This window comes from Polynucleobacter sp. MWH-Aus1W21 (assembly GCF_018687275.1).
Taxonomy (GTDB): Bacteria; Pseudomonadota; Gammaproteobacteria; order Burkholderiales; family Burkholderiaceae; genus Polynucleobacter.
Genome location: NZ_CP061287.1, coordinates 1,434,623 through 1,879,504, shown reverse-complemented (window position 1 = coordinate 1,879,504; position 444,882 = coordinate 1,434,623). Strand labels below are relative to the sequence as shown.

General features: G+C 45.2%; 481 protein-coding genes, 1 tRNA gene, 1 other RNA gene and 2 pseudogenes (2 of these 485 only partly in view). 316 read left to right on the top strand and 169 right to left on the bottom strand.

Features of this window, described 5'->3' with window-relative positions; all coding sequences use genetic code 11:
- Positions 1–850, top strand: partial view of a surface lipoprotein assembly modifier gene (locus tag ICW03_RS09715; protein WP_215347728.1) — the 3' portion only. The gene continues 305 nt to the left of window position 1, outside the view; 850 of the gene's 1,155 nt are visible here — the last part of the coding sequence; its start codon lies beyond the left edge, outside the window; it ends in the stop codon at positions 848–850.
- A gap of 6 nt (positions 851–856) precedes the next feature.
- A complete protein-coding gene (locus ICW03_RS09710) occupies positions 857–1,369 on the top strand; it encodes a hypothetical protein (RefSeq protein WP_251374390.1) in 513 nt (170 codons plus the stop codon).
- Between the two features lie 43 nt (positions 1,370–1,412).
- Here the strand turns inward: ICW03_RS09710 and moaC are convergent, their stop codons facing one another.
- Positions 1,413–1,892 (bottom strand): cyclic pyranopterin monophosphate synthase MoaC, encoded by a 480-nt coding sequence (moaC, locus tag ICW03_RS09705; RefSeq protein ID WP_215347726.1) that lies wholly within the window; start codon positions 1,890–1,892, stop codon positions 1,413–1,415.
- Between the two features lie 23 nt (positions 1,893–1,915).
- Here moaC and ICW03_RS09700 point away from each other — a divergent pair, with 23 nt between their 5' ends.
- Entirely contained in the window at positions 1,916–3,616 is a 1,701-nt protein-coding gene (locus ICW03_RS09700) for a M48 family metalloprotease (protein WP_215347724.1), read from the top strand.
- Here the strand turns inward: ICW03_RS09700 and ICW03_RS09695 are convergent.
- Genes ICW03_RS09695 through ICW03_RS09675 form a run of 5 tightly spaced genes read right to left on the bottom strand, consistent with a single transcriptional unit; the run spans position 3,613 to position 6,918 of the window.
- Positions 3,613–4,212: a DUF2946 family protein gene (locus ICW03_RS09695; RefSeq protein WP_251374389.1), complete on the bottom strand. Its 600-nt coding sequence runs from the start codon at positions 4,210–4,212 to the stop codon at positions 3,613–3,615. The two genes, ICW03_RS09700 and ICW03_RS09695, sit on opposite strands and share 4 nt — an antisense overlap.
- A gap of 32 nt (positions 4,213–4,244) precedes the next feature.
- On the bottom strand, positions 4,245–4,679 hold the full coding sequence (locus ICW03_RS09690; RefSeq protein WP_215347720.1) for a nuclear transport factor 2 family protein: 435 nt from the start codon (positions 4,677–4,679) through the stop codon (positions 4,245–4,247).
- Between the two features lie 17 nt (positions 4,680–4,696).
- On the bottom strand, positions 4,697–5,737 hold the full coding sequence (gene waaF, locus ICW03_RS09685; RefSeq protein ID WP_215347718.1) for a lipopolysaccharide heptosyltransferase II: 1,041 nt from the start codon (positions 5,735–5,737) through the stop codon (positions 4,697–4,699).
- A 46-nt stretch (positions 5,738–5,783) separates the two neighbouring features.
- Positions 5,784–5,972, bottom strand: coding sequence for a zinc-finger domain-containing protein (locus tag ICW03_RS09680; RefSeq protein ID WP_215347716.1), 189 nt, complete (start codon positions 5,970–5,972; stop codon positions 5,784–5,786).
- 22 nt (positions 5,973–5,994) lie between these two features.
- Positions 5,995–6,918: a branched-chain amino acid transaminase gene (locus ICW03_RS09675; RefSeq protein WP_215347714.1), complete on the bottom strand. Its 924-nt coding sequence runs from the start codon at positions 6,916–6,918 to the stop codon at positions 5,995–5,997.
- Between the two features lie 209 nt (positions 6,919–7,127).
- Between ICW03_RS09675 and ICW03_RS09670 the strand changes: the two genes are divergently transcribed.
- From ICW03_RS09670 to ICW03_RS09640, 7 genes are all read left to right on the top strand, one after another.
- Entirely contained in the window at positions 7,128–8,339 is a 1,212-nt protein-coding gene (locus ICW03_RS09670) for a phosphoglycerate kinase (protein ID WP_215347712.1), read from the top strand.
- A 2-nt stretch (positions 8,340–8,341) separates the two neighbouring features.
- Complete coding sequence (gene pyk, locus ICW03_RS09665) at positions 8,342–9,778, top strand: pyruvate kinase (RefSeq protein ID WP_215347710.1); 1,437 nt, start codon at positions 8,342–8,344, stop codon at positions 9,776–9,778.
- 62 nt (positions 9,779–9,840) lie between these two features.
- Positions 9,841–10,905 carry a class II fructose-bisphosphate aldolase gene (gene fba / locus ICW03_RS09660; protein ID WP_215347708.1) on the top strand — a complete coding sequence of 355 codons (1,065 nt, stop codon included), beginning with the start codon at positions 9,841–9,843 and terminating at the stop codon, positions 10,903–10,905.
- A gap of 7 nt (positions 10,906–10,912) precedes the next feature.
- Complete coding sequence (locus ICW03_RS09655) at positions 10,913–11,806, top strand: phosphoribosylaminoimidazolesuccinocarboxamide synthase (RefSeq protein ID WP_215347706.1); 894 nt, start codon at positions 10,913–10,915, stop codon at positions 11,804–11,806.
- Positions 11,807–11,864: 58 nt separating this feature from the next.
- On the top strand, positions 11,865–12,359 hold the full coding sequence (purE, locus tag ICW03_RS09650) for a 5-(carboxyamino)imidazole ribonucleotide mutase (RefSeq protein ID WP_215347705.1): 495 nt from the start codon (positions 11,865–11,867) through the stop codon (positions 12,357–12,359).
- Between the two features lie 4 nt (positions 12,360–12,363).
- On the top strand, positions 12,364–13,548 hold the full coding sequence (locus ICW03_RS09645; RefSeq protein WP_215347702.1) for a 5-(carboxyamino)imidazole ribonucleotide synthase: 1,185 nt from the start codon (positions 12,364–12,366) through the stop codon (positions 13,546–13,548).
- 2 nt (positions 13,549–13,550) lie between these two features.
- Positions 13,551–14,642 (top strand): L-threonylcarbamoyladenylate synthase, encoded by a 1,092-nt coding sequence (locus ICW03_RS09640; protein ID WP_215347700.1) that lies wholly within the window; start codon positions 13,551–13,553, stop codon positions 14,640–14,642.
- Here ICW03_RS09640 and dacB read toward each other — a convergent pair.
- The 4 genes from dacB to ICW03_RS09620 all read right to left on the bottom strand — a co-directional run bounded on the left by dacB (position 14,588) and on the right by ICW03_RS09620 (position 20,069).
- Positions 14,588–16,084, bottom strand: a complete 1,497-nt coding sequence (dacB, locus tag ICW03_RS09635) for a D-alanyl-D-alanine carboxypeptidase/D-alanyl-D-alanine-endopeptidase (protein WP_251374388.1) — start codon at positions 16,082–16,084, stop codon at positions 14,588–14,590. The two genes, ICW03_RS09640 and dacB, sit on opposite strands and share 55 nt — an antisense overlap.
- 74 nt (positions 16,085–16,158) lie before the next feature.
- Complete coding sequence (locus ICW03_RS09630; RefSeq protein ID WP_215347696.1) at positions 16,159–18,597, bottom strand: ATP-binding protein; 2,439 nt, start codon at positions 18,595–18,597, stop codon at positions 16,159–16,161.
- 6 nt (positions 18,598–18,603) lie between these two features.
- Positions 18,604–19,227, bottom strand: a complete 624-nt coding sequence (locus ICW03_RS09625; protein ID WP_215347694.1) for a response regulator transcription factor — start codon at positions 19,225–19,227, stop codon at positions 18,604–18,606.
- Positions 19,227–20,069, bottom strand: coding sequence for a diguanylate phosphodiesterase (locus ICW03_RS09620; protein WP_215347692.1), 843 nt, complete (start codon positions 20,067–20,069; stop codon positions 19,227–19,229). Before ICW03_RS09620 ends, ICW03_RS09625 begins: the two co-directional genes overlap by 1 nt.
- Before the next feature lie 314 nt (positions 20,070–20,383).
- On the opposite strand from ICW03_RS09620, the gene ICW03_RS09615 reads away from it, so the two are divergent.
- From ICW03_RS09615 to ICW03_RS09605, 3 genes are all read left to right on the top strand, one after another.
- A complete protein-coding gene (locus ICW03_RS09615; RefSeq protein ID WP_072582790.1) occupies positions 20,384–20,674 on the top strand; it encodes a co-chaperone GroES in 291 nt (96 codons plus the stop codon).
- 28 nt (positions 20,675–20,702) lie between these two features.
- The gene (gene groL, locus ICW03_RS09610) at positions 20,703–22,355 is read left to right on the top strand and encodes a chaperonin GroEL (RefSeq protein WP_068320933.1); all 1,653 of its coding nucleotides are present in this window, start codon (positions 20,703–20,705) and stop codon (positions 22,353–22,355) included.
- 87 nt (positions 22,356–22,442) lie between these two features.
- Positions 22,443–23,156 (top strand): hypothetical protein, encoded by a 714-nt coding sequence (locus tag ICW03_RS09605; RefSeq protein WP_215347690.1) that lies wholly within the window; start codon positions 22,443–22,445, stop codon positions 23,154–23,156.
- 24 nt (positions 23,157–23,180) lie between these two features.
- Here the strand turns inward: ICW03_RS09605 and ICW03_RS09600 are convergent, their stop codons facing one another.
- The 4 genes from ICW03_RS09600 to ICW03_RS09585 form a co-directional block, all read right to left on the bottom strand.
- Entirely contained in the window at positions 23,181–23,972 is a 792-nt protein-coding gene (locus tag ICW03_RS09600; RefSeq protein ID WP_215347688.1) for a hypothetical protein, read from the bottom strand.
- Positions 23,973–24,073: 101 nt separating this feature from the next.
- Entirely contained in the window at positions 24,074–25,441 is a 1,368-nt protein-coding gene (locus tag ICW03_RS09595) for an NAD(P)(+) transhydrogenase (Re/Si-specific) subunit beta (protein ID WP_215347686.1), read from the bottom strand.
- Positions 25,442–25,474: 33 nt separating this feature from the next.
- Positions 25,475–25,813: a proton-translocating transhydrogenase family protein gene (locus ICW03_RS09590; protein WP_011903634.1), complete on the bottom strand. Its 339-nt coding sequence runs from the start codon at positions 25,811–25,813 to the stop codon at positions 25,475–25,477.
- 25 nt (positions 25,814–25,838) lie between these two features.
- Entirely contained in the window at positions 25,839–26,969 is a 1,131-nt protein-coding gene (locus ICW03_RS09585; RefSeq protein ID WP_215347684.1) for a Re/Si-specific NAD(P)(+) transhydrogenase subunit alpha, read from the bottom strand.
- 176 nt (positions 26,970–27,145) lie between these two features.
- Here ICW03_RS09585 and mnmA point away from each other — a divergent pair, with 176 nt between their 5' ends.
- A complete protein-coding gene (gene mnmA, locus ICW03_RS09580; RefSeq protein ID WP_215347682.1) occupies positions 27,146–28,258 on the top strand; it encodes a tRNA 2-thiouridine(34) synthase MnmA in 1,113 nt (370 codons plus the stop codon).
- A gap of 66 nt (positions 28,259–28,324) precedes the next feature.
- Here mnmA and ICW03_RS09575 read toward each other — a convergent pair whose 3' ends face one another.
- A complete protein-coding gene (locus tag ICW03_RS09575; protein WP_215347680.1) occupies positions 28,325–28,939 on the bottom strand; it encodes a glutathione S-transferase N-terminal domain-containing protein in 615 nt (204 codons plus the stop codon).
- Positions 28,940–29,034: 95 nt separating this feature from the next.
- Between ICW03_RS09575 and purB the strand changes: the two genes are divergently transcribed.
- Together purB and ICW03_RS09565 are read left to right on the top strand one after the other, a co-directional pair.
- Positions 29,035–30,414 carry an adenylosuccinate lyase gene (gene purB / locus ICW03_RS09570; protein WP_215347678.1) on the top strand — a complete coding sequence of 460 codons (1,380 nt, stop codon included), beginning with the start codon at positions 29,035–29,037 and terminating at the stop codon, positions 30,412–30,414.
- Positions 30,411–31,766, top strand: a complete 1,356-nt coding sequence (locus tag ICW03_RS09565) for a 3-deoxy-D-manno-octulosonic acid transferase (RefSeq protein ID WP_215347677.1) — start codon at positions 30,411–30,413, stop codon at positions 31,764–31,766. The genes purB and ICW03_RS09565 overlap by 4 nt, the downstream gene beginning before the upstream one ends.
- 1 nt (position 31,767) lies before the next feature.
- Here ICW03_RS09565 and secF read toward each other — a convergent pair whose 3' ends face one another.
- From secF to queA, 5 genes are all read right to left on the bottom strand, one after another.
- Positions 31,768–32,742, bottom strand: coding sequence for a protein translocase subunit SecF (secF, locus tag ICW03_RS09560; RefSeq protein ID WP_215347675.1), 975 nt, complete (start codon positions 32,740–32,742; stop codon positions 31,768–31,770).
- Positions 32,743–32,745: 3 nt separating this feature from the next.
- Positions 32,746–34,605 carry a protein translocase subunit SecD gene (secD, locus tag ICW03_RS09555; protein ID WP_215347673.1) on the bottom strand — a complete coding sequence of 620 codons (1,860 nt, stop codon included), beginning with the start codon at positions 34,603–34,605 and terminating at the stop codon, positions 32,746–32,748.
- 38 nt (positions 34,606–34,643) lie between these two features.
- Positions 34,644–34,970, bottom strand: coding sequence for a preprotein translocase subunit YajC (gene yajC / locus ICW03_RS09550; RefSeq protein WP_068320905.1), 327 nt, complete (start codon positions 34,968–34,970; stop codon positions 34,644–34,646).
- A gap of 134 nt (positions 34,971–35,104) precedes the next feature.
- Positions 35,105–36,262, bottom strand: a complete 1,158-nt coding sequence (tgt, locus tag ICW03_RS09545; RefSeq protein ID WP_215347671.1) for a tRNA guanosine(34) transglycosylase Tgt — start codon at positions 36,260–36,262, stop codon at positions 35,105–35,107.
- On the bottom strand, positions 36,259–37,305 hold the full coding sequence (queA, locus tag ICW03_RS09540; RefSeq protein WP_215347670.1) for a tRNA preQ1(34) S-adenosylmethionine ribosyltransferase-isomerase QueA: 1,047 nt from the start codon (positions 37,303–37,305) through the stop codon (positions 36,259–36,261). Before queA ends, tgt begins: the two co-directional genes overlap by 4 nt.
- 30 nt (positions 37,306–37,335) lie before the next feature.
- On the opposite strand from queA, the gene recG reads away from it, so the two are divergent.
- Both recG and ubiA read left to right on the top strand, forming a co-directional pair.
- Positions 37,336–39,423, top strand: coding sequence for an ATP-dependent DNA helicase RecG (recG, locus tag ICW03_RS09535; protein ID WP_215347668.1), 2,088 nt, complete (start codon positions 37,336–37,338; stop codon positions 39,421–39,423).
- A 10-nt stretch (positions 39,424–39,433) separates the two neighbouring features.
- Positions 39,434–40,297 carry a 4-hydroxybenzoate octaprenyltransferase gene (gene ubiA, locus ICW03_RS09530; protein ID WP_215347666.1) on the top strand — a complete coding sequence of 288 codons (864 nt, stop codon included), beginning with the start codon at positions 39,434–39,436 and terminating at the stop codon, positions 40,295–40,297.
- On the opposite strand, the gene proC is transcribed toward ubiA, so the two are convergent.
- From proC to ICW03_RS09505, 5 genes are read right to left on the bottom strand one after another with little or no spacing between them, the layout of a single operon-like run.
- Entirely contained in the window at positions 40,294–41,163 is an 870-nt protein-coding gene (gene proC, locus ICW03_RS09525) for a pyrroline-5-carboxylate reductase (protein ID WP_215347664.1), read from the bottom strand. The genes ubiA and proC overlap by 4 nt on opposite strands.
- Entirely contained in the window at positions 41,160–41,885 is a 726-nt protein-coding gene (locus ICW03_RS09520; protein WP_215347662.1) for a YggS family pyridoxal phosphate-dependent enzyme, read from the bottom strand. The genes proC and ICW03_RS09520 overlap by 4 nt, the downstream gene beginning before the upstream one ends.
- On the bottom strand, positions 41,882–43,159 hold the full coding sequence (gene glcF, locus ICW03_RS09515; protein ID WP_215347660.1) for a glycolate oxidase subunit GlcF: 1,278 nt from the start codon (positions 43,157–43,159) through the stop codon (positions 41,882–41,884). Before glcF ends, ICW03_RS09520 begins: the two co-directional genes overlap by 4 nt.
- Before the next feature lie 8 nt (positions 43,160–43,167).
- Entirely contained in the window at positions 43,168–44,313 is a 1,146-nt protein-coding gene (gene glcE / locus ICW03_RS09510) for a glycolate oxidase subunit GlcE (protein WP_215347658.1), read from the bottom strand.
- Positions 44,313–45,818 (bottom strand): FAD-linked oxidase C-terminal domain-containing protein, encoded by a 1,506-nt coding sequence (locus tag ICW03_RS09505; protein WP_251374506.1) that lies wholly within the window; start codon positions 45,816–45,818, stop codon positions 44,313–44,315. The genes glcE and ICW03_RS09505 overlap by 1 nt, the downstream gene beginning before the upstream one ends.
- 27 nt (positions 45,819–45,845) lie before the next feature.
- On the opposite strand from ICW03_RS09505, the gene ICW03_RS09500 reads away from it, so the two are divergent.
- Positions 45,846–46,415: a cob(I)yrinic acid a,c-diamide adenosyltransferase gene (locus ICW03_RS09500; RefSeq protein ID WP_215347656.1), complete on the top strand. Its 570-nt coding sequence runs from the start codon at positions 45,846–45,848 to the stop codon at positions 46,413–46,415.
- 41 nt (positions 46,416–46,456) lie between these two features.
- On the opposite strand, the gene ICW03_RS09495 is transcribed toward ICW03_RS09500, so the two are convergent.
- The 4 genes from ICW03_RS09495 to ICW03_RS09480 are packed head-to-tail and all read right to left on the bottom strand — an operon-like array spanning position 46,457 to position 54,117.
- A complete protein-coding gene (locus tag ICW03_RS09495) occupies positions 46,457–47,581 on the bottom strand; it encodes a 3-deoxy-7-phosphoheptulonate synthase (RefSeq protein ID WP_215347654.1) in 1,125 nt (374 codons plus the stop codon).
- Between the two features lie 30 nt (positions 47,582–47,611).
- Positions 47,612–49,102 (bottom strand): metalloprotease TldD, encoded by a 1,491-nt coding sequence (gene tldD / locus ICW03_RS09490; RefSeq protein ID WP_251374387.1) that lies wholly within the window; start codon positions 49,100–49,102, stop codon positions 47,612–47,614.
- Between the two features lie 20 nt (positions 49,103–49,122).
- Positions 49,123–49,956, bottom strand: coding sequence for a carbon-nitrogen hydrolase family protein (locus ICW03_RS09485; RefSeq protein ID WP_215347653.1), 834 nt, complete (start codon positions 49,954–49,956; stop codon positions 49,123–49,125).
- Positions 49,957–49,962: 6 nt separating this feature from the next.
- Complete coding sequence (locus ICW03_RS09480) at positions 49,963–54,117, bottom strand: YhdP family protein (protein WP_251374386.1); 4,155 nt, start codon at positions 54,115–54,117, stop codon at positions 49,963–49,965.
- A 77-nt stretch (positions 54,118–54,194) separates the two neighbouring features.
- Between ICW03_RS09480 and glnE the strand changes: the two genes are divergently transcribed.
- Complete coding sequence (gene glnE, locus ICW03_RS09475) at positions 54,195–57,008, top strand: bifunctional [glutamate--ammonia ligase]-adenylyl-L-tyrosine phosphorylase/[glutamate--ammonia-ligase] adenylyltransferase (protein ID WP_215347651.1); 2,814 nt, start codon at positions 54,195–54,197, stop codon at positions 57,006–57,008.
- Between the two features lie 27 nt (positions 57,009–57,035).
- Here the strand turns inward: glnE and recN are convergent, their stop codons facing one another.
- Together recN and ICW03_RS09465 are read right to left on the bottom strand one after the other, a co-directional pair.
- Positions 57,036–58,706, bottom strand: coding sequence for a DNA repair protein RecN (gene recN, locus ICW03_RS09470; RefSeq protein ID WP_215347649.1), 1,671 nt, complete (start codon positions 58,704–58,706; stop codon positions 57,036–57,038).
- Positions 58,707–58,732: 26 nt separating this feature from the next.
- Positions 58,733–59,638 (bottom strand): NAD kinase, encoded by a 906-nt coding sequence (locus ICW03_RS09465; RefSeq protein ID WP_215347647.1) that lies wholly within the window; start codon positions 59,636–59,638, stop codon positions 58,733–58,735.
- A gap of 37 nt (positions 59,639–59,675) precedes the next feature.
- Between ICW03_RS09465 and hrcA the strand changes: the two genes are divergently transcribed.
- From hrcA to dnaJ, 5 genes are all read left to right on the top strand, one after another.
- Positions 59,676–60,686 (top strand): heat-inducible transcriptional repressor HrcA, encoded by a 1,011-nt coding sequence (hrcA, locus tag ICW03_RS09460; RefSeq protein WP_215347645.1) that lies wholly within the window; start codon positions 59,676–59,678, stop codon positions 60,684–60,686.
- A 41-nt stretch (positions 60,687–60,727) separates the two neighbouring features.
- Positions 60,728–61,822, top strand: a complete 1,095-nt coding sequence (hemH, locus tag ICW03_RS09455; protein WP_215347643.1) for a ferrochelatase — start codon at positions 60,728–60,730, stop codon at positions 61,820–61,822.
- A gap of 66 nt (positions 61,823–61,888) precedes the next feature.
- The gene (grpE, locus tag ICW03_RS09450) at positions 61,889–62,437 is read left to right on the top strand and encodes a nucleotide exchange factor GrpE (protein ID WP_068320874.1); all 549 of its coding nucleotides are present in this window, start codon (positions 61,889–61,891) and stop codon (positions 62,435–62,437) included.
- A gap of 155 nt (positions 62,438–62,592) precedes the next feature.
- Positions 62,593–64,530: a molecular chaperone DnaK gene (gene dnaK / locus ICW03_RS09445; RefSeq protein ID WP_215347641.1), complete on the top strand. Its 1,938-nt coding sequence runs from the start codon at positions 62,593–62,595 to the stop codon at positions 64,528–64,530.
- Positions 64,531–64,630: 100 nt separating this feature from the next.
- Complete coding sequence (gene dnaJ, locus ICW03_RS09440; protein WP_215347639.1) at positions 64,631–65,767, top strand: molecular chaperone DnaJ; 1,137 nt, start codon at positions 64,631–64,633, stop codon at positions 65,765–65,767.
- Positions 65,768–65,793: 26 nt separating this feature from the next.
- On the opposite strand, the gene panB is transcribed toward dnaJ, so the two are convergent.
- The 6 genes from panB to ICW03_RS09410 are packed head-to-tail and all read right to left on the bottom strand — an operon-like array spanning position 65,794 to position 71,062.
- Positions 65,794–66,612 carry a 3-methyl-2-oxobutanoate hydroxymethyltransferase gene (panB, locus tag ICW03_RS09435; protein WP_215347637.1) on the bottom strand — a complete coding sequence of 273 codons (819 nt, stop codon included), beginning with the start codon at positions 66,610–66,612 and terminating at the stop codon, positions 65,794–65,796.
- A gap of 17 nt (positions 66,613–66,629) precedes the next feature.
- A complete protein-coding gene (gene folK / locus ICW03_RS09430; protein WP_215347635.1) occupies positions 66,630–67,157 on the bottom strand; it encodes a 2-amino-4-hydroxy-6-hydroxymethyldihydropteridine diphosphokinase in 528 nt (175 codons plus the stop codon).
- Between the two features lie 52 nt (positions 67,158–67,209).
- Positions 67,210–68,610 (bottom strand): polynucleotide adenylyltransferase PcnB, encoded by a 1,401-nt coding sequence (pcnB, locus tag ICW03_RS09425; RefSeq protein ID WP_215347633.1) that lies wholly within the window; start codon positions 68,608–68,610, stop codon positions 67,210–67,212.
- Positions 68,607–69,287, bottom strand: coding sequence for an HAD family phosphatase (locus tag ICW03_RS09420; RefSeq protein ID WP_215347632.1), 681 nt, complete (start codon positions 69,285–69,287; stop codon positions 68,607–68,609). Before ICW03_RS09420 ends, pcnB begins: the two co-directional genes overlap by 4 nt.
- An 18-nt stretch (positions 69,288–69,305) precedes the next feature.
- The gene (gene hda, locus ICW03_RS09415) at positions 69,306–70,061 is read right to left on the bottom strand and encodes a DnaA regulatory inactivator Hda (RefSeq protein ID WP_215347630.1); all 756 of its coding nucleotides are present in this window, start codon (positions 70,059–70,061) and stop codon (positions 69,306–69,308) included.
- A gap of 11 nt (positions 70,062–70,072) precedes the next feature.
- Positions 70,073–71,062: an AI-2E family transporter gene (locus ICW03_RS09410; RefSeq protein WP_215347628.1), complete on the bottom strand. Its 990-nt coding sequence runs from the start codon at positions 71,060–71,062 to the stop codon at positions 70,073–70,075.
- A 73-nt stretch (positions 71,063–71,135) separates the two neighbouring features.
- Here ICW03_RS09410 and purM point away from each other — a divergent pair, with 73 nt between their 5' ends.
- Positions 71,136–72,188 (top strand): phosphoribosylformylglycinamidine cyclo-ligase, encoded by a 1,053-nt coding sequence (gene purM, locus ICW03_RS09405; protein WP_215347626.1) that lies wholly within the window; start codon positions 71,136–71,138, stop codon positions 72,186–72,188.
- 16 nt (positions 72,189–72,204) lie between these two features.
- On the opposite strand, the gene miaA is transcribed toward purM, so the two are convergent.
- The gene (miaA, locus tag ICW03_RS09400) at positions 72,205–73,209 is read right to left on the bottom strand and encodes a tRNA (adenosine(37)-N6)-dimethylallyltransferase MiaA (RefSeq protein WP_215347624.1); all 1,005 of its coding nucleotides are present in this window, start codon (positions 73,207–73,209) and stop codon (positions 72,205–72,207) included.
- 58 nt (positions 73,210–73,267) lie between these two features.
- Here miaA and ICW03_RS09395 point away from each other — a divergent pair, with 58 nt between their 5' ends.
- Positions 73,268–73,912, top strand: a complete 645-nt coding sequence (locus ICW03_RS09395) for a VTT domain-containing protein (RefSeq protein WP_215347622.1) — start codon at positions 73,268–73,270, stop codon at positions 73,910–73,912.
- A 13-nt stretch (positions 73,913–73,925) separates the two neighbouring features.
- Here the strand turns inward: ICW03_RS09395 and ICW03_RS09390 are convergent, their stop codons facing one another.
- Positions 73,926–74,768, bottom strand: a complete 843-nt coding sequence (locus ICW03_RS09390; RefSeq protein WP_215347620.1) for a SirB1 family protein — start codon at positions 74,766–74,768, stop codon at positions 73,926–73,928.
- A 5-nt stretch (positions 74,769–74,773) separates the two neighbouring features.
- Positions 74,774–76,327, bottom strand: a complete 1,554-nt coding sequence (murJ, locus tag ICW03_RS09385; protein WP_215347618.1) for a murein biosynthesis integral membrane protein MurJ — start codon at positions 76,325–76,327, stop codon at positions 74,774–74,776.
- Positions 76,328–76,478: 151 nt separating this feature from the next.
- On the opposite strand from murJ, the gene rpsT reads away from it, so the two are divergent.
- Positions 76,479–76,745 (top strand): 30S ribosomal protein S20, encoded by a 267-nt coding sequence (rpsT, locus tag ICW03_RS09380; protein ID WP_062310407.1) that lies wholly within the window; start codon positions 76,479–76,481, stop codon positions 76,743–76,745.
- Positions 76,746–76,818: 73 nt separating this feature from the next.
- Here the strand turns inward: rpsT and ICW03_RS09375 are convergent, their stop codons facing one another.
- Positions 76,819–77,133, bottom strand: a complete 315-nt coding sequence (locus ICW03_RS09375; protein ID WP_068320842.1) for a DUF3579 domain-containing protein — start codon at positions 77,131–77,133, stop codon at positions 76,819–76,821.
- A 152-nt stretch (positions 77,134–77,285) separates the two neighbouring features.
- Here ICW03_RS09375 and argF point away from each other — a divergent pair, with 152 nt between their 5' ends.
- The 3 genes from argF to ICW03_RS09360 are packed head-to-tail and all read left to right on the top strand — an operon-like array spanning position 77,286 to position 79,877.
- A complete protein-coding gene (argF, locus tag ICW03_RS09370; protein WP_215350290.1) occupies positions 77,286–78,233 on the top strand; it encodes an ornithine carbamoyltransferase in 948 nt (315 codons plus the stop codon).
- Between the two features lie 51 nt (positions 78,234–78,284).
- Positions 78,285–79,517, top strand: a complete 1,233-nt coding sequence (locus ICW03_RS09365; RefSeq protein ID WP_215347616.1) for an argininosuccinate synthase — start codon at positions 78,285–78,287, stop codon at positions 79,515–79,517.
- A 54-nt stretch (positions 79,518–79,571) separates the two neighbouring features.
- Positions 79,572–79,877 carry a pyrimidine/purine nucleoside phosphorylase gene (locus ICW03_RS09360; RefSeq protein WP_215347614.1) on the top strand — a complete coding sequence of 102 codons (306 nt, stop codon included), beginning with the start codon at positions 79,572–79,574 and terminating at the stop codon, positions 79,875–79,877.
- A gap of 65 nt (positions 79,878–79,942) precedes the next feature.
- On the opposite strand, the gene ICW03_RS09355 is transcribed toward ICW03_RS09360, so the two are convergent.
- Together ICW03_RS09355 and ICW03_RS09350 are read right to left on the bottom strand one after the other, a co-directional pair.
- A complete protein-coding gene (locus ICW03_RS09355) occupies positions 79,943–80,395 on the bottom strand; it encodes a DUF192 domain-containing protein (protein ID WP_215347612.1) in 453 nt (150 codons plus the stop codon).
- Between the two features lie 84 nt (positions 80,396–80,479).
- A complete protein-coding gene (locus ICW03_RS09350; protein ID WP_011903586.1) occupies positions 80,480–80,683 on the bottom strand; it encodes a cold-shock protein in 204 nt (67 codons plus the stop codon).
- A 276-nt stretch (positions 80,684–80,959) separates the two neighbouring features.
- Between ICW03_RS09350 and clpS the strand changes: the two genes are divergently transcribed.
- The 3 genes from clpS to ICW03_RS09335 are packed head-to-tail and all read left to right on the top strand — an operon-like array spanning position 80,960 to position 83,896.
- Positions 80,960–81,316, top strand: a complete 357-nt coding sequence (clpS, locus tag ICW03_RS09345; protein WP_251374385.1) for an ATP-dependent Clp protease adapter ClpS — start codon at positions 80,960–80,962, stop codon at positions 81,314–81,316.
- Positions 81,313–83,619, top strand: coding sequence for an ATP-dependent Clp protease ATP-binding subunit ClpA (clpA, locus tag ICW03_RS09340; RefSeq protein WP_215347611.1), 2,307 nt, complete (start codon positions 81,313–81,315; stop codon positions 83,617–83,619). The genes clpS and clpA overlap by 4 nt, the downstream gene beginning before the upstream one ends.
- A gap of 43 nt (positions 83,620–83,662) precedes the next feature.
- Positions 83,663–83,896 carry a hypothetical protein gene (locus ICW03_RS09335; RefSeq protein ID WP_068320954.1) on the top strand — a complete coding sequence of 78 codons (234 nt, stop codon included), beginning with the start codon at positions 83,663–83,665 and terminating at the stop codon, positions 83,894–83,896.
- 80 nt (positions 83,897–83,976) lie between these two features.
- Here ICW03_RS09335 and dut read toward each other — a convergent pair whose 3' ends face one another.
- From dut to ICW03_RS09310, 5 genes are read right to left on the bottom strand one after another with little or no spacing between them, the layout of a single operon-like run.
- Positions 83,977–84,426 (bottom strand): dUTP diphosphatase, encoded by a 450-nt coding sequence (gene dut / locus ICW03_RS09330; RefSeq protein ID WP_215347609.1) that lies wholly within the window; start codon positions 84,424–84,426, stop codon positions 83,977–83,979.
- Between the two features lie 47 nt (positions 84,427–84,473).
- Positions 84,474–85,685 (bottom strand): bifunctional phosphopantothenoylcysteine decarboxylase/phosphopantothenate--cysteine ligase CoaBC, encoded by a 1,212-nt coding sequence (gene coaBC / locus ICW03_RS09325; RefSeq protein WP_215347607.1) that lies wholly within the window; start codon positions 85,683–85,685, stop codon positions 84,474–84,476.
- A gap of 9 nt (positions 85,686–85,694) precedes the next feature.
- Positions 85,695–86,186, bottom strand: coding sequence for a signal peptidase II (lspA, locus tag ICW03_RS09320; protein ID WP_215347605.1), 492 nt, complete (start codon positions 86,184–86,186; stop codon positions 85,695–85,697).
- An 11-nt stretch (positions 86,187–86,197) separates the two neighbouring features.
- Positions 86,198–89,077, bottom strand: a complete 2,880-nt coding sequence (gene ileS, locus ICW03_RS09315) for an isoleucine--tRNA ligase (protein WP_371819925.1) — start codon at positions 89,075–89,077, stop codon at positions 86,198–86,200.
- A complete protein-coding gene (locus ICW03_RS09310) occupies positions 89,052–90,002 on the bottom strand; it encodes a bifunctional riboflavin kinase/FAD synthetase (RefSeq protein ID WP_215347601.1) in 951 nt (316 codons plus the stop codon). The genes ileS and ICW03_RS09310 overlap by 26 nt, the downstream gene beginning before the upstream one ends.
- Positions 90,003–90,041: 39 nt before the next feature.
- On the opposite strand from ICW03_RS09310, the gene purN reads away from it, so the two are divergent.
- Genes purN through ICW03_RS09295 form a run of 3 tightly spaced genes read left to right on the top strand, consistent with a single transcriptional unit; the run spans position 90,042 to position 93,449 of the window.
- Positions 90,042–90,671: a phosphoribosylglycinamide formyltransferase gene (purN, locus tag ICW03_RS09305; RefSeq protein WP_215347599.1), complete on the top strand. Its 630-nt coding sequence runs from the start codon at positions 90,042–90,044 to the stop codon at positions 90,669–90,671.
- Positions 90,668–92,227, top strand: a complete 1,560-nt coding sequence (locus ICW03_RS09300) for an RsmB/NOP family class I SAM-dependent RNA methyltransferase (protein WP_215347597.1) — start codon at positions 90,668–90,670, stop codon at positions 92,225–92,227. Before purN ends, ICW03_RS09300 begins: the two co-directional genes overlap by 4 nt.
- A gap of 28 nt (positions 92,228–92,255) precedes the next feature.
- Entirely contained in the window at positions 92,256–93,449 is a 1,194-nt protein-coding gene (locus tag ICW03_RS09295; RefSeq protein WP_215347595.1) for an acyl-CoA desaturase, read from the top strand.
- A gap of 68 nt (positions 93,450–93,517) precedes the next feature.
- Here ICW03_RS09295 and rpmG read toward each other — a convergent pair whose 3' ends face one another.
- From rpmG to radC, 3 genes are all read right to left on the bottom strand, one after another.
- Entirely contained in the window at positions 93,518–93,685 is a 168-nt protein-coding gene (gene rpmG / locus ICW03_RS09290; protein ID WP_015421876.1) for a 50S ribosomal protein L33, read from the bottom strand.
- 11 nt (positions 93,686–93,696) lie between these two features.
- Complete coding sequence (gene rpmB / locus ICW03_RS09285; protein ID WP_011903570.1) at positions 93,697–93,930, bottom strand: 50S ribosomal protein L28; 234 nt, start codon at positions 93,928–93,930, stop codon at positions 93,697–93,699.
- Between the two features lie 144 nt (positions 93,931–94,074).
- Positions 94,075–94,797: a DNA repair protein RadC gene (radC, locus tag ICW03_RS09280; RefSeq protein ID WP_215347593.1), complete on the bottom strand. Its 723-nt coding sequence runs from the start codon at positions 94,795–94,797 to the stop codon at positions 94,075–94,077.
- 3 nt (positions 94,798–94,800) lie between these two features.
- On the opposite strand from radC, the gene ICW03_RS09275 reads away from it, so the two are divergent.
- From ICW03_RS09275 to ICW03_RS09245, 7 genes are all read left to right on the top strand, one after another.
- Positions 94,801–95,247 (top strand): peptidylprolyl isomerase, encoded by a 447-nt coding sequence (locus tag ICW03_RS09275; protein WP_215347591.1) that lies wholly within the window; start codon positions 94,801–94,803, stop codon positions 95,245–95,247.
- Positions 95,248–95,250: 3 nt separating this feature from the next.
- A complete protein-coding gene (gene ispH / locus ICW03_RS09270; RefSeq protein WP_215347589.1) occupies positions 95,251–96,192 on the top strand; it encodes a 4-hydroxy-3-methylbut-2-enyl diphosphate reductase in 942 nt (313 codons plus the stop codon).
- Between the two features lie 29 nt (positions 96,193–96,221).
- Positions 96,222–97,400, top strand: coding sequence for a branched-chain amino acid ABC transporter substrate-binding protein (locus ICW03_RS09265; RefSeq protein ID WP_215347588.1), 1,179 nt, complete (start codon positions 96,222–96,224; stop codon positions 97,398–97,400).
- Between the two features lie 75 nt (positions 97,401–97,475).
- A complete protein-coding gene (locus ICW03_RS09260; protein ID WP_215347586.1) occupies positions 97,476–98,411 on the top strand; it encodes a branched-chain amino acid ABC transporter permease in 936 nt (311 codons plus the stop codon).
- On the top strand, positions 98,404–99,501 hold the full coding sequence (locus ICW03_RS09255) for a branched-chain amino acid ABC transporter permease (RefSeq protein ID WP_215347584.1): 1,098 nt from the start codon (positions 98,404–98,406) through the stop codon (positions 99,499–99,501). The genes ICW03_RS09260 and ICW03_RS09255 overlap by 8 nt, the downstream gene beginning before the upstream one ends.
- The gene (locus ICW03_RS09250) at positions 99,501–100,280 is read left to right on the top strand and encodes an ABC transporter ATP-binding protein (protein ID WP_215347582.1); all 780 of its coding nucleotides are present in this window, start codon (positions 99,501–99,503) and stop codon (positions 100,278–100,280) included. The genes ICW03_RS09255 and ICW03_RS09250 overlap by 1 nt, the downstream gene beginning before the upstream one ends.
- Positions 100,277–100,993, top strand: coding sequence for an ABC transporter ATP-binding protein (locus tag ICW03_RS09245; RefSeq protein ID WP_215347580.1), 717 nt, complete (start codon positions 100,277–100,279; stop codon positions 100,991–100,993). Before ICW03_RS09250 ends, ICW03_RS09245 begins: the two co-directional genes overlap by 4 nt.
- A gap of 24 nt (positions 100,994–101,017) precedes the next feature.
- Here the strand turns inward: ICW03_RS09245 and ICW03_RS09240 are convergent, their stop codons facing one another.
- Together ICW03_RS09240 and ICW03_RS09235 are read right to left on the bottom strand one after the other, a co-directional pair.
- The gene (locus ICW03_RS09240; RefSeq protein ID WP_215347579.1) at positions 101,018–102,211 is read right to left on the bottom strand and encodes an acetylornithine transaminase; all 1,194 of its coding nucleotides are present in this window, start codon (positions 102,209–102,211) and stop codon (positions 101,018–101,020) included.
- 72 nt (positions 102,212–102,283) lie between these two features.
- Entirely contained in the window at positions 102,284–103,324 is a 1,041-nt protein-coding gene (locus ICW03_RS09235) for a CDP-6-deoxy-delta-3,4-glucoseen reductase (RefSeq protein ID WP_215347577.1), read from the bottom strand.
- 27 nt (positions 103,325–103,351) lie between these two features.
- Here ICW03_RS09235 and ICW03_RS09230 point away from each other — a divergent pair, with 27 nt between their 5' ends.
- A complete protein-coding gene (locus ICW03_RS09230; RefSeq protein ID WP_251374384.1) occupies positions 103,352–104,248 on the top strand; it encodes an SDR family oxidoreductase in 897 nt (298 codons plus the stop codon).
- Here ICW03_RS09230 and ICW03_RS09225 read toward each other — a convergent pair.
- The 3 genes from ICW03_RS09225 to ICW03_RS09215 form a co-directional block, all read right to left on the bottom strand.
- The gene (locus ICW03_RS09225; RefSeq protein WP_215347575.1) at positions 104,229–106,001 is read right to left on the bottom strand and encodes a glutamine--tRNA ligase/YqeY domain fusion protein; all 1,773 of its coding nucleotides are present in this window, start codon (positions 105,999–106,001) and stop codon (positions 104,229–104,231) included. The two genes, ICW03_RS09230 and ICW03_RS09225, sit on opposite strands and share 20 nt — an antisense overlap.
- 84 nt (positions 106,002–106,085) lie before the next feature.
- Positions 106,086–107,588: a tripartite tricarboxylate transporter permease gene (locus ICW03_RS09220; RefSeq protein ID WP_215347573.1), complete on the bottom strand. Its 1,503-nt coding sequence runs from the start codon at positions 107,586–107,588 to the stop codon at positions 106,086–106,088.
- A 19-nt stretch (positions 107,589–107,607) separates the two neighbouring features.
- Positions 107,608–108,069: a tripartite tricarboxylate transporter TctB family protein gene (locus tag ICW03_RS09215; RefSeq protein ID WP_215347571.1), complete on the bottom strand. Its 462-nt coding sequence runs from the start codon at positions 108,067–108,069 to the stop codon at positions 107,608–107,610.
- A gap of 122 nt (positions 108,070–108,191) precedes the next feature.
- Here ICW03_RS09215 and alaS point away from each other — a divergent pair, with 122 nt between their 5' ends.
- Together alaS and ICW03_RS09205 are read left to right on the top strand one after the other, a co-directional pair.
- Complete coding sequence (alaS, locus tag ICW03_RS09210; protein ID WP_215347569.1) at positions 108,192–110,816, top strand: alanine--tRNA ligase; 2,625 nt, start codon at positions 108,192–108,194, stop codon at positions 110,814–110,816.
- Positions 110,813–111,058 (top strand): sulfurtransferase TusA family protein, encoded by a 246-nt coding sequence (locus ICW03_RS09205; RefSeq protein WP_371819871.1) that lies wholly within the window; start codon positions 110,813–110,815, stop codon positions 111,056–111,058. Before alaS ends, ICW03_RS09205 begins: the two co-directional genes overlap by 4 nt.
- An 89-nt stretch (positions 111,059–111,147) precedes the next feature.
- Here the strand turns inward: ICW03_RS09205 and galU are convergent, their stop codons facing one another.
- Positions 111,148–112,038, bottom strand: coding sequence for a UTP--glucose-1-phosphate uridylyltransferase GalU (galU, locus tag ICW03_RS09200; RefSeq protein ID WP_215347567.1), 891 nt, complete (start codon positions 112,036–112,038; stop codon positions 111,148–111,150).
- A 23-nt stretch (positions 112,039–112,061) separates the two neighbouring features.
- Positions 112,062–114,956 (bottom strand): valine--tRNA ligase, encoded by a 2,895-nt coding sequence (locus ICW03_RS09195; protein ID WP_215347565.1) that lies wholly within the window; start codon positions 114,954–114,956, stop codon positions 112,062–112,064.
- Positions 114,957–114,980: 24 nt separating this feature from the next.
- Between ICW03_RS09195 and ICW03_RS09190 the strand changes: the two genes are divergently transcribed.
- Positions 114,981–117,347: a UvrD-helicase domain-containing protein gene (locus ICW03_RS09190; RefSeq protein WP_215347563.1), complete on the top strand. Its 2,367-nt coding sequence runs from the start codon at positions 114,981–114,983 to the stop codon at positions 117,345–117,347.
- Between the two features lie 9 nt (positions 117,348–117,356).
- Here ICW03_RS09190 and ICW03_RS09185 read toward each other — a convergent pair whose 3' ends face one another.
- The 3 genes from ICW03_RS09185 to ICW03_RS09175 are packed head-to-tail and all read right to left on the bottom strand — an operon-like array spanning position 117,357 to position 119,514.
- A complete protein-coding gene (locus ICW03_RS09185; protein ID WP_215347561.1) occupies positions 117,357–118,136 on the bottom strand; it encodes a BPSS1780 family membrane protein in 780 nt (259 codons plus the stop codon).
- The gene (locus ICW03_RS09180) at positions 118,133–119,107 is read right to left on the bottom strand and encodes a homoserine kinase (protein WP_215347559.1); all 975 of its coding nucleotides are present in this window, start codon (positions 119,105–119,107) and stop codon (positions 118,133–118,135) included. The genes ICW03_RS09185 and ICW03_RS09180 overlap by 4 nt, the downstream gene beginning before the upstream one ends.
- A 32-nt stretch (positions 119,108–119,139) precedes the next feature.
- Positions 119,140–119,514: a hypothetical protein gene (locus tag ICW03_RS09175; protein ID WP_251374383.1), complete on the bottom strand. Its 375-nt coding sequence runs from the start codon at positions 119,512–119,514 to the stop codon at positions 119,140–119,142.
- A 116-nt stretch (positions 119,515–119,630) separates the two neighbouring features.
- Here ICW03_RS09175 and polA point away from each other — a divergent pair, with 116 nt between their 5' ends.
- From polA to ICW03_RS09160, 3 genes are read left to right on the top strand one after another with little or no spacing between them, the layout of a single operon-like run.
- A complete protein-coding gene (gene polA / locus ICW03_RS09170) occupies positions 119,631–122,456 on the top strand; it encodes a DNA polymerase I (RefSeq protein WP_215347556.1) in 2,826 nt (941 codons plus the stop codon).
- A gap of 35 nt (positions 122,457–122,491) precedes the next feature.
- The gene (locus ICW03_RS09165; protein WP_215347554.1) at positions 122,492–123,367 is read left to right on the top strand and encodes a dienelactone hydrolase family protein; all 876 of its coding nucleotides are present in this window, start codon (positions 122,492–122,494) and stop codon (positions 123,365–123,367) included.
- Positions 123,368–123,372: 5 nt separating this feature from the next.
- Entirely contained in the window at positions 123,373–124,146 is a 774-nt protein-coding gene (locus tag ICW03_RS09160) for a ZIP family metal transporter (RefSeq protein ID WP_215347552.1), read from the top strand.
- 15 nt (positions 124,147–124,161) lie between these two features.
- Here ICW03_RS09160 and ICW03_RS09155 read toward each other — a convergent pair whose 3' ends face one another.
- Together ICW03_RS09155 and ICW03_RS09150 are read right to left on the bottom strand one after the other, a co-directional pair.
- Positions 124,162–124,992 carry a sulfurtransferase gene (locus ICW03_RS09155; RefSeq protein WP_215347550.1) on the bottom strand — a complete coding sequence of 277 codons (831 nt, stop codon included), beginning with the start codon at positions 124,990–124,992 and terminating at the stop codon, positions 124,162–124,164.
- A 57-nt stretch (positions 124,993–125,049) separates the two neighbouring features.
- The gene (locus ICW03_RS09150; protein ID WP_215347548.1) at positions 125,050–126,156 is read right to left on the bottom strand and encodes an SRPBCC family protein; all 1,107 of its coding nucleotides are present in this window, start codon (positions 126,154–126,156) and stop codon (positions 125,050–125,052) included.
- Between the two features lie 162 nt (positions 126,157–126,318).
- On the opposite strand from ICW03_RS09150, the gene xseB reads away from it, so the two are divergent.
- The 4 genes from xseB to folE2 are packed head-to-tail and all read left to right on the top strand — an operon-like array spanning position 126,319 to position 130,250.
- Entirely contained in the window at positions 126,319–126,552 is a 234-nt protein-coding gene (xseB, locus tag ICW03_RS09145; RefSeq protein ID WP_215347546.1) for an exodeoxyribonuclease VII small subunit, read from the top strand.
- The gene (locus ICW03_RS09140) at positions 126,552–127,451 is read left to right on the top strand and encodes a polyprenyl synthetase family protein (protein ID WP_215347544.1); all 900 of its coding nucleotides are present in this window, start codon (positions 126,552–126,554) and stop codon (positions 127,449–127,451) included. The genes xseB and ICW03_RS09140 overlap by 1 nt, the downstream gene beginning before the upstream one ends.
- 44 nt (positions 127,452–127,495) lie before the next feature.
- Complete coding sequence (dxs, locus tag ICW03_RS09135; RefSeq protein ID WP_215347542.1) at positions 127,496–129,397, top strand: 1-deoxy-D-xylulose-5-phosphate synthase; 1,902 nt, start codon at positions 127,496–127,498, stop codon at positions 129,395–129,397.
- Between the two features lie 25 nt (positions 129,398–129,422).
- A complete protein-coding gene (gene folE2 / locus ICW03_RS09130; RefSeq protein ID WP_215347540.1) occupies positions 129,423–130,250 on the top strand; it encodes a GTP cyclohydrolase FolE2 in 828 nt (275 codons plus the stop codon).
- 16 nt (positions 130,251–130,266) lie between these two features.
- Here folE2 and tsaD read toward each other — a convergent pair whose 3' ends face one another.
- Positions 130,267–131,340 (bottom strand): tRNA (adenosine(37)-N6)-threonylcarbamoyltransferase complex transferase subunit TsaD, encoded by a 1,074-nt coding sequence (gene tsaD / locus ICW03_RS09125; protein ID WP_215347538.1) that lies wholly within the window; start codon positions 131,338–131,340, stop codon positions 130,267–130,269.
- Positions 131,341–131,417: 77 nt separating this feature from the next.
- Here tsaD and rpsU point away from each other — a divergent pair, with 77 nt between their 5' ends.
- The 7 genes from rpsU to ICW03_RS09090 all read left to right on the top strand — a co-directional run bounded on the left by rpsU (position 131,418) and on the right by ICW03_RS09090 (position 139,075).
- Entirely contained in the window at positions 131,418–131,630 is a 213-nt protein-coding gene (rpsU, locus tag ICW03_RS09120) for a 30S ribosomal protein S21 (protein WP_011903537.1), read from the top strand.
- 132 nt (positions 131,631–131,762) lie between these two features.
- On the top strand, positions 131,763–132,209 hold the full coding sequence (locus tag ICW03_RS09115; protein ID WP_215347536.1) for a GatB/YqeY domain-containing protein: 447 nt from the start codon (positions 131,763–131,765) through the stop codon (positions 132,207–132,209).
- A 36-nt stretch (positions 132,210–132,245) separates the two neighbouring features.
- Positions 132,246–134,213: a DNA primase gene (gene dnaG / locus ICW03_RS09110; protein WP_215347535.1), complete on the top strand. Its 1,968-nt coding sequence runs from the start codon at positions 132,246–132,248 to the stop codon at positions 134,211–134,213.
- A gap of 246 nt (positions 134,214–134,459) precedes the next feature.
- Positions 134,460–137,039: an RNA polymerase sigma factor RpoD gene (gene rpoD / locus ICW03_RS09105; RefSeq protein WP_215347533.1), complete on the top strand. Its 2,580-nt coding sequence runs from the start codon at positions 134,460–134,462 to the stop codon at positions 137,037–137,039.
- A 12-nt stretch (positions 137,040–137,051) separates the two neighbouring features.
- Positions 137,052–137,128 (top strand) — tRNA-Ile (locus tag ICW03_RS09100).
- Between the two features lie 579 nt (positions 137,129–137,707).
- Positions 137,708–138,157 carry a polymer-forming cytoskeletal protein gene (locus ICW03_RS09095; RefSeq protein WP_215347531.1) on the top strand — a complete coding sequence of 150 codons (450 nt, stop codon included), beginning with the start codon at positions 137,708–137,710 and terminating at the stop codon, positions 138,155–138,157.
- Positions 138,158–138,205: 48 nt separating this feature from the next.
- Entirely contained in the window at positions 138,206–139,075 is an 870-nt protein-coding gene (locus tag ICW03_RS09090; RefSeq protein WP_215347529.1) for a hypothetical protein, read from the top strand.
- A 44-nt stretch (positions 139,076–139,119) separates the two neighbouring features.
- Here ICW03_RS09090 and ICW03_RS09085 read toward each other — a convergent pair whose 3' ends face one another.
- Together ICW03_RS09085 and ICW03_RS09080 are read right to left on the bottom strand one after the other, a co-directional pair.
- Entirely contained in the window at positions 139,120–139,521 is a 402-nt protein-coding gene (locus ICW03_RS09085) for a polymer-forming cytoskeletal protein (RefSeq protein WP_215347527.1), read from the bottom strand.
- Between the two features lie 97 nt (positions 139,522–139,618).
- Positions 139,619–139,951, bottom strand: a complete 333-nt coding sequence (locus ICW03_RS09080) for a hypothetical protein (protein WP_215347525.1) — start codon at positions 139,949–139,951, stop codon at positions 139,619–139,621.
- A gap of 246 nt (positions 139,952–140,197) precedes the next feature.
- Between ICW03_RS09080 and ICW03_RS09075 the strand changes: the two genes are divergently transcribed.
- From ICW03_RS09075 to ICW03_RS09065, 3 genes are read left to right on the top strand one after another with little or no spacing between them, the layout of a single operon-like run.
- Complete coding sequence (locus tag ICW03_RS09075) at positions 140,198–141,187, top strand: helix-turn-helix domain-containing protein (protein WP_215347523.1); 990 nt, start codon at positions 140,198–140,200, stop codon at positions 141,185–141,187.
- A 25-nt stretch (positions 141,188–141,212) separates the two neighbouring features.
- Positions 141,213–141,689: a polymer-forming cytoskeletal protein gene (locus tag ICW03_RS09070; protein WP_215347521.1), complete on the top strand. Its 477-nt coding sequence runs from the start codon at positions 141,213–141,215 to the stop codon at positions 141,687–141,689.
- Positions 141,690–141,709: 20 nt separating this feature from the next.
- On the top strand, positions 141,710–142,144 hold the full coding sequence (locus tag ICW03_RS09065; RefSeq protein ID WP_215347519.1) for a hypothetical protein: 435 nt from the start codon (positions 141,710–141,712) through the stop codon (positions 142,142–142,144).
- A gap of 64 nt (positions 142,145–142,208) precedes the next feature.
- Here the strand turns inward: ICW03_RS09065 and ICW03_RS09060 are convergent, their stop codons facing one another.
- Positions 142,209–142,481, bottom strand: a complete 273-nt coding sequence (locus ICW03_RS09060; RefSeq protein WP_215347517.1) for a hypothetical protein — start codon at positions 142,479–142,481, stop codon at positions 142,209–142,211.
- A 288-nt stretch (positions 142,482–142,769) separates the two neighbouring features.
- On the opposite strand from ICW03_RS09060, the gene ICW03_RS09055 reads away from it, so the two are divergent.
- Together ICW03_RS09055 and ICW03_RS09050 are read left to right on the top strand one after the other, a co-directional pair.
- Entirely contained in the window at positions 142,770–143,333 is a 564-nt protein-coding gene (locus tag ICW03_RS09055) for a hypothetical protein (RefSeq protein ID WP_215347516.1), read from the top strand.
- A gap of 68 nt (positions 143,334–143,401) precedes the next feature.
- Positions 143,402–143,824, top strand: a complete 423-nt coding sequence (locus ICW03_RS09050; RefSeq protein ID WP_215347514.1) for a hypothetical protein — start codon at positions 143,402–143,404, stop codon at positions 143,822–143,824.
- Positions 143,825–143,928: 104 nt separating this feature from the next.
- Here the strand turns inward: ICW03_RS09050 and rpoN are convergent, their stop codons facing one another.
- Complete coding sequence (gene rpoN, locus ICW03_RS09045; protein ID WP_215347512.1) at positions 143,929–145,314, bottom strand: RNA polymerase factor sigma-54; 1,386 nt, start codon at positions 145,312–145,314, stop codon at positions 143,929–143,931.
- A gap of 384 nt (positions 145,315–145,698) precedes the next feature.
- Between rpoN and ICW03_RS09040 the strand changes: the two genes are divergently transcribed.
- The 12 genes from ICW03_RS09040 (at position 145,699) to ICW03_RS08985 (ending at position 155,481) form a co-directional block, all read left to right on the top strand.
- Positions 145,699–145,890 (top strand): hypothetical protein, encoded by a 192-nt coding sequence (locus ICW03_RS09040; protein ID WP_215347511.1) that lies wholly within the window; start codon positions 145,699–145,701, stop codon positions 145,888–145,890.
- Positions 145,891–146,029: 139 nt separating this feature from the next.
- A complete protein-coding gene (locus ICW03_RS09035; protein WP_215347509.1) occupies positions 146,030–146,449 on the top strand; it encodes a surface-adhesin E family protein in 420 nt (139 codons plus the stop codon).
- A gap of 14 nt (positions 146,450–146,463) precedes the next feature.
- Entirely contained in the window at positions 146,464–147,225 is a 762-nt protein-coding gene (locus tag ICW03_RS09030) for a hypothetical protein (RefSeq protein ID WP_215347507.1), read from the top strand.
- Positions 147,226–147,267: 42 nt separating this feature from the next.
- Positions 147,268–148,080, top strand: coding sequence for a hypothetical protein (locus ICW03_RS09025; protein WP_215347505.1), 813 nt, complete (start codon positions 147,268–147,270; stop codon positions 148,078–148,080).
- A 90-nt stretch (positions 148,081–148,170) separates the two neighbouring features.
- Positions 148,171–149,112: a PDZ domain-containing protein gene (locus ICW03_RS09020; protein ID WP_215347503.1), complete on the top strand. Its 942-nt coding sequence runs from the start codon at positions 148,171–148,173 to the stop codon at positions 149,110–149,112.
- Positions 149,109–149,516 carry a chemotaxis protein CheW gene (locus tag ICW03_RS09015; RefSeq protein ID WP_215347501.1) on the top strand — a complete coding sequence of 136 codons (408 nt, stop codon included), beginning with the start codon at positions 149,109–149,111 and terminating at the stop codon, positions 149,514–149,516. Before ICW03_RS09020 ends, ICW03_RS09015 begins: the two co-directional genes overlap by 4 nt.
- A gap of 45 nt (positions 149,517–149,561) precedes the next feature.
- Complete coding sequence (locus tag ICW03_RS09010) at positions 149,562–151,538, top strand: hypothetical protein (RefSeq protein WP_215347500.1); 1,977 nt, start codon at positions 149,562–149,564, stop codon at positions 151,536–151,538.
- Positions 151,539–151,571: 33 nt separating this feature from the next.
- Positions 151,572–153,176: a hypothetical protein gene (locus tag ICW03_RS09005; protein ID WP_215347498.1), complete on the top strand. Its 1,605-nt coding sequence runs from the start codon at positions 151,572–151,574 to the stop codon at positions 153,174–153,176.
- The gene (gene flgA / locus ICW03_RS09000; RefSeq protein WP_215347496.1) at positions 153,176–153,856 is read left to right on the top strand and encodes a flagellar basal body P-ring formation chaperone FlgA; all 681 of its coding nucleotides are present in this window, start codon (positions 153,176–153,178) and stop codon (positions 153,854–153,856) included. Before ICW03_RS09005 ends, flgA begins: the two co-directional genes overlap by 1 nt.
- A gap of 90 nt (positions 153,857–153,946) precedes the next feature.
- A complete protein-coding gene (locus tag ICW03_RS08995) occupies positions 153,947–154,282 on the top strand; it encodes a flagellar biosynthesis anti-sigma factor FlgM (protein ID WP_215347494.1) in 336 nt (111 codons plus the stop codon).
- A 51-nt stretch (positions 154,283–154,333) separates the two neighbouring features.
- Positions 154,334–154,747: a hypothetical protein gene (locus ICW03_RS08990; protein ID WP_215347492.1), complete on the top strand. Its 414-nt coding sequence runs from the start codon at positions 154,334–154,336 to the stop codon at positions 154,745–154,747.
- A gap of 86 nt (positions 154,748–154,833) precedes the next feature.
- Entirely contained in the window at positions 154,834–155,481 is a 648-nt protein-coding gene (locus ICW03_RS08985; protein WP_215347490.1) for a tetratricopeptide repeat protein, read from the top strand.
- Positions 155,482–155,507: 26 nt separating this feature from the next.
- Here the strand turns inward: ICW03_RS08985 and ICW03_RS08980 are convergent, their stop codons facing one another.
- The 4 genes from ICW03_RS08980 to flhA are packed head-to-tail and all read right to left on the bottom strand — an operon-like array spanning position 155,508 to position 160,820.
- Positions 155,508–156,197 carry a FliA/WhiG family RNA polymerase sigma factor gene (locus ICW03_RS08980; RefSeq protein ID WP_215347488.1) on the bottom strand — a complete coding sequence of 230 codons (690 nt, stop codon included), beginning with the start codon at positions 156,195–156,197 and terminating at the stop codon, positions 155,508–155,510.
- Positions 156,198–156,231: 34 nt separating this feature from the next.
- Positions 156,232–157,050 carry a hypothetical protein gene (locus ICW03_RS08975; RefSeq protein WP_215347486.1) on the bottom strand — a complete coding sequence of 273 codons (819 nt, stop codon included), beginning with the start codon at positions 157,048–157,050 and terminating at the stop codon, positions 156,232–156,234.
- Positions 157,047–158,693, bottom strand: a complete 1,647-nt coding sequence (flhF, locus tag ICW03_RS08970) for a flagellar biosynthesis protein FlhF (protein ID WP_215347484.1) — start codon at positions 158,691–158,693, stop codon at positions 157,047–157,049. Before flhF ends, ICW03_RS08975 begins: the two co-directional genes overlap by 4 nt.
- A 36-nt stretch (positions 158,694–158,729) precedes the next feature.
- Positions 158,730–160,820 carry a flagellar biosynthesis protein FlhA gene (gene flhA / locus ICW03_RS08965; protein WP_215347482.1) on the bottom strand — a complete coding sequence of 697 codons (2,091 nt, stop codon included), beginning with the start codon at positions 160,818–160,820 and terminating at the stop codon, positions 158,730–158,732.
- 418 nt (positions 160,821–161,238) lie between these two features.
- Here flhA and ICW03_RS08960 point away from each other — a divergent pair, with 418 nt between their 5' ends.
- On the top strand, positions 161,239–161,664 hold the full coding sequence (locus ICW03_RS08960; RefSeq protein ID WP_215347480.1) for a flagellar protein FlaG: 426 nt from the start codon (positions 161,239–161,241) through the stop codon (positions 161,662–161,664).
- A 93-nt stretch (positions 161,665–161,757) separates the two neighbouring features.
- Here the strand turns inward: ICW03_RS08960 and ICW03_RS08955 are convergent, their stop codons facing one another.
- The gene (locus ICW03_RS08955; RefSeq protein ID WP_215347479.1) at positions 161,758–164,178 is read right to left on the bottom strand and encodes a flagellin; all 2,421 of its coding nucleotides are present in this window, start codon (positions 164,176–164,178) and stop codon (positions 161,758–161,760) included.
- Between the two features lie 290 nt (positions 164,179–164,468).
- On the opposite strand from ICW03_RS08955, the gene ICW03_RS08950 reads away from it, so the two are divergent.
- From ICW03_RS08950 to ICW03_RS08925, 6 genes are all read left to right on the top strand, one after another.
- Positions 164,469–166,160 carry a flagellin gene (locus tag ICW03_RS08950; RefSeq protein ID WP_215347477.1) on the top strand — a complete coding sequence of 564 codons (1,692 nt, stop codon included), beginning with the start codon at positions 164,469–164,471 and terminating at the stop codon, positions 166,158–166,160.
- Between the two features lie 89 nt (positions 166,161–166,249).
- The gene (locus ICW03_RS08945; protein ID WP_215347475.1) at positions 166,250–166,654 is read left to right on the top strand and encodes a flagellar protein FlaG; all 405 of its coding nucleotides are present in this window, start codon (positions 166,250–166,252) and stop codon (positions 166,652–166,654) included.
- A gap of 119 nt (positions 166,655–166,773) precedes the next feature.
- Positions 166,774–168,924 (top strand): flagellar filament capping protein FliD, encoded by a 2,151-nt coding sequence (gene fliD, locus ICW03_RS08940; protein WP_215347473.1) that lies wholly within the window; start codon positions 166,774–166,776, stop codon positions 168,922–168,924.
- A 40-nt stretch (positions 168,925–168,964) separates the two neighbouring features.
- Positions 168,965–169,402, top strand: a complete 438-nt coding sequence (gene fliS, locus ICW03_RS08935) for a flagellar export chaperone FliS (protein WP_215347471.1) — start codon at positions 168,965–168,967, stop codon at positions 169,400–169,402.
- Positions 169,403–169,470: 68 nt separating this feature from the next.
- A complete protein-coding gene (locus tag ICW03_RS08930; RefSeq protein WP_215347469.1) occupies positions 169,471–170,574 on the top strand; it encodes a hypothetical protein in 1,104 nt (367 codons plus the stop codon).
- 2 nt (positions 170,575–170,576) lie between these two features.
- Positions 170,577–170,873, top strand: a complete 297-nt coding sequence (locus ICW03_RS08925) for an EscU/YscU/HrcU family type III secretion system export apparatus switch protein (RefSeq protein ID WP_215347467.1) — start codon at positions 170,577–170,579, stop codon at positions 170,871–170,873.
- Between the two features lie 54 nt (positions 170,874–170,927).
- On the opposite strand, the gene fliE is transcribed toward ICW03_RS08925, so the two are convergent.
- Genes fliE through ICW03_RS08910 form a run of 3 tightly spaced genes read right to left on the bottom strand, consistent with a single transcriptional unit; the run spans position 170,928 to position 173,955 of the window.
- Positions 170,928–171,251 (bottom strand): flagellar hook-basal body complex protein FliE, encoded by a 324-nt coding sequence (fliE, locus tag ICW03_RS08920; RefSeq protein ID WP_215347465.1) that lies wholly within the window; start codon positions 171,249–171,251, stop codon positions 170,928–170,930.
- A 21-nt stretch (positions 171,252–171,272) separates the two neighbouring features.
- A complete protein-coding gene (locus tag ICW03_RS08915; RefSeq protein WP_215347463.1) occupies positions 171,273–172,766 on the bottom strand; it encodes a sigma-54 dependent transcriptional regulator in 1,494 nt (497 codons plus the stop codon).
- Between the two features lie 40 nt (positions 172,767–172,806).
- Positions 172,807–173,955, bottom strand: coding sequence for a PAS domain-containing sensor histidine kinase (locus ICW03_RS08910; protein WP_215347462.1), 1,149 nt, complete (start codon positions 173,953–173,955; stop codon positions 172,807–172,809).
- 164 nt (positions 173,956–174,119) lie between these two features.
- Here ICW03_RS08910 and fliF point away from each other — a divergent pair, with 164 nt between their 5' ends.
- From fliF to ICW03_RS08750, 32 genes are all read left to right on the top strand, one after another.
- Complete coding sequence (gene fliF / locus ICW03_RS08905; protein ID WP_215347460.1) at positions 174,120–176,078, top strand: flagellar basal-body MS-ring/collar protein FliF; 1,959 nt, start codon at positions 174,120–174,122, stop codon at positions 176,076–176,078.
- A 17-nt stretch (positions 176,079–176,095) separates the two neighbouring features.
- Positions 176,096–177,193, top strand: a complete 1,098-nt coding sequence (gene fliG, locus ICW03_RS08900; protein ID WP_215347459.1) for a flagellar motor switch protein FliG — start codon at positions 176,096–176,098, stop codon at positions 177,191–177,193.
- Entirely contained in the window at positions 177,180–177,977 is a 798-nt protein-coding gene (locus ICW03_RS08895) for a FliH/SctL family protein (protein WP_215347457.1), read from the top strand. Before fliG ends, ICW03_RS08895 begins: the two co-directional genes overlap by 14 nt.
- Positions 177,974–179,359 (top strand): FliI/YscN family ATPase, encoded by a 1,386-nt coding sequence (locus tag ICW03_RS08890; RefSeq protein ID WP_215347455.1) that lies wholly within the window; start codon positions 177,974–177,976, stop codon positions 179,357–179,359. Before ICW03_RS08895 ends, ICW03_RS08890 begins: the two co-directional genes overlap by 4 nt.
- Positions 179,360–179,368: 9 nt before the next feature.
- The gene (locus tag ICW03_RS08885; protein ID WP_215347454.1) at positions 179,369–179,815 is read left to right on the top strand and encodes a flagellar export protein FliJ; all 447 of its coding nucleotides are present in this window, start codon (positions 179,369–179,371) and stop codon (positions 179,813–179,815) included.
- Positions 179,816–179,841: 26 nt separating this feature from the next.
- Positions 179,842–181,503: a flagellar hook-length control protein FliK gene (locus ICW03_RS08880; protein WP_215347452.1), complete on the top strand. Its 1,662-nt coding sequence runs from the start codon at positions 179,842–179,844 to the stop codon at positions 181,501–181,503.
- A 27-nt stretch (positions 181,504–181,530) separates the two neighbouring features.
- Positions 181,531–182,286, top strand: a complete 756-nt coding sequence (locus ICW03_RS08875) for a flagellar basal body-associated FliL family protein (RefSeq protein WP_215347450.1) — start codon at positions 181,531–181,533, stop codon at positions 182,284–182,286.
- Between the two features lie 32 nt (positions 182,287–182,318).
- Positions 182,319–183,413, top strand: a complete 1,095-nt coding sequence (gene fliM, locus ICW03_RS08870) for a flagellar motor switch protein FliM (RefSeq protein ID WP_215347448.1) — start codon at positions 182,319–182,321, stop codon at positions 183,411–183,413.
- A 32-nt stretch (positions 183,414–183,445) separates the two neighbouring features.
- Complete coding sequence (fliN, locus tag ICW03_RS08865) at positions 183,446–183,823, top strand: flagellar motor switch protein FliN (protein WP_215347447.1); 378 nt, start codon at positions 183,446–183,448, stop codon at positions 183,821–183,823.
- Positions 183,824–183,850: 27 nt separating this feature from the next.
- Positions 183,851–184,168 (top strand): flagellar biosynthetic protein FliO, encoded by a 318-nt coding sequence (gene fliO / locus ICW03_RS08860; RefSeq protein ID WP_215347446.1) that lies wholly within the window; start codon positions 183,851–183,853, stop codon positions 184,166–184,168.
- Positions 184,165–184,911, top strand: a complete 747-nt coding sequence (gene fliP / locus ICW03_RS08855) for a flagellar type III secretion system pore protein FliP (protein ID WP_251374382.1) — start codon at positions 184,165–184,167, stop codon at positions 184,909–184,911. The genes fliO and fliP overlap by 4 nt, the downstream gene beginning before the upstream one ends.
- 6 nt (positions 184,912–184,917) lie before the next feature.
- A complete protein-coding gene (locus ICW03_RS08850) occupies positions 184,918–185,187 on the top strand; it encodes a flagellar biosynthetic protein FliQ (protein WP_215347445.1) in 270 nt (89 codons plus the stop codon).
- Positions 185,188–185,190: 3 nt separating this feature from the next.
- Entirely contained in the window at positions 185,191–185,973 is a 783-nt protein-coding gene (locus ICW03_RS08845; protein WP_215347444.1) for a flagellar biosynthetic protein FliR, read from the top strand.
- A gap of 7 nt (positions 185,974–185,980) precedes the next feature.
- On the top strand, positions 185,981–186,730 hold the full coding sequence (locus ICW03_RS08840) for a hypothetical protein (protein ID WP_215347442.1): 750 nt from the start codon (positions 185,981–185,983) through the stop codon (positions 186,728–186,730).
- Between the two features lie 63 nt (positions 186,731–186,793).
- Positions 186,794–187,870 carry a carbonic anhydrase gene (locus ICW03_RS08835; RefSeq protein ID WP_215347440.1) on the top strand — a complete coding sequence of 359 codons (1,077 nt, stop codon included), beginning with the start codon at positions 186,794–186,796 and terminating at the stop codon, positions 187,868–187,870.
- Between the two features lie 276 nt (positions 187,871–188,146).
- Positions 188,147–188,563 (top strand): flagellar basal body rod protein FlgB, encoded by a 417-nt coding sequence (flgB, locus tag ICW03_RS08830; RefSeq protein ID WP_215347438.1) that lies wholly within the window; start codon positions 188,147–188,149, stop codon positions 188,561–188,563.
- The gene (gene flgC, locus ICW03_RS08825) at positions 188,560–188,964 is read left to right on the top strand and encodes a flagellar basal body rod protein FlgC (RefSeq protein ID WP_215347436.1); all 405 of its coding nucleotides are present in this window, start codon (positions 188,560–188,562) and stop codon (positions 188,962–188,964) included. Before flgB ends, flgC begins: the two co-directional genes overlap by 4 nt.
- Positions 188,965–189,004: 40 nt before the next feature.
- Complete coding sequence (locus tag ICW03_RS08820; protein WP_215347435.1) at positions 189,005–189,703, top strand: flagellar hook assembly protein FlgD; 699 nt, start codon at positions 189,005–189,007, stop codon at positions 189,701–189,703.
- Positions 189,704–189,770: 67 nt separating this feature from the next.
- A complete protein-coding gene (locus ICW03_RS08815) occupies positions 189,771–191,444 on the top strand; it encodes a flagellar hook-basal body complex protein (protein ID WP_215347433.1) in 1,674 nt (557 codons plus the stop codon).
- Positions 191,445–191,464: 20 nt separating this feature from the next.
- Complete coding sequence (locus ICW03_RS08810; protein ID WP_215347431.1) at positions 191,465–192,226, top strand: flagellar basal body rod protein FlgF; 762 nt, start codon at positions 191,465–191,467, stop codon at positions 192,224–192,226.
- A 25-nt stretch (positions 192,227–192,251) separates the two neighbouring features.
- Positions 192,252–193,040: a flagellar basal-body rod protein FlgG gene (gene flgG / locus ICW03_RS08805; protein WP_215347429.1), complete on the top strand. Its 789-nt coding sequence runs from the start codon at positions 192,252–192,254 to the stop codon at positions 193,038–193,040.
- On the top strand, positions 193,040–193,762 hold the full coding sequence (locus tag ICW03_RS08800; RefSeq protein ID WP_215347427.1) for a flagellar basal body L-ring protein FlgH: 723 nt from the start codon (positions 193,040–193,042) through the stop codon (positions 193,760–193,762). The genes flgG and ICW03_RS08800 overlap by 1 nt, the downstream gene beginning before the upstream one ends.
- Positions 193,763–193,770: 8 nt before the next feature.
- Entirely contained in the window at positions 193,771–194,895 is a 1,125-nt protein-coding gene (locus ICW03_RS08795; protein WP_215347425.1) for a flagellar basal body P-ring protein FlgI, read from the top strand.
- Complete coding sequence (locus ICW03_RS08790) at positions 194,895–195,332, top strand: hypothetical protein (RefSeq protein WP_215347424.1); 438 nt, start codon at positions 194,895–194,897, stop codon at positions 195,330–195,332. Before ICW03_RS08795 ends, ICW03_RS08790 begins: the two co-directional genes overlap by 1 nt.
- A gap of 13 nt (positions 195,333–195,345) precedes the next feature.
- Complete coding sequence (locus ICW03_RS08785; RefSeq protein ID WP_215347422.1) at positions 195,346–197,487, top strand: flagellar basal body rod C-terminal domain-containing protein; 2,142 nt, start codon at positions 195,346–195,348, stop codon at positions 197,485–197,487.
- Positions 197,488–197,497: 10 nt separating this feature from the next.
- Positions 197,498–198,364 (top strand): flagellin, encoded by an 867-nt coding sequence (locus tag ICW03_RS08780; protein ID WP_215347420.1) that lies wholly within the window; start codon positions 197,498–197,500, stop codon positions 198,362–198,364.
- Positions 198,365–198,383: 19 nt separating this feature from the next.
- Positions 198,384–199,244: a flagellar motor stator protein MotA gene (motA, locus tag ICW03_RS08775; RefSeq protein ID WP_215347418.1), complete on the top strand. Its 861-nt coding sequence runs from the start codon at positions 198,384–198,386 to the stop codon at positions 199,242–199,244.
- Between the two features lie 5 nt (positions 199,245–199,249).
- On the top strand, positions 199,250–200,281 hold the full coding sequence (gene motB / locus ICW03_RS08770) for a flagellar motor protein MotB (RefSeq protein WP_215347416.1): 1,032 nt from the start codon (positions 199,250–199,252) through the stop codon (positions 200,279–200,281).
- Between the two features lie 4 nt (positions 200,282–200,285).
- Positions 200,286–201,065 carry a hypothetical protein gene (locus tag ICW03_RS08765; RefSeq protein WP_215347414.1) on the top strand — a complete coding sequence of 260 codons (780 nt, stop codon included), beginning with the start codon at positions 200,286–200,288 and terminating at the stop codon, positions 201,063–201,065.
- Between the two features lie 27 nt (positions 201,066–201,092).
- Positions 201,093–201,500 (top strand): hypothetical protein, encoded by a 408-nt coding sequence (locus ICW03_RS08760; RefSeq protein ID WP_215347412.1) that lies wholly within the window; start codon positions 201,093–201,095, stop codon positions 201,498–201,500.
- A 34-nt stretch (positions 201,501–201,534) separates the two neighbouring features.
- Positions 201,535–202,128 carry a tetratricopeptide repeat protein gene (locus ICW03_RS08755; RefSeq protein ID WP_215347410.1) on the top strand — a complete coding sequence of 198 codons (594 nt, stop codon included), beginning with the start codon at positions 201,535–201,537 and terminating at the stop codon, positions 202,126–202,128.
- A 66-nt stretch (positions 202,129–202,194) separates the two neighbouring features.
- Positions 202,195–203,328 (top strand): flagellar biosynthesis protein FlhB, encoded by a 1,134-nt coding sequence (locus tag ICW03_RS08750; RefSeq protein ID WP_215347408.1) that lies wholly within the window; start codon positions 202,195–202,197, stop codon positions 203,326–203,328.
- On the opposite strand, the gene ICW03_RS08745 is transcribed toward ICW03_RS08750, so the two are convergent.
- Both ICW03_RS08745 and ICW03_RS08740 read right to left on the bottom strand, forming a co-directional pair.
- Entirely contained in the window at positions 203,325–203,891 is a 567-nt protein-coding gene (locus ICW03_RS08745; RefSeq protein ID WP_215347406.1) for a hypothetical protein, read from the bottom strand. The genes ICW03_RS08750 and ICW03_RS08745 overlap by 4 nt on opposite strands.
- Positions 203,892–204,145: 254 nt before the next feature.
- On the bottom strand, positions 204,146–205,081 hold the full coding sequence (locus tag ICW03_RS08740; protein WP_215347404.1) for a M23 family metallopeptidase: 936 nt from the start codon (positions 205,079–205,081) through the stop codon (positions 204,146–204,148).
- Positions 205,082–205,187: 106 nt separating this feature from the next.
- On the opposite strand from ICW03_RS08740, the gene ICW03_RS08735 reads away from it, so the two are divergent.
- Positions 205,188–205,562 carry a hypothetical protein gene (locus ICW03_RS08735; RefSeq protein ID WP_215347402.1) on the top strand — a complete coding sequence of 125 codons (375 nt, stop codon included), beginning with the start codon at positions 205,188–205,190 and terminating at the stop codon, positions 205,560–205,562.
- A gap of 18 nt (positions 205,563–205,580) precedes the next feature.
- Here the strand turns inward: ICW03_RS08735 and ICW03_RS08730 are convergent, their stop codons facing one another.
- Entirely contained in the window at positions 205,581–206,021 is a 441-nt protein-coding gene (locus tag ICW03_RS08730; RefSeq protein ID WP_215347401.1) for a surface-adhesin E family protein, read from the bottom strand.
- A gap of 128 nt (positions 206,022–206,149) precedes the next feature.
- On the opposite strand from ICW03_RS08730, the gene ICW03_RS08725 reads away from it, so the two are divergent.
- From ICW03_RS08725 to ICW03_RS08710, 4 genes are read left to right on the top strand one after another with little or no spacing between them, the layout of a single operon-like run.
- Positions 206,150–206,488, top strand: a complete 339-nt coding sequence (locus tag ICW03_RS08725; RefSeq protein WP_215347399.1) for a polymer-forming cytoskeletal protein — start codon at positions 206,150–206,152, stop codon at positions 206,486–206,488.
- 34 nt (positions 206,489–206,522) lie between these two features.
- Positions 206,523–206,996 (top strand): polymer-forming cytoskeletal protein, encoded by a 474-nt coding sequence (locus ICW03_RS08720; protein WP_215347397.1) that lies wholly within the window; start codon positions 206,523–206,525, stop codon positions 206,994–206,996.
- A 13-nt stretch (positions 206,997–207,009) separates the two neighbouring features.
- Positions 207,010–207,426, top strand: coding sequence for a polymer-forming cytoskeletal protein (locus tag ICW03_RS08715; protein WP_215347395.1), 417 nt, complete (start codon positions 207,010–207,012; stop codon positions 207,424–207,426).
- Between the two features lie 7 nt (positions 207,427–207,433).
- Positions 207,434–208,336: a ParA family protein gene (locus ICW03_RS08710; protein ID WP_215347393.1), complete on the top strand. Its 903-nt coding sequence runs from the start codon at positions 207,434–207,436 to the stop codon at positions 208,334–208,336.
- Between the two features lie 12 nt (positions 208,337–208,348).
- On the opposite strand, the gene ICW03_RS08705 is transcribed toward ICW03_RS08710, so the two are convergent.
- Positions 208,349–208,951 (bottom strand): YggT family protein, encoded by a 603-nt coding sequence (locus ICW03_RS08705; protein ID WP_215347391.1) that lies wholly within the window; start codon positions 208,949–208,951, stop codon positions 208,349–208,351.
- 108 nt (positions 208,952–209,059) lie between these two features.
- Here ICW03_RS08705 and ICW03_RS08700 point away from each other — a divergent pair, with 108 nt between their 5' ends.
- The 6 genes from ICW03_RS08700 (at position 209,060) to ICW03_RS08675 (ending at position 212,548) form a co-directional block, all read left to right on the top strand.
- Positions 209,060–209,419 carry a hypothetical protein gene (locus ICW03_RS08700; protein ID WP_215347389.1) on the top strand — a complete coding sequence of 120 codons (360 nt, stop codon included), beginning with the start codon at positions 209,060–209,062 and terminating at the stop codon, positions 209,417–209,419.
- A 107-nt stretch (positions 209,420–209,526) separates the two neighbouring features.
- Entirely contained in the window at positions 209,527–210,804 is a 1,278-nt protein-coding gene (locus tag ICW03_RS08695) for a hypothetical protein (protein WP_215347387.1), read from the top strand.
- Positions 210,801–211,349: a hypothetical protein gene (locus ICW03_RS08690; RefSeq protein ID WP_215347385.1), complete on the top strand. Its 549-nt coding sequence runs from the start codon at positions 210,801–210,803 to the stop codon at positions 211,347–211,349. Before ICW03_RS08695 ends, ICW03_RS08690 begins: the two co-directional genes overlap by 4 nt.
- A gap of 66 nt (positions 211,350–211,415) precedes the next feature.
- Positions 211,416–211,760 carry a hypothetical protein gene (locus ICW03_RS08685; protein WP_215347383.1) on the top strand — a complete coding sequence of 115 codons (345 nt, stop codon included), beginning with the start codon at positions 211,416–211,418 and terminating at the stop codon, positions 211,758–211,760.
- Positions 211,761–212,126: 366 nt separating this feature from the next.
- Complete coding sequence (locus ICW03_RS08680; RefSeq protein ID WP_215347381.1) at positions 212,127–212,312, top strand: hypothetical protein; 186 nt, start codon at positions 212,127–212,129, stop codon at positions 212,310–212,312.
- 11 nt (positions 212,313–212,323) lie between these two features.
- Positions 212,324–212,548, top strand: a complete 225-nt coding sequence (locus tag ICW03_RS08675) for a hypothetical protein (RefSeq protein ID WP_215347379.1) — start codon at positions 212,324–212,326, stop codon at positions 212,546–212,548.
- Here ICW03_RS08675 and ICW03_RS08670 read toward each other — a convergent pair.
- Positions 212,545–212,886, bottom strand: coding sequence for a hypothetical protein (locus ICW03_RS08670; protein WP_215347377.1), 342 nt, complete (start codon positions 212,884–212,886; stop codon positions 212,545–212,547). The genes ICW03_RS08675 and ICW03_RS08670 overlap by 4 nt on opposite strands.
- A 117-nt stretch (positions 212,887–213,003) precedes the next feature.
- Between ICW03_RS08670 and ICW03_RS08665 the strand changes: the two genes are divergently transcribed.
- Positions 213,004–213,561 (top strand): hypothetical protein, encoded by a 558-nt coding sequence (locus ICW03_RS08665; protein WP_215347375.1) that lies wholly within the window; start codon positions 213,004–213,006, stop codon positions 213,559–213,561.
- A 72-nt stretch (positions 213,562–213,633) separates the two neighbouring features.
- Complete coding sequence (locus ICW03_RS08660; RefSeq protein ID WP_215347373.1) at positions 213,634–213,894, top strand: hypothetical protein; 261 nt, start codon at positions 213,634–213,636, stop codon at positions 213,892–213,894.
- 15 nt (positions 213,895–213,909) lie between these two features.
- Here ICW03_RS08660 and ICW03_RS08655 read toward each other — a convergent pair whose 3' ends face one another.
- A complete protein-coding gene (locus tag ICW03_RS08655) occupies positions 213,910–214,281 on the bottom strand; it encodes a hypothetical protein (RefSeq protein ID WP_215347371.1) in 372 nt (123 codons plus the stop codon).
- 133 nt (positions 214,282–214,414) lie between these two features.
- Here ICW03_RS08655 and ICW03_RS08650 point away from each other — a divergent pair, with 133 nt between their 5' ends.
- On the top strand, positions 214,415–214,936 hold the full coding sequence (locus tag ICW03_RS08650; RefSeq protein ID WP_215347370.1) for a cyclic nucleotide-binding domain-containing protein: 522 nt from the start codon (positions 214,415–214,417) through the stop codon (positions 214,934–214,936).
- Positions 214,937–214,946: 10 nt separating this feature from the next.
- On the opposite strand, the gene ICW03_RS08645 is transcribed toward ICW03_RS08650, so the two are convergent.
- Together ICW03_RS08645 and ICW03_RS08640 are read right to left on the bottom strand one after the other, a co-directional pair.
- On the bottom strand, positions 214,947–215,504 hold the full coding sequence (locus ICW03_RS08645) for a cyclic nucleotide-binding domain-containing protein (RefSeq protein ID WP_215347368.1): 558 nt from the start codon (positions 215,502–215,504) through the stop codon (positions 214,947–214,949).
- A 3-nt stretch (positions 215,505–215,507) separates the two neighbouring features.
- Positions 215,508–216,395, bottom strand: coding sequence for a 3',5'-cyclic nucleotide phosphodiesterase (locus tag ICW03_RS08640; RefSeq protein WP_215347366.1), 888 nt, complete (start codon positions 216,393–216,395; stop codon positions 215,508–215,510).
- A gap of 148 nt (positions 216,396–216,543) precedes the next feature.
- On the opposite strand from ICW03_RS08640, the gene ICW03_RS08635 reads away from it, so the two are divergent.
- From ICW03_RS08635 to ICW03_RS08625, 3 genes are all read left to right on the top strand, one after another.
- The gene (locus ICW03_RS08635) at positions 216,544–218,514 is read left to right on the top strand and encodes an adenylate/guanylate cyclase domain-containing protein (RefSeq protein ID WP_215347363.1); all 1,971 of its coding nucleotides are present in this window, start codon (positions 216,544–216,546) and stop codon (positions 218,512–218,514) included.
- A 93-nt stretch (positions 218,515–218,607) separates the two neighbouring features.
- Positions 218,608–218,805, top strand: coding sequence for a hypothetical protein (locus ICW03_RS08630; RefSeq protein ID WP_215347361.1), 198 nt, complete (start codon positions 218,608–218,610; stop codon positions 218,803–218,805).
- A gap of 59 nt (positions 218,806–218,864) precedes the next feature.
- A complete protein-coding gene (locus ICW03_RS08625) occupies positions 218,865–220,472 on the top strand; it encodes an FMN-binding glutamate synthase family protein (RefSeq protein WP_215347359.1) in 1,608 nt (535 codons plus the stop codon).
- A gap of 23 nt (positions 220,473–220,495) precedes the next feature.
- Here the strand turns inward: ICW03_RS08625 and ICW03_RS08620 are convergent, their stop codons facing one another.
- Positions 220,496–220,705 (bottom strand): hypothetical protein, encoded by a 210-nt coding sequence (locus ICW03_RS08620; RefSeq protein ID WP_215347357.1) that lies wholly within the window; start codon positions 220,703–220,705, stop codon positions 220,496–220,498.
- Between the two features lie 109 nt (positions 220,706–220,814).
- Here ICW03_RS08620 and ICW03_RS08615 point away from each other — a divergent pair, with 109 nt between their 5' ends.
- From ICW03_RS08615 to ICW03_RS08600, 4 genes are all read left to right on the top strand, one after another.
- Positions 220,815–221,570: a hypothetical protein gene (locus ICW03_RS08615; RefSeq protein WP_215347355.1), complete on the top strand. Its 756-nt coding sequence runs from the start codon at positions 220,815–220,817 to the stop codon at positions 221,568–221,570.
- Positions 221,571–221,656: 86 nt separating this feature from the next.
- On the top strand, positions 221,657–222,334 hold the full coding sequence (locus ICW03_RS08610; protein ID WP_215347353.1) for a tetratricopeptide repeat protein: 678 nt from the start codon (positions 221,657–221,659) through the stop codon (positions 222,332–222,334).
- A gap of 55 nt (positions 222,335–222,389) precedes the next feature.
- Entirely contained in the window at positions 222,390–222,782 is a 393-nt protein-coding gene (locus ICW03_RS08605; protein WP_215347351.1) for a hypothetical protein, read from the top strand.
- Positions 222,783–222,857: 75 nt separating this feature from the next.
- Positions 222,858–223,217, top strand: coding sequence for a hypothetical protein (locus ICW03_RS08600; RefSeq protein ID WP_215347349.1), 360 nt, complete (start codon positions 222,858–222,860; stop codon positions 223,215–223,217).
- A gap of 4 nt (positions 223,218–223,221) precedes the next feature.
- Here the strand turns inward: ICW03_RS08600 and ICW03_RS08595 are convergent, their stop codons facing one another.
- On the bottom strand, positions 223,222–223,431 hold the full coding sequence (locus ICW03_RS08595; protein ID WP_215347347.1) for a hypothetical protein: 210 nt from the start codon (positions 223,429–223,431) through the stop codon (positions 223,222–223,224).
- 113 nt (positions 223,432–223,544) lie between these two features.
- On the opposite strand from ICW03_RS08595, the gene ICW03_RS08590 reads away from it, so the two are divergent.
- Both ICW03_RS08590 and ICW03_RS08585 read left to right on the top strand, forming a co-directional pair.
- Entirely contained in the window at positions 223,545–224,072 is a 528-nt protein-coding gene (locus tag ICW03_RS08590; RefSeq protein WP_215347345.1) for a hypothetical protein, read from the top strand.
- Entirely contained in the window at positions 224,069–225,724 is a 1,656-nt protein-coding gene (locus tag ICW03_RS08585) for an ion transporter (RefSeq protein WP_215347342.1), read from the top strand. The genes ICW03_RS08590 and ICW03_RS08585 overlap by 4 nt, the downstream gene beginning before the upstream one ends.
- 249 nt (positions 225,725–225,973) lie before the next feature.
- On the opposite strand, the gene ICW03_RS08580 is transcribed toward ICW03_RS08585, so the two are convergent.
- Positions 225,974–226,120 (bottom strand): hypothetical protein, encoded by a 147-nt coding sequence (locus ICW03_RS08580; protein ID WP_215347340.1) that lies wholly within the window; start codon positions 226,118–226,120, stop codon positions 225,974–225,976.
- A gap of 288 nt (positions 226,121–226,408) precedes the next feature.
- Here ICW03_RS08580 and ICW03_RS08575 point away from each other — a divergent pair, with 288 nt between their 5' ends.
- The 4 genes from ICW03_RS08575 (at position 226,409) to ICW03_RS08560 (ending at position 230,946) form a co-directional block, all read left to right on the top strand.
- Positions 226,409–227,293: a LysR family transcriptional regulator gene (locus ICW03_RS08575; protein ID WP_215347338.1), complete on the top strand. Its 885-nt coding sequence runs from the start codon at positions 226,409–226,411 to the stop codon at positions 227,291–227,293.
- A 100-nt stretch (positions 227,294–227,393) separates the two neighbouring features.
- Positions 227,394–228,827, top strand: coding sequence for an FAD-dependent tricarballylate dehydrogenase TcuA (gene tcuA / locus ICW03_RS08570; RefSeq protein ID WP_215347335.1), 1,434 nt, complete (start codon positions 227,394–227,396; stop codon positions 228,825–228,827).
- On the top strand, positions 228,814–229,959 hold the full coding sequence (gene tcuB, locus ICW03_RS08565; RefSeq protein WP_215347332.1) for a tricarballylate utilization 4Fe-4S protein TcuB: 1,146 nt from the start codon (positions 228,814–228,816) through the stop codon (positions 229,957–229,959). Before tcuA ends, tcuB begins: the two co-directional genes overlap by 14 nt.
- An 18-nt stretch (positions 229,960–229,977) precedes the next feature.
- The gene (locus ICW03_RS08560) at positions 229,978–230,946 is read left to right on the top strand and encodes a tripartite tricarboxylate transporter substrate binding protein (RefSeq protein ID WP_215347330.1); all 969 of its coding nucleotides are present in this window, start codon (positions 229,978–229,980) and stop codon (positions 230,944–230,946) included.
- A 64-nt stretch (positions 230,947–231,010) separates the two neighbouring features.
- On the opposite strand, the gene ICW03_RS08555 is transcribed toward ICW03_RS08560, so the two are convergent.
- Together ICW03_RS08555 and ICW03_RS08550 are read right to left on the bottom strand one after the other, a co-directional pair.
- The gene (locus ICW03_RS08555; RefSeq protein WP_251374381.1) at positions 231,011–231,583 is read right to left on the bottom strand and encodes a histidine phosphatase family protein; all 573 of its coding nucleotides are present in this window, start codon (positions 231,581–231,583) and stop codon (positions 231,011–231,013) included.
- Positions 231,584–231,682: 99 nt separating this feature from the next.
- Positions 231,683–232,087, bottom strand: coding sequence for a dihydroneopterin aldolase (locus ICW03_RS08550; RefSeq protein WP_251374380.1), 405 nt, complete (start codon positions 232,085–232,087; stop codon positions 231,683–231,685).
- Positions 232,088–232,140: 53 nt separating this feature from the next.
- Here ICW03_RS08550 and ICW03_RS08545 point away from each other — a divergent pair, with 53 nt between their 5' ends.
- Positions 232,141–232,314 carry a hypothetical protein gene (locus ICW03_RS08545; protein WP_215347327.1) on the top strand — a complete coding sequence of 58 codons (174 nt, stop codon included), beginning with the start codon at positions 232,141–232,143 and terminating at the stop codon, positions 232,312–232,314.
- Positions 232,315–232,350: 36 nt separating this feature from the next.
- Here the strand turns inward: ICW03_RS08545 and ICW03_RS08540 are convergent, their stop codons facing one another.
- Positions 232,351–233,211 (bottom strand): oxygenase MpaB family protein, encoded by an 861-nt coding sequence (locus ICW03_RS08540; RefSeq protein ID WP_215347325.1) that lies wholly within the window; start codon positions 233,209–233,211, stop codon positions 232,351–232,353.
- 4 nt (positions 233,212–233,215) lie between these two features.
- Positions 233,216–233,860 carry an LON peptidase substrate-binding domain-containing protein gene (locus ICW03_RS08535; RefSeq protein WP_215347322.1) on the bottom strand — a complete coding sequence of 215 codons (645 nt, stop codon included), beginning with the start codon at positions 233,858–233,860 and terminating at the stop codon, positions 233,216–233,218.
- A gap of 135 nt (positions 233,861–233,995) precedes the next feature.
- Here ICW03_RS08535 and ICW03_RS08530 point away from each other — a divergent pair, with 135 nt between their 5' ends.
- The gene (locus tag ICW03_RS08530; protein ID WP_161484718.1) at positions 233,996–234,142 is read left to right on the top strand and encodes a hypothetical protein; all 147 of its coding nucleotides are present in this window, start codon (positions 233,996–233,998) and stop codon (positions 234,140–234,142) included.
- A gap of 25 nt (positions 234,143–234,167) precedes the next feature.
- Positions 234,168–234,596, top strand: a complete 429-nt coding sequence (locus ICW03_RS08525) for a DUF2244 domain-containing protein (RefSeq protein ID WP_215347320.1) — start codon at positions 234,168–234,170, stop codon at positions 234,594–234,596.
- Positions 234,597–234,647: 51 nt separating this feature from the next.
- On the opposite strand, the gene ICW03_RS08520 is transcribed toward ICW03_RS08525, so the two are convergent.
- On the bottom strand, positions 234,648–235,343 hold the full coding sequence (locus ICW03_RS08520; RefSeq protein ID WP_215347318.1) for an SDR family NAD(P)-dependent oxidoreductase: 696 nt from the start codon (positions 235,341–235,343) through the stop codon (positions 234,648–234,650).
- A 151-nt stretch (positions 235,344–235,494) separates the two neighbouring features.
- Between ICW03_RS08520 and ICW03_RS08515 the strand changes: the two genes are divergently transcribed.
- The 4 genes from ICW03_RS08515 (at position 235,495) to ICW03_RS08500 (ending at position 239,974) form a co-directional block, all read left to right on the top strand.
- On the top strand, positions 235,495–236,148 hold the full coding sequence (locus ICW03_RS08515; protein ID WP_215347316.1) for a cupin domain-containing protein: 654 nt from the start codon (positions 235,495–235,497) through the stop codon (positions 236,146–236,148).
- Between the two features lie 93 nt (positions 236,149–236,241).
- Positions 236,242–238,437, top strand: coding sequence for an OsmC domain/YcaO domain-containing protein (locus ICW03_RS08510; RefSeq protein ID WP_215347313.1), 2,196 nt, complete (start codon positions 236,242–236,244; stop codon positions 238,435–238,437).
- Between the two features lie 33 nt (positions 238,438–238,470).
- Positions 238,471–239,166 carry a nitroreductase gene (locus ICW03_RS08505; protein ID WP_215347310.1) on the top strand — a complete coding sequence of 232 codons (696 nt, stop codon included), beginning with the start codon at positions 238,471–238,473 and terminating at the stop codon, positions 239,164–239,166.
- Between the two features lie 235 nt (positions 239,167–239,401).
- Positions 239,402–239,974, top strand: a complete 573-nt coding sequence (locus tag ICW03_RS08500; protein ID WP_215347308.1) for a phasin family protein — start codon at positions 239,402–239,404, stop codon at positions 239,972–239,974.
- Positions 239,975–240,048: 74 nt separating this feature from the next.
- On the opposite strand, the gene ICW03_RS08495 is transcribed toward ICW03_RS08500, so the two are convergent.
- The 3 genes from ICW03_RS08495 to ahpC form a co-directional block, all read right to left on the bottom strand.
- Positions 240,049–240,684, bottom strand: coding sequence for an NAD(P)H-dependent oxidoreductase (locus ICW03_RS08495; RefSeq protein WP_215347306.1), 636 nt, complete (start codon positions 240,682–240,684; stop codon positions 240,049–240,051).
- 141 nt (positions 240,685–240,825) lie between these two features.
- Positions 240,826–242,403, bottom strand: coding sequence for an alkyl hydroperoxide reductase subunit F (gene ahpF, locus ICW03_RS08490; RefSeq protein WP_215347304.1), 1,578 nt, complete (start codon positions 242,401–242,403; stop codon positions 240,826–240,828).
- Positions 242,404–242,511: 108 nt separating this feature from the next.
- On the bottom strand, positions 242,512–243,075 hold the full coding sequence (gene ahpC, locus ICW03_RS08485) for an alkyl hydroperoxide reductase subunit C (protein ID WP_215347302.1): 564 nt from the start codon (positions 243,073–243,075) through the stop codon (positions 242,512–242,514).
- A 249-nt stretch (positions 243,076–243,324) separates the two neighbouring features.
- Between ahpC and ICW03_RS08480 the strand changes: the two genes are divergently transcribed.
- The gene (locus ICW03_RS08480) at positions 243,325–244,152 is read left to right on the top strand and encodes a hypothetical protein (protein ID WP_215347300.1); all 828 of its coding nucleotides are present in this window, start codon (positions 243,325–243,327) and stop codon (positions 244,150–244,152) included.
- 81 nt (positions 244,153–244,233) lie between these two features.
- Positions 244,234–245,940 carry an amidohydrolase gene (locus ICW03_RS08475; protein ID WP_215347298.1) on the top strand — a complete coding sequence of 569 codons (1,707 nt, stop codon included), beginning with the start codon at positions 244,234–244,236 and terminating at the stop codon, positions 245,938–245,940.
- 90 nt (positions 245,941–246,030) lie between these two features.
- On the opposite strand, the gene ICW03_RS08470 is transcribed toward ICW03_RS08475, so the two are convergent.
- A complete protein-coding gene (locus ICW03_RS08470) occupies positions 246,031–246,708 on the bottom strand; it encodes a DUF1345 domain-containing protein (protein ID WP_215347295.1) in 678 nt (225 codons plus the stop codon).
- Between the two features lie 420 nt (positions 246,709–247,128).
- Between ICW03_RS08470 and ICW03_RS08465 the strand changes: the two genes are divergently transcribed.
- The gene (locus ICW03_RS08465; protein WP_215347292.1) at positions 247,129–247,680 is read left to right on the top strand and encodes a phasin family protein; all 552 of its coding nucleotides are present in this window, start codon (positions 247,129–247,131) and stop codon (positions 247,678–247,680) included.
- An 18-nt stretch (positions 247,681–247,698) separates the two neighbouring features.
- On the opposite strand, the gene ICW03_RS08460 is transcribed toward ICW03_RS08465, so the two are convergent.
- Complete coding sequence (locus ICW03_RS08460) at positions 247,699–248,598, bottom strand: histone deacetylase (protein ID WP_215347288.1); 900 nt, start codon at positions 248,596–248,598, stop codon at positions 247,699–247,701.
- Positions 248,595–248,969, bottom strand: coding sequence for a DUF2237 family protein (locus ICW03_RS08455; protein WP_215350278.1), 375 nt, complete (start codon positions 248,967–248,969; stop codon positions 248,595–248,597). The genes ICW03_RS08460 and ICW03_RS08455 overlap by 4 nt, the downstream gene beginning before the upstream one ends.
- 61 nt (positions 248,970–249,030) lie before the next feature.
- Here ICW03_RS08455 and ICW03_RS08450 point away from each other — a divergent pair, with 61 nt between their 5' ends.
- The 17 genes from ICW03_RS08450 to ccmI all read left to right on the top strand — a co-directional run bounded on the left by ICW03_RS08450 (position 249,031) and on the right by ccmI (position 260,732).
- Positions 249,031–249,435: a thiol-disulfide oxidoreductase DCC family protein gene (locus ICW03_RS08450; RefSeq protein ID WP_215347285.1), complete on the top strand. Its 405-nt coding sequence runs from the start codon at positions 249,031–249,033 to the stop codon at positions 249,433–249,435.
- A gap of 2 nt (positions 249,436–249,437) precedes the next feature.
- Positions 249,438–249,986 carry a chalcone isomerase family protein gene (locus ICW03_RS08445; protein ID WP_215347283.1) on the top strand — a complete coding sequence of 183 codons (549 nt, stop codon included), beginning with the start codon at positions 249,438–249,440 and terminating at the stop codon, positions 249,984–249,986.
- 3 nt (positions 249,987–249,989) lie between these two features.
- The gene (locus ICW03_RS08440) at positions 249,990–250,538 is read left to right on the top strand and encodes a DUF3833 domain-containing protein (RefSeq protein ID WP_215347280.1); all 549 of its coding nucleotides are present in this window, start codon (positions 249,990–249,992) and stop codon (positions 250,536–250,538) included.
- Positions 250,539–250,608: 70 nt separating this feature from the next.
- Entirely contained in the window at positions 250,609–251,142 is a 534-nt protein-coding gene (locus ICW03_RS08435; protein WP_215347277.1) for a superoxide dismutase family protein, read from the top strand.
- Positions 251,143–251,181: 39 nt separating this feature from the next.
- On the top strand, positions 251,182–251,616 hold the full coding sequence (locus ICW03_RS08430) for a DUF2452 domain-containing protein (RefSeq protein WP_215347275.1): 435 nt from the start codon (positions 251,182–251,184) through the stop codon (positions 251,614–251,616).
- A gap of 34 nt (positions 251,617–251,650) precedes the next feature.
- Entirely contained in the window at positions 251,651–252,631 is a 981-nt protein-coding gene (locus ICW03_RS08425) for a quinone oxidoreductase (protein WP_215347272.1), read from the top strand.
- 75 nt (positions 252,632–252,706) lie between these two features.
- Complete coding sequence (locus ICW03_RS08420; RefSeq protein ID WP_215347271.1) at positions 252,707–253,117, top strand: carboxypeptidase regulatory-like domain-containing protein; 411 nt, start codon at positions 252,707–252,709, stop codon at positions 253,115–253,117.
- 60 nt (positions 253,118–253,177) lie between these two features.
- Positions 253,178–253,729, top strand: a complete 552-nt coding sequence (locus ICW03_RS08415) for a flavodoxin family protein (RefSeq protein ID WP_215347268.1) — start codon at positions 253,178–253,180, stop codon at positions 253,727–253,729.
- 201 nt (positions 253,730–253,930) lie between these two features.
- Positions 253,931–254,578, top strand: a complete 648-nt coding sequence (gene ccmA / locus ICW03_RS08410) for a cytochrome c biogenesis heme-transporting ATPase CcmA (protein ID WP_215347265.1) — start codon at positions 253,931–253,933, stop codon at positions 254,576–254,578.
- Positions 254,575–255,240: a heme exporter protein CcmB gene (ccmB, locus tag ICW03_RS08405; protein ID WP_215347262.1), complete on the top strand. Its 666-nt coding sequence runs from the start codon at positions 254,575–254,577 to the stop codon at positions 255,238–255,240. The genes ccmA and ccmB overlap by 4 nt, the downstream gene beginning before the upstream one ends.
- Complete coding sequence (locus tag ICW03_RS08400; protein ID WP_215347259.1) at positions 255,237–256,007, top strand: heme ABC transporter permease; 771 nt, start codon at positions 255,237–255,239, stop codon at positions 256,005–256,007. The genes ccmB and ICW03_RS08400 overlap by 4 nt, the downstream gene beginning before the upstream one ends.
- Positions 256,007–256,195 (top strand): heme exporter protein CcmD, encoded by a 189-nt coding sequence (ccmD, locus tag ICW03_RS08395; RefSeq protein WP_215347257.1) that lies wholly within the window; start codon positions 256,007–256,009, stop codon positions 256,193–256,195. The genes ICW03_RS08400 and ccmD overlap by 1 nt, the downstream gene beginning before the upstream one ends.
- Positions 256,192–256,626: a cytochrome c maturation protein CcmE gene (gene ccmE, locus ICW03_RS08390; protein ID WP_215347254.1), complete on the top strand. Its 435-nt coding sequence runs from the start codon at positions 256,192–256,194 to the stop codon at positions 256,624–256,626. The genes ccmD and ccmE overlap by 4 nt, the downstream gene beginning before the upstream one ends.
- Complete coding sequence (locus ICW03_RS08385) at positions 256,623–258,542, top strand: heme lyase CcmF/NrfE family subunit (protein ID WP_215347251.1); 1,920 nt, start codon at positions 256,623–256,625, stop codon at positions 258,540–258,542. Before ccmE ends, ICW03_RS08385 begins: the two co-directional genes overlap by 4 nt.
- A complete protein-coding gene (locus tag ICW03_RS08380) occupies positions 258,539–259,066 on the top strand; it encodes a DsbE family thiol:disulfide interchange protein (RefSeq protein WP_215347249.1) in 528 nt (175 codons plus the stop codon). The genes ICW03_RS08385 and ICW03_RS08380 overlap by 4 nt, the downstream gene beginning before the upstream one ends.
- On the top strand, positions 259,063–259,536 hold the full coding sequence (locus tag ICW03_RS08375) for a cytochrome c-type biogenesis protein (protein WP_215347247.1): 474 nt from the start codon (positions 259,063–259,065) through the stop codon (positions 259,534–259,536). The genes ICW03_RS08380 and ICW03_RS08375 overlap by 4 nt, the downstream gene beginning before the upstream one ends.
- Positions 259,533–260,732, top strand: a complete 1,200-nt coding sequence (gene ccmI / locus ICW03_RS08370; protein WP_215347245.1) for a c-type cytochrome biogenesis protein CcmI — start codon at positions 259,533–259,535, stop codon at positions 260,730–260,732. Before ICW03_RS08375 ends, ccmI begins: the two co-directional genes overlap by 4 nt.
- A 13-nt stretch (positions 260,733–260,745) precedes the next feature.
- Here the strand turns inward: ccmI and ICW03_RS08365 are convergent, their stop codons facing one another.
- The gene (locus tag ICW03_RS08365) at positions 260,746–261,507 is read right to left on the bottom strand and encodes an SDR family oxidoreductase (RefSeq protein WP_215347243.1); all 762 of its coding nucleotides are present in this window, start codon (positions 261,505–261,507) and stop codon (positions 260,746–260,748) included.
- Between the two features lie 116 nt (positions 261,508–261,623).
- Between ICW03_RS08365 and ICW03_RS08360 the strand changes: the two genes are divergently transcribed.
- From ICW03_RS08360 to ICW03_RS08345, 4 genes are read left to right on the top strand one after another with little or no spacing between them, the layout of a single operon-like run.
- Positions 261,624–262,925, top strand: coding sequence for a TAXI family TRAP transporter solute-binding subunit (locus ICW03_RS08360; RefSeq protein WP_215347241.1), 1,302 nt, complete (start codon positions 261,624–261,626; stop codon positions 262,923–262,925).
- A gap of 57 nt (positions 262,926–262,982) precedes the next feature.
- The gene (locus ICW03_RS08355; protein WP_215347239.1) at positions 262,983–263,738 is read left to right on the top strand and encodes a 2OG-Fe dioxygenase family protein; all 756 of its coding nucleotides are present in this window, start codon (positions 262,983–262,985) and stop codon (positions 263,736–263,738) included.
- A 12-nt stretch (positions 263,739–263,750) separates the two neighbouring features.
- Positions 263,751–265,109 (top strand): acyclic terpene utilization AtuA family protein, encoded by a 1,359-nt coding sequence (locus ICW03_RS08350; protein WP_215347236.1) that lies wholly within the window; start codon positions 263,751–263,753, stop codon positions 265,107–265,109.
- Between the two features lie 9 nt (positions 265,110–265,118).
- On the top strand, positions 265,119–265,442 hold the full coding sequence (locus ICW03_RS08345; RefSeq protein WP_215347235.1) for a hypothetical protein: 324 nt from the start codon (positions 265,119–265,121) through the stop codon (positions 265,440–265,442).
- 14 nt (positions 265,443–265,456) lie between these two features.
- On the opposite strand, the gene ICW03_RS08340 is transcribed toward ICW03_RS08345, so the two are convergent.
- Positions 265,457–266,440 carry a tripartite tricarboxylate transporter substrate binding protein gene (locus ICW03_RS08340; RefSeq protein WP_215347232.1) on the bottom strand — a complete coding sequence of 328 codons (984 nt, stop codon included), beginning with the start codon at positions 266,438–266,440 and terminating at the stop codon, positions 265,457–265,459.
- Positions 266,441–266,524: 84 nt separating this feature from the next.
- Between ICW03_RS08340 and ICW03_RS08335 the strand changes: the two genes are divergently transcribed.
- The 10 genes from ICW03_RS08335 (at position 266,525) to ICW03_RS08290 (ending at position 275,724) form a co-directional block, all read left to right on the top strand.
- Entirely contained in the window at positions 266,525–267,760 is a 1,236-nt protein-coding gene (locus ICW03_RS08335; RefSeq protein ID WP_215347230.1) for an MFS transporter, read from the top strand.
- 8 nt (positions 267,761–267,768) lie between these two features.
- Positions 267,769–270,201 (top strand): heavy metal translocating P-type ATPase, encoded by a 2,433-nt coding sequence (locus ICW03_RS08330; RefSeq protein ID WP_215347228.1) that lies wholly within the window; start codon positions 267,769–267,771, stop codon positions 270,199–270,201.
- Positions 270,202–270,210: 9 nt separating this feature from the next.
- Complete coding sequence (ccoS, locus tag ICW03_RS08325; RefSeq protein ID WP_215347225.1) at positions 270,211–270,390, top strand: cbb3-type cytochrome oxidase assembly protein CcoS; 180 nt, start codon at positions 270,211–270,213, stop codon at positions 270,388–270,390.
- A gap of 165 nt (positions 270,391–270,555) precedes the next feature.
- A complete protein-coding gene (gene ccoN / locus ICW03_RS08320) occupies positions 270,556–271,995 on the top strand; it encodes a cytochrome-c oxidase, cbb3-type subunit I (protein ID WP_215347222.1) in 1,440 nt (479 codons plus the stop codon).
- A 12-nt stretch (positions 271,996–272,007) separates the two neighbouring features.
- Positions 272,008–272,658: a cytochrome-c oxidase, cbb3-type subunit II gene (gene ccoO / locus ICW03_RS08315; RefSeq protein ID WP_215347220.1), complete on the top strand. Its 651-nt coding sequence runs from the start codon at positions 272,008–272,010 to the stop codon at positions 272,656–272,658.
- Between the two features lie 26 nt (positions 272,659–272,684).
- Positions 272,685–272,852: a cbb3-type cytochrome oxidase subunit 3 gene (locus tag ICW03_RS08310; RefSeq protein WP_371742981.1), complete on the top strand. Its 168-nt coding sequence runs from the start codon at positions 272,685–272,687 to the stop codon at positions 272,850–272,852.
- Entirely contained in the window at positions 272,849–273,775 is a 927-nt protein-coding gene (ccoP, locus tag ICW03_RS08305; protein WP_215347217.1) for a cytochrome-c oxidase, cbb3-type subunit III, read from the top strand. Before ICW03_RS08310 ends, ccoP begins: the two co-directional genes overlap by 4 nt.
- An 8-nt stretch (positions 273,776–273,783) precedes the next feature.
- The gene (gene ccoG / locus ICW03_RS08300; protein ID WP_215347216.1) at positions 273,784–275,241 is read left to right on the top strand and encodes a cytochrome c oxidase accessory protein CcoG; all 1,458 of its coding nucleotides are present in this window, start codon (positions 273,784–273,786) and stop codon (positions 275,239–275,241) included.
- A gap of 25 nt (positions 275,242–275,266) precedes the next feature.
- The gene (locus tag ICW03_RS08295; protein ID WP_215347214.1) at positions 275,267–275,467 is read left to right on the top strand and encodes a FixH family protein; all 201 of its coding nucleotides are present in this window, start codon (positions 275,267–275,269) and stop codon (positions 275,465–275,467) included.
- Complete coding sequence (locus tag ICW03_RS08290; protein ID WP_068324436.1) at positions 275,464–275,724, top strand: hypothetical protein; 261 nt, start codon at positions 275,464–275,466, stop codon at positions 275,722–275,724. The genes ICW03_RS08295 and ICW03_RS08290 overlap by 4 nt, the downstream gene beginning before the upstream one ends.
- On the opposite strand, the gene fnr is transcribed toward ICW03_RS08290, so the two are convergent.
- A complete protein-coding gene (fnr, locus tag ICW03_RS08285; RefSeq protein ID WP_215347212.1) occupies positions 275,721–276,491 on the bottom strand; it encodes a fumarate/nitrate reduction transcriptional regulator Fnr in 771 nt (256 codons plus the stop codon). The genes ICW03_RS08290 and fnr overlap by 4 nt on opposite strands.
- Positions 276,492–276,568: 77 nt before the next feature.
- Here fnr and ICW03_RS08280 point away from each other — a divergent pair, with 77 nt between their 5' ends.
- Entirely contained in the window at positions 276,569–277,288 is a 720-nt protein-coding gene (locus tag ICW03_RS08280) for a sulfite exporter TauE/SafE family protein (RefSeq protein ID WP_215347210.1), read from the top strand.
- A gap of 7 nt (positions 277,289–277,295) precedes the next feature.
- Here the strand turns inward: ICW03_RS08280 and ICW03_RS08275 are convergent, their stop codons facing one another.
- Both ICW03_RS08275 and ICW03_RS08270 read right to left on the bottom strand, forming a co-directional pair.
- The gene (locus ICW03_RS08275; RefSeq protein WP_215347209.1) at positions 277,296–278,921 is read right to left on the bottom strand and encodes a SulP family inorganic anion transporter; all 1,626 of its coding nucleotides are present in this window, start codon (positions 278,919–278,921) and stop codon (positions 277,296–277,298) included.
- 17 nt (positions 278,922–278,938) lie between these two features.
- On the bottom strand, positions 278,939–279,340 hold the full coding sequence (locus tag ICW03_RS08270; protein ID WP_215347207.1) for a DUF2177 family protein: 402 nt from the start codon (positions 279,338–279,340) through the stop codon (positions 278,939–278,941).
- 86 nt (positions 279,341–279,426) lie between these two features.
- On the opposite strand from ICW03_RS08270, the gene ICW03_RS08265 reads away from it, so the two are divergent.
- The gene (locus ICW03_RS08265) at positions 279,427–279,867 is read left to right on the top strand and encodes a universal stress protein (RefSeq protein WP_215347205.1); all 441 of its coding nucleotides are present in this window, start codon (positions 279,427–279,429) and stop codon (positions 279,865–279,867) included.
- A gap of 89 nt (positions 279,868–279,956) precedes the next feature.
- Here the strand turns inward: ICW03_RS08265 and ICW03_RS08260 are convergent, their stop codons facing one another.
- Together ICW03_RS08260 and ICW03_RS08255 are read right to left on the bottom strand one after the other, a co-directional pair.
- Complete coding sequence (locus ICW03_RS08260; RefSeq protein ID WP_251374379.1) at positions 279,957–281,189, bottom strand: M23 family metallopeptidase; 1,233 nt, start codon at positions 281,187–281,189, stop codon at positions 279,957–279,959.
- A 278-nt stretch (positions 281,190–281,467) separates the two neighbouring features.
- Positions 281,468–282,394: a 3-hydroxyacyl-CoA dehydrogenase NAD-binding domain-containing protein gene (locus ICW03_RS08255; protein WP_215347204.1), complete on the bottom strand. Its 927-nt coding sequence runs from the start codon at positions 282,392–282,394 to the stop codon at positions 281,468–281,470.
- A 105-nt stretch (positions 282,395–282,499) separates the two neighbouring features.
- Here ICW03_RS08255 and ICW03_RS08250 point away from each other — a divergent pair, with 105 nt between their 5' ends.
- Complete coding sequence (locus ICW03_RS08250; protein ID WP_215347202.1) at positions 282,500–283,633, top strand: mandelate racemase/muconate lactonizing enzyme family protein; 1,134 nt, start codon at positions 282,500–282,502, stop codon at positions 283,631–283,633.
- 90 nt (positions 283,634–283,723) lie between these two features.
- Here ICW03_RS08250 and ICW03_RS08245 read toward each other — a convergent pair whose 3' ends face one another.
- The 4 genes from ICW03_RS08245 to ICW03_RS08230 form a co-directional block, all read right to left on the bottom strand.
- Positions 283,724–285,736, bottom strand: coding sequence for a TRAP transporter fused permease subunit (locus ICW03_RS08245; RefSeq protein WP_215347201.1), 2,013 nt, complete (start codon positions 285,734–285,736; stop codon positions 283,724–283,726).
- 81 nt (positions 285,737–285,817) lie between these two features.
- Positions 285,818–286,768, bottom strand: a complete 951-nt coding sequence (locus tag ICW03_RS08240) for a TAXI family TRAP transporter solute-binding subunit (RefSeq protein WP_215347199.1) — start codon at positions 286,766–286,768, stop codon at positions 285,818–285,820.
- Positions 286,769–286,796: 28 nt separating this feature from the next.
- Complete coding sequence (locus ICW03_RS08235; protein ID WP_215347196.1) at positions 286,797–287,723, bottom strand: dihydrodipicolinate synthase family protein; 927 nt, start codon at positions 287,721–287,723, stop codon at positions 286,797–286,799.
- Between the two features lie 16 nt (positions 287,724–287,739).
- A complete protein-coding gene (locus ICW03_RS08230; protein ID WP_215347195.1) occupies positions 287,740–288,669 on the bottom strand; it encodes a 2-hydroxyacid dehydrogenase in 930 nt (309 codons plus the stop codon).
- A gap of 84 nt (positions 288,670–288,753) precedes the next feature.
- On the opposite strand from ICW03_RS08230, the gene ICW03_RS08225 reads away from it, so the two are divergent.
- The gene (locus ICW03_RS08225; RefSeq protein WP_215347192.1) at positions 288,754–289,695 is read left to right on the top strand and encodes a 3-hydroxyacyl-CoA dehydrogenase family protein; all 942 of its coding nucleotides are present in this window, start codon (positions 288,754–288,756) and stop codon (positions 289,693–289,695) included.
- 12 nt (positions 289,696–289,707) lie between these two features.
- On the opposite strand, the gene ICW03_RS08220 is transcribed toward ICW03_RS08225, so the two are convergent.
- Positions 289,708–290,913, bottom strand: coding sequence for an MFS transporter (locus tag ICW03_RS08220; RefSeq protein ID WP_215347190.1), 1,206 nt, complete (start codon positions 290,911–290,913; stop codon positions 289,708–289,710).
- Positions 290,914–290,956: 43 nt separating this feature from the next.
- Between ICW03_RS08220 and ICW03_RS08215 the strand changes: the two genes are divergently transcribed.
- A complete protein-coding gene (locus ICW03_RS08215; RefSeq protein ID WP_215347188.1) occupies positions 290,957–291,637 on the top strand; it encodes a cytochrome b/b6 domain-containing protein in 681 nt (226 codons plus the stop codon).
- Positions 291,638–291,654: 17 nt separating this feature from the next.
- Here ICW03_RS08215 and ICW03_RS08210 read toward each other — a convergent pair whose 3' ends face one another.
- Both ICW03_RS08210 and ICW03_RS08205 read right to left on the bottom strand, forming a co-directional pair.
- Positions 291,655–292,107, bottom strand: coding sequence for a cytochrome c (locus ICW03_RS08210; protein ID WP_215347187.1), 453 nt, complete (start codon positions 292,105–292,107; stop codon positions 291,655–291,657).
- 67 nt (positions 292,108–292,174) lie between these two features.
- On the bottom strand, positions 292,175–292,837 hold the full coding sequence (locus ICW03_RS08205) for a site-2 protease family protein (protein WP_215347184.1): 663 nt from the start codon (positions 292,835–292,837) through the stop codon (positions 292,175–292,177).
- Positions 292,838–292,865: 28 nt separating this feature from the next.
- On the opposite strand from ICW03_RS08205, the gene ICW03_RS08200 reads away from it, so the two are divergent.
- From ICW03_RS08200 to ICW03_RS08170, 7 genes are all read left to right on the top strand, one after another.
- The gene (locus ICW03_RS08200) at positions 292,866–293,033 is read left to right on the top strand and encodes a hypothetical protein (RefSeq protein WP_215347183.1); all 168 of its coding nucleotides are present in this window, start codon (positions 292,866–292,868) and stop codon (positions 293,031–293,033) included.
- 44 nt (positions 293,034–293,077) lie between these two features.
- Positions 293,078–293,215 (top strand): hypothetical protein, encoded by a 138-nt coding sequence (locus ICW03_RS08195; RefSeq protein ID WP_012358215.1) that lies wholly within the window; start codon positions 293,078–293,080, stop codon positions 293,213–293,215.
- A gap of 9 nt (positions 293,216–293,224) precedes the next feature.
- Positions 293,225–294,004: a 4,5-DOPA dioxygenase extradiol gene (ygiD, locus tag ICW03_RS08190; RefSeq protein WP_215347181.1), complete on the top strand. Its 780-nt coding sequence runs from the start codon at positions 293,225–293,227 to the stop codon at positions 294,002–294,004.
- 10 nt (positions 294,005–294,014) lie between these two features.
- Positions 294,015–294,392: a fluoride efflux transporter CrcB gene (gene crcB / locus ICW03_RS08185; protein WP_215347178.1), complete on the top strand. Its 378-nt coding sequence runs from the start codon at positions 294,015–294,017 to the stop codon at positions 294,390–294,392.
- Between the two features lie 98 nt (positions 294,393–294,490).
- Positions 294,491–295,471, top strand: a complete 981-nt coding sequence (locus tag ICW03_RS08180) for a tripartite tricarboxylate transporter substrate binding protein (protein WP_215347177.1) — start codon at positions 294,491–294,493, stop codon at positions 295,469–295,471.
- Complete coding sequence (locus ICW03_RS08175) at positions 295,468–295,932, top strand: tripartite tricarboxylate transporter TctB family protein (protein ID WP_215347175.1); 465 nt, start codon at positions 295,468–295,470, stop codon at positions 295,930–295,932. Before ICW03_RS08180 ends, ICW03_RS08175 begins: the two co-directional genes overlap by 4 nt.
- Before the next feature lie 12 nt (positions 295,933–295,944).
- Positions 295,945–297,444: a tripartite tricarboxylate transporter permease gene (locus ICW03_RS08170; RefSeq protein WP_215347172.1), complete on the top strand. Its 1,500-nt coding sequence runs from the start codon at positions 295,945–295,947 to the stop codon at positions 297,442–297,444.
- On the opposite strand, the gene ICW03_RS08165 is transcribed toward ICW03_RS08170, so the two are convergent.
- The 5 genes from ICW03_RS08165 to ICW03_RS08145 all read right to left on the bottom strand — a co-directional run bounded on the left by ICW03_RS08165 (position 297,441) and on the right by ICW03_RS08145 (position 301,966).
- Complete coding sequence (locus ICW03_RS08165) at positions 297,441–297,962, bottom strand: chromate transporter (protein ID WP_215347169.1); 522 nt, start codon at positions 297,960–297,962, stop codon at positions 297,441–297,443. The genes ICW03_RS08170 and ICW03_RS08165 overlap by 4 nt on opposite strands.
- A complete protein-coding gene (locus ICW03_RS08160) occupies positions 297,959–298,498 on the bottom strand; it encodes a chromate transporter (protein ID WP_215347167.1) in 540 nt (179 codons plus the stop codon). Before ICW03_RS08160 ends, ICW03_RS08165 begins: the two co-directional genes overlap by 4 nt.
- A 25-nt stretch (positions 298,499–298,523) precedes the next feature.
- Positions 298,524–299,501, bottom strand: a complete 978-nt coding sequence (locus ICW03_RS08155; RefSeq protein WP_215347165.1) for a D-2-hydroxyacid dehydrogenase family protein — start codon at positions 299,499–299,501, stop codon at positions 298,524–298,526.
- A gap of 21 nt (positions 299,502–299,522) precedes the next feature.
- Positions 299,523–300,896 carry an MmgE/PrpD family protein gene (locus tag ICW03_RS08150; RefSeq protein ID WP_215347163.1) on the bottom strand — a complete coding sequence of 458 codons (1,374 nt, stop codon included), beginning with the start codon at positions 300,894–300,896 and terminating at the stop codon, positions 299,523–299,525.
- Positions 300,897–300,961: 65 nt separating this feature from the next.
- A complete protein-coding gene (locus ICW03_RS08145) occupies positions 300,962–301,966 on the bottom strand; it encodes a tripartite tricarboxylate transporter substrate binding protein (RefSeq protein WP_215347161.1) in 1,005 nt (334 codons plus the stop codon).
- Positions 301,967–302,058: 92 nt separating this feature from the next.
- Between ICW03_RS08145 and ICW03_RS08140 the strand changes: the two genes are divergently transcribed.
- Positions 302,059–302,361: an antibiotic biosynthesis monooxygenase gene (locus ICW03_RS08140; RefSeq protein WP_215347159.1), complete on the top strand. Its 303-nt coding sequence runs from the start codon at positions 302,059–302,061 to the stop codon at positions 302,359–302,361.
- A 35-nt stretch (positions 302,362–302,396) separates the two neighbouring features.
- On the opposite strand, the gene pcaD is transcribed toward ICW03_RS08140, so the two are convergent.
- The 4 genes from pcaD to ICW03_RS08120 form a co-directional block, all read right to left on the bottom strand.
- A complete protein-coding gene (pcaD, locus tag ICW03_RS08135; protein ID WP_215347157.1) occupies positions 302,397–303,194 on the bottom strand; it encodes a 3-oxoadipate enol-lactonase in 798 nt (265 codons plus the stop codon).
- Positions 303,195–303,206: 12 nt separating this feature from the next.
- A complete protein-coding gene (locus ICW03_RS08130; protein WP_215347155.1) occupies positions 303,207–304,181 on the bottom strand; it encodes a tripartite tricarboxylate transporter substrate binding protein in 975 nt (324 codons plus the stop codon).
- A gap of 119 nt (positions 304,182–304,300) precedes the next feature.
- A complete protein-coding gene (locus ICW03_RS08125; RefSeq protein ID WP_215347153.1) occupies positions 304,301–305,053 on the bottom strand; it encodes a substrate-binding domain-containing protein in 753 nt (250 codons plus the stop codon).
- 2 nt (positions 305,054–305,055) lie between these two features.
- Positions 305,056–306,030, bottom strand: coding sequence for a tripartite tricarboxylate transporter substrate binding protein (locus tag ICW03_RS08120; protein ID WP_215347151.1), 975 nt, complete (start codon positions 306,028–306,030; stop codon positions 305,056–305,058).
- Between the two features lie 113 nt (positions 306,031–306,143).
- Here ICW03_RS08120 and ICW03_RS08115 point away from each other — a divergent pair, with 113 nt between their 5' ends.
- On the top strand, positions 306,144–307,043 hold the full coding sequence (locus ICW03_RS08115) for a LysR family transcriptional regulator (RefSeq protein ID WP_215347149.1): 900 nt from the start codon (positions 306,144–306,146) through the stop codon (positions 307,041–307,043).
- A gap of 8 nt (positions 307,044–307,051) precedes the next feature.
- Here ICW03_RS08115 and ICW03_RS08110 read toward each other — a convergent pair whose 3' ends face one another.
- Positions 307,052–307,828 (bottom strand): sulfurtransferase, encoded by a 777-nt coding sequence (locus ICW03_RS08110; RefSeq protein ID WP_215347147.1) that lies wholly within the window; start codon positions 307,826–307,828, stop codon positions 307,052–307,054.
- Between the two features lie 87 nt (positions 307,829–307,915).
- On the opposite strand from ICW03_RS08110, the gene ICW03_RS08105 reads away from it, so the two are divergent.
- The 7 genes from ICW03_RS08105 (at position 307,916) to ICW03_RS08075 (ending at position 314,593) form a co-directional block, all read left to right on the top strand.
- Complete coding sequence (locus ICW03_RS08105; RefSeq protein WP_215347146.1) at positions 307,916–308,911, top strand: tripartite tricarboxylate transporter substrate binding protein; 996 nt, start codon at positions 307,916–307,918, stop codon at positions 308,909–308,911.
- A 9-nt stretch (positions 308,912–308,920) separates the two neighbouring features.
- Positions 308,921–309,472, top strand: a complete 552-nt coding sequence (locus ICW03_RS08100; protein ID WP_215347144.1) for a carboxymuconolactone decarboxylase family protein — start codon at positions 308,921–308,923, stop codon at positions 309,470–309,472.
- Positions 309,473–309,493: 21 nt separating this feature from the next.
- Positions 309,494–310,348 carry a pirin family protein gene (locus ICW03_RS08095; RefSeq protein ID WP_215347142.1) on the top strand — a complete coding sequence of 285 codons (855 nt, stop codon included), beginning with the start codon at positions 309,494–309,496 and terminating at the stop codon, positions 310,346–310,348.
- Positions 310,349–311,524, top strand: coding sequence for a class I SAM-dependent methyltransferase (locus ICW03_RS08090; protein WP_215347140.1), 1,176 nt, complete (start codon positions 310,349–310,351; stop codon positions 311,522–311,524).
- 234 nt (positions 311,525–311,758) lie between these two features.
- Positions 311,759–312,247, top strand: a complete 489-nt coding sequence (locus tag ICW03_RS08085; RefSeq protein WP_215347138.1) for an energy transducer TonB — start codon at positions 311,759–311,761, stop codon at positions 312,245–312,247.
- Positions 312,248–312,250: 3 nt separating this feature from the next.
- Positions 312,251–312,430, top strand: a complete 180-nt coding sequence (gene hemP, locus ICW03_RS08080; protein ID WP_371819867.1) for a hemin uptake protein HemP — start codon at positions 312,251–312,253, stop codon at positions 312,428–312,430.
- Positions 312,431–312,514: 84 nt separating this feature from the next.
- Positions 312,515–314,593 (top strand): TonB-dependent receptor domain-containing protein, encoded by a 2,079-nt coding sequence (locus tag ICW03_RS08075; protein WP_215347136.1) that lies wholly within the window; start codon positions 312,515–312,517, stop codon positions 314,591–314,593.
- Between the two features lie 73 nt (positions 314,594–314,666).
- Here the strand turns inward: ICW03_RS08075 and ssrA are convergent.
- The 4 genes from ssrA to ompA form a co-directional block, all read right to left on the bottom strand.
- Positions 314,667–315,025, bottom strand: a transfer-messenger RNA (tmRNA) gene (ssrA, locus tag ICW03_RS08070).
- A gap of 60 nt (positions 315,026–315,085) precedes the next feature.
- On the bottom strand, positions 315,086–315,766 hold the full coding sequence (locus ICW03_RS08065; RefSeq protein WP_215347134.1) for an HAD family hydrolase: 681 nt from the start codon (positions 315,764–315,766) through the stop codon (positions 315,086–315,088).
- 7 nt (positions 315,767–315,773) lie between these two features.
- Positions 315,774–316,463 (bottom strand): bifunctional 2-polyprenyl-6-hydroxyphenol methylase/3-demethylubiquinol 3-O-methyltransferase UbiG, encoded by a 690-nt coding sequence (ubiG, locus tag ICW03_RS08060; RefSeq protein ID WP_215347132.1) that lies wholly within the window; start codon positions 316,461–316,463, stop codon positions 315,774–315,776.
- 96 nt (positions 316,464–316,559) lie between these two features.
- Complete coding sequence (gene ompA, locus ICW03_RS08055) at positions 316,560–317,132, bottom strand: outer membrane protein OmpA (RefSeq protein WP_215347131.1); 573 nt, start codon at positions 317,130–317,132, stop codon at positions 316,560–316,562.
- Positions 317,133–317,291: 159 nt separating this feature from the next.
- Between ompA and gyrA the strand changes: the two genes are divergently transcribed.
- From gyrA to cysM, 16 genes and pseudogenes are all read left to right on the top strand, one after another.
- Entirely contained in the window at positions 317,292–320,000 is a 2,709-nt protein-coding gene (gene gyrA, locus ICW03_RS08050) for a DNA gyrase subunit A (RefSeq protein WP_215347129.1), read from the top strand.
- Between the two features lie 26 nt (positions 320,001–320,026).
- Entirely contained in the window at positions 320,027–321,124 is a 1,098-nt protein-coding gene (gene serC, locus ICW03_RS08045) for a 3-phosphoserine/phosphohydroxythreonine transaminase (protein WP_215347127.1), read from the top strand.
- Positions 321,124–322,203: a prephenate dehydratase gene (pheA, locus tag ICW03_RS08040; protein ID WP_215347126.1), complete on the top strand. Its 1,080-nt coding sequence runs from the start codon at positions 321,124–321,126 to the stop codon at positions 322,201–322,203. Before serC ends, pheA begins: the two co-directional genes overlap by 1 nt.
- Positions 322,204–322,251: 48 nt before the next feature.
- Entirely contained in the window at positions 322,252–323,370 is a 1,119-nt protein-coding gene (gene hisC / locus ICW03_RS08035) for a histidinol-phosphate transaminase (RefSeq protein ID WP_215347124.1), read from the top strand.
- Entirely contained in the window at positions 323,367–324,248 is an 882-nt protein-coding gene (locus tag ICW03_RS08030; protein WP_215347122.1) for a prephenate dehydrogenase/arogenate dehydrogenase family protein, read from the top strand. The genes hisC and ICW03_RS08030 overlap by 4 nt, the downstream gene beginning before the upstream one ends.
- Positions 324,249–324,256: 8 nt before the next feature.
- A complete protein-coding gene (aroA, locus tag ICW03_RS08025) occupies positions 324,257–325,576 on the top strand; it encodes a 3-phosphoshikimate 1-carboxyvinyltransferase (protein WP_215350270.1) in 1,320 nt (439 codons plus the stop codon).
- Between the two features lie 4 nt (positions 325,577–325,580).
- On the top strand, positions 325,581–326,243 hold the full coding sequence (gene cmk, locus ICW03_RS08020) for a (d)CMP kinase (RefSeq protein ID WP_215347120.1): 663 nt from the start codon (positions 325,581–325,583) through the stop codon (positions 326,241–326,243).
- A gap of 144 nt (positions 326,244–326,387) precedes the next feature.
- Positions 326,388–328,061 carry a 30S ribosomal protein S1 gene (gene rpsA / locus ICW03_RS08015; RefSeq protein ID WP_068324328.1) on the top strand — a complete coding sequence of 558 codons (1,674 nt, stop codon included), beginning with the start codon at positions 326,388–326,390 and terminating at the stop codon, positions 328,059–328,061.
- A gap of 52 nt (positions 328,062–328,113) precedes the next feature.
- Positions 328,114–328,452 (top strand): annotated as a pseudogene (locus ICW03_RS08010) (integration host factor subunit beta); the annotation flags it as partial.
- Between the two features lie 66 nt (positions 328,453–328,518).
- Positions 328,519–329,730: a lipopolysaccharide assembly protein LapB gene (gene lapB / locus ICW03_RS08005; RefSeq protein ID WP_215347118.1), complete on the top strand. Its 1,212-nt coding sequence runs from the start codon at positions 328,519–328,521 to the stop codon at positions 329,728–329,730.
- 17 nt (positions 329,731–329,747) lie between these two features.
- Complete coding sequence (locus tag ICW03_RS08000) at positions 329,748–331,112, top strand: UDP-glucose/GDP-mannose dehydrogenase family protein (protein ID WP_215347116.1); 1,365 nt, start codon at positions 329,748–329,750, stop codon at positions 331,110–331,112.
- A gap of 29 nt (positions 331,113–331,141) precedes the next feature.
- Positions 331,142–332,071 (top strand): D-glycero-beta-D-manno-heptose-7-phosphate kinase, encoded by a 930-nt coding sequence (rfaE1, locus tag ICW03_RS07995; protein ID WP_215347115.1) that lies wholly within the window; start codon positions 331,142–331,144, stop codon positions 332,069–332,071.
- Positions 332,068–333,096, top strand: coding sequence for an ADP-glyceromanno-heptose 6-epimerase (rfaD, locus tag ICW03_RS07990; protein WP_215347113.1), 1,029 nt, complete (start codon positions 332,068–332,070; stop codon positions 333,094–333,096). The genes rfaE1 and rfaD overlap by 4 nt, the downstream gene beginning before the upstream one ends.
- Before the next feature lie 10 nt (positions 333,097–333,106).
- Complete coding sequence (locus ICW03_RS07985; protein ID WP_215347111.1) at positions 333,107–333,844, top strand: alpha/beta hydrolase; 738 nt, start codon at positions 333,107–333,109, stop codon at positions 333,842–333,844.
- A gap of 134 nt (positions 333,845–333,978) precedes the next feature.
- Complete coding sequence (locus tag ICW03_RS07980; protein WP_215347109.1) at positions 333,979–334,407, top strand: helix-hairpin-helix domain-containing protein; 429 nt, start codon at positions 333,979–333,981, stop codon at positions 334,405–334,407.
- 41 nt (positions 334,408–334,448) lie between these two features.
- Positions 334,449–335,360: a cysteine synthase CysM gene (gene cysM / locus ICW03_RS07975; RefSeq protein ID WP_215347107.1), complete on the top strand. Its 912-nt coding sequence runs from the start codon at positions 334,449–334,451 to the stop codon at positions 335,358–335,360.
- Here the strand turns inward: cysM and ICW03_RS07970 are convergent.
- Entirely contained in the window at positions 335,357–336,610 is a 1,254-nt protein-coding gene (locus tag ICW03_RS07970) for a lytic transglycosylase domain-containing protein (protein ID WP_215347105.1), read from the bottom strand. The two genes, cysM and ICW03_RS07970, sit on opposite strands and share 4 nt — an antisense overlap.
- An 83-nt stretch (positions 336,611–336,693) precedes the next feature.
- Here ICW03_RS07970 and ICW03_RS07965 point away from each other — a divergent pair, with 83 nt between their 5' ends.
- From ICW03_RS07965 to ICW03_RS07945, 5 genes are all read left to right on the top strand, one after another.
- Positions 336,694–337,614, top strand: coding sequence for a histone deacetylase family protein (locus ICW03_RS07965; RefSeq protein ID WP_215347103.1), 921 nt, complete (start codon positions 336,694–336,696; stop codon positions 337,612–337,614).
- Positions 337,615–337,656: 42 nt separating this feature from the next.
- Positions 337,657–339,309, top strand: a complete 1,653-nt coding sequence (locus ICW03_RS07960) for an acyl-CoA synthetase (protein WP_215347101.1) — start codon at positions 337,657–337,659, stop codon at positions 339,307–339,309.
- Positions 339,310–339,364: 55 nt separating this feature from the next.
- On the top strand, positions 339,365–340,120 hold the full coding sequence (locus ICW03_RS07955; RefSeq protein ID WP_215347099.1) for an electron transfer flavoprotein subunit beta/FixA family protein: 756 nt from the start codon (positions 339,365–339,367) through the stop codon (positions 340,118–340,120).
- On the top strand, positions 340,121–341,056 hold the full coding sequence (locus ICW03_RS07950; RefSeq protein ID WP_215347098.1) for an electron transfer flavoprotein subunit alpha/FixB family protein: 936 nt from the start codon (positions 340,121–340,123) through the stop codon (positions 341,054–341,056).
- A gap of 62 nt (positions 341,057–341,118) precedes the next feature.
- Complete coding sequence (locus ICW03_RS07945) at positions 341,119–342,906, top strand: acyl-CoA dehydrogenase (RefSeq protein ID WP_215347096.1); 1,788 nt, start codon at positions 341,119–341,121, stop codon at positions 342,904–342,906.
- Between the two features lie 68 nt (positions 342,907–342,974).
- Here the strand turns inward: ICW03_RS07945 and ICW03_RS07940 are convergent, their stop codons facing one another.
- Positions 342,975–343,421 carry a hypothetical protein gene (locus ICW03_RS07940; RefSeq protein WP_215347094.1) on the bottom strand — a complete coding sequence of 149 codons (447 nt, stop codon included), beginning with the start codon at positions 343,419–343,421 and terminating at the stop codon, positions 342,975–342,977.
- Between the two features lie 26 nt (positions 343,422–343,447).
- Entirely contained in the window at positions 343,448–343,972 is a 525-nt protein-coding gene (locus tag ICW03_RS07935) for an META domain-containing protein (protein ID WP_215347092.1), read from the bottom strand.
- Positions 343,973–344,196: 224 nt separating this feature from the next.
- Here ICW03_RS07935 and rpsP point away from each other — a divergent pair, with 224 nt between their 5' ends.
- The 6 genes from rpsP (at position 344,197) to ICW03_RS07905 (ending at position 348,158) form a co-directional block, all read left to right on the top strand.
- Positions 344,197–344,442, top strand: coding sequence for a 30S ribosomal protein S16 (rpsP, locus tag ICW03_RS07930; RefSeq protein WP_011902362.1), 246 nt, complete (start codon positions 344,197–344,199; stop codon positions 344,440–344,442).
- Between the two features lie 92 nt (positions 344,443–344,534).
- Positions 344,535–345,101, top strand: a complete 567-nt coding sequence (gene rimM / locus ICW03_RS07925) for a ribosome maturation factor RimM (protein WP_215347090.1) — start codon at positions 344,535–344,537, stop codon at positions 345,099–345,101.
- A 25-nt stretch (positions 345,102–345,126) separates the two neighbouring features.
- Complete coding sequence (trmD, locus tag ICW03_RS07920) at positions 345,127–345,873, top strand: tRNA (guanosine(37)-N1)-methyltransferase TrmD (RefSeq protein ID WP_215347088.1); 747 nt, start codon at positions 345,127–345,129, stop codon at positions 345,871–345,873.
- Positions 345,874–346,006: 133 nt separating this feature from the next.
- Positions 346,007–346,402 carry a 50S ribosomal protein L19 gene (gene rplS, locus ICW03_RS07915; protein ID WP_068324277.1) on the top strand — a complete coding sequence of 132 codons (396 nt, stop codon included), beginning with the start codon at positions 346,007–346,009 and terminating at the stop codon, positions 346,400–346,402.
- A gap of 62 nt (positions 346,403–346,464) precedes the next feature.
- The gene (locus ICW03_RS07910) at positions 346,465–347,202 is read left to right on the top strand and encodes a CoA pyrophosphatase (protein ID WP_215347086.1); all 738 of its coding nucleotides are present in this window, start codon (positions 346,465–346,467) and stop codon (positions 347,200–347,202) included.
- Positions 347,199–348,158 (top strand): CobD/CbiB family protein, encoded by a 960-nt coding sequence (locus ICW03_RS07905; protein WP_215347084.1) that lies wholly within the window; start codon positions 347,199–347,201, stop codon positions 348,156–348,158. The genes ICW03_RS07910 and ICW03_RS07905 overlap by 4 nt, the downstream gene beginning before the upstream one ends.
- Here ICW03_RS07905 and rsgA read toward each other — a convergent pair.
- Together rsgA and ICW03_RS07895 are read right to left on the bottom strand one after the other, a co-directional pair.
- Positions 348,103–349,116, bottom strand: a complete 1,014-nt coding sequence (gene rsgA, locus ICW03_RS07900; RefSeq protein ID WP_215347082.1) for a ribosome small subunit-dependent GTPase A — start codon at positions 349,114–349,116, stop codon at positions 348,103–348,105. The two genes, ICW03_RS07905 and rsgA, sit on opposite strands and share 56 nt — an antisense overlap.
- A gap of 2 nt (positions 349,117–349,118) precedes the next feature.
- On the bottom strand, positions 349,119–350,372 hold the full coding sequence (locus ICW03_RS07895) for a M48 family metallopeptidase (protein ID WP_215347081.1): 1,254 nt from the start codon (positions 350,370–350,372) through the stop codon (positions 349,119–349,121).
- A 15-nt stretch (positions 350,373–350,387) separates the two neighbouring features.
- On the opposite strand from ICW03_RS07895, the gene orn reads away from it, so the two are divergent.
- Positions 350,388–350,981 carry an oligoribonuclease gene (gene orn, locus ICW03_RS07890; RefSeq protein ID WP_215347079.1) on the top strand — a complete coding sequence of 198 codons (594 nt, stop codon included), beginning with the start codon at positions 350,388–350,390 and terminating at the stop codon, positions 350,979–350,981.
- A gap of 78 nt (positions 350,982–351,059) precedes the next feature.
- Here the strand turns inward: orn and mog are convergent, their stop codons facing one another.
- The gene (mog, locus tag ICW03_RS07885; RefSeq protein ID WP_215347077.1) at positions 351,060–351,683 is read right to left on the bottom strand and encodes a molybdopterin adenylyltransferase; all 624 of its coding nucleotides are present in this window, start codon (positions 351,681–351,683) and stop codon (positions 351,060–351,062) included.
- A 26-nt stretch (positions 351,684–351,709) separates the two neighbouring features.
- On the opposite strand from mog, the gene pmbA reads away from it, so the two are divergent.
- Entirely contained in the window at positions 351,710–353,056 is a 1,347-nt protein-coding gene (pmbA, locus tag ICW03_RS07880) for a metalloprotease PmbA (protein WP_215347075.1), read from the top strand.
- Between the two features lie 71 nt (positions 353,057–353,127).
- Positions 353,128–354,210, top strand: coding sequence for a TRAP transporter substrate-binding protein (locus ICW03_RS07875; protein WP_215347073.1), 1,083 nt, complete (start codon positions 353,128–353,130; stop codon positions 354,208–354,210).
- 88 nt (positions 354,211–354,298) lie between these two features.
- On the opposite strand, the gene ICW03_RS07870 is transcribed toward ICW03_RS07875, so the two are convergent.
- The gene (locus ICW03_RS07870; protein WP_215347071.1) at positions 354,299–354,961 is read right to left on the bottom strand and encodes an alpha/beta hydrolase; all 663 of its coding nucleotides are present in this window, start codon (positions 354,959–354,961) and stop codon (positions 354,299–354,301) included.
- Between the two features lie 33 nt (positions 354,962–354,994).
- Entirely contained in the window at positions 354,995–355,636 is a 642-nt protein-coding gene (locus ICW03_RS07865; RefSeq protein WP_215347069.1) for a hypothetical protein, read from the bottom strand.
- A 134-nt stretch (positions 355,637–355,770) separates the two neighbouring features.
- On the opposite strand from ICW03_RS07865, the gene ICW03_RS07860 reads away from it, so the two are divergent.
- The 3 genes from ICW03_RS07860 (at position 355,771) to ICW03_RS07850 (ending at position 357,687) form a co-directional block, all read left to right on the top strand.
- Complete coding sequence (locus tag ICW03_RS07860) at positions 355,771–357,000, top strand: dicarboxylate/amino acid:cation symporter (RefSeq protein ID WP_215347068.1); 1,230 nt, start codon at positions 355,771–355,773, stop codon at positions 356,998–357,000.
- A gap of 85 nt (positions 357,001–357,085) precedes the next feature.
- Positions 357,086–357,313 carry a hypothetical protein gene (locus ICW03_RS07855; protein WP_068324248.1) on the top strand — a complete coding sequence of 76 codons (228 nt, stop codon included), beginning with the start codon at positions 357,086–357,088 and terminating at the stop codon, positions 357,311–357,313.
- Positions 357,313–357,687: a hypothetical protein gene (locus ICW03_RS07850; RefSeq protein ID WP_215347066.1), complete on the top strand. Its 375-nt coding sequence runs from the start codon at positions 357,313–357,315 to the stop codon at positions 357,685–357,687. The genes ICW03_RS07855 and ICW03_RS07850 overlap by 1 nt, the downstream gene beginning before the upstream one ends.
- Before the next feature lie 8 nt (positions 357,688–357,695).
- Here the strand turns inward: ICW03_RS07850 and ICW03_RS07845 are convergent, their stop codons facing one another.
- On the bottom strand, positions 357,696–357,914 hold the full coding sequence (locus ICW03_RS07845) for a hypothetical protein (protein ID WP_215347064.1): 219 nt from the start codon (positions 357,912–357,914) through the stop codon (positions 357,696–357,698).
- 125 nt (positions 357,915–358,039) lie between these two features.
- Positions 358,040–358,390, bottom strand: a complete 351-nt coding sequence (locus ICW03_RS07840) for an HNH endonuclease (protein ID WP_215347062.1) — start codon at positions 358,388–358,390, stop codon at positions 358,040–358,042.
- Positions 358,391–358,466: 76 nt separating this feature from the next.
- On the opposite strand from ICW03_RS07840, the gene ICW03_RS07835 reads away from it, so the two are divergent.
- Genes ICW03_RS07835 through ICW03_RS07825 form a run of 3 tightly spaced genes read left to right on the top strand, consistent with a single transcriptional unit; the run spans position 358,467 to position 360,423 of the window.
- The gene (locus ICW03_RS07835) at positions 358,467–358,730 is read left to right on the top strand and encodes a TIGR03643 family protein (protein WP_215347061.1); all 264 of its coding nucleotides are present in this window, start codon (positions 358,467–358,469) and stop codon (positions 358,728–358,730) included.
- Positions 358,727–360,262, top strand: coding sequence for a cryptochrome/photolyase family protein (locus ICW03_RS07830; protein ID WP_215347059.1), 1,536 nt, complete (start codon positions 358,727–358,729; stop codon positions 360,260–360,262). The genes ICW03_RS07835 and ICW03_RS07830 overlap by 4 nt, the downstream gene beginning before the upstream one ends.
- Positions 360,263–360,267: 5 nt before the next feature.
- On the top strand, positions 360,268–360,423 hold the full coding sequence (locus tag ICW03_RS07825; RefSeq protein ID WP_215350269.1) for a DUF2256 domain-containing protein: 156 nt from the start codon (positions 360,268–360,270) through the stop codon (positions 360,421–360,423).
- Positions 360,424–360,511: 88 nt separating this feature from the next.
- Here the strand turns inward: ICW03_RS07825 and ICW03_RS07820 are convergent, their stop codons facing one another.
- Together ICW03_RS07820 and ICW03_RS07815 are read right to left on the bottom strand one after the other, a co-directional pair.
- Complete coding sequence (locus ICW03_RS07820) at positions 360,512–360,865, bottom strand: Rap1a/Tai family immunity protein (protein ID WP_215347057.1); 354 nt, start codon at positions 360,863–360,865, stop codon at positions 360,512–360,514.
- A 49-nt stretch (positions 360,866–360,914) separates the two neighbouring features.
- A complete protein-coding gene (locus ICW03_RS07815) occupies positions 360,915–362,114 on the bottom strand; it encodes a DUF3300 domain-containing protein (protein ID WP_215347055.1) in 1,200 nt (399 codons plus the stop codon).
- A gap of 134 nt (positions 362,115–362,248) precedes the next feature.
- Between ICW03_RS07815 and ICW03_RS07810 the strand changes: the two genes are divergently transcribed.
- A complete protein-coding gene (locus ICW03_RS07810) occupies positions 362,249–362,851 on the top strand; it encodes a glutathione S-transferase (protein WP_215347053.1) in 603 nt (200 codons plus the stop codon).
- Here the strand turns inward: ICW03_RS07810 and ICW03_RS07805 are convergent.
- Genes ICW03_RS07805 through ICW03_RS07795 form a run of 3 tightly spaced genes read right to left on the bottom strand, consistent with a single transcriptional unit; the run spans position 362,848 to position 365,586 of the window.
- Entirely contained in the window at positions 362,848–363,690 is an 843-nt protein-coding gene (locus ICW03_RS07805; RefSeq protein WP_215347051.1) for a DUF6671 family protein, read from the bottom strand. The two genes, ICW03_RS07810 and ICW03_RS07805, sit on opposite strands and share 4 nt — an antisense overlap.
- 28 nt (positions 363,691–363,718) lie before the next feature.
- Positions 363,719–364,687: a sodium-dependent bicarbonate transport family permease gene (locus ICW03_RS07800; protein ID WP_215347049.1), complete on the bottom strand. Its 969-nt coding sequence runs from the start codon at positions 364,685–364,687 to the stop codon at positions 363,719–363,721.
- A gap of 14 nt (positions 364,688–364,701) precedes the next feature.
- On the bottom strand, positions 364,702–365,586 hold the full coding sequence (locus ICW03_RS07795) for a LysR family transcriptional regulator (protein WP_068324214.1): 885 nt from the start codon (positions 365,584–365,586) through the stop codon (positions 364,702–364,704).
- A gap of 134 nt (positions 365,587–365,720) precedes the next feature.
- Between ICW03_RS07795 and ICW03_RS11630 the strand changes: the two are divergent.
- The 7 genes and pseudogenes from ICW03_RS11630 to ICW03_RS07765 all read left to right on the top strand — a co-directional run.
- Positions 365,721–366,389: pseudogene (locus tag ICW03_RS11630) on the top strand (TerC family protein); the annotation flags it as partial.
- On the top strand, positions 366,372–366,977 hold the full coding sequence (locus ICW03_RS11625; protein ID WP_371819924.1) for a universal stress protein: 606 nt from the start codon (positions 366,372–366,374) through the stop codon (positions 366,975–366,977). The pseudogene ICW03_RS11630 and the gene ICW03_RS11625, both read left to right, overlap by 18 nt.
- Before the next feature lie 158 nt (positions 366,978–367,135).
- Positions 367,136–367,468, top strand: coding sequence for a hypothetical protein (locus tag ICW03_RS07785; RefSeq protein ID WP_068324210.1), 333 nt, complete (start codon positions 367,136–367,138; stop codon positions 367,466–367,468).
- Between the two features lie 295 nt (positions 367,469–367,763).
- Positions 367,764–369,029, top strand: a complete 1,266-nt coding sequence (locus tag ICW03_RS07780) for a TolC family protein (protein ID WP_150114267.1) — start codon at positions 367,764–367,766, stop codon at positions 369,027–369,029.
- A complete protein-coding gene (locus ICW03_RS07775) occupies positions 369,026–370,372 on the top strand; it encodes an efflux RND transporter periplasmic adaptor subunit (RefSeq protein ID WP_215347046.1) in 1,347 nt (448 codons plus the stop codon). The genes ICW03_RS07780 and ICW03_RS07775 overlap by 4 nt, the downstream gene beginning before the upstream one ends.
- A gap of 4 nt (positions 370,373–370,376) precedes the next feature.
- Positions 370,377–373,472 carry an efflux RND transporter permease subunit gene (locus ICW03_RS07770; RefSeq protein ID WP_215347044.1) on the top strand — a complete coding sequence of 1,032 codons (3,096 nt, stop codon included), beginning with the start codon at positions 370,377–370,379 and terminating at the stop codon, positions 373,470–373,472.
- On the top strand, positions 373,469–373,792 hold the full coding sequence (locus ICW03_RS07765; protein WP_068324201.1) for a P-II family nitrogen regulator: 324 nt from the start codon (positions 373,469–373,471) through the stop codon (positions 373,790–373,792). Before ICW03_RS07770 ends, ICW03_RS07765 begins: the two co-directional genes overlap by 4 nt.
- A gap of 38 nt (positions 373,793–373,830) precedes the next feature.
- On the opposite strand, the gene ICW03_RS07760 is transcribed toward ICW03_RS07765, so the two are convergent.
- The 4 genes from ICW03_RS07760 to ICW03_RS07745 all read right to left on the bottom strand — a co-directional run bounded on the left by ICW03_RS07760 (position 373,831) and on the right by ICW03_RS07745 (position 376,206).
- Positions 373,831–374,382, bottom strand: a complete 552-nt coding sequence (locus ICW03_RS07760; protein WP_251374377.1) for an isochorismatase family protein — start codon at positions 374,380–374,382, stop codon at positions 373,831–373,833.
- Between the two features lie 97 nt (positions 374,383–374,479).
- Positions 374,480–374,905 (bottom strand): universal stress protein, encoded by a 426-nt coding sequence (locus ICW03_RS07755; protein ID WP_068324195.1) that lies wholly within the window; start codon positions 374,903–374,905, stop codon positions 374,480–374,482.
- Positions 374,906–374,983: 78 nt separating this feature from the next.
- Positions 374,984–375,220, bottom strand: a complete 237-nt coding sequence (locus ICW03_RS07750) for a hypothetical protein (RefSeq protein WP_068324192.1) — start codon at positions 375,218–375,220, stop codon at positions 374,984–374,986.
- Positions 375,221–375,288: 68 nt separating this feature from the next.
- Positions 375,289–376,206 carry a LysR family transcriptional regulator gene (locus ICW03_RS07745; RefSeq protein ID WP_215347042.1) on the bottom strand — a complete coding sequence of 306 codons (918 nt, stop codon included), beginning with the start codon at positions 376,204–376,206 and terminating at the stop codon, positions 375,289–375,291.
- 111 nt (positions 376,207–376,317) lie between these two features.
- Between ICW03_RS07745 and ICW03_RS07740 the strand changes: the two genes are divergently transcribed.
- The 5 genes from ICW03_RS07740 to ICW03_RS07720 all read left to right on the top strand — a co-directional run bounded on the left by ICW03_RS07740 (position 376,318) and on the right by ICW03_RS07720 (position 380,119).
- Positions 376,318–377,511 (top strand): CaiB/BaiF CoA-transferase family protein, encoded by a 1,194-nt coding sequence (locus ICW03_RS07740; protein ID WP_215347041.1) that lies wholly within the window; start codon positions 376,318–376,320, stop codon positions 377,509–377,511.
- A 121-nt stretch (positions 377,512–377,632) separates the two neighbouring features.
- Positions 377,633–378,568, top strand: coding sequence for a hydroxymethylglutaryl-CoA lyase (locus tag ICW03_RS07735; RefSeq protein WP_215347039.1), 936 nt, complete (start codon positions 377,633–377,635; stop codon positions 378,566–378,568).
- Between the two features lie 16 nt (positions 378,569–378,584).
- On the top strand, positions 378,585–378,977 hold the full coding sequence (locus ICW03_RS07730) for a VOC family protein (RefSeq protein ID WP_215347038.1): 393 nt from the start codon (positions 378,585–378,587) through the stop codon (positions 378,975–378,977).
- A gap of 2 nt (positions 378,978–378,979) precedes the next feature.
- Positions 378,980–379,171, top strand: a complete 192-nt coding sequence (locus tag ICW03_RS07725) for a hypothetical protein (protein ID WP_215347036.1) — start codon at positions 378,980–378,982, stop codon at positions 379,169–379,171.
- A gap of 78 nt (positions 379,172–379,249) precedes the next feature.
- On the top strand, positions 379,250–380,119 hold the full coding sequence (locus tag ICW03_RS07720) for an NAD(P)-dependent oxidoreductase (RefSeq protein WP_215347034.1): 870 nt from the start codon (positions 379,250–379,252) through the stop codon (positions 380,117–380,119).
- Positions 380,120–380,210: 91 nt separating this feature from the next.
- Here the strand turns inward: ICW03_RS07720 and ICW03_RS07715 are convergent, their stop codons facing one another.
- A complete protein-coding gene (locus ICW03_RS07715; RefSeq protein ID WP_215347032.1) occupies positions 380,211–380,600 on the bottom strand; it encodes a 4-oxalocrotonate tautomerase family protein in 390 nt (129 codons plus the stop codon).
- A gap of 125 nt (positions 380,601–380,725) precedes the next feature.
- On the bottom strand, positions 380,726–381,142 hold the full coding sequence (locus ICW03_RS07710; RefSeq protein WP_215347030.1) for a MarR family winged helix-turn-helix transcriptional regulator: 417 nt from the start codon (positions 381,140–381,142) through the stop codon (positions 380,726–380,728).
- Positions 381,143–381,302: 160 nt separating this feature from the next.
- On the opposite strand from ICW03_RS07710, the gene ICW03_RS07705 reads away from it, so the two are divergent.
- The 13 genes from ICW03_RS07705 (at position 381,303) to infA (ending at position 388,282) form a co-directional block, all read left to right on the top strand.
- A complete protein-coding gene (locus ICW03_RS07705; RefSeq protein ID WP_215347028.1) occupies positions 381,303–381,701 on the top strand; it encodes a DUF1924 domain-containing protein in 399 nt (132 codons plus the stop codon).
- Between the two features lie 7 nt (positions 381,702–381,708).
- Entirely contained in the window at positions 381,709–382,167 is a 459-nt protein-coding gene (locus ICW03_RS07700) for a diheme cytochrome c (RefSeq protein ID WP_251374376.1), read from the top strand.
- Entirely contained in the window at positions 382,164–382,802 is a 639-nt protein-coding gene (locus ICW03_RS07695; RefSeq protein WP_215347026.1) for a cytochrome b/b6 domain-containing protein, read from the top strand. Before ICW03_RS07700 ends, ICW03_RS07695 begins: the two co-directional genes overlap by 4 nt.
- Before the next feature lie 95 nt (positions 382,803–382,897).
- The gene (locus tag ICW03_RS07690; RefSeq protein ID WP_215347024.1) at positions 382,898–383,251 is read left to right on the top strand and encodes a hypothetical protein; all 354 of its coding nucleotides are present in this window, start codon (positions 382,898–382,900) and stop codon (positions 383,249–383,251) included.
- 68 nt (positions 383,252–383,319) lie between these two features.
- Positions 383,320–383,940: a DUF6803 family protein gene (locus tag ICW03_RS07685; RefSeq protein ID WP_215347022.1), complete on the top strand. Its 621-nt coding sequence runs from the start codon at positions 383,320–383,322 to the stop codon at positions 383,938–383,940.
- Between the two features lie 171 nt (positions 383,941–384,111).
- Positions 384,112–384,489, top strand: a complete 378-nt coding sequence (locus tag ICW03_RS07680) for a carboxymuconolactone decarboxylase family protein (protein ID WP_215347020.1) — start codon at positions 384,112–384,114, stop codon at positions 384,487–384,489.
- Positions 384,489–385,310 carry a hypothetical protein gene (locus ICW03_RS07675; RefSeq protein ID WP_215347018.1) on the top strand — a complete coding sequence of 274 codons (822 nt, stop codon included), beginning with the start codon at positions 384,489–384,491 and terminating at the stop codon, positions 385,308–385,310. Before ICW03_RS07680 ends, ICW03_RS07675 begins: the two co-directional genes overlap by 1 nt.
- A 159-nt stretch (positions 385,311–385,469) precedes the next feature.
- Positions 385,470–385,874, top strand: coding sequence for a hypothetical protein (locus ICW03_RS07670; RefSeq protein WP_215347016.1), 405 nt, complete (start codon positions 385,470–385,472; stop codon positions 385,872–385,874).
- An 82-nt stretch (positions 385,875–385,956) separates the two neighbouring features.
- Complete coding sequence (locus ICW03_RS07665) at positions 385,957–386,286, top strand: multidrug efflux SMR transporter (protein ID WP_215347014.1); 330 nt, start codon at positions 385,957–385,959, stop codon at positions 386,284–386,286.
- Between the two features lie 156 nt (positions 386,287–386,442).
- Positions 386,443–386,634 carry a hypothetical protein gene (locus ICW03_RS07660; RefSeq protein ID WP_215347012.1) on the top strand — a complete coding sequence of 64 codons (192 nt, stop codon included), beginning with the start codon at positions 386,443–386,445 and terminating at the stop codon, positions 386,632–386,634.
- Between the two features lie 215 nt (positions 386,635–386,849).
- On the top strand, positions 386,850–387,380 hold the full coding sequence (locus ICW03_RS07655) for a hypothetical protein (RefSeq protein ID WP_215347010.1): 531 nt from the start codon (positions 386,850–386,852) through the stop codon (positions 387,378–387,380).
- 352 nt (positions 387,381–387,732) lie between these two features.
- Complete coding sequence (locus tag ICW03_RS07650; RefSeq protein WP_072583619.1) at positions 387,733–387,936, top strand: cold-shock protein; 204 nt, start codon at positions 387,733–387,735, stop codon at positions 387,934–387,936.
- A gap of 85 nt (positions 387,937–388,021) precedes the next feature.
- A complete protein-coding gene (infA, locus tag ICW03_RS07645) occupies positions 388,022–388,282 on the top strand; it encodes a translation initiation factor IF-1 (protein ID WP_215347009.1) in 261 nt (86 codons plus the stop codon).
- A gap of 242 nt (positions 388,283–388,524) precedes the next feature.
- Here the strand turns inward: infA and ICW03_RS07640 are convergent, their stop codons facing one another.
- Genes ICW03_RS07640 through ICW03_RS07630 form a run of 3 tightly spaced genes read right to left on the bottom strand, consistent with a single transcriptional unit; the run spans position 388,525 to position 389,339 of the window.
- Positions 388,525–388,755, bottom strand: coding sequence for a hypothetical protein (locus ICW03_RS07640; protein WP_215347007.1), 231 nt, complete (start codon positions 388,753–388,755; stop codon positions 388,525–388,527).
- Positions 388,742–389,071 (bottom strand): hypothetical protein, encoded by a 330-nt coding sequence (locus tag ICW03_RS07635; RefSeq protein ID WP_215347006.1) that lies wholly within the window; start codon positions 389,069–389,071, stop codon positions 388,742–388,744. The genes ICW03_RS07640 and ICW03_RS07635 overlap by 14 nt, the downstream gene beginning before the upstream one ends.
- Positions 389,049–389,339: a hypothetical protein gene (locus ICW03_RS07630; protein ID WP_215347004.1), complete on the bottom strand. Its 291-nt coding sequence runs from the start codon at positions 389,337–389,339 to the stop codon at positions 389,049–389,051. Before ICW03_RS07630 ends, ICW03_RS07635 begins: the two co-directional genes overlap by 23 nt.
- Before the next feature lie 59 nt (positions 389,340–389,398).
- On the opposite strand from ICW03_RS07630, the gene ICW03_RS07625 reads away from it, so the two are divergent.
- The gene (locus ICW03_RS07625; RefSeq protein ID WP_215347003.1) at positions 389,399–389,593 is read left to right on the top strand and encodes a hypothetical protein; all 195 of its coding nucleotides are present in this window, start codon (positions 389,399–389,401) and stop codon (positions 389,591–389,593) included.
- Positions 389,594–389,668: 75 nt separating this feature from the next.
- A complete protein-coding gene (locus ICW03_RS07620) occupies positions 389,669–390,346 on the top strand; it encodes a hypothetical protein (protein ID WP_215347001.1) in 678 nt (225 codons plus the stop codon).
- Between the two features lie 459 nt (positions 390,347–390,805).
- Here the strand turns inward: ICW03_RS07620 and ICW03_RS07615 are convergent, their stop codons facing one another.
- Entirely contained in the window at positions 390,806–391,876 is a 1,071-nt protein-coding gene (locus tag ICW03_RS07615; protein ID WP_251374375.1) for an ABC transporter ATP-binding protein, read from the bottom strand.
- Between the two features lie 68 nt (positions 391,877–391,944).
- Here ICW03_RS07615 and ICW03_RS07610 point away from each other — a divergent pair, with 68 nt between their 5' ends.
- The 10 genes from ICW03_RS07610 to ICW03_RS07565 all read left to right on the top strand — a co-directional run bounded on the left by ICW03_RS07610 (position 391,945) and on the right by ICW03_RS07565 (position 402,881).
- Positions 391,945–393,513, top strand: a complete 1,569-nt coding sequence (locus ICW03_RS07610; RefSeq protein WP_215346999.1) for an iron ABC transporter permease — start codon at positions 391,945–391,947, stop codon at positions 393,511–393,513.
- 176 nt (positions 393,514–393,689) lie between these two features.
- Positions 393,690–394,736, top strand: a complete 1,047-nt coding sequence (locus ICW03_RS07605; RefSeq protein WP_215346997.1) for an extracellular solute-binding protein — start codon at positions 393,690–393,692, stop codon at positions 394,734–394,736.
- A gap of 8 nt (positions 394,737–394,744) precedes the next feature.
- Positions 394,745–395,320 carry an energy transducer TonB gene (locus ICW03_RS07600; protein ID WP_215346995.1) on the top strand — a complete coding sequence of 192 codons (576 nt, stop codon included), beginning with the start codon at positions 394,745–394,747 and terminating at the stop codon, positions 395,318–395,320.
- A gap of 4 nt (positions 395,321–395,324) precedes the next feature.
- Positions 395,325–395,747 (top strand): MotA/TolQ/ExbB proton channel family protein, encoded by a 423-nt coding sequence (locus tag ICW03_RS07595; protein ID WP_215346993.1) that lies wholly within the window; start codon positions 395,325–395,327, stop codon positions 395,745–395,747.
- 307 nt (positions 395,748–396,054) lie between these two features.
- Positions 396,055–396,390, top strand: a complete 336-nt coding sequence (locus ICW03_RS07590) for a hypothetical protein (RefSeq protein WP_215346991.1) — start codon at positions 396,055–396,057, stop codon at positions 396,388–396,390.
- 70 nt (positions 396,391–396,460) lie between these two features.
- The gene (locus tag ICW03_RS07585; RefSeq protein ID WP_015421833.1) at positions 396,461–397,744 is read left to right on the top strand and encodes a TolC family protein; all 1,284 of its coding nucleotides are present in this window, start codon (positions 396,461–396,463) and stop codon (positions 397,742–397,744) included.
- A 13-nt stretch (positions 397,745–397,757) separates the two neighbouring features.
- The gene (locus tag ICW03_RS07580; RefSeq protein WP_015421832.1) at positions 397,758–398,327 is read left to right on the top strand and encodes a hypothetical protein; all 570 of its coding nucleotides are present in this window, start codon (positions 397,758–397,760) and stop codon (positions 398,325–398,327) included.
- Positions 398,324–399,364 (top strand): efflux RND transporter periplasmic adaptor subunit, encoded by a 1,041-nt coding sequence (locus ICW03_RS07575; protein ID WP_015421831.1) that lies wholly within the window; start codon positions 398,324–398,326, stop codon positions 399,362–399,364. Before ICW03_RS07580 ends, ICW03_RS07575 begins: the two co-directional genes overlap by 4 nt.
- Before the next feature lie 10 nt (positions 399,365–399,374).
- Positions 399,375–402,497 carry an efflux RND transporter permease subunit gene (locus tag ICW03_RS07570; protein ID WP_015421830.1) on the top strand — a complete coding sequence of 1,041 codons (3,123 nt, stop codon included), beginning with the start codon at positions 399,375–399,377 and terminating at the stop codon, positions 402,495–402,497.
- Positions 402,498–402,512: 15 nt separating this feature from the next.
- Positions 402,513–402,881 carry a hypothetical protein gene (locus ICW03_RS07565; RefSeq protein WP_015421829.1) on the top strand — a complete coding sequence of 123 codons (369 nt, stop codon included), beginning with the start codon at positions 402,513–402,515 and terminating at the stop codon, positions 402,879–402,881.
- A 362-nt stretch (positions 402,882–403,243) separates the two neighbouring features.
- On the opposite strand, the gene cadR is transcribed toward ICW03_RS07565, so the two are convergent.
- Positions 403,244–403,642: a Cd(II)/Pb(II)-responsive transcriptional regulator gene (cadR, locus tag ICW03_RS07560; RefSeq protein WP_015421828.1), complete on the bottom strand. Its 399-nt coding sequence runs from the start codon at positions 403,640–403,642 to the stop codon at positions 403,244–403,246.
- Between the two features lie 98 nt (positions 403,643–403,740).
- On the opposite strand from cadR, the gene ICW03_RS07555 reads away from it, so the two are divergent.
- Positions 403,741–405,921 (top strand): heavy metal translocating P-type ATPase, encoded by a 2,181-nt coding sequence (locus tag ICW03_RS07555; protein WP_215346990.1) that lies wholly within the window; start codon positions 403,741–403,743, stop codon positions 405,919–405,921.
- Between the two features lie 41 nt (positions 405,922–405,962).
- Positions 405,963–406,463: a hypothetical protein gene (locus ICW03_RS07550; protein WP_215346988.1), complete on the top strand. Its 501-nt coding sequence runs from the start codon at positions 405,963–405,965 to the stop codon at positions 406,461–406,463.
- Positions 406,464–406,664: 201 nt separating this feature from the next.
- Here ICW03_RS07550 and ICW03_RS07545 read toward each other — a convergent pair whose 3' ends face one another.
- A complete protein-coding gene (locus ICW03_RS07545) occupies positions 406,665–407,750 on the bottom strand; it encodes a hypothetical protein (protein ID WP_215346986.1) in 1,086 nt (361 codons plus the stop codon).
- Between the two features lie 446 nt (positions 407,751–408,196).
- On the opposite strand from ICW03_RS07545, the gene ICW03_RS07540 reads away from it, so the two are divergent.
- The 14 genes from ICW03_RS07540 (at position 408,197) to ICW03_RS07475 (ending at position 419,677) form a co-directional block, all read left to right on the top strand.
- Complete coding sequence (locus tag ICW03_RS07540; RefSeq protein ID WP_215346984.1) at positions 408,197–408,502, top strand: hypothetical protein; 306 nt, start codon at positions 408,197–408,199, stop codon at positions 408,500–408,502.
- Positions 408,503–408,568: 66 nt separating this feature from the next.
- Positions 408,569–408,886, top strand: a complete 318-nt coding sequence (locus ICW03_RS07535; RefSeq protein WP_215346982.1) for a hypothetical protein — start codon at positions 408,569–408,571, stop codon at positions 408,884–408,886.
- Positions 408,886–410,319, top strand: coding sequence for a TolC family protein (locus ICW03_RS07530; protein WP_215350261.1), 1,434 nt, complete (start codon positions 408,886–408,888; stop codon positions 410,317–410,319). The genes ICW03_RS07535 and ICW03_RS07530 overlap by 1 nt, the downstream gene beginning before the upstream one ends.
- A 12-nt stretch (positions 410,320–410,331) precedes the next feature.
- Positions 410,332–411,744 (top strand): multicopper oxidase family protein, encoded by a 1,413-nt coding sequence (locus ICW03_RS07525; protein WP_215346980.1) that lies wholly within the window; start codon positions 410,332–410,334, stop codon positions 411,742–411,744.
- Between the two features lie 326 nt (positions 411,745–412,070).
- Complete coding sequence (locus ICW03_RS07520; RefSeq protein ID WP_215350260.1) at positions 412,071–412,577, top strand: plastocyanin/azurin family copper-binding protein; 507 nt, start codon at positions 412,071–412,073, stop codon at positions 412,575–412,577.
- The gene (locus ICW03_RS07515) at positions 412,558–413,025 is read left to right on the top strand and encodes a DUF411 domain-containing protein (RefSeq protein WP_082784133.1); all 468 of its coding nucleotides are present in this window, start codon (positions 412,558–412,560) and stop codon (positions 413,023–413,025) included. Before ICW03_RS07520 ends, ICW03_RS07515 begins: the two co-directional genes overlap by 20 nt.
- A 10-nt stretch (positions 413,026–413,035) precedes the next feature.
- Positions 413,036–413,344, top strand: coding sequence for a copper-binding protein (locus tag ICW03_RS07510; RefSeq protein ID WP_215346979.1), 309 nt, complete (start codon positions 413,036–413,038; stop codon positions 413,342–413,344).
- 2 nt (positions 413,345–413,346) lie between these two features.
- Positions 413,347–413,607, top strand: a complete 261-nt coding sequence (locus ICW03_RS07505; protein WP_215346977.1) for a heavy-metal-associated domain-containing protein — start codon at positions 413,347–413,349, stop codon at positions 413,605–413,607.
- 86 nt (positions 413,608–413,693) lie between these two features.
- Positions 413,694–414,296 (top strand): LemA family protein, encoded by a 603-nt coding sequence (locus tag ICW03_RS07500; protein ID WP_215346975.1) that lies wholly within the window; start codon positions 413,694–413,696, stop codon positions 414,294–414,296.
- A gap of 14 nt (positions 414,297–414,310) precedes the next feature.
- Complete coding sequence (locus ICW03_RS07495) at positions 414,311–415,177, top strand: YgcG family protein (protein WP_370624968.1); 867 nt, start codon at positions 414,311–414,313, stop codon at positions 415,175–415,177.
- Between the two features lie 2 nt (positions 415,178–415,179).
- Entirely contained in the window at positions 415,180–415,680 is a 501-nt protein-coding gene (locus tag ICW03_RS07490) for a TPM domain-containing protein (RefSeq protein ID WP_251374374.1), read from the top strand.
- A gap of 17 nt (positions 415,681–415,697) precedes the next feature.
- Entirely contained in the window at positions 415,698–418,046 is a 2,349-nt protein-coding gene (locus ICW03_RS07485; protein WP_215346971.1) for a heavy metal translocating P-type ATPase, read from the top strand.
- Positions 418,047–418,048: 2 nt separating this feature from the next.
- Positions 418,049–418,279: a DUF2789 family protein gene (locus tag ICW03_RS07480; protein WP_015421810.1), complete on the top strand. Its 231-nt coding sequence runs from the start codon at positions 418,049–418,051 to the stop codon at positions 418,277–418,279.
- A 336-nt stretch (positions 418,280–418,615) separates the two neighbouring features.
- The gene (locus tag ICW03_RS07475) at positions 418,616–419,677 is read left to right on the top strand and encodes an integrase (protein ID WP_215346969.1); all 1,062 of its coding nucleotides are present in this window, start codon (positions 418,616–418,618) and stop codon (positions 419,675–419,677) included.
- On the opposite strand, the gene ICW03_RS07470 is transcribed toward ICW03_RS07475, so the two are convergent.
- The 5 genes from ICW03_RS07470 to ICW03_RS07450 all read right to left on the bottom strand — a co-directional run bounded on the left by ICW03_RS07470 (position 419,674) and on the right by ICW03_RS07450 (position 422,536).
- Positions 419,674–420,222: a hypothetical protein gene (locus ICW03_RS07470; protein ID WP_215346967.1), complete on the bottom strand. Its 549-nt coding sequence runs from the start codon at positions 420,220–420,222 to the stop codon at positions 419,674–419,676. The genes ICW03_RS07475 and ICW03_RS07470 overlap by 4 nt on opposite strands.
- 73 nt (positions 420,223–420,295) lie before the next feature.
- Positions 420,296–420,478 carry a hypothetical protein gene (locus ICW03_RS07465; protein WP_215346965.1) on the bottom strand — a complete coding sequence of 61 codons (183 nt, stop codon included), beginning with the start codon at positions 420,476–420,478 and terminating at the stop codon, positions 420,296–420,298.
- A gap of 43 nt (positions 420,479–420,521) precedes the next feature.
- Positions 420,522–420,968 carry a hypothetical protein gene (locus tag ICW03_RS07460; protein WP_215346963.1) on the bottom strand — a complete coding sequence of 149 codons (447 nt, stop codon included), beginning with the start codon at positions 420,966–420,968 and terminating at the stop codon, positions 420,522–420,524.
- On the bottom strand, positions 420,961–421,665 hold the full coding sequence (locus tag ICW03_RS07455) for an AAA family ATPase (protein ID WP_215346961.1): 705 nt from the start codon (positions 421,663–421,665) through the stop codon (positions 420,961–420,963). The genes ICW03_RS07460 and ICW03_RS07455 overlap by 8 nt, the downstream gene beginning before the upstream one ends.
- Positions 421,666–421,738: 73 nt before the next feature.
- Entirely contained in the window at positions 421,739–422,536 is a 798-nt protein-coding gene (locus ICW03_RS07450) for a hypothetical protein (RefSeq protein ID WP_215346959.1), read from the bottom strand.
- A gap of 297 nt (positions 422,537–422,833) precedes the next feature.
- On the opposite strand from ICW03_RS07450, the gene ICW03_RS07445 reads away from it, so the two are divergent.
- Positions 422,834–423,367: a hypothetical protein gene (locus ICW03_RS07445; protein WP_215346957.1), complete on the top strand. Its 534-nt coding sequence runs from the start codon at positions 422,834–422,836 to the stop codon at positions 423,365–423,367.
- A 6-nt stretch (positions 423,368–423,373) separates the two neighbouring features.
- On the opposite strand, the gene ICW03_RS07440 is transcribed toward ICW03_RS07445, so the two are convergent.
- Both ICW03_RS07440 and ICW03_RS07435 read right to left on the bottom strand, forming a co-directional pair.
- Positions 423,374–423,940 carry a site-specific integrase gene (locus ICW03_RS07440; RefSeq protein WP_215346956.1) on the bottom strand — a complete coding sequence of 189 codons (567 nt, stop codon included), beginning with the start codon at positions 423,938–423,940 and terminating at the stop codon, positions 423,374–423,376.
- Between the two features lie 241 nt (positions 423,941–424,181).
- The gene (locus ICW03_RS07435) at positions 424,182–424,715 is read right to left on the bottom strand and encodes a hypothetical protein (RefSeq protein ID WP_215346954.1); all 534 of its coding nucleotides are present in this window, start codon (positions 424,713–424,715) and stop codon (positions 424,182–424,184) included.
- A gap of 337 nt (positions 424,716–425,052) precedes the next feature.
- Here ICW03_RS07435 and ICW03_RS07430 point away from each other — a divergent pair, with 337 nt between their 5' ends.
- From ICW03_RS07430 to ICW03_RS07410, 5 genes are all read left to right on the top strand, one after another.
- Entirely contained in the window at positions 425,053–425,493 is a 441-nt protein-coding gene (locus ICW03_RS07430) for a DUF6641 family protein (protein ID WP_215346952.1), read from the top strand.
- 120 nt (positions 425,494–425,613) lie between these two features.
- Positions 425,614–426,060 (top strand): hypothetical protein, encoded by a 447-nt coding sequence (locus ICW03_RS07425; RefSeq protein WP_215346950.1) that lies wholly within the window; start codon positions 425,614–425,616, stop codon positions 426,058–426,060.
- A 4-nt stretch (positions 426,061–426,064) separates the two neighbouring features.
- A complete protein-coding gene (locus ICW03_RS07420; RefSeq protein WP_167345997.1) occupies positions 426,065–426,211 on the top strand; it encodes a hypothetical protein in 147 nt (48 codons plus the stop codon).
- Positions 426,212–426,213: 2 nt separating this feature from the next.
- A complete protein-coding gene (locus tag ICW03_RS07415; protein ID WP_215346948.1) occupies positions 426,214–426,381 on the top strand; it encodes a hypothetical protein in 168 nt (55 codons plus the stop codon).
- A 56-nt stretch (positions 426,382–426,437) separates the two neighbouring features.
- Positions 426,438–427,682: a hypothetical protein gene (locus ICW03_RS07410; RefSeq protein ID WP_215346946.1), complete on the top strand. Its 1,245-nt coding sequence runs from the start codon at positions 426,438–426,440 to the stop codon at positions 427,680–427,682.
- Positions 427,683–427,740: 58 nt separating this feature from the next.
- Here the strand turns inward: ICW03_RS07410 and ICW03_RS07405 are convergent, their stop codons facing one another.
- The 3 genes from ICW03_RS07405 to ICW03_RS07395 are packed head-to-tail and all read right to left on the bottom strand — an operon-like array spanning position 427,741 to position 428,977.
- Complete coding sequence (locus ICW03_RS07405) at positions 427,741–428,424, bottom strand: response regulator transcription factor (RefSeq protein ID WP_305849362.1); 684 nt, start codon at positions 428,422–428,424, stop codon at positions 427,741–427,743.
- On the bottom strand, positions 428,421–428,777 hold the full coding sequence (locus ICW03_RS07400) for a hypothetical protein (protein WP_215346944.1): 357 nt from the start codon (positions 428,775–428,777) through the stop codon (positions 428,421–428,423). The genes ICW03_RS07405 and ICW03_RS07400 overlap by 4 nt, the downstream gene beginning before the upstream one ends.
- A gap of 2 nt (positions 428,778–428,779) precedes the next feature.
- Positions 428,780–428,977, bottom strand: a complete 198-nt coding sequence (locus ICW03_RS07395; protein WP_215346942.1) for a hypothetical protein — start codon at positions 428,975–428,977, stop codon at positions 428,780–428,782.
- Positions 428,978–429,135: 158 nt separating this feature from the next.
- On the opposite strand from ICW03_RS07395, the gene ICW03_RS07390 reads away from it, so the two are divergent.
- Entirely contained in the window at positions 429,136–429,474 is a 339-nt protein-coding gene (locus tag ICW03_RS07390) for a hypothetical protein (protein WP_215346941.1), read from the top strand.
- A 389-nt stretch (positions 429,475–429,863) separates the two neighbouring features.
- On the opposite strand, the gene ICW03_RS07385 is transcribed toward ICW03_RS07390, so the two are convergent.
- Positions 429,864–430,781 (bottom strand): LysR family transcriptional regulator, encoded by a 918-nt coding sequence (locus tag ICW03_RS07385; protein WP_215346939.1) that lies wholly within the window; start codon positions 430,779–430,781, stop codon positions 429,864–429,866.
- A gap of 123 nt (positions 430,782–430,904) precedes the next feature.
- On the opposite strand from ICW03_RS07385, the gene ICW03_RS07380 reads away from it, so the two are divergent.
- The 4 genes from ICW03_RS07380 to ICW03_RS07365 all read left to right on the top strand — a co-directional run bounded on the left by ICW03_RS07380 (position 430,905) and on the right by ICW03_RS07365 (position 433,905).
- Positions 430,905–431,873: a tripartite tricarboxylate transporter substrate binding protein gene (locus tag ICW03_RS07380; protein ID WP_215346937.1), complete on the top strand. Its 969-nt coding sequence runs from the start codon at positions 430,905–430,907 to the stop codon at positions 431,871–431,873.
- Positions 431,874–431,900: 27 nt separating this feature from the next.
- Positions 431,901–432,821, top strand: coding sequence for a L(+)-tartrate dehydratase subunit alpha (gene ttdA, locus ICW03_RS07375; RefSeq protein ID WP_215346935.1), 921 nt, complete (start codon positions 431,901–431,903; stop codon positions 432,819–432,821).
- Positions 432,818–433,426 carry a L(+)-tartrate dehydratase subunit beta gene (gene ttdB / locus ICW03_RS07370; protein WP_015421408.1) on the top strand — a complete coding sequence of 203 codons (609 nt, stop codon included), beginning with the start codon at positions 432,818–432,820 and terminating at the stop codon, positions 433,424–433,426. Before ttdA ends, ttdB begins: the two co-directional genes overlap by 4 nt.
- 77 nt (positions 433,427–433,503) lie before the next feature.
- Positions 433,504–433,905: a hypothetical protein gene (locus ICW03_RS07365; protein WP_215346933.1), complete on the top strand. Its 402-nt coding sequence runs from the start codon at positions 433,504–433,506 to the stop codon at positions 433,903–433,905.
- A gap of 275 nt (positions 433,906–434,180) precedes the next feature.
- Here ICW03_RS07365 and ICW03_RS07360 read toward each other — a convergent pair whose 3' ends face one another.
- Together ICW03_RS07360 and ICW03_RS07355 are read right to left on the bottom strand one after the other, a co-directional pair.
- A complete protein-coding gene (locus tag ICW03_RS07360; RefSeq protein ID WP_215346931.1) occupies positions 434,181–434,774 on the bottom strand; it encodes a Fic family protein in 594 nt (197 codons plus the stop codon).
- Entirely contained in the window at positions 434,752–434,949 is a 198-nt protein-coding gene (locus ICW03_RS07355; protein ID WP_215346929.1) for an antitoxin VbhA family protein, read from the bottom strand. The genes ICW03_RS07360 and ICW03_RS07355 overlap by 23 nt, the downstream gene beginning before the upstream one ends.
- A 159-nt stretch (positions 434,950–435,108) precedes the next feature.
- On the opposite strand from ICW03_RS07355, the gene ICW03_RS07350 reads away from it, so the two are divergent.
- The 4 genes from ICW03_RS07350 to ICW03_RS07335 all read left to right on the top strand — a co-directional run bounded on the left by ICW03_RS07350 (position 435,109) and on the right by ICW03_RS07335 (position 438,178).
- On the top strand, positions 435,109–435,300 hold the full coding sequence (locus ICW03_RS07350; protein WP_215346927.1) for a hypothetical protein: 192 nt from the start codon (positions 435,109–435,111) through the stop codon (positions 435,298–435,300).
- Between the two features lie 111 nt (positions 435,301–435,411).
- A complete protein-coding gene (locus ICW03_RS07345) occupies positions 435,412–435,786 on the top strand; it encodes a hypothetical protein (protein ID WP_215346925.1) in 375 nt (124 codons plus the stop codon).
- Positions 435,787–435,962: 176 nt separating this feature from the next.
- Positions 435,963–436,736, top strand: coding sequence for a hypothetical protein (locus tag ICW03_RS07340; protein ID WP_215346923.1), 774 nt, complete (start codon positions 435,963–435,965; stop codon positions 436,734–436,736).
- 401 nt (positions 436,737–437,137) lie between these two features.
- Positions 437,138–438,178: a tyrosine-type recombinase/integrase gene (locus ICW03_RS07335; protein WP_215346921.1), complete on the top strand. Its 1,041-nt coding sequence runs from the start codon at positions 437,138–437,140 to the stop codon at positions 438,176–438,178.
- Positions 438,179–438,284: 106 nt separating this feature from the next.
- On the opposite strand, the gene ICW03_RS07330 is transcribed toward ICW03_RS07335, so the two are convergent.
- Positions 438,285–438,758 carry a hypothetical protein gene (locus ICW03_RS07330; protein ID WP_215346919.1) on the bottom strand — a complete coding sequence of 158 codons (474 nt, stop codon included), beginning with the start codon at positions 438,756–438,758 and terminating at the stop codon, positions 438,285–438,287.
- Positions 438,759–438,762: 4 nt separating this feature from the next.
- Complete coding sequence (locus ICW03_RS07325) at positions 438,763–438,954, bottom strand: DUF3079 domain-containing protein (RefSeq protein ID WP_215346917.1); 192 nt, start codon at positions 438,952–438,954, stop codon at positions 438,763–438,765.
- A gap of 176 nt (positions 438,955–439,130) precedes the next feature.
- Here ICW03_RS07325 and ICW03_RS07320 point away from each other — a divergent pair, with 176 nt between their 5' ends.
- Genes ICW03_RS07320 through ICW03_RS07305 form a run of 4 tightly spaced genes read left to right on the top strand, consistent with a single transcriptional unit; the run spans position 439,131 to position 444,372 of the window.
- Positions 439,131–439,556 carry a PAS domain-containing protein gene (locus ICW03_RS07320; RefSeq protein ID WP_215346916.1) on the top strand — a complete coding sequence of 142 codons (426 nt, stop codon included), beginning with the start codon at positions 439,131–439,133 and terminating at the stop codon, positions 439,554–439,556.
- A gap of 11 nt (positions 439,557–439,567) precedes the next feature.
- Positions 439,568–440,722 carry an NnrS family protein gene (locus ICW03_RS07315; protein ID WP_062309706.1) on the top strand — a complete coding sequence of 385 codons (1,155 nt, stop codon included), beginning with the start codon at positions 439,568–439,570 and terminating at the stop codon, positions 440,720–440,722.
- Between the two features lie 31 nt (positions 440,723–440,753).
- Complete coding sequence (locus tag ICW03_RS07310) at positions 440,754–441,974, top strand: nitronate monooxygenase family protein (RefSeq protein WP_215346914.1); 1,221 nt, start codon at positions 440,754–440,756, stop codon at positions 441,972–441,974.
- A complete protein-coding gene (locus ICW03_RS07305; RefSeq protein WP_251374373.1) occupies positions 441,955–444,372 on the top strand; it encodes an adenosylcobalamin-dependent ribonucleoside-diphosphate reductase in 2,418 nt (805 codons plus the stop codon). The genes ICW03_RS07310 and ICW03_RS07305 overlap by 20 nt, the downstream gene beginning before the upstream one ends.
- A 6-nt stretch (positions 444,373–444,378) precedes the next feature.
- On the opposite strand, the gene ICW03_RS07300 is transcribed toward ICW03_RS07305, so the two are convergent.
- Positions 444,379–444,882, bottom strand: the 3' portion of a protein-coding gene (locus ICW03_RS07300) for a hypothetical protein (RefSeq protein ID WP_215346910.1). The gene runs 459 nt beyond the window's last position; 504 of the gene's 963 nt are visible here — the last part of the coding sequence; the start codon falls outside the window, past its right edge; it ends in the stop codon at positions 444,379–444,381.

The window sequence follows — 444,882 nt, the reverse complement described above, 5'->3', positions numbered from 1 at the left end:
CGCTAAGGTCTATTTAGGCTTATATCAAGACTCTAATCCAGGTTACATCACTAGCGCCAGAACGGTCAGTATTTTTGGGCAGACGCTTTCGTATCAGCCCGCACAAAATACCAATTCAGAAACTGGGCTTGCGGTTGGTGTGGAGGCTGAGCGAGAACTTGTTCCGCAATCGGGTTATTTTTTACAAGCCAACATTAATACTGCAACTTATCAAACCAATGCATTTAATAAGCAAGATTTAGATTTTAGTTTTATTAAACGCTGGCAGGGATATGACTATAAAGATTTGCGGGTTGGTCATGAGACCATGTTTTATGGTGGAACCGTTCTATATAACTATGACTATTTGGCTACCCGTTGGGTCTTTAACCTTCCAAACCAAGACTATTATGGGTTTTTAGTTAAAGGCGGTCCGATAGATTATCCAACCTATAGCTATCTTTCTGGGTCACAAACTCAAGCTCAAATTTTTTATAACCACAATATCACTCGAGATCTAACACTCTACCTAGAAACAGGCGGCGATAAAACTCCGGCATCTCAAAATGCGTATAGTTCATATGGATTTTACGGAACAATTGGCACCCAAATTGCTGATGATTACACCAATATACAGGCCAATTTAAAGGCGTCTCAACTACGAAGAAATTATTGGGACTCTGATCCATTTTGGGGGCAGGTACGTCAAGATCGTGGACAGTTGTATTTTCTCTCTATTACTAAGCGAGATTTTTATATCATGGGCCTAAGGCCAAGTATTGATATAACCTATCAATCAAATAATTCGTCAATCCCATTTTTTACTTACAACAAAATATTTGGTGGAATCTTTTTTAAAAATGTTTACTAGCCAATCATGGAATTTAAAAAGATAAAGCGCATCAATATTTTTATATTGTTGGCAATGTTTTTTTCTAGTGCAGTTGTTGCGCAAGAGTCAGTCAAGGCATTTCAGATGATTGAGACTGAATCAAAAAGTGAAATTTGGGTTAATCCGGGGATGTATTCTGAGCATTTTCAAAAGAATCAAAATTTGAATAGTAATAACTGGGGCTTGGGATTGGAGTACCGATTCTCGACTGTTGCATCAGCAACCATCGGTAACTATAAAAATAGCGATAACGGTCACTCAAAGTATGTTGGGCTCTACTATCAGCCTTTTGCTATAGGCCCAGTGAAGTTGGGGGTTGTCGGGGGAGGGTTTAATGGTTACCAGTCGGTGAATAATGGAGGGTGGTTTCCGGCTATTTTGCCGGCGTTAACAGTTGAGGGGGGTAGATTTGGCGCGAATCTCTTTGTAATCCCAACCGTGGGCGATCGTTTACACGGCGCAATTTCTTTGCAGGTAAAACTGAAGCTTTACGAATAAAGGCGATTAGTACGATTTATTTTATGGCGATTTTGGTTTGCGTCTACTTCCCCGTCTTCCACTCTCCACTCTTGCCGCCACTCTTTTCCAAGAGCTTGATATCACCCATCACCATGCCCCTGTCTACTGCTTTGCACATATCGTAGATTGTGAGTAGGGCAACTTGGACTGCGGTGAGGGCCTCCATTTCAACGCCGGTAGGCCCTGTAGTTTCTGCTCTTACTTGGCAGGTGATACTGTTATCTTGAGGGTTAGTTTGAAACTCTAGGCTAACGTGGGTTAGGGCTAATGGGTGGCAAAGAGGTATCAAGTCGGACGTTCTCTTGGATGCTTGAATGCCGGCAATTCTGGCGATACCCAGGACATCACCCTTTTTATGGGTACCAGCTTCAACCATTTTGAAGGTTGCGGGAAGCATAGTGATCTTGCCGCTAGCTATAGCGATACGGTGGGTGCTGGGCTTATCGCCAACGTTTACCATATGGGCTTGCCCACTGGCATCAAAATGAGTTAGTTTGTTCATGGGATAAGTTTTACCATATAGAGATGCAAGACATAAAGTCAGATCGAAAAATCACTTTTTTGCACCGTACTTTGGCTGTTTGGCTGATGATGGGGTTAACTTTTTCTGGATTTCCTGCTTATTCTGAAACTGGTACAGGAGACGTCTCTGTAGAGGGCAATTCTGCTGCTATTCAGAATATTGGTAGAGCCATGCAATCGCCTGATGCACGTCCGGCCAATGCGCCAACACGAAGCGCTTTGCGCAGCCAGCCAGCAATCGTTTTGCCAGATATGGGTGATCCAGGTGGCGATGCTTTAAGTCGAGTGGATGAGCGTAAATACGGTGAAATGATCATGCGCCAGATTCGTCCCGACTCTGATTATTCAAACGATTTACCTCTTTATGATTTCCTAAATCAGATGGAGCGTCGCTTATTGCAAGCAGCAAAAAAATTACAGCTTGGCGGTGCAAATGAGCAAGGTAGCGGAGCATATGACTTCGAAGTATTTCCCGTTAAGGACAGTAGTATTAATGCGTTTGCATTACCCGGGGGCTTCATTGGATTTCATACGGGATTAATTGTGAGCGCGGAATCCGATTCTGAGATTGCTTCAGTCATGGGGCATGAAACAGGGCACGTATTACAGCGTCATCTAGCTCGTCAGATGGATAAGCAGGCTACAAATACGATGATTGCAATTGCTGGCATGGTGCTTGGTGCACTAGCGATGTCTCGTAATCCTCAGGCGGCAGCGGGCCTTATGCAAGGTGGTCAGGCGGCTGCTATCAGCAATCAACTCTCTTATTCAAGAGATGCAGAGCGTGAAGCTGATCGTATTGGCTTTCAGATTTTGGAGGCTAGCGGATACGATGTAAATGGTGCGCCAGGTTTTTTCCAACGCTTACAAAAATCTACTGGGATTATGGATAAAGGTGTGCCCGCTTATGTGCGTACCCACCCCTTAACAACGGATCGCATTGCGGATATGCAAGATCGGGCGCGGACTGTAGTTGCCCGTAATGTCCCAAGTTCCATTGAGTTTTATTTCATCAAGGCACGAGCGCGTATGGAGCAGGCTGGTAGTTCGAGCGGACTCTATGATTTAAAAAATACTTTTGACAGTTTAAGCAAGCAAGCTCAAATTGGAAAACAGTTAGAAGGTTTTTATGGGTTAGCACTTATCGCTCAACGCCAAGGAAAAATTGATCAAGCTGAATCCAATCTACAGCAGGCGCGCAATTTAGCTCAGAAGGCTAGTGCCCCGGGATCCCCTATTCAGAGGCAGAGTTTGTCATTAGATATCACCACCTCTGAATTGGCTTTGGCTAAGGGTAAAGGTGAAGAGGCCCTACAAATTGCCCAGGCAACGCTACGGGCATACCCACAATCTTATGCAGCGGGTGCGGCAATGATTAATGCCGAATTAAAACTCGGCCGCACTAATGATGCAATTTCTTGGCTAAGGGCACGAACAAGATCTCAGCCCAATGAAATCGTGTGGTGGAATTTATTGTCTAAGTCCTATGATCAAGCTGGGAATGTCCCTATGCGCCATTACGCGCTTGGTGAAAAATACGCTCTTGAAGGGGCTTGGCCCTCAGCAATTGAACAACTTCGCATTGCTCGCTCGGCTGGCGGTGCTGATTATTACCAGGGCTCTAGTATTGATGCGCGTTTGCGTGAAATGCAGAAGCAATATCAAGATGAGCTTAAGGAACAGGGCAAACAAGCTCCTGGTTAAGATTGCGGCGTAGCTTGATAATGAAAGCGCGTAGCTAATTCTTGTGAATGTACCGGGTCTAGTGGGAGCTCTTTTCCTTGCCAGATCCAGGATCCTCCAAAACTACAAGCTTCTTCGCGGAGTTTGGCCAGCTCAGAAAAATAATCTAGATCGTGATCATGTAAAAGGGCAATTGCTTGAGACGCTCCTTTGAGAAACTGACCGTTTTCATTGACGTGGCTATTGCCGTCATAAATCGTTTGATTAACTTTCCCAACAATATAAATATTTCCATTTTCATCGCTTAGAGCTGAACCCGGATCAATGACGTTATGACATTGAGTCAAAAATTCAGTGCCTTGCTCGTTTGGAATGATGCGTGCTATCCATGGGGTGGCATCTAACGTAATAAAGACACGCTGCGGACCATTTTGAAAAAAATACCTTCCGAGTTCATCACATGCGTAGTTGCGAGAAATAAAGTCATTGAGAGCAACGTGTTGAATGACTTGGCCTGGAAGACGATTTTGTTGGGCAAACTCATCGCGCATCCGCCATTGGCCGCGACGATCCAGGGCTAGCCAACCAAAGCAATCAGGCACATTTGGCCACTTCATCAGTGACCGTAGTACTTGATCATCCATAGTGTTTAGTGCAGGCCGTGTGGTGTAGAAGGTGCGTCGAAGGTTTCTTCGGTGGAGTGACTTGCGTGTAAGTGCGCAATACGCCATCCCTGACTATCTTGCAGAAGTACCAGTGTGATATTGAGGAAAAATTCTGCTTCAACTTGATCTGCTCTTAAATGAACAGCCTCGGTAGTGTCATACACGGCAGCGCCAAGTACAGAGTGGCTAATGCATGCGATAGGCTCTAGGAAGAGTGGTTGCTTTGCAAGTAGTCGCTCCAAACCTTCGCGAATTTCTGTATGTCCAGTTAAGCGATGTCCCTCAGGGAGAACGCAAGTAATGGAATCGTCATCCAGCCAAATATCTAAAGCGCTTTGTACGTCACGATGGCTCAATGCATCACGCCATGCCTCGACAACATCATCTGCATTTTGAAAGAGTCTGGCAAGTTTAGGCATGGCTTACTTTTCCTGAGTTAAGACGGTAATGTGTTCAGTGTAGCCAATACCTGTGCTGGCAATATGTCATTTAAGCACTTAAGGTGCCCTAGGGGGCACTCTCTCTTATGGCAGGGGCTGCAAGGTAGGTTTAGCCAAATAACTTGAGCTTTGTCGGACAGTGGTGGCGTATGAGCGGGATCGCTTGACCCAAAAATTGCAACTTGAGGTGTTTTGAGAGCTGCTGCAATATGCATTAAGCCGGAGTCATTGCTGATGACTGCTTTACTCATGCCAATTAGAGCGATTGCTTCATCAAGAGAGGTATCGCCACACCAGTTATGGATATGACCATCTTGTTTGGCTTGAGCCTCGATTTCTTGGGCAAGAGGGCGATCGCTTTTGCTGCCCAAAAGGATGATTTGATTATTTGGGTTATTGGCAACAATGCTTTGCGCCAACTCCGCAAAGTGGCTAGTTGGCCAACGTTTAGTTGGACCATACTCTGCGCCAGGGCACATCACGTAAATATGTGACTCATCAATGCGGGCGGTTTTTAATTTAGCTTGTACCGAGTGATGAGCTGGACTAGATACATTTAACTTTGGTGTGAGATTGACGTTGGTTGGTGAAGCATGCTCACCATTTAAAATCTGACCCAATGCAAGATAGTGTTCAACCATCGGCGGCCGATTTACTTTACTTGGATTATCTAGCGCTACGTTAATTAAGCCAAAGCGCAACTCACCGCGATAGCCAATTCGAAAAGGAATATTAGCAAGCCAAGGAATCAGCGCTGACTTCAAGCTATTGGGCAGAACAAAACACGCCTGATATTTTTTTAGTGCAAGCTTACTGGCCAATTCTTTACGCAAGCCCCATTGCAATTGTTTGTGCTCAAACTTTGCTTCGATGACTTCGTGTATTTCAGAACAAGCGCGATAGATTGGAGCAACCCAAGTGCTGGCTAGGACATCAATTTTTGATTCTGGATATTGTGCTTTGAGAGACGCCAGCAAGGGCTGTGTCATTACTGCATCCCCAATCCAATTTGGGGCGATGATCAGAATACCGTGCATGTAATGTATCCCGACTCAGCGCCTCACCGGGAGGCGCTGATAAGGTTTAGTGACCGTGTGGTTCAGTGCCGGGAATGAGTTTGTACTCTGCGCCGCAATAAGGACACTTCGCTTCACCGGTTTTGGTAATGTCCATGAAAACGCGTGGATGCGAGTTCCAGGCTGGTGTTTTATTGGTGGGGCAATGTAACGGCAAGTCCTTGCCATCCACCATCACAACTTGAGCTTGAGTCATATGCTATTCCTAATTACCGAAGTTACTTTACGTAGGTGAGCCAAGATTTGTATTGATCGTTTCTGCCGTACACCGCATCGAAATATGTCTTCTGAATTTTTTCGGTGATCGGACCACGTTTACCATCACCAATGGTGCGATCGTCCAATTCACGAATTGGGGTTACTTCAGCAGCAGTGCCTGTGAAGAATGCTTCATCAGCTGAATACACTTCATCACGGGTGATACGTTTTTCACGAACCTCATAACCGAGATCCTTTGCAATCTGAATCACGGAGTCACGAGTAATGCCATCTAAGCAAGAAGCTAAGTCTGGGGTGTATACGATGCCATTGCGAACCATAAAGAGGTTTTCGCCGGAGCCTTCAGAAACATAGCCTTCGGTATCAAGCAATAAAGCTTCATCATATCCATTAGCGGTAACTTCTTGATTGGCCAAAATGGAGTTGATGTAGTAGCCAGATGCCTTGGCGCGCACTAAGGAAGAGTTAACAAAGTGGCGGGTAAAAGAGGAGGTTTTCACCCGAATACCCTTATTTAGGCCATCTTCACCCAAATAGGCACCCCATTGCCAGGCTGCGATTGAGGTATGAATGCTGTTCCCTTTTGGGGAGATTCCCAGCTTTTGTGAGCCAATAAAGATGATTGGGCGGATATAGCAGGCTTCTAGCTTATTGCTATTTACCGTGTCGATAATGCCCTTGGTGACCTCTTCAGGGCTATAAGGCATGTTCATTTGGAAGATCTTAGTTCCATTAAACAGGCGCTTTACATGCTCTGGAAGGCGGAAAATGGCGGTTCCTTGGGGGGTTTTGTAGGCGCGAATACCCTCAAACACGCCCATCCCATAGTGCAGGCTATGTGTCAGCACATGAACATTAGCCTCACGCCAAGGAATCAGCTTCCCATCAGTCCAAATAAAGCCATCGCGGTCTGACATCGACATTTTCTTTACCTTTTGTGTCTATTAAGTATTTATAAAAGCGGTTTAAGCAAGGCATCAGGCCAGTAGATATTGGTCTTTTAGCCCAGAATGCATTTAAGTCCTTATTGTAGAGCAGGCAGGGCAGTCTGTCGGCTTGGATCCTTAGGGAAAATGGGTCAGAGCCTTTAGAATGGAGTATTGCCCATAAATCATCTTATTTACCCAAGCTCATGCCGGAATCCTTATTTAAAGTTAAGCGTTTAAGCGAATTAGCCCAGTCAGGTCAATTAAAGGGTAAGCGGGTTTTAATCCGCGCCGATCTGAATGTCCCTCAGGACGAGGCTGGAAATATTACTGAAGACACTCGAATTCGGGCATCAATGCCGGCTGTGCAAATGTGTTTGGATGCTGGCGCAGCGGTGATGGTGACTTCTCATTTGGGTCGCCCAACAGAGGGTGAATTCAAACCAGAAGATAGTTTGGCACCTGTCGCTGATCGGATTGCAAGTTTGCTTAATCGCAAAGTTCCTTTAATCAGCGATTGGGTGAATGGCGGCTTTGAGGTAAATCCAGGCGAGCTGGTATTGCTAGAGAACTGTCGTCTAAACGTTGGTGAAAAAAAGAACAACGACGAACTAGCAAAAAAGATTGCTGCATTGTGTGATGTATATGTCAACGATGCATTTGGAACTGCTCATCGCGCGGAAGCAACCACTCATGGTGTAGCGAAGTTTGCTCCAATAGCTTGTGCTGGTCCTTTGATGGCTGCTGAGTTGGATGCGTTGAGTCGCGCATTAGCAAGTCCAAAACGCCCTTTAGTAGCAATCGTTGCGGGCTCCAAAGTTTCTTCTAAGCTCACCATCCTTAAGGCTTTATCAGAAAAGGTTGACGAGTTGATTGTGGGTGGCGGTATTGCGAATACCTTCATGCTGGCCAAAGGCTTGCCCATCGGTAAATCTCTTGCCGAACCTGATTTGGTTAATGAAGCCAGAGAAATCATGGAGATAATGGAAAAGCGTGGCGCTCATGTTCCTATTCCAGAAGACGTTGTTGTCGCAAATGAACTGTCTCCATTAGCCCGTGCAAACCGCGTACCTGCAGATCAAGTTGCAGAAGACGACATGATTTTGGATATTGGTCCAAAGACTGCGGCTCGTTTATCGATCATGCTTGCTCATGCCGGCACTATTGTTTGGAATGGCCCATTAGGCGTTTTTGAAATCGATCAGTTTGGTGGCGGCACCAAAATGTTGGCCGCAGCAATTGCACACTCCCCAGCTTTCTCTATTGCTGGCGGTGGCGATACTTTGGCAGCTATCGCGAAGTACGGTATTGAGAATCAAGTGGATTACATCTCTACTGGCGGCGGCGCCTTCTTGGAGTTCCTTGAAGGCAAAACCTTGCCAGCCTTTGCAGTACTTGCTGAAAGAGCGAAAGATTAAATATGTTGAGAGCAACAAAGATCATTGCAACCCTAGGGCCTGCCTCAGAAAAGCCTGCAGTGTTGCGTGACATGATTCGTGCCGGAGTCGATGTGGTGCGGATGAATTTCTCACACGGTACTGTGGCTGACCATAAGGCACGTCATGATTTAGTGCGCACCATTTCTGCGGAAGCTGGTAAAGAAGTTGGCATTATGGCTGACTTACAGGGACCCAAAATCCGTGTTGGAAAGTTTGCAGAAAACAAAATTTTGCTCAAAGAGGGCGATAAATTTACTCTTGATATAGCTTGTGAACTTGGTGATCAAACCAAAGTTGGCCTTGATTACAAAGAGCTGCCGGGCGATGTAAAGCCAGGTGATCGTCTTTTGTTAAACGACGGCTTAGTTGTTCTGACAGTTGCGAGCGTGAAGGGCGGAGAGATTTTTACCATTGTTGAGCAGGGTGGACCGCTTTCTAATAACAAAGGTATTAACCGCGCTGGCGGTGGTTTAACTGCCCCCGCTCTGACTGAAAAAGATATTGCGGATTTAGATGCAGCGATTGCCATGGGTGTCGATTTCTTGGCAATTAGCTTTCCAAAGGATGGCGCTGATATGGCGTATGCCCGAAAGTTGGCAGACGCTGCTAGTGCTAAGTACGGTGTTGGAAAAGTGAGAACAATTGCCAAGGTAGAGCGCGCAGAGGCGATTGAACCTGAAGCACTCAAAAGCATCATTGCTGAGAGTGACGGCATTATGGTTGCACGTGGCGACCTTGCTATAGAGGTTGGTAATGCTGCGGTACCTGCATTACAAAAGCGCATGATTGCTTGGGCGCGTGAGGCGGATAAATTTACGATTACCGCTACACAAATGATGGAGTCCATGATTAATGCACCAGTACCAACGCGCGCTGAAGTAAGCGACGTTGCAAACGCAGTATTGGATGGAACCGATGCGGTCATGTTGTCTGCTGAATCGGCTGCGGGTATGTATCCAGTTCAGACCATTAAAGCAATGGCAGAGATTTGTGTGGAAGCTGAGAAATCAGATCGTGTGAAACTCGATACCGACTTTTTGGATCAAACCTTCACTCGCATTGATCAGACGATTGCCCTTGGAGCTCTTTTCACGGCTCATCATTTAAATGCAAATGCCATTGCAGCTTTGACTGACTCAGGTTCAACAGCAATCTGGATGAGTCGTCACAATATTCATGTGCCTATTTTTGCGCTGACCTCTAAGATTGCTACACAACGTGCATTAAGCACTTATCGAAATGTGACTCCAATTGGCTTGGACTACACCAAGGATCGCGACACTGCATTACAAGAAGTGGAAGCATGCTTGAAAAAAGTAGGCGCAGTCAAAATGGGCGATACCGTTGTGTTGACCTCTGGCGAGCCTATGGGTGAGCCTGGTGGAACCAATACTCTCAAGATTATTCATGTGAAGTAATTCACAGCTTTAACTAAACGATTTATTTTTTAAACCTAATTACTATTTATTAAGAGAACATCATGGCTTTAGTATCTTTAAGACAACTCTTGGATCACGCTGCTGAAAATGGTTATGGCCTACCAGCATTTAACGTCAACAACTTAGAGCAAGTGACTGCGATTATGGAGGCCGCGAATGAGGCTGATTCCCCAGTCATCATGCAGGCTTCTGCAGGCGCACGTAAGTACGCTGGTGAAGCGTTCTTGCGTCACCTCATTTCTGCTGCAGTTGAGGCTTATCCACATATTCCTGTAGTGATGCATCAAGACCATGGTCAAAGCCCTGCAGTTTGTATGGCGGCAATTAAGAGTGGCTTTACAAGCGTGATGATGGATGGTTCATTGGAAGCTGACGGTAAAACAGTTGCTAGCTATGAATACAACGTAGATGTTTCTAAAGAGGTGGTGAAGTTCTCTCACTCCATTGGAGTCACGGTTGAGGCTGAGTTGGGTGTTTTAGGCTCACTCGAGACAATGCAAGGTGACAAGGAAGACGGTCATGGGGCTGACGGCAAGATGACTCGTGAACAGTTGCTTACTGACGTTGAGCAAGCAGCCGATTTTGTGAAGGCAACGCAGTGCGATGCTTTGGCAATTGCGATTGGTACTAGCCATGGAGCATATAAGTTCAGCAAGAAGCCTACAGGCGATATTTTGGCAATCGATCGTATTAAAGAAATTCATGCGCGTATTCCAAATACTCATTTGGTGATGCACGGCTCGTCTAGCGTTCCCCAAGAGTTGTTGGCTGAGATTCGTGAGTTTGGAGGCGATATGAAAGAAACTTATGGTGTTCCTGTTGAAGAAATTCAAGAGGGCATTAAGAATGGTGTTCGTAAGATCAATATTGATACCGATATTCGTTTAGCAATGACGGGCGCAATTCGTCGTTACTTTATTGAGAATCCTTCTAAATTTGATCCACGCGATTATTTGAAGCCAGCTCGTGAAGCCGCTAAGAAAGTATGTATTGCACGCTTCCAAGCCTTTGGTTCTGCTGGTCAAGCATCCAAAATTAAGCCAATTTCTTTAGAGAAGATGGCTGAGCTATATAAAAGCGGCAAATTAACTCAAATTGTGAAGTGATTTAAAAATGGCCGCTTTGTACGCAACCTCTATTAAGTCATTGCCTTTGTTATCTAAAGGTAAAGTGCGAGATGTATATGCTTTAGATGATGACAAGTTATTAATGATTACGACTGACCGTCTCTCTGCATTTGATGTGGTGATGGGCGAGCCTATTCCCGAGAAGGGCGTAGTTCTGAATCAAATGGCTAATTTTTGGTTTGATAAGTTAGCTTCTGTTATCTCAAATCATTTAACAGGTATTGATCCGGCTACTGTAGTAGCTCCTGATGAAGTAAATCAAGTGAAAGGTCGCGCAGTGGTAGCTAAACGCTTAAAGCCAATTTTGGTTGAAGCGGTGGTACGTGGCTATTTAGCTGGTAGCGGCTGGAAAGATTACAAAGAAACCGGCAAGGTTTGTGGAATTCCGCTGCCAGCCGGTTTAGAAAATGCTCAAAAATTACCTGAACCTATTTTTACTCCAGCAGCTAAAGCTGAAGTCGGTGAGCATGATGAAAATATTTCATTTGAGAAAGTGATTGAGCTTATTGGTGAAAAATTGGCCAATCAAATTCGTGAAGTAAGTATTCATTTGTATCAAGAGGCTTCTGAATATGCAGCTACTCGTGGGATCATTATTGCGGATACCAAGTTTGAGTTTGGCTTGGATGCCAATGGTCAATTGGTGTTGATGGATGAGATCCTTACTGCTGACTCTTCACGATTCTGGCCGGCTGAGACTTACTATGTTGGATCAAACCCACCTTCTTATGACAAGCAGTTTGTTCGTGATTGGCTCGAAACCGCGATGGTGAATGGCAAGCCGTGGCCTAAAACAGCCCCTGCACCTCAATTGCCGGCGGATGTTATTGAAAAGACTGCGCAGAAGTATCGCGAAGCCTTAACCAGGCTTACTGAGTAAGGTTAACTCGGGGATAATAAGACCCTTGGGGAAAAATTGAAGGTATTTGGAGAGGTAAATGAGCAAGAAGCCAATTGTCGGAATAGTAATGGGGTCCAACTCAGATTGGGACACTATGCAGCACGCCGCTCAAATGCTTGAGCAATTTGGTATCGCTCATGAAGCTAAAGTGCTCTCTGCACACCGCATGCCAGACGATATGTTTCAGTATGCTGAAAATGCACAAGCAAATGGCTTGCAAGCCATTATTGCTGGCGCAGGTGGTGCAGCACATTTACCAGGCATGCTTGCATCCAAAACGATTGTTCCGGTTTATGGTGTGCCAGTAGCTAGCAAATATTTGCGTGGCGAAGATTCGCTATATTCAATCGTGCAGATGCCAAAAGGCATTCCGGTTGCCACTTTTGCAATTGGTGAAGCCGGCGCAGCCAATGCCGCCTTGCATGTCATTGCTGGCTTGGCTTTGCATGATGCTGATTTGGCAAAGCGCTTAGAAGATTTCCGTGCGAAGCAGTCTGATACCGCGCGTTCAATGAATTTGCCGGGATATTAATTACATGGCAGATCGTATGGAACCCATTTTGCCGGGTTCGTATTTAGGAATTTTAGGCGGCGGCCAATTGGGGCGCATGTTTACCCAGGCTGCCCAGGCTATGGGCTATAAAGTTTGTGTTCTAGATCCCGGCTCTGATAGCCCTGCAGGTTCGATTGCTGAAAAATTTATTCAAGCCGATTACACTGACTCTGCTGCCTTAAAAGAAATGGCCGCTCTTTGTCCATCAGTAAGTACTGAGTTTGAGAATGTGCCAGCGCAAGCATTAGATGAATTAGAGGCTTTAGGTGTATTCGTTGCGCCACGTAGTAGTTGCGTTTCTTTGGCGCAGAATCGGGTAGCAGAGAAAAAGTTTCTAGCCACCTGGAAATCCGAAACCAATATTGGCCCAGCACCATACGCCGTTGTTGAGCATGATGCTGATATTTCACATATTCCAGCTGATTTGTTTCCTGGAATATTAAAGACGGCGCGTATGGGCTATGACGGTAAAGGTCAAATTACTGTTTACACGGCAGCGGATTTGCCGGCAGCCTGGGCTGAATTAAGCAAAGTTCCTTGTGTATTAGAAAAGCGCATGGATTTGGATTTTGAAGTGTCTGCCTTAGTTGTGCGCGGATACGATGATGCTGTGGTTGCTTATCCAGTTTCACAAAATATTCACCGCGATGGTATTTTGCACACCTCTACTGTGCCAGCGCCATCATTAAAGCCAGCACAAGAAAAAAAGATTGTAGAAGCGGCAAAGGCACTCATACGAAAGATTGATTACGTGGGCGTACTTTGCGTGGAGTTCTTTGTTCTTAAGAATGGCGATATCGTTGCTAATGAAATCGCGCCTCGTCCACATAACTCTGGCCACTACACGATGGATGCTTGTGTTAGCAGTCAATTTGAGCAACAGGTTAGAGCAATGGCTCGCCTACCTTTGGGTGATACGCGTCAGTTAGCGCCTGTATCAATGCTGAACTTATTGGGTGATCTTTGGTTTGAAGGTAGTGAAGATCAGCCAAAAGAACCTGCCTGGAATCAAGTGCTAGCGCATCCTGATGCTAAATTGCATTTGTATGGAAAGTCCGAACCTCGCATGGGTAGAAAAATGGGTCACATCAATTGCCTGGGCGAAGCTCTCAATGAAGCACGCCAAAATTGCGCAGCCGTTGCTACTGAATTAGGGATCGAGCCCTAGAAATGTCCAGCGACAGTAGCCTGCAGTCTTCTGCAGTAATTAACGAAGCAGTGCAAACCTTGCGTGATGGTGGATTAGTCGCCTTTCCGACCGAGACCGTTTATGGATTAGGCGCGGATGCTAAAAATGCTAAAGCCATTAAGAAGATATTTACCGCTAAGGGTCGCCCCTCGAATCACCCATTAATTGTTCACCTAGCTGCACCTGATAAGTTTGATCAGGCTCAAGTCGATTGGGTGCCAATACTGTCGACTTGGGCAAGAGATGTTTCCGAAGAGGCCTTAAAGCTGCTTAATGCATTTTGGCCAGGACCCCTAACGCTGGTCTTCAAAAAAGATAAAAGCGTGTTGACGGATTTGACTGGCGGCCAAGATACAGTGGCGATTCGTGCACCGTCACATCCTATTGCCCAAGAGCTATTGCGTAAATTTAAGGGCGGCGTTGTAGCGCCATCAGCCAATCGTTTCGGCAAGGTTTCACCGACCAGCGCTTCAGATGTTCGTCATGAATTTGAAGGCATGCTCGATTTGATGATCTTGGATGGGGGCGATTGCGAGGTTGGAATCGAGTCAACCATTATTGATTTATCCGCAGGTGATAAAGCAGTACTTCTCAGGCCAGGCGCAATTACTCCAAGCGAGATCTTTGCTAAGACAGGTGTCAAGGTATATCTGCCTGGTGAGCTAAGGGCAAATGAATTGACGGAAGATCTTCCCAGAGTATCCGGAAGTCTCAAGGCTCATTACGCTCCAACTACGCCTTTGCGCTTGTATGCCTCAGGTCGCGTCTTAGATGCATTAAGCGAATTTCCAGATATTAAATCTCGCGTTGCAGTAGCGGTGTGGGATTCTGACTCTTCCCTGGGTGATGATGGCCACCCATCTGCTCACTTTGAAGAAGTTGAAGTGCCAAGTGATAGTGCTGCTTTTGCAAGCCGCCTATACCGTTCACTGCGCGATTTAGATCAGCAAGGCTGGGATCTGATTTTGTTTCCAGAACCGCCGGCGGGTGAGGAGTGGGATGGCGTGAGAGACCGACTTCAGCGGGCGTGCTTTGGTTCTGGACCATTCTCTAGTAGCCACATCAGTAACTGATCATGTGCTTCAAGACCTCTCCAAGCATTGGGGTGGTTAATAAAAGAAGTCACGGCGTACATCTTTCCTGATTTACTCAAAACGTAACCTGATATTGCACGCACATCTGCTAGTGAGCCAGTCTTAATTCTGACCTCAGGCTTTTTCTTGAGATGTAAAAACTTACGAAGTTGACCTAATAAGCGATTACGCATGGTGCCATCAGTTCCTGCTATTGGGAGACTACTATAGAACACTTCTGCTACAGGAAGATTGCGTGCAGTTAAGAGGAGTTGATTCATTTGCTCCGCTGAGATGGCTTCATTGCGAGATAACCCAGACCCATTTTCTATAACCAAGTCCGTAAAATTCAAACCGTTTTGTTTGAGCCAACTCTGAATTACTAAATCACCATTAGCAGTCGTTGCTGGTTTACCCATCTTTTCTAGGGCAAGCGTTAGCAGAAGTTGACGCGCCATTACATTGTTAGAGTATTTGTTAATGTCTAAAACATCATCAGCTAGTTTGATGCCTTCAAACTGCAGTAAAAGACGAGCAGCAAGCGGGACGCTGCCATCTTTGCCAATAGGGGGCTTGACCCAAGAGCCACCAGCTAACTCCCAGGCTGCTGCAAAGCCTTGCGTTAAGAAGGTATTGGCATCCAAAGCAATAATGTTGAAGTTCACGCCCTTGCAAGAGCTTGGAAAGGCTCCTGAGAAGTGGGCGGTCAAGGCTTGATCAGCATTGCTGATGCCTTCTGGATCTAATTTAAAACTAATATTGCTTTTCCAGTTATCGCAGGGGCGATCTACTAGCTGCATTTGATTCACCACCTTAAGTTGGGATAGAGCAGGGGTGTAGTTGATATCAATAAAGTCAGCTGTACGTGACTTGCCTAATTGAAAAGAGAGGGTGCGGAAGGCGTACAGCAATGGATCTGGCGGAACGTTATAGGCACGTAAAGATTCGCCATCAATCGTGTTATGTTCCATCACGCTTGGCGCATAGGCACTACGATCAAAGAATAAATTACCATCAATTTTTTGAATTCCAAGATTCTGTAAATCTTTCATCATCTTGGCGAGCTCTTCTGGAATGAGTTTTGGATCACCTGTGCCTTGTAAATACAGATTGCCCTCCAAGACTCCTTGACGAATCATTCCGTCGGTATAAATGTTAGTACGCCAACGATATTGAGGCCCCAAAATATCCAAACCCCCTAGGGTGGTTAGCAGCTTCATCGTTGAGGCAGGGTTCATGACTACTTCAGAGCGCCAACCCAATATATTTTTGGCAATATGTTTTCCTGGGCGTCCGGGCTCAATCTCTATCACTGAGATGCTGATGGCTTCTTTAGGGATTTGGTTTCTCTCAAGACTGCTGGATATAGACTTAGGTATATTTAGTGAAGCAGCATTACTAGCGGCAGCACTGAAGCTGGCAAGCCAAAATAGGACTGCCATAAAAACCGGGTAATGAAGAAAATATGAGCGCATTCCTCATAGGATAAACCCACCTTATTAGAAGAGGTGCCTCTTCAAGGTTTAGGATTCTGGTATTTCGACTTATAGCCTGCAATAACATGATTTTGCTGCGTCAGCAATTGAGTGAACTTGTCTATCTTGTGACTCAAATTGCCCTTTTGCTCGAGTTCGATGCAGCCCTGAATAAATGATTTAGCACTAAGCAGCTGGGCGCCACCTTTTACCTTGTGAACTAGGCTACTGAAGGTTGTCTCATCACATTGAATGCTTTCTAGCATCTCAAGAGCTTCATCATGAACCTTCTTAATCTCATTTAATATCACCAAAATCTGACTGGGACTATCCTTCAGTAGGCTTGCAAATGCGTCAAATGAATATTCTTCAGCGCCAACTTTTGAGGTATTTTTTTCAGCAATATCCTGAATTGAGAAATAGCGAGTCAATTCATTTTCTAGAGTCATTAAGCTTAATGGTTTGATTAGAACGCTATTCATACCTGCAGCAAAAAACTGATGTCGTGAATCTAGTGCATAAATATCTGCTGTAACAGCAATGATGACGAGATCATGATGCCCCAGATCGCGAATTCGCTTAGCCAACTCTGAGCCTTGCATTCCTGGGATGGACTGATCAGTTAACAAGAGATCGAAATTAGTATGAGAAATTAAATCTAGAGCGGTATGTGCGTTATCGCAAACGACTACCCCAATTCCAAGCGCCTCTAATTGCAAGGAAATAATTTGCCTGCTAGCGGGATGATCCTCAACTACTAGGGCGCGCAAGGTGCGGTTGGATTTGTTAAGGCATTTGGATACTAACCTTCTTGACTCAGAAGTTCTCCCCTTGATCGGCTCTTGTTCGGACGCAGCAAGGCTGGTGCGAGGGAATGCAACGCAAAAATGAATATTGCTACCAAATCCTGGGGCGCTATCAAAATAAAGTTGACTACCCATTGAGGTGACTAAGTGATTGGTGATGGTTAGACCAAGGCCAGTACCTTTGTGTTGTTCACTAGTGCCCGGAATTTGCTCGAATGCTTGTAATGCAATCTCAATATCTTCAGCTCCCATGCCTACACCAGTATCAACCACTCGAAACTCAATCAACTGTCCCGCATGGTCATCTGCCAAAACGCTGATGGAGAAATAAATCTCTCCATGCTCTGTGAATTTGATGGCATTGCTAATCAAGTTTTGAAGGATTTGCCGCAGACGGAGTGCATCAATCATCAGTACTTGAGCAACTCGGGGGTCTTTTGAGGTATGAAGGCTGAGATTTTGGATCTGCGCAACTGTTGAAAATGCAGAATCAATATCGTCAATGAGTGTGTTGAGGCAGCAAGGTTCTAAATTGAGGGTTAGCTTGCCTGCTTCAATCTTGGAAAGATCTAAAACTTGATTAAGAATTCCTAGGAGTGACTCCGCTGATGAGTGAGCGCTTTTGAGTAATGCCTTTTCATTATTTGGGAGAGGACTGTTTAGCAATAGCTCTTGCACCCCTAAAATAGCATTCATTGGCGTACGAATTTCATGGCTCATCGTCGCTAGAAATGAAGACTTTGCAGCATTCGCTTTTTCGGCAAGCTCTTTAGAATTCATGAGTCTCTCAGTTTGATGAGTATGAAGTTGATTGTTTCTTTTTATGTACCAAAGCATCAAGGCCCCGACCAGCAAGATCGATAAGACGCTAATCCACGTAAGTTGCGGCAAATTGGACTTGGCAGCATACCCCCAGGCTTCACTTGAATGAAGGGCAAACAGATTGCGTGATTCCATGGGGTCTAAGTGATTCAGAAAGCCGCCAAGTACGGCATGCAAAGCCTCGTTCTGATGAGTTACTAGCCAGCGGTATTCAAAGGGTTCTCGGTTATATAGGCCATTTAATTGCAATTCCTGACTGTTAGCTTTCTGAATAATATGTTGCGCTAGGCGAACTGGTAGGACGAGTGCTTCGATATCATTTTTGATTAGATCAAAGACTAATTTCTCAGTATGACTAGAAAGTCTTGATTGCGGGTGAGTGGGTAATGGAGGGTTTTCATAGCCACGATCGAAGTAGGCAATATTGCTTGGTTCCATAGGCGCATTAATTTCTGAGCGCTTTGTCAAAATCGCATCATGACCCCAAAAAATTGCCTCTGATAGGGAGCCAAATTTTAAGTATTCGTCATCCATGGTGGGTGGATCAATAATGAAATCGACTTCTCCATTGGCGAGTTGTTGTAATCCTTCTTGATCACTCTTACGCCATCTAGGCAGAAATTCTTGCTTGGTAAATTCACTGAGCTTAATCAAGATATTGTGAAAAACACCCGCCTCACCCTTGTCATTAAATTCTAGAAAGGGAGCATATTTTTCATGAATGCTAAAACGAACTACAGGATTGGCATCGATCCATCTTTGCTCAACGGGGCTGAGCAAATTTGCATAGGCATTACCTAGGATCCCATTTAGTAGGATGAAGAAAGTAGTGCGGGCGATAGATCGACGCATACTGTTTTAGCTTTCGATGATATTGTTCATACGACAGAACAAGATCAGGTCGGCAATATTGTTTATTCCAAGTTTGTCAAAGACTCTAGTCTTGTAAGTAGCCACCGTTTTATTGCTGATATGCAACATATCGGAAATCTGCTGATTAGTGTTGCCCTTGCCAAGATATTTCATGACCTGTAATTCACGATCAGAAATCAATGCAAGCTTATCGTTGTCACTTAATGAGCTATTGCCATTCTTGCCATGAGTGAAAAAGTTATAACCTTGCGATATAGCAACGCAGGCGGCCAAGATAACATCTGCCCCTGCAGTTTTATTCACAAAACCATGCCCACCTAAAGAGCGTACCCGCCCTCCATATACCGCTTCATCCATACTAGAGAGAACTAACATGCGGACATCGGGATACATAAGGCCAATACGGCGGATCACATCAAACCCATCGGTCTTGGGCATATCCAAATCTAGAATGACCATATTGGGATTCACTTCTTTCATAGATCTGAGGCACTCCTCTCCATTTTGAGCTTGCCCTGCAATCTCAAATAACAACTGGTCTTGCAACATACTCTTAAGGGCCATCAGCATTGCTGGATGGTCATCTACCAACATCACGCGTTTTCTCATTACTTGTCTCCGTTTTGGTTTTGGGGTTGATGAGGGTGAAGCGAAAAAATGGCTTTAGCGATACGGCTATCATTTATTTGAATCATTTGATGACGACTGACTGGCGCCATCATGAGTCCCCCATAAGCATGATCTGCAATGAGTGTTGACGCATTTTCTAAATCTTTTACTAAGCCAATGTTGCTCGCATAAATTTGTGCGGGTGAGTAGGGTGATTGCCTTAAATGAGATAGCACATCACTGCCTAGGTCTTTCTCACGAAGTTTGCTTATATCAATATGCACCCCTTCTATTTGCATTTCAGTAATCCAATGCAACTCCTCGGCACTGCCGCAGAAATTTAACAAATGTAGCAAGACACCTAGTCTTCGCATGCGAAGAAAACCCTCCTTGCAGGAATCCACGATGGCAGGGTCTGGGGTAGATTGAATGCCTATTGCAACCAACCCAACTGGTAGGCGCGAGTTCAAAATCAATTCGCTCATTGCATCTACATAGCTACTTGAGGCTAAGGCGTGAGTTGGCATTGGCAGAATGCCAGGAATAAAGCGACCGCTACGATACCAGTACGAAACGGTATCTAGACCTTCCATAAATAAGCGCAGTAGCTGCATATCTGATGCGGCAAGCAATGGTTTAAATAAGGATCCTGTCAGTTTTGTTCCCTTGCAGTTAAAAATAGGTTCATGGCTAATCGCTTGTCGTTTGGACCAGGATTGATGTTCTTCGAGAGCTTGGCTGCTAAGGCCAAGCCAGGGGTCGCCACAGGCGTCTCGTACTTCGTGGAAGGGCTTGTTCTTCCATGCCTTTACAAGCGTGTACAGCCGGGATTTCGGGCTCATCAGCATTCTCCAATCGGTGACTGTCCAGTCTAGGCAGGACGGATTGGAGCGGTAAGGGCTTTAGGCTGATTTATCTGTAGGAATTAGCCTACCAGCCTGTCCCCATTATAAAAAAGCTAATTCCTTAAGAAATTTATGGAGATCCACCCTTGAAATCTCAGGATTCAGACCTATATAATCAGCACTCCCTACATGCGAGTGCTAAAAAGGTAATTTATCACTAGATTGCCTGAAAACTCCATGTAATGAGATTGTAAAGCATTGATTTATATAGTTTATTTAAATAGTTAACACTTACTAACATAGGAGAAGAGATGAATTTGCGTCCCTTACATGATCGCGTAATCATCAAGCGTCTAGATCAAGAATCAAAAACTGCTTCCGGAATCATCATTCCTGACGCTGCTGCAGAAAAACCTGATCAAGGTGAAGTTTTGGCAGTGGGCCCAGGCAAACGTGATGACAGCGGCAAATTAAACGCACCTGACGTCAAAGTTGGCGATCGCGTTTTGTTTGGCAAATATGCAGGTCAAACAGTAAAAGTTGACAGCGAAGAACTCATCGTGATGCGTGAAGACGACATCATGGCTGTTGTACAGAAGTAATTTCGGTATTTAAGAGAGGAATTTAATCATGGCAGCAAAAGACGTTGTATTTGGAGATAGCGCCCGTACCAAGATGGTCGAAGGCGTAAACATTCTTGCTAATGCAGTGAAAACAACTTTGGGACCAAAAGGTCGCAACGTGGTAATCGAGCGTTCATTCGGTGGACCAACAATCACTAAAGACGGTGTATCTGTTGCAAAAGAAATCGAACTCAAAGACAAGCTCCAGAACATGGGTGCGCAGATGGTTAAGGAAGTAGCTTCCAAAACTGCTGACATCGCTGGTGACGGTACAACCACCGCTACTGTTTTAGCTCAGTCAATCGTTCGAGAAGGTATGAAATATGTAGTTTCAGGCCATAACCCAATGGACTTGAAGCGTGGCATCGATAAGGCTGTTACAGCTGCAATCGAAGAGCTTGCAAAAATTAGCAAGCCTTGCACAACTACTAAAGAAATCGCTCAAGTAGGCTCTATCTCTGCAAACAGCGACCACAGCATTGGTCAGCGCATCGCAGAAGCAATGGAAAAAGTAGGCAAAGAAGGCGTTATCACTGTTGAAGATGGCAAGTCCTTGGAAGACGAGCTTGAAGTGGTTGAAGGTATGCAGTTTGATCGCGGTTACCTCTCCCCATACTTCATCAATCAACCAGAAAAACAAGTTGCCGTATTGGAAAGCCCATACGTTCTCTTGTTTGACAAGAAGATTGCCAATATCCGTGATTTGCTCCCAGTACTCGAGCAAGTAGCAAAATCTGGTCGTCCATTGTTGATCATTGCGGAAGATGTTGAAGGCGAAGCCTTGGCAACTTTGGTTGTGAATAACATCCGCGGCATTATCAAAACCTGTGCTGTTAAGGCTCCTGGTTTCGGTGATCGTCGTAAAGCCATGTTGGAAGACATCGCGATTTTGACTGGCGGTACAGTAATCGCTGAAGAAATCGGCCTCACACTCGAGAAAACAACTCTTGAGCACTTGGGTCAAGCCAAGCGCATCGAAGTGGGCAAAGAAAACACCATCATTATCGACGGTGCTGGCGATGCTAAAGCGATTGAAGCTCGCGTGAAGAACATTCGTGTTCAGATCGAAGAAGCGACTAGCGACTACGATAAAGAGAAATTGCAAGAGCGTGTAGCCAAGTTGGCTGGCGGTGTTGCAGTGATTCGTGTTGGCGCTGCTACTGAAGTAGAAATGAAAGAGAAGAAGGCTCGTGTTGACGACGCATTGCATGCAACTCGTGCAGCTGTTGAAGAAGGTATTGTGCCTGGTGGCGGCGTAGCATTGATTCGTGCAATGCAAGGTATCAAGGGATTGAAAGGCGACAATGCTGATCAAGACGCTGGTATCAGCATCGTATTGCGCGCTATGCAAGAACCATTGCGCACTATCGTTAGCAATGCTGGCGAAGACGCAGGCGTGGTTGTTAATGCTGTTCAAGCAAGCAAAGGTAATAACGGCTACAACGCAGCTACCGGTGAATACGGTGATCTCGTTGCACAAGGTGTTATTGACCCAACTAAGGTAACTAAAACTGCGTTGGTAAATGCAGCTTCTGTTGCCGGCCTCTTGTTGACTACTGATTGCGCAATTTCTGAGGCGCCAAAGGATGAGTCTGCTGGTGGCGGCATGCCTGATATGGGTGGTATGGGCGGCATGGGTGGTATGGGCGGCATGATGTAATAGCTCTACCTCTCCAGTTAGCTTGCTGTAGAAACAAAAACGCCTGGTTCAAAAGACCGGGCGTTTTTTATTTGGTACAGTGAACCCATGAATAAATCATTTGTATTTCTGGCGATTTCTCTTGTGCTGACAATAGGTGAGGCTTGTTCTCAAGCTCCTACCCAACAAACCCCAATCTTTGAAAAAAGCATATCGAACCTGCGTAATCAGCGTTATTGCGAAGTCTTGATTGGTAAGCGCGATTGGCTCAAGCTTGAGGTGAGGGTATTTAATACTCAAGGCCTTAATCTTTGTCCCGAGGCGCAATGGCGTGCGCTGTCTAAAGAGTCGATTGTCAAAGCTTATGACGCTTCGTTTGCCATCTTAAATGGCCCGCGCTATTGGATGATGGATGAAATTCAGGCGGCCGGGAATACCGTCAATGACGTAAAAGAGACGTTTGGTGGCATTGAGATGAATTTGCGGGCAACAGTAAAGTTGAGTTTGCTGAAGCAGTTGATGGGTAGCAAGAATTACACTGCCAATGAAGTTGTCCGCACTACCAACTTTGTCTATAGAGCCGGTAGCACTGTTTATGAATTAACTTCCCCGGCTGGCGATATCTATGTGATGCAATCGTATTCACAAATTGTGAATCCTACGCTCAATATGAAAGATCTGCCAATATTGAGCGAGCAGCTGAAATTACCAGCTGGCTGGATTTACCGTAGTCGAGTGCTTGACCAAGACCTCTCTTTGGTCGCTAATGGCGTTGCATATGTTCTACAAGACAACTTATCCAATAGCTATCAAAGAAGATAATTACTGCAACGACTGTGAAAAGGCTTATTGCAATAGTTTTTGAGTTCTCAATAAGTCAGCATTAAAGGCGTCGTACGGAAATAGCTGATTTGGGAACTCTAGGGCGAAAATGACGTATAGCGCGAAACCCATTAGCCCGAGGTAAATAGCGGTTAAAAACCAATCCTCTTCATTTTTGACGGCCATGGCATAGCCACTTAAAAGCGCGCCAATTGACAGCAAGGTAAATAAGAAGCGCTCAAGAATTGCAGGAGGGTGGTGTCTGGCATTTAGCATGCCATTTTTGAAAACTTCTATCAAGTGATCTGTTTGGGGCCTCAAGATCTTATCAGCCAACTCTTTTGTGCCAGCTGGCGCGCGAGGAATGCTTAGCATCATTAATTCATTGAAGTCATTTATCTTGTGGCCCAGGCGTTCCAAATTTTCATTCAATGCTGTAAATGAAAGTACCCCTTGGTAAATTTCTAGACGATCTGCAAGAATTTCTTTTAGATTATTCCGTACTGCGTTTTGGTCTGCTGTGTTCAGATATTTACTGGACTGATAGATTTGGGTGATAGCATCTGCTTGGGCACGATTAATGCTAATACGTTCATCAAAATGGTCATTAGCACTCGAAAATGTAAATCCTAGAACAAGTGCAGATAAGCCAAAGATAGCTGCTGCCAACGAGTCTCGAACGATTACTTTATCTGAGGTACGTAGGCGGTATTTACCAATGAGCCAGCCAATGCCTAAGAAAATGAGAATTGATACAAGAAAAATGTAGGGAGCAAATCGCACTGCACTAAGGTGACTTTCGATGAAGTAATGCATATTTAGCTCTCGTTCGGTGGTATTGCCTGGTTCAAAGTATATTCAGTGTAATAAAAAACCGCCCGAAGGCGGTTAATTATTTGATAGTCTGAAGGTTAGACTTATTCAACAGCCTTAACCATCTCTTCAACCACTTTCTTCGCATCACCGAAGACCATCATGGTTTTATCCATATAGAAGAGTTCGTTATCTAGGCCAGCATAACCAGCGGCCATTGAGCGCTTGTTAACGATGATGGTTTTAGCTTTAAACGCTTCCAAGATTGGCATACCAAAAATTGGGCTGCCTGGAGTACGTGCCGCTGGGTTAACTACGTCGTTAGCACCAAGCACCAAGACCACGTCAGCTTGACCAAAATCACTGTTGATATCTTCCATCTCGAACACTTGATCGTATGGCACTTCAGCTTCGGCCAAGAGAACGTTCATATGACCAGGCATCCGACCAGCAACTGGGTGAATAGCGTATTTCACAGTCACGCCATGATGAGTTAACTTTTCAGTCAATTCTTTCAGTGCGTGTTGAGCGCGAGCAACCGCTAAGCCATAACCTGGAACAATGATCACAGTGTCAGCGTTTTCCATCAAGAAAGCAGCATCTTCAGGTGAGCCTGTTTTGTAGTTCTTAGGCCCGCCGTCATCGCCACCACCCGCAGCAGCTTCAGCACCAAAGCCGCCGAGCAACACAGCCAGAATTGAGCGATTCATCGCCTTACACATGATGTAGGACAGAATGGCGCCAGATGAACCTACGCAAGCACCCGCAATAATCAATACGGGGTTATTTAAGGTAAAGCCAATACCTGCTGCAGCCCAACCAGAATAACTATTGAGCATCGATACAACCACTGGCATATCGGCACCGCCGATAGGAATGATCAAAGTTACGCCCAATACTAGAGCGACCGCACACATTACTAGGAATGCTTCATGACTACCAGTCATGAAGTACATTACGCCGCCGCCAACCATAGTGATTGCTAGGAGAAGGTTGAGTAAATGTTGTCCAGCAAAAGTAACTGGCTTGCCACTGACCTTACCTGATAACTTACCGAAGGCAATAACCGATGCAGTAAAGGTGATTGCACCGATAAATGCGCCAATAAAGAGCTCAATCTTTTGCGCGCCAGTATGGTCGTGTGCTGGATTGAATACAGCTGCAATCGCGATCAATACAGCTGACAAACCTACGAAGGAGTGCATCAAAGCTACCAACTCTGGCATCTTAGTCATCTGCACACGCTTAGCAGCAATGGTTCCAATAACAGCGCCACCAACGATTGCAGCAATGATTAATGAAAATACAGGCTTGAAGTCTGGGATCATGAATGTCGTGATCACAGCAAGCAACATACCAATCATGCCAAAGGTATTACCTTGGCGTGAAGTGGTTGGTGAAGACAAGCCACGCAAAGCGAGGATGAACAACACCGATGAGATGAGATAAGAAATAGCGGTTATGTTTGACATAGTTTTGGTCTCTATATAGGTCTTGTTCTAGGTTTATTTAGTTCCAGCCGCATCAGCCTTAGGGGCTTTTTTCTTGAACATTTCAAGCATGCGACGGGTGACCATAAAGCCACCAAAAATATTAATTGAGGCGAGGAATACGGCAACGGCACCAATAATGCTGGTCAGGGTAATTTCATCGCCACCAATTACTTCGGTTTGAAGTAATGCGCCAACGATGATGATGCCGGAGATTGCATTAGTTACCGCCATTAAAGGTGTATGCAATGCTGGGGTCACGTTCCAAACTACGTGATAGCCTACAAAAATGGCCAATACAAACACAGTAATGTTTTGAACGGTGAGGATGCTTTGAAAGGCAGCGAGATCCATAATGTTTCCTTAGTATTTTTTACTGTTAGTTTTTGCGAATGGCTTGGCCATCACGACACATTAAACAAGCGGTGACGATATCGTCATCAGTTGGGATCACCAACTTCGCTTCTTTGTCCACAATCAGCTTCATGAAGTCGAGCAAGTTGCGTGAGTAGAGTGCAGATGCATCAGCTGCAACCATGCTGGCTAAATTTGTGTAGCCCACAATCTTCACACCATTCACATCAATTACTTTATCTGCTTGAGTTAAAGGGCAGTTACCAGAACCGTTATCACCTTTGCCTGCAGCTAAGTCGATCACGATTGAGCCTGGTTTCATATTGGCAACGGTGTCGCTATGCAAGAGGACCGGAGGTTTGCGTCCAGGAATCAATGCGGTAGCAATGACGATGTCTGCTTGTTGAGCGCGTTCAGCAACTAAGGCTGCTTGACGCTTCATCCAAGCTTCTGGCATTGGGCGGGCATAGCCACCAACGCCTTGAGCAATTTCACGTTCTTCATCAGTCTCATAAGGAACGTCAACAAACTTGGCGCCTAGAGACTCAATTTGTTCTTTGGCTGCAGGACGAACATCCGATGCTTCAATCACTGCACCAAGGCGTTTTGCAGTAGCAATAGCTTGCAAGCCAGCAACACCAGCACCCAAGATAAGCACGCGAGCTGCTTTAACAGTTCCCGCAGCAGTCATCAGCATTGGCATAAAGCGTTGGTATTCATTCGCAGCAACCATGACGGCTTTATATCCAGCAATGTTAGCTTGAGAAGATAAAACGTCCATGCTTTGTGCACGTGTTGTACGCGGCGCTGCTTCTAATGAGAATGCAGTCACGCCTTGAGCTGCCATTGCAGCAATCATGTCGTTATCAAATGGATCGAGCATGCCTAGGAGAACGGCGCCAGATTTAATTTGCTTAAGTTCAGCTGCCTCAGGCGCACGAACTTTAAGAACAATCTCCGCTCCAAATGCATCTGCTGCGCTACCAATAGTTGCGCCGACAGCTTCATACGCAGTATCGGGTTGACTGGCTTTTACACCGGCGTCTTTTTGAATGACTACGGTATGACCTTGACCGATGAGTTTTTTAACGGTTTCTGGTGTTGCGGCTACTCGAGTTTCCCCAGGCCTTGTTTCCAGTGGCACTCCTATGCGCATGGCATGTCTCCAAAAGCAAAATTTATAAAAAATCTATTTTAGTTAAATAGGGCTCATTGCGCCTATTTACTTACCCCTAAGTCCACTTGCTTGGTTTTTGCCCAAAATCCTGTGAAACCGGGCTAAGACTTCTACAATATGGTCTGTCAGCTTATATTGAATTCTCGCATTTTTTGATGATCCCGCTCAATTCTTCCTCAATCCCGTCCTCTCACACCAAGAAAGTCGTTATTGGCATGTCTGGAGGGGTAGATTCGTCTGTTGCAGCTTGGATGCTCAAGGAGCAAGGCTTTGAAGTTATTGGCCTTTTTATGAAGAATTGGGAGGATGATGACAACGACGAGTACTGTTCTGCTCGCCAGGACTGGCTAGATGTAGTTTCTGTGGCCGATATGATCGGAATTGACGTTGAAGCGGTCAATTTCGCTACTGAATACCGTGAACGTGTATTTGCCGATTTTTTGCGCGAATACGCTGCAGGGCGAACACCCAATCCCGATGTTTTATGTAATGCCGAAATTAAGTTCAAGGCATTCTTAGATCACGCCATGAGTTTGGGTGCGGATGCGATTGCTACTGGACACTATGCACGCGTGCGTCATGAGGGTGGAACAGTCCAGCTATTAAAAGCGGTTGATGCGAGCAAGGACCAAAGTTATTTCTTGCATCGCTTAACGCAGCAGCAATTGGCAAACGTCATGTTTCCGCTGGGAGAAATTCCTAAAACTGAAGTTAGAAAAATTGCTGAGCAAATTGGTTTGCACAATGCAAAGAAAAAGGACTCCACTGGAATTTGTTTTATTGGCGAACGTCCTTTTAGAGAATTCTTAAACCGTTATTTACCACGTGTGCCGGGACTAATTAAAACCCCAGAAGGTAAGACTGTTGGTGAGCATATGGGCTTAGCATTCTTTACCTTGGGTCAGCGCAAAGGCATTGGTTTGGGTGGCAGTCAGGATGGCAATGGTGATGCTTGGTATGTTGCCCGTAAAGACATCCCGAATAACACCCTATACGTAGCTCAAGGCCACGAGCACCCGTGGCTATTGGCTCACAAGCTTTCTGCAATGGACGCTAGCTGGGTATCTGGTGCAGCACCAATATCTGGAAGCTATTCCGCTAAGACGCGTTATCGTCAAGCTGATTCAGCTTGCACTTTAATTGCCGGTAATGATGCGCAAAGTTTTGAATTAAGCTTTCCGGATGCGCAGTGGGCGGTAACACCAGGACAATCAGCCGTTCTCTATGACGGTGAAATTTGTTTAGGCGGTGGAATTATCTCCGCATAAATTTGCCCATCAGATACAAAAAAGCCAATCAGTTTTGATTGGCTTTTTATTTGAGTTGAAGGTTGATTAAGCAGCAGGCGGTACAGTTTCCATAAACGAAGGTCGCTGCAATAATTTCTGATACAAGCGATCTAGGTTGGAATATTGTGTTTGCCATTTCACTTCAGGAAAGCGAAACAGCAAATACCCTATTGCACAACCTACAGCGATATCAGCCAAGGTCATTTGATTGCCGTGACACCATGTGTTTTCACCGAGTTTCTCGGACATTTCACGAAGGGCAGCATCGATCTTGCCCATTTGGCGGTCATACCAAGTTTGGCTTTGTTGCTCCGCCGGGCGCAAGGTACGCTCTAAACGAGCCAAAATACCAGCATCCATAATTCCGTCAGCTAGGGCTTCCCAGGTTTTAACGGCGGCGCGCTCCCGGTTATCGGCAGGAATGAGCTTGCTGACAGGGCTTAGGCCGTCAGCATATTCGGCGATGACGCGGGAGTCGTAGATGGCATCTCCATCGTCAGAAATCAGGCAAGGGACCTTCCCTAGAGGGTTTGTGGCACCTATTTTGGTGTCTGCGGCCCAAACATTCTCTAATTCGAGGTCAACATCGACCTTTTTCTCGTTAAAAACAATGCGTACTTTGCGTACGTAGGGGCTGGTGAGGGATCCGATAAGTTTCATGGGGTCAAGTATAGCCATCCTAATTGGGGTTTGCTGGTCTCCCAAACGCATTAAAATTAGCTTTTATTGACATCTTCAATGCAAAGGCAATATTCGTGAGTCAGCCGCTTTCAACCCTAAATGCTCTTTCACCCCTAGATGGCCGTTATGCCGGAAAACTAGACGCTTTGCGCCCTTGGCTTTCTGAGGCGGCATTTATGCGTCAGCGCGTGTTTGTGGAAATTCATTGGCTTTTGGCTTTAGCTGCTGCTGGTTTGCCTGATGTCCCAAAAATTAATGCTGCTGACGAAGCATTCTTGCTATCTTTGCCTGAGAATTTTTCTGATGCGGATGCGCAGCGTATTAAAGATATTGAAGCGGTTACTAACCATGACGTAAAAGCTGTTGAGTACTTCTTAAAAGAAAAAGTTGCTGGTCGTCCTGATTTGCTTAAGGCTAGTGAGTTCATTCATTTTGCTTGCACCTCTGAAGATATCAATAACACCTCACATGGTTTGATGTTGCGTGGCGCACGTGATGAAGTGCTTTTGCCGCAACTTCGCAAAGTTCTTTCTGTTCTCACTGACTTGGCCCTTGAACACGCTAAGGTTCCACTTCTTTCGCGTACACATGGTCAACCTGCTTCACCCAGCACTCTTGGAAAAGAAATTGCGAATATTGCTAAGCGTTTAGAGCGTGCGATTGATGCAATTGCAGCAGTTCCTCTGCTGGGTAAGATGAACGGTGCGGTTGGCAACTATAACGCCCACTTATCTGCTTACCCTGATTTTGATTGGGAAAATTTTTCTAAAAATGTAGTGGAAAAGCGTTTAGGTTTGACCTTCAATCCATACACCATTCAAATTGAGCCACACGATGGTATGGCGCAGCTCTTTGATGCTATTGCTCGAGCTAATACGATCCTCTTAGATATGGATCGTGACTTCTGGGCTTATATCTCAGTTGGATATTTCAAGCAGCGCACTAAAGCGGGTGAGATTGGTTCATCCACGATGCCGCATAAGGTCAACCCGATTGACTTTGAAAATTCTGAGGGTAACTTGGGTGTTGCCAATGCATTGCTGCGTCACCTTGCTGAAAAATTGCCAATTTCTCGTTGGCAGCGTGACCTAACTGATTCAACCGTTTTGCGCAATTTAGGTCCAGCCTTTGGTCATAGTGTATTAGCTTATGACAGCGCCTTGCGTGGGCTTGGAAAGTTAGAGGTTAATCTCGCGGCGATTGCTGCTGATTTAGATGCTTGTTGGGAAGTTTTAGCTGAGCCGGTACAAACGGTTATGCGCCGTTACGGTATTGAAAATCCTTACGAGCAATTAAAAGAATTGACTCGCGGCAAAGGCATTAATCAAGCTGATTTGCAAACATTTATACGTGGCTTGAAGATTCCTGAAGATGCAAAGGCGCGTCTATTGGAGATGACACCATCTTCTTATTTAGGCAAGGCGGTTGAATTGACCGAACGTCTGAAAAAGTGAGTTTGACTACCAATTCGGAATACGGGGCACGTCCCCGGATCTGGTTTGCTGTTTATCAATTGCTATGGCATCTTTTATTGCCATTGGCTTTTGTTCGATTGGCTTGGCGCGCACGTCATGCCTTTTCGTACCTCCATCACATTCCGGAACGCCTGGGTTTTGGCTACAGCAAGCCAATTACACAGGGAACAATTTGGATTCATGCGGTATCGGTTGGAGAGACTCGTGCTGCCCAACCATTGATTGATGCTTATTTGGCTAGATGTGAATCGATTCTCCTTACCCATATGACGCTGAATGGACGCCGCACTGGTAAGCAGTTATTTGCGAAAGAAATTGCCTCTGGACAAATCCGACAAGTCTATTTGCCATATGACATTTGTTGGGCTGTAGAGCATTTCTTGAAGACCTTTAAGCCAAAGCTTGGCCTATTTATGGAAACCGAAGCCTGGCCAACCGTTGTCTTTCGCTGCAAAGAAATTGGCTTGCCTCTATTTCTGGTTAATGCCCGTTTATCAGAGCGTAGCGCGCGTCGTGTCAGTCATTTTGGTAAAGCGGGGCGCGCATTATTTCAAGCCTTTGCAGGCATCTTGGCTCAAACTGAGTTTGATGCACAACGTTATCGCAGCTTAGACGTAAAGGGTGTGCAGATAGTGGGTAACCTCAAGTTTGATGTTCCCTTGGATCCTGGTCTCGTAGAGCAAGGCAAGGTTTGGCGCCAAGATTTACATGTTAGCCAGCGCTTGATGGTATGTGCAGCTAGTACGCGCGATGGAGAAGAGACTGTCATTCTCAAGGCTTGGAAAGATTTACTTTTAAACCATGCTTTTGCAATTGCCCCCTTACTTTGTCTTGTGCCACGTCATCCAGAGAGATTCTCAGAAGTAGCCGATCAGATTAATAGCGCTGGCTTAAAGTTCCGTAGACGCAGTGAGTGGTCCAATATTCCAAACGATTGTGCTGGCATAGATATTGTCTTGGGCGACTCTATGGGTGAGATGCCGATGTATTACAGTGCCTCTGACTTAGTGTTGATGGGTGGAAGTCTGCTACCTTTTGGGGGTCAAAACCTTATTGAGGCATGTGCGGCAGGGTGCCCTGTTTTATTGGGTGAGCATACTTATAACTTTCAGCAGGCGGCTTTAGATGCAATTGATAGTGGTGCAGCTAAACGAATTAAGGGAGAGCTTCTCTTAACCGAGCCAATTGCTTTAATGGAATCTTTGAAGGAGTTGCTCTTAAATACTGCTGAGCTTAAAAAAATGAGTGATGCAGCTAAGGACTACTTAGTAAAACATCAAGGTGCAACTAATAAAATCTTAGCTGCCCTTGATCAGCAAACTACTTGCTAGCTTAAACCCGTGCCCCGAAGTTAGGGTCATCTTTGCGCGCTTCGTCATCAGGCTTTTTATCACCCTTTACTAAATCTTCACGTGTAACACCAAGCCACATGGCTAATGCTGCAGCAACGAAGACTGAAGAGTAAATACCAAACAAAATACCAATAGTCAGCGCTAAGGCGAAATAGAAGAGTGTTGGGCCGCCGAAAATCAGCATTGCCAAAACCATCATCTCAGTACTGCCGTGGGTAATCACGGTACGACTGATAGTGCTGGTAATGGCGTTATCAATGATTTCACGGGTATTCATCTTGCGGTACTTGCGGAAGTTTTCGCGAATACGGTCAAAGATCACCACGGACTCATTTACGGAGTAGCCCAGAACTGCAAGGACTGCCGCTAACACTGAGAGTGAGAATTCCCATTGGAAGAATGCGAAGAAACCCAGAATAATCACAATATCGTGCAAGTTCGCAATGATGCCTGCAACCGCAAACTTCCACTCAAAGCGGAATGAGAGGTAAACCACAATGCCAATAATTACAAATAGCAATGCCATTAATCCATCTATTGCTAGCTCACGACCAACTTGTGGACCAACAAATTCAACGCGCTGGAGCTTTACACCGGTTGCTGCTGGATCTAGCACTTGCATAACTGCTGTACTTTGATCGGCTGAGGAGATGAGTTTGCCTTCAGCATCTTTTTGTAAAGGCAGGCGAATCATCACGTCGCGTGAACTACCAAAGTTTTGAATTTGGGTATCTGCGTAACCAAGCTTCTCAACTTTTGAGCGAATGGAGTCCAGTGGCGCAGTTTGTGGGTAGCTAACTTCCATCACCGTGCCACCAGTAAATTCGATGGAGAGGTGCAGGCCGTTATGCCAGAGGAAAAAGACAGCTGCTAAAAAGGTAATTAAAGAAATCGCATTGAGTACCAATGCATGGCGCATAAAGGGAATATCTTTTTTGATGCGGAAAAATTCCATGGCTTATTTCTCCTGTGGGCGCCAAACTTGGCCGATAGCGAGTTTTTGAATCTTCTTATGTCTGCCGTACCAAAGATTAACAAGGCCACGTGAGAAGAAGACAGCCGAGAACATTGAAGTCAGAATACCTAAGCAGTGAACTACTGCGAATCCTTTAATAGGGCCAGAGCCAAATGCTAACAAGGCTAGACCAGCTATCAAAGTGGTAACGTTTGAGTCCAGGATGGTTGCCCAGGCTTTATCGAAACCTACAGCAATGGCTGTTTGTGGGGCTGCGCCATTACGCAACTCTTCGCGAATACGTTCGTTAATCAGCACGTTAGAGTCAATCGCCATGCCGAGCGCTAAAGCCATCGCTGCAATACCAGGCAAGGTGAGCGTGGCTTGCAACATGGAAAGTACTGAAATGAGCAAGAGTAGATTGACTGCTAACGCCACAACTGAGAATGTACCAAACAAGAGGTAGTAAGCCATCATAAAGATAGCAATAGCACCAAAACCAATTAAGAGAGACTTAAAGCCCTTCTCAATGTTTTCTGCGCCCAAGCTTGGTCCGATAGTACGTTCTTCAATGATTTCCATTGGCGCCGCTAATGAGCCTGCACGTAATAAGAGGGCTAAGTCATTGGCGCTTTCGGTAGTAGGTTGACCGGTGATCTGGAACTTAGAACCAAATTCACTTTGAATAGTGGCTATCGTGAGTACTTCACCTTTGCCTTTTTCAAACAAGATCATGCCCATTGGTTTGCCAATGTTTTCACGAGTCACTTCTTGCATTACGCGACCACCAGCAGCATCTAAGGAAATATTGACTGCAGGGCGTTGATTTTGATCAAAGCCTGCGCTTGCATCGGTAATGCGATCACCACTAAAGATCACTGATTTTTTGAATACACCCAAACGGTTTTCACCAAAGCGGAAAGTATCCATACCTGGAGGAGGAGTTTCGCCTAGGGCGATAGTGGATATGAGTGGATCAGCTAAGCGTGATTCGAGTGTGGCTGTACGGCCAATAATATCTTTAGCACGCGCTGTATCTTGTACGCCTGGTAGTTGCACCACAATACGCTCAGCACCTTGCTGTTGAATGACTGGTTCTTTAACCGCAAGTTCATTCACGCGTTTATTCAATGTGATGATGTTTTGCTTAACAGCATTATCTTGAATTTCTTTTAAGGCAGTAGGCTTAAATTCACCGATAACTTTTGGTGATAGCCCGGTAGGCTTTACTTGCCAAATCAATTCCGGTTGCGCTGTCATTAATACAGAGCGAGCCGCCTCAGCATCAGCGGTGCTGCCAAAGCTGATGGAAATGAAGTCAGCACCACGCTCGATGCCTTGATGACGAATGTTTTTGTCGCGTAATTGGCTGCGAATATCCGTTGCTAAAGAAGTAACTTTCTTCTGAACTGCGCCTTTCATGTCGACTTGTAGAAGGAAGTACACGCCACCACGTAAGTCAAGTCCTAAAGGCATTGGCAATGCATTGATTGCATTAAGCCACCCCGGTGTATTGGAAAGCAAATTTAATGCAACGGTATAGTTCGGATCATTTTGATCATTATTCAATTTTTGCTGCAAGAGATCGCGTGCACGCAATTGAATATCAGTGTTATTAAAGCGAACCTTGATTGAGCCTACATTACCAGCGACTTCAAAGAAGATGCCGGTGTTACCAATGCTCGCTTCAGTCAGAATTTTTTCAACACGAGCCTGTGTTGCCAAATCAACCTTGATGGTTGGTTTGGCAGACGAGACTTGAACCGCTGGAGCCTCACCATAGAAATTGGGTAATGAATATAGTCCGCCAATTAGTAATGCAATAGCGATAACTAGATATTTCCAGAGAGGGTAGCGATTCATATTGAGATACTTTTAAACAAACAAATTAAGTGGATGCATTAAGCAGACTTCAGTGTGCCTTTTGGCAATACTGTAGTGATAGCGCCCTTTTGCATTTGCACTTCAGTGCCAGCAGAAATTTCAACAGTCACTACTTGGTCCTTGAGTGCTGTTACTTTGCCCATAATGCCGCCAACAGTAACCACTTCATCGCCAACGCCCAATGATTCGAGCATTGCTTTAGTTTCTTTTTGACGCTTCATTTGTGGGCGAATCATGATGAAGTACAGAACTGCAAACATCAAAATCAAAGGGAGGAAGCTCATCAAGCCACCGGAATCTGCGCCCGCTGCAGGAGCTTGGGCAAAAGCATTACTAATCCACATACAAAACCTCCATTAATTACCAATTAAAAACTACTGAGTTTTTCGACCTTTAAGCCTGAGGCCGTAACCCGCAATTCTAAACTGTGTGGGGCTTTGGAGGTGATTTGAAGGGGGTTGAGCCCCCTGTAGGGCTATTAGTCCTGTCCAGGCTCTACGCCGCGCTGGCGATTACTGTGAAATTCCTCACGATAGGCGCTAAAGCGGTCCTTGCTGAGTGCCTCGCGGACCTCAGTCATAAGTTGCAGGTAGTAGGACAGGTTGTGGATGGTATTGAGTTGTGACCCCAGGATCTCATTCGCCTTTTGGAGGTGATTTAAGTAGGATCTAGTGAAGTTTTGGCAGGTATAGCAGGCGCAGGTTGGGTCCACAGGGCGATCATCGTCCTTATACCCAGAATTACGGAGTTTTAGGTCTCCAAAACGGGTAAAAAGCCAGCCATTACGAGCATTGCGGGTAGGCATCACGCAATCAAACATATCAATACCCAAGCTGACACCCAAAATCAGGTCTTCTGGAGTGCCTACGCCCATCAAGTAGTGAGGCATATTTTCCGGCAGTTTGGGTGCAGTGAAATTGAGAATTCGCTCAAATTCGGGTTTGGGTTCGCCAACGGAGAGTCCGCCAATTGCAATCCCATCAAACCCTTGCTGGCTAACGGCATCTAGCGAAAATTCACGCAGATTCTCAAACATGCCGCCTTGGACAATGCCAAAGAGACCGTTGCCAGTCTCTAGTTCGCGAAAGCGTTTGAGCGAGCGGTCACCCCAACGAAGGGACATTTCTAGTGAGGCGCGTGCAGTTTTTTCAGAAGTGGGTTGACCCTTAATCTCATAAGGAGTGCACTCATCAAACTGCATAGCGATATCGCTATTAAGCACCGCTTGAATTTCCATCGACACTTCTGGGGACATAAATAATTTGTCGCCATTAATCGGCGAGGCAAATGTGACGCCCGCTTCAGAGATCTTGCGTAATGCACCCAAGCTAAATACCTGAAAGCCACCAGAGTCAGTCAGGATTGGTTTATCCCATCCCATGAAGCGATGAAGGCCACCATGTTTTTTGATGACATCTAACCCCGGCCTTAACCAAAGGTGAAAAGTGTTTCCTAAAATGATTTGTGCTTTAGCTTCATTCAAATCACGAGGCGTCATGGCCTTCACCGTACCATATGTGCCAACAGGCATGAAGATCGGCGTTTGCACGCTACCGTGCGGAAGATCAAGCTGACCAAGTCGCGCTGGGCTCTGGGAGTCACGCGCCAAGATATTGAAGTGAACTGGTTTGGTCATATTTTTGTATTCTCGAGTCGGCAAAGAAACATCGCATCTCCATAGCTGAAGAAACGATATTTCTGTGAAATAGCATGTTGATAGGCGGCACGAATGTTATCCACTCCTGCTAAAGCACTAACTAACATTAATAAAGTAGATTTTGGCAGATGAAAGTTAGTGAGCAAACAATTCACGGTTTTAAATTGATAGCCGGGGGTAATAAAGAGATTGGTTTCCCCGCTGCTTTGTCCGCTTGCCGCTTGACTCTCTAAGGCTCGAAGGCTGGTGGTACCTACAGCAATCACTCTGCCACCATTGTTCTTGGTGGTCTCAATTGCCTCTAAAGTTTCATTTGGAATGGAGTACCACTCATAGTGCATCTTGTGTTTTGAGAGATTTTCTTCTCGTACCGGAGTAAATGTTCCTGCGCCAACATGCAATGTAACGGTTGCTTGATTTACACCCAAATCTTTGATCTTGTGCAAAATCGCCTCATCAAAATGCAGGCCTGCTGTTGGGGCTGCAACTGCGCCTGGGTTTTTAGCTACTACCGTTTGATAGCGCTGCGCATCCTCACCATCTGGTTGATGTTCGATGTAAGGGGGTAGAGGAAGTTCACCAAAGCGCTCAAGTAAAGAGAAGACATTCTCAGGAAAGCGGACTTCATAGAAACGCCCTTCATATCCAATCATCTCTACTGGAAATGTTTCGCCTGATTTATTGTGAATATGAACTATGCTGCCAGTCTTTGGCACCTTAGAAGCTCTAATTTGTACCCAAGCCTGCATTTCGCCGCTAATGCGTTCGATCAGGAGCTCAACATTGCCACCAGTCTCCTTTTTGCCATGCAATCGAGCAGGAATGACCTTGGTGTCATTGAAGACTAATAAGTCCCCAGGCTGAACAAGACTAAGAATGTCCTTAAACTGTCGATCTACCAATTGAACGTGATTTGGCCCATCAGCCCTGACCTCCAAGAGGCGGCTATCGGTTCTATTCGCCAAGGGATGCTGGGCGATTAGTTCGGCGGGAAGTTCGTAATTGAAGTCAGAAAGTTGCATAGCATTACCATCAGGTATTAGATTTTAACGATGACTACTAAACAAGCGCCAAGCACACTCCAAAAAATGGGTTTAGACAGCCCTATGGCGCTTGCTTTGCACTTGCCATCCCGTTATGAGGATGAGACGGAGTTACTCACCATTGAGGAAGCTATTGCCTTGGGTAGGTTTGCCTCAGCCCAGACCCAGGGTATCGTGATTCGCAATCAAGTCTTATTTCGTCCAAGAAGACAGATGATTGTCACTATTGAGGATGAGACCGAGAGTCTGAATCTGCGCTTTCTTAATTTCTATCCCAGCCAGCAAAAACAGATGGCGGTCGGCGTCCATGTTCGAGTGCGTGGCGAGGTGCGAGATGGTTTCCAAGGCTCGGAGATGGTTCACCCGACTGTACGCGCTGTAGCTCCAGATGCGCCGTTACCAAATAGCCTTACTCCAGTCTATCCAGCAAGCGTTGGTGTATCACAGGCTGTTATTCGTAAAGCAGTTTCACAAGCTTTGCGCGACCCGAGTTTGCAAGAGAGCTTGGCAGAATTCTTGCCTAAAAAACTGATGGCAGAGCTATTGCCCAGTAATGATTGGCCCAGTTTGCAATCTGCAATTACCTATTTGCATCAGCCTCCCGCTGACGCCAATACTCAATCATTGTTAGAGCGGACGCATCCCGCCTGGCGCAGGGTGCAATTTGAAGAGTTGCTGGCTCAGCAAATTTCTTTAAAGCGAGCGCACGCGATTCGTCGCGAACGAAATGCACCAAGCTTTGCAAAAGCTCGGGATGAGGGTCAAGATAAAGCTAGAGTGCAATCACTTGAAGAAGGCTTGCTAAAAGTATTACCTTTTAAATTAACGAATGCGCAAGATCGCGTTTGGTCAGAAATTAGTAAGGATCTCTCTAAGTCGTTTCCTATGAATCGCCTACTTCAAGGGGATGTCGGTAGTGGTAAGACGGTAGTGGCCGCCCTGGCTGCAGCGCGGATTATGGATCATGGTTATCAAGCTGCCATCATGGCGCCTACAGAGATTTTGGCTGAGCAACATTACCTAAAGATGAAGGAATGGTTTGAGCCTTTGGGGGTAAAAATTGCTTGGTTATCAGGTAGCCTAAAAGCTAAAGAGAAACGACTGGCGCAAGAGGTGATTGAGAATGGGCAAGCTCAACTCATTATTGGTACACATGCGCTTATCCAAGAAAGCGTGAGCTTTGCCAAGCTTGGCTTGGCAGTCATTGATGAACAGCATCGCTTTGGCGTGAGACAGCGTTTGGAGATTCAGCAGCGGGTTGGATCAGAATTGTTTTACTGTCATCAATTAATGATGTCTGCCACCCCCATTCCAAGAACATTAGCAATGACGTATTACGCTGACCTGGATGTTTCTGTCATTGATGAATTGCCTCCTGGCCGCAAACCAATTGCTACCAAGGTGGTTAAAGCAAGTCGTCGTGATGAAGTGATTGGTGGGCTACATAGCTGGTTATCAAAAGGACTTCAGGCCTATTGGGTTTGTCCGCTTATTGAAGAGTCTGAAGCACTGCAATTACAAACAGCAACAGAAAGCTTTGAGCAGTTGACTCAAGCTTTGCCTGGCTTTAAGGTGGGCTTGGTGCATGGCAGATTAAAAGCAGAAGAAAAAGCGGCAGTGATGGCCGCCTTTAAAGCAAATGAAATTCAACTATTGGTCGCCACTACGGTGATTGAGGTGGGAGTTGATGTGCCTAACGCCGCATTAATGGTGATTGAGCATGCGGAGCGTTTTGGTTATGCCCAGATTCATCAATTACGCGGGCGCGTTGGTAGGGGGTCGGCAGATTCAGTCTGTATCTTAATGTATGCAGAGCCGCTTTCGATGGCTGCCAAAGAGCGTTTGCAAACTTTGCGCGAGACCTCAGATGGATTTGTGATTGCCGAACGTGATTTATCGCTACGCGGCCCCGGGGAGTTGCTCGGCGCCAAGCAGTCAGGCGATGCTATGTTGCGCTTTGTAGATCTCCAACGCGATGCCTGGTTAATTGAGCTAGCGCAGCAGGCAGCTGACCGTTTGCTTGCCGAGCATGCAGATCTGGTGGAGCGCCACCTAGAGCGCTGGCTAGGATCTCGTGCAGAGTTTCTAAAAGCTTGATAATTACTTCATGAGCTTAAAAGAGCGTTTCATTTCTTATGGGTATTTAATTAGGTTAGATAAACCTATTGGCACTCTATTGCTGTTGTGGCCTACGCTCTGGGCTCTCTGGTTAGCCAGTAGTGGTACCCCTGATTTATCTATCTTGTTGATCTTTATTCTGGGTACGTTTCTCATGCGTAGTGCAGGTTGCGCTATTAACGACTATGCGGATCGTGACTTTGATCGTCACGTAAAAAGAACCCAAGGACGCCCCGTTACAAGTGGAAAAATTTCTGGGAAAGAGGCAGTGGCTGTAGCAGGTGCGCTAGCTTTCATCGCTTTTTTACTGATCCAACCTCTGAATACATTTACAAAGCAACTGTCAATTCTTGCACTACTAGTAGCCTTTATCTATCCCTTCACCAAGCGTTTCTTTGCGATGCCTCAAGCAGTCTTGGGAATAGCTTTTGGCTTTGGTATCCCAATGGCCTATGCAGCCATCCTCGATTTCATTCCTTTAGAGGCTTGGTTTCTGTTTATTGGTAATATCTTCTGGGCAATTGCTTATGACACCGCATATGCCATGGTCGATCGTGATGATGACTTGCGCTTAGGTCTCAGAACCTCAGCTATCACTTTCGGTCAGTACGATGTTATTGCAATTGCAATAAGTTACGGGATGCTTTTTCTGAGTCAATTGTGGGTAGCGCAATTAGCTAATCTCAGTAATTATTTTTTAGTGGGATGGTTCGCAGCATTTGCTTGTGCAATCTATCACCTTAAACTGGTATCAACTCGCAATCGAGAGAATTGCTTTAAAGCATTCCGCCATAACAACTGGTTAGGCGGATTTTTATTTCTAGGAATTGTGTTGGGATTGAGTATTCACTAATTCTTGCCGAGTTCATCACCCATAGCTTTGCCACGTTGACTCGCTGCATCAATTGCTTTTTCCAAAATCTCGTGCCAGCCTTGTTGCTTCATCACATCTAAGGCTGCTGCAGTAGTGCCACCTTTTGAGGTTACTTTCTCTCGCAAAACTCCAGCATGCTCATCGGAGTTATGAGCTAGTTGCGTAGCGCCTTCAAGGGTCGCATAGGCAAGTTTGCGTGCCGTTGCTGTATCAAGACCTAGTTTCTCACCAGCAGATTGCATTGCTTCAAGAAATGCAAAAACATATGCGGGGCCACTTCCGGATACGGCGGTGACTGCATCCATCAGTTTTTCTTCAGACACCCATACCGCTTGACCTACTGCATTGCAAATGGTTTCGGCTAAAGCGCGATCAGCTTGATCAACTGCTGTATCTGCAAAGAGTCCAGTGATGCCTTTGCCAATTAATGCGGGGGTATTTGGCATGGCACGAACACAGCGTGTGTGATCCAGCCAACGACTCATGTCTTTTAGGCGAATGCCGGCAGCAATGCTAAGGATCAGTGGACCAGGCGCGCTTGCATGCTTCAGTTTCGCAGCCAACCCCTTTGCAACCACATTAAAGTCCTGGGGCTTAATTGCCATAACCACGACATTATTTTTAGAGAAGTCAAAAGCGATTTGCTCTAAGGCGCCAATACCCTGAACGCCATAGTCTTCATACAACTTTAAAGCCGTTACGGCGTTCGCTTCAACAACGGAAATTTGATTTGGCTCAAATCCGTTCGCTAGGAGGCCGCTAATCAAGGCGCGTCCCATATTGCCGCCACCAATAAATGTGATGTGGGCGTTGCTATTATTTTGTGCAGTTTTATTTGTGCTCATTTGTTAATCTTATCGCGCTTCCCAAAAATGGCTGTGCCAACACGAACCATCGTACTTCCCTCTAAGATTGCCGCTTCTAAATCATCGGACATGCCCATAGAGAGGGTGTCAAAAAACTGGTATCCCAGTTCACCAGCGTGGGCTGCCTGAATCTGTATAAAGCATTCGCGAACAGCGGCAAACGCTTGACGTTGCTGCTCTATGTGTGGGCTAGGTGCAGGAATGGCCATTAAGCCCCTGAGAACTAAATTAGGTAATGAGGTGATGGCATTGCAAAGTGCCTCAACTTCCGCCAGTGAGACACCGCTTTTACTATCTTCTTCGCTTACATTAATTTGTGCGCAAACCTGTAATGGCGCTAGATCAGGAAATTCACTTCTTTGGGCAGAAAGACGTTCTGCGATTTTGAGGCGATCAACACTGTGAACCCAATCAAAGTGCTCAGCCACCTCTCTAGTTTTATTGCTTTGTAGTGGCCCAATGAAATGCCAAACTAACCAAGGGCGTAATTTGGCAAGCTTCTGGATTTTTTCAACAGCCTCTTGGACGTAGTTTTCTCCAAAGGCAGACTGACCAGCATGCATGGCTTCTTCTACTGCTGAAGCCGGAAATGTTTTGCTGACAGCTAAGAGTTCAATTTCTTCAGGCTCACGTTTTGCTGCTAGAGCGGCAAGTTCAATCCGCTCCCTGACTTGCATCAAATTAACAACGATGGAATTCATGAGGCCTTAGAAGATCTAGCAATCAACTGATCGACGATCTCGATCCAATGCAGTACCGGAGTGTCCTCTTGCTGGAGATGGGTAATGCAGCCAATATTTCCCGAAACAATCACCTCTGCTCCAGACTCTTCGCATGCAGCATTTAAGTGGGTGAGCTTGTTTTTACGTAGCTGTTCAGAAAGTTCTGGTTGGGTCACCGAGTAGGTGCCTGCAGATCCACAGCAAAGATGACTATCTGCACATAAACGTACGCCAATGCCAATGCTTGAAAGCAGCCCCTCAACTTTGCCACGGATTTGTTGGCCGTGTTGCAAGGTGCAGGGTGGGTGATACACCACGCCCGGTTTAGGGTCGGTGCCTACCAGCTGAAGAAGCTCATTTTGTAACGCAGGAAGAATCTCGGAAATATCCTTAGTTAAATCAGAGATCTTTTTGGCTTTGGCGGCATAGACAGGATCATTTACAAACAGATGTCCATAGTCTTTCACCATCACGCCGCAACCGGATGCTGTCATCACAATCGCTTCTACGCCACTCTCCACTAAAGGCCACCAAGCATCAATATTTTGCTTGGCATTATCGAGACCGCCAGCTTGATCATTGAGGTGATATCGCAAAGCTCCGCAACAAGTGGCGCTGGGCGCACTAATCAATTGGATCATCAGTGCATTCAGTACACGTGCTGTTGCTGAATTGATATTTGGCAACATGCCTGGCTGAACGCAGCCTTCTAGCAAAACCATTTTGCGCTGATGCGAAGTTGCAGGTCTTGCGTATGGATCGGTCGAGTTCGCTAATGCTTTGTTAAGGGCCAATGGTATCTTGCGTTTAATACCTCTAGGCATTAATGGACGTACTAAGCGACCCAAGGTCATTGCAGTATTGAATAAAGCTGGCTTGGTTAAGCCTTCTTTGAGGGCCCAGCGAGTTAAGCGTTGAGTGATTGGGCGCTCAGGCGTATTTTCTTCTGCCCATTTGCGGCCAATATCAACCAGGTTGCCGTATTGGACACCGCTAGGGCAAGTGCTTTCACAATTGCGGCAGGTTAAGCAGCGGTCTAAATGTAGGCGAGTCTTTTCAGTAGGAGCTTGTCCTTCAGCCATTTGCTTGATGAGATAGATTCGTCCTCGAGGACCATCTAGCTCATCGCCAAGAAGCTGGTACGTAGGGCAGGTAGCAGTACAAAATCCGCAGTGAACGCATTTGCCCAGAATACGGGCTGCCTCGATACCTTCCGGTGTGTTGGCAAATTGAGGGGCGAGTTGAGTTTGCATAGAAATACTTATGGAAGACGTTTAGTGGCAAATACGCCAGCAGGATCAAAGGCAGATCTCAGGCGCTCTTGTACGGATTCAAGAGCTTTGGAATGAGCTTGCTCTGTGAGTAAGGTAAAGCGCTGATAGGAAGGGTCTACGTTTGCACCCTGTCTAAAGCGAGTTGCATGACCACCATGAGAATTAGCAATGGCTTTGATGGCTGCAAAGGTAGCTTCAGCGCCAGGTGCCTTTATCCAGCGTTGCTGTCCATGCCACTCAAGAATAATTTCATCGTCAGCACCGGAAATTGCAATAGGCCCACAAGCAGCGGGCAGCGCTAAGCGATACAAAGTTTGATCAGTGTCTAAATTGTTAAATGGAGAAAGTTTTTGCTCGCGCAAGTTATTCCAAAAATCTTCAGCAACTTCTGCGTTCAGCTCAGTGGCATTGACTAAGGAGCTCATAAGTGGAATTGCGGCCTTAACTGCAGCTGCAGCTCCTGCGAGACGGAATGTTAGTTCCCCGTCTCCACCTTTAGTTGATCCAATCCAACAGCTAGCAGAAAGTGGGAGTGGCTGGCCCGCCCATTCATTAAGAACTTTTAAAGCATTCTCCTGGGAGATCTGACAGCGTAAGGTCGCTGTAGCTGCAGGCTTAGGCAGCACCTTGACAGAGGCTTCCAGTAAGAGTGCAAGCGTGCCCAGAGATCCGGGCAGCAAACGAGATACGTCATAGCCTGCAACGTTCTTCATGACCTTGCCGCCAAAGGAAAGATCTTGTCCCTTGCCGTCTAGGATGCGGGCGCCCAACACGAAGTCGCGGAAATTGCCAACGGTGATACGGCCAGGACCAGCAAGACCGGCGGCAATGGCACCACCAAAGGTTGCATTCTCACCAAAGTGTGGGGGCTCAAATGCAAGCACCTGATTTTTTTCTTTGAGTGCTGCTTCAATTTCTTTTAGTGGTGTACCTGCACAAGCAGTAATCACTAGCTCTTCTGGTTGGTATTCCAAAATGCCCGAGTAAGAGCGAGTATCTAGCTTGGCATAGTTATTGGGATTGCCGTACCAGGACTTTGTGCCCCCGCCTTCAATGGAGAGAGAGGTTTTATTCTTGGCTGCATTCAGAATCTGCTCGCGGAATGCATCAATTTTTAGATTGGAGTGACTCATTAGAAGCGCTCCAATTCTGGATGAGGTAGCTGACCACTGCTAATGCGCATACGGCCATATTCAGCGCAGCGGTTGAGAGTCGGAATTGCTTTATCTGGGTTGAGTAGTTTCTCTGGATCGAAAGCGCTCTTTACGCCCCAGAACGATTCACGCTCACCTTCACCAAATTGCACGCACATTGAATTAATTTTTTCAATGCCAACACCGTGCTCACCAGTAATAGTGCCGCCAAGCTCAACGCAAGCTTCCAAAATTTCTGTACCAAATTCTTCCGCACGATGCCACTCTTCCTGATCGGCACCATTAAACAAAATCAGGGGGTGCATATTGCCATCGCCAGCATGAAAAACGTTTAAGCATCCAAGCCCATATTTCTCTTCCATGCCTTGGATGCGCTTGAGTAAGGTGGCGATATGACGACGGGGAATAGTGCCATCCATGCAGTAGTAATCAGGGGCTAAGCGACCTGCGGCAGGGAACGCATTCTTACGACCACTCCAGAATTTCAAGCGCTCACTTTCATCTTTGGAGATCTGAATGCCGCTCGCGCCTGCTTGTTCGAGTACTTTAGTCATGCGCTCAATTTCTTCAGCAACTTCTTCTGGAGTGCCATCGGACTCGCATAACAAAATAGCTGCCGCATCTAAGTCATAGCCTGCGTGGACAAATTCCTCTACAGCACGAGTGGTGGCTTTATCCATCATTTCCAGGCCAGCAGGAATAATGCCGGCAGCAATGATGGCAGCAACTGCATTGCCACCTTTTTCGATGTCATCAAAACTTGCCATGATCACGCGAGCTAATTTTGGTTTGGCTACCAATTTCACGGTTACTTCAGTAACGACTGCGAGCATGCCTTCGCTACCCATCATGATTGCTAGCAAATCAAGGCCGGGTGCATCAGGTGCTAAGCCGCCAAATTCTACGATCTCACCATTCATGAGTATTCCGCGGACACGCAGAACGTTGTGTAGGGTGAGCCCATATTTGAGACAGTGCACACCGCCGGAGTTTTCATTCACGTTGCCGCCAATAGAGCAGGCAATTTGCGAAGAAGGGTCTGGCGCGTAATACAAACCAAGATGTGCAACTGCTTCAGAAATGGCAAGATTGCGAACACCAGGCTGAACAACTGCAGTTCGAGTAAATGGATCAATGCTGATAATTTTCTTAAGCTTCGCTAATGACAGCACCAATCCTTGTGAAATGGGCATTGCCCCTCCGGAGAGGCCGGTTCCAGATCCACGAGGCACAACAGGAATTTGCATTGCATAGCAAATCTTCAAAATCTGGGCTGCTTGCTCCTCGGTTTCTGGCAAAGCTACTGCCAAAGGCATTCTTCTATAGGCGGCCAGGCCATCACATTCATAGGGAATAGTGTCTTCTGGTTCCCATAGAAGGGCATGTTCCGGAAGGATTGGCCGCAAAGCCGAAACCAATTTGGACTGAAGGGCGCTAATAGCGGCTAAATCGGGGGGTGGGGTCACCATATTCATATGAATCATTTTAGCCATTTACCTATAATTAAGCTTATGGGAAATCGACTATCAAAAATCGCCACCAGAACAGGTGACGCCGGGATGACTGGCTTAGGTGACGGCAGTCGCGTCGAAAAGGATCATCTGCGCATCTGTGCCATGGGTGATGTCGATGAATTGAACTCAGAAATCGGGGTTTTGATGACTGAGCAGATTCCTGAAGGCATTTCTGCAGAATTAAATGCGCTTTTCCTGCAGGTACAACATGATTTATTTGACCTAGGGGGCGAGCTTTGTATCCCCAACTACAAGTTACTTAATCCGGAGCATGTGGCTCAGCTAGATGTTTGGCTTGAAAAATACAATCAACAACTGCCGCCTTTGACTGAATTCATTCTGCCAGGTGGTACTCGTGCTGCTGCGCAGGCACATGTGTGTCGCACGGTTTGTCGTAGAGCGGAACGTTCGATTGTTCGCTTAGGCTGGGAAGAGCCTTTATATGATTCCCCTAGGCAATATGTGAATCGTTTGTCAGACTTACTCTTTGTACTTGCTCGCATCTTAAATCGTGCAGCTGGTGGATCTGACGTACTTTGGAAGCACGAAAAAAAAGAGACTAAGTAATTTAGTCTCTTTAGTTTTTTTCTTACAAAATTACTTCTGCATTATTTTTTCTTGCTTCTACGTGTTTTAACGGCAGTAGCAAGACGCTCTAATACTTGCACCGAATCATCCCAGTTAATACACGCATCAGTAATGCTGCGACCGTACTCTAATTTACTTGGGTCATCTTTGCCTGGTGTAAATTTCTGAGCACCATCATTTAAATGACTTTCTACCATCACACCAAAAATCTGATGTGAGCCAGATTCAATTTGCTGTGCAACATCATCAGCAACCACGATTTGACGCTCATGCTTCTTGCTTGAGTTGGCATGAGACAAGTCAACCATCAAACTAGCTGGAAGCTTGGCTGCTTCTAGCTCAGAGCAGGCAGCCTGTACAAACTTCGCTTCATAGTTCGGCTCTTTACCACCACGCAAAATGACGTGGCAATCTTTATTACCTTTGGTTTCCACAACAGAAACTTGACCATTTTTATGCACAGACAAGAAGTGATGTGGGCGACCTGCTGCTTGAATAGCATCGGTAGCGATCTTGATGTTGCCATCGGTACCATTTTTAAAGCCGATAGGTGCAGATAGTCCTGAAGCGAGTTCGCGATGCACTTGACTTTCTGTCGTGCGTGCACCGATTGCTCCCCATGAAATCAGATCAGCAATATATTGCGGAGAGATAACATCTAGGAATTCGCTACCTGCAGGCATGCCTAAGCGATTAATTTCCATGAGCACTTGGCGGGCAAGACGTAATCCCTCTTCGATGCGATAGCTTTCATCAAGGTACGGGTCATTGATCAAACCTTTCCAGCCAACAGTAGTGCGTGGCTTTTCAAAATACACACGCATCACAATTTCTAGTTCACCAGCAAAACGTTCGCGCTCACTTAAAAGACGTTGGCAGTATTCGAGTGCTGCACGTGGATCATGAATAGAGCATGGTCCAATAATGACGAGTAAGCGGTCATCTTTACCGTGAATAATGTCGCGAATCTTTTTGCGAGTTTTGCTGATCAGCGCTTCTGTGGGTGTTCCTGAAATCGGAAAGAAACGAATGAGATGCTCTGGCGGAGGCAGAACAGAAATTTTGTCGATGCGTTGATCGTCAGTATCCGAAGTCTTATCAACGGCGGAGTACCAATTAGCGGGATTTGTATTTTGTTGGCTCATGCGGCTATTTTAAGCCGTAATTTGCCAATATCAGGCAGTTCCGCCCACGGTCAGGCTATCAATCCGGAGGGTGGGTTGCCCAACTCCGACCGGAACGCTCTGACCTTCCTTGCCACAAACCCCGACACCGCCGTCGAGTTTAAGGTCATTTCCGATCATCGAGACCTGTTTTAGCGACTCTGGCCCGCTGCCAATAATCGTGGCACCTTTAACGGGATATTGGATTTTGCCGTTTTCAACCCAGTAGGCTTCTGAGGCCGAGAAAACAAATTTACCGCTGGTGATATCCACTTGGCCACCACCAAAATTGACCGCATACAAACCTCGTTTAATACTGGCCACAATTTCTTGGGGATCGTCTTTACCAGCCAGCATGTAGGTATTGGTCATGCGTGGCATCGGAAGTGAGGCAAAGCTTTCACGGCGACCATTGCCGGTGAGTGGCATATTCATTAAGCGGGCATTCAGACTGTCCTGAATGTAGCCCTTCAAAATACCATCCTCAATTAACGTGGTGCATTGCGTAGGCGTACCTTCATCGTCAATATTTAAAGATCCTCTACGTCCGGATAGGGTGCCATCATCCACTACTGTGACGCCTTTAGCAGCAACACGTTGCCCAATCCGACCGGCAAATGCAGAGGATCCCTTGCGATTAAAGTCACCCTCAAGACCATGACCAACCGCTTCGTGTAAAAGAACGCCAGGCCATCCTGGCCCCATCACCACAGTCATGGGGCCTGCTGGGGCAGGACGTGATTCTAGGTTCACTAAAGCCCCATCAACTGCTTCATCAACATATTGATTGATAAGTTCTTGATCGAAATAGAGGTAGTCATGGCGTGCACCGCCACCGGAAGATCCAGATTCTCGGCGACCATTTTGTTCTGCGATGACATGAACGGAAACACGCACCAATGGGCGAACATCCGCCGCTAATAATCCATCCGCCCTAACCACTAAAACTACATCAAACTCTCCAGCAAGACTTGCCATCACCTGTATGATGCGGGGATCACGCGCTTTGGCGCGTCGTTCAATGCTTTCTAGTAGCGCAATTTTTTCTTTAGGTTGCAGTGAGTCCAAAGGGTTAATGTCTGAATACAGCTTATTGGATACAGGATTAAATAATTTACTTGCAACTGCTTTTTTGCCGCCGGTGGGGCCGATCACTCGAGTTGCTTTTGCTGCCTTACTTAAAGCTTCTAAATTAATTTCATCTGAATAGGCAAAGGCAGTCTTATCGCCATAGATAGCGCGCACTCCAACACCTTGATCAATATTGAAGCTGCCAGATTTAACGATACCCTCCTCAAGACTCCAGCTTTCGCTACGAGTATGCTGAAAATAAAGGTCCGCATCATCAAGACGATGGGTAAAAAGATGGCCAAAGGTGTAATGCAAATCTTGTTCTGATAATCCTGTTGGCTCAAGCAGAATAGATTTGGCTAATTTAATAAGGTCTGCTTGCTTTTTGGCTTTAGTCCAATTTGCAGGAAATAGTGCTTCTGGTGCATTCATGTGATTGGGCAGATCTTTCTTTAAAGCTTGCGATGTGCAAGTGCGGGTAACTTAGAGCGTACCTCGTTTAATTTATCTTTGCACAACACCCCAGAAATAAAGCCTTCCCCTTCAGGGAGATTGGCCAATATCTCGCCCCAAGGATCAATCAACATGCTATTGCCCCAAGTGCGACGTTGGTTTTGATGTTTGCCACCTTGGGCGGAGGCTAGTACATAACTTTGGTTCTCAATGGCTCGGGCGCGTAACAGAATTTCCCAATGGTCTTTTCCGGTGGTGTATGTGAATGCGGCCGGGATGATATGACAATCCACTGGACCTAGAGCGCGATAGAGCTCGGGAAAGCGCAGGTCGTAACAAATACTTAAACCAAAAGTCCAATCATTGCCATCAACTGAAATTTTTAAGACTCCTGGCTCATTTCCAGCCTCAATCGTTTCCGATTCTTGATAGCGCTCAGTTGCCGTTTGAAAGCCAAATAAATGAATTTTGTCGTAGCGAGTGATTTGTTGGCCTGCGGGATCAAATACAAGAGTTGTATTGAGTACTTTATTTGGATCTCTTGCCTCAAGCGGAATGGTGCCGGCAACCAAGTGCAGTTTGTTTTGTTTGGCAATCTGTGAGAGTTGCTCTTGAATGGGGCCGCTACCAATGCTTTCTCGAGCGGAGACTTTATCGCTGTCCTTAAGGCCCATTAAGCAAAAGTATTCAGGTAGAACGGCTAATTGCGCGCCATCCGCTGCTGCTGCTGCGATTAGTCTGCTTGCTGTCGAAAGATTCTCTTGCACACTAGGGGTGGAAACCATCTGAATCGAAGCGACCTTGAGGCACGAAGGATTTGCAGGTGTACTCATAACAAACTAGTTTGCAGTTTTATTGGGAGCACTTGAATTGTTTGGGTTGGATTGTGGTCCACCGAGGTTCTCTGGTTTGCTTTGCTCTTTAAGCAAATCCTTGCTACGAATCGTGTCCAAAGTTTTTGAATCAATTGGCTGACCTTTTTGATCAAGTGGAATTACTTCCGGACTATCCCAAGACCCTTGCACCAAATAATCAGATTGTAGGTTGCGATTGATTTGGCTGGTGATGAGGTACTGCCCAACAAGGGCGCCAAGCCCTACGATTGGGTTGATGGCAAATGCAGCTAAAGAGCCTGCAGTGGCATCTATTGCTGGAAAAATGGTGACGCGTAAATCTTGCATTTGCTTGGGGATATTAATTTGCCCAGTCATAGCAACGCGTGCCTGATCTAAACCCATTGTGAACTGCTTAGTTTGAGCTACACCAGCTTTCATATCGAATGAGGCATCAATAGTATTGAATGGAGTTCCTTTGGTCACAATATTCCCTAAGCTGCCTTTTAGGTCTAAAGTGGCAAATCTAAACAAACTTTGCAAACTCAGAACGTCTAGTAGTTTTGCGCCGCTAGAGTTGACTTCTAAGAGGCGACCTTTTTCCAAATTTAAATTTGCTTTGCCTGCCAGGGTCTCATATTGAGGGTTAAATGGAGATCCGTCCCATTCTGTATTAATTGTCAGCTTGCCTTGGCCGCCCTCTACTGACTTTTGATTGGTCCAGTGACCAATAATCTGGCCCGCATCCTTAATATCCAAATCAATATTTAAGTTAGTGTGTGCGGGGGTATTTTGCGTAGCGCCAACCCAACGACCTGTTGTGGTCGAGTTTCCTTGCGGGTTGCTAAACTGAACAGATTCTATTTCTAGAGTATTTCCAGTGGTCTTAGTTTTAATTTTTACCTGACCAAGCTGAGCTTTGTTCCAATCAAAATCATCAATGGCTAAGTCAAGACTGGGTATCGATCCTGGACCAATCGTATTTTTGGTCGATAGGGTTTTTTGGTTTTGATTCGTAGGAATTTCTGCGCTAATAACCTCTTTGGGAATCTTTAAGCGCACCAGTCGTCCGCTAATTAAGTCGCTACCATCAGATGTTGTGGCTGGTTGATATTGGATGTTGCCAGCAACTTGAGGGGATCCTCTCAGGCGCAGTTGCCAGGCAGTACCTTTATTGCTTGCAGCCAAATTAATATCCTGCCAGATACGATCAAACAAAGTTAATTGTTTTACTTGTGCTGAAACTTGGATATTGCTCGCAGTGTTTGAGTTAGAACTTACCCCAGATTTTTTTCTGTTTTGATTGCTCAAAAATTCTTGCCAGGCATCCGCGTTCAACTCATTGCTAACAATATTTAGCGCAAGGCCCTGTTGAGGGAGGGTAGCGGGTGCGCCAATGCCTACGGCTTGACGAAGAAGGTCATCGCCGGCAATTTCGCCCTGAATAAAGTAGGCATCTCCAATCTTTCCATCCCAAGTGAGGCGACTGGAATTACTTTTTGTTTTAGCAAAGGTTTTAAGGTTTAACTGACCAAGCAACAAAGTGCCAGCCTGTTTTTTTAGGGGTGCGGGTGCAGTGCTACCCCAGTCACGCATGTCGATTTTTAGGCTAGTTTCGCTATTACCCTTGTTGAAATTAATAACACCGTCATACCTAGCCACGCCACTAAGGGAGTGCAAAATAGGGGATGCTTGTACTGCAACATCGTTTGCAAAGTAATCCTTGATAAAGTTTGCAGAAATATTTCCTGCGATGCTGTAGCTTTGGCTGTTTTGGTTAGGTGTTGTGCTCGAAATTTTAATGGAGCCACCAAGAAACTCAGCTGTAATGTCTTCAAACTCGGGATTGACTTCAGTAATGCGAACTTTACCTTTGAGATTTTCAAAAGGAGGTAGGTCGGCCCACTGAAGTCTATTGCCAGGGAGGCTCAGTTGAATATCAGTGTTGGTATCATCATTGCCAGTTAGTGGGATTTTTAGACCAAGGCTTAAATTAATAGGTCCCGCTACCTTTAGATTTTTCTCAAGCTCAGCCTGTTTCTTGCCGATAGGCGAAGTAAATAAATAGTCTAGGAGTTGTGGAGCATCACCCTGAGCTTCACCATTCACCGTCAGGATTAATTGCTTCGCACTGACATTAGGAATCTCTGCATGGAATTTGCTTAGGGCAACTTGCTTGTAGCTTGCTTGATCAATATCTACCGTAAAGTTAGCGTTCTGCATATTAAGAACGCCATTCACCTTATTAACGGCAGGCCATACACCTTGTGCGGGTGATGAGGTGGGTACCGGGCTAAAGGTTGCGCCAATGATTGGTAGGTTAAGGGTGAACTCTCCGTCGCTTGCTTTTGGGAAAGGTATCTTATTAGGGTCGCCCTTAATATGGAGACTTCCTTTATTAATTACTCCTGCATCAAATGCTTTTCTTAAGTAGGTCTTGACTTCGCTGCCAATGCCGACTGGCAAATATCGATAAGCGGTTTGCAGATTAGCTTGTGCAAAGTCCATATCCAATGTCATGAAGTCTGACTTTTTAGCTTCGCCAATGATGTAGTTCAGATTGAGTGTGGTCGAAACATCGGGGTTACTTAGTGCTAACTGTTTTGCATTAATAACCCAGCTACCTTTTTGTTTTGACCAAGAAATTTGACCATTCGCTTTATCTAGTTTTATTTTTGGTTCAACTAATAAATCATTTATCTCTACCCCCAAATTGTTGGATTGGATAGTGAAACTTCCTTTATTTTGGTCAGTAGACAGAAATCCTGATAGGTTCGATACCGAAGGCATGGATTGATTGATGCCGATAAAACTAACATCAATCAGTTTTGCGCTCACATTAAAGCCTAGTTTGCTTGAGTTAAACCAGCCACCGGGAATATTCAGTGCCGATAAAGGAGACTTGCTCTCAGACCAGATAATATCCAAATCTTGCAGTTCTCCATCGGCTTTGGATGCTTTAATCCATTGCTGCACTTTTTTGGAGAGAGGAAGATTGAGGGCAAATAGAGCAATATCTTCCACCAAAATCTTGGGAGATGAAAAACCAAACTCTTTAATTTCTCCATCCCCTGCCGGCGGTCTCCAGCGGAAAGTCATTGGACTTAAATTCTCTAAAGGGCTTGATTTGGGGCTTTCAATATCGCGCCAAGCAAACGTCTTAGTAGTGATGGAAATCATTCCACCATCAGTTTCCTGAGCAAGATTTGTTTCCAATCTGCCAAAGACAATTGCATCTTCATTCTTAGAGCGCTGAATCGTTAAATCATCGGCTGCAAGATAAATATCTCCGCCATCAGGTTTACCGTTATCAATTTTTAATTTCCCCTTTGAGCTGAGTGCTCCCTCTAAGGTATTTAGTGGGATGGAGAATTCTTTCGCAATCTGACCGAGCTGAAGGGTGTTTAAATTCCAGGAGATAGTTCCAATCCAATCACGCCAATTACCTGCTTGTCCAGCGATGTGATGGACCAAATCAATATCTAGCAGAATTGGGCCTTTAGTCCAAGGAGTTGTCGCACTGATTGAGCCTTTATGGCTGCGGATACCGTTGCTAAGGTTAAGACTTTGTATTTCTATTGAAGTGGTTGGCCTCTTTTTGAGTTGATCTTCCCAAAATAATTTGACATCGTTTACTCGAATTTCGTTCTGCGCAAAGAGCCAATTCTCTGCGGAGTAATCATTAGGCTTGCCATCAATAGAGATGCCGGCAATGCTAACAGTGCCTTTGCTGTTGCGTTGGGCATAAATTTCAGCGCCTTCAAAGTTGAGCTCTTGAAAAAACGGCGCGAGATGATAAAAGGATGTCCAACTTAACTGACCATTGATCTTTTGTATAAATAAAAGAGGAGTTGTTTTTTCTGGGCTGTTGAAGCGCAAGCCTTCGATTTCAAAATCAGGCCTAATGCCAGTCCATGAAACATGTAGTGAGTCCATCGATACTTCGGCGCCAATTCTCGCGCTGATGAGTTTTTCAACGGAGACCTTAGATTTTTCAATTTGCGGCCAAATAACAAAACGGACTCCAACATGCACGAGTACAAAAGTGGCCAAAATTACGCCAGCCAAAATCAGGGCACGCTTACGCCAAGCTCGACTCGAACCTTGAGGACGTTTAGCAAGAGCGCTCTTAAGGCGGGGCGGAATAATGTTTTGCAGCATGACCTCTATTATCCGTCAGCCTTAGCTTGATCGCCAAGCTTATGGCAGGGGTTTTCAAGGTCGGATTAAGATGGGGGATGGATGAATTTTCCCGGCAAATCAATTTTTTGGAGCAACATTCGACTTATGCTCGACGTTGGCTCAGTGCTCACCCTGAGTGGGTTCAGTGGCTTGGCATTCAGGGGCAAAAAAAGGTTGATTTACAAGGTATCAAGAATTTACTGGACGAGTGCCAAGGGATCCCTGCATTGACCGATCAGGATGAGGCTGAATGGATGGCCAATTTGCGCTTGGCAAGACAGCGCTTAATGTTATGGGTCGCATTTCGGGATTTAAATGGTTTAGCTGGCTTGGATGAGGTTACCCATGCACTTAGTCATTTTGCCGAATTAGCAGTTTCAGCTTCGATTGCATTTATTCGGGAGGATCTCAAAAATCGTTTTGGGCTTCCTTGGAGTAATACGTCTCAATCTGAAATGCCTCTCATGGTTGTTGGTATGGGTAAATTGGGTGGTCTTGAGTTAAATCTCTCTTCAGACATCGATCTCATATTTTTGTATGAGCATGAGGGTGAGACTACTGGTGGCCCTAAGAGTTTGTCTAATCATGAGTGGTTTACTCGAATGGGTAAGCGCCTAATCAAGTTACTTGCTGAGCACGATGCCAATGGTTTTGTATTCCGTGTAGATATGCGCCTTCGTCCTAATGGCGATTCAGGACCTTTGGTGTGTAGTTTGGAGATGCTGGAGGAGTACCTCTTAGTACAGGGCAGAGAGTGGGAGCGCTACGCCTGGATTAAAGGTAGATTGATTGCGCCGCTACCAGAATCCCCAGACTTCGCCCATTGTCAAAAAGAATTAGATCAACTGATTCGCCCCTTTGTATATCGCAGGCATTTAGATTACGGTGTGATTGCATCCATTCGCGATCTGCATGCGCAAATACAGGCCGAGGCGGAAAAAAGATCTTCTGGTCATCAAGGACGTTCGCGTGACATTAAGTTAGGTCGCGGCGGCATTCGAGAAATTGAATTTTTAGCGCAAATGTTCCAGTTGATGAGGGGTGGCACGGACCCTCGCTTCAGAGTGCGCACCAGCTTGGAGGTGTTGGAGCTTATCAAGCATTGCAATATCCTGCCTGCTCATGACGTGGAGTCACTACAAGCCGCATATATTTTCTTAAGGCGTTTAGAGCACCGCATACAGGTTTGGGACGATCAGCAAACACACTACCTGCCAGAGGATGAAGGTGCGCGTGAGCGCTTGGCTATTTCGATGCAAGGCAAAGATGCCAAGGTGGATGATTTCATGGTCGAGTTAGAGCAACACCAAAATCATGTTGCGCATTTATTCGAAAAAGCCTTCTTGTTGGATGATGGTGTGCGCCTTGAAATAGCACCCTTAGCTATTGGTTGGGTTCCTGATCAAGCATTCTTCCCTGGCTCTTTTGCGCGCTGGCAGGCTTGGGTAGACAGCCCAAAGCAAAAGTTATTACCTGAAAAAAGCCGTTTAATTTTTGACAACTTAATGTGCAAAGCCGCAGAAAGTCTACAAAATGATGGCTCCACTTCAGCCCATGCTGACCAAACGTTGTTGCGTTTCTTTGATTTACTTGAGGCAATTGCTAGGCGTAGTGCTTATCTATCCATTTTGGCTGAGTACCCTAGGGCGCTATCGAATGTATTGGCTTTGCTCAAGGCATCTCAATGGGGTGCGCAATATTTAACGCGCCATCCTCATTTGTTGGATTACTTGTTAAATTCTCAAGCAGAGCGAGCATTAATCGAGGATCCTTCAAAGTGCTGGAGTGAGGTTCGATCCAATCTTAATATGCAGCTTGATGATGTGATGTCTGATGCTGATAGCTCTGAACAGGCTATGGATATTTTGCGAGTGACTCATCACAATGAAACGTTCATTACACTATTAACTGACCTCGGAATTGGCGTTCAACAAGCATTACCGGTCGAGCAGGTAAGCGACCATTTGTCAGCGCTGGCGGATTTGATTCTACAAACCACCTTTGAGCGAGTTTGGCCAAGTGTCGTTAAGAAGTTTGAGTTACCTGCTGATACAAATCCACCTTTTGCTGTTATTTCTTATGGCAAGTTGGGTGGTAAAGAGTTGGGCTACGCATCTGATTTAGACATTATCTTTTTATATCAGGCAGATGAGGCTGATTACGCTGCCCAAGAAATTTATGCTCTGTTAGCAAAGAGAATGATTAACTGGCTTACAGCGTTTACTTCTACTGGCAGTCTATTTGAAATTGATACACGCTTGCGTCCTAATGGATCGGCTGGATTCTTGGTGACCAATGCGGAGGCTTTTAGGAAGTATCAGCTTCGTGAGGGTGACAATGCTGCTTGGGTTTGGGAGCATCAGGCTCTCACGCGCGCACGCTTCTCAGCGGGTAATTTGCTGGTGGGCTCATTCTTTGATTCGGTTCGTTCTGAAGTGTTAAGCCAACAAAGAAACATTGAGCAACTCCGCTCTGAAATCTTAGAGATGCGTCGTAAAGTCCATGCCGGCCACCCTAACGCTAATCCAGAATTTGATTTAAAGCACGACGCTGGCGGCATGGTGGATATTGAATTCATAGTTCAATTCTTGGTGCTTGCCTATGCTCATCAGCATCCAAAATTGATTGGCAATCTTGGCAACATTGCCTTATTGCAGATTGCTGGAGAGATGGGTTTGATTTCCCCTGAAGCTGCGCAATCCGTTGCCGATGCTTATCGCTCGTTGAGGGCGCGCCAGCATCGATTGCGTTTAGATGGGGCCGAAAAAACGCGTGTCGATCTAGATCAAGAGCTTGAGTTCATTGCAGCCAGAAATGCAGTGCAAGCACTTTGGTTGGAAATATTTAAAGCGCCCTCTAATTTGAACTAGAGAACATTATTGATTGATCCAGCTGCTTTAGTTTTGCTCTAATAACTCACGAGCATGACGACGAGTGGTATCAGTAATGGTGGCACCGCCAAGCATTCTGGCCACTTCTTCGACTCGCTCCGCTCTGCCAAGGACTTGCACTTGCGAAACAGTCTTCTCACCACTTTGCGATTTGCTAATTTTGAAGTGATGATTGCCTTGAGCAGCTACCTGAGGTAAATGGGTTACGCATAAGATCTGATGGGACTGACCTAATTGATGCAATAGCTTGCCGACGGTTTCAGCAACTGCTCCACCAATACCGGCATCGACCTCGTCAAATATGAGAGTCGGCGTGAATGAGGCTTTACTGGTAATGACGCTGATAGCTAAGCTGATGCGCGCTAATTCACCACCAGAAGCCACTTTTGCCAGCGAGCGAGGCGTGCTGCCTGCGTGACCAGCCACTAAGAATTCAATTTGCTCCAAGCCGTGCGATCCACCTTCGTTTAGTGGCATCAGAGCAATCTCCAGGCGACCGCCCGCCATAGATAAATCTTGCATTGCGCTAGTCACAAGATCACCCAGCTCTTTTGCAGCCTTGCTACGTTTTTGTGTGAGTTGTTTTGCGAGTTTTAAGTAGGTCGTCTCTTCTTGCTTAACCTGCTCGCGAAGCGCTTCAATATTTTGTGAGGCTGTTAATGCATCCAGTCGCTCTGCTGTCTCGAGCAGAAGCTTTGGCAGATCATCAGTTTCAGTGCGGTATTTACGAGCAGTACTATGCAATGCTTGCATGCGTTCTTCAACTTGCGCAAGACGAGCTGGGTCTAAATCTATTTTTTGTAAGTAGCGATTGAGTCCATGAATCGCTTCATCCAGCTGAATGCTGGCCGAATCTAATGATTGGCTGATGTCGCTAAGGCTAGGGTCATGCTCAGCGAGTGCACTGATGTTTCCACATACTTTAGATAGAGTGGATTCCAGTGAATTGTCTGCGTCACTCAAAATGTCGATCGCCTCTTGGCAGCCGCCAATCAGCTTTGCGCCATTGGCTAAACGAGCATGTTCACTTTGAATGGTTGCCCATTCCCCTTCTTGTGGAGAAAGCTCGGTGAGTTCATCCAATTGCCACTGAAGGCGCTCGCGTTCACGCTCCACATCTTGACCAGCGTTTTCTGCTTGTTCAAGGCGACGACGTGAATCTGCAAGTGTTTTGAATGTTGTTGCTACTTCACTGGTTAGCGGCAGTAATCCAGCATGACTATCAAGGAGTTCTCGTTGAGCACCTCCCTTTAGCAATAGTTGGTGCGCATGTTGACCATGAATATCTACTAATTGATTGCCTGCTTCACGTAATTGCGTTAAGGTGGCAACGCTGCCATTAATAAACGCACGGCTGCGACCATTGGCCTCCACCGTTCTTTTGAGTACCAAGCTTTGGCCGTCATCCTCCAGAGGAAATCCTTGCTCATCAAGCCATTTACTTAAATCTTTAGACTGATCTGACTCAATGCGAAAGAGGGCGGAGATTTCTGCTCGGTTACGGCCTTCACGAATTTGACTGCTATCAGCGCGTTCCCCCAAAGCTAGGCTAAGGGCATCTAGGAGGATGGATTTACCAGCGCCAGTCTCACCTGTCAGTACGGTAAACCCGCTAGTGAGATCTAACTCTAATTGGTCAACAATGACAAAGTCACGAAGTGAGATGGTTTGAAGCATGTATTAGCGTAGCAAAAAACTCGACATCAGAATGTCGATGGGTACTCATTCCAGTGCAGCTTCTCGCGCAAAGTTTTGTAGTCGCTATGACTGCGCGGGTGCAGCAGGGTAATTGTTTTGTCAGACTGACGAACCTCAATCTTGTCACCTGTTTGCAAATCAGTTTGTGATTGCATATCGAAGTTGACAATGACTTCGCGTCCATCAACTACTTCAATAATGGTGACAGAATCTTCTGGTAACACGATTGGACGATTCGAAAGTGAGTGAGGCGCAATTGGTGCCAGTAAGATGCCGGCAACACGTGGATGCAAAATGGGTCCGCCGGCTGAGAGCGCATAAGCTGTTGAGCCAGTTGGGGTTGATACGATCAAACCATCGGATCGTTGGTTGTACATGAATGAACCATTTACGTGAACCGCTAACTCGACCATCCCAGAAATTCCAGAACGATTTACGACCACATCGTTTAGCGCTAATGCGCGATTAATTTCTTTACCGTTGCGCAAAACAACGGCATCAAGCAATGTACGAGTATCCGCTTCGTATTCACCAGCAATAATTTTTGGAAGGGTATCCTGTACCGACTGAATAGGAATATCGGTCATATAGCCCAGACGCCCCATATTGATACCAACTAGCGGCACATTGCTTCCCGCGAGCTGACGACCAATTCCTAGCATCGTGCCATCACCTCCAAGAACTACGACCAAATCAATTGCTCCAGCAAAGGCTTCTGCGGTTTTGGTGGGAAATTCTTTTAAACCCAAATGTTGGGCTGTAGCCGCCTCTAAAAACACCTCGCAACCTAGGCTCTTGACCAACTTAGCTAGGTCTTTCAGGTGCTCATCAATGCCGTCAGCATGGAATTTGCCGACAAGCGCAACCCGGCTAAATGCCTTCTTGGTGGAATTTGGGGATGGGCTTAACATATAACGATTAAACCATAGGCATAAAATCCCTTCCACCATGGATGAACGTTCCCGCGCCCTACTTAAAACCCTCATCGAGCGCTATATCGAGGAGGGTCAGCCGATTGGCTCCCGCACTCTGTCTAGATACTCGGGTTTAGACCTTTCGGCAGCCACCATCCGCAATGTCATGGCGGACCTCGAGGATATGGGTTTAGTGACTAGTCCCCATACCTCTGCTGGCCGCATCCCTACGCCACGAGGCTATCGCTTGTTCGTTGACACCATGGTGACAGTGCGCCCCTTGGAGGAGGTGGCAGCCCGAGAAGTGGAAAAAGGCCTTTTGCCGGACTCCCCGCAACGCGTTTTGACCTCTGCTGCACAGATTTTGTCGAACTTGACTCATTTCGCTGGGGTGGTGATGACACCGAAGCGTGCCCAGGTTTTTAAGCACATTGAGTTTTTGCGCTTAGGCGAAGGCAAGATCTTATTAATTATGGTGACCCCAGAAGGAGATGTGCAAAACCGCATATTACCGACGACTCAAGATTACACGCCAAGTCAACTCATTGAGGCAGGCAACTTTATTAACACCCATTTTGCTGGTAAAAGTTTTGATCAAGTGCGCCTACATCTGAAATCTGACTTAGACAATTTACGTACAGATATTTCTGGGTTGATGGCTTTGGCTTTGCAAAGCGGCGTTGCTGATTACGACATGGGCCGTGGCGACATGGTTTTATCTGGTGAACGTCGCTTGCTGAATGTTGGCGATTTGAGTTCTAACTTAGATAAGTTGCGCAAAATGTTTGATATGTTGGAGCAAAAATCAGTGCTAATGCAATTGCTTGATATATCGAGCCATGCTGATGGCATTCAGATCTTCATTGGTGGTGAGAGTGATTTATTGCCCTATGAAGATCTCGCCGTGATCAGCGCCCCATATAGCGTTGATGGGCAAATAGTGGGTACGCTTGGCGTCATTGGGCCAACTCGCATGGCTTATGACCGAGTGATCCCAATTGTCGATATCACTTCAAAATTATTGTCCGGCGCGCTGAGCTCTTAATTACTAATCTATACACATTTAACAACTAGAGACATCATATCTTGAATCCGAACCCGCATCTACGTGCATCCAAAACTGCAGTCTTAGTGCTGAACTTAGGTACGCCCTCAGCTCCAACATCAAAAGCAGTGCGCGCTTATTTGAAAGAATTTCTTTCTGATCCTCGAGTGGTAGAAATTCCACGCATTATTTGGTGGTGCATTTTGAATGGCATCATTTTGCCAATTCGCAGCAGTGCCTCTGCAAAAAAATATGCTTCTATCTGGCTGCCAAAATTAGGCTCCCCTTTAATGCACTACTCACGTCTTCAGGCGAAAGAGCTCGGTGACAAATTTGCGAATGAGGGCCATACAGTGTTGGTGGATTTGGCGATGCGTTATGGGCAACCCTCCACCCAGTCTGCCCTTGAGGGCCTGAAGGCTCAAGGCATGGAGCGCTTATTGGTACTGCCTTTGTATCCTCAGTACTCTGCCACCACTACAGCATCCAGCTTTGATGAAGTTTTTCGTGTTTTAAGTACTTGGCGTGATCAACCTGAATTACGTTTGGTGAAGCACTATCACGATAACCCTGCTTATATTGGTGCCCTTCGCGATCAAGTTTTAAGTGCCTGGGATAAAGATGGGCGACCAGACTTTGCTAAGGGTGACCGCTTTGTGATGTCATTTCATGGGTTGCCGAAACGCAATTTGATGAAAGGTGACCCCTACCACTGCGAGTGTTTAAAAACAGGACGCTTGCTTGGTGAGTCTCTTGGTTTAGAGCCGGGCCAATACCTTGTTACTTTCCAGTCACGCTTTGGTAAAGCCGAGTGGTTAAAGCCATATACAGCCCCAACGATTGAAAAGCTGGCTAAAGAAGGTTGTCAGCGGATTGATATTTTTTGCCCAGGATTTCCGGCTGACTGCTTAGAAACGCTGGAAGAAATTGCCATGGAAGCCCGCGAAATCTTCTTGGAGCATGGTGGCAAAGACTATCGTTATATTCCATGCCTTAACAGCAACCCTAAGTGGATTGAGGCTTTGAGCGATATAGCTCATCATCATTTACAGGGCTGGTCTTTGGGGACGGAGTCTGAGGCTGAATTAGCTAAGCGCGCTGAAAGGGCTGAAATGGCTGAAAGAGCAAAGTCTTGAAATTGAACTAATTGACCCCACATTACAAAGTAATAGCCATCTTTAGAGAAAAGTAAAATAGCGTCTATGACACAAGAAAATCAAAACCCATCCCCAGAGCAAGAGAATCTTGCGGCCGATCCGGCCACTGAAGCTGCAGCAGAAACGCCGGCTGTAAAAACGCCAGAACAAGAAATTGCTGAGCTCAATCAAAAGATTGGCGAATTACAAGATAATTTCTTGCGCGCAAAAGCTGAGGGTGAAAACATTCGCCGCCGTGCTGTTGAAGACATTGCTAAGGCGCATAAATTTGCGATTGAAAGTTTTGCTGAGCATTTGGTGCCTGTGACAGATAGTCTTTATGCTGCATTGAGTACTGATGCAGTGGATGCCAAGGCATTTAAAGAGGGCTTAGAGATTACTCTCAAGCAATTGCTCTCTGCATTTGAGAAGGGCCGCATGACGGAAATTAACCCAGCAGTTGGGGATAAATTTGACCCCCATCACCACCAGGCGATCGCTTCGGTGCCATCAGAGCAAGAACCAAATACCGTGGTTTCAGTGCTGCAGCGCGGCTATACCGTGGCAGATCGGGTCCTTAGGCCTGCTTTGGTGACGGTTAGCGCCCCTAAATAAAGAGAAAATCGGGGTAAAACTCCAAAAAAGGCATAAAAAAGGCAGATTTCTGCCTTTTTGCTATTTAACCCCTTGAAATCCCTTTTTTAGACCCCATTTATTGGGTATCGAAATATTCATTAGTACAACAAACAATTTAATTTTTTGGAGCAATTATGGGAAAGATTATCGGTATCGACTTAGGAACCACGAATTCATGTGTTTCAGTCGTTGAAAACAATGCACCTAAAGTTGTCGAGAACGCCGAAGGCGGTCGCACAACTCCATCAATCATCGCTTACGTTGAAGATGGCGAAGTATTGGTTGGCGCGCCAGCAAAACGTCAGTCAGTGACGAATCCTAAAAACACTATCTACGCAGTAAAGCGCTTGATGGGTCGTAAATTTACAGATCCTGAAGTGCAAAAAGACATTAGCCTCATGCCGTACGAAATTGTTCAAGCAGACAATGGCGACGCTTGGGTATCAGCACGCGACAAGAAAATGGCGCCACAACAAGTGTCCGCTGAAATTCTGCGCAAGATGAAAAAGACTGCCGAAGACTATCTCGGCGAAGAAGTTACAGAGGCGGTTATTACTGTTCCTGCTTACTTCAATGACAGCCAACGTCAAGCAACTAAAGATGCTGGCCGTATCGCTGGTTTGGATGTGAAGCGCATCATCAACGAGCCAACTGCTGCTGCATTGGCATTCGGCCTGGACAAGCAAGACAAAGTAGATCGCAAGATCGCTGTGTATGACTTGGGTGGCGGCACATTCGACGTTTCTATCATTGAGATCGCTAACGTTGATGGTGAGAAGCAGTTTGAAGTGCTTTCAACTAACGGCGACACATTCTTAGGCGGTGAAGACTTTGACCAACGCATCATTGACTGGATCATTGCTGAGTTCAAGAAAGAACAAGGCGTTGATTTGAGTAAAGACGTATTGGCATTGCAACGCTTAAAAGATGCTGCTGAAAAAGCCAAAATTGAATTGTCATCCGCTCAACAAACAGAAATCAATTTGCCATACGTGACAGCTGACGCTAGCGGTCCTAAGCATTTGAACTTGAAGTTGACTCGTGCCAAGTTGGAGTCTTTGGTGGAAGAGTTGATCAAGCGTACTGCTGGTCCTTGCTTAACTGCTATTAAAGATGCTGGCGTAAGCGTAGCAGATATCGACGACGTCATTTTGGTCGGTGGTCAAACACGTATGCCTGCGGTTCAAGACAAAGTAAAAGAAATCTTTGGTAAAGAACCACGTAAAGACGTTAACCCAGATGAGGCAGTTGCTGTTGGTGCTGCGATTCAAGGTTCCGTATTATCTGGCGACCGTAAAGACGTATTGCTCCTGGACGTTACCCCATTGTCATTGGGTATCGAAACTCTTGGCGGCGTAATGACCAAGATGATTCCTAAGAACACAACGATTCCTACTAAGCATTCACAGGTTTACTCCACTGCGGAAGACAACCAGCCTGCTGTAACTATTAAGTGCTTCCAAGGTGAGCGCGAGATGGCCGCAGCTAACAAATTGCTTGGTGAATTTAATCTTGAAGGCATTGCTCCTGCACAGCGCGGTATGCCGCAAATTGAAGTGACCTTTGACATCGATGCCAACGGTATCTTGCACGTAACTGCAAAAGATAAAACGACTGGTAAAGAAAATAAGATCACCATCAAGGCAAACTCTGGCCTGACCGAAGAAGAAATTCAACGCATGGTTAAAGATGCTGAGGCGAATGCTGCTGAAGATAAGAAAGCATTAGAGCTGGTTACTGCCCGCAATACTGCTGATGCTTTGGCTCACTCAACCAAGAAGGCTTTGGAAGAGCATGGCGCTAGCTTAGAAGCCTCTGAAAAAGAAGCGATTGAAGCAGCGCTCAAGGACTTGGATGAAGCTATTAAAGGTAGCGATAAAGAAGCGATTGAAGCAAAAACAGAAGCATTGGGTAAAGCAAGTCAGAAGTTGGGCGAAAAAGTCATGGCTGCTGAACAAGCTAAAGCTGGTGGCGCTGCTGCTGGTGCGGCTCCTGGTGGCGCAGCCCCTGGTGCTGCTCCAGATGCAGATGTTGTTGACGCTGATTTCAAAGAGGTTGATGACAAGAAGTAATTCTGAAATCAGACATTCATTAACGTAGTTTTGATGTACTTAAATAACAAGTCGGCCTCGTGCCGACTTGTGTCATTCAGGTTGTTGAGAGGAATAGGCCGTGCCTAAAAGTAAACGCGATTTTTATGAAGTGCTGGGTGTAGCAAAAGGTGCCAGTGATGATGAGCTGAAAAAGGCTTATCGCAAGATGGCAATGAAACATCATCCAGATCGCAATCCAGATAGCAAAACGGCTGAAGCTCAATTTAAAGAAGTTAAGGAAGCCTACGAAACCTTAACCGACCCTAACAAGCGAGCTGCCTACGATCAGTACGGTCACGCTGGTGTTGATCCGTCGATGGGTGGCGGATTTGGCGGTGGCGGTTTCGGTGGCGGCGGATTTGCGGATGCTTTTGGAGATATCTTCGGCGACATTTTTGGTCAAGGCGGCGGTCGACAATCCGGGCCACAGGTCTATAAAGGCGCAGACTTGCGCTACAACATGGACATTACGCTGGAGCAAGCTGCTGAGGGGTATACAACCCAAATTCGCGTACCAAGTTGGAGTAATTGCAAGCCATGCCATGGCACTGGTGCAGAGCCGGGATCTAAGGCTGAGACCTGCACTACTTGTAATGGTCATGGTCAGGTGCGTGTACAACAAGGCTTTTTCTCCATGCAGCAAACTTGCCCTAAGTGCCGCGGCACTGGTGAGTACATTCCGAAACCTTGTAAAACTTGTCACGGCACTGGAAAACATAAAGAACAAAAAACACTCGAAATCAAAATACCGGCGGGTATCGATGATGGTATGCGCGTACGCTCCGTTGGTAACGGTGAACCAGGAATCAATGGCGGCCCATCAGGCGATCTCTATGTAGAGGTGCGTGTTAAGCCGCATAAAGTATTTGAACGTGACGGCAGTGACTTACATGTGCAAATGCCAATCTCTTTTGCCACTGCAACGATAGGTGGTGAAATTGAAGTGCCAACACTATCTGGCCGCGTTGAGTTTCCAATTCCAGAAGGTACGCAGACTGGTAAGACTTTCCGTTTGCGCAATAAAGGCATTAAAGGCTTGCGTTCAACCTTAGTAGGCGATCTTTTTGTTCATGTGCTCGTAGAGACTCCTGTGAAGCTGACTGATGAGCAGAAGAAATTACTGCAAAAGTTTGATGAGAGTCTGAAATCTGGTGGCGACAAACATAGCCCTCAGCAAAAAGGCTGGTTTGATGGCGTGAAGAGTTTCTTTAGCTAGAAATTGTTGAGTCGGCTAGCTGGCAATCAGCCAGCAAAGCCGTGCTCAGGCCCAGGGAATTTCCCGGACTTCACTTCTCGTACGTAAGCTTTAATGGCCGCCTCTACAGAGTGGTGGCCATCCATAAAGTTTTTGACAAACTTAGGTGGCTTACCCGGACTAATGCCCAACATATCCTGAAGCACCAAGACCTGGCCAGAGCAATCTGGGCCAGCACCAATGCCAATCGTTGGAATATCTAGTTCGGCAGTAATTTTTTCGCCTAGCGATGAGGGAATTGCTTCGAGCACAACCATTTGCGCGCCAGCTTCCTGACAAGCAAGCGCTTGTTCGAGCATAACGCTGGCAGCATCCTTAGATTTGCCTTGCACCTTATAGCCGCCTAAGACGTGTACAGATTGTGGCAATAGGCCCAAGTGTGCGCAAACGGGAACACTGCGCTCTACCAAGTAACGAATCACATCTACTTGCCACTCGCCCCCGCCTTCCAACTTGACCATATCTGCGCCAGCACGCATCAAGATTGCTGCTGAATCTAGAGCCTGTACTGGATCTCCATAGCTTGCGAAAGGAAGGTCAGCAATAACAAAAGCATGAGCATTGGCGCGGGCTACGCACTCGGTGTGATACGCAACTTGTTCTACGGTAACCGGCGTTGTGCTGGAGTGCCCTTGAATGACGTTGCCTAATGAGTCACCAATCAGAATAGTTTCAACTCCACAACGATTCAGTAGTGCAGACATGGTTGAATCATATGCGGTGAGCATAGAAATTTTTTCACCCTCAGCATGCATTGCGAGGAGCTTGGTAATTGTGATTGGCTTATCGCCTTGTAAGTAACCCATGGCGAGAGTTTAATGAATTAATGCGCCGATTGGCTATAAACATCTTTTTCCCCGCAATTACAGTTCCTGCAGGGGAGTTTTTCAATTCTTTGGTGGGCAACATTCGGTAAATAGGTCTTGAGCTCGCCCCACTGTGGCAAGAAGATTTCGGGTGCTATTTCCAGGAGGGGGAGGAGTACAAATGAACGCTCAATGATTTTGGGATGAGGAAGCATGAGCTCGGTTTCATTTTGAGTCACCCCTTCAAATGAGAGGATGTCGAGATCAAGGGTACGAGGAGCATTTGCATAAGGGCGCTCACGTCCGAACTCTTGTTCAATTGTTTGGCAAACATGCAACAGACCGTATGGAGTTAATTCGGTTTCGACTTCAATAACGGCGTTGATGTAATCGCCACCAGTAGCTTCAACGGGCGCGCTTTGATAAAAGCAGCTTTTTGCCAGAATTTGGAGTTCAGAACGTAATGCTAAGCAAACAATGGCATCAGTAATAAGCTGACGCGTGTCACCAATATTGCCGCCAAATCCGATATATGCCCGTGCCATAAAATTCCAAACTAGAGATAAAACTACTTTACTGAAATTTCTCTAAGTCTGCTTAGCTCGCTGCACCCTCTGGAGGGATGGCAGATTTTGGCTTTCTGCGACGCCGTCTTTTGGCCGGACCTGGACTGTTGCCAGACTCATTTTTGACGCTGGCCATGAGCTCGTCTTGCCCGGTAGGATCAGCCGCAATGAAGTCTGTCCACCATTGACCAATGGCTGGATTGAGTTCCCCGGTGGCGCAGCGAAGCAACATAAAGTCATAACCCGCTCTAAATCGAGGGGATTCGATTAGGCGGAAGGGGTAGCGGCCTACGCGTCTCTCAAAGCGCGGCTGCATTGACCAAATCTCACGCATATCGCTTTCAAAGCGTCTTTGAATGGTCATACCGCAACTTTGGGTGGCGATCGTGTCATCCATAGCATCATGAAGGGCTGGAATGTTGGCCATGCCTTTGCTCGAGTTGGTCTTCCAGTTTTTCAATAGATCAGGCCAAAGCAAGGTGGCAAATAAAAAGCCAGCTGAAACACTTTTGCCTGATTGAATGCGTTCATCCGTATTCGCCAAAGCAAGCTTTACAAAATCATTGGCACCTTTGGAATCCTCACCATCATCCAGAATGTGATCGAGCAAAGGTAGCAGTCCATGATGGAGTCCTGCTTCTTTTAAACCTTGAATTGCTCGCCAAGAGTAGCCTGACATTAAGAGTTTAAGAATTTCATCAAACAGTCGAGCAGAAGGAACATCATTTAGTAGCTTGCCAAGTTTTTCAATTGGTGCGCGCGTAGCATTATCCAGTTCAAAGCCTGTCTTGGCAGCGAATCGAACTGCTCTGAGCATGCGCACTGGATCTTCGCGATAACGTTTGGCTGGGTCACCAATCATGCGTAAAGTTTTCTTTTGCATGTCCGCCATACCGCCGTGATAGTCGAGTACGGTTTCGGAGGATGGATCGTAATACATGGCATTAATAGTGAAATCACGTCTCGCTGCATCTTCGCCCTGCGATCCCCAGACGTTGTCGCGCAGAATGCGACCACTTTCTGCGACATGGTCTCCAGCGTTATCCAGTAAGGCTCTGAAGGTTGATACTTCAATGATTTCTGGGTGGCCCTTGCCAAAAAAAGTCACATGCACAATCTGAAAGCGACGCCCAATAAGACGGGCTTTGCGAAATAGCCTCTGCACTTGGTCTGGTGTCGCATTAGTAGCAACGTCAAAATCTTTGGGGCTAATTCCAAGAGCAAGATCACGTACAGCGCCGCCAACAATAAATGCCTCGTAACCTGCCTGTTGCAAAGTATGAGTTACCTTGACTGCATTTTTGGAGAGTAAGTGTGGGTCAATGCGATGTGATTTTTTTGGGATGCGTTTTGGCACACCGGTATTGCTTGCGTGTGTGTGCTTGACCATCGGGTCACGCCGCAAAATACGTTTGATAAATTTAGTGATCATGCAAACAATTCAAGAATGGGCCAGTTACGCTGCTTGGCTTCATTGCGAAGGCGATCGTCTGGATTGGTGGCGACAGGATGGCTGACCTTCTCAAGTAAGGGTAGATCATTCATCGAATCGGAATAAAAATAACTGTAAGGCAGGGTGTCCAGTGACAGCTTTTGAGAAGCTAGCCAATCATGCAGATTCTGAATCTTGCCTTCCCGAAAATTAGGGATACCGCTGACTTCGCCAGTGTAGTTAGCCAAAGGCTGGTTGTCAGTGGTGGCCGGCTCTGTAGCAATCAGATGCTCAATGCCAAAGCTTTCTACGATTGGGCGCGTTACAAAACTATTGGTCGCCGTAATCACGCAGCAGAGATCACCGGCATCTTGGTGACGTTTGACTAGATCTAGCGCTTCTTGTCGGAGTTGTCCGTTAATCACTTCTTTCATGAAGGCGTCATGCCATTCTTTGAGTTGAGCACGCGAGTGCTCAGAGAGCGGCTTTAAAGCAAAACGCAGAAATTCATGAATATCGAGCTTGCCTTCTTTGTAGTCTTGGTAAAAACGTTCGTTTTGCCGTGCGTAGTATTCGCTATCAACAACGCCAATGCGTGCCAAAAATTGTCCCCATTCATAATCGCTATCGCAGGGCAACAGGGTATGGTCTAAATCAAAGAGGGCTAACTGAGTCACGAATGAATATCTAATAAATTATTTGGGCTGCAAGAGCTCGCGTACAAGCGGCAAGGTTACAGCACGTTTTGTTTCTAATGAGTAAGCATCTAAAGCATCAATTAAGGCCATTAAGCTGGGCATATCTCGATAGAAACGGCTTAACAACCAAGGCAATACATCGGGAGATAAAACTAGCCCACGAGCTTTGGCTGCCTCTCCTAATGCTTGTATTTTCTCATCATCATCCAAAAGCTGGGTTTGAAACACCAAACCCCAGCCCAGTCTAGTTCGCAAGTCTTCACGAAGCTTCAAATTTGCGGGGGCAGCAGCACCAGCCATAAAAATGTGAATTGCTTTGCTAGCCTGTACAGTATTCAGAATCCGAAATAAGGATCCCACCAGGCGATCATCCAGCTGGTCGACATCATCCACAGTAATCACTGACGGAGTGCTAATTTGCGCCAGCGCGCTAATGTTTTCTTCCAGTCGAACCCAGGATGCGGGTTCTGATGCTGTGAGAGCAATATGTTCTATGCCAGCTTGTTTTGCTGAATTACCAATGGCGCCTAGCAAATGTGTGCGACCTGAGCCTTCCGGTCCCCACCAGTAAATCCAGCGCTGATTTAATGGATTGTCAGAACTCTCATTGACAGAATTCTTCCATGAGCGTTCGATATTTTGTAGGGCAGATATTAGTGCGAGATCTTTTCCGGGGAGATAATTTTCTAAACTCGCTTTAGGTGAGTGGCTGATATCTAACGCAAATTGTTTTGGAAGCGGGGGTGTATTCATTACAGCTAAATTTACTTTTGATACCAAGCGCTTTGCGTGTAGATAGACCAGAGGTACTTGACCAGGACTAGGCTGACAGCGCTGATAGGCAATGCCAGTAAGACGCCAAAGAAGCCAAATAACTTACCGAATAAAAGCAAGGCAAACAAGACTGCCACTGGATGCAAGCCAATGCGCTCACCAACCAGGCGGGGCGTCAAGAAGAAGCCCTCTAGGAATTGTCCAATTCCAAACAGGATTAGTACCCCAACTATTTCAGTGCCTGGACCAAATTGGAGGAGTGCAGATAAGACTGCAAGCGTAAGTCCTAAAGTAATGCCGATATAAGGAATCACAATCATGATTGCAGTGAAAACACCAAGTGCTGCCGCACCTTTGACGCCAATCAAACTTAAACCTGCGCCGTAATAAATTGCCATGATAGATATAACAATTAACATGCCGCGTAAGTATTGAGAAAGTAATCCATCGGTATGCATGGCTAGGTGATGAACAGTTTCTTGTGCGCGAACAGGAACCAGACCTTTTATAAGTCCAAAAAAATGAGTCCAGTCCATTAGCAAATAAAACATCACAAAAATAATGAGCACTGCATTTACAAATCCTGCGATGACTGAGCTACCGGACATCAACACAGTATTGATGGTGGAGGACATTAAGCTATCTGCATTGTCATTAATGTGCTCGGTAATTTTTTGGGTGGCACTGGTCTTAAGGGTTCCCCAGTCAAGGTTGATGTGCAACTCACTAAGTTTTGGGCCAAGCCAGGCTTGAGTATTGGCAATCCAATCAGGCAGTTGAGCCTTAATTAGGGGAATTTCGTACTTGAGGAGGCTAACTAGTAGGCTGAGGATGAAGAAAACAAGGCATAGCCCTATCAACATACTGGCTAAAGCGGCCAGTGCTCGTGGCATGCGATGCTGCTCAAACCACAGGCAAATAGGGCGCAGGGCATACGCCAGAATGAATGCGGTGAGAAAAGGGGTAAAAATTTCGGCCATCTTGCTTCAATCCTCTAGAATTCAATGATTCTACTGACGAAGTAGCATTTTTTACTAATATTCCGGCTCCAATATGACTTCATCTACTAATTCTTCCTCAAATGGCCTTTCCTACCGTGACGCTGGTGTCGATATTGACGCCGGAGACGCTTTAGTCGATCGCATTAAGCCGCTTGCCAAAAAGACCATGCGTGAGGGTGTTTTGGCTGGAATTGGCGGTTTTGGAGCCCTTTTTGAGGTGCCTAAGCGTTATAAAGAGCCGGTATTGGTGTCTGGTACGGATGGCGTAGGGACCAAACTCAGATTGGCTTTTGAATGGAATCGTCATGAAACCATTGGTCAAGATTTGGTGGCCATGAGCGTGAATGACATTCTGGTGCAAGGTGCTGAACCCCTTTTTTTCTTGGATTACTTTGCTTGCGGCAAGTTGACTGTTGATACAGCGGCAACTGTTGTGGGTGGCATTGCAAAAGGCTGTGAGTTATCTGGTTGTGCGTTGATTGGTGGCGAGACAGCAGAAATGCCTGGCATGTATCCACCGGGTGAATATGACCTCGCTGGATTTGCAGTGGGCGCAGTTGAAAAATCCAAAATCATCACTGGTGCAACGATTGTTCCTGGTGACGTTATATTGGCAATTGGATCTAGTGGCGCTCACTCCAATGGTTACTCATTGGTACGCAAAATTATTGAGCGCGCTGGCGCAAAGCCAAGCGATGATTTAGGTGGTCGCCCATTGGGTGATGTGGTTATGGCGCCAACAGAAATTTATGTGAAGCCACTTCTCAAATTGATTTCTGAAATCAATGTAAAAGGAATGGCACACATCACTGGTGGTGGTTTGGTCGATAACGTGCCGCGCGTACTTCCAGAAAATACTCAAGCTGTTTTGCATCGTGACAGTTGGCAAATGCCAGAGCTCTTCCGTTGGTTACAAATGAAGGGTGGCGTAGCTGATGCAGAAATGGTGCGCGTTTTTAACTGCGGTATTGGCATGGTTGTCATTGTCTCGCCAGATCAAGCAGACACTGCGATTAAGTCATTGACAGCACAAGGTCTGAAGGCCTGGACAGTAGGTGAAGTGGTTGAGCGTCCAAAAGATGCGCCACAAACTATCGTTATCTAAGACGGTAGCTACTAACTTATTTTTTTAAGTTGCTTTTGCAGTATTCCAATGCAGCCTTCAACTCTTCGGGGTTGAAGGGATCAAACGTTTTTCTTCCATCTATTGCACGCAGCCAAGTAAGCTGACGCTTGCCAAGTTGTCTGGTTGCTGCCAATGCCTTATAGCGCATTTCTTCGGCATCAATTTCCCCATTCAGAAATTCCCATGCTTGGCGATAGCCGACTGAGCGTATTGCTGGGAGATCAGCATGTAATCCAGTATTAGTACGCAATTCTTTAACTTCCTCCATAAACCCTGCCGCAAGCATTTCATCAAAACGCTTTTCTAAGTTGAGATGCAATCGTTTGCGATCGCTGGGTTCAAGTGATACCAAATTAATCCACGATGGAATGGCAGAACCTTCTCTGCCATCTTCACTCGGCGAATCAGCGAGTAACACTGACATGGGTTTACCAGTAATTTCAAAAACTTCCAGAGCACGCTGTACTCGTTGAGAGTCATTGGGCTTCAAGCGAGCAGCTGTATCAGGGTCTACTTTGGCCAGTTTGTCATGCATAGCAGGCCAGCCAATGTTTTTGCCTTCCTCATCCAAGCGGGCGCGAATTTCTGGATTGGCTGGTGGCAGCGAGGATAGGCCATGTGCCCAGGCGCGCCAATACAACATCGTTCCACCAACAACTACTGGAATATTTCCACGCTCACGAATCTCAATACAGAGACGTTTTGCATCATTGGCAAAGCGCGCTGCTGAATACACTTCGGTAGGGTCAATGATGTCAATGAGATGGTGAATAACTGCAGCCTGCTCAGCTTTAGTAGGTTTAGCGCTGCCAATATCCAAGCCGCGATAGACCAGCGCAGAATCCATGCTGATGAGTTCAATCGTTTGTCCAATAGATTTTGCATGCTCAGCCAAGGACATGGCGAGATGTGTTTTGCCTGCACCAGTAGGCCCAACAATACAGAGAATGGGGGCTTCATTTAGAGCATGCATAGGCTGAATGTGGGGTTCAGTTGGCATACCTGATTATAAGAGCCTGTTAATATGCGCAACAACCCATAAATTAGAGAGAGTGTAAATGGATACCCTTTTGCAATTAGGCGATTTATTGCTGCATGTTGATAAACATCTTGATGTAGTGATTCAGCAATATGGCCCTTGGGCTTATGGACTATTGTTTGCGATCGTTTTTGCGGAAACGGGTTTAGTCGTTGCTCCCTTTCTGCCGGGTGACTCCCTTTTATTTATTGCTGGCGCCTATTGCGCTACTGAGCATTTCAATACCTGGACCTTATCTCTTGGATTGGTATTTGCTGCGGTTGCAGGTAATACCGTCAACTATTTCATTGGTCGCTGGATAGGTAAGAGAGTTTTTAGTAGTAAATCACGCTGGATTGACCAAGGTGCTTTATTAAAGACGCACGCCTTTTATGAGAAGCACGGTGGCAAAACAATTATTCTTGCGCGCTTTCTGCCAATCATTCGCACCTTTGCACCCTTTATTGCCGGCGTGTCAGAGATGAACTTCTCACGCTTTCAGTTTTTCAATATCACTGGTGCCATGATTTGGGTATTTGGACTCGTGATTGCCGGTTACTTCTTTGGGAATATTCCAATCATTCGTCAAAATTTAAATGTGATCGTATTGATTGGAGTGGGTGCTGCTGCCATACCAGTTTTATTTGCTGCGATTTACAAGATTTTTCAAAAGAAGCAAAACTAAAGTCGATTTAACTTTAGTGCAGCTTGGTTTGGCTTTCAAGCGTAGCAATATGCTCGCGAATATCGCTCGCATCTTCAGCTTCTGGCATTTCGCTGAGGTAGCGATGCATATCTTCCAGGGCTGGACGCAAATACTCCAGTTGAGCAAAGATGAGTCCGCGATCTCGAATCTCTTCAATTGAGTCTGGAAGAAGAATGACCAGGCGCTCTTGTATGCCCAGCAAGCGCTCCCAACGCTCATGCTCTGAGTAAATCATTTTCAGGTTTCTCAGATAGCGCGACAGAATCTCGCGGGCGCTGGACGCGCGCAGGAAAATATTAAGAGGCAGACTCAATTCGCCTCTATAGCCTTTGGCATCCAAGTAGGGGTCAAGCATTTCTTGAAGCTGTATTTTGGATAAAGATTCGCCCGTTAATGGATCCATGATTACTTCACCTTGTTGCAAGGAGATGCGCATCATGAAGTGATTTGGAAAAGAGACTCCACGAATCTTTAAACCAATTTGATTGCCTAATTCCATCATCAGGATAGCTAACGAGATTGGAATGCCTCTGCGATTCTCGAGAACGTAATGTAGGTACGAATTTTCAGGCGCATAAAAATCGTTTGGATTTGGACCAAAGCCTAACTCTGTATAAAAGAAATGCTTCAGAATTTGTAGGCGCTGAACCGGTGATGTGTCTGGTGTTACACGCGACTTTAATTTATTGCCCAATTGATCAAGCTTATCGAGCACCCCTTGCACATCCAAATCGGGATAGGCATGTTGTGCGACAGCGATCGCAGCTTCAGTTAAGGGGAAGTGTTCGTCTTCAGCAACTAAAGAGGTGAAGTAGTCGAGTTGTTGTGTTGGCATAAGAGCTATTTTGCATGACGCAAGAATTTTTGCCAGCGAATTCCAACTAGGCCTAGAGATGTAAAGTAAACAATTGCGGCAACAGCTAACCAGGTGGCCAATAAGCCAACTCTCAACCATGGCTCGGATTGCAAGGCGATCCAATTATGTGCGGTGGCAGCGTAAAAAAGTACTGCCGCGAAGGGGATAAGGGCAAACAGTAGTTGCCCTAAGTATTTGATCCAGGCTGAGCTAGGCAGGGCTCCGCGGCGATGCAGGCCGATCCAGAGAAGGGCAGCATTCAGACATGCACCCGTTCCTACAGAGAGGGCAAGGCCGGCATGACCAAGCCAGGGGACAAAAACTAGGTTGGCCAGCTGGGTTGCCACCAAAACTAGTAAACCAATTTTTACCGGGGTGCGGATATCTTGGCGGGAGTAAAAGCCGGGCGCTAGAATTTTTACGAGAATTAATCCAATGAGGCCAACCCCATAAGCCGCGAGTGCGCGTTGCGTCATCAATACGTCCAAAGCATTGAATTTTCCGTAGTGATAGAGCACCGCCGCAAGAGGTTCCCCAAAGATAAAGAGCGCAAGCGCACATGGTGCGGCCAGCAAGAATGTCAGTTGCAAACCCCAGATGAGTAATTCACCGGCATGAACTAAATCGTTTTTTGCATTCGCTTTGCTGAGGCTAGGTAAGAGAACGGTGCCAAGGGCAACTCCAAGAAGTGCGGTTGGAAACTCCATTAAGCGGTCTGCGTACGATAGCCATGACACGCTGCCAGCTTGCAAGCGTGAAGCGATATTGGTGTTGATGATGAGGGAAATTTGTGCAACCGATACAGCAAATACTGCAGGCCCCATCAGCTTCAGTACGCGTCTTGCATCGGGATTGGCGGCGGCTGCTTTAATTGCTCCTGGCAATAAACCAATGCGAGGCAAAAGACCGAGACGAGAGAGCGCTGGCACCTGAATGACCAATTGCAAAACGCCACCCAGTAAAACGCCAATGCTTAGCGCATAAATTGGTTGCTCTAAGTGGGGCGCCAAAAATAGGGAGCTACCGATGAGGGCTAGGTTTAGTAAAACTGGGGTAAAGGCGGGAATGGCGAAACGTTGGAATGTATTGAGAATCCCCGCTGAGAGTGAAACTAGGGAAATGAGACCAATGTACGGAAACATGATTCTCGTCATGACTACGCTGGCTTCATAGGCTGGACCCCCTTTAAATCCGGTAGCAATAGCCAAAATCAGCAAAGGAGCGCCAATGACACCCGCCGATACCGTGAGAGCCAAAGCCCAAAATAGGAGGGTGGCGACTGCATTTACGAGGATTTGGGCCTGTTTTTGGTCCCCATTACTGGAAATTTCCCCCAAAATCGGCACAAAAGCCTGAGAAAAGGCCCCTTCGGCAAATAGTCGACGCAGCAAATTGGGTAGTCTAAAAGCGACATTAAAGGCGTCCGTCCACTCCGAAGCCCCGAAACTACGGGCAATTAGGGTCTCCCGGAGTAGGCCCGTAATTCGGGACAGCATGGTTAGGGAGCTGACCTTGGCGGCGGCAGAAAGCAGATTCATGAGCCGATTTTCACCTATTTATCGGTCGGCTGGGCTTTTTTGCCCCTTTAAGGTAAAATCTTGGGTTTTGGCGAGCTTGCTTATGAATCTGGCAAGTCCGCAAGATTTTTAACTAATCGCATTTTGCAATTTATAGAGGCAAGGTTTAAAGATGGCCAATACAGCACAAGCGCGCAAGCGTGCACGCCAAGCAGTAAAACAAAACGAACATAACTCCAGTTTGCGTTCAAAGCTCCGCACTTCCATCAAGGCAGTTCGTAAAGCGATTGAAACTGGTGACAAAGCGGCTGCTGCAAAAGTATTCGCAGCGACTCAATCAACAATCGACAAGATTGCTGACAAAAAGATTGCTCACAAAAATACTGCTGCTCGTCAGAAGTCACGTTTGTCCGCAGCTATCAAGGCGATGGCAGCGTAATACGGTTTTAGTTTTAGGCTGGTCGAAGTAGTTTCGATCTAAGCCCGCTCCTCATCAGAGCGGGTTTTTGTTTTTAAGGCTGGGTTGGGGCTGCTGGGTTGAACTCACATGCCTCTTCGATTGGTAGGCTGTTGTCCTTGGCAAAGTTCATGACAAAGTCTAGCGCTCTAGGATCTAGGTCCCCTAGTCTGGTATCAATAACAACGCATTTCACTTTTGCAATCAGTACGGGTCTGACATAGGGCGAATAAGTGAAGCGAGGGTCCCCGGAGTCACCGGGTGGGCGAAAAGTAGCCATCACCCCGCACAGACGCTCCGCCCAATCGCTGGGCCGAAATGGTTTGCCAGAAGTGGTAATGCCTTGAATGAAAAGCTTTTTGTGGTTCAAATTCGCGTAATGATGGTTGTAAGAAATGGTATTACTAAGCCCTCTAGCTTAACAGCCCGAGTTGGCCGTAAGATGACTTTAGGATCCATTTTCGTGCAGCCGAATGTTTGAAGAAAAAAATGCAAGCCAAAACTTTAGTAGAAAGCTCAACTATGACATCCTTGGCAAAGCCGCAAGTGCCCGGTCAGGTAAAGCACTATCTGCAGTTTTCTGACCTCACCCGCGAGGAATATGACTATTTGCTCAAGCGTTCCGCATGGCTAAAGGCCAAGTTCAAGAGTTATGAAACTTGGCACCCTCTGCATGACCGAACTTTGGCGATGATTTTTGAGAAGCATTCCACTCGCACGCGTCTGTCGTTCGAGGCGGGCATTCACCAGCTTGGTGGCCATGCCGTATACCTGAACACCCGCGATACTCAGTTAGGCCGTGGCGAGCCTGTAGAGGACGCTGCGCAGGTGATTTCAAGGATGACTGACATCATCATGATTCGTACCTTTGGTCAGGAAATTATTGAGCGCTTTGCATCGAATTCGCGTGTTCCAGTAATTAATGGTCTGACCAATGAATTTCATCCTTGCCAAGTTTTGGCTGACATCTTCACCTTTGTTGAGGCGCGTGGCCCAATTCAAGGGAAGACCGTGGCTTGGGTAGGTGATGCAAACAATATGGCATACACCTGGCTACAAGCAGCTGAATGCTTAGACTTTCAGTTGCGATTCTCTGCACCAGAAGGTTATCAATTAGATCCAACGCGTTTGACGCCAAATGCGGCAAAGCATTTGACAATTTGCGCCGATCCTAAAGATGCCTGTAAAGGCGCTGACTTGGTGACCACCGATGTTTGGACCAGTATGGGCTATGAAGATGAAAATACTTCACGCATGAATGCCTTCCAAGACTGGATGGTTGATGAAGAATTAATGGCTTTAGCAAAACCAGATGCTTTATTTATGCACTGCTTGCCAGCTCATCGTGGTGAAGAAGTTTCTGCTGGAGTGATCGATAGTCCGCAAAGCATTGTTTGGGAAGAGGCGGAAAATCGTTTACATGTCCAAAAGGCCTTGATGGAGTATTTGCTGTGTGGTCGTTTGGATTAATTGAGTAAAAATTTTTGTAATTCGTTTTAATTTATTTTTGATTGAATAAAAATGTCCGATATTAAAAAAGCAGTCCTCGCGTATTCCGGCGGTCTAGATACCAGCGTGATCTTGAAATGGCTTCAAGATACCTATGGCTGTGAGATCGTTACTTTTACCGCTGACTTAGGTCAGGGCGAAGAGCTCGAGCCAGCACGCGCTAAGGCGTTGCAATTTGGCATCAAGCCAGAAAATATTTTTATCGATGATTTGCGCGAAGAGTTTGTACGCGACTTTGTATTCCCAATGTTCCGTGCGAACACGATTTACGAAGGCGAATATTTATTGGGTACATCGATTGCTCGCCCATTAATTGCTAAGCGTCAGATTGAGATCGCTCGCTTAACTGGTGCTGACTCTGTATCGCATGGCGCTACTGGTAAGGGTAACGACCAGGTTCGCTTTGAGTTGGGTTACTACGCTTTAGAGCCAGGGATTAAAGTGATTGCTCCTTGGCGCGAATGGGATCTTCTCTCACGCGAGAAGTTGATGGCTTACGCTGAGAAGCATGGCATTCCAGTTGAGATGAAGCATAAGCAAGGCGGATCACCATACTCTATGGATGCCAACCTCTTGCACATCAGTTACGAAGGTCGTCATTTGGAAAACCCAAATGCTGAAGCAGAAGAGTCCATGTGGCGTTGGACAGTTTCTCCAGAAAAAGCTCCAGACGCCCCAGAAATTATTGAAATTGAATTTAAAGCAGGCGATCCTGTAGCTATTAATGGCAAAGCCTATAAGCCGCACGAGTTGCTCGCTGAATTAAATCGTATTGGTGGCATGCACGGCATTGGTCGTTTGGATTTGGTGGAGAACCGCTTTGTTGGCATGAAGAGCCGTGGTTGCTATGAAACTCCTGGTGGCACTATCCTGCTCAAGGCTCACCGCGGTATCGAAAGTATTACCCTGGATCGCGAAGTGGCTCACTTAAAAGATGACCTGATGCCGCGCTATGCAAGCTTGATCTATAACGGCTTGTGGTGGGCGCCAGAGCGCTTAGCTTTGCAAACATTGATTGATCATACTCAACAAGCTGTCAATGGCGTTGTCCGCTTGAAGCTCTACAAGGGTTCTGTATCCGTTATCTCACGTGATTCAGCTAATACTCTGTTTGATCAGAATATTGCGACTTTTGATGATGACGGTGGCGCATATAACCAGGCAGATGCTGGCGGCTTCATTAAGCTCAACGCATTGCGTATGCGTATTGCTGAAACAGCAAAGCGCAAGCGCGCCAAGAAATAACGCAAAGCAAATTCAAATAAACGATTAGAACCAAACAGAATAGAAAGAGCCAGCATGCAATTTGATCAAGTTTCCGTAGGCAAAAAAGCCAACGTATTTTTCGATGGTAAATGTGTTTCTCATACAGTGACATTGCCAAACGGCGTGCGTAAGTCTGTTGGTGTTGTATTGCCAAGCACCTTACGCTTTGACTTAAGCACTAGAGAAGTTATGGAAGTAGTTGATGGCACTGCTTTTGTCAGCATCAATGGCGCTCCTGAGCAAGAATTCAAGGCGGGTCAAAGCTGGGAAGTGGAAAAGGGCGGTTATTTTGTTATTCGTGCTGAGCAACCTGTGCATTATGTTTGCCACTTTGAATAAATAAGCATTCCTACAAAGCAAAACGCAGACCGAGGTCTGCGTTTTTTATTACCCTTTATTTTTTCTTATCTCTTCGGTAGACCGGTGACTAAAGTGCCTGGCACGATGACCCTTTCTGAGAACCACTGCTTATTCATTTCTAATGCGTAACGCACTGCCGCTTTAGGGCAGTGGTTGTTGGTTGTTTCTGCCTGCATCTCTTCGACGTTCACAATCTTCCCGTCATCTGCAATGAATGCAATGGATAGCGGGATCTTGGTGTTGTTCATCCAGAAACAATGACCTGCCTTTTGTTCGAATACAAATAACATTCCAGAATTGGTTGGCATGCTAGTGCGGTTCATAAGCCCCACTTCTCTTGCTTTAGGTGTATCCGCCAGCTCAGCCTGAATACGGTAGATGCCCGCTTTGAGTTCAATCGTGGGCAGGCCTGTATTGACTTGGGCTAGCGAAAGGCTGGAGCCAAAGAAAAAGAGGGGTACGAATAGTTTGATGAAGTTGTTTTTTGAAATAAGCATGTTGTGCATTTTAAGTGAGGCAAATTGCAGACGAAAAAAAACCCAGGAACGAATCCTGGGTTTTTAATAATGATCTAAGGACTATTAAGCCGCTTGGATATTGGTAGCTTGCTTGCCTTTAGGACCTTGGGTAATGTCAAACGTTACCTTTTGGTTTTCCTTAAGGGTTTTGAACCCAGGCATAGTAATTGCGCTGAAATGCGCGAACAACTCTTCTTCACCATCATCAGGTTTGATAAAGCCAAAACCTTTTGCATCATTGAACCACTTAACAATTCCGGTCGCCATGCGAACTCCATTACATAAACTTAAAACAACCGTGATGAGGGTAAATACTTTTTAATCAGTCTCAATCCACAACACGCCTAAATAGAACCTCTCTTGAAGCCTACCCCCTGATTGTTTGCCCTTTTTGGAGGGGTGTCAAGGAGTTAAATGCACCTACCCCCTAGTAAATACCCCTTTTTTTATCGAAAAATGCCCCAATATGGGTTTAAAGGGGTTTTTTGCGTGGTTTTCGCAACAAGACCCTAGTAAATTAAAGTTTCAATATCTGTGTTTAGAATGTTTCTCATGAGTCGCGCACCAAAAAATCCCACTACTGGCAACCCTGGCAATCCGTATGTCGAGGACACTATTCTTCTCGAAAAACAGGTCGAGCAAGTTAAGGCGCCATCGATGTATAAAGTTTTACTATTGAATGACGATTACACGCCTATGGAATTTGTGGTGATGGTGATTCAGGAGTATTTTAATAAGGATCATGAAACAGCTACTCGCATCATGCTGCAAGTGCATTTAGTTGGCAAGGGCGTCTGCGGAGTATTTACCCGCGATGTTGCTGCCACGAAAGTGCATCAAGTTATTGAACTCTCCCGTGAAGCGGGTCACCCACTACAGTGCACTATGGAGGAAGCATGATTGCCCAAGAATTAGAAGTGAGTTTGCACATGGCGTTTGTTGACGCAAGGGCATCGCGACATGAGTTCATCACAGTCGAGCATTTGCTCGCAGCCTTACTGGATAACGCTACTGCGGTTGAGGTTTTAAAGGCCTGCGCAGTCAATATTGCAGAGCTGCGCGCACAACTCAAAAACTTTATCAACGACAACACGCCTGTGGTGCCAGGTAACGACGAGGTCGATACTCAACCTACATTAGGCTTTCAGCGAGTGATTCAACGCGCCATCATGCATGTGCAGTCAACTTCAAATGGTAAGAAAGAAGTGACTGGTGCAAATGTATTGGTTGCTATCTTCGGTGAAAAAGATTCGCACGCAGTGTATTTCTTGCAGCAGCAAGGTGTGACACGTTTAGATGTGGTGAACTTCATTAGTCATGGCGTTCGCAAAGATCAGTCTGAGCATGTGAAGCCTGCTGAGCCTTCTCAGGAAGCTGAAGAATCTAGCGCTTCTGGCAAAGAAAGCCCGCTGGAGCAGTACACCCAAAACCTTAACGTAATGGCTCGCCAAGGCAAGATTGACCCTTTGATTGGGCGCGAGAGCGAAGTAGAGCGTGTTATTCAGGTTTTGTGCCGTCGCCGTAAGAACAACCCATTATTGGTTGGTGAAGCTGGCGTAGGTAAGACGGCAATTGCTGAGGGTCTTGCTTGGAGAATTGTGAAAGGTGATGTGCCTGAAATTTTGGCCAACGCTACTGTTTACTCTTTGGATATGGGCGCCCTTTTAGCGGGCACTAAATATCGTGGTGATTTTGAGCAGCGCTTAAAGAGTGTTCTCAAGTCTCTTAAAGATCACGCGCATGGCGTTTTGTTCATCGATGAAATTCACACACTGATCGGTGCGGGTGCTGCTTCTGGTGGAACATTGGATGCAAGTAATTTATTAAAGCCTGCGTTGTCTAATGGTCAGCTTAAATGCATCGGTGCAACTACCTTTACAGAATATCGCGGCATCTTTGAAAAAGACGCAGCTTTGTCACGCCGTTTCCAAAAGGTGGACGTTGTAGAGCCAACCGTAGATCAAACAGTGCAAATTCTTCGTGGCTTGAAGTCCCGTTTCGAAGAGCATCACAGCGTGAAGTATGCGGCTGGTGCATTGGTGGCTGCTGCTGAACTGTCTGCTCGTTATATCAATGACCGTCATTTGCCGGATAAAGCAATTGATGTGATTGATGAGGCTGGTGCCGCTCAACGTATATTGCCAAAGTCTAAACAGAAGAAAACGATTGGCCGTCCAGAGATTGAAGAGATTGTGGCAAAGATTGCGCGCATACCGCCACAATCAGTCACGGTGGATGACCGCAGTAAGTTACAAACTTTAGATCGTGACATCAAGAGCGTCGTATTTGGTCAAGACCCTGCAGTCGAATCCCTGGCTAGCGCCATTAAGATGACGCGCGCGGGTCTTGGCAAGATTGATCGCCCAATTGGCTCTTTCTTATTCTCTGGCCCTACTGGGGTGGGTAAGACTGAGGTGGCTAAACAACTTGCTTACATCCTTGGTATTGAGTTGCTACGTTTTGATATGTCTGAGTATATGGAGCGCCATGCGGTAAGTCGTTTAATTGGCGCGCCTCCAGGTTATGTTGGCTTCGATCAAGGTGGCTTACTCACAGAAGCGGTGAATAAGAAGCCACATTGCGTACTCTTGCTTGATGAGATTGAAAAAGCCCATCCAGACATCTTCAATATCTTGTTGCAGGTAATGGACCATGGAACCTTGACGGATAACAACGGTCGTAAGACTGATTTCCGTAACGTGATCATCATCATGACTACAAATGCTGGTGCCGAGGCAATGCAGAAGTCCACCATTGGCTTTACCAATGCACGTGAGTCTGGTGATGAGATGGCTGACATCAAGAAGTTCTTTACACCAGAGTTCCGCAATCGCCTGGATGCTATCGTCTCCTTCAAGGCACTTGATGAGTCCATCATCATGCGCGTGGTTGACAAGTTCTTAATGCAGCTTGAAGAGCAATTGCATGAGAAGAAGGTAGATGCAACATTTAGTCCAGCATTGCGTGCCCATTTGGCTAAGCATGGCTTTGATCCATTGATGGGCGCACGTCCAATGCAGCGCATTATTCAGGATACTGTGCGTAAAGCGCTAGCTGACGAGCTTTTATTTGGCAAGCTAGCTCAAGGCGGTCATGTCGATGTTGATATTGATGCTGATGGTAAAGTGCTCTTGAACTTTGAGGCTCCGGTATTGCCAGGGAAACGCACTAAGGCAGATGTAGCGCCAGCAGAAGAAATTTAATAAACCTATTTATTTAAATAAATCCAAACCAAAAAAGGAAAATATGTCTCATCACGATAAATTACTAGAAGCTTTTGAAACTTACAAAGCTGAGAATGAAAAGTTTCAAGGTAAAGGCATTAAAGCTTCTGCTGCTCGTGCTCGTAAAGCTCTGCAAGAGATTGCCGGTTCTTGCAAAGAGCGTCGCAAAGAGATTACTGCTGAAAAAGAATCTCGTGAAGGTGCTGGCGCTGGCATGTCACAAGATGCTGCTCGTAAAGCACATATTCGTAAATAAGCAATTCGCGCTTCAAAGAAAAGCCACCTACAGGTGGCTTTTTTGTTTCAACGATACAGGCGTTTAAAAAAGAGCATGACTTAAGCTCTGCCAGTGCTGCCAAAACCACCTGCACCACGACTGCTTTCGGTGAACTCTTCCACTACTTTAAGTTCCACCTGTTGCACTGGCATCACCACCAATTGAGCTAAGCGCTCCATCGGCTCAAGTTTGAATAGGGTTGATCCGCGATTCCAGGTGCTCACCATCAGTTGACCCTGGTAGTCAGAATCGATTAGGCCCACTAGGTTACCCAGTACGATGCCATGTTTATGACCTAATCCTGAGCGTGGAAGGATGAACGCTGCATAGCCTGGATCTTCGACGTAAATTGCTAAGCCAGTCGGCACAAGAACCGTTTGACCTGGGGCAATTTCGATCGCCTCATCAATGCAAGCGCGTAAATCGAGTCCAGCGCTGCCAGGTGTGCCATAGGTTGGCAATTGGTCGCGCATACGTTCATCGAGAATTTTGACTTGGAGAGATTGCATGGAATTTCCTAAAACGGGGAATGTAAGTAAAAAAGTGGGGGTGCTGCTTAAATTTTCTTGGCAACTAATTGAATGAGTTGGCGTGCTAATTGCAGTTTTTCTGCCTTAGCAATTTTCTTGCTCCCACTAGCGTCAATAACAATCAATTGATTGAGGTCGCTGCCAAAGGTATCTGGGCCGATATTGCCGACAATCATTGGTATGCCTTTGCGCTTACGCTTTTCGTCGGCATGCTTTTCAAGGTCATTAGATTCGGCAGCAAAACCAACGCAATAAGGGTAGGACTTCCCGCCTTTGGTCTTGACCGTCTTGGCAACATCTAGCAAGATGTCTGGGTTAGCAATAAATTCTAGGTTAGGGGCTTGCTTACCCTCGCGCTTAATCTTTTCTTTTGCGGGCTTGGCGATTCTCCAGTCAGCAACAGCAGCTACAGCAAAGAAAATATCGCAGTCGGTAGCATTTAAGGCGGCTGTGTGCATTTCTTTGGCGCTAACTACGTTAGTGCGGGTAATTTGTCCTGTTGCCAACAGTGGTGTATCAAGATCGCAGGGGCCAGCAATGAGGTGGACTTGAGCACCGGCTTCGATAGCAGCTCTCGCAATTGCAAAACCCATCTTGCCTGAGCTGTGATTGGTGATGCCCCGCACTGGATCGATTGCTTCAAAAGTAGGGCCGGCAGTAATCAGTACTTTTTTACCGACTAAAGTTTTTTTCTGGAAGAAGGCAATCACTTGCTCGGTAATTTCAGCAGGTTCGAGCATTCTGCCCATGCCTACTTCACCACAAGCTTGGAAACCACTGGCAGGGCCAAGCAGGGTAACGCCATCCTCAATCAGTCTTTGCGCACTTCTCTGGGTAGCTGCGTGCTCCCACATTTGTTTATTCATTGCTGGAGTCAGCAAAAGTGGGCAATCTCTTGCAAGGCATAAAGTAGTCAACAAGTCGTCAGCCAAGCCCAATGAAAGCTTAGCCATCAGATCAGCGCTTGCGGGCGCAATCAAAATGGCATCTGCTGAACGAGATAGTTCAATGTGCGCCATATTATTTGGAATGGTGCTATCCCATTGGCTTAAATAAACTGGGTTGCCTGTGAGGGCTTGCATGGTTACTGGTGTTACAAATTGCTGAGCAGCTTCAGTCATGACTACTTGTACCGAAGCACCTTCTTGCATTAACTGGCGAGCAAGTTCTGGAGCTTTATAGGCTGCAATGCCGCCAGAGATGCCGAGAACGATCTTCTTATTAATAAGTGATTGCATGGCGCCAGCTTAATGGGATTGGGCAGATTTGCCAAATGACTTGCGTAATTCACCCCAAATGATGAGGGCGGCGCCAATACAGATAGCGCTATCAGCAATATTGAATGCTGGCCAATGCCAATTGGCGTAATACAGATCGATAAAGTCGACCACAGCACCATACATGACTCGATCCAGGACGTTTCCCAGGGCTCCACCCAAGATAAGACTCAGAGCTATGCAGAGTAGTTTGTCGCTTTGGCTTTTATATAGAAGCCAAATAATGTAGATAGAGGCTGCCAGACCAAGAATGGTGAAGAACCAGCGCTGCCAACCAGAACCTTGCGCCAGAAATGAAAATGCTGCACCTGGATTAAAGAGGAGTAACCAATTTAAGAAGGGTAATACTGGTTCAGGTACCCCCATCTGCAAATTACTCAGTGCCGACCACTTGCTGAGTTGATCTAGCAAGAGCACGATGATCGCAATTGCGAGATAACGAAGCAGGGTAAGGCTTTTCATATGAAGGGCTCTTAAGCAAATAGACGGTGATTACCGTCGCCAAATAAGTTGCTAATGCAGCGACCACACAATTCTGGGTGATCGACATTGCTTCCAACATCTTTGGTATGATGCCAGCAGCGACCACACTTCTTATATTGACTGCCCCTTACCAATACTTCTAGGCCTGCATTACTCAACTCAATATTGGCACTAGAGGTGATAGTGACAAAGCGTAAGTCATCTTCAAGCGAATGCAAAATCGCAAAGTCGATATCACCCACTTTGATTGTCAGCTCTGCTTGTAAGGATGAGCCCACATTGCCGGCCTCGCGCTCCACTTCAATTGCCTTAGTCACTTCAGAGCGAATTTCACGAATGCGACTCCATTTGGCGAGCAACTCATCAGCATGAGCAATTTCTGGGAAATGACCAAACTCTTCCATGAAGATAGATTCAGCAGGCTTAGTTCCTGACCCATGCGGAAAATCTTTCCAGGCTTCTTCTGCTGTGAAGGAGAGGAATGGAGACAGCCATTTCAAGAGATTGCGAGTGATATGGAATAGAGCGTTCTGCGCTGCACGGCGATCGGGGGAATCTGGTGCGCTGGTGTAGAGGCGATCTTTCAGAATATCTAGGTAGAAGCCGCCTAAATCTTCAGAACAGAAAGTCAACATGCGCGCGACAGCAGGTTGGAATTCATAAGCCTTATAGTGTGCCTCAACATCATTCTGTAGTGCGTTAGCAAGCGCAACAGCATAGCGATCAATCTCAAGCCACTGGTCGGCGGGCATCGCGTGCTTGCTTGGATCAAAATCTGACAGGTTGGCCAACAAGAAGCGAAGCGTATTACGAATACGGCGATAGCTCTCAGTAACGCGCTTGAGAATCTCGTCCGAGATCGTCATTTCGCCTGAGTAGTCGGTAGAAGCTACCCAGAGGCGAATAATTTCAGCGCCAAGCTTATCTGCTACTTGTTGAGGGGCAATCACATTGCCCACGGACTTACTCATCTTGCGACCTTGACCATCCACGGTGAAGCCGTGAGTCAAGAGTGCTTTGTATGGTGGCTTGCCATCGAGCATGGCGCCTGTTAGCAAGGAAGAGTGGAACCAGCCACGATGTTGGTCAGAGCCTTCAAGGTATAAGTCAGCCAAGCGACCGTTTGGTGTTTCTGCTTCAGCAGTTAACAACTCATCACGGTGTGAACCACGAATGACATGCCAATGCGTTGTGCCTGAATCAAACCAAACATCTAAGGTATCTTTGTTCTTTTCGTATTGGGCAGCTTCTTCGCCCAGCAGTTCGGCAACTTCTAATTTTTGCCAGGCTTCAATACCTTCTTTTTCTACGCGCTTAGCAATTTCTTCAAGCAGTTCAACAGTGCGTGGATGTGGCTCGCCACTTTCCTTATGAACAAAGAAAGCCATTGGCACACCCCATTGGCGCTGACGTGACAAAGTCCAGTCGGGGCGGTTGGCGATCATGCTGTTTAAGCGCTGCTTACCCCAGGCTGGGAAGAACTCAGTGTTCTCAATGCCGGCGAGTGCAGTCTCACGCAAGCTAGCTTTGCCATCAGATGGTTTCTTATCCATGCTCGCAAACCATTGTGAAGTGGCACGGTAAATGATGGGCGACTTATGGCGCCAGCAATGCATGTATGAGTGTGTATACGTCTTATCGCGTAAGAGGCTGCCCGCTTCACGCATTGCTTCAACAATCTTGGGGTTTGCTTTCCAGATATATTCATTGGCAAAAAGCGGCAACCAAGACGCGTACACGCCATTACCCATGACTGGATTGAGAATGTCTTTGTCAGCAAGTTTGTTTGCTTTGCAGGATTTAAAGTCTTCTTCACCATAAGCAGGTGCTGAGTGAACAATGCCTGTACCCGTATCGAGCGTGACATATTCAGCTGGATAAATTGGTGAGAGGCGTTTGTAACCTACGTGTAATGGCGCCAATGGATGCCAGAAAGAAATATTTGCTAATTGTGCGCCTTGGCAAGTCGCAATCACTTTGCCTTCAAGGCCATAGTCTTGCAAACAAGTTTCAATGCGATCTTTTGCGAGGATTAATAATTTATCGCCAACATCAACGAGCGCATAAGTCAGATCTGGATGAACGTTCATTGCTTGGTTCGCAGGAATGGTCCAAGGAGTAGTTGTCCAGATGACGATTTGACCGGGCTTATTTGGAAGCTCTGCGAGCCTAAATGCTTTAGCCAATTGCGGACGCTGTGCATCATCAAAGGCAAAGCCGACATCAACTGTTGGATCGGTCTTGTCTTGGTATTCCACTTCAGCTTCTGCAAGTGCAGAGCCACAATCAAAACACCAGTTGACTGGTTTTAAGCCACGGAAGACGTAGCCTTTTTCCCAGATCTTGCCCAGAGCACGGATTTCATCAGCTTCGTTACGGAAGTTCATTGTGAGATAGGGGTTATTCCAATCTCCCAGAACGCCTAAGCGCTCAAAATCTTTCTTTTGTTTCTCAACCTGGACATGCGCGTAGGCGCGTGCCTTAGATTGAACTTCAGCAGTCGGTAAATTTTTACCAAACTCTTTTTCAATCTGAATTTCAATTGGCATGCCATGACAATCCCATCCTGGCACATAGACAGAATCAAAACCCATGAGCCAGCGGGACTTCACAATCATGTCTTTCAAAATCTTATTGACTGCATGCCCTATATGAATATCGCCGTTTGCATACGGAGGGCCATCATGCAAGATGAACTTCGGTTGGTTGGCATGTGCTGCACGAATCTTTTCGTAGAGCTTATTTTTTTGCCAGCCAGCAACCCACTGTGGTTCGCGCTTAGCAAGATCCCCTCGCATCGGAAAGGAGGTATCTAGCAAATTAACGGGATAAGAGTTTTCTTTTTCAGACATAAGCTTTTTTCTGGAAATAATTTCTGGCATGCGCTGCATCTGCTGCAATCGCTTGTGTAAGGGTCGCGAGGTCTGGGTACTTCGCCTCATCACGGATTTTTTCAAGGAGTTCTACGGTGATAATTTTTCCGTATACATCCGCGTTGTAATCAAAGATATGGGTCTCTAGCAACACTCTGCCCTCGTCCTCCACTGTGGGTCTTACGCCCAAGCTTGCAACCGCAGGCAGTGGCTTATCACCTAAACCCAAAACTTGCGCAGTGAAGATTCCGGTCGTTGCTGGTTTGCGATGATGCAAGTGATTAGCAACCGCTAAGTTCAAAGTTGGAAAGCCTAACTGACGGCCGAGTTGTTGACCGTGAATCACGTGACCTGAAATACCGTAAGGGCGACCCAATAATTTTTCAGCTAACTGCAGGTCACCACTTGCGAGTGCTGTGCGTAGTGCAGAGCTTGAAATACGATTACCTTCTTCTTGGACAGTTTGAATGCTAGATACTTCAAAACCATATTTTTTGCCAGCCGCTTTCAAGCTAGCAAAGTTTCCCGCGCGTTTTGCGCCGTAGCAAAAATCATCGCCGATCAAAATCCATTTAGCGTTCAATCGCTTGACGATAATTTCTGAAACAAATTCTTCTGGGGCGAGTTTTGCAAAGGCGGCATTGAAGTGTTCTACAACCACGCGATCAATTCCGATGTCGGCAAGTGCTGCTAATTTGTCGCGCAAATTCAGAATGCGGGGCGGAGCCTGTTCAGGCGAAAAGAATTCTTTTGGGTGTGGCTCAAAGGTCATTACGCAACTGACCAGGCCTCGACTCTTGGCGCCATCAACCAATTCTTTCAGCAGGGCGCGATGACCCCTGTGCACGCCATCGAAATTACCGATGGTTAGAGCACAAGCAGGTCCTGCAGAAAACTGGGTGGGGGCACGGAATACGTTCACAAAATCGCTTTCAGGGTAGCCATCAATTATATTGTGGGCATGCCTTCTATCGTTACCTTAATCTCAGGCCGCGGATCTAATTTCGAGGCCATTGTTAAAACCGCTCAAAAAGAGCAATGGCCGGTTACTTTTGCCGGGGTAATAGCGAATCACTCAGCGACTAAGGGGCTTGATTTTGCTCGCTCGCAGGGCATTCCAGCCTTTGCCATTGACCATAAAGCACACGCTTCTCGCGAATCCTTTGATACCGCCCTAATCCAGCAGATCGATGCTCTCGGAGCTGATTTGGTGGTCCTAGCAGGCTTTATGAGAATTCTGACCCCAGGCTTTATTCGTCATTTTGAGGGGCGATTGATCAATATTCACCCCGCTTTATTGCCAGCCTTTCCCGGCTTACATACGCACGAGCGGGCTTTGGAGGCTGGGGTCAAAGAACATGGCGCTACGGTTCACTTTGTGAATGAGGGTGTTGATGAGGGACCAATTATTTGTCAGGCCTCAGTTCCAGTGCTTGATGGGGATGATGCAGATACCTTGGCGGCTCGGGTTTTGAAGGCCGAGCATCAAATTTACCCGCGGGCCGTAAAATGGTTCCTCGATGGACGATTGCGAATAGAAGGTAATCAAGTGAAGTTACAACCCCCGGAGTCGCAATTTTTTAAATTATGAGTGCAGAACGTCCACCCCGCAAATCTGGCAGCAGATTAGCCCCCCACAAAAGTTACGCAGTGAAATCGAAAGATCCCTTGCGTCGACCAGAGCGTCGAAATGCTAGCGGTAATTTGATTGCGCCCGAAGGCCAAAAGAATTTTTCGAATGCAAAGGCTTTGCCTCAACATGCAATCCATCTTGAGCGTTTGCTTCCTGAATTGCTGAGTTTTGAGCAGCCAGCAGACCGAGTAGTCAGTCGTTATTTCAGGGAAGAGAAGCAACTTGGTAATCGTGATCGCGCTTTAATTGCAGAGAGTGCGTTTGCTATTTTGCGTCGTAAAAATGAGTTCTCTCAATTTGCATCTAGCGGCGAAGGCTCTCAGGCTAGACGCTTAGCCCTATTAGGTTTGCTGTCCGCTTTGTCTGAAGGAGGATTGGGTTCCGCCAATCGTGCTGAGAGTGCGATTGCTGACTTGGCCCACGTACTAAAGCCTGGTGAATATGAATGGTTGCAGCGTTTTGCAACAGTTGATCCTGCCGCTTTAAATCCTCTCGTTCGCAATAATTTGCCTGAGTGGTTGTGGGATGCATTTGGTAAATATCCTGGTGAAGAATCTCGTGAAGAGTTAGCTAAATCTTTAATGTATCCAGCATTATTAGATTTGCGTGCGAACACCATGAAAACCAATCGCGAAGAATTGCTCGCACAGATGAACGCATTGGGTGGTCGTTACCAAGCAATTCCAACTCCATATGCGCCTGATGGTGTGCGCATTATGGGTAAACCAGCTTTACAAAATACCCCAGGTTTTAAAGCGGGCATGTTTGAGGTGCAGGATGAAGGTAGCCAGCTCTTGGCGTATCTGCTTGCACCAAAACGCGGTGAAATGGTTGTAGACTTTTGTGCTGGCGCTGGTGGTAAGACTTTAGCGATTGGAGCCATCATGCGCTCTACAGGGCGCCTATATGCCTTAGACACATCAGAGCGCCGCCTAGCGAATTTGAAGCCAAGACAGGCCCGCAGCGGCCTTTCTAATGTGCATCCGGTGTGGATTGATAGTGAGAACGATGCCAAGGTCAAACGCCTTGCCGGAAAGATTGATCGAGTGCTGGTAGATGCCCCTTGTAGTGGCATGGGTACTTTGCGGCGTAATCCTGATTTGAAGTGGCGCCAGACTCCAGAAGGGGTGTTGGAGCTAAACCAGAAACAAATGAACATCCTGCACTCGGCTGCGCGGTTATTAAAGCCTGGCGGCCGCCTGGTTTATGCGACCTGTAGCTTATTGCCCCAAGAGAACCAAGCAATAGCCGAGGATTTTCTGGCAAAACACCCTCAATTTGAGGTTGTTCCAGCCGCACAAGTTCTTAAACCATTGTTTCCAAAGGAAAAATTGCCTTTAGGATGCAGCCCTGACAATCCTTGGTGGCAGTTATGGCCCCACATTCATGGAACGGACGGTTTCTTTGGAGCAGTTTTCCAAAAAAAAGCTACCTCCCCAGCTCCTGAGTCTGAAAAAGATGATCAAAAAGAGATTAAGGTCAAAAACAAAAAGACCCCCAAAGAACTAAAATAGTCGTTTAGATCTCTTTTGGAACTCCCTTTTGAATACAGCTTCAGGTTTTGATTTGTTTCTCCACTGGCTTGCCAATGGATATTTAGATTGGTCTTGGTGGCAGATTCTTGTTTTCACTCTGGTCGCTACCCACATCACGATTGCTGCCGTAACGATTTTCTTGCACCGTTGCCAAGCGCATCGTGCATTAGATCTGCATCCCATCGTTTCTCATTTTTTCCGTTTCTGGCTTTGGTTAACCACGGGTATGGTGACCAAGGAGTGGGCTGCTATTCATCGCAAGCATCACGCTAAATGCGAGACCGCGGATGATCCGCATAGCCCACAGATTTTGGGTATCAATACCGTGCTATCTCGTGGTGCGGAGCTTTACAAAAAAGAAGCTGCTAACCAAGAGACTCTCGATAAGTTTGGTCATGGCACTCCCGATGATTGGGTTGAGCACAATGTTTACTCCAGATTTTCTTGGCAGGGCGTTGCCATCATGCTCATCATTGATGTGTTTTTATTTGGCGCGGTTGGCTTAACAGTTTGGGCTGTACAAATGTTGTGGATCCCAATTACTGCTGCTGGTGTGATCAATGGCATAGGCCACTACTGGGGCTATCGCAACTTTGATTGCGAAGATGCTTCCAGAAACATTGTGCCTTGGGGAATTTTGATTGGTGGTGAAGAGCTACACAACAATCATCATACTTTTGCAACAAGCGCAAAGCTATCGAATAAATGGTACGAGTTTGATATTGGTTGGATGTATATCCAAATCATGAGCGTCCTTGGTTTGGCTACCGTGAAAAAAACACCTCCTAAACCAGTGCTGAGTGATTTACGTCCAGCAGATCAAAACACTTTAGAAGCCATCATTGCGAATCGCTATGAAATCATGGCTCGCTATAGCAAGACATTGCGTAGCTTCTTTAGCAATGAAGTGCAGCACATGCAGGTATTAGCTGCGCATTTGGATGATGCTCGCACTTGGTTGGCTAAGGACGAGTCACGCTTGACTGAACAGGAGAAACTAAAGCTTGAAGAGTTGATGGCAAGTAATGCTCAGTTGCGCAAGATGATTGAAATGCGTCGTGAGTTACAAGCTATCTGGGGTCGTTCTTCAGCCACCAAAGAACAATTGCTATCGCAGTTGCATGCTTGGTGTCAGCATGCAGAGGAAAGTGGTTTAACTAGTCTGCGTGAGTTTTCTCTGAGATTGCGTCGCTACGCTTAATCTCAACGAACTTTAGGGAATAAAAAACCCGCTGATATAGCGGGTTTTTATTTGATGAAAAGAAGTAATTACTTCAGCTTTGTTTCTTTGTAAGCAACGTGCTTGCGAATGGTTGGATCAAACTTCATGATCTCCATTTTCTCAGGCTTTGTACGCTTGTTTTTTGAAGTTGTGTAGAAGTGACCAGTACCTGCTGATGACTCTAACTTGATTTTTTCTCTGCCGCCTTTAGCCATTTGTGCGCTCCTTAAATTTCGCCACGTGCACGGAGATCAGACAACACAGCATCAATGCCGTTCTTGTCGATAACGCGCAAACCAGCATTGGTTAAGCGCAAGCTAATCCAACGGTTTTCAGATTCAACCCAGAAACGACGGTTTTGCAAATTCGGCAAAAAGCGACGCTTCGTTTTATTGTTTGCATGGGATACATTGTTGCCAACCATCGGCTTCTTCCCAGTGACTTGGCAAACTTTTGCCATGACATAACTCCATTAATTGCGAAAAAAGAAGATTGTATCAGTCCCGGCCTGTTTTGGGCTAGCCCTAATTGTCTTTATTAGGGGGGATGTGAGCAAGGAAGGGGTCTCGAGATCTAAAATATCCCAATAAGTTAGTATTTACTCTCATTTATTGCTATTATTCATAAGGCCTGAATCTGAGAAAGAGAAAAAACCACTGCCACTCACAATGCAATGATCCAAGAGTTGAATATCTACCATTTGGAGTGCATTTATAAGCACCTTTGTCAGATCCTGATCTGCATCACTAGGTAGGGGATTGCCGCTGGGGTGGTTATGAGCGACGATGAGGGCGCTGGCATTTTTCGCCAGAGCCTCTTTGAGGATCTCTCGGGGGTAAATGGCTGTCTGGGTAATGGAACCCCTAAAAAGCTCCTCACATTCAATTAAATGTAGCCTGGAGTCTAGGTAAAGACAAAGGAAGACCTCATGGGGAAGGCGGCCAATTTTGGCCTGCAAGAACTCCCTGACATGGTTAGGAGATGAAAAGATGGGGTCCTGGGTAAGGCCGTCCTCTAAGCTTCGTTTAACGAGTTCATAGGCTGCTTGAATCTGCGCCCACTTTGACAGGCCCATGCCGTGAATCTTGGTGAATTCTTGGGGGCTGCTGGCTAGCAGTCGGGGGAGGCTTCCAAAGTGATGAAGTAGATCTTTGGCGAGGGCTACGGCACTTTTTCCCTTAACCCCCACCCGCAGAAAAATGGCAAGTAATTCTGCATCAGAAAGTGCTGCCGCTCCGTTTGCGCGAAGCTTTTCTCTGGGCTGATCATTTTTTGGCCAATCAGTAATTGGAGAGTGCACAGCAAGCGCTGGCCTAGATACAATCACCTTATGACTAAGCTTACCGTTTTGCCTAATTCCTATTTGACTCTCAACTATCGGCTCACCTTGCCTAACGGGGAGGATTACATCAATACATTTATCGATCGCCCTGCGACGGTTTTGATGGGGTCTGGACAATTTGCTCCTTGTTTTGAAAAGGTCTTGCTGGGTTTAGGTGTTGGCGAGAAAAAAAGTGCGCTGCTTGCTCCCGAAGAAAGTTTTGGTGAGCGGAAAGAAGATTTGGTGCAGTGGGTATCTCTAAAGGCCTTGAAAGAAGGTCGAGATGACGATGTGGAATTTAATCCTGGAGATGTCATTGAGTTCAATGCTCCTGGCGGTGCACAGTACGCGGGTGTTTTGCAATCGATTAATGATGAAGGTGCGTGGTTTGATTTCAACCACCCGCTTGCAGGTAGACCAGTAACTTTTGAAGCTGAGATTGTGGCGATTCTGTAAACCATGAGCGATTCCAATAACGCAGAAATTTTGATGGCGCAACCGCGTGGTTTTTGTGCGGGCGTTGATCGTGCAATCAACATTGTGAATGAAGCGCTTAATCGTTTTGGTGCGCCAATCTATGTTCGCCATGAAATTGTGCATAACGCTTATGTGGTGAATGAACTGCGCGATAAGGGCGCCGTATTTGTAGGTGAGTTGCATGAAGTTCCTAAGGGTGGCATTGTTGTATTTAGTGCTCATGGCGTTTCTCAAGAGGTGCGTAAAGACGCGGAATCCAGAGGATTGCAGGTGTACGACGCTACTTGCCCTTTGGTTACCAAGGTTCATCTTGAGGTCGTCAAAATGTGCAAAGAGGGCTTCACAGTATTGATGATTGGTCATGCGGGACATCCTGAAGTTGAAGGGACTATGGGGCAGGTTAAAGAAGGCGTATTCTTAATTGAGAAGCTCGGCGATGTAAGTGCTTTGCCGTTTTCAGCCGAAGAGAAGATTGCATTCGTTACGCAAACTACGCTCTCAGTAGATGAGACAAAAGAAATCGTTGAAGCCTTAACTAAAAAGTTCCCCAATATTGTTCAACCTCGCAAACAAGATATTTGTTACGCCACTCAGAATCGCCAGGATGCTGTGAAATTTATGGCCCCTCAAGTTGAGGTGGTTATTGTGGTGGGCAGTGTGACGAGCTCGAACTCTAATCGCTTGCGCGAACTTTCTGAAAAGCTAGGCGTACCGTCTTACATGGTTGATGCCCCAGAGCAACTTAAGCCAGAATGGTTTGCTGGAAAAAAACGAGTGGGCTTAACCGCTGGAGCATCTGCACCAGAAAGTTTGGCGCAGTCAATAGTCAGTCGTATTCAGGAGTTTGGTCCAAGAAGTGTGCGTGCGCTTGACGGCGTGGTGGAGGATGTAACCTTTTCCTTGCCTAAAAATTTAGTTGATTGAAGTATCTATTCATAACAGAGGAGCTGTACATGAACAAATCGAACATTACTTTTACAAGAGGGGCTCTTGCTTTGGCGGCTTCTGCTATGTTGTTGGCTGCCTGCGGTAAGGGTGGGGAGAAATCTGCTGCTGCACCCGCAGATGGAATTGAGGTAAAGATTGGTCACGTTGCGCCTTTGACGGGTCCTATTGCTCACCTAGGCAAAGATAATGAGAATGGTGCTCGCTTAGCGCTTGAGGAAATTAACAAAGCTGGCTTAACCATTGATGGAAAAAAAGTGGTGCTGACTTTAGTGCCTGAGGATGATGCAGAAGATCCGAAGACTGCTACGCAGGTAGCACAAAAGTTGGTTGATGCCAAAGTAGTTGGTGTTGTGGGGCACTTAAACTCTGGAACGAGCATCCCAGCCTCGCGTATTTATAGTGATGCTGGCATTACGCAAGTATCACCATCCGCCACTAACCCTGACTACACCAAGCAAGGATTTAAGACGACCTACCGCTTAGTGGCGACTGATGCGCAACAAGGTCCAGCACTTGCCAATTACGTTGCCAACACTTTGAAGGCAAAGACGGTAGCGATTATTGATGACTCGACTCAGTATGGCAAAGGCTTGGCTGATGAATTTGAGAAAACTGTTAAGGCTGCTGGCATGAAGGTGGTTACACGCGAGGCGAGCAACAATAAGGCTACTGATTTCAAGGCTATCTTGACGAAGATTAAAGGTAGTAAGCCAGATGTCATCATGTACGGCGGAATGGATGCTACTGGTGGCCCATTAACCAAACAGGCTGCCGAACTTGGTATTAAAGCAAAAGTAGTTGGTGGAGACGGCATGTGTACCGAGAAGCTTGCTGAATTGGCGGGCGAGGCGGTAGTGAATGTGACTTGCTCGGAAGCCGGCATGGCTTTATCAAAGATGGCGCAAGGCGCTGATTTCCAGAAGCGTTACAAAGAGCGCTTTAATGCCGATGTGCAAATTTATGCACCATTCACTTATGACGCTGTCTATGTTTTGGTAGATTCTATGAAGCGTTCAAACTCAACTGATCCAGCAAAGATTTTGGCTGCTATGCCAGATACGAACATGCAAGGTTTAGTAGGTAATATTGCTTTTGATAACAAAGGCGATATGAAAAAAGGCGTCATTACCTTGTACGATTTCAGGGACAAAAAGAAAACCGTTCTTGATGTCATTGAGATGTAATAACCCCTTATCAAAAAATGGCGCCGCTACTGCGGTGCTATTTTTTTATCTAGACTTAATAAATTCTTAATTCCAATGGACATCCTGCTTCAGCAGATTATTAATGGCTTAGTGCTGGGTAGCATCTATGCCCTGATCGCGTTGGGCTACACCATGGTCTATGGTGTGTTAGGGATTATCAATTTTGCGCATGGCGAAGTCTTGATGATTGGCGCAATGGTTTCGCTTTCCTTGTTGCGCTTGATCTTGAGCTTAACAAGTGACTTGCCGGGTTGGCTCACCCTGCTGATTGTCTTGCCAGTTACGATGGCGGTATGTGCTGGATTAAGTTACTGGATTGAGCGGATTGCTTATCGCCCACTTCGTAATGCACCTCGTCTGGCACCGCTGATATCAGCAATTGGCATGTCCATTTTGCTGCAAACCATCGCGATGATGATTTGGTCACGCAATCCTATGACCTATCCGCAATTACTGCCGTCAGCCCCAATTGATTTATGGGGAAGTGGTGCAACGATAACTGGCAAAGAAATTGTGATCATCATGGTGGCCTTAGTAGTGATGGCTGGCTTATTGTTCCTGGTTGAAAAAACAAAGCTTGGTAGAGCAATGCGCGCTACTGCTGAGCAAACTCAAATTGCTGCACTGATGGGTGTTAATCCAAACCGCGTCATTTCAATCACCTTTATGTTGGGTGGCGCATTGGCGGGACTGGCGGGTGTGATGATTGCCAGCAACTATGGCAACGTGCATTTTTATATGGGTTTCATTCCGGGTCTCAAAGCATTTACTGCTGCTGTTCTGGGCGGTATCGGAAATTTGCAGGGCGCAATGTTAGGTGGCCTGTTATTAGGTTTGATTGAATCTTTGGGCGCTGGGTATATCGGTGAGCTCACTGGTGGAGTCTTTGGCTCAAACTATCAGGATATTTTTGCCTTCTTAGTTTTGATCCTAGTCTTAGTATTACGGCCTACCGGTTTATTGGGCGAGAAGGTTTCTGATCGTGCTTAAAAGCCTTTTTGCTAATCGCCTTATTCACCTGAATCGCTCTGCCTATTTATGGCTCGGAGTCATTGCTTTGTTGCTGCTGCCTTGGGTAGTGGGGGCGGGTGGTGGTAACTATTGGGTGCGAGTGCTCGATTTTGCTTTGCTCTATATCGTGCTCGCTTTAGGCTTAAACGTAGTTGTTGGCTTTGCGGGTCTTTTGGATTTGGGTTACATCGCTTTTTATGCATTGGGCGCGTATAGCTTTGCTTTATTGGCTTCCCCTCATCTGCCAACTCAGTTTGAAACCATTGCAGCGACGTTTCCGGAGGGGATCCATTTTTCACCATGGATGGTAGCAGTGTTCTCAATTATTTTGGCCGCCTTATTTGGATTGATATTAGGTTTACCAACGCTTCAGTTGCGCGGTGATTATTTAGCAATCGTCACCTTAGGATTCGGTGAAATTATTCGTATTTTTATGAATAACCTAGATCGCCCGCTAAATCTCACCAATGGCCCCAAAGGCATTTCTGGAATAGATCCTATCCAGATATTTGGTATCCCCTTTACTAAGCCCTTAGATCTTGGTTTTGTACAAATCCCTGGTTTGTATTTGGTCTTTTATTTATTTCTTCTGCTAGCAATTGCGGTGGCAATCATTTGCATGCATTTACAAGACTCACGGATTGGGCGTGCTTGGATCGCGATTCGCGAAGATGAAATCGCTGCCAAAGCGATGGGCATCAATACTCGTAATATGAAATTGCTTGCCTTTGCTATTGGCGCTTCTTTTGCTGGTGTGGCAGGAGTGCTGTTTTCAGCTTTTCAGGGATTTGTTTCTCCGGAGTCATTCACTCTCTGGGAGTCCATCGTAGTCTTGGCTATGGTGGTTTTAGGGGGTATCGGGCATATTCCAGGAGTGATTTTGGGTGCCATATTATTGGCGGTATTTCCGGAAGTCTTGCGCGGCATTGCGCAACCAGTTCAGCAGTTTCTTTTTGGTCATGTGATTGTGGATGTGGAAATCATTCGCCAATTAATTTATGGCTTGGCTCTGATTTTGATCATGCTTTATCGTCCAGGCGGTATTTGGCAAAAGAGTGGGGCAAGGTAATGGCGGGAACAAATCACTTGCTTCTTGATGTCACGGACGTCTCAAAGCGTTTTGGCGGTGTTCAGGCTCTAGATTCTGTTGGCCTGCAAGTGGCACATGGCGCAATCGTTGGCTTGATTGGCCCAAACGGTGCTGGCAAGACTACTTTCTTTAATGTCATCACTGGTTTATACCCGGCTGACTCCGGAATCTTTTTATTTGACAGCCAATCTTATTTTCCAGAGTCTGTATCTGAAGTAACTAAATCCGGTCTTGCTAGAACATTTCAAAATATTCGTCTCTTTGGTGAAATGTCTGTGTTGGAAAATGTGATGGTAGGTTGTCACTGCCGCACTAAAGCCGGATTGCTAGGGGCAATCTTTCGCTTTCCATCTACTAAGCGTGAGGAGCGTGCCATCAAAGAAAAGGCTCAACAGCTCTTGGCTTATGTTGGTCTTGGTGAGTTTGCCAATATGCAGGCGCGCAATCTTTCGTATGGACATCAGCGCCGCCTTGAGATTGCAAGAGCATTAGCAACTGAGCCTAAGCTCTTGGCGCTAGATGAGCCAGCTGCCGGTATGAATGCCACCGAGAAACTGGAATTGCGTGAACTGCTGCTTCGTATTCGTGCCGATGGTAAAACCATCTTATTAATTGAGCATGATGTGAGCTTGGTGATGGGTATTTGCGATAGCCTAACTGTGCTTGATTACGGTAAGGTGATTGCCTCTGGGAAGCCTGCAGATGTACGTACGCATCCAGAGGTCATCAGAGCCTATCTCGGACAAGGGGCTGCATGATGAGCGCCTTACTTAATGTAAAAGATCTCAAGGTCTCCTATGGCGGCATTAACGCTGTTAAAGGGATAGATTTGCACGTCAATCAAGGTGAGCTTGTTGCCTTGATTGGGGCGAATGGTGCTGGCAAGAGCTCTAGTATGAAAGCCATTGCCGGTTTGCTGACACCATCGGCTGGCGAGATTGATTTTATGAATCAGGAAACAAAAAGGTTGCCTGCGTATGAATTGGTTCGTCTGGGTCTGGGTATGGTGCCGGAAGGGCGAGGCGTATTTAAGCGCATGACGATTTTGGAGAATCTCCAAATGGGCGCTTACTTAAAAACCAATCCCAAAGATATCGAGCGTAAGCTTGAAGAAGTGTATTCGTATTTTCCAAGGTTGAAAGAGCGCTTATCTCAGCTAGCAGGTACGCTTTCTGGGGGCGAGCAACAAATGGTTGCTATGGGCAGGGCGATGATGGCTGAGCCAAAGTTATTGCTATTGGATGAGCCATCAATGGGTTTATCCCCGATCATGGTTGAGACAATCTTTGATGTTGTTCGCAGTCTGTCCTCGAGCGGGATGACTATTTTGCTCGTAGAGCAAAACGCAAGACTAGCTTTACAGATGGCAGATCGCGCTTATGTCATGGAAAGCGGCTTAATTACCCTCAGTGGATCCGGCAAGGATTTGCTGGAAGATCCAAGAGTGAGAGCTGCCTACCTCGGTGAATAAGTAGGCAGTTGGCGACGGTAAGTCTTACGCTACTTCCTTGAGTAACTCACGCAGCATATTGCACATCTGACGAATTTCATCATCAGATACATTCAAAGCAGGCATAAAGCGGAGCAGATTTGGTCTTGGTGAGTTAATCAACAAACCTTCGGGGCTGCGATCACGCGCTAGCTCAACTAGTTTTGGGCCAACATCTTTTCCGAGCATTAAGGCGCGCAGCAATCCTTCACCGCGCTCGCCTTCAAGATTAAATTCAGCGCAAAGCTTGAGTAATTCTGATTTGAGTAACTCGCCTTTGGCTTTAACGCCGTCTAAAAATCCTGGTGCCAAGAGCTGCTCAATCACGCTAATACCTACTGCAGTCATCAAAGGGTTGCCGTTATATGTTCCACCTTGATCGCCAGGCACAAAGCATGCCACTGCATCTGTAGCCAATAAGGCCGCCAATGGAACGCCACCACCAATACCTTTACCCAGAGTCATGATGTCCGGCTCAATACCGTAGTTTTGGTAAGCAAAAAGCGCGCCAGTACGGCCGCACCCAGCTTGCACTTCATCGGCAATCAAAAGGATGTTGTTTTCTTTAGTGAACTTGCGCAGCTCACGCATAAATTCTTTCGTAGCGGGAATGACGCCACCCTCACCCTGAACTGGCTCGAGCATGACTGCAACCGTTTTATCGGTCACGAGTTTTTTTACAGATTCCAAATCATTTAAGTCGGCCTTGGGAAAGCCTGCAACCTGTGGAGCAAACATAGTGTCCCAGTTGGGTTTACCAGAAGCACTCATTGTTGCTAATGTGCGTCCGTGAAAACTATGATCAAAGGTGATGATTTCAAAAGCGCCAGATTTATTGAGCTGACCCCATTTACGTGCCAACTTAATGGCACCTTCATTAGCCTCAGCACCACTATTTGCAAAGAAGACTTTGTCAAAGCAGCTATTTTCAGTGAGAAGATTAGATAAACCAATCATGGGTTCGTTGTAGAACGCAGGACTTGGATTGATCAGTTTCTTTGCTTGCACATTGAGTGCTTCAATCATTCCTGGGTTGCCGTGACCTAGACAGTTCACAGCCCAGCCTTGCAAGAAATCTAAATAGCGTTTGCCATTGTTGTCTGCTAACCAAGAGCCCTTGCCTTCAACCATCACCACTTCTGGACGCGGTGTAATAAACATGACTGAATGGGTGTCAATGGTCTGGAGTGGCTTATTCATGCTGGTATGGATTGATAAGTTAATAAGGACAGATAAGGCTTCTATTATCTCGCTGATTTGATTTTTCGGCTCCTAGGCTGTCGCTAAATCCGCTGCATTGGTAAAGGAGTCGGCAAAGAATTCTTCATCGGGCAGTTGGCACTTGGCTGAAAAGTCATTTCTGGCGGCGTTGACCATGACAGGGGCGCCACAAGCATAGGCTTGAAAGTCCTTCATATCCGGATGATCGGCCATCGCTGCTTGGTGTACAAAGCCGGTTCGACCTTGCCAACCATCTTCTGCGAGTGCATCTGAGATCACGGGGATGTATTTGAAGTCAGAAATTTCTTTTTCCCAGTTTTTGCACAAATCATCCAAATACAAATCACTTGGGCGACGTCCACCCCAGTATAGGTGAATTGGTCGATGAATCTTCTTTGCCTGCATTTGCTCGATGATAGATTTGATTGGTGCAAATCCTGTGCCAGCGGCAACAAAGATAATCGGTTTTTTAGAGTCTTCTCTTAAAAAGAAACTTCCCAGGGGGCCTTCAAAGCGCAGGATATCTTTTTCTTTTAGTGCTGGCGTAACAGCACCAAATACAAAGTCGGTAAATAAGCCACCAGGTAAGTGGCGAATATGTAACTCAAGTGGGCCTTCTTGCTCAGGCGCATTAGCAATAGAGTAGGCACGACGTTGACCATCCTTGAGAAGAAACTCTATGTACTGACCAGCTAAGAATTGAAAGCGCTCAGCGGCAGGCAACTGCAGCTTCAGAATGGCAACATCACTACTCGGTTTGTTGATGGTATTGACTCGGCAAGGTACCTTACGAATCGCAATATCACCAGCGCCTTGGACTTCACGTGCCTCAATGAGCAGGTCTGATTGAGGGTGTGCGCAGCAAAATAAAATGCCGCCAGCAGTTTCGTCTGCCTTGGAAAGGGCGCTTTCACTATGCTGCCCGTGGGTAACTTGACCTTCCACGACTTTGCCTTTGCAGGAGCCACAGGCACCATTTTTGCAGCCATAGGGCAGATTGATTCCTTGGCGAAGGGCGGCCTCCAAGACGTTTTCATCTGGATTGACAGTAAATTGTTTGCCGCTCGTTTTGAGCGTGACTTGATAAGACACTCTCATTCCTTTCAATAAATCGTTACGATGTCACTTATGCAATCTTTTGGTAAACCTTCAATTCTAATTATTGGCTGCGGAGATATCGGTCTTCGGGTAGCCAAACAGTTCTCGCGAAGTCATCGTGTTTATGCTCTGACCTCTCAGTTAAGTCGCTTTCAGGAGTTGAGGGGAGTTGGCGCAACTCCCATTTTGGGCAACCTGGATCAACCAGAGTCTTTATGGCGCCTGGCCGGTTTAGCTCAAACCGTGATTCATTTGGCGCCACCTCAAAATAGTGGAAATCGCGATTGCCGAACCCGCAACCTAATTCGAATTTTAGCCCAAGGCTCAAATGCCGTCAGGCGTCTAATCTATATCAGTACTACCGGTGTCTATGGGGATCATCGGGGCGCCAAAGTGAGTGAAATTACACCAGTAAACCCACAAAGTGAACGTGCCAAAAGAAGAGTAGATGCCGAGCGAGCACTTCGTTTATGGGGCCCCGCAAATGGTGTCACTGTGACCATTTTGCGTGTTCCTGGTATTTATGCTGCCGATCGTTTGCCAATAGAGCGCTTGGAATCTCAAACACCAGCGCTACTCCCTGAGGAGGATGCCTACTCTAACCATATTCACAGCGATGATTTGGCAAGGTTGGTATGTGCAGCGGTGTATCACGGCAAACCTCAGCGCATCATTAATACCTGCGATGGTGGGGAGACGAAGATGGGCGATTACTTCGATGAAGTCGCGGATGCCTTTGGGCTACAAAGGCCGACTCGTTTGCCTGGGAATGAGCTGCAGAAAATTGTCAGCCCGATGCTGTGGTCATTTATGCGCGAGTCACGCAGAGTCACTAACACCCGCTTGCATGAACTCAAAATACCACTACGCTATCCAAGCGTAGGACATTTTCTAAAAACTATTTCCAAGAATCCTTAAGGCCAGCCGTACGGTTAAATACTGGCTTGCCAGGCTTGGAATCATTTTTATCAGCAACAAAGTAACCATGGCGCTCAAACTGAAAGCGATCTTCGGGCTTGGTATCCTTCATGCAGGGCTCTAAATAAGCGGCAATAGTTTGTTTGGAGTTTGGATTAATTGCATCCAAGAAATTCTTGTCCCCGCTATCTGGATGTGGGTCGCTAAAGAGGTGGTCATATAGACGCACTTCAGCTGGAATCGCTTCAGCAGCGCTGACCCAATGAATATTGCCCTTAACCTTATAGTTATTGGAGCCTGGGGTTCCGCTCTTGCTATCAGGGAAGTGAGTCACATTAACTTGCGTGACATTGCCTTGAGCATCAGTTTCAAAGCCAGTGCACTCGACTACAAAGCCATGGCGTAAGCGCACACGACTACCAGGCTGATTGCCAATTGGTGGATACAGTCTGAAGAACCCTTTGATCGGCTCTTGCATAAAGTCATCCGCTTCAATCCATAGTTCACGTGTGAAATTAAACTCACGATTACCCCATTCTGGATGATTGGGGTGACGTGGTGCAGAACAAGCTTCTTTTGTTGAAGCATCAAAGTTCTCTACTACGAGCTTGAGTGGTTTTAGTACTGCGGTAGCGCGTGGTGCTCTGACTTCAAGATCATCGCGTAGCGCCTGATCAAGCGTGCTCATATCAATCCAGCTGTCTGCCTTTGAAACACCAATGCGTTCACAGAACAGGCGAATACTTTCCGGAGTGTACCCACGACGACGTATGCCTACGATCGTTGGCATACGGGGATCATCCCAGCCTTCAACATGCTTTTCTTCAACCAGTTGCAATAACTTGCGTTTGCTGGTGATCGTATAAGTCAGATTGAGGCGAGCGAATTCATACTGATGCGGTACTGGATCTTTAAATACGCCCAATTCTTTTAGTGAATTCACAATCCAGTCATAGAGAGGACGGTTGTTCTCGAACTCCAATGTGCATATGGAGTGGGAGACATTTTCTAGCGCATCAGAGATGCAATGGGTGAAGTCATAAAGTGGGTAAATGCACCACTTGCTGCCGGTACGATGGTGATCAGTATGGCGGATGCGATAAACCACAGGGTCACGCATCACGATGTTCGGATGCGCCATATCAATCTTCAAGCGAAGAACATGTTCGCCATCCTTGAACTTGCCATCGCGCATGTCGCGGAACAGTTGCAGATTTTCTTCTGGGCTGCGATCGCGATAAGGGCTATTTTTCCCGGCTTGACCAAAGTTGCCGCGATTAGTGTGAATATCATCCGCGCTTTGGCTATCAACATATGCTTTGCCATTCTGAATCAGGATCTCAGCAAACTCATAGAGTTTGTCAAAGTAGTCACTTGCGTGATACAGATGAGTTCCCCAATCAAAGCCTAACCATTTCACCGCATCCAAAATACTGTCAGCGTATTCCACATCTTCTTTAACTGGATTGGTATCGTCTAGGCGCATATTGCAACGAGCGCCACCAGCTTGATTGTTGTAATCAGCAGCTAAACCGAAGTTGAGGCAAATACTTTTGGCGTGACCAATATGCAGGTAGCCATTTGGCTCCGGCGGAAAACGGGTGATGATGGATGGTATAGCTTCCCCAGCCAAATTCGTACGCTGAGAAAAAGCGCCGCTTGCCAAGTCATGATCAATGATCTGACGTAAGAAGTTGGATGGCTCGGCTACAGCGCCGGTATTTGCTTTGGAGGGTTTGCTATCTTGGGACATAGCCACATTGTAGAGAAAACCCCTGGCCCATAAAGAAAAAGCCCGCAAACTGCTGCGGGCTCATTTCTGGAGAGGTACGGGGAATTAATCTTCCACGAATGCCTCTTCGCGAGTTTTCTTCACTGCTGGCAGAGCCACGATCACGACCAAGAGGGCTGCCGCGATCAACAGGCCTAATGACAGTGGGCGGGTTACAAAAGTAGTGAAGTCGCCGCGGGATAACAATAGGGCGCGACGGAAATTCTCTTCCATCATTGGTCCGAGCACGAAGCCCAAAAGCAATGGAGGAGGTTCGCAACCTAGTTTGAAGAACAAGTAACCAATCAAGCCAAAGCCTGCGGTCACATAAACGTCAAACACAGTGTTATTTACGGTGTACACGCCGATACAGCAGAACACCAAAATAGCTGGGTAGAGGAAACGATAAGGAATCTTCAAGAGCTTCACCCAGATACCAATCAAAGGTAAGTTCAAGAGGATCAACATCACGTTACCAATCCACATAGAAGCAATCAGACCCCAGAAGAGTGCTGGATTGCTGGTCATTACTTGTGGGCCTGGCTGAATGTTGTGAATAGTCATCGCACCAACCATCAAAGCCATCACGGCATTTGGTGGGATACCTAATGTGAGCAATGGAATGAATGAGGTTTGAGCTGCAGCGTTATTTGCTGCTTCTGGACCTGCAACACCCTCAATCGCACCCTTACCAAATTCATGGCTGTACTTAGAGGATTTTTTCTCAACAGAGTAAGCGCCGAACGCTGCCAAAGCTGCGCCGCCGCCTGGCAAGATACCTAGGATTGAGCCAATCGTTGTACCGCGCAAGATAGAAGGAATCATGCGCTTCACATCAGTCTTGGTAGGAACCATGCTGGTGAGCTTATTGAGGAAGCCTTCGTCTTCGCCAGTTTTCTCAAGGTTGCCCATGATTTCTGCGAAACCGAACACGCCCATTGCAACAGCTACGAAGCCGATACCGTCGCTCAATTCAGGAATATCGAACGCATAGCGCGATACACCAGAGTTCACGTCAGTACCAATCAAGCCCATCAAGAGACCCAAGATGATCATGCCAATCGCTTTGATCAAAGAGCCGGATGCCAATACAACTGCACCGATCAAACCTAAGACCATCAAGGAGAAGTATTCAGCAGGACCAAACTTAAATGCGAGTTGAGAGAGTGGGGCGGCAAATGCAGCCAATACTAAAGTTGCTACGCAACCTGCAAAGAATGAACCCATACCTGCAGTAAAGAGTGCAACACCAGCGCGACCATTTCGGGCCATTTGATAGCCGTCGATCGCCGTCACCACCGATGACGTCTCCCCCGGAATGTTCAGAAGAATCGCTGTTGTAGATCCGCCGTATTGTGAGCCGTAGTAAATACCGGCCAACATAATCAATGCAGCAATCGGAGGCAATGCGTAGGTAGCTGGCAACAGCATCGCAATCGTTGCGATTGGGCCAAGGCCTGGCAATACACCAATCAAAGTACCCAAGATACAGCCGATAAGGCAGTAAAGGAGGTTTTGTAATGTGAACGCGGTATCGAAACCGAGCGCTAAGTTAGCAAATAAATCCATTTTTCAGAGTCCCGGTTCGTTATTGTTGTAGGAATACAGGCAGGAGTGGGAACTGAAGTTTCAGACCCACCACAAATACTGAATACGTAAATGTCACCAAGAAGGCTGCATTAATAGCGGTACCCTTCCAAGTAAATTCTTTGCTTGCGCTAGCGGCAACAAAAACTAATACGACCACGGCAATTAAGAATCCCATTCTAGGAAGCAATAGCCCGTACAGAACAACGGCACCTGTAATTTGCGCAATGATGCGCCAATTAAATTTTGGGATGGATTCGATGGCAGCTTTTGCGCCAAATGCTTTAACTGCTACCAGAACTCCCAATAGGACCATTAAGATGCCTAAATAGAATGGGAAATAGCCTGGCCCCATTTTGGCAGCAGTCCCCATGGGGTAGTTTGTAGCCATGATGGCGAAGAAGAGGCCAATGACCATATACATGATCCCAGCCCCAAAATCCCGTTGATTGCGAATTTTCAAGTTACTCTCCTTGTTGTCGACTTAACTGCCGATTTTTATTGATGTTGTGGGATTGTAAGGCAGGTTTGGGGCTTCTTACCTAGCGTTTGCCCTAGGCTAGTGCCAATGCGATAATTGGCGGCATGAAAGTCTCCCAAATTCGCCAGGCTTACCTGGATTTCTTCGCCCAAAAAGGCCACCAAATCGTCCCATCCAGCCCGGTAGTGCCGGGAGATGACCCAACCCTGCTATTTACCAATGCCGGTATGAATCAGTTCAAGGACGTGTTTTTAGGGTTCGATAAGCGCCCATATAACCGTGCTACGACTGCCCAAAAGTGCATCCGAGCAGGCGGAAAACACAATGATCTGGATAACGTGGGCTATACCGCCCGTCATCACACCTTTTTTGAAATGCTGGGAAATTTCTCATTTGGAGACTATTTCAAGAAAGATGCCATCCAATTTGCATGGGATTTGTTGACTCAAGTATTTAAGTTGCCAAAAGAAAAGCTCTTAGTAACGGTGTATGCCGAAGATGATGAGGCTTTTGAGATTTGGAATAAACAAATAGGTGTGCCAGCTGATCGGATCATTCGCATTGGCGATAACAAGGGTGCACGTTATGCATCTGACAATTTTTGGATGATGGGCGATACAGGCCCATGTGGTCCATGTACCGAAATTTTTTATGATCACGGTGATCATATTCCTGGTGGCCCTCCTGGAAGTCCAGATGAGGATGGCGATCGCTACATTGAAATCTGGAATAACGTTTTCATGCAGTTCAATCGTGATGAAGCGGGCGTGATGCATCCGCTGCCAAAGCCGAGCGTAGATACAGGCATGGGACTTGAGCGTATTGCTGCGGTCTTACAGCATGTTCACTCCAATTATGAAATCGACCTCTTCGTCAATCTCCTTAAGGCTTCCAAGGATGCGGTAGATGCTGCTGGCGGCGAAAATTGTGATGCTGAAAGTCCTTCGCTTAAGGTTATTGCAGACCATATCCGCGCGTGCAGCTTCATTGTGGTGGATGGTGTCATTCCGGGCAATGCTGGTCGTGGTTATGTATTGCGTCGTATCGCGCGTCGCGCAATTCGTCATGGCTATAAGTTGGGTGCTCGCAAACCATTTTTCTATCAATTAGTTCCTGCGCTTGTAAAAGAGATGGGTGATGCCTACCCAGAATTACGCGCTGCGCAAGACAAGGTGAGTGAGGTCATTAAGCAAGAGGAAGAGCGCTTCTTCCAAACGATTGCCAATGGCATGGAAATTTTGGATGGTGCTTTGGCTGGTGGTGCAAAGGTAGTTGATGGCGAAACTGCTTTCCGCTTACACGACACTTTTGGTTTCCCGTTGGACTTAACTGCTGACGTTTGTCGTGAGCGTAGTGTGACGGTTGACGCTGAAGGCTTTGAAGTGGCGATGCAAAAACAACGCGATCAAGCAAGAGCGGCCGGTAAGTTCAAGGTGGCCCAAGGCTTGGATTACAAGGGCACGCCAACTCAGTTTCATGGCTATGACACTTTAAAACATGAGGGTGCGAAAGTAACCGCCCTGTATGTAGATGGTTCGGCAGTTCCCGCTGTTAAAGCTGGTGATGCAGCGGTCATCGTTTTAGATAATACCCCTTTCTATGCTGAATCTGGCGGCCAGGTTGGCGATAAGGGTGAGCTTCGAAATGAGAGCATTCGTTTCGCGGTCGAAGATACCTTCAAGATTCAGGCTGATGTATTTGGACATCAAGGTGAAGTTCTCGAAGGTGAGCTTAAAGTGGGGGATTCTATCAATGCTGTAGTGGATACCCAGCAGCGAACTGACACCATGCGCAATCACAGCGCAACCCACATCTTGCATAAAGCGTTGCGTGAAGTATTGGGCGATCATGTGCAGCAAAAGGGTTCTTTGGTAGATGCTACTAAGACCCGTTTTGACTTTACGCACAATGCGCCGATTACTGCTGAACAAATTCGCCGTATCGAAGATATTGTGAATCAAGAGATTTTGAACAACACTGCCACTTCCGGCAAAGTCATGTCTTTGGATGACGCGCAAAAAACTGGCGCCATGATGCTCTTCGGCGAGAAGTATGGTGATGAAGTGCGTGTTCTGGAGATTGGTAGCTCCAAAGAGCTGTGTGGTGGTACACACGTATCCCGTACTGGCGACATTGGTAGCTTAAAGATTGTTTCTGAAGGCGGTGTTGCTGCTGGTATCCGTCGCGTTGAAGCGGTGACTGGTAATAATGCACTGCAATTTTTGCAAGGCTTGGAAGATAAGATTAATGAGGCTGCGGCAATTCTGAAAACTCATCCTGGTGAGCTGGTGAATCGTATTGCCCAACTTCAAGACAGTCTTCGTCAAACTGAGCGTGAATTAGAAAAGGTTAACTCCAAGTTGGCCGCAAGTCAGGGTGATGAATTGGCCGGTCAAGCAATTGATGTCAATGGCATCATGGTGTTGGCTGCACGTTTGGATGGTGCTGATGCTGGTGTCCTACGCGAAACGATGGATGCCCTAAAGGCTAAGCTCAAAACTGCCGCCATTGTGTTGGCATCAGTTCAGGGCGATAAAGTAAGTTTGATTGCTGGTGTAACTGCCGATTCAATTAGCAAAGTCAAGGCAGGTGACCTCGTGAACTTTGTGGCTCAGCAAGTAGGCGGCAAAGGTGGCGGTAAGCCAGAAATGGCGATGGCCGGCGGCACCGATCCAAGAAAGCTGAGTGCTGCTTTGGCAGGTGTGAAAGATTGGGTGGCAAGCAAATGAGTGAAACAGTGAATATTGCTTTCAATGCAGAAGTGGATGCCATTGGTATGAACTGCCCATTGCCTATCTTGCGCACCAAGAAAGCTTTGGCAACCATGCAGTCAGGCGAGGTTCTGAAGATCAAGGCAACAGATGCTGGTGCTGCTCATGACTTTCCTGCTTTTGCTAAGCAAACTGGTAATGAGTTGCTGGCAAGCACCACCGAAGGGGATGTTTTGGTTTTCTTTATGAAGCGTAGATAAGAAAAAGTCTGAGCCACATACTTTTGGTAAGTAATAATGCAAAAAAGGCAGAGATTGATCTCTGCCTTTTTTATTGCCACTACAGAAAATTACTTTAAGGACCAGCTTCTTAAGTATTCGGTAAATTCAGCGCCAACTTCTTGGTGGCGTAAAGCGAAGTCTACTGAGGCTTTAAGGTAGCCTAACTTGCTGCCACAGTCATAGCGAACGCCATCGTATTCATAGGCAAATACAGGGTCTTCTTTTAGCAGGGCGGCAATCGCATCTGTAAGTTGAATTTCACCACCTGCGCCAGGCTTCACATTGCGAATGTGATCAAAGATCTTGGCTGAAAGGACATAACGCCCCACCACTGCGAGATCAGAAGGCGCATCTGCTGGTTTCGGTTTCTCCACAATGCCATTCAGTCGATAGATGCCTTTACTGACTTCATCGCCAGAGACAATACCGTATGAGCTACTTTTGGCTGGATCGATTTTCTCTACCGCTAAAACAGATCCCGCTTGCTCTTCATAAACCTTGAGCATTTGTGAAAGTACTGGCGGCTGACCATCCAAAAGGTCATCTGCCAAAATTACGGCAAATGGCTCATCACCAACAACTCGAGCGGCACAAAGAACTGCATGGCCCAAGCCTAATGGTTCTGCTTGTCTAATATAGATACAGTCAACATTGTCTGGCTTGACGCTACGAACAAGATGAAGCAGGTCTTGCTTATCCTTGGCTTCTAGCGCCGCTTCTAGTTCATAGGCTTTATCAAAGTGATCCTCGATGGCGCGTTTGCTACGACCTGTGACAAAAATGAGCTCTGTAATGCCGGCTGCAATAGCTTCATCTACTGCATATTGAATTAACGGCTTATCTACTACATTCAACATTTCTTTGGGGCTTGCTTTCGTGGCAGGCAAAAAGCGTGTTCCAAACCCCGCAACAGGAAATACAGCTTTAGTTACTTTTTTGGAGCCGAAATGGATTGACATGAGTAGTCCGTTCTTATCGTTTTTTATTTAAGACGCTCTAATTGTGCAACAAGCTTCTCATGATTCTGTTCAAATCCTGCGAGACGATGTTTTTCTTGGGCAACAACCTCTGCTGGGGCACGTGCCACAAAGCTTTCATTAGTTAGTTTGTTCTTGGCTTTATTGATTTCATTGGCTAGGCGCTCAATTTCCTTACCAAGGCGAATACGCTCAGCAGCAATGTCTACTTCAATCTTGAGTAAGAGCTTGATATCGCCTATCAGGGCAATTGGTGCTCCAGGCGCATCTTTTTCTAGGGCAGATTCATCGCCGTAGATTTTGACTTCAGTCAGCTTGGCAAGCGCCATCAAATAAGGCGTGGCCTTTACCAGGAACGCATCAGGACCATAAATCCAAAGCGGCACTTTTTGGCCTGGGGGAACCTGCATCTCACCGCGTAGGTTTCTGCAGGCGTCAACAATCGCTTTAACCTGCGCCACCCAAGCTTCGCTTTGCTCGTCAATTTTTTCTGGTTGAGAAATTGGGTAGGGCTGGAGTGCAATAGTCTGCTTAGCTTGCTTAGCCAATTCTTTGCCGGACTTGGGGCCAACGGTTTGCCAAAGTGTTTCGGTGATAAATGGAATTAATGGATGCGCCATGCGCAAAATTGTTTCGAGAGCACGCAATAGAGTTCGACGCGTTGCGCGTTGCTGTGCAGGGGTGCCGGTTTGAAGTTGCACCTTAGCAAGTTCCAGATACCAATCGCAATATTCATCCCAGACAAATTGGTAAATGCTGCTTGCAATATTGTCAAAGCGATAGTTCTCAAATCCTTTGGCTACATCAGCCTCGGTTCTTTGGAGTTGAGAGACGATCCATTTATCTGCAGGTGAAAAGTCTAAATAGCCTTCAGGGCCACATTGGTTGTCGCATGGCGCTAGGCCATTGTCCTCATCACTGCCTGAGCAGTTCATGAGAACAAAGCGAGTGGCATTCCAAAGCTTGTTGCAGAAATTACGATAGCCTTCGCAACGTTTCTGATCGAAGTTAATATTTCGACCGAGCGAAGCAAGGGAGGCAAAAGTAAAACGCAAGGCATCTGTACCAAATGCTGTTATGCCGTCCGGAAATTCTTTCTTGGTTTTCTTGGAGATGCTCTCGGCTTGCTTGGGATTCATGAGGCCAGTAGTTCTTTTACCTACCAACTCTTCAATCTTAATGCCATCAATTAAATCAATTGGATCCAAGGTATTGCCTTTGGACTTACTCATTTTTTGACCTTCGGCATCGCGCACCAAGCCATGGACATAAACAGTATGAAAAGGCACTTTTCCAGTGAAGTGACAGGTCATCATGACCATGCGTGCTACCCAGAAGAAGATGATGTCAAAGCCGGTAACCAGAACAGATGAAGGTAGGAAGTGATTTAAGGCGGGCGATTCATCGGGCCAGCCCAATGAGCTGAAGGGCACAAGCGCAGAGCTAAACCAGGTATCCAAAACATCCGGATCACGATTGAGTTTCCCGGTATAGCCCGCAGCAGCAGCTTTGGCCTTGGCTTCTTCCTCTGATCGCCCTACGAATATCTGTCCATCATCGCCATACCAAGCGGGGATTTGATGGCCCCACCAGAGTTGGCGAGAGATACACCAATCCTGAATATTTTCTAACCATTGGGTATAGGTGTTGATCCAGTTTTCTGGAACCAGTTTGATATCGCCTTTGGTGACGGCATCTAATGCTGCGCCAGCAATCGATGAGCCAGGTTGATATTTGTTATCCGGACTTGACTTTGACATCGCCACAAACCATTGGTCAGTCAACATTGGCTCGATGATAGTTTGAGTGCGATCACCACGTGGCACCATCAATTTATGTGGCTGTACTTTTTCCAATAAGCCAGCAGCATCTAAATCTGTAACTACTTGTTTGCGTGCTGCAAAACGTTCCATGCCTTGGTAGGCGGCTGGAGCATTCTCATTGATCTTGGCATCGAGGGTAAGGATATTAATCAGCGGTAGTTGATGGCGTTGACCAACTGCATAGTCATTAAAGTCATGTGCAGGAGTCACTTTCACTACGCCAGTGCCAAAGTTCAAATCAACATAATCATCAGCAATAATCGGAATTTCACGATTGCATAAAGGCAAATTAACTGACTTGCCGATGAGATGTTTGTAACGCTCGTCTTCTGGGTTAACCATCACAGCAACGTCGCCCAGAAGGGTTTCGGGGCGAGTAGTGGCAACGGTGAGATGGCCGGAGCCATCTGTCAATGGATAGCGAATATGCCACATTGAACCATCTTCTTCTTCTTCGCTTACTACTTCTAAATCGGATACTGCAGTCCCCAAAACTGGATCCCAGTTCACCAAGCGTTTGCCGCGATAGATTAAACCTTGTTCATGTAAGCGCACGAATACTTCCACTACGGCTTTGGACATCTTGCTGTCCATTGTGAAATATTCCTTACCCCAATCGATTGACGCACCTAAGCGACGAATTTGTCTGGTAATCGTATTGCCAGAAGTTTCTTTCCACTCCCAAACTTTTTCTAAAAACTTTTCGCGACCTAAATCGTGGCGAGATACTTTTTGTGCATCGAGCTGGCGTTCAACAACAATTTGAGTGGCAATACCTGCATGATCGGTTCCAGGCACCCATAAGGTATTTTTGCCAGACATACGTGCGTGGCGCACCAAGCCATCCATGATGGTTTGATTGAAGGCGTGACCCATATGCAGGGTGCCAGTGACGTTTGGCGGGGGTAGCTGAATAGAAAAATCACCCCTACCTTCATCTATGGTGGCATCGGCAATCCCACGGCGCTCCCACTCTGGACCCCAGTAGGCCTCTATCGGAGCGGGTTCATAGGATTTGGCAAGCTCGTCTGCTGAGCTGACCGCTGGTGAATTAGGGGTATTTGAGGCATTTGGCATAAGAGGCAAATTATAATTGGGCTGATGTACTCAGACTTGCTCGCGAACCTCAATCCAGAACAGCGCGAGGCAGTGACCCTCCCGCCCGTAAATGAAAATGGCCAGGCCCAATCTGCCTTGATTTTGGCTGGGGCAGGGAGCGGTAAGACCCGCGTCCTCACCACCCGTATAGCGTGGTTGATTCAGACCGGCCAGGTATCCCCTATTGGCGTCCTGGCGGTAACTTTTACCAATAAGGCCGCCAAAGAGATGATGTTGCGCTTAAGCGCCATGCTGCCGATTAATACCCGTGGAATGTGGATTGGTACTTTTCATGGACTTTGCAACCGATTATTGAGGGCCCACCACAAAGAGGCAGGCTTGCCCTCGACTTTCCAGATTTTGGATACGCAGGATCAGCTCTCTGCGATTAAGCGTCTTTTAAAGGGATTAAAAGTCGATGATGAGAAATATCCCGCCAAGCAATTGCAGTACTTTATTGCTCATGCTAAAGAGCGTGGTCAACGCGCAAAAGATCTATCAGTAGGCGATGATTTCCAGGCCAAGATGGCGCAACTCTATGCTGCTTACGATGAGCAGTGCCAACGCGAGGGCGTTGTTGATTTTGCTGAGCTGTTATTGCGTAGCTATGAATTACTGAAGCACAGCGAAGCTATTCGCACGCATTACCAAGAACGCTTTCGCCATATCTTGATCGACGAGTTTCAAGATACCAATGCCTTGCAATATGCATGGCTTAAATTGTTATCGGGCCATGACGCAAGTCGCATTAATGTCAGTGGTATGGGTAGTAGTTCCGTTTTTGCGGTTGGTGATGACGACCAAAGTATTTATGCTTTCCGCGGCGCAGACGTCGAAAATATGCGTCTTTATGAAAAGCAATACCACCCGCTGATGGTCAAGCTAGAGCAGAACTATCGCTCGCATGGCCATATTCTAGATACTGCAAATCATCTGATTGCTAATAACTCAGAGCGTCTTGGTAAAAACCTGCGCACCGATGCTGGTCATGGCGAGCCGGTCCGAATTTATGAGGCCCCCAGTGATCATGCTGAGGCTGCTTGGCTGGTCGATGAAATCAAGGCTTTGGTAAATAGCGGCATTAAACGTACTGAAGTAGCTTTGCTCTATCGTAGTAATGCTCAGTCACGCATCATTGAGCACGCTCTATTCTCTGCGGGCATTCCGTATCGTGTTTATGGTGGTTTACGCTTCTTCGAGCGTGCTGAAATCAAACATGCGCTAGCGTATTTACGCTTGCTTGAGAATCCGAATGACGATACGTCTTTCTCGCGAGTGGTGAATTTCCCAACTCGAGGAATTGGTGCGCGATCTATCGAAGCATTACAAGACGCTGCAAGAGCGCAGCAATGCTCTTTATATTCGGCGGCCTCCACGTTGGATGGCAAGGCTGGCGCAGCTCTCGGTGGTTTTGTTCGTTTAGTCGATCACATGCGTGAGGCAACTCGTCATAATACGTTGCCAGAAACGGTTGAGTTTGTGATTCAGAATAGTGGCTTGATTCAGCACTACCTCTCTGAGCGCGAAGGGCAAGATCGCGTAGAAAACTTACAAGAATTGATTAATGCGGCAACGGCATTCATTGCTGAAGAAGGTTATGGTCAAGATGCTGCGGCTGCTATGTTGCCAGGTGAGAATGCTCCAGGAGTGGTGGAAGTTTCTCCGTTGGCTGCATTCTTGTCTCATGCATCTTTAGAGGCTGGCGACAACCAGGCTCAGGCCGGCCAAGATGCCGTGCAACTGATGACTGTTCACTCGGCCAAAGGGTTGGAATTCACCTCCGTTTTCATTACTGGCCTTGAGGAGGGTTTATTTCCCCACGAGAACAGTGTCAATGAACAAAATGGTCTGGAGGAGGAGCGTCGCTTGATGTACGTGGCTATTACCCGGGCCAAAGAGCGTCTTTATTTGTCGCATACGCAATCACGTATGTTGCACGGTCAAGTACGCTACAACATGCCCTCCCGCTTCCTGGAAGAATTGCCCTCAGATTCATTGAAATGGCTGACGCCTAAAGCAAGAGATGCGCGCTGGGGTGGTGGTAACTCAAGATCAGGATCAACTTGGCAAGATGGTTACACCCGTCAACGCGAATATGAATCGAATGACTTTTTTGATTCAGGATCTGATCGCCAAAGACCAGCGAAGCGAGTTGGCTCTGCCTCAATGGAGGTAAAGAGATTGGCTTCACCTCCACGTGGTAATTACCCATTCACTATCGGACAAAATGTATTCCACACCAAATTTGGTGAGGGACGAGTGACTGGTTTAGAGGGTGTTGATGCTGACGCTAGGGCGCAAGTGAATTTCAAGCGTCATGGCATTAAATGGTTGCAGTTGAGTATTGCGAAGCTTGCTGCAATTGACTAAAGAATTTAGTTATACAGGCATCACCACTTCATCGTCTGTGAAGCAGGCCTTCCAAGTCGCATAAAAAGAGCAGTGCATCACAGTAAGACCTGCCATAGAGATTGGTGCAATGATGTACGAGGCTACCTGTCCTAAATCAACGACATCAAAGATCATGCCAATGGTTAAGGGGATAGCAATTAGAACTGCGCTCCAAATCGACAGATATAAAAAGAATGCAGCTTTATTGGACCAGCATGCTAAGGCGCTTGAGAATAGGGCTTGAGGTACTGGCATGTCTTCCCATGCAACTAGTACTGGTGAAAACCACATCAACATCGCTACTGGAACATAGAGCATGGCGCCAAAAAAAAGAACTAGGTAAACCTGTCGGAGTGCTTCAGGAGTGATGGGCTTGTCACTCGTCATGAGAGGGAGAAGCAATTCAAAGTCAACCAAGAGGCTTAAGATAAAACTCAGCAACACAATCATGGTGGCGTATACCAGACCTAATTGCAAAATTCTTTTGCGAACAATTGGGCCAGACTTCAATGCCACTATGTAGACCGAAGGTTTAATGCGCTCTTTTTGAATGGCTTGGCGACAAGCGGTCATGAATCCTACGGATAAGGTTGGCGTCAGGAGTAGCACTGCAAAGACACCAATGACTGGGATGATGACTGCCAGTTGCGCTGCAAATACATACATAAAGACCAGCATTAAAAATCCCAATGGATTCTGTTTGAAGAGCCAAATGCCCTGTCTTATCCAGGTATAGCCTTCTTTGGGAGCAGCGTAATTGAGTTTCATAGGGATCGACGGCTTAAGAGAATGCGTTCAAAGTGCGTGGGATCATGGGGGGTCAGCATTTGTGCATCACGGGGTAAATAGAAATCCCACAATCTAGAAACCCAGAAGCGCAATGCCGCTGCACGCAACATTAAAGGCCAACTCGCTTGCTCTTCTTTGGTGAGTGGACGTACAGATTGGTAGGCCTTCATAAATGCATCTAAGCGCACGGGATCTAAATCTTGTTTGTTATCGGCCAGACACCAATCATTGGCGGTTACGGCAATATCAAACAACCATTTATCGGTGCCCGCAAAGTAAAAGTCAAAGAAGCCGCCTAATTGGTCTTGAGATACATCTGATCCCTTCGGATCAAATAAGACATTGTCGCGAAAGAGGTCGCAATGACTAGCACCTTGCGGCAAGCCATCGTATGTCCCCGAAGAAAAGAATTCTTCTTGAGTTTTGAGCTCATGAGTAATGAGTTCTTTTTGTGAAGTGTCTAAGTGGGGCAATACGGAGGGAATAGTTTTTTGCCACCAATCAAGACTACGAAGATTTTCTTGGTGCTTTGCAAAATCTTTTCCAGCTAAATGCATCTTCGCAAGCATTTCGCCAACCAGAGCGCAGTGATTGGCTTCAGGTTGCAATCTAGAAAGACCTGGAAGCTTTGTAACAATGGCTGCTGGCTTGCCTTTAAGGGTGAATAGAATTTCGCCCTGTTTGTTTTCAATTGGCTTGGGGACCGGAACGCCTTTATTCGCCAGGTGGCGCATCAGCTCTAAGTAAAAAGGGAGTTGCTGTGCTGTTAATCTTTCAAAGATGGTTAAAACATATTCTTGCTTAATGCCATCTTTTGCGGTGTCTAAGAAAAAATTCGAGTTCTCGATACCGCCATGGATACCGCGTATTTCAGTGGCCTGGCCAATATCAAAGCCTTGATCAATCCATTGAGCAATATCTTCAAGATTGATCGGAGTAAATACGGCCATAAACTAAATTGATTTAATAAGTGAAACGATTTTTATCTAAGGGGGATGCTAATGCTTGGAACGCTAATCAAATCAGTTTCTTTTGGTGGTCCTGGCATAACTGATGTAGGCGGCGCCATTTCATAGCTGGTATATGGCGTTTTTACGTCAACCTGAGTTGGCGAATTGGTGTCTTTGTATTCTGTAATTGTGGTGCCATTTTTATCTTTGTACTGATAATTCGGCTTACGCTGCTCAGGAGCATTCATGGCGCCAGTGGCGCTTACTGCTGGCGCGAGTGGTTGATTGTTAATGCGGTTTAATTCCGACGGACTCAGTGCCTGGCTGTTATTCTGAGCTTGGGCCGAAGCAACTCCAAATAGTCCCAAAACCACCAAAAGGCTCATTAGGGCTTGGCTTTGACTCATTGTGCGGCTGCTTAAGTTCGTTAAATAATGCATTTTTTCACCTTTTTAAGCCTACTCTCGGACGGTTCCTTAACCAGAACTGTAGGCAATTCACAACTAGATTGTACGATTGCGGTATGACTAAACATAGACTCTTGTTGGTAGATGGTTCTAGCTACCTCTATCGCGCCTTCCATGCCATGCCAGACCTCAGAAATGGGGCCGGAGAGCCCACTGGGGCTATCTACGGCATGGTTAACATGATGCGCAGGGCACGTTCCGAGCTCAAGGCTGACCATATTGCCTGCGTTTTTGATGCTAAAGGCAAGACTTTCCGCGATGAAATGTATTCTGAATACAAGGCGCATCGATCCCCCATGCCTGAGGATTTAGTCAAGCAGATCGAGCCAATTCATGCCATGGTTAGAGCATTGGGTTGGCCAGTACTCATGGTGAGCGGTGTTGAGGCAGACGACGTCATTGGTACTTTGGCTTGCCAAGCAACGCAAGCTGGTTGGGAAACCATTATTTCCACTGGAGATAAAGATTTAGCGCAATTGGTAAACCCTTCTGTCACTCTCATTAATACAATGACGAATGAAAAGTTGGATATTGATGGTGTTAAGGAAAAGTTTGGCGTACCTCCCGAATTGATCGTTGATTATTTATCAATCATCGGCGATACCGTTGATAACGTACCAGGCGTTCCCAAGGCGGGTCCGAAGACGGCAAATAAGTGGCTGGCAGAATTTGGCAATCTCGATAACTTGATGGCGAATGCCGACCAAGTTAAAGGTGTTGTTGGAGAAAATCTTCGAGCTTCACTGAACTGGTTGCCGCAAGCTCGTCAATTGATTACCGTAAAAACGGATTGCGACTTATCGCCCCATTTGCCTGGTCTAGATGATCTGCATGCGAAGTCAGAAGATGCGCCTTTGCTGCGTGAGTTATTTGAGCGCTATGCATTTAAAACTTGGTTGCGTGATGTAGAAAAGCAGCTCACAAGCCCAGAAAATAAAGGTGAGACGCCTACTTTTGATCTAGCAGGAAGCCCAATCAACTCCAGTGCTGATCAGGGCGAGGAGGGAAAAAAGACTCGTGTGATTGCAAGTGCGCCGACTAAAGATTTATCACAAGAAACTCGCGACTCTCAAGATGCCATAGAGCGCAACTATGAGTGTGTGATCGATGAAGTTGGATTAGAGAGGTGGTTGAAAAAGATTGAGTCTTCCGCATTGACTGCAGTGGACACAGAAACTACTAGTCTGGATGCACTTGCAGCAGAGCTTGTGGGTATTTCTTTGTCGGTGCAGCCAGGCGAGGCTTGCTATATTCCGGTTGCACATCGTAATGGCGAGGTGCAGCTCGATCGTGATTTGGTGTTAGCGCGTATGAAGTCTTGGTTAGAAAGTGAGACTCATTTGAAGGTCGGACAAAACCTCAAGTACGACGCTCATATCTTCGCTAATTACGGCATCACATTACAAGGCCTTGCATTCGATACCTTGCTCGAATCATATGTACTCGAGTCCCATCTGCCACACAATATGGATAGCTTGGCTGAGCGTCATCTGGGTATGAAAACCATTCGCTATGAAGAGGTGTGTGGCAAAGGTGTTCATCAGATTGGCTTTGATCAGGTAGATTTGAAGATTGCAACGGACTACGCAGCTGAAGATGCGGACATTACATTGCGTCTCCACTTGGAGCTATGGCCACAAATTCAGGAGAGCCAAGGCCTTCTCTATATTTATGAAAAGGTGGAGATGCCTGCCATGCGTGTACTGGGCATTATGGAGCGCAATGGCATTCGGATTGATTCTGCTTTACTTGCCAAGCAAGGACAGCAGGTGGGTAAGCGTCTTTTGGAGCTCGAAGGAGAAATTCATAAGCTCGCAGGTCAGCCTTTTAATATTCAGTCGCCTAAACAAATTGCAGAGATTTTATTTGGGCAGCTTGAATTGCCTGTTATTAAAAAGACCCCGTCAGGCGCTCCCTCAACTGATGAGGAGGTCTTGCAAAAGCTTGCGGAAGATTACCCGCTGCCAGCACGCATCTTGGACTATCGCAGTTTGGCAAAGTTGATGTCGACTTATATTGAGAAGCTTCCTCGGATGGCCGATCCTAAGACGGGACGAGTTCATACAAATTTCTCACAAGCTACGGCTGTTACTGGCCGTCTAGCTTCGAGCGATCCAAACTTGCAAAATATTCCTGTGCGTACCGAAGAGGGTAGGCGAATTCGGGAGGCATTTATTCCCGCAGAAGGTTGCAAATTGTTGTCGGCCGATTACTCTCAAATTGAGCTGCGCATCATGGCCCACATTGCTGAGGATGAAAATCTTTTGGCTGCTTTTAGGGATGGCAAGGACGTGCACCAAGCCACTGCTGCAGAAATCTTTGGCGTTCCTTTGGATGATGTGAACTCTGAGCAACGTCGCTACGCCAAGGTAATTAACTTTGGTCTGATTTATGGCATGAGTGCCTTTGGCTTGGCTGGTAACTTGGGTATCGAACGCTCGGCTGCGCAGAATTACATTGCCAAATACTTTGATCGCTATCCAGGGGTTGCTCAATACATGGAGCGTACCCGTCTTGAGGCCAGAGAGAATGGGTATGTTGAAACCGTGTTCGGGCGTCGTCTCTGGTTGCCCGAGATTAAAGGTTCTAATGGACCACGTCGCCAAGGCGCTGAACGTGCCGCGATTAATGCCCCAATGCAAGGTACCGCCGCAGATCTCATTAAGCTAGCCATGATTGCTGTTGAGGATTGGCTTGAAAAAGAGCAGTTGAAAACGAAAATGCTTCTTCAGGTGCATGATGAATTGGTATTTGACGTACCCTTGGATGAGATTGAGCTGTTACAGGCTAAGTTACCCGATTTGATGTGCCACGTAGCCCAGCTGAAGGTACCTTTGGTAGTTAGTATTGGGATTGGCGATAATTGGGAAGAGGCGCATTAATAATTACATTTAAAGTTCATGCCAGGAGACAAAAAATGAGTAAAGAAATTCAATATGGTCGACGCAATTTTATGAAGACATCAGCCATTGGCGCTACTGCTATTGGCGTGGGATTTGTGGCAGCATCGGAACCTGTTATGGCTGCTGCTATAGAAACTGATTTCAAAGGGATTAAAGCAGGCGAGCAGATGATTCCGGTGGGTAGCTTTCAGATGCCTGCTTATGTATCGCGTCCCGAAAAAGCAAAGGGTACCTTGCCCATCGTGATAGTGGTGAGTGAGATTTTTGGCGTTCACGAACATATTGCCGACGTCACAAGACGTTTTGCAAAATTGGGCTATCTTGCTATTGCCCCAGAATTTTTCACTCGTGCTGGCGACCCCAATTCTTATGGAACAGTCGCGGAAATTCAACAAAATATTGTTGCCAAGACTCCAGACGCACAGGTTTTGAATGATTTACAGGCTGCATTGGTTTGGGCCGGCAAAAATGGGGGCGATCTGAAAAGAGTTGGCGTAACAGGTTTCTGTTGGGGCGGTCGTATCACCTGGTTATCTGCAACCTTGCCGCAAGTTCGCGCGGGTGTAGCTTGGTATGGTCGCGTGATTGGTGAGAAGACTGAAAATAGCCCGCGCCATCCCGTGGATATTGCTGCTGAATTAAAAGCTCCAGTACTTGGTTTATATGGCGCTGCAGATACTGGCATTTCTTTGGAGAGTGTGGAGCAAATGCGAACCGCTCTGGCACAGGCAGCACCCAAAAATCCTGCGGCTAAAGCATCCATCATCGAGGTGTATCCAGATGCACCGCATGCTTTCCACGCAGACTATCGAGCCACTTATCGTGAGGGGCCCGCAAAAGATGGTTGGGAAAAGTGCCTTGCTTGGTTTAAGAAAAACGGAGTAGCTTAATCCGCATGACGGTTTTACAAACTATTCTTTTGGTGACTGCGTTAGCGGGTACCGCAAGCGTATTGGTTGCTGCAAGCTGCTCTATGGCCATGCTATCAAAGATGGTTAACAATATGGTGAGCTTGTCGGTCGGGATTTTGCTGGCAACTGCTTTGCTGCATTCTTTGCCTGAAGCATTTAGCATGGAAGGCGTAAACCCACAACTTCTGTTTGCCACCTTGCTTGCCGGATTGCTGGGTTTTTTCTTGCTCGAAAAAATAGCTTTATTACGTCATGACCATCATCACGAAGGTGATGGCCACCATCATCACCATGGGCATGATGCCGAGAATGCAGGGCGTAGTGGTTGGATGATTTTGGTTGGTGATGGTATTCATAACTTTGTCGATGGCATCTTGATTGCTGCAGCCTTTATGGCGGATTATCAAGTTGGAATCTTCACTGCTATTGCCATCATTGCCCACGAAATTCCACAGGAGATTGGCGACTTCATTGTGTTGCTTAATGCGGGATTCTCGCGCGCACGCGCCCTGTTCTATAACCTCATCTGTGGCTTATCAGCGGTTGTTGGCGGTGTATTAGCGTATTTCTTTTTAGAAAGAGCGCATGCAGCGATGCCATATTTGCTAGTTATCGCTTCAAGCAGTTTTATTTACATTGCAGTCAGTGATCTAATTCCGCAAATGCATCGTCGTCCACATTGGGTAGAATCATTACGTCAAACAATTTTGATTGCTTGTGGCGTAGGATTTGTTGTCCTACTTTCCCTGCTGCATTAGCGCAAAATATTCCACTTAGAGTTCAACTGGCCTTTTAGGGTCAGCGCACCATTCACTCCAGCTACCTGCATAAAGGCGTGAACCTTTAAATCCAGCCAATTCCATTGCTAGAAGATTATGGCAAGCAGTCACTCCGGATCCACATTGGTGAATTACTTCAGAAGCTTTTGTTGTGCCAAGACTTTCTGAAAACTCTTTAAATAATTGTTCTGGAGTTTTAAATGCCGTGGCATTGAGATTATGTTTAAAGAAGCGATTCATCGCTCCTGGAATATGTCCACCCACAGGGTCTAGTGTTTCGTTTTGACCGTGGAAACGATCTTCACTTCTTGCGTCAATAATTTTATTTTTCTTAGTTTCCAGATTGGCAACAACCTCATTGACTAAAACGAGTCCTGCATAGGGCATGGGTGCAATAGGTTGATTGCAAGGGGTTGGTGCTCTGGGTATAGTCCCCATAGGGCCATTCCAAGCATCTAAGCCACCATCTAAGACGCGAACATTGGCATGGCCGGTTGATTTAAGCATCCACCATAGGCGGCTAGCGTATACGGAGCCTTGTTTGTCATAGGCAACCACCAGTGTGTTTGGGCTGATGCCCAGACGGGCTTTTGTTTTGGCCCAAGCTTCTGGTGTTGGAAGAGGGTGGCGACCGTTGGCGCCAGTTTTAGTGCCAGATAAATCTTTATCCAGGTCAACATAAATTGCGCCCGGAATGTGACTTTCTTCGTAAGATTTTCTGCCAATCAAAGGATCGACTAAATCAAAACGGCAATCACAGAGCAAGACATTCTCGCCACTGTTAATGATTTCTTCTAACTGGTTAGCTGAGATCAGAGGAGTCATGATGCTTCCTATTCTTAGTGACGAGAGTGTTTGGTAAAGCTGCAAGACCTTATTTGATTATGCGCCTTCAAAGTTCATGACACGACGATACCACTCATGAAAATGTTGCATACCATCTTCCATTGGACTTTGATATGGGCCCACTTCATTAATGCCGCGAGCTAAAAGAGCTGCACGTCCTTGATCCATGCGCTCAGCGATTTCATCATCTTCAATACATGTTTCCATGTAGGCGGCACGTTCCGCTTCAACAAACTCACGCTCAAAAAGAGCAATTTCTTCGGGATAGTAAAACTCCACAATGTTGCGAGTTTTACCTGGCCCCATTGGATGGAGTGTCGACACGCAGAGGACTCCTGGATACCACTCCACCATCACATTAGGGTAGTAGGTTAGCCAGATAGCACCGTGGCGCGGGGCTTTGCCGTCAAATTGACGCAGCACTGCCTCGTGCCAATTGCGATAGGTTGGCGAACCTGGTGTCTGTAGATCTTTATGAATACCAACGGTTTGTACGCTATGCCAATCACCAAATTCCCAATGGAGATCTTCGCAAGAAACAAACTTGCCCAAGCCTGGGTGAAATGGCACAACATGATAATCCTCGAGATATACCTCTATAAATGTTTTCCAGTTGTAATTGCACTCATGTACTTCAACATGATCCAACACATAGCCATCAAATTTGAGATCGTCAACTACGCCAAGTTTTGCAAGATCGGCACGAACATCGCGTGGGCCTTCAAACAACAAACCTTGCCAATTTTGTAAAGGGGATTTGCCAAGATTTAAACAAGGCTTATCTTCAAAGTGTGGGGCACCTAAGAGATTGCCACCCAAATCATAGGTCCAACGATGCAATGGGCAAACAATGTTGTCTGCTTTGCCGCGACCGTTAAGCATAAGAGCTTGGCGATGACGGCAAACATTGGAAAGTAGTTCAACGCTAGATTCATTGCGAACGAGGATGCGACCTTCGTTTTCTGCGCTTAAGGTTTGATAGGAGCCAACTTCAGGCACCATCAGTTCATGGCCGACATAGCCAGGACCCTGCTTAAAAAGCAGTTCAATTTCCCGCTGATACAGGTCAGCGTCAAAATATGCCGAAACCGGCAGTTGTAGATTGGACGGCGCAAGCTTCTGCGCGGTAGCCAGATTAGTCATTCTCCCCACCCCCGAAAACGTCAGCCGAAGCTAAGCGGAATAACCAATCCAACCATCGACGGATCGATATTGGAAAGGAAGGAGTGGATTATACCCATCCAAACTGCTTCTCGCTTTAATATGTAGGGCTATCCGCGTGGGAAATGTGAAGGAAATAAGCTTATGGCAACCAAGAAGTCTGAGAGTCCAAAATCCGGTCTAGAAGTCCAAATTGACCCAGATTTACGCTATGAACAAGCCGTTAAGGAGCTCGAAAAGCTCATTTCTGACATGGAATCTGGAAAATTTTCTCTAGAAGAAACCCTGCTGGCATATCAACGTGGAGCCGCTTTGTTAAAACACTGTCAAGGCGTGTTGGCTCAAGTTGAGCAGCAGGTTCGCGTATTCGAGGCTTAATGAATACTGCTTTTCATTTTCAAGAGTGGATTACTTCGCACTCTGAGTGCGCTGAACTAGCGTTAGATCACTTGCTTGATTCTGCCCAGACTGTTCCTCATCGTTTGCATGATGCAATGCGTTATGCCGCGCAAGGCGGTGGCAAACGTATTCGTCCGCTATTGGTTTATGCGGCAGGTCAACTTGGTGACAAAGATTCTGCAAGGGCAGAGTCTTTGGATGCTGCCGCGGTTGCCATTGAATGCATTCATGCTTACTCATTGGTGCATGATGATTTACCGTGCATGGATGATGATGATTTGCGTCGTGGTCGCCCAACGGTTCACAAAGCATTTGATGAGGCAACAGCCTTATTGGTTGGGGATGCATTACAAACTCGCGCCTTCGAAATTCTTGCTAGTGCAAACTGTGATGCGCAGATACGTCTGAAAATGATTGCTGCATTAGCAGCCGCTTCGGGGTCGCGCGGCATGGCTGGTGGCCAGGCAATTGATTTGGAGAGCGTTGGTAAAAAGTTAGATCTTGCGGGTTTAAAGCAAATGCATGCTATGAAGACCGGCGCTTTGTTGTCGTGCGCGGTGGAATTGGGGGGTATTTGTGCGCACTTAGGTCCTGCGCAAATGGCTCATCTCGCAAGCTATGCAAAATCTCTTGGGTTGGCCTTTCAGATTGTGGATGATGTGTTGGATGCCACTGCGGATAGTGAAACATTGGGCAAGACCGCTGGCAAGGACGCTGCAGCTAATAAGCCCACCTATGTGACCTTGATGGGTTTAGACTATGCGCAGAAGCAGGCTAAAGAGCTGCAAGAAGTAGCTATTGCCAGCTTAGATAGTTTTGGCGCATCAGCGCAGGCATTAAAAGATTTGGCTTTCTTGATTGTCAATCGAGGTAAGTAAGAGAGCGGCAATAGAAATATATTAGTACGGATTATTTAGATTCAATGACTTTACATTCCATAAACTCACCTGACGATCTCAAAAAACTCTCACGCGAAGAGCTACCTGCTTTAGCGGATGAGTTACGTGAGTTTGTTTTGGATTCTGTTTCTAAAACAGGTGGGCATCTATCCTCCAATTTGGGGACGGTGGAGTTATCGATTGCCTTGCATTATGTCTTCGATACGCCTGAAGATCGTATTGTCTGGGATGTAGGCCATCAAAGTTATCCGCACAAGATTTTGACGGGTCGTCGTGAGCGTATGAATACCTTGCGTCAGTACAAAGGATTGTCTGGATTTCCGCATCGCGCTGAAAGTGAATTTGATGCATTTGGCACTGGTCACTCGTCCACAAGTATTTCTGCGGCGATGGGCATGGCTCGCGCATTTCAAACTAAAGGCGAGCGTCAGGTTGCTGTGGCTGTCATCGGCGATAGCGCAATGACAGGTGGCATGGCGTTCGAAGCAATGAATAACGCCGGCGTCTACGATGACTTGCCGTTGGTGGTGATTTTGAATGACAACGACATGTCGATCTCTCCAGCAGTGGGTGCGCTCAATCGCCATCTAGCGAGATTGCTGAGTGGCAATATTTACTCGGCGACTAAAAAGGGAATCGATAGTGTTTTATCGATTGCGCCACCTTTGCGTGAGTTTGCTAAACGCCTTGAGGATCATGCCAAGGGTATGGTGTCGCCATCTACTATTTTTCAAGAGTTCGGCTTCAATTACTTTGGTCCGATTGATGGCCATGACTTAGATGCCCTGATTCCAATGCTGCAAAACGTCCGTCGTTTGGCCTTAGAGGGTCGCGGCCCACAGTTCTTGCATGTGGTGACTAAAAAAGGCCAGGGCTATGAATTGGCTGAGGCCGATCCAGTGTTGTACCACGGCCCAAGTAAGTTCAATCCTGAAGAGGGCGTTAAGAAACCTGCTACTAGCAAGAAAACCTTTACTCAAGTATTTGGTGAATGGTTATGCGATATGGCGCATGCTGACCCATTGTTGGTTGGTATTACTCCAGCGATGCGCGAAGGCTCTGGCTTAGTTGAGTTTGAGAATAATTTCCCTAAACGTTACTACGACGTTGGCATTGCTGAGCAGCATGCAGTGACTTTTGCGGCAGGCATGGCTTGCGAAGGCATGAAGCCGGTGGTGGCAATTTATTCTACCTTCCTGCAGCGCGCCTATGATCAACTCATTCACGATGTCGCATTGCAAGATTTGCCAGTGCTGTTTGCGCTCGATCGCGCGGGCTTGGTGGGTGCCGATGGCGCCACTCATGCTGGCGCATATGACATTCCATTCTTACGCTGCATTCCTAATATGTTGGTTCTGACTCCAGCAGATGAAGCAGAGTGCCGTGATTTGTTAACTACCGCATTCCATCAACCACATCCAAGCGCAGTTCGCTACCCGCGTGGCGCAGGTGTTGGCGCAGTGCCTTCAAAAGAATTGCGCACTTTGCCATTGGGTAAAGGTGAAATTCGTCGTAAATCTACTGCACCATCCGGTCAGCGTGTGGCGATCTTGGCGTTTGGCACCTTGCTTTACTCTGCGCTTGAAGTCGCCGAAGGTATCAATGCCACAGTTGCCAATATGCGCTTTGTGAAACCGCTTGATGTCGATTTGATTCAATCCTTAGCGGCCGATCATGATTATTTTGTGACCATTGAGGATGGCGCGATTGCTGGTGGTGCTGGCAGTGCTTGCTTAGAGGCGCTATCAAATCTCGGAATAAATAAGCCCCTTTTGCAATTAGGTCTTCCTGATGAATTTATTGAGCATGGTGACTACAGCTTGCTGATGACCAAGTGCGGCCTAGATGTGGAGGGTATTGCTAACTCCATCAAACAACGTTTTCCAGCGATCTTGACCCAAAATTCTGTACTTGTAGGCAAATAAGCCTGTTTTGCCTGAAAATAGAGTTATGAATGACATGAACCCCGCTTTTTTGAAGCCTAGTGCAATGCCTGACGTGCAATCCACTTTGGATGATCGCGCTTTGCCAATTGAGCAGGTGGGGATTCGTGGCGTGCGTCATCCGCTCACGATTCGTAGTAAGACTGGGAACTTTCCATCAGTTGGTACTTTTGAAATGGATGTTGCTTTGCCTGCGCATGTGAAGGGCACGCATATGTCGCGCTTCATGGCTTTGTTGCAAAAACAAGATATCGCAGTTGATAGCACTTCAGTGGTGGCGATGGTTCGTGAGATGCTGCCGTTGCTTGATGCCAAAGAAGGACATGTGCAATTTACATATACTCACTTTGTGAAAAAAGCAGCACCAGTATCTGGTGTGGAAAGCTTGATGGATTACGAAGTAACATGGATGGCTGCTGCCAAACAAAATGCTAATGGCAATGCTGACGTGGAATTAGGTTTGCGTGCGCAAGTTCCAGTAATGAGCTTGTGTCCTTGTTCAAAAGAAATTTCTGATTTTGGTGCCCATAATCAGCGTTCGCATGTAACGATGTCTGTAGTGCTCGATACTGAAACAAAAATGACAGTAGAAGATTTGGTTACCGCTGCTGAGAGCGAAGCATCTAGTGAATTGTGGGGCTTGCTCAAGCGTCCTGACGAGAAGTGGGTTACCGAGCGTTCTTACAGTAACCCTAAGTTCGTAGAAGACCTAGTACGTGATGTGGCTGGCAATCTTAAGGCAGATCAGCGTATCCAGTCTTTTGTGGTGGAGGCTGAGAACTTCGAATCTATTCACAATCACAGCGCATTCGCCAGAATTAGCCACAAGAAGTAAGCTGCAACAAATCAATTTATTTCAGATTATTGCTATGTAAATCCCAACGGGGTTTGACATCAAAGGCTCCAGAAGTTGTGGAGCCATTATTTTTTTCGATTAAGCGTAGTGCCCCAGCAAAAGCAATCATTACGCCGTTATCAGTACATAGCTCTAGAGGCGGGTAGTGCACTTCAAAACCATTGCGCGCTGCTTTTTCATTTAATGCACTGCGCAGTTGCAAGTTGGCGCCGACTCCACCAGCAAGCACTAGATGTTTGCAAGCTGTTTGCTTGAGCGCTTTTTCAGATTTACTTACCAGCACTGCAACAATCGCATCGACAAAGCATCTGGCAAGATCCGCATGAAATTGCGCCACTTCAGAGGCATCGATAATATTTTTATCCTCAAACTTTTTAACTTGATTGAGAACGGCAGTTTTTAATCCTGAAAAAGAAAAATCCAAATCACCTGAATGCAACATTGGTTTTGGTAAATCAAAAATGCCAGAGCGACCTTGTTCGGCTAATTTTGAGATTGCTGCGCCACCGGGGTAATCAAGACCGAGTAATTTGGCGGTCTTATCAAAGGCTTCGCCTGCTGCATCATCCAAGGTTTCGCCTAGTAGCTCATATTGTCCAATGCCAGAGACTTTCATGAGTTGGGTATGGCCGCCCGATACCAGAAGGGCAATAAAGGGAAATTGAGGGGCTGTTTGACCCAAAAGCGGGGAAAGTAGATGTCCTTCGAGATGATGGACCCCAATCGAGGGCAAATTGAGCCCTTGAGCAAGGGATTTAGCAAAAGCGCTGCCTACCAGGAGGGCTCCAGCCAATCCCGGACCTTGGGTGAAGGCCACGGCATCAATATCAGTCAATTTGAGGTTAGATTGGGCCAAAGATTGGTCTAAAAGCGGTAAAACACGCCGAATATGGTCACGGGAGGCCAATTCTGGGACAACACCCCCATAGTCCCGGTGCATGGTGATTTGGGAGTGCAAACCCTGGCCCAGTATGCCCTGGAAGGCAGGTTTGCCCTCTTCCCAAGGAGCAGTGTTGTATAAAGCCACCCCGGTCTCGTCACAAGAAGTTTCTATTCCTAAAACAATCATTTTTTCGCTTGGTCGTGCTAGAATCGCAATTCAGTTAATTTTTCGATATTTTTCGAGCATATACGAGTTAAACAAGTATGACTACAGTCCGCCTCCGCGAAAACGAACCATTTGAAGTGGCATTGCGCCGTTTCAAGCGCACCATTGAAAAGAATGGCCTTTTGACAGACTTGCGTGCACGCGAGTTCTATGAGAAGCCAACGGCTGAGCGTAAGCGTAAGAAGGCTGCAGCTGCTAAGCGCCATTACAAGCGCATTCGCAGCCAAATGTTGCCTAAGAAGCTTTACTAATAGAATTTAAAAGCTCTCCTCACCGAGAAGCTTTGAAACCCGCTGACGGTGAAACGCAGCGGGTTTTTGCTTTTTAATCATCATTAAACGCTAAAAAATAATCGTTCTATATTCATTACTAGGAATAAAGCCATGAGTCTAAAAGATCAAATTACTGAAGATATGAAAAACGCCATGCGCGCAAAAGAAACTGAGCGCTTAGGAACGATTCGTCTTTTGTTGGCGGCCATCAAGCAGCGCGAAGTGGATGAGCGCATTGTGGTTGATGATGCTGGTGTGATTGCAACTGTTGAGAAAATGATTAAGCAACGCAAAGACTCTATCTCTCAATTTGAGAAAGCAGGGCGCGATGATTTGGTAGCCGTTGAGGCTGCTGAGATGGTGATCTTGCAGGCGTACTTGCCAGCGCAACTATCCGATGCTGAAGTAGAGGCTGCAGTAGCTGCTGCAGTTGCTTCTACAGGTGCTGCTGGCCCTCAGGATATGGGTAAAGTGATTGGCGTTCTCAAAGGGCAATTAGCGGGCAAAGCAGATATGGGTAAAGTTTCTGGTTTAGTAAAAGCCGCGCTTGCCAAGTAAGTATCTAAATAAGCGAAACAGTTTCATACTCGCCTTATGGCACTCATCCCACAATCCTTTATTGCCGATCTTTTAAATCGGGTAGACATCGTTGATGTGGTTGGGCAGCAAGTAAAGTTAAAAAAAGCGGGCGCGAACTTTCAAGGTTTGTGCCCCTTTCATTCAGAGAAGTCTCCTTCGTTTTCAGTATCACCCACTAAACAGTTCTATCACTGCTTTGGTTGTGGAGCGCATGGCTCTGCCATTAGTTTCCTCATGGAGTACTCTGGTCTTGGCTACGTAGATGCCATTGAAGACTTGGCGCGTTCGGCAGGTTTGGATGTGCCTCGTGAAGAACGAACCGCAAATGATGTAGCAAGACAGCAGCAAGCCATGGCACTGAGTGAAGTCATGAGCTCTGCTGCAGATTGGTATCGTCAACAACTCAAGGGCAATACACGAGCAGTTGAGTACCTCAAAGGTCGAGGTCTTACGGGCGAGATTGCCAAACGTTATGCCCTTGGATATGCACCTGATGGCTGGCAAGGCCTAGAAGCGGTCTTTGGAACTTATTCCAATGAAGAGGTGGCCAAGACTTTGTTGGAGGGTGGCCTACTAATTCAAGGTGAGCAATCTGAAGGCGGGAATGTAAAGCGCTATGACCGTTTCCGCGATCGCATCATGTTTCCGATTCGCAATCCTAAAGGGCAAACGATTGGTTTTGGTGGACGGATCCTGGATCAAGGTGAGCCTAAGTATTTAAATTCTCCTGAGACGCCACTCTTCTCAAAAGGTAATACCCTCTACGGTTTGTTTGAAGCAAGACAAGCGATTCGTGTACAAGAATATGTTCTTGTTTGCGAAGGTTATATGGATGTGGTGGCGCTAGCGCAACTGGGATTTCCAAATGCAGTAGCCACCTTAGGTACAGCTTGTACGGCCAACCATGTGCGCATGCTGCTGCGTCAAACTGATAAGGTGGTTTTCTCATTTGATGGCGACTCTGCTGGACAGCGAGCTGCGCAGCGAGCGCTTGAAGCTTGCTTGCCTTTGATGTCGGACGATAAGGAAATTCGTTTCTTGTTCTTGCCGACAGAGCATGACCCAGATAGTTATGTACGTGCTTATGGAGCGCCAGCGTTCGAGAAGGTTATTAAAGAGGCCATGTCTATATCGAGCTTCTTCTTTAAGGTGGCAAGCGAAGATCATGAGCTAACTACCCCGGAGGGTAGGGCCCATACGCATCATGCTGCTAAACCTCTTTTACTTTCTATGCCGCCAATTGCGTTGCGCACACAAATCTTGCGTGAGTTGGCCATTCGTACGAATACCACTCCAGCAGAACTTGAAGCATTTTGTGGTTTAACAGTTGCGCCTGCGCCTGTGCGTCAAACCACTTATCAGCCAATTCAAGCAAGAACTGCTAGCAGTCAAGGCGGTCAAAATAATCAGAGTACATTTTCAGGTAACGGCAATCGTCAAGGCGCACCTTGGCAAGCATCCAAGGGATCGGCAAAACGCGTTGCGAGTCAAAACATCGAGCCTCCAAAAGCGCCAACAGATTTGGCTGAGCAAATGTTGCGTGTGATTATTCAGTTTCCGCATTTAGGAAAGGCGCTTGACGAGAATAAGCGCGCACTCGCGCTGAAAGCTGCCGAGCAGAGATCTGAAAAAGCCTATGCTTTGATGAAAGATCTTTTGGCGCAGTGCGACTTGGTTGAGTTAATTCCGGGTGAGGGCAATAAACCGGCTACTGCAGGTGCTGGAGCATTTGCGATGTTTCAAGACCAACTATCTCGTAGTGAATTGGCTCCGCTTTATGAGGTTCTCAGAAATCGAGTGATGGGTTCTGATCTGGAGCTCGACGGCGCTGCTGCAGACTTGGACGGGGCTTTCAAAAAGCTGGAATTAACCCACCTCAAGCAAGAAATGACGGAAATTGCCCAAAAGATTGCTGGAAGCACTGCTACCGAGCAAGATCGAGCCCGATATCGGGAATTGGGCGAAAAGCTGAAATTCTCCTAAGAATTTCAGAAAACACCCCTAGAAATCCCCTGAAATTACCCCATATTTTTAGGGAGAACGGGGTCCAAAAAGTCGCAATCGACTATAATCCTCTGTTCCCAAGAAAAAACCGATTTAATTCAGCCACTTGCGCTTTATTTTGATGAAATTTGGGGTAAGTGAGTGAGTAAGTAAAAAGTGAGTTACTACCGGGGCTGCGTTTCATCAGTCGATATCAACAACAGTAATGTGAGTAAGTGCTAATAAATGCCAAACACCAAGACCAAAAAACCAGCTCCAAAAGCAAAAGCTCCAGCTAAGCCAGCAAAGGCAGCCGTAAAACCTGCAGCTAAGGCAAAGACTCCAGCTAAACCAGTAAAAGCTGCTGCAAAGCCAGCTCCAAAAGCTAAAGCTCCAGCAAAACCTGCTCCGAAAGCAAAGGTTGTCGCTAAGACTCCAGCTAAACCAGTAAAAGCTGCTGCAAAGCCAGCTCCAAAAGCTAAAGCTCCAGCAAAACCTGCTCCGAAAGCAAAAGTTGTCGCTAAGGCACCCGCTAAACCAGTGAAGGCCGCTGCCAAGCCAGCACCTAAAGTAAAGACTCCAGTTAAGTCAGTGAAGTCTGCTGCTAAGCCAGTTGCAAAAGCACCAGTAAAAGTTCCTGCTAAGCCAGTTGCAAAAGTTCCTGCAAAAGCTGCAAAAGTAGAAGTCAAAGTTGAGCCAGTAAAAAAAGGTAAAGCTGCGCCTGCGCCTAAGGCTGAGCAAATTAAAGAAGCAAAAGAAACTAAGGGTAAAAAATCTAAGGATGCTGAGCTTGAAGTTCCTGTTGTTGAGGAAGAAAAGAGGCGCGGCCGTAAAGCTAAAGCGGATGCTCCTGCAGACAATGCAGAACCAGTATTGACTGATCGTCAAAAGGCCCGTGAGCGTAAAGCTAAAGAGAAAGCGCTCTTAAAAGAATTCGCAGCACAACAGTTGGGCACTGAAGAGCAGCAAGAATTACGTCGTGCGCGCTTGAAGACGTTGATCAAGATGGGTATGTCTAAGGGTTACTTAACCCATGGCGAGATGAATGACGTGATGTCTGACGAATTGTCTGATGCTGATGCATTAGAAACTTTGATCAGCTTGCTCAATGACATCGGTATTACTGTTTACGAACAAGCTCCTGATGCTGAAACATTAATTTTGTCTGACAACGCTTCAGCTGCTGCATCTGAAGAAGAAGCTGAAGAAGAAGCGGAAGCAGCTTTATCTACAGTTGATTCAGAATTCGGACGCACCACTGATCCAGTACGTATGTATATGCGTGAAATGGGTACGGTTGACTTGTTGACTCGCGAAGGCGAGATTGTTATTGCGAAGAAGATCGAAGCTGGCCTCAAAGACATGGTGATGGCTTTGGCCGCTTGTCCTGTCACGATTGCCGAAATTCTAAGTAACGTTGACAAGATCGCTAGTGGCGAGATGGAGATTGATCAGTTTGTGGATGGATTGGTTGATCCAAACGCAGAAGATATCAAGCTTGGACCTGAAGAGCCAGAGGTTGATCCGGAAGCTGAAGAAGGTGAAGAGGGTGAAGAGGATGATGCTGGCGGTGGCGGCGGTGGTGCTGCAACAGCAAACGCTAAGCAATTGGAAGAATTAAAGCAAATCTCTTTAGAGAAGTTTGCAATCGTTCGTACACAAGCTGACAAGATGCGCCGTGCATTTGATAAGGATGGTTACAACTGTCCAGCATACGTGAAGGCGCAAGATGCAATTCGTGCTGAGTTGCTTGGTTTCCGCTTAACAGCGAAGAGTGTTGAGAAGTTATGCGACACCATGCGCTCACAAGTAGACCAAGTATGGAAGCTTGAGCGAGGCATTGTGAGCTTGTTGGTAGACAAAGTGGGCGTTAATCGTGGTGAAGTATTAAAAGACTTCCCTAAGATGTCCATGAATTTGACTTGGACTGAGAAGTTACTCAAAGAGAGCAAGCCATACAGCGCACTCTTGCAACGTAACGTTCCAGCAATTCAAGAATTGCAACAAAAATTAATTGATATTCAGAAGAATGTGGTTATTCCACTTCCAGAATTAAAAGAAGTAAACAAGCAGATGATCGCTGGCGAGAAACGTGCCCGCGAAGCAAAGCGTGAGATGACTGTAGCCAACTTACGTTTGGTGATCTCGATTGCTAAGAAATACACCAACCGTGGCTTGCAGTTCTTGGATTTGATTCAAGAAGGTAATATCGGTTTGATGAAAGCGGTGGACAAGTTTGAATACCGCCGTGGTTATAAGTTCTCTACTTATGCAACATGGTGGATTCGTCAGGCGATTACTCGTTCGATTGCTGATCAGGCACGTACGATCCGTATCCCAGTTCACATGATTGAGACGATCAACAAGATGAACCGTATCAGCCGTCAAATTTTGCAAGAAACTGGTCATGAGCCAGATGCTGCAACCTTGGCATTGAAGATGGAGATTCCTGAAGACAAGATTCGCAAGATCATGAAGATTGCTAAAGAGCCTATCTCCATGGAGACACCAATTGGTGACGATGAAGATTCTCATTTGGGTGACTTCATTGAAGACGGTAACACCTTGGCTCCAGCTGAAGCAGCATTGCATGACTCTATGCGTGATGTAGTGAAAGACGTTCTCGATTCATTGACACCACGTGAAGCAAAAGTATTACGTATGCGCTTCGGTGTTGAGATGAGCACTGATCACACCCTCGAAGAGGTTGGTAAACAGTTTGACGTTACTCGTGAGCGTATTCGTCAGATTGAAGCCAAGGCTCTCCGTAAGATGCGTCATCCAAGCCGTAGCGATAAACTCAAGACCTTCCTCGAAGAAGATTGATCCAAGACTAACGGGCCTATAGCTCAGTTGGTTAGAGCAGAGGACTCATAATCCTTTGGTCCCAGGTTCAAGTCCTGGTGGGCCCACCAGAAAAGCAAACCCTCATCAGAAATGGTGGGGGTTTTGTCTTTTATGGCTCTTCAGGTTGTAGGCCTAAGGGTGTGCAGGTATTTTGGCCCTACTCTAAGATCTTTCTGTAACAAAAAGGAGGCTTATGAAGATCAAATTACATTTTTGGCGTATGTTTAGCTTTGACATTGTTCTCAACCAGTTTGTTTGCCCATAATGATAACGAGCCGGTTCATCAATCTTATTCAGAGGGCAACTTTCCTCTTGAAAATGGATAAATAATCGAAAACTTCCTGTCCTCCCTATAGACTTGGTTTGATCGGGGGGGGATTGCAAAAAGTTTTGGCAATCCGTATAGCTTACAAAACTGAAGGTGACTTGTCAGTTGCTCCACAAGCGCTTTGAGGTTATCACGGGAATACCCATTGGCAGACCGTTTAAAAGACCCTAGTTTGTATTTTTTCATTTGTTTGTTACCATACATCCCCTACTAAAAATTTGTAGAAAAAATGCCCAATTTTGATGATCGGGGCGATAAAACGGGACGTTTCTTGATGCGGTTTTAAGCAACCACTTCAAGGGTTGAAAAGGGTTAGGCAATGATTTTTAAAAAATCACAATCGATTCGGTTTCTGAAGCCAACAATGGAGTCTTTTGAGACTATTGTTGGTCCAGCTACAGAGGTCCATGGAAGATTGGTGGCCGATGAGAGTCTTCGCATTGATGGTCGCGTTATCGGCAATATTGAAGCTCGTCAAGGTAAATGCGTCAGTATTGCACTGGGACAAACTGGATTCGTCCAGGGTGATATTTATGCCTATAGAGTGTTGGTGGCTGGAAAAATCGAGGGCAACATATATGCCGTTGAGCGTGTAGAGTTGCACGAGGGCGCAGAAGTCAAAGGTGATATTACCTATGGCCAGTTAGGAATTGAACATGGGGCTAAGTTAAATGGCTTAATGATTTCTCGAAACGGAGAAGAGCCCGAGGGTATGGTAGATTCTTCAGCAATCTTTCAAGCAAACTGGGCAAAAATAAAAAGTACCTAAATATGTTCAGTAGCAAGAGGGCATTTTCATTAATTTTGCATAAGACATATGAGTTTATTTAATTCGAGAAGCGCACCCCAGTTCATGGAGCAGGCATTATTTGATGCCTCTATTATTGGATTTTATTGTTCTCGTTTTCAATACGATAGTTTCGAAAGTTTTTGGCATGCTAAAAGTACGCGTGCTGATGGGTCTGAAAGTCGCTTAGCAGACCTGCTATTTTCAAAGATCGATTCTTATCCTAAAGATGATCTGCTGAGAACACAAATGTCTCAAGCGTGTTTAGAATTAGAAAAATTTTGGTTTAATAAATATGGTATTAGCCACGAATCCTTCGGGCTTTTTTCCGGTATTAAGAATCAAGCAGATGCTGCCTGGACTAATGCCCAGACTCAAGAAGAGACTGCTAAAAATACCGCCCATAGTTTGCCGCCTGAGACTAGGGTGGATAAGTTTCTAAAATATCTTGGAATCTATGATTCTGCTTTGGCCACGCTCAATTTGGCAAAGTTTGATGATGATACAAAGATCCATTATTTTTTAAGTGATATCGATGAGTCTTTAAGCTCTAGCTTTCGGTATAGCGGCAGTGTCTTAAAGGTATTAGAGCAGGATTCTTATATTCAAAATGATGACGTGACTTGGGGTCGTTGGACACTTTTTCGAGATGCCACAGGATTTGTTGATATTTGGATTGTGAGAATCGAAGATGGCAGAGCAGCTGTTGTGAAGATTATTTCCAAGCTAGCTGATGAGTCTTATGTATTAGATGAAACGCCCAAAGGAATTCAGTTTGATTCTGAAATATTTAAGGCTATTGATAAAACAAGTATTAGCGCTTTTGAAAACTCAGAGTTTTACAGCACACCCCCCGCTTATTTCCAGATGATCTCTATGGTAGAGGCTCTAGGGGAATAGTCAGCAACCCCACCGAAGCATTTTGCTAAGTGGGGTTGATTGGCTTATTCAGCGTCGTCGCTGTCTTTGTTTGGAATATACGAAGAGCTCGATTGGTAATGTGATGATGGTGTGACTGGATCAATCACTCGTAATTCTCCGCTCAACTTGGCACCTTTTTCTACGCTCATCTCAGCATATTGAGTAAGGCCTGTAATTTTTGCGCTGGAACGAATGTTAAGGTGATTAGTTACATGAAGACCTTGGGTCACTTCGCCGCGGATTTCTACTACTTCAGCATTAATTCTGCCGTTGACGATGCCAGATGTATCTACTAGCACCTCTTTAGTATTGAGTTCGCCCTCAACCAATCCTGCTACTACAGCCATCTCTGGAACCTCAAATGTTCCTTTAACGATGACACCTTCACCTACAAATAGTGAGCCTTTTGGGTTGTTATCAGCCATGTTTTTTCCTGGTTAATTTGTTGAATAAGATCATATAGCAGTATTGCAGGTTTAATTCGAATTCGATTTATTAGTATTACACGCAATTATGTTGCGTCTACTTTTCTTGAGGTGGTGGCTTATTTCTATTCAAATTAGGGGTGGCCAACTCAGAAAATTGGTCCTTGAGGGTACCTAGGGTTGCTATTTTTGATTCAATTGCCGGCAATTGCTGTTGCAGGATTTGTAGCTTTTGGCGGTAAATAGATTCAATTTCATCCAATTCTTTTCTGGTAATGACTCCGCCCATCTCCTTGGTCATTTCAGGGCTAAACCTGATCGCTATCCGAAATCCTAAAAAATGGATCCCAATACCAATTAATATGAATATGCTGATGGAGAGAAGGGTAATCTTAATTACTGAACTTCTAGTAATTTTGATTTGCTTCATAGTAGATGTGGAGCCTGAGATCCAAATTAACTGCATCTGACCATACCTTGGGTTGATTAATTGTTGGCGCTTGAATTGCTAGTCAATGGGTTTATCACCTAAAGGCTGATTTACTCATTGAGATAGTTGCCCTAACCTAATAGAGCTATTTTAAAGGCTAAACGCCATATTGAATTAAATATGCGCCCTTTAGTCCTTTTTATTATATATTTACGTATTAATTGATGTAGTTACAGGATATTTTCCATGAATCCAGGCCGTTTGCCAGACATTATTGGCGCTGAACTTAAGAGCGCACGCGAAGGCAAGGGGCTGGATCGGGCGGAATTGGCTACAAAGTGCTGCCTCTCCTCAAAAATGATTCTGGAGCTAGAGGAAGGGGGTATGACCTCTTTCTATAGTTTTGAGCTGAAGTTGGCAGCTGCCAAGCGTGTGGGGGCTTATTTGGGCCTCACCCAATCCGATTTTTTGCTTCAGAAGGTTCTTCCAAGTGATGATCTGGCGACCGCCGAGACCACAGATCCAGAGTTGCCTGATGCAATTGATAAATCCCTGCTGCATATTCCTCCTCCTGTACCAGCAGTCGATATCAAAAAGAGCGCTGAGGAGCTTATGGAGGGGCCTCCCATCGCAAAGGGGCTTGATCTAAATGGATTGCATATTGCGAAAAGATTTAGAGCTGCTCCAGCTATTCTCGTGGCGGTATTGCTTTTAGGGCTGCTCTTTGGCATTAATAGTGGTTCTGGGATCTCAGATGTAGTTTTGGCCTTGATTAACAAGGGGGTTGCAAAGCCGGCGGCCCTGCAAACTGAGGCGGTAGAGGCAGTAAATCTGGATTACAAGGAAGAGCAGGTCAATCCGGCTGCCAACAATCCAGAGCCTGCAAAGCCAGTGGAGCAGGCAGCCTCAGTTGCGCCGCAGGGTCAATGCCCATACGTCAAAGAAGACCAGTTGGCCAGTTATCAATCGCCTAATCCATCAAAAGCAGGCGATACAGTCAATATTAAAACTTTAGTAAAGCAAACCATTTGTGTTACGGATGGGCTTGGAAAGCAAGTGGTTGCTAACTTAGAGGCTAATACGGCCCAAGCTTTTAAAGGGGTTGCACCATTTACGATCCTGAGCCAAGATTTGGATAACGTCGAAATGTATTATCAAGGTTGGCGAGTAAGATCGCTTAAGTCTGGGGCGAGCCAAATTAAGTTGGTAGAAGTCAGTCCACAACAAACGCCCTAAGCGTTAGCATCATTGGAGACACCAAATGTTTGAGTTTTCTAAAAAAGGCCCGATGGCCGACACTCAGTTGACCTATGCAACTACAGTTGGGGCGGGATCCTCTATTAAAGGAAACTTTACCCACCGCGGCAATATGCTTTTACTGGGCCAATTAAGCGGTGACATACATCAAGATGAAGAGTCTTCAGGAGCCAAGGAAGGCTATACAGCAGTCATTGGTAGAACGGGTTATCTCGAGGGCGATATTCATAGTGCCCACGCAATTATTATTGGGCGCATTGAGGGATCCGTTTACGCCAAGGGTCGCGTTGAAGTTTATCCCGGAGCAATAGTTCATGGAGATATTACTTATTCGCAGATTAATGTGCATCCCGACGCAAAAGTGAACGGTAACCTAAAGTGCTTACTATCAGAGGTATCGGATTTAGCATCAGACCCTAAAAATGTTGAGGGTGAAGTCGAAAGCAATGTGTTGCCAATCTCCAAGGCAGAAGGCTTCTAGCCATGAGGGCGATATAAGGGATGGATACCTCACCTGAGAGTCAAATTCATCATCTCAAAGAAGCCTTAGAGGAAAATTCTCCAAGAAATAAAATACCCCAACTACTTCTTATCTTGTTTGTAGCGACGGTCGGTATTTTTTCTTTGATTTACACCTATCACTTTAGAGATCTACCCAAGTGTAAAGATGAGGAGATTCAAATATTGCTTAATGAGAATTTGAGAAGCAATGAATCCCTGATCAATCATTCCCAGACATTGGCTTTTGACCGCTTTAATCAAATTAGCCAAGGTGATGCCAATCGGTCCTGCTCCGTCAATTTAATGACGAGTCAGGGCAACTATGTAATCACATATCAAATCATTAACGAGTTGGGGCGGCAGTCAGTATTTAGCCGAATCTTTGGGGCGGTGAGATATGTTGTGGTGGTACAGGGCGCGAAATTGATCCAGTAGGGCGGGGGGGGCAATCAAAGTCATTGCCCTCATTTGCTGATGGTTTTTAAGTTAGTTATGCGGCTCAAAGTAAGAATTTACCAATGAGATAAAGCATTAGCCCGAAAACTGTCAGGTAGCCTGCAGCCTTAGCCATTGCTCTTTCTACCCCTTTTTGCACAATTTTGTTTTGAATGTTTTCATCGGCAACAATATTCTTAATATTCCAGAGATCTTTTCTGATAACGTTAAGGCTTTCGTCGGATTTGCGATCCCTTTGTTGCAAATTGGCGCTTATTTCAGCCAAGTGAGCACTTATTTCTCTCAGCTCTTTAATTGCGTCATCTAGATTGCCCATTAAAACTCCAAATTAAAGGTTGCAATGCTTCGGAAAATTATTGCAGGCCTGTAGTCATTAATATCTTTGCAGTTGATTATTACAAATCCTATGACTGGATATGATAATTCAATGTCTTTTCATCCGTCTTGCACTATAGGTTCTCAATATTGACTGCGCTGTCCTGGCGGATTCATAAATGGTCCATCTAGGGGACTTTCCAAAGGGAAACGAATTGCTTTATAGTGTCAGGACACCTTTTAATGACCTTTCTGCTCTGCCCACACGAATTAATATAACGCTAATTGCATGGATAAAAAACCTCCTAAGATGATTTCTAAAGTGAATGGCTTATTGAAGAAAGTTTTCCGGGCGATAGTATTTATTTTGATTTTATTGATTCTGCTTTATGCAGGTCTCAAGCTTTGGGAATATAAAGTTGATGTGGATAAAAATACCAAGGTCGCAAACTTTAAAAGAGAGCAAAAGCAAAAGTATGAAGTGTTAAGTAGGGATCTGACTATGTCCTTACCTTTGTTTATTGGCAGCCCTTCACTGGATTTTGTTAAGGGGGGCAATAAAGGATTTATATTTTCTTACTTGCTAGGCGAAGACTATTCTGCATTTCAGGAGGCCTTGGGGGAAAGTGCACCCATCGTATTTTCGGGTAGTCAAGTTTTAGGTTCGGGCTGTAAAAAGCAGGCATGCGCCGAATTAAAAGCAGGATTTCTTGTAGACCCAAGTACAAGCGAGTTTCTTGCTGTTATCTTGGATAATGGCAAGCCAATCTATTACGGTTTAACAGAGGGAAAACCGGTGCCGGCTGTATTTGAAAAATGGGTAGGCGCTCAAACCGTGGAGACTGCAAAGTGATGGGCGCTACTTTTAAAGCCAACTTAAAGCTCAGCCTTTTTGTATTTTTTGCCTTATGCATTTTCGCCATGATGACCGGTGTTCATGCTAAGTCAGATCATGAAGGCGCCCACCCGAAGGTGAATAGTAAAAAGGTCGAAGGCAAATCGGACAATGAGAAAGACATTATCTTAATCAAAAATTCGCAGTCGACAATTTACTTGTTATCTGGTTGGGGGAAGGCGGAAGAGCCATTCGTTTGGTATACAGTTTCAGCCCACTTTAATGGAGATCAGTTAGCGCCAAACGGGAAATCTTTTAATTTATTTAGTATTAGTGGCGCGCAAGACTGCAAAGAGAATAACTACTTTTATTACCGTGTCTCTTATATGCTATTTGATACAAAGACTAGAAACTTAAACGAAGTCTATTTGCAAAAAAATAAGACTAATGTAATGGATGTCGAGCCTGACAGCATTGAGTCGCTTGTTAAGAAAATTATTTGCCACTAATTTTCAATTATCTGCGAGCCAATTTTATTTGACAGTTCAGATCGCGTAATGTACATGGCTAAACGCCAGGGTAAAAAGCAAATTCAATTTGCCGCTTAATAGAATTAGGTTTTGCGTAAATGTACCGGTGGAATGCGTAACATATCTCGATATTTAGCGACTGTTCGCCTTGCAACGATGTAGCCTTGCTCGCTTAAGAGTTCGGTAATTTTCGTATCGGAGATGGGTTTTTTGGGAGACTCTTCTTCAACTATTTTTTTAATCAGTGCTTGAATTGCAGTGGAGGAAATAGCCCCCCCTTTTTCAGAGCTTAATTGGCTGCTAAAAAAGTGTTTGAACTCAAAAATCCCCAATTGGCAAGCGAGGTATTTTTGAGTGGTTACGCGTGAGATAGTCGATTCGTGCATTTCGACTGCCTCCGCAATTTCTCTTAGGACCAATGGTTTCATGCCAACGGCCCCCATGCTAAAAAACTGTTGTTGTCTTAGAACGATTTCATGCGCCACCTTCAGTATGGTTTCTTCTCTTTGGGCAATATTTTTGACCAACCAACTTGCCTCCAGCATCTTTTGCTTTAGGGGCCCATCAATCTTTTTTTGACCATGCTCTTTCAGAATTCTGGTGTATTCATTATTCAAAGAAATGCGGGGCTTAGCGTTTGGATTCGATTCGACTACCCAGCGACCTCGTTTTAACTTCACCATCACATCAGGAAGAACCCATTGATCGCTCTCAAGCTCAAATTGGGCTCCGGGATTATGTTGTAAGCCTCGAATATGAGCTACTGCTTTTAGTATTTCTGCCTCAGATTTCCCGCAGACTTTTCTGAGTTTTTGCCAATCTCTTGTGCCCACCATGCTCAAGTGTTTGGTCACAATCAATTTTGCAAGTTCCCAATTAGCTTTATCTGGTGGTGGGTTTAGTAAAACCCGGTCTATTTGCAGCGATAGGCATTGCGCAAGACAATTTGCGCCAATGCCTGGGGGGTCTAATGATTGCAGCTTTTCTAGCGCTACTTCCATAACCTTTTTTGAATTTATCTCGGGTGATTGGGTGCCTAGATCCACTTGAATAGTTTCTAGATCATCTAGCAGGTATCCGCGTTCATCTAAACAACCAGCCAAGTAGGCTAACAGGCTTTGCTCTTCTGGGCTGATGTTGAGTAAGTGGATTTGTTCCTCTAGGTATTCCAATAAGGTTTGCTTATGGGCAACTCGCTCATAACGCTCCCCCCAATCTTCGTCATCATCTTGCGAGACCCGATTATTGGACCAGTGGTTTTGGGTGCCGTCCATCTGGGCACTGGATGGAGTTAGGTTTGACTCCATTTCGGGGTTGGGCTCAAACTCCAGCAGCGGATTGTCCTCGGCTGCCTTTGCCAACTCTTGCTCTAACTCATTATTGGATAGTTGCAATAGTTTGATTGACTGTTGCAGTTGGGGGGTAAGGCTGACCTGCTGGCTGACTCTAGTGTTAAGTGAGATGGCCATGTTTTTTAAGATTCATTCGTCAGCTTTGAAGTGGGTTTGTACATGTGATCGAGTGTAATAGTCCAAAGACTGCTATTTCAGATGGTCGCGCTGATTTAAAGCATTAATCAAAAAAGTAATTTTTGGATAAAAAAACGTTATATAAGTAAGCAATTACTAACATAAAAATCCTATTTATACGTAGATTTGGCGGAAAACCCCATAAATTGTATTTATCCCAGCATGGATTATTCTACCTAGGGATAAATAAAATATCTATGTAAATTAAGATGTTAAGATCATTTATGCAGTGTATTTGTGGGTGCAGTCGATAAATGAGTTAATCGAGCCCCTGCTTTTAGCCGTAATAAGTTATCCTGCTACTTCAAATTGAGATTTCACATTATGGAAAATCCTGTCATTTCAGAGCACCGTATTCGTGGCGAACGCTTTTATACGATTGAAAAAAGTAACAAGATTGCTTTTTACACAACCAATATTGCAGCCGCTCGCTACTGGGTTAAACATGTTGTTGATGGGGAGAATGTTCCTTTAAGTGTTGAGGAAGTAAATTTAGGCGAACCAAAAACCCCTTAAACCATAACCTACTTGCTAATTGCAAGAGTGTTATGGGAGTTGCTCCCCGGTCCTTGGGTATGGCTTCGTTTGGGGCCTTAAAAGACCTCTTTATCCCTAGGATGTCCGTATAATTAGCCATTTATGTGGGTTAAGACGTATGGGCCGTTCCTTTCAGACTATCACTTTAAGCATCTTTGCAGCCACACTGGGAATTAGTGTGGCTATGGCTCAGGCCAACGAAGATCTAGTGACTGTAGTCGATGGGAAACGTTACGTAATTTCCTATTACAAAAGCTCTATTAAGAATCTACCTCCAGACTGGAAAAAAGTTTGGATTCTCACTAATCGCAAAGCTGAAGAAAAAGCTGCTCCTGAGCGCATTCAATCGATACGACGCAACGTTTTATTTAACTGCGTGCGAAACACTTACTCAACCTTAGCCACTATAAATTATGCTGAGCCCAACGCGATGGGTAAGCCCAATTTACAAACAGATACTGGCTTTGAGTTGAATGATGATCCGGTGCCTGAAGATACGGCATTAGCAATCATTAAATCCCAAATTTGCGGTACCTAACTTAATTAACGTTTATGAAATTTAATATTTTCCCGCCTGAGGCTCTTAATAAGATCGAGCCCAAGTTTCATGTTGAGTCACGCATGATTGCTAAAACGATTGAGCGAGAGATGATTAACAAAAGTCCGCTCGCTGGTTTATATGCTTTGGATGGTGCCGATAGAGCTATTCCTGTAAGTCTTATAGAGGTTCGTCAAGGATTGTTGATCATGAAGCCTGAGATCAAGCCCGAAGGTGGTTTCACTGGCTTGATTGGCGGGCAGCGTATTTTGGTTCTTTGTGGCGAGAGTGGCAAGATGCAATTCATGGCTACGGGTATTCGATTAAACGAAGATGGCAATTTGACTTGCCCATTACCTGCCGATTTAATACTTATTCAGCGACGCAAGGAATTTAGAACCCTTGGGCCAGCCGATGAGGATTTGAATTTCGTTTTATGTTTGGGTGCTGGCCAAGAACTCCTTACTAAAGTGATCGACATCTCTGATCATGGTATTTTGCTTGATTTGCGTTTGGGCGCGACAGAGGTTGAAGTCGGGCGTTATTGGCACTCTGGTTATTTTGAGCGCTTACGATCACGTTCCACAACGATTGATCTCATTATTAAGAATGTTCGTCCAGGCGCTGATATTGATCGTGTACGCGCAGGATGCGAGCTTTTTGAGCCTAAGAAGCTTGCTCTTAAAGAGTTTGAAAGTACCCGAAGTGCTATTGAGAATGCACGAGTTCAGGGCCGTTTGAATCGCTGGTATTTGGGGGCCTCTTGGCATGAGTAAAAATGAATTTGTCTTTTTATCTACTTCCCTTACTATAAGTTCATGATGAGTTTTTTTGCCAATCTGACCTCGGGAAAATTGATCGTGATCGTGAGCGTGCTCATGTTCATTGCTCTGCTATATTTCTTCATTCGTGATTTTTACGGTAAGGTTGTTCAAGAGGTTAAAGCGGATAAGTTGGGCCCCGTTGAGCCCGTAGAAGTAGCTAGTCTTCAAAAGACCCATCAGCTTGAGGAAGTAATCAATCAAAAAATTGCCAATATGAAATTAGATTTAATGGCAGAAAGATTACGTATCACCTCTACTGCAGAGGTGCTAAAGAACTTAGCGGTTGAACGTCACCTGCCAGAGACCGTGTACCAGATTTATTTTGAAACACGCGCATTTCCAAAGAAGAGTTTGGAAGCGCAACAGACTGATTTAGAGTGGCATGCCCAAGCAGGTATTACTGACTTGAAGGTTGAGCCCATGCCTTTGGATGACGGGACTGTTATTCACTTTACTTTGCAAAACTATCCTTACACACTTACCGCAGTAAATCATCGGTTTGCAAGAACCTATTTTGTTGAGCTTACTTTGCGTGATGTTGATGACGTGCGATTATTTGTAGTGCGCATTAAGGCTAATGAGACCAATGGACGTGAAATTTTGGAAACAGCCATTATCGAAATGAAATCAGGCGAATGGATTGATGATATTGCTAGCTGTAGATTATTAATGGATAAGCGCAAGACGGAAGTACAGCTCATGGCGGAACATCGTGAAGTAGAGTTGTTAAAACAACGTTTTGTTTTAAACCATTCTGGGAGTAAAAGTATCCCAAGTAAAGTTAAGTTAGACCCCAAAAAGAACTAAAAGAACGTGCTAAATTTTCAGTTATTTCGCTCAAAAAAAGGTATTTACTTTTGGTTCTTAACCTTTTCTGGATTTTTGTTATTTGTGTCTTTGCTCGCCCTCCTAGGCGCAGCAGGTGATTTATCAGGCACCTCTTCAGATCTGAAAAATCTGAAAGTAGAGATGCCTAATCTGGAGGATTACGCCAATGCACAGCCGATAGATTTTCGTATTAATGGTAATGCCAATCAGCGCCGTTTAAAGCCAAGCGATATTCCAAAGTTGGCTAAGGATGCCATCATTCCGATCAGACTCGAAGATGCGGTCAATAGGGCATTTGAGTTCTTTGCTGAATTCGAAAATAAGCGTGCAGCTCCCATTTTGACAATTACGCCGCCCATAGTGGAATCTGTCGATGCGGGTTCACCCGCTGAGCAGGCTGGACTTCGATCGGGAGATCTGATCCTCTTTGTCAATTCCGTCAAAATCGAGTCAGTAATGGGTTCTTACTTGGCATTTAATGAAAAGCCATCAGCAGAGGTTCCCCTGAAGGTGTTAAGAAATAAAAAAGAGACTCTTTCATTTGTTCTTAAAAATGCTAGCCGCACCCAAATTAACGGGGCTAATAGTGGTATTAAGTTTTTAATTCCCGCTGAGGTGATCTACCTTAGCGAGCCAGAAACCAAGCGCTGGGCCGAGCAATATCGCCGGGAGATGCTGCCTACAATTCCTGTCGACTGGCGTACTGACGCAGCAAATAATTTGATGCAAAACGCTAAACGTTTGAATCTGATTGCTAAGGGCGTGGTTGATCCTAGTGGCGCCACACCAGCAAAGGTGCAGGCAAAGGATGTACTAAGCTGGCAACATAAAAAAGTACTCGAAAATATAGATACGTATTTTTCACAAAGACGCAAAATTGAAAATGCCAACTCTGCATACCTTTCCAGCATGGGTGATGCTGTCGTTGGTTTTATTTGTAGCTTAGTCATCTTTGCAATTGCCATTGCTTTGTTTTGGTATCAGCGTCGCATGCTGGGTAAAAGAAGATGAATCAGTTAGATAACCAAGAGTATTGGTTGGGCTTGAGAATTAACGGCGAGCGTTATGCTATCCCAACATCATTAGTGCATTCAGTTTTTTTGCACCCTGAATCTGAGCAGTCAGTGAAAGATTTGCGAATTTCTGGGGTGGTAGTGCATGAGGGGGAGCCAGTCTATTTGCGTAATCACTTTCAGTTGCTACGCTATAAACGACGTCCTGATAATGTGGCGCATTGGCAGCAAGTATTAAAGCAAGATAGTGCGCCATGGGTTGTTGTTTTAAAAGATGGCGCTGATAAAAGTTTGGGTTTTAGGGTTAATAATATCGTGGGACCCTTTTATGTCCATGGTATTCAGGAGACTCCTTTTTTGCAACACAACGGATCTGATTTTCATTTACTTGAAGTTTTATAGAGTCGGTAAATTGGGGTTGCAATTTAATAGTTAGACAAGATAAATATGAGCAAAATATATAAGAACCATGTCTTTCGGCGTACAACCTTGCCTTGGCAATGGTTGGCAGCTATTTCTTTTGCCATCGCCATGCTCGCCAGTATTGGCGCATACGTATCCGCGCGCAGCTGGGTCGCTGAAGGTCGTTATCTTCAATCCCTTGATATTGCACAAATTGAAGTATTGCGCTTAATTCCCGCTTTAAAAGATTTGCAAAAGCAAACTACAGGCACTTTTGCGCTGGATTCAGAATTCTTTGCCAACTTAAAGAAAACCGATCGCCTTTTAAAGTCAATGACGGATGATATTAAGAAGCCGGCTGATGCCGCCGCCTCTACTGCTAATACTGGTGTAACTGGCACTACCGGTATTAGCAAGCCGCCCCCTGTAAAGTCTTTGAGTGCATCCGGCAGTAAGTTACAAGCTGCCAGAGGCTCCAATAACGAGCCCGCTCCTGAGTTAGCGGTGCTATCAGAAAATTCATTAGTGGCCTTTTTCCAAAAACTAGATTCAAAGATTATGAAGATTGTTTTTGGAAAGCCCGATAAGTATGCAGATTCAAACAAAGATGAGGAAGCTGTTGCGCCTGAGCAAAAACCGGCCAGGGCTGCTGATGTTCAAGAAGTCTTGCTGGGCGCAAAAAATGTTGAGTTGGCAATCAGTTTGGTGTTGACTCAAGAAAAGCCATTGGGAGGACTGATGATCTTGGCTAAGTCAGCCCAGAGCTTGCTGGATTCAAAAGGGGCATTAGAGCTTGATAAGCTGTCCATGGATTCTCCTGCTAGAAAATACGCTGAAAGTTTGACTGAATTTGTAAAAGCAAACTCGACTTGGCAAAAAAATATCACTAGTCCAGAGGCTAGTGCTGAGTTGCAAAAAGCCTTGGGCGCCGTTATTGATCAAAAGGTATTGCTGGAGATTGAGGCAGGTAAAAAAACAGCAGGTAAATCGACTTTAAGTCTGACCCAGGCAATGCCTAAAGTGCATCAGTCGCCATGGCACACCCAGTTACCTCAGGAGAGCGCTTTAGCGTTAAAAATTTACTCTGCCAATATGCAATCAGTACGTGATTTTGTAACTGATCCCGAGGCACTGCAGGTGATCACCCAAAAGAATTCTCCGAGCCTAGATCTATTGGACTTTAAGACGGCCGGTGGATTTTTAGGGCTGACTTTACTTAGCATGATCGGTATGATCGGTGCGGGGATTGGCGGACTAATGTCTGTCTATAACGCCACACAAAATGTTGCTGATGCTCAGCGAAGCTCTAAGGTAGCTTCAGCTGCTGACCAGTTATTAGGCTCTATTGATTTAGGTCTTGCAAAAGCCCCTGGTAAGCAGCCGCCCAAGTTTGTTGAAGAGTTGAAACCTTCAGTTGAGAAGCCTGCGCCTGAAGCGAAGGCGAGTCCGGCTCCTGAATCCAAAACAACTGCGGTAATGGCCGAATTAAGTCAAGCCCTGAAAGATAAGGTGAGTGATATTGATGTTCGCCTTAAAACGCTGGGCCAGATTGCTTCTAAGTTGCGTCATTCCGTTAAAACACTGCAAGATAAGAGTGCTCAAATGCGCAGCGACAGCACTGAACAGTCGGATGAGACTTATCATGCCTCTTCTAGTGCGGGTCGAAGCAGCCCTCTTGATCAGTTGCAAGATGCCTTCTTTGCACTTAAGCAGCAGGGTGTGCGTTTGTATTTGGCTATTCTGGATAATCACTCAAGTAAACAGTTGGCCATTGAAACTGAGCAACTGAACTTATTGGTTGAGCGTGTTGAGACAACAGTTTCAAAAATGCGCAGTACTCTTGCATCGACTTTCGATCAGGTTTCTGAAGCACAGTCAACGACGCCTCAGGTGTCTCCAGAAATTGTGGAGTTAATCAACATGGACGCCAATCAAGTCATGCGAGATCTTGAGCTCTGGCAAGATGAATTTGAAGGCTTAGGTAAAGCGGTTGTTGGGCTCAAGCAGGAAATGAATGCGTAATCGGACGCATAGTGGATAAGGCATAAATCAAACATGGCCGAAGAAAAACCCCTATTTCTAATTGACGTTGATCGCGCCATTGAGGGATTGCTTTCTTCTGCGCCTAAGAATGGCGAGACGCTTGTCAAAATTGAACCCTTGGTAATGCATTGCGTTGATCTAGCGAATGCATTGGATGGCGCTGGGTTGGAGGACTTAAGTGGCTTTGCTACTGAGCTCGTTGAGCAATTTAAAACTAAACGCCCCCAGGCTTTTGTCTTAATAAATGATTTGATTGCTTTAGCGCAAGCTGAAGTTGCCATGATTCACCCCTCGGATGATGCGAGTACCCAGCTTAGCTCAGAGCAATTACGCGTGGCTAAAGAAGGCTTTGCTGCTCAGTTGTTGCGACTCCAACAAGGTGAACCTATTTTGCAAGAATCTGTACTTATGGCGATCGAGCCGGAGGCAGACTTACCTGGGGGGAGCGAAGACTCTAGTTCTGTAAGTGCTTTGTCATCTGAAACTCAGATCGACCCGGAAGAATTTGAGGATGAATTCCCTAATCAAGAGTTCTCTTCGGATTTGGTCTCCAAATTAAATGTACCTAAAAGTGCTGCTGTAGTGCCACCGCAGGTGATCGAACCCGAGGCTGCCTTGGCGCCACAAGAGAATCAAAAAATAGAAGCTGCTCAGGAGCCCATTTCTAGAGAAGAGGCGCTGAATCAAACGCTGGAACGCACAATGAGTGAGCTGAAAAGCTTGTTTGTGCCCCGCGAAGAATCTCCTCCTGTAGTTTTCACGCCACCTAATCCTAAGCAGTTTGCGATCCCTGAAAATATCGTGAAGCCGATTGATCGTGCTAGCTCTTTGGATTACTCAAGTCATCACCGACATTCAGACCGACAGTTTATGGTTGATCGCGCTACCAATCTCAATCGCATGCAAAAGGCGAGAAGCTTGGTCGGTAAAGGAGATGGTTGGAGTGGTGTAGAAGTTGATTTTTTACTAGGGCGCGAACAAGATGATCTCGTGAGGGCTGGGCAACAGTCATTGCGACATCTTTTTGAGAATTTGACTGAAGAGCTCTTGATCGATGAGGTCTACGCTGACCCTGATATTGCTCAGCAACTTTTAACCATCATGAGTATTTTGCCGCCTTGTCCCAGCATCTTTGCCGTACAGCAAGAGCTCATGATTTTTATTGATCTAGACCACTTGGACTTATCAAACGAACATTTGCTGGCAGTTGGAAGTATGATGGCTGAAATTGGCGGAGCGATCGAAATCCATGCCAATGGTGCGCGCCTCTCATGCCCCTCCAGTTTATTAAGAATGCCCATGGCTTATTTTTCTCGCCATGGAGAGCACTATGCAGTTTCAGCTATTCAGTATCTTGGTGAAGAGGCAATTGAGCGGGTCACAGGCTCCAAAGTAGATTCCTTGGGAGAAATCATTCACCCGGCCAGAAGAGTGCATATTCGCGTCGGTCACCAAGACTATGTGATCTATGCCCATGAATTCTTGGGTGTTCAGAACATGAACGTGCATCAAAATATCCCTAAAACTCTCGAGCGACCCTATTGGTTGGCAGGTATTGCTTTGGACGGATCCAATACGGCCTATTCTTGGGTTGCTTTAGATCGGTACACCAGGTAATGCACTTTCTTATTCGAGTTGTCCTGCTGTTCTGTTTTGTGGGTTCAGTCGCCCAAGCTGCCCTACCATCCGATCTCGAGAAAGAGATCAAACGCTATATCCAAAAAAGCCCTAGCGTGAATGGATTGCGAGTTGAGCCCGAGCTTTTAGATCCCAACATCACTTTGCCACCGTGTTTGGGCGGAACAATTGAGATTGGTGTCGCCATGGGCTCGCGCCTTTGGGGAAGAACCACATTACAACTGCGCTGCGCTAAAGCAGCCTGGATGATTAATGTACCTGTAAATATCCACGTTTTTGGGGATTATGTAGTCGCCAGCCGTTATTTACAATTTGGTCAAAAGGTCGAGCCAGGCGATATTCGAGTGGTTGAGGGTGATTTGAGTCTATTGGCTGATGACGTCATTCGCAGCCCAAGAGGAGCCTATGACCGAATCCTCAGTAGACCCCTGCAAATGGGCGCCCCAATTGGGCTAAACGATTTAAAGGAATCTACCGTAATAAAGGTAGGAGATCCCGTAAGGCTTTTATTGGGCGGCAAGGATTTCGAGGTTTCTGGAGAGGGAATCGCCCAAACTGCTGGAATGCTTGGTGATATGGTACGGGTGCGCATAGCTGATGGGCAGATATTGCAGGGTAAAGTCATCAGGGCTGGCGTAGTAAAGGTTAATGTGGAATAACTTGCTGTAAAAAGTTGGTTTTTCCATTAAAGTAGGGGTATAGACGTAGTTTTTGCTGGTTAAAATAGCCGAAGTAAACGGGAGAATGAGATGAAAGTAAACGAGAATGCAGTAGTCATTCCGCAAAACTCAGGAGTGGGAAAAGCCACCTCTGGCTCAAACTCGACCGCTTTAAATCCAAGCGCGAATAAAGTGGTAGCAGATGCTGTTGCTGGTCCAGCCGTAAATTTAGATATCAGTCTAACTGCTAAGTTGGCTGAAGTGCAAAGCGATACCGCAGCCAATAAGGTAACTGATGAAGCTTTGATTGAGAAGTTGCGTAATCAAGTAGCAGCAGGCGACTTTAAGATCGACTACAAGAAAATTTCTCAGGCAATGCTCAAAGATGTAGTGGCAGCCATTGGCCAAAAGTCTCAGCAAGCTTAAATAGCGCGCTCGCTTTTCCAAGATCTAGATTTTCTACCTGTTTTCTCATTTATGACAGATCAAGACCTGTCAACCTCATTTGACGGTCTGCGTCATTTTTTACAAGAAATTACAAACGCTGTCCAAAATTTGCGCGAAGCATTAGAAGCAAATGATATGGAGCGCTTGCCTACTGCTCTTGATTTAACTAATGCCGCATTAGACGCCATCAACTTTTATCCTGGCGGCGCTCAAAAGCTCAAAGAAGATATCAATCAATTTCCTGATGATCAAAAAAAGATTCTGCTGGGACTTTTGGATGAGGCCTCTTTGAATCATCAAATCAATGGTGATTTAATTCGCTTGGCTATGCAACGCAGTGTAGCCATGCAATCCTTTATTGCCCAGCAGGCCCCTAGTGCAACCTATGGCAGTGATGGTGGGGTTCCAGGATCAGTGGGCGGAGTTTTATCCAAAAAAGCGTAATACCCTCAAGGTATTAATGGATATCAATTTTTCAAGAGAGTGAAGTCGGTATGTATGGGGATAGTGCTCGCTTAGACATAGCGACAATGAATTTAAACAAGGGTAGATATGAAGCTGCTTTTGAAATTTTCTATGATTTAGCAACTAATGATTTAGACCAAGAGGCCCAGTTTGCTCTGACTAAAATGTGCTTTGACGGGCATTTGGATGCAGAGCAAATCAGTAAATTATTTGCCTGGGTGAACTCGAATAGTAGCCTTGGAAATGGTTATGCCCACTTCAATGTAGGGCTCATGCATGAACGCGGCATGGGCGAAATCAAACAAAGCTATAAAACTGCAATTGAGTATTACGAAAAAGCAATTAAAGAAGAGGTTCTCGATGCCTATTGCAATCTCGGAAATATTTATGCGCTGGGCCTTGGTGAAGCCCAAGGTATTAAGCGAGATACCCCCAAGGCAGTCTCCTACCTAGCAAGGGGCGCTAAGGAAGGTTCTCGTCAAGCTGCTTACACGCTAGGCTGCTTATATGAAAAAGGGGAATACATTCCTCAGGACCATAAAAAGGCTTGCTATTATTTAGTGCTTGCAACCTTAGCGGGACACGAGCAAGCCCATCGCGTGTTGATTATGTTTCAGCATGCGAACAAGGGAAATTTCAATCTAGAATTTGATGCTGCTGAAGCCCAGTACGGCAAAATTCAAAATATGCGTAGGCTGTATAAATGCTTGTAGTGAACTAAATCTGAGTTAACGCGCCTCTAGACTTTCAGTTTTGCCCGAATGCGAATCATGCCTTGGGTATGGATTTGACTGATCCGTCCAGGGGTGATGTTCATGACTTGTGCGATCTCCCGGTAAGAAAGATCTTCTTGATAATGGAGCGCAAAGACCAACTGCTCGTTTTCTGGCAGGCCCTCAAGAATGGTGGCAATTCGCTCAGCTAGTTGAGTCATTGCGACAGCGCGCATGGGATCAGAGGCATCTGTATCTGAGGGCAACAAGTCATCGGATAAATCATCCAATGGCATGAGGTGAACCATATTAGCCATGATGGCGTAATAAGACTCTAAGCTCATTTCAGCTGTTGTAGCAATTTCCTTTTCGGATGGATGGCGTCCTAGTTGCTGCTCAAGTTTACGGGTGATCTTTTCTAAGCCTTCAAGCTCGTCACGTTGGTTGCGTGGCAAGATATCATTTTTACGGCAAGCATCATAAATAGCGCCACGAATTCGGGTTCTGGCATAGGCTTCAAAAGCTAAATTTGCTTGAGGTTCATAGCGGGTGAGAGCATCTAATAAGCCCGTTAGCCCCTCTTGAATTAAGTCATCGACTTCAACATTCGGAGGTAGGCGTGAGCAGATCTGGTGAGCAATCCGCTTAACTAGGGGCAGATGCTCTTTGATGGCCTGATTGATATCTATGGATTCAGAGTAACTCGATGGCTTCAATCACGGCTCACTAAATAATATTGTCGTTATTTGTTTAAGCCGTTATTTTGGCAGAGATTGCTTTAAAAAATCCCTGCGGCAGAACAAATTCTTGTTTTACCCCTTTGCGCACTGGATTTAAGCTCATGTCATCAGTGTCAATTTCAACGCGCTCGGCAGTCAATGACTTGATCCAGCCGATCGATTCCAGTGGTTGCTCTAAGGCTGTTTCCGAAGCAGATTGCAGTCTTTCAAAAGCGGCTAAACCAGCGGACTCGTCTTCGCCGCCAACAATGAGAACGGCAAAGGGCTCGTTAAGCTGCAAGCTGGCCATTTGGCGAACCATCACTAAGGCTTTTTTGAGAGATGCATGGTCAGTGGCAGTTACCAGAATACGTTTTACATTGCTGCCAAGATAAGACACCACATTGGCCTGGGGATCAATGGTTGGAAAGATTACGTAATCAATATTGAATTCGTGGGTCAGCAGGCGCTCATCTAAAGGAGGGTGCTTAGCAAAACGGTTGGTAATTTCAGGGCGTAGCTTGACGCTGGTGGCATACCAAAGATTCTCTTCAATCTGCTTAACGCTGCGCGGTAGGTCAATCGAATTGGTAAAGACTTGGCCGAGGTCATAGCGCACTGGATATAAAAATCCAGACATCGTTTTGCGATCCGCAAGGGGCACCTCGTCTACCAGTAAAACACGATGTCCTAGCTGTTTGATGCTATGTGCTGTACCGTGCCCTAGATGAATGGTTGAATCGGGATCCAATGTACTGGCAATACAGATGATCTGACAAAGCTCTGCGCCAAAAATATCTCGCAATCCTGCTGCTTGATCGTTGCCGCCACCATTAATTACTGTGCTCATTGGTTCACTTTGCGAATCCAGTCGCCTAAATGATCTGATAGCAATGCGGGCACTTGCTCGTCTGTAATCGAGAAAGTTTCTGAAAAAGCGCGCATAGCCATTGCACGATGGCTGAGGTAATTGACGTCAGGCTGACTGAGATCCTCCGGAACACGTTGGCCATTCGATACAAACAGCACCGATAGATCATGGCGAATCACGCTATCAATAACGGGGGCTAGATGTGCCGCTTCATCAATCTTGGTAAGGATGACAGAATCCAATTTTTCGCCATTAGTATTTTGCATTGCTTGATTGTGAAGATTGATGACTTCCTCTTGCGTGCGCAAATCCGTCGTGCTACTCATGACCAAAATGCGACGTGCTTTACTGGAGCCGTGCTCCAAAAGACTTGCTTGCTCGACCATTAAAGCATCTCGCTGACTGACGCCTGCAGTGTCGAGCAAAATAATTTTGCGATTAGAGAAATCTTTAATTTTGGCAGCCAAGTCTTCACTATCGCGAACGGCGGTTACAGATAGCCCTAGAATTTTGGCATAAGTCTTGAGTTGTTCTTGGGCGCCGATACGATAGGTGTCGGTTGTGAGAAGCGCAACTTGATTGCGGCCATAGCGCAATACACAACGAGCCGCAACCTTGGCAACTGTAGTCGTTTTTCCAACCCCTGTTGGGCCAATGAATGCAAAAACGCCACCGCGATCAAAGGTGTCAAACGCATGCGAAATTTTGATCATGCATTTCACTTGTTCGCGCGCATTTTTAATCAAATGCGCCAAGCTTAGATTTTCAGGCAAGTTTTGTGAAATTTCGGCGCAAAGCTTAGGCGAGAAGCCGCTATTCAGTAAATGTTTTACAACTTCGGTAATTTGAGAATTGCCCTGTTGAATATTGCCCCAAAAACTGCCTGCCACATGCGACTGCAAGAGTTGCTTCACTTCGCTGATTTCGGATAATAGTTTTTCCACCTTAGGGGAGTTATCTGAAGCGGGTGCGGCAGCAGTGACGGGGGTGGGTGTTGCAGAGGGTTCTGCAGATATCGATGATGTTGGATTTATAAAATTACTAGGTGCAAAGCTACGCTGGGCTTGCGATGCGCTTTGAGCAGCGCTACGAAGTGCGTTGAGTGCAGCAACTTCTTGCGACGCCCTGGTGTTGGCCGCTAAGCTAGCGCTAAAGATTGAATCGTTATTTGAGGGGTTGATGACATTGACGTCCCCCCTGGCAATACGTTCGGCATTATTAAATGACGTGGGAAGAAAGGCTTCTGCACCTGGTGCTCTAATAGATCTTGCAACTTTGTTTTCTGTGCGAGCGGGATTGCGACGCAATGCGCCTGCGGGAACAGGCTGAGCTGCTTTTGCCTCTGGTTCTGGGGCACGGCGTGCAATTGCATTATCAAACTTTGCTTGCAAGCCAGAGCGTACAAGCGAGCGCTCTGAAAATGCATCAGCCTCACCAAATGAAGGATCTAGCACCTCTGATCGGGCAGATAAATTGGACAAATCATGTGAGGTGATGGCAATGATTTCAACGCCTTGGCTAGTGTCTTTTGTAGAGAGCACCATGGCGTCAGGGCCCATCTCATTTCGGATGAGCTGCAAGGCTTCAGCGGTATTGGCTGCTATAAATTTTTGGGGGCCCATGCGTTAACTCCGAAGTAATTCTATTTAATAGTGATTTTAGGTGGTTTTGCCTGTTTGGGAGCAAAGAACCTTATAAAAAGCCAAATTACCAGTAGGAGGTAGTTCGCTCAAGGCCAGTACAACCGCCTGTGGACAAACTCGGCGGGCAATCCGAGAAATCGTAGTTCTGGTTCGGGTGCCGCTGACGATCACTGGGGGTAAATTTTGGTTTTCCATTTCCTGCACCCCTTGAATGACCTCTTCGCCAAACATGCGAGCTAAAGCAGGTTCAATCAGGCCATCAGGAGCAATGGCGCCGGTGCCAATAGCTTGCTCAATGAGCTGCTCAAATTCTGGTTGAATACCCAAGACTTGAAAATTAACCCCGTCACCCAGAGTATCTTGCACAATCGTGCGGCGTAGTGCATACCGAATATGCGGCAAGATTTCGAGCGGATCATTTAGCTTGCCGGCATATTCGCTCGAGACTTCCAGGATGGTCCGCAAATCCTTGATAGGCACATTTTCTTCTAGAAGTAACTGCAAGATACGCTGTAATTGTGCGACGGTGACAACCTTAGGAACGACATCTTCTACCAATTTTGGGTAACTCATCTTAAAGTGATCAAGTAAGTCTTGGGTTTCTTGGCGGCCTAGAAGTTCTGCAGCATGCTGATGAATTAAGTGATCTAGATGTGTGGTGATTACAACCGCAGGTTCAACTACCGTGTAGCCCTTGGCAATGGCTTCATCACGCAAGCTACGTTCAATCCAAACTGCTGGCATGCCAAAGGTTGGATCCTTAACTTCAATACCGGGAATCTTTTCTGTACCGCTTTGTTGAATGGCCAAAAGACGATCAGGCAAACATTGGCCGCGACCAATTTCTGCGCCGTAGAGCAAGATCCGATAACTCTCAGCGCTCAACTGCAGATTGTCGCGAATGTGTACCGATGGAATCAAGAAACCCACTTGTGTAACAAATTTACGACGAATCGCTTTAATTCGTTTAATCAGATCGCTTTCATCACCTTTATCAACCAGGGGAATGAGTCGATAAGCTAATTCCAAACATAAAGGCTCCACAATCGGAACATCTTTCCACTCTAGTTCTTCATGGGCTGTCGGCTGGGTAGCAGCAATTTGAGCAGCCGCAGCTTCTTTTTTCATGCGCTGGTGCGTCAGATAGGCCAGACCCCCAAAGAGCGTCGCAAAAGCTAGGAAGATGAAATGCGGCATGCCCGGCAAGATACCTAGGATGCCTAGCACTGCAGCAACAACACCCAGTGCATTGCTATTGGCTTCAAACTGTTTCGAGACCTGACCAGAAAAGTCATCTTCAGTCGAAACGCGGGTAACCAAAATACCGGCTGCTGTAGAGATCACGAGCGCCGGAATTTGTGCTACTAAGCCATCACCAATAGTCAGTGATGCAAAAGTAGAAAGTGCTTTGGCAAAATCCATACCATGCTGCAGGACGCCGATCATCAATCCACCAATGAGGTTGATGACCAAAATCATGATGCCGGCCATGGCATCGCCACGGACGAACTTGGAAGCACCATCCATGGAGCCGAAGAAGTCAGCTTCTTGCGCCACATCGGCGCGGCGTGATTTGGCTTCGTCTTGCTGAATGAGGCCCGCATTTAAATCGGCATCAATTGCCATTTGTTTACCAGGCATGGAGTCCAAGGCAAAGCGTGCAGAGACTTCAGCAACGCGGCCCGAGCCCTTAGTGATCACAACAAAGTTGATGATGGTGATCACAATAAAGATCACGATACCGACTGCAAAATTGCCACCAATCAAGAAAACACCAAAGGCTTCAATCACCTTACCTGCGGCATCCGTTCCTTTATAACCATCCATCAAAACAATACGTGTAGAGGCAACGTTCAGCGATAGTCGTAAGAGCGTGGTGAGCAGTAATACTGTCGGGAAAGCAACAAAGTCCTTAAAGCTTTTGATATTGATCGCTGTAAACAGAACAATGATTGATAGGGCAATGTTAAAGGTAAAGAGCACATCCAAAATGACTGCTGGCAAAGGCACCAGCATCATGACCAGCACTAAGAGAACCAGAATCGGTATGGCGCCTTGTGCCGAGGGGCTCGGCAGCTTAGAGGTGTCAAAACCCAGAATTTTCATGCGATAGGTCTTTTGCCCGATAAATGATTAATTGCAGCCCAAATAAAGCTAAATTAGTGGGGGCTCACCATATCTAGTAGTCAGATACCCCAACAGCCCTAAATATACCGTATTTCAGGGTAAAAAACACCAAAAATGGCAATATTTGCCGCCTTTTGGGGCAGCTTTTGCCTCATTTATAAAATTTCCCCTTAGAGCAAGAAATCACAGCCCAATATTTAGACTTTTATAAAATCTTTTTCCTATATAAGTCATTGATTTAAATAGGATTTAATTAAATCTGAAATATTTTTGTAAAAATACCTAAACACTTTCTAAATAATTACCGTATCAATCGATATGCAAGCCCTCCGTATGAAGATTTGCACAGGTAGCATCAATAGATATAGGTATTACATAAAAGGAAACGCAGGAAAAAATGTCGGACGCAGTTATTTCATCAGCAAACTTTGCGAGCACACAGTATCAAGGTGTGGCTCAAAGCACTGCTGCGCCTGCGCAACCTGCACCCGCACCAGTCAAAGTAGCTGCTCCGAATATCCCCTCTGATGCTGAAGTTGTCTCTAAAGTTGCCAGTACTGAAATTAAGCCATCTAATGTTGCCGAAACTGCACAAGCCACTAAGATTGCGATTGATAAAGCAGTTGAGCAAATTCAGAGTTTTGTACAGTCTATGGGGCGTGATCTCAAGTTTTCAGTTGATGGCACCACTGGTTACCATGTGGTGACCGTGACCAATCCGGAAACTGGAGAAGTTGTGCGTCAAATGCCTTCGCCGGAGCTTTTAAAAATAGCTCAAAGCTTGCCGCAATTTAGTAGTGGCTTAGTAAATCAAAAAGCCTAGAAATATAAAAATATTTAGCAATCAGTTCTCAATAGAATACACATCAAGAAGGCCCTCAGTGAGGGCCTTCTTGATGTGGGAATGAATCTTTGCTTAAGGCTTAATATCATCCCAGAGTTTAATCAAGGTCTTCACCACGCTAGGCATTTCGTTAGCGACTCTCATGGCGCTAGTAGCGGCGTACTCCCTGATAAATCCTTTGCCAAGATTTCCAGATTCTTGGGCGAAGTCAGCATCAGTTTGAACTGATTTTGATTTGCCTAGATCAATGCTTTGCATTCTTAAATTGCTATTGATATCACTGACACGATTAAGCTGTGAACCTATTGCGCTGCGTTCGCTAGCGATGTAATCAACTGCCTTATCTGATTGGCTTGAAAGCGTATTAAACGTTGTGCGCCATTGTTCGCTTGAAGTTGAGACATTAAAACCCTTAAGCGTCTGAATCGATTTAGATAGAGCCACAAGGCTGGAGTTATTTAAGTCAAGAGCCTCAGCAGGTGTTCCAACAATAATGCTGGCCGACTGCGTCACATCCCAGGGTTGGGTTTGCGTTGTGATGTTTAGGGATAAACCGGTAGTGCTATCGGTAAATATATTGGTGGCATTGGTAATGCGTCTACCATTAATTGTGAGGTTAGCATCTCGGGCAATGTCAATCCCCGCGACTGAATTCTTGAGAACTAAGTTTGAGGTGAAATTACTATCCCAAGCAGCTGCTCCGTATTGATAGCCAGCAGTTGCTGGTTGATTACGTGCACCTAGATTTTGAAAATTAAAGTAGGGATTGGGTGTTACGCCATCTACTAAAAATTGACTCGTTCTATTCAGTGTTTGATCATAAGCTGCTGAATAGGGGTTTGCAAAGGGATAGTAAGAAACATACCCGGGATTAGGATTGAGTTCACTATTAATGACTAAAGTGCCATCAGCTTGCTTTGTGCCTGTTGCTGCGGCTGCATAGTTTGTATTTAGGTACTCTTGTCCAGCAGCGCCAGTGTAGGTCAGGTACTGACCATTGTTGCCTTCAAAGGCAGTTATTCCGCCCGTATAGGATACGGTTGGTTCGCCAGCTGTTGGACTTTTTACAGAGTAGTTAAAGCTTGTTTGTAAGCGTCCGTCTGTCAATAAATTTACCGTGCCAGTGACATCAGTCCCGGTCAGGGTATTGTCTGCAACCACTAAAGTCATGCCGTGAAAGGAAACCGCATTAGCCGCTCCCGTCATGCCACCATTTACTTTGACCGCATATTGACCGGCATTAGGCTGATAGAGTCTGGCAGAAACGTTGTTGTCATTAAGACCATTAATCCAGCTGCTAAAGTTGGTCAACGAGATATTAAAGCTACCAGCACTATAACCAGTCATAGCTGCTACAGCTCCTGACGTAGTAACACCACCAGTGACTTTATCTCCATTGGCCTTATAAGTATTGGAGCCAACGGTAAATGAAAAATCTGCGTTAATGCCAACAGTATTATTGGCCGAGGTGAAATTAGTAAACTCAAATTCGGTAGCTGCAGCAGACTCATTAATCGTGATGCTGTAGCTTCCTTGCGGTGTTGTAGGCGCCGCCAATACTTGCAGCGCTGCAGGATTGGTATTTGAAATACCATTTAAATTCACTGCACCGGCAATTTCGCTATCAGGTTTAGCTGTATTGGTAAGGTTAATCGGGTTGTAGGCAATCAGATCAGAGTTACGTGGCCCAGCACCAAATTTGATTGCTGGCCCTTCTTGTACGATGATGGGTTTAAATACGTTGCTTAAATTTTTAGCAATCTCTTCTGCGCTATCGGTAAGACCATTGAGTCCAATAGTGCTGCTGTCTAAACGCATCCAAATGCCAAAATCCCCAAAATTGAGTGCCTGGGTTGATCTTGTACCGGTTGGGGTGCTCACTGTGATGGTTTGAGCGCCTAGAGCGTTGTCATTCCAATCCGTTTTAGTCATTGTTAGATTGGATCCACTGCTCGAAAGCTTGTAAATGCCCGGACGGGCATCGCTCACACCAAGCATGCTGACAATAGTGTTGTCTAAAGTTCCCATATTAGTGGAGCCTACCTTGATGCCGGAATTGGCATCAAGTACCCCATAGTTAGTCAGTAGAGCTCGATTGTTAAATTTTGTCCGATCAATCGTATTAGTAATTTCGGTATTGAGATCGGTGAGTTCTTTGGCAATATCGACTTTTTGAGTGTTACTCAGCCCTTCATTGCCGCCCTGAACCGCCAATTGCTTAACCCTTAGTAAAACATCCTGAATAGCGCTCAGTCCAATATCAACAGTTTGTAGAAGATTTGTGGCCTGATTCAGGTTTGAAACCGACTGGTTTACGGCGTTGAGTTGGCTCACCATGCTTTGTGAAATAGCCAAACTGGCAGCATCGTCTTGTGCTCCATTGACCCTTTGGCCTGTCGAGAGCTTTTGTACCGTGCTCGCAAGTGCTTTTTGGGCTTCTAGTAAGCCTTGCTGTGCATAAAGTGAAGCTGAGGTTGGATCAATAGTGGACATGAGATGCTTTCGGAATTAATCAAAAAATTGACGCGTAATGGCTATACGGCTTATTTATTAAGGATGTTTAGCAAGGGCCGACCTTTTCATCAACAAATCGTCTGAAATATCACCAAAGGCACTTTAATCAAGGTTTTTTGCTGTCTAGGCACAAATAAAAGATTTGCAAATATTCCTAAACACTTCTCCAGGGGGTGCCGTTAAGAGATTTACAGGGGAAATTAGCCGCGTTGGCACCCCAAAACCGATTTTGAATAGAAGTATTCAGCAGCACTTTTAAGGAGATTTAAATGGCAACCGTTATTAATACCAACTTGGCCTCTTTGTTTGCTCAAAACAGCTTGTCAAATGCCCAAAATAATTTGGCAACATCTGTTCAGCGCCTTTCTTCTGGCTTGCGTATTAATAGCGCCAAAGATGATGCAGCTGGCCTGGCAATTTCCCAAAACATGCAGAGCCAAATCAACGGCACTAATCAATCAGTTCGCAACTTAAGCGATGCAACAAACTTATTGCAAACTGCAGATACTTCTTTGTCATCTATTCATGACATGTTGTTACGCCTCAAGCAATTGGCTACTCAAGGTTACGATGGTTCTTTGTCAGTAAGTCAAAAGCTAGACATCGTGCAAGAAATGAAAGATCTGAATACTGAGATCAACACAACAGCGCAGCGTACACAATTTAATGGTATTAACCTTTTAACTAGCGGTTCTTCGATTGATCAAAATAACTCTGATCTTAAGGCTGGTCAAAAGGTAATTAATACTGCAGTTAGCTATGCAACAACTGCTGGCACATTGGGTGCAGTGGTAGGCGTTGCTGCAGGAGCAGCAGCTGGCCTTGACTTTTCAGCGGCTGGCGTTACTGGGGGTACAACATTGACTGGCATTGAGCTTGACCCAGCCCTAGCCCCTAAGCTTGGAGGTCTTAGTTTTACTTTTACAGCAAATGGCAATAATCTAACCATGACTGGTACACAAGATGGGCTAGCAAAGTCCCAGACTGTAACTATTCGTGATTCCAATTTTGATTCAATCACAGCCATTAACGACACTCAATCATTAAATTTTGACCAGTTTGGTATCAAATTTAATTTGTCAACAACAACAGTTGCCAATAAAGCAACTCTTGGATCAAGAATTGCATCCGCCTTTACAACTGCGGCTAATGATCCATTGACATTTGCTGGTCAAATGGGCGAAGTTACTGATGTACGTTTATCTGGTGTAGCACCTGGAACATATACTTTATCAACTGGTGCAAGTGATGGTATTTTGACTTTGTCAGGAACCATCAATGGTATTGCAACTACACAAGCAGTTACTTTGTCAGACAATGCGGCTAATGCAACCCAAACGATTAACTTTAGTTCTTTCGGAATTCAGTTTGATGTGAAAAGCTATCAAGCTCAGACAAAAGCTAATATTGCCGATAAATTAGTGTTGCTTAATAATGGTACTCCTGCAACTGCCGGTCAGATTGTTGTAGGACAGGGCGCAAATAGTGCATTGAAGTTCCAAAGCGGCGCAAATTCCGATGCATTTATTCAGATTGACACGTTAAACGTACAAACTGGCTCAACTGGTTCGACTGCTGGCCAGTCTTCAGAAATGATGACTCTGGGTACAAGACTGACATCGTCATCTGCCGGTAACCTCGGAACATTAGGTAGTTTGGATAGCATAGATGTATGGCAAACAGCTTTCAAGAATGCTGCGGCAGCTGTTGACAATGCAATTGAGTACATTTCTACCAAGCGCGCGACTTTTGGTTCGCAAATGAATCGTTTGAGCTATGTTTCTACTAACTTGCAGGCTCAGTCTACTAACTTGCAGAATTCTCGTTCCGCAATTATGGATACTGACTTTGCTGCAGAAACTGCAAAACTGACTAAGGGTCAGATCATGCAGCAAGCTGCAACAGCGATGTTGGCACAGGCTAATCAAATGCCAAACGTGATCCTGTCATTGTTGAAGTAAGTAATTTATAAAGCTATACACAAAAATCAGGGTGACCTGATTTTTGTGCCTTAGGAATAGGTATTAATGTTGTTATTGGGAGGTATCGTATGAGTCAAGTCGCCGCATTAAATTCTGCGCCACAAACACCAGTGGCTACTGGAGTGATGCAATCGGCTGGTTCAGTCCCCGAGCGAGTCCCTCAGCCAGTTCGCAGCGATGCGGAGGTTGTAGCAAAAGCCGCTAGTACTGAAATTAAGCCATCTGCAGTAAATGAAGTAACGCAACCAACTCGCGAAGTAGTTGCTAAAGCAGCGCAACAGATTCAAAACTTTGTTCAGTCTATGGGTCGTAATTTAAGTTTCTCTGTTGACAGCACTACTGGTTACCACATTGTTCGCGTGACAAATCCCGAAACTGGTGACGTAGTTCGTCAATTGCCAACGGAAGAATTGATCCGAATTGCCCAAAGTTTTGCACAGTTAAACGCAGCATTAGTGCATCAAAAAGCATGATATTTACGTGCCAAACTAAAAATTGGCACGTAAATTGCATTAAGTAAGCTGCCCCCAGATGTATTCTGGGCTTTTGGTTCGTTTATAGCTTAAATCTGACAAGGGTAGGAATCCAGGAAATGGCAGTTTCTTCATCCACTACAAGCACTTCCAGTACCGGTACTGCATCAATTGATGTGGCTAGTATTGTTGCGCAGTTGATGACGGTTGAGAATAAGCCTCTAGATGCAATTAATACCAAGATTACACAGCAGCAAGTTGTCATTAGTGACTTAGGCACCGTAAAAAGTAAGGTGTCTGCGTTGGGCGATGCTTTGAAGGCATTTCAAGACCCAAACTCATATAACAACGCAGTAGCTAGCACGTCTGATGCTACTGTTGTCCAAGCCACTGCAGCCAATGGCGCTCTAGTTGGGAGCTATAATGTGGGCGTTTGGGCTACAGCGCAAGCCTCTAAATATACCATTGCCGGTTATTCTTCTAGCGCCGATTTGGCGTCGATTGATTCAGTTGCTGGATTTTCAATCACGGTAGGCTCAACAACCTATAACACCTTGGGCACACCAGCAGGGACCCTGGCCCTTGCATCTACTGCAACAGTTACCGACTTAAAAAATTGGATCAACGCACTCGCGGTGAACGTGAATGCGAGCTTTGTCCAAACGACGGATAGTTCGCATTTTGCCTTGATGATTCAAGGTTCTCAGACGGGTCTTGCAAACGCTGTTTCGTATTCGGGAATTACACCTTCGACTGCTCCGGTTATTGTGACAACCACAGGATCAGCTATTGCAACAGAAACGGCAGCAGTTACTTTTCACGATTTGACTGCCGGTCAAACCATTACGATGGGCGGGCTTACCTTTACCGCAGGTTTATTAGGGGCTTCAACAGCTCAGGTGGCAAGTGCCTTTGCCAGCATTGCTGATGGCACCACTGCAGCAAGTATCAATACAACTAAAACCTTAAACGATGCTCATGGCGGCGCATTTACCGCTGGCAGCATGACTGGTTGGGCAACTGGAGTAGTAGCAGGTGGCACTAGTGTCACTTTTACGAGTACAGTTGCCAATCAAGATGTAGAAAATTTAAGCAGTGCCGGATCTGCAGGTGGTTTATCGTTTACAACAGTAAGCAATGCACAGGATGCTGTGTTCACCGTCAATGGCACTAACTTTACGCGCTCATCCAATGCGGTCAGTGATGTGATTACTGGTGTGACATTAAATTTGGTGAAGTCCTCCGGAGCACCACAAGCTGTTAACGTTACGCGCGGGTCAGATAATTCTCAGAAGACTATTGATGACCTCATTACGGCTTATAACGATTTAATTTCGACCTATAAGACGATGACAGCGAATGCTAACAATTCAACGTCATCAAAAGCAGGCACCTTTGCGAATTCACCTACGACACTCTCCTTTATCAATGAAATCAAGAGCAAGTTTGCTCTTGGGGCAACCTATGGAAGTGCAGATCCTGTAACGGGAAAATTTAATACCTTAAGCATGAATGCGATGGGCATGGATCTGCAATTAGATGGAACCATTAAATTTAATGCTGCCGCTTACTCTCTTGCTAGTAGCAAGGGTCTACAAGGCATCTTAGCTGCTGGTGTCAAAGTGGGCGGAACTAGTGGGAGTCTTTCAACTAGTCCGGCAATTACGACAACTCAGGGGACAGCCCTAAGTACAGAGACGGCTCAGACTGTTTTCACTAGCATGGCAGCAGGTCAAACATTAACTATGGCAGGCCTGACCTTTAAGGCGGGCACTCTTGGCGCAACCGCTGCACAAGTGGCGAATGCATTTGCGAACATTAGCACCATTGGTACAACAGCAAGCTCACTTAATTCTTCAAAAACATTAAGTGATGCTTCTGGCGGTGCCTTTACTTCTGGGTCTTCAACAGCCTGGACCACTAGCGCTGCGGGCGGTACAACTGTCACATTTACAAGCGCTACAGCAAATACAAATGTTACGGATTTGAGCACAACTCAGACCATTGGATCCAGTGATTTGCTAGCTTATATAAATAGACAAATAGGCGTAAACGGGGCGATCAATAGCCAGATTCAGAATGAGATTTCTGAAGGCAATGATTTGGCAAAGCGTCAGGCGCAATTAACAGAGCGTTTAAACTCGATCCAGAATAGTTTCATTGCGCAATATTCAGCGCTTAATGCTTTGTTGTACCAATTGAGCTCTACTAGTACTGCATTGTCTGGTGCGTTGACTGCTCTGACTAATAGTCAGAGTGGTAAAAACTAACAAATGAATTCTTTCTTGTTAAAACCTAAACGGATGTCAAATGGTTTCTAAATCTGCTCGCGCATATGCTGCAAACGAAGTAATAACTGGCGTCCACGGTTCCGATGCTGGGCAACTGATTGTCTTGGTTTACGAGCGAGTGTTTGATCATCTCAAGTTGGCTAAGAAAGCCCTTGAAGCTGGTGAATATGGAATTGAGCCGTTTACTAAAGCCCATGACCTAATTCAACAAGGTTTATTGGCTTGCTTGGATTACAAGGGCGGCGGTGAAGTTGCTTTAAGTTTGGGGGCAGTTTACGAATGGACTTTGCGTGAAATTTTGAGCGCCCGTTTAAATAAATCTCCTGAAAAAGTTCAAGAGATATTGGATGTATTAACGCCTCTGTATGAGGCTTGGATAGTATTGGCCCCTAAGGAGTCGATTGTCAGTCTGAGTGTTGCTCAAGAAGCAGGTCTGCCTCAGGCCGCTAATTATTGATTGTTTTTGTCACATCCTGTTTTAGGGAATAAGATGTGACTACGCTAATCAACTAATGAGGATTGAGTATGGCAATACCAATTCCCTCGAATTTACCGATTAATCCGGTGGTAGATTACCACCGCAATGATTTAATTTCTCCACCTTCGGCGCCTGCAGTGATTGAAAGCCTTGGGGCTATTGACCCTCGAGTAGCGCTTAACATGCCCGTGCCTGTGACTGATTCATCGGCTGGCGGATCATTGCAAGACGCCCTACAAAATTCTGGTGGTCGCGGAGTGCCTACTTCATTATTGCCAACAGAGCCTAGTGTTGATCAGGCGGTATTGTTAGAGATTTCTAGCATGACCGCCGATCAAGCGGAGGTCGCTGCCAATCCATCGCAAGCCCGCTTAAACGATTTGCTGTCGCAAAGCTTGAATCGCATGGATTCATTGGGCAGTGCCGCTTTGGGGCAACTGCTATCAGACATATTGACAGTAGATGTTCCCGAGCTGGGAAAGTTGGCGCAAGCGGATGGCAAAACGCCGGGTGTACAAAGTGTCGTAGTCAGTTGGCCGACTGCTTCCAGTAATTCTGGTGTGTTGATAGAGGGCGCAGACAATCCGTTAGCTGGAGCTTTGATAGCGAACACTACAGATCCCAAAGTGGCGATGAATGTCTTGTATCAAAATCTACAAACTTCAGGAATCTTTGCTGCAGACCAATTAAAAAAATTGCTCTTTCCCGCTAGCGAAGATGGTGATGTGCAATCGACTGATATGACTAGCATCAAAGATCAGGCGGCGAGTCTGGTCAGTCAATTAACCACGAATTCTTCAGCGGTTCAGGATTCAGTCAAATTGCTATTGCGTGGCGATTTACTTTGGCAGGGCCAGTTAATGCCCAATGTGCAAGGGCGACTGTATCGAGAGGATGCATGGGAGGCAGATCCTAAAGATCCCAGTCAGTTACAAAAAGGCAGCAGAATTACTATGGAAGTTACCCTTCCTAATCTTGGCCCTTTTAAGGTAGTGGGCACCCAATTTGGTGAGAGTGTTCACGTTGCTATTGAGGCTTCGCCTCAAGCACAGTCTGTCCTCGCAAGCTCTTTTTCAAGCTTGCTCGAACAAATGCGTCAACAGGTCGACCCAGATGCCAAGGTCAGCATGAAGGATGAGGTGGTTGGCTAACAATGGATGAAAAGAAAATTCGCAAGGCTGTTGCCTTGGCTTATGAAACCAATAGCGCCGCTCCACGGATTACTGGGCAGGGCGAAGGTTTTGTGGCCGAAGCCATTTTGGCTAAAGCCAAAGAGTTTGGTATTCCCACACGGACCGAGCCCGAACTCGTTGAATTTTTAATGCAGCTCAAGTTAAATGAGTTGGTGCCACCAAAGCTCTACGCAGCTGTTGCAGAAGTTCTTGCTTGGGCATATGAGGTAGATGGGAAGGCAGTGCCCAATCCCAACGGCATTTCTACTGAGCGATAAAAAAAGCCCAGTCAGACTGGGCTTTTGGTGTTTGGGGCCTAGTTGGCCAACAGATTAAACCTGAAGATTGGTCACTTCTTTGTAGGCATCAACCAAGCGGTTACGCACGGCGATCATACCTTGCAAAGAAAGATTGGCTTTTTGTAAAGACACAATGACATCTTCCAATGAGGTATCAGAGGCGCCAGTAGAAAAAGACTGGGCTTTGGCTTGGGCGCTGTTTTGAGCGGTATTGACGTTCTCGATAGCATTTTTGAGAACAGCCGAGAAATCAACCCCATTAGCGGCTTGGTTGTCAGTAGCTACAGGTTTACCGCTGGCTGCAGCAGCAAGTGCTTGCATCCGGGAAATCATGGAATCTACGTTCGTTGTACTCATGGGCCTAATTATCTACCAAAATCAATCAACATGAAAGCCAGCTTCTTTATAGGATTTAAGCTTATAGCGTAGGGCTCTAGCGGATATTCCTAATATCTCTACGGCTTTCGTTCTATTTCCATTTACTTCTGCCAGGATCTTGAGGATATGTTCACGCTCAATAGACTCAATATCTTGGTTTACTTCACCCTTAATTGATGCAATTTCTGTGCCATTTTGTGCCAAATTGGTACTTTGAACGGCAATATTTGCGCTGATTGCTTGAGAATCTGGAACCATGACCTCGTGACTAAGGTGGAAGTCGTCTAATTCCAGGTCTTCAGCATAAATTTGATCGCCATCAGCCAGCAAAACTGCTCGCTGAATGATGTTTTCAAGTTCGCGTACATTGCCTGGCCAGGGGTATTTTTGTAGCAATGCTTTAGCGGCGTTACTCAGGGTGAGGGAATCTCTACCAATGTTGACGCTATAGCGCTTAAGGAAGAACTCCGCCAACGGAAGAATATCAAAGGGGCGTTTGCGTAGCTCTAAAACATGGATTGGAAAAACGTTCAAACGAAAGTAAAGATCTTCTCTAAATTTTCCAGCTTTTACTTGCTCTTGTAGATTGAGATTGGTGGCAGCGATGATGCGAACATCTGCTTGGATTGATTCAGCGGAACCTATACGCTCAATCATTTTGTCTTGCAATACTCGCAATAACTTTGCTTGCAGTGGCGCAGGCATTTCACCGATCTCATCTAAAAAGAGGGTGCCCTTATGGGCTTGCTCAAACTTACCTGCTTGCGCTTTTGTGGCCCCTGTAAAAGAACCTTTTTCATGGCCAAACAAAATGGATTCAAGCAGTGTTTCTGGAATTGCTGCACAGTTAATGGCTACATAAGGGCCCTTAGCGCGTTTGGATGTTTTGTGAATGTGATGAGCAATCACTTCTTTACCAGCTCCGGACTCACCAGTAACTAAAACGCTGGTATCGGTTGCGGCAACTCTCTCGCAACGTGCAAAAGTGGCAATCGATTGTGGGTCTACCGCAATCACACTATGTTCGGCAGGCAAAATTTGTGAACCCACTTCAGTTGTGCTTGCAGTGCTTGCAATACTTTGCGTCGTGATTGAGCTTGAAGCTGCAGTTGCTTCTGGGGGGTGGTAGCGAGAAATAATTTCTATAAGTTGCTGGGGAACAAAGGGCTTAATTAAAAAGTCTCTAGCACCGGCCTTAAGTGCGTCAACTGCAAGTTTGGCATCGGCAAATGCAGTCATGATGACAACGGGTAAATCAGGACATTCCTTTTGGGCAATTTTTAATAAATCAATTCCCGTCATGCCAGGTAGCTTGTAGTCTGTAACCAAGACGGTATTGAGGTCTGGGCGCAATAGGGGAATAACAGTTTCTGCGCGCTGATGCGTAACAAAATCAATATTTTTCATTCTCAAGGTAACGGCAATGGCCTCCCTGAGGTCTTCGTCATCCTCCACCAAAATTACTGGAAAACGTTGATTGTTTAACTCATTCATGATGGGGGCTTATCGATTTCAAGAAAGTTGGCGCTATCACTTACGCTGCTTGTGCAATGGGTAGGGTGATACTGAAAATCGCACCGTGTTTTGTGTTTTCCACTGCGATAGTTCCGCGGTGCGCTTCAATAGTATTTTTGGCGATCGATAAGCCAAGCCCAGTGCCATTTGCGCTGGTTGTAGAGAACGGCTCAAACAAAGAATCAATGATGGTCGAAGATATTCCAGGACCTTGATCTTCAATAGAGATAATGAGTTTTTTAGTTTCTACTGTTGCGCAAAGTGTGACTTTGTCTTTTGCGTTCGATACAGCAAGGGCATTTTCTAATATTGCAACCAATGCATTGGGGATCGATTTCGGCTCAACCAATAGCATGGTGGTGCTTGGCACATCGCAATGCATTTCAAGACCAACTGCTTTACTTTCGAATAGAGCTTGAATGCTCGCTTGCGCTTCATCAATGATTTGCTTGGCGGAAGTTAGGATGGTTTTATTAGGTCGATTCGAAATAAATCGCAACATGTCTTGCGAAAGTTTTTCTAAATCGAGCAACTGTTTGCGTAGGCGCTGGGCAAATTCTTTTCCCATTTCAGGCGCCACTTCATCATCACAAAGATGGGATGAGTACAGAAGCGCAGTTGCCAATGGCGTACGAAATTGGTGCGCAATGCCAGCAGCCATTTTCCCCATTGCGGTAAGGCGATTTTCTCTTTGGGTTTGTTGGTGCAAAGAAATATTGGCGGTGATGTCTTGTATCTGGATATAACTTCTAATTCCCTCATCGATGCGAATCACTTGCACTGTTTTTTGGGGTTTGGAGTTGCGCTCTTCATTGCTACCAATCAGGTATTCGCCGGGCGCAATAGAGGCTTGCCATTCACTAGGCAGCTCAAAGGATTGGCCCTGGCTTAAATGGGGTAGGAACTGAAGTACCGCTGGGTTATGTAGCAAAACGATATTGTTTTCGAGCAATATCACGCCAGCAGGAATGGCGTTGAGCAAAATAGCCAGTCGTTGATTGGATTTTTGCAGTTCGGTGCTGAGCTGATTAATCTTGTCTTGCAGGGCGGTTTGCTGCGCCTCAAGTTTTTGAGATTCTGAATAAAAAATGGCAAATGCTTCTTCTAGGTGCTTGGCATCTAGACTTGGATTGGCTGCTGGGGGTACAGTAGAAGCTGTTTTAGTCACAGTGTATTGAGATCTTTTTGTTTAAAGCTTACAGCGGCAATTTTTGCCTCTTTTTTGCAAATATGGGCATAGGATATCAATATTTAGAGAAAATAGGCAAAAATGTTCTATATTTAGTGCTATTATCATTTACAGTTATTGCCTGATTTGACGGAATTGATCCATTGAGCGAAGAAGCACAGCCCGGAATACAGGAAAGCGAAAAGGATGCGGCGGTAGTCAGCATTGGTTCAAGAGCCGCCTCTTCTGCTGTTCCCGCTTCAGCCCCCACTAGGGCTAAGGTCAAACTCCCCTCAAAATTAACCGAATTACAGGGCCGCTTCAACGCCTTGAATTTCCAGCAGCGCCTCATCGTGGCCGCCGCACTCTTTTTGTTTATTTCTGCGATTGTTTTTGTTACGCTCTCCGGCCGCACAAAAGATGACTATCGCGTTTTATTCTCCAGTGTGAATGAGCGTGATGGGGCAGCTATTGTTGCTGCACTGCAGCAAATGAATGTTCCCTACAAGTTCACCGAAGGCGGGGCGGCGATTTTGGTGCCCGAATCTTCAGTCTACGAAACACGTTTACGTTTGGCTGGTCAAGGCTTACCAAAGGCGGGGAACGTTGGCTTTGAATTGCTCGAAAACCAAAAGATGGGCACTAGCCAATTTGTAGAGCAAGTGAATTACCAACGCGGTCTTGAGGGTGAGTTGGCGCGCAGTATTAGCTCTTTAGCGCAAGTTAAGTCAGCCCGTGTCATGTTGGCTATTCCAAAGCAGACGGCATTTATGCGCGAGCAAGAAAAGCCCACTGCTTCCGTGATTGTGACTATGCATCCAGGTCGCTTTTTGGACTCTCAGCAGGTTGCTGCCATCACTAACTTGGTTGGCTCTTCGGTTCCCAATCTGGGGCCTGCAAATGTCACGATTGTTGATGCTGAAGGTAGTTTGTTGGCGCCCAATGCGCAGCGCTTAGCCGGTCTGGATAACACACAGCTTAAGTATGTTGCCGAGCTTGAGGGCGCACTCTCTAAGCGCATTCAAGCTATTTTGGAACCTGTTACCGGCAAAGAAAATGTCCGCGCACAAGTGACTGTTGATATGGATTTTGGTGAGCTTGAGCGTACGGAGGAAACTTATGGCCGCAACTCTCCACCAAATCAGTCTTCTATTCGGAGTCAACAAAGTAATGAAGCAGCCACACCTAGCTCTAGCACTTCGGGTGTTCCAGGAGCTTTAACGAATCAGCCTCCGGGTGCAGCACAAGCGCCTATCAACGCTCCAGGTGGCGCTGCTGCAAACACTGGCCCTCAAAACTTAAATGCACCGCCGACAAGCTCCGCTTCTAGTTCTAGCAGCATTAAAAAAGACACCACCGTTAACTATGAATTGGACCGAGCAATCCAACGTATTAAGTCAGAAAAAGGGCAGATCAAAAGAGTTTCCGCAGGGGTTGTTGTTAACTACAAGCAGCCTACTGGAGTGGATAAAGATGGTAAGCCTTTAAAACCGACTCCTTATAGCGCCAAAGAGTTAGAGCAAATTAATAACCTGGCACGCGATGCACTCGGATTTAATGAGCGTCGCGGCGACAGTGTGAGTGTGGCCAATATTCCATTCAAAATTGAAGCAAGCGATGAGCCACCGTTTTATAAACAGCCCGGTGTTATTGAGCTCAGTAAAGAATTCTTTAAGTTCATCATTATTTTGGGCTCTCTAGGAATTATGTTCTTTGGGGTAGTCAAGCCCTTGCTCTTTCCGAAGAAGGTTGATACTGCTGCCGAAGAGCAGCGAATTGAAGAAGAGTTTGATGAGAAGATCAAAGCTGAGATGGCTCAAATGGATCCAAAAGCGCGTGAGAAACGACGCATGGAAGTTGAGTTACTGAAAGAACGTCAGCGTATTGCTGAAGAGGAAGAGCGTCAGCAAGCAGAGGAAGAGCGTAAGCGTATGGAGGAAGAACGTCAGCGTCATGAAGAAGAGAAAAAGCAAGAGTACGACGAACTCCTCAAATACGCTCAGGACTTTGTTGAAGAGAATCCAAAAGTGGTGGCGTCCATCTTCAAAGAATGGCTGGCTGATGACGCCGAGAAAACCAACACTGCAAATGCTGCCGCTGCTGCTACCGCTCCAGCAGCTTAATATGAAGAGTAAAGATCATGGCTGAAGAAGAAGTCGCCGCACCTAAAAGTCTCTCGATTGCAGAAGCGCTTAAAGAAGGCGTTAAGGGCGCGACGCAAGCCGGTACTCTTACCTTTGATGAGTTAGATGGCGCATCACGTGCAGCGGTTGTGCTTTTGGCTGTTGGTGCCGAGTCTGCTGCCAACGTATTGCGAGGCATGACCCCGTTTGAGGTGCAACGCTTATCCGGCAAAATGGCGGTTGTGCGCTCACTGAGTCGAGATTTAGTTTTGCAGGTATTGCGTCAATTTAAGGATGTAACAGCGAACAATTCGCACGTTGCATTCGATACCGATTCCTTCATGCAAAACATGCTCACCAAGGCGATGGGCGCTGAAGGCGCATCTGACTTATTGGGCCGCCTTGAGTCTACTTTGGACATGTCGGGTATTGAAACGCTTAAACGTATGGAATCCGATGTTCTGTACGAGATGATTAAAAATGAGCATCCGCAAATTATTGCAACCGTGATGGTGTTCCTTGAGCCGTCTCAAGCTGCGGCTGTACTCAAATTATTCGCCGATGATCTGCGTAACGAGTTAATCTTACGTATTGCTTTATTAGAGAAGGTTCAACCTGCGGCTTTGAAAGAACTCAACGAAGTCATGTCACGTTCAGCTGGTCCCGATGCCGATTTCCGTAGAAGTACGGTGGGTGGTGTTGTGCCTACTGCTGAGATTCTCAATATGCTTTCTGGCGGTCTTGATAAAGATGCGCTCAACACGATTCGTAACTTCAATGAAGAGTTGGCAGATGCGATTCAGGAGAAGATGTTTATTTTCGAAGACTTCAACGACATCGAAGATCGTTCATTACAAACATTATTGCTCGAGGTTCCCCAAGAGACACTTATCCTTGCGCTCAAAGGTGCAAGTCCGAAACTGCGGGAAAAACTCTTCAGAAATATGGCCAAGCGCGCTGCCGACGGTGTACGCGAAGATTTAGAGACAAGGCCACCAGTCAAGGTTCAAGAAGTCGAAGAGATGCAAAAAGAAGTTATTCGTATTGCGCGCACCCTTGCTGATGAAGGTCGCATGATTATGGAAAGGGGCAAGTCAGCTGATGCCTTCCTCTGATGAGGACTCATTGCTAACGAGGTGGGAGCCGCCTTCCTTTGATCCTCCTAAGCCCCCTAAGCCTCCTAAAGTTGCGCCTATTCAATATCCTACTGTTGAAGAGGTGGAGGCCATTCGTGAAAATGCCTTTCAAGAAGCCTATGGGCTCGGTTCTAACCAAGGTTTTGTAGAAGGCCGTGATGCTGGTTACAAAGAAGGTAAAGAATCGGGTTATCGCGAAGGTTACAAACAAGGTTATGTCGAGGCAGATACAGAAACCAAGCGTTTGCAAGACGCCTTAGGTCAACTGCTTGAAGTCTTAACGGGAATGCCAGAAGCCATCGCTGAACCTCTGACACAATTTAGCTATGAGGTAGCCAGCCGTCTTGCCGCTAATGCCTCTATGGAGCGCGCTCCTTTTGTGGCGGCAGTGCAAGAGGCATTAATGCGCTTACCTCGTCCAGGTGAAAATTTATACCTCAGACTTCGCGCCGAAGAAGTGGAGACCTGGAAAAAAATCGTTGATGATCCCGGCCTTCCTTTTAACTGCACTATTTTGCTCGATGCTGATGTTCGTCCTGGACATGCTTATGTTGAGGTTGCGGGTGCGCGAATTGATGTTGGATCACAAGCCCGTGTAGCGTTGGTGAAGTCGGCTCTAGGTTTGAATATCAATAGTGATGAATTGGCGGCAAGCGATGCTCCATTTGTTGCTAATGAAGCGGGTAGCGTTGAAGAAATAAATCAAGAGGGCCCACATTCAGAAGTTCACGAAGACGATGACAAAGAGGTTGGAGCTTCATGAGTCAATTGCAGCCGGCTGAAGTAGCAATTCAGTTAGAGATGCGTAAGCAGCATTTGATGGAAATGCCTAGATCGATTCGCGAAGGTAAATTAAAACGGGTATCTGGAATTGTCTTAGAGGTTGAAGGCTTGCCAATGAGTATTGGTACTGGGGCAACGATCCTCTCTGAGATTGGCGGCAAGACTTATGATGCTGAGTGCATTGGTTTTAATGGCGGTATCACGTATTTGATGCCCATTGATGCTATGGAAGGCATTTCTCCTGGTGCTTTGGTGTATCCAGCCAATACGCCATTTAGCTCTGGAGTGGGCTATACCTCAAGCGCGATTGGTGAGCCCTTGCCAATTGGCGAAAGCTTGCTAGGCCGAGTGGTAGACGGCTTGGGTCGTCCCATTGATGGTAAAGGCTACGGAGAAAAGCAATTTGCTCCCACCATCCAGCGCACTTTAAATCCCTTAGATCGAACGCCCATTCATGAGCCATTGGATGTGGGTATTCAGGCAGTCAATGGATTGCTCACAGTGGGTCGAGGTCAAAGGGTGGGAATTTTTGCTGGTTCTGGAGTTGGTAAAAGCGTATTGCTTGGAATGCTTGCTCGTAATTGCGTGGCAGACGTCATTGTGATTGGCTTGGTCGGTGAGCGAGGCCGTGAGGTGCGAGAGTTTTGTGAAGAAACGCTTGGCCCAGAATCATTTAAGCGTGCGGTTGTGGTTGCGGCTCCTGCTGACGCCTCCCCATTAGCCCGCTCTAAGGGCGCTTCTTATGCTACCGATGTAGCGATTTGGTTTAGGGATCAAGGCAAGCATGTGGTTTTGATTGTGGACTCGCTAACAAGGTACGCAATGGCCTTACGCGAGATTGGTCTTAGCCTTGGAGAGGCGCCAGTTGCAAGGGGTTACCCGCCAAGCGTTTTTGCGCGTATGCCTGAGTTGGTGGAGCGTGTTGGTAATGGCGCCAATCCAGATGGCTCAATTACCGCGTTTTACACCGTGCTCCTGGAAGGGGATGATACGAATGATCCTGTGGCTGATACCGCGAGGGGCATTTTAGACGGTCATTTTTTCCTCTCTAGAGAGTTGGCAGATAGCGGCCACTACCCAGCAATCGATGTCGAAAAGTCCATATCCCGGGTCATGCCCAAAGTAGTTTCTAAAGAGCATTTATTGTCAGCTAGGCGCCTCAAGCAACTTTATAGTAGATATATGCGGGGACGTGATCTGGTTTCTATGGGTGCCTATATTGCAGGCACCGACCCTGAATTGGATGCTGCCCTGCAGGCATGGCCCAAAATCCAAGCTTTTTTGCAGCAAGATGCAGAAGTTGCCATTCCAATCGATCAAACAGAAACACTTTTGTTTGAAATAGCGCCCCCGGCGGCCTAAAATCTTCTTATGTCTGCTATAGAGCTATTGCTGCGTTTAGCCAAAATCCGCGAGGATCAGGCTATGGCGCGTGCCAAACGTGTAGCTGGACAAGTAAATCAAACAAAAGCCTTTAAAAATCAAGTGCTTGAGTACGCCAAAGAATATGAAGGTCAAATGTTAGCGGCTGCTAACGAAACCCTCTCCGTAGCCTTTATGCAAGATGCTAATGCCTTCAGAGAAAAGCTCATTCAAAGCGCTGTAGAGATGGATGGTCAGATTTTGGGGCTCTCAAGAGCTTCTGAAGATACGCTTGCAGTCGCCACCCAGGCAAGAATGCGTACCCGTGGACTCACAAAACTAGTCGATAAAAAGAGGCTGGAAGCCCGTAAGAAAAAGGCTAAGGCAGAAATGAATCAGTTTGAAGATAACTACGCCGCAAGACTCAGCGTCAATTCTGGCACGAAAGATGCATAGTAAGTAGTGTTCCTTTTGGAGAAACTATGTCGTCAGTTGGTCAAATTCAGATACAAGCAGCAAAAAACAGCGCGAATAATGCTGTTGCTAAGTCAGGCTCTACGCCTGGCGGCTCTGCTTTGTCCGCTGGTTTTGAGGCTTACATGGCTGCGTTAGATCAATCCAGGATGGCTCGCCAGGGTGTGCAAGCGAGTTCAGACAAGTACTCCACTCCACATTCCAAGCCGGCTTTTGTAAATCGGCAAAATTTGCCGATTGCTCAGCAAGATTCGCAAAACTCTGCAAATAGTTCCGACCCAATGCAGTTATTAATGGCCCAATTGGCCGCTCAAGGATTGTTGGCCCAAAATGGCCAGGTACAGAATGTGCAAAGTGCGCTTAGCCTTCCTCAAGGGTCCGGTGATGCGCAGGTATCTGATATTCAAAAATTAATGGCAAGCCTAAATGGCCAAGCCACTACGCCACAAGATATGCTTGGCCTTGCGGGTCAGCAGTTGGATCCCAAGCAGCTTTCACTAATAAGTCAGGCGCTCTCTAAAGCAATGCGCGCTAATGGACAAGCGCCCGATGCGGCTATGCAAACGCAAGCAGCTAATTTATTGCAAGCATTGGTGTCTAACTCCCAAAATCAAGCTTCAGGCCAAACCCCGGCTCAAATTGCAAGCGCTATTCAAAGTTTGGCTCAGAAAAATGGCGTTACCTTGCCGGCTGACTTGCAATCTCAGCTAACCGATCTGATTAATAAAGGTAGTGCTGATAAGGCAAATCTAGGCGGTATTAAATTAATTGGGGTACAAGGGGAAGCGCAGGCTAAAGCTGCTGCTACTGACCCAAATGCTGCTGTAGACCCAGCCAGAGCACAGACGATTCAGAATCTAACTGAGCGTAAATTGCCTCAGGCATTTACTAGCGCTGCTGATAAATTGCAAAAAGGTAAAGGTCAGGACAGCGTCTTAGCCCCAACTACTCTTGGTGATAAATCCTTAATGCCTAAAGCACAGGCGGCAATTGATTCCAGTCTGAGCTCACTAAATCCCCTTAAATCTCAAAATGACACGCCTAAATTGGGTCAGTCTGAGTTAGAGCCCATTAAGGCAAAGTTGGGCGAACTCGAAACAGTAAAATTTAAGCCGACTGAATTGCAGGCCCCTTCTGATCGGCAAGATTTAAATGCATTAGCGGCTGCCGCTAATGGCAATTTAGCTAAAGCCGATACTCATTTGGCGGCAAATGCTCAAAAAGTGGAGATCAAGGCTTCCGAAGTCTCCCTAGCAAGTGGCCCTTTGCATAATGAGGTCATGAGCGCCGCAAAATCAGGTGGCGGCAGAATTATGTTGGAGTTAACCCCTCCAGAACAAGGGACTATTCGCATTGATTTGCGCATTAGCCAAAGTGGACAAGCTCACTTAATTGTGGAAGGTGCAAGCGATGCCACTAAGTCTCGTCTAGACCAGGGTGGTCAGAGTCTTAAGAATGAATTCGCCCAAATGGGTCTAAATTTATCGCTGGATTTACGTCAAGGTAATCAGTCCCAGCAGGCTAGAGATCAGGCGTTTGCAAACCCGCGCCAAACCTTCTACACCAATAACACAACGCTTTCTCAAGGCTTAAGCTCATCACAAGCCCTCAGTTCTATCGGATCAGGTGATAATAGGGGAAATAGCAGTACAGTTCACCTGTATGCTTGATATCATTGAGTAAAGAGGAAGACAGCAATGGCTGAAGAAGAACGCGTTGAACCCACACTAGATCCAAACGCTGCGGCTGCTGCTGCAGCTTCTGCGCCGCCCCCTGTTCAAAATGATGGCGGTGAAGAACACGGTGAAAAGCCTAAAAGCAAGAAGATGCTCTTCATCATTATTGGATTGGTTGTAGTCATCGGCGGCGCTGTTGGTGGTTATATGTATATGAGCCATGCTGAGGAAGCAAAAAAGCATGCTGAAGAAGAAGCTAAGCGCCCAGAAAATATTCTCAAGAAGCAGTTAACGGAACGCAAAGAAAATGCGCCTCCAATCTATATTCCGTTGGAAGAGATGGTAGTGAATCTTCCTGGACGTGGTGGTGAGCATTATTTGCAAACCAAGATTGTTCTCAGAACAAACGATTCATCTACCGAAGGCAAGATCAAAAATTTTATGCCAGTTATTCGGGATAAGATTATTACCGTATTGTCTTCACGCCAGATGCAAGAATTGGCTACTGTAGAGGGCAAAGTCATGATGGCTCGTGAAATTGCTTTGGTTATTAATTCGATCATTGCGCCACAACTGACTGCAATTTATGTATTGCAGCAACAGCCAGGCACCGCTGATTTGCAAAACTTAGAACGAATTGGCGCAGTTCCAAAAGAAACATCCTCGGGTCAGAAAATTACCGGAGAAGCAGCTAGAGCCGCGGCAGAATTTTGGAATGTGACTGAAATGGATTTACCCGTTCAGGCTGTGTTGTTTAGTTCTTTTGTGATGCAGTAATCGACTTCTTAAAAAAGTCCACTTAGGAAATCATGGCGGCAGAGGAAATCAATGTCGAAATGAACATTGACGCTGAAGATCAGCGTGCGATGTTTGATAAATCGAAGATTATTGCTCGGCGCCGCATGCCGACGCTGGAGCTTATTCACGAGCGTTTTAGCCGTGCCGTTCGTTTGACACTCTTTAATATGATTCGCGCACCGATTGAGGTGCAAATGCATCTTCCGGTTGTCAAAAGCTATCAAAAATTTGTCGATGAATTTCCAGAGCGGACCAATATTAATATTGTTGGTATTCGCCCATTGCGGGGTGTTGGCTGCTGGATTGTTGATCCAGGCGTTGTATATATTGCGATTGATAACATGTTTGGCGGTGAGGGACGCTTAGCCCCCCGTTTGAATTTGCGTGAATATACGGCCACTGAACTCAGAATTATTCGCCGTCTGGTGGATGCTTTTTTAAGTGAATATGAAAAGGCTTGGAAATCAGTCTATGAAATCAAGTTTGACTTCATGCGCCAAGAAACCAACTTTGGCTTTGCAAAAATAACCTCGCCAGGCGAGATGGTTTTGCATTCTAAATTCACAATTGAAATTAATGGACGCCCTGGCGATATTGATCTTTGTATTCCATTTTGGGTGCTAGAACCAGTTAAAAGCATCTTGTACAACAATATGCAAGGCTTTGCGACGGAGCCTGACCAGCACTGGACCGATTTACTTAGTGATCAGGTGCATGAAGCGCCCGTTACGGCAGTAGCAGTTTTGGCTCGCAAGCAAATGCTTCTGCGTGAAATCACCTCTTTATCGGTAGGCGACATTATTCCTATCGAAATTAACGATCCCGTTACCGTGTACGTGGATGGCTTACCAGTGATTAAGGGGCAGTACGGCACAAAAGATGGGCGCTACTCAGTTAAGGTGGGTACTATTCAGCATCCAGCAGAGTTTTTGAAGAGTCCGCTGGAGAGCGCAAGACTGGGCCCAAGCATGATGCGCAGCGCTGAAAAGGGCGAACTTTATGAACAGATCACCGAGCCAGCGCATGTCTCGGCAGAAACCCCAATGACTACTGTCGCTAGAGATACAATTAGCGAGATTGCAGACGGCTTAGTGCCTGATGCCTAAAAGCATAGAGAAAGCACAAAGAAGAGGACGTAATGGCTGAAAATGACAACGATTTAGCGAAATCGCTTACCAGCACAGATGTGTCAGGTTCTTTGCGCAAAGCCACTTTTAATAATTTAGAAGATGGTACAAAAGCCAACGCTGATTTCAATGAAATTGACTTGGTGATGGATGTGCCAGTCCAAGTAACGGTTGAATTGGGCCGTGCCAAGATGCAAATTCGAAACTTACTCAACCTCACATATGGCTCGGTAATAGAGTTGGATATTTTGGCTGGTGAACCACTGGAAGTGGTTGTAAATGGTTGTTTGGTTGCGCAGGGCGAAGTGGTGATTGTGAATGATCGTTATGGCATTCGTTTGACCGACATTGTTACTCCAGCAGAACGACTTCGTAAAATTAATCGTTAATTTGACATGGGGTCCTCGGTTGGAGGTATGTTACTTTTTTCATTTATTTGGCTAGCATTAGCAGCCGCACTTATATGGATCGTCGCCTATCTTGTGAAGCGCGATTCAGCAATGAGGGCAACTAATCCCCATGTCATGATCTTAGCTCAACAGGCACTTGGCCCACGGGAGCGAGTCGTTGTCTTGAATGTTCTCAATCGAATCTTAGTGGTGGGTCATACACCATCACAAATTACTCTATTAACCGAGTTAGAGCCGGAAGATGTAGCTAATCTCAAGCCTCAACCCACAACTGCAGACTTTGCAAACAACTTACGCCAGTTTGTTAAAAGGAAGTTGAGTTGAAGCGCAAAATCTTTTGGTGGTCGACAGCATTCACTGTCCTCATTGGGCTGCTGCCACTGTTTGCATGGGGTCAGACCTTACCGCTAGTGACTGCTAAACAATCCGGTGGTGGTACGCTGTACGCGGTTCCTGTGGAAACGATCTTAGCTTTAACGGCGCTGAGCTTCTTGCCAGCAGCATTGGTGCTGATGACCAGTTTTACACGCATCTTAATTGTGTTTTCTTTATTGCGTCAGGCTCTGGGCTTAACAACAATGCCACCAAACATTGTGTTGATTGGCCTATCTTTTTTCCTGACCTTATTCATCATGAATCCAGTATTCGATTCCATTTATCAAAATGCTTACCAACCCTATTCAGCCGGTAAGATGGGCTTTCCCCAGGCGGTAGAGGTGGGAGCAAAACCTTTAAAAGAATTTATGTTGAAGCAAACTCGCAGAGATGATTTAAATCTATTTGCTAAGTTATATGGCAAAGAGATTGTCGCTCGTGAAGATGTCCCTTTTACTGTATTGATTCCCGCGTTTGCGATCTCAGAAATTAAAACAGGGTTTTTAATTGGCTTTGTTATCTATTTGCCATTCTTAGTTATTGACTTTGCAGTTGCCAGTATCTTGACCTCTTTGGGTATGGTCATGGTGTCGCCGATGATGTTTTCTCTTCCGCTGAAATTAATTGTTTTCGCACTAGCGGATGGCTGGACCTTGTTATCAGCTTCCCTAGTTCAAAGTTATATCAATTAATAGGCCATGGAAAGCGGGACCGTTATCGATTTGGTTTATCAGGCATTAAGAATGGCTGCAGTCCTGGCTGGACCAATTCTGATGGCGCTATTGGTAGTTGGTTTAGTGATTGGTATTTTGCAGGCCGCTACCTCTGTGAATGAATCAACAGTAGCTTTTGTTCCAAAGCTAATTGTTTTTGGTGTTGTCATTTTGTTAATTGGGCCAGTGAGTCTTGCCTTGTTTACTGATTACATCAAAGAGCTTTTTGCTCGCATCCCGGGTTTAGTAAATTAAATTATGTTGACCATGACCGGTCTTCAAATTGAGCAGTACATGGCAATTTTTATGTTTGCCTCGCTCAGAGTTTTTGGCCTTTTCTTAACGACCCCGATGTTTGCATTTCGTTCTTTGCCTATGCAATTTCGTTTGCTCATTGCGCTATCTTTTGCTGTTTACATCATGCCGCTAATTGGTGGAGAGCAAATTCCAAATCCTGGAAGTATTACTTTTTTTGCATCAGTCATAGAGGTGGCAATTGGAGCCTTCATTGGCTTTGTCATTCGTGTTGGTTTTATGGTGATCGATATTGCTTCAGAAGTGCTCTCTTTTCAGGCCGGCTTTAGTTTTGCTTCTGCCTATTTCCGAGATCCAACCCTAGACTCCGGTTTGGTAGGTCAGTTTTTGGGTTTGATTGTGATTGCGTTGGCCTTTACATTAAATATTCACTTGGTATTGATTGATCTAGTGTTAGAGAGCTTTAAGACTATCCCCGTAGGTCAATGGCCTGGGGTATGGTCATCTAAAGGGGTGGTTGATGTGGTTGCTGCCTCGTTTCGTTTAGGGTTAATCTTATCAATGCCCATTTTGCTGGTATATATGATGTTTAATTTGACCCAAGCTTTTTTGGGAAGAACGAGTCCTCAGATGAATTTATTTTCCGTAGGATTTGCAGTGAGTATTCCTTTGGCCTTTTTAGTAATATTTATGATTCTTCCGGATTTACAAATTGTTTTGGAGCGTTCACTTGAAAATCCATTGCAACTCATTCGCCAAGGTGTGGGAACCCCAAATGCTCAATAGGACAAATGTGAATAAACTTGCCTTCGCTATGCTATCTGTATTGCTAGTAAGCTCAGTCTTTGCTCAAGGCTCTATGGGTTCTGTAGAGGAGAAGCTTACAGTAGCCCAAAAAAATACTATCAATCAAAATTCTCTTGATCAGGCGCCGACAGGCCCTGAAGATTGTGAGTTGAAATACCCCTTCCCGCCCAGCAATAGAAATTCGGCTTATGACGAAGGGGGCCCGGATGTATGCAAAAAGTTGCGAATCCGCGGGCAACGAATGTTATGTGAAATCGATGCAATGGCGCTTGAAAAACCTAATGGGCCGAGTACTACTGGCTCTAAGATTGAGTTAGCAGCATGGTCGCGATGCAATACCAAGGTTGCAACTTTGTTGGTAGAGGGCTTTTATATGCCCGCAAGCGAAATTGAGCGCCGCTTACAGATTTGCAGTTCCAATTACTATGCCGATCCTGGAAAAATTCCAAAACAGGGGCTTTATCAGCGCTTTCTGCGCTGGGCCACCAGTAATGATTTAACCCCCGCTACCTCTGATGAGGCGTTGGAAGTTTCCATTAAGCAGTCTACCCCCCTAGAAAGTCAGCAAGACAGCGCAGGTCTCATGAAGTGTGATTGGATGTATTCCAGAAGTCGCTCACCGGTGATTGATGTTTTGCCAGGGGGCAGTATGGCGGACAAGCCTGCGGTAAGCTACACAGCTCCGGCACAAAAGACCCCATCGAAAAAAGCGACACCTAAACCAGTCGTAAAATAAGCCTTAAGCATTGATTTATATGGCAATATAAACAACATTCCAATATAAGCCGTAAGAAAAACTATGAAAAAGATAAACCTGACCCCTCCCTCACTTGCTGCGTTTAGCTTATTAATTGGCTTGATGTTTGCGGGCATTGCAATTGCTAGCGATTCCCATGACGCTCCAGCGCCAGCGGCAACGGCTACTCCAGCTTCCAAGCCAAAGGCTGTTTCTGGATCAGCCGATGATGAAATGAGCAAGGCGCTCATGAACAAAATTAGTAAGGGCTCGGGTGACATCGTCATACGCACAGGTGACTTGCCAGCGGGCACGGCTGCTGCTGAGGCAAAAACAGCCGAGGCCAAGCCAAAAGCGGCAGCCAAAATGAACAAGTCCTCGGAAAAGGAGGCGGCTGATGCTCATGGTGTTCATTGGTCTTATATAGATGGGCCTGGCGGACCTGAAAATTGGGGAAATTTGAGTAAAGACAATCTAGCTTGCCTCAAGGGTAAAACGCAGTCTCCCATCAATATTAATGTTGATAGAGCAGTGAAGGCAGAATTGCCCCCCATTGAATTTCTCTACCGCCCATCTTCGTTATCGATCGTGGATAACGGCCATACTGTCATGGTGAATTATGGAGAGGGCAGTAATTTGATTGTTGATGGACGTCAATATCGTTTAGTTCAATTTCACTTCCATAAGCCCAGCGAAGAGGCGATTAATGGTGAGAGAACCGATATGGTTGTTCATCTAGTGCATCAGCACCATGACGGTAGTTTGGCTGTGGTTGGCGTGCTGATGAGCACTAAAAATAGCCCAGTAGCCCGCAAATTCTGGTTTGGTGACGAGCCAGCAAAGGGTAACCCACTCATTCAGACGCTCTGGAATAACATTCCATTGGTAAAAAATAAGACAGAAATGCCGGGCGTCATGATTGATGTCAATCAGATGTTGCCGTCAGATAGAAGCTACTTCACCTATATGGGCTCCCTAACAACCCCGCCTTGCAGTGAGAATGTACTTTGGTTTGTTATGAAGAATCCAATTTCAGTAAGTGAAGATCAGGTCAAAAACTTTGATCGCATCTACCCAATGAATGCTCGCCCTTTGCAGCCTAAAGGAGATCGTTTGATTAAAGAGACCAAGGGTAACTAAAGCTTTTTAGGCTTTGGCAGGTTTTGCCTAAGGAAGTTTGCATGAAAGATTTATAGGTGGCAAAAATTGCCGCCTTAGCTAAAAAACCCCTAATTAAAGGGGTTTTTTGGTTTTTATAGCACCATCTAGTGAATGCGATTTCATATCAGCGCTTTCTCATCGAGTTAGTGATCACTTATAAATTCTCTGTTTGGCTAAATTGGCACGTTCTTTGCATGTTCATATGCGAGGACTTTCCCCTCAGGTTTTTTCGTCCCCGAATAGGGAGGAGATTTGATGAACGCAGTACCGCAATACGACCCACTTACTTTCGGCGAAAACGCACTGAAGTTGCGTACCTATCGCCAGCAAGTGCTGGGTAACAATTTGGCAAATTCTGACACTCCGGGCTATAAGGCTCGTGATATTAACTTTGCTGACGTATTGAAGGCCCAGCTTGACGGCGTTTCTCTGTCGAAGTCAGTAAATTTGGCTACTACTCATTCTGGGCATCTACCTGGCAAGGTATCTGTTGAGGATCCGCGCCTGCTTTACCGGATTCCAAATCAGCCATCCATGGATGGCAATACGGTCGACGGTGACCTTGAATTGAGTCAATTTACCAAAAACTCGGTATTTACTGAGTCCGCATTAAATATGTTGGGTAGCACCATTCGTGCTCGTATGTCAGCGATTACAGGGCAGGCCTCATGAGTCTATTAGGCGCATTTGATATTGGCTCTACTGGCCTGACCGCGCAAGCATTGCGCTTGAACGTTACCGCATCAAATATTGCGAACGTTGAAAGTGTATCTGGTCCGGATGGTCGCCCCTATCGCGCTCGACAAGTCGAATTTAGTGCGGTGATGAAGGAAGGTTCTCCCGGTGCTGGAGTTGAGGTCAGCAAGGTGCTTGAAAGCAATGCGCCTTTGAGACTGGAATATAAGCCAGGGCATCCAAAGGCGAATGCCTCAGGTTATGTTGAGATGCCTAATGTGAATCCAGTTGAGGAGATGGTGAACATGATTTCAGCATCACGTTCATATCAAATGAATGTAGAAGCAATGAACGTGTCGCGTCAACTGATGTTAAAGACGCTTGATTTAGGGAAGTAAAGAGTAGCTTGAGTAATTTGAGCGAATAAGAGGAAATAAAATGGCAACAAATCCATTAAGCGGTATTAGAACCTACGATCCAATGACGGCCAATACGCCAGTAGATGCTGGTGCTGCTGGCTCTACTGGAACATCGGCGGCTGAGCAAACGCAAAACTTTTTGAAGTTGCTCATTGCGCAAATTCAAAATCAAGATCCAATGGCTCCAATGGATGCATCAACGATGACTGCACAAATGTCACAGCTCAATATGGTGAGCAGTATCGGCAGCATGAATACATCTATGTCTGCGATGCTTGCGCAAATGCAAAGTGTGAACTTTATGAATCAAGCCGCATTAATTGGTCATAGCCCTGCGGTAGCTGGTAACGGCATCGCGTTTAACGGAACTACCCAAGTCATGATGGGGGCAAACGCAACAGATGCGCTGAAGTCAGTAGTAGCAACCATTACTGATGCAAGCGGAAACACAATAAACAGCGTAGATCTTGGTGATGTGAATTCGGGAATGACCAATTTCATCTGGAATGGTAAAGATGCAGATGGAAATACAGTGCCAGCAGGTATGTATTACTTGAGTTTGTCTGGAGTTGATGCTCAGGGTGTAGCTGTAACACCAACTGCTTACGTAGCTTCACCAGTAACTTCAGTATCTAAAGGCGATAAAGGCGATGCAATTTATACCTTATTGGACGGTAGAACCGTGAACTCTAGTGATGTACAGCAATGGGTTAGCTAATTTTTTAATTTAAAAACGCATTAAATAAATTTTAATTAACAGAACAAAGTAAGACAAAGGAATAAAAATGGGATACGGAATCGGACTTTCAGGTTTAATGTCAGCATCTGAAGCAATTGATGTAACCAGTAATAACATTTCAAATGCGCAGACGATTGGATATAAATCTGGAGAATATGTATTTTCAGACCAATTTTTTAGAGCGCAAGATCCGCAATCGGAAGACCGAGCTGGTATGGGTTCATATCGCATGGCTATTAGAAGAACAGCTGCATATGGCACGGTGGTTGGTTCGCAAAATCCATTGGATATGGCTATTACTGGCCCAGGATACTTCCAATTGGCCAAGACAGTGGACGGAACAGTCCCGACCGAAAATCCAACTAAATTTCAGTACACCCGCAATGGTCAGTTCGCGGTCGATAGTAAAAATAGAATAGTGAATGAAAATGGGATGTTCTTGGTAGGTTATCCAGCAGATTCAGCTGGCAAGGTGCTCTCAACTGCAAAATCCACCTTAACCTTAGATCGCACACCGTTAGCGCAGGTGGCTACTAAAAATTCAAACATCAATTTGAATTTAGACAATCGCGTTGATCCAGCGACTGGAAACATCTTTAATCCATCTGTACCAGCAACGTATTCTCAGGCGACATCGCAAACTGTTTATGACGATAAAGGTGCTGCTCATACCTTATCAGTATTTTATAAAAAAGTAAGCTCTCAGCCTCTCACAATCACTGCAAGAACAGCCAATACCCCTGTTGACACAACATTTGATTTTGATCCTAAGCAATCAATCAATGCTGGTGTAAAGCCAAGTGGTGAGCAGGCAACAACCATTGCTACTACAGCAGTAGCATCTTCTGTGGCAGGTCCTACCGAGGCATTGTTTGAAACTACGCTGACATTGATGAGCGGAACTGCAAACACAGTTAACTCAACCTATAACTTAAAATTAAAAGATGGAACAAACTTATCGGTTAAGCAAACAACTGCCGCTGCAGCTGGAATTAAGGCAACCTACACCGTGGATGTCGATCGATTTGAAGTCTTTGCTACTTTAGATAATGTAGCGGTAGCAAGCAATGCAGCAGGCGCTGCAACCACTGCGGTTGGAGTGAGTGGAACGCTGGAACAAACATCTCTAGGAACGATTGGATTTGTAGCTGGTAAAAACTTAGATTCACTATCTCGCGATGCATTTGGCAAACCTCAATTTGTCACACAAATGAAAATTGATGCCAGCGGTGGTAAAGGCAGCACGTTTGGTCAAACACTAAATGGAGGCATCGTTCAATTTACATTAGATAACACGGATATGACTGGATATACTTCTGCTGGTCAAACCTATGCAAACAATCAGGATGGTTCAGCAACATCCCAGTTGGTGTCTTATAACATTGACTCTAGTGGAAATTTAACGGCTCAGTATGACAATGGAAAATCAAAAATTAAGGGCCAGGTGCTATTAGCTTATTTCAATAATGTAGAAGGTCTAATACCTAACGGCAATAATACATTTGAAGCATCTTCAGCATCAGGCGATCCACTATTGAGCTTTCCTGGAGATGGAACATTGGGGCAAGTGCGTTCAAGATCCTTAGAGCAATCAAATGTGGATTTAACTTCAGAGTTGGTAAAGTTAATGGTGTTACAACGTCAATATTCTGCAGTGTCACAGGCAACTAAAGTGATGGCAGCTACGCTGATTGATGACTCTATCAATATTGGTCGATAAGAATAGGTAATTAAGCCAATATGATCAATCGATTCGCCTATACCTCGATGACCGGTGCAAAAGCATCGACTGAGCAATTGGCAGTGACCTCTAATAATTTGGCAAATTCTTTAACGCCAGGGTTTCGCGAAGTCATTAGCGCATATCGCGCGGTTCCTCTCAGAGGTGATGGTGTGCCGTTTACAGGAAATGGGGCGGATACCCGTGTTTTTGCCGTAGATACAACCCCAGCGAGTAACTTTACTCAGGGGCAACTTCAAACAACCGGAAACTCACTTGATGTAGCGATAAAGGGTGATGGTATGTTTGCTGTTCGCCGACCTGATGGACAGGAGGCCTATACCAGGGCAGGTAAATTCATGGTGAATGACGTGGGTTTGCTTATGGTGGGCAAGGATGTACCAGTGGTTGGTGTGGGCGGTTCAATAACTATACCTGTAGGTGCAATTGTACAAATTGCTGAGGACGGCGCAGTGTACACACAAATTCCAGGCAATCAATTCTTAAATCAGGCAGGAAAGTTAAAGTTGGTAAACCCGAACACTAATAGCTTGGTGAGGGCGGCAGATGGACTGTTTGATATACCCGGTGAACAAGCTGCGCCTGATGCCAGTGTTCGCGTCGTGCAGGGAGCATATGAAATGAGTAATAACAATCCAACTTTAGCGATGGTACAAATGATTGATCAAAGTCGCATGTTTGATCTAAATAGTAAGTCGATTACCTACGCCGATCAAAATGCAAGATCAGCAACCAGTTTATTGTCCCTCTCACGAGCTTAATAATTAACGAGAAAAAGAGAAAAATATGTTACGTTCATTATGGATCGCAAAAACTGGGATGGACGCCCAGCAGTTCAATCTAGATGTTATTTCTAATAACTTAGCAAACTCATCGACTACTGCGTTCAAACGCGTTCAGCCGATGTTTCAGGATTTGCTTTATACCTCATTAAGAACCGCTGGTTCTGCAGCAAACGCACAAAATCTACTGCCTTCAGGTTTGCAAATTGGTTCTGGTGCTGCAGTAACTTCAACAGAGCGAAATAATATTCAAGGCGGTTTAGTACAAACTGGTAACCAGTTAGACGTAGCAATTCAAGGTAATGGCTTTTTCCAAATTCAGTTAGCTGACGGTACTTTGTCATACACGCGAAATGGTCAATTTAGTCGTAGCGCTACAGGCCAGATTGTCACGCAGTCAGGTAACGTGGTTGCTGGCGCAGGCATTATTCCAGCAAACGCAACTTCTGTGACCATTAATCAGGCAGGATTAGTTCAATATACCTTGCAGGGAAATACAACAGCTATTCAGGCTGGTCAGATAACAATGGCTAACTTTGTTAATCCAGCAGGTTTATTGGCGTTAGGCGGAGGAAATTTTATACCCACTCCTGCATCAGGCACAGCGCAAAACAGTATTGCCGGTACAAATGGTATGGGTACAACTAACCAGTACTACATCGAGCAGTCTAACGTGAACGTTGCTGAAGAATTGGTGAATTTGATCGCTGCTCAGCGTGCATACGAAATTAATACCAGAGCAGTAACAGCGTCAGATCAGATCTTGCAACGTGTTTCGAATATGGGTCAGTAATGATTAGCTTAGTAATCGCCAATCGTGGCCTTATTTCTATAGCGTGTTGTGCCGTTGTGCTCGCGGGGTGTGCTAGTGCGGACCGTCCTACCTTACTTAATACTCCTGTCACAGCAAGGCCGCGTCCAATTCAGGAGACTTCTGCCAATATGGGTAGCCTATACCCTGCTAATTCAGGCGGGCCTTATGTTAATGCGGTGAGTCATCGTCCCTTATTTGAAGATCGCCGTGCGCGCAATGTGGGCGATACGTTGACTGTTTTGTTAAATGAAACAACTAGTGCAGCTAAAAATACCGGATCTTCTGCAGCTAGAAAAGCCAATGCGAGTTCTCAGTTTGGTAATACTGGCTCAACTCCTTTTGGTCCATACACTAGTATTGCTACTATCGGAAACTTTAGTGGCACTGGCGACATTAAGAGTGAAGGTGCTGGAGCGAGCGCCGCTAGCAATACCTTTGCCGGAACGATTACCGTAACAGTTGTAGAAGTGCTCTCAAATGGTAATTTAGTGGTAGCTGGTGAAAAGCAAGTTGCCGTGAGTAATGAGGAAGAAATTATTCGCTTTGGTGGTGTAGTGAATCCAAATACCTTAGTGTTTAATCAAGTCTCTTCACAGCAGGTGGCTGACGCGCGCATTGAATACCGTGGTCGCGGTCAAACCGATGATTCACAAGGGGCTGGCTGGGTTACTAGGCTTATGCTAAAACTGTCCCCGTTCTGATCAAGCATATGAAATTGATTAGCCTCCGATTCAAAAAATACTTTCTGCTAGCAGTTAGTGTTGGGCTAGTCTCGGGTAATTGCTTTGCAGACCGCATCAAAGACTTTACTGATATTGCTGGTCAGCGTAATAACCAACTAGTTGGATACGGTCTGGTAGTGGGTCTTGATGGTACTGGTGACCAAACAACTCAAACACCATTTACATTGCAAAGTGTCTTGCAAATGATCGGTGTTTTAGGTGTAACTATTCCACAGGGTGGTGGCCAAACTCAATTGCGTAATACTGCTGCAGTCATGGTGACAGCTGATTTTCCAGCCTTGGCCCGCCCAGGTCAGCAAATTGATATTACTGTTTCCTCATTGGGAAACGCCACGAGTCTTAAAGGCGGTACATTAGTAATGACGCCTTTAAAGGCTGCCGATGGTCAAGTATATGCACAAGCACAGGGAAGTTTAGTCATCGGTGGATCAAGAGCAGCAAGTGGCGGAGCAGCAACCTCTGTTAATCACCTCAATGCTGGCAGAATTCCATCGGGAGGCATCATTGAAAAAGCGGTACCTTCGTTATTAGCGGATGAATTTGTTCAGATCGATTTACGGGTAGCTGATTTTGCAATGATGCAAAAAACAGCTGAAGCCATCGGCAGAAGATTTGGGCTGGGTACAGCGCTACCAATCGACGCAAGATCTATGAATGTACGTGTGCCTGTTGAGCCGTTAAGAAGAACAGCTTTTATGGCAGCCCTACAAGACTTGGATGTGCCCGTAGTTAGTGGTCCGGCACGTGTTATCTTAAATTCAAGGACGGGTTCAGTAGTGATGAACCAAGCAGTTCAGTTATCGCCCTCGGCTGTAGCGCACGGAAATTTAACTGTAAAAGTTCAGAAGAGCCCCACCATTAGTCAGCCCTTACCTTTTAGTCGTGGACAAACAACAATTGCGACCCAGGATACTGCCACGATTGAAGATAGCGGCAAAGAAAACAGCTTAATCGCAATTCCAGGCGGGGCTTCTTTGGACCAAGTAGTGAGAGCGCTAAATATGTTGGGCGCAACACCGCAAGATTTAATTGCAATTTTGCAGTCCTTAAAGTCCGCCGGCGCATTACGCGCAGAGCTTGAGGTGATTTAATGACTACGAATTCAATTACGCCATCAATTGATTGGGCCAGCGGTAGGCTAATTTCCAATAATGTTGTCGCCCCAAGCGCAAGCTCAACAGATGACAAGCTAAAAAAGGCTGCTCAAGGATTTGAGCGTACGTTAATACGTCAAATGCTCAGCACAGTTCGAAAAATTGATTTAAGTGGAAATGATTCAACCAGTACCTCAAAATCCTATCTTGAGATTATGGATGACCATTTGGCTGATTTGCTATCCCAGGGAAAAGGAATGGGGTTCGGAACAAAAATGGCCGAACAACTGATTCAACAAGCTAATGCAGCCAAATTAAGCGGAAACGGACAAATTGCCGTTAAACCTATAAATGCACCAAGAGAAGTAAGCGTTTCAGCTGAAACCATTCAGGGCCTGAAAAGACCCGATGGTTTTATCGTCGCGCCTAAATAAGTAAGGAAGCAACATGGGTATCTACTCCATCACCGAATCAGCAATGGCAGGTCTTAATATCGCGCAAGCCGGTATTTTGACGACCTCCCAAAACGTTGCCGGCACCACAGTAGATGGGTATTCACGTCGAAATGCTAGCGTGATTATGGATTCATTGGCGCCAAACTCGCTAATGCTAAATGGTAGTAGTTTTGCAGTTGAAGGATTCACCCGTCAGTATTCCTCGTTAATTGGATCTCAATTACTCAGTCAACAAGCTAAATCGAGTTATTCCGATACCTTGGTGCAATATACCAATTCCGTTGATAGTTTGGTGGCTGATAAATCTGCCGGTTTGAATACTGCAATCGGTGATTTTTTTAATGCTGTTGGTGCATATGCGGCAGATCCAACAAATAAGTCGATGGCTGGGGCGATTACTGGCACAGCAAATGCGGTAGCGCAACGCATGACAGGCATGAGTAGTTTGGTTACTCAAATTCAAAGTGATTCTCGCAAAGCACTGGTTGATACCGTTGCACAAGTCAATACCTTGTTGCCTTCATTGGCTAGCGTGAATCAAAAAATAGTGAATGGTAATAGCCCGGGCAATAGCGCTCCATCTGCTGATTTATTGGATGAACGCGATCGTTTATTGGCGAAATTACAGCAGTTAGTCGGCGGTCAAAGTTTAATTAACGCAGATGGTACTGCTACCCAATTGGTTGCAGGTCAGCCCCTAGTAGAGAGAGCCATCGCTAACAAAGTAACGATTAATGCAGATCAGAATAGTGTAGCCTTAACTTTTAATTTGCAAAATGGACCTACAAAAGGTGTTTTGACAACCGTTCAAAGTCTCGACGGTGGTCAGGCTGGAGCCTTATTAGAGTTATCAAATAATTTTGTACCTAACTTACAAAAGCGCTTAGACACCATTGCATTAGGCTTGGTAAAAGTAGCCAACGGCGCAGCACAATCAAGCCCTGGATTGGCAACGAATTTAGCTATTTTCGGTTTTAAGGTTTCCGAGAAAACCTACTCTAGCTTAGCAAGTAATGATGTCACTGGTCTGATTCAAAATGTAGCCAGTGAAAATGATTTAACGGATCTGTATAGTAGTCTTGGTAATGCTGTATCTACAACAAGCGATGTAAAGGTAGGCACGACACCTACATTGGGTACCTATACACGAGTTGCGTCTCTTACTGCAGGATCCCCTCTCATAGTTGGTAACTATACTTTGGCCAAAGTGGGAGCTGATCAGTTATCACTAACAGATGCCTCAGGAAAAACCCAAACTATTTCAGTAGGCGATAGCGTTTCTGGCGGAAGTCAGACACTCGACTTTAATCAAATGGGCATTGTTTTACAGTTGGCCAATACAAGCGCATCACTGAGTGCTGTTGATGCTGCTAGTGCCATTAAAAATGGTATTACTTTACCTATTGGTGGTGCCGCAACGCAAACTATTTCAAATCTTAATTTGCAAAATAATGTCTTGTCGGGCAACTATACCTTGACAAAAGTGGGTGCCAATCAACTTACATTAGCGGGTAATAGCGGTAGTCAAACCATTACGATTGGTGATGGGGTAGCGGGTGGTCAAACTCTCAACTTTAGTCAAATGGGTGTTTCTCTTACACTGACAGATTCGAGCAACCCAGTGCAGACGGCCGCAACGATCGCCGGGTATTTGGATGGCAAAGTATTGACTTTGAGTGCGGCGACAGATACCAAAGCATCTATTGCAACTGCCTTAAATGGCAAGGTGATTCGCTTTACCGGAATCTCTACTCCATTGGTTAATTACGGATTAAACGCAGCAAACTTTGTCTCGTTGGCGCCTAGTAACTTTGCTAGCTACTTTAATGGAGCCACCCCCTTAATTTCTTCTGATAAAGCCAATGCATTGCAGAGAATGAGCGCCATCTTTGGTAGTTCAGTTTCTAATATGGTCAATGAAGTTGGCGTTCAAGTGGCCACCTGGAAGAATAATCAGAAAGCCGATACTGCTGTGCTTTCAAATCTGAAATCACAAAGAGACTCGGTGTCGGGCGTTAATCTAGATGAAGAAGCGGCAAATTTATTAAAGTACCAACAGTTATACACGGCTTCAACTAAAGTATTGCAAGCGGGTAATCAAATGTTTACCACCCTTTTATCTATCATGAACTAAGGAGTAGAACATGAGCGTACGATTTAGTTCAAACCAGGTTGTAGATGCAGGTGTCCAAGGAATGGATAATGCCTTAGCTGATGCCATGAGTTGGAACCAAAAAATTACCACTGGTAAGCAATACAGCAAGGCATCAGATAACGCTTATGCTGTTTCTAGAGGTGTGCGCTTAGATTTTGATATTTCTCGCCTGGATATGTTTAAGGCAAACCAGAATTTCGTTTCCAGTAGTCATGCCAATGCCCAGACGCAAATGGATAGCATGGTGAATGAGATGAATAGCTTAAAGCAGCTATTTGTGCAGTCACAAAGTGGCGCCTTGAATAAGTCTAATTTCGCAGCATTGCAGGTACAAGCTTCACAAATTCGAGATACCATTAAGAATCAAATGACCGCCAAAGACGCCACTGGCAATCCTATTTTTAACGACACAGTCAATAATGTCCAAATAGAGCCTAATGTGACAGTCAAATCTGGAGTTCAATTTAACGATGCTTTTGGCTCTGGTGGCACCTTGGCTGTACCAGAAAATTCAGCCATGTACGTCAATATTGACCGTTTTGTCACCTATTTGGGTGAAATGGCCTCCGGAACAAACCCATCCAGGACCGCTGTAGCAGTCTCGGACGGCCTAAATACCTCTTTTGACCAATTAACAATGGCAGAGCAGCGTAGCGGTGGCGTGGCTTCTCAGGTCGACAATTCCAAGTCCGCAATGGGCGCTTTTGGCACCCAGATGGCTGCTTCCCAGTCCGCATTATTAGATACCGACATGGCTGCGGCCACAGCGTCTTATACTAGAGCTCAGACTTTACTGAATGCAGCCCAGGCAATGTTTGCTAGACTGCAGCAAAGTAACTTATTTTCAAAACTATAAAACCTGAGTAAACCGAAGTATGAATATACCTTTAGGGTGGATTATTGCGCTAGCTTGTGCCCTTGGGGGTTATGCTTTGCATGGCGGCCATATTATGGTTTTATGGCAACCAACCGAGGTGTTAACCATTGTTGGTGCAGCTGTCGGAACGATGATTGCTTCTAACAGCATGATTAACTTGAAGAAGACTTTGTCGGCTTTGGGTGGTGCATTTAAATCTAAGAGTAACGTTAAGCAGATGCATTTAGATTTGCTGTGCTTAATGTTTGAGATTTTGCAAAAGATTAAGCGTGATGGTTTGATGTCACTAGAAGGCGATATTGAAGAACCAGAGGCAAGCCCTTTGTTTGAAAAATATCCCTTGATTATGAAAGACCATCACTTAGTCGATTTCATCACCGATTATTTACGTATGATGTTAGGTGGCTCTTTAGATGTAATTCAAATTGAAAGTTTGATGGAGCAAGAGCTTGACGTTCATCACCAAGAGACACATATCCCGGTTGCTTCTGTAACTAACGTGGGCGATGGCTTACCAGCGTTCGGTATTGTGGCGGCAGTTATGGGTGTGGTACACACAATGGGATCCATTGGTTTACCGCCAGCAGAACTTGGTAAGCTCATTGGCGCAGCTTTGGTGGGAACCTTCTTGGGTATTTTGCTTGCATATGCGATTGTTTCGCCAGTTGCAAAAGTGCTCGAGCAAAATGCTGAAGCTGATACGCGCGGTTATATGGCAGTTAAAGCAATCTTGATTGCAAGCTTAAATAATTTTCCTCCTGCGGCAGCAGTAGAGTTTGGACGCAAAGTTCTCTTTAGCTACCAACGTCCTACTTTTGCTGAACTTGATGAGGGTACTAAAGCTGTTAAAGGGAAATAAGCAGTATGGCTAAGAACGACGCGCCAATTATTGTTATAAAGCGCGTTAAGAAGGGCGGTCACGGACATCACGGCGGTGCATGGAAGATTGCTTACGCCGACTTTGTAACGGCGATGATGGCCTTCTTTTTGTTGATGTGGGTCCTTGGCTCAACCACTGCTGGTGACTTAGCTGGCATTTCTTCCTACTTTCAAAATCCTTTGCGTGTTTCCTTGTCTGGCGGCCAGGGCTCAGGAGACGCTACCCGCATTATCAAAGGCGGTGGAGACAATATCTCTAAAACAGTTGGTGAAGAATCGCGCGCCGATGCTGATACTGAGCAGCGTCGTATCAGCGACTCCTCTGTGACTGATGTAGAGAACGCGCGTAAGGATAAAACCAAAAACGAGCAAGTTAAAGAGGATATTCAGAAAAAAGTCGAGGCCGATGCTGAGCTGAAAAATGCTAAAGGCCAAGTCTTTATGGATATCACTGCCGAAGGGTTGCGTATACAGGTGGTCGATGAGAAGGGTAAACCACTTTTTAGTAGTGGTGGTACTGTTCCTAGCGTCTCTGCTCGGAGATTGCTCCGTATCATTGGTAAATCTATTCAAATGGCGCCAGGCCCTATTCGTATTGAGGGGCATTCAGATGGCGCTCAGTTTAGCAACGGTCAGGCTGGCTATACCAATTGGGAACTCTCTACTGAGCGAGCAAACGTAGCACGTCGTGAGCTCATTGCTGGTGGACTAGATCCTGCTTTAGTTGTGCAGGTGATTGGTTTTGCTAATACTGTTCCCTTGAATCCTGAAGATTTAAATGACCCGCTGAATCGTCGTATATCGATTACATTGTTAAACAAAAAGCCTAAGCAAGAAGAAAAACCAATAACGCGTCCCGTGGAAAAAGTGCCTGATTCCATTCCGCGTGGAGAGCAAGACATTCCGATTAGTCTGCGTGCTCCGGCACAATTTTTAAATAAAGATAATGCACCGAAGTCGCCTGTGATGGAAATCCCTCCTAAGGTGAGCCCACCTTCGGATAAGTCAGCGAGGTAGAACCTTGTTTACTTATCCTCGTACATGCAGTCTGATACTAGCCTTAGTTTTGGGCTTTACCATAAAGCTTGCATTAGCTAGCAATACAGATCCTCATGTTGTTTCAGCGGCCACCTCATCGGATTCTGATGCATCTAGCACGGAAGCAAAGAAGCTTTATAAGCGCTATAAAAAAGCCTACGATAAAAGCATTGTGGCTATTGCGTGCGTACGCGATCCTAAATGTATCGAGCCTGAAGACGCAGTTTTGCGATACAGTAAAGATGCTTTAAAAATATTGCAAAAGTTAGATCAGTTGGCTGCCGAAGGTGATGTGCAGGCTAGTTATTACCGAGGCTTAATCGCTTATGAGCGGGGGAAGTCTTATGATCAGCAAGCTGAGCAAATTACCCATCCTGACTTTATTCTGACGGCAACGGTTTATCGTCGCTATGCAAAAGAGCAGTTTACTTTGGCGGATAAATATTTGAGTGTGCCTGCAAAGCAAAAAAATGCACGGGCGAATCAGTATCTGGGCGACATTTATAGTTCGGCAATTTTAGGTGCACCTCGTAAAGATAAGGCAACAAATTACTATTACACTGCTGCAATAGCTTATCTAGATGCGGGCAATAAGATTGATGGAGCCAAAATGTATAACGCCATGAAGGAAAATGCTAATCCAGCAGATTCACGAATTGTTCAGGTGTACGCAAAGCTTCACAATGAAGAGCCAATAGCTAATTGGCGCAAGTTGCCTGACGATTTAATAAAAAGTGCACCAAAAAAGGCGCAGCATCATTAAGAACGGTTTAATTGGAGAGTTCATAGCATGAATGAAAAGATGGAATTAGCGGGTCGATTGCTAAAAAAACTGCTCAAATGGTTTATCTTGCCATTGGTATTGATCATTGCCTTTTTTCTGATGGGTGAGCAGTTTGAAGTAGGTAGACTCTCAGCCATTGCCAGTTGTGAAGGCAGTTTAAATACAGCTTCTTGCATACGTAGCAAAGGTTATTTAGCAGGCTATCCTTATTACCCAGACTTAACCCGCCGTTATTTTGGCTCGTTTGCACGCTTTATTGGTGGGGATCTTGGGGCGAGCTATAGAGTTGAGCCTCAACCCTTGCCGGCCCTCAAGGTCAATAAGGATGGCGAAAATCCTGAGGATGATCCAGAAGAAAAGGATGATGCGCCACCCCCAGCTACTAAAGATAAGTTACCTCCTGCTAAGAAGTAAAGAGACACTCTTTAGTCGCTCTAGGTAAATCATCATGCGTTTATTAAATTGGCACCTAGCTCTGCGGGTGCCACTTTTTGTTGGACTGCTTGTTTGCATCATAGCTTGTTCAGAATATCGTCAAGCCCGATCAGCTTATGAGGCGGGCGATTACGTCAAAGCCTTTCAAATATTTAAGGCACTCTCTGAGGCTGGAGACAATCAGGCTCAATATGATTTATCGCTCATGTATCTCCAGGGCATTGGCACTTCCAAGAATATTGAGCAAGGATGGGTCTGGATGAATCGTGCAGCCGAAAAGGGCAATATTCAAGCAATGCTAGAGCTTGGGGTCCGTTATCAAAAGAGTCCTAATTTGGAAAATAGTGAGGCTATGGCTTTTCAGTGGTTTGAAAAAGCGGCCATGGCAGGCAGTGCGGCTGGGCAATATAACTTAGCCCATCTTTATGAAGAGGGTAATCAAACCCCGGTTGACTTGGTTAAAGCCTATGTTTGGATGAGTTTATCGAACAAATCAGGCAATCCGATAGCGCAATCCGAAGCAAAGACAATCAAGGCAAAGCTTAGCCCAGAAGAACTGGCTAAGGCTAACGAGCAATTGGAAGCATTGAAAAAGCAGCTACCTTAGGGTCTTGCCAGGGCTTTAAATCGTTTATTCTTCTCGTTAGGTAGTTTATAGAGATGGAGTAGCGCTTTGGCAGAATCAGGCGATAACGCCCAAGAACGGGAGCTAGAACCGAGTGAGCGGCGAATACTACGCGCGCGCGAACAAGGTCAATTACCGCAATCGAGAGATATTGCCACCTTTGCGTTGCTGACGGTGCTGGCAATCTTTCTGATTGCTGCTGGCCCAATGCTATTAAAGCAATTAGTCATGATGACTGTATCTAGCTTTGAGTTTTCTAAACCCATTCAATTGTTAGATCACATTCAGGAGTGGCTAAATGGGCCCTTGTTAGTTGTATTGGGCTTGCTTGGACTCATTTTTTTGCCCATCTGGTTAGTAGCGGTTCTGGCACCTTTATCGCTTGTGAACTTTCGGGCGTACTTTGCGCCCAAATTCGATTTAGGTCGCCTCGATTTTATGAGTGGCATTGGAAGGATGGTTTCCTTAAATGCACTGGCAGAACTGGTTAAAAATATTCTGAAAACTGCTCTAGTGCTTGGTATTGGATTAGCATATTTATCCGGCCTGTTTGTTTATATCCGCTCGATTGTGAGTCAGGATTTTGATGCGGCCCTATTACATACTTCCTACTTCATTCTCAATGGTTTTCTATTGCTGATGATTCCTCTTATGCTAATTGCCATTGGAGATGGCTGGCTACAGTGGTTTAACTTCCGTAAGCAAATTCGGATGAGTCCTGAAGAAATGAAGCAGGAGATGAAAGAGTCAGAGGGCTCTCCAGAAATCAAACAACGCCTGCGCCAGCGTCAACGTCAAATTGCTTCTTCTCGAATGATGTCCGCGATTGAGCGCGCTGACGTGGTCTTGGTTAACCCAGAGCATTATGCTGTTGCATTACGTTATGACATCGAAAAAATGGCGGCACCGATTGTCTTGGCTAAGGGGGTGGATCAAGTCGCACTGCGCATTAAAGAAGTTGCGCGTGAACATGATGTGCCAGTAGCCGAGATCCCTCCTCTGGCTCGTTATCTTTATAGCCAGCTAGAAATCGGTGAAATGATCCCGATGTCATTATTTGAAGCGATTGCGAAAATCTTGGCTTGGGCTTATGAAGTTAAAGAAGCGGGTGGGGTAGAGTCACAAGTGCCGGAAGTGAACTTTGTACGTGAGCAAATCAAGCCTGGCAAAGCCATGCTTTAATTCATGACGCTTTTTGCAAAAGTAGTTCCCACATCTTCAGGGAAGAAATAGACCAGCATTAATTCGTTGCGATTATTTAAGCTGCGCCCAACCTGAAAGGCGACCTGTCCGCCACCAAACACGTAAGTTTTAGATTTCTTGATACCGGCCGCAAAGGCGCTCTCTTGACCTTCTGATGGGGTGTAGTCCAGCCCATACTTAATGGTGAAGCGCTCAATAATGGTGTCAGCCACATCTTTCTTGAAGTAGCCCAACTCTTTTTTCATGAGAACCAGGCGACCTGCCTCGTTATAGATGAGCCAGATCGATTCTTCTTGATCGCCATTTTTCATCTTGCAGCTAAAGGAAAGCTCGTAAGCAGTGCAATTGTATTTTTCTTTTGCCTCTTCGCGTGTGGTGTTAAATGGAATACCAGCATAGTCTTCCATTGGCATCTTGACGACTTTGGTATCGGGTAGCCAAACCTCAGTTTTGGCTTGCTCCTCTTTTGCGCTACAGGCGCATAAAAGTGCTATCAGAATGCAAAGGGCAGCGCTACGAAATGTCGTCAATTGAAATGCCATGCCACCTCTCCTTGGAGTCTTAGTAAAAAGTACTAATTTCACTATACATTAACTAGCTTAGTTTCTCTAGCGCCTTGCGATGTATTGCTAGCTTATCAGCACTATTACTTTGCACGTCACACGCATGCATTCAGGGTCAAAGCATCTCCAATCAAGTTTGAGGTTGCTAGCTTGTGTTGTCTCTAACTACTGCTTGTAGATGATTTTTTATTGGTAGTTTTTACTAAATTCTATTGCAAGCAAATTTCAGCTGCTTACCAATATGCTGAAGGCGGCGCGTAGACTAAGATTTTTGCCGGATTGAGGTAGTTACTGTTTTGATGGATTTCATAGTGTAGGTGGGGACCGGTTGAGCGACCTGTAGAACCCGATAAGGCAATGGGCTGACCACGAGTAATGACCTGGCCAATCTTGACTAGAAGCTTACTGTTATGAGCGTACTTAGAAATAAACCCATCACCATGGGCAATTTCAACAAAATTTCCATAGGCTGGGTCTAAACCAGCCTTGATCACTGTGCCGTCACCTGAAGCAACGATCTGCGTGCCAGCAGGCGTAACAAAGTCAACACCTGAGTGCTGTGCGAGCTGCTTTGTAAATGGGTCTACGCGCACGCCAAAATTGCTAGTCATGCCCAGGCGCGCATCAATCGGGGGGCCAATTGGTAGGGTGCGTAACCACTGATATTGCTTTTCCCATTCAGGGGCGGACTTATTAAAGATCTCGGCCATTTCAGTGGATTTATTAACGGCATCTTCAAAATTCTCAGCCAGGCTTTTAGTAGGCTCCAGCTTAAAGTTCACAGGCTTTAAGGGACCGCCCAGGTTGCTTGAATCAGTGAATTTCGTTTTTGCTGTGTAAGGTGTGGAAATGGCTAAGTAGCGATCTTTAATGGACTTGATTTCATTAAATTGCATGGCAGCTTTAGCCAGCTCGCCTTGAATCTTGTTAAATTCTTTAGTGTATCTGGCATCCAGTGCCATGCGCTCTTTCACCGTTACAACGCCACTCACTTCTCTTGCAAATTCGGGGTTCACTTCCAGGGCTATGTGAATGCCGGTTGAAAAAATTAATATCCCTAACGCTAAAAATGAAGCGATCACAATCATCCCAACGCGCACCAGACGCTCTTTGGTAATGTTAATTTGTTGAATTGCCCCGGTAGAGCCCGATACCCAAAATAATTGCATTAAAATTCTATAAGTATTTGATTTATTTAAATTAAATCTTCAGTAAAGCAATGTTAGGCCATATAATAACCTTATAAATCGCCAATTTTAGCTCTAAGATAAATCTGTGAAAACCTCTCCTGTCCTCATATCGCCCTTTTGCAACTTCTTGCGAGCTGCATGCAGACTATTGGGAGCGGTTTTAATTGTTGGAGCATCCCCTGCTAAAGCCGCCATCATTGGGCAGATGCCTTCCTTTAGCGATATTTTGTATATCACCGGCGAGCCTTGCACCTCCGAGACAGGCAAGGTTGAGCCAAATTGGTATTTTTCCTATTCAGTTAATGCCCTGGGCACTGTGACACGCAGCTGTTATGTTCGGTACAACGATCAAATCTGGATTAGGGGTCCTTATGGCTCGGAATCTACCTTCCCGATGAGTTATTTTTCTAAGCCAGCAGCTAGCGGTTCGGCTGATGCCTCTCCCGAGGTAAAGCAGTAATTTAGTAACATTTGGGGTTTAATTTGGGGTTTTGGGCGGTTTGCAGAAGAACTTGTAAATTACATAACTCATCGTGTCAGGAATAACCCGCTCCCAGTCCGAATTTGAGGTGTCGGCCTGATCTACACTCACTCCAGACCCCTCTTGGCCGGAATAGTAGCCAATATAAAACTGTTTATAGCTTTCATAGCCAGTTCTGCAGGAATAGGAAATATCTTGAATGACCGATTGTGTTGGCTGGCCATTTGGCGCTGTCAAGGTTTCGGTGTAACTTATCAAAAGCCAGGTACTAACTTCCTGAGCAGCGGTATCTATGACGGTTTTGCTGTCTTCGTAATAGTAGACATTACCAAGGTTATCGTTTGACAGGAATGCCCATTTGGCATGAGCCGAAATAAATGGATTGAGTAAAAAAGCCGTTAACGCAGCTAAGGCTATATTTTTGTAGGAAATTGACATTTTGATACCCAAAGTGGAAATACGAATTTTGTAAGCAATATTTGTATTTTAAGGCCCAAAATCAAGGATCTACTGCTAGAATCGCTAGAATCTTTATTAAACACAATGCGCGCTAAGGAGTGCTAAGAATGGCTGAAGTAAATCAACTAGGTTGCCTATTCGTGGGTGAGGGCGTAGTACTAAAGGGCAATTTTGAGGTCCCAGATATCGCGTCTATTTCTGGAACTGTAGAGGGCGAGCTTACTGCTAAGCAGGTGTTAATCGAGGCTACAGGAACTGTGCGCGGAAAATTGACCGGTGAGTCTATTGATATTCGTGGTGAAGTAAATGAATACATTTCTTCAACTCGTAGTTTGATTATTCGTTCTACTGGAAAAGTGACCGGCTCAATCAATTACTCTGAAATTGAAATTGAGAAGGGCGGTCATCTACATGGTGACTTGCACAACCTTAATCCCCATTCTTAATTTTTTATCTAACTAGTTAATTACTAAAATAACGATGTCAATTTTTTCAAAAAATTCCAACTCTAGCAGCACAGAAAATGAAGAGCCTATTGCGCAAGAGATTGAAGCGCAGGTAGTGGAGACCACTGCGGAAGAAGATTTTGCTCCCGCTGTTGAGCAGACAATGCGCTCCGATTTTGCTAACCGTTCTAGCGTACTCTCTAATAAACCTTCGATTATCAGTGAAGGTTTTATCTTTGAAGGTACCATCACTTCTGATGGCGTACTAAATATCTCAGGAACGGTGCGTGGAAAAATTACCGCTAAATCAGTATTAATCGACTCTAGCGGGCAGGTTGATGGTGAGCTCAATTCAGATCAGTTGGTTATTAAAGGCCAAGTTCATGGCGATGTGAACTGCGATGATTTGAATGTTGGTCCTTTGGCTAGAGTTGACGGTAATATTAGTTATAAATATATTCACATCCAGCGCGGCGGCAAAGTGTCTGGGAAATTTATTAAGAACTAATAACTAATGTGCCATGGCCTTTAAACAAAGTCATGCAGTTCGATTATTGGATCCCTCTCGGGAAACCTTCGGCTCGATCATCGGTAATGACCTGGAGATTTTTGGACGCATTGTTGCTACCAAAAGTATGCGTATTGATGGCACGATCATTGGAGATGTAGAGTCCAAACAGGGCGCAGATCTTTGCATCGCTTTGGGTAAAACTGGATTGGTACAAGGCAATATTTCCGCCCCACGGGTATTAGTTGCGGGTCGCGTGGAGGGTAATGTGCGTGCTACTGAGAGAGTGGAGTTGCATAGAGGTGCAGATGTACACGGCGATATCGTTTACGACCAAATTTGGATCGAAAACGGTGCTCGTTTAAGTGGCTTGCTTTCTAAAATCACTGATCAAGAGTTGTTAATCGATAATGGTGATGAAGCGGAGTAGTTAAAAAATGCCAGCTTGTGAGCCAATCAAAATTCTAGTAACCAACCAAAAAGGCGGTGTTGGCAAGAGTACGATTGCGGCCAATTTGGCGGCATACCTCGCCATGCAAGAGGGTGAAAAAGTCGCCTTAATCGACTTTGATCGTCAGGCCTCCTCTTCGCACTGGGCAAAAAAGGCGCCCAATATTGGCGTGATTGTTAATCAGGTAGAAATTAATTATCAAAGCGTGGGTATGGCACTGCTGAGTGCTAGAGCTGGCGTACGCAAATTCTCATCCAATGCAGACATCAGCATTTGTGATTTCACATGGACGCCAGCAATGTCAGAAGACTTTATGCTCGATTTTGATATTGTTATAACTCCTAGCTCGGGCGCGAAATTTGAAATGGCGAGTACAGAGATTTTTATTCTGGAGTATGTGCAAAAAAAGATGTCTCGCTTAGCTGCTACGAAACAAACTATCTTAATTGTTCCAAGCAGAGTTGATCCGCATTATTCTTCTGTGGGATCATTCACCAATTTAGATTTTTTGATTAACTGCCATATCACGCCGCCGATTTTTCGCATTCCGGAAGTTGACTCCTATGTATATGAGGATTTCTTTTGCGTTTGCCCCGACCGGGCTATTGCTGAAAACTTCTGTGATTTTGGGAAATACATCTCTCAGAAGATTGATGAGCGCAAGGATATCAAGAAGACCTTAAGTATTGCTGGAACCACCATTAATCGTGAGGTGGCTAAAAAGGTCAGCATATTGGATGATTACCGTAATCGCGCCAAGACGCTGGGCTTTTATGGCGGATCTGCAATGGAGTCGATTGAAGCCTCAAACGAACTTCATCCAAAAACGCCATCACCAGTGCGGTCTATCGGCGGACGCTTTATACCAGGCTTTTTGCGCAAAAACTAAGGGCTAGCATATTTATATAAGTCCCAGAGCCAGGACTTCTAGACGACTGAGTAGTACTGTCGCCATTTGAATCAACACAATCAAAATCAGTGATGAAAAATCAATACCTGAAATGGTGGGTGCGATTTTTCGAATGGGTTTTAGTAATGGATTAACCATTTCATTAAAGACCGCCTGTGTAGGTGAGTGTGTTCCGGTCCAGCTAAAGAGCGCATAAACCAGCACAATTCCAATTAATCCCGAGAGCACTAGATTGGTCCAGTCAAATGCGGCCAAGACTAGCAAGCCGATCCCAAAAAGGTTATTGTGAGATAAAAAAAGTAGAAGTAGTGTTTTGGCTAGCACCAATAAGTAGCTCGCTAACAAGGCGCAAACATCAATTCGGCCACTAGAAGGCATGATCCTGCGTAATGGCAAAACCAGCCAATTGGTCATGGGTAATAAAAATTGGCCTAGTGGATTTCCTGAGTTGGGAGCAATATTAATTTTCAAATAATGAAGATAGCTTAACAATAAGCATGCAGCTACCAATACCGTAGTGATGGCTTGCAAAATAATCTGAAAAAGCTCGAAGACCATGGCAAATACTCGCACCCAAGGGAAAGAATGACCCATCTTAACCCCAATTTTCTAAATTGACATTTAGGGGTTGACCACCGAAAATGTTTTCATCACACCCCCTTGAGGGCATCTTTTTGCAATTAATTATGAGTTAGGTTCAGTATGAGCGATCCCCAAAGACACGATATATTTGAAGATGAAAACGGCAAAAGGGTTGCAATTAAGCAGGTTATGGACCCCAATGCGCTAGGAGTGATTTTTGTTGAGTATAAGAATTTAAGTGACTCCAATATACGTTTTATGACTAAAGAGGATTTTTTGGCGCGGTTTAAGTTAACTGATAACTTTGGGTCGACCGATACACATGCCAAACTACTCGCTAAAGAGCAAGCTATTGCATTGGCAGAGGAGCAACGCCTAGAAAAGATCGCTGCCGATGCAAAGGCTGCAGCCTTAGAGCAAAATGCCTCTTCCGGTCCTGATGGCCGCAAGGCGGATTCCAAGCCTGGTAGATCTGCCTAGCTTTCACAGACGCATATCCCTGTTTTGGTTAAAATTACTGTTTGCCTCTGGGTATCGGGGGCGATAGTATTTCAGCAGTGAGATTCTTAATAATGCAAGGATATTAAATGCAAGATCAGACCAATTATTCTTGGCGCCTTCAGTTAGCGTTAAAGATTACCGCAATCATCTGCGGATGCGTTTTATTGCTTGCTTCAGCTAGGACTGGGAATGCATCTTTTGATCTTGCTGCAAGTGCGCAATTTATTGCTGATCAATTCCGTACTGCGCCGCAATTGAAATGGTTTTTTGGGATCATCTTTTTATCTATCGGAATTTTCTTTGTACCTGTTAGAGCAAAAACACTACGCACTTTTGTGGGCCCCAAAGACTTAAAGAATGATTCCTACATTTTGTATTTAGTTGACAAGTATCAGATCGAACGAAATACGGTCTTAAATCAACTTACAGTTCAAAACAGAATTTTTTCCCATAGAGATGGTGCGATCCAATTTGCACACGAGTTGGAGTGCCCATCTCGAGAGGCTCCTGTATTTTCGGAGAATCTAGATTCACAGGATGACGAAGTATTAGCAAGTCCAGAACCAATCAAAACAGAGGCAGTAGAAGCAATTTCGCAAACGCTCGATACTTCATCAGCATTTACTGCTGCAGCGGCTGCATTTGGACGGATTGAGTCCGACTTGGATCGCGATCAAGACGTTCGTCTTTTGGATAGACTAACCAATCAAAACCAGCACACCAAGCTCACGGTGGTATTAGGGGTACTCTTATTTTCTATCGTGCTGGGCGGACTTTACTATGCGAATTCACATAACAAAGTGGCCCCTGCTACTCCAGTTGTCCCAGCTTTGCAAGCGCCAGAGTCCGTTGCGGCCGACTCCGCAAGCCCAAAGGCGGATCAAGATACAGCGCCTGCCGTGGTTGTTGCTGAGACGCAAGATCCCTCAAGAGCCAGTATCAATCCGCCCATTAATGAGCGCTGGATTGGGCTTTGGAATTCAGAGAATGGCGGTAAGCAGAAATTATCTGTTAGCCCAACTACTATTAAATATGGTGATGAGGAATTTGCATGGACTGGCTTGAGGCCTAAGGGCGTTATTACATGCTGCCCTGCTTTTTATGAAGGATCCATCACTAAAGCGGATTTACTTGCTAGAATCCCTGGCGCACAAGATCTGAGCATTGCTGTAAAGCCAGAGAATCAAAAAACTTTGGCTTTAGTAAACAGTCTGAGCGATGGTAATTTTAGAAAAATTGTGTTGGCAGACCCTTTCCTGAAAAAATATTTTTTCATTTATGACCAAAACTTTGTCTACCGCATTAGCCGAGACCTCGGAGATAAGGCTGATTTAGTTGTTGAGCCATTCAAGAAAAAGGAATGAGCTCATCAATGGATTTAGATGGTGCATCGGTTGTTAAATTACAGCCTTATGAGCAGCTACGCTTATTACGAGAGCAGACTCATGTCCGCACGATTACAGATGAAATAGTAGGGCAGCAGTGCATCTTTTTTTATAGCAAAGATTGGGTGTTTGATTACTCACTCGATAGCACCGATAAGCAATGGGACATTACTAGGCAGGTTTACTTTCGCAATGCGCGAAAACACAAATCATTAGCCTTCGCTCTGCCTTACATAGTGATTCAATTGTCCTTGGCGGATTCGCCTAACTTTCTGCGGGCGATTGTGACTTATGGCCAAGAAATCACCAAGATGATTGGCGCAATGGATCACTTTATTAAGCGTGAAGAGGGCATTAAAGCCTGGGTGGAGCAGCCCGACTTTAACTGGCAGCCCTCGAGTATTGTCGCCCTTTCAAATCAAATATTGGATGCAGATAACCGCTTTGGAAATATTGAGTTTTATCGATATAACGAGCCATTTCATGCAAAGTTAAATGGTGCATGGGAGTTGATCACTGTCTAGACGGCGATCCCGCGCAAAAGCGACAATGTAAAATGTCGTCATTCATATCATTAGCTAGCATTCATTATGTATAACGCAGACTTTGAGCGTGCCGAGGATTTCTTAAAGCTCGGCCTATATCCACAAGCCTTTGAGGCTTTTATGGCGCTTGAGGTTGGGGGCTTTGAAAGCACCTTTCTGGCTCCTTGCAAAATGGCTTTAGATGGGCAACTCAATCCCTCTCAGATGTCCACATTGTTTGACGAACTCGATCGAGAAGCGGGTCGCAAGAATGCCCAAGCAATTTATAACTATGGGGTTGTGAAAAGTCACTATGGCGACATCCCTAAGGCGACCGCTTTATTACAGATGGCAATGGATTTGGGTGTTCCTGAAGCGCGCGGAGCATTGAGCCGTTTATTGATACGCTAACTGTCACAACGGTCCTCAGCCTATAGATTGTTTAGGAATGAGTAAAATAGTCTTCCTTACTTTTACTTATATTGTTGGCGCCTCAGCTCGAAAACCTTGATATAAATCAGAGGTTTACTACCCCTCATTAAGAGATTTATCAGCGCCAGCTGCTATCCCCATGAATTCATTGAATTTAATGGCTTAATGCTGCCCTACATAGGGCCAATGAATTCATTATTGAAAAAAATACCTAATTAAATCATTAGCTTGCAAAGATATTTCACCTGATAAGAAAAGGGATGATATCTAGGCCTACTGGCTTTTTATCAGTCGATTTTGCGTCTAGGATATTACTCAATGCGTTGGCTTTTCATGGGAGGTTATATGGGTCAGCTCCAAGCAAAAAGTAATACTTCTAACGCTTCGACCGTGTTTGTGCCGTTGCATATTGATGATCTGGTAAAGGGTCGCTTGTTATGGCAAGAGCAGATCGGAAAGCGTAGCTATCCAAGTGAGGCTCTACCCAATGTGATTCACCCCAACCTTGCTCGGCTGGTCACAATTCGATAGTGGTTGCTAACATGAAAAAGTATATTGCCCCAATTGGGCTAATGATGAGCACTCTTTTGTTAGGGTTTTATTCGCTAACGGGGCCCGCACCAGTCGCGAACAATACCAGCACAAGCAAGACCACATTAGATGCTGAGGTGTCAGAGCGTTATGCCGAAATGGCAGAGCAATATGCCAAGGATGCCGCTCAAGAAGAAAAGGCAGGAGCTTCTACAAAGAAGGCGGGATCTATTTAGTTGTAGCCGCAGGGGTAGAGTTTGATAAGCTCATTGAGCAAAATCTGGTCTACGTTGGGCTTAACGCTCACTACGGGTCCCAATTCCTGTATGCCCATACTGATAATTTGCCTGTAATTAGCGGTAGTCAAATTTAAGAATGGTGGCAAGCAATATAGCGGCACGGCATCTTCCGCCACTAACTTACTGTTTATTGCATTGAATCCACTGCTCAGCCCATTGATGTAGGTATTGGAGGTCTGGGTTTTACTCTTGCTTTGAAAATCAGTGATAGACAGCTCTGCGAATGCATTGCAGGAAAGCAGTAGCAGTAGGGAAAAAAGTCTTAGTTTTGTCATGATGATTCTATGTGCGCAGTGGATATGGCTTTAATTTAACAGATGCCCGAATGTGCGACTATAAGTGGAGCGATCATAGTAAGCTATGCCTAGTAATGACTAAATAAGGCATGGTGTATGGCTGAGATTGAATGGGATTTCTGGTTTTCTAAACCGTATGTATATACCTGGCAAGCAGCCGCCTTGGTTCATGGCATTAATCCCAAGCAAGTGAAGTTTCCCGTTCGCGATGCAGCTGGTGAGTTGCATTTTGACCAATCGAATTTTGATGGTCAGTATGCAGAATTCAGGGCGAAATTGGATTTGCTGACCGAGCATGCATGGATCCAAAACTTTTCTGCGCAAAATATGCGTGTTGACTTTAAGCGTTTTTTATTTTGGGCTAGGCAAGTTCGTAAATGGGATATGCCAACCAGGTTGGCTGCATTTGCACAAGGAGTGGATTTGGATTCCTTGGATGAAGTTTCTGAAGAAAAGGTCAATGCGTTACGCGAAGAGCGGTCTACCTTGCAGTTGATTTGGGCTCTGAGAACATTGCTGAAAGACCATGCTTATGGAAAAACAGACCGAGAGCTCATTTATTACCTCTCAAAAACCTATCCTGACCAGCCAGGATTCAAGAGGTTGGCTTTAGAAATGAAGTTTGCAGAGGCTTTAGTAGCCTCTGAGGTTTAGTATTCAATGGCCCTAAAATGAACTTAACCCATGTTTTGTATAAAAAGAAGCTAAAGCGATATACTCAATCGTATGGATAAGTTAAATTTGCAGGCTTCTTATTTAAGTACCTCAAACCAGCGGTCGGACAATACTTTGCATTCCAAAAGAATCGTGCCTGATACCGCGAATGTGCGTGCGCATCCCAAGCCTGCGGATTTAAAAGTGGCGCAACCTAGCCCTGCAGTTACAGTAGATATTCGTTTGGATAATCCAGATCCAGTTGCCTTGATTCCAGCTAGCGCTGATAGACACATCAATAGATATCAAAGAAACACCAATATCTTGCCTTAAGTGCTTTTAATCTGCTTACTTAGGATATGCAGTCGATTTGGCGACATCATCTGTGGTCCAAGTTTTGCTTAAGTCGCCCGTAGGTCCAAACTTTACAAAAGAGAACAGAATCCCCAGTATCAAAGCTGCGAGTCCAATAGTTTTCAGGACCCTGTAGTCATGCTCTTCCTTGATGGCATACTTTGGCGCGGGGTGGCGCACTTGAAAGACCTCTGGAAATGCTTCCTCTATGGATTCTTTGGCTGATTTAATATAGCGATAACGAACTTCTTCTGGTTGGTTGGCCGCTACGGCTGCCGCTGCCTTCGTGTAGAGTTCACTAGCATGCGCTAGAATTTTCGCTCTTTGAAGAAGTTCCGCTTGCCTTTCTGTATCTGCTGGTGTCATGACTGCCTCGCTCGCTTAGATTCAACAACTTAATTATATTCCGCTTAAATTGGAAAATCACCCAAAAGCCGACTTGTGTACTATGCTTCAATGAGCAAATAATCAACCGATAAAGAAATAAAGCTAAATACTCGTGGATAACTTTCCTGGAATCTTGGGCAACTTAGCTCCCCACGAGTTTTCCGTTATTCGTCACGCAATGATTGAGACTGAGCTTGGGGAAGGCGCTGTTTTATTTAAGCAGCGAGATGAGCCATCGGGGATGTTCATCCTAAAGACCGGTCAATTACAAGTGGTCACTGGAAAGTTTGCTATTGCAAGTGAACGAAATGTGGTGGCCGAAATTTTTCCCGACCAGAGTGTGGGTGAGTTTTCGGTGATTGATGGATTGCCACGTTCTGCTACGGTTATTGCAACTCAAGAAAGCACCCTTTTATCGCTTACAGCTGGTGCTTTTAAAGAGATTATTACTAATAACGAATCTGTTGCTAGAGGCGTGATCAGTAATCTGTGTGATTTGATTATTAATCGATCCGCTCTCGAGATTAACTCGGACAAGGCGCAACTCATATATGCGAAGAATTTAAAACCCAGCTTGCAAAATATGAAGACTTTGTGCGCGATTATTCGTGAGATGAATAAGCAGTCTACCTAGAGTCTATTAGCTACCTAGCCCCAATCGCAATATTTTTATTATGTTCGCGCAAGATCGCACACAGCGCCTTCATATTGGATAGTTTTGGTGCAAGCTGCTTTTCTTTGATGAGTGCAGCCTTTTCAGACTTGATCACTAGCTTAGGTTGATTGTTAATCATGTCGCACAATGAGTTAACAACCTCTTTGGCAATATGGGGGTGGCTTTCAAGTAGCACTGCAAAACCAATGGTGGGAATAAACATCACCTCGCCACCTTCGAGAACCTTCACCGAGGCCGAGCGGTTCTGACCATCCAGAAGGCCCATCTCACCAACATATTGGCCAGGAGTGAGTTCAGCCAAAACCTTGGGCGCACCCCCAGAAAACCCGCTAAAGATATAAACCTGCAACTTGCCTGATAACAGCACATAAAGGCCATCTGAAGGATCATCTTGGTTGAAGAGATTTTCTCCGGCCTCAATTGATTTGGTGCTGGTGATTCCCATGATGGCCATTAAATCAGGCGCGGGAAGTCCTTTAAAAAAAGGGATGGTTGCGATGGAGGCTTCTTTAGGATTGTCTGACATGGGTTAATCCTTTAGCTCTTCAATAGATTGTTTGCGAATATCTTCCATTTTCAACATCATCGCATAGGGACTAATAAAGCGAATATGTTCTAAAAATTTCAAGCGCCCCTGATCGCTAGCGACAGCGATAGCTGCTTGTGGGTGATGGGGTTGCCACTCTTGACTCAGCAGTTTGCCCAATAACTGACCTTGTTGAGGTAGGACGCTTGCTAGTAAATCGGCCTCGACCATCAACATGCACATGCAGTCATTTTTATTGGGCTGATTGAGGGGGTCTGTAAATTGATTCAAAAGCGTATTAAAAGATGAAAGATCCGTGGCCAAAATGATGGGCTCAATCTTGTCGCAAAGATCTTGCGCTAAGCCAGGGGGGATTGAGCTCTCAAGTAAAAAGCTCTGAGTTCTGGCAATGCTGCCTCTCTCTAGTTGAAAGGGTGAGGCGTTCATGGATCCATCGTGGCCATAATCATGGGCTATTGCGCAAAGCAGTAATGTCCAGGCCTCTTCAGGCGATATAGCCCATATCACCCGATCTGTAGATTCCGCGGTGAGGCCAGCAAGCTGGCCTAGAAGCAAGGTCAGGCTCAGACAAACGTCCTGGAAATGCTTACGAGAGTGATAGGGTGGCTCGGGATGCGCTAATGAGCCGTTATAGCGATCAATTTGAGCCCCCAATTTAAGGCAAAGATCTAAATAGGGATTGCCAGGGTAGTTCTGGCTTTGCCAAAACTCGGTTTGAACTAATTCTTGCAGAAACTGACTAAATCCACCTTGATAGTTTCGGGAGACATCAAAGAGGTTTTCAAGCGCCTCTAAGGGTTTCCCCGATGCATCTTCTGCCCCCTGGATTTTGAGCTTGGCGAATGCCTCATGAATGGGCGATTGGGGCATATAGAGTAATGAAAATTTGTTAGTATCTACGAGGAGTTAGTCATAGCTTAAACCGAATTAATGCGGGCATAACTAAAATAATTTCTAATACTTCTCAAAATGAGCTTAATGAATTCTTTTGCTAGATGATGCAAAGAAAAGGATCGGTATGTACTTAACCAAATGGACCCAAATATTTAAGCTCAAAAATTCATTTGTACTGGTATTTTTGTGGATTCAACTTTTATTAATTCTTTTGACGGTCATTTTTTATAAGCAAACCGTTTTATTGCTTCAAAATTCAGAAGAACTAGCCAATGCAGTAATTATTGAAGGCGTCTACGACAAAATAGATGAGGTACAAAAGCTTTCTGATGGTGTTGCGATTTCGTTATCGAAAAATGCTCCACTATTAAATGCAATTTCTAAATCTGACCGCGATCTTATCCGCCCCATGGCTGAAAATATTTGGAAGGATATCAACCCATTAGGTTTTGCTCAACTTCAATTCGTTTATAAACCTGAAAAGTCACCCGATTGGAAATTCTTCTATAGAGCGCAACAGCCTGAAAAATTCAATGACTCTGCTGAAAATCGCCCAAATATAAATAAAGCAAATTCAACTAAATCTATTGTGTCTGGTTTAACGCAGGGTACGACTGGCTATGGGTTTCGTTCGGTTATCCCATTATTTTTAGATTCTAAGCAGGTCGGATTTTTAGAGACTGGCTATGAGTTAGGTCATAATTTATTAAATAGATTTGTTAAAAGCTATGGTGGTAGTTGGGCAATTTATAACCTAGCTCGTGGTTCGGGCTCTGTTGATGATCGGGCATTAATTGACTCGGTCGGCGATTCTAAAGAAAAGTTTTTTAAGAATTTGATGCCTGAGGAGTATGTAATAAAAAGCGCCAAAGCGGGTGTACCTTTGGCTGAGCTAGATGAATCGTCGAATGTAAAAATTCTCTACATACCGATTAAAAATTTTCAAGGGGATTACACAATTTTATTGAAATTTGTTGGACCAACAGATTACTTTAACGCTCTTACAAAAATTAAAAATAATGCAATATTAATTTGCCTATTAGGCTTTTTACTGTCATCGGGGATCATTATCTTGCTCTACCGGATGATTACTTTACCGATTAAGAGCTTGGTCATTGAGACGGAAAGAATTAAAAATTTCGAGCTTGATGGTGCAATTAAAATTCCAGCTAAGCTAGATGAGCTGAAGGGGCTTGTAGAAGCCATGAATGCTATGAAAGTTGGATTGCGCTCCTTCCGAAAATACATTCCAGCCGAACTTGTTCAGCAGCTTATTCGAAAAGGAGAGGAAATTGATGCTTCTGGTGAAAGACAGCGCTTAACGATTTTTTTCTCTGATATTGCAGACTTTTCGACAATTTCAGAAAAGCTCACTCCGAATGAATTATCTAGTCAAATTTCTGAATACTTGACTGAAATGACATCAATAATCTTAAAGCACGGTGGGACCGTTGATAAATATATTGGCGATTCAATCATGGCGTTTTGGGGTGCCCCAAATAAGGCTCTTGATCATGCAACTCAGGCTTGTTTGGCTGCCATCGAATGTAATGCCCGTCTAAAAATATTGGCTCAAGAATGGTCTAGTCAAGGACGTCCTGCGTTTAGAACGCGCATTGGACTAAATACGGGTGATGTTGTTGTGGGAAATATTGGATCGAATCAGCGCTTGAGTTATACAGCAATGGGAGATCCCGTTAATCTTGCGAGTCGGCTAGAAGGGCTCAATAAAGAATATGCAACCTCTATCATCATTAGCCAATCTGTACTGAACGAATTGCCTGATGAGTTTGTTTATAGATTGCTAGACATAGTTGTTGTTAAGGGGAAATCAGAGCCAGTTCCTATCTATGAACTAGTTTCTCGTAAGGGTGATGTTACAGGCTCAGATGCAGAGTTTTTTGAGATGTTTAGTAAAGCTGTAAATTCATATTTAGAAAAAGACTGGGACAAAGCTATTTTTAGATTTGAAAAGCTTCTTGGTTTGCGTCCTGATGATCAGGCCTGCAAAATTTTTATAGAGCGCTGTAGAGAATATAAAGACAATCCACCAGGGCATGATTGGGGTGGCGAATATGTATTTCTACACAAGTAAGTTGTCGATAAAAGAGTAATTACGCTCATCGTCAATGAACATGCTCAATATTTCCCTTAAACCTCATTGCATTGAGTGGTGGCATTAGCGAGCATGATGTTCAGTTGCGTGCTGATGTTTGTAAAAAATGCGTGGCCTGGTATTGAATTAGATGAGCAGCTAAATGCTATTTCGACTAAAGATGCGATCGGCAAAATTAGCTCTCCTAAAAGCACGGTGGAGATTTGGGTCATTCCAACTGACGAGGGGATTGTTGCCGCCCGAGAGGCGCTTCAATTATTGCCACATTAGACTTCCATTTATATCCAATAGTGGTACATTGACCTAAGTTCACTTAAAGGGGTATTTGAATGGCCTACTCAAGATACTTTGCTTGGCTCTCAACGCTGGTATTGAGCATTATTTTTGCTGCCTTTAATTATTACTTTGCCATTTTCTTCTTTGTCCTTTTTCTGGTCGGGCTCAGTGATTGGATTCAGTCGCGACATTCGATTCTGAGAAACTACCCGTTGATTGGGCATCTACGCTTCATGCTTGAATATATTCGCCCAGAAATTCGACAGTACTTTTTAGAGGATGATGAGGAAAAAATACCATTCTCCCGAAATCAGCGCGCCATGGTGTACAGTCGCTCCAAACAGGTGAATGACAAACGGGGATTTGGCTCTATTAAATCTATGTATGGACCCGAGGGGGAGTGGCTAGGCCATTCAAATACTCCGACTCACCCTGATCCCAGCAAGTTCAGAATTCAGGTTGGCGGCCCCAGTTGTTTGCAGCCTTACTCCTTATCCGTATTCAATATCTCAGCTATGAGCTTTGGGGCTCTCTCACCTAATGCAATCCGAGCTCTAAATAAGGGCGCAAAGCTTGGCGGGTTTGCTCACGATACTGGTGAGGGATCTATTTCTTCGTACCATCGGGAGTTTGGTGGAGACATTATTTGGGAAATAGGCTCCGGTTACTTTGGCTGTCGCAATCCTGACGGAACATTCTCAGAGGAAAAATTTGTTTCGCAAGTCGATGATCCCCAAATCAAAATGGTGGAGATTAAATTATCTCAAGGTGCAAAACCCGGTCACGGCGGAGTATTGCCTGGACCTAAAGTGACTGCTGAAATAGCGGCAACACGAGGAGTGCCGATTGGACAGGACTGCGTATCACCTGCGCACCATTCTGCTTTTTCTTCCCCGCTTGAATTAATGCAATTTATTGGGCGCTTAAGAAAGTTAAGCGGTGGTAAGCCTGTTGGATTTAAGTTATGTGTAGGTCAGCCCTGGGAATTTTTTGGTATAGCTAAGGCAATGCTGGAAACGGGTATCTGCCCGGATTTCATCGTAGTAGATGGCAGTGAAGGTGGTACTGGTGCTGCACCAGTGGAATTTACCGATCATGTAGGGATGCCGCTGCGTGAAGGGTTGCGTTTGGTTCACAATACCTTGGTAGGCATTAACAAGCGCAATGAAATTGCGATAGGCGCTTCTGGAAAAATTATTTCTGGCTATGACATTATTCGCGCTATTGCGATAGGCGCGGATTGGTGTAATTCAGCTAGGGGCTTTATGTTTGCCCTGGGATGTATTCAGTCACGCTCTTGCCATACCGATAAGTGCCCTACAGGTGTTGCAACACAAGATAGCGTTCGTCAACGGGCATTAGTAGTCCCTGATAAAGCTGAGCGAGTATTTTCGTTTCATAAAAGTACGATGCAATCTTTGGCTGAATTAATTGGTGCCGCTGGGATGACACATCCGAATCAAATTAGCTCTGACTACCTGATGTGCAGAGGGTCTGACGGTAAGGCTAGGCCGTATGCCGCCGAATTGCCGATCGTGAATACAGGCGTACTCATTCAAGGAGTTAATGGGATTAATCAAAAAGAGCTACCGAAAGAATATGGTCTTTACTGGAATAGGGCTAGAACAGACCTTTTTGGCCTCACTCCAGCTAATCGATAATGTAAAAAAAGCGTCTTGGATTCTTAACTATGCTTTTTAGTGGGCAATTTCTTTTTTGCCCTCTGAATCATCAGGTTTCGAAATTTAATGAATGCCTCTGTCGAGTCATATGCCTCGACTGTTTCTTTGTCCTGTTGCCCGTTCTTTGGAATATAAGTGATGACCCAATATTTTCCCAGGGCACCCTCAATCGAGATGATTTCATAATCCTTCATTAGTCTATTGTCGCTCATTTATAGTGCTTAATTGATCCTTAATGGCCTTCCAAAGGTGGTCGGGAGCCCTCTTTCCTCGGCACAGGGTCATAGTAAAATAATTGATTAGCTATCAGGACCACTATATATGTCTTTCAAAATATATCCACCAGAGCCTGGTGAGATTGATCCTAAGTTTCAAATGGATACAAGATTTCTCTATAAAAATTTAGAAAAGATTTTTACTTTGTGTCCGGTTAGCGCTATTTTTAATACTAAAACTTCAGAGATGTTTCCAGTAAACGTGGAAGAAATGAATGCTAAGACTGGTATTCAATTTAAGATCGAAGAAATGCCGGCAAATGGAATTCAATCTTTTTTAAGCAATCCCTGTGTTTTTGTTGCGGGAATTGAAAATGGCAAGCTTCAATTTTCATTAGGCAATCTGAGATCCGTTGGTGCAGCCTCTTTAGCTTGTGATATCCCCGTTAATGCAGCGCTGATTCAGCGTCGTGAAGACTTTAGGGTCCCCGCACCTCCAGATAAAGCATTTAAAGCACTCATTTTCTTTTCGATTGGCAAAGAGATGATTGCCGATATTGTGGATATATCAGATGAGGGTATGCAATTAGATTTACGACTTGGCGCCACTGAAATGGAGGTTGGTACGATTTGGACCAACTGTACTCTGGAGCGATTAAAGGCGCGTACCGCCCCCTTCGATTTGATTATTCAAAATACCAGACCAAGCCCGACAGAAACCTCTCGAATTCGAGTTGGGGTAAAACTGCATCAGCCTACCAAACTCAATTTAAATGAATTTGTTAGTACTAGGACGGCTATTCAAAGCTCAAGATTAAATAGACGCATTAATTACTGGTATCAAGATACCTCTTGGTGTTGATTTGCATGCCCCGCTCTGGGGTTTTGCTCATCAACGGATGGGATAGATTTTGATTAATATATACGCATTCTTACGGAGAAATTAGCATGGGTTACGGAGCAATTGAGTTAGGTCAGTTAAATATTTCAAAAGGCAAATATGAAGTTGCTTTTGATATTTTGTATGACTGCGCAGTAAATGATCAAAATGATGACGCACTATTTTTGCTGACAAAAATGACCTTTGATGGCCATTTAGAGGCTGAACAAATGGAAAAGTTTTACGAACTCCAAAATGGACAGACTAGTTTGGGTAATGGTTATGCCCTGTTTAACGTCGGACTCATGCATGAGCGTGGACTTGGCAAGGTTCCCCAAAGCTACAAAGTTGCAGTGGAGTATTACCAAAAAGCAGTTAAGCAAGAGGTGAAAGATGCCTATTGCAATCTCGGAAATATCTATGCCCTTGGACTTGGTATGGATCAAGGCGTTCCCAGAAACGTAGAGTTGGGTGTTAAGCTTCTCACAATGGGAGCAGAGGAGGGCAGCCGTCAATGTGCCTACACTTTGGGTTCGCTCTATGGAAAGGGCGAATTTATTCCGCTGGATCTGAAAAAATCCTTTTACTACCTATCTTTGGCCGCTTTGGCTGGTCATGATCAAGCCAAAAGAGTTCTGCATGTTTTTGTGCACGCACATAAAGAAAATTACGATGCAGAGATGGACGCCGCACAACTGATGTATGGAAAGATTGAAAATCTACGTCAGCTGTATAAATGTCTTTAATATAAGTGCGCCGTATAAGGCGCTCCTTCATTTTTAAGATTAGTCGGGAAGCTTCATGGATGATCTGGTTTATAAGAAGCATCGGATAAATCCTTCTAGTGGTTTAAGTTCAGAATCAAACCAACTCAATGTCGATAAGCTCGGCGAATCATCGATGCCAAGCCTTGAGAAATTACAGGAAAAGCAGCGCAGCGAATTGTTGGAGATGTCGCAAGTGCGCTATGGTTTCAAAGGAAGTAAGGTTGAGATCTTGTTTGCCCCCCTAGAGATTGTCAAAACGATGAGCGAGGCACAGGTCTTCAAAATCCTACTGAACTCCCCTGAGCACGAAAGAGCTGATCAGGTTTTATATGCCTTGGCTAAAGGGGCCCTAGATGCCTCTATGGCCAATCAAATTTTGTCTGGCTTAGCGCTTTTAAGTAAATTTAAGAGCATTAGGCATGCTTGAGCGCCGGATTAGTACAAGCTTCCACAGGCAGAAATTCAAGGTATATTGCTAGAATAATTTTTTGGAAAGTATTTCATGTCAGATTTCAATAATCCCGATTTTGCCGAAGCACTACGCTTTCAGAATATGGGCCTCTACCCCCAGGCATTTGATTTATTTTTTACGATTGAAAGTGCCGGGCTTGAACGTACTTTTCGTAAATGCTGCGAGATGGCCTGGAGCAACCAGCTACAAGAACGCCAAATAGATCGTTTATTTTATGAGCTGGACCAAGAGATCAAACGTAAAAACGGGGTGGCGATTTATAACTACGGACTTGTCATGGAGTTTAAGAGAAACATCCCCAAAGCTACAGAATTATTTACTTTGGCAGATCAGTTAAAGGTGCCTGAAGCACGCAACGCTTTAATGCGAATTTTATTGTTATCAAAATAGGCTTTTAGAGCTCGGTTTTAGGCTCTTTTTTAACCTCTGATTGCTCTTTTTGCCCTGATCCCCTGGTCTTATCGTGCTCCGCTAGTTTTTGCATTATGCTTTGCGCCATAGGGGACAGTTCTTTTTTTGGGGGGGAGTCAACAGACTTTTTTCTTCTCAAAAGATTTTGAAGTACTGTTTGGAAAAACATAGGATCTCCTGAAAAAGAAGTCATGCAAATTAAGTATTCAATATACAGTAATTTTCAGCGCAAAGATAAATGATATAAATGATGAAAGAATTTTGGAGGCTGCCTTGATAAAAATAATGCGAGAGATATTTAGGGGAATGAAATTCTCTGACTTTATCTTTCTTTGTATATTGGTGGCCAACTTGATTTTGGTGGGATATCTCGGAGTGGGAGATTTTCGAAGGGCTGAAAATGTTGCTCTGCTACAGGAAAATGGTGAGCAAATTCTGGTCTGGTTTGAGGGTTTCTCTCAAAAGCTTGAAGCCAATGAGTCTGTTAGCCCTAAATCGTGCACACCTCTAGCAGAGGGTGAAATTCCTGGTAGGGGCGTGAAGGTGAATACTTGGCAAAGTTGTAGTGGTGCGCTTTTTGATGATGGTGGGCCATTTAAAAGTTTTTCCAACCTCTTAATGCCAAAGTCGCCAGCTTATGCTGCAAAGTGCGATAAACACGAGCTTGGTTCGAGCGGCGCCTTCATATTTGAAAAAATGACCTTAAATCCATCTGGTCCTCCAGCTGTGTCGCCCATGGAGCCTACAGAAAAGTTAGTTAGCGGAATGAATATTCGCCTCAGTCTTTGTGACACTGGTTATTACCTAATCAAGATTGGGGAGTTTAAGTTATGAAAATGAATTCCATCTCTATCGCTTCCTTAAGTTTGCGTATCCGCAAATGGACTTACGATCTCCTGTTTAATGAAAAAATTAAAAATAATTTTCATTACCAGTTTGAGCATTTTATTACGTACATGATTGTGTTTAATATGGCGGGCTTGGTGCTTGAGCATATTCCGATTATTTATGACGCACGCGAACACTTTTTTCATTATTTTGATGTTTTTTCTCTAGCGGTATTTTCGATTGAATATCTGTTGCGGCTTTATGTGGCCCCTGAAGATCCTGCTTTTAAATCGAAAAAAATCCCCAGACTCGCATTTGCTAAGAGCCCCTTTGCTTTAATTGACTTAGTCTCAATCTTGCCCTTCTACTTGGGCGCATTCTTCCAGGCAGATCTTCGCGTGTTAAGGGCTCTGCGACTACTGCGTTTATTTAAACTATTTAGAGCCCTTTCACCGGCGGTTAAAGAGTTTCTTGAAAAGAATAAAGATAAATCGTTTCGTTACAGGATTTACGCCATAGTGAATGAAACACCGACCAGTGGTGATTTGCATCACATATTTGATTTATTTATTGTGGTCTGGGTAATTCTTTCGGTATTGGCAGTCATTTTGGAGTCTGTGCATAGCATTAACTACTATCTGCATACCGAATTTATTATTTTGGATATTCTTGCGGTTGCTGTATTTTCAACCGAGTATTTAATGAGGATCTATAGCGCCCCAGAGGATCCGAAGTACCAGTCTGCGCTGATTGGGCGCCTTAAAAGCGCTACTAGACCTACAGGCATTATCGACTTGCTGGCTATCTTGCCTTTCTATCTAGAAAGCGTATTACATCACCTATTTGATTTGCGTTTCTTGCGAGTATTCCGCTTGATGCGTCTGCTTAAATTGGCGCGCTACTCGGGTGCAACGCAATCATTATTCATTGTGATTAAAAGAGAATGGCCGGTCATGAAAGCTTCGGCCTTCATTATGATGTTGCTCGTCATGCTCGCAGCTTGTTTAGGGTATTTATTTGAGCATGAAGCACAGCCAGATAAATTTGAGAATATTCCCCAATCTATTTATTGGTCGGTAATTACGCTTGCTAGCGTGGGTTATGGTGATATTTCTCCTATTACGCCAGCTGGCCGTGCCATCACCATAGTGTTAGCGCTATTGGGTATTGGTATTTTTGCGATTCCAGCGGCTATTCTTTCATCAGCCTTAAGTGATCAGTTGCGTATTGATCGCGAAACCATGATGACAGAACTTTACACCATGCTGGAAGACGGAGTTATCTCGACTGATGAGCAAGAGTTAATTGAAGCAGAAGCCAAGAGGCTGCATTTATCCAAGCCTGAGCTAGAGCGACTTCTCGAAAAAGCAAAAGTTGAAATGGGCTTAGAGAAGGCTAACGATGCAAAAGCTCGTAAAGATGCTCCTGTTGAATACAACTTAGAGTTTTTATCAAAACACGCTGATGTTGCTGCTGAACAACTGAAGATTTCGATTTCCAAGTTGCAGCAAATTGTTAGCGTTTCAGACAAGAAAAGATTGGATGAATATTTCAGAGATCCTAATAATGCAACTGCCCTGCAAGCGAAGATGCTGAAATTGCTATTAGAGTATTCTCAAGTGCGCCCTATTAATGAGGGTAGGGAAGAAAAAGGCTAGCTTCATCTGATGCCCAGTTGATTTTGAGTAACCCAGGATAAATATGACAATACTCACTGCTGCTGAGGCCATTACATCACACATGTCTGTGCGAGCATTTACCAAAGAGAGTCTTTCAAAAGGGATCATTCTTTAGTTACTCAATATATCTTCGCGCGTACCTAAGCCGTTTTTTTCTGTCTAGTCGGTTTGTAGCACATTCCGTCACCAAATCTCAATAGATACTTGAATCTGGCTTGGAGCAACGAACTAAAAGTAGATTGTTGTGGACCTTAGCTTTTCTTTAAGGCCTCTAAATACTGGCTTTTCTTGGGCCAATACTCCAAATGTAGGTATGGCGGCTAGTGCTGAGCCAGTGATCAAGAATTTTCTACGTGAAATTCTACTTTTTGCCATGTATGACTCCTTTGTAATATCTTTCATTTTATAACGCCAAAGCCCCAAAGGGGCGGAAGATGCATTGCTATGACCTCATCATGTAACTAGCGGGTTACTGCCATGAGCGCAAAAATGATGAGTGGGTGCAAAGGAAATTTATATGGTGATTAATGGTATTGTCGCGAGGTAAGAATGTCATAAAAATTCTTTGGTTTTGAAGGCTAAGGAGTAAAGCAGCGTAATTTTTTCTTGTTAAATTGGTTTCGGTAGCGTTCACACACCAAGCTGGGAATGTAGGTAATTCATATGAAAATTGATTTTGACGGTATACAAGCGTTTGTAGTGATTGCGGAGCTCGGTGGATTTAATAAGGCCGCAGATCAACTGCATATTACACAAACAGCGTTAACGCGTAGAGTCCAAAAACTGGAGTCTTACCTTGAGCTAAGGCTCATTGATAGAACCACTCGCCATGTAGAGCTCACGGCGGTGGGTCGTGAGTTTTTGCCGAAAGCGCGTGCTATTGTCAATGAGATGACTTCTGCCATTGGTCATCTTAAAGACATGTCGCAGCATGCAAAGGGCAGCTTTAGCCTTGCATGCATACCTAGCTTAACTGTCAGTATGGTGCCGCAACTGATTCGTCAATACGTCAATCTATATCCAGATAATCGGATACGCATATTAGATGCAACTTCTAGCGAGGTCCGTAAAGCTGTTCTAAATCAACAGGCAGAAATTGGTATTGCATTAGATGGTGAAAAGCATGCCGATTTAATTGAAACATCATTATTTGATGATCCACTAGTCTTCATATGTCAGGATACGCACCCACTGAAAGATAAAAAGTCAGTGACATGGTCTGACATGCGGGATGTGGATTTGATTGTGGTGAGTAACTTTACGTCTACTAGAGTCTTGATGGATTACCAGCTGGCTCAACATGGCATTCGCTTGAATGGTAGTTATGAAGTACAGCATCATGCCACTGCTATCAATTTAGTTGCTGCTGGTGTTGGTTGTGCAATTCTTCCATCCTCAACACTAAATGATGGTGAGCGTTCGCACATACATAAGATAGAGCTAAGGGGGCCATTGGTTAAGCGCAAGGTCACCTTATTGCGACATAAAAATACCAGCCTCTCACCAGCAGCCCAAGCATTCTTCAAATTGATTCAAAAAAGTGTCTGATGTGTAGGTGTTCGATTCGTATTATATTATTGCTTAAATCGCAATAATATGATTTTATATTGCACTTATCAATATAAAGGTTCTATTGGATACTTCTGTCATGAGCTCCCAAATTAAACAAAATCAGTTAGATGTTCTCGTCATTGGCGGTGGTAATGCCGCCTTGTGTGCTGCACTCATGGCAAGAGAGGCTGGAGCATCTGTCTTAGTTTTAGAGGCCGCCCCAAAAGAATGGCGCGGCGGTAATTCTGCCCATACTCGCAATATCCGTGCGATGCATGACCAGCCAGAAGATGTCATGTTAGAAGCCTATCCAGAAGAAGAATATTGGCAGGATGTGTTGAAGGTAACAAGCGGCAAGACAGATGAAAAATTAGCAAGATATGTCATACGCAGTTCATCTCAGTGTCGTAATTGGATGACGCATCACGGCGTACGCTTTCAGGCGCCTTTGTCTGGAACTCTGAATTTATCTCGTACCAATGCTTTTTTTATGGGCGGAGGTAAGGCATTAATAAATGCGTATTACCGTAGCGCTGAAAATTTGGGTATCCAAATTCGCTACAACTCACCTGTAGATTCGCTAGAAATTCAGGATGGAAAATTTATAGCTGCATATGTGGGTGGTGAGCGCATTGAGGCAAAGACTTGTGTGATGGCCGCGGGCGGTTTTGAGTCTAATCGCGAGTGGTTAAAAGAGGCTTGGGGGGTTAATGAGTATGGCGAATCTCCGGCTGATAACTTTTTAATACGCGGAACCCAGTACAACAAGGGCGTGCTCCTCAAGCAGTTAATTGAGTTGGGGGCTGATTCAGTAAGTGACGCCACCCAAGCGCACATGGTTGCAGTGGATGCTCGAGCTCCTTTGTATGATGGTGGGATTTGTACTCGAATTGATTGCGTGTCATTCGGAATTGTTGTCAATAAACATGCGCAACGTTTCTCGGATGAGGGAGAAGATTTTTGGCCTAAGCGCTATGCATTCTGGGGAAGGTTGGTTGCTCAACAGCCAGGACAAATTGGTTATTCAATCATTGACTCAAAAGTATTGGGTCGCTTTATGCCTCCGGTTTTCCCTGGGGAGAAGGCTGACACAATCGAGGAGCTGGCAGTAAAGCTGGGGCTCGAACCACAGGCTCTGCTGGAGACAGTCAAAAAATACAACAGCGCATGCCGTGTTGGCACGTTTGATCACACCATCATGGATGATTGTCATACTGAAGGTATCGAGCCCGCTAAAACACATTGGGCCCTCCCAATTGATACTGGGCCATTTTATGGATACACCGTAAGACCTGGTGTAACTTTTACCTACTTAGGTCTAAAGACGGATGAAACAACCGCTGTACATTTTGATGGCAAGGCAAGTGAGAATTTATTTGTTGCAGGCGAGATGATGGCTGGAAATGTTTTAGGCCAAGGTTATGCGGCAGGAATCGGCATGACTATAGGAACAGTTTTTGGCCGCGCCGCTGGAAGTGAAGCTGCAAAAGCCGCATTCAAACTAAAGGGTAATTCTCATGCAGCAGCTTAAATCCTTAATTTCGGAAGCCAGTGCTTTAGGATCAAATGCACCAGAGGTAGAAGCGGCACGCATGCTAAGTATTTGCAACGCTTGTAGATACTGCGAAGGTTTTTGTGCGGTGTTTCCTGCAATGACACGTAGGATAGAGTTTTTGCCTGCTGATGTGAATTACATGGCAAATCTATGTCATAACTGCGGAGCCTGTTTGCATGCTTGCCAATACGCCCCTCCACATGAATTTGCTGTGAATATTCCACAGGTCATGGCGCGAGTTCGCAAAGATACTTACATTACCTATGCTTGGCCAAAATCTTTCGGCTCTTTATACAAGACCAATGGCGTTACTGTCTCGATAGCTGTATCGCTTTCACTCATTCTATTTTTGATGCTAACCTTGGTTGTAAATGGAACATTAACTTCTGGACCGTTAGAGGGTAATTTTTACGCTATCTTTTCCCACAACACTCTCGCGCTGATGTTCGGTGCAGTTTTTGGTTTCTCAGTTATTGCTTTAGGTATTGGCTTAATTAATTTTTGGAGAGGGATTTCACCGGGCGCTACATCTGGAGGTGCTGTGGCCGAAGCGGCTCATGACGCGCTTACTTTGAAGTATCTTGGTGGAGGCCATGGAGAAGGCTGCAATAACGAGGATGATGCCTTTACTTTGTGGCGCAAGTGGTTTCACCATTTCACGTTTTATGGTTTCATGCTTTGTTTTGCAGCCACTAGCGTAGCAACCTTATATCACTACTTATTAGGTTTGCAAGCTCCATACGCACTTAATAGCTTGCCCGTTATCCTGGGCACATTGGGTGGTATTGGTTTGCTAATTGGGCCTGCAGGATTGCTATATTTAAATTACAAGCGAAATTCTGCGCATGGTGACGCATCTCAAAAACCAATGGATAGGGCTTTTATAGTGCTACTTTTTTTAATAAGCGCCTCAGGCTTGGCCCTTTTGGCCTATCGAGATACTATGGCGATGCCTGCATTGCTTGCGGTCCATTTGGGTTTTGTAATGGGCTTTTTCTTAACAATGCCATACGGTAAATTTGCTCATGGGTTCTACAGATTAGCAGCCCTTTTAAAGAACGCAATTGAAAAGCGACAGCCAAACAAGCTTGGCTTAGGGGGAGATTAAAAAATGAATAATTTAATAATGAAAAAAATTCTTAATGTATTTCTTGGTATTGGATTAGGGCTAATGGGTTATGCAGCCTCTGCCCAAGAGTTTCCGCCCAAAAAAACCATCACTATGGTTGTTGGATTTGCGGCGGGTGGCGCAGCTGATACTGCTGCTCGTATCATCGCGAAAAAGCTGGGTGAAAATATTGGCGCAAATGTAGTAGTCGACAATCGTGGTGGCGCAGGCGGAAATATAGCGCATCAGTATGCTGCAAATGGCCCAACGGACGGAAGTACGATCTTATTTGGTTCGGTTGGTCCGCTGACTATTGCTCCACATATGATGAAGCTCCCTTATGATCCGTTTAAAGATCTATCTCCCATCACTATGGGCGTTAACTTTCCAAACATTCTTGTTGTAAATTCCGGCACTGGTATCAAGACATTTGCGGAATACATTGCTTATGCCAAGAAAAATCCAAAAAAATTAGAATACGCATCTACTGGTCCAGGTTCAGCCTCTCATTTAGCAGGTGAGTTATTGGATGAGATGGCCGGTATTGACACGGTGCACGTCCCGTATAAGGGTGGGGCACCAGCAATGCAGGATTTACTTGGTGAGAGAGTGGCTGCTTATTTCTCAACCTACAGCACAGCAAAAGCCTATATTGAGAACGGTAAGCTCAATGCTCTGGCTGTAACGGGTCCGCAGCGACTAAAGTCGCTCCCTAAGGTACCAACGATTGCTGAGTCTGGCTACCCTGGATTTAACGCTACAAATTGGTATGCTTTCGTCGCCTCATCTAAGGTGCCAAATTCAATATTGGATCGCTGGAATACTGAGATCGTTAAAGTATTGAAGTCCCCTGATGTTGTGAGTCAGTTGAATGACCATGGTCTAACGCCAATGCCTACCTCACGTGAAGAGCTTGCAAAATATATGGCCAAAGAATCGGCAACTTGGGGCCGCTTAATTAAAGAGAAGAATCTAACGGCTGAATAAAATTAGCCTGGGTAAAGATCTAGAGCCACCTTCGGGTGGTTTTCTTTTGTCCTCAAGAAAGACTCTAAAAGCTTGGGCTTGGATAGACTTGCTGGCTTAAGAACTTGCCATTCTTATCTACTTTGGCCAGAACCATATCTCCAACATTAACTACTTTTCCGGTGAAGGCTTGGATATTGACATGGTGTGTCACCAAAATGATAGGCGTCTTCGGGTTTTCATTTAGCTGAGATTGAATCAGTTTCTCAAGATTTCTAGTTTGTTCTTTCTCCATGCTCATGTCATCGAAGAAGGAGCCAAGGGCAGGGGCAATGGTAACTTTACCCTTACTGAGTAGTTTTGCAGTATCAATGCAGCGACACCAAGGGCTGCTAATCACTTTTGCAGAGGCAATCCCTTGGTTGGTCAGCCACTGACCTATCAACATTGCTTGCTTCTTACCTCTATCGCCCAGATTTCTCTGGGTCGAACACTTATCAAGTTGATAGCCCGCAGGATCTCCATAGCCCGGTGCATCAGCATGACGCATCAACAAAACATACTGCCCATCGCTAAGACTGCTTGCAAGGTTTGCGCTTACTGGCAAGGCGACAAGAGCAAGTAATGCACTTATTAATATAGAAGAAATAATTTTCATGATGTTTATCTATAAAGAGAATCGCGTAAAATGGCTGGTATATGAAATTGATTCTTAAAATTCGACAGCTTTATGATGGGATTCTAAGTTTCATTCGAGCTAATCTGCGTTAATTGAATGCCCTCTAATATTGTTGAGGGTAGCGTTGTCTATCAGGAGTCGAACACCTAGTGAGCCTGATCCTGCGCTGACGGGTAGCTTTCTCAGGCTAATTTCTAGGGATTTAATTTCAGAGTATTTGGCGCAAATCCCGACAATCCTGGTGATGAGTCTTTCTTGGGTTTCATAATGACCATCGCCTGCCAGTCTCTCAATTTCAATCACCAAAGGGTCATAGTCAAACACATTTTCCATGGCATCCTCTGAGATGAGAGCCAGTTTTGGGTCAATCCAAAGAGTTAAATCAAGAAGATGCTGTTTTGGAACAATAGCCCCCGGCCCATAAGTCCCAATCTGCGTTTGCAGTTTAAGATCTTTTAATTCAATACATGCATTCGTTGTCATAATGTTCTTAATAAATTCTTTTATTAGTAGAAATCGGAAAGAAGGTTTTAATCATGAAGGCCCCAGATAAGCGTTGCTGTGGATCAGGAGTTTGCATCATTAATGATGCTGGAGAGTGTTGGTGTGGCCAGGTTTGGGATGGTGAAAAAATGACAGCACCGAGTTTGAAAATGCAGATAAAAGATAAGGACCAAGAGAGCAACTCTGATAAACCTAAGCCTGAGTAATGGACTAAGACCATCCAGGTCTTATGATGATGAAAGCTAGCCATACACTCTACGAAGGGAGTGGGCAGCCACCCCATCTTTCAGAGCTTCACGCACAGGATATGCAATAAGATCGATGCTCTTCTGTACTGCAAGACGCTCTAAATAGGTTGGCGTTGATTTTTGAATAATTGGGTATACCCAGTTAGGGAGATTCAGAAAGCCTGCACGACTAATGAGTTTGATAAAGGGTTTAGTAGCCAGATTGCTTGGGAAGTTTTCGAGCAATTGAATGATGCTTTTAGCTCGATCGCCAAAATAGAGCTCCGGTACATAAGTTTTGATAGCGCTCTCAGTCTCCGCATAGCTATTTGGAACGCCGGCGGCACCCATTCTTTCGCCAAGAGTTTTCATTTCTAAAAAATATTGATCTTTCTCTTTCGGGCTCAACTTTTCTTTGCGATAAACCTCAAATGCGCTCATGAAGCTCCGTGTTTCCGTGAGATGCACCCAAGCCAATAAATGTGGATCTGTGGCGGAGTATGGTTTACCAAATTCATCGAGACCTGTAATTTTGGTATGAATCTGATTAACCTTCTGAATGATGTTGTTTGCCATATCCGTAGGCCCATAAGTGGTAGCTGCAATAAAAAAAGCAGTCCTACCAAGGCGACCCTTCAAATCTTTCCTAAAGGAGGAGTGATCCCAAACCCCCGCTAAGGCTTGTGGATGAAGTGCCTGCAAAATCAATGAGCTGATACCGCCAATCATCATGGAAATAAAATCCGCATGCACCTTCCAGGCAGCCGATTCTGGACCGAATAAGCCGCGATCACCCTTGGGGACTAAAAAGGCTACCGGTGGACCGCTTCCGCCCACCATTTCGCGAACCGTTTTTCGAATTAACTCATCAAGCATGTGCTTAGTGCATCTTCAGATTACTGAAATCATCATCCTCAATGATTTCAGTAATGAGATCGAGTCTGATCCGGGGATTGGTTTGGGCTAAGAGGTGATTCTTCTGCGCAAGAGAAATCGGCAAGAGCTCCGCTAAGCGATTAGAGACCCAGCCGCAATCATCGGTCTTAAAGGGCTTCTTAAAGGGGGCATCACCCAAGAGGTCTTCGCTTTGAATGACCGAAATAATCTCATCCAGTAACTTGGCTACACCTTGATGTTCTTGAGGAATAGGCATGAGTGGGTCTTTATCCAAAAGTTCAACCTCCCCAACCCAAAGCCCATTACCCTGTTGAGTACTGCTTAATAATTTGAAACGTTGTGTACCAAATGATTTGGTCATATATAGGGCTGGTTGTACAGGATCGAAGTCTTCGATTAAAGCTAGGGTCCCAATATTGGCAAAAGTAGGGGGCTCACCCTCAATTTCATTGTTGGCATTTTTGATAATGCTAACCACGCCAAACTCAGTCTTCTCGCGCAAGCATTGCTTAATCATGTCAAGGTAGCGAGCTTCAAAAATCTTGAGCGCGATCACACCGTCCGGGAAAAGTACTGTGCCAAGGGGAAATAAAGGTATTTTTCGTGAGTTTGAGTTGGATTCTGTCATGGATTCAATGTAATGGATTTGGATATTTTTTGCTGATGACGAACTTGCCGCTGAAAGCTCCTCGCAACTTCATCAGTAGCCTGCAATAAACCTGATTTCCGTTTACATTAGGAGTTCAATTCTTGGAGACCGAAAATGGTACAAAAACTACGCATCAAGCTGGCCCGTTGGATTTTGGGGAAGCATTGCCCTTGCTACCAGATGGGCTATCACAGCATGGTCGACTTTCAGCAAAGAAGTGCTGACCAGTTAGCAAAAGCCCAAGAGCGAAAAAACAAGTAATTCATCTCCTGCAATTGGACTTGGTATGAAGGTTTGGCAAATGCGAAGAAACTGCGCGCTGACTCCGAAGCAGCTCCTGCAGTTTTATGTCGCTTTGGTATGTCTCTCCTTTGTGGTGGCAATCGGCTTTCTTTTGGCGGGAGTCTGGGTTATTCCGATTTTTACGATTGTTGAAATTGGTGCGGTAACGATCGGATTTTTAATTTATTGCAGACACGCGCTGGATAGCGAAACGATTGAGATCGATGGCAAGCGCATGATTGTTAAAAAGTTTATTGGCTACAAAGAAAAGGTTTACGAATTCAATACGCAGTGGGCAAAGATAGAGACCCCTATTGAAGATGCAAAAACATTTTTTATTAGTCAGTCTAATTTGCGAGTAGAGATCGGTCAGTTTATAAGGCAAGAACAACAGTTGCCGCTTATTGCCGCTGTGAGACGTTATCTGGGCTGAGCTGGGTTCATAAGAGCGTAGGCAAGGCTAGAATTACAAAGTCCTTGCTTGTTACCAAGGTAGCTTTTCACCCGAATAAGTCAGAAAGCTTCCTGCGTCTTCTTTTTGAAGATGTTCAATCACATTAAACATCTCGGCAGCAGCTTGATCTGCAGGCCTGCCAATCTGCTCGCCACGAAATGGCTTTGAGAGTCTAGAGTTCACAGTGCCGGGATGCATTGCGATTAATGCGGTATTCGGTTTTGTACGTCCCCATTCGATCGATGTTGTCTTCACCAACATATTGAGCGCAGCTTTAGAGGCGCGATAGCTGTACCAACCACCAAGACGGTTATCTTCAATGCTGCCTACTTTTGCCGATAAGGTCACCATGATGCTATTTTTGGGATCCAGTAACTTTGAAAAGTGACGAATCGTTAGTGCTGGACCAATCGCATTTACAGTCATCAGCTCGAGGAGCTGCTCCGCATTGAGATCTTCTAGTCTTTTTTCGGGCATCCATTTGCTGGTGTGCAAAACTCCAACTGCATTAATGATGAGTTGAAAAGGTGCCGCTTGAGAGAGTGTAGCTGCGCAGGACTCAATTGATTCCAGATTTTGATAGTCAATCGGAAATTCAGAGCGGCGATGAATGCCGATAGCCTCCGTGCATGCGGGGTTTGCTTTTAAGAGATCCATGAAGGCAGAGCCTATGGTTCCGGAAGATCCAATAACTAGTGCGCGAAAGGGGTTGGGAAGTAAGCTCATATTGCTCTGTTAAATCATTGAATAAGTGGGTGTTAATTGAAGAGACTTTAGCGCAGATCTCGTATGAGCATACTCTACAAAATTCTCATTCAAGCAAGCCCTTCATTTGCTTGCTATCCTTAGTCTTGTGTACAAATTAGAAACGCAATAAGTGAATATCCACGCTGATTACAGTAAGCGAGTTGTCATTAACCACCATGACCTGCCCTGGGTTCCTAGCCCAGAGCCAGGGGTCGAAAGGCGCATGCTTGATCGCATAGGTGATGAGGTGGCTAAAGCGACCTCTATTGTTCGTTATGAACCAGGATCCAAATTTCAAACACATACCCATGAATTGGGTGAAGAGATCTTCGTTTTAGATGGCGTCTTTAGTGACGAGACAGGTGATTATCCTGCTGGCACGTATATGATGAACCCGCCTGGATCTTCTCATGCGCCATACAGTCAGTCTGGCTGTACTTTATTTGTGAAGTTACGACATCTTGGTTCAGATCAAGTCGAGCGAGAGATAGTTAATACGAAAACTGCTCCTTGGTACCAAGGGATGGTACCTGGCCTCAATGTGATGCCGTTGATGACGCAGGGCACTGGATCTACTCTGGTGCGATGGGCACCTCAAACCTATTTCAATCCTCATAAGCATTATGGTGGCGAGGAAATTTTTGTGGTGGATGGCGTTTTTGAAGATGAGCATGGGCGCTACCCGGCCGGCTCCTGGATTAGAAGTCCTCATATGAGCCTGCATCAGCCATTTAGTAAAGAAGGCTGCACTATTTTTGTAAAGACTGGTCATTTATTAGGCTGATTTCAGAGTCTTGATCTAGCGCCTGCGCATGAATGGCATTGCGATGGATAATGGTGCTCACATCATTATTTGCACTATTTTGGAATCATTCCTATGGAAATTAAGGTCAATTTTCTCGACAAGCTGCGTCTTGAAGCTAAGTTCGATGACTTTACGGTAATTGCCGACCAGCCAATTCGATACAAGGGTGATGGTTCTGCGCCAGGACCTTTTGATTATTTCTTGGCTTCATCAGCATTGTGCGCTGCTTACTTTGTGAAGTTGTACTGCGAGACTCGTAATTTATCTACTGAGAATATTCGCCTCTCGCAAAATAATATTGTTGATCCAGAAAATCGCTATAAACAGATCTTTAAGATTCAGGTGGAATTGCCGGCAGATATTTCTGCTGCAGACCGTCAAGGTATTTTGCGCTCTATCGAGCGCTGCACAGTTAAGAAAGTAGTGCAGGAAGGGCCTGATTTTGTTATTGAAGAGGTCGCAAATTTAGATGCTGATGCACAGAGTTTGCTGACATTAAAACCAAATGCAGGCGCTAACACCCAGATTGTTGGCAAAGATCTTCCTTTAGAAGAGACTATTGCCAATATGTCGGCATTGCTCGCAAACCTTGGCATCAAGATTGAAATCGCTTCATGGCGCAATCTCATTCCCAATGTCTGGTCCCTGCATATACGCGATGCCCATTCACCAATGTGCTTCACCAATGGCAAAGGTTCTACTAAGGAGAGTGCGCTGGCATCTGCTTTAGGCGAATATATTGAGCGTCTGAGTAATAACCATTTTTATGCGGGTGCTTACTGGGGTGAGGATATTGCTAATGCAGAATTTGTGCATTACCCGAATGAGCGCTGGTTTAAGCCTGGCAAGAAGGATGCGTTACCGACAGAAATCCTGGATGAGTACTGTCTAAAAATCTATAACCCAGACGGCGAGTTGCGCGCATCCCATTTGGTGGATACCAATTCTGGAAATGTTCAGCGCGGTATCTGTTCATTGCCTTATGTTCGTCAATCTGATGGCAAGACAGTCTACTTTCCGTCGAACTTGATTGAAAATCTCTTCGTGAGTAATGGTATGAGTGCAGGCAATACGCTTGCCGAAGCCCAAGTTCAGTGTCTTTCAGAAATCTTTGAGCGAGCAGTTAAGCGAGAAATTTTGGAGAGTGAGATTGCGCTTCCAGATGTGCCGCAGGAAGTGTTGGCAAGATACCCCAGCATACTGGCTGGCATACAAAGTTTAGAAGAGCAGGGCTTTCCGGTACTAGTGAAGGATGCATCATTAGGCGGGGTTTATCCTGTGATGTGTGTCACTCTAATGAATCCACGCACAGGTGGCGTTTTTGCCTCGTTTGGTGCGCATCCTAATTTAGAGGTTGCGCTTGAGCGGAGTTTGACTGAGTTGTTGCAGGGCCGCAGCTTAGAGGGTCTGAACGATTTACCCCCACCTACATTTTCAAGTGAAGCCGTAACCGAGCCTAATAACTTTGTAGAGCACTTTATCGACTCCAGTGGCATCGTGTCTTGGCGCTTCTTCAGCGCAAAATCCGACTATGAATTTGTTGATTGGGATTTCTCAAGCAATGGTGAGGGCTCCAATACTAAAGAAGCCGAAACTTTATTTGGCATCCTCAAAGAGCTCGGCAAAGAAGTTTATGTAGCGGAATATGACGAATTAGGAGCGGCTGCCTGTCGAATTTTGGTGCCGGGATATTCTGAGGTCTACCCAATTGAAGATCTTGTATGGGACAACACCAACAAGGCAATTTTATTCCGTGAAGATATTCTCAATTTATCTCGTTTGGATGACGCTTGCCTAACATCGCTACTAGAGCGTTTAGAAAATAACGAGCTAGATGAGTATGGTGATATTGCTACGCTTATCGGAATCGAGTTTGATGAGAATACGGTTTGGGGTCAATTAACTGTTTTGGAGCTAAAGCTCTTGATTCAGCTGGCTTTAAAGCAGTACGAAGAAGCGCATGACTTAGTGGGCGCCTTTCTTCAGTACAACGACAATACAGTCGAACGCAAGTTGTTTTACCAAGCCATGGATGCGGCGTTGGAAGTTCTACTTGATGATGAATTAGAGATTGCTGATTACGAGGTGAACTTCCGCCGGATGTATGGTGATGCACGTATGAATGCCGTACTTGGTTCTATTGATGGCAGCGTACGTTTCTTCGGATTAACTCCAACTAGCATGCAGTTAGAGGGGCTTGATAGGCACCATCGCCTAATGGATAGCTATAGAAAGCTCCATCAGGCTCGGGCCAAGAAGAGTCTTTAAGCAATCAATATATTTAACTTTCAAAGGTCAGTGATGAAAGCATTAACTCCAGCTGAGGCAATTACATCTCGCATGTCAGTGCGAGCATTTACCAAAGAGAGTGTTTCAAAAGAGATCATTCTTAAGTTACTCAATATATCTTCGCGCGCACCTTCTGGTACAAATACCCAGCCTTGGAAGGTTTATGTGATGGAGAGGGTTGCCCTCAAAGATTTATGCGAGAAAGTGTGTGCAGCTTATGACAGTATTGCCGCCAATCCCGAGCTAGCAAAAGAATTTCAGCCTGCGTATGAGTATTACCCAGCCAAATGGTTTAGCCCCTACATCGATAGGCGTCGTGAAAATGGTTGGGGCTTATATGGTTTGCTAGGAATTACTAAGGGCGATAAAGACAAGATGCATGCACAGCATCGCAAAAACTTTGAAGCATTTGGTGCTCCTGTATGTCTATTTTTCACGATCGACAAAGAGCTTGGTAAAGGCTCAATACTTGACTATGGGATGTTCTTGCAAAACATTATGGTCGCCGCAAGGGGTGAGGGCTTAGATACTTGTCCGCAGGCTGCATGGAATGATTATGCAAAGATCATTTTGCCGGCCATTGGTGCTCAAGAGAATGAAATGCTTGTGTGCGGTATGGCACTAGGGTATGCCGATAAAAATGCTTTGGTGAATACCTTTCACACCCCCAGAGTCGCTGCTGATGAATTTACAACCTGGGTTGGATAGGGGCACCTAAATAACTAATTTCCACTGCTGACAGGTAATTTTTGCCTGATTGTTAGGCATTTAAGAACTAAGAGGTTGTATCTAAGTCTTTGATAAACCTCATTTAAAGCCTTTAAATGAGGGTTTGTAATAAATATGTTGCTTTGCAACAAAAATACCTTGCTTTTGGAAAATGCGGCTCTTAAAATGGTGCATCGCAATAAAAAACCATAATTACTTAAAGTTAGGATAAATCATGTTTCAAACTCAATTAAACGATCAATTTGCTAATGCACAAGCTAAAGCAATCGAAAACGCTAAATATTTGGCACAAGTTGCTGTTGAAAGTGCTCAAGAATTAGCTGAAATCAACCAAGCTGCTGCTAAAGATGCTTTAGTTGTTGCTCAAGACGCAAGCTCACAATTGTTAGCAATCAAAGATCCACAACAATTAGCTAAATTGGCTCAGCCAGAAGCCGCTCAAGAAGCTGCTAAATATGCTGCTGCTTACCAAGCTAAAGTAAACAAAGTAGTACGTAACGGTAACAAAGAAGTTGCTCAAGTAGTTGACGCTTCTATTGATGACGCACGTGCTGATTTGGTTAAGTTTGTTAAGGAAGCTACTAAGACAGCTCCTGCTGGTTCTGAAGCTTTTGTTTCTGCTTTCAAAACTGCATTTGAGTCTTCACTCCAACAGTTCGACCAAGTTCGCGCAACTGCAACTGACGCATTTGCTAACTTCGAAAAGAGTGTTGATGCTGCCTTGGCAAATATTCAAGGCCAATATGCTGTTGCTAAGCCAGCTGCTAAAAGTCGTAAAGCTGCTTAATTAACCTCACAGTTAATTTTGCTGTTAAAAAAGCCACCTTCGGGTGGCTTTTGTTTTTCCAGGAATGAGATTGCTTATTCAATCCAAGTAATAAAACTTTCCTTTGGCTTTCTGACCTTTTTTAGGTTCATCAACCAATCCTCATCTGCTTTTCTGTAGCCTAATGGCATCATGACCACACTGCGTAGACCTTTTTCCTTAAGATTAAGGATCTCATCAAGAGCTGCAGCATCAAATCCTTCCATTGGTGTGGAGTCCACCTGTTCGTAGGCTGCGGCAATGAGTGCGGTACCTAATCCAATATAGGCTTGTTTTGCTGCATGAGTGTAATTAGTTTCAGCGTCTCGTGCCGTATAGCCATTGAGTAACTTTTGCCGATAGATGTCACCAGCTTCACTTTTAAAGTTGCGAATCTTTTCGGTCATATCAAATGATTGATTAATGCGATCTGCTGTGTAGGTATCCCATGCGGCAAAAACGAGCAAATGAGAAGAGTCGACAATTTGAGATTGGTCCCAAGCAATCGCTTTGATTTTTTCGCGAATAGCCTTATTGGTAATTACTAGCACTTCATATGGCTGCAATCCGCTGGAGCTCGCGGTTAAGCGAATGGCTTCTAGAATCTGCTCAACCTTCTCCGGGGGTACGGACTTTGTAGGGTCCATTTTTTTAGTTGCGTAACGCCACTGTAATTTATCAATTAAGCTCATTCTGATTCCTCTGGGATGGGTTGATTCGAAAAGATAGAACAGTGTAATTTATATCTTGATAGTCTGAATAGCAGGCTGCTCATTTAAATATGAAAAGGGGTCTTAAGACCCCTTTGTTTTAACTCAGATTATCTCAACCCCTCAAGCAGCTAGCGCCTCTTCTGGCTCAGTCACAGATGAGCGAATCAAGTAATCGAATGCTCCAAGAGAGGCTTTGGCACCTTCGCCCATAGCGATGATGATTTGCTTGTACGGAACTGTCGTGCAGTCGCCCGCTGCAAATACGCCAGGCAAGGAAGTTTCACCTTTTGCATCCACAATAACTTCGCCATGCTTAGATAACTCGATAGTGCCTTTGAGCCAATCGGTGTTTGGCAATAAACCAATTTGCACAAAGATGCCTTCAAGTTCAAGGGTATGCTCAGAATTATTAGTGCGATCTTGGTAGCGCAAGCCATTGACCTTGCCACCTGCACCCAATACTTCTTTGGTAAGGGCGCTCATGATGACGGTTACATTGGGTAGGCTGGCCATTTTCTTCTGAAGCACTGCATCAGCACGTAATTTGCTATCAAACTCAATTAAGGTGACGTGGCTCACAATGCCAGCCAAATCAATTGCAGCTTCAACACCAGAGTTGCCACCACCAATGACAGCAACACGCTTACCTTTGAATAAAGGGCCGTCGCAGTGAGGGCAATACGCCACACCTTTGCCGCGGTACTCTTGTTCGCCGGGAACATTCATTTCTCTCCAGCGGGCACCAGTACTCAAAATCACTGATTTGCTTTTCAGTACTGCGCCGTTAACCAACTCCACTTCAAGACCATTGGCAGTTTTGCGCAATGCATTGGCGCGTTGCAAATTCATAATATCGACTTCATAGCTCTTTACATGTTGCTCAAGCGCTTGAACCAATTTAGGTCCTTCAGTCTCTTTAACGGAGATGAAGTTTTCAATACCCATGGTATCCATGACCTGACCACCAAAGCGCTCTGCCACGATGCCGGTGCGGATGCCTTTGCGGGCTGCATAGATTGCTGCTGCTGAACCAGCAGGTCCACCGCCGATGACTAAAACATCATATGGATCTTTGGCGGAGAGTTTTGCGGCTTCTTCTTTAGGGCTTGCGGTATCGAGCTTAGCCACAATCTCTTCAACACTCATGCGGCCTTGTCCAAACACTTCGCCATTCAAGATCACAGTCGGTACAGCCATGATTTGGAATTGGTCTACCAATTCTTGGTAGAGGGCGCCGTCAACCATTTCATGGGTGACATTTGGGTTCAGGGCTGCCATGAGATTGAGTGCTTGCACAACATCGGGGCAGTTATGGCATGACAAAGAAATAAATGTCTGGAAGTTGAGCGTACTATCAAGCTTGATGATGCGATCAATGATCTCTTGCTCTACTTTTGCTGGATAGCCGCTAGCTTGCAAGATTGCCAAAATGAAAGAAGTCATTTCATGACCCATTGGCAGTCCTGCAAAGGTTATACGTGCCTCTTGATCAAGCTTGCTTACAGTAAAGCTGGGTGTGTGTGCAGCTTTGCCATCTGTTTTAACTGTAATGTTTTCAGACTGCTCAGCCACTTCATTTAAGAGCTCAAGCATTTGCTTCGAGCTGTCGCTGCCATCCAAGCTAGCTACGAGAACGATAGGGTTAACAATCTTTTCAAAATACACCTTTAACTGAGATTTGATATTGGTATCGAGCATGATGATTTCCTTGGGTAATTTTTTAGGTGAGTCTATTGGGCAGGATCTTGTCCTCTCCAATAGACTCTCTTAAAGAGAGTCTATGGATTAGCTATTTAACTTCGCAGCTTAGATCTTGCCTACGAGATCCAAAGAAGGAGTCAATGTTGCTGCGCCTTCTTTCCACTTAGCTGGGCAAACTTCGCCTGGGTGCGCGGCTGTGTACTGTGCAGCTTTTAGCTTGCGCAATGTTTCAGAAACGTCACGTGCGATTTCGTTAGAGTGAATTTCTGCAGTCTTAATCACGCCTTCTGGGTTGATGATGAATGTGCCACGCAATGCCAAGCCAGCTTCAGGAATATGAACGCCAAATGCATTTGTCAATGTGTGTGTTGGGTCGCCAACGAGTGGGAACTTTGCTTTACCAACAGCAGGTGATGTCTCATGCCAAACTTTGTGTGAGAAATGAGTATCTGTTGTAACGATATACACTTCAGCACCCATTTTTTGGAATTCTGGATAGTTCTCTGCCGCATCTTCAATTTCTGTTGGGCAGTTGAATGTAAATGCTGCTGGCATAAAAATCAAAACAGACCAATGACCTTTGAGGCTTTCGTCAGTGATAGTTACAAACTTGCCGTTGTGGAAAGCTTCAGTTTTAAATGGTTGAACTGCGGTATTAATAATGGACATGCTGCGCTCCTTGTTTTGGTTAATCAATCTTTTTAGTAGCTAATGCAACTGAGTGAATTTTGAACCTCAGTTGATTATTTGTCTAATGAATAAATTTGATATTTATTATCTAATTATTAGATAACTAACTATTGAGGGCATATTAGCCGTTTTAGGGCCTTGAAACAGGCTTTTTATAGTCTTGCTTATCTATAATCGTTATCAAAATTAGGCTTTTAGCCCCATCCACCCTATTTCAATAGAGCTTTTATGAAGAAAAAAATTCTGGCGTCAATCTTCGCCGCATCAGCAATCTTGCCTACTGTCAACGTTGCATATGCCGATCAAGGTTTGTCACCACTTCCAAAGATTTCAGATGAATGGCGCTTCGAAGTTACCCCCTATTTGTGGGGTGCCGGAGTGACTTCTACACTCTTTTACAACGATCGTTACCTCAATACCGCCAGCCTTTCTGCAAGTAATGTGCTTGGTGATCTGAAGACGGGTGGCATGATTACTGCAGAGGCGCATTATGGCAGCTGGGGAATCTTTGGCGATCTCGTTTCGGCAACTTTGCAAACGACAGGCAATTCAAACCTTTCTGTGAGGCCGCCTGCATTAGCTGGTGCAGTCGTCCCAGTTAACGTTGCAGACAAAATCACGTTGCAACAAAATATCATTACTGGAGCAGCAACCTACACGGCCCTTAATAATCAAAATATTTATTTAGATGGTTTATTAGGGGCACGCGGCATCATGGCTACCGCTACTGTTTCGGCAGATTTGTCAGCATATGGATTTTCCAAAGGTGTGGTCGACTCAAAATCTGTCTCTACTCTTGATCCTATTGTTGGTTTTAAAGGTCGTTATCGTATTGCTGAGTCCACTTGGTACATCCCTTTCTATGCGGATATCGGTGGCGGCGGCGGCACTACCAACATGACTTGGCAGGGCGTTATTGGCGTGGGTAAAACATATGAAAAATGGCTCGACGTATCACTCGCCTACCGCACTCTGTACTACGATATGAAGGGCGATGGCCTGCTGCAAAAAACAACTTTCAAGGGCCCACAGTTAGCAGCAACATTTAAGTTTTAATGGCGTATAACCGGTTAGCAGGTTTGCGCTACGGCAACGCTAACTTTTCTGAAGTATCAAATCAAAAGCTGGGATAAGAATATGAAATTCGCACCAAAACTACTTGCTATGCTGTTGGTGGCTCAATGCGCAGTCACCTTTGCAAAAGGCAATGCAGATACGATTTTTTATGGCGGTCCCATCGTTACTGTAAATGCTAAGAATGAAGAGGTTCAGGCGCTTGCAGTACAAAATGGCAAGATTGTTGCGGTCGGGACTAAAGATGCAGTTTCTAAAGAGTGGCAGTCTGAATCCACCAAGGTAATCGATCTAAAAGGTCAAACTTTGATGCCAGGTTTTGTGGAGCCCCATGTACATATTTTGATCACTTCAGTGTTTGAAGGATTGGGTTTGAATTTAAGCAACTTTACCTTGCCCTATGACACGAAGGAAACATTGATTCAGAAAATGAAGGCCGCCCTCAAAGATGTGCCTGCTGGTGGATGGCTTTTTGGTTTTGGCGTTGATCCATCACGCACCACGCCTTTTATGGCTGAGCTCACCGCAGATGATTTGGATACGGTTTCAAAAGATATTCCCATCTTTATCGTGAATCAATCTGGTCATATTGGTTATGTAAATCACAAGGCATTGGAGTTGGCCGGCGTTACAGATAAAACACCAAACCCTCCTGGTGGCGGTATTTATGTGAAGGATGCTAAAGGTAAGTTGACAGGCAAGTTAGTAGAGCCACCTTCTTACTTGCCATTTATGGCAAAGATGCCAGCCCCTACTGAGGCTCAATTATTTGGCGCTATTCAAGGCACCATGAAAAAAATTGCCTCAACAGGTGTCACTACTGCGTCTGAAATGAGTGTGGGCGGCAACTTCGGTGTTGATAAAGAGGTGTCGATTTATAAGGCAATTTTTGCTAAAGATGCTGCGTCAATTCGGGTTCGTGGTTACTTGTTTAGTGAGGCCTTGCCTTCAGGAAAAACCTCCGTTAAGCCCAATGAGGGCGATGATAAATTGCGTTTTATTGGTATTAAATATATTGCAGATGGATCTACTCAAGGTTTAACAGCCGCTCTCAATGCGCCTTATTCCTATCCCAAAAACTCCAAATGGAGCGGCGCTCTGAACTATAAGGATGCTGAAATTTATACGTCCATGAAAGCATTCTTTGATCAGGGTTGGCAAATTTCTACTCACTCCAATGGCGATAAGGCGATTGATCAAACCCTCTCTAGCTATTCCAAGCTATTGGCTGGCAATGCTAAACCGCAGGATCGTCGTTTGCGTATTGAGCACTTCACTGTCAATCATGAGCCTCAAGTAAAGCGGGCTGTGAAATTGGGTGTAGTTCCAAGCTTTACCATTGGGCACGTAGATTATTGGGGCGCTGCATTTAATGATCATATTATTGGGCCAGAGCGCGCCAAGCGTATAGATCCGGCGGGTGACTTCAAACGAGCGGGTGGCAAATTTACCTTACATAGCGATTCACCTGTTTCGAATGTCGGCCCCTTAAATTACGTTAGCGAAGAAGTCACGCGCTTATGGCAGTTGCCACCGCAAAAGGTGTTGGGGCCAGATCAGGCGGTATCGGTTGACGACGCAATCCGCGCAATCACAATTGATGCCGCTTATCAAATCTTTGCAGACAATATCGTGGGTAGCTTAGAGGTTGGCAAGCAAGCTGACTTGGTTGTTTTGGAAAAGAATCCTCGTCAAACTGCGCCGGCTGATATTCGCAACATTAAAGTTAAAGGCACATGGATTGATGGCAAGCCAGTTAGCTTGCAATAAATAGCGCTTAATTGTTATCGGTCTTTAATAAAAACACTCGCATCAGCGAGTGTTTTTATTTCCCCACCCCATCATTGGGGAAAACTAAGTCTAAGTAAAAGCCACAACACCTGCAATGAGATTAATCGCCAGTGCAAGCAGGGAGGTGTTAAAAATAAAAGCGGTCATTCCCTGAATCATCACTAGAAAGCGGATTCTAGAGCTAGCAATATTGACGTCAGCTGTCTGGCATGTCATGCCAATCACCATAGAAAAGTAAAGAAAGTCTACATAGGTAGGCCTTTGCTTGCCTGCAAATAGCATGGGAACTTCTTTGGTTTTCTCAAATTCTTGGTAGTAGGCGTGAGCGTAATGCAAGGCAAAAGCCGTATGCACAAATAACCAAGAGATCGTATACGTCCCCAGCACTAAGCAAACGTGACGAATAGCCAAATGAATAGGGAGGGTTTTAATGCCCGAGAGAATAATCACAATAGTGATCAGGCTTGCAGCTGCCGCCAAAATAATGATGAGCAGAATGATTGCAGCGCCATCATCCTCCTTCTTTGAAAGCCATAGGATATTTTCTTGGGTTGAAAAGAACATCATGATGTAGGTAAGGGCAAGGTAAAGGCTTCCTGCCAAGCCCCAAGAAAGGGCTAGGCTAATAGTGGAGGATGAGCCCGAGGAGAGTAGAAAAAATGCACCAATGCCGGCAACTGCAACAATAATTAGTCTTGATGTGGCGCTGATATGGTGCCAGTGTTGTGTCCAGTGTGTTGCTTTCATAGTGGTACTAGTATGCACTTAAAATAAAGCTTGCGATTTGCAGGATCACACTTCAATGTCATTGAAGTGTGATGAAAAACACAAAAAGCTTAATCAAGTAAAGGGATTTAGAGTGCGATCAAATATCAGAAGTTGGAGTTTAGTGGCGGGCGTACTTATTATTTTGGCTGCCTGCATTTTTTCCTATCTGTCAACAAGGCCTGCTGAGGCTGATGTAGCGCATTTAATCAACATGCTTACCCCTGCTGCTCCTTGGGCTGTATAAGGTTTTCCCCGGTCACCCTGAAATGACGTACGAAGGGCTGACGATATTCGGAGCCTATTCTTAAGCGGATACGCTCATCTACTGGTATTTCTCTATAGAAACCCATCCGCAGGAGAGTAGATTGGTAGCTGACATTACCCATCTGAAAGGTTGATATGAGCAAGAAGCCATTTAATATGAATGCGGTTCCGGGGCAACAAAGCGCCGTTGATGCAACCAGGGCTGCTGGACGTGTAGCGATGGAAAGTGCTCAGGCGATTGCACAGATCAATCAACAGGCCACACAAGAGTTAGCAACCATGATTCAGAAGCGGGTGTCTGAGTTAATGAAAACTCAAGATCCTAGATCTGCTTTCGAATATGTTCATGCTGAGGTGTTGCAGGATGCCGCTAAGGAGATTACTCAATATCACAATCGGTTGCTAGGTGTATTAAAGAGCGGTAATCAAGAGCTGGTAGAAATTGCTGAAACGATGATTCAAGACTCTAAAGCAGATCTTATTCACTTTGTAAATGAGGCTACTGATAACGCACCAGTAGGTAGCGAAGCTTACGTATCCGTATTTAAAACCTCTTTTAATAATGCGCTACAGAATTTTGAATTAATTCGTGCTGCCATGGCTGACTCATTCACCAATTTTGAGAAGAGCGTTGAGAATGTCGGCAATCTTGCTAGCCAAAAAGGGTCTTCAAAAAATAAAGGCTAAGTAGTTGAGGTTAAAGATTTAATATTGTTTTTGATATTGCAGGGCGGTTTTGATAGTCTGGAAATGAATATCTATGGTGGATTCAATTTCTTTGCCGTAGCCGCCAGCCATTGAGAATGCAATAGGAAGTTGCCGATCTAGTGCGTACTGAAATACCATTTCATCTCGTAGACGCATCCCATCCTTGCTGATTTCTAATCTTCCAAGCCGATCGCCCTCGTGTGGATCAGCGCCAGCCAGGAAAATGAGACAGTCCGCCTTAAAACGTGAATCTAATTGATCAAGAGCTGTGCTTAGCGAGTGCAAATAGACTTCATCATTGCAGCCATCAGCTAGACCTATATCGAGATCACTTTGCTCTTTCTTGAATGGGAAATTGTTTTCACCATGAATGGATAGGGTAAAAATAGAGGCGTCATTTTGCAGAATGGCTGCAGTGCCATTTCCTTGGTGAACATCTAAATCAATTACGGCAACTTTTAATGATGGGCTTACTTCTTTTTGCAGGGCGCGTGCTGCGATAGCAGAATCATTGAATACACAAAACCCACTCCCGGTATCGCGATAGGCGTGATGAGTTCCTCCAGCTAGATTGGCAGCAATGCCTTCATGCAGAGCAGTTTTCGCTGCAGCTACAGTGGCGCCTGCTGAACGTCGTGAGCGTTCCACCATTTTGGAGCTCCAGGGAAAACCAATTTCTTTTTGCTCTTGCGCTGAAAGCGTTCCTGCAATGACTTTAATAAGGTAGCTTGGATCATGGGCATACAGAATTTGTGTGTCTGTTGCTGATGGTGCTTCAACCAGCTCAATGTCTGCTTGCGCACTGGCTAAATCTCGCAAGCGGGAGTACTTCTCCATCGGGAAGCGATGCCCCGCCGGTAGCGGTAATACAAAGTGGTCAGCGTAAAAAGCTTTCAAACCTCTCTCGCATATTCCTTGAGGATATTTAATGGCACCGTTTCCAGCGCCTTAATGTGTGTACTTTCTAGTTTGATATATGGAGCACAACGAGCGTTTAGGGCCTCAACCCAGCGATTGATGCATAGGCACCATTGGTCGCCTGCAAGCAAGCCTGGAAATTGATACTCTGGTCTGGGGGTAATGAGATCGTTTCCCTTTTGAAGGCTAAATTGCAAAAAAGCATCTGTCACGACGGCGCACACCAAATGGCTGCCCACATCCTCTTCATTCGTTTTGCAGCAGCCATCTCTAAAAAACCCTGTTAAAGGGTCAAAAGAGCAGGGAATTAACGGCTCCCCAAATACATTCAGCGCAATCTCATTTTGCATAACAACCTTAAGAGTATTAGTGCCAACCAGTTTATTGAATAAGCCGTAAACTTGCTGAAGCATGACTCGACTAGAGAAACTCACCTTGTTTTATGATGGCGCTTGCCCACTATGTCAGGCGGAGATTCTTTTTCTATCTGGACGAAATCAAGCTAATTTATTGGATTTTGTCGACATAAATTCTGAGATGTTTGACCCCCAAAAAGTAGGCGTTTCATGTGAGGCCGCGCTAGCTGCTATGTACGGTCAATTTGCTAGTGGCGAATTAATTCAAGGTGTTGCTGTATTTCCTGAGGCCTATCGACGAGCGGATTTACCGCGTCTTGCCTGGCTCTTTTCAATAAAGTCCTTACAGCCATTCTTCAAATTGGGGTATCTATTTTTTGCTAAGAATAGACATGCAATCTCCAGCCTTTTTGGGCCGGCTGCACTTCGTTTGGTGAAGTCCAAATCAGGAGCCGTCTAATTATGAAGAAGATGCAATTATTTCTAGTGCTGACTTTGTTGACCGTGTTCTTATCGAATGGATTTGCTCGTGATCCAATTGAATTACCTCCAAATATCGGTTCTGCAAAATTGCAGGGTAGTGGTCGACTAACTTGGTTTGGTCTCCATGTGTATGATGCTGCGTTTTATCGGGTTGGCTCACTTTCTTCTCCTGATTTCGCATTGAATTTACGCTACCAAAAATCTTTTTCAGGAGCATCTATTGCTAATCGCAGCGCTGAAGAGATGAAGCGCATTGGGGTGCCGGAGGCTCAGGCAGTGCTTTGGGGGAAAGAGTTAACTACTTTCTTGCCGAATGTAGAATCTGGACAAACCTTGACAGCAATGTATTCCCCCAAGCAAGGGACTACTTTTTATCACGACGGCAAGCAGATCGCTCAAGTGCCGGGTGCCGAATTTTCAAAAGCTTTTTTTGGAATTTGGCTTGACCCAAAAACAAGTGCTCCTAAGTTGCGTACTGAGTTACTTGGACAATCCTGTCCCCCACCCATTTTTAGTGAGGCTTGTTAATTCATGAAAAAGCTTTTTTCCCGAATCTTCACATTAGCATTCTTTGGCTTATGTTTAGTGTCATGCTCAACGCCACAAGTTTCTCAATACGCCAATGAAAAACCTGTCCTCGATTTGAGTGAATATTTTTCCGGAACGATAGATGCCTATGGCATCTTTACTGACCGCAGTGGTGAAGTAAAGAAACGTTTTACGGTATTAATCAAAGCAAACTGGACCATGGTTGATGGAAAAAAAGTAGGCACTCTGGACGAAAGCTTTGAATATTCTGATGGCACCAAGCAAAAGCGTATTTGGACCCTTGCAGAGCAGTCCCCGGGAAATTACATTGGTAGAGCGGATGACGTGGTTGGGGATGCGCAGGGTCAATTGGCCGGCAATGCCCTAAATTGGACCTACACCCTTGCCTTGCCCGTCGACGGCACTATTTACAACGTTCAATTTAATGATTGGATGTATCTAGTTACACCTAAAGTAATGCTCAATAAGGCCAAAATGAGTAAGTTTGGCATTGAGCTCGGCGAAGTAACCTTGAGCTTCTACAAGCGCTAAGCAAAAGCACGGGATTTGTGTCACACTTTCTTCAAGGGCTCCTGTGAGAGCTCCAATAAAGGAGATCCAGATGAGAACTACATTAAAGCAAGTTTCGATTATTCTTTCTGCTGCAGGAATTTTTTCTTTGGCGGCCTGCCAATCGATGGAGCAAGGTACCGGTCAAAAAGCAAGTTCTAGTTTAGATTCAAGATCGGGGTCTCAAGCCAAAGGTGAAGTTACATTTGTTTGGCAAGGCAATGATGTTCTCATTAATGGTAAGTTTTCTGGATTGAAGCCTAACGCAGAGCAGGGATTTCATGTTCATGAAAAAGGAGATTGTTCCGCTCCTGATGCAACTAGCGCAGGCGGCCACTTTAATCCTGAAGCAAAATCCCACGGCATGCCAAATAGCGGCATGAATCATGCGGGAGATATGCCCAACATCAAATCCGATGCAAACGGTAATGCAACGTATAGCGCCAAGTTACATGGCTTTGCTGTAAACACAGGCCCAACTGGAATTGTGGGTCGTTCAGTAGTTGTTCACAGAGATCCGGATGATTACAAGTCCCAGCCTGCTGGCAATTCTGGTCCACGTATTGCTTGTGGCTTGATTAAGTAACGCATAGTTTTTATTTATTTAGTAGATACAGGGCATTTCATGAGAATCGAAGATACCGACCCAGCGCGTCATGCAGGGATTGAATATCCAATGGAAGTGGGTGCCCCTGTATTTGCGCCTATCAAGGTCACTGAAGAAAAAGACAAGGCTGTTAACGTAGCGCGCCAGAATGCCAAGTTGGAATACGACCGCATCATGGAGCAAGCTGAAGTCTTAATGAAGCAAGCTAAAGCCTTACAAGCAAGGCTTGATGCAACTGAGATGGTGCACGGCGCCAAATTTAGCTTTAATCCAATCCACGGAAAAATTTACCACCTCTATTACGACAGCAGAAATAGCGTCAATGTCTTAATTCAGAACGGTCCAAGAGAATGGAGTTGCGGCATTCCAGACGGCTGGAACTATTCGATGGCGGTGAAGAAGTTGGGTGACAGTACCTGGGCGGTAATTGAAGAAGATGCCCTTACTGTATGATTATTTTCTCTCTATAAAAACAATAAGGTGACACGTGACAAAAGCTCGAGTTGTTAGTCTGGCTGAATTAGGTAGCGTAGACGTAATCAAAGTAATAGACAAAGAACTGCCACCACCAGCAAAGGGTGAAGTGCAAATACGTCAAACCGCGATTGGTTTTAATTTCATTGACGTTTATCAGCGCTCTGGCGTTTACCCCCTAGAGATGCCGACTGGTCTGGGTCATGAAGCTGCGGGCGTTGTTGAGGCTTTGGGCGATGGTGTCACTGACTTTAAGGTTGGTGATCACGTGGTTTATATGAATGCTGGTATCGGTGCATACGCAAGTGCACGTAATGTTGCGGCTGATAAGTTAGTGTCAATACCAAATGGTATTTCTGATGAAGTAGCTGCAGCCGTTTTCTTCAAGGCGATGACTGCGCAATACCTTGTCCAGAAAACATATAAAGTAAAAGCTGGCGATGTCGTGCTTGTGCACGCAGCTGCAGGTGGTGTTGGTCAGATTTTGGCGGGCTGGGCGAAAGCCTTAGGTGCCTTTGTTGTTGGGACTGTTGGCTCTCCTGCAAAGTTTGCTGCCGCTAAAGAGGCGGGTTGTGATGCTGTTGTTGACTACTCTCAGCCTAATTGGGTTGAGGAAGTCATTAAGGCGACTGGTGGCAAAAAAGCCAATGTGGTTTATGACTCTGTAGCAAAGACTACTTTCTTGGGATCATTGGATTGTGCCGCTCCGTTTGGCACTGTTGCTCTATTTGGCGCTGCATCTGGACCTGCTCCAGAGATTCAGCCAGAAATCTTAAACAAGAAAGGCTGCCTCTTTTTGACCAGACCTTCTGTGTTTCCGCACAACGCAACTGCGGCCTTATTAAAAGAAAATGCTAAGGCAGTATTTGATGCAATTGCTAAAGGGCAGGTCAAAGTACAAATTGGCGCTAAGTTTTCTTTGGAGCAAGCAGCAGATGCGCATCGCACTGCTGAAGGTAGAAAAGTTTCTGGCGCAATTGTGATGACGCCATAGACTTAAGTGCCCTAACGTACAAAAGCCCCGCCTATCGGGGCTTTTTTATGACTCAATCAGGCGTAGGATAGAAGTATGAAAACACTTTTAAAAATAATCCTATCCGCCCATTTGGTTTTAATGAGCTCCTTATCTCTGGCGCAAATTCCTGAGACGCAGTATTCACAAGGAGTCTCATATATCACCGGTGGTGTGGGCGAGGGTGAGGCAGTAGCCATTCTTGCCGAGGCTAAGCAGTGGCCTGTATTACTGGAAATGTCCCAGCTTGAGAAGGGCAGGGGCGTCTGGATATTTGGTGCCGCTATCAAAATCTTGAATTCATCAAAGCAGACGATTTTTAATGCCCAAGCAGATGGGCCTTACATGCTAGTCAACCTTGCTCCTGGGGGCTATTTGATTGAGGCAATGTATGAAGGCGTGATGCAAAAGAGATCGATATCTATCAAAGCTGAATCATCGCAAAAAATTACTCTTTTCTGGAAATAAAAATATAATTGAGTGATAAAGCTGATTAACAAAAAATTAAATTATTAAAAGGATATTGATATGACAAAAATTGCAGTGGTATTTCATAGTGGTTATGGGCATACGGTAAAGCAGGCGGAGGCAGTTGCAAAAGGCGCAAATGCTACGTTGGTAGCAATCGACGCTGAAGGTAACTTGACGGATGCGCAGTGGGCAACGTTGAATGAGGCTGAGGCAATTGTTTTTGGTTCACCAACCTATATGGGAACGGTAAGCTGGCAATTTAAAAAGTTTGCTGATGCGAGCTCTAAACAATGGTTTTCACAGCAATGGAAAGATAAAGTATTTGGTGGCTTTACTAATTCGGCTACGATGAATGGCGACAAGCATTCCACTTTGCATTATTTCTTTACTTTGGCCATGCAACACTCAGGTTTGTGGGTAGGGACTGGGTTAATGCCCTCCAACTCTAAAGCTGCTAAACGCGATGACATTAACTATGTAGGTTCATCAGCGGGAGCTATGATGCAGACCCCGTCAGACGCAAGTGCAGATGAGGTAAATGCGGGTGACTTGGAGACTGCAAGACTCTATGGGCAGCGTATTGCAGAAATTACTAAGCGTCTGAAGTGATTGAAGTTAGAGCTAAGTAATTGATTTAATAGGAAAAACCACCTTCGGGTGGTTTTTTTATTCTCCCGAGACTCAGTTTATAATTTCATAAGTAATTGAATTGAAAGGGATTATTCCCTTAATTCCACTTTTTCTGGTTTGTCAGAGCTAATAGGTTCTCAGACAATACTTGGGGTGGTTTGAATCAAGCCATTGCCCTACATGACAGTCAATATATCTTCCACCTCCAGCAACTCTACGTTGACGCTTGAAGCGCGAGCTCTTGCTTGTGTGCGTGGTGAAAGAAAATTATTTGAAGGCCTCAATTTAAAAGTCTCTAGCGGAGAGTGTCTGCACGTTCGTGGTGAGAATGGCGTTGGAAAAACCAGCTTGCTAAGACTGCTGACGGGTTTATCTAAGCCAGAGGCTGGCGAGATTTTATGGGGTGGCCTGTCAATTAACAAAGATGCTATCGACTATCATCGTGAGCTTTTATTTCTAGGGCATCGTGATGCTTTAAAGGAGGATCTCACTGCGCTAGAAAATCTACAGCTCTATGCTGCTCTAGATGATATTCATTTGCCGGATGAGAAAGTTTTGTCTGCTCTCTGGCGTTTTGGTTTGCGCGGGCGCGAACATTTGCCAGTTAGTTGCTTGTCGGCTGGTCAAAAGCGACGCGTCTTGATGGCTCGTATGTTAACGCGTCAAGCAAAGCTGTGGATTTTGGATGAACCATTCAATGCTTTAGATATACATGCGGTGCAAGCTTTGCAAGGCCTTATTGCTGAGCATGTGAAATTTGGCGGCTTGGTGGTATTGACTAGTCATCAAGAGGTAACGCTTCCTCATGTCAGGGCGCTGGATCTATGAAGGCTTTACTGGCAATCATTCACCGCGATTTGTTGTTGGTTATGCGCCGCAAGAGTGAGGTGCTGACAGCCCTATTCTTTTTTGTCGTTGTGACTAGCTTATTTCCTTTGGGGATAGGTGCTGATGCTGCCTTGTTGCGCAAAATTGCGCCGGGTGTTCTATGGGTAGCAGCCTTGTTGTCTACCTTGCTGGGCTTGCATCGAATGTTTGCAGCCGATTATCAAGACGGTTCGCTGGAGCAGCTAGTTTTGTCGCCTCAACCCTTGGCGTTGCTCGTGACTGGAAAAATTATTGCCCACTGGATTGTTTGTGGTCTACCGCTAGTAATATTGGCCCCGATCATTGGCATTCAGTTTGACTTGGATGCTAGCTCTTTATATGTTCTGATGGGCACTCTGTTATTGGGCACTCCAGTGCTATCCTTGCTAGGCTCAATAGGTGCTGCATTAACCTTGGGCGTGAGGGGTGGCAGTGTGTTATTAAGTTTGTTGATTTTGCCTTTATTTATTCCGGTGCTTATTTTTGGCGCTGGTGCTGTATATGCCCATAGCGTTGGCTTAGATACATCAGGCCATTTTTCATTGCTGGGCGCATTATTAATTTTGGCATTAGCATTTGTCCCTTGGGTAAGCACTGCTGCTGTAAAGATTGCAATCGAATGAGTCAGATAAATCATTTTTCTAGCCACCGCTTAATTAACTGGTTTAAGTTATCAAGCCCCAGCACCTTTTATCCGGTGGCGGGAAAGCTCATACCATTTTTCTGGGTTTTAACATTCCTGTTTGGTGCTGTGGGTTTGTGGGTGAGTTTTTTTGTTGCTCCTGTCGATGCAGTTCAGGGGCAAGGATATCGAATTATCTTTATCCATGTGCCAGCCTCATGGATGTCGATGTTTATCTATTTAGTGATGGCTGCCTGGGCTGGGATTGGGCTGGTTTTTAACACTCGCCTGTCTGCCATGATGGCGCAGGCGCTTGCACCAATAGGTGCCTGGATGGCATTCCTGTCTTTATGGACTGGCGCGTTTTGGGGCAAGCCAATGTGGGGTACATGGTGGGTATGGGATGCACGTCTCACATCAGAACTGATTCTACTGTTCCTCTATTTAGGTTTTATTGCTCTGCGAGCCTCCATTGATGATCCGCGTCGCGCTGATAAAGCCAGTGCTATCTTGGCTTTGGTGGGCGTAGTAAACGTGCCGATTATTTATTTTTCAGTGAAATGGTGGAATACCTTACATCAAGGTGCATCCGTTTCATTGACCAAATCGCCAGCTATGGCCCAAACCATGCTCTGGGGAATGCTGTTGATGGCTTTTTGCTTCTGGATGTACACCATTGCAGTTACCTTAATGCGAGTGAGGGCAATCATTTTGGAGCGTGAAGCCCATGCGGATTGGGTGAGACAATCAATTGAGGTGAAAAGCTGATGTGGAATAGTCCTTCCGAGTTTTTTGCTATGGGCGGTTACGCACTCTACGTGTGGAGCAGTTTTGGTATTTGTGCCCTGGTTTTGATATTGGAGCCTCTATTTGTGCGCGCTCGCTTCAGGGCGGCGATGCGTAGGTTGAAGCAACAACAATTAGCAGAGCAGTTTGATAAAGAGATTGGTAAGTGAAGCCTAGATATAAACGCGCATTGATTATTGTTGCTGCACTCCTGGCGATTGGAGTGGCTGCAATGTTGATCTTGAATGCACTCAATAGCAATATAGCTTTGTATGTCACGCCAAGCGAAGTTGCAGCTGGTAAAGCACCTCAGGGTCAAGCCTTTAGGATTGGCGGCATGGTCAAGGATGGCTCCTTAAAGCGCGATGGCCTCACAGTTCACTTTGAGATCACCGATCTTGTTAAAGATATCCCAGTTGCTTACACCGGTATTCTTCCTGATTTATTTAAAGAGGGTAAAGGCGCAGTAATTCAAGGTCGCATGAATGCGAACGGTGAATTTATTGCTAGCGAGGTGCTCGCGAAGCATGACGAGAATTACATGCCTCCTGAAGCTAAACATGCTTTAGATCAGGCGCAAAAAAACGGAAGCGCTAAATGATTCCAGAGTTTGGGCATTACGCATTAGTTCTTGCGCTGTGCATTTCTCTCGTTCAAGGAGTGTTACCTTTGGTGGGTGCACACTTTGGTCGCCGAGACTGGCTGGTTCTGGCAAGACCTACTGCCCAAACCGTTTTCTTATTACTCGCGATCGCCTTCGGAATACTGGCTTGGAGTTTTTACAGCAATGATTTTTCTGTGCTCTATGTTGCTGAGCACTCCAATTCGCAAATGCCGGTGATCTATAGATTGGGCGCGGTATGGGGTGGTCATGAAGGATCGCTGCTCTTGTGGATTTTCTTGCTAGCTACATGGACTATCTTGGTAGCACAGCTCTCAAAAGCTTTAGATGATTTCATGGTGGCTAGGGTGATTGGTGTTTTAGGATTGGTCACTAGTGGCTTGCTGTTATTTGTATTAACAACCTCAAATCCTTTTGAGCGTTTATTGCCGGCAGCTCAAGATGGTCGATCTTTAAATCCATTATTGCAAGATCCTGGCTTGGTATTTCATCCGCCAATGTTGTATATGGGCTATGTTGGATTTTCAGTAGCTTTTGCTTTTGCAATTGCTTCTTTGTTATCGGGTAGGTTAGATGCAGCATGGGCGCGTTGGTCGCGTCCATGGACCACGGCTGCTTGGGTTTTCTTGACTCTTGGCATTGCGCTGGGCTCTTGGTGGGCTTATTACGAGTTAGGTTGGGGTGGCTGGTGGTTCTGGGATCCCGTTGAGAATGCTTCATTTATTCCTTGGCTTGTCGGTACCGCCTTATTGCATTCATTAGCCGTTACTGAAAAGCGTGGTGGATTCAAGAGTTGGACTGTGCTTTTGGCAATCACTGCTTTTTCCTTATCGTTGCTGGGCACCTTCTTGGTTCGATCTGGCGTTCTGACCTCAGTGCACGCATTTGCAACTGATCCAAGACGCGGTATTTTCATTCTGATTTTTTTATCGTTAGTAGTTGGATCATCTTTAGCGCTGTATGCTTGGCGAGCACCGAAGAGTTCGATGGGCGGCAAATTTAATTTGAGCTCTAGAGAAACATTCATCTTGCTTGGAAATGTGTTTTTAGTTGTCTCTGCTGGATCTGTTTTGTTAGGCACGCTCTATCCCTTATTGATAGATGCTTTACATCTCGGCAAGATTTCTGTAGGCCCTCCTTATTTCAATAGCGTCTTTGTTCCTATCATGGTTCCTTTATTGGTCTTGATGGGTATAGGCCCTTGGGCAAGCTGGAAGCAAAGTAACTTACTCAGCATTATTAAGCGCTTATGGCTTGCGGGCGCGGTTGCTTTGGTTGCGGGGGTTGCAATACCGTTAATCATGGGGCAATTTACTTGGCTTGCTGGCATGGGCTTCATGTTGGCTTTTTGGGTGATTGCATCAGGCTGTATGCAAATTGTTCGCCAAGCAAAGGCAGGTAAACCAACCCGCTCCTTTATTGGTATGCAGGTAGCACATCTTGGTATCGCGGTGTTTGTCATTGGTGTCACGATGGTGGGTGCCTACCAAGAAGAAAAAGATGTGCGCATGTCAGCTGGCGATGTGGTGACGGTTGGTGGTTATCAAATTCAATTGCAGGGTGTTAACGCTGCTCGCGGTCCAAATTACCAGGCAATGCGCGGTACATTCTTATTATCAAAAGATGGTGGCTCTCAGACTAGTCTTTATCCTGAAAAGAGAAGCTATTTCTCATCCACGATGCCAATGACTGAAGCAGCTATTGATGCTGGGCTTACCCGCGATATTTATGTATCTCTAGGCGAGGAGTTGGGCGACAAGTCATGGGCTGTGCGTGTTTACTACAAACCTTTTGTCGATTGGATCTGGGGCGGATGCTTGCTGATGGCTTTGGGCGGAGTATTGGCAATGTCGGATAAGCGTTATCGAATGAAGTTAAAGAGTAAGCTTTCATGAAGGCAAAATTTTTAATTCCACTCGTTTTATTTGTAGGTCTAGTAGTTTTTTTGGCTATTGGCCTCAATCGCGATCCCCATGAAGTGCCATCGCCATTAATCAATAAGGCTGCCCCAGCATTTGAGGTTTCTCAGTTGGCTGAGCCTAATAAAACATTTTCACCAGAAAGCATGAAAGGCCAAGTCTGGGTCCTCAACGTTTGGGCATCGTGGTGTGTAGCTTGTCGTGAAGAGCATCCAGTATTAGTGGAGCTGGCCAAATCTCAAATGGCCCCAGTGATTGGTTTGGACTACAAAGACAAGCGTGAAGATGCGTTAGCAATGTTGGCAAAGCAAGGCAATCCCTATGTACTTTCTGCTTTTGATGGCAATGGCCGGGTTGGGATTGATTACGGAGTCTATGGGGTTCCCGAGACCTACATTATTGATAAAGCGGGCGTAATTCGCTTTAAGCATATCGGTCCATTGACTATGAATTTATTGAATCAAAAAATATACCCTAAGCTGAGCGAACTTAAAAAATGATGAAGCAGATTTTTCTAGCTACATTGATTGCATTAAGCCTTAATGGCGTATTTGCCAAGGATGCTGTGCCTCTTGCAGATGATCCCGTAACAGAGCAGCGCTTGATTAGTATTTCAGAAGAAATGCGCTGCTTGGTATGTCAGAACGAATCTTTAGCGGGTTCGCGCTCAGATTTAGCAAATGATTTGCGCCGTGAAATTCGCATTTTGATTAGTGAAGGTAAATCGGACGATCAAATTCGCTCATTCATGGTTGAGCGTTACGGCGATTTCGTGCTCTATCGTCCGCCAGTTAAACCGGTGACCTGGTTGCTTTGGATTGGCCCATTCGTTATCCTGGGTATTGGTATTGCGGGTCTCTTAATGTATTTACGTCGTCGCAACAGCAGTGTTCCGAATGTTGTCCTGACTGATGCAGACAATCAAAAAATTGATGCATTGCTCAATGCGGCCGATAAGAAAGAAGGATGAATTTAGTGACTAGCTTTTTGATTCCCGCCTTTCTACTCTTGGTTCTTGTATTGGTGCTGGTGCTACGACCTTTTATATTTCCCGCAAAGAGCGCGGCTACATCACGTCGCCAGATGAATGCTGCCATTTATCGAGAAGAACTTGATAAATTGGAAGCGGAGCATCAGGCCGGCACAATCAATTCTGCCGATTATGAAATTGCCCATGCTGAAATGCGGCAACGCCTTTTTCAAGATACGATCGTAGAGGATGATCTTGAGGTTGCAGGTTCTGCGAAAAAAACCGCTATTGGCCTATGTATTTTTATTGTTGTACTTTCATCGGGACTCTATTTCTCATTGGGTGATGTAGTTCGAATAGCGCAAAAAAATTCTGAGACGCCAGTTACGCAAGAAGGCGTTGAAAAAATGGTGGCTGAATTTGCCATCAAGATGGAAAAAGATCCTAGCAACTTGAAGGGTTGGGCGATGTTGGCGCGTTCTTATCGCATCTTAGGGCGCAATGAGGATGCCGCTAAGGCATATGCACGTGCTGGCGACTTTATTAATTCCGATCCTCAATTATTGGCTGACTATGCTGATGTATTGGCTACCAATGCTGATGGCAACTTTGCTGGTAAGCCTTTGCAGTTAATTAATCAGGCTTTAAAGCTTGATCCTGATAATTTGATGGCGCTATGGCTTTCGGGCACTGCTGCATATAGCTCGGGCAATTACAGAGCTGCTGTGCAGACTTGGGAGAAACTGGCAAAACAGATACCACCAGATACTGATGAAGCGCGCGCTATACAGGGATCGATTGCCGAGGCTCGTTCTAAGGGTGGCCTTTCTTCGCAAGCTCCTGCCTCGGTGGCGAGTAAAGCGATTAGTGGCAAGATTGAACTGTCATCTGATTTGAAGCCCAAGGTAAAGCTGGGTGACATTGTGATGGTGATTGCTCGCAAGCCTGGTGAGCGTATGCCAGTAGCTGTATTGAAAGTGCCTGCTAGCGATTTCCCAATGAACTTCAATTTAAATGATGCCTTGGCTATGAATCCAAGCGCGCCGCTCTCTCAATTATCTGAGGCGAGTATCGAAGTGCGGATCTCCAAAACTGGAATGGCTAAACCAGAGGTGGGAGATTTAATCTCATCAGCCCAGACGGTTAAAGTAGGTGCCAGTAACGTTCGCCTGCTAATCGATCAAGTCCGCCAATAGTTCAAGAGTAGATTTAGCCTCTACCAACAAATGGCATGTTGGTTGCCATGATGGTCATCGATAGAATATTGCTCTCTAGCGGGAGTTGAGCCATGTGCAGCACAGCTTCTCCGACGTGATCAACATCCATCCGGGGCTCTACTTTGATGGATAGGTCAGCCTGCAGAATTCCAGCGGCCATACGTTCAGTCATTTCAGTCGCAGCATTGCCAATGTCGATTTGACCGCAAGCAATATTAAATGGGCGTCCGTCCAATGCAATCGTTTTGGTTAAACCGCTGATAGCATGTTTTGTTGCGGTGTATGGTGCTGACATTGGTCGTGGGGTATGCGCTGAGATGGAACCATTATTAATAATTCTGCCGCCTTGAGGGGATTGCGCCTTCATCATGCGTATTGCTTCCTGCGAGCATAGGAATGCACCACAAAGATTGGCATTCACCACATTCATCCATTGTTCGTAGCTAAGATCCTCCATTGGTATGGCTGGGGCACCCATACCGGCGTTATTGAATAAAACATCTATACGCCCAAATCGATTACTTAGTGCGGTAAATAACTCTTTGACCTCATCAGGTTTGCCAACATCGCAAGATACGGCAAGACAGTTACTTTCATCACCGCCAATGTCGGTGATGGCCTTTTCTAGTTTGTCTAGACTGCGCCCCGTTAACACCACTTGGTAGCCACCCTTAAGAAGCGCCTTGGCAGCCGCCTTGCCAATCCCGGTGCCTGCGCCGGTTACCAGGGCTACCTTAGTTTTTGCTGAATTCATAATAGTCTTTGGGGCGTCTAAAAAGCCTCATCTTATCGTGATTTGGACGATCGGTTTTGAAACCTTTTCCTAATGCCATGCTCGGGGCATAATGCAAAAAACATGTAGAGGCTTTAATGAATTTCTTTAGAAAACAAATTTACAACCCCCTAGCTCTTGCAGCATCCTTTTTTGTGCTGCTAATCATTCTCTTTGGGGTGTTATGGGTGCTAGTTCCACCACCACCAAAGTCAATTGAATTGGTTACTGGATTTCCTACGGGGCTTTACTACCAATTCGGGGAGCGCCTAAAGTCCGAGCTATCTAAGGATGGTGTGAATCTGAACGTGCGTTCTACCGGCGGAACCATTGATAACTTAGCCCTCTTAAATGATCCAAAATCTGGAGTAGATTTTGCGATGTTGCAAGGTGGTGTTGCGAACGTCAGTGAATATCCTAATTTGGTTTCGATAGCAGGCATGTTCTATGAGCCTATTTGGGTTTGGTATCGCGAAGGCGCTTTTAAAAGTGATGGAGGTCAGCTCAAGATACTGAGCCAGTTAAAAGGGAAAAATGTTTCTATCGGGAATGAAGGTAGCGGTACTCTAGCCCTCACCAAGGACTTATTGCAGATCGCCGGCATCACCGATAAAGAAATTGGCGCGCAGAGATTAAAACCAGATGATGCCATTGCTAAATTAAGTAGCGGTGAATTAGATGCGGTATTTATTGTGGCTGCAGCAGAGGCACCAATTTTGAGAAAGTTTTACTCGATGCCAGGCATTCGTTTAATGAACTTTGATCAGGCTGACGCTTACACTCGCAATCTTCCATATTTATCCAAGGTTGCAGTACCAAGGGGTTTGTTGAGTATTCAGTACGATCAACCTCGTCAGGATATACAGGTGATGGCAGCTACCGCAACACTTGTTGCACATGACAATGTAAGTCCGGCATTGGTCTCACTTTTACTTGGAGCGTCATACGATATCTTGAAATCGTATTCTCGTTTGCAAAAATCAGGGGAGTTCCCTTCAAGTACGGGATTAGATTTTCCTTTGCATGTGGATGCGGAGATCTATCTAAAAGATGGACCTTCATTCTTGCATCGGCACTTGCCTTTCTGGACTGCAGTTTGGGCGGGGCGTTTTGTCAAGATTGTGATCCCATTGCTAGTAATTTTGATCCCATTGTTCACTTACATTCCAACAACTAAAAATTTCTTGTTGCGTTTAAAGTTGGCCCAGGTCTACGAAGAGCTCAAGGTAATTGAGAGAAACGCGCAAAATCCAGTTCTGAAAGAAAAGAACTTTAGGGATCTTGAGGCCATTGAAAAGCGTGTAGGCAATATCAAGGTATCGATGTTAGATGCGAAAGAGCTATATGACCTTAAAGGTCATGTGGGTGAAGTGCGTGTTCGCTTAAATCTAGTTCATTAAGTCGAAATGGCATCAAAAAAGAAAGCCCATCTCAGCTTACTGTCCTAAAATAAACTCATGACAATTGCTGGCCTTGCGCCTCCACTAACCCCCCTAAAGCAGATTGACCAAGCTTTGCGTGATGATGGTTTCGCGGTTGTGTCTGCCGAGACCGTTGCTCAATTTAGCCATGTTGATTTGACCAAACTTCAAAGCCTCACAAAGTTCTGGGAGGGTTTGCCCCGGGACCCTTATTTAAAGGATGGCGGTCGTTATCGTTTCCGTCGTCATGCTAGTTATGAAATTAAGGGCAATGACCTGACCTTGGTTCCCCATCGAGCGCACTGGCAATCACTTGATTACAACGCACTTCATGGCGGCATTGAGCGTTGGTTTGAGCCGGTTCAGAATGAATTGTTGAGTAATTCTGCTTGGCAATCGGTATTGCTCGGACTCGCGCATATTTTGAACGGCCTAAAACAAGTCAACACCTGGTTTGTTGAGGCACATCAGTTTCGAATTGATACTACGGATGGTATTGGGCGCCCAACACCCGAAGGTGCTCATCGTGATGGTGTAGATTTTGTAGCAGTTTTCTTGTTAGATCGCTCAGGTATAAAAGGTGGTGAGACGAGAATATTTGATACCTCCGGTTCTGCGGGTCTACGCTTTACCCTCACTCAGCCTTGGTCTTTGCTATTAATGAATGATCAACGCATGATCCATGAATCAACGCCTATTCAGCCATTGGCGGACTACGGATACCGAGATACCTTAGTTCTAACTTATCGCTCTAATGGCTTTCAGGATTCCCCTAATCGCGGTCAGCAATAAGCTTCGTTTAACGTGACCGACATCTATCGTATCGCTTGTGCCGCCGGATTTTCTGGCGATCGAACAGACGTTGCTAAGCCCTTAGTTGATGAGCTTTTAAAGCACAGTGGATCAAAATGTCTAATTTTTGAAAGCCTAGCCGAAAGAACATTAGCACTTGCACAATTGGAAAGGCGCCAGAATTCGGAGTTAGGTTATGAACCTTTACTCTTAGAAATGCTCGAACCAGTTTTGGTCGATTGCATAAATGGCGGTATCCCGATCATTGGTAATTTTGGCGCTGCTAATCCAGAAAGCGCTGCAAGACTCATCACTTCAATTGCAAAACAAAAAGGCTTGCCTGATATTCGAATTGCAATTGTTCGAGGTGATGATATTTCGGCATTAGAGTTACGCAAAAATATTGAAAATGTATTAAATCCCCAGGATCAAAAAACATTTTCACAAAGCGAGTTAATTAGTGCAAATGCATATATCGGGGCAAAAGAGATCGCTGATGCCCTGCTTGCTGGAGCTCAAGTGGTGGTGACGGGTCGAGTATCCGACCCATCCCTTGCGGTTGGTCCTCTCATGGCTCACTTTAAAAAAGACTGGAATGATTGGAACTTCTTGGGGGCAGCCACCATGGCTGGCCACCTTTTAGAGTGCGGTGCTCAGGTGACGGGTGGGTATTTTGCAGATCCTGGAATAAAAGATGTGCCTGGTTTAGCTGTAATTGGTTTTCCAATAGTGGAATTTGATGTCCAAGGCAATATTGCCGTGACGAAACCGCCTGGCACGGGCGGCTTAGTGAGTCGCATGACTGTAACAGAGCAGCTTTTGTATGAGTTGCATGATCCGGCTCAGTATTTAACGCCTGATGTAGTGGCTGATATTAGCCAAGCAAAGATTGATGACTTGGGTGGCGATCGTGTGATGGTTACTGGCGTCAAAGGACATCCAAAGCCTTCTACTTTAAAGGCCAATCTATGCATCAATGGCGGCTGGTTGGCTGAGGCTGAAATCTCCTATGCTGGGTTTAATGCTCTTGAGCGCGCTCAATTGGCAGCTCAGATTATGAAAGAGCGCCTATCCGATTTAAATTTACGTGTAGATTTTATTGGTTCATCTAGCGTCTTTAGTGGTGATGCCGGGAATGGGCCTCAATTTAAGTCCACGTTAGGCTTCGAGGATATCCGTCTGCGGATTGCAACCGCTCATCAGGATCGAATTCAGGCGCAGAGAGTGTGTAAAGAGGTAACTGCGCTCTATACCTGTGGGCCAGCGGGTGGCGGCGGTGTTCGAACCAGTCTAAAACCTCGCTTAAATACAATTTCCTGCCTTATCCCACGTGAATTGACGAATACATCTTTTGAGATTTTTGAAAGTTAGAGCAAGGTTATGAATAAAACATTACCACTGTACCGCCTTGCTCACGCCAGAACGGGTGACAAAGGCAATCGATCTAATATCAGCGTGATTGCATATCGCCCTGAAGACTTTTCGCTATTGCAAAAAGAGTTAACCGAAGAAAAAATAAAGAGTCATTTTGGTTTTCGTAACCCAAGTGCAGTAAGGCGCTATGAATTACCTAATTTAATGGCTTTTAATTTTGTGATTGATGATGTGCTTGATGGCGGCGTCAATCTCTCGTTGAATTTAGATTCCCATGGCAAGAGCCTTTCGTACTGGCTCTTGGCAATGGAAATTAATATTGACGCGTAATTTTTATCAAAGAATTATTCTGGTTCCATTCCGGCTTCTTTAATTGCTTTAGCCCATTTAACGGTTTCCATCTTAATTTTCTGACCTAAAGCCTCAGGTGTGCCGGGCTGAGATTCAAATCCCATTGCAGAAAAACGTTCAACCAAATCTTTTGATTTAGCAGCATCATTAATTGCTTTATTAAGTTTGATCACCGCATCTTTTGGCATGCCGGCAGGACCAAAGGCGGCAAAGAAGGCGATCAGCTCATAGCCCTTAATTCCGAGCGCTTCATTAACGGTTGGCAATTCAGGGATGGCTGGGGAGCGCTTTAGCGAAGTGACTGCAAGACCACGAATTTTGCCTGCTTGCACTTGCGGTAAAGTGACTGCAAAGTCAGCGGTAAACATATTTACTTGGCCGCCAATCAAGTCGGTCATTGCATTCGGGCCGCTCTTATATGAGACGCCAGTCATTTTGATGCCTGCAACGCTCGATAGCATTTCTGAGGAAACGCGCTGAGAAGTGCTTGCATAAGCAAAAGTCATCTTTCCGGGATCTGCTTTAGCTAGGGCAACAAAGCCGTTTAAAGATTTTGCTGGCACATCATTATTGATGGCAACAATAAGAGGCACTGATCCAAAATAACCAATCGGTGTGAAAGCAGTATCTTGGTTGTATGGAAGGTTCTTTACTAAGCTCTTAAGAGCTGCATTAGTGCTATTTGTTCCAAAGAGTAAGGTATAGCCATCCGCTGGCGCTTTCGCCACTAAATCTGCACCAATCATTCCATTTGCCCCTGGTCTATTCTCAATGACTACTGGCTGTCCTAGTGATTCAGCCATCTTGGCAGCAAAGGCTCGTCCAATTTGGTCGGTTGCACTTCCTGGGGCAAATGGAACAATTGCCTTAATTGGTTTGGACGGGTAGTTATCGGCCATTGCCAAGGTGCTTATAAGGCCCATAAAAAGGCTAGCGCCAATCGGCAATAGTTTTCTGGAAAATGACTTGTGGTTCATGCTTTCTCCTTGTGTTTTTAGTAGTGTAACGGGTCTATTTTGTTTTGGGCGAGTAGAATGAGTTCACGTTTCTACTGACTATTTATGCGCTTTCGTTCAGCTGGTTATACCCCTCTTATGCTCTTGGCACAAACCTGTGCCTTATTGGGCTTTGCATGCTACGCAGTAGTGCTAACCGCTCTTCAAGAGGAGTGGCGCCTCAGTAATTTGCGATCAGGATTGATTGCCAGCGCTTTTTTCTTTGGTTACATGCTTGCCGTTCCATTGGCTACTGCTTTGACAGATCGGGTAGATGCACGCAAGGTTTACTTGGTGGGCGGTCTGATTGCCACATGTGGACTTCTTGGTATGGGTCTGTTGGCATATAACTTTTGGACAGCACTATTGTTTATGGCATTAAATGGGGCTGGCCTTGCTGGCACCTATATGCCGGGCCTCAAAATTTTGTCCGATCGAATTCAGTCTGGAGAGTTAACCCGACATATTGCTTTTTACACAGCCTTCTTTGGAATTGGTACAGGGTTTTCTTACTTATGTTCCGGTTGGATTTTGAGTGCGTTAGGTTGGCATTATGTATTTAGCCTAATTTCTTTAGGCCCATTGGCTGCATTTTTGATTGTCTTGATTTTGATTCCAGCATTGCAGCATGACAAGTGGAAGGGGCCAATCAATATACGTCTGCACGACATCTTCCCAGTGGGTAAATGGAAACTGGTTTTGCAAGATAAAAATGCCTCTGGATTTATTTTTGGCTATACCGCCCATACATTAGAACTTTTTGCCTCTAGAAGTTGGATTGTTGCCTTCTTCGCTTTTTGTGCGGTGGCATCAGGAGAATCTTTTTTTCTAGCAGCCACGACCTTGGCTGGAGTGATTAATTTCTTTGGTGTACCTGCCTCAATATTAGGTAATGAGATTGCTTTAAGAGTGGGGCGCCAGAAGTGGGTTTGTATTGTGATGCTGACTAGCGCTGTATTGGGTATTGCATTCGCTTGCTCAACAGGGCAATCATGGTGGTTGATTGTTGCTCTTGCTATTGGACATGCTATTTTTATCATGGCCGATTCCTCAACACTTACTGCAGGCTTGGTCATTAGTGCTCAGGAAAATATTAAGGGCGCAGCGATGGGTTTGCACTCGCTAATGGGATTTGGCGGCGGTTTATTGGGCCCCGCAATATTTGGTTTCGTGTTGGATATTTCGGGATCGCGTTCTTCTCAAGTGGCCTGGGTTTGGGCATATGTTGCCGTGGTGATATGGGGCGTGTTGTTCGTAATTTACGAGCGTCGAAGAGGTTGGGGTAGCGCAGCGCGTGCATGAGTAATTGAATGAATAAATCGAATTCTTTAGTTTGCTATCACTGCTCAAGCCAGATCCTTCCAAGCGATTTAATCGAAGCAGAATTAGGCGGTGAGATTAGATCATTTTGCTGTCCAGGTTGCATGGCTATTGCCCAAACTATTCACGGTGAGGGGTTGGAAGTTTTCTATGCCAGGCGCTCGCAGTCTGGCGAAAAGCCAGCAGCTTATCTTGCAAGCAATGAGATTCCAGAAAAACTTAAGCCTTACGACGATCCATCTTTGCGTGGTCGCTTTACTCGACCATCTGGAGATGAGGGTAGTCTAGATACCACTCTACGTTTAGAAAAAATTCGTTGCGCAGCTTGTGTGTGGCTATGTGAACAGCATTTGCGTCGTAACGTGGGTGTTCAGGATGTGCAAATTAATTACGTCACTCAAAAGGTGATGGTGCGATTTTCGCCAGACAAAACAAGCTTAGCCCGATTGCTATTTGAAATTGAGCGCATTGGTTACGAGGCTTGGCCATTCGAGCCATCTCAATCTTTGGATAGAGCTAAAAAAGAGAGGCGTCAGCTTTTATCGCGCCTTGGCGTAGCGATGCTTGGGATGATGCAGGTCATGATGTATGCATGGCCAACTTATGTTGACGCTGATATTACCCCCGAGTTTCAAGTGCTCTTAGGTTGGACTAGTTGGATATTAACGGTGCCGGTTATGGTGTATTCAGCAGGGCCAATATTTCAAGCGGCTTGGCGCAGTATCCAGTCGGTTAAGCAGACGCATATGCTCGGAATGGATGTTCCTATTGCATTGGCACTTGCATTAGCTTTTATTGCCGGCACAATTAATTTAATTAATGGATCAAGCCAAAGTTATTTTGACTCGATCACGATGTTTGTGGCATTTATTTTGGCTGCAAGATATGTTGAGTTATTGGCAAGACAGGACGCCCAAGGCGGTGCAGAGGCGTTAGCAAAACAATTGCCCGCTACCTGTGAGCGCGCATTCAATTACCCCTCATCTCAAGATATTGAAGTTGTGCCGGTAGTCAATTGCAACCCTGGTGAAGTGTTGCGCGTATCCCCTGGTGAAGTAGTTCCTGCAGATGGTGTCTTAATTGAAAATGTAAGTGCATTAGACGAGTCATTGCTAACCGGTGAATCAAAGCCGGTCGAGAAAAAAATGGGTGATCGCGTATATGCAGGAACGCACAATATTCTTAACCCATTGTTTATGCGTATTGAAGCTGTGGGGCAATCCACTCGTATTGCAGGAATTGCAGCACTGTTGGACCAAGCACTACTTGCAAAGCCGGTAATGGTCAGTCTTGCTGAAAAGTGGGCAGCCTATTTTGTTGCGTTCTTATTATTCAGTGCATTTGCTTCATCAGCGATTTGGCTTTACTTCGACCCTGCTCGCGCATGGACAGTTTTAGTTTCAGTTCTTGTTGCTAGTTGTCCTTGTGCCTTATCGCTAGCTGTGCCTACTGCCATGGCAGCAGCTCAAGGCGCTGTAACTAAATTAGGTTTGTTGATCGTGCGTGGACACGTGATGGAGGGTCTGGTAAAAGCAACTGATTTAGTACTAGATAAAACCGGCACCTTAACAATGGGCCAGCCAGAGCTGCAAGATGTTATCAATTTGCGCTCCGGTTATCGCCGTGAGGATGCCTTAGCATTGGCAGCAGCATTAGAGATAGGGCAGAGACATCCACTAGCGCTTTCATTGTTGCGTGCTGCTGAAAGTGAAGCACTCACGCTACCTTTGTTAAGTGAACCCGTTATTAATCTTTTGGGTAGAGGTCTCAGTTCGGGATCCTATCGACTGGGAAGCGCACTATGGTTGGGTGTAGATCAGGGCGCTCAACAGGGGCAATATGGTCAGGTACATTTAGCTGATGAACAAGGTTTAAACGCTAGCTTTGTTTTCTTGGATACGCCAAGGGTGGGGCTAGAGCAATTCTTAAAAGTAGTGAACTCTAGAAATATTGCTGTTCATTTGGTTTCAGGTGACGATCGTGAGACGGTTGCTTGGTGGGCTCATCATGTTGGTATAGAGCACTATCAAGGTGGCTGCACACCCGAAGATAAATATGATTACATTGAGCGCTTACAAAAAGAAGGGCGCTTTATATGGGCTATTGGCGATGGTGTAAATGATGCGCCTTTGCTTGCGCGTGCAGACATCTCAATAGCTGTTGGAGCGGGTGCGCCATTAGCTGCAGCTGGAGCTGATGCCATTCTCACCGCTGCCTCACTAGAGCCTTTGGCAAAAACATTGCTATTAGCGGATAAAACGCAGGCAATTATTAAAGAGAATTTATTGTGGGCTCTGATCTATAACCTACTTGCCATTCCGGCGGCGATGATGGGCTGGGTCAATCCCTGGGTCGCAGGAATCGGCATGTCACTTTCCTCGCTTGCGGTGACCTTAAACGCCTGGCGTTTGCGAAAAGCTTAGACTATAGGGATGGAAAGCCTCTTTCTTCTCATTCCCATCTCTTTGGTGTTAATCGGGCTTTTAGTCTGGATTCTGAACTGGTCGATCAAGAGTGGTCAATTTGATGACTTGGATGGTCCAGGTGAGGCCATTTTGATGGATGATGATGCGCCTAGGCCTAAAGAAGTTAGTAAACACTCTCAAAAATAGCCATATATTTAAAAGGATCTAGAAAATAACCTATTTTCCTTCTCAGCAAGTCCAATTTGCCCCACCCTTTTTGATATAGATCAAACTGCCTTAATGGCCTTACTTTGATAATCGACCCAGTCTATTTGGATTATGTCGCTGTTTGGTCACAAAAAAGGAGAAACCATGGGACTTACCGTGGGGAGTAATCAAGATACCTTCAATTACAAGGTTGTCAGCCAATTTGCCATTGTTACTGTGCTCTGGGGAATTGTTGGCATGCTCGTGGGAGTTATTCTCGCAGCACAGCTCATCTGGCCTGAAATCACTTTTAATATTCCTTGGTTAAGCTATGGTCGTTTACGTCCACTACATACCAACGCGGTGATTTTTGCTTTCGGTGGTTCGGCGTTATTTGCAACGTCTTATTACATCGTGCAGCGCACAAGTCAGGCGCGTTTATTCTGTGACAAGTTAGCGGCGTTTACTTTTTGGGGTTGGCAGGCAGTGATTGTTTTGGCTGCTGTGACATTGCCATTAGGTTACTCAACATCAAAAGAGTACGCTGAACTTGAGTGGCCAATCGATGTTTTGATCACCTTGGTTTGGGTGGCTTATGCAGTCGTGTTCTTCGGTACCATCATGAAGCGCAAGACAAAACATATCTATGTTTCTAACTGGTTCTTTGGTGCTTACATTCTGACAATCGCTATTTTGCATATTTTCAATAACTTGGAAATGCCTGCGACATTGTGGAAGTCATATTCAGCATATGCTGGTGTACAAGATGCGATGGTGCAGTGGTGGTATGGTCACAACGCGGTAGGCTTCTTCTTGACTACTAGCTTCTTGGGCATGATGTACTACTTCATTCCAAAGCAAGCAGAGCGTCCAATTTATTCCTATCGTTTGTCCATTGTTCACTTCTGGGCTTTGAACTTTACTTACATGTGGGCTGGTCCTCACCACTTACAGCACACATCATTACCTGATTGGACTCAGTCTCTTGGTACTGTGTTCTCTTTGATCTTGTTGGCGCCATCTTGGGGCGGCATGATTAACGGCATCATGACATTGTCTGGTGCATGGTACAAACTTCGTCGTGACCCTATCCTGAAATTCTTAGTTGTAGCTCTGTCCTTCTATGGCATGTCTACCTTTGAAGGTTCCATGATGTCGATTAAGACTGTGAATAGCTTGTCTCATTACACAGACTGGACTATTGGTCACGTGCATTCCGGTGCTTTAGGCTGGGTTGCCATGATTACGATCGGCTCTCTCTACTATTTGATTCCACGTTTAGTTGGTCAAAAAGAGATGTATAGCACCAAGTGGATCGAGCTGCATTTCTGGATTGCCACTATCGGTGTTGTTTTGTACATTGCCGCTATGTGGATTGCAGGTGTAATGCAAGGTTTGATGTGGAGAGCATTTGAGCCAGATGGAACATTGACATATAGCTTCGTTGAGTCCGTTAAAGCAACTTATCCTTTCTACATGATTCGTTTGTTGGGCGGCTTGTGCTACCTCAGTGGTATGTTCTTGATGGCGTTCAACGTCTTCAAAACTGTGCAAGGTAAAACTTTTGTAAATGCGCCTATTCCAACGGCCGTTGCTGAACACTAAAAGGAGAAGAAAATGTCTAGCGAAAATAAATTCTTTTCCCACGGAACACTTGAGAAAAACGTAGGCTGGTTAATTATTGCCACAATCATTGTTGTATCGATTGCAGGCTTAGTGCAAATCGTGCCGCTCTTTTTCCAACACACAACAACAGAACCTAGTCCTGGTGTAGTGCCTTACACCGCATTACGTTTAGTTGGGCGTGATATTTATCAGCGTGAAGGTTGTGTTGGTTGCCATTCGCAACAGATTCGTACTTTGCGCTCTGAAGTTGAGCGTTACGGTCCTTATTCTTTGGCTGGTGAGTCTGTATACGATCATCCATTTTTATGGGGAAGCAAGCGTACTGGCCCAGATTTGGCTCGCGTAGGCGGTCGTTACTCGGATGCTTGGCATCAAATTCACCTGAATAATCCACGTGATGTTGTGCCTGAGTCCAATATGCCTGCATACCCATGGCTTGCAAAGAATAAAGCTGATGCTGACTCTATTCAGGCCCATATGGTTGCTATGCGTCGCTTAGGCATACCATATACCGATGAAGATATTGCTAACGCACCGAAAGAATTGGAAGGCAAGACTGAGTTAGATGCATTGGTTGCATACCTTCAGGGCTTGGGTATTACGCGTCGGTATATCACCGTTGACGAGGTTGTAGCGAAGTAATTCTTAATTAAAACTACATAAATCAAATGGAACAGATCACACCTTATCTCTCGGCATTTTCAACAGTAATAGGCATTATTTTTTTTGTTGGAATTGTTTGGTGGGCTTGGTCTCCTGGTAGAAAAGAAGCAAACCAGGAATCAGCAGAGCTTCCATTTGATCTTCCGGATGAATTCAGTAAGGATAAATCATGAGTGACTTTTTTAACGGTGGTTGGAGTGACTACATCGCCCTAGTTTCGTTGGTGGGCATTGTTTGGTGTATATGGCTATTAGCTTCACAACGAAAAGCTAAGGTAGTCCATACAGCCGATGGTGCTGTAGCTGACACTGGCCATGTCTGGGATGGTGACTTACGTGAACTGAATAATCCGCTCCCTCGCTGGTGGGCTTGGATGTATTTAATATTTTGCGTATTTGCATTGGTTTATTTAGTTCTGTTCCCTGGTCTTGGATCTTTCCCTGGTGTATTGGGCTATACCACTGATGGCTCGCTCATGAAATCCATGACAACTGCGAATGAAGAGTTAAAGCCTGTTTATGCTAAATACGTCACTATGGATATTGAACAAGTTGCAGCCGATCCAAAGGCGCGTGAAATGGGTCAACGCTTGTTCTTGAATTCTTGTGCGCAATGTCACGGCTCTGATGCTGGCGGCGCTAAAGGTTTCCCGAACTTGACCGATGGTGACTGGCTCTATGGCGGCTCACCAGAAAATATTAAGACCACTCTTATCAATGGTCGTGCTGGTGTAATGCCCCCATTCCCGCAATTGGATAGCAAGCAAATTGTGGATGTTGCTAACTATGTTCGTAGCCTTTCTGGCTTGCCTGCAGATGACCTCAAAGCGGCTCGTGGTTCAGAGGTTTACAAATCGAATTGCGCAGCATGTCATGGTCCAGAAGGCAAAGGCAATATTGCTTTAGGCGCTCCAAACCTTACGGATAAAGTTTGGTTGTATGGCGGTTCAGAGGCAACGATTGTGGAGACTGTAACTAAAGGTCGCATGGCAATGATGCCTTCTCAAGACAAAGTCTTGAGCCCTGAGAAAATTCATTTATTAACTGCTTATGTCTGGGGTTTGTCTAATAACAAGCAACCAGCAACAGTTAAGTAAGGTATTTGGTGTCAGATATTCCGCCGGGTGGGAAACCTATTCCGATAGAGGTTATTGAGGAGTCTCTTTACGAGGTCCGGCGAAAGATTTACCCGCGCTCTGTTACGGGCTTATTTGCCCGTTGGCGCTTAATTCTGGTTTTTGCAACTCAGCTGCTGTTTTATGGTTTGCCATGGGTTAGCTGGAATGGTCGTCAGGCCGTTCTCTTTGATTTAATTCAGCGTAAGTTTTATATCTTTGGTGTAGTGCTCTGGCCACAGGATGTGATCTATCTCACGCTCCTATTAATTCTTTCGGCTTTAGCTCTCTTCCTCTTCACTGCAATTGCTGGTCGACTATTTTGTGGATACGCTTGTCCGCAAACGGTATATACCGAAATCTTTATGTGGATCGAGCGCAAGGTGGAGGGGGATCGCTTTGCTCGCATTCGTTTAGATGGCGAGGAGTGGCCCTGGGGCTTTAGAAAGTGGCGCCTTAAAATCACCAAGCATTTCCTTTGGTTGTTGATCGCATTCTGGACTGGCTTTACTTTCATTGGGTATTTCACCCCAATTACTACCCTAGGCTCAGCATTAATACATTTGTCTTTGGGCCCTTGGCAGACTTTCTGGTTATGTTTTTATGCCTTTGCTACTTGGGGTAACGCAGGCTTTATGCGCGAACAAGTTTGTAAATACATGTGCCCCTATGCACGTTTCCAAAGCGTGATGGTGGATAAAGATACCTTCTTGGTGACATATGACAAAGTACGTGGCGAGCCTAGAGGTAGCCGCAGTAAATCTGCTGATCATGAGTCTCTAGGTTTGGGCGACTGCGTTGACTGCAGTATTTGCGTGCAAGTTTGCCCTACTGGTATTGATATTCGTGATGGCTTGCAATACATGTGCATTGGTTGTGGCGCCTGTATTGATGCTTGTGATCAGGTAATGGAAAAAGTGGATTATCCAAAAGGATTGATTCGTTACACGACTGAGCGAGCAATCGAGGATCGTGAGTCGAATCAAAGCGCCATTCGTCATATCTTGCGCCCACGCGTCTTGATCTACACAGCCTTCATTACTGTACTTACAGCCGCCTTCTTAGTGTCTCTTGTAACCCGTAATCCATTAAGAGTGGATGTGATGCGGGACCGTGGTGCATTGGCACGTGAGGTTGAGGGTGTGCGAATTGAAAATATTTACCGCATCCAGATCATGAATGCGTCTGAAAATAATATGAACGTACAAGTGAAGGCCCTTGGTTTGGACGGTCTAAAAGTGCTGAATTCTCAAGGTCAGGTCGTCACTGAGATTGAGGTGGCGCCGGCAAGTAATTTGCTGATGCCGATCAAGGTAAGTGCTGATACGGGCGTAAATCAGCCAGGCAATTACCCAATTCATTTTGATGTGATTGCCCACGAAATGTCTGGAAATGAGATGATTACCAGAACGCGTGATGAGAAATCCACTTTTATTATTCCCCGTTAAGCCAAGAGCAATGGAGAGGATGCATATGACAGAACAGCAAACTAAACCTTGGTTCAAGCAATTGTGGCCATGGTTATTAATCAGCGGCCCTGCGGTGGCAATGATTGGCTGCATCATCACCATTTATTTGGCAATTAATTATCAGGCAGATAAACCTTTACGCGATGGCGTAATGAAGCAAGGTTTAAAAGTAGAGCAGCTCAAAGATACGCAGGTGCAAAAATGAAGTACCGCCTCCTGATCTGGATTTTGTGGCCTTCCTTTTTGGTGGCTGGCATGGCAGAAGGCTTGTTATTCACCATAGTGCATCCACAGGATTTGCTATTTTTTGGCCATCACCCAGATATCTCAGATGAGGGTATCTATACCATTGGATTTTTTGCTATTTGGATCTTTTGCGCTGCATCTAGTGCGCTTACGGCCTATATCCTGCCTGGCATTGAGTCACCAGATAGCAAAGACGTAGATCGCGGCTTAATCTAAGCCTGTTTGAGTGGAATTTCTGGGCTTACGCAGCCTTGGCGATCTGGGTTGGGGATGCCTGCCAGTTCGTATAAGCCATTCATATCAATCAGTTTGATATGACGTTGTTTGATTTGAATCAGGCCTGACTCAGCAAAGCGTGAAAGCATACGGCTGACAGTTTCAATTTGGATGCCAAGATAGCTACCGATGTCATTGCGACTCATACGTAAATCAAATTCATTATTTAGATAGCCACGCGCCGCTAACCGCTGAGAAAGGCTCAATAAAAATGCGGCCAATCTTTCTTCGGCGCGCATTGTGCCAAGAGAAAGTAGGTGACGCTGGTCTTGAGTCAGCTCGCGACTCATGATTTTATGAAACTGATTTTGCAATGCTGGAATTTGACGCGCTAAATCTTCAAAGGCTTCGTAGCGAATAATGCAAACTTCACTCTCTTCTAATGCAATTGCATCCGATTGGTAGTGACCTTCACCAATTCCATCTAAACCTAAGATTTCACCTGGAAGATGAAAGCCAATGACTTGTTGGCGACCATCTTGGAGGCAAAATTCAGTTTTGAGAGTGCCAAAGCGGACGCTGTATACAGAGCTGAGTGGATCGCCATGGCGATATAAGCTTTCCCCTTTTTGTAGGTGGACGCGCTCTTTAACCAGGCTGTCAATTTTTGAGACTTCGCTACTGTTTAGACCAACCGGCAGGCAAAACTGACCCAGTACACATACTGAGCATTTGCTGGTTGGGGTGTCGGTAGGTTTGTAATTCATATTGGAACTAATTATGCAGTCAGTTTATTCTATATGGGTAGTGAATCCCGTTTTTTTAACCTTTATTTCGATAGCGGATGCTAACTTCTAGCCTACTGATTGCCGTATTTTTGGGCGCTCTTGTGAGCGGCTGGCACTGTGCCCTGATGTGTGGGGGTATAGCGGCAGCCATCGAGAGACCTATCGCTTTGGAGGCCCCATTAAGGCCCAAATCCGAGCTTTTTTACCTGCAGTTAATCATGCATTTTGGGCGTGTGACCACTTATGTTCTTTTGGGTGCTCTTGCCGCTGCTGTGGGGGTTGTAGTTTGGCAGCAAAGCCTCATACCTATTCAGCGACCATTGTTTGCTCTAACCTCTCTTATTTTGATACTGATGGGCATTCGTCTTTTAAAAGCGGGCTCATCAGAAGGTTTGCTGGGAGGTAAGTGGATCAGCTCCAAAATTGCCGTTTACTGGGCTAAATACTTGGGGCGTATGGCAAGTGGTCCGTCACGTTGGTTTAGTGGCATGCTGTGGGGTTTAGTGCCGTGCGGATTGGTCTACAGCGTTTTGCCGCTGGCGTTTTTATCGGGCGATGTGCTCACTGGTGCTGGGCTGATGCTGGCATTTGGATTGGGGACCTTGCCCAATCTATTGTTGATCTCTAAATTTTCTGCGGCGCTCACTCAGTTTGGGCAATATCGCTGGGTGCGTTATTTAGCTGCTTCGCTATTGCTCATTGCGGGGAGCTTTGGTTTATACCGCGCTTGGGTTTTGCCGGAAGCTTTATTAACAGGCGGCTTCTGCATCTCTTAAGTCGCCTTTAAGTTGTCGCTGCTTCAATTCCAGAAATCAGGTCAGGGTAGAAAGAGTCTGGCGGAAGCGTAGCAATGAAGTTGCTGCGTTCAGCCATCTCAAGTGGTTGATGTGCCAAGCCGCAAATTAGCAAGCGGATATTACGAATCTTACAGAGATGTGCAAGCTCCATGATCGTATCCATGCCTGAAGTATCAATGTAGATTACATTCTTTAAATCAAGCAAGAGGGTGTGGGACGGTAAGTTTGTCTCAATCTTTTCTAGTAGTTTGACTGCGCCAAAAAAGATTGCCCCATGAATGCGGTAAGCATCAATGCGGCCTTGCTGGTTGCTCAGTCCAGGGAAGTCGCTTGCTAAAGCAATCTCACAGCGCGATAGGCTAGAGATCCGGTAAATAAAAGTGATAAAAGCCAAAAGCAGACCAACCTGAACAGCGATGGTGAGGTCCAAGACAACTGTAAGAATAAAGACGCTGAGAATGGTGATTCGATATGGCAAGCGGAATTGTTTGAGATCAATAAACTTTCTCCATTCACCCATATTCCAGGCAACATACATCAAGATAGCGGCAAGACTAGCTAGTGGAATATTTTTAGCGAGCGGTGCAGCAAACAAGACGATGGTCAATAAGGTTGCGGCATGAACAAGACCTGCAATCGGGGTAGTGGCGCCACTTTCAACGTTGGTAACGGTACGCGCAATTGTTCCGGTGGCTGGCATACCACCAAAGAATGGAATGGTGAAATTAGCAATGCCTTGTGCTATCAATTCTTGATTTGATTCATGGCGATCATGAATGAGGCTATCAGCAATGCGTGCACAGAGTAAAGATTCAATTGCGCCCAATAAGGCTAGCGTCAAAGCGGGTGCCACCATGTATTGAGCATTACCCCAACTAATCGGCAGCCACTCAAAAGAGGGTAGACCAGAGGGGATACCCCCAAAGCGACTGCCAATGGTATCTACTGGTAGGTTGAGAGCACTCGTCACAATAGTTGCAAGAATCATTGCCACTACCGTACCAGGCAGATGCGATAGCCAGCCTAGACGATTCTGAAACAGCTTCCAGATGATTAAAAAAGCAAGACTGCCACAGGCCAGTCCAAGAGCGATTGGATTAAAAGTATCGGCAGCTAAATAGAGCGCATGAATAGATTGGAAAAATTGGGCAGGCATTTTATCAATCTGGAGTCCGAAGAAATCTTTGATTTGAGATACGCCAATCAAAAAAGCAATGCCGTTTGTAAAGCCAATAATGACTGCAATGGGAATAAAGCGCACCAGTGTTCCAAGGCGAAACACGCCCATCAGAAATAAAAAGACGCCTGACATAGCTGTGGCTAGTAATAAATTCGGGACGCCATAGCGTTCGACGATGCCGTAGACGATCACAATAAAAGCACCAGCTGGACCACCAATTTGAACGCGGCTGCCGCCTAGAAGGGAGATGAGACCGCCAGCAATAATGGCGGTAAAAATACCGGCTTCTGGTTTGAGTCCGCTGGCAATTGCAAAAGCCATGGCTAAGGGCAGCGCAACAATACCAACTGTAATGCCAGCTAATACATCCCTGGTGAAAAGGGTGCGGTTATAACCATTAAATGAGTCTAGTAGTCGCGGGTGAAAAAACATAAGCTCAAATTAGCATGCTATTGAAAGCGATTACCAACCCAGTAGGCAATGCCGGAGCAGACGGCTGTAACAAGGCTGCCCCATGCAATATCAATCAATGCTAGTTGGGTTGGAAAGCCTCTTACGACTGCAAGATTGGTGAGATCGTATGTCATGTAGCAGAACAACCCGAAAAGAGCGCCATATTGCAGTGCATATATCCATGACTGTTTTGAGAGTGCCGGGACAATGACAAAAATGCAGACCCCAAGGGCATAGAGAAGGTAAAAAGCAAGGCCAGCCAGCAGCTTGGGTTCGCTTGCCATTAAGTCGCCCATTTGATCTCGATAGAGGTTCTTTGCGACACCTAAAAGCCACACCAAATCAATTGCAATTAGGGTGACTAAAAATGTGGTGTAGATTGCAAAATTCTTGAGCAATTAAGTTACCTTTATTCTTTTATAGGCTAATAATAAGCATTATGATGGAAAGAGTAGATTAGTAGTCCAATTTAAGGGGAGTAAACATGTTTAAGCATTTATTGGTACCTGTGGATGGTTCGGATGTCAGCAAAAAATCCTTGAAGAAGGTTGCTGCACTTGCCAAGTCGGATGGCGCAGCTGTAACCCTTGTGTATGTATCTGATCCTTTGCCTCCAATGGTCTATTCAGACAGCACTATGGGTTATGGAATTTCACAAAAAGAACACGCCAAAGTTTGCGAAGCTTATGCAAAAGATGTGTTTAAGAAGGCGACAACTGCGCTTGGTACAGGGATTAAGGTAAAGAGCCTTCATATTGCAAATAGCAACTTATCTGAAGGTATCTTAGATGGTGCAAAAAAAGCGAAAGCGGATGTCATTGTGATGGCCTCCCACAAGCGTACGGGTATTAAAGGTATCTTGTTGGGTAGCGAGACTCATGAAGTCATTGTTCACTCAAAGTTGCCAGTATTAGTTTTGGGTTAATTAGCTCACTACTAATTAAAAAGGGTCCACTTGGACCCTTTTTGTTTGGCTGATGTAAATAAATTTACATCTCTCACTAGCAATAGTGTTTAGTTATTTTTAATGGGGCTGCCAAGTAATAATATTTCTCTGGTCAGCTGCCCACTTTCGTTATCGCGCATTGACCATAAATCCAGTTGAGTCTTAGGCGCATAAGGATCAACATAAATACCATTTTTTCTCAGTTCGAAATGAAGATGTGGTCCAGTAGATCTTCCAGTAGATCCCACATAACCAATCTCTAATCCGCGTCGCACTTCATTACCTAATTCGAGTTCGACGTTGTAGTTGCTTAAGTGAGCATAGTAGGTATGGTAATTGCCTGGATGCTCCAAAATAATCAAGTTGCCAAATGCGCCGCTGTAACCGATATGAGCAACTCTGCCATTGGCAACGCTAAAGACGGGTGTACCAGTTGGCGCAGAGTAATCAATGCCCATATGGGCGCGATAACGTTGCTTAGTTGCGGGTGCGGGGCTTGCTTTAGCTGCTGGCGCGGCAGTCTTGCTGCGCTTGCCTGAAGACGCTCTAACCATGCCAACGCCGCGTGAGATACGGCGATAGCTTAAGGGGTTGGTCCAGAAAGAGCGCTCCAGAGATTCGCCTGAACCAGTAAAAAATCCGCCAGGAATGTCGTTGCGCTCGACCCAAAAGGCGCTTGCATAAACTTCTTTGGTGGCTGGGTCAATAATTTCTGCGGCCCAAATTTGCGCCCACTTTTCGCGATCACCAAAATCTACAATCAAGCGCACAACGCTATTGGTATTTTCGAGGGAGTTATTTTCTTCTGGATAAATTTGTTTAATCAGAGAGTTCAGTTCCCAAACCAGTTCAACTGGTAGTTGGTCGCTTACTTTGCGGGGATCGTACAGGACATCTCTTAAAGGAATACGAATCTCCGTTAAGCGTTTCGATTCATCTTTAAGAAAGTCTTGTTGAATTAAAAATCCACCAACTGTTGAAGGGGTAAATGTCCATACTTCGGTTTTACTGTCTTGAATGGGGCCATTCATAATGCTGAGCGAGTCAAAGCGATTGCGACTACCGAAAGCAACTGCATAGGGGATGCAGTCTCCACGCATATGATTAAAAAATGCTTTGGTCTGATTTTTAAAGAACTCGGCAAATTGGCGGTTATCAATCCCAATGCTTTCTGGAAGACTATCTTCACTAAAGCTGCGTCGCAAGCATCCTTGTGCTACGCGATAGTCAAGATTGGCATCGCTATCAAGCATGATTTCATCGGGTGCTTTGCGCTGAAAAAGTGCCGGGTTAAGGCTCATGCTGCTAGTTTTGGAATTAGCGCCCGCGGACTTATCTTTCAAGCCAACTTGTTTGGTGGTTTGCGCTGTGATTTTATTTCGACCCTGGCTAGTACCTTGGTTGGGGTTACTCTGTGCATAAGCTAAGCCTGGTGTTGAGCTCAGAAAGGCGAGGCCAGATAAAACAATGACAGCCCTGCTGAACGGGGAGCGAAAAGATGCTTTTGTATTCACCCCTCAATTATCTAATAATGTGAGGGCTCAGACGAATAAATATGCTGTGCTGCAACAAATTGGATTTAATCTTGATCTGGCGCGATCTTGAGAACTTCAAATGCCGCCTTAAGTCTTTGCTCGTAGTTCTGCTTCATCAGTGCTGCCTCATGAGCCGGCCAGTCCTTAAATCCAGCACCTTTAGTAATGCCAGTTTTGCCACTTTTCACCAAATTGGTTACGCAACTTGGTGGTTGGGTGATATTGGATAGGGAGGGGTAGATCAATTCGGCGGCTAAGGTCATGCCTTCCCAACCTGATATTTCTTTTTGAGTCATGGGACCAACTGCGGCGTAGCGAAATCCAAAGCTATAACGAACTGCGGTATCTATATCGTCAGGAGTGGCGATACCTTCTTCTACCAGCGAAAGTGCTTCACGCATTAATGCATGCTGAATTCGATTTGCTAAAAATCCCGGAATATCTTTTTTAACTAGCACCGGTTTCTTGCCGTGGGCGCGATAAAACTGACAGAGCTTTTCAGCCAAGACTAAATCAGAGCGTTGCCCAGTAACAATTTCTACTAGTGGCACGATGTGTGCAGGCATAAAGTAGTGGGCATTAAACATGCGATGTGCTGTTGGTAGATCCTGTGCGATATCACTGATGGGAAAGCCTGAGCTATTGCTGCCAATGGGAATATGGGGTGGGACACATTGATCTAAAAAAGCAAAAATGTCCTGCTTTAATTGCAGTTTTTCGGATACTGTTTCAATCACAAAATCTACATCATTCCAGTCTTGCCAGGTTTCAATGCCGCCGCTTTGTAATGAGGGATTTGTCTTGGACCATTCGGTGTTAATTGAATTTGCACATGACTGAATGGAGTCGAGGCAAGCTAATGCTTTTTCAGAGCTGCGACCTAGCATGACAATATTGGCACCACTGGCTAAAAATCCAGCAGCAATACCAACTCCCATAGTCCCCGTTCCGATGACAACCACTTTGCTCATTTTTAACCTGCGTATTCTGTAAGGAATGCGTTGATTATTCCTTATTTAGACTCCTGCCGGCAATTTAAATTCTGGATACAATCATTTTTTGATTAAGGAGTTTAGATGCCGATTATTGAATCCATCCAAGTTGCTTCTGTGGCGGTGCCTTTAGACAAAGTCACCTCATTTTCTACTCGTACTGTTTCTGAGCGTCACTATTGTCTAGTGAAGGTACGCGGTAAAGATGGGAACGAAGGTATTGGCTTTTGTTATGTCGGAAGCGCCGGCGGAGATATCGCCAAGATTGCCGTAGAGCAATTATTGGCCCCTAAATTGATTGGTCAAAATAGTCACCGCAGTGAAGGTCTATGGATGGAGATGTATAACGAATCCATCTTGCAAGGGCGCACAGGCGCAGTGATGCGTGGAATTTCCATCTTAGATACCGCTTTATGGGATCTCAATGCACGTTCAGTTGGCTTACCTTTGCATCAGTACCTAGGATCGGTAGTGGATGATCGTGTGCCAGCTTATGCCAGTGGGGGCTATTACCTAGAGGGTAAAACTCCCGCAAAACTTGGCAAAGAGATGGAGTCTTACGTCAAGCAAGGCTTTAAAGCAGTAAAGATGAAGGTAGGCCGTTTATCCCCATCCGAAGAGGAAGCCCGAGTTAAGGCAGCCCGTAAAGCGGTAGGTGACGATGTATTACTCACTCTAGATGCGAATAATGCATGGCGTGATTTGCCAACTGCTCTTGAGTACGTGCGTCGCTTTGAAGCTTATAACCCTTACTGGATTGAAGAGCCTTTTTCACCAGATGCGATCGATTTGCACGCCGCATTGGCGCGTCAAACCAAGATTAATGTCGCTACTGGTGAAATGGAAGCAGGGCGTTGGCGTTTTAGAGAGCTCATTGATGCTGGCGGTGCTGCTATTTTGCAATCTGATGCTGCAGTATGTGGCGGTATTACTGAGTGGAGAAGAATCTCTGCTTATGCGGATTTAAAAGGGGTCATAGTTTGTCCGCATTGGATGCATGATTTGCATGCACCCTTGGTAGCTGCCACCCCTAATGCGCGTTTTGTTGAGTTCTTCCTGGATGACCAAGTACTCAACTTCCGTAGATTAATTAACAAGCAGCTCACCTTTAAAAATGGGGATCTGATATTGCATAAAACCCCCGGTCTAGGATTTGAATTTGATGAAATGGCCGTGAAGAAGTACGCAGGTAAGGCTGCTTGGACCAAAATCTCATAAGTTCTTCCTTGTATAGAAACAATAAAGCCCGCTTCTGCGGGCTTTATTGTTAATGGAAGCAACCTCTTCCCATGTGGGGCGATGTATTTCCTATGAGGATCGTGGATTGAGTTTGAAATGCGTGATGGTTTGAGTAATCAGAACCAGGCCAAACCCGATGAAGCCAATTAAGTCTGCCTCAGTGGACGGGTAGGCAAGTGCAATACCCGAGACCACCATAATGACGCGTTCAAAGATTTTGGTTTTCTCGATGAACCAGCCTTGTAGTCCTCCAGCTAGGCAAATAATTCCAACTACAGCTGTAAAGGAGACCCAAGCAATTTGCATCCAGTCGGCCTGCTCAAGTGCGGTAGTAGAACCCATAAGCAATAAGCTCACGCCGGACTTATCTAATACAAACATGAATGGCACCAGAATGGCTGGTGCAACATACTTCCAAGTTTGCAGGGTTGTCTTATAGGGATTTCCTTTGCAAATTGCAGCGGCTGCAAATGGCGAGAGTGCAGTTGGTGGCGAAACCTCAGAAAGTACGGCGTAATAGAAAATGAACATGTGTGCGGCAAACGCAGGGACACCCAAGTTAATCAATGCAGGCGCCGCAATGACGGCGCAAATAATGTAAGAAGCTGTAACAGGAACAGCCAGACCAACTACCCAAACTACTAAAGCTGTGAAGATAGTTGTTAATAAAAGTGATCCACCTGCGTACTGAATCACAATCGAACTAAATTTCAGACCAAGGCCGGTCAGGGTAACGGTGCCAACAATTAGGCCAGCACCAGCACAGGTGGCTGCAATCGCTAATACACCAGTTGATCCAGAGGCAAGTGCCTTCGTTATATTTGAGTTGTAGAGCCCCTTCAAAATCGGTTCTTTACCCCTAAACCATGCCCAAGGAATGATGGCAGTATCTTCGCGCAGCATGCTAGATAGACCAGAAACTACGGTTGCCCAAAATACCGACATGACAGGAGAAAAGCCCATCAACATAAAGACAACAATGGAGATGAGGGAGAAAAAGTGGAACCAATATTTTTTAGTAAGTTGCCACGCTGATTCGGCTGATGAAAATTGAATGCTCTTCATGTTGTACTTACGAACATCAATTTCTACCATGACAAACAAGCCAAGGTAAAAGAGAATTGTTGGAATGGTTGCCATTAGCAACACATCTAAATAGGATATTTTTAGAAAGTCAGCGATTAAGAATGCCGCTGCTCCTAGTACCGGAGGTGAAATGATCGCGCCTAAGCCGCCTGCCGCCAAAAGTCCGCCAGCCGCATTCTTCTCGTAACCCACCTTATCTAACATCGGGGCTGCAACTGAGCCAACGGTAACGGTTGTGGCAACGCCTGAACCCGATGGGCCGCCCAGTAAGAATGAGGACATCACGATAGTTCTGCCTACACCAGATGATTTGCCACCCATCGCTGCAAATGAAAAATCAATAAAGAATTTACCCGCGCCGGTAAATTGCAAGAAGGCGCCAAAAATTGTGAAAAGAATAATCAGGGTTGCAGAGACATCTACAGCGGTGCCATAAATGCCTTCGAGAGTCATGTACATGTAACCTACCAGACGATCAAGGTCATAACCTTTGTGTGTCCAGGGCGCTGGCAAGTAGTTGCCAAATAAAGCGTAAAGTAGAAATAAGACAGTTACCGTTACTAAGACCATGCCATTGGTTCTACGAACGCTTTCGAGAATCAAAAGGATTAAGCCGATACCAATCATCACATCTGTAGAGTTTGGCGCAGTGTTTCTATCCATGAAATCATCGCCGCCACTAAGAATGTGATACGCGATGGCGATTGATCCTAAGGCGAATAGCACATCCCAAATCATGAGGCGATTTTTGAAGCGGGCAGCGATTGGGAAGCTAAGGAATACTAAAAACAGCACAAGCGCTACGTGAATAACGCGTAGCTGATGTGTTGGAACAATAGAGTAGGCGGCATAAAGATGAAATAAAGACATGCCAACCGCAACGAGAGTGATGAACTTGGCTAGTAAGCCCTTGTAATCATTAGAGTCACCTTCTTCCTGCTTGATAAAGGCATCTAATTTTTCTTGGGTTTCGTTATCGATAACGTTTTGATTCATGTCTCAACCTGTATTTTTATATTTATGCACTACTTTAAAGCAAAAAGGGGTGAGTTTGACTCACCCCTTACGCCGCATTAATTAATTTACTTTGACGTTCTTTTCTTTGAAGTACTTCAAGGCGCCAGGATGGAAATCAACTGGTGTTGATTTTGCTTTTTGACCCTCAAGAGTGACGTTCATGTATTCCTGATGGGTTCTCACGAGATCAATCTTGTTATCAAATATTGCTTTGGTAATTTTGTAGGCTTGATCATCTGGCATGTTGGCATTCACCACGAGAATGTTTGCAACAGCAGCAACTTTATTATCTTTTGCCATGCCGCTATAGGTTGCCTTTGGAATCACTGTTGGGAAGTAGAGGTTGCCATACTTCTTGTTCATAGCAGGCACTTCTTCCGTCGTATCTACCATGACAATTTTCATGCCTGGGCTATTTGCCAAGTCTGTAACTGCAGCTGTTGGCAATCCTCCAACCCAGAAGAAGGCATCAATCTTACGGTCTTTAACTGCGTTGACGGATTCGGCAACACTTAAACGCTCACGCTTCACGTCTTTGTCTTTATCTAGGCCGGCAGCTTCGAGCAGACGAAACGCCATCACTTCAGTTGCGCTACCAGGTGCGCCAGTGCTTACGCGCTTACCTTTAAGGTCTTTCATTGTCTTAATGCCGGTTGAATCTACTGTGACTACGTGCATTAAGTTTGGATAGAGAACCACCAGTGTGCGTAGATCTACCTTTTTACCGGTAAATTTACCGTCACCAACTTGCGCATCTTTTGCAGCATCTGCCATTGAAAAGCCAACATAGGGTTTGCCACTGCCGATCAGGTTGAGGTTGTCAATTGATCCGCCGGTAACTTCAGCGGTTGCTGACATACCAGGAACCTTACTAGAGAGCACGGAGGCAAGGCCGCCACCCATCGGGTAGTAAACGCCCCCTGTACCACCAGTTGCAATAGAAATGTTTTGAGCATTCACGCTTGCGCATAGGAAGCTCAGTGATAAAGCAATGACTTTAAGTAGTTTCATTTTTGTCTCCTTATTTTATATTTGTAAATTACAGGCCAGGCATACTGAAGTTAATTTGTTGCAATTCACTGAGTAGTTGAGTTTGTTGCTCAGCGGTTAATTGCATGAGTGGCGGGCGAACTCTAAGCCACTCAGGATCTTTGCTGTAATGAGCAACGGCTGTTTTCATGCCGGCAATCATTTGATATTTTGCAAAAATTCCGCGAACCTGATCTAAGCTGGCTTGACGAGCATCCGCATTGGATTCTCTCCAGTGTGCTGCTAGGTCAGCAATTGCTTTTGGGTTCACGTTGGCGGTAGCTGAAATGCAACCAACTCCTCCAGCGCGTAAAGCGCGCATTAAGAAAACTTCGCTACCGGCATATACGCGGAAGCCATGTGGCGCCAATAACTTAATGACTGATTCTGTGTAAGCCCAGTCACCAGAGCTATCTTTCATTCCTACTATCGTCTTTGGGTACTCTTTTGTTAAACGCTCCAGCAAAGAGAGACTTAAGTTAATTTTGGTAACTGGCGGAATGTTATAGATATAAATCTGTAGTGCAGCACTGCCGACTTTTTGAATTACTTCAGAGAAGTATGCAAATAGGCCATCATCAGAAATATCCTTGTAATAGAAGGGTGGCAACATTAATACGCCGGCACATCGATGCTCCACTGCATGACGTGTCATATTTACAGTGGCATCAATCGATGTTGCACCGGTGCCCGGCATCATGTGCTCGGGATTTAAGCCGCCCTCAATAAGCGTTGTCAATGTGCTCATTTTTTGTGGAGCCGACATCGAGTTTGCTTCTGAGTTTGTACCGAAGATAGCTTGGCCAACGCCATTAGCCTCTAACCATTTGCATTGCTTCAATAACTTTGGAGCATCTGGGCTGCCGTCTGCTTTAAATGGTGTAAGAACAGGGGAGAGCACCGCGGGTAAGGTAGATGGGTGCAGAGAAATCGTCATGCTGGCTCCGTTTTTTTTAGTTGTTTACTTCCGATGGAAGTGGTTGATGTTTAAAGAAGGCTTCTAGATTATCTACAGCTAATTGGGTCATGGCTATCCGTGTTTCCGAGGTGGCGCTACCAATATGTGGTGTTAACAATACATTATCAAGATTTAAAAAAGATTTGCTCGGGTTAGGCTCATTGTCAAAAACATCTAATGCGGCGCCAGCAATCTTTTTATGTTGCAGCGCATATAAAAGGGCGTCTTCATCAACCACGCTACCACGAGCAATATTAATTAAGTAACCGGTGGGGCCTAAAGCTTCAAGTACCTCGGCATTGACCATCTTGTTGCTCTCAGGGGTGGCTGGACAAGCTAAAAATAAGATGTCGCAGTCTTTCGCTAAATCCTTGATTTCTCGATGATAAGTGTAAGGAAGTGCTTTTTGATTTGGCCCTGAATATGCAATTTCCACTTTAAAAGGCTTTAAGCGATCAGCTAAATCTTGGCCAATACGACCCATGCCCGCTATCCCTACGCGCTTACCAGCCAGAGTGGTGGTCAATCTAAAGGGTGCTTTTGACCAAGCAGTACTTTTGACATACTCCTGGGCCTCTGGAAGTTGGCGCAGCAGAGCAAGCATCATACCGATTGCAAGCTCGCAAACAGCGTCATTTAAAACGCCTGGGGTATTGCTTGCCTTGATGCCATTTGCCTTTAAGTATTCCAGGGGCAGGTTGTCATAACCAACCCCACAGGTTGCAACCATGCGGATGCTGGGGATTTGCTGAACCAGAGCTTCTGGAAGCTTTGTATTGGAGCGAATCAAAATTGCCTGAAAGTTTCCGGCTGGAGCTGGTGCTTGCGGATCAGGGTGATGAGTGGGAGTAAAGCGTCGATCAATCTCTGCCTGCATAATTTCAGGGAAATGGCCGACTTGTAACACCGAGTTGACGGGGATCATGTCTCACTAGCTTTTTTATTGAAATAATGACCCCATTGTAAGAGGAATTTTCAGAAAAAGTCGGCACCCTTTAGGAGAGTATTCATGTTATTCACACCAGCTGAAACCAAGGTGGTTATTGTCGGTGGCGGCACGATGGGTGCGGACGTTGCTGCGGTATGTGCGCGAGGTGGCTGCGCTGTGCAGGTAGTTGAGCCAACCACTGAACGACGCGCTCTACTGCCCGATTACTTTGCCAACACGATGGCTGAACTGGGATATGAGCATCGTACACATTTACTCTCTGTTGCTGGGACTCTAGAGGAAGTAGACTGGTCTGATATTGATCTAGTGATTGAATGTGTTCCAGAGCGCCTGGATATTAAGCGCGAGCTGTTTGCCAAATTAGAGAAATATGCAAAGCCAGAGACTGTATTGGCTAGCAATAGCACAAGCTTTCCTATTAGTGAAATTGCGAGTGGCTTGAGAACATCGGCCCGAATGATCGGCTTACATTTTTTTATGCCTGCACATTTAGTGCCATGTGTAGAAGTGGTTTACGGTGCAAAGACTTCGCCGATGGTTGGCGAAAGTCTGTCGCGATTAATGACTGCTTGCGGCATGGTGCCAGTAGCCGTGAAAAAAGATCTTCCTGGATTTTTGGCCAATCGCTTGCAACATGCTTTATCGCGTGAGGCCTTTGCTATGGTTGATGAAGGGATATGCACGCCTGAGGATATTGATAAAGCTGTGCGCTTTGGTTTCGGCTTTCGCTATATAGCAGCTGGTCCAGCCATGCAAAGAGATCATGCTGGCCTTGAGATACATGGTGCTGGCGGAGCAACCATTTACCCTACTCTAAATAATTCACCAACTATCGCAAAGTGCTTGAGCGATCGTATCGCTAGTGGTAAGTTCGGCATGAAAACAGGCGAAGGCTTTTACACGTGGACTGCTGAAACTATTAAAACAGAGCGTGAGCGCTATCAAGATGCCCTCCGTGCTGGGCTAAAGATTATTCAGAAGGACTTGCCAGAAATCAAATAGTGGCAAATTGGTTTAAGAGATATCTTTTAAATGCAGCTTGCTTAAGTGTGGTGCAAGACGATGTGTAATTAAAACAATTGCAATCGTTGCAACTCCACCAAATACGATGGAGGGCACTAAACCCATCATGCTCGCGGCGATACCAGATTCAAGCGCCCCTAATTCATTTGATGAGCCAATAAATATTCCATTAATTGCGCTAATTCTGCCGCGCATATGATCTGGTGTCGTGAGCTGCATGATGCTGCTGCGAATAACCACGGATATTGAGTCACAGCATCCCGATATGAATAGAAAAAAAGCGCAGAGCCAGAGATTGCCTGAGATGCCAAAGCCAATAATCGCTATTCCGAAACCTGCTACTGAGAGTAAGAGGTGCTTTCCTGAGTCAGTGAGGATGGGGCGTTTGGCTAAATAGATTCCCGTAATCACCGCTCCAGCTGCTGGTGCGGCACGCAAAATTCCCAGAGTTTCCGGACCGGCATTGAGCACTTCCTTTACAAAGGCTGGAAGAATCGAGACTGCACCACCAAACAGGACGGCAAACATGTCAAGCGCCATAATGCCAAGAATGAGCTCATGCTTTCTTACAAAATGAAATCCCTCGAGAAAGCTCTTTAGGAAATGTCCGGACAGGTTGCTCGACTTTTCTTGAGGTGCATTAATAAATGTAATCCCATACAAGCCAAAGACTCCACAGGCAGCAGCTAATAAATAGGTCCACTCGAGACCGGCAAAGCCAATCATGAGGCCGCCAAGGCCTGGTCCGGCAACAACACAAATCTGAAAGGCGGAAGAGGCGTAAGCGGTGTAGCGCGGCAGATGCTCACGCGGAATCACTTGTCCAAATAGCGCTTGATACGAGGGTCTTAGTAGGGCGCGCCCAATACCAATTAATCCAACCGCGGCATAAATGAGGGGCTCTGGTGGACTTAACCAACCTAGCGCAATACTGGCAAGTATGAGGGCCACTGCAATATGGATAAGACAGGCAATCGCAGCAATAAGTTTTCGTGAGTGATGATCTACGGCGTGCCCAGAGTAAAGGGCTAATGCAAAGTATGGAATCAGTTCTGCAAGACCAATAAGGCCCAAGGAAACGACGCTATTAGTGATCTCATATAGATGCCAGCCAACCGCAACCATCGTAATTTGATAGCTTAATGTTGCGCCGATGCGATACAGCATCAGGATTTTAAAGGCTTTACTTGGATTCATGAATTCTCTGCATTTTAAGGGAGAAGCGAGTTATCCTTTAAATATGAAGAAAATCATTCGCGTCTGGGATTTACCAATCCGTTTATTTCACTGGCTGCTAGTGCTCTGCATTATTGGGAGTTTCATTAGCGTAAACCTTGGGGGTAATGCCATTCAATGGCATGCTTATTTTGGCTACAGTGTTTTGACCCTATTGATCTTCAGAATTGTTTGGGGATTTGTAGGCTCAACCCATGCGCGTTTTACATCTTTCTTCCCAACTAAAAAAGCTATTCTGGATTACTTAAGCGGAAGCTCGCCACGAGTTCTTGGGCACAACCCTATCGGCGCACTTTCTGTGTTTGCTTTGTTGTTTGTTTTAAGTGTTCAAGTATTTACGGGTTTATTTGTTGACGATGAAATCGCCTTCCAAGGACCTTTGGCAAAATTTGTACCCGGCTGGGTAGTCTCGCTTCTCTCAGGGATTCATGAGGGAAATCAAGTGGTGATTTATACCTTAATCACCATTCATATTGCAGCAATCTGGTTCTACAAAAGGTTTAAGGGTGAGAATCTCATCAAGCCAATGATCAGCGGCGATAAAGAAATTGACCCAAGCGAAGAGGCAAAATACTTGCCTGCTGACTTGGGTCGAGCCTCCAAGGATGGAGTGCTTCAGCGCGCTTTTGCTCTACTGCTCCTGAGCATAATCGCGGTAGTAGTGGGTTACTTTATTACGAAGTAACTATCCATAAAGTTGGCTTATTTCTTTTTGAAATCGTCGTGGCAGCCTTTGCAGGTTGCGCCAGCTGCACCAAAAGCTTTCTTGATGCTCTCTAAATCGCCGGACTGAGCTGCTTTATTCAGGTCTACTACAGCTAACTGCATTTTGTCAGCAGCAGCTTTGAATTTAGCGCTGTCGGACCACACGGCTGCTTGGGCTTTGCCACCTTCAGTGCTTGGGCCAAATGCTTGCCATGGTAGGGGAGAGAGGGTTGCAACGATTGCTGCATTCTTAGCTACCTCATCTTTGTTGTAAGGTGCTTCGCCCTTAACAACAGCGCCAATTTTTCCGAATGAGTTTGCCATCACGGTAAATGCGCTTTGACGATATTTAATAGCGTCTTCTGGTTTTTGGAATTGCGCAAATGCTATGCCTGCGCCAATCGATAAAACAGTTGCGGTGCTTGCTAAAACTAATTTTTGTAATTTCATGATGGTTCTCCTAATTGAGGTGCGCTAAGTGGTTTCAGAATATCCCAGAATAAACCTTTCCGCTTGCCTAAAAGATCATTCTGAGGGGGCTAGTGAGTAAAAGAATGAGCCATTCAAAGAAGTTCATCAGTGGAGTCATCCATAAAGTGCTTATGACGCCAGTAAATACAAGTCCCAAGACAATAAAAAAGCCCCAAGGCTCCAACTTGCCCAGGGCAATGGATTGGCGGGCTGGAAGTAGGCTTGCCAGAACTCGTCCTCCATCCAAAGGGGGTAGGGGAAATAGGTTGAATACCAATAGACCTAGATTCCAGGTGATGCCAGCTTGTGACATGGAAATCAGAAATTTCTCATCTATTCCAAATCCCACTAAACCAATGAGAAGGATTAGCCAAATCAGCGCCTGGATAAAGTTGGATCCCGGTCCTGCTAATGCAACCCATATTGAGTCTATTCTGGGATTTCTGAGGCGCCCAAAATTCACAGGCACTGGCTTGGCATAGCCCACCAAAAAAGGGGATCCAGTCAAAAGTAAGACCAGCGGGATCAAAATGGTTCCTACGGGATCTATATGTTTGGCGGGGTTTAAGCTGACTCGCCCCAGCATATATGCCGTGTTATCACCAAATCTACGAGCGGCGTAACCATGGGCTGCTTCGTGGATGGTGATGGCAAAAATCAAGGGAATCGCGTTAATAGCTACAGCTTGGATAGAATAGTCGGTAATCATGGCAATATGATATCCATAGGAGCTCAAAGTGACTGACGAAAAGAAACCAGATTCAAAGACCCCGGTTAAGGCAGCAATTGCCAAGCCGCCAGCACGCCCACCCGTCCCAAAAGGCCCATCTGGACCTGCTGGAAGGCCTCAGGCAGGCTTTGGTGGGGGAAAAGGCATGATGCGTAAGGCTGGTCGCGGTCGATAGTGGATAATTACCCCACTCATTAATGTGTTTACAGAGGATTTAGCATGAACGAATGGCATAACGAATCAAAAGAAGAAATCAACAAAAAGATCATTACATTGATCGTGATGTTGGGCGCCGCTACTAGCTTGGCTATTTTGTTTGCTTTGGTTGCAGCTCATACAGGTTACGTATTCGGTTAATTTGCATTAATGACTAGCCATCGCCAACCTGCAGTATTTGCTGGCCATGGCAGTCCAATGTACGCCATAGAGCCCAACCGCTATACAGCGGCCTGGTCTGCTCTAGGAAAAACATTCAAACGTCCAGACGCCATATTGGTGATCTCGGCCCATTGGGTAACTCGTGGAGTATGGGTTACCGCAATGTCCAAGCCCAAAACAATTCACGACTTCGGTGGCTTTCCACAAACGCTTTTTGATGTTCAATACCCCGCACCAGGCAGTCCCGCTTTAGCAGACCGCGTGCAAGAGTTATTAAGCGTTCCCGTAGTGCTTGAAGAAAATGAATGGGGCATTGACCATGGCGCATGGTCAGTCCTAAAGTATCTCTATCCGAAGGCTGATGTCCCGGTAGTGCAGGTGAGTTTGGATGGATCAATGTCAGCGCGTGAGCATTATGAATTGGCAAAGCAACTGCGCCCATTGCGTGATGAAAATATTCTCATTTTGTCGAGTGGTAATGTGGTTCATAACTTGCGCACTATTCATTGGCAAGAAGATGCTCAGCCCTATCCTTGGGCAAAAGAATTTAACGACTTTTTTATATCTGAAATGCATGCGAATCATCATGATCCTCTCATCGAGTGGGAGCGTTATGGTGATTCAGCACATCTTTCAATTCCCACTGCAGAGCATTACTGGCCCGCTCTGTACACCCTCGCCTTGCAAGAAGAGGGTGAGCAAGTAAAAATCTATGCTGATGGCATAGAGATGAGTTCAATTAGCATGCTAGGTTTCTCCATTCAATAAAGAACAGATTATGTGGCTATCGATCTTTGCAATTTTCTTTGGTGCCGGTTTAGGGGCTTTACTGAGAGCGGGCTTTAATTTTTTGGCGGTTGGTATTGCATCAACTATTCCAATGGGCACCTTCATTTCCAATATGGTGGGCGGCTACTTAATTGGTATCGCCGTAGCTTTCTTTGGCAATAACCCCAGCCTTTCCCCTGAGTGGAGATTGTTTGTCATTACTGGATTTTTGGGCGGCTTAACAACTTTCTCGAGTTTTTCAGCGGAGGTGGTGGCATTTATCCAGCGTGGGGAGTTGGGTTGGGCGCTTGGTACAGCCCTACTGCATCTCGTCGGATCTTTGGTGTTGACCCTCCTGGGTATTTGGACATTTCAGACATTTCGCTAGTCCCCGCTAGTTTTTGTTAAATTTAGGTATGGTTTGCGGTACAAGTTTTGCGGCACTGCAATAAGAATGCAGTTTATAAATAAATATAAGGATAAAAAATGAAGACAACTCGTAGAGACTTTTTGACATATGGTTCCGCATTTGCCTTGGTAAATAGCGTACCCTCTTTTGCATTTGCACAAAGCAAGCCTTTGTTTGAATCCATCAATATGTTTATTCCAGCGGCGCCTGGTGGTGGCTGGGATAGCACTGGTAGAGCGATTGAGGTGGCAGCCAAAGATGCTGGCCTAGTAGGCTCTTTCCAGTTTGAGAACGTCGGTGGTGCTGGCGGTATGGTGGGATTACCGCGCTTTGTAAATCAGCGTAAGGGCCAAGCCAATGCATTGATGGTTGGTGGCTCAGTAATGGTTGGTGCTGCAATTACCAATAAGAGTCCAGTCACTATGTCTGACGTTACTCCAATTGCTTGCTTAACTGAAGAGGCTGGAATTATCGTGGTGCCAACAGACGGCAAGATTAAGTCTTGGAAAGATTTCGAAGAGGCAATTAAAGCGAATCCAAAATCAGTTTCAGTTGCCGGTGGTAGCGCTGGTGGTACAGACCATCAACTCTTGGGTTTAATTATCAAAGCATTGGGTAAGAACCCGCGTGATGCAGCTTATGTTGCTTTCGCTGGTGGTGGCCCTGCTAATGCTGCCATCTTGGGTGGTCAAGTAGTTGCTGGTATCTCTGGCTACTCTGAGTTCGCAGAACAAATTAAAGCTGGAAAAATGAAGGCAATCGCCGTGTCTGGCAACAAGCGCATTCCAGGTGTAGATGTACCTACGCTAAAAGAATTGGGTGTTAATGTCACTGCAGCAAATTGGCGTGGTATTTTCGGTGCCCCTGGAATTAATGCCGCTCAAAAAACTGCCTTGATTGAGTTGGCGACAAAGATTCATGCAACCAAAGGTTGGGCTGAGACTCTCGAGAAAAGAAAGTGGACTGATGCCTTTGTAGCAGGCGCTGCATTTGATGCGCAATTGAAAAAATACATTGCAGAAACTGAGACTGTTCTCAAAGAGTTAGGTCTAGCATGAGTACCCGTTTAGTTGCCAGCTTTTTGCTGGTGTTTTGTGGGGTAGCAATTTGGCAGGTTCTCAGTATTCCAGAGTCCACTATGTACTCTGAGGTTGGTCCCGTGTTAGCCCCATCAATCCTAGTGGCTCTGCTCTCTTTGCTTGGCGTGTTTTATTTGCTCAGCACTATTAGCAGCAAGGCACCTGACTGCGTTCATCATGAGGATGAGCGTCCGCTTCCAGGTGGATCAAAGCGTGTTATGTTCCTCCTGGGTGGTGGCCTTGCTTTCATTCTGCTGACTAAGTTGATTGGCTTTTTGATTCCTGCAACGCTCTGTGGTTTGGGTGTATCGATGGCATTTGATGCTAAGTTCAATATCAAAACTATCTTGATGGTCCTTGCCATCGCGGGCGCCTTTTGGACGCTCTTCTCGGCGCTTCTCGGGGTTGATTTGGGCCCACTCGTTAATTTTAGTTTCTAAGTAAAGATCGTTATGAGCTCATTTGACTCCCTGATGCAGGGTTTTGCTGTCGCCTTGCAACCGATGACTTTGATGTATGGATTTTTAGGTTGCTTAGTAGGCACTTTGGTTGGAGTGCTTCCTGGTATCGGACCTGCACTCACAATTGCGTTACTACTCCCGTTAACTTTTAAAGTCCCCGCTACCGCTATTTTTGTTTTGTTTGCTGGTATTTATTACGGCGCGATGTATGGCGGCTCCACCACATCTATTTTGTTAAACACTCCTGGCGAATCAGCCACGATTGTGACCTCTCTTGAGGGCAATAAGATGGCGCGTCGCGGCAGGGCAGGTCCAGCACTTGCTACGGCTGCAATTGGTAGCTTCGTGGCTGGAACAATCGGCACAATTGCGCTAACCTTCTTCGCCCCTTGGGTCGTAGATGCGGCGCTGGCATTTGGGCCTGCAGAATATTTCAGTTTGATGATGCTGGCCTTGGTAACAGTTTCTGCAGTTTTGGGTAGCTCAGCTTTGCGTGGTTTGATTAGCTTGGTGGCCGGTCTCTTGTTTGGTTTGATCGGCATCGACTTGCAAACAGGTCAACCTCGCTTTACTTTTGGTCAACCCGAGTTTTTGGACGGCATTGAAGTGACGATTGTTGCTGTCGGTTTATTTGCGATTGGCGAAGCTTTGTATTTGGCTTGGCAAGGTAAAGAAAACAAAAAGACTGAAGTGCTTGCGGTATCTGGAAGCCTTTGGCTTTCTAAGGAAGATTTTGCTAGGTCCTGGAAGGCGTGGATTCGGGGCAGTTTATTAGGCTTCCCAATTGGTGCCATGCCGGCAGGTGGTGCAGAGTTGCCCACTTTGCTTTCTTACTTTGCCGAGAAGAAGTTGTCCAAAAAGCCTGAGGAATTTGGTCACGGGGCAATTGAAGGTGTAGCTGGACCGGAGGCTGCCAATAATGCATCTGCTGCCGGCGTGCTCATGCCTTTGCTAACCCTGGGTATTCCAACTTCTGCAACTGCGGCGATTATTTTGTCCGCGTTTGAGTCTTACGGTATTCAGGTAGGGCCGACATTGTTCGCTCAACAAAGTGGCCTAGTGTGGACCTTAATTGCCAGCTTATATATCGGTAACGTAATCTTGTTGGTATTAAACCTTCCTTTAGTCGGGCTATGGGTGAAGTTGTTGAAGATTCCACCGCAATGGCTCTACGCTGGCATCGTGGTGATTTCAGTGGCGGGTGTATATGGCTCGTCTAACTCAGTATTTGATGTAGGTCTACTGTTCTTCTTTGGGTTCCTTGGTTTTGGAATGCGTCGCTTTGATTTTCCTGCGGCACCAATGATTATTGGTTTGATCTTAGGCCCGATGGCAGAGCAATCGATGCGTCAAGCTTTAACTATTAGCCAGGGTAATTGGTCAACATTCTTTACACGACCAATCTCCGGCACATTGATGGCAGTTGCTATTGCGCTGTTGGTGATCCCGAACGTATTGCGGTTTATTAGATCCCGTAAAGCTGCAGCTTAAATTAAACCCGCTCCACCTAGTATTGCTCCGAGCGCAATGAGGTAGAGCGGATGAATTTTAGAGAACTGAGTAATTACCACAACCGCGATCGTTAAAATGATTGCTGTCCAGTGGTCATTAAAGCCAACCGTTAATTTCCAAGAAGAAGTGAGTATGAGTCCGATGGCTAGAGCTGCTGCAGCGTACTGGATAATTTTCTTCTTCTCTGGGTCTTTGATGCTGGTGATGTAGCGCTCTAGATAAAAAACCATGACTGAGGATGGCCAGCAGGTGGCTATCGATGCTACAACGGCGCCTAGAACGCCATAAACATGCCAGCCCACCAAAGTAATAGTCATGAAATTTGGCCCAGGAGCTGCCTGAGCAATCGCGAAATAATCCGCAAAGGTGGCCGCATCTATCCAATGCTCTTGATTAACGGCTAAGTCCAATAGCGATGGGAGTACTGCAATAATTCCGCCAAACGCAACAAAGGAAAACAGGGAGAGCTTAATAAATAAGCTAAGCAGTAAGGTCATACCTTTCTTGCCTTTCTTCTGGCAAAGAAATAGGCAATAGGCGCAACGATAAGCACCACCCAACCAAGCGCTAGATCAAAATAAATGCCGACAAGTAAGGTTAGGCCAATGACAAAAAGCATGGGTGGATAACGATATTCATCCTTCAGCATTTTGAATCCAGTGCTAGCAATTAATCCAACACCTACGGCAGCAATTCCTTTGAGTGCTCCTTTAACGTATTCGATGTAGCTGAAATGCTCATAAAGGATGGCAAGCAAAATGACGATGAAGATAGGCCCAGTGGTTAAGCCGGCTACTGCTGCAATCGCTCCCCTCGCTCCGCAGAAACGAGAGCCAACACAAACGCCAACGTTGATCACGTTCGGTCCAGGCATAATTTGACATACCCCTAAGATGGCGCTGAATTCTTCTGATGTGAGCAGCTTATCTTTTTCTACCAAGCCCCTGCGAGCCCAGGGAAGCACGCCCCCGAATCCTGAAAGACCAATCTTGCTAAAGCAGATAAAGAGCTGTAATGGTGTCAGCGTTTTCAAGAACGGGTGCGCTTTACGGCAGGAATTATTTCGGGGTGAAAGGGTGTGGTACAGGCTTACCGTCTAGCCATGCTTCTAATGTTTCGGTAATGCCTTTTGAGAAGGTGGCAAAGATGGGTTCGGCTATAAATCCTAGATGCGGTGTTACCAATAGATTGGGTGTGTTTCGCAGTGGATCCTTCTCTGGTAACGGTTCAACATCAAATACATCGACTGCAGCTTGTCCTGGTTTGCCAAGAGCTAATGCCTTTTGTAAATCATTCATATTGATAAGAGCGGCTCTTGAAGTATTTATAAGGATAGAGTCGGGCCGCATGAGCGCTAATTGATCGGCGCTAATAAGCCCCTTGGTACCTGGTCCAGCTACCAAATGCATTGTGACAATTTTTGATGTTTTAAGTAACTCCTCAAGGTTCACGGACTTTGCATTTTCAACAGCAGCCCTTTCCGGAGTCATTCTGGGGCTCCAGGTAACCACTTCCATACCAAGTGCCGCCCCAACTCTTGCAACGCGACTACCAATTGAGCCTAAACCCATCACACCAAGACGTTCACCGGAAAGCATTGGTAAAACAGAAAGCTGATCACGCCAACCGCCAGAAGAAATCAATTTGTTTTGCTCAACCAGGCGCTTAGACGCCCCTAGAATTAGCGCCCAGGTTAGTTCGGTAGTGGTTTCTTTAGAGGGTCCCCCAGGGGTGCATGCCATTGGAATGTTGCGAGCAACTAAGGCAGATGCCTCTAGCGTGCCGTTACGCTCGCCAGTAAACATTAGAAATTTAAGTTTTGGAAGGCGCGCAATTATCGCCTCATCAAATGGGGCGCGGTCTCTGACAATCGCAATAGCGTCAGCATCTTTTACAGCTTCGTATAAAGCTTCGCCACGCAAAGGCTCATGGTGAATAGTCAGATTTGCTTTTTGGTCTAATACACCCCAATTAGAAAATCGTTTTAATGCACGCTCGTAATCTCCGAGAATAACGATGCTTGGTAACGAAGCCATGTAATTGATGCTTTCAGAAAATTAATCAGGGGTGCACAAAGAGAGAATCTGTTTTAGGTCAGAAGCCTGTCCTAACTTCCAGAGTGCCGCAATTAATTGGCGTGTTTTCTCTTTGCCAATAACTGGCTCTGCCAAGCTAGTAAATTTTTGCTCTAAGTTGGCATCACTCATTGGGTTCTCAACGGAGCCGATGGCATTCTTAACAAAAATATGCACTTCTTTACCGTCCTTTAGGAACGCCTTCACGTCAACAGAAGCTTCGCTGATAGAGGTATCGGTAGTCGCATTCACTTTAGCGCGTAAAGCAACTACATCAGGACGGTTGACGATATCGTCTGCATATTCGCCTTCGCCTGCTTGACCAAAAATGAGTCCAACAGCGCAGCCATGGTAGACGCTGAACTTGCCTTCAAGTCCATCTTTAGGTGTTTTCTTGCCTGTTAACTCAAGCACAAGTGGATGAACGCGTAATTCAATACGCTCAACATCTTCAGCCTTAACGCCTTGAGAACGCAATTGGGCGCAAGCATCAATCGCTGGATGAATCACAATGCCGCAAGCGAATGGTTTGTAAGTGTTCAAAGAAATCTCAAAAGATTTTCCAAGTTCACGATCAATTTCGGACCAATCGCATTTAGTGGAAACGGTTTGCATGTAACCGCGACCAGCTTCAAGTGCTTTAGGGCTAGCAGTAAAACCATGTTTTGCTAATAATGCTGACAGTTGGCCTGCACGCGCTGCACCACCTGGATGAAATGGCTTGGTCATGGTGCCAAATTGTTCACGCATGCCTACAGGCTGTGAAGCAGCAATTCCCAAGGCCATTGTTGTCTTTTGGAGGTCTAAACCCATCAGGCGTGAGCAAGCAGCTGCAGAGCCAAGCATGCCGGTCGAACCAGTGATATGCCAGCCGCGATGGTAGTGGTCTGGGTACATGGCGTTGCCAACTCGGCAAGCAACATCGATTCCTAAGATGAGCGAGTCGATGATTTGACGGCCATTTACATTAGTATGTTCGCCTAAGGCCAGGATGGCGGAGGCTACGGGGCCAGCAGGGTGAATCACCGTTTTGAGATGGGTATCGTCAAAGTCAAAGGTGTGAGAGCTAATGCCGTTGATCAGCGCAGCGCCACCCATATCCACTTTGTCTTTTCTACCCAAAATACTGGCTTGTGGCGCAGGCTGAAACTCACGAATGGCGGCGAGTGAAGACTCTACGCTTTCATGGTTGGCGGCACCGATAGCGCATCCCAGCCAATTTAAGAAAGTGCGATGCGCTTCATGATCTACTTCTGGTGTCCATCCTTGACTGGGATGTGAGGTAACAAACTCAGCCAAAATTTTGGTAACTGGTGGTGCATTCAGGTCTGCTGCTGCAGCAATAGCGTGTGACATTTTATTTCCTAGTGAATTTCAATAATTAAGATGTTTGTATTTCAGTTTTTCTTTATGAGATGGGGTTAATCAATCTCAATTTTTCGATCCTTGGCAACTTTGGTCCAGCGGGCAATATCTTCTTTAATGTAAGTACCAAACTGTTGTGGCGTCATTGGCATTAAAGTCATTGCTTCGCTTGTCATTTTGTCTGAAAACTCTGGGGTTGCTAGCGCTTTGTTTAATTCAGCATTTAATTTGGCAATAATTGGCTCAGGCATATTTGCTGGACCAACAATGCCGTACCACTGCTGGCCTTCAAAGCCGTTGTAGCCTAATTCTTTAAAGGTTGGAATGTTAGGTGCCGCAGGGTTACGTTTTGGTCCGGTTACAGCAAGTGCGCGTACTCTATTAGATTTCAAGTAAGGCATTGCAGCAAATAGGGTTGGGAACATTGCCTGGGTTTGGCCTGCTAATAAATCAGTGTAAGCAGGGCCAACACCGCGATATGGAACATGCACCATGAAAATGTTGGCTGCAAGTTTAAATTGCTCCATTCCAAGGTGAGTCAATGTTCCTGGGCCTGCTGATCCATAACTAAGCTTGGCAGGATTCTTCTTTGCGTAATCAACAAACTCTTTTAGGTTATTAATCGGCAAGTCAGGATTAATTACTAAGGCATTAGGTGTTGCACCAATCATGCCCACTGGAGAAAAATCTTTAATGGCATCGTAAGGAAGTTTTCTTACTGCTGGGTTGGTGCCATGTGTTCCAACATATGCCACCATTAAGGTGTAGCCATCTGGTGTTGCTTTGGCTACCGCTTGGGAAGCAATAGAGCCACCACCACCACCAATATTTTCAACAATAATTGTCTGGCCAAGCGACTTTGACATTCTCTCAGCCAGGGTGCGAGCGATATTGTCGAGTCCACCTCCGGCTGCTACGGGAGCAATTAGCTTAATAGGCTTAGTAGGGTAAGTGGTAGCAGCTGTTTGGGCGTTTGCACTCAGGCCAAACGTCAAACCTGTTGCCAAAGCTAGCAGGGGGCATAAAAAACTTGGTAGTTTCTGTAAAGAGTATTTAGACATGTCTCGGTCCAGTTTATTATTTATTGTTAATGTAGTACTGCTGGTAGACAATTCTACTATTGATGGCAAATATTTTTTGAGCGGGGAAGCGTATGATTTTGGAGCACTGTGACATTGAGATTGACCCAGCCAAACAGGCAGAATTTGAGAAGGCCATATTGCATGGGGCTGAGACGGTCATCTCAAAAGCAAAGGGATTTCAGGGGTTTAAGGTGAACCATAGCTTGGAAAACCCCGCGCGCTACCTCTTGCTGATTTATTGGGATACGCTGGAAAACCACACCATTGATTTTCGAGGTTCTGCAGCTTTTGCTGATTGGCGGGCTATTGTTGGGCCATTTTTTGCCAAACCACCAGTGGTCGAGCACATGACTTTAGTGGGAAAGTCTAGCTGATATATCCATAGGTGGGGCGCAAGAGATTGCGCCTCTTATAGAAAGTTATTCAGCCTATAAAAGTCCATCAAATATTGATTAAATATTTCTGGCTGTTCAATATTGGAAATATGCCCAGCATTAGGAATTTCATGGAACTGAGCACCTAGCATTTTCTCTTTCATTGACCTTGCCATATGTGGGGGAGTGCCATGATCGTGCTCTCCAACCATAATCAATGTTGGGCATTTGATTTCACTTAAGCGATCAAATGTATTGATGTGTGAAATTGCTTCACAGCAACCACAAAATCCATTTACTGAGGTGCTAGCAATGCCTTCTGCAATTTCTTGAATGATGACTGGATTATCCCTTCGAAAATCATCCGCAAACCAGCGCTTGAGAGTGCTCTCAACCATTGCCGTCATGCCCTCGGCCTTTGCCTGAGAAATTCTCTCGCCCCACATTTGCTTTGCATTGTCAGGGCGTTTGCTAGTTGTGTCTGCCAAAACAAGAGATTCGAATAATTGAGGATATTTCAGGATTAAGGTCTGACCTATCATGCCGCCCATAGACAGCCCAAGCCAGTGTGTACGGCTTATTTCAAGTGACTGGAATAAATCAATGGCATCTTCCGCAAGATCATCTAACGTATACGGATCTAATGGAGCAGAGCTATTGCCATGTCCACGAGTGTCAAATCGTAATACTTTGAAATGCTTAGTTAGTAGCGGCATCTGTGGATGCCACATACTCATATTGCTTGCTAAGGAATGGGACAGGGTGAGCCACGGCCCATTACCTTCAATCGCATAGGCTATTTGATTGCCTTGACTGGTGATGATTTCATTCATGACTAAGATGCTTTACTCGGGTTTGATTCCTGATAATTTTGCCAAGCGAGCAAATTCAATAATTTCCGCTGCAATTAATTTATCAAACTGATCAGGAGTGCTAGACACGGCAGTGGTTCCAAGCTCGTCAAAACGTTCCTTCACGCTTGGTAACTCCAGGATCCGTTTTACTTCAGAAGCAATTTTTTGAAGAATGGGTTTTGGCGTTTTTGCCGGTGCAACCAAGCCATACCAGAACTCCCATTTGTATCCCGGTACTCCAGATTCTGAAACAGTGGGTAAGTTAGGTAGATCTTTAAATCTTTTTGTGCTGGTGATTGCAATAGCGCGTACTTTGCCGGATTTCACCAGGTTAATAGCGCTGGCATAGGGGCTGATAAAAAAGTCCACCCTCCCGGACATGACCTCGGTAATGGCATCGGGAATACCCTTTGTGGGAATATGCAATAGCTCAACACCAGCCTTTGCTTGAATTAGTTCTGCCGCAAAGTGAGAGCCGCTTCCCACCCCAGCAGAGCTATAAGTTACTTTGCCTGGGTATTTAGTTGCATATTCAAGCAACTCTTTCATGGTATTCACTTTGAGATTGGGTGAAATCAACACCAAAGCAGGGCCCGTGGCGGTTAAAGTAATTCCAGAGAAATCCTTAATGGGATCAAAGGCCATGGATGAGTAAATGGCTGGTGATATTGCAAAAGCCGAAGAAATAGATAGTAGGGTGTATCCATCGGATGGGGCGTTTGCAACTAATTGTGCGGCGATATTGCTGCCAGCGCCAAGCTTATTTTCTACGACTACCGGCTGCTTCCAATTCTCACTCATATGCTGCCCGATAATTCTAGCTGCTATATCTGGTACACCGCCAGGAGAGAAACCCACAACAATCTTTATGGGTTGGGTGGGATAACTCTGGGCGCTAAGTGTGCCAGTAAATAGGCAAATAATTGCCAAAAGAATGTGTTTTAGTAGGTTGGAAGGAGTGCGCATTTTTCAAATTTGAATAGTATTTTGGTAATCCTAATCATATTTGAAAGTTGGGCCAAGTGGGGGATGGGTGCTACATAAAGTCCCAACCCCTTTTGCCTATGTGTGCCAAGCTCTTGGACTTAGTTAAGCCAGGGAGCCTTTGCAAGCACAGGCTTTAAACCCGTCTTGCTAATTTGATCTGCAACTTCTACTGACGCGAGGAATTCAACAAGATGACGAGCCTGTTCTTCTTGCTTGGTATCACTTCCGATGCCAGCTGAAAAGAAAAACGATCTTTGCGCTTCTGGTGGTAGATCCCTCAGGATTTTAATGCCTTGAATAGGTAGCAATTCACTCATTTGCTGAAAGCCGAGATCGGCTTCGTTTCTCATGAGGATTGTGCCCACTCTTTCACTAAAGATTTTTTTAGCTTTGACAGACATTTCTTCTGCTATACCTAGCTGTGGAAATAATTCTGTAGAAAGATAGGTGCCACTCGCACTAGCGGAGTAAGCAATTCTTCCGTAAGTCAGCATGGCATGCTTGAAAGACTCTAGGGTGCTCAAATCCGGCTCTGGATCACCCGCACGAACAGCGGCAGCAATGTGTGACGAAACCAAATCCACGCGAGTATTGTTTTTAATTTGACCCTCTTGAATAAAGTTTTCAAGAGCGGAGCCAGCCAAAATAAAGACATCAAATTTTTGGCCCTCACTCAATCTTGTTGGGATTGAGTCATGAGCTGCGCCAATAGAGGAGCCAAACGATAGCTCAACCTGGGTTTGATATTGCTTCTCGTAGATTGGTACTAAATCCTTTAAGGCCGCTGCGAAAGCCCCTGAAGTAATGACTTTCAGGGGGCCTTCGGGCGAAATAGTTACGCTTCTCAACATTATTAATCAGCAGTAATTTTTGCGCTATCCACTAACTTCTTCCAGCGAACCACTTCTTTTTGAACTAAGCTTTTCAGCTGTGCAGGTGTACCTGTTTCTACTTCTGCACCTTGATCTTCAATCTTTTTCTCATTCGCCTTATCGTTTAAGGTGAGGTTGAGTTCTTTATTCAAGCGATCAATGATTGGCTTTGGAGTTTTTGCTGGAGCAAATAAGGCGTACCACTGTGTGACATTCATATTTGGTATGCCTTGTTCTTTTAATGTAGGAACATTTGGAAGAACAGATGAACGTTTGTCACCAGCAATGCCCAGAGCCTTTAACTTGCCGCCAGCCACTTGTGGATATGCACTAAATAAACTTGGGAACATCACTTGAGTGGTGCCGCCAATAGTGTCAACAATCGCAGGCGCGGAACCTTTGTAAGGTACGTGCAGCATTTGTGTGCCGGTATTGATTTGGAATAATTCAGCAGCTAAATGAGGGGCTGTACCTTTGCCAGCAGAGGCATAGCTAATCGTATCTGGCTTTGCTTTGAGCATGGCAACCAGGTCTTTAGCATTATTCACGGGCAAGTTATTGGTAACAACCAATAAGGTTGGTGAGTTTGCAACCATACCAATTGGTTCAAAGTCGGCAATAGGGTCGTACTTTAATTTCTGTAAAGCAGGATTGATGCCGTGCGTTGCGATGTAACCAAAAAGAATCGTGTAGCCATCTGGAGCTGCACGAGCCACGAACTCAGTGGCGATTGCGCCATTGGCACCGGGTTTGTTTTCCACAATCACGGGCTGACCCATTCTTTGGCTTAGGCCTTGACCAATAATGCGGGCCATAGCGTCATTTGCGCCACCGGGTGCGGTTGGCACAACGATAGTGATAGTTTTGGTTGGATACGCTTGAGCAAATACCGCCGAAGATAGGAAGGCGGGAATACACAAAGTGCTCAAAATCAGGGCTTTTAGTTTGGTTTTCATTGAAAGTCTCCGTAAAGTTTCTTTTTTCATGCTTGGCAGGATTTTTGCATTATTCCTTCATTTTGCATATTGCAATATTATTAAGTACTAATGCGTTCAACACATCAATATCTATGACAATTAACTTTGATCTACATGATTTACAGGCTTTTGTAGCTGCCGCCGAGATTAAAAGCTTCAAAAAGGCAGCTGAGTCGATCAATATTTCCCAGCCCGCCTTCAGTCGTCGCATTGAGAAGCTTGAGTCAGCTTTGGGGGTCAAGCTCATAGATCGCGATACTCGAAATATGGAGCTCACTTCCATCGGGCGTGATTTTGCAAAAAAATCCAAATTTTTATTAGAGGGCTTGGATGAGGCTCTTTTAGGGATTGAAGGGGTTGGTGGTGGGCGAATGGGTGAAATTACGATCGCCTGCGTTCCTTCCGCGGTCTATTACTTTTTGCCGCAGGTATTGAGTAAGTACCATGAACTCTTTCCAAAGATTCGCATCAAGATTCATGATGCAAGTGCCAATGAGGTGCTTTCAATTGTCGCTAGCGGGGAAGCTGACTTTGGAGTGAACTTTGTTGGTAGCGATGAATCTAATATTGAATTTAAAACGATTTTTGAAGAGCAGTTTGTAGTGGCTTGTCGAAAAGATCACATTCTCAGCAAAAAGAAAAAAGTCACTTGGGAAGAGGTTAGCAAATATGACTTCATGACCGTTTCAAAATCCTCAGGAAATCGAATGTTGATTGACCTTGCCTTGGCGGGAAAATCACAAGCCCCCAATATCATTTACGAAGCTCAGCACGTCACCACACTACTCGGTTTGGTCGAGGCTGGGATGGGTATAGCGGTAGTGCCTTCTTTAGCGATGCCAAGTAAAGACCACCCGGTGTTAGCAAGCGTTCCCTTGGTTGATCCCGTTGTATCCAGGCGGATTGGGTTGATCAGCAAGAAAGGGCGTAGTCTTGCACCTGCAGCTGAAAAGCTATATGAATTATTGTTAGCCTTGAGTAGAAATAATTAATTTGCTACTTAAGATTGCTCTGCTTTCGCTTTTCTTCTGACGGTGCGTTCGACTGGAGTAATGCTCAGATCGGGATCAAGGGCTTCACGCTCATCAAAAACAAAGCAGCTGCCCTTGTAGTGGGCGGACCCAACCTCTTCAAAGTATTTCAAGATGCCGCCCTCCAATTGGTAACTATGTTCCATGCCAATTTCACGCATGTACAACCCTGATTTTTCGCAGCGAATACCGCCAGTACAAAAACTGACTAGTGTTTTATCAACCAACTCTTCTTTGTGTGCGGAAATGGCTGCTGGAAACTCGGTGAACTTTTCAATATTGAAATGCAGTGCATGTTCAAAGGTGCCGTAATCAACTTCAAACGCGTTGCGTGTATCCACCATCACCACTGGGCGACCAAGATCATCTGTGCCACGGTCAAGCCATTCCTGTAATTTTTTTGGTGAAATAAATTTGGCTCGACCCTCTTCTGGGCGGATGGCTGGGTGATTCATTCGAATGATCTCATTCTTGAGTTTGATGAGCATTTTCTTGAATGGCTGATCTTCCGACCAACTTTCTTTTGCTTCGAGTGGTTGAAAGCGAGGGTCAATTCTTAGCCAGTCTAAAAAGCCGCGCAACTCATCGGTCCCGCCAGCCAGAAACATATTAATTCCCTCGCCGGTTAAGAGGATAGTTCCTTTGAGGTGGCGCGTATTGCACTGCTCCAGCATCTTGGCGCGCAACTCCTCTAGGTTATCCAGACTGACAAATAAGTAGGCGGCAATATTTAAAATTGACTTCATTTTCTTTTCCATCAAGCAACCTATGCATTATCGAGCAAACGGATCTCCTGGGTGTTAATCTAGGAGCCTAATAAAAGGAGACATTTCATGCTGTGTTTACAGAAAATAGCAAAAAGCGCCTTGTTTTTTGCTTTATTTGCCGTTAGTGCCCTGGGCATCGCCCAAACTTCTGGGGTAGGTTCTTGGCCCACGCAAAAGCCGATTCGCTTAATTGCCGTTTTCCCGCCAGGCGGATCCGTAGACCAGGTGGCTCGAGTTTTAGCGCCAGCCTTGCAATCTGAGCTCAAGCAAAATGTGATTGTTGAAAATATTGGCGGTGCCTCCGGCGTCATCGGTACAGCGGCAATGACCCGCTCTGATCCTGATGGCTACACATTCGCAGTGGTATTTGATACCCACGGGGTTAATCCAAGTCTTAAAGACAAGCTTCCCTACGACACTATTAAGGATATTAACCCGGTCATTTTGGTGGGAACCTCACCAATGGTTTTGGTGGCGAGCAAGAAATCAGGCATTACCAGCTTTAAGCAGTTGGTTGATATGTCTAAGTCGGGCAAGCAATTTAGCTATGGCTCTATCGGCATAGGCAGTCTCGGCCATTTGGCGATGGCGCGCCTTGCAAAACAAGCTGGCTTTGATTGGAACCATATCCCTTATCGCGGAGGCGGCCCCTTAATGCAAGATTCATTGGGTGGTCAGGTTGAATTAGCGGTTGGCTCAGAGTTTTTGGTAAAGCCGCATATTGATAGTGGTGGCGTAGTTCCCTTAGTAATTACAACAGCGAAGAGATCTCCTTCATTACCTAACGTGCCAACTATTTCCGAAAGTGGATTCCCAGGTTTTAGCGCTCCTGCGTGGTGGGCTGTATTAGCCCCAGGAAAAACACCGCCAGCCATCCTGGATGCAATGAATAAGGCATTGAATAAGGCTCTTAAAACGCCGGCAGTGGCTGAAAAATTCAAAGCTCAAGGAATTGAGATTATTGGTGGATCATCTGAAACAGCCCGTGAGTTTATCGGCAAACAGGTCGGCATCTGGGGCAAGTTTGTTATCGAAAACAATATTAAAGAAACTTCTCAGTAAAAGGTATTTATGTCAGAACGTTTAATTCCGTATCAGCCAATGGATTTGGCAGAGCCTGCTGAGTTGGTTGCCGCCATTCGTAAAAGACGTGGTGGTCAATTCATTAACTTGGATCGTATGCTCTTGCATAGTGTGCCAATTGCTGAAGGCTGGAATCATTTCATTGGCGAGATTAGGAATAATTTATCTTTAGATCCCAAGTTGCGTGAGTTAGCTATGTGTGGTGTGGCGGTGCTCAATGGTGCTGAGTATGAATTCTTTCACCATGCGCCACCCTTCAAGAAGGCGGGTGGAACAGAGGAACAGGTTCAAGGCTTGCGCCTCATTGGGCAAGCGACTTTCCCAAAAGATTTATTTTCGCCGGTAGAAAATGATGCCGCTGAACTCACTTTACAGATGACGCGAAATATCAAGGTGGATCCTGATTTGATGAAGCGTTTACAAAAGGCATTGGGAAGTACTGATGCGGTAGAGTTGGTAACGGTAATTGCCGCTTACAACATGGTGTCCCGCTTCTTAATCGCGCTAGACGTCAATCCTGAAGATCATCCTCCTGCTTAAAAGACTGATGAGTTAATCAACATGATCCGCAATATTCAAACGATTATTCCTGGCATAGCTACTTCTGATGGAGCGGGTGTAAAGTTGCGCCGCAGTCTTGGTGGGCAGAATCAAGTTAGGCTAGACCCTTTTTTGATGCTTGATGAGTTTTCTTCAAACGATCCGAATGATTATGTGGCAGGTTTTCCAGCTCATCCGCATCGAGGATTTGAGACTGTGACCTATATGCTTGAGGGTCATATGCTGCATGAAGATCACCTTGGAAATCAAGGTCACCTTAAGACTGGTGGCGTGCAGTGGATGACAGCGGGGCGCGGGATTATTCATTCTGAGATGCCTCAACAGGTGAGTGGTGCCATGCGCGGTTTTCAACTGTGGATTAACTTGCCTGCAAAAGAAAAGATGAAGCCTGCTGGGTATAAAGATATTCAGGTTGAGGATATTCCCCAGATTACATTAAGTAATGGTGGTGCAGTCAAAGTGATTGCCGGCAGATATCACCAGGATGACAAAGAAGTGCAAGGCCCGATTCAAGGAATTACCACTTCACCTTTATTTTTAGATGTGCACTTGTCCCCTCATGCGGAATTTGAACATCGCATTCCTAAAGAGCTTAATGCTTTCGTTTATGTATATGAAGGTGAGCTAGAAATAGGCGGCCCAATGATGCCGGCGCCAAAGCAAGCCGCAATTGTGCTTGGGGATGGAGACCGTTTAAAAGCGAAGGCAGGGTCTGCTGGTGCGCAATTTATTGTCCTTGCCGCTTTACCGCTCCATGAGCCTATTGTTCAATATGGCCCCTTTGTCATGAATACACGTGCCGAGATTGAGCAGGCTATTGATGATTATCAAAATAACCGTCTTGTGGTTTCCTAGGTGGCCCTATCAACAACAATTCAGTGGGAGGATGGCGGGCAAATCCATAGCGCTAACTGGCATTCTGAAAATGGCATTGCTCCCCATAAAAAGATTCAGATTGCTGATGACACTCTAACCGCAGATATTGCTTATCGTCTGGCTTGTGAAGGCACGGCAATTCTGTATAAGGGGGACTTTCAGAATGCCCGACAACTTTTGCAGGCTTTGGTGCGAAGAGTGGATAGGCCTTCCAAGAAATCCTCAAGAGCTGATCGAGTTGCAAAAGAGAAAAGCAAAAGCCCGCTAGACACATTCAATCTTCACCGCCTTACCCAATCGCAGCGTGCTCGTATTTTGGGAATGGTGTTGATACCAGTTAACGCTGATCACAGTATCTCATTAAGACGTGCCCCAGATGTTGCTCAAGCTTGCTTGGAGGCTTATGGCGAGCAGACAGTATCTTATGTTATCTCACTGCGTGAGCTGCTCGGCGTCATTAGTGCCCATGAGTGGCGCAAGACGGGTGTTCAAGTTCTTACTAGGGATGATGAAGAGGTTCGCATCCATCCACACTATGGTGTTTTCTCTCCAGTGCGTAGTGAGTACATTAATTTAGTTCTGAAAGCTCCGCTGCCAGAAGCCATAAAACAAAGCTCTACAGCTTTTGATATTGGCACGGGTACTGGAGTTTTAGCGGTTGTTTTGGCTCTGCGCGATATTCAGAAAATTATTGCGACGGATTTAAATGATCGAGCTATTGAGTGCGCTCAAGATAATGTAGACCATCTAGGACTAAAAGCACAGATTGAAATTCGTAAAACTAATCTTTTCCCAGAGGATAAAGCAACGCTCATTGTTTGTAATCCACCTTGGCTGCCAGCAAGACCTAGCTCCTCTCTGGAGCATGCGGTATATGACCCTGAGAGTCAGATGCTAAAAGGTTTCTTGCATGGATTAAAAAACCACCTGCTTCCGAAAGGCGAGGGCTGGCTCATCCTGTCTGACTTGGCGGAGCATTTAGGTTTGCGAACTAGAGAAGAGCTTCTTGATTGGATTGAGCAAGCTGGTTTAAAAGTAGTTGCGCGTTTAGATACTAAGCCTACGCATCAAAAAGTATTTGATAAAGCGGATGCATTACATGCTGCACGCTCTCAAGAAGTAACTTCACTTTGGCGGTTGACCTTAAAGCCGTAGCACATTTAATAGCCCTACAATACCCGTCCCCATTGGGTTCATGGTTGTTTATCAATAGCATCATCCTTAAAATCATTAAGACCAATTGATAACTTACTACAAGTTATATCGGTAAGTTGACTTGTGTTTTTTGCAATAATTTTTTAAGGAAGCGATTTGCGCCATAGTTATTCAATTAGAAATGTTTTACTAATTTCAGGCGTAGCAGCCACTCATCTACTATTTTTACTAGGCTTGCTGTCCGTATCTTTTTCTAGAGAGGAATCATTCGTACCGGGGAATATCTTAGTGAGTTTGGTGGGCGAAAGAGCGGATGACTTTGCACCGAAAAAATCTAAAGCTATGCCTCGATTTAATGCATTCGCAAGCCAGGAAAATCTCGGTTCAATGCAGGTGAACGAGGATCCATCAGCCACCGGAGCTGAGGGTGTAGGTCATTTAGCGAGCGGTGAAGCTAGGCAGACTTTACATAACCCAAAACCCTATTACCCATTGGCTAGTAGGAGGTTAAGAGAGCAGGGTTTAGTAATTGTTAAGCTCTGTGTGAATGAGCAAGGCATTGTGCTGGAGGCTGGCATCTCTAAGAGCTCGGGCTTTCATGGCTTGGATCAATCGGCCCTAACAACCCTGGCGCAGTGGAGATTTACTCCAGTTACAGCTAATTACACCAGGCTTTCCTCGCAGTGCTTTCAGACTCCCGTGCAATTTACCTTGGAGGGGTAGTCTTTGGGTGAGAAAAACACTTTGAATCTTGAATCCCCAAACAAAAGCTGTGTTCGTTGTTTGCCAAAAATAATTTCGAGTGAGGCGCTATTGGGTCAGATGAAGCAGATTTGTATTCTGCATGATGGGCATGTATATCAATTGCGTATCACTAAACTGGGAAAGCTCATATTGACTAAGTAGGAATTAAATCGGTTACTAGCCAGCAAGAGCATTTTCATATGCATATAGCCAGCGATTTTTTGTTGTTATCACTGGAGATGGTATATGAAGCATCAAGAAGTTTTTCGCTCTCGAAACAGGCTGGCCTGGTTCTCATCGGTTGCATTGTTGTATGGCAGCTCATTTTCAAATTGGGTGTGTGCTCAGGATATTGAGTTACCCAGAATCGATATTGTTGGCCGCGAGGAAAATGCGCTAAGCAAAATTCCAGGAACAGTTGACGTTATTAACCAAAAGAAGATGGAGGAGTTGCAGCCTCAGTCTTTACAGGATGTCTTGAGGACAATCCCGGGCGTCAATATTCGTGGCGATGAAGGCGGCTTGGGATCTATTCCGAATATTGGAATTCGTGGCTTAAATCCGAGTCGTAGCTCAAAAGTATTGCTCTTGGAGGATGGGGCACCAATCCAGCCAAGCTTATTTATTTCAAATGCTTCGTATTACAGCCCACCGGTTGAACGAATCGGCGGAATTGAGGTCTTGAAAGGGGCATCAGGATTGCAATATGGGCCATCTAATATTGGTGGTGTAGTTAACTACCTCAGTAAAACGCCTTCTCAGGGATTCAAGTTAACTGGCAAGGTGGGTAATTATGGTTATCGCTTGGCTGAGATTGAAGCGGGAGGAAAGTCATCTTCGAATGGTGCAATTGGAGGAGTAAATCTGATCCAATCTGATTCGAGTGGATACCAGGGTAATGGTTTTAAGATGTACGACATCTTGATGAAAGGCGGTATTGAAATTGCGCAAAATCAGTGGCTTAGTTTGAAATATACGCACTACGATAACAACATCAACACCTCCTATGTAGGTCTGCGTCCTACGCAATATATTAATCGCAGCAAAGTTAATCCAGCGCCAAACGATCGCTTCATTACCCAAAGAAACGCCGTAGATATCAATCACTCATTAGAAATTAACCCGGATACTAAGATCAATACCTTGATGTATTGGAGTAAGTTATCACGAAACTACTGGCGACAAAGTATTGTGAAGCGGACACAAGACGCTACGATCTTTAAGGCTTGTAATATTGGTGCAGACTGCCTGGTAGGTCGAAATCGAGAGTTTCAAATGCTAGGCTTGGATTCTCGGATAAGTCATGCTTACAAAGCTTTGGGAATCGCTAATGAGGCAGAGTTTGGCGTGCGTTTGCATACTGAATCTCAAATCAACCAACTGGTGAGCTCGAAAACACTGGCCTACTCCGGCCGAATTTCTATGCATGAGGAAAATAGAGCTAACTCACTTGCGATGTATGCTCAAAATCGCCTCTTGTTAACTAAGGACTTTGCTCTGACGCCAGGGGTGCGCGTCGAAAGCTATAACCAAACTCGGTCTAATGTCATTACGAATAAAAGTGGTGGCGCTAAGAATGTGGAAACCATTCCACAGATTGGAGCTACTTGGCAATTAGTGCCGCAAGCTCAGGCATATGGCAGCATTTATAAAGGGTTTGCTCCGGCGCAATTGGCATCTGCGATTGATGACAAGGGGGTTGATCAGCAGTTAGCTCCAGAACGCTCTACCAATATGGAATTGGGATTGCGCGGTCGGTCAGGTGCGTTTTCTTATGATTCAGCCATCTTTAGCATGAATTTTAGCAATCAAATTGTGAATCAAAGTTTGGCTGCAGGTATTTCAAAGGCCAATGGAGGTAAAAGTTTGCACCAGGGTGCCGAGGCATCCCTGGGGTATGAGTTGGGTCGCGGTTGGGCCATTAATGCCAATGCCACTTACATAACTGTTGCAAAATTTGTTGGGACGAATTCTTTGGGGCGAGATGGTAACCGCATTCCTTACACTCCTAAGCTAACGTCTAACCTGGGTGTTAGTTACGAAAAAAATGGCTTCAATACCTTAGTTAGTTTGAATTATGTTTCTGCGCAGTATGCTGACTCAGCAAATACTATGGTTCAAAACACCATTGGAACTCTAGGCGAGGTGCCTGCATTTGCAACGGTAAATTGGAGTGCTAACTACGCCCTTAATAAGGATTGGAAGGTATTTGGCGTGATCAATAATGTCTTTGATAAAAGGTATATCTCTAGTCGCAGTCCGGATGGCATATTTGCTGGCGCACCACTTAATTTTCAAGCTGGCATGAGCTATCAATTCAATTGATGCGAATAATGGATTGCTAAGAAGGTCAAACGCCACCTTGGTGGGTGGCGTTTGTTTGTTACTGACTTCAATTTGGTGGAACCGGCGGGAATCGAACCCGCGTCCGCAAATCCTCCACAACAAGTTCTACATACTTAGTCATATCATTTGATTTAATCAGCTAGGCACGGACTGACACGTTCCCCGCTGACGATTCACTAAGTTTTCGTACTATTCTTCGTGACACAAAATAGTCTTATCTCTTGTATATGACCCTGATGTAGCTTGCGCTACCTGACCCAAGAGAGAATCAGTTCAGGGGCAACCGCAATTAAGCGGCTAGTGCGTAACGTTCGTCGTTAGCAGTTATTACATTCCCATTGATTTACGAGATAACGGGTCCTCGGTATGCCCTTGATGCTTTGTAACCCACGTCGAAACCATGTCGGTCCCAGATTGCATGCATTGGAACTTCTTATTTTAAAGCCGCTAGCTTTAAATTGTTGAATATCTTTATTCCCTGCTGGGAAAGATGATTTGCAGTAAATCTAGTGGGGTATCAATGATGTAATCCGCTCCCCAAGCCTCTGGGGGCTCTTTGCAGCCACAGTAGCCATAAGCGGCTGCCACAGTCTTCATACCAGCGGCTTTGCCTGCTAAAACGTCTCTAATATCGTCTCCAACATAAATTGATTTACTTGGATCAATGTTGCTAGCTCTAGCTGCATGGAGAATTGGCTCTGGATGCGGCTTTGAGAATGGTGTTGTGTCGCCGGAGACGGTGGAGATAGCCCTTTGTCGCAGACCCATAAGGTCGGTTAAAGGATTGGTAAAGCGCTCGCTTTTATTGGTGATGATTCCCCAGGGCAGGTTCGCAGCATCCATTTGATCAAGTAAATGATCGATGCCGTCAAATAGCTTGCTGTCAATTAGTAGAGCTTTTTCATAGTTACCGAAAAACTCATCACGAAGCACAGCAAAATCCTCGTGATCCGGACTGATTCCAAAAGCACCCTCAAGTAAGCCGCGGGCACCAGCTGAAGCATAGGGGCGCAAAAACTCATATGGCTTAGGTGCGAGATTGCGGGCAACTAGTAATTTGTTTGCGGCTGCCACTAAATCTGGAGCGGTATCTGCAAGCGTGCCATCTAAATCAAAAAAGATACCTTCATAAGGGCTGTAAAGCTTGCTCATCTATCAATCACTTTCTAACAGCAATCATGTAGTTCACATCCACATCGTCGCCTAGGCTGTATACCTGAGTAAATGGGTTGTAGCTCAACCCTTTGATGCCGATCATCTCAAGGTCCGCATGTCGTGTAAAGGCAACTAGTTCCGATGGCTTGATAAATTTAGCGTATTCGTGAGTACCTTTGGGGAGTAGCTTAAGGATGTACTCGGCGCCAATAATCGCAAATAAGTAGGACTTAGGGCTGCGATTAAGGGTGCTAAAAAATAATGTGCCCCCGGGTTTGCAGAGTTTGGCGCAAGCACGAACTACAGATGCAGGATCGGGAACGTGCTCAAGCATTTCCATACAAGTGACTACGTCATATTGCTCTGGCTGCTCATCAGCGAGAGCTTCCGCTGATATAGAGCGGTAGGTGAGTTTGGCGCCCACTTCAAGTGCATGTAACTCTGCAACCTTTAGCGCCTTTTCAGATAAATCAATACCGGTTGTATCTGCGCCTGATTGAGAAATAGATTCCGCCAATATGCCACCGCCACATCCAATATCAACCACCTTTTTGCCATTCAAGTCGACAAAGGATTTAATCCAATTCAATCGTAACGGGTTGATGGCGTGTAGGGGTTTGAATTCGCTATTAGGGTCCCACCAGCGATGGGCTAGGGCGCTAAATTTGGCGATTTCTGATTGGTCGACGTTCATGGTGATTGGCCGTTTGTGAAACTATTAGAGAAGTTTACGAATATAGCGGAAATAAAAAAGCCCGCTAGAAGCGGGCTTTTTTACAAGTAAAGTGAATTACTTAGCTGCTGTACCAACAACTTCGATGTCAGTACGGCGGTTCTTAGCGCGGCCTTCAGCAGTTGCGTTTGATGCAACTGGATTGCTCTTGCCTTTAGATTCTGTGTAGATACGGCTACCGTCAACACCCTTGCTTACCAAGTATGCTTTAACGGATTGCGCACGACGCTGACCAAGGGCCATGTTGTATGCATCTGTACCAACGCTGTCAGTGTTACCTACAGCAATAATTACTTCTAACTTGATTTTCTTCAAGTCAGCAGCGATCTTGTCCAAAGTAGCTTTACCTTCTGGCTTCAATGTAGCTTTGTCGAAGTCATAAAGTGTGTCAGCTTGCAAAGTGATTTTGCTTTGGCTTACACCAGAAGCAGCAGCTGCTTTAGGAGCTAAAGCACCGTCACAACCTTTAGCTGCAGTAGCAGGTGTCCAGTTGTTATCGCGCCAGCACAATGTGCCATCGCCGTTTTTCCAATTCAAGCCAGAGCTGTTTTCCCAGTTATCAGATGCAATTGCTGCAGAAGCAGAAACAGTGATAACAGAAGCCAGCAACACTTTTAGGGTTTTGTTCATTTTTAGTCCTCAAAAATCTCTTTTTTAATTAAAGTCAAACTTAAATGTAATTCGCCCTACCTTGATGCAAAAACTGCAAAGCGACACATCTCAATTTCGTACAAACTGACAGAATCTTAGCATAGGGCCTACCCGTCATCAAAATGATATTATTTCCAGATGGAACAAGCCGCTAAAGAAACACTACCAATATCCCTCGAAGACGAAATGCGGCGGTCCTATTTGGACTACGCAATGAGCGTCATCGTCGGCAGAGCCCTGCCAGACGTGCGTGATGGCCTCAAACCGGTTCACCGCCGGGTCTTATTCGCTATGTATGAATTAAACAACGATTGGAACCGAGCTTACAAAAAATCTGCCCGTATAGTTGGCGATGTAATCGGTAAATACCATCCGCACGGTGATTCTGCGGTGTATGACACGATCGTTCGGATGGCCCAGGACTTCTCTCTGCGCTATATGTTGGTTGACGGGCAGGGTAACTTTGGCTCCGTAGACGGCGATAACGCTGCTGCGATGCGGTATACCGAGATCCGCCTGCGCAAGATTGCCCATGAGCTTTTGGCCGATTTGGACAAGGAAACGGTCGATTTTGGGCCAAATTACGACGGTAGCGAGAAAGAACCCCTGATTCTGCCTGCCAAAGTGCCTAATTTGCTCATAAATGGCAGTTCTGGCATTGCAGTGGGTATGGCGACCAATATCCCTCCCCATAACCTGGATGAGGTGGTTACAGCCTGTCTGCACGTGCTTCACAACCCAGAATGCACGATTGATGAGCTCATTGAGATCATTCCAGCCCCCGATTTCCCAACTGCCGGAATTATTTATGGCGTTCAAGGGGTTCGCGAGGGCTACCGCACTGGCCGTGGTCGTGTGGTTATGCGGGCAAAGACTCACTTCGAAGATTTGGATAAGGGCGCGCGTCAAGCAATCATCGTTGACGAACTGCCATACCAAGTTAATAAAAAGAACTTGCTCGAGCGCATTGCTGAGTTAGTGAACGAGAAAAAAGTTGAGGGTATTTCTGATTTGCGTGATGAATCAGATAAATCCGGTATGCGTGTTGTGATTGAGTTGAAGCGCGGTGAAGTGCCTGAAGTTGTTCTCAATAATTTGTATAAGAGCACGCAGCTTCAAGATAACTTCGGTATGAACATGGTGGCATTGGTCGATAACCAGCCACGCCTGTTGAACCTGAAGCAAATGCTTGAGTACTTCTTACAACATCGTCGCGAAGTGGTTACACGTCGCACGATTTTTGAATTACGTAAAGCGCGCGATCGCGGTCACGTTTTAGAAGGCCTAGCTGTTGCATTGGCAAACATCGATGAGTTCATTGCGATTATTAAAGCCGCTGCGAACCCAGTGATTGCTAAACAAGAGTTGATGGGTAAAGCATGGGATTCATCAATGGTGCGCGAGATGTTGGCGCGTGCTGAGACTGATACGCCAGGCGGCCGTAATGCCTATCGCCCAGAAGGTTTGTTGCCTGAGTACGGTATGCAGACAACCGGCTTATATCGCCTCTCTGATAGTCAAGCGCAAGAAATTTTGCAGATGCGTTTGCAACGCTTGACTGGTCTTGAGCAAGACAAGATCGTTAACGAATACAAAGAAGTGATGGCAGAGATTTCTGACTTACTCGATTTGTTAGCGAAACCAGAACGCGTTACTCAAGTGATTGAGTCCGAGTTGAAAGAAGTGCAATCTGAATTTGGTATTGCTGGTGGAGATACAGGTCGTCGCTCATTTATTGAAATGAATGCAACCGAACTCTTCACCGAAGATTTGATTACGCCACAAGATTTGGTAGTGACACTTTCCAATACTGGCTATATGAAGAGTCAGCCGCTGAGTGAATACCGCGCACAAAAACGCGGTGGACGCGGTAAGCAGGCTGCTGCTACTAAGAACGAAGATTGGATTGAAACGCTCTTCGTAGCAAATACGCACGATACGATCTTGTGCTTCTCTGATCGAGGTCGCATGTATTGGCTTAAGGTCTGGGAAGTTCCACAAGGAAGCCGCACTTCTCGTGGCAAGCCAATCGTCAATATGTTCCCCCTGATTGAAGGCGAGAAGATCACTGTGATTCTGCCAATTAAGGGCTATCAAGACGATCAGTACGTATTCATGGCTACTAGCTTGGGCACCGTTAAGAAGACACGTTTGTCTGACTTCTCTAACCCACGTAAGGCCGGCATTATTGCGGTTGACTTGAATGAAAACGACTTCTTGGTTGGCGCAGCGATTACTGACGGCCAGCATGATGTGATGTTGTTCTCTGATACTGGTAAAGCAGTGCGCTTTGACGAGAATGATGTTCGCCCAATGGGACGTACTGCACGCGGTGTGCGCGGTATGAACCTAGGCGAAGGCCATCAAGTGATTGCGATGTTGGTTGCTCCTGCGGAGGCTGCAGAAGGTGTTGAGGCTGCTGTGGTCGATGCAAACGGCATAGCGATTCCAAGTAGCGTGTTGACTGCAACAGAAAATGGGTACGGTAAACGTACGCCGATCGCTGAGTACACACGTCATGGACGCGGTACTAAAGGCATGATTGCAATTCAGACTTCGGAGCGCAATGGCAAAGTTGTTGCCGCCGCCTTGGTATCTCCAGAAGATCAAATTATGTTGATTACTACTGGCGGTGTCTTGGTCCGTACACGCGTTTCTGAAATTCGTGAGATGGGTCGCGCTACTCAAGGCGTTACTTTGATCAACGTTGACGAAGGTACACGTTTATCTGGCTTGCAACGTATTGCTGAAAGTGATTCAGATGATGACGCTGATGACGCAGAAGAAGGTGACGTATCTGCAGATCCAGCAACCGACTCTACTGACGATACGGCAGGTGACGCTTAAGCGTCACCTTTGGGCTAAACCACATCATGACTTTTGACCGCCGCATTTTTAATTTCGCAGCGGGGCCTGCTACTTTGCCTGAAGAGGTGTTGAAGCAGGCTGCCGATGAAATGTTGAACTGGCGTGGACTTGGCACCAGTGTGATGGAAATCAGCCATCGCAGTAAAGAGTTTATGGAAGTGTATGAAGAGGTCATTCAGGATCTTCGTACGCTGATGAATATTCCAGATTCTTATGAGATCTTGCTTTTGCAAGGCGGTGGTCTTGGTCAAAATGCTGCGATCCCGATGAATCTTATGCCTCTCGCCAAGAGTGGCCCCAAGGCAGATTTTTTGGTCACGGGTATTTGGTCAGAAAAGTCATTTAAAGAGGCAAAAAAATATGGCACAGCAAATTTAGCTGCGTCTTCTGCTGCAGAAAAATTTAATACGATTCCCGCCAGATCAACTTGGCAATTATCAAGTGATGCGGCTTACGTGCATTACTGTGCGAATGAAACTATTGGCGGCGTTGAATTCTCAGATGTGCCAGATGTGGGCGATGTTCCACTGGTTGCCGATATCTCTAGCAACATTCTTTCTAAAGAGATGGATGTGAACAAGTGCGCCGTTTGGTTTGGTGGCGCACAAAAGAATATTGGCCCCTCTGGGGTAACGATTGTGATTGTTCGTAAAGATTTAATCGGACATAGCATGGGTATTACTCCAACGATTTGGGATTGGGCAGTTCAAGCCAATACTCAGTCCATGATTAATACGCCGCCGACATTCTCGATATATATGGCTGGCTTAGGCTTTAAATGGTTGCTCAAGCAGGGTGGCGTTAAGGTAATTGAGAAGCGGAATCAAGAAAAAGCAGATTTGCTCTATAACTTCTTAGATCAAAGTAGTCTGTATGAAAATCGCGTCACAAAAGAATACCGCTCACGCATGAACGTGACATTCTTCTTAAAGGATGAAAGCCTAAACGCAGAGTTTTTGGCCCAAACAAACGCTGCTGGTTTAGTTGCATTGCGTGGCCATAAGGCTGCTGGTGGTATGCGTGCCAGCATCTACAACGCAATGCCTATTGAAGGGGTAAAAGCCTTGGTTGAATTTATGCGTGACTTTGAAAGGCGGGCTTAATGAGTACTGAAGAACAGCGCTTAGCTCCCTTGCGGGAAAAAATTGACGCATTGGATGCGCAAATTTTAGATTTGCTGACTCAACGTGCAAAAGCTACGCAGGAAGTTGGCCATGTTAAAGGTGGATTCGCTTCACCAGTCTTCCGTCCTGAGCGTGAGCGCCAAGTGGTCGCGCGTTTACAAGAAATCAATAAAGGCCCTTTGCTTCCAGATGGCATTGCTGCTATTTGGCGTGAGGTGATGTCAGCTTGTAGGGCTTTAGAAGCCCGCCAAACAATTGCTTACCTTGGTCCAGTCGGAACATTTTCTGAGCAAGCCGCACAAACGTATTTTGGCCACTCGATTGCTGGCTTACCTTGCGCAAGCTTAGATGAAGTCTTCAAAGCAGTAGAAAAAGGCGCAGCGCAATTTGGCGTGGTGCCTGTAGAGAACTCTAGTGAAGGTGCTATCTCACGTACATTGGATTTGTTGCTTGATTCTTCCATGCGGATTAGCGGCGAAGTAGTGTTACCGATTCGTCATCACCTATTGACTAAGAGCGGTAACTTAGATGGTGTCACTACTGTTTGTGCTCACGCTCAAGCTTTAGCGCAGTGTCAGCAATGGTTAAGCGTGCACGCTCCACAATTGAAGCGCCAAGCAGTCAGCAGCAATGCAGAAGCAGCCCGCATGGCTGCTGTCGATCCTACTTTGGCCGCAATTGCTGGTGATCCTGCGCAAGAGGCCTATGGCTTGCAAGCAGTAGCTGCGCAGATTCAGGATGACCCACATAACCGTACTCGTTTTGTCGTGGTTGGTAACTATGCATGTCAGCCAACAGGTAAAGACCAGACCTCATTGGTGCTCTCTGTAGATAACCAACCAGGTGCTGTACATCGTTTGCTAGCACCACTAGCAAAGCATGGCGTTTCGATGAATCGCTTTGAATCTCGCCCAGCACGTAAAGGTACTTGGGAATATCACTTCTACATTGATATTGCTGGCCATACTGACGACGATAAAGTAGTGAGAGCGCTTGAAGAGCTTAGAGTTGTCGCGGCTTTTTATAAGAACCTTGGCTCCTACCCACATTCTGCTTGAACAAGTAAAAATTAACCAAAAAATTAGTAATCACATTAGTAAAGCCAAATGACTTCCAAAATTGGTCTCAAACATATTCATGCGATAGCCCCTTATGTTGGTGGGCGACCTATTAGCGAGGTTGCGCGCGAGTACGGTCTTGATGAAAACAAAATTGTGAAGCTGGCTTCTAATGAAAATCCATTGGGCATGCCTAAGTCTGCAAAAGATGCCATGCTAAAGGCGGCGAGTGATTTGGGTCGCTACCCCGACTCCAATGGTTTTGAGCTAAAGAATGTTTTAGCGGATCGATTGGGTGTGCCGACAGACTGGATTACTTTAGGTAACGGTAGTAACGATATTCTGGAATTAGCTGCGCGTGCTGTTGCACAAGCTGGCGACGAAGTGATTTTCTCAAAACATGCTTTCGCTGTTTATCCCTTGGCTACGCAGGCTGTTGGCGCTAAAGCTGTTGAGGTTGCCGCAACCGATATTTACGGTCATGACTTGCCGGCAATGTTGTCAGCAATTAAAGCGTCGGGCGATAAAGCAAAACTCGTGTTTGTGGCTAACCCAAATAATCCAACTGGCAGCTACTTAACTGCAAAAGAGATTGAGGATTTTTTGACGGCAGTGCCATCGAATGTAGTGGTTGTGCTTGATGAAGCATATAACGAGTACCTTACACCAGAGCAGCGCTACGATGCAATCGCTTGGGTGAAGCGTTTTCCAAACATGATTTTGTCACGTAGCTTCTCTAAAGCGTACGGTTTAGCTGGCTTGCGGATTGGTTATGGTGTTGCGCAGCCGCACTTAACCGATTTACTTAATCGTATTCGTCAGCCATTTAATGTGAACAGTCTGGCTCAAGCTGCTGCGATCGCAGCCTTTCAAGATAAAGCATTTTTGCAACAAGGTTTTGAACTCAATCGTGCGGGCTATGACCAGCTCACCAAAGCCTTTGACGAATTAGGCTTGCGCTATCTGCCATCTGCAGGAAATTTTGTTCTTGTTAAGGTGGGTGATGATGATCAAGCCGGCACATGTATGAATTTGGAATTACTCAAGCGCGGCATTATTGTTCGTCCAGTGGGTAATTATGGTTTGCCTCAGTGGCTGCGTATATCGATTGGTTTGCCAGAGGAAAATGCGGCTTTTATTGCCGCCTTAAAAGATATTCTTAAATGACCATCATTAATCCGGCAAGTAATTACGGCACTGTCACCATCGTTGGTGTTGGTTTGATTGGCGCCTCATTGGGTTTAGCGCTAAAGCAAGCTGGTGTGGTTACTAAGGTATTGGGTGTAGGTCGTAGCAAAGAAAATTTAGATCAAGCGCTCAAGATGGGTGCAATTGATGGGGTGGTGGATTTAGTTGAAGCTGCCAAGCAGTCTGATGTAATCGTTCTTTGTGTGCCAGTGGCGCAAATGCGTTCCGCCTTTGAGGCGATGGAGCTGTATCTTGAGCCGCGCACGATGATTACCGATGCAGGCAGTACTAAAGGCGATGTGATTTTGGCTGCCAAGGAAGTATTGGGTAAGAAAGCTTGTCAGTTTGTGCCGGCACATCCGATTGCGGGTGGCGCTCAGCATGGTGCCAGCGCTGCTAAAGCAGATTTATTTCAGGGCAAGCAAACCATTATTTGCCCACTTCAAGAAAACTCGCCAGAAGATACAGCTTTGATTACTGGCTTCTGGGAGTCAGTTGGCTCTGAAGTGAAAAAGATTGGCGTTGTACAGCACGATGCAATTTATGCGGCCGTATCCCATCTTCCACATCTTTTGTCATACGCTTTAATGGCTAGCGTGGTGAACTCAGAGGATGCTGATCAAAAGTTGAGTCATGTTGGTGCAGGGTTTAGGGATTTCACGCGCATTGCTGCTTCTAGCCCTGAAATGTGGCGAGATATTTGCCTGGGTAATCGCGCTGCCATTCTGAAAGAGTTGGATCGATACCTCTTGATCGTTAATCACATGCGAAAACTGATTGCTGAAAATGATAGCGTTGGTTTAGAGAAATTATTTAATAAGGCGAGCAAGGCACGTCAAGACTTGGACGTAATTTAATGAGCGGTTTGCCAGACATCACTATTGGGCCATTTAAGCGAGCACAAGGTTCGATTGTTTTACCGGGCTCAAAGAGTATCTCTAATCGTGCATTATTATTGGCGGCGTTATCCACTGGAACAACCACCCTCAAGAATTTATTAGATGCTGATGACACGCAGGTTATGCGCAATGCTTTGCGCCAGCTGGGCTTAACAGTCACAGATATGGCTGACAAGGTTTGCGTCGTTGTGGGTTGTGGTGGCAAGTTCCCTGTGCAGGATGCAGACCTCTTTATGGGAAATGCTGGCACTGCGATTCGTCCGCTGACTGCTGCTTTAGCAATGCAGGGCGGCAGCTATCGATTATCTGGTGTTGCGCGAATGCATGAAAGGCCTATTCGTGATTTGGTCGATGGTCTACGTCAAGTAGGTGCGAAGATTGAGTACGAATTGCAAGAAGGCTACCCACCAATCAAGATATTGGCGGCAGATATTCAGATTAAAGACATTGTTAAAGTACGCGGTGATGTCTCCAGTCAATTTTTAACCGCATTGCTAATGGCTTTGCCATTGGTGGCGAATGAGCCGGTACGCATTGAAGTGATTGGTGAGTTGATTTCTCGCCCCTATATTGATATCACTTTGAAGCTCATGGCGCGGTTTGGCGTCACAGTTGCTTGTCCTGATAAGCAATCATTCATCATTCCAGCGAAAACCTCTGATGTGGTTTACAAGAGCCCAGGTCAATTATCTGTAGAAGGTGATGCTTCCTCTGCTTCATACTTCCTTGCTTTAGGCGCTATAGGTGGCGGCCCAGTGAGGGTATTGGGTGTTGGCAAGGACAGCATTCAGGGGGATGTAGCATTTGCGGATGCGCTTGCATTGATGGGTGCCAACATTACTACTGGTGAAGATTGGATTGAAGTTGCTGGCGTGAAAAATGCCAATGGCAAACTGAATGGCATTACGATTGATTGCACAGAGATTCCGGATGCTGCAATGACGCTTGCAGTTGCTGCTTTATTCGCAGAAGGTCCAACACGTTTAAATAATATTGCTAGCTGGCGCGTGAAGGAAACAGATCGTATTGCAGCAATGGCAAAAGAATTAAAGAAGGTTGGTGCAATCGTAGAAGAGGGCGCAGATTACATCGTTGTTCAAGCACCTATTGCGCACAGTGACTGGAAGTCACCAAGCGAAGGCATTGATACTTACGATGACCATCGTATGGCAATGTGTTTTTCGCTCGCTGCATTTGGTCCAAATACACTGAAGATCAACGATCCCAATTGCGTGGCAAAAACTTTCCCGACCTATTTCGCTGAATTTGCAAAGGTAGTGAACTGAGTTCATGAGTTCATTTCCAGTCATCGCTATTGATGGGCCCACCGCTTCAGGCAAAGGTACCGTTGCGTCTTTGGTTGCAGAAAAGTTGGGATTTCATTATTTAGATAGCGGCGCCCTCTATCGCTTAGTTGCCTTGGCAAGTGAAAAACAAGGGATTGATGTCAAAAATGGCCCTGAATTAGGTCTTTTAGTCCCTAAGTTATTGATTTCATTCAAAAATAGTCAGATTTTCCTCAATGGCGAGGATGTGACTGATGCTATCCGTACGGAAAACATTGGCTTAAGGGCCTCCGCTTTGGCAGTTCACCCTGAGGTTAGGGCTGCTTTAGTGGGTCTGCAGCGCAGTTTTCGCCAATCTCCTGGTCTTGTGGCCGATGGCAGGGATATGGCCAGCGTTATATTCCCAGACGCGATTTTGAAGGTTTTCTTGACTGCAACGGCCATTGCCAGGGCTGAACGTCGCTATAAGCAATTGATAGCTAAGGGAATTTCTGCTAAACTTGAAGACTTGCTGCAAGATTTGCAGGAGCGCGATGCCAGAGACAGTAGTCGAGGTGCCGCCCCCTTGTTGGTTGCAGACGGTGCAAAAGTGCTTGAAACATCAGATTTGTCGATAGATCAAGAAGTTAAGACAGTTTTGGATTGGTATCAATCTGCAATTGCCTAGTTTGTAGTTGTTTAAGTAGTTGGTTGTAAGCAGTAGTTTTTGGCGTCTTAAGAAACTCCACAACGCGACTTTTCATTAGCGTGTTTCTTGAAGACTTTTTTAACCTAACCCGTCAGGCCTTCTGGCGGCACAAAGTGAATACACATGTCTGAATCATTTGCAGAACTATTTGAAGAATCATTAACCCGATCGAATATGAAGACCGGCCAAGTTATTTCGGCTGAAGTTCTTCGCATCGACCATAACTTCGTCGTTGTTAACGCTGGCTTAAAGTCTGAAGCGTTTATTCCTGTTGAAGAATTCCATAACGACGCTGGAGAGATTGAAGTAGCTCCTGGCGATTTCGTTTCTGTTGCTATTGACGCTCTTGAGAACGGCTATGGCGACACAATCCTATCCCGTGACAAAGCTAAACGCTTGGCCTCATGGATGAACTTGGAAAAAGCTCTCGAGCAAGCTGAGATCGTTACCGGTACTGTTACTGGTAAGGTTAAAGGTGGCTTGACTGTGATGGTTAACGGTATCCGCGCATTCTTGCCTGGATCACTCGTTGATACACGCCCAATCAAAGACACCAGCCCTTACGAAGGTAAGACGATGGAGTTCAAGGTTATCAAGCTTGACCGTAAGCGTAACAACGTAGTGTTGTCACGTCGTGCTGTTGTTGAAGCTAGCCAAGGTGAAGAGCGTGCTAAGTTGATGTCTAACCTTAAAGAAGGTGCAGTGGTTACTGGCCTCGTTAAGAACATCACTGATTACGGCGCATTCGTCGACCTCGGTGGTATCGATGGCCTCTTGCACATTACTGACTTGGCATGGCGTCGTGTGCGTCACCCAAGCGAGATGTTGACTGTTGGTCAAGAAGTCACCGCTAAGATTTTGAAGTTCGATCAAGAGAAGAACCGTGTTTCACTCGGCGTGAAACAACTTGGCGATGATCCATGGGTTGGTATCGCTCGTCGTTACCCACCAAACACCCGTTTATTCGGTAAGGTAACTAACCTGACTGACTACGGTGCATTCGTTGAAATCGAATCTGGTATCGAAGGTTTGGTACACGTTTCTGAAATGGACTGGACTAACAAGAACGTTGCTCCAAGCAAAGCTACCGCATTAGGAACCGAAGTTGAAGTAATGGTTCTGGACATTGATGAAGACAAGCGTCGTATTAGCTTGGGCATCAAGCAGTGCAAAGCGAATCCATGGGAAGAGTTCTCACGTGCCCAACAAAAAGGCGACAAGTTAACTGGCGCAATCAAGTCTATTACTGACTTCGGTGTGTTCATTGGCTTGCCTGGCGGTATCGACGGTTTAGTTCACCTCTCAGACCTCTCATGGAATGAGCCAGGCGAAGAAGCTGTTAAGAAATACAAAAAAGGTGATGAAGTTGAAGCCACTGTATTGGCAATTGATGTTGAGAAAGAGCGTATCTCTCTCGGTATCAAGCAATTGTCTGGCGACCCATTCAATAACTACACATCTGTCAGCGACAAGGGTAGCCTCGTTACTGGTACTGTGAAAGCTGTTGATGCTAAGGGTGCAACAATTCACTTAGCTGATGAAGTTGAGGCTTACTTACGTGCTTCTGAGATCTCAACAGATCGCGTTGAAGATGCACGCAATGTATTGAAAGAAGGCGACAGCGTTACTGCAATGATCATTAATATTGATCGTAAGTCACGCGTTATCAATCTTTCAATCAAAGCAAAAGACAGCTCTGATCAACAAGATGCAATGAGCAAGCTCCAAGGTGATGCGCAGTCTGGCACAACCAATTTGGGTGCTTTGTTAAAAGCAAAATTGGACAATCAAGGCTAAATCAATATCGCCGCTTTCCATGAGGAGGGCGGCGATTTTTTATTGATAGATCATGACAGATCAAGAGCAACAAGCAATTACCCGCTCCGAACTAGTGGAGAGCCTTGCGGAACAGTTTCCGCAGCTTTTGCCTAGGGATGTAGAGTTAGCGGTAAAAACTTTGCTGGACACAATGACTCATGCCTTGGCTGAGGGTAAGCGTATCGAGTTGCGCGGCGTGGGGAGTTTTGTACTTCATCATCGTCCTGCACGCACTGGTCGCAATCCAAAGTCTGGTGAGAAAGTATTGATTCCAGAAAAACGCGTTCCGCACTTTAAGCCTGGCAAAGAGTTGCGTGAGCGAGTTGATTACAAGCCTTTGAAGCAGGCGGGCCCCAAAGAGGGTTCTGGTGCCTAAGATTCAGGCTCAACCTCAGTGGTCCGTTCGGGCCATTTTTTTATTTAAATTCTGCACAGCATGATTCAGATAGCTACCGCCTGGTTATTGCTGCTTCCAGTCATGTTTGGCATCGGCTGGCTGGCTGCACGTTGGGATTTGCGTCTTGAGAATCGCATGGATGAGCGTGAGCGTATGCGTCAGCAACGTTCGACTTTTAAAGGTTTAAGCCTGTTACTTAATGAGCAACCCGATCAGGCCATCGAAACCTTAGTCAAAATTGCGCAGTTAGACCCAGAGACAGTTGAACTTCATTTCTCTTTAGGTAATTTATTCCGCCGTCGTGGTGAGACTGAGCGTGCTATTCGAGTGCATCAGCACTTGGCTAATCGCGATGACCTGAAGCCGCGTGACCGTGACCACGCCGCCTATGAATTGGGTCGTGACTTCTTGCGTGCTGGCTTATTGGATCGAGCCGAAGCCTCTTTAAATCGTGTGGGTAACGGTAAATATGCTGAGCCTGCAAAAGAAAGTTTGCTTGAGATGTATCAAATTGAGCATGATTGGAAAAAGGCCATCATCGCCGCTAGCGAACTCGAGGGTTTACAGGGTAAATCTCACCATACTGAGATTGCGCAATTTCATTGTGAGTTAGGTCAAGAGGCTTTGCGTCGCAAAGATTTGGTTGAGGCTGAGCAATCAATACAACGTGCATTGCAAGCCGTGTCAAATCATGCCCGCGCTTTAATTCTGCAGGGCGACTATTTAATGGCAATGGATCGACCCACTCAAGCCATTGAAGCCTGGAGCATAGTTGCCAATTCTCACCCAGCGTACATGCATTTATTGGCGGACCGCTGGATGCTGGCGCATGCTGCCATTAATAAAGAGGACGAGGGATTGGATCGTCTTTGCGAGCTACTTAAAACCCAGGCTACTGGTGAATTGCTAGACATTGTGCATAAGCACTTGATGAAAATTCGTGGCCCTCAGGCTGCAAATATTATGTTGTCAGATGTGATGCAGCATTCCCCAACATTAATTGCTTTGTCAAAGTTAGCTGAAACCCGTCTTGCGTTAGAGGAGGGTAGCGCTAATCCTGAGAGATTATTAGAGCTGCAGTCCATTCTGAATTTATTACGTCAGCGTACGACTAGCTTGGCTCGTTACACTTGCGGTAATTGTGGATTTAGGGCGCGAAGATTTTATTGGCAGTGTCCTGGCTGCAATCATTGGGAGGCCTATTCCCCAAGACGTAGTGAAGGTGCTGCGCCAAGCGGCCCCTCGATGTAAAGAACTTTGGAGAGCAATTGAAAGTCACCATCATCGGTAGCGGTTACGTAGGTCTTGTCACTGGCGCTTGTTTAGCCGAGCAAGGCAATAACGTCTTTTGCGTAGACGTCGATTCTAAGAAGATTGAGATCCTCAATTCTGGTGGTGTGCCGATTTATGAGCCAGGCCTTAAAGAAATGATTGAGCGCAATCGCGTTGCAGGCCGTTTGCAGTTTTCTACTGATATTGCTGCTTCAGTAGTTCATGGCGATATTCAGTTCATCGCGGTAGGCACGCCTCCGGATGAAGATGGCTCGGCTGATTTGCAATACGTTGTAGCAGCTGCGCGCAATATTGGTCGTCATATGACCACCCCTAAAGTGATTGTCGATAAATCTACCGTGCCAGTCGGTACGGCTGATAAGGTGCAAGTCGCAATTACCGAAGAGCTAGAAAAGAGAGGTTTGCCTTCAGACTTATGTGCCGTAGTCTCTAATCCTGAGTTCCTAAAAGAAGGTGCAGCGGTAGAAGACTTTATGCGTCCAGACCGAATTGTGATCGGCACTGAAAGTACGCCAGCGGGACTTCGTGCCAAAGAGAAAATGCGCAAACTCTATGCTCCATTTAATCGTCATCATGAGCGTACGTACTACATGGATGTCAAAAGTGCTGAGCTAACTAAATATGCAGCTAATGCAATGTTAGCGACTCGCATCTCTTTTATGAATGAGTTGGCTAACCTTGCTGACTTAGTCGGTGCCGACATTGAATCCGTTCGCCAGGGCATTGGTTCAGACTCTCGTATTGGTTATGGCTTTTTGTACTCCGGTACGGGGTATGGCGGATCATGCTTTCCTAAAGATGTGTCAGCACTATCCAAAACTGCTAAAGAGCATGGTCGGGATCTCAAGATTCTTGATGCTGTAGAGGCCGTTAATGAGCTACAAAAGTACATCTTGGTCGAGAAGATCGAAAAGCGTTTTGGCAAAGACCTCAAGGGTATGAAGTTCGCATTGTGGGGTTTAGCTTTTAAGCCCAATACGGACGATATGCGTGAAGCGCCAAGTCGCGTGATTATTCAAGAATTAGTTAAACGTGGTGCCCAAGTGGTTGCTTATGATCCAGTTGCCATGCCTGAAGCTCTTCATGCTCTAGAACTCGACTTTAAAGGTAATCCAACAGGTCTGGCACAAGTATCAATGACTGCTGATCCTATGTCAGCATTAAATGATGCTGATGCATTAGTCATTGTGACGGAATGGAAAGCATTCCACACCCCAGATTTTGATCAAGTCATGCAAAAACTTAAGCGCGCGATCATCTTTGATGGCCGTAATCTCTACGAACCAGCATCCATGCAAGAATTAGGTATTGAGTACCATGGTATTGGGCGACATAATTAAGTAGCAATCAAAATACACAAAGTCTTCAAATGGAAAAAGCCAATCGAGAGCAGTTCTCCAAAGCCCGCTTGCTAGTGGTGGGCGATGTCATGCTGGATCGTTATTGGTTTGGCGATACCAATCGCATTTCTCCTGAAGCTCCTGTACCAGTGGTGCAGGTAGGTAAGATTGATGAGCGACTTGGTGGTGCGGCTAATGTAGCTCGAAATGTAGCGGCCCTCGATGCAAAAGCGACCATTTTGGGTATAGTTGGCAATGATGAGCCCGGCAAGCGAGTAGTGGAATTATTAAAAGCAGGCGGTGTTGATAGTCAATTAGAAATCGATGCTGATGTTCCTACGATTGTGAAGTTACGTGTCATTGCGCGCCAGCAACAACTCCTTCGACTTGATTTTGAAGAAACACCCAGTGCTAAAGCGCTTGCACATAAGTTAGAACGTTTTGAAAAATTGGTTGGCGATGCGGATGTCGTCATTCTGTCCGATTATGGCAAAGGCGCTTTAGGTCAAGTAGCTCACATGATTGAGCAAGCTAGAGCACAAAACAAAATGATTTTGGTTGACCCTAAAGGTGAAGATTACGAAAAGTATCGTGGTGCTACTGTCTTAACGCCTAATCGTAGTGAGTTACGCCAAGTGGTTGGTAAGTGGAGCAGCGAAGAAGATTTGACTAAGAAGGCCCAGGAACTCAGAAAGTCACTCGACTTGCAAGCATTGCTCTTGACTCGCTCAGAAGAGGGGATGAGTTTATATACCGATGCAGGCGTGAGTCATGTAAAGGCCCAGGCGCGTGAAGTATTTGACGTGTCTGGAGCTGGTGATACCGTGATTGCGACATTAGCTGTTGCTTTGGCCGCAAAGTGGCCTTTAGAAAAGGCGATGGCTTTGGCAAATCGTGCTGGCAGTATTGTGGTTGGTAAGCTGGGAACTGCAACCGTTACTTCAGAGGAATTACAGTGACTATTATCGTAACTGGCGCCGCCGGTTTTATTGGCGCAAATATTGTTCAAGCACTCAATGCTCGCGGTGAAAAAAATATCATCGCGGTTGACGATCTTCGTCCGGCTGATAAGTATCGCAATCTCGCTGATTTGGACATTGTTGATTACCTAGATAAAGATGAGTTCCTGGAAGCATTTAGAAGTGGTCGCTTCGGTAAGGTAAGAGCAGTATTTCATGAGGGCGCTTGCTCCGATACGATGGAGACCGATGGTATTTTCATGATGGCAAACAACTATCGCTACACGATGGATTTGCTCGATATCTGCACCGAACAAAAAGTACAACTGCTTTATGCATCTTCAGCTGCTACTTATGGTGGCTCTGATGTTTTTGTAGAAAGTCGTGAACACGAAAAGCCGCTCAATATATACGGTTACTCCAAGTTCTTATTTGATCAGGTGATGCGCAAGCGCTTTGCAGAAAATGCCAATACAGCGCAGGTAGTAGGCTTTCGTTACTTCAACGTTTATGGTCCCCGCGAGTCCCACAAAGGCCGCATGGCATCAGTCGCTTTCCATCAATACCACCAATATAAAGCTCATGGTCATGTAAAGCTCTTTGGCGAGTATGGTGGCTATGGGCCAGGTGAGCAAAGCCGTGACTTTGTTTCAGTTGAAGATGTGGTCAAAGTCAACCTATTTTTCCTCGATCATCCAGAAATCAGCGGCATCTTTAATCTAGGTAGTGGACGCGCTCAACCTTTTAATGATGTTGCTCATGCAGTTACCAATGCAATGCGTAAGCTTGATAAAGCAGTCCCTGCAAGCCTGGAGGAGTTGGTAAAAGAAAAAGCGATTGAGTACATTCCATTTCCGGATGCGCTCAGAGGCAAGTATCAGTGCTTCACTCAGGCTGATCTCACAAAACTGAGAGCTGCTGGTTACTCTGAGCCTTTCCTTAATGTAGAGCAAGGCGTGGGTCGCTACATTGAATGGCTTGAGGCTAATGCTGGATTTTTGGCCAGCCCTTTAGACAGTAAATAAGACTGCGTTAATGAAATTTTTCTTAGCAATTGCCATTTGGGTAATTAGCTTTGGTGTCAGCGCTCAAGTTTTTGATGTCCCTCATTCAGATGAGGCCCCTACAAAAACTTTATTAGTCCAACCCTCGAAACCGCGTGCTCTGGTGCTTTTATTCCCAGGCGGCGGCGGCAAGGCGGGTATCTCTGATAGTGGCACGGTAAGAAGTAAGCATACTTTTGTACGCTCTTTAGACATGTGGGGCGAATATGGTATCGCTGCAGTGTTGGTAGATAGTCCTTATGACTTGGGTGATCTGCGTAGAGGTAACTTACGTGGCCGCCAAGACCACCTCACAAGAGTGGATGAGGTGGTCAAGTTCTATAAGGCTAAATTCGGCTTACCGGTATGGATATTTGGTCATAGCATGGGCAGTTCTACAGCTACTTACTATGCGAATGAATTGGGAGCATCAAAAGGTGTACTTTCAGGAATTATTATTGCAGGTACCATTTATAGCGCATCCTTAAATGATGAAGTAAGCCTTCCTGTTCTTGGTATACACCACGCCTACGATGGTTGCGCGGGAACCCCTGTTGTAGCAACCTCAAGAATTATTCAGGGCAGACCCTCTAAATACGTTTCTCAGTTGGAAATTATTGAAGGTGGTATTTCTGAAGGTGGTGTCTGTGAATCCTTTGCCTATCATGGCTTTAATCAAACTGAGCCGGAGTTTGTGAAGCATGCCGCTCAATTTATCTTGAACCATTAATTCGGTAGGGCATCAGAAAATACTGATTTAGTTGCTCGAGGTCTAACCCGGTCAACCAACTTACTGTATCCCCGTTGTAAATGATCCACGCGCACTTTGTGCTCGTGGATTTTTTATTTTCTAGAGGAGAAAAAATGACTCAATATTTAAAATTAGAAAAAGTACAAGGTTTTGTTAGGGCTGTAGCGGTCGCGTTAACAGTTTTGACTTCAAGCTCGGGTGTGAGCCATGCTTCACCAATTAACGTCAATACTGCGACCCAGTCTGAGTTGGAAAGCATTAAGGGGATTGGCCCTTCCAAGGCAAAAACGATTATTGCCGAACGTTTGGACGGCGGGCATTTTCAGGATGCCAATGATCTGCAGAAACGGGTTCGCGGTATTGGTATGAAATCCGTAGAAAAAATGGTTGATAACGGATTAACCATCGAAGCCCCTAGTTCTTTTCGGGAACCCAATGGCCGTACCCAAAAGGAGGGTGGGGCTTCTGGCAGACGCAATTCTCGTAATCAAGCTGGTCTTCGCAATCAGTCGGAGCGTTCGGGAGCAGGGCGCCGAAATTAAACCTTATCGCGTGTAAGGCAGCTTGTGGCTAAAATGGCCTTATGAGCAAACCATCCTACCTAACTATTTCACAGACAGTGGGCAATACGCCTTTAGTTCGTTTACAGCGCATTCCCGGCCTGGAGAATGAGGGTCGAAATAATGTGATTTTGGGTAAGTTGGAGGGTAATAATCCAGCCGGGTCGGTGAAGGACCGACCTGCGCTGTCGATGATTTCTCGCGCACAAGAGCGCGGTGAAATTAAACCAGGCGACACTTTAATCGAAGCAACTAGTGGCAACACAGGTATTGCACTTGCAATGACTGCAGCAATGCTTGGCTACAAAATGATTTTAGTTATGCCTGAAAATCAAAGTATTGAACGTCGTCAAAGTATGGCTGCTTATGGCGCTGAACTCATTTTGACGGCAGCAGCTGGTGGCATGGAATTTGCTAGGGATTATGCTCTGCAATTACAACGAGAGGGTCGAGGTAGATTACTCGATCAGTTTGCTAATCCTGATAATCCTCGGGCGCATATCGAAACTACTGGCCCAGAAATTTGGCGCGATACCGATGGACAGGTCACTCATTTTGTCTCAGCGATGGGAACTACTGGAACCATTACTGGAGTGTCGACTTATCTGAAGTCCATGAATCCTGCGATTCAGATTATCGGAGCGCAGCCTGAGGATGGATCACAAATTCCTGGAATACGTAAATGGGCTCCCGAGTATTTACCAAAGATCTATCAAGGCGATAAGGTTGATCTCATTGAGTACGTATCTCAGGCTGATGCAGAGGAGATGGCGCGTCGTTTGGCTGTTGAAGAGGGCATCTTCTGTGGCATATCTGCCGGCGGAGCTCTCGTAGTTGCCTTACGCATTGCGCGCCAAGTTGAAAATGCCACGATCGTCTTTATTGTCTGCGACCGCGGAGACCGTTACCTCTCTACCGGTGTATTTCCTGCTTAAGAAGACTTAGCTTTTTTCTTTTGGATTGATTTCTTAGGTTTGGATTTTTCAGAAGCAGCTTTAGCCCCACCATTTTTACTTGGGCTTTCTACTGGAACAGCACTTTGATTTTTGTAACCCAGGGCTTCAGCAAATTCGGCAACACTTTGTGCGTAAAAGTAACTACGGTTGTACTGCACAATGGTTAGAAAATTGTTTAAGCCAACAAAATATTGCACCTGATCGACACCGTCTTTATCGGGGTAGGGCAAGTCAACAATAAAAGCTTTGCTTTGAGGTTCTACACCACCACTTTGTAGGTCACCTTGTTGCTTGGTCAAAATACCCTTGTTAATTAGCTCTTGGACGGTGAATTTCAGTTGCGGCTCGCCATCAGCCAACTGCTTGGCAGCTTCAACGCCATTAACTTGTACTGGAAATGAAATCGGCATACCTGGTTGCCAACCATGTTCCTTCATAAAACTGGCTACGCTAGCAATGGCATCTTTTGGGCTATTTTTAAGATCAATTCGCCCATCTCCATCCCCATCTACCGCAAAACTACGAATACTTCCGGGCATAAACTGCGGCAGGCCGATGGCTCCAGCATAGGAACTGTTTTGATTTAAACAGGCACTAAAGGATGCACTATTAACGCCTTGACTACTATTTTTGGATGCCAGTTTGCCGCCTGCTTCGGTCCAACATAGCAAAATAAGTTCTTTGAGCTGATCCTTGAAGAGTTGCTCACGTGCTACTTTGTTGGGGGTCTCTGGGTAGCTAAAGGCAAGAGTAGAGAGTACGTCTTTAACCCTGAAGTTTCCGGTTTGGCGCCCATAGATGGTTTCAATTCCAATTATGGCCACAATAATTTCAGCGGGAACCCCCGAGTCTTGTTCAACTTGGCGCAAAAAGGCCTGGTTTTGGTCCCAAAATGCCCTGCCAGCCTTGAGGCGAACTGGCTCAATAAAGCGCTTTCGGTAAACCAGCCAATTTTTCTTAAAAGTCCCCGATGGGGGTAATACCAGTTTTCGAATCGAGGGAATCGTTTTAACATCAAGAAAGCCCATTTCTAGAGCTGGAAGCGGTATTTCTTGGGTTTGGGAGACTTGTCCGAGTAGTTCGTTGAGGTTTTGGCTAAAACGCGCCTCTGAGGCTGCATCCTCAGTCTGGTTTACGATGGGTTGTTGTGGCTGTGTGGGCTGTATAGGGTTGTTGGAGCACGCCGCTAGCGCAAGAGTCAAAAGCAAGAAGGAAATGCGAAAGTTCATGCTGAAGGTATTGGATTTTCGAGTATTGAACACGTTTTATCGGATTATAAAAATTATAAATTTGTGATTAAGGATTTTGAGTAATGACAACAGGATACATAACTCATCCAGACTTTCTGAAACATGAGATGGGAAGCCATCATCCAGAGTGTCCAGAGCGAATTCAAGCGATTAATGATCAATTAATCCGTAGCGGTGTTGATCGCCTCCTGCATCACTTGGATGCACCATTGGCGACTGAGGATCAACTTGAATTGGTGCATAGTCCTGATCACGTTTCTTTTGTGAGGGATCGCGCTCCTGAGAGTGGGTATTTCATGCTCGATGGAGATACCATCATGAATCCCCATACATACAGAGTAGCACTCAGAGCTGCTGGTGCAGCCATAGCTGGTGTCGATGCTGTGATGAAGGGCGAAGTGGAAAATGTATTTTGCGCGGTAAGACCGCCAGGACATCATGCAGAGCCAACCCGTTCGATGGGGTTCTGTTTATTTGACAATGTCGCTATTGCTGCACGATATGCCATGGAAACCTATGGCATTGAGCGCGTGGCGATTATTGACTTTGATGTGCACCATGGCAATGGTACTGAAGCTGCTTTTTTCAATGACCCCAATGTTTTGATGTGCAGTTTTTTCCAGCATCCGTTTTACCCCTATAGCGGCCTTGATCATGCTAACAACATGGTCAATGTGCCTTTGCCAGCCTCCACTTGCGGTGATGTAGTTCGCTCGATTGTGGAAGAGAGGTGGCTGCCTGCTTTGCGTAACTTTGAGCCCGAGCTCTTGATTATTTCAGCAGGCTTTGATGCTCATCGTGAAGATGATCTTGGTCAGATGGGTTTAGTCGAGGATGACTATGTCTGGATCACGAAGCGCTTAAAAGAAATTGCAAATGATTATGCACAAGGTCGTATCGTAAGCTGCCTGGAGGGGGGTTACAACCTCTCGGCATTAGGACGAAGTGTTGTGGCTCACGTTAAGGCATTGGCAGACATTTAATACAGTATCTGTAATTTAGTAAATCGAAATCGAAAGCTGAAGATGGCAAATATTTATGAACAAGGCTTGGATCGCAATCCAGCCAATTACACCCCAATTACTCCGCTTCTCTTTTTAGAGCGCTCAGCAGAGATTTATCCTAATAAAACCGCCATCATTCATGGCAAGTTGCGCCAGACTTGGCAGCAAACATATGAGCGTTGCCGTCGCTTAGCTAGCACCTTGCAAAAACATGGTGTTGGTTTGGGCGATACGGTAGCGGTGATGTTGCCCAACACCCCGCCAATGGTAGAGGCTCACTTTGGCATTCCAATGGCGGGAGCGGTATTAAATGCCCTCAATACCCGTTTAGATGCTGAATCAATCGCATTTATGCTCAATCATGGTGAAGCAAAAGTGGTCATTGTTGATCCGGAGTTTTCAGCTGTCATGAAGAAGGCTTTGGAGATTGCAAAGAAAGAATCAGGCTGTGAATTATTAGTAATCGACGTAGAGGAAAAAGAGTTTGATGTGCCTGGTGAGAAGTTGGGCAAACTGACTTATGAAAAATTCCTGTCTGAAGGTGATCCTAGTTTTGCATGGCAAGTGCCTGCCGATGAATGGCAAGCAATTTGCTTGAACTACACCTCTGGTACTACTGGCAATCCTAAGGGGGTTGTTTATCACCATCGTGGCGCTGCAATCAATGCAGTTTCAAATGTGTTGGACTGGGACATCAATAAGCACCCCGTGTACCTGTGGACACTGCCGATGTTCCATTGCAATGGCTGGTGTTTCCCATGGACGATTGCTGCTCGAGCTGGTGTAAATGTGTGCTTGCGTCGGGTTGATGCGCAGCATATTTTTGCCGCCATTAAAGAGCATGGCGTAACTCACTATTGCGCGGCTCCTATCGTACATAACTTACTAGTCAATGCTCCTGATGAACTCAAGGCCGGTGTTCCAGCGGGCGTCAAAGGCTTGATTGCAGGCGCTGCGCCACCTGCATCCATTATTGAGGGCATGGAAAAGTTAGGCTTTGACTTAACTCACGTATATGGCTTGACTGAGGTGTATGGTCCAGCGTCTGTATGTGTCAAGCAAGACGAATGGAATGATTTGGATATCGGTGAGCGTGCTCGATTAAATGCTCGTCAAGGTGTGCGTTATCACATGCAGCAAGCAATCGCGGTGCTTGATCCGGAAACAATGAAGCCTGTTCCGGCTGATGGTGAAACCATGGGCGAAATTATGTTTAAGGGAAATATCGCCATGAAGGGTTACCTTAAGAATGAGAAAGCTACTCAAGAGGCGTTTGAGGGTGGATGGTTCCATTCGGGTGACTTAGCTGTGATGAATCCCGATGGTTACGTCAAGATGAAAGACCGTAGTAAAGACATCATCATTTCTGGAGGGGAGAATATTTCTTCTGTTGAGGTGGAAGATGTTCTGTATCGCCATCCTGCAGTGAATGCAGCCGCCGTGGTTGCTAAACCAGATCCAAAGTGGGGTGAAACCCCTTGCGCCTTCCTGGAGATTAAGCCAGGGTCAACAGTAACGCCGGAGGAGATCATTGCTCATTGCAAGCAGCATTTGGCTGGATTCAAGGTTCCTAGGGCGATTGTGTTCTGCGAGCTACCCAAGACATCGACCGGCAAAATTCAGAAGTTTGAGTTGCGCAAGCAGGCTGGATCTGCCACTGCCATTGATGTCTAGAGATTGCTCTTCAGGGCGGATAAAATAGATCGTTAACCATTATTGAGAATTCCACATGAAAATCTTAGTAGCTGTAAAACGCGTTGTTGATTACAACGTCAAAATTCGGGTGAAATCAGATAACTCTGGCATTGATCTAGCGAACGTCAAAATGAGCATGAATCCCTTTGATGAAATCGCTGTTGAAGAAGCGGTGCGTTTAAAAGAGGCAGGCGTAGCAACTGAAGTGGTAGTGGTGACTGCAGGTGCAACCCAATGCCAAGAAACGCTACGTACGGCTTTAGCTATTGGCGCTGATCGCGCCATCTTGGTTGAGACTGCTCCTGATGCTGACCTACAGCCTTTAGCGGTTGCAAAGATTCTCAAGGCGCTCTCTGATAAAGAACAGGCGCAAATCATCATCCTTGGTAAACAAGCGATTGATGACGATAGCAACCAAACTGGTCAGATGTTGGCAAGCCTGATGGATATTCCACAGGCAACCTTTGCATCTAAAGTAGTTATTACTGATGGCAAAGCTACTGTGACTCGTGAGGTCGATGGCGGCCTAGAAACTATTGCGTTGACATTGCCTGCGGTGATTACAACTGACTTGCGTCTGAATGAACCACGTTATGTCACATTGCCGAACATCATGAAGGCTAAGAAAAAGACGATTGATATTGTGAAACCTGAAGATCTAGGTGTAGATATTGCTCCCCGCCTAAAAACAATCAAAGTTGAAGAGCCGCCTAAGCGTAGCGCAGGTGTGATGGTTGCTGATGTAGCAGCCTTGGTAGAAAAACTCAAAAATGAAGCGAAGGTGATCTAAATGGCCGCACTTGTTATTGCTGAACACGACAATCAATCCTTAAAAGCAGCTACGCTTAACGCAGTAGCGGCTGCTTTGCAGTGCTCTCCAGAGGTAGATGTGCTGGTTGCTGGAAGCGGGGCTGATGCCGCCGCAGCTGCAGCAGCTCAAATTGCTGGCGTACGCAAAGTGATTCAAATTGATGCAGCTAATCTAGCTGATCAATTGGCCGAACCACTGACGGCACAGATTCTCTCGATTGCGAACGGCTACAGTCATATCCTTGCTCCAGCAACTGCCAATGGTAAGAATGTCTTGCCTCGCGTTGCTGCCAAGCTCGATGTAGCTCAGTTATCCGACATTACTAAAGTGTTGTCAGTAGATACTTTTGAGCGCCCAATTTACGCTGGCAATGCAATCGCAACAGTTCAATCTGCTGACCCAGTAAAAGTAATTACTGTTCGTACCACTGGTTTTGATCCAGTAGCTTCGACTGGCGGTTCTGCTGCTATTGAGAAAGTAGCAGTCGCCGACAGTAAAGCTCAATCCTCTTTTGTTGGTCGCGAGTTAACCAAGTCAGATCGTCCTGAATTGACCGCTGCCAAGATCATCGTATCCGGTGGCCGTGGCTTAGGCTCTGGCGAGAAGTATCAAGAACTCATTACACCTTTGGCTGATAAGCTCGGAGCCGCCCTAGGAGCATCGCGCGCCGCTGTAGATGCGGGTTATGTTCCGAATGACTACCAAGTAGGTCAGACTGGCAAGATTGTTGCTCCGCAACTCTATATTGCTGTAGGTATCTCTGGTGCCATCCAGCACTTAGCTGGTATGAAAGATTCCAAAGTAATCGTAGCTATTAACAAAGATCCAGAAGCGCCGATCTTTGGCGTTGCAGATTATGGTTTGGTTGCAGATTTAAATACCGCGGTTCCTGAGTTAACAAAAGCTTTGGGATAAGTGGCTAGCAGCAATGCTAGTTAAACAATTGAAGTATTCAATTTGAATTAAGAGGAGTTGTAATGCCATACGTAGCCCCAGTGAAAGACATGTTGTTTGTAATGAATGAACTAGCTGGGCTATCAGATGTTGTTGCCTATCCCTCTTATGCAGAAGCGGGTGCGGATGTGGATTTAGCACCTGCCATTTTGGAAGAGTCTGCTAAGTTCAATCAAGATGTTGTTGCGCCTCTGAATTGGACTGGAGATCAAAATCCAAGCTCATTAAAAGATGGTGTTGTCACAACTACTCCTGGCTTCAAGAATGCTTTTGAGCAATATGCTGCTGCAGGATGGCAAGGCGTCATTCACCCGGCAGAGTTTGGTGGCCAAGGTTTGCCAAAATTAATCTCCACTGCTTGTTTAGAAATGGTCAATGCGGCCAATCTTTCTTTTGCGCTATGCCCATTACTGACTGACGGAGCCATAGAAGCCTTGTTAACAGCGGCAAGCCCAGAGCTACAGGAGCAATACGTTCCGAAAATGATTTCTGGTGAGTGGACTGGAACAATGAATCTCACCGAGCCACAGGCTGGCTCCGATTTATCGATGGTGCGTTCACGTGCAGTACCGGAGGGTGATGGTACGTACAAGATTTTTGGTACCAAAATTTACATCACCTATGGTGAGCACGATATGGCTAAGAATATTATCCATTTGGTGCTTGCAAGAACACCTGATGCACCTGAGGGTGTAAAAGGGATTTCTTTATTCGTAGTGCCTAAGTTCTTGGTTAACGCAGATGGTTCATTAGGTGAGCGCAATGATGTGCAGTGTGTTTCCATTGAGCACAAGCTTGGCATCAAGGCTAGCCCAACGGCAGTTCTGCAATTTGGCGACCATGGCGGTGCAATCGGCTACTTGGTTGGGGAAGAAAACCGCGGTCTGGAATATATGTTCGTAATGATGAATGCAGCTCGCTTTGCAGTAGGCATGCAAGGTGTTGCAGTTGCAGAACGCGCTTATCAAAAGGCAGTTCAATACGCAAAAGACCGTGTCCAAAGCCGCGACTTAGCTGGCTCCCCTGGCCCTGTGGCAATTATTCATCAGCCGGATGTAAAGCGCATGCTGATGACAATGCGCGCTTATACAGAGGCATCACGTGCCCTGGCGTATTACGCTGCTTCTGCCTATGACGCACAGCACGCAGCGCCTGATGAGGCCGTACGCAAATCTAACCAGGCCATTTATGAATTCTTAGTGCCGATTGTTAAGGGCTTCTCTACTGAGATGTCGATTGAGGTTGCAAGTCTGGGCGTACAAGTGCATGGCGGTATGGGCTTTATTGAAGAGACCGGCGCTGCCCAGCACTATCGCGATGCGCGCATCTTGACGATTTATGAGGGCACCACTGCCATTCAGGCAAATGACTTGGTTGGCAGAAAAACGGTACGTGATGGTGGCGCTATTGCAAAAAAACTTTCCCAAAGAATTGCTGCTACAGAAAAAGATTTAGCTGCTAGTGGTTCAGCGGATGCTAAAGGCGTACTCAAGCAGCTTACTTTAGCTCGCGCTGCATTTGAGCAGGCTGTAGCCTATATCGTGGCAAATGCTAAGACTGATATCAAAGCTGTCTATGCTGGCAGCTTTGCCTACCTGCGCTTATCTGGTTTAGTGTTGGGCGGTTGGCAAATGGCTAGAGCGCTTTTAGCTGCCGAGCGTTTGCGTGACGGTGATCCAAGTTTCTATGATGCAAAAATTGCTACAGCGCGTTTCTTTGCAGAGAACCTCATGCCTCAAGCACAAGCCCTGGCCACATCGATTGTGGAAAGCGGGCACTCTACGAATGCTTTAGAAGCAGAGCAGTTCTAAGGAGGTCATACATAAGAATAAAAAACCGCTCCAAAGAGCGGCCCTTGCAAAAGAAAGGCTATCTGCAATTACTGAGATAGCTTTTTTGCTTCATGGATTTGAGAGATAAAGAATTGCTCAAATGAGACTGCTAAAAAAGTCATCATCACGCCAGCACCCAATACTAAAGAGAAAATCACAGTCAAGATCACGGGCCAGCCAGAGCGACTGCGACGATACTCTTCAATGCCAGGATTAAATTGAGCATCCCACTTTTCATCTAGGCGCAGACCGAAAGCAATCGTCGTTAACCAACTTGCTTCAATAGCAATAAATCCAAAAGTCACAAGCACCCATCCTGGCGCAGAATGAAAATGGGCGCCTTTTAAAATAACCCAGCCCGTTGCACCACCTATTAATGCAAATAACTGAACCCATGCCCAAAAGGATTTAAGTCCTTGCAGATAAAAGCAGTTCAGGCCACTTCCGGGAAGAAGTAATCCGAGTGCACAAAATAAAAGTTTGGATTTTTTCATAAGTATTTCTGTATTAATGCCGATAACTATTTATTCGGTTTTTGGGTAAAGCTTAATACTTCGCGATCCGTCCCAATCATCAGCAATTGATCACCGTTACGTACGATGCTGCGATAGTCATTCAATTCATAGAGGAAATCATTCTCTAATTCCATGCGCTGTGGGCTACATGCCATCTTAGTGCTGGCAATTTGTTTGAACGAAAAGCCACGGGCGTCTTCATCCAGCGTTGCAGTAAATCGATTGCATCCTGTTGAACCGCTAATGCGTTGGCTATTGACGTCAAAAATGATTTGAATGGGATTGCTGGCATCACCTTGTGGGATCTGACGGGCGCGAACCTCGCCATTATTGTTAGGGGGCAAATTCCAACGGGTGAGCTCCCATTTGGTATTTTTAAGCTCGCTGCTCGGTGGGCTGATTTTGGCGCCACAAGGCGGGATAACGTTAGCGCACCCAAGCAAAAGACTGAGACCTAAGCAAGAAAGTGCTAGAAATGGCCGATTTATATGGCTTCTAAACGCAGCTGAAATGCTTGAATTAAGGATCATATTTATCTAAGTTATTGTTTTTAATATACTTTTTATATCTGGCTACATTCTATTCTACTGGCTAGCCTGCTTAAATAGGTGGAAGAAGTAGGGGTTTTCGTCTAGAATATGAGGTTTTCCGCTCTACCGTATCTTTATTTGGTGAGCTGGAGCCCAAGATTTTTTATAGAAATTTCATTGGGTTGTAATCAACCTGTTTTCATTTTAGATTTTAAGGAATAAGTATGGTCGTCATTCGACTGGCACGCGGCGGTTCTAAGAAGCGCCCTTTTTACAGCATCGTTGCTACTGATAAGCGCAACCGTCGTGACTCGAACTTTATCGAGCGTATTGGTTATTTCAACCCACAAGCAGCGGCAACTGAGCAAGCAATGCGTATTGCTCAAGATCGTTTGACTTACTGGACTGGTGTTGGTGCGCAAATCTCTCCAACAGTAGTGCGTTTGATCAAAAACAATCCAGCTGTTTAATATTCGATTGCTAAAAGCTTCGTCGATGTGATGAAGTTTTTAGCGACAGAATTTCTAGTAGTTCTATTTTGGGAAAATAAGGTGTCTTACAAATGAGCACACCTTCCCCAAATGATTTGATTGAACTTGGTGCCATATCTGAGGCACAAGGTCTGCAGGGTCAAGTGAAGGTTAGGCCTCACTCTTCAGAGCCTGTGGCACTTCTCTCTTCTAAATCTGTTTGGTTATCTCTGATCCCGCGTAGGGATGCTGGCGTTTCTGCGTCTGTAGAGCAAGCCTCATTGACGCAATACAAGGTGAAGAGTGCCAAGATGCACAGTGGTAATGTGGTGATAGCACTTGAGGGTGTTAGCGATCGTGATCAAGCGCTTGCATTAAAAGGTGCCAGAATATTAGTTGCACGCGATACCTTTCCAAAGGTCGAGAGTAATTCCTATTACTGGGTGGACCTCATTGGATGTAACGCCATCAATTTGCAAAATGAAACTCTTGGCGAAGTGATTGATGTCACTGAAAATGGAGCGCATGGTGTGATCGCAATTGGTGACGCACAAACAAAGATAATCAAATATTTGGTGCCGTTTGTAAAAGAGGTAGTGCAAAACGTCGACCTGCCAAACAAGGTGATTACGCTTGACTGGCAATCTGACTGGCAATAAAGCTCAAAGATAATTCGAGATAGATATGCGTTTTGATGTTGTGACCTTATTTCCGGAAATGTTCTCTGCTTTAACGCAGTGGGGTATTACTGGGCGGGCATGCGAACAATCTTTGGCTAGCGTCCATTTGTGGAACCCCCGAGATTTTTGTTCTGACCCTCGTAAAACAGTAGATGATCGCGCCTATGGCGGTGGTCCCGGAATGGTCATGATGGCTAAACCCCTTGAAGATACTGTTGCTGGAATAAAGGCATCTCACGTGGCGGTGGGGATCAAAAGTGGTCCAATCTGCTTATTGGCACCCCAAGGTGAACGCTTTTCCCAGAAGATAGCTACAGATATCCTCAATTACGGCAATTTAAGCTTCATTTGTGGTCGATATGAGGCTGTAGACCAGCGTTTTGTTGATCGAAACGTTGATTTACAGCTCTCTATTGGCGATTTTGTGCTTTCTGGGGGTGAAATCCCGGCTATGGCCATGATGGATGCGGTAATTAGACTGATCCCAGGGGCTCTTGGAGATGGCGAATCAGCCACCCAGGATAGCTTTATGAACGGCCTTTTGGACTATCCACACTACACTCGCCCTGAAATATATGAAAATTTATCTGTCCCAGACGTGCTTTTAGGCGGACATCACGCTAAAATAGCGGATTGGCGTCGGCAGAAGTCTTTAGAGCTGACGTTGAGGTTAAGGCCGGACTTAATTGAATTGGCTAGAGCCAAAGGGTTGCTAACCCGAGAAGATGAACAATTTCTTCGCTCTCTGTAAATACTTTTAGTGTGCAGTAGTGAATAGGTGGTTTAGTTTTTGGTTTAGTGAAATTGTTTTAACTGCATCCTCTATTAGGTCCGCTGATTTAGATCTCGGGATTAAACGCTAATACGATGTTTAAGGATTAAAAATGAATTTAATTGAAAAAATTGAGCAAGAAGAAATTGCTCGCTTAAGTGCTAATAAAGTATTGCCAAGCTTTGCTCCTGGCGACACAGTAGTTGTTAGCGTAAACGTAGTTGAGGGTACACGTAAGCGTGCCCAGGCCTTTGAAGGCGTTGTGATTGCTAAGCGCAATCGCGGACTCAATTCCAGCTTTATCGTTCGTAAGATTTCATCTGGCGAAGGTGTAGAGCGTACATTCCAAACTTACTCACCATTGATCGCTGGCATTGAAGTGAAGCGTCGCGGTGATGTACGTCGTGCGAAGTTGTACTACTTGCGCGATCGTTCAGGTAAGTCTGCACGTATTAAAGAGAAGTTGCCTGCACGTAAGACTGCAGCAGCAGCTCCAGCCGCAGAATAAATGTCGGCTTGAAGTAAAAAAGGCGGCCTAGGTCGCCTTTTTTGTTGCCTTAGAATATGAATATGCCCAAGACGCCAAGCCCTGAAGACTACGCAATGAATGTTGCTGCGCCTCCAGGATTTGATGCGCAAGCGGTTCCGATTCATGAGACATGCGCACATGAAAAAAAGGTGGCAAAAGAATTTCTTGAGCCAGCTGGTTTAAAGCTGCGCCTGCAATCTCCACCAGAGTGGCAGCCAGAGATTACAGATGAAAACCGTCATGTGATTGCGGCGGATATTATTGCCAAACGTGAGTCTGCCGGAAAAGTTACTAAAGCTGCTGTACTCATCCCTCTTGTATTGAAAGAGGAGGGTTTGTCAGTGCTGCTAACGCAAAGAACCAATCATTTGCGCGATCATGCAGGGCAAATTAGTTTTCCAGGGGGTCGCATGGATCCTGAGGATCAAGGTCCAAATGACACTGCTTTACGTGAGAGTCAGGAAGAAATTGGACTGGATCCCAAGAGGGTTGAGATTATTGGCCACATGCCTCAGTATTTAACGGTATCTGGCTATAGCGTGACGCCAGTAGTGGGGTTGGTTCAAGCTCAGGCAGAATATGTCTTAGATGAGTTTGAAGTAGCGGATGTATTTGAAGTACCCCTGAGTTTTTTACTTGATCCTGCTAACCATCAGGTTAGACTGTGGCAAAGTGAGCAGGGTGGACGACGTTTTTATTCGATGCCTTATGAGAACCGCTTTATTTGGGGTGCCACTGCGGGTATGTTGCGTAACCTTTATCATTTATTAAAAGTATGACTTTCTTTTCTATTCTCTTCGCCCTCATTGCTGAGCAATATCGCCCAGTAACTTCAAGCCATTGGATTGCGCGTGTTTGCGCCCGCTGGTTGGATTGGGTTGCCGCTGAATTCGGTGGCAAGACAGAAGAAGGTGCAAGCCCAGTAGGCGCGCGTATGGCCTGTTTGGTTGCCTTCATCTTGCCAACATTCCTAGTCTTCATGGTGTATGTCGTTTGCATGGTGACTTACCCCATCCTTGGATTTATTTGGAACATCGTCATCGCGTATTTGTTTTTTGGCTTTCGTCAGTTCAGCCATTCATTTACTGCTGTGCATGAAGCGATTGAAGCGCATGACTTGCCTGGAGCTCGTGCTGCCTTGGGTGAGTGGTATGGTCCTGAATTAGATGTCTCTAATCTCACTGAGACAGAAGTAATTTCTTTGGCGCTGGAGCGTGCCATTATCGGATCACATCATCATGTCTTTGGTGTGCTGTTCTGGTTCATGATGCCAATGGGTCCTGCGGGTGTTGTGCTTTATCGCTTGGCAGACATTGCTGCGCAACGTTGGTCTGAGCGCGGTGACTTCAACCTAAGTGAGGCTGCACGCCATTTTTTCTATGTGCTCGATTGGGTTCCTGCGCGCATTACCGCCATGGGCTTTGCGATTGTTGGTAACTTCGAAGGCGCTGTTTATGGTTGGCGTTACCTGACACAAAAATGGTCTGATTCTTTATCGGCTGTGATCTTGGCTGCAGGAAGTGGCGCTCTAGGTGTTCGCTTAGGTGAGCCAATGAGCGAGCCGGATAGTGATGAAGCTTTGCGTATGGCTGAAGCGGGCGAGCCAGTGGTATATGAGGTAGGTCTTGAGCCTAATGAGCGCACCATGCGCTCTGCAGTGGGATTGGTTTGGCGCCTAGTTATCGCTTGGATGGCTTTGTTGCTAATGCTGACCATCGCTCTTTGGCTTGGCTAATTCCCTGAATTTGTACATCCGCTGTTTTTGAGTCGGAGTGTAATTGTCTAAATAGCGCCAGTCTTTCTGGCGCTATTTCATTTCTGTCTACTGCTTCTCGCACGGCGCAATCTGGCTCAGATAAATGCGCGCAATTATGAAAGCGACAGTTACCTAGTAAGTCTTTAAATTCTCTGAAGGCGTGCTGTAGTTCGCTTACAGACATGTGAGCTAAACCAAACTCCTGAAAGCCTGGCGAATCAATCAGTGCACCTAACTTGCCAGTTTCATCTCTGCCCCAGGCTTCTGGCAGCTCAAAGTAACGGCATGCAGTAGTGGTGTGTTTACCAGTATCTAAGCGTACAGAATATTCTTGGGTCAGTGCTGCGGCGTTGGGTATCCAGGCATTGAGTAAGCTAGATTTGCCCATGCCTGATTGACCAACAAACACAGATACTTTGCCTTGTAAAGCTGTGCGCAAGGAATCAATCGAGGCTGGATCAAATTTGGCGGAAACTTCGCTCACCTGATAACCCATGCGCGCGTAGGGCGCAATGATTTTGCGAGCATGCTCTAAGTTATCTTTCAGATCGCACTTATTTAGCAAGATGTGTAGACCAATCCGATTGGCTTCTGCGGCTACGACTGCTCTACCCAATAGATCTGGCGAGAAGGCTGGCTGCGTTGCGAGTACTACTAGAATTTGATCAACGTTCGATGCAATCAACTTGCTCTTAAAGGCATCTGAGCGATAGAGTAGGTTTTCTCGAGGCTCTATTTGAATGATGCGGGCCTGATCGGCTGAAGTCATCTCCAACAACATGCGATCACCAACTGCGCCGATATGTTGCTTGGCGGGTGTGCTTACTTGAATCAGTGGACCGCTGGGTGACTCGCAGCAATTAGCATCTGCAGTTAAACGCTGCGCTAAATAATGCCTTCCGTAGGAGGCAATGAGTAGCGCATGAAACTGTTCCATCCTTATGAGCTAAACCGCTGTAAGTTAGCGATGCGTAATGGCGCAGGGGGATGCGAGCTATAAAAAGCTGTATAGATTGGATCTGGCGTGAGAGTTGACGCATTGTCTTGGTACAACTTCACTAGGGCAGTAACCAAATCTTTTGCGGAAGATTTTTCAGCGGCAAAGCCGTCAGCCTCATACTCATGTTTACGTGATGCCAAGCTAGATAGTGGTGTAAAGAAGAAGCTAAATACAGGCGAGACCAACATAAATAGCGCTAATGCAAGTCCACCGTTATAGCCATTGAGGTTAGGCATAACGCCTAAATCTGTGTAGAACCAAGCTTTGGTGCTGATCCAACCTAAGAGGGCAAACATGGCAAAGCTCAAAGCAAAGGAAACCAAGAGTCGCTTACGAATATGGTTGCATTTGTAATGGCCAAGCTCGTGTGCAAGTACTGCTTCTACTTCGCCTGGATTGAGTTTTTCAATTAAGGTATCGAAAAATACAATGCGTTTGGCTTTGCCCATGCCAGCAAAAAATGCATTGCCATGAGCGCTACGCTTACTGCCATCCATCACAAAGAGCCCTTGGCTGGCAAAGTCGCAGCGTTTGAGAAGCGCCTCAATCTGCGTCTTTAGTGGACCCTCATCCAGAGCTTGGAATTTATTAAAGAGTGGGGCGATAAAAGTTGGGAAAACCCACTGCATCAGCAAGCTAAATACAGTTAATACTGTCCATGCCCATAACCACCAAAAATCTCCTGCTTTTTCCATCAAGGACAAAATGACCCAGAGTAGTGGCACGCCAATCGCACTCCCTACCGAGATGCCTTTAAACATGTCTGAGAAGAATAGTTTTTTGGTCATTCGATTAAAGCCAAAGCGCTCTTCTAGATGGAACTGCTTGTACCAGGAAAATGGAATATCGAGCACTCCAGAAATGAGCACAATAGAAACAAGCAGCGCCATTTGCTGGGGAATACCTTCACCCAGAAGTTGCAGCAGTGCCATGTTGAGGATCTGCAAGCCACCCAATAAGGTGAAGCAAATTAAAATGATGGCACTGACGCCATTTTCTATAATGCCAAGGCGTAATTTGGCGATAGTGTAGTCGGCTGCTTTCTGATGCTCAGCTAAAGTCACTTTTTCAGCGAATTCTGCAGGAACAGCATCGCGATGCTTTGCCACATAGCGGATTTGACGTTGGGACAGCCAGTGGCGTAAGCCAAAACTAGCAATAAAGGCGATTAGAAAAACAATTGTGAATGTCATGAGATCATTATAGATATGAGCGAGCAAACTAACACAACAGCAACACAGGTTGCTAAAGCGGCACCAGCTAATGAACACCTTATTTGGGTGGATATGGAGATGTCGGGTTTAAACCCCGAAACCGAGCGGATTTTGGAGATTGCCATCATCGTTACGGATGCCCATCTGAATACTATTGCCACGGCACCTGTTTGGGTGGTACATCAAGAAGATGCAGTTTTGGATGCAATGGATGCCTGGAATAAGGGCACTCATGGGCGTTCAGGCTTGATCGATAAAGTGAAGGCATCCACTTTGGACGAAGCTACTGTCGAGGCTGAATGTATTGAGTTTTTGAAAAAATATATTAAGGCAGGTATTGCGCCGATGTGCGGGAATACGATTGGTCAAGACAGGCGTTTTATGGCTAAGTACATGCCAAAGTTAGAGGCTTACTTTCATTACCGAAATATTGATGTATCTACATTAAAAGAGCTATGCAAACGTTGGCACCCCGAGTTAGTCAAAGGCTTTACCAAGAACCAGGCACACACAGCCTTGGCTGATATCGAGGAGTCTATTGAAGAGCTTAAGTACTACCGTGAAAAATTTATCGTACCCTTGCCGTAGTGATTGAATAAGCGCCCCATAAGAAAAAGGTCCGCATTGCGGACCTTTTTTATTTGCTAACAGATGACTTTTTTCAGATTACTTTTTAATCGCGCTCTTGGGTCTGAAGACCTTAATTACCGCTTCATCAGTTTCGATATATGGACCACCAATTAAATCGATGCAGTAGGGTACGGCAGCAAAGATGCCGGGAACAATTGATTTTCCATTTTCATCTTTGAGGCCTTCAAGGGTTTCCGCAATGGCTTTGGGTTGTCCTGGAAGGTTGATGATTAGTGCAGCATGGCCATCGACCTCTCTCAGGACGGCGGTTTGTCTGGACAGAATCGCGGTGGGTACAAAGTTCAAGCTAATTTGACGCATTTGTTCGCCAAAACCCGGCATTTCACGGGTTCCGGCATCGCGGGTAGCCTCAGGGGTGACATCTCTTCTTGAGGGGCCTGTGCCGCCCGTAGTGAGGACCAGATCGCAGCCCAGCTCATCCACCAGCTCAACGATAGTTTCGGTAATGATTTCAGATTCATCGGCAATTAAGCGTTCATGAAAGGCGCAGGGATTGCTGATGGCCTTCATGAGCCAAGCCTGCAGTGCTGGGATGCCTTCGTCTTGATAAACGCCTTTACTGGCGCGATCCGAGATGGAAATGAGGCCAATTCTGACCTCATTTGGGCTATTTCGTTTTAGGGCTTCGGTATGCTTCATGTTTCTATTCTAGCTATTATTAGGGTATGTTTACATACACATCAAATCAGTTTCAAGAAATCATCGATTTCATGCTCAAAGAGGCCAAAAGAAGGGGCGCCTCAGACGCCGTAGCTGAGGTTTCGGAGGGGCAAGGCCTATCCGTCACCGTTCGCAAGGGTGAAGTTGAGACCATTGAGCAAAGCCTAGACAAGCAAGTAGGCGTTACATTATTTTTGGGCCACCATCGTGGCAATGCTAGTACTAGCGACTTTTCTAAAGAGTCTCTAAAAGCAACGGTAGACGCTGCGTTTCATATTGCTCAACATACGGCAGAAGATGTGTGTGCTGGTCCAGCAGAGGCTGAGTTGTTAGAAAAGCATCCACTGGATTTAGATTTGTTTCATCAGTGGAATATTGATGCAGCTGCCGCAGTAGAAATCGCGCGTAGTGCCGAAGGTGCAGCATTTGCCGTGAGTAAACAAATTCAAAATAGTGATGGCGCATCTGTATCGGCACATCATGCGCATTTTATGATGGGGACATCTCTCGGCTTTATGGGTGGTTATCCATTTTCTCGTCACTATATTTCTTGCGCTCCGATTGCAAGTTCAGGTGGTAAGAAAGCGCATATGCAGCGCGATGATTGGTATTCCAGTTCACGCATTCCTGAGGAGTTGGCTGATCCTGCTGCGATTGGGTTATATGCTGCTCAGCGAGCTTTGTCTCGTCTCAAGGCAAGATCATTGACTACTCGACGCTGCCCCGTAATCTTTGAGGCCCCTTTGGCTGCAGGCTTATTGGGTGGCTTAGTGCAAGCAGTTTCAGGGGGTGCTTTATATCGCCGCTCTAGTTTTTTGCTCGACAGCCTGGGGAAGCAGGTTTTACCAAAACACGTCAGTTTGTTTGAAGACCCACACTTAAAGTCAATGACTGGCAGTGCGCCATTTGATGAAGAGGGTGTAAAAACATCTGCTCGCACAGTGGTAGACAAAGGAATGCTAGAAGGCTATTTTTTATCAACCTATTCAGCGCGTAAATTAGGCATGAAGACTACCGGCAATGCAGGTGGCTCTCACCATCTCACCTTGCAAAGTAAAAAAACGCCTAAGGGTGGTTTACCTGCCTTATTAAAAGAAATGGGCACGGGCCTATTGGTTACAGAATTAATGGGTCAAGGCGTTAACTACGTGACGGGCGATTATTCGCGTGGTGCATTTGGTTATTGGGTTGAGAATGGCGAGATTCAATATCCTGTTGAAGAAGTCACCATTGCTGGTAATTTGCGCGATATGTTGATGGATATTCAGCTGATAGGAAGCGATACCTTGATCCGCGGGACTAAGGAAACGGGATCAATTTTGCTGGGCTCAATGACAGTTGGTGGAAAATAATTAAAGAGCAGAAGACGATTACTAAATAAAATCTATACACAAACTCATGATTTTTTAAGGGGGAGGCAGTAATGCAAAGACGTTCATTTTTAAAGAAAGCCACTATTGGCGCTGGTGCTGCAGCACTAGCTACACCGGCACTTGCGCAAAACTTACCAACTTTGAATTGGCGCCTGGTGTCCAGCTTTCCCAAATCATTAGATACCTTGTTTGGTACGCCTGAAGTCTTTGCAAGTGCATTACGTAAGGCAACTGATGGAAAATTCAATGTCAAAGTATTTGCAGCGGGTGAAGTAGTTCCAGCCTTGCAAGTATTGGATGCGGTTCAAAATGGAACTGTGGAGTGCGGACATACTGCGAGCTATTACTACTTAGGTAAAAACAGCGCTTTCATCTTTGACACTGCTGCTCCATTTGGCATGACAGCTAGACAGCAAGCTGCTTGGATGCTCCATGGTAATGGCATGAAGTTAATGCGCGAGCTCTATGCGAGCTACAACATTGTCAATTTCCTAGGTGGACAAACGGGTACGCAAATGGGTGGATGGTTTCGTAAAGAGATTAAATCCCCAGAGGATTTAAAGGGTCTGAAATTCCGCATCGCAGGATTTGCAGGCCAAGTACTCGCAAAACTAGGCGTCGTTCCACAGCAGTTGCCTGCTGGTGAGATCTATTCGGCCTTAGAAAAAGGCACGATTGATGCCGCTGAATTTGTGGGTCCATACGACGATGAGAAGTTAGGTCTAGCTAAAGTAGCTAAAAATTATTACTACCCAGCGTTTTGGGAGGGTGCCGCAGGATTATCTTTCTTGGTTAATAAGAAGCAGTGGGATTCATTACCACCTTCTTACCAGGCGGCATGGGAAGCAGCCTGTTTTGAAGCGCATGCAGATATGTGCGCCAAGTATGACGCGCTCAACCCACCAGCATTACAGCGCCTTTTACAAAATGGTGCGGTACTACGTAAGTTCAACACTACGATCTTGGATGCTTGCTTTAAGGCCAGCCAAGAAACCTATGCGGAAGAATCTGCTAAGAATCCACAATTTAAAAAGATTTTTGAGGACTATCGTGCCTTTAGGAATATGGAGGCCCAGTGGTTTAATGTTGCCGAGCAAGCATTTTCACAATACAGTTTTAATAAGAAACTTTAACCAGAGTGCTATCGAACAAAAGGGGCTCCTAATGAGCCCCTTTTTTATTTCGATTCTTACATTAATGAGTTGAGCGCTGATGGGCTTATCAAGCTATCAGTACACTCTGTAAAAAGCGTGAGATATCCATAAGCTCTTCATGATTCACTGAGTGCTCCATTGGATATTCATTCCAATCCACTTGATAACCCATGGATTCAAGCAGGGCATATGATGCTTGCGCCCGATCCAGAGTAACTACTGGATCATAAGTTCCGTGAGCCATAAAGATGGGGGTATTGGAATTGGCGGAATGTTTTTCTATATTGGCACTCATTGCTAGAGGCAGGTATCCCGATAACGCAATAATGCCTGCCAACTTGTGTGGAAAACGCAGGCCAATATGCAATGCCATTGCGCAGCCTTGTGAAAATCCTGCTAGAACGATTTTGTCGTACGCAATTCCGCGACCAGCTTCTTTTTCAATAAGCTCAACTATTGCTGCTGCCGATTTTTGAATACCAGCCGCATCTTCTTGATCCATGAGGTTTCGGCCGATGATGTCATACCAGGCAGGCATTACATAGCCGCCATTCACAGTGACGGGCATGCTAGGCGCACTAGGAAATACAAAGCGAATTCCGGGGCAACCAGCCAGCTTAAGTTCAGGAATGATTGGTACAAAGTCATTGCCATCTGCCCCAAGCCCATGGAGCCAGATAACAGCGGCTGTTGGGTTTGGGCTAGTTTCTAGTTCAATGCAAGGGAGCATATTAATTTTCTCTTAATGAATTTGAATCGATCATTATCGACTCATATAGGCTTCTTCGTTGTAGGTTGACACCCAGTGCGGTCTGAAAATAAGAAGTATGGCTAAAAGCATTCCGGATAAAGAGCCTTCCATAAACGCAATAATAATCAGGCCTAAGAACCAGCCTTCAAGATCTAGCTGATTGGTCTCACCCATTACCAACTTGATGATAAGTAAGAAGGCTCCCGACAGGATGACGCTCATAAAGGCTGCTACATAACCATTACCAAGAATCAGAACAAATAAATGCTTTGGTATCAATCGTTGAATAATTTGTATAGACAGGTAAGCAAATAGTGTTGGTAGTACGCACACCATTAAATAATGCTGTGAAGCTACTTCATAGTTTCCTTGGATTGCATAGATTCCCAGAAACGCCACTGGAAATAAAATGGCAAGGGCGATGGCTGGACCAAACATTGCTGTTAGCAGTGAAGCGCCGTAAAAGTGGAAGATCAAGCCATAAAACTTTCCAGCAGGTTGGCCCGGGAGGCTTGGGGAAATATTCCAGGCGACCACTAAGAAGAGAATGGTGGCAGGAGCCAACCAACATAGGGGTGGCTTTAAAAATGAGCGGGGTGGACTTGCAAACAAGGCTCCCAAAAAAATGGCTACTGCTAGGCCCAACCAAATCATATTGCCTCTATTTACTCTAGTAGGTGAATGCCCCAGTCTAACTAAAGCCTAGATAAAACCTATCGGCACTTTCACTAGGATGGGCGCGGAACTAAGTAGAATCTGCCTATACATCCCATTTATATAGGCCATTCATGAATTCTAAAAAGCTAACCAATTTCATATTAGGGGCAATGGTCTTAGGTGTGCTGGCAGGCTACTTGGTAAATCTGTATGGCGCAGGAACATCCTTCCCCGATCAGTATGTAACCTATATCTCCATCTTGACGGACGTATTCTTGCGCCTGATCAAAATGATCATTGCGCCATTGGTATTTGCAACACTGGTTGTTGGTATTGCCAAGATGGGTGATGCCTCAACAATCGGTCGAGTAGGTTTAAAAACCTTTGCATGGTTTATCTCTATGTCTTTGGTATCTCTATTACTCGGCCTGGTAATGGTGAATATTTTGCAACCAGGCGTTGGGGTGGATTTAACTCTGCCGGAGATTGCTGCTAATACTGGATTAAATAAGACCAGCCTCAATCTTCCTGAGTTTGTGCGACATATTTTCCCTGTCAGCATCTTTGATGCAATGGCAAAAAATGAGATCTTGCAAATTGTTGTGTTTGCCGTCTTCTTTGGTGTGGGCGCTGCCGGTATGGGTTCGAGAGCAGATGAATTCATTCGTAACCTCGATATGCTCTCGCATATCATGCTCAAGATTACAACCGCAGTAATGAAACTTGCTCCTGTAGCGGTATTCTCAGCTGTCTCATCGGTCATTGCTGAGAATGGCGTAGGCATATTAATGACCTACGGCAAGTTCATGTTGAGCTTTTATGCATCCATCTTTACGCTCTGGATAGTGATTATTCTCATCAGTTCTCTCGTTCTTAAAAAACGCACTTTGCACTTAGTAAAGATGTTGCGTGAGCCAGCATTATTGGCGTTTACGACGGCGAGCTCCGAAGCTGCTTATCCCATGACCTTAGAGAGGGTAGAGCGCTTTGGTTGTAAAAACAAAATTGCCTCATTTGTCTTGCCCGTGGGTTATTCGTTTAACTTAGACGGCTCAATGATGTATTGCACTTTTGCTGCAGTCTTTATTGCACAGGTCTACGGTATTGAAATGGAGTTAAGTCAACAGCTCTTAATGCTGCTTGTATTAATGATTACATCTAAAGGTATTGCGGGTGTGCCTCGCGCCTCTTTGGTGGTCATTGCGGCAACCTTATCGCAATTTAACTTGCCTGAAGCTGGGGTGTTATTGATCCTTGGGGTTGATCATTTCTTAGATATGGCACGTTCTGCAACCAATGTTTTGGGCAATGGTTTGGCTACAGCCGTCATATCTAAATGGGAAGGTGAATTAGAGGGCTAGGTAAATCCCCTCAAATGTAGTCGTAATTTGATACATGCAGGTGTAAGATCAGTTTCATGGCTTGCTCTAGACAGAGAGGGTTGTGATGAGACCGTTTTATATCGATTACCCACAGGAAAAAATTGCAGAGCATCAGCATGCCTATCGGTGCCTGCATTGCAAGATCCCCACTACGGTTATTTTCGGCTTGCTCGAGAATCATGCTAAAGATTGTGCCTATCTAATACATCAAGGTAGATGGACCCAACTAGAGGCAAGCCTCAAGCCTACCCAAAAACATTTTGATGAACCACACATTGATGAGGTGGATTAATGAAAACATATCCTATAGCGTTAGAGCTTACTGTATGGATGGATCTTGGTCTAAATCAATATGAAGTAACGATTGATGAGGTCTCTAAGATTTCGATTAAACGAACAGACGATGTACTTCGAACAAGGGAGTTGTCCGGCAATGAGGTCAGTACTTTAATTGCTGCTATAGAATCTTTGAGGGTACCAGTCAGTGAGGAGCCAAAAGAGGCTGGAGCGAAGCCTTCTGCCAGTTACGAGTTGATTGTGGAGTCTGCCCACTTCTCCCTGGAATTTAATTGGGAGGATATGGATTTAAAAGGAGTGAGTGCAAAGGCATTTGCATCAGTAGCCGCTCTGACTGCTGTAGTAGAGAGCTTGGATTTGGCTCACTAAGATTCTTTTTAAGCTTCCACCACAATAAATTCTCCTAGGGATATTCTGTCTCTAAATTGCGAGAACGAAAAGAGTGCCTTAATTTTCCTGGTATTAATAACCTCAATTTTTCCTTCTGGTGTGAGGTTGGCAAGATAATCCCCTTCCGGAAATAGTGCTTCAGGAATACTTTCAGTATCGAGCATTTGAGCTGGCAATACTAAGCTCTTTGTTATTTTGATGCGCATGACTCATATTAAGTAATGGGAGTTAGAACGATTTTTTGAATTGCACAGTTTCTAAATTAATTGCACCAAAATAGGGGCTAACTATCTACTGCAAGGTAATAGCTTGCACAGAAGGGGTGCAATATTTATTTGCTAGATTTTAGGCGACTACTTTTACGAGTCTTTTCATAAAAGGAATTCGGCTTATTCGAAACCCACTGGATAAACTTTTTCATTTCGGGGTGATTTCGCAAAATCTGAGCATGATGGTATTGCTGGGCGAGCTCGGTTTCGGTAAACAAGGCATGTATTTGTTTGTGGCAAATGCGATGTAGATACTCCGTAGTTTTTCCGCCCTTCGATTTTGGAATGAGGTGATGAGCATCCCTTTGCGAGGCCGGAATGGGGCGATCACAGATAGGACAAATGATTTCAGCTGGCTTATGTAAGGCTGGCACCTCCTGAGCAATCAGTTTTTGACGAATTTTTCCAATCATGTGAGGGGGTTGGCTGTATTGCGGAACAATCTCATGGGCTCAAGCTAGTTTAGTAAATAAGTCTTAAACTTGCTGGGTGCCAAAACCCATAACCCTCTCCGAACCCGACTTATCTCGCCTTATAGAAATGGCTTGGGAGGATCGCACGCCATTTGATGCCATTGAGAAAAGCTTTGGTCTGGGTGAGCCCCAGGTGATCGCCATCATGCGTAAGGAGCTTAAGCGCGGCTCATTTGAGCTCTGGCGTAAACGAGTTACCGGACGAGCAACTAAACATGGTGCTTTTCGTAGTGAAGATGTCACTCGGGCTTACTGCCCAACTCAATATAAGAATAAATGAAGCATCCTGAGCGCCTCATTCTGATTTTGGGTGATCAGCTTGATTTGCAGAGCTCTGCCTTGCGAGATATTAATCCCAAGGCGGATCAAATCATCATGATTGAGTCAGCCAATGAGGCACAGTATGTTTGGACGCATAAAGCCAAAATCGCCTTATTTCTATCTGCAATGCGTCACTTTGCAGTTGAACTCGAAAAGCAGGGTTATCCGCTGACTTATATAAAAAGTTCGCCACTGTCTATTGTTGAGGTTCTGAGAGAGCAGATTCTAAAAAATAAAGTAAAGCGTTTGGTTTGTATTGAACCAGGCGAATGGCGACTCAAGCAGGCGCTCGAGGCGTTAGCCAAAGAACTTGGATTTAAATTAGAAATGCGGGAGGATGAGCATTTTTATTGTTCCCGCCAAGAGTTTGTAGAGTGGGCGGCAAATAAAAAAGAGTTCAGACTGGAATATTTCTATCGATTGATGCGTAAGCGGCACAATATATTGGTAGACCGTGAAGGTAATCCCGAGGGTGGGCAGTGGAACTTTGATCAAGATAACCGTAAACCCTACCCTAAAAAGGGCCCAGGCATCATCGATGCTCCAGCATCGTTTGAAGCAGACGCAATTACACAAGAAGTGCTGGATTGGGTCCAAAAGACTTACCCAGACCATCCCGGATCTTTGGATGCATTTAATTGGCCCGTTACCAGGGAGCAGGCAGTTCAAGCTTTGGAGTATTTTGTTGAGTATCGCTTAAGAAACTTTGGTGTTTATCAGGATGCGATGTGGACTGATACGCCCTTTGGATGGCACTCCATTTTATCGAGTGCACTCAACCTGAAGTTGCTTAATCCGCGCGAAGTGGTGAATGCAGTGTTAGTGGCTTGGAGAAAATATTCTTTAGATCTTTCAACTATTGAAGGCTTCATTCGGCAGATTTTAGGGTGGCGCGAGTTTGTGCGTGGCATGTATTACCTAGATATGCCAAAGATGGCGCAGGATAATTACTACCAGCATCAACGCCCATTGCCAAAATGGTACTGGAATGGTCAGACACAAATGGCTTGTATGAAAGACGCCATAGGCCAAACACTGCAATATGGCTATGCCCATCACATTCAGCGCTTAATGGTGACAGGTAACTTTGCTCTTTTAGCAGAAATTCTGCCGCAGGAAGTATGTGAGTGGTATTTGGCTATCTATGTAGATGCGATTGAATGGGTTGAACTTCCCAATACGGCAGGTATGGCTCTATTTGCCAATGGCGGTAGATTTACAAGCAAGCCTTATATAGCCAGCGGTGCTTATATCAAGCGGATGAGTAACTATTGTGGGTCTTGTAAATATAAGCCTGAGGTTCGTTACGGAGAAGATGCATGTCCCATCACAACTTTGTACTGGAATTTCTTAATCAAGCATCGAGACCAATTTGAGGCCAGCCCAAGAACGAGACTCATGACGGCTAATCTGAAGCGCATTAGTGACGAAGATCAAAAAGAAATTACGCTGCATGCACAGAAAATACTAAATCACTTGGATGATCTTTGAAAATCATGACAAAGACATCGTTTAAGGGTAATAAAAGCTCTCTGCCATCGAAGATTTGCGCGGTTTGTAAAAAAGAAATGACTTGGAGAAAATCCTGGGCAAAAAACTGGGAGTCAGTGAAGTATTACTCAGATGCTTGTAGGGCAAAAAAGACTTCATAAAGCAGTGGGTAATAATTATTTGCTGCTCACATCAAAAATAAGGCCACTCGAAAGTGGCCTTTATTGTTTTGCGAATGCAATCTTCAGATTATTTTCCGCATGGGAATTTACCCGCTAAGAATCGTAAAATAGTATCTGCTGCAGGTTCAATGGCGTACTTGGTATTCGCTTCGGCCCATTTGACATATTCCTGAATCACTTCCTTGCGAGTTGGTGCGGGCTGCTTTACGCAAATAAATTCAGGTGCTGACTTAGGGTTGCGTGTAACTAAGTAAGTGTCATATACGGCTTGACCATAGATTTCGCAAGTTATAAAGGTGCCATTGGTGCCTTTGCAATCTTGCAATAGCTCTTGAGTGCTAATCATATTGGCGGCTTGAGCACCGGTTGCGAATCCTAAAACTGCGCTAGTCAATGCCATTAATAAAATCTGCTTTTTCATGATGATTCTTTCGTATTAGTCTTAAATGAAGTTTGTTATGAGCGACTGATTAGCGTCTGCCTCTAAAGCCGCCACCGCCAAAATGTTCTCCGCCTGCGCGGGCACCGCCACCACCAAAGCGATCACCACCGCTATTAAATTTGGCGCCACGTGCGTCACCAAAGCCGCTGGAATCATTTCTAAAATTACTAGGGCTGTTATCGCGAGCACCGGAATTGCGGTCACCTAGATTGCGATCTCCAGAGCGATCGTTTTGTCCTAGGTTGCGATCGCCATCGCGATTACCTAGGTTGCCGCGATCGTCGCTGCTGATGCCATTCTTTTGAAGGTTCTGCCGTAACTGATCGCGTTCCGCATCACGGTTAGCGCTACCACCGCCAACGTTCGCATTGCGGCGTTGCTGATCTGGCTTCCAATCGCTTGTGCCATTCTTGTTACCGGACCAATTGCTATTGGTATTGCGGTTGAAGTTATTAAAATTATTGTTATTCACAGTGAGCGAGCCGCCTCCGTAGCCGCCACCCCAATGACATCCACCCCATAAGGCTGCGCCCACCGCCATGCCAACTCCAAAGGAAAGGAGGGCGGTGCCAGCAACGTAACCAGGTGGATAGTAGGCAACTGGTGGATAAGCTGGATAAGGCCAGGCACCATAAACCACTGTTGGGTTATATGAAGGTACGTACACCACTTGTGGGTTGGCTGGTTGAATCACAATCGTTTCGGAAGAGCCGCTTCCTTGGGAGGTTACGGTTTGCTGAGAATTGGATTGCAATGCTCCAGTCTTCTTTGCTTTGGCACGCAAAGCTTGAATCGCACTCATGGTGTCGGATTGCTGAGCTAATACAGCGTTGCCTAAATTTTGGGTCCAAGATAATTGTGAGCCCATCATTTCTAAAACCGGAGGGAACGAAACCAAAGACTTCACGCTCGCATCCCAGTTCTGTTGTTGTAATGCCGTATTCAGAGCATTACCTTTTAGATTGCTATTGGCACGTAACCAATTGGTGGCCTCAGAGACCTCTAAAGGGTAAGTTGATGCCATCAGAATTTGTGAGACCAAAGGATCTGGATATAAAGCAATTGGAGCAACGAGCGCCTCTAATTGGGCTTGAGATTGCTTGTTTGCCTGTGTTTGACTGTTGCCTTGGGCGTAAGCAACTGGAACTACTGCAGGCAAGCTGAGCGCGGTAACTAGTAACCCTGCTAGTAATTGAGAGGGAATTCCCCGTTTTTTTGGTGCCAACATTAGCGCATCCTTTTGATTGAATAGAAAATATTCTACTCAATCCTGGGTCGCATGCTTCAATTTCCAGAAAATCTACTCTCAGACATTTGAGATGATTTAAAGTCACCAGATTCGGTTTAGACGAGCGTAATTCAATGATTTTGTACTCCTATCGTAGATGTCCTTATGCAATGCGGGCGCGCATGGCTTTGAGATATGCCGGTATTGATGTTGAACATCGAGAAATTGAGTTGCGCAACAAGCCGCAATCAATGCTGCTAGCTTCCCCTAAGGGTACTGTTCCAGTGCTTTGTATAGGCGACGTAGTTTTGGATGAAAGCTTGGACATCATGCGTTGGGCAATCTCGCAATCTGATCCTGATGGGTGGAGAAGTGCTGATGATGCTATTGCTCAAGCATGGATTGAAAAAAATGATGGACCCTTTAAAGTCCTGTTAGATCAATATAAGTATCCCAACCGTTTTCCAGAGCTAGATACTGAAGCAGTTCTCAATGAGATATTGCAAATCATGTTGTTGCCTATGGAAAAATCATTGCAAAATTCTCAATACTTGCTTGGAGAAAAAATGACTTGGGTAGATATTGCTATCTTTCCATTCATTAGACAGTTTTCGATGGTTGATCTAAAGAAGTTTGATGATTTGCCAATTCCCGCAGTCAAGAAATGGCTTGCACAACTTCTTGAGTCTGAATTATTTCACTCAGTAATGCACAAGCACCCAGTCTGGCGAGATTAAGGATTGCAGTGCCTGCATTTTGAAGGTTCTGCAAACTTAAATACTTTCATACCTTCGGTTTGCTTGTGTTCGCATTTAATGCAGCTCCAGATTTTGGCAATTTCCTCATCAGTTGCTAGACCGCAGGCCTTGCATGGCAGGCCACGCTTTACATCTGTGATCCAAAACCCAGGAGTGTTGCACTGGGGGCAGACTGAGTTCATCTTATTTGCCAGATCTATTGCAGCCTTGCGAATATTTTCCATCCGGGTTGGATTAGCAAAGGCACGTAAATCATTTTCAACGTAGACGATACCTTTTGAGGACAGGCTTTTTGCCCAATCAAAAGCATCTTTTAGCTCTGCTAAATCTTGAATCCCTTTTCTCGATTGCGGGTGATATTCATCAGTGGGTTTGATGACTAAGTGGTGCGATGGAAAGAGTGCGGAATCAGCAAATTTTTTGAGCTCTTCCCAATGTGTTGCGTAGCTACTCTCATTTTGGGCTGGACCACTAGCAAATCCAGTTAGTTCAAGTTGGTGTTTTTGGTCTATCAGCACAAGCAATTCATTATTCCAGGGGATAGCGCCGGTGTAAGGGTCATTCATAAACGCACCTTCATTGGCCAAGCCCAAGTCAAGCTTGAGTAATTCCATTCCGATAGCAGCTTTTTTGCGGGCTGCATCTAATTGTGAGCCGTATCGAGGCGTTTCCTGTGTAAATGTGCCCAGTAAATCAGTATCGTAGGTGTCCGTATGCTCTACAAAGCAATCTACTTCGGTATTGAGTACTTCGCCGATCACCTTTTCTTTGCCGTGCTTGGTTAATAAGCTGGCTGATCGTTTGGAAAAGATACCCATAGGTTTCTTATTTACCTATAAAGTATTTCTACAGCAATGCTGTGGCAATCAGGGTGTAAAGCGGAATGCCCAAAATAATGTTGAACGGAAAAGTGATTCCTAAAGACATACCCATATATAAGGCGGGGTTCACTTCGGGTAAGGCGTGACGTAAAACTGCTGGTACTGCAATATACGATGCGCTTGAGGCCAATACCATGAGGAGAATGGTGTTTCCTAAAGGGAGTCCAATGAGTTTACAAAGCACTAATGCTAAGAGTGCATGTGACAGCGGTGAACCAATCGCGTAGAGCAAGGTAATGGGCGGTTTACCCCTTAAGCCCTTAAAGTTTCTGGCGGCCATAAGTCCCATGTCTAGCAAGAAGAAAGCTAGCATGCCTTTAAAGAGGTCGATCGAAAAGGGCGCCATTAACTTTTGACCTGAGTCTCCGCTCACCAGGGCCACTACCATTGATCCCAGTAACAGTAATTGCGCTCCATCGGTAAAAGACTCATGAAGTATTTTGGAGATACCGGTATGCTCGTTTTTTACGCTCGAGCCTGTTGACATGGCTGCCCGGGCTTTATTGGCCAAGACAATTGCCAGAATAATAGCGGGGGATTCCATCAGCGCCATCGCTGCCGCCATATGACCACCATAAGCAATGCCAAATTGATCTAAATATTGTGTGGCAGTAATGAAGGTAACAGCGCTGACCGAACCGTAAGTGGCTGCAATTGCAGCGGCATCAAATGCACTTAACTTTCTTCTTAGAATCAAGTAGCCAATGATGGGAATAATGACAGCAAGAAATATCGCCAACCCCAAAGAAAAAGCAATCTCAGTAGTAAAGCCGGACTTGTGAAGCGCAAAGCCACCTTTCAGACCAAGCGCCATTAATAAATAGAGCGAAAGAAACCTAGAGATTTGCGGAGGAATTTCTAGGTTGGACTTTACGGAGCCGGCAAAAACCCCAAAGATAAAAAACAGTATGGCGGGGTCCAGAAAATTAGTCATGGTTTAAGGATTTATTAGTTTTTTTGTTTAATAATTGCCTGCACAAGAGGGTGTTGGATTTTCTTCTCAGAGCGAATCGCATAAAAGTATTCATATATGTCATCACAGCTGCCCAGCAATTCGATGCCATAGGTATCTTTAAGATCTTTTTCAATCAGTTTGCCTGCAGGAAAGATGCCAAGCCCACTGGCAGCAAAGGTCTTTAGTAGGGCGCTATCTTCAAACTCTCCAACAATATTTGGAATAATGTCGTGTTTTTTCAGCCACTGATCAATCAGTGGACGTACAGTGGAGTGTGCTGTAGGTAGCAGTACTGGCAGATCATTTAAGCACTCCGGAAACTTTCCTTTTGCTTTTTTGGAAAGTTGCTTAGGTGCATACCAGGCGATAACTGTTTTTGTTAACTCTTCGCTATAGACGTTCAGATTTTTATTGTTCGGAGCTGGGCGGTCGGCTAATACGATGTCTAGTCGATGCAAAGCGAGGTCTGCCAGCAAATCATCAAACTCCCCTTCATGCGCAATCAATTGAACGTCTTTGTGTTTCAAGATGGGCTCGAGCATTTGCCTGGTAACAAATTTCGGCAGTCCATCAGAAACGCCAACCGTAATTTTTGTTTTAGGAGACTTGGCGGCATCTCTCACTGCTTCTGGCAGTCTCTCTCCGATAGAAAAGATTTGATCAGCAATTTCTAAGGCTGCAAACCCTGATTCAGTGAGGGCGATTCCTCTCCCGGCTGGCTTAAAGAGCATGTACCCCAGCGATTTCTCTAATTCATGTACTTGAGCGCTAATTGTTTGTATAGCCATATCCAGGCGTTCTGCTGCCTTAGACATGCTGCCTTCTTTGGCAACCACCCAAAAGTAATAAAGGTGACGATAGTTATAGGTATTAGCCATATTCAGTTTTTTCCGAAATTACTATCAATATATATCTGCTTTTAGCTAAATACAAATAAGCCTACATTAACCCCATAGTTAGTCATGGCATTTCATGTACTGCTTATTTAATCTAAACAGATAGAGGTATTCAATTGGAACTATTTAGCCCTGAGTTTTTTTCGGCACTACTAGCGATTGTGGTGATTGATTTAGTTTTGGCAGGCGATAACGCTATTGTAATTGCGATGGCTGCCAGAAATTTACCGGCCCACTTGCAAAAGAAAGCCATTGTATGGGGAGCGGTAGGCGCTATTGCAGTCAGAAGTGCAATGACTCTGGTGGTGGTGTACTTGCTAAAGATCCCTGGCTTGATGCTAATCGGCGGTCTACTCTTAGTTTGGATTGCTTACAAACTTCTAACCCCTGCAAAAGATGAGGATGGTGGTCATAACAATGCTTCCACTAGTTTTTGGGGCGCTATGAAAACCATTGTGATTGCTGACGCAGTCATGGGTTTAGATAACGTCTTGGCGGTAGCAGGTGCATCTCATGGAAGTTATATATTGGTAGTGCTTGGTTTACTCATCAGCATTCCAATCGTGATTTGGGGTTCAACACAAATTCTGAAGCTGGTTGAGCGCTACCCATCTATTACCTATATAGGTGCTGGCGTGCTGGCTTGGACAGCCGCCAAGATGATGATCTCAGAGCCTATGGTTAAGGAGATGCAGTTATTCCAGAACCCTGCCTTTGGGTATGCTGTCCAAGCCCTTGTGATATTTGGTGTTCTGTTTGGTGGTTTCATGAAGAGTAGGTTGGCGTTGGAGGAGACAATTGCGCCAGCTGTAGTTGATGCAGAGGTATCCGATAAGCAGACTTATAACGTAGGAGAAAAGGTGATGAACAAAGTTCTAATTCCGGTTGATGATTCTAGTAACGCATTAATGGCCTTGAAACATGCAGTGAATATGTATGGCAATGATCGTCAAACACACTTTCATATCTGTAATGTTCAACCCACGCTGTACACACACATCAGAAAGTTTTTAAGTAAACAAACCATTAATGAGTGGCAAGCAGAGCGTGCTCAAACAGCCGCAAAGTCAGCATCTGAATTTTTGGAGAAAGCTGGCGCGAATTTCTCCTTCACTTATGTGACTGGCGATAAGGGGGAAGCTCTACGAGATGAGGCGCAGCGCTTAGGTTGTAATCGTATTGTGATTGGCACTGCTAAGAAAAATACGCTCAGCCGCTTGTTTGAGAATTCAACAACAGCCAAGCTACTAGAAATCAGTGATATTCCAGTTGAGGTAGTCACTGGCAAGTCTTTATCTACGCTTGAGCGTTGGGGTATCCCAGCACTGGGCGCTGGTGCAGCAACCGCCTTAATGGCGGCAGTAATTGACTAGTTTTACATCCTGCGGTTCTCTTTATGCCCTCTACCCGAGGGCATTTTTTTAGATAAATACTCAGTAAATAACAGAATTATTATCAATAAACATCTGCTTTATTAAGAATAAAGATCGCCTTATATTTAATCCAAGATGTTCAACAAAGGAGATAAATCATGAATGTCATATTGGAAACAAAAGAACAAATCGAACCAGAATTTAAAACATTCACAGAGAATCGCGTGAAGTTCTCTCTGAAGAGACTCTTTTGGTTGGTAAGAAAAATTAAAGTGAAGTATTCCTCTGTAGCCCAGGCAAAAACAGGCTGTAATCAAAACTGCATTATTGAATTGCAAACTTTTGATAATCGGCAGATTGAGGTGAGCTTCACTGCAAGAGACCGGAGAACGGCTTTGGATATGGGTTTAAAGAAAGTCTATAAGCATATGCAAAAGGCTTTTAATAAGGCTCAGAAGTACGGTCGCTTATCTGGCCGAGCGTATGCTTGAGCTTGCAGATGGCTTTGTCGCTTATCTGTGATCTAATAAGATGAATAAACGGGGAGTAGCCTGCCCATTAATGGGTCTCACATATCGTCATTACGGCCTTCGCGCCCGGTATGTGAGTAATTTTTAAGGCAAGACCATTTACTATTTTCTAAATGGCCAAATATTGACTTTCCACCTCAAAAACCTTCGTTCAGGTATCTTTTTACCTTGTTATGCCCCAAATTGGGGACATTTTCTTGCTCTTCCGCCTAGCTGGTTGGATAATTTGCGTTTAGATACTTTGCAAGTTGGACGTATGACGCGGTACCGATGGTTGGTCATTACTTTTGCTAGCACCCTGATGGTGACAAATGTCAGTGCACAATCTAAAAAAACGTTCACTATCAATGACTTGATCTCTATCTCCTTGGAGTCAAGTCCACAAGTCTTGGCTGCCCGTGATCAAGCTAAGGCAATTAAAGGACAGCTGTCGACAGCAAGAGCTATTCCTAATCCAGAGTTTGAGGTGAGTACAGGCCAGCAACGATCGGCTACCGGTCCTTTGACGGTAGGTAATGTTTCATCATGGGCCGTTACTCAGCCATTGGACATGCCTTACACCCGCTTCCCTAGGGTAAATGCTGCCGAGGCAAATTTACGTGCAGCTGAAGCAACGCGTGTTGCTTTTGAAGTTGAGACGATTTCGAGAGTGCAGCAGCGCTTTTACGAACTCATGCGCCGTGAAGCGGAACAAAAAGCTGCCGAAGAGGATATGAGTTTGACGAAACAGATTCGTGATCGTATGCAAATTCGGTATGACGTTGGTGAAACAGCCCGCTTCGAGTTGATTCGAGTGCAAACGGAGTTTCTGAACGCGCAAATTGCTGCAGAGTCTAGTAAGTTACGCGTGGAGCAGGCTCGTAGTCAGTTACGCCAAGTGGTGGGCCATCAATTGCCTGCAGATTTTACGGTTGTAGCGGAGCAGCCAAAACCCGAGGTCTTGCCATCATTAACTCAATTGTTAAACGAGGTTCAGAGTCAAAGCCCAGAACTACAAAAGGCAAAGGCAGAGGTTGAGGCAACGGAATCTAAGTTGAGTTTTGAAAAGAACTCGCGCTTGCCTCGCTTGGCATTTAAGGCATCTCAATACAACGACCCTAACTTCACTGATCGCCTTTATGGTTTGCAAGTAAGTATCCCGATTTGGGACTTTAAGGGCGGTCAGATTGCAGAAGCAGAAGCAAATGCTTCAAAAGCAAAGAATCAATTAAATGCACAAAGCCAAACTTTAGATCAGCAAATGGAAACTGCTTATAAGCTTTATCAAATGACTAGTTACCAAGTCAAAATATTAAGCTCAGAAGTGGTCGAGTTAGCGGCTAGTGCGCGTCGCATTGCTGAGGTTTCTTATCGCTATGGTGAGCGAGGCATGCTCGAGTATTTGGATGCACAAAGAACATTTAGAGCAGCGCGTAATGATTTGATTAAGGCACGTTTTGATTTGGCTTCTGTGGTAACTGAGATTCAGAGATTAAGAGCGAGCCCAGAGTGGCTTGCGAAGATAGAAAGTGGAATGCAATGAACCAAGAGTTAGCAGCCATGCTGAAAAGGGTAAAAGTCTGGAAGACCTTTTTGGTGCGAAAGATTAAATTCCATAAGAAGGAATTATTCGGCCAAATTCTACAGACCCAGAACCAGTGGTATGCACAAGCCCACCAATGGCTTGGAGAGCACGTGCCTGCCGTTACCGGCCGCTATGACAAATCGCCGCATTGGTTTAAAAAGGGCATGTTTTATCTGCCTTGGTTCTGTGCATTCATCATCATCCTGAATTACTTCAACGTATTTGATAGAAGTCCTGCAGTTAAATCAGTGCAAGACCCGAATATGGTTGTAGTTAATGAAGATTTGCATAAGATGATTGCGGATGGCAAGGTTCAAGTGTCTCCTTTTGTGGAAGAGTTGCGGGCTTCTGGCCGGATTGATTTCAACGAGCGCTTTTTGGCGCGGATTGGCGCGAATGTCACGGGGCGCGTATCTGAGATACTCGCTGTGCCGGGTCAGCAAGTAAAACAAGGCGATATTCTGGCGAAAATTACCTCTACTGAATTAACTCAATCGCAACTAGCTTACTTAAAAGCGAAGAGCGCAAGTCAACTGGCTGATCAAGCCGCTAATCGCGCAAAAATTCTCTATAAAGAGGATGTGATTGCTCTTGCAGAGCTGCAAAGGCGCGAAGCCGAGGCGAGTAGTGCTAAGGCAGAGTTTCGTGCTGCGAATGATCAATTAAAAGTTCAGGGGATGGATCAAGCAAACATTGATAAGCTTGCCAAATCTGGTGTGATTGAATCCATTAATAATGTGATTGCCACAATTCCCGGTGAGATTGTCGAGCGAAAGATTAATCGCGGTCAGGTTGTACAACCTTCCGATGCATTATTTACAGTGGCTGATCTGAGTACCCTGTGGGCTGTTTCTGAGGTACCTGAGAGTAACTCCTATCTGATGCAAAAAGGACAAAAGGCTTCGGTCATCATTCCTGCACTTAGAAATCAAGAGATTGAAGGCGTCATTGCCCACGTTGATTCGATCGTAAATCCCCAGACTCGTACAGTGGTCGTTCGTATGGATTTGCCTAATAATAATGGCTCAATTAAGCCTGGTATGTTGGCAACCATGTTGATTGAGAGTCAGCCGGTTGAGAAGTTGGTTGTGCCCTTAGGCGCCATCGTTCGAGAAGATAACCATGACCACGTTTTTGTGAGATTGGATGATGACACTTATCGTATGGTGGCTGTCAAGCTCGGTCCAGAGGGCAAAGGATATCGTCCGGTGATATCGGGTCTCAAAGAGGGTCAAGAGATTGCTATTGAAGGTGCTTATCACTTAAACACAGAGCGTAAGCGTCAGCTGAGTGGTGGATAAGTAGATGATTGAAAGAATCGTTCGCCTCTCGTTACAGCAACGCCTATTGGTGGTAATTATTGCCATCGTATTGCTCGTTGCCGGACTTTTGGCTACCAAACGACTGTCTGTTGATGCATTTCCGGACGTAACGAACGTTCAAGTTCAGGTTGCTGCAGAAGCCCCTGGAAAATCTCCGGAAGAGGTTGAGCGTTTTGTAACCATTCCTATTGAATTGGCGATGACCGGTTTGCCAGGTTTAATAGAGATGCGCTCTTTGAACCGTAATGGCATTTCCGTAATTACCTTAGTGTTTACTGAAAAAACCGATATCTACTTTGCTCGTCAATTAGTTACAGAGCGATTAATTGAGGTTGCTTCAAGAATGCCGGTAGGTATCACTCCTGTATTGGCGCCTCCATCTACAGGTTTGGGTGAGGTATATCAGTACACAATAGATCATCCATCCGACCGAGATCGTGAGCTTTCAGTGGACGAGCTTTCTGATCGACGTGCAGTGCAAGATTGGATTGTGCGTCCAATGCTGCGCTCTATTCCTGGTGTAGCCGAGATTAATACGCAAGGTGGTTACGCCAGAGAGTATCAAGTCTTGGTGAATCCTGAGCGCTTGCGTCACTATCAAATTAGCTTGCAAGAAGTGTACCAAGCACTTGCTAGAAATAATGCCAACTCCGGTGGCGGTCAGTTGCCAACGTATGCAGAGCGCTATCTGATTCGTGGCTTAGGCTTAATTACTAAGCCAGAAGATATTGGCAAGATTATTCTAAAAGAAGTGAAGGGTATTCCGGTATACGTGAAGAACGTAGCCGAAGTGACAATTGGTAGCGAGATTCGTCAGGGTGCTGCTATTAAGAATGGCTACACAGAAAGTGTTGCTGGCATTATTCAGATGATCCGTGGCGGTAACGCACGAGATGTAGTCAATCGCATTAAGCTCAAAGTTGAAGAAATTAACGAAGGTAAGTTGCTACCAGATGGTTTGCAGATCGTGCCTTTCTACGACCGTACCGATTTGGTGAATGCCGCTATGTTCAACGTGGCAAAAGTGCTGGTTGAAGGCGTAATCCTGGTGATTATTTTGCTATTCCTCTTCTTGGGGGATGTGCGCTCATCTCTGATTGTGGTTGCCACACTGCTCCTCACGCCATTGCTTACCTTCTTAGTCATGAACCGTTATGGTATTTCAGCGAACCTGATGTCCTTGGGTGGTCTAGCCATTGCGATCGGCATTATGGTGGACGGCTCTGTAGTGGTAGTGGAGAACACCTTCGCGAAATTGGGAGAACGTCTTAAAGGTGGTGAATCCAAAAACAGGATCATCTTAGAGGCGGCATCAGAAGTTGGTAAACCCGTGCTCTTTGGTGTGGGCATCATCATTCTGGTATTTATGCCGTTACTTTCACTCGAGGGCATGGAAGGCAAGATGTTTGCACCGATGGCGATAACGATTGCTATCGCCTTAACGATCTCTTTGATTCTGTCATTTACTTTATCGCCAGTCTTATGTTCCTACATCTTGAAGGGCGGCGGCGAGGATGACACTAAGATAGTTCAAAAAATGCGCGCTCCCTACGAGCGTTGGTTGTATTGGTGTTTAGCTAACCCTAAATTAGTGGTCAAGCGCGCCATCATTGCTCTAGGTATTAGCTTGGTTGGGTTTGTCATGCTCGGTAAGGCCTTTATTCCGGTCATGCAAGAAGGCTCCATCACCCCGGTGATTGTTCGTGCGCCGAATATTTCATTAGACGAGTCTATTAAATTAGAGTTTGAGGCGATTAAACGCATCATGACTATTCCTGGCGTCGAGATGGCTGTTTCTCGACTTGGTAAAGGCGAGTCTCCTGCAGATCCAGGTCAGCCGAATGAGTCGGATCCGATCGTGACTCTCAAGCCCTTAGGAGATAGAGATTTAAGCCAGGAAGAAATCGCACAACAAATTCGTGAGAAGCTCAAAACCTTACCCGGAATTGAATTAGCAATCTCCCAACCGATTGCAGCTAGGGTGGATGAGATGGTTTCTGGTGTGCGCTCACAAGTAGCGGTCAAAATCTTTGGTGATGAATTACCTGTCTTGCAAAAACTCGGTTCGCAAATTGGTCAAATCCTGACCAAGATGAAGGGTAGCAACGACTTACGTATTGAGCAGGCGTCTGGTCAGAACTATCTCAACATCAAAATTGATCGTGATGCGATTGCACGCTACGGTATCAATGTTTCCGATGTGAATGAAGTTATTGAAACGGCTATCGGCGGTAAGCAGGCCAGCATTATCTATGAGGGAGAGCGTCGCTTCCCATTGGTGCTGCGCTATCCAAGTCCTTACAGAAATAATATTGACGCCATTGAAAATATTATTTTGCATTCTCCGGATGGTGCCCAAGTATTGATGCGTGACTTGGCTGAAATTTCCTTAGTAGAAGGTCCAGCCCAGATCTCCCGTGAGTCTGGTAAGCGTCGCTTGGTTGTTGGTGTGAATGTGGAAGGGCGCGACTTGGGTGGATTTGTAAAAGAGGCCCAAGAGTTGATTGCCAAGAATGTGGAATTACCTCAAGGCTATACCTTGCAATGGGGTGGTCAGTTTGAAAACATGCAAAGAGCGATGGCTCGCCTGATGATCATCATTCCTTTGACGGTCTTGGCCATATTCTTCTTATTGTTTATGTTGTTTAAGTCGCTTCGTTTGGCAGGCCTCATTATTTTGGTTCTGCCATTTGCATCGATTGGCGGCGTGTTTGGTTTATTCATTACAGGTGAGTACCTCTCGGTGCCTGCTGCGGTAGGATTTATTAACTTGTGGGGAATCGCCGTGCTAAATGGTGTGGTGCTGATCTCCTTTATTAAGCAGTTACGTGAAGATGGTTACAGTATGGAAGATGCGCTCCTTCATGGTTGCGGTCACCGGTTTAGACCGGTCATGATGACGGCATCAGTGGCGATGCTGGCTCTGGTGCCAATGCTGTTCTCAGGTGGCCCTGGATCAGAAGTGACTCGTCCCCTGGCGGCTGTGGTGATTGCAGGATTAATCACCTCAACAGCGCTGACTTTATTAGTGTTACCTGTTCTATATAGATGGTTTGAAGACAAAGAGGTGGAAGCATGATGGAAGTGAAGGCGGTTATTCGCCCCAGTAAATTACCTGCTTTACGAACAGCTCTGATGGAGACTCCTGGATTTCCGGGAATGACGGTCGCTAAGGTGGAAGGCTGTAGTGCGCCGTCCAAAACCAGTAAAGCAAATATCAAAGATGAGTTGACTGACTACTCAGCAAAAGTACGTGTTGAGATTATTTGCAATGATGAAGTTGCTGAAGTGCTGATGGATCGAATTGTGACGGTATGTCAGACGGGACAAGTGGGGGATGGCGTAGTTTGGTGTACTCCAGTACCAAAAGCATTCTTTATTGCTAAATCAACTGCCTGAGTTAGCTAAAAAAGTCAGCTAACCAGGTTAAGCCAAACCTAAGATTTAATAATTGCTAACGCATCCTTAAAGGATTCATTAGAGGCGTTTCCTAGCCATTCAAAGGCTAGCATCTCAGTAGTAAGAAGTGTTGCTCCAGACGAGCCAAGACGATGAAGGGCAATGTCTCGATCCAGGGATCTACGTGACCCAACCGCATCTACCAAAATAGAAACTTTGAAGTTCTGCCGCACTAGCTCTAAGGCGGTTTGCATTACACATACGTGTGTTTCACATCCGGCAAGAATCAGATGCTCTCTATTTTTAGATAGCGCATTGATGAGCCCATCCTGGCAAGCATCAAAGCGATCTTTTGCTACGGTGGTTTTGCATAACTTGGTGATTACATCAACGTTATGCCCCAGACTTTGTGGACTTTGTTCAGTGCCAACAACATGAATATCTAGAAGTTTGGCAATTTTAGCGATCTTGATGCATTGCTTAAGAACCTCTTCTCCTTGATGTATGGCAGGCATTAATCGACTTTGTAAGTCGATTAAAACCAAGGTAGAACGATTAGGATTTATCTTCACCATCTGTTTTGCAATCAAGAGTCTCTCGAGGGGCTAGCGCGTAGGAATAATGGTGTGATCAGGGCAGTTGGTTGCCGGTGGCAACCAACTAAGCAAGATGCGAAAAATGCTGAAATTACTTTACCAATAAAACAGGTTGCTTTGCTGAGCTAGAAACGCGCTGAGCAACTGAGCCAACCAGAACATCCAGGATGCCGCTACGGCCTTTAACGCCCATCACAATCATGTCAACTTTGTCTTTATTAGCCAAAGCAATGATTTCTTCTGAGATTTGACCGCGCTTAATAGCCATATTGTGTTTAACTTTGGCAGCATCTAATACTTTCTGCGCTGGTTTTAATTCTTTTTCGCTCACTTCACGTAGGTAATCATCCACTACGCTTTTCGCCACGAATTGCTTAACGTGTCCAAGGCCAATGTCATCGTGGACGCTTACTAGGGTCACCGTTACAGGGCTGCGGGAATTCTTAGCCATTTTGGCCACATATTTAGCGGCATTCAATGAGGATTTAGAGCCATCCACAGGAAGTAGTACTTTCATTTTTACCCTTTCGTTATTTATGAATTCTTTACTCAGTTTAAGTTAAATATAGAGTGCCTACAATGGTTTCAGGCTACCTTATGGCCTGTATGGCCGAACAGCTGCTTCAAGGCCAAAGGCATCCTTCTTTTCCTCAAATTCTTCGATCTGCTTGCGAAGATTGGTGACTTGCCTGCAGCTCAGTTTTCTAAGCTTTTTGGAGTCAATCCCATAGGTATCTACAAGGCGCCTACGACGAGCACTGCAGATCTGAAATCGAATAATCCAAAACAAAGCAAATAATGCTGGGGAGAGTAGTAGAAAGATAATGGTCATAAGTTCATCTTATGCCTATTTGTATGGCATGTCATGCAAATGAGCGCTTGATAAATTCACTCAAGAATTTACATAGAGTTCTGTTTGCCCAGTAAATGCTGGCTGAGTAGTTTGGTCGCTGGGGAATGGTTAATCCCCGCCTTAGTTGCCACTAATAAGTTGCGTTTTGCCCACGCATCTTCTAATTGAACTGGCTTCAAGCCCATAGCCTTAATTTGAGCGGCGCAGGCCTGGATAGGTAATACGCCAATGCCCAAATTGACAGCAATCATTTGGCACATCGCATCGTAGCTACGCACCTGAATCCGTAAACTCATTTGCTTGCCCAACTTCTCGGCGCTGCGAGATGTGAGCTCTAGTAGGGAGCTTCCTCGATTCAGCCCTACAAAATCATATTGAAGACACTCTTCAAATGAAATACTTTTTCTTTTGCTGAGAGGGTGGTCTTTACTGCAGGCAATCACCAACTGGTCTTTGCCCATAATGTGAGTTTCTAGTCCGGTGGTTATAGGCCCTTCAGCAAAAACGCCGATATCGGCAATACCATCCATGAGTGCTCTCACGATGTCGCCGCTGAGTTGCTCCTCTACTTCGACTTGTATTTCTGGGTAGTCTTTTAAAAAGCTTGCTAAAGCTGATGGCAGAAACTCCGTTAGAGCAGACATATTGGCCCAAAGTCTCACATGACCTTTGACGCCTTTGGAATATTCACCCAACTCATTACTCAATTGTTCAAAACCTTGAAACAATCTCAAAGCATGCTGCATGACTGCGTGACCTGCATGTGTCAGTGTGACCCCTTTGACCGATCTATCCAGGAGGGCCATGCCGACAGTTTCTTCAAATTCAGATATCCGTCTACTGGCTGCTGAAAGGGCTAGGTTGCATTCACTTGCGCCCTTGGTAATGCTGCCAGATTGAACAATGGCGCAGAATAGCTTGAGGGTAACAAAGTCGACTCTGGCGGGGTTTAGCGGGGATTTCATGAGGTAATTCTACCCATACCTTCGCAAAATGAGAAGGATATGCCTATAAATAGCAATTTTCAGCCTTTCTGAAGAAGGGTAAATTGTCATAAAAGTAATTCAGGGGAGTGTATGGAGCCGTTAGCAAAGTTAAAGGTAGTGGAGATGGGGCAGCTTATTGCTGGGCCATTTGCTGCTAAAACATTGGCAGATTTTGGAGCTGATGTCATTAAGATCGAGCCGCCCAAGGTTGGTGATGCTTTGCGTAAATGGCGACTGTTAAAAGATGGCACATCAATTTGGTGGCAGGTGCAATCGCGCAATAAGCGTTCACTCTCTTTGGATTTGAGAGAGGCAGAAGCTCAAGACATTGTTAGAACCCTACTCAAAGAAGCGGACGTACTAATTGAAAACTTTCGCCCTGGAACATTAGAAGGCTGGGGTCTTGATCCAGAAAAATTACTCGAGCTCAATCCTAAACTGATTGTTCTGCGTATTAGCGGTTACGGTCAGACTGGCCCTTATAAAGATAAGCCTGGATTTGGTGTTGTAGCAGAAGCCATGGGTGGCTTACGTCATCTCACCGCTGAGCCTGGCAGAGTGCCAGTTCGTGTGGGCATCAGTATTGGCGATACCTTAGCCTCTTTGCATGGCGTGATTGGAATTTTGTTGGCACTGCAAGAGCGACACAATAGCGGCAAAGGCCAAATCATTGATATCGCTTTATATGAGGCTGTATTTAACTGTATGGAAAGCTTGCTGCCTGAGTACAGCGCTTTTGGTGAAGTGCGCCAGGCAGCCGGCAGTGCCTTGCCGGGTATAGCGCCAACCAACGCCTATCAATGTGCTGATGGTGGTTACGTATTGGTTGCTGGTAATGGTGACAGTATTTTTAAACGCCTCATGACCGTCATCGGTCGAGATGACTTAGGTAATGATCCCCAGCTAGAAAATAACGATGGTCGCGTTAAGCGTGTAGCCGAACTAGATCAAGCGATTGGGCAGTGGACTAAGACAGTCAGTACTACGAAGGCATTAGAGATGCTGGACTCTGTTGCAGTACCGGCCGGCAGAATTTATACCGTTGCTGATATCGCTAGCGATCCTCATTACAAAGCCAGGGGAAACATTCAGACTATTCAGATGCAAGATGGAACCAAGGTAGATGTGCCTGGAGTGATTCCTAAGCTATCTCGTACCCCCGGATCGATTAAGACACTTGCCCCAGACATAGGCCAGAACACTGATGAGATTCTGATGAGCATCGGATTAACCAATGATCAAGTTGCGTCCTTAAAAGAGCGCGGCATTGCATTTACGAAGTAAAGAAAACTAAAAAAGTAAAAACAAGAAAAGAAAACTAAGAAAACAAAAATAAAGTAAAAAAGAAAAAATAACTAAAGAGAATAAGCAAAGAAAAAAGCAAAGAGAAAAGCAAAGAGAAAAAATGACCAGAATTTATTTTAATGACGTAGTAATGAGGGATGGCTTGCAGATTGAAGCTAACTTTGTGCCAACAGACGATAAGGTGAAGTTGGTTGATGAGTTGAGCGAATGCGGATTTGCCAAAATTGAGGTGACCTCATTTACTTCGCCTAAGGCAATTCCGATGCTGCGTGATGCAGAGGAGGTGATGGGTCGTATAAAGCGGGTGCCAGGAGTGGAGTACACCGTTTTGGTGCCCAATTTAAGAGGTGCAGAGCGCGCCTTTGAGTCGAAGGCTGATGAATTCAATCTCGTGATATCGACTTCAGAGACGCATAACTTAGCCAATTTGAGAATGGGTAGAGAGAAAAGCTTTTCGGGGCTTGCTGAAGTGATTAAATATGTTGATGGCAGAACACCAATTAATGTTTCTCTATCGACATGCTTTGGTTGTCCTATGGAGGGTGAGGTTCCTCAAGCTGTGGTTGAGCAATTTGCACAACGCTTTGCTGATCTCGGTGTAAGAGGGCTGACGATTTGCGATACAACGGGTATGGCCAATCCCGTCCAAGTTAAACAGATGAGTGAGGCGTTGCAAAAACGTTTTCCTAATTTGCAGCTGACCTTGCATTTCCATAACACCAGAGGCATGGGCTTAGCCAATGTTCTGGCTGCAGTGCAATCTGGCATTGTGCGCTTTGATGGTTCCTTAGGCGGTCTTGGTGGTTGCCCATATGCACCGGGAGCAAGCGGCAACATCTCTAGTGAAGACGCCATTCATATGCTTGATGCGATGGGCTATGACACTGGAATGAGTATTCCGAAGTTATTGCAGCTTGCTAAAGAGTTGCCAAAGATTGTCGGGCATGAGGTTCCAGGTCAGGTGGCTAAGGCAGGAAGTACATACACATTACATCCAGTGCCAAGCTACGTAGATGAATTACGTCGTACTCAATAAGCAGAAGGAATAAATCATGATTGACCATTTAGATCACTTAGTGCTCACTACTGCAAAAGAAGTTGAGTGCGTCGATTTTTATACCCGCGTTATGGGGATGAAACTGGAGTCTTTTATTGGCGGCACTCCGCCAGTCGAGCGTAAGGCATTTAAGTTCGGCAATCAAAAGATCAACTTGCACATTAAGGGCAAAGAGTTTGAGCCCAAGGCTGATATTCCAACACCCGGAGCATTGGATCTTTGTTTTATTGCTGATCGCCCACTAGTGCAGGTGATTGAAAAGCTCAAAGCTGAAGCATGGCCAATTATCGAGGGTCCTGTGATCCGTACCGGAGCAACACAGAAGATTAACTCTGTGTATGTGCGCGATCCAGATCAAAACCTCATTGAAATTTCTGAGCTTATTTAATCATGGCCAACCACTCGAATACAGATCCTGAAAAAGAAGCTCCAAAGACGGAAGAGTTAGGACAAGAGCAAGCAGATACCCCTGACCAGCAGGGTGAAAATCAACAAAGCTCGTATAGCTCCAGAAAAGCGGGTAAGAGTAAGCGCGAAATCATGGAAGATCTATCCCGCGCGCGCTTCCCCTGGGACGAATAAACACCAACTCCCTGTAGAACAATATAATCAATAGATACAGAAATTAACTAAAAAAATACTACAAAAGGGACGAAACAAATGAGTAATAAATTAAGAGTAGGCTTTATTGGCCTAGGCATCATGGGTCAAAGCATGGCAGGGCATTTATTGGCTGCTGGTCACCCTTTAAATGTATTTAATCGCTCAAAAGCCAAGACCAATGATTTGGTTGCTAAAGGCGCTAAGTGGTTTGACACCATTGGCGATCTTGCTGCTGAGTCTGATGTCATCATCACGATGGTGGGTTACCCATCCGATGTAGAACAAGTTTATTTTGGCGCTGGCAATATTTTGGATCGCGCCAAGAATGCCTATCTCATCGATATGACAACTTCCAGCCCATCTCTAGCAAAGAGAATTGCAGAAGAAGCAGAAAAGCGTGGTTGCCATAGTTTGGATGCACCAGTTTCTGGTGGAGACATCGGTGCACGTAATGCCAAACTTTCCATCATGGTGGGTGGCAAGCAGGCAGACTTTGATGCAGTACTACCAGTTCTCAAAATCATGGGCACCAATGTAGTATTGCAAGGTGGTCCAGGTGCTGGACAACATACCAAGATGTGTAATCAGATTGTGATCGCTGGAACCATCATGGGTGTAGGTGAAGGTCTGGGCTACGCTAAATCAGTTGGCCTCAATCCTCAAACAGTAATGGAATCTATTGGCGGCGGTGCTGCATCTGGTTTTCAGTTGCTCAATCTGGGCGCGAAGATGATTGTCGGTGACTACGCTCCAGGTTTCTATGTAGAGCACTTCTTAAAAGACTTGGGCATCGCATTAGAAGAGGCTGATAAGGTCAAACTGGAATTGCCGGCACTAGCCTTAGCAAAAAAACTCTATGATGAATTGGTTGCCAAAGGTTGCTCACGTGATGGAACGCAAGTGATCTATACGAGATACATCAAATAAGCAATCCCTTGAAGTAGAAAAAACAAAAAGCCCCTGAATGAAAGTTCAGGGGCTTTTTCAATTCGCTTATATAAATTCGATGATGCTAAGTTTATTGGTGGTATCGGTATTCCTGAGTCTTGCCGCCATAACCATAACTAGTAGCCCTCACATCCTGAACGTAGATATAACTCTCTTCATGAAGGCTGCCTAGGATTCGTTCGAAGCCTGAAAATGCTTCTTCAATGTACTGAGCTTTCTCATCCTTGGTATTAGTTTCATCGGTAACCTTAATATCGAAGTAAAAACTACTCTTATCTTGCTCGCTCAAGAGTTTGCCCCCGACAAACCAACAATCGGGGTCTACGTACTCAATCGCAATCGAGGTTACTTCTTTTTTCTTACCCAATATACGGTGGGTGAGATCTAGTAATAGTTCATTAATGGCTTTGGTGGTAGCAACATTCTTTTGCCCACTGACTTTCACATTCAAAATTGGCATGACCTTCTCCTTTGATAAACAACAAATAAAACAACAGAAAAGCAAACAACGGAACAGCAAAAACTAAATAAAAGATAACAAAACAAGTTAGCTATGCAACTATTAAAGAAATAAAAAAGCCCCAATTACTTCAAGGCAGAGCTAATTCCACGTAGTTGTCCAACAACTTCTTCAAAATGGTTGCTACCTAATGACTTTTTAAGGCGTTTAGTAACGGCACCGCTGGCAGCATTAATAGCCTCTTTCATGTCAGAAGCTTTCTTGGTCGGATGGATTTCTTGCTCTCGACCATCTCGCTCAGAGGTAACTCGCTTAACTAAGCCCAAACGCTCTAATCCATCCAAGCCTCTAGTGGCAGTAGGGCGACTGATATTCATTTGTGCAGCAAGCTCACTTTGTAAAAGAGGTGCTTTATCCAAAACTACCCTCAACATAAATGCCTGTGATGGGGTTAAGCCAAATGGCTTGAATGCAGCAGTCCATTCTCTCTCTAGCTGACGGGCTAGGCTGGTGGTATTGAAGTAGAGGCATTGTTCAAACATAAGAGTAGTGTAATACCAAATGGTTAGCTATGCAACTAAATAATTAATATAGATATTTGTTGTCAATCAAAGAGAGAGGCTAATTGATAATCATTCCATCAATCCCGAGTAATTTCGTAATGTATTCAGTCTAGCCATCCTAAGGGCGCATACTTGAAGGATGAATAAAGAATTAACAGTAATTAGAATTTGTTTATTAGCCGTATCTCTGGGTTTATCTAGTTTTGCGAATGCCGCAACGCCACAGGATCTTTTAAAGACCTATGAGTACCAGTCTGGCAAAGCATCTCCAGCCAGAGGTGAGCAGTTTTTTAATGCCAAGCATGGTAAAGAGTGGAGTTGCGCTTCTTGCCACGAAAACCCACCCAATCACGATACTAAGCACATTGTTACCGGCAAGGTCATTAAGCCTCTATCACCCAACGCTAATCCAGCACGTTTTACGGATGAAGCTAAGGCGGAAAAGTGGTTTAAGCGTAACTGCAATGATGTCCTGGGGCACGACTGTACCGCTCAAGAAAAGGCGGATGTTCTTGCCTGGCTAATGACCATTAAATGAGACATTCATGAAAAACTTCTTTACATTAATAGCAGCTGTTTTGGCGGTTGTTCCAGCCTTTGCGGCAAAGATGCCTATTCCATCAGATATGCCTAAGTCCTATGAAGCCGAGTGTGCCAGCTGTCATATGGCCTACCCACCAGGATTGCTTGGTGACAAGAGTTGGCAAAACATCATGAGTGGATTGAATAAGCACTTTGGTACTGATGCAAGCCTTGATGCAAAGGATCAAAAAGAAATCTCTGTCTGGCTGCAGAATAATGCTGCCACTAAGCAAAAATATAACGTAGTAGCCCCAGAAAATCGCATCACCAAAACTTCTTGGTTTATTCGTAAGCATGATGAGATCAAGGCCGATGTTTGGAAGAGAGCGGGCGTTAAAAGCCCAGCTAACTGTGGAGCCTGTCACACCACCGCAGCTGAAGGTATCTTTAGTGAAAAGAACATATCGATACCCGCCAAATGAGTGCTAAACAAACTATCTTGGTGTGGGATATCCCCACGCGGGTTTTTCATTGGCTGCTAGTGATTTGCTTTGCTGGTGCATGGCTCACCTCTGAGAGTGAGCGCCTGCAGATGATTCATTATGCTTTTGGCTATTCGGCTTGCGCATTGGTACTCTTCAGACTGTTCTGGGGAATAGCGGGTACAAGATATGCTCGCTTTACCCAATTTCTTAAGGGTCCTGCAGAAATGATGAAGCATGCCAAGGGTCTTTTAAGCGGTGATCAACACAGCACCCCTGGGCACAACCCAGTAGGCGGCATTGTCATGATTGGCCTCATGCTATTGATTCTATTAATAGGCCTCACTGGCTACTTCAGTGTGAAAGAATTTTTAGGCGACTTAATGGGAGAAGCGCATGAAACAATCGCCAGCTTAGCCTTAGCGGTAGTTGTGGTTCACGTTGCCGCTGCGATCATTATGAGCTTGCTCCAAAAAGAGAATCTAGTGAGATCTATGGTGACAGGTAAAAAGCAGGGCCTGCCAGAAGAGGCGATTCGGTTTCCTCAGTATTTGATCGGGCTCTTGCTTGTTCTAGGCTCTATCTACTACTTTTATATGATCCTGACAGGAGCTGTTCCTAGTCTTACCCAGTAAGTTCAGTGGCAATAAGCTCTCAACAAGCATTATCTGCCATATATGGCGATATCACCTCAAGCGACAAAGCCACCAAATAGGCATAAAATTAAAGAATGAGAAAGATATGCATTGCTCTTTGCCTAAGCCTATTTGCCAGCTTGATTCATGCGGCAGTGATGCCTATTGAGCAACCTGTTTCTCAATCATCAGTTACCCAAGCACATCATCAAGTTGCTGTAGCTGATAACTCAGCACACCATTGTGATGATGTGGCTAGCAATGCATCGGACAGCAATAGCAAGCAGCCTTGTCATGGTGATAGCTATCAATGCTGCTTAGGATTGGTATTTATTTCCCCCTTTGCAGTAATGGCTCCTGCGGATTTCAATGCAATACCAGTCTCTAGCTATTCTTCATTGGCACTTCAGCCGATGATCAACTACATCTACAAGCCTCCAAAATCCTAAGCTCCATTTGCATTACGCATGAGCTTGATTTGTGATTGCTAATCACACACTAATTTTGGAGAAATACTATGAATATGACTCACTACATGGAGTTATTGGCTGTTAATCAGCCTTGGAATTTAATTATCTTTATGGCCATCCCAGTCATTCTGGCGGAGACCTTGGCTATTACAGAGTTATATCTACTGTTTACCCGAAAGTTTGATGGGGCGGTTTATTACCTCAATCGATTTGCAGGCATCGCAGTAGGTATCTACTTTATTGGCATCATTTACTACATTGTGACTAATGCCATCATCCCCATTACCAAAGCGGGTGAGTGGAGAACGATCATTGATGTCATAGCGGTATTTACTTATGTCATTGCTGGTATTCCATTAATTTGGATTGCCTTACAAGAATTAGGGCTTGTTAATAAAGCACTTGATCAAATGGGTAAACTCAAAATCCATGCGATATGTGTAGCTCTATTTTTGGTATTTGGGCACATTGCCATGATTGCTGGTATGGCTGACCCTAGTATTCTTGGGTACAAGGGTACGGGCACTCATCAAATGGGAGAGTCAAAAGACTATGAGCATTGTGATCCTGCAATGCACCAACAGTTGATGGGCGATCATCAAAAAATGATGAATGGAAGCGCACCTTCTTCTCCAATGCCTATGGGAAGTCAAAGCCATAAGCATTAACAGCAAGGTACTCCGATAGAAGTTATGAAGCGAGATTACTCAATAAGGCCCTCGAATGAAAGTTCGGGGGTTTTTTTCTAGTCAGTATGACTACCCATCTTTTTTTGTGGAAAAGTCTAGCCTTGATTAAGGTATATTGTTTTTGATTCATTGATAAAAATAGGAGAACACATGAACCGCGAACTATTTGAAAAAGGCTTAAAAACACGTAAAGAGGTTTTGGGTGCTGAGTATGTAGAGACTTCATTAAAAAATGCAGATGACTTCAATATGCCAATGCAAGAATTGATCACAGAGTACTGCTGGAATGAGATCTGGAATCGTCCTGGGCTTGAGAGGAAGACTCGTAGCTTCTTGAATTTGGCAATGATTGCTGCCTTGAATCGTCCACATGAATTGAAATTACATGTTCGTGGCGCTATTAACAATGGCATTACCAAGGAAGAAATTCGAGAAGTATTTATGCAAGTAGCCATTTACTGTGGCGTACCTGCGGCTATTGATAGTTTCCGTGTGGCTAAAGAGGTCTTTAAAGAGATGGGAATCTAATGAGGCCTGTAGTTTTAAGGCTATTGTTAGTAGTAGTGATTGTTCTCTCTGGATGCGCACATCTATATAAAACGCAAATTCATGATGTCGTCTATCTGTCAGACTCTCAATTTGCTCAGATTCCTGATGGGGATGTGCGTGTCAATAGTGCAAGTGGTAAGCCTTATGTAATCACTCAACAGCATTTCCAGAACCTTCTGGCAGTTAGAAATAAGATCGTTCCTGTACAAGGGCAATATATGCAAATTGCCCTGGTTGATTCAGATTTTCATACCTTGCTATTGCTATCGCATGATGGCAAAAGTTATGTAGCGATGAGTTTTGATTTTCTCAATATCTTTGGAGCTGATGAAGAGTCTTTGGCCGCCGCCATGAGCCATCAATATGCCCATATTGCGGCTGGCGATGATGCAGATGTTCAGGATAGTAGGGAGGTAAAGTATTTTGTTACCAAGGAAATTGTGAGCACTGGAGTATCTCTTTTTGCTACTGCTGCTGGTGGGTATGGTGCGGGTGCTGCAATTGATGAGGCAAAGCGTGTTCAGGATAAGGGGATTGAGGATCGGGTAAATCCTTTGGGTGTGAAGTGGCTGATAGATGCCTCTTACTCACCATGTGGTTTCTTGAAGATTCAATATGTTATGGATAAAAATTCTGCCGTTTCTAGTGCACTTACTTATTTATATACACACCCTGGAATTGATGATCGCGTGAAGCTGGCAAATCAGTACTTAAAAGAAAATAAGCTTGAGTGCAATAACCTAACGCCTGACCCATCAGCGGGTATTGTCGGTAAATCCGGCCGACTTTCTCAGCAATAATATTAGGCAATTGTCGGAATATATTATTGAGTAGTGGTATCGGAAAATTTAAAGTGTTTCCCCCTGAAATCGCCTTTAAAACCGCGAAATGTGATAATAGAGTTAGTTAAAATTAAATACATTAGTGCAAAGTTATCTTACTTAGAAAAAGGAATTCTCATGAAAGCGAAATTATTAAGTGTTTTAGCAGCTCTTATCCTGGCTGCTTGTGCTGCCCCAGTAACTCAGCAAGAAATTGCACAAGCTAAGTTTTCGTCTCAACCAAATCAGGCTGCAATAGACAAAGAAGTGAATACTTATATCAAGTCTGCTGTAAATAATCCTGAAATGGCAACAAAAGAATGTTCTCCTCCACGTAAGGCATGGGCTAGGGCAATTGCTTTTGAGAAACCAAAATTTGGCTGGATGGTAGTGTGCGATGTTAAGGCAAAGGATCGCTCTAGCGGTGATACCACCATGAAAACCTATATGTTCTTGTTTACCGCTGACGGAAACTACACCTATGATCCTTCCTCATTCACAAACATCAACAACAATGTGCAGTTTTTGGATCTGATTAAGTAAGTTGCTTCAGTTAATCAAATAAAACCACCCCTGGGTGGTTTTATAGTTTATAAAGTTAGAGAAACATACTTGGGAGACTCCAATGGTTTGGTTTTATCTCGCTATTGCCATAGCGGCAGAAGTTATGGCAACTACTGCCCTCAAATTTAGTGAAGGCTTTACTAAAATAATGCCATCTGCACTTGTGGTGGTGGGATATGCTGGGGCATTTTATTGTTTATCAAAGGTGCTCAATCAAATCCCCATTTCTATAGCTTATGCGATTTGGTCTGGTGCAGGTGTTGCGCTTGTGGGTATCGTAGGATGGATTTGGTTAGGGCAAAAACTAGATGTTGGGGCCTTGATTGGAATAGGATTAATCATTTCCGGGGTATTGGTAATCAATATATTTTCCCAGTCGGTAGCACATTAATTTTTTTTACCCAATTTGAATATCTTGAAAAAATTTCTTGAGCTTTCAGATGATCAAATCAGACAAGTATTTGATATCTGCAGAAATTTGGGGATTTGTGGTGCAGTTTTTATAGCTGCCGAGTGGGAGCTTTCTCAAATTCAATCAATCTCATCAATGATTGACGTTTTTAATGCGCTAGTTTTTGTACTTCTAATCTTGGTTGGTATTTGGTTATTTTTAATAAATCAAATCCAGGTATTTAGAAAGCTTAAAGATGGCAAAATTTTTGGGGTGAAGTTGTCATTGCTTGGCCATATCTATAATTTGGTAGCCGTTACCCTCATTGTTTCTATCTTCTTGCATTAATTCACGCGGTAAACCGAAAAATCACATAACCAAGGGTTGCCTATCCAGATGCTCATAGCTATCTAGCGTAGACCGTCCCCCACCCAGTCCGTGCAAACAATATTGACAATAGTCGCTAACTGAGGCCGTACATTTATTCTGGCCAAAAAGCCCATCTAAAGGTAGCTGTATGAGCGTATGTATAGTATGGCCATTCCACGCTCATTTAAAATGTCATGATTAAAATTCTCTCTCTTATGGTTTTTGTTGTATCGATATTGAGTGCATGTGCAACCTCGGTTTCGGTTCACTCAAGGCCTGCGGGGGCATTAATTAGCAGTAATAATCAGAACTTAGGTATTTCGCCAGTTCGCATCAGCTTAGATTCTGAGATTGGTCAATCTTTTCAAAAATCTGGAGAAGGTTGTTATGAGGCTCCTTCATTCACAGCGCATTGGGCTAGCGGAGCTGTAGCCTCATCTCCTGAGTCACTCTTATGTCGTGGGCGTGACGGTAATTACAAAATATTTATTAGAAGACCGGCTAATGCTCCTGGTCTCAAAAAAGATCTTGCTGCTGCAAACACCCCAGAAGCAGTCATGGCAAGAAGACGGGAATTCATGATGGAGAATCATTTGGGCGGATCAAACTACGTAGATAATGACAATCCCGACATGCCATCAAATGTAGTGTCTCTTGACGATCTCGAAAACCTGGGGCGCGAGTGGAAAGAGCGGGATTCAATCCAGGTTGGGCCAAGTAATTAATAGGTCTAATTGTTAAAAGGAAAAAGCCACCCGAAGGTGACTTTTTTATAATTTGAAGGTTGGGCGAGCTTGCCTTCGTCGAAACATCGTTTTCGAACTCGCGTACATCGGATTTCCAAGGTGCAGTTACCCTTGCGAATGGCTCCTACAAAGGCGATTTGATAATAAGTAAGCTTTTGTAGCTAAAGTAGAGTAAAATACATATAGCGATTTTCAAGCTAATAGTGTTGTTGTACTAGTAATTAATACCGCAGTTCTGCGATAGTTCTTTTTAGCATCTCCCCCGCCATTCTTGAGTTTCGCCCCATTCGGGGCATTGCCCCTTTTTATATTTTTTAAGGAATAGTCAATTATGGCAAACGGAATTGTGAAATGGTTTAACGACGCTAAAGGCTTCGGCTTTATTACTCCTGAACTCGGCGGCGAAGATTTATTTGCCCATTTTTCAGCAATTAACAGCAGTGGTTTCAAGTCACTAGCTGAAGGTCAAAAGGTGACTTTTGATATTACTACTGGCCCTAAAGGCAAGCTAGCATCCAATATTCAACCTGTTTAAATCAGGAGCAAATGCCAGGCAGAAATTATTTGCCTGGTCCAAAGCCCAGTCATGCTGGGCTTTTTATTTTTATTAAGGATGTTAAATGGCAAAAGAAGAGTTGCTTGAAATGGAAGGTCTTGTTGATGAAATTCTGCCAGATTCTCGTTATCGAATTACATTAGATAACGGCCATAAGCTTATTGCCTATACAGCGGGAAGAATGAAAAAGAATCACATCCGTATATTGGCTGGAGACAAGGTTTCTTTAGAGGTCTCACCCTATGACTTGAGCAAAGGCCGCATTACATTTAGACACCTTGAGAAGAAGCAATCTTTTGCTAGTGCGCCGAAGAGGCGATATTGATATCGTAAAGATTAAAGCCGTAAGTTCAATTTATATTTGCAAAGAATCCCAGGTGCCGGTCGATAACGCCCCGGCAGTCAAGAAATACTAAAACCACCTTCAGGTGGTTTTTCTTTGATCGCTTATTGCAACTATAAGTTATCGACATATTCCATGCAGCCAAAAGAAAAGGGACCACATTGCTGCGATCCCTTTGTATAAATGGTGGGTTGGGCGAGATTCGAACTCGCGACCAACGGTACTTACGCTGTTAGTTGACGCTTTTTAATCAGTTCTGCGGCTGGGATCCTAACAATCTTTCCATCTACCATGATTACGATTGCAGTATTCGTTTGAATTTCCAAGTCAATTGCCGCTTGCCCAGTACGTTGCATGGCGTAGTAAGAGCCAACAATATCGGGATCGGGCGAATTGAGAATCTGCTCAACAGTGGTGTAACCAACGCTTTGGTGTAGGGGTTTATTTTTTTCCATAAGCAGCATCATGATCTGGTTCAATTAATAAAACTCTGAGAAAATAATCTTCCCTGAAGCCAATTCCCCGTATGGATTTGCTTACTCGAAATGAGTAGAGCGCATCAATACCTTTTGGTGCAGGAATGCTATGAATCTTTTCCCACCTCAATCCCTTGTCGCGGTAAACCTGGTTCCAGGTCAATTGCGTGATTTTCTCAAAAGTGGCAAAGGCTTTCTCTTGCTCATTTGATTCCAAACTCTCCCAGGTAGATTGGAAGATAGGGCTATTCAGATCAAGTTCAACTAAGGGCTCAGGCTTTGCGTTTCGTGCCACGAGCTTTAGTCATTTTTAGTTTAGAAAGGTCAGTTGCTTTGGCCGGCGTTTTTTGTGCCCAGGCCAATGCTGCTGATAAGCCCTTCTTAATAGCTGGCGTATGTGCCCAGCGCTCATTGTCGGGAATAACTGTGGCGGTACGAATCACCCAAACGCCAGGTTCGGGCGTTTCCACTAATACCTGGCGTCCCGCATGCTCTTTGCCAAGCGAGATCTGCCCACTGGATCCAATGGATTTAATCACTTGATGATCTATCACTGCGCCCATGGCATTCTCCTATATTCATGCAGCATGAATGCATTATAGCATGATTCTATGAAAAACCGATGTGGAAAGATTCCCCTGGGAAGAGTAAGCCCACATTAGAGTCACTGCTTAATGACCGGCAAGTGATTACAGGCAAGCACTTAATCAAACAACAAAAAGAAGCTGCTCTTGAGGCTGCACGTCAAAAAGCCATATTAGAAGAAGCTATGGCGTTTGAGCAGAGAAATCGCAGGAGTAGGGCGGGGAAAGCCTAGTTTGTCGGGAAACACGACAATATAGTTTTTTAATTCACAAACAGTTTTTCTAAATACCTGGTTCCAACTACAGCGATGCGTTCAACAGTCTCAAAATCAGTCAATATCGATGTTTTAAGAAGTCGAGGAAAAAGCGGGGCCACCGTAATTAAGTTAATGATGGCGTGTAACGATATGTCTTTAGCAAATCAAGCTCTAGGAGAATGGAGAAAGCCTCAGTTACCGCACAAAACATATCGCCAAAAAGGTGCTGGTATGTATTTCATCAGGACCCAAATGAGTCATCTTTACGAAGGTTTCCAGGTTATAGATGAAATATCAAAAGACCCGCTTCTACTTCGGGTGGTTGAGAATTGCGATATAAGAACCAAACAATCATTTGATCAACTGATTAGATTTTTGCCAAAAGGTGATCGAAGGGCTGAATTAGAGAGTTTGATTGGCATCATAAGAAGTACTATGACCTTTCATTATGATGAGTCGAGCAAGTTGATAACTAGAGCTATTGAGGATTTGGCGAGCCAGTCATCAACAAGGATTTCGTCAATTACACGAGGAAATAGAGCGCATTTCTGGAACTTTAAAGTTGCAGATGAAATAGCTAACAATGTAGTAGTTCATCAAATATGGAAAATTGACAAAAATTCTGACGTTGATGAAAAAGCAGATGAAATGGCAGATAAGATGGATGAGGTATTTCTCTGTTTTATGGACTTTGCTGGTGAGTTCATTTGGAAATACTGCAGTTCTTAGAGTCGCCAACGGTCCACCACGGTCACCCAGCGCCTTCCATCCTGACCCACTTCGGTCCAATAGATCGCCTATTGCTCTAAACGGCCACTACATTTATCCAACCCAAAAAGAAAAAGCCCCTAGATTTCTCTAGAGGCTTTTGTATAACTGGTGGGTCGGGCGAGATTCGAACTCGCGACCAACGGATTAAAAGACTTAAGAATTGTGCTGAACAGTAATCAAAACATTAACTTAAACCTGCCAAGAAAGTCATGTGATATCGGCGGGCAGTTATTTGGGTTGAGTTGGTATGAGGTGGAGGTCGGGTGGCTTAGACAGTTTCGTGTTGGAGTGTCCGGAGAAGTGACAGTGGTTTGTCGGGTTAACCGACACTTGGAATGGCAGCTATCGGCCAGTAGGCGACATAAGAAAAATGTTTTAATTTAATTTGACGTCAAATTCAGATTATTTGACTAAGTATTAGTCTTGGAAGGTGACGATATGATCGATTCCAAGTTGAATACCAATCTTCTCGCCAATCGCGTGATCATGATGGCTGGGAACAAAAGCATATATCTCGGTTCCAGATGAGAGTTTGAGGGTATATAGAAAGTCTGCGCCCCTAAAGGTCTTTCGAACAACTTCGGCCTGCATTGGACTATTGTCATCATGCTGAATGTCATCTGCACGCAGTAGCACATCGATTTCTTTGCCAATATCTTTTGAGTGATCGCGCTCTAGCTCGAGCTCGCCAAGTTCAATCTTAACTTTATTGTTTGACTGGACGATGCCTTTGATAAATACGCCACGACCAATAAAGTCCGCGACATAACGATTCACGGGCTTGTGGTAAAGCTCATATGGGATATCCCATTGAATCACTTGGCCTCCAGACATCACACCTACTTTATCGGCAATCGCAAATGCTTCGTACTGATCATGAGTTACTAATAGGGCGGTAATGTTGTTTGCTTTTAGAATGTCGCGCATCTCACTAGCTAAGCGCTCCCTTAATTCAATATCCAGGCTTGAGAAAGGCTCATCGAGCAGGATCAAATCAGGTTCTGGTGCCATTGCTCTAGCAAGCGCAACTCTTTGTTGTTGTCCGCCACTGAGTTCGTGAGGGTAGGCTTGGGCTTTATCGGAGAGGGATACTCTTTTGAGCCACTCCATCGCAACAGACGATCTTTTCTGGGCTGGAAGGTCTTTTAGGCCAAAGGCAATATTTTGGAGAACAGTTAAATGGGGGAATAGGGCAAAGTCTTGGAAGACCATGCCAACTCTTCTTTGATTGGGTGCTACATGCACCGATTGAGAGCTCACCATCTTATCGCGTAACGCAATTTCACCCGTCTTGAGGGGTTCAAAGCCGCAAATAGCTCTTAGAACCGTGGATTTTCCGCAACCAGATGATCCCAGTAAGCAGCCAATCTCACCTTGAGCGAGATCTAAGTTGAGGTCCTTAACCGCCGTGACACGACCATGGCCATCTCGACTCGGGAAGTCGATTTCCATGTTTTTAATTGATAGTAGAGTGCTGGCGGAGTTCATCCCTATAATTTTCTCATTAATGCTAGTGGTTTAATACATAGCTAGAGTCTAAACGGATTGTCGATTTCATGAATCGTATTGCGGTATCAATTGCCCTGTTCTTATTTTTGCCGCTGTTTGGCTTAGCAGCGCCATTCATATTTCCTGGTCTGGCTGGAAACAGTCTTCCGGCAACCGGGACACTTGCCCACCTTTGGAATTTTGTGCTGGGTAGTTACATTGCATCTACCTTAATGCTCGTTGCAGGCGTAAGTGCAGGGGTATTTTTTCTTGGGGTGGGTAACGCTTGGATTATTGCTAGCTACGATTTTCCAGGGAAGAAAATATTTGAGTGGGCATTAATTCTGCCTCTGGCTGTACCAACTTATGTCATGGCCTATCTTTTTGTTGATCTCTTGCAATTCTCAGGACCGATTCAAACTGCTTTGCGTAATTTTCTGGGTATGGGGTCCCTTTGGTTTTTTCCTGACCCTAGGTCTTTGAGTGGGGCGATCTGGTCTTTTTCATTCTGTTTGTTCCCTTATGTATACCTCATTACTCGCACGGCATTTTTAGAGCGTAGCAGTAGGCTAATTGAGGTTTCTGAGACTCTAGGTTACAGCCCATTACAAGGCTTTATTAAGCTAGTATTGCCAATGGCAAGGCCAGCAATCTTTGCGGGCATGGCTCTGGCTCTAATGGAAGTGCTAGCTGATTTTGGTGCGGTCTCTTACTTTGGGGTGCAAACCTTTGCGACTGGTATTTTCAGGGCTTGGCTATCTTTTGGCGATCGCCTGGCTGCCGTACAGTTGGCCATAGGCTTGCTTAGCTTTATATTGCTAATCTTCTTTATCGAGCAAAGCAGTCGCTCCAAGTTGCGTTATGCATCTTCATCACAAAGCAAGCCAAACGTTAAACATTTGCAAGGTAGATCTTCTCTTTTTGCATTTCTATTTTGCGGGCTAACGTTACTTTTTGGGTTTTTATTGCCAGCCTTCGCTTTGCTGCAGTTACTTTTTAAGCAGGGGCTCAGTGTAGATATTCGTTATTTGAGTTGGCTTGGGAATTCTTTATCAGTCTCAATCGTTACAGCCCTCATATCGGTTGGCCTTGCAGTATTTTTTGCCTACACCGTTAGACTCAAGCCAAGCCTGCGTTGGGTTAATGGTTTGTTGGGGTTTGGATACGCATTACCTGGTGCAGTTTTGGCAATTGGCATTTTGTCTTTTTTGGAAATTTTTCAGTTAGCTTGGTGGATATCCGTCAGCATGTGGGTGTTGGTTTATGCCTATTTGGTGCGTTTTTTATCCTCTAGCTTGCAAAGTATTGAAGCTGGTCTCTTGCGGATAACGCCTTCAATGGATGGGACCGCTGCGTTGTTGGGGTTATCTCAATTTCAAATTCTGAAGAGGGTGCACATACCACTCCTCAATCGTAGTTTGATTACCGCAGGACTATTTGTTTTTGTAGACGTCATGAAAGAACTGCCGGCAACTTTGCTATTACGTCCATTTAATTTTGATACTTTGGCAGTTGCTACCTACCAGTTGGCTGCTGACGAGCGTTTAGCAGAGCTCGGATTGCCGGCTTTAACCATTGTTTTGGCGGGATTAATACCTGTTTTAATCCTCTCCCGAGTCATTTCTCGCGGAGACTGAACTACGTAAAGCCCAGACATTTACTGCTTTATAGGGGGTTTTCTATGTTGGCAGGGCTTCCTTTCATATTTTTACCCCTTTCTTTTGTTTGCCTCCAAATAGTAATGATTCTCATTCTGATGTACACTTTTGAAAATTAACAAAAGTGATTATTTAAATCAAATTAAGGCTTTGATATGAAAAAGATGAATTTTTTGATGTCCGGAATCCTATTTGCTGGGGTTATCAGTAGTCATGTTTTTGCTGCCGACCCAGTAAAAGAGCTCAATCTGTATTCAGCGCGCCATTATCAAACTGATGAAGCTTTGTATAGTGATTTCACTAAAAAGACGGGCATCAAAATTAACCGAATTGAAGCGGATGACAACGGCATTTTGGAGCGTTTAAAAAGCGAAGGCGATAAGAGTCAGGCTGATGTCATTTTGTTGGTTGATGCTGCTCGTTTATGGCGTGCGCAAATGCACAATCTTTTTGCGCCGATTAAATCCAAGTATCTGGAAGAACGAATTCCTTCAAACTTGAGGGCTGCAAGCGAGGCTGGTGGAGTTCCTTGGTATGGTTACTCAACTCGAGCTCGAGTGATTGTCTATAACAAGGCTACCGTTAAAAAATCTGAAGTTGATACATACGAAAAGTTAGCTGATCTAGACAATAAAGGTAGAGTCTGTACCCGTTCAGGGGCTCACCCATACATGCTTTCCCTTGTTGGCGCTCTTATCGAAAGAGATGGTTTGGCTGCAACAGAGACATGGGCTAAAGGAATGGTCGCCAACATGGCACGCAGTCCAAGGGGTGGCGATACGGATCAGATTAACGCTGTTGCCTCAGGTGAATGTGGCGTGGCGCTTACAAATTCATATTACTTTGCGCGCATGATGCAATCAGATAAGCCAAATGATATGAATGCCATTTCTAAAGTAGGCTATGTATGGCCCAACCAAGGATCTGGCGGCGTGCATATCAATATCTCCGGTGGTGGCATGGCTAAAAATGCCCCGCATCCTAAAGAGGCTATGCAGTTTCTAGAGTATCTGGCTACTGACTCGGCGCAAGAATATTTTGCAAATGGTAACAATGAGTGGCCTGCCGTTCCGACGGTTAAGGTTGAAAATTCTGCTCTTAAGGCACTAGGAGCATTTCAGGCTGAAAAAGTATCGGTTACCGCGATTGGCAAGAATCAGATTGCAGCACAAAAATTACTTGATCAAGCTGGGTATAAGTAATTTAAGCCATGTCCTTTGTCTTTAACGAGCTTACCTATAAAAATGCTGGCATTAGCGTGGCCCTGGCTCACGTATTGCTTGCATTACTGGTAGTTTTCTGTGCTTTTAATTTTTCCAGGAAGGCTGAACCGATATTAATGATGGCGCAGATTATTGATCGCGAATCCGTGGCAATTACACCATCAGTTCATGTTCAGCCTAAAGACAAAAAGTTAGATAAGGAAAAAACCACCAAAGATAGTGATCTTGTAAAGGAAAAAACAAGTGAAGCCAAGCAAGATGGCGCTTTAGCGTCAGCCCCAGTTTCAATGCCTAATTCTGATGCCTCTGAGCTGAATAATCCGAAGCCGCCTTATCCGGCAATTAGTAGAAAGCTGCGAGAACAGGGTTTAGTGCTTTTAAGGGCCTGTATTGGCGCCAATGGGTCGTTAGAGAGTTTGGATTTGAAGCAGGGCTCTGGTTATTTGCGTCTTGACCAAGTTGCTTTGCAGACCGTTAAGCAGTGGAGATTTATCCCGGCAAAAAAGGGAAATACCCCAATCCCGATGTGTTACGAATTACCAGTTAAATTTATTTTGGAGTAGTGATATGAATTCAAGTATGAGCCTCTTTCATTTGTGGGTTGATGGCGGATTTGTCATTCAACTGACCGCAATTATTCTGCTTTGCATGTCTGTTGCTTCATGGACGGTAATGGTTGTTAAGGGAAATTTAATTTTCAAATCTAAACAACAGGCTAAGCAGTTACATGATTTTTGGCATAGCCCTGATTTAAATAAGGCACTGGAAGCATTGGAATCAAGTGATCAAAAAATGAATCCCTTTAAGGAATTGGCTCTTGAGGGGCAGAATGCGATGCGTCATCATAGGCATACAGAAAAGCATTTGCATGATTCCTTGGGTTTAAATGATTGGATTACCAGTAGTCTTAGAAATGCAATTGATGATGCAAGAGAAAAATTTGGCTCCGGTTTAATCGTGCTTGCATCTATTGGTTCTACCGCTAATTGATTTGCCCTAACTCTGCCTAACCGTGCCAACCATCTAGGGTGGATACTTGCAATGTCGTTTAAAACGACATTTCTGTTGATGCTCAAGGGTTAGTCCTGAGTATTTTCCATCCTAGTTTGAGCTAAATTAAATTGTCATAGCAAAAACCAAATCAAGATTGCTATCGGCTGGAAGAGACACTAACCACCTTCGGATGTTTTTTAATTGTATGAGCTGCTGATGCACCTCTTTATGTAAGGTTAATCTATTAGGCGTTTGTGGGAAAGCCCATAATGCAAAATACCAAGAAATATGCTGTAATAGAAACATGAGAAAAATCCTGATAATTCTGGCCCTGCTAGCTTTATCTATACAAACATCCTATGCTACGGTTTCTGCTTACTGCCAAGAAGAGCGGGCAGCAGCTTCTCATGTTTCACATCACGAGCATGAGAAGCCAGTCAGCATTGCCTCTGCTAGCGATTCTGCAAGCTACGATTCTGATTGTGGGGTCTGTCATTTGGCGCATTCTCCAGCATTGCATTCCACTTTTAGCATTTCAGTTACCTCTACCATCTTTCATTATGAAGATGCACGAGTAGAGTTTTTAGTCGATATTTCTCCTCACCGCCCCGAAAAACCCAATTGGCTCGCTCTCGCCTAAGTTAGCGAGAGCCTTAACCTAATTCTTCTCCTCTCGCTAACTCTGTTTTGAACAAACAAATGGAGTTTTTATGTTGCGAGAGTATTCGGGCGTAGTTCGTCGCTGCGTCATTCAATTTACTGGATTGGTATTTATATTGGGATCGCCAATAGCGCTGGCTAATGCCGAGCTCAAAGGTGGATCGACCTTAAAGTCCTTCTATGAATCTTCATGGGAGCGCCAACCTGACTACAAGTCCTATCAGTATCGAGTAGAGGCCGCGCTTGCTAAGCAAAAAATTGCTAGCAGCCTTTTGGTAAGCCCAGCTTCGGTTGAAGTGTCGCAAAAGACCGATAGAACTAACAGCAATCAAGGCGCTAGTGAAACCATACTGGGTTTAGATATCCCCCTGTGGTTATGGAATGAGCGGTCAAGCTCAATTAATTTAGCGGATGCTGAATATAAAAAGCTTTTGTCTCAATACTATCTATCCCAATTGAGAATTGCAGCTGAAGTAAGGGATGCCTATTGGAATTACCAGAAATCAAAAATTGAGTCTGATTTAGCGCTACGCAGAAATGAGAATGCAAAGAGCTTAGCTCTTGATGTTGAAAAGAGATTTAAGGCTGGAGACTTATCTCGCGCTGATCTTCATCAGGCCAATGGTGCCCTCGCATCATCAGAAGCTTTTTTGGTCGAAGCGCAGGCCAACGTAATTAATGCTGAGCAAAGGGTGCGTACTTTATTAGGAAGTGAGTATCTCAAGAAAATTCAATTCGGTGACATTGCTAAAAATATTGAACCGCTACCTAAGGTTCCTGAAAACCTGTCAGGACTAGATTCTAGTTTGCCAATCGTTGCAGCCCTTGTAGATCAGTTAGAGGTTGCTAAAAAAGCAGTTGACCTAGCAAAGTCTCAAACTCGGGCTTCCCCACAATTGCAAATATGGACTACTAAGGGCCGTGAAGTCTATGGCGTTCCTTATCAGCAATCAGTTGCTGTTGGGTTAAGAATTCCTTTTGGCTCTGATGCTCGCAATACCAATAGATTGGCCAGTGCTACTGCTGAGATGGTCGATTCAGAGGTTCGATTGTCCTATGAGCGAGAGTCTGCATTAAGTAATGTGGAGTCAAATGTGGCTTTAGTGAAGTCGGCAAAAATGAAGCTTGGCGCTGCAGATAAGAGGTCTAACTTAGCCAATGAAACACGTCAATTTTTTGACAAATCATTTCGCTTTGGTGAAACCGATTTGCCCACAAGACTACGTATTGAGCTAGAAGCAGTGGATGCAAATAGGCAGGCTGCAATTGCAAAAATCAATTACGCAGTTTCAGTTTCAAATTTACGACAGGCCCTTGGCCTGTTACCAGAGTAAGGTCACTTTAACTATGAATTTATTGAACAAATATAGTCAGTGGGCGTCAAAACTATTAATTGCGCTATTTCTGACGATCGCATCGGCAACTTATGCAGGTCCTGGTCATGGGGAGGAAAAACCCACCACTGCACAAACTCAATCACTACCTCGCTTTTATGCTGAATCTGATCTCTATGAGGCGGTAGGAGTGATTAACGGCAAGGAAATCACGCTCTACCTAGATCGCTACTCCTCCAATGAATTGGTCAAAGGAGCCAAGGTTGAAATTGAGCTTGAGGGCTCTAAAATTAGTTCAGAGCCTCATGGCGATGGAGAGTATCTCTTTCGCCTAAAAAATAAAATTAAAGATCAGCCTACTGCGATCACCATCACGATTAATGATGATGTTACCGACATACTAGCAGCCACTATAGATCTAAGTTCCTTTGAGCGCTCCTCATTGATCACTTGGAAATCAGCAATAAAGATCTTGCTTTATTTCAGCCTCTTGATGGCAATTGCCTATTTGTCTTATCGCAAGAAAGAGGTGTTGATGACGAATACAAAAAAACTAATCAAACAAATTAAGGAGCGGGTATGAATCGCAAACAGAGAGATTTTGTATTTCGCCCCATTGTCCTCATTAGTTTATCTGTGGCGCTATTTGCTTTTAAGGTTTATGCTGGGCCGGGTCATGGCGAGTCGGAAGTATCCCAAGTTCAAGGTGACGCCCCTAAAAGACAGTCGGACGGCAGTCTTTTTATTCCCAAGCCTGCGCAACGCCAGTTACACGTGATGACAGCTCCTGGCCAGTTCGGCGAATATGCCAAAACCTATGATTTAGCTGGAAAAGTCATTATGGATCCTAACTTTGGCGGTAAGGTGCAAGCGATTGTTGCTGGCCGTATTACGCCGGGACCAGCTGGTTTTCCATTGCCCGGACAGAAGGTTAGTAAAGGCGATGTCTTGGCGTATGTAACGCCAGAGGCTGGCCCAGGAAAATCAAGATCACTTGCGGAAAGTCGACTAAAGCGTTTGCGAGATCTGAGCGATACGGTCCCTCGTAAGACTATTGAAGAGGCAGAAGCCGCTGTTGCTAATGAAGAATTAAGAGCCCCAGTCAGCGGAATTATTTCTACTACGGGTGTCGTATCTGGCCAAGTAGTGCAAGCAAGAGATCTAATCTTTGAGGTCGTTAATCCATCCAAGCTATTAATAGAAGCGCTTGCCTACGATTCAAGTCTGAGTAAGAACATTGCTGATGGCAAGGTGGATGTCAATGGCAAAGTGATTGAGCTCAAGTATCTTGGTGGTGGACAGACCCTCAGAGAGCAAGCCTTACCTCTAACTTTTTCTGCTAAATCGGACGATCTCCAATTTTTACCCATAGGTCAGCCCATTCGAGTATTTGTAAATACCGATAGCAAGATCACTGGAGTAAAGGCGCCTTCAAAATCATTAGTCAAAAGCAGCTCGAACCAAACAATTGTCTGGATTAAAAAGTCCCCAGAAATATTTGAGCCAAGAACAGTTGTATATGAGCCTTTAGATGGTCAGAGCATTGTTATTACTAGTGGTATTAAAGATGGTGAACGAGTCATTACTGATGGGGCATCCCTCATCAATCAAATTCGTTAAGGATTAAGACATGTTTACTTGGTTATTAGATTTCAGCTTAAAAAATCGCATGATAGTGATTTTGCTCGGTGCTATATCTATGTTCTATGGTGCCTACACCTTAAGCAAGATGCCTGTGGATGTCTTTCCCGATCTGAATAAGCCTACTGTCACCATCATGACCGAGGCTGGCGGAATGGCTTCAGAAGAAGTTGAACAACTCATTACATTCCCACTCGAAACGGCTATGAATGGTTTACCGGGAGTAGAGGCTATTCGCTCAGTATCTAGCGCCGGCCTCTCTTTCATATACGTTACTTTTGACTGGACTGTAGACATCTATCGCGCCAGACAAATGGTTTCAGAAAGACTGTCATCTATGGAGGGAGCAATTCCGGATGGCATTGTTTCGCGCATGGGGCCCATTAGTTCGATCATGGGTGAGATTATGCAAATTGCCATTCCGATTGATGAATCTAAGATTTCATCCATGCAGGTTCGCGAGTATGCTGATTGGGTTTTGCGACCCAGATTGATGGCTATCCCCGGGGTAGCGCAAGTCATTCCTATAGGTGGGCAAGTCAGGCAGTTTCAAGTGCAACCCAATACTCGCCGTATGGCGGAGCTAGGCCTTAGCATATTGCAGATTGAAGATGCATTGCGGGGCTACTCTGCAAATACGTCTGGTGGATTTCTTGAGTCCAATAATCGTGAGTATCTTATTCGTCATATAGGGCGAACCTCTAGCCTTGAAGATTTAAAGAACATTGCCGTATCGAACCGCAATGGACAAACAATACTTTTAAGACAAGTTGCAGATATTACTTTTGCACCAGCAGTTAAGCGAGGCGATGCCGGTTATGAAGGTGGGCCAGCAGTCATTCTAGGTGTACAAAAACAACCTTCAGCAGATACGGTAGCGCTAACAAAAAAGATTGAATCGGCTATTGCAGAATTAAAGCAGGGCTTGCCAACTGGCATGGAAGCTCCTAAAGTAACATTTAGGCAGGCGAGCTTTATTGATGCATCCATTAGCACTTTAGAGGGTAAGCTGATTGGCGCATCAATCTTTGTTGCTGTAGTGCTGTATTTCTTTTTAGGAACAATTCGCCCGGTCCTCATCTCATTAACAGCAATTCCAGTTTCAATTCTCTTAACTGCCCTAGTTTTTAAGTACTTTGGTTTATCAATTAATACGATGACCTTAGGAGGCTTAGCCATTGGAATCGGCGGCCTGGTTGATGATGCAGTAGTTGATGTGGAAAACGTAATTCGTCGCCTTAGAGTAAATCTAGATAAAGCATCTTTAGACCAATTAAGTCCACTAGCGATTGTGAGAGCCGCATCGCTTGAGGTAAGAACCGGAATTATCTATGCTACAGCCATCATCGTTTTGGTATTCATCCCATTATTTGCATTACCAGGTATAGAGGGGCGACTATTTGTGCCTTTGGGTATTGCATTTATAGTCTCTACTCTTGCATCGCTTTTAGTTTCAGTCACTATCACGCCAGTACTCTGCTTTTACTTGCTGCCCTCAATGCAGTCCCTGAGGGATCACGATACAAAGATTGTCACTTGGCTTAAAAGCCATTATGAGGTTCAGTTATCAAGGTTATTGGCGGCGCCTAAAAAGCCTCTGATGTATGCTTTTGCATCCGTCATAGTCGCTGCTGCCAGTGTTCCCTTTATGGCGAGCGCATTTTTACCGCCCTTTAACGAAGGGACTTTACTGATCGGATTGCGTTTAAATCCTGGTGTCTCTCTCTCTGAATCGGCGGGCGTAGCTAGCCAAGCAGAAAAGTTAGTCAGGCAGGTTCCAGAAGTGACTTATGTTGGACGCAGGAGTGGCCGCGCAGAATTGGACGAGCATGCGGAAGGTGTACATGTGAGCGAGTTAGATGTTGGTTTAAAGCCTGCGGGAGATTTAGATCGCTCCATGGCTGAGATACAGGCAGATATCAGGTCAAGATTAGTTAACTTACCCGCTGCAATTGCGATCGGTCAGCCAATCTCACATCGAATAGATCACATGCTTTCAGGAGTGCGATCGCAAATTGCTATTAAGATCTTTGGCGATGATTTGGACGTGCTGCGTAGCCAAGCCGACCTTCTAAGATCGAAATTGGCAGGCATTGAAGGCTTAGTTGATCTAGAAATAGAAAAGCAGGTTTTAGCACCACAAATTAAGGTCCGAATTGATTACGATAAGGCGGCGCAATATGGAGTTTCAACATCTCAGATTATGGCCACCTTGCAGGGCATGGTTGAAGGGGAGAGGCTCTCGCAAATTATTGAGGGTAATCGACGGTTTGCCTTAGTGATCAAGTTACCAGACTCAGCAAGAAATTTAGAAGGGCTTGCTGATATCTTGATTGATACGCCAAATGGAAAAATTCCACTCTCCAAAATTGCTAGCATTGAGGATGGGGATGGCCCAAATCAAATTAGCAGAGACGGCGGTAAGCGAAGAATTGTCTTATCGGCTAATGCCTCCAAGCGTGCCCTGTCAGATATCGTGGCTGATATTAGAACTGTGATCTCTAATCAGACTCTTCCAGAGGGTTACTTTATTACTTTAGATGGTCAATTTAAAGCGCAAGAAGAGGCATCTAAAGTAATTGGTTTGCTATCGATTGGATCATTTCTTTTGATGTTTGCGGTTTTAAATAACCGCTATAAGTCCATGCGCCTATCTTTAATGATTATGTCTAACATTCCCTTAGCTATGGTCGGAGCAGTGATTGGTTTGTGGATTTCAGGCCAGCCACTCTCGATTGCTGCATTAATAGGATTTATCACGCTAGCAGGAATATCTGTGCGTAACGGAATCTTAAAAATTAGCCATTACTTAAATTTGATGCAGTCAGAAGGTGAATCGTTTAGTCTGGCAATGATTATTCGCGGATCAATTGAGCGCTTAAGTCCTGTACTAATGACAGCTTTGGTCACAGCTTTTGCCTTGGCACCATTGTTATTTGAAGCAGAGCGTCCTGGTACAGAGATATTGCATCCAGTAGCAGTTGTTATTTTCTCCGGGCTCATCAGCTCTACCTTATTGGATACCTTTTTAACGCCAGCCATGTTTTGGCTTTACGGGAAAAAAGCATCTGAAATAGCCTTGAGCAATATGAAAACTAACGAAGTATTTTAATTTAAAGGGGTTTATATGAAATCAATGATGGTGATTGCAACCTTGCTAATCAGTTTTATTGGTCCAGCCCATGCTGGAGCCGGCCATGATTTAAAGCCAATGCATGGCGGTGTCATAGTAGAGGCTAAGGACATTGATGTTGAATTGGTTGCAAAGCCTGATAGCCTATCGCTGTATTTGACGGACCACGGTAAACCGATACCTATAGATGGTGGGACCGCAAAGCTGACAGTCTTAATTGGATCAGATAAAAAAGATTATGAGCTACTGCCTAATGGAGGCAAATTGGAAGTGAAAGGTAATTTCGCTATTCCCAAGGGAGCTAAGGCTATAGCAGTTATCAAGATAAAAGCGAAAGTGATTACAGCAGGATTTAATTTATAGCCTAAATCAGCTCAATCTAGTCTGTACTCTGGGTCGCCCTAAATGATCTGGATTAACCTCGCTGAATAGTAAAGACAGCGCCCATCTATAGTTGGTTTTGGGTCGTTATCGGTCCATTGCTAACGGCATCCTACTATGTCGGTTAACCCGACAACCGTCGTGTTTCGAGACGCTCACGGCTAATCAGTGCTTAACATTCCCACTCACAACGACCCAATATTGTCTATTGTTCCCAACGGGCTTAAAAATGTCGAATTGGCTTTAGACAGGGTTCCTTGGGTGTTAACGATTGGTTATTGGTAAATCGGCAAAAGGCCGATGACTGCTTTCGGCTAATAAGAGGCGGTAGTGCCACCTCTTTTTTACTTCACGGGTAGCGATAATTTATTTAAGATCCCGCAATGTGCTGAGTCCTGATTCGCATGACATTGTTTTCTGAGCAGCTTTAATTGTCGCTCAAGTTGGCGTAGCTCATTAATTCGATTGCTTACACCTTCAATATGGGCATCAAGCAATTCATTTACTGCATCACAGTTTTCATCGGGCAAATCTTTTAAGCGAAGTAATTGACGAATTTCACTTAAGGTCATGTCCAGCGAGCGGCAGTGGCGAATAAATGTAAGGCGTTGCAGGTGCTGATCCCCGTAGATTCGGAAGTTACCCTCAGATCGAGCCGGTTTTGCTAACAAACCCTCTTGTTCATAAAACCGAATAGTTTCCACTTGAGTGCTTGTGGCTGTTGCTAGTTCACCAATTCTCATTTGACCTCCAAGTTTTTACATTTTTATTCTAATCCCTTGACTCTATAGTTACTATAGGGTGTTAAATGTTTTATGTCTTCATCATTTAGGTTTCCGCTATGAGCGAATGCAATACCTCCTGTAGTTGTTCAACATCAACCCCTGTGACAAAGGCTTCTGAAATACCGAGCAAGAATAAGGCCATCTATCGCATTGAAAATATGGACTGCCCAACTGAAGAGGCGCTTATTCGCAAAAAGCTAGCGAGTGTAAGCGGCATTGAGTCGCTGGACTTTAACTTAATGCAAAGGATGCTCACGGTTGGTCACAATCTCAACTCACTTGACGCTATCGAGTCCGCTTTGGGTTCAATTGGAATGCAGGCGGTGCTACAAATTGGTGAGACTTCTACAAAGGACAGCTCACTTGAGCCTATGCCTAAAACCAATTGGTGGCCATTGGCTATTGCAGGTATCACTGCAACCTTGGCTGAAATCATGGAATTGCTGCAACTTGGTAATCAGTGGATTGTCATTGCTCTAGTAATCGCCTCAATTGCTTCAGGGGGCCTTACCACTTATAAAAAGGGCTGGATTGCATTAAAGAATGGCAATCTCAATATCAATGCCTTAATGTCAATTGCAGTCACAGGCGCGATGGCGATTGGAAGTTGGCCAGAAGCCGCCATGGTGATGTTCTTATTTACTCTAGCTGAAGTAATTGAAGCCAAGTCATTAGATCGTGCTCGTAATGCGATTCGTGGCTTATTAGACCTCACCCCTGAAACCGCAACCGTTCAGCAAGCCGATGGCTCTTGGGTGCTAACGGATGTAAAGGCTATCGCTTTAGGTGCTTTAGTTCGAGTGCGTCCTGGAGAGCGAATAGCTTTAGACGGCATATTAATAAGTGGTAACTCGGCAGTAAATCAAGCGCCAATCACGGGTGAGAGCCTACCCGTCGATAAGATAGTTGGCGATGAGGTATTTGCAGGAACGATCAATCAGACAGGATCGTTCGAATACAAAGTTACTGCAGAAGCGACTCATTCAACGCTAGCTCGAATTATTCATGCAGTTGAAGCAGCGCAAGGAAGTCGTGCGCCCACCCAGCGTTTTGTTGATCAATTCGCCAAGATCTATACGCCAGCTGTTTTTTTGCTTGCGGTGTTAGTCGCTGTTTTGCCTCCATTGTTAATGGCGCAGTCATGGCAAGAGTGGATCTATAAAGCATTAGTCATGTTAGTGATTGCCTGCCCTTGTGCTTTGGTGATCTCAACACCAGTAACGATTGTGAGTGGCTTAGCAGCCGCTGCAAGAAAAGGCATCTTAATTAAAGGAGGCGCTTTTTTAGAAGCAGGACGGAGCATGAAGGTCTTAGCAGTAGATAAGACAGGGACACTAACCTACGGGAAGCCTGCACAAACGGACTTTTTTGCATTAAGTAGCAATGACAAGCATATTCACGAAATTGCCATCAGTCTTGCGGCACGATCTGATCATCCCGTATCTCTAGCAATTGCCCATGCTAATCAAGAGCAAAAGAATGATTTAAAGACTGTAGATAGCTTTGAGGCGATTCTGGGTCGCGGTGTCAAAGGCGTTATTGAGGGTAATTTGTATTACCTTGGCAATCATCGACTGATTGAAGAATTGGGTTTGTGCTCTGATGATATTGAGAATCGTTTATTACCACTAGAGCAGCAGGGCAAAACGGCCGTATTGCTTACCAACCAAACAGAGGTTTTAGCTATTATTGCGGTGGCCGATACTGTTAGAGAAACAAGCAAGCAGGCTATTGATGAGCTTCACCAATTAGGCGTGACTACCATCATGCTCACTGGTGACAATGAGCACACCGCTAAGGCAATAGGTAAACAGGTGGGTGTCGATGAGATTATGGGTAATTTATTGCCTGAAGATAAGCTCAAAATAATTGACAGTCGCCTAAAAAAGGATCCCAATGTAAAGGTAGGCATGGTTGGAGATGGCATTAATGATGCCCCCGCTTTAGCAAGAGCAAGTATTGGATTTGCGATGGGGGCGGCTGGAACCGATACTGCGATAGAGACTGCTGATGTTGCGCTAATGGATGATGATTTACGCAAGATTGCTACCTTTATTCGGCTATCCAAATCAACCGCTCTAATTCTGACTCAAAACATTGTTCTTGCTCTTGGCATTAAAGCTATTTTCCTTGTGCTTACCTTTACAGGGCAAGCCACGATGTGGATGGCGGTATTTGCGGATATGGGTGCGAGCTTGCTAGTAGTGGCAAATGGATTGCGGTTATTAAGAAGTTAGACAGTAGTCAATATTCAGCATTTAACTCAAGGAGTACTAAGATGAAAAAGCTAGGATGTGTTGCGATTTTAAGTTTGGGTGTTTTATTAAGTGCGCCCGTTTTGGCGCAATCAGCAGGGGCAGGCACTAAAGCCTCACAGACACAACAAAAAAATGTTGATGTAGCGGAGTTTGATAAGCAAGCCGCTCAAATTCAAGAGAACTTTAAAAAGATGCAACAGCAGATGGATCAGATCCGTGCAACTCAAGATCCGCAAGAAAGGCAAAAGCTGATGCAGGCTCACTGGAGCACAATGCAGGGCAACATGAATATGATGCAAGGCATGTGGGGTTCGGGAATGATGGGTTGTTGTGGTGGTAACGGCGGCATGATGGGTGGACACATGATGGGTTGGAATGGTATGGGCCCCTATTACTCTAAATTAACACCTGAGCAGTTAAAGCAACGCCAATACATGATGGATCAATACATGGGTATGCAGCAGAACATGATGAACCAAATGATGCAGCAGAACTATATGTGGATGGATCGGTCAAGGTAGTAACACACTAGGGGGATGAGTTACTGGACTTGTCCTCCAAGGTCTCCCTTGGGTCGATAAGATCCAAATTGATTGAATTCACTCAGATGACTCAAATCGGCCAGAAGTAGTCGCAGTAATTTTAGTGACTGAGCTTATTTGATTGCAATTTCAGAATTAAAGAAGATAGAAATTTAAATTGTGTCTTAAACCTTATCAGTCTTAGTCTACGCCATAAAGAGGTGAGAAGCCGCCTCCCAAGGTTCTTAAATTTGTTGTTTGCCCTTGGTATATGCGACTTACTGAAATGAGTGAATTACCTTCAAAGACATAATCTCTAATATCGACTTTAAGATCAACCTCATTACCATCAATCGTGATGGTTCGTTTGCTTGGTGGAATTACTTTTTGTGCAATATAGCTTTTATCCTTAATTTGACCCCATACGCCTTTAGTTAATTTATCTCCGCGATATACAGCGCGACTCCCATAGCCTTGACTGGGCTTGAAAAAGTAGTCTTTGCGATTTGTCCAAAGAGATTCTTCGTTTTTAGAGGACACTTTTACAGTCTCCGGAATGTGGCTTAGGAGTATTTCTTGTATAGCCAAGTCAACCCCTAGGGAGTCAAGATGTTCCCGATTGCTTAAGATGCAAAGGTTATCTTTATTGGCAAATACTGCATGATTAAAGGGGTTTGGGGTGATGGCTACAAGATCTTGAAGATAAGCGTCTCTAAGCGCTTCGTATGATGAACCTTGAAAATAAAAGTCGGTCGTTCGGTTATAGATTAAGTCAATTTGGACTTCGCCGAAGTAAACCTTTTGATCTTTAATTACGAGACCATCTGGAGAGGTGATGATTGTCGTGATTCCATGCTTTTGAAACAGGGCTTGGAAGAGTTGAAACTCAGGATATAAGAATTGTTCAGTTGGACTCTCATCAACGATTGCAATCGTCTTTAATTGCGCAGAAGGATCCCTATTGAAGGATCTCCACTCCCGGGTAAACATATCCAGAAAAGTCTCATAAATTTCATTGGGCATATTTCTTGCTCCCAAGCGTCTCTCTACTGGCTCACAGCAATTTATCGATGCCCCAATTTCAAGGGCAGAAATCATAGCGCCGCCTGCATTGGTATTGATTTCAATTAATTGCGGGCCATTTACCCCTAGGTGAAAATCAAATCCATAAAAAACACCACTTGTACTTTGTTGATGTCTAGCAATGGATGGAGCTTGCTCAAGAACTAATTTTTGAAATAAAGGCATTTCGCAAACTTTATAGACCGCTTTTACTAATGCTTTCATCTGATCTAAGGCGGCTTGGTCAATAAATACTCCGCTACTTGAGAGCATCGAGCCTATCTTTGTAGCAGTTGAATCAGCAAGGTCCAGATCACTAATAAGGCGATGAACCTCAATATCTAGTTTCTGTTTGTCTACGCTGATGCAGTTGCACTGGGCATTGAGTTTGGCGGCTTTATCTGACATGGATTTCGAATCTACTATCTTTTTGGTGGGGGGTGGTGGGGGTTCTTGTAGCACTTTACGATAAACACCCATTTACAAACCAAATGGATTATTCACATCTTCTTGAATTTATAGCCTCAATAGCCCAGTAAGTTAATACCTAGACTCAAAATGTGAAGAGTAAGGCCGACAAAGCTCTAAATTCAGTGTAATATTAAACAATGCGGAAAGTATGCGTTTTCTTATGTTTAAGTTTTTTTATTAGCCTGATTCATGCGGCTAGCATGCCCGTATTCGTTTCCGATCAACACCATGCGCACCAGTCCCAAGCTGCGACTCATGCTGATAATGCTGACTCTCATATGCAGCATAAGCAATGTAACGATTGCACTTCATCGATAGAAAAGTCGGCAAAGAAAGTGGCTACAAAGTGCCATACCGCTTCTCAGTGCTGCGTTGGTATTGCTGATTTAACAGTTTCATCCTCCGTAGTTGCTCCTTTGCAGTATGCGGACAATCTACTGCCTTACGCTCCTACTTTGGCACTCGGCCAATCGCTAGGTAGCATTTACAAACCCCCTCGGATTTAAATTTCCTCAGTAGTAAGTAGATTTTGGCGACAAGTCTTGTCGCTACGTTTGTCTATTGGAGAAATTATGAGCATATTTAAATGCATGTGGGGCAATGGAATGTTTCTATTGGCGCTCACATTACTAGGTAGTCCAGTTGCATCGGCGCAAGATGCGGCGGTAAATGGTTCTTCGGCAAAGTTTATTGCCGAGTCGCTGCAGTACACGTCAGTATTTAAAAATTATCAGCCTTATTCGGAAGAGGAGATCATTCCTTGGAGGCAGGCTAACGCTACCGTCCAAAAGATCGGCGGATGGAAAGTGTATGCAAAAGAAGCTGCTCAGGCTGATGTGGCGCCAACAAGCGAAGAGCACTCGAAAAATCATCACGAGGGAGTTAAATGATGATGACCATGCCTTTCAATAAACGATACAAAATAGTATCAATCTTATTTGCGAGTGCTCTTACTGGATGCGCTAGCGTCAATATTGACGAGGCCTTACAAAAAACGAATCTAGATTCGAGTAAATTTACTAATGGCCAGGTTGTTTTAGCAAAATCGTCAGATGAGCGTGATGTTCTTCAGGGTAGAGCTCAGGAGCTGCTGGCTAAGAATTTAAATCAAAGCGATGCTGTTCAGCTTGCCTTGATTAATAGTCCAGCCGTTCAAGCACTTATTGCCCAGAATTGGTCTGAAGCAGCGTCTGCTGCCCAAGCAGGCAGAATGTCTAATCCTTATTTTGCTTTTGAGCGAATGGTTACTAGTCCAGAGATCGAATTTAATCGCTGGTTTGTATTTGGATTATTAGATCTGATTACTTTGCCACAGCGCAAAGGAATAGCTGATAAGCGAATTGAACAAGCTCAATTGCGTTTAACGACCGAAATCATTGATCAGGTTACTTTGGTTCGCCAAGCCTGGGTTCGTGCAGTTGCAGCAGAGCAATCCCTTAAATATGCCGATCAAGTTTTTCGAAGTGCAGAAGCAAGTGCTGAGTTAGCAAGGCGCATGGAGGCGGTAGGTAATCTCAATAAGATTACTCGTGCAAGGCAGCAGGCTTTTTATGCAGATTCGGCCACGCAGTTTGCTAATGCACAACAGACTTCAGTAAGCCGTAGGGAGGAGCTTGTTCGTGCTCTTGGGCTAAGTGAAGCTCAGGCAAAAGAACTGAAATTGCCCGATCGTTTACCTGATCTGCCTAAGCAACCACCAAACACCGAATTTATTGCGCAGCAAGCCGGTGTAGAGCGGCTAGATATACGCTTGGCTACAGCAACTTTAGAGGCAGCAGCGAAGGCCCAGGGGCTTAACAACATCACCAGTTTTACCGATATTGAGCTGGGCTTTAATCGCGGCACTAAATTTGATTCAGCATCTGGTGAGAGCACCCCAAAGCAGGGTTATGAAATCTCAATTCGACTACCAATTTTCGATTGGGGGAATATGAGTAGGGACGCCATGAATGCCCAAACTTTGGCTGCATTTAATCGGCTAGAGGGCGTTACTCGAAATGCTAGTTCCAATTTGAGGGAGACTTATTCGGCCTATCGAACTGCATACGATATATCCCAACACTATCGAAAAGAAGTAATACCTGTACGCAAAGCCATTGCTGAAGAAAGTCAGCTTCGCTATAACGGCATGATTATTGGTGTCTTTGAGTTGATTGCCGACTCAAGAGATCAGGTCTCTGCAGTAATTGCAGCGATTAATGCTCAGCAACAATTTTGGTTAACAGATGCTGCTTTGCAGTCCTCCTTAATTGGCAGACCAACAATACTCCAGGTGCCTAGCGTTACTGGGGCGGGGATGTTAGCAAACCCTGCCGGACATTGATAAGGAAAAATAATGAGTTCAAGAAGAGATTTTTTTAAATACGCCGGTATTGCTGGTGGTGCTGTTGCGGTTGCAGCAGTTGGCCGCTATGCCTTATCTGGCGCCCCAGAAATAGTGACGCAGGTAAACGCTAATACGATGCCACCATTGACCCCTAGTACAGGTCGCCCATACAACCCAGTTGTTACCTTAAATGGCTGGACATTGCCCTGGAGAATGAATGAAGGCGTTAAAGAGTTTCATTTAGTCGCTGAGCCAGTAGTGCGAGAAATGACTTCTGGATTTAAGGCGCATTTATGGGGTTACAACGGTCAAAGCCCTGGGCCAACAATCGAAGTGGTGGAAGGCGACCGAGTCCGGATATTTGTTACCAATCGGTTACCAGAGCAGACTTCAGTACATTGGCATGGCCAAAGATTACCAAATGGTATGGATGGTGTAACAGGCTTAACTCAAAAAGGTATTCCACCCGGAAAAACCTTCATGTATGAGTTTGTTGCTCGCCGCCCGGGAACATTTATGTACCATCCCCATGCCGATGAAATGACACAGATGGCAATGGGAATGATGGGTATGTGGATTACGCATCCTAAAGATCAAAATCCACTTATTGATGATGTTAATAGGGACTTTTGTTTTTTATTGAGCTCATATGACATTGATCCTGGTAGTTACACACCAAAAGTAGCCACGATGGTTGACTTCAATATATGGAGCTGGAATAGCCGCGTTTTTCCTGGCATAGATTCTTTGAATGTCGCCCTAAATGACAAGGTCCGAATCAGAGTAGGAAACTTAACAATGACCAATCATCCAATTCATCTTCATGGGCATGAGTTTTCGGTCACAGGCACTGATGGAGGCCCTGTTCCAAAAACTGCTCGTTGGCCTGAGGTAACCACTGACGTGGCTGTTGGGCAGATGCGGCAAATTGAATTTCTTGCAGATGAAGAGGGTGACTGGGCGATCCATTGCCATAAGAGCCACCACACCATGAATGCAATGGGGCATAACCTCCCCACCATGATTGGCGTTGATCATCGGGGGGTTGGCAAGAAGATCAACAGTCTGATACCTGACTATATGGTGATGGGTGAAAGGGGTATGGGTGATATGTCTGAAATGGAAATGCCTATTCCCGATAACACGGCTCGCATGATGACGGGTATGGGTCCTTTTGGGTCGGTAGAGATGGGCGGTATGTTTAGCGTATTAAAAGTACGTAAGGATCAAAAGCCTGGCGATTATGCAGATCCGGGTTGGTATAAGCATCCGGCTGGTACGGTGGCAGAGGCTTACAAAGGCGCATTACCTGCAGCTCCAACGCAACTAAATACTGCAAAACCTATGCAATCAACAAGACCAAGCTCTACAAAAGAAATCGAAGTGCAAGTAAGAAAGCCCAATGGGCATTCTGGACATTAATAATTAAGGAAAACAAAATGAAAAATATTCAATTTACATTGGCAGCAATTGCGATGGCAGCATCTAGTTTGGTGTTTGCGCAAGGTGCAACACAACCTGGCGGTATGGGGATGATGAATCAAGGGGCCATGAACCAAGATCCAATGGCAGCGATGTGTCAAAAAATGCATCCTGAAATGAGTCCTGATCAATGTAAGGCGATGCACGAGAATATGGCAAAAATGACTCCTGAACAAAGGGTGGCAATGTGCCAACAAATGCATCCTGAGATGAGTGCTAGTCAATGTAAGGCGATGCATGACAAGATGCAGGGATCAGGCGCAGGCATGGGGGCTATGGGTGGCATGGGCGCAATGTCTCATGACCATGGCGCTAGTGGTGGTCATGATCATGCCAGCGAAAATTCTAGTGTTGGACAGCCGGGTATTGCAGCCAAAGTAAATCGAACAATTAGAGTTCGCATGACAGACAACATGAGATTTAATCCTAGCAGTATTCAAGTCAAGCAAGGCGAAACTATCCACTTTGTAGTCAAGAATCTGGGTAAAACAAAACATGAAATGGTGCTTGGTACAGATCAAGAGCTACAAGAGCACTATAAGCAGATGATGAAGTTTCCAGAAATGGAGCATGCCGAGCCAAACATGGTTACCTTAGGCGCTGGTCAAACAGGTGAAATTATTTGGCAATTTACGAAATCTGGAAAAGTGCAATTTGCATGCCTACAACCAGGCCATTACGATGCGGGAATGAAGGGATCAATTTCGGTAGCTGGACCTAAATCTGTTTCACCAGCACAGAAAGGGGACGGCCATGGCTCCCATCAACATTAATTTAACAAGAAGGGCTATAGCAATGGGATTGGTGCTAGTGCCGTTTGCATCCAGTGCTGTCAGTGAAAAACCATTGATCACAGTATGGAAGAGTCCAACTTGTGGCTGTTGCAAGGATTGGATTTCGTATGTGGAGAAAAATGGCTTTGCTACTAAAGTGATCAGCGATGGTAATGACCAGATTAGAAAGAAGATGGGCATGCCCATTCAGTTTGGGTCTTGCCATACCGCAGTCATTGATGGTTATGCAATCGAAGGCCATGTCCCGGCGAGGGAAATTAAGCGTTTATTGGCCGAGAAGCCCAATGCTGTAGGGATTGCTGTACCAGCGATGCCCATAGGCTCTCCAGGAATGGATGGTCCTGAGTATGGATCTAGAAAAGATCCTTATGACGTTTTATTGATCTCTAAAAATGGTCAATCCCAAATTTATCAATCTTATCGATAGGAATTAAATTATGAACAATCTAAAAAAATATTTGAGTGTTATTTTTCTACTATCAGGAGTAATCTTGACTCATATAGTAAGCGCCCAATCTACTGGTGCATATACGGCTGGTCAGGTACGCAAAGTTGATTTGGAGCAAGGCAAAGTCACCATTCGTCACGAGGAAATCAAGAATTTAGATATGCCCCCAATGACCATGATTTTTAACGTGAAAAACAAAGCCCTTTTAAATGGTCTTAAGTCTGGAGACCAAGTGGAATTTGTGGCATCAAGCGAAGGTGGAAAGCTATATGTCGTCGAATTAAAAAAGGGAGAATGAAAATGAGTCAAATTTATTTAAATGTCGCCGGTATGACTTGTGGATCTTGCGTTAACCACGTTACCAAGGCACTTGAATCTTTAGATGGCGTATCCAATATCCATGTCGACTTGCAAAAAGGAAAAGTGCATTTAGATAGGGTGAGCTGGAAGACCGATGATTTGATTCATGCGCTAAATCAGGAGGGTTATCCATCTTCTTTGGACCTTGATGGCAGCGTTCAGGCGCCACAGAAAAAATCTGGTGGTTGCTGTTGTGGTTAACACTCTCTTTAATTCCCAATTTTTAGACATCCAAAAAGGTAACTGTTCTTAAAGACTCAAACTTCAATTAAGTAAAGGAGTAACAAATGCGTAAATATCTTATCGGTCTGTTGGCAATAGCAGCGGTATTGTTATCAGGTTGTGGGTATAACCAAATTCAGTCCCAAGATGAGCAGGTAACTTCTAGCTGGTCTGAGGTATTGAATCAATATCAGCGTAGAGCGGATCTGATTCCTAATCTAGTAAGCACGGTCAAAGGCGAAGCTAAGTTTGAGCAAGATACCCTGACCAAAGTGGTAGAGGCTAGATCTAAAGCTACCTCAATTCAAGCTACTCCTGATTTGGTAAATAATCCAGAAGCTTTCCAGAAATTCCAGCAAGCGCAAGGGCAGCTCACTTCGGCTTTATCCAGGTTATTGGTCGTTACAGAAAGCTACCCGAGCTTACGAACAAATCAAGGGTTTAGAGATTTGCAAGCGCAACTAGAGGGTACTGAAAATCGCATTACAGTTGCTCGTAATCGGTACATTAAATCTGTACAGGAGTACAACGTCACGATTCGTTCATTCCCATCGAATTTAACAGCAATGGTGTTTGGTTATAAGGCCAAGGCAAACTTTACTGTTGAGAATGAAAAGGAATTAGCGACCCCTCCTAGCGTTTCATTTGATACTCCTGCGGCGAAATAATTGGAGCAACTTTCGTGACCCGCATCTTCTGGCTGCCTAAATGCCTATTCGCCTTGCTAACGCTTTTGGCGCTGCTCTGCTGGCCTCAGTTTTCTGTGGCGCAGCAGACGGTGCCAGCTTTATCAGGGCGGGTCATTGATCAAACAGGTACTCTTACACCCAGTCAGATTGGCTCTCTAGATCAAACCTTAAGCAATTTTGAGGCTAAAAAGGGTAGTCAGATTGTGGTGTTAATGGTGCAATCTACAGCCCCTGAAGCTATTGAGCAATATGCTATTCGCGTAGCTGAGCAATGGAAGATTGGACGGAAAAAAGTAGATGATGGTGCGATTCTGATTATTGCTAAAGCGGATAGAGCCCTTCGGATTGAGGTGGGTTACGGCCTTGAAGGAGTATTAACTGATGCAACTAGCAAGCGAATCATCGACCAAATCATTGTGCCCCGATTCAAACAGCAGGATTTTTATGGCGGCATTACGGATGGCGTAAACGCTGTGATTAGCGTGGTTGATGGTGAGGCGTTACCAGCGCCAAACCCAACTAATACAGAAATGCGTGACCCCGGGGATATTCGTTCGTTTTTACCAATCATTTTTATTGTGGCTTTAGTGCTTGGTGGAATCTTACGATCGATGCTCGGCAGGTTGCCTGGATCCCTCGTTACCGGAGGATTTGTAGCTCTTATCGCCTGGTTTATGTTCGGTGCGTTTTCTATGGCCTTAATCGCCGGTGTTGTGGCATTGGTCGTTGCTCTATCCGGAATGGGGTTGGGTAGACATGGCTTTGGTGGCTATAGCAGTGGAGGAGTTCATGGTGGCGGGGGTGGATTTAGTGGTGGCGGTGGCGGCTTTGGTGGCGGTGGCTCCTCGGGGAGATGGTGAGCATGAATATGAATCGATTAATAAAACATCTCTGGTCTCATAGTCGCAAGGTAGGGAAATGCTTTTCCAAGGAAGATCTTGCCGCAATAACAAATGCGATTCGAGATAGTGAGGCTCAACATTCGGGTCAAATCTGTTTTGCCGTGGAAGGTGCCCTGGATACGCTTGCCTTGTTAAAAGACTTAAGCCCTAGAGATCGTGCAATTGAAGTCTTTACCAATCTCAGAGTTTGGGATACCGAGCACAATAATGGGGTGCTCATTTATATTTTATTAGCCGATCATGCTGTAGAGATAATTGCCGATAGAGGCATTCATTCAAATGCGGATGCCAGTGCGTGGGATGTTATTTGTCATGAGATCGAATCCAAATTTGCGCTCAATGAATATCAGGCTGGCATTTTGTCTGGAATTGAAATGGTGAGTCAACTATTGCAAAGTCAATTCCCGGGGAAATCATCTTCAGATAATGAAATCCCAGATACGCCAGTTTTAATGAATTAGGTAAACAAGGATTTGCAATGAGTAAGCACAATGAGAACAATCATCATGAGCATGGACACGATCACTCCCATCACGAACATTCTTCAGATGAAAATTCCTTGAAGGATCCTGTTTGTGGGATGACGGTCACTTCTCAGTCTAAGCATAGTTACTCGCTTAAGAATATTGCGTATTACTTTTGCAGCAATGGTTGTAAAGAAAAATTTATTGGAGCGCCCAGCAGGTATCTAGATGGGGGGCTACAGGACTCAGAGTCTTCTGCTTCGGTGGCTGGCACAATTTATACCTGCCCCATGCATCCGCAAATTCGACAAGATCATCCTGGTAATTGCCCAATTTGTGGGATGAGTTTAGAGCCTCTGCTGCCTGAATTAGAGGAAGAAGAAAATCCAGAATTAGTTGATTTTCAAAGGCGATTTTGGTGGACACTGCCTTTGACGACAGTGGTGACTGTCCTTGCGATGTTTGGTCATAAATTAAATCTACTAGAGCCTCAAACCCAAACCTGGGTTGAATTGTTCCTATCCTTACCAATTGTTTTATGGGCAGGATGGCCGTTTTTTCATCGTGGCTGGCAATCCATAGCCAATCGTAGTCCAAATATGTGGACTTTGATTGGACTGGGAACAGGTGCTGCATTTTTTTATAGCGTTGTTGCTACGGTAGCTCCACAAGTATTTCCTGCTTCCTTTATGTCTATGGGCAGGATTGGTGTGTATTTTGAGGCAGCCGCCGTCATTATTTCATTGACTCTGCTTGGTCAGGTGTTGGAACTAAAGGCACGCTCACAAACTTCTGCGGCAATTAAATCCTTGTTGGGCTTAGCGCCCAAAACAGCCAGAAGAATTAAGGCAGATGGATCCGAGGAAGACATCCCCTTATCAAATGTGCATATTGAAGACTTATTGAGGGTGCGCCCAGGTGAAAAAGTGCCTGTTGATGGCGTCATTGTTGAAGGCTCTAGTGCGCTTGATGAATCCATGCTTACCGGAGAGCCATTGCCAGTTACTAAGCGTATCGGTGATCGTGTGATTGGAGCAACGATGAATACCAATGGCGCATTGATTATTAAGGCCGAGCGTGTTGGTTCATCAACCATGCTGGCTCAAATTGTGCAAATGGTAGCTCAAGCCCAACACTCCAGAGCGCCAATGCAGCGAATGGCAGATATTGTTGCGGGATATTTTGTAGTAACGGTTGTAGCTATATCTTTGCTGACTTTTTTCATTTGGGGGGTCTTTGGTCCCGAACCAAGTTGGGTTTTTGGCTTAATTAATGCGGTCTCTGTATTAATTATTGCGTGTCCTTGCGCCCTAGGTCTTGCTACACCAATGTCGATTATGGTGGCTACTGGTAAGGGGGCGACAAAAGGAATTTTGTTCCGTGATGCTGCGGCCATTGAAAATCTTCGTAAGGTGAACACCCTCATTATTGATAAAACAGGCACCTTAACAGAGGGTAAGCCAATTTTTGATAGAGTCATTGCCGCCCCCAGCTTTGATGGCAATGAGGTCTTAAGGCTTGCGGCAAGCCTTGATCAGGGTAGTGAGCATCCTCTTGCCGATGCGATTGTTCGTGCTGCAAGAGATGGTAATTTGCCCCTGGAGAAACCTGAAAACTTTGAATCTAGTTCAGGAATTGGAGTTCAAGGTAGCGTTGGCTTGTTTCATTTGGCGTTGGGTAATACTGCATTGATGGATAAGCTGGGAGTTTCTGTTGATATTTTGAAAGCCCAAGCAGAGGAGCTCCGCTCTGAAGGCGCTAGCGTGATGCATTTAGCTATCAACGGAAAGCTTGCTGGACTTTTAGCTGTCTCTGATCCTATTAAGGCTACTACGCCAGAGGCTTTGCAAACCTTAAAAGAGGCGGGATTGCGAATTGTGATGGCAACTGGAGATGGATTAACAACTGCTAAATCTGTTGGCAAGCGCCTTGGGATTGAAGAGGTCTATGGAGAGGTTAAGCCAGCAGATAAGCTCGAATTGGTAACTCGACTACAAAATGAAGGTCGGATTGTTGCAATGGCAGGTGATGGCATCAATGATGCTCCGGCTTTAGCAAAAGCCAATGTTGGTATTGCTATGGGCACCGGTACTGACGTTGCTATGAATAGCGCCCAAATTACTTTAGTTAAAGGTGATCTCAGGGGTATTGCGATTGCTAAGTCGCTTTCAGACGATACGGTAGGCAATATGAAGCAAAACCTAGTGTTTGCGTTTCTTTATAACGCACTGGGCATTCCTATTGCTGCTGGTCTCTTATATCCTTTCACTGGATGGTTACTCTCACCATTAATTGCTGCACTTGCCATGAGCTTGAGCTCAGCCTCGGTCATTACAAATGCGTTACGTTTAAGGAGAAATTAATCATGGAAAAGTCATTTCATCCATTCTCTGAGTTATTCCTTCAATTAGGACTACCTTCTGATGGTAATAGTATTAAGGCATTCATTGATCGGCATGCTCCTTTAGATGAAGCGATTGAATTAGCGGATGCACCATTGTGGACACCATCTCAAGCAAGGCTTCTTCGTGATGAGTTGCTTTTAGATGCTGATTGGGCCGAGATTGTGGATCAGTTAAATAAAGCCTTACGTTAAGCAGGTCGCTCAGTTTTGGGTGAGAGTTAGCGTACTCAGATTATTGAATTGATGGTCTGCTTTGGGTCGGAGTCTGCCTACCAGATATCCACACATGAAATGTCGGTTTACTCGACAAATTTTCCGATCGACCTTCCTGAAATCTGAAGTTAAGCTACAAGTGTCTCGAAACACGACACTTGAGTGCAAAATCTAAACCAGCTTTTCTTCAAATCTAGTGCATCCCAGTCTGCTGATGTAATTCACCTCCACCGAGGTTTAGTAAGTCTCTTTAAGCGATCAGGCAGCAATCAATGGCAATGCCGCTTTAGGTTGCCCAATTGTCAGTGGCACTCCATGAGCACTGGCCAGGCGGATCTTGAGGAGGCCAAGCATACCTCTATAGCACTCTATGAGCAGACCATGGCTAAGATAAGCCAGGAATTAAGCCTCAAATCCAAGTCATTTAAGCAGTTGGCTGAAGAAGACCTCGTGGCAATGGATATTGCCAATAAAGAAGGTAATGGAAAAGCTATCTTTAAGGATTACAGGTTTGTTCTCAATAAATACCTCATCCCATTTTTTGGAAAATTCCAGCTAAAGGAAATTACTTCAGAGCTGGTTAAGGATTTTGAATCTTGGCGCTTATCCCAGATGGGTAGAGATCCCCAGGCAAGCACTAAGCGCACCCATGCAACGACCTATAACCGAGTCATTGCCTTGGCTAGAGAGCAAAACTTGATTGTAGATACATACCGGGTACCTTTATTAGATCCTCATGGCTCCCCCAGTCAAGCAAGACCCGCCTTTAGTAAGGAAGAGATCGCTCAATTATTGGCCTATATGCCTAGCTGGGAAAACGTCGGCAGATCATCGCGCACCAAGGAGATGAGACAGCTCTGTCGCTCTTATGTGGAATTCTTACTCTATACGGGAGCAAGGCCTGGAACCGAGCTCAAACCCATGCGCTGGAAACATCTTCAATGGCATTGGATTGGCGATCAACGCTATCTCAAGGTTTGGCTTTCCGGTAAAACAGGACCTCGATATTTAATTGCTAAACATTTGGTAGTGGATTGCTTGGAAAGATTAATTGCTTGGCATCAATTGCCGTATAAAGATCTAAATGCCGTCATAGAGGCCAGGTTAGATCGTCTGATATTTACTTTCCCAAGAGGGGTTCAGCCTTATAACTTTAATCCTCAGTTTGAGAATCTCTTAAAAGAATGCAATTTGCTTAAAGATGTAGCGGGGCGAAATCGTAGTCTTTATAGTCTTCGCCATACCTATGCCACATTTGCACTAGCTGAGGGGGTTGATATACACACCCTAGCTAGGCAAATGGGTACCTCGACATTAATGATTGAGCGTCATTACTCAAAACTGACCCCAATGATGGCAGCCGCGAAGTTGGCTTAAATCTCAAATTTTCCGATATGTAATTCCTCGCATAAAAAACTTTCAATATCCGCCCGTAGCTCAACCTGTTTTCCTCCATTAATGATGTCCGCAATAAGCTGGGGAAAATCATCGTTTGATATATGCGTGGAGTCAGACAATGCTTGATACCGATCCCTAGATTTGGTGTAGTAATAAAGCGCCTCGTTAAATAAGGCTTCCATTTCATGAAGATCAAGCAGGGCACCTAAAGCTGCGCGAATGCTTAAAGCGGAATTCTTATTCATGAGCCAATAGATCGAGCAGTATTTATCAGCCAAGCTAGTAGCAATAAATTCAACATGCTTTAGATTGCCGATGACCATATAAGACCGATTTGGACCTGTGAAATTAAGATAACCATCCAGTATTTTGATGGCATCAAGCTCAGAATCAATTGTCCCAATTGGTTTTGAATGCCCGCGTATATAGATCTTCTGTGAAGATGAGCTGATCTTCTGAAAGTATTCGGGATCAATGCCATGGTCTGGGGTGTCAAAAACAAAGACTGTTCTAGGGTAGCGCATGACAACCCCAAAATTCAAAAATTACCATCTTCATATTCTTTTTCTATGTGCTCGTATTGGGTGATTTCAATATTTAAAAAGTAGTTAATCGATAGTAGGCTTCTAAAAGATCGGAAATCTGAATAATTCGAGACTTTTCGGTTATCTCAACCTCGTTTACACATTCATCTTCAATGGCATTCAATACAACATATGCGCCATCAATGCTGCTATATGTTTCTCGGTCATTTAGTACAACTGCGTCAAAATATTTCATGATTACTCCAAGGTAAATTAATTTAAGTAGATTTGTTAAGGATTTAGCGCTTACGTATGCGACTAATAATTTGTAAAAACTCCACCAATTCCTCATACGAGAAGTGGCCGCCTTGGATTTCTTCAAGCATGAGTTTTGCCATCATGAGTAGCTCAATAGAGTTGGTGGGTCTCTGCGCGGGCTCAAGCGTAAAAGTATTGGGAACAATTAAATTCCAAGAGACGCGATTAAGGTCTTGGTATTTAGAGCCCGCAATCTGAAGGATGTTGGGCGCTAGCTTTAAAGTGGTGAAAACATAGAAAACCTCGCTATCATCAATTTGCTGTTGCCATTCCTCTTCAAATTGCACCTTATTCACAATCTTTCTGGTGGAGACAGCATGGTTTTTAGCAAGGACAAAGGTGCCGATACCTTCGTCCCCGCTTACCAATTCAGCAAGCGCCTGCACAGTGATTTCCATCAGCAGTTCAACAGATTTGCGCTTATTCATCTTCAAACTGCCGCTCACGAATAGATTGAGTGATTTCGATATCAGTGAGAATCGTTCTGGCTGATCCATTTCCAGCGTTGACAACACCTGCAATGGCTTGATCGGTCGGAGGCGTCTTCCCGGAGGCTGCGTAAATAGCCTTGATCTTGCTGACCCAAGCAGAGGTCGGAGCAGAATTCATATCCAATACGATGGATCGATTAATAACTCCGGGATCTACCTTATTAAGATGATTTGTTGTAAGGACAAAAACTACATGGGTGTAGTTCATGATGGCCTTGAGCGATGCATGGGCTGCTGCGGTGAGGTTATCTACTTCATCCAAAATCACATAATGTAAGCAACTGGGGTTAAAGCTCATGGTCATGACATGACTTTGAATTTGCCCAATGAGTGATGCGCCATTCTGGCCTTGAGCGCAGGAGTAAAAATCAATATTTGGCTGTGTGGAGTCGATAATTGAGCCCACAGGAATTGATTGCAGTACAGGGGTAGTCTTGACAGTCTCGAGCCAGCCAGGCAATAGCTTGGCCATGGTAGTTTTTCCTGAACCGTAAACGCCGTAGAGCAGTAAAGCTGATACTCCATTGCCAGGAAACTTTACGGTACCGTCTAATACGGCTTCTAGCTTAGCCCTTGTATGGGGCATTAATGCAAAGTCATCAGGTGATGACGGGGTTGAGATATTGAGTGCCATAGTTCCTCCTAGTTAGTTATGGCTTCACTCATTTCTTATCCGTATTGGCTTACCGCTTTAGACGACAACGCAATTACGCGCCTACAGCTTGTTTTATTGCAGTATCGCGAGACTGATCATCATTGGCTGCTTTAGTGGCTGGAGCTTTCTCTTGTTGCTCCTTGGCTACTGAGTGCGCCAAACTAGCTAGTACGGCAGTAATAGCCGTGCCGTTTTGAACCAGTCTACGAACTGCAAAACTACCATCAGCCTCTCTGGTGGAGAGCAGGACTAAGGCCCCGTTGTACTCAGACGCTTCAAATTGACCCGCTAAAGTGTCGCTATGAAAGGAGGCTAAGATTCTACCTTCCATGGCAACGCGGCCAACTGCTGCTTTATCCTTGGCCGTCTTATGATTGGGTGATCGCTCGCGTCGAACTTCTTCTACCCCACCTTTATCCCTGAAAAACTGTGGGATTTCCATGCTAGGTGTCTTTGACTCTGCTGCCGCTCGTAGCGCAAGGGCGTAAGAGCTAACGCGACGGCGATCTTCATTGCCAAAGACACATTGCACAACCTTAGTCATCAGGTGTGTGTTGTCTTTAAAGTCCCAACCTTGCTGCTTACAAAACTCTAAAAACCCTTTTTTTACAGCCATAGCTTCCGACTTAATGCTATTCATGCTTTGAAACAAGATGTAACAACTTTGCAAGATGCCATAAAGGCGTTCATTGCTTCGAGTGAGATCCTGTGTTTGCCAAGCTTTTCGTTCGGCAATCAAGTTGTTTACTACGGCCCCTACAGATAATTGCGAATCTTGACTGATTTTTTCAACCAGATTCGTAACTACTTGCCCATCTACTTTTTCAGCTACTTCAGCTATTTGGTCCATAAGACCTCCTTAATAAAAATCTAACAATTACCTTTACCAATATGGGAAAGGGCTAATGTCGGGAAACCCGACAGTGAATAAGAAATGAGTGAATTGTTAAAGAGCGGTAATGCCAATGAAGAGAAATGTATGTCGAAAATGAGCGTTTTTTTGCTGATGAAAAAAACTAAAATCTCTTGACGAAAAATAGGGATTTTTCTTTGCCATGTTTAATATGGGTAGAATGATTTATTGTTATAAAAATAGTTGACAAAAAATGAGGTGTTTTTTGGAAAATCTAGTACAACCCAAAAGAAAATGAAACGAAAACTCAAACTTCTTGAGCATCGCCGCTTAGAAGGTGCTCGCCTTTTAATGAAGGGGGTGGCTAAAGCAGAAGTTGCCCGGCAATTAGGGGTGAGCCGTCAAAGTGTGCAGAACTGGGCTATTCGATTAACAGTCAAAAGAAAAACGGACATGGGCGGCACGATCACCGCTAGCTTTCAGCAAGAAGAAAAAGGGTTCTTAAGTAATAAGAAGATCTATAAAACGAGCTATAACGAGTTACGCTGTCAGCAGTTAGGTAGACCTAAGAAGCTGACGAATAATGAAGTGCAGAAATTAACGAGAGCATTAAAGGCTGGCGCTAAAGCAGCGGGGCATGTAACAGATAAATGGACACTCTCAAAGATTCAAACATTAATTGAGAAAGAGTATTTGGCAGGTGAAACTGTTAGCCGTACCTATGTATTGCAACTATTGCGTGATCTGGGTTTTAGCTGCGAGAAGCCCGGACTAGATGATGAGCTCCCATTGCGTAAATGGGAGCGCTTGGGTTGGATAGAGAGTTAACTTAATTTATATAAGTTCTACGGCCTGTCTCTTTTGCTCATCGTTAACATCGATGTACCTTTGGGTTACGGCAATGGATCTGTGACCAGCCAAAGAGGCTAAGATTCTTACCCCGATGCCTTTATTAGCCAAGGTGGTTATAAAAAACTTTCTACCTGAATGGCTACTGCCGCCACTAATGCCGACATTCTTATAGAGTTGATAAAACCAAACGCATAAGCCATTTGGGGTAAAGCCTAGGCGATGATCTGTATGAAAGAAGGGAATATCGGGGTTGGTGATGTACCGGGTAGCTAGATAGTTTGCTAACTCAGTTTGTAAGCGTTGAGAAACAAACACCGTTCTAGGAAATTTGCCTTTTGTTTGCGCTGCGGAGAGACGTATCTCATTTTTAATGGTGCCATCTAGGTTTAGAACATCACCCATTTTTAGAGAGGCTATTTCGGCGACGCGAAGTCCCCCGAGAAAGCTCGTCAAAATCATTGCTCTGTCACGTAAAGCGTACTTTTTGGTACTGACATACTCAAGAACTTGGTCTAGTTCGGTTTGAGATAAGGTTTTTGCTTGTGCCATTTGTTTTTCCTGTCATAAATAAAATGTGCGTTTTAAGTATGTTTTCTTATTGGGAAAAGGTCGACCTCTTTATACCTTCCATTAAATCTTCAAGATCTTCCAAGAATCAATGACTTACAAGACCAGGCTAAGAATATGTAAATATTCTTAGCCTCTTTCTTTCTATAAGTATTTAGCTAAATCTTCTGAATATCGTGGGATTTAGACGACAAAACCCCGCGATACTAGCTAACACCTCAAATCACTGGATAGCGTACTTTTGTAAGTTCTCAAGTGCTTGCTTATGTCCACCGGAAAATACGCCGTTTGTAGACGGTTTTTGAGGGGCATTTAGCTCCGATTGCGTGGTGGCTATTAGTGCTGGAGTGGGTTTTCCGGGAATTCTGGCAATACAGCTTCGTATGGGCAGTTCCCAGTAATCATTTATTCCGTGCTCTGAATCATTAATTTCAATATAAATTCTGCTGTAGTTCATATCTAAAGACGCATATCCCTCAATAGGGCTTTTTGAGCCATTCTCGTATCGATAGATCCAACTCATTAAAACTCCATCTTCATTGACTGGTGGGTTGGCTAAGCGATTAGCCATTTCCACATGCACTGGACTCTTGGGAAAGTGAAACCAAGTCTCGACTTCCTCAAAATCTACTAAATACTTGGCATAGGGATCCATGATCTCCAATGTTCCGTTGTAGATGGCTTTGCGATATTGACCTTTGGCGAAGGTTGTTCCGTACATTTTGTTTTCCCATAAGCGGGCTGTGATTTCTTTCATTTTTAATCTCCTTGAATATTGAAAGGAGTCGCGGTGTTGCTTGAGATGCAAGGAGTAGCAGAGACAAAAGATAGTTGCTGTTGCTTGAGTTGCTGTTCAGAGCTACTCATTTGTCCCAAATACAGCAACTAACTGCATCTCTTACTGCAACTTATTTCTTCTTCGCATCTCAATGCAACTCATTACGCGACTCGTAAATATTTAGCCCTTGTTAATAAAAAACGTATTTTTTCTATCCAAAATTAGCCAAAACGATCCAATGGTCAAAAAGAGGTCGACCAAAGCGCTATATCGAAAACACACTTAATGAGCCCATTAACTACATAGGAGAATTCAAATGAGCCAATTAAGTCACTTAAAGCTAGTGGCCGTTAAAAAACCCCGCAATATGCCAGCCATTGTTATTAGGAGAAATAAGCTGGGATCAAAACTCTGGGAGCAGATCCAACTCGCTAAAAGCCAGCTAGAAGGAACACCATTTGTAGTCATGAAGTACAAAACAGTGAAAGATCGTGAAACAGGATTACGTAAACAAGTGGAAGTTCCAAAACGTATAAAACCATGGTGGTTTCAAAGTGAGGAAGGAAAGGTCTGTGTCTCTGTGAAATATGGCAGTTGTACTTTGGAGTTAGCCAAAGGCAAGCCTAGCGTTGAAGTAGCCAGTGGAGAGGGATTGGTTAAAGCTCTTGAATCTATTAAAGCAGCAGTAGAGGCAGGGGAGCTCGATCAGCAGATTGAATCTGCAAGCTCCAGTTTAAGAAGTGGGTTTAAACGTTAATTAAACGGGGTGCCTAGCGTACCCCAGTATTTCATCAGGATTTACCCTGCAGGGGCTTACCAACGTCATGAGCCTGCGTTAAAGTTTTCAATAACTATTAAAAACCATAAGGGGTTTTACATGGGCTTTTGGGGATGGGTTGGACTTATTTTTTTCACTATTGTTGGTTGGAATCTCATTCAATGGGGTATTCGAGTTAATGATGAAGCAAAAGCAGAAGAGGAAGCGAAAGCAGCTCGAAAAAGGGTAGAAGATGCAAAAAATGAGATGGCACGAATCCGAAACGAGGTTATTCGGGATTTAAATAAAACGTGGAATGAGCGTTGTCTCGAATATATTGAAGCGCTTAAAAGTGGAGATAAATTTTTAGCTACTGCTAAAGGGCGAGATTTTTACTCTTGCAATAGGCGGTATAGCGGAAGCAGAATTCAGAGCCAAGTTATTACAGATGAAATTCGCATAAAAAATGAGGTTGCCAAAGGTAGGCTTGACCACGTTGATCCTCTTAGGCTTGAGGAGCTAGATAACGAAGGACTTAGAGATCGGCTTGAGTTTTTGACTAAATAACTTTATGAAACGATATAAGGCAACTGTTAATGCGGCTGGAATGTGGGTGGAGACAATTCTTTATGCCCAGAATCAAGCTCAGGCATATAAGTTATTTCAAGCAATCTTTGGCTCTAATAATGTGCCTCATCAACCACTGCAGATCGGATAGTCATGAGATTCAATGAAATAGCTCCGCTAAAACCATTAAGTCCAGAGCAAGCTAGGCTTAAATCAATGAAGGATCGCGTTAAGCGAGATCAAGAGGCTATAAAGGCTGAGCGGGCAAGGCAAAAAATTAAGTCTGGTCAAGATGCGTTAGTGAAATCACATCAAGTCTAGGTTTACTCCGTATTCAAAATACTAATATCAATCAAATTTACTAATAGAGGTTGAGTGTGGCTAATTGCTCTAACTGTGGTAAGTATATGGACGGCTGGGGGAGTATTTGTGGTGTCTGTAAAGATAACGCAAAGATCCAGGAAGGCCAGGCTGATATGCAACGTCAGCTTCGGGAGAGTGCAAGAGAGGCCGCATGGGCTGCAGAGCGACACCTTGATGAAGTTCGAGAGGCAAAGTGGCAGGCTAGTGCAAATCATGAAGAGGCAATGCGAGCTGAATCTGATCGCCTTGAGGAGCTCCAAAAGCAAACTCAGATCTTATTAGAAGGTCAGATTACTAATGAAGAGGCATATCAGCGCGGCTTTGATTTGGAAGATGAATATCTAAATTTATTCTTAACTGAAGATGGAAGGGTTTATTGGGATATCTATGAGCCTTATTTGGTAGCTAGGCTTAATGCAGCTTATGAAAAAGGTGCTCAAGACAGGTTAGAAAAAGAATTTGAATCCAAATATCCTGGATTGGAATACATGAAGCAAGAGGCGTATGGGCATGGATATGCTGGCAGTAGAAATTGCAGCATTGTTTACTTGCATCATCTTCCGCACATCTACCCAGCGAAATTAGACATTCTCTCTGAAACTGGGCTGAAGCAAACTACAAACCAAGAGACAGGCAAGCTCGAGTGGCAGTGGATGCCAGCCTATATGAGTGAGGAGTTAAATGATGCTTATGATGCTGGTGCTCAAAAATTCTTAGGTGAGCAAAATACTGCTGAATTAGTAGCTGAGAGGCTTGAAAAAAATAAAGCAGAATTAATGAAAGCTGAAGAGTCGGCTAAGGAGCAGGCAGAAGCTGATTTGAAAAAGCAGCAAAGCGATAAAGGGGATCGTAGGAAGAAGATATACGCGGTATTCGCCACGGTAGTTATTGCAGTGATAGCCCTATTCGGATACTGGAAATATGATGAATCTAAGACCTCTTACTTGGTATTGCGTGATGCAATACAAAAGGAGGGTTGGAAACCTTTGGTGAGGCCGCCAGTAGTAAAGAATTGGAAAAAGCCATTTCCTGAGGTGCTGTCATGTTACGAGGGCTATTGCGAGTCTGAGTTTGTAAATAAAAATAAGCCAAATAAGGTTCGTACAATTGTGTATGAGTATTGCGGTCATCCATATGGTAGTGAATGTACGTTTCTAAATCCAAAAGACTTTATGCGTACATACCGTGATGAGATTATTAGTAGAAAAAAAGCGGATGAAGGTTACGAGATTACTCGCAAGCATTTTGAGCAATATTAGTTCGAATCTCTAGGCCGGATACCAAACTTTTGAGCGTTACTTTAAGTAACGGTTCCCATTAAATAAGTCCTTTAGCCTTAGCCTCTCGATATCTCAAGGTTAACTGAAGTAGCTTAGCCGCACGATTTACCTTAAGCTTTTCCATGAGGTTCGCTCGATGCGCTTCTACGGTTTTAATTGAAATACCTAAGTCCATGCCAACTTCCTTATTAATCCTGCCAGCAACAATGCGATCAAGCACATCAACTTCTCTTTGGGTTAGAAGTCTAAATCTCTCTTTGATCTCTTTGAGCTCCGTAGATTGTTCTTTACTAAGATAAGCCTTTGATAGCATTTCATTGATTAAGCCAATAAGAATCTCTTCATTGATCGGTTTTTGAATAAAGTCTACAGCTCCTTTTTTAAGTGCATTTACCGCAGTGGTGATCTCCCCATGGCCAGTAATAAACGCAATGGGAATATTAAGATCCATATTTAGAAGCGTTTCTTGAAGTTCGATTCCAGACATGCCGCCAAGGTGAATATCTACTAAAGCACAGCCCAAAGATTGTGGATCACTAGCAGCTAGTGATTGCAAGAATCTCTCAGCACTTTCATAAGGGCTGACCCTAAAACCATAGGCATTAAGTAGTAGAGCCAGGGAATCTCGAATCGCTTCATCATCATCAACGACATACACCACACCGCCTTTTCCCGGAGGAGAGGAGTTGGGTTTATTAAGCATTGTTCGTTGCCAGTTCATTTTTTAGTCGCTTTTATCTTTTGCGCTACAAGTGCTAGCGCCTCTTGAGCATTTATGGCAATTTTTCCACTGCCAGATTGTCCAATAACAAAGTAATTGTCTTTGTGGATATAGATATGAATGTACAACTCTGTCTTTTGAATTCCAATGACCACTTGCAATACCGGCTCATGGCTAGCTCGATCATAGCTTTCGGTAAAACTACTGTAATCTAAATGATCAGCTTGATTTTTGGCTAACTCTCGAATTTGATTGCTAATCCCCTCAATGAGTAGGCAATACTCTCGATAAAACTCTGGATTTGAGTGGCGAAGCTCGTCAATAGCGATCGCGTGTAATGTGCTATTACCCATGGTTATTTGATGATTTCAAGATGGACATAAGCATCTAAGTTTGCAAGTGAGCCACGTTTATCCATAACGGCTAATCGTAAAGCTTCTTTTTTAAAGTCTTCAAGACCCGGGTGAGAACCATCTCCGCCTAGAGAGACGATGTAAGTCCAGAGAACTTGGTCCCTTTGCTCTTTTCGGTAGATATCTACAATCCGCTTCATCTATTCCCCTTAAAAATAACTATACGCCCAGACTATGAGAATTGGTTCTAATTTTTTATAATGCACTGCCGCAAAATTAAAAGAGTACTCAAAGGGAGCCTTGGTTTGGCTTGACGATGATCAATGAATGTAGTCCTGGGATTGCTTACTATTCATAGATGTCAAATGCCTATATTCGCTTTTTAAATCTGATTGATGCACTTGATCGTATGAATCCAGGTCGCGCTTTAGATTGCCTTGAAATTCAGTTACTTGAATACATCATGCAGCAAGACTCGCGAAAGATCCCCTTATTGGTAGGCGATCTTATTTCTCTTCAGCAATATGGCTCCCAGGCTACTTTACATGGGAGATTGAAGAATTTGGTGACACTTGGTTACGTAAAGTTGCTTGCAGACAAAACAGATGCTCGTAAAAAATCCGTTATCCCTACTAAGCTGGCAATAAAGTATGTGCAATTTATGTCAGATTGTTTAGACAAGGCTTTGGGTCGTTAACGGTCACCCAACTATCCACATATGAAATGTCGGTTAACCCGACAACCATCCCGTTTCGAGACGCTCAGTCTCACTTTAGCGTCCACCATCCCCACTCGAAACGTCCAATAGATCTTCTATTGAATCCCCACAGTGACCACCGCATTCCATCTAGCCAAAAGAAAAGGGACCACATTGCTGTGATCCCTTTGTATAACTGGTGGGTCGGGCGAGATTCGAACTCGCGACCAACGGATTAAAAGAAGTCGTGGGTGTTAAAAAACCTATATATCATAAGGGTTTGAGCGACCAAAAAATGACTGTGCGATTGACTGTGCGATTGCTTTTTGGCGCAAAGTTCGAATCTGTAGATCGGATTTCAAACTTTTGGACATTACTTTAAATAGCGGTTATTGCTTACTTAGTGAAATTGTCACAAACTCAATCAAGGCGCTAACTCTGGCTGATGCCTTGTGCCGTTGAGAATAAACAGCATAAATATCGGCATCTGGAGTGTGATAGTTTTCAAGTATGTGCACCAAGCGTCCACTCTTGATGTATCTAGCTACATCCCATTCGGCACGCAGCAAAATGCCTTGCCCATCCAAAGCCCAGTTCACTGCAATCTCGCCATCATTGGTGGTTAGATTTCCTCGAATTTTGATATCTTCAGTAGGCTCATTTTGATTTCTGGTCTTGCTCTTAGCAAAACGCCATAAGCCATAAGCCTCATCACCTTGTCTAATGCCGATGCAATTGTGTTTTATCAAATCATTAGGCGTGCTGGGTTCACCGTGTATTTTTAAATAATTAGGTGAGGCTACTAGTATTCTTTTATTAGGGGCAATAAGTCTAGCGATAGCCCTTGAGTCGGGTGGATGCCCAAACCGAAAGCACACATCGTATAAGTCATCTGCTATAGGGGGTGGACTCACTGAGAGCTGGAGTTGTATATCGACTTGCGGATATTTTTTGACGAATTCGGATATGAGTGGGGCGATCTGCGATCTTCCAAAGCCTAGCGTCGCATTAACTCTCAATAATCCTTTCGGAGTTTGTGTTGAGCCCCAAAGAACATGTTCCATATCTTCGATTTCACTAAGAATCTTTCGGGCATGCTCTAGATACACTTCGCCTTCAGGGGTGAGGCTCATTCTGCGGGTGGTCCTATTAACCAAGCTTAGACCTAATCGCCCCTCAATCTGGGCGAGTCGTTTGCTGACTGCCGCAGTCGTAATGCCAAGCTCGCGACCAGCAGACCCAAGGCTGCCAGAGGAGGCAAGAGCAGAAAAGAATCCTAAATCAGCAGGATTAACGCCTTTGATCATATTATTAATTAAAAGTTAACAATAATTTAACTTTATACATGATTTTTAAGTGCTACTCAATCCTATAGTTCTTACATTCCTATAGCCAATAGGTAAATGGAGTTCACCAAGGGAGGGGACGAGATGTTTAAAAAGGTAATAAAAAATAGCCTAGTAAGTTTATTGTTGTGCGGAGTTGTGGGGTCTGTATGTGCCCAGTCATATCCAACCAAAACAATCACCATCATCGTGCCATTTCCTCCAGGAGGAACAACCGATGTTCTAGCTCGCGCAGTGGCCCAAAAGTTAGGCCCAGTATTGGGTCAGTCAGTGATCGTTGATAACAAACCTGGTGCAGGCGCAACGCTTGGCGCTGGTTTAGCAGCAAAGTCAGCTCCTGATGGCTACACCTTATTCATGGGCGCTGTACATCACACGATTGCGCCATCTGTATACAAAACACTACCTTATAGCTTTGAAAAAGATTTCGCCCCAATTACTACAGTCGCTTTAGTGCCAAACATTATGGTTGTCTCCGAAGCGTCGCCATACAAGACAGTTAAGGATGTAGTGGCAGCGGCTAAAGCAAAACCTGATTCACTCTCCTATGGTTCCAACGGTAATGGCACTGCTCAGCACATGATTGGCACGCAGTTCCAGATGTTGACTGACACTGAAATCCTTCATGTTCCATACAAGGGGTCCGCCCCATTGGCAACTGATTTATTAGGCGGTCAGGTAACCATGTCTTTTGACACCATTACTCCAGTTTTGCCATTTATTAAAGAGAAGAAATTGCGTCCTTTAGCAGTAACAACAGCTAAGCGTTCCTCTACATTACCAGGTGTGCCAACCATGAAAGAGTCAGGAGTCAATATGGATATTGGCACTTGGTTTGGATTGCTTGCACCTGCGGCAACGCCTAAAGACATTACTGCCAGACTGAATACTGAAATCGTCAAAATCATTAACTCACCCGAATTTAAGAAGCAGATGTTTGATATCGGCGCAGAACCAGTGGGCAATACACAAGCGCAGATGGCAAAGCAAATTTCCGAAGAAACAGCTAAGTTTTCTAGTCTTGCCAAGGCGGCCAAACTAGCAATCGAATAACCAGCATTCACATCAAAGGAGTTACTCGTGAATAAGCAATCATCCGTCGTAGATAAAGAAGCTGCTGTTGCAGATCTCACTCATGTTTTATCCAGGTTCACCTCTTATATTGGCAAGCGATTACCAACTGATGTAACTACTAAACTAGGTGAGTTACGTAGCAAGGAAGTGAACTTCTTGGCTAAAGAAGTTTTTGAGTCTATGCGAGAGAACCAAGAGCTCGCAGATAAGCTCGATCGTCCAAGTTGCCAAGATACTGGAGTAATTCAATACTTCTTATCTGCAGGCTCAAATTTCCCATTATTGGGTGAGCTAGAGGATATTTTGCTCAATGCTACTAAGGGGGCTACCAAAGAAGGTCCATTGCGTCACAACGCAGTAGAAACCTTTGAAGAGAAAAATACCGGCACCAATACTGGATCCAAAATTCCTTGGCTCGATTGGGAAATCATTCCCGGTGCTGATCATTGCATCGTTGACGTTTACATGGCTGGCGGTGGTTGTACATTGCCAGGCGCCGCAAAAGTACTGATGCCAGGACAAGGATATGAAGGCGTTGCAGAGTTTGTATTTGATGTCATTACTTCTCGTGGTGTAAACGCATGCCCACCATTATTGGTTGGGGTGGGTGTATCCACTTCGGCTGAGACCGCTGCTCGCTTATCTAAGAAAGCCATTTTGCGTCCAGTCACTTCAAGCCATCCTAATGAGAATGCCGCATTGATGGAAGAGTTGTTAACAGAAGGTCTTAATGAGCTGGGTCTTGGCCCACAAGGTTTGACTGGAGCTAATAGTGTGATGGGTGTGAACATTGAGTCATCGGCTCGTCATCCATCGACCATCGGTGTAGCGGTATCTACCGGTTGCTGGGCACATCGCCGTGGCAAGATCAAGATTAATGCCGATATGTCCTATGAAATCATTTCCCACGAAGGATTCAAGCTGTGAAGAAAATTCTACAAACACCCATTAAAGACGAAGATTTAGAAGCATTAAACATCGGTGATGTTGTTTACCTTACTGGAACCTTGGTGACGTGTCGTGATGTTGCACATCGCCGCTTAATTGAGTTAGGTCGTGAGTTACCGGTCGACTTAAAGGGCGGCGCTATTTTTCATGCTGGCCCCATTGTTCGTCAAAAGGAAGATGGTGAATACGAAATGGTTTCTATTGGACCAACTACTTCAATGCGTATGGAGAAGTTTGAAAAAGAATTCATCAAACAAACCGGCGTTAAGTTAATTGTTGGCAAGGGCGGTATGGGTATTGAAACGCAGGAAGGCTGTGTTGAAAATAAGGCAGTTCATGCGATTTTCCCAGGCGGCTGTGCAGTCTTAGCGGCTACTAAGGTTGAGAAAATCGAAGATGCCCAGTGGAAAGACTTGGGTATGCCTGAAACGCTTTGGGTAAACCGAGTTAAAGAATTTGGCCCACTAATTATCTCGATTGATACCAAGGGCAAGAATCTCATTGAAGAAAACAAGAAGGTCTTCAATGCTAAGAAGGGTCCAATTCTCAGCAAGATTAACGAGAAGATTCGTTTTATCAAGTAATAGCATCAAAATGATGACGCAGTTCCTTAAATGTCCTGCGTCATTAGTTGAAATGATTAAATTGGTAGGAGACATCGATGCAAGCTCAAATTTCCCAAGTACCTCTTTTCAAGCAATTTAGGACGACAACACCAGTGAGAAACTGGTGTTTGAATCAATCAGTTACAGAAGAGAGTTATTGGACGCTTGAGCGTTGTATAGAAGAGGCTGCTCATTTCACAACTAGAGTAGACTGGGAAAAAAAGAGTCCCGTCAGTTATGCAAAAGCCATCAAAAGGGGCTGGCTCACTAAATGCACAACTCATATCAAGGGTTTCAAAAGAAAACCCGCCGTGCCCGCAACATGGACTTTAGAAAAGTGCATTGACGCCGGTAGACAATGTCTTAAGAGAGCTGAGTTTAAGAAGCGCTTTCATTATGCTTATGAATTAGCAAGGCAGAAGGGGTGGCTAGAGACCTGCTGTGAGCATATGACATAAATCCATGATTTGTCGGTTTACCCGACAAACCACGTGTTTAAGTGTCTCGAAACACGACACTTGCAAGCCCCTTGAGACGCTCATAGTCGCTCACGGTCCAATGGATCACCTATTGAACCTAAGCAGTCACCAACACATTCCATTCAACCAAAAGAAAAGGGACCACATTGCTGTGATCCCTCGATATAACTGGTGGGTCGGGCGAGATTCGAACTCGCGACCAACGATCTTAAAGAGGTCTAATTGGCTTAGACAGGTCAGTAAATTGCTCAAACCTATTCATTTCGATCCAGGCGCTCGGATATCAAATTGGCAAGAATAGCTTCATCGCCATTAAAGGCCAATTCCATTGCTTGATAAATTTGCTCCTGCTCCAGATCGGAGTAGTTAAGCTGAAATCCAGCTGATTGACTAAGCTGGGAGATGAATATCCGTTGTACGCGACCATTTCCTTCCCGAAAAGGGTGAAGGGCGTTTATCTCTGATAAATAGTGAGCTAATCTTTTTGATAGGGAGTCGGCATCAAAGCCTTTGAGCCAGTTTTCGCGAGCCAGTCTGTTAAAGATATCGCTTGCTGCTGACTCAATGAACCGCACATTGGCAAAACGACTATTGCCACGACTAATATCTACTGTGCGAATCTTGCCGGCCCAGTCATATACGTCCTGAAAGAGTGCCAAATGAATACGCTGAAGATGAGCAAGGTCAAATTGACCTGCTATGGGCCTCTCTAGAATTTCAATTGAGCGCAAAGTAGATAGCTCACCTTCATAGGCGTCTAAATCTTGTGCGTTAGTTATTTCTGCTTTGTTGCGAAGTACGTCTGTACCTGAATAGCAGTAAGTGTCATCCGCGTCGTAGCGTGACATAACGTTGTTTAGTTTCTTCCAGTATTTGCGTAATACTCTTTTTACCAGCAACGTAATCAGTGAGGTTTTGCTCTAACTGCTTAGTTGGAACAATACCTTCAATCCGAGCAGAAGCCACAGCGTTAGAAACGTTGTATTGGCGGACTTGAGATTGTGAAGCAAACTTAGTTGGCATAGTTCTATTTTAGTGGATTTGGGGCTGATTTCCTAGGAAATTCTGCCCAATAATTAAGCCATAAACCTCTGATATTTCAAAGGTTTACAGCATTAGCTAGAGTGATATGGGCTTGCCGGGTCAGAAAGACGTTGTGTGAAATCATAGAGAAATTAAGTCGTGAAAGATTCCCCTGGGAAGAGTAAGCCCACATTAGAGTCACTGCTTAATGACCGGCAAGTGATTACAGGCAAGCACTTAATCAAACAACAAAAAGAAGCTGCTCTTGAGGCTGCACGTCAAAAAGCCGTATTAGAAGAAGCTATTGAGTTTGAGCAAAGAAATCGCAAGAGTAGGGCGGGGAAAGCCTAGGTTGTCGGGAAACACGACAGGCTATTAGTCATATGCTGCTTCTAACTAAGCCTGGACACTTATCAATCCCATAACTAAACTGAGCAATCGATCTACTGCCAAAGGCTTTTCATGAAATACCTTATCTCCCTAGGATTGCTGCTAGCAGCTGGACTAGCCAATGCAGCCAGTTATGACTGTACAGTTACGAGAAAGCTAGATTTTGAGAATGTGTACCAGCCAGCCCAAATGGAAAAGTACAAGTTTTCCGCCAGAATTCATGATTCAGATAAGCCCAAAGTCGATAGATGCAGTATTAAGCCTAATGACAACAAAGTCACTTGTGATTCCTACGATATTGATAGGGTGGAAGCGGATAAGCATGTGGGATACAAGAAGTTCTACTTATTTAGAAGTCAGTACGATATTCAGCTGTTCCCGGATATGAAGTTTGTTGAGAATAATGGCCGTGGTGGAATTGCTTTTGGGACATGCAAATTACTATGATGAATGAATACTCTGGAATAGGCTTTTTCTTATTTGGGATCTTCTGTGCTTATTGGGCTCAGACAACTAACCGCAATGCTTGGCTTTGGTTCTTTATGGGATTATTCTTTGCCCCAATTACTGGGTTAGTCTTGCTTTATAAGAATTCGAATAAGAATACAGAGGAATAAGAAAAGATGGATCTTTCCTTTTTAAAAGATATTTTTCACAATCAATTCGTAAGGTATATATTTGCCGCCTTTGCTGGCGCGCTCGTTCTGTACCTTCGTAATAGAGTGAGGCGACTTGAGTATGTGGTTCACCATGAACGTATAGCCTCTTCTTCAATTGATCCTATTTTTGGCTCGATTCAGGCAACCTGGCAAGGAAATCCAGTCTCCAATTTGTATACAAGTAGGGTTGAATTAACAAACGATACTAGCCGTGATTTTTCTGAAGTTATTTTCAAGGTTTATTCAGGCGACACCATTCTTTTGACTGAAAGAACTGAAATCATTGGCACGCCTAGAATTGTTGAATGGTCTCCAGCATTCAAACAGCTAATGTTTGTTCAACCAGGTGGTACTCCAACACAACAGCAGTACGATATTTATAACAAGAGCAGAGAATATAAATTACCCGTATTTAATAGAGGTCAAAAAATTGCTATGACTTATTTGACTGCCATACCACCATCGGCTAGTGGCCCAGGCGTTTGGGTTGATATTGAACACAAAGGAATTAAGGTGGAATATATTCCTCCGGGACCAAGAATTCATGGAGTGCCACAAAAGGCTGCAATTGGGTTTGGATTGGCAATAAGTGCAGTTACATTTTTAATTTTCGGGATGTATTCACCAGATCCTTGGTTGACAGCATTTGTATGTATCTTTGTAGGCTTGTTTGCGCAGTCAATAGGGGCTATTGTTTATCGAGTTTTAAAGCTTCTAAAGGCGATTGTTTTGCATTGAACATTCTGTGTTTCAGTTGCCCACGGTCACCCAGCGCCCCCATCCTGACCCACAACGACTCCATAGATTTTCCATTGGGTCCGCACAGCAACCACATCTGCCACAACCCAAAAGAAAAAGCCCCTAGATTTCTCTAGAGGCTTTTGTATAACTGGTGGGTCGGGCGAGATTCGAACTCGCGACCAACGGATTAAAAGAAGTCGTGCCTCTTCAAAAACCTATATAGCATATGGCTTTGAGCGACAAAAAAATGACTGTGCGATTGACTGTGCGATTGCTTTTTGGTGCAAAGTTCGAATCTGTGGGCCGGATTTCGAACTTTTCAACCCTCAAAAAACCGGTAGGAATTCCCAAAATCTGAAACTACAGTACTACTGACTAATTTCTTTTTTGGAGAACTTATGTCATTGGAATTAGTGCGTAGTAACGAGCAATTTGAAGCCCAAACTCAGGACCCATTTGTTCAGAGAATGGTCAATGTCAATGGGGTGCCGTTTGATGAGGAGTTTTTAGGTAAATTGGTGGCTAATCATTTTTCAGCCTTACCAAATGGCAAAAGACCCACCTTCAGTACTGCCTTTGAGATTTACCTGGCTGAAAGTAAGTCATCCCACCGTAAGCGTTTTCGAGATGACGCTACCCGTTATTTCAATTACTTTTGTGATCTGTATGGTGATTTGCCACTAGATGAGCTAAAGCACTGGCATATCACTACCTATCGGGATCATCAGCTCAAAAGAGGTCTTACCCCATCTAGTGTTCGCAAGCACCATAATTGCCTCAATGCCATACTCAATTTAGCCTTTCGATTTTTGGATATTGATCGCTTAAGTCCTTTTAGGGGTCTGCGCATTAAAGGGGAGGGTGAGACTAAGCGCCACATGGCTGTGGTGACACCCACTTTGATTGAGAGCGTAAAAGCCAGATTGCTAGAGAATCGCTCTAACTATGCTTTGATAGGGTTAATCCAGCTCAATACGGGTATGCGTTTATCAGAACTGGTTTTTGCAAGGCTTGAGGATTGCATTTTGGATCATCCCATTCCTCATCTTTGGATTCGTCAAAATAGACTATCGGATCGCAAGACCAAATCGAGTATTCGGGCGGTACCTTTATATGGCATATCTCTTGAAGCAGCTACCCAGTTATACGAGAGGGCGCTACGCAAGAGAAGTGCTTGGCTCGCGCCAAACTACGCCAAAGAGAACGGGAATGGTTCATGCTCAGCTGCAATGGGTAAAAGTCTTAGGGGTCTAGGCTTTCGTAGCCATATGTTTAGACATGCGTTTATTGATCGGCTTAAAGCTTGTAACGATATTCCAACCCGTTTAGCTGAAAGTATTACAGGGCACTCTAGTGGGGGGTCAGAGTTTAATAACTACGGGACGGTTGGTTATACCCTGGAGCAAAAGCTAGAGGTGATTAAAAGGGTGGCTATTTGAGCGTTACATAAGTAACGCTTGTTTCATCTAAATATCAGGAGTAGGATTTAACAAGTCTCCTCCATAACTAGTTATGGTTCATGCCCGTCCATATGGCGGGTATTTTTTAATAAAAAAATCCGTGGGCACCCAGAACGGAGACAATTATTGTGACTAAACTTAATAGCAAAATAATTGCATGCACAATTTGAGTTTTTTGTAGGTTGGTGATGTTGTGCCCATTCTTGACCATCTTTCCATGCTCTTTTAAGAAAAATGGCTCAACTATAAAAAGAGCAAGAAAGAAGAGTGTCCAAACAAAAACCATGGCATGCATCCAGAAATATTGAATTTCTGTAAAGCGGTTCCAAGCATTCAATCTATAGGTCATATAGAACCCACTAATTCCCGCCAACAAGACCATTACTCTGGCGATATTGGCAAATTGATTTTCAATGACATTGAAAATAGCCAGTTGATCAACGTGAAACGAGGATCGTCTCAGAGTTGGTATGAGCACTAGCGTCACAAATGTAACGCCACCCATCCAAATCACTACGCTAAGAATATGTATTGACCTTGCAATAGTTAAGTCATTCATGGCGCTATTGCGGGTTCTTTAGTAAGTCTCGATTATACATGCCCCACGTTTCCCATCCTTCACCAAATAATTCATACGGATGTTGGGCTCTATCTGAGCCATTTCCACAAGCCATGGAGTTCGATGGGCAGTATCTCTCGCATCCCCAGCAAACACGTTCGGGGTGTGGTGGATTGATTGGAAACTTCTTTTGCATGATGCGTTTATTAAATTCCAATTAGCTGGAATGGTATTTGATCTATCGCAAAAGAAGGGGTGTTTTGATGATCTATCAGAAACCTTACTTTGTTACATAGTTCTATCGGGCTATATCAAACACCACCCATTATTAGGAAAATGTTCCAAATTTGTAATTTTTAGATAGAGGTTTGTATGTCAAATCAGGTGAATTTTGAACAGCTAGCAAATGTTATGGGCGATGGAGTGGTAATTTCCGATGCCAAAGGGGATATTGTTTTTTGGAATGCTGCAGCAGAGCGCATTTTTGGATATAGCTCTAGTGAAGCTTTAGGAAAAAGCCTGGACATCATTACGCCTGATCGTTTTAGAGATCGACACTGGGATGGCTATAAAAAATCAATGGATACAGGAACCACCCGTTATGGCACAACTTTATTGACAGTACCCGCATTACATAAAGAAGGTAAGCCTTTGTCTATTGCCTTTACCGTAGCCATGTTGACCGATGCCTCTGGGAAAGTGACTGGAATTGCCGCTGTAGTCAGAGATGATACTGAGCGGTTCCAAAATGATCGGGCTTTAAAGAAGCGCATTGCGGAGTTAGAGGCGAAGTCTTAAGACTAATTGATATGTCCAAAAAGACAATGCCTTTATTTGCTCTTGGGTTTAGACCATTCTATTTGCTGGCAGCGCTTTGGTCTGTGATTGCCGTAGTTGAGTGGCTATGCGAATTAAGTGGCTATAGCTTCAGGGGTAATAGCGAAATACCTGGTATTCAGTGGCACGCTCATGAAATGATTTTTGGTTTTGCTGCTACGGTTGTAGCTGGTTTTGCGCTTACGGCAGTGAGAGCTTGGACGGGCTTGGATACTCCAACTGGCAAGTCATTAATGTTATTGGTTTTGCTTTGGATTGCTGGAAGAGTCGGGCCATTATTGAGTCCCTACCTAGCAGTTGTAGATGTTTTATTTTTACCTGCAATTGCGATTGCTATTGGCAGGTTGATTTTGCATCAGCGCATGTATAGAAATTTATTTCTCCCATTCATTTTGAGTGTATTGGGTGTTTTAAATGCTGTGTTCTATCTTTCGGCGAATAATCGAATTCAAATTGACGCCAATAAAGTCTTGATTATTTCTTTGTTTTTGATTGTGATGATTGAGATCATGATTGGGGGCAGAGTTATACCAAGTTTTACGGCTAACGCATTTTTTGGGATAAAGCAAATTCGTAATAAAAACTTAGCGACCTTAGTACTTGCTTGTTGTGGCGCATCTTTCTTGCTGTGGATTTTTTTTCCAGCAAGTTATTTGACTGCGATAGTTTGTCTATTTACCGGTCTGATTCAATTAAAGATGTTGTGGGGTTGGAATCCTCTTGCAACAGTTTCTAAACCAATCGTATTGGTTTTGCATGCTGCATATTTATGGATTCCACTTGGCTTTATTCTCTTGGGGCTCTCTGCATTAGGTTTTGTGACGATTTACATACCAGTGCATGCATTTGGGATTGGCGCAACCGCAGGGCTCATCATTGGAATGATTACGCGCACTGCAATGGGGCATACCGGCCGCCCATTAATTGCAGGTGTAATCGAAACGCTTGCTTATACATTGGTACAAGCTACAGCAATATTTTGGATGTTGGCTCATGCCTTCAGTGGAACATGGTTTCACTCCGCTCTTGGCTGGGCTGGAATTTGCTGGTGTACAGCATTTATTTTGTATTTGTTTAAATATTTTCCTTGGTTAACAAAACCTCGATTAGATGGGCAGCCTGGCTAAGCAATAGCCACAACACTACTTAGGTAATTCAATGACAACATTAATTCCGACTGACGTTATGGAGTTGCTTTCTAAGAGTGGCGTGTCTCCCTTGGTGATAAAAGGGAAAAACATATTGCCTATAGTGCAAGGTGGTATGGGCGTTGGAGTATCGGCTCATCGTTTAGCTGGTGCTGTGGCGAAAGCCGGTGGTGTAGGAACGATTTCGTCGATTGATTTGAGGCGTCTACATCCTGATTTAATGGAGCAAACCCAGCATCTCAAGCCGTGTTCTGAAAGTCGAGAGGCAATCAATGCGGCAAATATAGAGGCTTTGAGGCGTGAGATTCTTCAGGCCAAGAAAGATGCTGGCGGGTTTGGTCTTATCGCTGTGAATGTGATGAAAGCCGTCAACGAATATGCTCAATATGTAAGGTGTTCTTTAGAAAACGGCGCTGACATCATTGTTGTAGGTGCTGGATTGCCGCTGGATTTGCCGGATTTGGCAGCAGATTATCCAGATGCCCTTTTAATCCCCATTCTTTCTGAGGCTAGAGGTGTTCAATTATTAGTTAAGAAGTGGATGAAAAAAGGTCGCCTGCCAGATGCCATTGTGATTGAAAATCCCCGTTTAGCTGGCGGGCATGTTGGAGCATCAAGCGTTACAGATATTCATAACACTAAATTTGATTTTGAAAATGTTATTCCAGAAGTGCTCAAATTTTTTGAAGAAGCTGGAATAGCAGGAAAGATTCCTTTAATCGCTGCTGGCGGTATTTCAAGTCTTGAGGATATTAAGAGGCTACAGGCTTTGGGTGCATCAGCAGTGCAGTTGGGTACCGCCTTTGCCGTTACTACTGAAGGTGACGCTGACGATGCATTTAAGCATGTCTTAGCTAACGCGAAAAAAGAAGACATCGTAGAGTTCCTCAGTGTCGCAGGTCTACCAGCCCGAGCAGTGAAGACTCCATGGCTTGGCAAATATCTCAAAGTAGAGAGTGTTCTCCAAGAAACGGCCCGCAAAAAACCGCGCTGCACAATGGTATTTGATTGCCTGCATGACTGTGGTTTAAGGGATGGGAATAGTTCGTGGGGTCAATTTTGTATTGACAAGGTTCTTGGAAGCGCATTGGTGGGCAGCGTTCAAAAAGGACTTTTTTTTAGAGGCGCAGGTGCATTGCCATTTGGCACTCAAATTCGCCCAGTAATCGATTTAATTACAAGACTTTTATCTGATGTGGAGCCAATCGAATATGGTTATGCAGCCAATTAGCGTTGATGTATTAGCAGAAAAATATTTAAAAAGCGGAGAGACTGACGCAGATACGATTTTTAAGAGAGTCGCAAAAAGCCTGGCAGAAGTTGAAGATCCCGAAATTCAAGATGCAGTAGAAAAGCAATTTTTAGATAATTTTTATGCTGGCGCGATTGGGGCTGGACGCATTATGAGTTCGGCTGGGACAGGCATTAAAGCAACCTTGATTAATTGCTTTGTGCAGCCGGTTGGGGATTGCATTCAGGATTCCGATGAAGATGGGTACCCAGGCATTTATGAAGCTTTGAAGCAGGCTGCAGAAACGATGCGTCGTGGCGGAGGTGTTGGCTATGACTTTTCCAGAATTCGTCCTAAAGGCGCTGAGGTAAAGGGAACGGCCTCGATCGCCTCTGGGCCATGTAGTTATATCAACGTATTTGATCAGTCTTGCTCAACCGTAGAGAGTGCTGGCGCACGCAGAGGCGCGCAAATGGGTGTTTTGCGTATAGATCATCCTGATGTGCTGGAATTTATTACCGCCAAGAGAACGCCTGGACGCTGGAATAACTTTAATGTCTCTGTAGGAGTTTCTGATGAGTTTATGAAATTAGTTGGCTCAGATGGCGAGCTTGAGCTTTGCCATAAAGCTAAACCATGCGAGGCGCTAATCTCTGCGGGAGCATATCAAAGAACAGATCGGTTCTGGATATATAAAAAGGTAAGAGCAAGAGAGATTTGGGATGCGGTAATGCAATCTGCTTATGACTTTGCGGAACCTGGCATTCTATTTTTAGACAATATTAATCGCGATAACAACTTGTACTATTGCGAACGGATTGATGCTACCAACCCCTGTGGTGAGCAACCATTACCTCCTTACGGTTGCTGCGATCTCGGCCCGATCATTCTGCCAAAGTTTGTTATCCATCCCTTTGGTTTTGATGGCGAGCCTTATTTTGACTTTGAGCGATTTGCTCAAGTTGTCAAAGTACAAGTACGCATGTTGGACAACGTGTTAGATGCTACGTATTGGCCGCTAGGTGAGCAAGGTTTAGAGGCTCGCGCAAAAAGGCGTATTGGTGTTGGTTTTACTGGGCTTGGCGATGCTTTAATCATGTTAAAGCTTTCCTACAATAGTGCAGCAGCACGTATTAAAGCAGCTGAAATTGCTGAGAAACTTCGCGATATTGCTTATGGCGCTTCGGTTGAATTAGCAAAGGAAAAGGGCTCATTTCCTGCTTTGGATATTGATCAATATCTCTCTGGTGGAAATTTCGCGAGTCGCTTGAGCGATGTTTTAAAGGCGGACATTCGAAAGCATGGAATTCGCAATAGCCACTTGCTTTCTATAGCCCCCACAGGAACCGTTAGCTTGGCATTTGCTGATAATGCATCCAATGGCATTGAGCCACCGTTTTCGTGGACCTATACCCGCAAAAAGAGAGAGGCCGATGGTACTACTAAAGAGTACGCGGTAGAGGACCATGCTTGGCGGGTGTACCGTGATTTAGGTGGGGATGTGAATAATCTTCCAGAGTATTTTGTTACTGCGTTGGAAATGTCCGCAGAAGATCATGTATTGATGATGGAAGCTGTACAGCCATACGTTGATACTGCGATCTCCAAAACAGTGAATGTCCCTGCAGATTATCCTTATGAAAAATTTAAAGATCTGTACATCACTGCTTGGAAATCCCATCTAAAGGGATTGGCTACCTATAGGCCCAATAATATTTTGGGTTCTGTTTTGCAGGTGACTCCATCTTCTACAGAAAATGATTTGCCAGCCATGGATGTGGATGAATTGCGTAGCAACCCATCTCGAAAAGTAATCGATCGACGCCCAGATGGGGAGTTGCCAGCAGTTGCTGAAAAAATTACCTATTGGACACAAGAAGGTAAAAAGACGCTTTATCTTGTGATTTCGTTCTTAGCTGTCGAAGGTTTGGTAGATGGCAAAAAGGCGAGTGTTGAGCGGGCCATTGAATTTTTTATGCCTGTAGGTCAAAGTGGTGAATCGCAACAGTGGATTACTTCTAGTATGCGGATGCTTTCATTGGCGGCTCGTGGGGGCTTTTTAGCAAGAGCGCTAAGCGATATGAAAAAAGTAGCTTGGGATAGAGGGCCTGTGCGCTTAGGTACTAAGAAAAAACAAGATGGTGCGTTAGCGCCGATGTGGCATGACTCTGAAGTGGCTGCTGTTGCTTTTGCAATCGAAAATATTTTGGCAAAGAGGGGAATTGCTGAGTTCAAGTCGGCTGAAGATTTTGCAATTGGTGAAATCGATTCACAGAAAAGTGCTGCAGGCAGTCTTATGGCTGGTAAAAAGTGCCCAGACTGCGGAGCTCATGCCATGATCAAAAAAGATGGCTGCGATTACTGTACTAGCTGCGGGTACGTTGGTTCATGCGGATGAACAAATCTAATAGAGCTGTCTTTTAATCAATAGAACAAAAGTCCGTAGCAGTAAATAAAGGACGAGGGCAGTAGTTAATGTAATTGCGATTGTTGCAGCAGCATTGGGCCATCCGCCACGAATGACGGCTTCAATGATGCAAGAAGTTGTTGCTGCTGCGGGGAAGGCGAAAGACCAAAATCCAAATGAAAATGGAACTGCTGTCCAAGATCTCCATCTGGTTAGCACTGCGAAAATAGGCCCAGAGGCAATTCCAAGGCCAACTAATACAGCATCCACAGGAATGTTGGGCCAGATGCTTACTGCGGTAATAGTACTGACTGCAGCAGGGCCCATTTCAATACCTATCGTTGCTCGGTATTGTGGTGGCAAAGGACCGGCAAATAAACGATGCAAGATGCGCATTTCTAATAACGCCCATCCCCCCAGTCCCATACCCCAAACGAGATATCCAAAACCAGGTAATCCAATCGCAGTTAATGCTGCGCCACCAACTAAGCCGCCTGGAAC

What these genes read in the sequence shown, in the direction of transcription:
- ICW03_RS09710 (WP_251374390.1), top strand. Translation starts at nt 857, where the DNA reads ATGGAATTTAAAAAGATAAAGCGCATCAATATTTTTATATTGTTGGCA.
- moaC (WP_215347726.1), bottom strand. Translation starts at nt 1,892, where the DNA reads ATGAACAAACTAACTCATTTTGATGCCAGTGGGCAAGCCCATATGGTA.
- ICW03_RS09700 (WP_215347724.1), top strand. Translation starts at nt 1,916, where the DNA reads ATGCAAGACATAAAGTCAGATCGAAAAATCACTTTTTTGCACCGTACT.
- ICW03_RS09695 (WP_251374389.1), bottom strand. Translation starts at nt 4,212, where the DNA reads ATGAAGTGGCCAAATGTGCCTGATTGCTTTGGTTGGCTAGCCCTGGAT.
- ICW03_RS09690 (WP_215347720.1), bottom strand. Translation starts at nt 4,679, where the DNA reads ATGCCTAAACTTGCCAGACTCTTTCAAAATGCAGATGATGTTGTCGAG.
- waaF (WP_215347718.1), bottom strand. Translation starts at nt 5,737, where the DNA reads ATGCACGGTATTCTGATCATCGCCCCAAATTGGATTGGGGATGCAGTA.
- ICW03_RS09680 (WP_215347716.1), bottom strand. Translation starts at nt 5,972, where the DNA reads ATGACTCAAGCTCAAGTTGTGATGGTGGATGGCAAGGACTTGCCGTTA.
- ICW03_RS09675 (WP_215347714.1), bottom strand. Translation starts at nt 6,918, where the DNA reads ATGTCGATGTCAGACCGCGATGGCTTTATTTGGACTGATGGGAAGCTG.
- ICW03_RS09670 (WP_215347712.1), top strand. Translation starts at nt 7,128, where the DNA reads ATGCCGGAATCCTTATTTAAAGTTAAGCGTTTAAGCGAATTAGCCCAG.
- pyk (WP_215347710.1), top strand. Translation starts at nt 8,342, where the DNA reads ATGTTGAGAGCAACAAAGATCATTGCAACCCTAGGGCCTGCCTCAGAA.
- fba (WP_215347708.1), top strand. Translation starts at nt 9,841, where the DNA reads ATGGCTTTAGTATCTTTAAGACAACTCTTGGATCACGCTGCTGAAAAT.
- ICW03_RS09655 (WP_215347706.1), top strand. Translation starts at nt 10,913, where the DNA reads ATGGCCGCTTTGTACGCAACCTCTATTAAGTCATTGCCTTTGTTATCT.
- purE (WP_215347705.1), top strand. Translation starts at nt 11,865, where the DNA reads ATGAGCAAGAAGCCAATTGTCGGAATAGTAATGGGGTCCAACTCAGAT.
- ICW03_RS09645 (WP_215347702.1), top strand. Translation starts at nt 12,364, where the DNA reads ATGGCAGATCGTATGGAACCCATTTTGCCGGGTTCGTATTTAGGAATT.
- ICW03_RS09640 (WP_215347700.1), top strand. Translation starts at nt 13,551, where the DNA reads ATGTCCAGCGACAGTAGCCTGCAGTCTTCTGCAGTAATTAACGAAGCA.
- dacB (WP_251374388.1), bottom strand. Translation starts at nt 16,084, where the DNA reads ATGGCAGTCCTATTTTGGCTTGCCAGCTTCAGTGCTGCCGCTAGTAAT.
- ICW03_RS09630 (WP_215347696.1), bottom strand. Translation starts at nt 18,597, where the DNA reads ATGCGTCGATCTATCGCCCGCACTACTTTCTTCATCCTACTAAATGGG.
- ICW03_RS09625 (WP_215347694.1), bottom strand. Translation starts at nt 19,227, where the DNA reads ATGAGAAAACGCGTGATGTTGGTAGATGACCATCCAGCAATGCTGATG.
- ICW03_RS09620 (WP_215347692.1), bottom strand. Translation starts at nt 20,069, where the DNA reads ATGAGCCCGAAATCCCGGCTGTACACGCTTGTAAAGGCATGGAAGAAC.
- ICW03_RS09615 (WP_072582790.1), top strand. Translation starts at nt 20,384, where the DNA reads ATGAATTTGCGTCCCTTACATGATCGCGTAATCATCAAGCGTCTAGAT.
- groL (WP_068320933.1), top strand. Translation starts at nt 20,703, where the DNA reads ATGGCAGCAAAAGACGTTGTATTTGGAGATAGCGCCCGTACCAAGATG.
- ICW03_RS09605 (WP_215347690.1), top strand. Translation starts at nt 22,443, where the DNA reads ATGAATAAATCATTTGTATTTCTGGCGATTTCTCTTGTGCTGACAATA.
- ICW03_RS09600 (WP_215347688.1), bottom strand. Translation starts at nt 23,972, where the DNA reads ATGCATTACTTCATCGAAAGTCACCTTAGTGCAGTGCGATTTGCTCCC.
- ICW03_RS09595 (WP_215347686.1), bottom strand. Translation starts at nt 25,441, where the DNA reads ATGTCAAACATAACCGCTATTTCTTATCTCATCTCATCGGTGTTGTTC.
- ICW03_RS09590 (WP_011903634.1), bottom strand. Translation starts at nt 25,813, where the DNA reads ATGGATCTCGCTGCCTTTCAAAGCATCCTCACCGTTCAAAACATTACT.
- ICW03_RS09585 (WP_215347684.1), bottom strand. Translation starts at nt 26,969, where the DNA reads ATGCGCATAGGAGTGCCACTGGAAACAAGGCCTGGGGAAACTCGAGTA.
- mnmA (WP_215347682.1), top strand. Translation starts at nt 27,146, where the DNA reads ATGATCCCGCTCAATTCTTCCTCAATCCCGTCCTCTCACACCAAGAAA.
- ICW03_RS09575 (WP_215347680.1), bottom strand. Translation starts at nt 28,939, where the DNA reads ATGAAACTTATCGGATCCCTCACCAGCCCCTACGTACGCAAAGTACGC.
- secF (WP_215347675.1), bottom strand. Translation starts at nt 32,742, where the DNA reads ATGGAATTTTTCCGCATCAAAAAAGATATTCCCTTTATGCGCCATGCA.
- secD (WP_215347673.1), bottom strand. Translation starts at nt 34,605, where the DNA reads ATGAATCGCTACCCTCTCTGGAAATATCTAGTTATCGCTATTGCATTA.
- yajC (WP_068320905.1), bottom strand. Translation starts at nt 34,970, where the DNA reads ATGTGGATTAGTAATGCTTTTGCCCAAGCTCCTGCAGCGGGCGCAGAT.
- tgt (WP_215347671.1), bottom strand. Translation starts at nt 36,262, where the DNA reads ATGACCAAACCAGTTCACTTCAATATCTTGGCGCGTGACTCCCAGAGC.
- queA (WP_215347670.1), bottom strand. Translation starts at nt 37,305, where the DNA reads ATGCAACTTTCTGACTTCAATTACGAACTTCCCGCCGAACTAATCGCC.
- recG (WP_215347668.1), top strand. Translation starts at nt 37,336, where the DNA reads ATGACTACTAAACAAGCGCCAAGCACACTCCAAAAAATGGGTTTAGAC.
- ubiA (WP_215347666.1), top strand. Translation starts at nt 39,434, where the DNA reads ATGAGCTTAAAAGAGCGTTTCATTTCTTATGGGTATTTAATTAGGTTA.
- proC (WP_215347664.1), bottom strand. Translation starts at nt 41,163, where the DNA reads ATGAGCACAAATAAAACTGCACAAAATAATAGCAACGCCCACATCACA.
- ICW03_RS09520 (WP_215347662.1), bottom strand. Translation starts at nt 41,885, where the DNA reads ATGAATTCCATCGTTGTTAATTTGATGCAAGTCAGGGAGCGGATTGAA.
- glcF (WP_215347660.1), bottom strand. Translation starts at nt 43,159, where the DNA reads ATGCAAACTCAACTCGCCCCTCAATTTGCCAACACACCGGAAGGTATC.
- glcE (WP_215347658.1), bottom strand. Translation starts at nt 44,313, where the DNA reads ATGAGTCACTCCAATCTAAAAATTGATGCATTCCGCGAGCAGATTCTG.
- ICW03_RS09505 (WP_251374506.1), bottom strand. Translation starts at nt 45,818, where the DNA reads ATGATTCATATGAATATGGTGACCCCACCCCCCGATTTAGCCGCTATT.
- ICW03_RS09500 (WP_215347656.1), top strand. Translation starts at nt 45,846, where the DNA reads ATGGGAAATCGACTATCAAAAATCGCCACCAGAACAGGTGACGCCGGG.
- ICW03_RS09495 (WP_215347654.1), bottom strand. Translation starts at nt 47,581, where the DNA reads ATGAGCCAACAAAATACAAATCCCGCTAATTGGTACTCCGCCGTTGAT.
- tldD (WP_251374387.1), bottom strand. Translation starts at nt 49,102, where the DNA reads ATGAATGCACCAGAAGCACTATTTCCTGCAAATTGGACTAAAGCCAAA.
- ICW03_RS09485 (WP_215347653.1), bottom strand. Translation starts at nt 49,956, where the DNA reads ATGAGTACACCTGCAAATCCTTCGTGCCTCAAGGTCGCTTCGATTCAG.
- ICW03_RS09480 (WP_251374386.1), bottom strand. Translation starts at nt 54,117, where the DNA reads ATGCTGCAAAACATTATTCCGCCCCGCCTTAAGAGCGCTCTTGCTAAA.
- glnE (WP_215347651.1), top strand. Translation starts at nt 54,195, where the DNA reads ATGGATGAATTTTCCCGGCAAATCAATTTTTTGGAGCAACATTCGACT.
- recN (WP_215347649.1), bottom strand. Translation starts at nt 58,706, where the DNA reads ATGCTTCAAACCATCTCACTTCGTGACTTTGTCATTGTTGACCAATTA.
- ICW03_RS09465 (WP_215347647.1), bottom strand. Translation starts at nt 59,638, where the DNA reads ATGTTAAGCCCATCCCCAAATTCCACCAAGAAGGCATTTAGCCGGGTT.
- hrcA (WP_215347645.1), top strand. Translation starts at nt 59,676, where the DNA reads ATGGATGAACGTTCCCGCGCCCTACTTAAAACCCTCATCGAGCGCTAT.
- grpE (WP_068320874.1), top strand. Translation starts at nt 61,889, where the DNA reads ATGACACAAGAAAATCAAAACCCATCCCCAGAGCAAGAGAATCTTGCG.
- dnaK (WP_215347641.1), top strand. Translation starts at nt 62,593, where the DNA reads ATGGGAAAGATTATCGGTATCGACTTAGGAACCACGAATTCATGTGTT.
- panB (WP_215347637.1), bottom strand. Translation starts at nt 66,612, where the DNA reads ATGGGTTACTTACAAGGCGATAAGCCAATCACAATTACCAAGCTCCTC.
- folK (WP_215347635.1), bottom strand. Translation starts at nt 67,157, where the DNA reads ATGGCACGGGCATATATCGGATTTGGCGGCAATATTGGTGACACGCGT.
- pcnB (WP_215347633.1), bottom strand. Translation starts at nt 68,610, where the DNA reads ATGATCACTAAATTTATCAAACGTATTTTGCGGCGTGACCCGATGGTC.
- hda (WP_215347630.1), bottom strand. Translation starts at nt 70,061, where the DNA reads ATGAATACACCCCCGCTTCCAAAACAATTTGCGTTAGATATCAGCCAC.
- ICW03_RS09410 (WP_215347628.1), bottom strand. Translation starts at nt 71,062, where the DNA reads ATGGCCGAAATTTTTACCCCTTTTCTCACCGCATTCATTCTGGCGTAT.
- purM (WP_215347626.1), top strand. Translation starts at nt 71,136, where the DNA reads ATGACTTCATCTACTAATTCTTCCTCAAATGGCCTTTCCTACCGTGAC.
- miaA (WP_215347624.1), bottom strand. Translation starts at nt 73,209, where the DNA reads ATGCCAACTGAACCCCACATTCAGCCTATGCATGCTCTAAATGAAGCC.
- ICW03_RS09395 (WP_215347622.1), top strand. Translation starts at nt 73,268, where the DNA reads ATGGATACCCTTTTGCAATTAGGCGATTTATTGCTGCATGTTGATAAA.
- ICW03_RS09390 (WP_215347620.1), bottom strand. Translation starts at nt 74,768, where the DNA reads ATGCCAACACAACAACTCGACTACTTCACCTCTTTAGTTGCTGAAGAC.
- murJ (WP_215347618.1), bottom strand. Translation starts at nt 76,327, where the DNA reads ATGAATCTGCTTTCTGCCGCCGCCAAGGTCAGCTCCCTAACCATGCTG.
- rpsT (WP_062310407.1), top strand. Translation starts at nt 76,479, where the DNA reads ATGGCCAATACAGCACAAGCGCGCAAGCGTGCACGCCAAGCAGTAAAA.
- argF (WP_215350290.1), top strand. Translation starts at nt 77,286, where the DNA reads ATGACATCCTTGGCAAAGCCGCAAGTGCCCGGTCAGGTAAAGCACTAT.
- ICW03_RS09365 (WP_215347616.1), top strand. Translation starts at nt 78,285, where the DNA reads ATGTCCGATATTAAAAAAGCAGTCCTCGCGTATTCCGGCGGTCTAGAT.
- ICW03_RS09360 (WP_215347614.1), top strand. Translation starts at nt 79,572, where the DNA reads ATGCAATTTGATCAAGTTTCCGTAGGCAAAAAAGCCAACGTATTTTTC.
- ICW03_RS09355 (WP_215347612.1), bottom strand. Translation starts at nt 80,395, where the DNA reads ATGCTTATTTCAAAAAACAACTTCATCAAACTATTCGTACCCCTCTTT.
- ICW03_RS09350 (WP_011903586.1), bottom strand. Translation starts at nt 80,683, where the DNA reads ATGGCGACCGGAATTGTTAAGTGGTTCAATGATGCAAAAGGTTTTGGC.
- clpS (WP_251374385.1), top strand. Translation starts at nt 80,960, where the DNA reads ATGTTTCTCATGAGTCGCGCACCAAAAAATCCCACTACTGGCAACCCT.
- clpA (WP_215347611.1), top strand. Translation starts at nt 81,313, where the DNA reads ATGATTGCCCAAGAATTAGAAGTGAGTTTGCACATGGCGTTTGTTGAC.
- ICW03_RS09335 (WP_068320954.1), top strand. Translation starts at nt 83,663, where the DNA reads ATGTCTCATCACGATAAATTACTAGAAGCTTTTGAAACTTACAAAGCT.
- dut (WP_215347609.1), bottom strand. Translation starts at nt 84,426, where the DNA reads ATGCAATCTCTCCAAGTCAAAATTCTCGATGAACGTATGCGCGACCAA.
- coaBC (WP_215347607.1), bottom strand. Translation starts at nt 85,685, where the DNA reads ATGCAATCACTTATTAATAAGAAGATCGTTCTCGGCATCTCTGGCGGC.
- lspA (WP_215347605.1), bottom strand. Translation starts at nt 86,186, where the DNA reads ATGAAAAGCCTTACCCTGCTTCGTTATCTCGCAATTGCGATCATCGTG.
- purN (WP_215347599.1), top strand. Translation starts at nt 90,042, where the DNA reads ATGCCTTCTATCGTTACCTTAATCTCAGGCCGCGGATCTAATTTCGAG.
- ICW03_RS09300 (WP_215347597.1), top strand. Translation starts at nt 90,668, where the DNA reads ATGAGTGCAGAACGTCCACCCCGCAAATCTGGCAGCAGATTAGCCCCC.
- rpmG (WP_015421876.1), bottom strand. Translation starts at nt 93,685, where the DNA reads ATGGCTAAAGGCGGCAGAGAAAAAATCAAGTTAGAGTCATCAGCAGGT.
- rpmB (WP_011903570.1), bottom strand. Translation starts at nt 93,930, where the DNA reads ATGGCAAAAGTTTGCCAAGTCACTGGGAAGAAGCCGATGGTTGGCAAC.
- ICW03_RS09275 (WP_215347591.1), top strand. Translation starts at nt 94,801, where the DNA reads ATGACTAAGCTTACCGTTTTGCCTAATTCCTATTTGACTCTCAACTAT.
- ispH (WP_215347589.1), top strand. Translation starts at nt 95,251, where the DNA reads ATGAGCGATTCCAATAACGCAGAAATTTTGATGGCGCAACCGCGTGGT.
- ICW03_RS09265 (WP_215347588.1), top strand. Translation starts at nt 96,222, where the DNA reads ATGAACAAATCGAACATTACTTTTACAAGAGGGGCTCTTGCTTTGGCG.
- ICW03_RS09260 (WP_215347586.1), top strand. Translation starts at nt 97,476, where the DNA reads ATGGACATCCTGCTTCAGCAGATTATTAATGGCTTAGTGCTGGGTAGC.
- ICW03_RS09250 (WP_215347582.1), top strand. Translation starts at nt 99,501, where the DNA reads ATGGCGGGAACAAATCACTTGCTTCTTGATGTCACGGACGTCTCAAAG.
- ICW03_RS09245 (WP_215347580.1), top strand. Translation starts at nt 100,277, where the DNA reads ATGATGAGCGCCTTACTTAATGTAAAAGATCTCAAGGTCTCCTATGGC.
- ICW03_RS09240 (WP_215347579.1), bottom strand. Translation starts at nt 102,211, where the DNA reads ATGAATAAGCCACTCCAGACCATTGACACCCATTCAGTCATGTTTATT.
- ICW03_RS09230 (WP_251374384.1), top strand. Translation starts at nt 103,352, where the DNA reads ATGTCACTTATGCAATCTTTTGGTAAACCTTCAATTCTAATTATTGGC.
- ICW03_RS09225 (WP_215347575.1), bottom strand. Translation starts at nt 106,001, where the DNA reads ATGTCCCAAGATAGCAAACCCTCCAAAGCAAATACCGGCGCTGTAGCC.
- ICW03_RS09220 (WP_215347573.1), bottom strand. Translation starts at nt 107,588, where the DNA reads ATGGATTTATTTGCTAACTTAGCGCTCGGTTTCGATACCGCGTTCACA.
- alaS (WP_215347569.1), top strand. Translation starts at nt 108,192, where the DNA reads ATGAAAGTCTCCCAAATTCGCCAGGCTTACCTGGATTTCTTCGCCCAA.
- ICW03_RS09205 (WP_371819871.1), top strand. Translation starts at nt 110,813, where the DNA reads ATGAGTGAAACAGTGAATATTGCTTTCAATGCAGAAGTGGATGCCATT.
- galU (WP_215347567.1), bottom strand. Translation starts at nt 112,038, where the DNA reads ATGTCAATCCATTTCGGCTCCAAAAAAGTAACTAAAGCTGTATTTCCT.
- ICW03_RS09195 (WP_215347565.1), bottom strand. Translation starts at nt 114,956, where the DNA reads ATGCCAAATGCCTCAAATACCCCTAATTCACCAGCGGTCAGCTCAGCA.
- ICW03_RS09190 (WP_215347563.1), top strand. Translation starts at nt 114,981, where the DNA reads ATGTACTCAGACTTGCTCGCGAACCTCAATCCAGAACAGCGCGAGGCA.
- ICW03_RS09185 (WP_215347561.1), bottom strand. Translation starts at nt 118,136, where the DNA reads ATGAAACTCAATTACGCTGCTCCCAAAGAAGGCTATACCTGGATAAGA.
- ICW03_RS09180 (WP_215347559.1), bottom strand. Translation starts at nt 119,107, where the DNA reads ATGGCCGTATTTACTCCGATCAATCTTGAAGATATTGCTCAATGGATT.
- ICW03_RS09175 (WP_251374383.1), bottom strand. Translation starts at nt 119,514, where the DNA reads ATGAGTCAAAGCCAAGCCCTAATGAGCCTTTTGGTGGTTTTGGGACTA.
- polA (WP_215347556.1), top strand. Translation starts at nt 119,631, where the DNA reads ATGACTAAACATAGACTCTTGTTGGTAGATGGTTCTAGCTACCTCTAT.
- ICW03_RS09165 (WP_215347554.1), top strand. Translation starts at nt 122,492, where the DNA reads ATGAGTAAAGAAATTCAATATGGTCGACGCAATTTTATGAAGACATCA.
- ICW03_RS09160 (WP_215347552.1), top strand. Translation starts at nt 123,373, where the DNA reads ATGACGGTTTTACAAACTATTCTTTTGGTGACTGCGTTAGCGGGTACC.
- ICW03_RS09155 (WP_215347550.1), bottom strand. Translation starts at nt 124,992, where the DNA reads ATGACTCCTCTGATCTCAGCTAACCAGTTAGAAGAAATCATTAACAGT.
- ICW03_RS09150 (WP_215347548.1), bottom strand. Translation starts at nt 126,156, where the DNA reads ATGACTAATCTGGCTACCGCGCAGAAGCTTGCGCCGTCCAATCTACAA.
- xseB (WP_215347546.1), top strand. Translation starts at nt 126,319, where the DNA reads ATGGCAACCAAGAAGTCTGAGAGTCCAAAATCCGGTCTAGAAGTCCAA.
- ICW03_RS09140 (WP_215347544.1), top strand. Translation starts at nt 126,552, where the DNA reads ATGAATACTGCTTTTCATTTTCAAGAGTGGATTACTTCGCACTCTGAG.
- dxs (WP_215347542.1), top strand. Translation starts at nt 127,496, where the DNA reads ATGACTTTACATTCCATAAACTCACCTGACGATCTCAAAAAACTCTCA.
- folE2 (WP_215347540.1), top strand. Translation starts at nt 129,423, where the DNA reads ATGAATGACATGAACCCCGCTTTTTTGAAGCCTAGTGCAATGCCTGAC.
- tsaD (WP_215347538.1), bottom strand. Translation starts at nt 131,340, where the DNA reads ATGATTGTTTTAGGAATAGAAACTTCTTGTGACGAGACCGGGGTGGCT.
- rpsU (WP_011903537.1), top strand. Translation starts at nt 131,418, where the DNA reads ATGACTACAGTCCGCCTCCGCGAAAACGAACCATTTGAAGTGGCATTG.
- ICW03_RS09115 (WP_215347536.1), top strand. Translation starts at nt 131,763, where the DNA reads ATGAGTCTAAAAGATCAAATTACTGAAGATATGAAAAACGCCATGCGC.
- dnaG (WP_215347535.1), top strand. Translation starts at nt 132,246, where the DNA reads ATGGCACTCATCCCACAATCCTTTATTGCCGATCTTTTAAATCGGGTA.
- rpoD (WP_215347533.1), top strand. Translation starts at nt 134,460, where the DNA reads ATGCCAAACACCAAGACCAAAAAACCAGCTCCAAAAGCAAAAGCTCCA.
- ICW03_RS09095 (WP_215347531.1), top strand. Translation starts at nt 137,708, where the DNA reads ATGATTTTTAAAAAATCACAATCGATTCGGTTTCTGAAGCCAACAATG.
- ICW03_RS09090 (WP_215347529.1), top strand. Translation starts at nt 138,206, where the DNA reads ATGAGTTTATTTAATTCGAGAAGCGCACCCCAGTTCATGGAGCAGGCA.
- ICW03_RS09085 (WP_215347527.1), bottom strand. Translation starts at nt 139,521, where the DNA reads ATGGCTGATAACAACCCAAAAGGCTCACTATTTGTAGGTGAAGGTGTC.
- ICW03_RS09080 (WP_215347525.1), bottom strand. Translation starts at nt 139,951, where the DNA reads ATGAAGCAAATCAAAATTACTAGAAGTTCAGTAATTAAGATTACCCTT.
- ICW03_RS09075 (WP_215347523.1), top strand. Translation starts at nt 140,198, where the DNA reads ATGAATCCAGGCCGTTTGCCAGACATTATTGGCGCTGAACTTAAGAGC.
- ICW03_RS09070 (WP_215347521.1), top strand. Translation starts at nt 141,213, where the DNA reads ATGTTTGAGTTTTCTAAAAAAGGCCCGATGGCCGACACTCAGTTGACC.
- ICW03_RS09065 (WP_215347519.1), top strand. Translation starts at nt 141,710, where the DNA reads ATGGATACCTCACCTGAGAGTCAAATTCATCATCTCAAAGAAGCCTTA.
- ICW03_RS09060 (WP_215347517.1), bottom strand. Translation starts at nt 142,481, where the DNA reads ATGGGCAATCTAGATGACGCAATTAAAGAGCTGAGAGAAATAAGTGCT.
- ICW03_RS09055 (WP_215347516.1), top strand. Translation starts at nt 142,770, where the DNA reads ATGGATAAAAAACCTCCTAAGATGATTTCTAAAGTGAATGGCTTATTG.
- ICW03_RS09050 (WP_215347514.1), top strand. Translation starts at nt 143,402, where the DNA reads ATGATGACCGGTGTTCATGCTAAGTCAGATCATGAAGGCGCCCACCCG.
- rpoN (WP_215347512.1), bottom strand. Translation starts at nt 145,314, where the DNA reads ATGGCCATCTCACTTAACACTAGAGTCAGCCAGCAGGTCAGCCTTACC.
- ICW03_RS09040 (WP_215347511.1), top strand. Translation starts at nt 145,699, where the DNA reads ATGGAAAATCCTGTCATTTCAGAGCACCGTATTCGTGGCGAACGCTTT.
- ICW03_RS09035 (WP_215347509.1), top strand. Translation starts at nt 146,030, where the DNA reads ATGGGCCGTTCCTTTCAGACTATCACTTTAAGCATCTTTGCAGCCACA.
- ICW03_RS09030 (WP_215347507.1), top strand. Translation starts at nt 146,464, where the DNA reads ATGAAATTTAATATTTTCCCGCCTGAGGCTCTTAATAAGATCGAGCCC.
- ICW03_RS09025 (WP_215347505.1), top strand. Translation starts at nt 147,268, where the DNA reads ATGATGAGTTTTTTTGCCAATCTGACCTCGGGAAAATTGATCGTGATC.
- ICW03_RS09015 (WP_215347501.1), top strand. Translation starts at nt 149,109, where the DNA reads ATGAATCAGTTAGATAACCAAGAGTATTGGTTGGGCTTGAGAATTAAC.
- ICW03_RS09010 (WP_215347500.1), top strand. Translation starts at nt 149,562, where the DNA reads ATGAGCAAAATATATAAGAACCATGTCTTTCGGCGTACAACCTTGCCT.
- ICW03_RS09005 (WP_215347498.1), top strand. Translation starts at nt 151,572, where the DNA reads ATGGCCGAAGAAAAACCCCTATTTCTAATTGACGTTGATCGCGCCATT.
- flgA (WP_215347496.1), top strand. Translation starts at nt 153,176, where the DNA reads ATGCACTTTCTTATTCGAGTTGTCCTGCTGTTCTGTTTTGTGGGTTCA.
- ICW03_RS08995 (WP_215347494.1), top strand. Translation starts at nt 153,947, where the DNA reads ATGAAAGTAAACGAGAATGCAGTAGTCATTCCGCAAAACTCAGGAGTG.
- ICW03_RS08990 (WP_215347492.1), top strand. Translation starts at nt 154,334, where the DNA reads ATGACAGATCAAGACCTGTCAACCTCATTTGACGGTCTGCGTCATTTT.
- ICW03_RS08985 (WP_215347490.1), top strand. Translation starts at nt 154,834, where the DNA reads ATGAATTTAAACAAGGGTAGATATGAAGCTGCTTTTGAAATTTTCTAT.
- ICW03_RS08975 (WP_215347486.1), bottom strand. Translation starts at nt 157,050, where the DNA reads ATGAGCACAGTAATTAATGGTGGCGGCAACGATCAAGCAGCAGGATTG.
- flhF (WP_215347484.1), bottom strand. Translation starts at nt 158,693, where the DNA reads ATGGGCCCCCAAAAATTTATAGCAGCCAATACCGCTGAAGCCTTGCAG.
- flhA (WP_215347482.1), bottom strand. Translation starts at nt 160,820, where the DNA reads ATGAAAATTCTGGGTTTTGACACCTCTAAGCTGCCGAGCCCCTCGGCA.
- ICW03_RS08960 (WP_215347480.1), top strand. Translation starts at nt 161,239, where the DNA reads ATGTCGGACGCAGTTATTTCATCAGCAAACTTTGCGAGCACACAGTAT.
- ICW03_RS08955 (WP_215347479.1), bottom strand. Translation starts at nt 164,178, where the DNA reads ATGTCCACTATTGATCCAACCTCAGCTTCACTTTATGCACAGCAAGGC.
- ICW03_RS08950 (WP_215347477.1), top strand. Translation starts at nt 164,469, where the DNA reads ATGGCAACCGTTATTAATACCAACTTGGCCTCTTTGTTTGCTCAAAAC.
- ICW03_RS08945 (WP_215347475.1), top strand. Translation starts at nt 166,250, where the DNA reads ATGAGTCAAGTCGCCGCATTAAATTCTGCGCCACAAACACCAGTGGCT.
- fliD (WP_215347473.1), top strand. Translation starts at nt 166,774, where the DNA reads ATGGCAGTTTCTTCATCCACTACAAGCACTTCCAGTACCGGTACTGCA.
- fliS (WP_215347471.1), top strand. Translation starts at nt 168,965, where the DNA reads ATGGTTTCTAAATCTGCTCGCGCATATGCTGCAAACGAAGTAATAACT.
- ICW03_RS08930 (WP_215347469.1), top strand. Translation starts at nt 169,471, where the DNA reads ATGGCAATACCAATTCCCTCGAATTTACCGATTAATCCGGTGGTAGAT.
- ICW03_RS08925 (WP_215347467.1), top strand. Translation starts at nt 170,577, where the DNA reads ATGGATGAAAAGAAAATTCGCAAGGCTGTTGCCTTGGCTTATGAAACC.
- fliE (WP_215347465.1), bottom strand. Translation starts at nt 171,251, where the DNA reads ATGAGTACAACGAACGTAGATTCCATGATTTCCCGGATGCAAGCACTT.
- ICW03_RS08915 (WP_215347463.1), bottom strand. Translation starts at nt 172,766, where the DNA reads ATGAATGAGTTAAACAATCAACGTTTTCCAGTAATTTTGGTGGAGGAT.
- fliG (WP_215347459.1), top strand. Translation starts at nt 176,096, where the DNA reads ATGGCTGAAGAAGAAGTCGCCGCACCTAAAAGTCTCTCGATTGCAGAA.
- ICW03_RS08895 (WP_215347457.1), top strand. Translation starts at nt 177,180, where the DNA reads ATGCCTTCCTCTGATGAGGACTCATTGCTAACGAGGTGGGAGCCGCCT.
- ICW03_RS08890 (WP_215347455.1), top strand. Translation starts at nt 177,974, where the DNA reads ATGAGTCAATTGCAGCCGGCTGAAGTAGCAATTCAGTTAGAGATGCGT.
- ICW03_RS08885 (WP_215347454.1), top strand. Translation starts at nt 179,369, where the DNA reads ATGTCTGCTATAGAGCTATTGCTGCGTTTAGCCAAAATCCGCGAGGAT.
- ICW03_RS08880 (WP_215347452.1), top strand. Translation starts at nt 179,842, where the DNA reads ATGTCGTCAGTTGGTCAAATTCAGATACAAGCAGCAAAAAACAGCGCG.
- ICW03_RS08875 (WP_215347450.1), top strand. Translation starts at nt 181,531, where the DNA reads ATGGCTGAAGAAGAACGCGTTGAACCCACACTAGATCCAAACGCTGCG.
- fliM (WP_215347448.1), top strand. Translation starts at nt 182,319, where the DNA reads ATGGCGGCAGAGGAAATCAATGTCGAAATGAACATTGACGCTGAAGAT.
- fliN (WP_215347447.1), top strand. Translation starts at nt 183,446, where the DNA reads ATGGCTGAAAATGACAACGATTTAGCGAAATCGCTTACCAGCACAGAT.
- fliO (WP_215347446.1), top strand. Translation starts at nt 183,851, where the DNA reads ATGTTACTTTTTTCATTTATTTGGCTAGCATTAGCAGCCGCACTTATA.
- ICW03_RS08850 (WP_215347445.1), top strand. Translation starts at nt 184,918, where the DNA reads ATGGAAAGCGGGACCGTTATCGATTTGGTTTATCAGGCATTAAGAATG.
- ICW03_RS08845 (WP_215347444.1), top strand. Translation starts at nt 185,191, where the DNA reads ATGTTGACCATGACCGGTCTTCAAATTGAGCAGTACATGGCAATTTTT.
- ICW03_RS08835 (WP_215347440.1), top strand. Translation starts at nt 186,794, where the DNA reads ATGAAAAAGATAAACCTGACCCCTCCCTCACTTGCTGCGTTTAGCTTA.
- flgB (WP_215347438.1), top strand. Translation starts at nt 188,147, where the DNA reads ATGAACGCAGTACCGCAATACGACCCACTTACTTTCGGCGAAAACGCA.
- flgC (WP_215347436.1), top strand. Translation starts at nt 188,560, where the DNA reads ATGAGTCTATTAGGCGCATTTGATATTGGCTCTACTGGCCTGACCGCG.
- ICW03_RS08820 (WP_215347435.1), top strand. Translation starts at nt 189,005, where the DNA reads ATGGCAACAAATCCATTAAGCGGTATTAGAACCTACGATCCAATGACG.
- ICW03_RS08815 (WP_215347433.1), top strand. Translation starts at nt 189,771, where the DNA reads ATGGGATACGGAATCGGACTTTCAGGTTTAATGTCAGCATCTGAAGCA.
- ICW03_RS08810 (WP_215347431.1), top strand. Translation starts at nt 191,465, where the DNA reads ATGATCAATCGATTCGCCTATACCTCGATGACCGGTGCAAAAGCATCG.
- flgG (WP_215347429.1), top strand. Translation starts at nt 192,252, where the DNA reads ATGTTACGTTCATTATGGATCGCAAAAACTGGGATGGACGCCCAGCAG.
- ICW03_RS08800 (WP_215347427.1), top strand. Translation starts at nt 193,040, where the DNA reads ATGATTAGCTTAGTAATCGCCAATCGTGGCCTTATTTCTATAGCGTGT.
- ICW03_RS08795 (WP_215347425.1), top strand. Translation starts at nt 193,771, where the DNA reads ATGAAATTGATTAGCCTCCGATTCAAAAAATACTTTCTGCTAGCAGTT.
- ICW03_RS08790 (WP_215347424.1), top strand. Translation starts at nt 194,895, where the DNA reads ATGACTACGAATTCAATTACGCCATCAATTGATTGGGCCAGCGGTAGG.
- ICW03_RS08785 (WP_215347422.1), top strand. Translation starts at nt 195,346, where the DNA reads ATGGGTATCTACTCCATCACCGAATCAGCAATGGCAGGTCTTAATATC.
- ICW03_RS08780 (WP_215347420.1), top strand. Translation starts at nt 197,498, where the DNA reads ATGAGCGTACGATTTAGTTCAAACCAGGTTGTAGATGCAGGTGTCCAA.
- motA (WP_215347418.1), top strand. Translation starts at nt 198,384, where the DNA reads ATGAATATACCTTTAGGGTGGATTATTGCGCTAGCTTGTGCCCTTGGG.
- motB (WP_215347416.1), top strand. Translation starts at nt 199,250, where the DNA reads ATGGCTAAGAACGACGCGCCAATTATTGTTATAAAGCGCGTTAAGAAG.
- ICW03_RS08760 (WP_215347412.1), top strand. Translation starts at nt 201,093, where the DNA reads ATGAATGAAAAGATGGAATTAGCGGGTCGATTGCTAAAAAAACTGCTC.
- ICW03_RS08755 (WP_215347410.1), top strand. Translation starts at nt 201,535, where the DNA reads ATGCGTTTATTAAATTGGCACCTAGCTCTGCGGGTGCCACTTTTTGTT.
- ICW03_RS08745 (WP_215347406.1), bottom strand. Translation starts at nt 203,891, where the DNA reads ATGGCATTTCAATTGACGACATTTCGTAGCGCTGCCCTTTGCATTCTG.
- ICW03_RS08740 (WP_215347404.1), bottom strand. Translation starts at nt 205,081, where the DNA reads ATGCAATTATTTTGGGTATCGGGCTCTACCGGGGCAATTCAACAAATT.
- ICW03_RS08730 (WP_215347401.1), bottom strand. Translation starts at nt 206,021, where the DNA reads ATGTCAATTTCCTACAAAAATATAGCCTTAGCTGCGTTAACGGCTTTT.
- ICW03_RS08725 (WP_215347399.1), top strand. Translation starts at nt 206,150, where the DNA reads ATGGCTGAAGTAAATCAACTAGGTTGCCTATTCGTGGGTGAGGGCGTA.
- ICW03_RS08720 (WP_215347397.1), top strand. Translation starts at nt 206,523, where the DNA reads ATGTCAATTTTTTCAAAAAATTCCAACTCTAGCAGCACAGAAAATGAA.
- ICW03_RS08715 (WP_215347395.1), top strand. Translation starts at nt 207,010, where the DNA reads ATGGCCTTTAAACAAAGTCATGCAGTTCGATTATTGGATCCCTCTCGG.
- ICW03_RS08710 (WP_215347393.1), top strand. Translation starts at nt 207,434, where the DNA reads ATGCCAGCTTGTGAGCCAATCAAAATTCTAGTAACCAACCAAAAAGGC.
- ICW03_RS08705 (WP_215347391.1), bottom strand. Translation starts at nt 208,951, where the DNA reads ATGGGTCATTCTTTCCCTTGGGTGCGAGTATTTGCCATGGTCTTCGAG.
- ICW03_RS08700 (WP_215347389.1), top strand. Translation starts at nt 209,060, where the DNA reads ATGAGCGATCCCCAAAGACACGATATATTTGAAGATGAAAACGGCAAA.
- ICW03_RS08695 (WP_215347387.1), top strand. Translation starts at nt 209,527, where the DNA reads ATGCAAGATCAGACCAATTATTCTTGGCGCCTTCAGTTAGCGTTAAAG.
- ICW03_RS08690 (WP_215347385.1), top strand. Translation starts at nt 210,801, where the DNA reads ATGAGCTCATCAATGGATTTAGATGGTGCATCGGTTGTTAAATTACAG.
- ICW03_RS08685 (WP_215347383.1), top strand. Translation starts at nt 211,416, where the DNA reads ATGTATAACGCAGACTTTGAGCGTGCCGAGGATTTCTTAAAGCTCGGC.
- ICW03_RS08680 (WP_215347381.1), top strand. Translation starts at nt 212,127, where the DNA reads ATGGGTCAGCTCCAAGCAAAAAGTAATACTTCTAACGCTTCGACCGTG.
- ICW03_RS08675 (WP_215347379.1), top strand. Translation starts at nt 212,324, where the DNA reads ATGAAAAAGTATATTGCCCCAATTGGGCTAATGATGAGCACTCTTTTG.
- ICW03_RS08670 (WP_215347377.1), bottom strand. Translation starts at nt 212,886, where the DNA reads ATGACAAAACTAAGACTTTTTTCCCTACTGCTACTGCTTTCCTGCAAT.
- ICW03_RS08665 (WP_215347375.1), top strand. Translation starts at nt 213,004, where the DNA reads ATGGCTGAGATTGAATGGGATTTCTGGTTTTCTAAACCGTATGTATAT.
- ICW03_RS08660 (WP_215347373.1), top strand. Translation starts at nt 213,634, where the DNA reads ATGGATAAGTTAAATTTGCAGGCTTCTTATTTAAGTACCTCAAACCAG.
- ICW03_RS08655 (WP_215347371.1), bottom strand. Translation starts at nt 214,281, where the DNA reads ATGACACCAGCAGATACAGAAAGGCAAGCGGAACTTCTTCAAAGAGCG.
- ICW03_RS08645 (WP_215347368.1), bottom strand. Translation starts at nt 215,504, where the DNA reads ATGTCAGACAATCCTAAAGAAGCCTCCATCGCAACCATCCCTTTTTTT.
- ICW03_RS08640 (WP_215347366.1), bottom strand. Translation starts at nt 216,395, where the DNA reads ATGCCCCAATCGCCCATTCATGAGGCATTCGCCAAGCTCAAAATCCAG.
- ICW03_RS08635 (WP_215347363.1), top strand. Translation starts at nt 216,544, where the DNA reads ATGTACTTAACCAAATGGACCCAAATATTTAAGCTCAAAAATTCATTT.
- ICW03_RS08630 (WP_215347361.1), top strand. Translation starts at nt 218,608, where the DNA reads ATGATGTTCAGTTGCGTGCTGATGTTTGTAAAAAATGCGTGGCCTGGT.
- ICW03_RS08625 (WP_215347359.1), top strand. Translation starts at nt 218,865, where the DNA reads ATGGCCTACTCAAGATACTTTGCTTGGCTCTCAACGCTGGTATTGAGC.
- ICW03_RS08620 (WP_215347357.1), bottom strand. Translation starts at nt 220,705, where the DNA reads ATGAGCGACAATAGACTAATGAAGGATTATGAAATCATCTCGATTGAG.
- ICW03_RS08615 (WP_215347355.1), top strand. Translation starts at nt 220,815, where the DNA reads ATGTCTTTCAAAATATATCCACCAGAGCCTGGTGAGATTGATCCTAAG.
- ICW03_RS08610 (WP_215347353.1), top strand. Translation starts at nt 221,657, where the DNA reads ATGGGTTACGGAGCAATTGAGTTAGGTCAGTTAAATATTTCAAAAGGC.
- ICW03_RS08605 (WP_215347351.1), top strand. Translation starts at nt 222,390, where the DNA reads ATGGATGATCTGGTTTATAAGAAGCATCGGATAAATCCTTCTAGTGGT.
- ICW03_RS08600 (WP_215347349.1), top strand. Translation starts at nt 222,858, where the DNA reads ATGTCAGATTTCAATAATCCCGATTTTGCCGAAGCACTACGCTTTCAG.
- ICW03_RS08595 (WP_215347347.1), bottom strand. Translation starts at nt 223,431, where the DNA reads ATGACTTCTTTTTCAGGAGATCCTATGTTTTTCCAAACAGTACTTCAA.
- ICW03_RS08590 (WP_215347345.1), top strand. Translation starts at nt 223,545, where the DNA reads ATGAAATTCTCTGACTTTATCTTTCTTTGTATATTGGTGGCCAACTTG.
- ICW03_RS08585 (WP_215347342.1), top strand. Translation starts at nt 224,069, where the DNA reads ATGAAAATGAATTCCATCTCTATCGCTTCCTTAAGTTTGCGTATCCGC.
- ICW03_RS08580 (WP_215347340.1), bottom strand. Translation starts at nt 226,120, where the DNA reads ATGGCAAAAAGTAGAATTTCACGTAGAAAATTCTTGATCACTGGCTCA.
- ICW03_RS08575 (WP_215347338.1), top strand. Translation starts at nt 226,409, where the DNA reads ATGAAAATTGATTTTGACGGTATACAAGCGTTTGTAGTGATTGCGGAG.
- tcuA (WP_215347335.1), top strand. Translation starts at nt 227,394, where the DNA reads ATGAGCTCCCAAATTAAACAAAATCAGTTAGATGTTCTCGTCATTGGC.
- tcuB (WP_215347332.1), top strand. Translation starts at nt 228,814, where the DNA reads ATGCAGCAGCTTAAATCCTTAATTTCGGAAGCCAGTGCTTTAGGATCA.
- ICW03_RS08560 (WP_215347330.1), top strand. Translation starts at nt 229,978, where the DNA reads ATGAAAAAAATTCTTAATGTATTTCTTGGTATTGGATTAGGGCTAATG.
- ICW03_RS08555 (WP_251374381.1), bottom strand. Translation starts at nt 231,583, where the DNA reads ATGAAAATTATTTCTTCTATATTAATAAGTGCATTACTTGCTCTTGTC.
- ICW03_RS08550 (WP_251374380.1), bottom strand. Translation starts at nt 232,087, where the DNA reads ATGACAACGAATGCATGTATTGAATTAAAAGATCTTAAACTGCAAACG.
- ICW03_RS08545 (WP_215347327.1), top strand. Translation starts at nt 232,141, where the DNA reads ATGAAGGCCCCAGATAAGCGTTGCTGTGGATCAGGAGTTTGCATCATT.
- ICW03_RS08540 (WP_215347325.1), bottom strand. Translation starts at nt 233,211, where the DNA reads ATGCTTGATGAGTTAATTCGAAAAACGGTTCGCGAAATGGTGGGCGGA.
- ICW03_RS08535 (WP_215347322.1), bottom strand. Translation starts at nt 233,860, where the DNA reads ATGACAGAATCCAACTCAAACTCACGAAAAATACCTTTATTTCCCCTT.
- ICW03_RS08530 (WP_161484718.1), top strand. Translation starts at nt 233,996, where the DNA reads ATGGTACAAAAACTACGCATCAAGCTGGCCCGTTGGATTTTGGGGAAG.
- ICW03_RS08525 (WP_215347320.1), top strand. Translation starts at nt 234,168, where the DNA reads ATGAAGGTTTGGCAAATGCGAAGAAACTGCGCGCTGACTCCGAAGCAG.
- ICW03_RS08520 (WP_215347318.1), bottom strand. Translation starts at nt 235,343, where the DNA reads ATGAGCTTACTTCCCAACCCCTTTCGCGCACTAGTTATTGGATCTTCC.
- ICW03_RS08510 (WP_215347313.1), top strand. Translation starts at nt 236,242, where the DNA reads ATGGAAATTAAGGTCAATTTTCTCGACAAGCTGCGTCTTGAAGCTAAG.
- ICW03_RS08505 (WP_215347310.1), top strand. Translation starts at nt 238,471, where the DNA reads ATGAAAGCATTAACTCCAGCTGAGGCAATTACATCTCGCATGTCAGTG.
- ICW03_RS08500 (WP_215347308.1), top strand. Translation starts at nt 239,402, where the DNA reads ATGTTTCAAACTCAATTAAACGATCAATTTGCTAATGCACAAGCTAAA.
- ICW03_RS08495 (WP_215347306.1), bottom strand. Translation starts at nt 240,684, where the DNA reads ATGAGCTTAATTGATAAATTACAGTGGCGTTACGCAACTAAAAAAATG.
- ahpF (WP_215347304.1), bottom strand. Translation starts at nt 242,403, where the DNA reads ATGCTCGATACCAATATCAAATCTCAGTTAAAGGTGTATTTTGAAAAG.
- ahpC (WP_215347302.1), bottom strand. Translation starts at nt 243,075, where the DNA reads ATGTCCATTATTAATACCGCAGTTCAACCATTTAAAACTGAAGCTTTC.
- ICW03_RS08480 (WP_215347300.1), top strand. Translation starts at nt 243,325, where the DNA reads ATGAAGAAAAAAATTCTGGCGTCAATCTTCGCCGCATCAGCAATCTTG.
- ICW03_RS08475 (WP_215347298.1), top strand. Translation starts at nt 244,234, where the DNA reads ATGAAATTCGCACCAAAACTACTTGCTATGCTGTTGGTGGCTCAATGC.
- ICW03_RS08470 (WP_215347295.1), bottom strand. Translation starts at nt 246,708, where the DNA reads ATGAAAGCAACACACTGGACACAACACTGGCACCATATCAGCGCCACA.
- ICW03_RS08465 (WP_215347292.1), top strand. Translation starts at nt 247,129, where the DNA reads ATGAGCAAGAAGCCATTTAATATGAATGCGGTTCCGGGGCAACAAAGC.
- ICW03_RS08455 (WP_215350278.1), bottom strand. Translation starts at nt 248,969, where the DNA reads ATGCAAAATGAGATTGCGCTGAATGTATTTGGGGAGCCGTTAATTCCC.
- ICW03_RS08450 (WP_215347285.1), top strand. Translation starts at nt 249,031, where the DNA reads ATGACTCGACTAGAGAAACTCACCTTGTTTTATGATGGCGCTTGCCCA.
- ICW03_RS08445 (WP_215347283.1), top strand. Translation starts at nt 249,438, where the DNA reads ATGAAGAAGATGCAATTATTTCTAGTGCTGACTTTGTTGACCGTGTTC.
- ICW03_RS08440 (WP_215347280.1), top strand. Translation starts at nt 249,990, where the DNA reads ATGAAAAAGCTTTTTTCCCGAATCTTCACATTAGCATTCTTTGGCTTA.
- ICW03_RS08435 (WP_215347277.1), top strand. Translation starts at nt 250,609, where the DNA reads ATGAGAACTACATTAAAGCAAGTTTCGATTATTCTTTCTGCTGCAGGA.
- ICW03_RS08430 (WP_215347275.1), top strand. Translation starts at nt 251,182, where the DNA reads ATGAGAATCGAAGATACCGACCCAGCGCGTCATGCAGGGATTGAATAT.
- ICW03_RS08420 (WP_215347271.1), top strand. Translation starts at nt 252,707, where the DNA reads ATGAAAACACTTTTAAAAATAATCCTATCCGCCCATTTGGTTTTAATG.
- ICW03_RS08415 (WP_215347268.1), top strand. Translation starts at nt 253,178, where the DNA reads ATGACAAAAATTGCAGTGGTATTTCATAGTGGTTATGGGCATACGGTA.
- ccmA (WP_215347265.1), top strand. Translation starts at nt 253,931, where the DNA reads ATGACAGTCAATATATCTTCCACCTCCAGCAACTCTACGTTGACGCTT.
- ccmB (WP_215347262.1), top strand. Translation starts at nt 254,575, where the DNA reads ATGAAGGCTTTACTGGCAATCATTCACCGCGATTTGTTGTTGGTTATG.
- ICW03_RS08400 (WP_215347259.1), top strand. Translation starts at nt 255,237, where the DNA reads ATGAGTCAGATAAATCATTTTTCTAGCCACCGCTTAATTAACTGGTTT.
- ccmD (WP_215347257.1), top strand. Translation starts at nt 256,007, where the DNA reads ATGTGGAATAGTCCTTCCGAGTTTTTTGCTATGGGCGGTTACGCACTC.
- ICW03_RS08385 (WP_215347251.1), top strand. Translation starts at nt 256,623, where the DNA reads ATGATTCCAGAGTTTGGGCATTACGCATTAGTTCTTGCGCTGTGCATT.
- ICW03_RS08380 (WP_215347249.1), top strand. Translation starts at nt 258,539, where the DNA reads ATGAAGGCAAAATTTTTAATTCCACTCGTTTTATTTGTAGGTCTAGTA.
- ICW03_RS08375 (WP_215347247.1), top strand. Translation starts at nt 259,063, where the DNA reads ATGATGAAGCAGATTTTTCTAGCTACATTGATTGCATTAAGCCTTAAT.
- ccmI (WP_215347245.1), top strand. Translation starts at nt 259,533, where the DNA reads ATGAATTTAGTGACTAGCTTTTTGATTCCCGCCTTTCTACTCTTGGTT.
- ICW03_RS08365 (WP_215347243.1), bottom strand. Translation starts at nt 261,507, where the DNA reads ATGAATTCAGCAAAAACTAAGGTAGCCCTGGTAACCGGCGCAGGCACC.
- ICW03_RS08360 (WP_215347241.1), top strand. Translation starts at nt 261,624, where the DNA reads ATGAATTTCTTTAGAAAACAAATTTACAACCCCCTAGCTCTTGCAGCA.
- ICW03_RS08355 (WP_215347239.1), top strand. Translation starts at nt 262,983, where the DNA reads ATGACAATTGCTGGCCTTGCGCCTCCACTAACCCCCCTAAAGCAGATT.
- ICW03_RS08345 (WP_215347235.1), top strand. Translation starts at nt 265,119, where the DNA reads ATGAATAAAACATTACCACTGTACCGCCTTGCTCACGCCAGAACGGGT.
- ICW03_RS08340 (WP_215347232.1), bottom strand. Translation starts at nt 266,440, where the DNA reads ATGAACCACAAGTCATTTTCCAGAAAACTATTGCCGATTGGCGCTAGC.
- ICW03_RS08335 (WP_215347230.1), top strand. Translation starts at nt 266,525, where the DNA reads ATGCGCTTTCGTTCAGCTGGTTATACCCCTCTTATGCTCTTGGCACAA.
- ICW03_RS08330 (WP_215347228.1), top strand. Translation starts at nt 267,769, where the DNA reads ATGAATAAATCGAATTCTTTAGTTTGCTATCACTGCTCAAGCCAGATC.
- ccoS (WP_215347225.1), top strand. Translation starts at nt 270,211, where the DNA reads ATGGAAAGCCTCTTTCTTCTCATTCCCATCTCTTTGGTGTTAATCGGG.
- ccoN (WP_215347222.1), top strand. Translation starts at nt 270,556, where the DNA reads ATGGGACTTACCGTGGGGAGTAATCAAGATACCTTCAATTACAAGGTT.
- ccoO (WP_215347220.1), top strand. Translation starts at nt 272,008, where the DNA reads ATGTCTAGCGAAAATAAATTCTTTTCCCACGGAACACTTGAGAAAAAC.
- ICW03_RS08310 (WP_371742981.1), top strand. Translation starts at nt 272,685, where the DNA reads ATGGAACAGATCACACCTTATCTCTCGGCATTTTCAACAGTAATAGGC.
- ccoP (WP_215347217.1), top strand. Translation starts at nt 272,849, where the DNA reads ATGAGTGACTTTTTTAACGGTGGTTGGAGTGACTACATCGCCCTAGTT.
- ICW03_RS08295 (WP_215347214.1), top strand. Translation starts at nt 275,267, where the DNA reads ATGACAGAACAGCAAACTAAACCTTGGTTCAAGCAATTGTGGCCATGG.
- ICW03_RS08290 (WP_068324436.1), top strand. Translation starts at nt 275,464, where the DNA reads ATGAAGTACCGCCTCCTGATCTGGATTTTGTGGCCTTCCTTTTTGGTG.
- fnr (WP_215347212.1), bottom strand. Translation starts at nt 276,491, where the DNA reads ATGAATTACAAACCTACCGACACCCCAACCAGCAAATGCTCAGTATGT.
- ICW03_RS08280 (WP_215347210.1), top strand. Translation starts at nt 276,569, where the DNA reads ATGCTAACTTCTAGCCTACTGATTGCCGTATTTTTGGGCGCTCTTGTG.
- ICW03_RS08275 (WP_215347209.1), bottom strand. Translation starts at nt 278,921, where the DNA reads ATGTTTTTTCACCCGCGACTACTAGACTCATTTAATGGTTATAACCGC.
- ICW03_RS08265 (WP_215347205.1), top strand. Translation starts at nt 279,427, where the DNA reads ATGTTTAAGCATTTATTGGTACCTGTGGATGGTTCGGATGTCAGCAAA.
- ICW03_RS08260 (WP_251374379.1), bottom strand. Translation starts at nt 281,189, where the DNA reads ATGAGCCTTAACCCGGCACTTTTTCAGCGCAAAGCACCCGATGAAATC.
- ICW03_RS08255 (WP_215347204.1), bottom strand. Translation starts at nt 282,394, where the DNA reads ATGAGCAAAGTGGTTGTCATCGGAACGGGGACTATGGGAGTTGGTATT.
- ICW03_RS08250 (WP_215347202.1), top strand. Translation starts at nt 282,500, where the DNA reads ATGCCGATTATTGAATCCATCCAAGTTGCTTCTGTGGCGGTGCCTTTA.
- ICW03_RS08245 (WP_215347201.1), bottom strand. Translation starts at nt 285,736, where the DNA reads ATGAATCAAAACGTTATCGATAACGAAACCCAAGAAAAATTAGATGCC.
- ICW03_RS08240 (WP_215347199.1), bottom strand. Translation starts at nt 286,768, where the DNA reads ATGAAACTACTTAAAGTCATTGCTTTATCACTGAGCTTCCTATGCGCA.
- ICW03_RS08235 (WP_215347196.1), bottom strand. Translation starts at nt 287,723, where the DNA reads ATGACGATTTCTCTGCACCCATCTACCTTACCCGCGGTGCTCTCCCCT.
- ICW03_RS08230 (WP_215347195.1), bottom strand. Translation starts at nt 288,669, where the DNA reads ATGATCCCCGTCAACTCGGTGTTACAAGTCGGCCATTTCCCTGAAATT.
- ICW03_RS08225 (WP_215347192.1), top strand. Translation starts at nt 288,754, where the DNA reads ATGTTATTCACACCAGCTGAAACCAAGGTGGTTATTGTCGGTGGCGGC.
- ICW03_RS08220 (WP_215347190.1), bottom strand. Translation starts at nt 290,913, where the DNA reads ATGAATCCAAGTAAAGCCTTTAAAATCCTGATGCTGTATCGCATCGGC.
- ICW03_RS08215 (WP_215347188.1), top strand. Translation starts at nt 290,957, where the DNA reads ATGAAGAAAATCATTCGCGTCTGGGATTTACCAATCCGTTTATTTCAC.
- ICW03_RS08210 (WP_215347187.1), bottom strand. Translation starts at nt 292,107, where the DNA reads ATGAAATTACAAAAATTAGTTTTAGCAAGCACCGCAACTGTTTTATCG.
- ICW03_RS08205 (WP_215347184.1), bottom strand. Translation starts at nt 292,837, where the DNA reads ATGATTACCGACTATTCTATCCAAGCTGTAGCTATTAACGCGATTCCC.
- ICW03_RS08195 (WP_012358215.1), top strand. Translation starts at nt 293,078, where the DNA reads ATGAACGAATGGCATAACGAATCAAAAGAAGAAATCAACAAAAAGATC.
- ygiD (WP_215347181.1), top strand. Translation starts at nt 293,225, where the DNA reads ATGACTAGCCATCGCCAACCTGCAGTATTTGCTGGCCATGGCAGTCCA.
- crcB (WP_215347178.1), top strand. Translation starts at nt 294,015, where the DNA reads ATGTGGCTATCGATCTTTGCAATTTTCTTTGGTGCCGGTTTAGGGGCT.
- ICW03_RS08180 (WP_215347177.1), top strand. Translation starts at nt 294,491, where the DNA reads ATGAAGACAACTCGTAGAGACTTTTTGACATATGGTTCCGCATTTGCC.
- ICW03_RS08175 (WP_215347175.1), top strand. Translation starts at nt 295,468, where the DNA reads ATGAGTACCCGTTTAGTTGCCAGCTTTTTGCTGGTGTTTTGTGGGGTA.
- ICW03_RS08170 (WP_215347172.1), top strand. Translation starts at nt 295,945, where the DNA reads ATGAGCTCATTTGACTCCCTGATGCAGGGTTTTGCTGTCGCCTTGCAA.
- ICW03_RS08165 (WP_215347169.1), bottom strand. Translation starts at nt 297,962, where the DNA reads ATGACCTTACTGCTTAGCTTATTTATTAAGCTCTCCCTGTTTTCCTTT.
- ICW03_RS08155 (WP_215347165.1), bottom strand. Translation starts at nt 299,501, where the DNA reads ATGGCTTCGTTACCAAGCATCGTTATTCTCGGAGATTACGAGCGTGCA.
- ICW03_RS08150 (WP_215347163.1), bottom strand. Translation starts at nt 300,896, where the DNA reads ATGTCACACGCTATTGCTGCAGCAGCAGACCTGAATGCACCACCAGTT.
- ICW03_RS08145 (WP_215347161.1), bottom strand. Translation starts at nt 301,966, where the DNA reads ATGTCTAAATACTCTTTACAGAAACTACCAAGTTTTTTATGCCCCCTG.
- ICW03_RS08140 (WP_215347159.1), top strand. Translation starts at nt 302,059, where the DNA reads ATGATTTTGGAGCACTGTGACATTGAGATTGACCCAGCCAAACAGGCA.
- pcaD (WP_215347157.1), bottom strand. Translation starts at nt 303,194, where the DNA reads ATGAATGAAATCATCACCAGTCAAGGCAATCAAATAGCCTATGCGATT.
- ICW03_RS08130 (WP_215347155.1), bottom strand. Translation starts at nt 304,181, where the DNA reads ATGCGCACTCCTTCCAACCTACTAAAACACATTCTTTTGGCAATTATT.
- ICW03_RS08125 (WP_215347153.1), bottom strand. Translation starts at nt 305,053, where the DNA reads ATGTTGAGAAGCGTAACTATTTCGCCCGAAGGCCCCCTGAAAGTCATT.
- ICW03_RS08120 (WP_215347151.1), bottom strand. Translation starts at nt 306,030, where the DNA reads ATGAAAACCAAACTAAAAGCCCTGATTTTGAGCACTTTGTGTATTCCC.
- ICW03_RS08115 (WP_215347149.1), top strand. Translation starts at nt 306,144, where the DNA reads ATGACAATTAACTTTGATCTACATGATTTACAGGCTTTTGTAGCTGCC.
- ICW03_RS08110 (WP_215347147.1), bottom strand. Translation starts at nt 307,828, where the DNA reads ATGAAGTCAATTTTAAATATTGCCGCCTACTTATTTGTCAGTCTGGAT.
- ICW03_RS08105 (WP_215347146.1), top strand. Translation starts at nt 307,916, where the DNA reads ATGCTGTGTTTACAGAAAATAGCAAAAAGCGCCTTGTTTTTTGCTTTA.
- ICW03_RS08100 (WP_215347144.1), top strand. Translation starts at nt 308,921, where the DNA reads ATGTCAGAACGTTTAATTCCGTATCAGCCAATGGATTTGGCAGAGCCT.
- ICW03_RS08095 (WP_215347142.1), top strand. Translation starts at nt 309,494, where the DNA reads ATGATCCGCAATATTCAAACGATTATTCCTGGCATAGCTACTTCTGAT.
- ICW03_RS08075 (WP_215347136.1), top strand. Translation starts at nt 312,515, where the DNA reads ATGAAGCATCAAGAAGTTTTTCGCTCTCGAAACAGGCTGGCCTGGTTC.
- ICW03_RS08065 (WP_215347134.1), bottom strand. Translation starts at nt 315,766, where the DNA reads ATGAGCAAGCTTTACAGCCCTTATGAAGGTATCTTTTTTGATTTAGAT.
- ubiG (WP_215347132.1), bottom strand. Translation starts at nt 316,463, where the DNA reads ATGAACGTCGACCAATCAGAAATCGCCAAATTTAGCGCCCTAGCCCAT.
- ompA (WP_215347131.1), bottom strand. Translation starts at nt 317,132, where the DNA reads ATGAACAAAACCCTAAAAGTGTTGCTGGCTTCTGTTATCACTGTTTCT.
- gyrA (WP_215347129.1), top strand. Translation starts at nt 317,292, where the DNA reads ATGGAACAAGCCGCTAAAGAAACACTACCAATATCCCTCGAAGACGAA.
- serC (WP_215347127.1), top strand. Translation starts at nt 320,027, where the DNA reads ATGACTTTTGACCGCCGCATTTTTAATTTCGCAGCGGGGCCTGCTACT.
- pheA (WP_215347126.1), top strand. Translation starts at nt 321,124, where the DNA reads ATGAGTACTGAAGAACAGCGCTTAGCTCCCTTGCGGGAAAAAATTGAC.
- hisC (WP_215347124.1), top strand. Translation starts at nt 322,252, where the DNA reads ATGACTTCCAAAATTGGTCTCAAACATATTCATGCGATAGCCCCTTAT.
- ICW03_RS08030 (WP_215347122.1), top strand. Translation starts at nt 323,367, where the DNA reads ATGACCATCATTAATCCGGCAAGTAATTACGGCACTGTCACCATCGTT.
- cmk (WP_215347120.1), top strand. Translation starts at nt 325,581, where the DNA reads ATGAGTTCATTTCCAGTCATCGCTATTGATGGGCCCACCGCTTCAGGC.
- rpsA (WP_068324328.1), top strand. Translation starts at nt 326,388, where the DNA reads ATGTCTGAATCATTTGCAGAACTATTTGAAGAATCATTAACCCGATCG.
- lapB (WP_215347118.1), top strand. Translation starts at nt 328,519, where the DNA reads ATGATTCAGATAGCTACCGCCTGGTTATTGCTGCTTCCAGTCATGTTT.
- rfaE1 (WP_215347115.1), top strand. Translation starts at nt 331,142, where the DNA reads ATGGAAAAAGCCAATCGAGAGCAGTTCTCCAAAGCCCGCTTGCTAGTG.
- ICW03_RS07985 (WP_215347111.1), top strand. Translation starts at nt 333,107, where the DNA reads ATGAAATTTTTCTTAGCAATTGCCATTTGGGTAATTAGCTTTGGTGTC.
- ICW03_RS07980 (WP_215347109.1), top strand. Translation starts at nt 333,979, where the DNA reads ATGACTCAATATTTAAAATTAGAAAAAGTACAAGGTTTTGTTAGGGCT.
- cysM (WP_215347107.1), top strand. Translation starts at nt 334,449, where the DNA reads ATGAGCAAACCATCCTACCTAACTATTTCACAGACAGTGGGCAATACG.
- ICW03_RS07970 (WP_215347105.1), bottom strand. Translation starts at nt 336,610, where the DNA reads ATGAACTTTCGCATTTCCTTCTTGCTTTTGACTCTTGCGCTAGCGGCG.
- ICW03_RS07965 (WP_215347103.1), top strand. Translation starts at nt 336,694, where the DNA reads ATGACAACAGGATACATAACTCATCCAGACTTTCTGAAACATGAGATG.
- ICW03_RS07960 (WP_215347101.1), top strand. Translation starts at nt 337,657, where the DNA reads ATGGCAAATATTTATGAACAAGGCTTGGATCGCAATCCAGCCAATTAC.
- ICW03_RS07955 (WP_215347099.1), top strand. Translation starts at nt 339,365, where the DNA reads ATGAAAATCTTAGTAGCTGTAAAACGCGTTGTTGATTACAACGTCAAA.
- ICW03_RS07950 (WP_215347098.1), top strand. Translation starts at nt 340,121, where the DNA reads ATGGCCGCACTTGTTATTGCTGAACACGACAATCAATCCTTAAAAGCA.
- ICW03_RS07945 (WP_215347096.1), top strand. Translation starts at nt 341,119, where the DNA reads ATGCCATACGTAGCCCCAGTGAAAGACATGTTGTTTGTAATGAATGAA.
- ICW03_RS07940 (WP_215347094.1), bottom strand. Translation starts at nt 343,421, where the DNA reads ATGAAAAAATCCAAACTTTTATTTTGTGCACTCGGATTACTTCTTCCC.
- ICW03_RS07935 (WP_215347092.1), bottom strand. Translation starts at nt 343,972, where the DNA reads ATGATCCTTAATTCAAGCATTTCAGCTGCGTTTAGAAGCCATATAAAT.
- rpsP (WP_011902362.1), top strand. Translation starts at nt 344,197, where the DNA reads ATGGTCGTCATTCGACTGGCACGCGGCGGTTCTAAGAAGCGCCCTTTT.
- rimM (WP_215347090.1), top strand. Translation starts at nt 344,535, where the DNA reads ATGAGCACACCTTCCCCAAATGATTTGATTGAACTTGGTGCCATATCT.
- trmD (WP_215347088.1), top strand. Translation starts at nt 345,127, where the DNA reads ATGCGTTTTGATGTTGTGACCTTATTTCCGGAAATGTTCTCTGCTTTA.
- rplS (WP_068324277.1), top strand. Translation starts at nt 346,007, where the DNA reads ATGAATTTAATTGAAAAAATTGAGCAAGAAGAAATTGCTCGCTTAAGT.
- ICW03_RS07910 (WP_215347086.1), top strand. Translation starts at nt 346,465, where the DNA reads ATGCCCAAGACGCCAAGCCCTGAAGACTACGCAATGAATGTTGCTGCG.
- ICW03_RS07905 (WP_215347084.1), top strand. Translation starts at nt 347,199, where the DNA reads ATGACTTTCTTTTCTATTCTCTTCGCCCTCATTGCTGAGCAATATCGC.
- rsgA (WP_215347082.1), bottom strand. Translation starts at nt 349,116, where the DNA reads ATGGAACAGTTTCATGCGCTACTCATTGCCTCCTACGGAAGGCATTAT.
- ICW03_RS07895 (WP_215347081.1), bottom strand. Translation starts at nt 350,372, where the DNA reads ATGACATTCACAATTGTTTTTCTAATCGCCTTTATTGCTAGTTTTGGC.
- orn (WP_215347079.1), top strand. Translation starts at nt 350,388, where the DNA reads ATGAGCGAGCAAACTAACACAACAGCAACACAGGTTGCTAAAGCGGCA.
- mog (WP_215347077.1), bottom strand. Translation starts at nt 351,683, where the DNA reads ATGAAGCATACCGAAGCCCTAAAACGAAATAGCCCAAATGAGGTCAGA.
- pmbA (WP_215347075.1), top strand. Translation starts at nt 351,710, where the DNA reads ATGTTTACATACACATCAAATCAGTTTCAAGAAATCATCGATTTCATG.
- ICW03_RS07875 (WP_215347073.1), top strand. Translation starts at nt 353,128, where the DNA reads ATGCAAAGACGTTCATTTTTAAAGAAAGCCACTATTGGCGCTGGTGCT.
- ICW03_RS07870 (WP_215347071.1), bottom strand. Translation starts at nt 354,961, where the DNA reads ATGCTCCCTTGCATTGAACTAGAAACTAGCCCAAACCCAACAGCCGCT.
- ICW03_RS07865 (WP_215347069.1), bottom strand. Translation starts at nt 355,636, where the DNA reads ATGATTTGGTTGGGCCTAGCAGTAGCCATTTTTTTGGGAGCCTTGTTT.
- ICW03_RS07860 (WP_215347068.1), top strand. Translation starts at nt 355,771, where the DNA reads ATGAATTCTAAAAAGCTAACCAATTTCATATTAGGGGCAATGGTCTTA.
- ICW03_RS07855 (WP_068324248.1), top strand. Translation starts at nt 357,086, where the DNA reads ATGAGACCGTTTTATATCGATTACCCACAGGAAAAAATTGCAGAGCAT.
- ICW03_RS07850 (WP_215347066.1), top strand. Translation starts at nt 357,313, where the DNA reads ATGAAAACATATCCTATAGCGTTAGAGCTTACTGTATGGATGGATCTT.
- ICW03_RS07845 (WP_215347064.1), bottom strand. Translation starts at nt 357,914, where the DNA reads ATGCGCATCAAAATAACAAAGAGCTTAGTATTGCCAGCTCAAATGCTC.
- ICW03_RS07840 (WP_215347062.1), bottom strand. Translation starts at nt 358,390, where the DNA reads ATGATTGGAAAAATTCGTCAAAAACTGATTGCTCAGGAGGTGCCAGCC.
- ICW03_RS07830 (WP_215347059.1), top strand. Translation starts at nt 358,727, where the DNA reads ATGAAGCATCCTGAGCGCCTCATTCTGATTTTGGGTGATCAGCTTGAT.
- ICW03_RS07825 (WP_215350269.1), top strand. Translation starts at nt 360,268, where the DNA reads ATGACAAAGACATCGTTTAAGGGTAATAAAAGCTCTCTGCCATCGAAG.
- ICW03_RS07820 (WP_215347057.1), bottom strand. Translation starts at nt 360,865, where the DNA reads ATGAAAAAGCAGATTTTATTAATGGCATTGACTAGCGCAGTTTTAGGA.
- ICW03_RS07815 (WP_215347055.1), bottom strand. Translation starts at nt 362,114, where the DNA reads ATGTTGGCACCAAAAAAACGGGGAATTCCCTCTCAATTACTAGCAGGG.
- ICW03_RS07810 (WP_215347053.1), top strand. Translation starts at nt 362,249, where the DNA reads ATGATTTTGTACTCCTATCGTAGATGTCCTTATGCAATGCGGGCGCGC.
- ICW03_RS07805 (WP_215347051.1), bottom strand. Translation starts at nt 363,690, where the DNA reads ATGGGTATCTTTTCCAAACGATCAGCCAGCTTATTAACCAAGCACGGC.
- ICW03_RS07800 (WP_215347049.1), bottom strand. Translation starts at nt 364,687, where the DNA reads ATGACTAATTTTCTGGACCCCGCCATACTGTTTTTTATCTTTGGGGTT.
- ICW03_RS07795 (WP_068324214.1), bottom strand. Translation starts at nt 365,586, where the DNA reads ATGGCTAATACCTATAACTATCGTCACCTTTATTACTTTTGGGTGGTT.
- ICW03_RS11625 (WP_371819924.1), top strand. Translation starts at nt 366,372, where the DNA reads ATGAAGAGTAGGTTGGCGTTGGAGGAGACAATTGCGCCAGCTGTAGTT.
- ICW03_RS07785 (WP_068324210.1), top strand. Translation starts at nt 367,136, where the DNA reads ATGAATGTCATATTGGAAACAAAAGAACAAATCGAACCAGAATTTAAA.
- ICW03_RS07780 (WP_150114267.1), top strand. Translation starts at nt 367,764, where the DNA reads ATGACGCGGTACCGATGGTTGGTCATTACTTTTGCTAGCACCCTGATG.
- ICW03_RS07775 (WP_215347046.1), top strand. Translation starts at nt 369,026, where the DNA reads ATGAACCAAGAGTTAGCAGCCATGCTGAAAAGGGTAAAAGTCTGGAAG.
- ICW03_RS07770 (WP_215347044.1), top strand. Translation starts at nt 370,377, where the DNA reads ATGATTGAAAGAATCGTTCGCCTCTCGTTACAGCAACGCCTATTGGTG.
- ICW03_RS07765 (WP_068324201.1), top strand. Translation starts at nt 373,469, where the DNA reads ATGATGGAAGTGAAGGCGGTTATTCGCCCCAGTAAATTACCTGCTTTA.
- ICW03_RS07755 (WP_068324195.1), bottom strand. Translation starts at nt 374,905, where the DNA reads ATGAAAGTACTACTTCCTGTGGATGGCTCTAAATCCTCATTGAATGCC.
- ICW03_RS07750 (WP_068324192.1), bottom strand. Translation starts at nt 375,220, where the DNA reads ATGACCATTATCTTTCTACTACTCTCCCCAGCATTATTTGCTTTGTTT.
- ICW03_RS07745 (WP_215347042.1), bottom strand. Translation starts at nt 376,206, where the DNA reads ATGAAATCCCCGCTAAACCCCGCCAGAGTCGACTTTGTTACCCTCAAG.
- ICW03_RS07740 (WP_215347041.1), top strand. Translation starts at nt 376,318, where the DNA reads ATGGAGCCGTTAGCAAAGTTAAAGGTAGTGGAGATGGGGCAGCTTATT.
- ICW03_RS07735 (WP_215347039.1), top strand. Translation starts at nt 377,633, where the DNA reads ATGACCAGAATTTATTTTAATGACGTAGTAATGAGGGATGGCTTGCAG.
- ICW03_RS07730 (WP_215347038.1), top strand. Translation starts at nt 378,585, where the DNA reads ATGATTGACCATTTAGATCACTTAGTGCTCACTACTGCAAAAGAAGTT.
- ICW03_RS07725 (WP_215347036.1), top strand. Translation starts at nt 378,980, where the DNA reads ATGGCCAACCACTCGAATACAGATCCTGAAAAAGAAGCTCCAAAGACG.
- ICW03_RS07720 (WP_215347034.1), top strand. Translation starts at nt 379,250, where the DNA reads ATGAGTAATAAATTAAGAGTAGGCTTTATTGGCCTAGGCATCATGGGT.
- ICW03_RS07715 (WP_215347032.1), bottom strand. Translation starts at nt 380,600, where the DNA reads ATGCCAATTTTGAATGTGAAAGTCAGTGGGCAAAAGAATGTTGCTACC.
- ICW03_RS07710 (WP_215347030.1), bottom strand. Translation starts at nt 381,142, where the DNA reads ATGTTTGAACAATGCCTCTACTTCAATACCACCAGCCTAGCCCGTCAG.
- ICW03_RS07705 (WP_215347028.1), top strand. Translation starts at nt 381,303, where the DNA reads ATGAATAAAGAATTAACAGTAATTAGAATTTGTTTATTAGCCGTATCT.
- ICW03_RS07700 (WP_251374376.1), top strand. Translation starts at nt 381,709, where the DNA reads ATGAAAAACTTCTTTACATTAATAGCAGCTGTTTTGGCGGTTGTTCCA.
- ICW03_RS07695 (WP_215347026.1), top strand. Translation starts at nt 382,164, where the DNA reads ATGAGTGCTAAACAAACTATCTTGGTGTGGGATATCCCCACGCGGGTT.
- ICW03_RS07690 (WP_215347024.1), top strand. Translation starts at nt 382,898, where the DNA reads ATGAGAAAGATATGCATTGCTCTTTGCCTAAGCCTATTTGCCAGCTTG.
- ICW03_RS07685 (WP_215347022.1), top strand. Translation starts at nt 383,320, where the DNA reads ATGAATATGACTCACTACATGGAGTTATTGGCTGTTAATCAGCCTTGG.
- ICW03_RS07680 (WP_215347020.1), top strand. Translation starts at nt 384,112, where the DNA reads ATGAACCGCGAACTATTTGAAAAAGGCTTAAAAACACGTAAAGAGGTT.
- ICW03_RS07675 (WP_215347018.1), top strand. Translation starts at nt 384,489, where the DNA reads ATGAGGCCTGTAGTTTTAAGGCTATTGTTAGTAGTAGTGATTGTTCTC.
- ICW03_RS07670 (WP_215347016.1), top strand. Translation starts at nt 385,470, where the DNA reads ATGAAAGCGAAATTATTAAGTGTTTTAGCAGCTCTTATCCTGGCTGCT.
- ICW03_RS07665 (WP_215347014.1), top strand. Translation starts at nt 385,957, where the DNA reads ATGGTTTGGTTTTATCTCGCTATTGCCATAGCGGCAGAAGTTATGGCA.
- ICW03_RS07660 (WP_215347012.1), top strand. Translation starts at nt 386,443, where the DNA reads ATGATTGACGTTTTTAATGCGCTAGTTTTTGTACTTCTAATCTTGGTT.
- ICW03_RS07655 (WP_215347010.1), top strand. Translation starts at nt 386,850, where the DNA reads ATGATTAAAATTCTCTCTCTTATGGTTTTTGTTGTATCGATATTGAGT.
- ICW03_RS07650 (WP_072583619.1), top strand. Translation starts at nt 387,733, where the DNA reads ATGGCAAACGGAATTGTGAAATGGTTTAACGACGCTAAAGGCTTCGGC.
- infA (WP_215347009.1), top strand. Translation starts at nt 388,022, where the DNA reads ATGGCAAAAGAAGAGTTGCTTGAAATGGAAGGTCTTGTTGATGAAATT.
- ICW03_RS07640 (WP_215347007.1), bottom strand. Translation starts at nt 388,755, where the DNA reads ATGGAAAAAAATAAACCCCTACACCAAAGCGTTGGTTACACCACTGTT.
- ICW03_RS07630 (WP_215347004.1), bottom strand. Translation starts at nt 389,339, where the DNA reads ATGGGCGCAGTGATAGATCATCAAGTGATTAAATCCATTGGATCCAGT.
- ICW03_RS07625 (WP_215347003.1), top strand. Translation starts at nt 389,399, where the DNA reads ATGTGGAAAGATTCCCCTGGGAAGAGTAAGCCCACATTAGAGTCACTG.
- ICW03_RS07620 (WP_215347001.1), top strand. Translation starts at nt 389,669, where the DNA reads ATGCGTTCAACAGTCTCAAAATCAGTCAATATCGATGTTTTAAGAAGT.
- ICW03_RS07615 (WP_251374375.1), bottom strand. Translation starts at nt 391,876, where the DNA reads ATGAACTCCGCCAGCACTCTACTATCAATTAAAAACATGGAAATCGAC.
- ICW03_RS07610 (WP_215346999.1), top strand. Translation starts at nt 391,945, where the DNA reads ATGAATCGTATTGCGGTATCAATTGCCCTGTTCTTATTTTTGCCGCTG.
- ICW03_RS07605 (WP_215346997.1), top strand. Translation starts at nt 393,690, where the DNA reads ATGAAAAAGATGAATTTTTTGATGTCCGGAATCCTATTTGCTGGGGTT.
- ICW03_RS07600 (WP_215346995.1), top strand. Translation starts at nt 394,745, where the DNA reads ATGTCCTTTGTCTTTAACGAGCTTACCTATAAAAATGCTGGCATTAGC.
- ICW03_RS07595 (WP_215346993.1), top strand. Translation starts at nt 395,325, where the DNA reads ATGAATTCAAGTATGAGCCTCTTTCATTTGTGGGTTGATGGCGGATTT.
- ICW03_RS07590 (WP_215346991.1), top strand. Translation starts at nt 396,055, where the DNA reads ATGAGAAAAATCCTGATAATTCTGGCCCTGCTAGCTTTATCTATACAA.
- ICW03_RS07585 (WP_015421833.1), top strand. Translation starts at nt 396,461, where the DNA reads ATGTTGCGAGAGTATTCGGGCGTAGTTCGTCGCTGCGTCATTCAATTT.
- ICW03_RS07580 (WP_015421832.1), top strand. Translation starts at nt 397,758, where the DNA reads ATGAATTTATTGAACAAATATAGTCAGTGGGCGTCAAAACTATTAATT.
- ICW03_RS07575 (WP_015421831.1), top strand. Translation starts at nt 398,324, where the DNA reads ATGAATCGCAAACAGAGAGATTTTGTATTTCGCCCCATTGTCCTCATT.
- ICW03_RS07570 (WP_015421830.1), top strand. Translation starts at nt 399,375, where the DNA reads ATGTTTACTTGGTTATTAGATTTCAGCTTAAAAAATCGCATGATAGTG.
- ICW03_RS07565 (WP_015421829.1), top strand. Translation starts at nt 402,513, where the DNA reads ATGAAATCAATGATGGTGATTGCAACCTTGCTAATCAGTTTTATTGGT.
- cadR (WP_015421828.1), bottom strand. Translation starts at nt 403,642, where the DNA reads ATGAGAATTGGTGAACTAGCAACAGCCACAAGCACTCAAGTGGAAACT.
- ICW03_RS07555 (WP_215346990.1), top strand. Translation starts at nt 403,741, where the DNA reads ATGAGCGAATGCAATACCTCCTGTAGTTGTTCAACATCAACCCCTGTG.
- ICW03_RS07550 (WP_215346988.1), top strand. Translation starts at nt 405,963, where the DNA reads ATGAAAAAGCTAGGATGTGTTGCGATTTTAAGTTTGGGTGTTTTATTA.
- ICW03_RS07545 (WP_215346986.1), bottom strand. Translation starts at nt 407,750, where the DNA reads ATGAAAGCATTAGTAAAAGCGGTCTATAAAGTTTGCGAAATGCCTTTA.
- ICW03_RS07540 (WP_215346984.1), top strand. Translation starts at nt 408,197, where the DNA reads ATGCCCGTATTCGTTTCCGATCAACACCATGCGCACCAGTCCCAAGCT.
- ICW03_RS07535 (WP_215346982.1), top strand. Translation starts at nt 408,569, where the DNA reads ATGAGCATATTTAAATGCATGTGGGGCAATGGAATGTTTCTATTGGCG.
- ICW03_RS07530 (WP_215350261.1), top strand. Translation starts at nt 408,886, where the DNA reads ATGATGACCATGCCTTTCAATAAACGATACAAAATAGTATCAATCTTA.
- ICW03_RS07525 (WP_215346980.1), top strand. Translation starts at nt 410,332, where the DNA reads ATGAGTTCAAGAAGAGATTTTTTTAAATACGCCGGTATTGCTGGTGGT.
- ICW03_RS07520 (WP_215350260.1), top strand. Translation starts at nt 412,071, where the DNA reads ATGGGGGCTATGGGTGGCATGGGCGCAATGTCTCATGACCATGGCGCT.
- ICW03_RS07515 (WP_082784133.1), top strand. Translation starts at nt 412,558, where the DNA reads ATGGCTCCCATCAACATTAATTTAACAAGAAGGGCTATAGCAATGGGA.
- ICW03_RS07510 (WP_215346979.1), top strand. Translation starts at nt 413,036, where the DNA reads ATGAACAATCTAAAAAAATATTTGAGTGTTATTTTTCTACTATCAGGA.
- ICW03_RS07505 (WP_215346977.1), top strand. Translation starts at nt 413,347, where the DNA reads ATGAGTCAAATTTATTTAAATGTCGCCGGTATGACTTGTGGATCTTGC.
- ICW03_RS07500 (WP_215346975.1), top strand. Translation starts at nt 413,694, where the DNA reads ATGCGTAAATATCTTATCGGTCTGTTGGCAATAGCAGCGGTATTGTTA.
- ICW03_RS07490 (WP_251374374.1), top strand. Translation starts at nt 415,180, where the DNA reads ATGAATATGAATCGATTAATAAAACATCTCTGGTCTCATAGTCGCAAG.
- ICW03_RS07485 (WP_215346971.1), top strand. Translation starts at nt 415,698, where the DNA reads ATGAGTAAGCACAATGAGAACAATCATCATGAGCATGGACACGATCAC.
- ICW03_RS07480 (WP_015421810.1), top strand. Translation starts at nt 418,049, where the DNA reads ATGGAAAAGTCATTTCATCCATTCTCTGAGTTATTCCTTCAATTAGGA.
- ICW03_RS07475 (WP_215346969.1), top strand. Translation starts at nt 418,616, where the DNA reads ATGAGCACTGGCCAGGCGGATCTTGAGGAGGCCAAGCATACCTCTATA.
- ICW03_RS07470 (WP_215346967.1), bottom strand. Translation starts at nt 420,222, where the DNA reads ATGCGCTACCCTAGAACAGTCTTTGTTTTTGACACCCCAGACCATGGC.
- ICW03_RS07465 (WP_215346965.1), bottom strand. Translation starts at nt 420,478, where the DNA reads ATGAAATATTTTGACGCAGTTGTACTAAATGACCGAGAAACATATAGC.
- ICW03_RS07460 (WP_215346963.1), bottom strand. Translation starts at nt 420,968, where the DNA reads ATGAATAAGCGCAAATCTGTTGAACTGCTGATGGAAATCACTGTGCAG.
- ICW03_RS07455 (WP_215346961.1), bottom strand. Translation starts at nt 421,665, where the DNA reads ATGGCACTCAATATCTCAACCCCGTCATCACCTGATGACTTTGCATTA.
- ICW03_RS07450 (WP_215346959.1), bottom strand. Translation starts at nt 422,536, where the DNA reads ATGGACCAAATAGCTGAAGTAGCTGAAAAAGTAGATGGGCAAGTAGTT.
- ICW03_RS07445 (WP_215346957.1), top strand. Translation starts at nt 422,834, where the DNA reads ATGAAACGAAAACTCAAACTTCTTGAGCATCGCCGCTTAGAAGGTGCT.
- ICW03_RS07440 (WP_215346956.1), bottom strand. Translation starts at nt 423,940, where the DNA reads ATGGCACAAGCAAAAACCTTATCTCAAACCGAACTAGACCAAGTTCTT.
- ICW03_RS07435 (WP_215346954.1), bottom strand. Translation starts at nt 424,715, where the DNA reads ATGAAAGAAATCACAGCCCGCTTATGGGAAAACAAAATGTACGGAACA.
- ICW03_RS07430 (WP_215346952.1), top strand. Translation starts at nt 425,053, where the DNA reads ATGAGCCAATTAAGTCACTTAAAGCTAGTGGCCGTTAAAAAACCCCGC.
- ICW03_RS07425 (WP_215346950.1), top strand. Translation starts at nt 425,614, where the DNA reads ATGGGCTTTTGGGGATGGGTTGGACTTATTTTTTTCACTATTGTTGGT.
- ICW03_RS07420 (WP_167345997.1), top strand. Translation starts at nt 426,065, where the DNA reads ATGAAACGATATAAGGCAACTGTTAATGCGGCTGGAATGTGGGTGGAG.
- ICW03_RS07415 (WP_215346948.1), top strand. Translation starts at nt 426,214, where the DNA reads ATGAGATTCAATGAAATAGCTCCGCTAAAACCATTAAGTCCAGAGCAA.
- ICW03_RS07405 (WP_305849362.1), bottom strand. Translation starts at nt 428,424, where the DNA reads ATGAACTGGCAACGAACAATGCTTAATAAACCCAACTCCTCTCCTCCG.
- ICW03_RS07400 (WP_215346944.1), bottom strand. Translation starts at nt 428,777, where the DNA reads ATGGGTAATAGCACATTACACGCGATCGCTATTGACGAGCTTCGCCAC.
- ICW03_RS07395 (WP_215346942.1), bottom strand. Translation starts at nt 428,977, where the DNA reads ATGAAGCGGATTGTAGATATCTACCGAAAAGAGCAAAGGGACCAAGTT.
- ICW03_RS07390 (WP_215346941.1), top strand. Translation starts at nt 429,136, where the DNA reads ATGTCAAATGCCTATATTCGCTTTTTAAATCTGATTGATGCACTTGAT.
- ICW03_RS07385 (WP_215346939.1), bottom strand. Translation starts at nt 430,781, where the DNA reads ATGATCAAAGGCGTTAATCCTGCTGATTTAGGATTCTTTTCTGCTCTT.
- ICW03_RS07380 (WP_215346937.1), top strand. Translation starts at nt 430,905, where the DNA reads ATGTTTAAAAAGGTAATAAAAAATAGCCTAGTAAGTTTATTGTTGTGC.
- ICW03_RS07365 (WP_215346933.1), top strand. Translation starts at nt 433,504, where the DNA reads ATGCAAGCTCAAATTTCCCAAGTACCTCTTTTCAAGCAATTTAGGACG.
- ICW03_RS07360 (WP_215346931.1), bottom strand. Translation starts at nt 434,774, where the DNA reads ATGTCACGCTACGACGCGGATGACACTTACTGCTATTCAGGTACAGAC.
- ICW03_RS07355 (WP_215346929.1), bottom strand. Translation starts at nt 434,949, where the DNA reads ATGCCAACTAAGTTTGCTTCACAATCTCAAGTCCGCCAATACAACGTT.
- ICW03_RS07345 (WP_215346925.1), top strand. Translation starts at nt 435,412, where the DNA reads ATGAAATACCTTATCTCCCTAGGATTGCTGCTAGCAGCTGGACTAGCC.
- ICW03_RS07340 (WP_215346923.1), top strand. Translation starts at nt 435,963, where the DNA reads ATGGATCTTTCCTTTTTAAAAGATATTTTTCACAATCAATTCGTAAGG.
- ICW03_RS07335 (WP_215346921.1), top strand. Translation starts at nt 437,138, where the DNA reads ATGTCATTGGAATTAGTGCGTAGTAACGAGCAATTTGAAGCCCAAACT.
- ICW03_RS07330 (WP_215346919.1), bottom strand. Translation starts at nt 438,758, where the DNA reads ATGAATGACTTAACTATTGCAAGGTCAATACATATTCTTAGCGTAGTG.
- ICW03_RS07325 (WP_215346917.1), bottom strand. Translation starts at nt 438,954, where the DNA reads ATGCAAAAGAAGTTTCCAATCAATCCACCACACCCCGAACGTGTTTGC.
- ICW03_RS07320 (WP_215346916.1), top strand. Translation starts at nt 439,131, where the DNA reads ATGTCAAATCAGGTGAATTTTGAACAGCTAGCAAATGTTATGGGCGAT.
- ICW03_RS07315 (WP_062309706.1), top strand. Translation starts at nt 439,568, where the DNA reads ATGTCCAAAAAGACAATGCCTTTATTTGCTCTTGGGTTTAGACCATTC.
- ICW03_RS07310 (WP_215346914.1), top strand. Translation starts at nt 440,754, where the DNA reads ATGACAACATTAATTCCGACTGACGTTATGGAGTTGCTTTCTAAGAGT.
- ICW03_RS07305 (WP_251374373.1), top strand. Translation starts at nt 441,955, where the DNA reads ATGGTTATGCAGCCAATTAGCGTTGATGTATTAGCAGAAAAATATTTA.